Below are 461,373 nucleotides of genomic sequence, written 5' to 3' on the forward strand. Positions count from 1 at the left end.
CCACGCCGTGGATCTTCAGGGCATCGACCAGGATCTGGCCGCCGGTGCGGGATGGTTGCGTCATGTCTGGCCTTATGGGTATAGGTATCCCGCATTCTACGGCCGGGCCCAAGGGGCGGCTTTTCTAATGGCGACACCAAATTTCAGATTTGGCTGGGGGGGCTGTTACAATAGCGGCTGAAGCAAGCCAGACAGCCGCTGGCCAGCGCGTAATGCCTGGCGGGAGGAAGGTCCGGACTCCATAGAGCGGGGTGACGGTTAACGGCCGTCCGCTGAAAGTCCTTCGGGATATAAGGCGAGGAATAGGGCCACAGAGACGAGCGTATTAAGTTACGGTGAAACGCGGTAACCTCCACCTGGTGCAATTCCAAATAGGCACGCGATGATGCTGCTCGCGGAGCGTGCGGGTAGGAAGCTTGAGCGCTGGAGTAATCCAGCGCCTAGAGGAATGGCTGTCATAGCGCGGGTTCGCCCGCGCCGTAACAAAATCCGGCCTATCGGCTTGCTTCAACTAATAACGATGTTCGCGGCTGCCGCGGGACCGACGCGCACGCCGCGGCGCTCCTGGGGACTCTGCCGATGAAAAAATACATACTGGCCTTGGATCAAGGCACCACCAGCTCACGCGCCATCCTGTTCGATCATCAGGGCCACATCTGCGGCAGCGCGGCGCAGGAATTCCCGCAGCATTTCCCGCAGCCCGGCTGGGTCGAGCACGATCCCAACGAAATCTGGAACAGCCAGCTCACCGTGGCGCGCAAGGTCCTGCACGACAACCACGTTGACGGCAGCCAGATCCTGGCGATCGGCATCGCCAACCAGCGCGAGACCACCGTGGTGTGGGACCGCAAGAGCGGCGAGCCGATCGCGCCGGCCATCGTCTGGCAGGACCGCCGCACGGCCGATACCTGCGAGGCGCTGCGCGCCGACGGCAAGGCCAAGAAAATCACCGACATCACCGGCCTGGAACTGGACGCGTATTTTTCCGCGACCAAGCTCAAATGGCTGCTCGACCATGTGCCGGGCGCGCGCGAGCGGGCGCGCCACGGCGCGCTGGCCTTCGGCACCATCGACAGCTGGCTGACCTACAAGCTGACCGGGCGCCATGTGACGGACGTCAGCAACGCCTCGCGCACCATGCTGTTCAACATACACCTGATGCGCTGGGACCACGACCTGCTGCAGCTGTTCGATATTCCCGAGGAGATGCTGCCGCAGGTGGTGTCGTCCAGCGAGGAGGTGGGCCACACCAAGGCCGCGCTGTTCGGCGCGGAGATCCCGGTGGCCGGCATCGCGGGCGACCAGCAGGCCGCCACGTTCGGCCAGGCCTGCCTCAAGCCGGGCATGGTCAAGAACACTTACGGCACCGGCTGCTTCATGCTGATGCATCTGGGACGGCATCCGGTGGCGTCGCACAACCGGCTGCTGAACACGGTCGGCTGGCGGGTCGACGGCGCCACCGATTACCTGCTGGAGGGCAGTGTGTTCATGGGCGGCGCCACGGTGCAGTGGCTGCGCGACGGACTGGGCATCATCCAGCAGTCCAGCGAGGTCGAGGCGCTGGCCGCCAGCGTGCCCGATAGCGGCGGCGTGTTCATGGTGCCGGCCTTTGTCGGGCTGGGCGCGCCGCACTGGGATCCGTACGCGCGCGGCGCGCTGGTCGGCCTGAGCCGGGGCAGCAACCGCGCCCACATCGCGCGCGCGGCGCTGGAGGCGATCGCTTATCAAAGCGCGGAGCTGATGGCGGCCATGCAGAAGGATGTGGCGGCGTCGCACCATGCGATTCCATTGACCGAGGTGCGCGCGGACGGCGGCGCGGCCCGCAACGATCTGCTGATGCAGTTCCAGGCCGACCTGCTGGGCGTGCCGGTGCTGCGGCCTACGGTGACCGAGACCACGGCGCTGGGCGCGGCCTATCTGGCCGGGCTGGCGGTGGGCTTCTGGGAGACGCAGGAGGAAATCGCCGCGCAGTGGTCGTGCGAGCGCCGCTTCGAGCCGGCCATGCCGGCAGGGCGCCGCGCCGAGCTGCTGGCGCAGTGGGGCCGCGCGGTGGAGCGCTCGCGAGGCTGGGTCGACGGCAGATAGGATGTGTATGGGGGAGGGGCGCCACGATCCTTCGACGAACCTCACTGAAACGGGGCTTCTAAAACCTTCTGAAATTAGTGGGTTTCCTCTACGCGGAGCGCGATGCCCGGTCCAGATAGATTCCGCAGATTTTAAAGCGTTTTAGAAGCCCGTTTAAGCACGTTTGCCCCAAGGATGGTGCGGATACACCCGGTGTGTGTATTCTTACAGCAAGGTTCCAGTGCGCGCAAGGATAAGGTAATATTGGTTGTCTTGTCACCTGAGCAACTGGAGCAGCGATGCAAAATGTCGAGTTGAATGCGATCGAAATCCTGTTCGACGAACTGAGCGATGTCGCGTTTTTCGTCAAGGACCGCGACGGCCGCTACCTGGCCGCCAACCGCACGCTGGTGCGCCGCTGCGGCCTGCGCAGCAAGCAGGAAATCGTCGGCAAGACGGTGCTGGAGGTGCATCCGCGCCACCTGGCACAGAACTACATGGCGCAGGACCGCGAGGTCATCGAGGCCGGCCACACCATCAGCAAGCACCTGGAGTTGCACCTGTATCCCAACCGCCGCCACGGCTGGTGCCTGACCCACAAGACCCCGCTGCGCGACGACGCCGGCGCCATCGTCGGCCTGGTCGGCACCTCGCACGACCTCGGGCTGGCCGACGACCACCACCCGGTGTACCGGCAGATCGCCAGCATCGCCCAGCACATCCGCGACAACTACAAGGAACCCCTGTGCCTGAACCAGCTGGCGCAGGAAGCCGGCCTGCCGCTGGCGCGGGTGGAGCGGCTGTTCCAGCGCGTATTCCACTACAGCCCGCGCCAGCTGCTGCTGCAATCGCGGCTGAACGGCGCGCTGGCGCTGATCGAGGCCGACCAGACCCGCAGCATCGCCGACATCGCCAACGATTGCGGCTATTCCGACCACAGCGCCTTCAGCCGCCAGTTCAAGGCGCTGACCGGCATGACGCCGGTGCAGTACCGCGCGCAGCACCACGGCGCTCGCGCGCCGGCGGCGGCGCCGGCGTCGTCGTTGTGGCAGGGGCTGAACGCCTGAGCGTCATCCGCGCGCGCAAAAGTGTGGTATTTCCGCGCAAACGCTGTGCCGTTCCCGCACCCCCGGCTGTTTAAATAGAGCGAACCGCCGGCCACCATCCGGTGTGCGCCATGCCTTGCAAACTCATCAAGATAGTATTTCCAAGCCGCCCAAACATGGCGGCCTAAGACCAATAACTATTCTTGAAGAAAAGAGAGGCAGACATGTCGTTATCGAGGAATATCCTGTATCTGAGCGGCCTATGCGTCGCCAGCCTGAGTATCGCCGCCCACGCGGACCAGGTCGGCGATCCCGCCGCGGACCACCACGGCCGCCTGAAGCAGGCGCCGATGCCGCACCAGCGCCAGAACCTGCCGCCGTCGATCGAGCAGCAGAAATTCCAGGTCGCCCCGACCACCAAACCGCGCTACGACCTGCTGCCACGCTCCCAGCGCAACAGCCTGACGCCGATGAGCGCGACGCCGGAATGCAAGGACATGGGCAAGCTGGCCAGCTACAGCGGCGCCGCGCTGGCCGACTACGTGGCCAACCTGCCGGACTACGAATGCACCTACGGCCTGTTCTCGCTGACGCCGGAGCAGGGCGCGACGGTCTACTCGGCCGCCAACATGAGCGCCATCGCCAGCCGCTTCACGCAGGAAGCCGCCAACTACAACGCCAGCGACATGAAGCTGGTCAACCTGACGCTGTACCTGCGCGCGGGTTACTACCTGGCCGAAGGCGGCACCATCGGCCAGCCGTCCGATACGCTGAAGGCCGCGCTGCGCACGCCGATCAAGCAGCTGGCCGACGGCACGGCGCTGTATATGCCCAACACGGTGGCCAGCAGCACCGCCGGCGAGGCGATTCGCCTGATCACCAATATGCATGACGAGCCGTACTACCTGTCCAGCATGAAGGCGCTGGTGCAGCGCTACACCAACAGCGCCAACAATCCGCACGCGGTCGACGCGCTGCGCAACCCGAGCACGGCCGGCGCCTTCACCTCGGCGTTGACGGTGTTCTTCTATTCCCACTACCGCGCCGAAGGCGTGCCGCTGCTGCAGAACGACCTGTCGTACGCGACCGCGCTGAACGCCTTCGTCACGTCCAACAAGGCGACGCTGCTGGGCGACTACTACGGTTACGAGCTCAACGATGCGACCAACGAGGCGTTCCGCTTCATGCAGTACCCGGCGCTGAAGGACGGCATCAAGCCGATGGTGAAAGCCATGCTGGCCAGCTCCAGCATGACCGGCGCCGACAGCGACCTGTGGCTGGCGGCCGCCTCGGCCGTCAAGTACTACGACAACAGCAACTGCTCCGAGTACGGCACCTGCGACTATGTCACCCAGCTGGCCAACATCGTGCTCAAGTACAGCAAGGACTGCAGCCCGACGCTGCACATCCGCGCCCAGGACATGACGCCGGAACAGCTGCAGGACAGCTGCGACAAGCTGGCGGTGGAAGAGGGCTATGTGCACGAGATGTTGAAGACCAACCGCACGCCGGTGGCCAACGACAACAACACCTCGCTGGAACTGGTGGTGTTCGACGACTACGCCAACTACAGCAAGTACGCCTCGGTCATCTACGGCATCAGCACCAACAACGGCGGCATGTACCTGGAAGGCGAGCCTGACCAGCCGGGCAACCAGGCGCGCTTCATCGCGCACGAGGCCTCGTGGCTGCGTCCGACGTTCCAGGTGTGGAACCTGGAGCACGAGTTCGTCCACTACCTGGACGGCCGCTTCGACATGCTGGGCGACTTCGCGCTGGCCACCTCGGTGCCGACCGTGTGGTGGATCGAGGGCATCGCCGAGTACATGTCGCTCAAGAATAACAACCAGGTCGCGATCGACATGGCCAAGACCGGCACCTACCGCCTGAGCCAGATCTTCGGCAACACCTACAGCATGGCCGACTATGTGCCGCGCGCCTATCGCTGGGGCTACATGGCGACCCGCTTCATGATCGAGCGCCACCGTTCCGACGTCGACGCCGTGCTGGGCCAGTTCCGCGTGGGCGACTACAGCGGCTACCAGAGCTTCATGGACCGCATCGGCACCAGCTACGACGCCGAGTTCGCCGACTGGGTCAACCAGGCCACCACCGCCGGCCAGCCACCGCTGCCGGAACCGCAACTGCCGCGCTGCTCGTCGACCAGCTACCTGGGCAAGAACTGCGGCATCACCGGCTTGTCCTCGAGCGGCCAGGCGTATGTGTTCCTGATGGTGCCGGCCGGCGCCCAGAACGTCAAGGTCTACAGCCGCGGCGGTAATGGCGATGTCGACCTGTACATGGCGCTGGACCGCTACCCGACCGTGGCCTCGTTCGACATGGTGTCGGCCACCGCCGGCAACGCGGAAAACCTGTACCTGCCCAATCCGGTGGCCGGCCACTGGTACTACATCATGCTGAATGCCAAAACCCCGTTCAGCGGCGTGACGGTGTACGCGACCTATGACTGATGCTTGATTGATTCTTGATTAAGATGCACTTAAAACGGCAGCCGCACGGCTGCCGTTTCTGTTTTTGGCCGGCGGATTTCGTATAATATCGGCTGGCGGTGGTGGTCAAACTTGTCTATACAAGTCGGAGCGCGCCGCGGTAATGTCCCTCAACGAACCCAGGTTTTGCTTTCCGCTTCAGCGCGCCACCGGCGCGACTTGCCGCAAGAATTCCCCTCCGCCCGCACATTCCCGCCCGTCCACCACCGATAACTATTTGCTATTGCAATGTTGGCGCTTTGCAACTTTATGCATTTAATTCAATTATTTTATGCGGCCTTTTTCAGCCCCGGCAGGGCGTCAAACACATGTGCGCAGGTGAGGTAGCACATTCACACTTTGACATAAGTGCTTAATTTACCTGACTATTTTATTTCTACCCGGCTTCAAGGAATCGCGCTAAGTCCTTAATTTCATTACTAAAATCGCTGTTTCGTTTGCCTGAAAGCGCTTGACCGTCATTCTTGCTTCCTCTAAAGTGGGCATCTGTGTGAAAAAGTGTCTTTTTGTGGGAAATTTCACCCGACTTAGCGGCGGGGGAGATGCAAAGCAGAAAACGCCGATCATGCTCCGCTAACCCTACTGAGGTCAAAAGGTAATCCCGTGTTTCAAGGCGCGTCCGCAATCAATCTCGATGCCAAAGGCAGGATGTCCATCCCTGCCAAGCATCGTGACGCGCTCTCGATCCAGTGCGAAGGCCGCCTCACGCTGACCCGCCATCCCGACGGCTGCGTCATGCTGTTCCCCCGCCCCGTGTGGGAACAACACCGCCAACAGATCGCCCAGTGGCCGCTGCAGGCCCGCGCCTGGCAGCGCATCTTCCTTGGCTACGCCACCGACGTCGAAATGGACACGGCCGGCCGCATCCTGATCGCCCCCGAGCTGCGCAGCGCCGTCGGCCTGGAGCGGGAAGTCATGATGATGGGCATGGGTTCGCACTTTGAAATCTGGGATGCCGCCAAGATGGCGGAAAAAGAGCAGCAGGCAATCGAAGCCGGCACCCCCGATGTTCTCGCCAATTTCTCCTTCTAAGGCTCCGTGATGACTACTACATCGGTGCCGGAATTTCAGCATCGGACGGTGCTGCTGGACGAAGCGGTCGACGCGCTGGCGCTGGACGGCGCGCGCGCCGGCGGCGTCTACGTCGACGGCACCTTCGGCCGCGGCGGGCACTCGCGCCTGATCCTGTCCAAACTGGGCGCCAACGCGCGCCTGATCGCCTTCGACAAAGACCTGCAGGCGATCGCCACCGCCGAACAAATTAACGACCCGCGCTTCACCATCGTCCACGACAGCTTCGCCACCATGCAGGCCGCGCTGGCCGAGCGTGGCGTGGCGCAGGCCGACGGCATCCTGCTCGACCTGGGCATCTCGTCGCCGCAGGTGGACGACGCCGCGCGCGGCTTCAGCTTCCGTAACGACGGCCCGCTCGACATGCGCATGGATACCACGCGCGGCATGTCGGCGGCGGAGTGGCTCGCCACAGAAACCGAACAGACACTGGAAAAGGTGATCAAAGAATATGGGGAAGAACGGTTTGCTTTTCAGATTGCAAAGGCGATTGTTGCTCGCCGGGCAGTCGAACCAATTTCAACCACACGACAGCTTGCCGGCATCGTGGCAGGCGCGGTCAAGACTCGGGAAAAGGGCAAGGACCCGGCCACCCGCACCTTTCAGGCTATCCGGATTTTCATCAATAAAGAGCTTGAAGACCTCGAGATCGGCCTGACGCAAGCCTGGAACAGCCTGGCGCCGGGCGGCATCATCGCCATCATCAGCTTCCACTCGCTGGAAGACCGCATGGTCAAGCGCTTCTTCGCGTCCAAGGCCAACGTCGAGCAGCCGGACCGCCGGCTGCCGATCCGCGCGGTCGACCTGCCGCAGCCGGAGCTCAAGCTGCTGGCCAAGATCAAGCCGTCCGACGCCGAGGTGGACGCCAACCCGCGCGCCCGTTCGGCCGTGATGCGGGTGGCGCGCCGTTTGCCATTGCCTGTGAAGGGTACGGCATGAGCGGCAAGATCAACCTGGTGCTGGCCACCTTGCTGGTGGCCTGCGGGCTGTCGCTGGTGAACGCCCAGTACCAGGCGCGCCATCTGTTCATCGAACTGGAACGCACGCAGTCGCAGGCGCGCCAGCTCGACATCGAATGGGCGCAGCTGCAGCTGGACCAGTCGACGCTGGGCAAGCACGCCCGCATCGAGGAAATCGCCCGCCGCGACCTGAACATGACGCCGCTGACCGCCGCGCGCACGCAGTACCTGACGCCGGAGGAATCGAAATGAGCCGCGGCAGCAACGTGAACACCTCGCGCGTGGCCGCCTCCAAGGGCGTGCCGTTCTCGAAGAACCCCGTGCTGGCGGTGCGCCTGCCGGTATGGCGTTCGCGCGTGGTGCTGTTCGTGTTGTTCGCCGCCTTCGCCGGCCTGGCCGCGCGCGCCCTGTGGCTGCAAGGCCTGTCGACCCAGTTCCTGCAGAAGCAGGGCGAGATCCGCTACGCCCGCACGCTCGACCTGCCGGCCACGCGCGGCAAGATCACCGACCGTGACGGCCAGGTGCTGGCGTCGTCGGTGCCGGTCAAGGCCATCTGGGCGATCCCGGACGACGTCCAGGACGCGCCGCCGGCCAAACTGAAGGAGCTGGCGCGCCTGCTCGACATGAGCAACGCCGAGCTGCAGAAAAAGCTCGACTCTGACCGCGGCTTCGTCTACCTGAAGCGCCAGGTGGAGCAGGACGTGGCCGACCAGATCACCAAGCTGGGGATCGACGGCATCCAGACCCGCAAGGAATACAAGCGCTTCTACCCGCAGGGCGAAGTGACGACCCACGTGGTGGGCTTTACCAACGTCGAAGACGTGGGCCAGGAATCGATGGAGCTGGCGCAGCAAAAGACGCTGGTGGGCCAGCCGGGCAGCCGCCGCGTGATCAAGGACCGCCTGGGCCGCATCGTCGAGGACATCGAATCGGTGCGCGAGCCGCACGACGGCAAGGACCTGACGCTGTCGATCGACAGCAAGATCCAGTACATCGCCTTCACCCAGGTGAAGGAATCGGTGGAGAAGTTCCACGCCAAGGCCGGCGCCGCAGTGGTGCTGGACGTGCACACCGGCGAGGTGCTGGCGCTGGCCAACTGGCCGACCTATAACCCCAACGACCGCTCCAAGCTGACCGGCGAGCAGCTGCGCAACCGCGTGATGACCGACACCTTCGAGCCGGGTTCCTCGCTCAAGCCGTTCACCGTCGGCCTGGCGCTGGACGAGAAGCGCATCACGCCGCACACCATGTTCGACACCGGCGCCGGTTCGATGGTGATCGCCGACCACGTGATCCACGACACCCACCCGCACTACATGATCGACGTGCAGGGCATCATCCAGAAGTCGTCCAACATCGGCACCTCGAAGATCGCATTGAGCATGCCGCCGCAGGAGATGTGGGAGATGTTCACCAAGGTCGGCTTCGGCCAGCAGCCCAAGTGGGGCTTCCCCGGCGCCGTGGCCGGCCGCGTGCGTCCGTACAAATCGTGGCGCCCGATCGAGCAGGCCAACATGAGCTTCGGCCAGGGCATCTCGGTGTCGCTGATCCAGCTGGCGCGCGCCTACATGATCTACGCCCGCGACGGCGACATCATCCCGCTGTCGTTCCAGAAGGTGACCGAGGCGCCGCACGGCACCCAGGTGGTCAGCGCCAAAACCGCCGCCGACATGCGCGAGATGCTGGAGATGGTCACGCAGCCGGGCGGCTCCGCCGTCAAGGCGCAGGTGCCTGGCTACCGCGTGGGCGGCAAGACCGGCACCGCGCAGAAGTTCATCAACGGCCACTACTCGCAAACCAAATACATCGGCAACTTCGTCGGCATGGCGCCGATGTCGAACCCGCGCTTCATCATCGCCGTCATGATCGACGAACCGGGTGGCCCGGTGCACGTCGGCGGCGACGTGGCCGGCCCGGTGTTCTCCGCGCTGGCCGCCAACGCGCTGCGCGCCAAGAACATCACGCCCGATTCGACCCTTACCCATATCATCATTCCTGATAATGCATCACAGGAGAACATGTGACGACTTCTGACTTCGACCCGCTGGCAATCGCCGCCGCCATCCGCAAGCTCGCGCCGACCGCGCAACTGGCTTCGGATTCGCGACGCATCAAGCTGGGCGATGTGTTTTTTGCCTACCCCGGCGACGCCGGCGACGGCCGCAGCTTCATCGGCAGCGCCGTCGAGCAAGGCGCCGCGCTGGTGGTGTTCGACCCGGCCGGCTTCACCTGGGACGACAGCTGGGCCGTCCCCTATATCACCGTCGAAAAGCTCAAGCAGCACGCCGGCGTGATCGTCCACGCGTTTTATGAACAGCCGGATGCCGCGATGTTCACCGTCGGCGTGACCGGCACCAACGGCAAGACCTCCAGCGCCGTGTGGCTGGGCCACGCGCTCTCGCGCGGCGCCGAGCCGGCCGCCGTCGTCGGCACGCTGGGCGTGGGCCTGTTCCGCGCGCGCGGCGACGTCGAATACGACGTCACCGGCTACACCACGCCGGACGCGGTGCTGCTGGCGCGCACGCTGGCCGACCTGCGCACGCAGGGCGCCGCCTCGCTGGCGATCGAAGTATCGTCGATCGGCCTGGAACAAGGCCGCGTGGCCGGCATGCACTTCGACGTCGCGCTGTTCACCAACCTGACCCGCGACCACCTGGACTACCACGGCACCATGGAGGCCTACGAGGCCGCCAAGACCAAGTTGTTCGACTGGCCAGGCCTGAAAACGGCGGTGGTCAACCTGGACGACCCGATGGGCCTGCGCCTGATCGCGCACCTGAAGGCGCGCGCGCCGCTGGCCGGCCACATTCCGCTGATCGGCTACACGCTGCTCGACGCCGCCGCGCAACCGGACATCGAGGGCGTGCTGATGCTGCGCGCCAGCCAGATGCGCGCCAGCCGCAGCCTGGGCACAGAGTTCCACCTGGAGTGCGCGCTCGGTGTGGCGCTGGTCAAGACGCATTTGGTCGGCAACTTCAACATCAGCAACGCGCTCGGCGTGATGGGCGCGATGCTGGCCAAGGGCCTGGGCCTGCGCGCCGCCATCGAGGCGGTCGAATCGCTGCAGCCTGCGCCGGGCCGCATGCAGCAAGTCGGCGGCCAGGACGCGCCGATGATCGTCATCGACTACGCGCACACGCCGGACGCATTGGAAAAGACCCTGGCCGCGCTGCGCCCGGTGGCCACCGACCGTGGCGGCCAGCTGTGGTGCGTGTTCGGCTGCGGCGGCGACCGCGATCCGGGCAAGCGCCCGCAGATGGGCAGGATCGCGCAGATGGCCGACCATGTGCTGGTCACCAGCGACAACCCGCGCAGCGAAGACCCGCACGCCATCATCGAGCAGATCGTCGCCGGCATGGACCGCAACAACCCGGCATCGACGGTGCAGACGCTGGACGACCGCGCCGCCGCCATCCTGTCGGCCATCAAGCACGCCGGCAAGCCGGACGTGATCCTGCTGGCCGGTAAAGGCCACGAGCCGTACCAGGAAATCAAGGGCAAGAAACTGCCATTCTCGGACGCCGACCACGCGCAGCTGGCGCTGTCGGCCCGCTTAACCATGATGAGGACGAATTGATGCGTGCAGCACTCGCACAGATTCTGCCTTCTGTGACCGGCGCCAAGCTGATTGGCTCCGGTGAAGTTGTATTTGGCGGCGTCTCCACCGACAGCCGCAACGTATTTGCAGGTTCGCTGTTCGTCGCCTTGCGCGGCGAGGTTTTCGACGCCCACGACTTCCTCGCGCAAGTCGCGGAGAAGGGCGCCGCCGCTGTCGTTGTTGAAGAACTGCCGGAGGGTTGGACCGCATCGACCGGCGTCGCGGCGCTTGTTGTCCCCAACACGCTGGTGGCGCTGGGCCAGATCGCCAACCACTGGCGCCGCCAGTTCTCCATGCCCGTCATCGGCGTCACCGGCAGCAACGGCAAGACCACGGTCAAGGAAATGATCGCCGCCATCCTGGCCGCCGCCCACGGCGAAGAAGGCCGCCTGGCCACGCGCGGCAACCTGAATAACGAAATCGGCGTGCCACTGACGCTGTTCCGCATGGAAGCGAAGCAGCAGTCGGCCGTGGTGGAACTGGGCATGAACCATCCCGGCGAGATCGGCCGCCTGAGCGCCATCGCCGCGCCCACCATCGCCATGGTCAACAACGCCCAGCGCGAACACCAGGAATTCATGCACACCGTGGAAGCGGTGGCGCGCGAGAACGGCGCCGTGCTGGCCAGCCTGCCCGCCGACGGCGTGGCCGTGTTCCCGCATGGCGACGAGTTCACGCCGATCTGGGAAGAACTGTCGGCCGGCCGCCGCGTGCTGCGCTTCGGCCTGACCAAGGACGCGGAAGTGAGCTGCACCTTCCGCGCCAACGATTTCGGCAACGAGATGTTCGTCACCATCCGCGAGGGCGGCGCAGAACCGGAACAGTTCTTCGTCAACCTGCAGGCGGCGGGCGACCACAACGTGCGCAACGCGCTGGCCGCCGTGGCCTGCACGTATGCCGCCGGCATCGCGCTGGACAAGATCAAACTGGGCCTCGACACCTTCGCACCGGTCAATGGCCGCCTGCAGAAGAAGGCTGCGGCCAACGGCGCCGTCGTCATCGACGACAGCTACAACGCCAACCCGGACTCGGTGCGCGCCGCCATCGACGTGCTGTCCAAGGCCGCCGCCCCGCGCGTGCTGGTGCTGGGCGACATGGGCGAAGTCGGCACCCAGGGCCGCGAGTTTCACGAAGAAATCGGCGCTTACGCGCAGAGCAAAGGCATCGAACAGGTGCTGGTAACCGGCGAACTGGCCGCCCACATGCGTGGCGCGTCCATTCGTCATTTTGAAAACTTCGGCGATCTGCTGGCTGCTGTCGAAGCAGCCGTCACGCCGGATGCAACCGTATTAATCAAGGGCTCCCGCTTCATGAAAATGGAACGGGTCGTGCAGCATTTGATTGGATCGCAACAAGCTAACAAGGAAAGTCACTAATCATGCTGCTTTGGCTCGCTCAGTATTTTCAGCAGGACCTCGGACCCCTCCGGGTCTTCAACTTCATCACCTTCCGCGCGGTGTTCGCCACCGCGACGGCGCTGCTCATCGGCCTGTCGGCCGGTCCGGCCGTGATTCGCAAACTGACCGCCATGAAGTACGGCCAGGCCGTCCGCACCGACGGTCCGCAGACCCATTTGAAAAAACACGGCACCCCGACCATGGGCGGCGTGCTGCTGCTGATCGCCATCGGCGTCTCCACGCTGCTGTGGTGCGACCTGTCCAACCGTTTGATCTGGCCGGTGCTGGTCGTCACGCTGGGCTTCGGCGCGGTCGGCTGGGTCGACGACTACCGCAAGGTGGTGCGTCAGGATCCTGAAGGCATGCGCTCTGCGGAAAAATACTTCTGGCAGTCGCTGGTCGGTCTCGCCGCCGCGCTGTACCTGGCGTTCTCGGTGTCCGCGCCCAACGCCGGCAAGGTGTTCGAGCTGTTCTTCGCGTGGGTGCAGTCGGGCTTCTCGATGGACCTGCCGCCGAAGGCCGACCTGATCGTCCCCTTCGTCAAGACCATCAGCTACCCGCTGGGCGTGTGGGGTTTCATCGCGCTGACATATTGTGTCATCGTCGGCACCAGCAACGCCGTTAACTTCACTGACGGCCTGGATGGCCTGGCGATCATGCCGACGATTATGGTCGGCTCGGCGCTTGGCCTGTTCGCCTACCTGACCGGCAGCGCCACGTATTCGAAGTACCTGTTCATCCCGCACATTCCCGGCGCGGGCGAACTGATTATCTTCTGCGGCGCGCTGGCCGGCGCCGGCCTGGCCTTCCTGTGGTTTAACACCCACCCGGCCCAGGTGTTCATGGGCGACGTCGGCGCATTGGCGCTGGGCGGCGCGCTGGGCACCATCGCCGTCATCGTGCGCCAGGAAATCGTCCTGTTCATCATGGGCGGCATCTTCGTCGCCGAGACGGTGTCGGTGATTATCCAGGTGGGCTGGTTCAAGATCACCAAGAAGCGCTACGGCGTCGGCCGCCGCGTGTTCCTGATGGCGCCCTTGCACCACCACTTTGAACAAAAAGGCTGGAAAGAGACCCAGGTCGTCGTGCGCTTCTGGATTATCACGATGATGCTGGTGCTGGTCGGACTCTCTACTTTGAAACTGCGCTGATGATCTACGAAGGCAAAAACGCACTGGTACTGGGACTGGGTGAATCCGGTCTGGCGATGGCGCTGTGGCTCGCCCGCAGCGGCGCGCGCGTGCGCGTGGCCGATACCCGCGAAGCGCCCGAGCGTCTGCCCGCGTTGCGCGCCGCCGTGCCGGACGCGGAGTTCGTCGCCGGTCCGTTCGGCGCTGCGCTGCTGGAAGGCGTGGACTTCGTCGCCGTCAGCCCCGGCCTGGCGCCGTACCGCGAACTGAAAGAGATTTCGCCAGCCGCCACCGCCGCCGGCGTGCCGGTATGGGGCGAGATCGAACTGTTCGCGCAGGCGCTGGAAGCGCTGGAGCAGGAACGCGGCTACACGCCGAAGGTCATCGCCATCACCGGCACCAACGGCAAGACCACCGTCACCACCCTGGTCGGCCAGCTGTGCGAACGCGCCGGCAAGACCGTACGCGTGGCCGGCAACATCAGCCCCGCCGCGCTGGACGTGCTGCGCGAAGTGCTCGACGACGGCACGCTGCCCGACATCTGGGTACTGGAACTCTCGTCCTTCCAGCTGCAGACCACCTTCACGCTGGAAGCCGACGCCGCGACCGTATTGAACGTCACTCAGGACCACCTGGACTGGCACGGCGACATGCCGTCCTACGCCGCCGCCAAGCACCGCATCTTCGCTGCCGACACCGTGCGCGTATTGAACCGCGACGACGCCACCGTGATGCGCATGGCCAGCTCCACCGGCCACAACGTCACCTTCGGCATCGACGCGCCCACGCTGCGCGACGACTTTGGCCTGAACAGCGAACGTGGCGTGCTGTGGCTCGCCACCGCCGTCCCGGCCGAGGAAGAGGGCGAACCGAAGAAACGCAAGAAGAACGATCCGCCGCCACCACCGGTCGAATGCATGGTCAAGAACCTGATGCCGGCCGACGCGCTGCAAATCCGTGGCGTGCACAACGCCGCCAACGCGCTGGCCGCGCTGGCGCTGTGCCGCGCCATCGACCTGCCACTGGCGCCGCTGCTGCATGGCCTGCGCGAATATCGCGGCCAGCCGCACCGCGTGGAACTGGTCAGCGCCATCAACGGCGTCGAATATTACGACGACAGCAAGGGCACCAACGTCGGCGCCACCGTGGCCGCCCTGAACGGCTTGGGCAAGGCCTTCACCGGCGCCAGCCAGCGTCTGGTGGTCATCATGGGCGGCGACGGCAAGGGCCAGGACTTCACGCCGCTGGCCGAACCGGTATCGCGCTACGTGCGCGCCGTGCTGCTGATCGGCCGCGACGCGCCGCGGATCCGCGCCGCGCTGGAAGCCTCGGCGGACCTGGGCTATGACATCGAAGACTGCGGCACCGACCTGCCGCAAGCCGTCAAGCGCGCCAGCGAACTGGCGCAAGCCGGCGACGCCGTGCTGCTCTCGCCAGCCTGCGCCAGCATGGACATGTTCAAGAACTACGCGCATCGCGCCCAGGTGTTCATCGACACCGTGCGCGAACTCGCCCTCGACGCTGGACAGGAGCTCTGATGGCCTTCCAGATGCCGTTCCGCTTTGCTGACAAGTCGACGCCACCGTCGATGGACAGCCGCGCGCGGCAATCGAAGATGATGGAATACGACCAGCCGCTGGTCTGGGTCACGCTGCTATTGATGCTGCTCGGGATGGTGATGGTGTACTCGGCCTCGATCTCGCTGCCGGATTCGCCCAAGTTCGCCAATTACGTACGCTGGCAGAACACCTACTTCCTGCAACGGCAGGCGATGTTCATCGCCGTCTCGCTGCTGGCCGGCCTGTTCGTGTTCCGCATCCGCATCTGCGACCTGCAGAAGGCCGCGCCGTACCTGTTCATCGGCACCCTGGTGCTGCTGGTGCTGGTGCTGATCCCCGGCCTGGGCGTGGTGGTCAACGGCGGCCGCCGCTGGCTGTCGCTCAAGGTGATCAACGTGCAGCCGTCGGAACTGATGAAAGTCGTGGCCGTGCTGTACGCCGCCGACTATACCGTGCGCAAGCAGGAATACATGCACAAGCTGACCAAGGGCTTCATGCCGATGGCGGCGGCGGTCGGCTTTGTCGGCCTGTTGCTGCTGCTGGAGCCGGACCTGGGCGCCTTCGGCGTGATCGTCTGCATCGCCATGGGCATCCTGTTCCTGGGCGGGATCAACGCCATCTGGTTCGGCGGCATCGGCGCGGTGCTGGTGGTGATCTTCGGCTCCATCATCGCGCTGTCGAAATTCCGCCGCGAGCGCTACTTCGCGTATCTGAACCCGTGGGAAGAGGACAACGCCTTGAACAAGGCCTATCAGCTGACCCACTCGCTGATCGCCTTCGGGCGCGGCGAGATTTTTGGCGTTGGCCTGGGCGGCAGCGTCGAAAAGCTGCACTACCTGCCGGAAGCGCACACCGACTTCCTGCTGGCCGTGATCGGCGAGGAACTCGGCCTGGCTGGCGTGCTGGTGGTGATCGCCCTGTTCTACTGGCTGATCAAGCGCGCCTTCGACATCGGCCGCCAGGCCATCGCCATTGACCAGACCTTTGCCGGCCTGACGGCCAAGGGCATCGGCATCTGGATCGGCGTGCAGACCTTTATCAATATGGGCGTCAACCTTGGCCTGCTGCCGACCAAGGGCTTGACCCTGCCGCTGATGAGCTATGGCGGCACGGGCGTGGTTATTAACTGCATCGGACTCGCGATCCTGCTCCGGATCGATTACGAGAACCGGGTCCTGATGCGTGGTGGCAGATTATGAAACGACTGATGATCATGGCGGCCGGCACCGGCGGCCACATTTTCCCCGGCCTGGCGATCGCGCAGACCTTGCGCGCGCGCGGCTGGGAAGTGACCTGGCTGGGTACCGCCGCCGGCATGGAACAGGACCTGGTGCCCAAGCACGGCATCGCGATGGACAGCATCGACTTCACCGGGATGCGCGGCAAGGGCCTGGCGCACACGCTGGGCGGCGCGGCCAAGATGGTCAAGGCCTTCGCCGCCTGCTTCGGCTACATCGGCAGCCGCAAGCCGGACGTGGTGCTCGGCATGGGCGGCTACGTCACCGTGCCGGGTGGCCTGATGGCGCGCCTGCGCGGCGTGCCGCTGGTGCTGGTCAACGCCGACGCCGCGCTGCTGCTGTCGAATAAAACGCTGGTGCCGTTCGCCGATCGCGTGTGCTTCGGTTTCCCGGCCAACTTCGGCAAGGCCGCCAGCAAGGCCGTCGTCACCGGCAACCCGGTGCGCAAGGAGATTTTGGACCTGCCGGCGCCGGACCTGCGTTTCTTCGGCCGCGAAGGTCCGCTGCGCATCCTGGTGGTGGGCGGCAGCCTTGGCGCGAAAGCGCTGAACGACAACCTGCCGGCCGCGCTGGCGCTGATCCCGGCCGCGCAGCGTCCGCAGGTGACGCACCAATCGGGCAAGAAGAACATCGATGCACTGCGCGCCGCGTACGCCGAGGCGGGCGTGGAAGCGAACGTGGTCGACTTCATCGACGACATGGCGGCGGCCTACAGCCAGGCCGACGTGGTGATCTGCCGCGCAGGCGCGATCACCTTGTCGGAGCTGACCGCCGCCGGCGTGGCCAGCGTGCTGGTGCCGCTGGTCGCATCGACCACCAGCCATCAGCGCGACAACGCGCAATGGATGGCGAAACAGAACGCGGCGATCCACATGCCGCAATCGGAAATGAGCGCGCAGAGTGTGGCGACGCTGTTGGAAACGCTGACACGCGGCGCCTGCCAGACCATGGCGATGGCCGCGCGCGATGTCGGCAAACGCGATGCGAACGACGCTATCGCACAAGTATTGGAACAACTAGCATGAAGCATAAAGTACAGAATATTCACTTCGTCGGCATCGGCGGCAGCGGCATGAGCGGCATCGCCGAAGTGCTGCTCACGCTTGGCTACACCGTGTCCGGCTCGGACCTGGGCAGCAACTCCGTCACCCAGCGCCTGGCCGACATGGGCGCCACCGTCTATCAGGGCCACGCCGCCGGCAACATCGGCGACGCGGACGCCGTCGTCACCTCGACCGCCGTCCAGCAGGACAACCCGGAAGTGGTGGCCGCGCGCGCCCGCAAGATCCCCATCGTGCCGCGCGCCGTGATGCTGGGCGAGTTGATGCGCCTGAAGCGCGGCATCGCCATCGCCGGCACGCACGGCAAGACCACCACCACCAGCCTGGTCGCATCGGTGCTGGCGCAGGGCGGCCTCGATCCGACCTTCGTCATCGGCGGCCGCCTGACCGCCGCCGGCGCCAACGCCAAGCTGGGCACCGGCGACTACCTGGTGGCCGAAGCCGACGAATCGGATGCATCGTTCCTGAACCTGACGCCGATGATCGAGGTGATCACCAACATCGACGCCGACCACATGGAAACCTACGAGCACGATTTCGAAAAGCTCAAGCAGGCCTTCGTCCACTTCACGCACCGCCTGCCGTTCTACGGCCGCGCCATGCTGTGCATCGACGACCAGCACGTGCGCTCGATCCTGCCGCAGGTGACCAAGCCCGTGACTACCTACGGCTTCCACGAGGACGCCGAAGTACGCGCCGTGAACGCCCGCGCGGTCGGCGTCGAGATGCACTTTACCGTCATCCAGGAAGGCTACCCAGACCTGGACGTGGTGCTGAACCAGCCCGGCCTGCACAACGTGCAGAACGCCTGCTCGGCCATCGCCATCGCGCGCGAGATCGGCATCGAGGACAAGGACACCCAGGCCGGCCTGGCCGCCTTCGCGGGCGTGGGCCGCCGCTTCACCAAATACGGCGACGTCGCCATTCCAGGCGGTGGCAGCTTCACGCTGGTGGACGACTTCGGCCACCACCCGCTGGAAATGGAAGTGACCACCGCCGCCGCGCGCGCCGCCTATCCTGGCCGCCGCCTGGTGCTGGCCTTCCAGCCGCACCGCTACAGCCGCACGCGCGACCTGTTCGAGGATTTCGTGAAGGTGCTGGGCACCGTGGACGTGCTGGTGCTGGCGGAAGTCTACGCCGCCGGCGAAGCGCCCATCGTGGCCGCCGACGGCCGCTCGCTGGCGCACGCATTGCGCGCGCGTGGCAAGACCGAACCGATTTTTGTGGAGGCGATCGGCGATATGCCGGAAACCATCATGGGCGTGGTGCGTGACGGCGATGTCGTCATGACCATGGGCGCAGGCTCGATCAGCGGCGTCCCTGCCAAACTGACTAACTATCCAAAGGTCTGAAAGTGAATCACCTTACTCCTGTTGACGCAAAAGCTTTCGGCAAGGTCGGCGTGCTGTACGGCGGCCGTTCCGCCGAGCGCGAAGTGTCCATCATGTCCGGCAACGGCGTGCTGGCTGCCCTGCAAAGCAAGGGCATCGACGCCCACCTGTTCGACACGGGCCTGCGTACGCTGGCCGAACTGGCCGCCGAAAAATTCGACCGCGTGTTCATCGCGCTGCACGGCCGCTTCGGCGAAGACGGCAGCCTGCAGGGCGCGTTGGAACTGCTGGGCATTCCGTACACCGGCAGCGGCGTGATGGCCAGCTCGGTGGGCATGGACAAGATCACCACCAAGATCGTCTGGCTGGCCGCCGGCCTGCCGACGCCGCGCTACGCGGTGCTCAACGCGAGCTCCGACCTGGACGCCGTCTGCGCCGACCTGGGCCTGCCGCTGATCGTCAAGCCGCCGCATGAAGGTTCGACCATCGGCATCACCAAGGTCAGCGCCGCCAATGAATTCAAGGCCGCCTTCGACATCGCCGCCGCGCTGGACGACTCGGTGCTGGCCGAGGAATTCGTCACCGGCCGCGAGTTCACGGTCGCCATGCTGGGCTCCGGCGCTAACGCGCGTCCGCTGCCGGTGGTGGAGATCGTGGCCCCGCAAGGCAACTACGATTACCAGAACAAGTACTTCACCGACGACACCAAGTATTTCTGCCCGGCCGTGCTGCCGGAAGCGCTGACGCAGGAGATGCAGCGCCTGGCGGTGCTGGCCTACCGCGCCATCGGCTGCGAGGGCTGGGGACGGGTCGACTTCCTGCTGCGCGAGAGCGACCAGAAGCCGTTCCTGCTGGAGGTGAACACCTCGCCCGGCATGACCGGCCACTCGCTGGTGCCGATGGCGGCGCGCGCGGAAGGCATCAGCTATGAAGACCTGTGCGTGGAAATCCTGCGCACGGCGCGTTTGAAAATGAAGGGTTAAGCAGCACGATGTGGCAAGACGCTAAAGCTTTGAATGCAACCGCCAGCGGCATTTTCGTCCTGACGCTGTTGGCATGCATCGCGGCAGGCGTGTGGTGGGTGGCGCAGCGGCCGATGTTCACGCTGCGCACGATCCGGATCGAGACGATCGGACAGGACGAGTTAAAGCATGTGAATCACCTGACGCTGCGCAGCAACGCGTTGGGCCGCATCAAGGGCAACTTCTTCACGACGAATCTGGATGCGGTGCGCCAGGCGTTTGAATCGGTGCCCTGGGTACGCCGCGCAACGGTGCGCCGCGAGTGGCCGGACCAGCTGATCGTGGCCCTGGAGGAGCACGAGGCGCTCGGTACCTGGGGCGAGGACGGCAAGCTGCTCTCGACCAAGGGCGATGTGTTCACCGCCAACCTGGCCGAGGCGGAAGAGGATCACACGCTGCCGGAGTTCGATGGACCGGACGGCAGCGAGAAGGAAGTGCTGTCGCGTTACGACGAGCTGCGTGCCTGGTTCGCGCCGCTCAAGCTGGTGCCGGAATCGCTGTCGCTGTCGGGGCGCTATGCGTGGACGGTGAAGCTGAACAACGGCATGAGCGTGGCGCTGGGTCGCGAGCAGACCAGCACCACGTTGAAGGAAAGGGTGGACCGCCTGATGGGAATTTATCCGCAGCTGGTGGAGCACTTGCAGAACATCGAGACCATCGATATGCGGTACCAGAACGGGTTGGCCCTGAGCGCGGCGGGATTGAAGATTCCCACCGAGGGAACCAAGCCCAAAGCGGCAGTTAAAAAGAACAACGTTAAACCACAACACTAAGCAGTAACAGCAGGCGAGAGAGTAGGCTAAAAGACATGACAAAAGACGCGAAAAACCTGATCGTCGGCCTCGATATTGGCACCTCGAAAGTGGTGGCCGTGGTGGCCGAGGTGATGGGCGATGGACGCCACGAGGTGATCGGGTTGGGCCAGCACGAATCGAAAGGCCTGAAGAAGGGCGTGGTGGTCAACATCGAAGCGACCGTCGAATCGATCCAGCGCGCGCTGGAAGAGGCGGAGCTGATGGCCGACTGCAAAATCCGCAATGTCTACGCCGGCATCGCGGGCAGCCATATCCGCAGCTTCAATTCGAGCGGCATGGTCGCCATCAAGGACAAGGAAGTGACGGCCACCGACGTGGCGCGCGTGATCGAGACGGCCAAGGCGGTCAACATCCCGACCGACCAGCAGCTGCTGCACACGGTGCCGCAGGAGTTCATCGTCGACAGCCAGGAAGACGTGCGCGAGCCGATCGGCATGAGCGGCATCCGGCTGGAAGTGAAGGTGCATATCGTCACCGGCGCCGTGTCGGCGGTGCAGAACATCGTCAAGTGCGTGCGCCGCTGCGGCCTGGAAGTGTCGGACCTGATTTTGCAGCCGATGGCATCGGCCGACGCTGTGCTCACGCCGGACGAGAAGGAACTGGGCGTGGTGTTGATTGACATCGGCGGCGGCACCACCGACGTCGCCGTGTTCTCGGACGGCGCGATCCGCCACACCGCCGTGATCCCGATCGCCGGCGACCAGATCACCAACGACATCGCGATGGCGCTGCGCACGCCGACCTCGGAAGCGGAAGAGATCAAGATCCGCTACGGCGTGGCCAAGCAGGTGCTGGCCGATCCGGGCGAGACGCTGGAAGTGCCGGGCCTGGGCGACCGTGGCCCGCGCAACCTGTCGCGCCAGGCGCTGGCCGCCGTGATCGAGCCGCGCGTTGAAGAGCTGTTCGCCATGGTGCACCAGGTGGTGCGCGAGTCGGGTTACGAAGGCGTGCTGTCGTCGGGCATCGTGCTCACCGGCGGCACCGCGATCATGCCTGGCATGGTCGAGATGGCGGAAGATATATTCCTCAAGCCGGCGCGCCTTGGCACGCCGGACTACCGTGGCCAGCTGGCCGACGTGGTGCGCAGCCCGCGCTACGCGACCGTGCTTGGCCTGTTGTTGGAAGCGAAAAAGCAGTACCTGCGTGGCCATATCGTCACGCGGCAGGATGGTTCGGTGAAGGCAGTTTGGCAGCGCATGAAGGAATGGTTCCTCGGGAATTTTTAAACGCTTTGAAGCACTAAACACACTAAATTTTTTATATTAAAACCGCAGTTTTCAATCCCCAGTTCTTCTAACGATATGAGGACTGGCGCTTGAAAACCGCATTCTGATAGGGAGTCACATCATGGAGTTTGATATGGTCGATAACGCAGCTTTGGGCACCGTCATCAAGGTCGTCGGAGTCGGCGGAGCAGGTGGCAATGCAGTTCAACACATGATCAACAAGGGTATGGCCGGCGTCGAGTTCATCGCCGCGAATACCGATGCGCAGGCGCTGTCCACCTCCAAGGCCCACAACGTCATCCAGATCGGCGAGACCGGCCTGGGTGCCGGCATGAAGCCGGACGTCGGCCGCAAGCTGGCCGAGGAATCGCGCCAGCGCATTGAAGACTCGCTGCGCGGCGCGCACATGGTCTTCATCGCCGCCGGCATGGGCGGCGGTACCGGCACCGGCGCCGCACCGATCGTGGCCGAAGTGGCCAAGTCGCTGGGCGCGCTGACCGTGGCCGTGGTGTCCAAGCCGTTCTCGCACGAAGGCCAGAAGTGCATGGACATCGCCGATGAAGGCCTGGAACAGCTGTCGGCCAACGTCGACTCGCTGATCGTGATCCTCAACGAGAAGCTCGAAGAGATCTACGAAGACGAATCGCTGATCGAATGGCTGCAGCACGCCGACGATGTGCTCAACAACGCCGTCGCCGGTATCGCCGAGATCATCAACGTGCCGGGCCACATCAACGTCGACTTCAACGACGTCAAGACCATTATGGGCGAGCAGGGCAAGGCCATGATGGGCACCGCGACCGCGAACGGCATCGACCGCGCGCGTATCGCCGCCGAGCAGGCAGTGGCTTCGCCGCTGCTGGACGGCGTCGACCTGTCGGGCGCCCGTGGGGTGCTGGTGAACGTGACCGCGTCGCGTGGCCTGAAGGGTAAAGAGATCAAGGAAGTCATGGCCGCCGTGCGCGCCTTCGCCGCGCCGGACGCGTCGATCGCCCAGGGTATCGCCTACGACGACAGCATGGGCGACGACATCCGCGTGACCGTGGTCGCCACTGGCCTGGGCAAGACCAAGAAGCACGTGCAGCTGGTTCCTCAGCAGATGCTGCGCACCGGCACCCACAACAGCCCGATGATGCCATCGGCTGCACTGGGTGGCGCGGCTTCGTCGTCGGTGTCGATGGGCGCCACCAGCGGCATGGGCGGCGGCGCGTCGCCAGCGTTCGACGGCATGAAGGCGCCGGCCGTATGGCGTCGCGAATCGGCTTCCGAGCAGGTGCGCGCGATGGAAAAGAATGGCATGGAAACCTACGACATTCCTGCCTTCCTGCGCAAGCAGGCGGATTAAGGCATACTGCTGGCTCTAAGCCGGTGAAAGCCGCGCCTTGGCGCGGCTTTTTTACGTTTCAACATTTATAAAAGGAGTCATCCATGACCATCAAGATTGGCGACACCCTGCCAGAAGGCACCCTGTCCGAATTCATCGAAACCGAAACCGAAGGCTGCTCGCTGGGCCCGAACACGTTCAACGTACAAGACCTGGTCAAGGGCAAGAAGATCGCGATCTTCGGCCTGCCAGGCGCCTACACCCCGACCTGCTCGGCACAGCACGTGCCAGGCTACGTCAAGCACGCCGCCGAGCTGAAAGCCAAGGGCGTCGACGAAATCTGGTGCATCTCGGTCAATGACGCCTTTGTCATGGGCGCATGGGGCCGCGACCAGAAAGCCACCGGCACCGTCCGCATGATGGCCGACGGCAACGCCGCTTACTCCAAGGCCCTGGGCCTGGACGCCGACTTCAGCAAGTTCGGCATGGGCACTCGCTCGCAGCGCTACTCGATGCTGGTCGAGAACGGCGTCGTGACGCAACTGAACATCGAACAAGGCGGCAAGTTCGAAGTATCGAACGCCGAGACCCTGCTGGCCCAGGCGTAAGCGCCGGACTGGTTTGATGTAGTGAGCAAACGGCGCCGAGGCGCCGTTTGTCTTTACCACCAGCCGTTATCGTGCAAGACCATTTTCTTGTAGTAGTCGATGTTGGCGCGTAGCGCGTATAGCGCGGTCGTGGCGATTCCAACTGCTTTTTCCAGCAGTGTCCAGTCGATGTCCTGCATGGTGACCTCGACCACAAACAGCAGCATGAAGCCGATCAGCCAGTACGCCAGCGCCTTGCGCCACATCCCTTTGGCCAGATAGTAGAGCGGACCGAACAGGAATGCCCACACGTTGAACTGCGTCCGCATGCGCTCACTACTGGTCAGTTTTTTTTTCCTCGGCAGATTGGGGCCGCCCGCCAACTCAATCAAATCGAAGCGGATGCGCCAGATCTGCGGCAGGTCTGACGGCAGCGAAGTTCCGGCTGTTTTGCAATCGTCCACGTTGGTCTCCTTCGGGCAGTGATCGTGCTTCATATTGTCATTCCGGATCAGGTTAAATATTGATGTTTGGCAACGTCTGGCGGGCGGGATTTGATGGGCGTCACATGTGGCTTCATCGCCGGCTGAAAAATGGAGGTATGATTTCCAAGGTGCGTTCGATGGAGGAAGTGATGAGTTTTCTGAGTTGGGAGGGACTGGCGCAGCGCCATGCATTGGGAGAGATAGCATCCGTCACACTGTTTGCTGTGGCGGACGTTTTTGAGGTCCGGCTCGCCACTGCGGAGGGAACATCCACATTGGCGGGCGGCGACAATACGCGTCTGGAATTCACGGATATACACGAAGCTCTATCGTTGTTGCGCAAAATAGGTATCTGGCAGGTCGCGGTGGATACCAGCGGTTGGCACGTAGCCTCTAGCGAAGCGGATCATGCGGATTGGGCAAAAGCCAAGATAAGCGCGGCGCTGGCCGGATTGCGGGATGGTTCCAATCGCGTTTTTTCAGCAGCCGAGTGGGCCGCTATTCGAGCTGCGAAAAAAGCGAGTCGCGGTGCACCATGAGGGAACTTGTTCGGACCGCGACCTATCTCGCTGATCTGGACGATATCGAGCGATATATCGCACGTGACAATCCTGTCGCTGCCTCTCAGCTGTGTGATCTGATCGACGATCAGGCTGACCAATTGGCCGATCCGAATTTTCCTCGACGGAGAGGCCGGGTGAAAGGTACATTTGAACTGGTGGTGCATAAGCACTACGTTGTTGTATTCATTGATGACCTGACCACAGTCACCTTGCTGAACGTGATACATACCAGCAGAAAATACCCATGAAAGTAATTGCCATATCCGGTAGCCTGCGGGCCGCCTCGATCAACTCGATGCTGCTGCGCGTGATGGCCGATGTGGCGCCGCTCGGTATCGAGGTGCGGCTGTACCAAGGACTCGGACAGCTGCCGTTGTTTAATCCTGATATCGCCGAGCCGCCACCCGTTGTTGCCGCGCTGCGCGACGCCTTGCTGGCCGCCGATGCGGTGGTTATCGCCAGCCCGGAATACGCGCACGGCGTGACCGGCACGATCAAGAACGGCCTCGATTGGATGGTCGGCAACGAATCCTTTATCGACAAGCCGGTGGCCTTGCTGAACGCCTCGCCGCGCGCCACCCATGCCTATGCGTCACTGCGTGAAACCATCACTGTGATGTCGGCCCGCGTGGTGGAAGCCGCGTCGATTACCCTGCCGCTGCTGGGCGCCAACCTGAGCGAGGAGGCGATGCGTGCCGATCCGCAGATCTGCGGCATGCTGCGGGCGGCCTTGCTGGCCTTGAAGGCGGATCAGTAACCCAGGCAGCGTGCCAGTTCAACGGCCAGCCGGCGCCGCTGGGCCGCGCCGAGGAAGCGGCCCACTTCGATCTGCTCGCCGTGGTCTTCCAGTTGGATCGGATCGCTGTCGCGCCGTGGCGGCAGCAGGCGGGTGGTGCGCCGGTGCAGACGCCGCGCGCTGCATTGGCGGCCCCGGCGCTGCTCCACCACGATGGCGCCGTGCGAAATATCGATGCGGTCGTAGTCGTCGCGATGGCGCGCGCAGTAGCGCAGGCAGGCCGCCAGCGCCGCCTGCTCCAGCGCGGCGTAGACCAGCACATACCAATACCCCTGCCACAGGAACGCCATCGCCACCAGCGCCGACGGCACGCACAGCGACGCGAACACCAGCGCCAGTTGGCGCTGGGTCAGTGTGCAGCGGCGCTCCAACAGCCAGCTGCGCGGTTCCGATGGCACATCGCGCGGCATCGCATTCTCCCTGGACGTGCTCCAAGTATATCGCGCTTCGCGCGCGCGCCGGCGTCAGTAGATATCGCCGAAGTTGTGCTTGGCCTTGAACAAGGTCGAGTCGATCGAGAACGAGCAGTCGGCCTGCACGGCGAAATAGTGCTGCGTCTCCTCCGGCGCCGTGGCGAACAGGCTGCGGATCGCCGTCACGCGTTCGGCCGGCGTGCGCATGCGGGCGGTCCATTCGTCGAACTTCATCTCCAGCTTCCAGTCGCTGACGCGCTCGCAGCTGAAGCCCGCGCCTTCCAGCATCGCCTGCCATTCGGACGGCCGGTAGTCGCGCACATGCGAGCCGTCGCGCAGCAGCTCGATCGCCTGCAAGGTGGTGTCGTGCAGCGGGATTTCCGGCGCGGTGATGTCGATGACGATCAGCACGCCGCCCTTCTTCAACACCCGTTTCACTTCGCGCAGCGCGGCCGGCACGTCCAGCCAGTGGTGCGCCGAGAAGCGCGTGACCACCATGCAGAACGAGGCATCCGCGAACGGCAGGCTGGCCACGTTGCCCTGCTGCGTGAGCACGTTGTCCAGGCCCCGCTCGCGGGCGGCGCCGGCCACCACGGCCAGCATTTCCGCCGACAGGTCGAACGCCGTCACCGACTTGGCGACCGGCGCCACGGCGAAGCTGGCGTGGCCGGCGCCGCAGCCCAGGTCCAGTATCGTTGGATGCGGCCCCAGCACGCGGGCGATCTCGCGCAGCGCGGCCAGGTCGGCGCCTTGCGCGTGGACGGTGCTGGTGAGGTAGGCACTGGCGGTATTGCCGAACTGCTGGGCGACGATGGCTTGCTGTTTCATGTTTTTCTCCAGGAAGGGACGAGTCAGGGCAGAATAGGCGTGTTTTTATCCTGTAACAAGACAAGTACTTATCCTGGTATAAGAACTACCATGCACAACAAACTCGGCGAATTTATCCGCGCCCATCGCGAACGCATCAAGCCCGACAGCGTCGGCCTGCCCGGTGGCGGGCGCCGCCGCACGCCCGGCTTGCGGCGCGAAGAACTGGCGCAATTGTGCGATGTCAGCCCGACCTGGCTGACGTGGCTGGAACAGGGCAGGGAGGTGCAGGCGTCCAGCAAGATGCTGGCGCGGCTAGCGGAGGTGCTGCGGCTGTCGGCCGCCGAGCGCGCATATCTGTTCGGCCTGGCCGACCGGCTCGATCCGCACCATGACGACGACGGCGGCGATACCGCCGAAGCGCTGGACGCGGTGGTCGCGGCCATCGGCGCCCCGGCCTACATCCTCGACCGTCAGTGGGACGCGGTGGCGTGGAATCCGCAGGCGGCGCAGCTGTTCGCAGGCTGGCTGACGCCGCAGCCGCAGTCCCGGCCAAACCTGTTGCGCTACATGTTCGCCGACGCGGCGGCGCGCGAACTGATTGTCGACTGGCCGGAGCGCGCCCGCCGGCTGGTGGCCGAGTTCCGCGCAGACATCGGCCGGCACGCCAGCGAGCAGCCGCTGGCCGGCCTGATCGCCGAACTGTCCGGGACCAGCGCCACCTTCGCCGAGCTGTGGACCTTGCAGGACGTGGTCGGCAGGGAAGGTGGCCTGCGCCGCTTCCGCCATCCGCAGCAGGGCGATCTGGACTTCAATCAGGTGACGCTGCACTTGGCCAAGCGGCACGACCTGAAGCTGGTGATGCTGCTGTAGCGGGACAAGCGCCGCCAGATCGGATAAAGTCATCGGAACCAACAACCAAGGAGCAGGGATGCGAACGATAGCGATGCTGTGCGTGGGAGCGTTGATGATGGCCGGGCCGGGCGTCTCTGCGGCTGCCGAGCCGGCCGGACATATCACCGGCGTTGGCGGCGTGTTCTTCAAGGCCAAGGACCCGAAGGCGCTGGCGGCGTGGTATCGCGACGTGCTGGGCATGCCGCTGGAAGTGTGGGGCGGCGCCAAGCTGCGCTACGACGCGCCCCAGCATCCGCCGGCGCTGATCTGGAGCGCCTTCCCGGCCACGACCAAATACTTCGCGCCATCGACCAGCGAGTTCATGGTCAACTACGCGGTCGACGATATGGACGCCTTCCTCGCCCGGCTGAAAGCGAAAGACGTCGCCATCCTGAAGCGCACCGACGACGACCCGAACGGCCGCTTCGCCTGGATACTCGATCCGGAAGGGAACAAGATCGAACTCTGGGAACCGAAACGCGTGGCGCCCTGATTGGGTGGGAGCCGGCTGCCCGATGAAACGCAAGCCCTTGACGATACTGGTGGTGGAGGACCACGCGGCGATCGCGCGCCAGATAGTAGCCTTCCTCGATGGGCTGAAGTGGCAGACCGACCACGCCGCCACCGGCACGCTGGCCATCGACCTGGCGACGCACAACCCGTACGACGTCGTGCTGCTCGACCTGAATCTTCCCGACCTCGATGGGCTGGAGGTCTGCCGCGCGATCAAGGCGCGTGCGCCGCGCAACGTGCCGGTGTTGATGCTCACCGCCCGCGACGCCTTCGAAGACAAGGCGCGCGGCTTCAACGAAGGCGCGGACGATTACCTGACCAAGCCGTTCGACCTGCGCGAGCTTGCCCTGCGTTGCGAGGCGCTGGCGCGGCGCGGACAGCTGCACGTCGGCCAGGAGCTGCGGGTTGGCCCGCTCACGCTGCTGCCGCGCGAAAAGCGCGCTTTGTGCGACGGCGCGCCGCTGCCGTTGACGCAGGCCGGCTTCAAGATCCTGCTGGTGCTGTGCGCCGCGTTTCCGCACGCCGTGTCCCGGTCGGCACTGATGCACGAGCTGTGGGGCGCCAACCCGCCGGACAGCGATGCCCTCAAATCGCACATTTATGCGCTGCGCAAGCAGCTGGAGCTGGCCGGCGTCGGGAAGATGGTCGTCACCATACCGCAGCTCGGCTATCGGCTGGCGCCGGAGGAGGCGGCCGATGTTTAAGTCGATCCGGCATGGCCTGTTCGCCGCGCTGGCCGGTTTCACCGTCCTGATTTGCCTGTGCTACACCGGGCTGGCGCTGGTCATTTCCTACGTCACCGAAGACATGCTGATCGATCGCCTGCTGGAACGGGAGGCCGCCGCGATGACGGCACATTTCCGCCTGCACGGCGAAGTCCCGTCGCCCGGCGACGCCATGATGCAGGTCTACCGCAGCGCGGCGGCGCTGCCGTCCGCCGTGCGCGAGCGCGTCGCGGCCGGCCAATTGCGTGCTGAGATATCCACCGGCAGCGGCCAGCACTATCACCTCCGCACGCTCGACCTGCCCGCGCAGGCCGGCCCGCAGCGTGTCTACCTGTTGGCCGATGTCCGTCCGCTGCTGGTGGTGTCGCAGCTGTTCCGCGATGTCGGCGGGGTGCTGGCCTCGGTTGCGCTGGGCTTGATCGCGCTGGCGCTGTTGCTGGCTTACTGGCTGTCGCGCCGGCTGGTCGCGCCGCTGCAGGTGCTGGCGAGCGAAGTGCGGACCCTGCCGCAGCAAGGCCCGGTTGAATTCAGTGCCCGGCATCGCCGCGATGAAATCGGCTACCTTGCGCGCAAGCTTGGCGCGACCATCGCCGAACTGCAGACCGCGCTGGACCGCGAGCACGCGTTCACGCGCGACGTCAGCCACGAGCTGCGCACGCCGCTGACGGTCATGAACAATATCCTCGGCCCGGCGCAAGCGGCTGCGCTGGGCGCGGACGACGTTGCCCAGCTGCGCACAGGCGTCGGTGAAATCGGCGCTACCATCGACGTGCTGTTCGCACTGGCGCGCGCGGAGCATATCGCGGAGCAGGCCTTTGACCTGCGCGGCTGCATCGAGGAGTGCCTGCTGCGCTTGATGGACAGCGACGCATGGGCAGATGATCGGTTGGCGCTCGACCTGCCTGACCGGCTGGAGGTGCGGGGCAACCGCCATCTGTCCACGCTGCTCGTCAACAACTGCCTGGGCAATGCCCTGTTCCATGGCGGCGCCGGCTCGCGGTTGTCGCTGTCGTTTGCCGACGGCGTGCTTAGCCTGAGCAACACTGTCGACCCTGCGCGGCCGGGCGCCACGCAAGGCTTCCAGCACGGCCAGCATTTGCTACGCCGGATCGCTGGGGCCATGCGCTGGGAAGTGGAGTTCCATGCCGGCGCGACGGCATATCGTGTTGACATCGTCCCGCGTCGCTCGCGCTGAAAGTGGCCGGATTTCACCAGGGTTTCACCACCAGTTTTTTATGCTGGGTGCTCGTCAACTTAACCGAGACCAGCCCCATGAAAATACTGATCAGCCTTGCCGTCCTGGCCTGCGCCGCCTTCCCGGCCTTCGCCCAGGTGCAATCCCTCGTACACAAGGAGGAGAAGCGCCGCTACCTGGTCTACACCCCGCCGTCATACGCCGGCCAGCCGCAGAAGGCCTACCCGGTCGTCTTCAACTTCCACGGCAGCGGCATGACCATGGCCGAACAGATGCTGTACACGCAAATGAACCGCGCCGCCGACCGTCACCAGTTCATCGTTGTCTACCCCATGGGCGTCAAGCAGGACTGGAATGTCGGCTTCGGCATGTCCTATCTTGAGGGGACCGACGATATCGGCTTCACCGAAGCGCTGCTCACCAAGCTCAAGCAGGACTACCGCATCGACGGCAAGCGCGTGTACGCGACCGGCCTGTCGCGCGGCGGCTTCTTCACGCTGCGCATCGCGACCGAGTTGCCGCACCTGTTCGCGGCGGTGGCATCGGTGGGCGGGCCGATGCCGGAACCGGTGGTGCAGCACCACACCAAGCCGGGCAAGGTCGGGGTACTGCTGGTCCACGGCACGGCGGACCAAGTGGTGGCGTATGGCGGCAAGCCGGGCGGCTATTTGTCGGCCGAGGACAGCTACAGCTATTGGTTGAAGTGGAATGGCCTGGACGCCGCAGGCGCGAGCCGGCGCGTGATCGACAGCGACCCCGGCGACGGCACCGACGTGGCTTGGGTGGAGCGCGGCAACGGGCAGCTGAGCGTGGCGCTGGCGACCGTCAGGGAGGGCGGCCATACCTGGCCCGGCGCCGATCCGTTCAATGTCGGCCTACCGATCGGCCAGACCAGCCGCGACATCGACGCCAACGACGTCATCTGGAACTTCTTCGACAAGCACCGCCGTTTATAATGCGGGCATGAAATCTCTCATCGCATTGTTGTTGGCCGCCATGTCGGTCCCGGCGCTGGCCTGCCAGACGCCGACGCCGGACAGCCTGCGCGCGGCCTGGGTGGCCGTGCGCGCTGCCGCGCTGCGGGACGAGCCGGGCGCCTCGGCGCGGCTGTATAAATTTCCGTTGCTGCTGCTGTCCCCCTTTGATGGCGACCGGCCGCTGCGCGTGACCAAGCTCGCCTTCAACGACCATTACGCCGAGCTGTTCGGCGCGGAGATGCAGTTCCGCCAGGACTTGAAGAAAACCAAGGACAGCGAGTACATCGGAAAAATCGACTTCGACGACAAGACTTGCCGGCTCAAGTGGCCGGTGCGCATCCACGACTACAACTTCACCTACGAGCAGAAGGCCGGCTGGCTGGTGCAGTCGGTCTACGCGCCGGAAGCCTACGGACTCTTCCAAGACGGTGGCACCGCCGGCATACGCTGAGCCGCTTTGCTATAATCCACATGACCGGGCTCAGCCCTGGTCCTGGCTCCGGACGTCGCCATGATGACGTTCCCAGTGGTCCGCACGGACCTGCAGCAAGGAGCTTCTCCTGTCCACCGCCACCCGCCCGGAAAACCTGCGCAGCATCTATGCGATGCTGGCCGCGGTCGCCATGTTCTCGTTCATGGACACCACCATGAAGGTGCTGTCCTCCCACTATCCCGCCACGCAAGTGACCGCCATGCGCGCGCTCAGTTCGCTGCCTCTGCTGTGCGGCTACATGCTGTATCGCGGCGCCTTCCGCGGCATCTTCCGCGTGCGCTGGGGCATGCACATCTTCCGCAGCCTGCTCGGCATCGCCATGCTGACCTCGTTCGCCTACGGTCTCAAGGCGCTGTCGCTGGCCGAGGCGTATTCGATCTTCTTCATCGCGCCGTCGCTGATCACGGCGCTGTCGGTGTTCGTGTTGAAGGAGAAGGTCGGCACCGGCCAGTGGGTCGCCATCGTGGTGGGCCTGCTCGGCGTGCTGGTGGTGCTGCGCCCCGAAGGTACGGGCTTCCTGACCCTGGGCGGGCTGGCGCTGCTGGGCTCGGCCGCGTGCTACGCGATGGCCGCCATCGCCAGCCGCGTGCTGGCCCGCACCGACAGCAACGAGTCCATGATGTTCTGGTACCTGCTGATGATGGCCGGCGGCGGCCTGGCGATGTCGTTCAGCCACTGGGTGCCGGTGCGCGCCGAGGACGGCTGGGTGCTGCTGGCGCTGGCGCTGAGCGGCTTCCTCGGCCAGCTGGCGATCACGCGCGCGTTCAGTTCGGGCAAGGCCTCGGTGGTGGCGCCGTTCGAATACTCGGCGCTGGCCTGGGGCGTGGCGATCGACTGGCTGCTGTGGCACACGCTGCCCGACGGCTACACGCTGCTGGGCGCGGCCATCATCATCGCCAGCGGCATCTACCTGGTGCGGCGCGAATCGGTCCACGCCGAGGCCGAGCATCCTTGATCGTGGGAAAGTCCGCCGACAGCGCGGGGCACCCAACTTCGCTATAATCGTCGGATGTTAAAACAACGCACTATCAAAGAACTGGTCCGCACCACAGGTGTCGGGCTGCACTCCGGCACCAAGGTCGAGCTGACCCTGCGCCCGGCCGCGCCCGATACCGGCATCGTGTTCCGCCGCGTCGACCTGAACCCTGTGGTGGAGTTCCCCGCCAGCGCGATGGCGGTGGGCGACACCCGCATGGCCTCGGTGCTGGTCAAGGACGGCGCCCGCGTGTCGACCGTCGAGCACCTGATGTCGGCCTGCGCCGGCCTGGGGCTGGACAACCTGTACATCGAGGTCAGCGCCGAGGAAATCCCCATCATGGACGGTTCGGCCTCGTCCTTCGTATATTTATTGCAACAAGCCGGCGTGCAGGAGCAGCCGGCCGCGAAAAAGTTCATCCGCGTGCTCAAGCCGGTGGAAATCCGCGAAGGCACGGGCGACAAGGAAAAATGGGCCCGCTTGAGCCCGCACAACGGTTTCAAGCTGGACTTCTTCATCGAGTTCAACCATCCGGCCGTGGACGGCACCCAGCAGCGCGCCCGCGTGGATTTCGGCGATGTCTCTTATGTGCACGACGTGGCGCGCGCCCGCACCTTCGGCTTCATGCAGGACGTGGAAATGCTGCGCGGCATAGGCCTGGCGCGCGGCGGTTCGCTGGAAAACGCCATCGTGATGGACGAGTACCGTATCCTCAACTCGGACGGCCTGCGCTACGACGACGAGTTCGTGCGTCACAAGATCCTGGACGCCATCGGCGACCTGTACCTGGTCGGCCACCCGCTGCTGGCCAGCTACGAGGCGCACAAGTCCGGCCACGCGCTGAACAACCAGCTGCTGCTGGAGCTGCTCAAGCATCCGGATGCCTATGAAATCGTCTCGTTCGAGACCAATGAGGTCGCGCCACCGTCGTATCTGCGCCAGATGGCGCGTGAGTGGGCGCTAACTTAAGCTAGGTGGGACGCCGCTTGGCCACCATCGCCTTCAGCGCCGCGATCAGCGTGGCGTTCTGCGGCGTGTCCTCCAGCGTGTGACCGAGCTCGTCGAAGGCCGTCACGGCCGCCTCGGTCAGCGACAGCGAGCGCATCTGCTCCTTGATCTCGGCCGGCTTGGTCATCTGCACCTTCAGTTTCACGCCATCCACCTTCCAGCCGCGGCGCGCCAGCGTGTCCTGCAGCTTGGGCAGCTGCTGCTTCAATTTGGCCGCCAGCGAGGCGTTCGGCAGCGACAAGGTCAATTGTCCGGCCTCGAAAGCCAGGATCTCGCAGTACTTGAACATGGCCGGCAGGGCCGCCGCGCAATCTTTTTGCAACGCGGCCATGCGCTCGATGGCCGGCAGCAGGGCGGCCATTTTATCGTCGCGGCGCAGGAAATCGGTGGCCCCGACCGGGGCGCGGCGCTTGATCGAGATGTTGGAGGAGTTGAATCGCATGCGCAGCAACATATCACAGCGGCAAAAAAACGTCACCACCGGTTAAAATAGCTTAATTTTGTGACATTGTTCACTCTTGGGCTATTGTTAAACAGGTCAATAACCCAATGTAGGCGCGGACGCATGATAAAATCACCGTCTTTTGCCATAGTCGAACTCCGTGCGGTAAGGCGTTTTTCACCTACAGAGCTTTTTTTAACGGCGTTTTTTCAAGAATTCAAGCATGTCATTACTGACCCAGATTTTCGGTAGCCGCAACCAGCGGCTGCTCAAGCAATACCAAAAAACGGTACGCGAGATCAATGCGCTCGAGCCGGCGATGGAAAAACTGTCCGACGCCGAGCTGCAAGCGAAGACGCCTGCATTCAAGGAACGCATCGCCAATGGCGAATCGCTGGACGCGATCCTGCCCGAGGCGTTTGCCGTCTGCCGCGAAGCGAGCAAGCGCGTCTTCAAGATGCGCCACTTCGACGTGCAGCTGATCGGCGGCATGGTTCTGCACTACGGCAAGATCGCCGAAATGGGCACCGGCGAGGGCAAGACCCTGACCGCGACCCTGCCGGCCTATCTGAACGCGCTGTCGGGCAAGGGCGTGCACATCGTCACCGTCAACGATTACCTGGCCCAGCGCGACGCCGAGACCATGGGCAAGCTGTACGGCTGGCTCGGCCTGTCGACCGGCATCAACCTGTCGCAGATGGAGCACGCCACCAAGCAGGCGGCGTACGCGTCCGACATCACCTACGGCACCAACAACGAGTTCGGTTTCGACTACCTGCGCGACAACATGGTGTTCGAAGCCCGCGACCGCGTGCAGCGCGCGCTGAACTTCGGCATCGTCGATGAAGTCGACTCGATCCTGATCGACGAAGCCCGCACCCCGCTGATCATCTCCGGCCAGGCCGAGAACCACACCGACCTGTACTACAAGATCAACGAAGTGCCGCGCCTGCTGACCCAGCAGATCGGCGAGGAAACCCCGGACGGCAAGGGCAAGGTTGAAGTTCCTGGCGATTACACCAAGGACGAAAAAGCCCACCAGGTGCTGCTGACCGAAGCCGGCCACGAAAAGGCCGAGGCGATCCTGACCAAGATGGGCCTGCTGCCGGAAGGCGCGTCGCTGTACGACTCGGCCAACATCACGCTGGTGCACCACCTGTACGCGGCGCTGCGCGCGCACGCGCTGTACTTCAAGGATCAGCACTACGTGGTGCAGAACAATGAAGTGGTGATCGTCGACGAATTCACCGGCCGCTTGATGACCGGCCGCCGCTGGTCCGACGGCCTGCACCAGGCGGTCGAAGCGAAAGAGGGCGTGAAGATCCAGAACGAGAACCAGACCTTGGCCTCGATCACCTTCCAGAACTACTTCCGCATGTATTCGAAGCTGGCCGGCATGACCGGTACCGCCGATACCGAAGCCTACGAATTCCAGGAAATCTACGGCCTCGAAACCGTGGTGATCCCGCCTAACCGTCCTTCGCAGCGCAAGGACCGCCAGGACCAGGTCTACAAATCGTCGGCCGAGAAGTACAACGCCATGATGCTGGAAATCCGCGAATGCTACGACCGCGGCCAACCGGTGCTGGTGGGTACCACCTCGATCGAAAACTCGGAACTGCTGTCGGGCATCCTGACCAAGGGCGGCCTGCCGCACAACGTCCTGAACGCGAAACAGCACGCCCGCGAAGCGGAAATCATCGCCCAGGCGGGCAGCCCGAAAGCGATCACCATCGCCACCAACATGGCCGGCCGTGGTACCGACATCGTCCTGGGCGGTAACGTCGAGAAGCAGATCCAGTTCATCGAAGCCAACCCTGACCTGAGCGACGCCGACAAGGCCGCGCAATCGCAGGCGCTGCGCGACGGTTGGAAGGCCTTGCACGAGCAGGTGGTTGCCGCTGGTGGCCTGCATATCGTCGGCACCGAGCGTCACGAATCGCGCCGCGTGGACAACCAGCTGCGCGGCCGCGCCGCACGCCAGGGCGACCCTGGCATGTCGCGCTTCTTCCTGTCGCTGGACGACCAGCTGCTGCGCATCTTCGCGGGCGACCGCGTGCGCGCCATCATGGACCGCCTGAAGATGCCGGAAGGCGAACCGATTGAAGCGGGCATCGTCTCGCGCTCGATCGAGTCGGCACAGCGCAAGGTCGAGGCACGCAACTTCGACATCCGCAAGCAGCTGCTGGAATACGACGACGTCGCCAACGACCAGCGTAAAGTGATCTACCAGCAGCGTAACGAGCTGCTGGAGGCGACCGACATCTCGGAGCTGATCGAGTCCCTGCGCCACGGCGCCTTCACCGACCTGGTGCGCGAATACGTGCCGGCGGAATCGGTGGAAGAGCAGTGGAACATCAAGGGCCTGGAAGCGGCGCTGGCGTCGGAATGGCAGATCGACCTGCCACTGCGCGCCATGCTGGAAAAAGAACAGAACCTGAACGACGACGACATCCTCGAGCGCGTGCTGGCCGCGGCCGATGCGCTGTACCAGTCGAAAATCGACATCGTCGGCAAGGAATCGTTCGGCGGCTTCGAACGCAACGTGATGCTGCAAAGCGTGGACAGCCACTGGCGCGAACACCTGGCGGCGCTGGATCACCTGCGTCAGGGTATCCACCTGCGCGGCTATGCGCAGAAGAATCCGAAGCAGGAATACAAGCGCGAAGCGTTCGAGCTGTTTGGCCAGATGCTGGACATGATCAAGAACGAAGTGGTCAAGCTGATCATGACGGTCCGCATCCAGTCGCGCGAAGAGATCGACGCGGCCGAAGCGGCGATGCAGCAGTCGCACGTTGAGAACGTGAGCTACCAGCACGCCGACTTCAACCCGAACGCGGCACCGGAAGAACTGCTGGCGCCAGCGCCAGCGGCCTTCGGCGGCCTGCCGCCGGAGCTGAAAGGCCTGAGCGGCGAGCAGCTGATGGAGATGGGCCTGAAAGTCGGACGCAACGACCCATGCCCATGCGGCAGCGGCAAGAAGTACAAGGCTTGCCACGGCAAGCTGGCTTAAACGCCAGGAGCTGGCGGCCGTCCCCGGCAGCTCGGATAGTGACAGCACGGTTGGCATGTATTGACAGTGCTGTCGCTATCCCTCAAACTATTCATACCACTCATCTCTTGAGGTGTCATTAGGTTGACTCCTCTTGAGACGGAAAAGCCGCTCTCATGGGCGGCTTTTTCACATTTGGGGAGATGAATCAGTGGCGTCTACGATTCCAAAACCCGCTCTACGAGTCGCCGTCTACATTGATGGCTATAACCTCTACTATGGAAGGCTAAGGGGCACTAGTTTCAAATGGCTTGACGTCGTTAAGTTATTTGATGCTCTTCTGATGCAACGCGATCAGCATGAGCAATTAGAAATGGTGAAATACTTCACCGCACCAGCGCTGGCGAATTTTGCGACGCATGGCACGGCTTCCGTAGTGGCACAGTCAGCATATCACCGAGCCTTGAAAGCGATATATAGAGGGCGCTTCGAGGTTATTTACGGTAACCATTCGTATGACAAAAGCGGTGCTCTGCTTCCTGTATCGCGATGCCTGTAAAGGGTTTTATGATCGAATGATATTGCTCTCCAATGACAGCGATGCCGAGCCTGCCTTGGAGGCAATACGCGAGGATTTCCCTGAGATGATAATTGGCGTTGTAATGCCGATTCATCCGCCGGCACCAGGCACAGAGAAGCATCGTAGGATGAGTGGATCACTTGCCAGGCATGCACATTGGACTCTACCTTACCTTCAGGACGAGCAACTGGAGCATGCACAGTTGCCGGACGTTGTGCCCACAAATAAGAAGCCAATCCGTAAGCCCACGCACTGGTAGGGCTATGGCAACGATGTGTCGACGGAGCGTTCAAAGCACCTGGACCAACAAGCAGCCTAGCGCGCAGCCTCGCGCTGCGGCGCGGAGTATGGCAGCAGCATGCGTACCGCCGTGCCGACGCCGGGTGCCGAGTCGATGGTGATGCGTCCACCCAGCACGCCGGTGACGATGTTGTAGACGATGTTCATCCCCAGTCCCGTCCCACCCTGGCCCATCTTGGTGGTGAAGAAGGGATCGAATACCCGCCGCAGCACATCCTCCTGCATGCCGGCGCCGTCGTCGCTGAACATCAGCTCCACGATGTCCTCGTCCACGGCCTCCGCGCGCACGGTGATGGTGCCGCCCTTGCGCTGTTCGAACGCGTGCGTGAGCGCGTTGTTGACCAGGTTATTCAGCACCTGGTACAAGGCGCCGGGATAGGAGTCGAAGGTCAATCCCTCCGGTATTTGCATCACCACCTCGCACTCGGCGCGGCGCAGGCGCGGCATGTAGGTGGCCATGGTGTCGTGCACCGCCGACAGCAGGTCGAAGCGGCGGCGTTGGTCGTTGGTCTGGTCGACGGCGATCTGCTTGAACGAGGAGATCAGTTCCGCCGCCTTGTGCAGCGAGCCGGAAATGAGCTCACTGGCCAGTCGCACTTCCTCCAGATGCGCGGTCAGCTCCGAACGCCGCAGCGCGCCGGCCGCCACGTGGCGGTCGAACTCCGTCACGCGGTCGCGCAGCGCGGTCGATGCCAGCAGGCTGTTGCCGATCGGCGTATTGAGTTCGTGCGCGATGCCCGCCACCAGCGATCCGAGCGACGCCATCTTCTCCGCCGCCAGCAGGTCGTGCTGTGTGTGCTGCAAGGTCTCCAGCGCCGCGCTCAGGTCCGCGTTGGCGCGTTCCAGCGCCGCCGAGCGCTCGCGCACGCGTGTCTCCAGCGAGACGTTAAGGTCTTTCAGTTCGCGCTTGGCGTTGAGTTCCTCGGTCAGGTCCAGCAACGCCCAGATGATGGAGTCGTTGCCGTCCAGCGTCAGCGAGGACGACCAGATCGCCACGCTGCCCACGCTGCCGTCGGGCAGCAGCACGCCGGCGATGGCGCCATGCACCGCGCCGTCGGTCTTGTAGATGTTCCAGATGCGGTCGCGCTCCACCGTGCTGGCCCAGAACGGCACCTCGTCGCTGCGCTTGCCGATCAACTTGGCCGCGCCGGCGCCGAAGGTGTGCGTGACCGCGCGGTTGGCGGCGACGATGCGGCCGTCGCGGTCCGACACGGTGAGCGGCAGCGGCGCCATGTCGAACAGCGTCTTGAAGCGCGCCTCGGATTCCGACAGCCGCTGCTGCGATTGTTCCAGCTGCGCGATGCGCTCGCGCAGCGCCGCGCTCATTGTGTTCAGGGCGCGCGTGAAGACGGCGATTTCATCGTCTCCCTCGACCGGCAGCGCCTTGCTGTAGTCGCCCAGCGCCATCTGCTTCGACTGGCCGGTGAGCGCGTTCAGGCGGCGCCCGATGCCGTGTGTGAAGGCGTAGAACAGCAGCAGGCCAGTGGCGAATCCGGCCAGCGAGATCACGCCGCCCTGCAGCAGCACCTCGTCGCGCGCCTGCTTCAGGTCCTTGGTGGTGAGGCCGAAATTGATGGAGCCCACGCGGCCGTCGCGCAGCAGCAGCGGCGAGCGCGCGTGCAGCATGGCGCCGTCGAGCAAAGTGTGCACGCCTTTGAAGCTGGTGCCTTCGCCCTGCCGCAGGATTTCCGGCAGCGGCATCTTGCGCTTGCCCACTTCGAGTATGGTTCGTTCCTGCTCGTCGAGGATGACCAGGTAGCGCAGAAAGCTGTCGTCGGGATCGGCCAGCATCTCGGCCAGGTAGTTGGTCAGTTCGGGCAGGCGGCCGCGCGTGGCGTAGGGACTGAGGGAGAGGTTGAGCGTGACCGCATATTCGCGGGCGACGCGTTCGGCGTTGGTGCTGACGGCGTGGTTCATCAGGCGCAGGCTGTTCCAGATCAGCAGGCCAACCACCAGCGCCTGGATGACGGCGCTCAGCAGCAGAAATTTCGCGCGCAGCGATAGACTCAAAACGTACACTCCTTGTGGCGGTGCCAGGAGCGCACGCGCCTGCCGTCCGCGCGGACGGCAGGGGGCCAGGGCTACCTGGAGGTTAAGGCAGGGTCAGGATCACTTTGACGGTGTCGTCCACTGCCGACTTGTCAATATAACCGATCGCCTTGGGATCGGCAGCAACTGCTTTCTTCACCTCGGCGTTGTTCGGATACTCCTTCGGCGGCGTGGCCTTGCCGGTGAAGACCAGCTTGGACCACAGGGCCTTGACCTGGGCTGGGTCCTTGTCCGCCACCTTCTGGTAGAAGTCGGCGCGGATGTGCGAGCCTTCGGCCTGGTCGACCGGTGTGAACAGGTTGGATTTACCGAGGAAGAATTGCGATGCCTGTTCCGAGAACATGCGGGTCGCCGGATTCTTCTGGCTGACGATGACGACGGTTTCGGCCGAGGCGCCGGCCGCGGCCAGCGACGACAACAGCGCGGCGATGATCATTTTTTTCATGTGTGGGACTCCGGATTAGAAGACGAAATCGAGCGCCGCGGCGACAACGGTGACGTTGCCGCTGAAGCCAGGCTTGACGAAGATCAGGGAACCGGCCTTGGTCTTGGGCTTGACGCGGTCGGCCTGCACCTTCAGCGCCACCGATTTGGCGAAGTCCCAGCGCACGCCGATCAGGTCGGAGGTTTGTTCCGGCGATGGCAGCAGGCCATACACGGCCGCGCCCAGCGGATTGTTCTTCGGCAGGGAGGCAGGCGGGGTCACCGAGCTGCCGGCGTCGCGGTAGGAAGCGTGCGCGTAGTAAGGCAGCACCTTGCCGACGCGGTAGCCGACCATGGTGTACCAGGCGTTGGTGTCCGGGATGTAGACCGCTTCCTTGGCGCGGCGCTGCGCGTATTCGGTCTGGACGACGATGTTGTGCCAGTCCATGGTGGCGCCGATCGAGGTGAAGGCGATCTTTTTGCCGTCGGTCAGGCCGATGTCATTGGCCAGCTGCTTGAAGCCGAATTGCGACAACTGGGCGGTCAGGCCGTTGATCGGCGCCAGGTCGTTGATCTTCAGGTCGGCGCGGGCGTGGCCGACGCGCACCAGGAACGGACCGTATTCGCCGGTGAAGCTGATGCCGGCCGCTGGCGCGCGGTAGGTGGCCACCGAGCCGGCGCCGGTCGGCACGAACAGCTTGCCGCGGCTCACGCCGACGAAGGCCTGGGTGGTGAAGTTGAAGTCGCCGAAGGCGCGCTGGAAGTTGATGTCCGCGCCATCCACGTTTTCGATCGGCGCCTGGCCGTACATTTCAATCGGCGGACGCATCATGGTGTTGGCGTAGCCGACGTTCTGGTAGTCCGAGATCAGGAAAGTCGGCAGCACGACGCGGCCGACGCGCACGCTCACCTCGTCGTTGACGCGGGCTTTCAGGAAGGCCCAGGTCAGGTCGGTGGTGAAGGTCGGGCTGGTGTTCTTGCGGGTCAGGATCTGCGCGGTGCCGGACAGCCAGTCGTTGATCTTGTAGGTCGCTTGCAGGCCCAGGTTGGTGTCGAGGCCGATCTTGGCCTTGTCGGCCACGCCTTCGGCCTGGTTGTAGCGGGCGAATTGCGCCTGGTCGGTATTGCTCTTGGCGACGCCGAGCGTGCCGAAGCCGCTGATGCTCAGGTTCTCATCGCCCAGGGTGGCGGCCTGCGCTTGCATGGCGGCGGTGGCGGCGAAAATGGCTGCTACTAAAAGTTTCTTTTTCATGTGGTCTGTATCCTTTGATTTGTTGTCAGCTGTTTACTGCGTTCGGCGATCATGTCGCCTTGTTTGTCTCGAGACATGCGGGGATGGGGCATTCGGGCTAGACCTTAAACTAATTTCCGTACGGCATGAAATGGTTTTTTGAAAATTAGAACGGACGTACTAAAATGTTGTCGTTTTTACGATCAAGATAACGTTTTCATCAATAAATTCATGGGGTTGTACGATATCCTTCTAGTGCTTTTTGAGCAAATTTAAGGATAAATCATGCTTTGTGGAAATGGTCTTTTTGAGTGACCGTTAGTCACAATGATGCGATGCGCCATTTGCGCCGTCAGGTATTACAATAGCGGCTCCCACTTTCCACTCACGAGAACACTCATATGGCCGTCAATTCCCCTCTGCCCGTCGCCTCCGCACTGAAGCCTGTAGCCGGCATCGAAATCGGCTTTGCCGAAGCCGGCATCAAGAAGCCGAACCGCAAGGACGTGCTGGTGATGAAGGTGGCGCCGACCGCCACCGTGTCCGGCGTGTTCACGCTGAACCGCTTCTGCGCCGCGCCGGTGCAGATCGCCAAGGCCCACCTGGCGGCCGCCAAGGAAAGCGGCAAGCCGATCGCCGCGCTGCTGATCAACACCGGCAACGCCAACGCCGGCACCGGCGAACTGGGCCTGTCGCTGGCCAACGAGACCTGCGCCGCGCTGGCCGCGCAGCTGGGCTGCGAGGCGTCGCAGATTCTGCCGTTCTCCACCGGCGTGATCCTGGAGCCGCTGCCGGCCGCCAAGGTAATCGCGGGCCTGCCGCAAGCGGTGGCCGGCCTGAAGGCCGACAACTGGTACAACGCGGCCGAAGCCATCATGACCACCGACACGCAGCCGAAAGCCGGCTCGCGCACCGTGACCATCGGCGGCCACACCGTCACCATGAGCGGCATCAGCAAGGGCGCCGGCATGATCAAGCCGAACATGGCGACCATGCTGGGTTACCTGGCGTTCGACGCCAAGGTTGCGCAGCCGGTGCTGGACGTGCTGGTCAAGCAGGTGGCGGACAAGTCGTTCAACTGCATCACCATCGACGGCGACACCTCGACCAACGATTCCTTCATGCTGATCGCCACCGGCGCCGGCACGCTGGAAATCAATTCGGTGGACTCGCCGGAATACGCCGAGCTGGCGGCCGCCGTGACCGAGCTGTCGCTGTTCCTGGCGCAGGCCATCGTGCGCGACGGCGAGGGCGCGACCAAGTTCATCACCATCACCGTGGAAGACGGCGCCAGCGTCGAAGAGTGCCGCAAGATCGCCTACTCGATCGGCCACTCGCCGCTGGTCAAGACCGCGTTCTTCGCGTCCGACCCTAACCTGGGCCGCATCCTGGCCGCCATCGGCTACGCCGGCGTCGACGACCTCGATGTCAGCAAGCTCAATCTGTACCTGGACGACGTGTGGGTGGCCAAGAACGGCGGCCGCAATCCGGACTATAAGGAAGAAGACGGCCAGCGCGTGATGAAGCAGAGCGAGATCCTGGTGCGCGTCAAGCTGGCGCGCGGCGCGGCGGCGGCCACGGTCTACACCTGCGATCTGTCGCACGACTATGTGAGCATCAACGCCGACTACCGTTCGTAAGATGGCGACCCCACTCGAACAATTCCTGGTGCGCGCCGAGGCCTTGCTGGCGCGCGTGGAGGCGGTGCTTCCTCAGGCGCCGCGCGAGCCGGACTGGAAGCTGGGCTTCGCTTTCCGCTGGCGCAAGCGCAACGGCGGCGGCGCCAGTTATCTGCAGGCGGTGGCCCACGTGTCGCCGATCGCGCTGGACGACCTGCAGCACATCGGTCCGCAGAAAGAGCAGATCGAGCAGAACACCCGCCAGTTCGTGCAGGGCCGGCCAGCTAACAACGTGCTGCTGACCGGCGCGCGCGGCACCGGCAAGTCGTCGCTGATCAAGGCTTGCCTGAACCAGTTCGCCAAGGATGGCCTGCGCCTGATCGAAGTCGACAAGGCCGACCTGGCCGAGCTGCCCGATATCGTCGACATTGTCGCGGGGCGGCCGGAGCGCTTCATCATCTTCTGCGACGACCTGTCGTTCGAAGAAGGCGAGAGCGGCTACAAGGCGCTGAAGGTGGCGCTGGACGGCAGCATCTCGGCGCAGTCGGACAATGTGCTGATCTACGCGACCTCCAACCGCCGTCACCTGATGCCGGAGCGTATGTCCGACAACATGAGCTACAAGCACGACGAGGACGGCGACCTGCATCCCGGCGAGACGGTGGAAGAGAAGATCTCGCTGTCCGAACGCTTCGGTCTGTGGCTGACGTTTTATCCGTTCAAGCAGGACGACTACCTGGCCATCGTCGGCCACTGGCTGTCGTCGCTGGGCTGCACCGAGGCGCAGATCGAAGCGTCACGCGCCGATGCCTTGCGCTGGGCCTTGCAGCGCGGCTCGCGTTCGGGCCGCGTGGCATGGCAGTTCGCCAAGGACTTCGCCGGGAAGCAGGCATGAGCGGCGCGCAGGCGAAGGTCAAACCGGTAGACGTCGCGGTTGGCATCCTGATGAAGCCCAACGGCGACGTGCTGTTGGGCCAGCGTCCTGCCGGCAAGCCGTACGAAGGCTACTGGGAATTCCCGGGCGGTAAAGTCGATCCAGGCGAGACCGTGCTGCAAGCATTGAAGCGCGAGTTCGTCGAGGAGCTGGGCCTGGTCATCAACAGCGCCGAGGAATGGTGCGGCGTCGAGCACGTGTACGAACACGCGCATGTGCGGCTGCATTTCTTCATCAGCCGCGACTGGAGCGGCGAGCCGCAAAGCCTGGAAGGCCAAGCCTTCGCATGGCAGGGCGCGGTCGGTGTCGAGCCACTGCTGCCGGCCACCATTCCGCTGCTGGAGTGGCTGGACATGGTTCGCTACGGCGACCGATGATGCGCTGGTGGCATCAGGTGGGCGTCTGGCGTGGGCTGGCGGGCGTCGCGCTGGCGGCCTGCGTGGTACTGGGCGCGCTGCTGGTGCTGCGCCCCGAACCGCCGGGGCCGGCGTGGATCGCGGTGCTGTCGGCGCCGCAGGACAATAGCGCCGCCTGGGTGGCGCTGGTGAGCGCGGACCGCCAGCTGACGCTGACGCCGCTGCACGACACCGTGGTCGCCAACCGCAAGGCGCTGCAATTATGGATCTCCGCACCGGGCTGGACCGCGCCGGTGTCGCTGGGTTTGCTGGAGCAGGATCGCCAGGTCAAGCTGGCGCTGGACAAGCTGCCGCCGCTGGAGGCGGGCTTGTCGTTGGAGATTACGCTGGAACCGCAAAGCGGCTCGGCCGCGCCAAGCGGACCGGTGCTGTACACCGGACAGGCCGTCAAGCCGCGATAGGATTTATTCTTCGTCGTTCGGATCGACCGGCGGAGCGGCCGGGATGGCGTACTTTTCCTCGGCCCAGGCGCCGAGATCGATTTTTTTGCAGCGTTCCGAGCAGAACGGGCGATACTTATTCTCTTCCTTCCACTCCACTTTGGCGGAGCAGGTAGGGCAGTCAACTACGGTGGCCATGATCAATCTTTAAAAGTTACAGAGGGTGAGCTCGAATGGTACATCATCTTCCAGTGGCTTGGGTTTCAGGTCGCCGCCCTGCGAGGTGAAGCGCACCCACAGCATGTATTTGTTGGCCGAGATTTCCGGGATCGCGCCCAGCGATTCGTCCAAGGTCAGCCGCAGCATCTGGTAGACCTTCCCCTGCAACATCTGCTGGTAGCTGCCGGCCACGGCGATCATCTTGACCGGGCCGCCGGAATCGCGCAGCAGGCGCAGCACCAGGCCCAGCGCGTCGAACAGCGGCGCCAGCGGCGCGAACCAGGCGGCGATGTCGTTGAAGCGCTGCTCGGCCGGACGCTTTTGCCACGCGTAGTAGGACGGCAGGTCGAATTCGCAGGCGCCGCCGGGGATGATGGTGCGGCCGCGTATGCTCATCAGCCATTCGTTGTCGCGCACGTTCTGACCGGTCTTGCCCTGGGCCGCGACCAGCGCGCTGCTCACGCCGTCAAGCTCGGCCAGGATGGCGTCCAGCGTTTCCGCCTGGACGTTGGGATTCATGCGGTAGCCCAGCAGCGATTGGCGCTGGCGCTCCAGTTCTTGCAGCAGGTCGGATTTCAGGTCGGCGCGGCCGGCCACCTCCAGCATGTCGAAGATGGTCGCCAGCGCGACGTGGTGCTGCATAGGATGTTCTTGATGCACAAAGAACTTGAATTTCTCGTACAGATCCTCTAATCGCAACAACGTGCGGATGCGCTCGTTGAAAGGATATTCGTAGACAATCAAAATAACATCCCTCTGTAGGTGGACTTGCGATTAATTCCCGTGATTTTGAAGCAAGCCAAGCAAAATTACAAACGTTGCGAGGATATTGTTACCGTTCTTTTTGAAATTGCCAGCGCATTTTCAAATATAAATCGTGCAGACGCTCGATTTGGGGCGCCAAAGCCTCGATTCCGTTGCCGTTTTCGATAACATCGTCCGCCGCGTCCAGCCTTTGCTGGCGGCTGGCCTGCGCCGCCATGATGGCGCGCACCTGGCTTTCCGGCAGATTGTTACGCGCCATCACGCGGGCGATTTGCACTTCTTCCGGGCAGTCTACCGCGAGTACGCGTGTGACCCGCGCACGCCAAGTGCCCGATTCCACCAGCAGCGGCACGGCGAAGATGACGTAACTGCCGGTGGCCGCGGCGGCGGCGGCCAGCGCGGCGTCGCGGATGCGCGGGTGCAGGATGGCTTCGAGGCGGGCCTTGGCGCCGGCGTCGCCGAACACCAGGGAGCGCATGCGGGCGCGGTCGAGCGCGCCGGCGGCGTCGGCGAATTCGGGGCCGAATTCGGCCACGATGGCCGGCATCGCGGCGCCGCCGGGCGCGGTCAGGCTGTGGGCGATCTGGTCGGTGTCGACGATGCTGGCGCCGCGCGCGGCGAACAGGTCGGCCACCGTGCTCTTGCCGCTGCCGATGCCGCCGGTCAGGCCGATGGAGAAGGGCAGTGTGCTCATCGGTGCTTACAGGTAGGGATAGAAGTTGCGGGTGAACGCCATGATCGGGTCGCGGTACAGGAACACGATCAGGCCGGCGGCCGCCAGGTAGGGGCCGAACGGGATCTTGTAGTCGAAGCCGCGGCGGTTGGCGATCATCAGCACGATGCCGATCACCGAGCCCACCAGCGAGGACATCAGCACGATGGACGGCAGCATCGCCCAGCCCATCCACGCGCCCAGCGCGGCCAGCAGCTTGAAGTCGCCATAGCCCATGCCGTCGCGGTGACGCACCAGTTTATACAGCAAATTGACGGACCACAGCGCCATGTAGCCGGCCGCCGCGCCGATGACGGCGTCGCGCAGCGGGACGAAGGTGCCGTCGATGTTCATGATCAGGCCGGCCCAGATCAGCGGATAGGTCAAGTCGTCCGGCAGCATCTGGGTGTCGAAGTCGATGAAGGTCATGGCGATCAGCAGGTACAGGAACAGCAAGCCGGACAGGCCGGCCCAGCCGCTGCCAAAGTGCCACACCACCACCGCCGACAGCGCGGCCGTCAGCATTTCGATGGCGGGGTAGCGGGCCGAGATCGGCGCTTTGCAGTTGCTGCACTTGCCGCGCAGGACCAGGTAGCTGAGCACCGGGATGTTCTCCAGCGCGGTGATCTGGTGCTGGCAGTGCGGGCAGGCCGAGCGCGGCACCATCAGGTTGTAGCGGTCGGTGTGCGGCTCGTCCTTGCCGGCTTCGACGGCGCAATAATTGTCGGACTCGCGCTGCATCATCTTTGGCAGGCGGTGGATCACCACGTTCAGGAAGCTGCCAAACAGCAGGCCGAACAGGCCGGCGATCAGGCTGACGGCGAGTTGCCCGGCGGGCGCAAACAACAGGGTCGGTTCATGCATGGAAGGTCAGGCCGCTTAGATAGTCACAGAGACCCATATTAAAGCATTGCAGCAACATTGCGGTCGGTTTTTCAGGCATCGAGTCCCTCCTTGGGGGTATGGTAACTAAGTTGGAACTCAGGCAAGGTAGAGAACCTGCCACCCGTGTCGCGGAGTCCGTTCTTGTCTTGCCTTGCCCAGACCTTATTGCTGCTCCTGCTGGGTTGCCTGGTGCTGGCCTGCGTGTGGCGCGTCAGGCGCCGCCATCGCCGGCAGCTGGCGCGGATGGCGGAGCGCGAACGCGCCGCGCTGATCCTGCAGGACACGCTGTTGCAGAACCTGCAGGGCCTGATCCTGCGCTTCCAGGGGGTAAGCCACCGCCTGCCGTCCGACAGCGCCGAACGCGTCACCATCGAAGCCATCCTTGACCAGGCGGACGAGGTGCTGGCCGAGGCGCGCGACCGCATGCTGACGCTGCGCGGCGCGCCCGGCGACGACAGCCCTAGACCACCGAACCGAGCTTGAAGATCGGCAGGTACATGGCCACCACCAGGCCGCCGATCAGCACGCCCAGGATGACCATGATGGCCGGCTCCATCAGGCTCGACAGCGAAGCCACGGCGTCGTCCACTTCCTCCTCGTAGAAGTCGGCCACCTTGCCCAGCATGGCGTCCAGCGAGCCGGACTCCTCGCCGATGGCCACCATTTGCGTCACCATGTTGGGGAACACCTCGGCGTTCTGCATCGCCACCGTCAGGCTGGTGCCGGTGCTGACCTCGTTCTGGATCTTGCGGGTGGCGTCCAGGTAGACCGCGTTGCCGGCCGCGCCGCCCACCGAATCGAGCGACTCCACCAGCGGCACGCCGGCCGCGAACATGGTGGCCAGCGTGCGGGTCCAGCGGGCGATGGTGGCCTTGCGGATCACGTCGCCGAACACGGGCAGGCGCAGCAGCAACCGGTCCATGAAGCGCTGCATCTGCAACGAACGCTGCCACGCCCGGAAGAAGAAGTAGATGGCCGCGAACAGGCCGCCGAAGATCAGGTACCACCACGCCACGAAGAATTCCGACAGCGCCATCACGAACAGCGTGGGCGCGGGCAGGTTGGCGCCAAAGCTCTTGAACACTTCCTTGAACGCCGGCACCACCCAGATCATGATCACCGCCGTGACGATGAAGGCCACCGCCAGGATCGACACCGGATACATCAGCGCCGACTTGATCTTGGCCTTCATGGCCAGCGTCTTTTCCTTGTAGATCGCCAGCCGGGTCAGCAGGTCCTCCAGGATACCGGCCTGTTCGCCGGCGCCCACCAGGTTGCAGAACAGCGGATCGAAGTACAGCGGGAACTTGCGGAACGCCTGGTTGAGGCTGGTGCCGGTCTCGATATCGGCGCGCAGGTCCATCACCAGCTTGGACACCGACGGATTGGCGTGGCCCTTGCCGACGATGTCGAACGATTGCAGCAGCGGCACGCCGGCCTTCATCATGGTGGCCAGCTGGCGAGTGAACAGCGAGATATCCTTGTCGGTGATCTTCTTGCCACTGCGGTAGGCCTTCTTCTTGACCTTGGTGACCATGATGCCCTGGCGGCGCAAGGTGACGTTGACCACGGCCTCGCCGCCGGCGCGCAGCTCGCCGCGCACCGTCTTGCCGGTCTTGTCCTTGCCCTCCCAGGCGAAGATCGATTCCTTGACCTGGTTGCCCGCGTTGCCCGTAGTCGCCATGGCGTTGCTTCCTATTCGTTGGTACAGCCGAGTACTTCTTCAAGGCTGGTCAGGCCGTTCCTGACCTTCACCAGCCCGGACTGGCGCAGCGACTTCACGCCTTCCTCTTCCGACTTGGCGGCGATTTCCATGGAGTTGCCGTTCGCCAGGATGATGCTTTCGATGGCGGGCGAGATCGGCATGATCTGGTAGATGCCGACCCGGCCCTTGTAGCCGCCGCCGTTGCAGCGTTCGCAGCCGACCGGGCCGTATGGCTTCCAGCTGCCGTCCAGCTCGTGCTCCTTGAAGCCGGCCTTGAGCAGCAGGTCGTGCGAGATCTCCACCGGCTGCTTGCAAATGCACAGCCGGCGCGCCAGCCGCTGCGCGGTGATCAGGATCACCGACGAGGCGATGTTGAACGGCGCCACGCCCATGTTCATCAGCCGCGTCAGCGTGGACGGCGCGTCGTTGGTGTGCAGCGTGGAGAACACCATGTGGCCGGTCTGCGCCGCCTTGATGGCGATGTCGGCCGTCTCCAGGTCGCGGATCTCGCCGACCATGATGATGTCCGGGTCCTGGCGCAGGAAGGACTTGAGCGCCACCGGGAAGGTCAGGCCGGCCTTGTCGTTGACGTTGACCTGGTTCACGCCCGGCAGGTTGATCTCGGCCGGGTCCTCGGCGGTGGAGATGTTGATGCCCGGCTTGTTGATCACGTTCAGGCAGGTGTACAGCGAGACCGTCTTGCCCGAGCCGGTCGGGCCTGTCACCAGCACCATGCCGTAGGGACGCTGGATGGCGTCGAGCAGCAGCTCCTTCTGGTCCGGGTCGTAGCCGAGCGCGTCGATGCCCATCTGCGCCTGGGTGGCGTCGAGGATACGCATCACGGTCTTCTCGCCGAACAGCGTCGGCAGCGTCGAGATGCGCAGGTCGATGGTCTTGGTGGGCGAGACGATCAGGCGCATGCGGCCGTCCTGCGGGATGCGCTTTTCCGAGATGTCCAGCTTGGCCAGCACCTTGATGCGGGAGACCAGCTTCTCCTTGATCGAGATCGGCGGCTGGGCATGCTCCATCAGCACGCCGTCGACGCGGAAGCGCACGCGGTAGAATTTTTCAAACGGCTCGAAGTGCAAGTCCGAGGCGCCCATGTTGACCGCGTCCATCAGCATCTTGTTGAGGAAGCGCACCACCGGGGCGTCCTCGACCTCGTTGGCGCCGGCCTCGGCCGCTGCGGCGTTGGCGGCGGCCGAGGCGTCCTCCTCCTCGGCGAACTGGATGTCGGACTCGTCGCCGGCCAGGTCGCTGATGGCCTGCTCGCTGCTCTTGTTCAGGCGCGCCAGCAACTGCAGCAGCGCGTCGTGCGCCACGATGACGGGCTCGACGGTGGACTCGGTCTGGAACTTGATCTGGTCCAGCGCCTGGGTGTTGGTCGGATCGGAAATCGCCACCGACATCTTGTTGCCGCGCTTGGCCAGCGCGATCACGCGCTGCGCCTGCATCAGCTTGTTGTCGATGATCTTGGCCGGCAGCGCCTCGATATTGAGCGCCTGCACATCCATCAGCGGATAGGCGAAGGTCTCGGAACAGAACATGGCCAGCGCGCGGGCGTCGATGACGCCGCTGGCCAGCAGCACGTCAATGAAGGCCAGCTTGTCGGCCACGGATTTTTTTTGCAGCATCTCGGCCTGGGCCGCGGAAAGGCGCCCGGCTTGCATCAATGCCCGTGCCAGCCCCGGCATCGGGGCGCCTGGCGCGGCGTTGGGTAGGACTGCTGCCATAGATGCGTCTGCTGGATGGGGGGCGTCACAAAATGATGCCTTCAGGCATCATATTTGTAAAGGCGTTTGTCGTTCCTCGGAAACGATTGTACTCCCCAATGTTGTATATCCAGCCGGATTAGTGCGTGCGGCGACTACCCGGGCGTATCAATTTGACGACTTTGATCGCCTGGTCGTGGACTTGCACCACTTCGATGATGCAGTTGGCGACCTTGATGCTGATGGGGGCGTCTGGAATTTCTTGCAACAGTTCCAGCAGCAGGCCGTTCAGGGTCTTGGGGCCGTCCAGCGGGAAGCCCAGGCCGAGGCGCTTGTTGATGTCGCGCAGCGCGGTCGAGCCCTCCAGCAGGCACTCGCCCTGCTCGGTCCAGCCGAAGCTGTCGGCGCGGGCCGCGCCCGGCATCGATGTCGTAAATTCACCGATCATTTCCTCGATGATATCGTCCAGCGTGACCAGGCCCTGCACCTCGCCGTACTCGTCGACGATGATGCCCAGGCGTTCCTTGTTCTCCTGGAAGTACTGCAACTGGGTGAAGACGCCGGTGTCCTGCGGGATGAAGTAGGGCGTGCTGAGCAGCGCGCGGAAATGCTCGACGGTCAGCTCGTCCTCCTGGTTCAGCAGCGCCACCGCCTTGCGCACGTGCAGGATGCCGATGATGCGGTTGATCTCGCCTTCGTAGACGGGCAGCTTGTTGTGGTAGCAGGTGGTCAGCTCGCGCTTGATCTCGTCAACCGTCAGCTCCAGGTTCAGCGCCTCGATCTGCGAGCGCGGCGTCATGATGTCCTCGACCGAGATGGTCTCCAGGTCGAACAGGTTGAGCAGGATGCTCTTGTGCTTTTGCGGAATGAAATTGCCGCCCTCCAGCACGATCGAGCGCAGCTCCTCGGGCGACAGGCGGGCCTCGTGGGCGTGGGCGCCGGCCTTGATGCGGAACAGCTTGAGCACCAGCGAGACGAACAGGTTGACGAACCAGATCACCGGCTTGGCCAGCGCCATCAGCGGCTTGAGCACCATGCTGGTGGGCAGGGCGATGCGTTCGGGGAAGGTGGCGCCGATCACCTTGGGCGAGATTTCCGCGAACACGATCAGCAGGAAGGCCACCACGCCGGTGGAGATGGTGATGACGTTGTCGTCGTGGCCGAAGGTCTGGATGGCGATGGCGGTGACCAGCGCGGTGGCCATGGCGTTGATCAGCGTGTTCGCGATCAGCACCAGCGACAGCAGTTTATCGGTGCGGTCGAGCAGCCACAGCGTGGTGATGGCGCGGCGGCTGCCGCGTTTGGCCATATGGCGCAGGCGATAGCGGTTGGCCGCCATCAGGGCGGTTTCGGCCATGGCGAAGAAGGCCGAGCACAGTATCAGGAGGGCGAGCGCCAGAAATTGCGCCCAAAACGGCACGGTATCCAAGGGTCACCGTAAAGAATCTTGCGTGGGAAACTGGTCGGCCTGATCACTGCACCGGCCCAGACGGCATGGCCCCGAACCGCGGCCACAGAGTGTCGAATTCTAAGGCAAGCTTGGCTTCCATGCAAGTTGGGGTCAAGTCTGACATTCGGACACGAGCTCTGCCGTGGCGGCCGCTACGGCAGAGCTCGTGTGCGAATGTCAGACTTGACCCCAATTTTTTTGCAGCATCAAAGCCAGGGCGGCGATGGGGGCGCCGTTTTCCTGGCGGGCCGTCAGCGGCTCGGCGGCTTTGATGTGGAAGCCGGTCTCGGCGGCCAGGCGTTGCAGGTAGGCCAGCGTGTGGGCGTAGCGGTTCGAGGGACGCAGCGCGTAGTCGGCGCCTTCGCCCGCTTCCACCGTGAAGCAGAAGTGGCCGCCTTCGCGTAGCGCGCGGTGCACGCTGGTGAAGACCGGCGCCAGGTCGCCGATATAGACGAACACATCGGCCGCCACCGCCAGGTCCCAGGCGTCGTGCTGGCCATCGAGGTAGGCGCTCAGGTCGTCGCAGGCGAGGCTGTCGTACAGCTTGCGCTCGGCTGCCTTGTCCAGCATCTGCCGCGACAGGTCCACGCCCGCCAGCTTGCCCGCGTAGGCTTTCAGGTAAGGGCCGCACAGGCCGGTGCCGCAGCCCAGGTCCAGCGTGTCGTACGTGCCGGGGCCGAGGGTGCGGCGGATCAGCCCATCTAAATAAGACGGCGTTTGATAGTCCAGCACCTCCACCAGATGCTGGTCGAAGTGGTTGGCGTACTGGTCGAACAGCGAGCGCACGTATTCGGCCGGCAGCACGGCCGGCGTCTCGCCCGCGCCCACCGAGGCCAGCGCGAACGCGATGGTTTCGGGATTGTCGCCATGCGCCAGCGCGGCGCGGTAGGCGGCGATGGCCTCGGCGTTGCGCCCCATCGAACGCAGTGTGTTGCCGCGCGCGTAGTGGGCCAGCGCGTAGTCCGGCTTGAGCGCCAGCGCCTGATCGTAGCTGTCCAGCGCCGCGTCGAAGATGCCCAGCCGGTGCATGGCCGCGCCCTGGCCGTTGTAGGCCTCGGCCCATTGCGGACGCAGGTGGATGGCGCGGTCGTAGCTTTCCACCGCTTCCGGCAGCATGCGCAGGCAGTGCAGCGCGTTGCCGCGCGCGAACCAGGCGTCGGCGTTGCGGCTCTGCAGATGCAGCGCGTCTTCCGCCGCGCCCAGCGCGTCGAGGTAGCGGCCCTGGTCCTGCAGCACGATGGCGCGGTTGCAGTGCGCCTCGGCGTACGACGGCTGGATCGCCAGCGCGCGCTGATAACTGAGCAGCGCTTCGTCGAGCCGCCCCAGCCGGCGCAGCGCGTTGCCGCGATTGCTCCAGGCCATGGCGTAGTCGGGCAGCAGGGCGAGGGCGCGCTCGTGGCTGGCCAGCGCCTCGTCGGCGCGGCCGGCGTCGAGCAGCGCCACGCCGAGATTGCAATGCGCCTTGGCCTGCGCGCCATCGACCGCGATCGCTTGCGAGATCAGCGCGATGGCCGCCTGCGCGTCGCCCTGCTGGCGCGCGATCACGCCCAGCAGGTGCAGCGCGTCGAACCGGCGCGGGTCGAGTTCCAGCACCTGTCGGTACAGCGCCTGCGCCGGTTCCAGCCGTCCCTGTTGGTGCAGTTCGACGGCTTGTTGCAGAAAGGACGCAATCAGCGCCGAGTGAGTTTCGTTCATGGTGCGCGCATCTTAGCCGATGCGCGACGGGCGCGGCTGAATTCTCTCCAATTGTTACCTTTTGATAATCTTGTTAGTCATGATAATATTTTTAGAAATCAAAACCCTGGGGCGATAAATGAAAAGAGTGCTTGCCAGCGCGATCTGCGCGCTGTTGCCGTTGATCGCCAAGGGCGCCGCGCCCGCGCTGATACCGATCCAGGCCTTCGTGGAGCAGGAGCAGTACTACAACCCCAGCATTTCACCCGACGGCAAACATCTGGCGGTGACGGCGCGGGTGCCGGTCGGCGCGCGCACGGTGCCGATGTTGTCTTTCTATAGCTTGCCGGAGATGAAGCTGGAAAGCGTGGTGCGCATGCCGCTGTTCATCGTGCCGGTCGACTATAACTGGGTCAGCAATACCCGTCTGGTGGTGGAGGAGGGGGAGGAGGTCGGCTCCCGCGAGCGGCCGCAGAAGACCGGCGAAATCGTGGCGACGGATTTCGACGGCACGCATCAGATCTATATGCACGGCTACCAGATGCTCACGCTGTCCAAGCAGAACACGCGTTACGGCAACGATTGGGCGTACGCCACCGTGGTCAACCTTCCGCTCGTGCGCAATGGCCACGTCCAGATCGCCAGTTATCCGTGGGACCATGAATACAGCGCGTTATATGACTTCGACAGCCGCAACGCCATCCGCAAGCTGGTGGCCGAGCTGCCGTCGCCGAACGCGGATTTTGTCGTGCGCAACGATGGCAAGCCAGCCTATGCGCACGCCACCGACAAGGAGGGGTTCAGGCAGCTCTGGCACTTTGACGACGTCGCGCAAAAGTGGAGTGTGGTGCCGCAGCCCAAGGGCACGCTACTAACTCCGACGGCGTTCAGCGCAGACGACAAGGAGTTCATCGGTTGGTATTCGGAGAACGGCGGCGCCATCAAAGTGGTGCGCCAGAACGTGGACACCGGCCAACGCACGGTCCTGGCGGAAGATGCGCAAGGCAGCATGGGCACCTTGATGTATGGCTCCAGCCGCACGTCGCCGATAGGCGTATTTACCAGTTCGGGCCGCCCACGCATGGTCTATCTCGACCCGTCCCACCGGGACGTGGCCCTGCACCGCGACCTGAGCGCGCAATTCCCGGATGCGACCGTCTCGCTGACCGGCGCCACCGACGACGGCAACACCCTGCTGGCGGTGGTGCGCAGCGACCGCGACCCCGGCGTGGTCTATCTGTATGACCGCAAGACGAACAAGGCCGACCTGCTGCTGACCTATAAGGCCGGGATCGACCCGGATGCCATGGCGCCGCGCCAGCCGATCAGCTTTACGGCGCGCGACGGCCTGCGCATTGACGGCTACCTGACGATGCCGGCCGCCAAAGGCAACGGGAAGCCGCCGCTGATCCTGCTTCCGCACGGCGGCCCGCATGGACCTTCCGACAGCTGGTATTTCGATGACGATGCCCAGTTCCTGGCCAGCCGCGGTTACGCGGTGCTGCAGGTGAACTTCCGCGGCTCGGGTGGGCGCGGAGAGAAGTTCCTGCACGCCGGTTACCGCCAGTGGGGCGGCAAGATCATGGACGATCTGGTCGACGGCGTGCAATGGGCGGTGGGGCAGGGCAAGGTGGATGGTTCGCGCATGTGCGTCTACGGCGCCAGCTTCGGCGGCTACGCGGCGCTGATGCTGGCCGCGCGCGAACCGGACCTGTTCAAATGCGCGGTCGGCTATGCGGGCATTTATGAATTGCCGCTGCTGCTGAAGGAAGACGCTGGCAACGTCCGTTACCAGAGCGCGACGAAACGGTTTATCGGCGAGGATGCGGCCGAACTGGCGCGCTTCTCGCCGACCCGGCATGCCGCGGCGATCAAGGCCGGGGTGCTGTTGATCCACGGAGGGAAAGACAAGCGCGCGCCGAAGGAGCATGCCTTTCTCATGAAGGAGGTACTGGAAAAGGCCGGACATCCACCCGAGTGGTACTACGTCGACTACGAAGGCCACGGCTTCTACGACACCGCCAACCAGGCCGAGGTCTATCAACGGCTGGAGACCTTCTTCGCCAAGTACCTCGGCAAACCGAAGTAATCAGCTGCCGCGATAAGTCGAATACGCCCACGGCGAGACGACCAGCGGCACGTGGTAATTCTGGTCGGCGCTGGCGATACCGAAAGCCAGCGTCACCTCGTCGATGAAGCGCGGCTCGGGCAAATCCACGCCCTGCGCCGCGAAGTAGGCGCCTGCGCCGAACACCAGCTCATACTTCCCCGGCTTCATGGTCTCGCCTTCCAGCAGCGGCACGGCGCAGCGGCCGTCGGCGTTGGTGACGTCGGTCTTCAGCAGCTCGCGGCCCTGCGCCGTGACGGCGTACAAGGTCACCTTGACGCCGGCGCCCGGCTTGCCGACGGTAATATCGAGAACGTGTGTACTAAGCTTGCCCATGGTAAGTCCTATATCGGTAGGTGATGAGTATCTATTGGACAAATCATATACCGATGCCGTTCTACGCATATATGATTGCAGATATATTCCTCATAGACTAGCCAGCGCCATGACCAACTACGACAACTATCCGCGCGACTTGATCGGCTACGGCCCGAAGCCGCCGCACGCCCAGTGGCCCAACCGGGCCCGCGTGGCCCTGCAATTCGTCCTCAATTACGAAGAGGGCGGCGAGAACAACGTGCTGCACGGCGACGCCGGCTCCGAGACCTTCCTGTCCGAGATCATCGGCGCGGCCTCGTTCAGCAACCGCCACATGAGCATGGAATCGATCTACGAATACGGTTCGCGCGCCGGCTTGTGGCGCCTGCTGCGCATGTTCGAGGAGCGCAAGCTGCCGCTGACGATCTTCGGCGTGTCGATGGCGCTCAAGCGCAACCCGGAGGCGGTGGCCGCGTTCCAACAGCTGGGCCACGAAATCGCCTGCCACGGCCTGCGCTGGATCACCTACCAGAACATGGACGAAGCCACCGAGCGCGCCCACATGCAGGAAGCGGTGCAGATCATCCGCGAGCTGACCGGCAGCGCGCCGCAGGGCTGGTACACCGGCCGCGATTCGCCGCAGACCAAGCGCCTGGTGGTGGAACACGGCGGCTTCCGCTACGACGCCGACAACTACAGCGACGACCTGCCATTCTGGCAAAAGGTGGACTACACTGATGCCGAGGGCAAGCCCGCCGTGGCGCCGCAGCTGATCGTGCCGTACACGCTCGACACCAACGACATGCGCTTCGCCGCCGCGCAGGGCTTCAACTCCGGCACGCAGTTCTTCGATTATCTGAAGGACGCCTTCGATGTGCTGTACGCCGAGGGCGATCCGGCAGGCCTGAACCAGCCGAAGATGCTGTCGATCGGCCTGCACTGCCGCATCGTCGGCCGGCCGGCGCGCGCGGCGGCGCTGGCGCGCTTCCTCGACTACGTGCAAAAGCACGATAACGTGTGGATCACCCGCCGTATCGACATCGCCGAGCACTGGCGCAAAACCCATCCATTCGCAGGTTGAGACCAAGATGTCCGAACCGATTCGTTTTTACTACCGTGGCGCAGTGCAGGAAATCTCCGGCGCCGCGCCCACGCGCACCGTGCTGCAGCACCTGCGCGAGGATCTGCATTGCACCGGCACCAAGGAAGGCTGCGCCGAAGGCGATTGCGGCGCCTGCACCGTCGTGGTGGGCAGCCTGAATGCCGCCGGCCAGTTGGAGATGAAGGCCGTGAACTCCTGCATCCAGTTCGCACCCACGCTGGACGGCAAGGCGCTGTTCACCGTCGAGGACCTGCAGCAGCCGGACGGCGCGCTGCATCCGGTGCAGCAGGCGATGGTGGAATGCCATGGCTCGCAGTGCGGCTTCTGCACGCCGGGCTTCGTCATGTCGCTGTGGGGCATGTACCTGGACAAGGACGGCCAGCCGGCGCAGCGCAAGGAGATCGACGACTGCCTGTCCGGTAACCTGTGCCGCTGCACCGGCTACCGCCCGATCATCGACGCCGCGCATCGCATGACCGAATTGCCGAAGGTTGGCTTCGACCGTGCGGCGCTGGCCGAACAGCTGCGCGCCCTGCAGCGCGACGCCGGCGCCAGCTACAGCGCGCACGGCCAGACCTTCCACGCGCCGCGTACTTTGGAGGAACTGGTGGCGCTGCGCGCCGCGCATCCGAAGGCCACGCTGCTGTCGGGTTCCACCGACGTCGGCCTGTGGGTCACCAAACAGATGCGCGACCTGGGCGACATCATTTATCTCGGCCATGTCACCGCGCTGCAAACCGTCACCGAAGCGGATGGCATGCTGCAGATCGGCGCCAGCGTATCGCTTAACGACGCATACGAAGCCTTGTGCCGCCTGTATCCGTCGCAGCTGGGCGAAATGTGGCAGCGCTTCGCATCGCTGCCGATCCGTAACGCCGGTACCCTGGGCGGCAACGTCGCCAACGGCTCGCCGATCGGCGATTCGATGCCGTGGATGATAGCCGTCGGCAGCGAAGTGGTGCTGCGCGGCCCGGCCGGCGAGCGCGTGATGCCGCTGGAAGCGTTCTATCTCGACTATCAGAAGAAGGACATGCGGCCCGACGAATTCGTGGCCGCCGTGCGCGTGCCGCTGCCGCGCGAGGGCGTGCAGTTCCGCACCTACAAACTGGCCAAGCGCTTCGACCAGGACATCTCGGCCGTCTGCGCGGCGTTCGCGTTCAAGCTCGATGGTGATCATATTGTCGACGCCCGCATCGCTTTCGGCGGCATGGCCGCCACGCCGCGTCGCGCCGCCCGCGCCGAAGCCTCGCTGAACGGCCTTCGCTGGAACGAAGCCAATCTGCGCGTGGCGATGGACATGCTGGCGCAGGACTTCGCGCCGCTGTCGGACATGCGCGCCTCCAGCACCTACCGCATGCAAACGGCGCAGAACCTGCTGCGCCGCTTCTGGTTCGAAACCCGCGCCGACGCGCCGTTGGCGGCCGATGCCGTCAACGCCTTCGCCTGCCGCGCTTGAAAGGAGCCATCATGAATCAACCAGTCGCTCCCTCGCTGCTCGCCGCGCAGGCGTGGAAGGCGGTCGGCGTCGCCCGTCCGCACGAATCGGCCGAGCTGCACGTGCTTGGCCAGGCCACCTACACCGACGACATCCCCGAGCTGCAAGGCACGCTGCATGCGGCGCTGGGCCTGTCGTCCAAGGCGCATGCGCGCATCAACGCGATGGACCTGTCGCCGGTGCGCAGTTCGCCCGGCGTGGTGGCGGTCTACACCGCCGAGGATATCGTCGGCACCAACGATTGCGGTCCGATCATCCACGACGATCCTATCCTGAGCGCGGGAGAGGTGATGTACATCGGCCAGCCGATCTTCATCGTCATCGCCGACACGCATGACAACGCCCGGCGCGCCGCGCGCCGCGCCGTGATCGGCTACGACGAGCTGCCGGCCATCTTCACGCCGCAGGAGGCCAAGTCCGCGCAGTCGTACGTGCTGCCGCCGATGCACCTCAAGCGCGGCGATTACCAGGCCGCGTTCGAGCAGGCGCCCAATGTGGTCAAGGGCCAGTTGTTCGTCGGCGGCCAGGAGCAGTTCTACCTGGAAGGCCAGATCGCCTACGCGATCCCGAAGGAAGACCACGGCATGCTGGTGCAGTGCTCGACGCAGCATCCGAGCGAGATGCAGCATGTGGTGGCGCATGCGCTGGGCGTGCATTCGCACAAGGTGCAGGTGGAGTGCCGCCGCATGGGTGGAGGCTTCGGCGGCAAGGAATCGCAGTCTGCGCTGTGGGCGGCTTCGGCCAGCATCGCTGCGGCCAAGCTGCGCCGCCCAGTCAAGCTGCGCGCCGACCGTGATGACGACATGCTCGTCACCGGCAAGCGCCATTGCTTCTTCTACGAATATGAAGTCGGCTACGACGACAGCGGCAAGATCCTGGCCGCCAAGGTCGACATGACTTTGCGCGCGGGCTTCTCGGCGGATTTGTCCGGCCCCGTGGCCACGCGCGCAGTCTGCCACTTCGATAACACCTACTATCTGTCGGACGTGGACATTCGCGCCGGCTGCGGCAAGACCAACACCCAGTCGAATACCGCCTTCCGCGGCTTCGGCGGCCCGCAGGGCGCGATTGCCATCGAGTACATCGTCGACGAAATCGCCCGCAACCTGGGGCGCGACGCGCTGGACATCCGCCGTCTGAACTTCTACGGAAAGACCGAACGCAACGTCACGCCGTACGGCCAGGAGATCGTCGACAACGTGATCGAAGCGCTGACGGCGGAGCTGGAGCAGACCAGCGAATACCGCGCCCGCCGCGCCGCCATCGAAGCCTACAACGCCACCAGTCCCGTGCTGAAGAAGGGACTGGCGATGACGCCGCTGAAGTTCGGCATCGCCTTCAACGTTACGCACCTGAACCAGGCGGGCGCGCTGGTGCATGTGTATGTGGACGGTTCGGTACTGGTCAACCACGGCGGCACGGAAATGGGGCAGGGCATCAACACCAAGGTGATGCAGGTGGTGGCGCATGAATTGGGCCTCGACCTGGATCACGTGCGCGCCACCGCCACCGACACCAGCAAGGTCGCCAACACCTCGGCGACAGCCGCTTCCACCGGCGCGGACTTGAACGGTAAGGCCGCGCAGGATGCGGCACGCCAGATCCGCGAACGCCTGGCCGCCTTCGCCGTCAAGCTGTATGGCGACGAGGACGGCGTGCCGGTGCAGTTCTTCGACAACGCCGTGCATGTGAATGGGCATGTGGTGCCGTTCTCGGAACTGGTGCAGCGCGCCTATCTGGCACGCGTGCAGCTGTGGTCCGACGGCTTCTACGCCACGCCCGGCCTGCACTGGGATCCGAAGACGATGAACGGCCATCCGTTCTCATACTATGCCTATGGCGCCGCTGTTTCCGAAGTGGTGGTCGATACGCTGACCGGCGAGTGGAAGCTTCTACGCGCGGACGCGCTGTACGATGCGGGCCGTTCGCTCAACCCGGCCATCGACCTGGGGCAGGTGGAGGGCGCGTTCATACAGGGCATGGGCTGGCTGACCACCGAGCAGCTGTGGTGGAACCCGGCCGGCAAGCTGATGACGCATGCGCCGTCGACGTACAAGATCCCCGGCGTGTCCGACTGCCCGGAGGACTTCCGCGTGCGGCTGTTCGACAACGGCAACGTCGAGGACAGCATCCACCGTTCCAAGGCCGTGGGCGAGCCGCCGTTGCTGCTGCCGTTCTCGGTATTCTTCGCGATCCGCGATGCGATTTCGGCGGTCGGCGGGCATCGCGTAAATCCGCCGCTGAACGCTCCGGCCACCAGCGAGGAAATCCTGCGCGCGGTGGCCATCGTGGAAATGTCGGCTTGAGGATATCGGCATGAACGAGTGGCTGACAACTGTGATGGCGGAACCGGCGGTGCTGGTGACGGTGGCGATCGTGGAGGGATCCGGCCCGCGCGAACCCGGCGCCCGCATGCTGGTCACGGCTGGCGGCCAGGTCGACACCATCGGCGGCGGCCATCTGGAGATGTCCGCGGTCGACGTGGGCCGCAGCATGTTGAAGAGCGCCGCCAGGTCGCCTGATGGCGTGCACGCGCGGCTGGAGCGTTACGCGCTTGGCCCCACGCTGGGCCAATGCTGCGGCGGCGTGGTTCATCTGGCGTTCGAATTGATCGACGCGCCGCTGGCCGACGTATTGGCCAGCCTGCGGAAGCGCTGGCGTGAGGACAGCTGGCGCCTCAGCGCCATCGATGGCGCGCCAGTGTCCTTGCTGCTGGACGCCGATGGCACGATCCTCGCCGGCGCAGGCGAAACGCCCGCCATCGGCGACGCATCCGCCACCGCCACCGCCACCGGTGACGCGTCCAAGACCACCGGCCCAGCGTCCGCCACCGCGATCGGCGCGGCATCCGCCACGGCCACCGGCCCCGCGTTCCCCGCTATCGACCACCAGCGCGGCACCCACATCCTGCGCGATGCCGCCGGCCGCCGCTGGCTCGCCGATCCCTGCCTGGCTCCGCGCGCGCACTTGCTGCTGTTCGGCGCCGGCCACGTCGGCGCGGCCATCGTCCGCATGCTGGGCGAGCTACCGTGCACCGTCACCTGGATCGACGAACGCGAAGACATGTTCCCGCCAACGATACCGCCCAATGTCACCGTCGAAGCCACCGACGTGCCGGAAGCCCTGGTGGCCAGCGCCCCCGCCGGCGCAAGCTATCTGGTGATGACCCACAGCCACGCGCTGGACCTGCGCCTCAGCGAAGCGATCCTCGCCCGCGCCGACGTGGGCTGGTTCGGCCTGATCGGCTCCAAGACCAAGCGCGTGCAGTTCGAACGCCGCATGGCCGCGCGCGGCCTGCCGGAAGACCGCATCGCCGCCATGGTCTGCCCGATCGGCATCGCCGGCATCACCAACAAACTGCCCGCCGCAATCGCCGCCTCCGTCTGCGCGCAATTGCTGACGGTATGGGAAGCGCAGCAAATCGCCGCACTCGAAACGAAGGCCGCGCCGGTGTGCCTGGCCGCATCGCGCTAGAATCAGCAATCCTCTTCAGGACATCGCCATGCCTAACAACTTGCAAGCCTACCGCGGCAGCTTGCTGCACTTCTTCGCCGATCCGGCGTTCAGCGCACAGTCGCACGCATGGCATGAAGACGGCCTGCTGATCGTCGCCGACGGCAAAGTGCAGGCGGCCGGCGACTACGCCACCTTGCGCGCCACGCTGCCGCCCGGCGCCGAGCTGCACGACTACAGCGGCAAGCTGCTGATGCCCGGCTTTATCGACACCCACGTCCACTACCCGCAAACCGACATGATCGCCTCGCCGGCGGAAGGGCTGCTGCCCTGGCTGGAGACCTACACCTTCCCGACCGAGCGCCAGTTCGAAGACCCGGCCCACGCGGCCGGCGTGGCCGATTTCTTCCTCGACGAGCTGCTACGCTGCGGCACCACCACCGCCATGGTCTACTGCACCGTGCACCCGCAATCGGTGGGCGCTTTCTTCGCCGCCAGCGAACAGCGCGGCCTGCGCATGGTGGCGGGGAAGGTGATGATGGACCGGAACTGCCCCGACTTCCTGCGCGATACCGCCGAAGCCAGCGCCCGCGACACCGAGGCTCTGATCCAGCGCTGGCACAAGCGTGGCCGCGCCCTGTACGCGATCACGCCGCGTTTCGCGCCCACGTCTACCGAAGCGCAGCTGCAACTGGCGGGCGAACTGGCGCGCGCCTATCCCGACACCTTTATCCAGACCCACGTCTCCGAAAACGAAGCCGAATGCGCATGGGTGCGCGAGCTGTTCCCGAATTCGCGCAGCTACATCGATGTCTACGACAGCTACGGCATGCTGCGGCCGCGCGCCATGTACGGCCACTGCATCTGGCTCAATGAGCAGGACCGCGTGCGCATGGCGCAAACCCAGTCCGCCGCCGCCATCTGCCCGACCTCCAACCTGTTCCTCGGCAGCGGTCTGTTCGACTTCGAACGCGCCGACCAGGCGGGCGTGCCGCTGTCGCTGGCGACCGATGTGGGTGGCGGCACTTCCTTCTCGATGTTGCAAACGATGAATGAAGCCTATAAAGTAGCGCGACTGAAGGGCAGTTACCTGCCGGCCCTGCGGATGTTCTACCTGGCCACGCTGGGCGCGGCGCGCAGCATGCAGCTCGAAGGCACGATCGGCAATTTCGCCGCCGGCGCCGAGGCGGACTTCATCGTGCTCGATCCGCAAGCCACGCCGCTGCTGCAGCGCCGGACCGCGCGCGGCGAGAGCCTGGAGGAACTGCTGTTCGCGCTGGCCCTGTTGGGCGACGACCGCGCCGTGGCGGCCACCTATTCGGCTGGCCGCCAGGTGCACGCCCGCGTAATGACTTAAACCACATTGGAAGACTCATGCAAAAAAATATCGCCAGCCTGAAGGCCGCCGCCATCGCCGCCGCCCTGTTCTGCGCCTTGCCGCACGGCGCGCAAGCGGTCAGCAACGAGGAGATCACCAAGCGCCAGTTCGCGGCGCTGGTCGCGGGCCCGGAGCCCAAGACGGCCGAGCTGACGATGTTCCTGACCATGATGCCCAAGGGCGGCGACCTGCACCACCACTACTCGGGCGCGATCTACGCCGAGCAGTATCTGGAGTGGGTGGACAAGGAAGGCTACTGCGTCAACAAGAACACCTACCTGATCGACACCAACAAGGCCGACACCACCGCCGAACAGGCCAAGCCGCTGGCGGACCGCGTCTGCCTGTCCGGGCAGGACGTGATGAACAATAACACCGTGCTGGCCAACCTGCTGCAGCGCTGGGCGGACAAGGACTTCTACAACCACGGCGCGCTGCAATCGCCGCCGGACCGCCAGTTCTTCGACACCTTCGGCTTCTTCGGCCCGGTCTCCTCGACCAACGCGGCCGATGGCCTGCAGCGCCTGAAGCAGCGCGCCATCCAGGAAAACCTGAGCTACATCGAGACCATCTACGAGATCGCGCCGATGGCGCAGGACGCCGATTTCGACCGCAAGGCCGCCGCCGGCGGCATCACCGACGCCGACCTGGCCGCCTACGCCGCCAAGCTGGAAACCAACGGCGACTTCCAGGGCTGGATCGCGGCCTACCTGAAAAACGTGGACACCGCCGGCGCCGGCATCGACGACGCCAACTTCACGCTGCGCTACCAGCCGTTCGCGCTGCGCTTCCTGACGCCGTCGCAGGTGTTTTCGCAGATGGTGGCTAGCTTCAAGCTGGCCACGTCCAACCCGAAAATCGTCGGCGTCAACATCGTCGGCCAGGAAAGCGTCAACGTCTCGATGCGCGACTACGCGCTGCAGATGCGGATGTTCAAATTCCTGAAAACGAAGCAGCCGGGCGTGAAACTGGCGCTGCACGCGGGTGAATTGGCGCTGGGCGTGGTGCCGCCGGAGGGCCTGACCTTCCACATCAAGGACGCCATCGACGTCGCCGGCGCCAGCCGCATCGGCCACGGCATCGACATCGCGCACGAGACGGACGCGCTGGCGATCATGAAAAAAATGCGCGACCAGCGCATCCCGGTGGAGGTCAACCTGACCAGCAACCAGTTCATCCTGGGCGTGAAGGGCGAGGCCCATCCGGTCACGCTGTATCGCAAATACGGCGTGCCGTTCGTGCTGTCGACCGACGATGCTGGCGTCTCGCGCAACAACCTGTCCGGCGAATACGTGCTGTACGCCGCCCGCTACAAGCCGGACTACGCCGAGATCAAGAAACTGTCCTACGACAGCATCCGCTATTCCTTCCTGGCTGATGTCGATAAACAACGTTTATTGAAGGCATTGGACGGCAAATTCGCCAAATTCGAGGCCGCGATCGCCGCCGCCCCGGTCGCCAAGAGCCGCTGAGTTCGCTTCGGGGACGGTCCGCCGTCCCCGAAATGTTGCGCTGCCGCGACGGACAGTCTAGTGTTACAGATCTAATTTCCCCCTGGCCACTTTCCGGGTGGCTTGTCATACTTGTCATATTTCCTCAGGGATGTGGCAACATTGCGACATTGGCAGGGGAGTTCGCACCAGATCAGTGCGTTTTATGAATGAAATTTATTCAAGCGACGTTTGGTCTACTATAATACTCCCCTTAAAGATGCGCCTCGCTTACAGAGCGAAACCTGCGCGGTTCAGCGCCCCATTTATATCGCTTTCGTATAAATCCCTAAAGTAAATCGTATTTGTCACGCATTTTTTGCTGATGCATAGTTGTTTGAGATGCTTCCAAACTGCCAACTTTTATTGGCGTTTCGAGGGTGTTGCATGCAAATGTCAGTCAGGCAAGTCAGTGACAGTCTGATCAACTGACTTCTTGTCATGTTGATGAAATATTTACTGGTTACAATTTTGTGATGTCATGGGCACTTTGTGTCAAGAATGTGACCGCGGGCCATAAGCCCGCCCGGTCCAAGGCATCTTAGAACACAATAAATTTTTTTACATAAACTGGGAGTTCCCTTAATGCAATCCGCCGTTAAACACAATCCGACGCTGCGTCTGAGCCTGGTCGCTCTGGCCTGCCAGATGGTCTGCATGGGCGCCGCGTACGCGCAGTCCGACGCCGCCCCTGCCGCCAAGCCAGCCACCGAAACCGTGACCATCACCGGCCGCAAAGTCGGTATGGGCCTGATGGTGCAGGAAGACGTGCCAAAAGCACGTTCGACCGTGACCGCCGAGGAACTGGCGAAGCAGCGCCCTACCGGTAACGCCTACGACGCCCTGGCGCTCATGCCAGCGGTGAACACCTACAGCTACGACGGCACCGGCCTGTTCGGTGGCGGCCTGACCCTGCGCGGCTTCAACAGCGACCAGATCGGCGCGACCATTAACGGCGTTCCAGTGAACGACTCGGGTAACTTCGCTGTGTTCCCACAAGAATTCGTCGACCAGGAAAACACCTGCACCACCTTCGTGACCCAGGGTTCGACCGACGTCGACTCCCCGCAAGTTGGCGCCACCGGCGGTAACTTCGGCATCACCACCTGCGATCCGGAAGACAAGCAGCGCTTCCGCATCATGCAAACCGGCGGCCAGCTGAGCATGTGGAAAACCTACCTGCGCCTGGATACCGGCAAGTTCGCCAACGACAAGGCCAAGGTCTTTGTCTCCGTGTCGCACGCCGAAGCCAAGAAATGGAAGGGTCTGGGCAAGGCGATGCGCGACCACATGGACGTCGGCTTCAACTACGACTGGGATCGCTTCAACTACATCCACGGCACGGTCCTGTACAACCGCGCCATCAACAACAACATCAGCACCTTCAACCTGGCTGACCTGAAAAAGAACGGCTACTACTACGACTACGCCACGACCTTCACCGGCCGCGCGGCTCCAAGCCCAGGCAAGGCAGGCAACGACACGCTGCCAGCCAATGCCGACTCGTACTACAAACTGGCGCTGAATCCGTTCGAGAACGTGATCGCCTCGGCGACCGGCAAGTTCCGCCTGAACGACAGCACCGACATCAAGGTCGTGCCTTACTACTGGTACGGTTACGGCACCGGCGGCGTGCAGGAAAAACTGATCAGCGAATCGGGCTTCCTGAATCCTGCGACCGGCAAGCTGAATGCCGGCGTCGACCTGAACGGCGACGGCGATACGCTGGATAAAGTGCTGATGTACAGCGGCAGCATCACCCGCACCCAGCGCCCAGGTATCACCACCACCGTGATTGAAAACCTTGGCGACCACCAGCTGCTGGCTGGCTTCTGGTACGAGCGCGCCAACCACCGTCAAACCGGTCCGATGACCAAGATCGACGCCAACGGCAATCCGGGCGACGCCTGGTTGCGCGACGGCCTGATCACCCGTCCGGACGGTTCGCCGTACGAGTCGCGCGATTGGAAGACCATCAGCACCGCGTACCAGGCCTTCGCGCAGGATACGATCTCGCTGGGCGACAAGGTACTGGTCAACGTCGGCGTGCGTACCCCGCACGTCAAGCGTGACTTCACCAACTACCCTAACGAAGGCTTCAACTCGTCGACGGCCTACTCGCTGAACCCGACCTACAAGGCGTACCTGCCGCAGTTCGGCGTGCGCTACCGCATCACCAACGACGACCAGATCTTCGCCAGCTACGCGAAGAACTTCCGCGCGCCGCCTAACTTCGTGTTCGCGACGACCGGCAACAACGTGGTGATCAGCCCAGCCGGCCAGGCGTACCTGGCCAGCGCGGTGAAACCTGAAACGTCGTGGAACCTGGACGTGGGCTACCGCCACCAGACCGCCGCGATCACCACGTCGGCAACCGTGTTCTACATCGATTACAAAAACCGTCAGGCCAATGCAACCGATCCGAACACCCAGACCAGCACCTACACCAACGTCGGCAACGTCAAGAACAAGGGCTTCGAGCTTGAACTGGGCAATACCCCGATCAACGGTTTCTCCGTGTATGGCTCGCTGGGTTATCTGAAAACCGAGATCCAGAACAACCTGGCCGGCGGTTTCGATGCAGCGACCAAGTCGATCATCTACCTGCCTACCGGCGGCAAGGAGTTCCCGCTGGCGCCGAAGTGGAAAGCTGGTCTGAGCGCTTCGTATGAGACGGATGCATGGTACGTTCGCATGACCGGCAAATACACCGCTCATCAACAAGCCACGCTGATGAACGACGAAGAAGTTCCAGGCTACACCCTGGTTGGCCTGGACGCCGCTTACCAGTTCCCAAGCTGGGGCGCGTTCAAGACTCCTAAGCTGAGCCTGAACGTTTCGAACCTGACCAACCGTCAGTATCGCAATCCTACCGGCCTGGCAAACAACGCTGTCGCTTATGGCGCCATCAAGTCGGCCAACGTGTTCTACTACCTGGGCGCGCCACGCATGATGTCGGCAACGCTGCGTGTAGACTTCTAATTGTTTCGCATCCGGTGGCGGCTCACAAGGTCGTTGCCGGACTCGTAGCGATGAGAATCGTACAGGCCTTCGGGCCTGTCGTCGTTTTCGGGCCGGGTTGTAGTTGATCCGGCCATATGCGAGCGCCGCGCGCGACGTTCGCATATGGCCGCCGCCATCAGGGCGGCCGCCGCATTCTGAGTGAGCTTTTGATGATCAAGTTTTCCCTGCCCGCGCTGACGTGCTGCGCGGCGCTGCTCCTGTCTTCCTGCGCCTTGCACAAGCCGGCGCTCCCACCCGGCACGGCCCAAGTCGAACTGGTCACGCTGAACGATTTCCACGGCAATCTCGAAGCGAGCAAATACGTGCTCGATAGCGCCTACAGCCGCGGTGAACGCACCATCGTCGCCGGCGGCATCGACACGCTGGGCGCGGCGCTGCAGGCCTGGCGCAAGACCGATCCCGAACTGCTGCTGGTCGGCGCGGGCGACTTGATCGGCGCCAGTCCCGCGATCTCGTCGATGTGGGCCGACGAGCCGACCATCGGCGCGATGGACCTGCTGGGCCTGCGCGCCAGCTCGCTCGGCAACCATGAATTCGACGCCGGCCGGATCGAGCTGCTGCGCCAGCAAAAGGGCGGCTGCAATTCGCCGCGCGCCGACAAGGCCTGCAAATTCGAGAACCCCTACGGCGGCGCCAGGTTCCAGTACCTGGCCGCCAACGTCATCGACATGGTGACGAAGAAGCCGCTGCTGCCGGCCTACAAGATCGAGCAGGCGCATGGCGTCAAGATCGGCTTCATCGGCGCCGTGCTGCGCGAAGCCACCGAGAAGGCGCCGGCGTCCGGCATCGCCGGCCTGGATTTCGTCGACGAGGCGGACGCCATCAACCGCCAGCTGCCGGAACTGCGCAAGCAGGGCGTGGGCGTGTTCGTGGTGCTGATCCACCAGGGCGGCCGCACCACCGATAAATTCGACCAGCAGGAATGCAGCCACTTGAGCGGGCCTATCGTCGATGTGGTCAAGCGCCTCGATCCGGCGATCCGGCTGGTGGTCAGCGGCCACTCGCACCGCGGCTACCTGTGCCGCGTGGACGGGCGCCTGGTGACGCAGTCGGACATGGGCGGCCATGTCCTGTCGCGCATCACGCTCACCGTCGACACGGCCAGCAATACGCTGCGCAACGTCAGCGCGAAACAGGAGGTGATGATTCCCGGCGCGTGGCCCGCCGATCCGGCGCTGGACGCCTACATGAAAAAAGTCCGCGACCGCAGCGCCGCCGCGCTGGCGCGTCCGGTGGCGGCGCTGGCCGTGCCGAGCGTGCCGCGCGAAAAACAGGACGACGGCGAATCCGCGCTGGGCGACCTGGTCACCGACGCCACGCTGGCGGCCGGCCGCCCGTACGGCGCGCAGATCGCCTTCGTCAACAACGGCTCGTTGCGGCATGATCTCGACACCAGCGCCGGCAACCGCGTCAACGTCGGCCAGCTGCTGGCGGCGCTGCCGTACACGAATTCGCTGGTGGTGATGAACCTGCGCGGTTCGCAGATCCGCGAGCTGCTGGAGCAGCAGTGGAACGGCGGCCGCGATATCACGCGCGGTTTGCTGCAGGTGTCGGACGGCTTTAAATACACCTGGGACCCGAGGCGCGGGGAGGGCAGCAAAGTGCTGGCCGATACCTTGACGCTGAACGGCGTGCCGATCGAGAACGGCACCGTCTACCGCGTGGTGGTCAACAACTTCCTGGCCGAGGGCGGCGACGCCTTCCCCGCTTTCACGCAGGGCAGCAACAAGGCCATGACCAACATCCGCGACATCGACGCGCTGACCGATTACCTGACCCGGCGCGAGCAATATGGCAAGCCGGCCGGCCGTAGCGAAACACAGGGCCGCATCAAGCGCCTGCAACAACCCTAGGAGTCACCATGCGTCGCGTTTTACTTTCCGTTTTGCTGCCAGCGTTGCTGGCATCGGCCCTGCCTGCGCGTGCCGAGTTTTCGATACCCGGTTTTGAACTGGTGCAGACCGCGCCGGTGGAAACCCCGCTGCACAGCGGCGACCTGCGCGACCCGGCCACCGTATGGAGCGAATTGTTCGACGGCGCCAAAAGCGAGATCGCGCTCGGCCAGTTCTATGTGGTCGGCCATGAGGGCAGCGTCTTCAACAAAGTGGTTGAACACCTGGAGGCGGCCGGCAAGCGCGGCGTGAAGATCCGCTTCCTGCTGGACCAGAAGGGCGTCGGCCTGTCGGACAAGGCCACCATCGAGCGTCTGAAGGCGATACCGAACCTGGAACTGCGCATCATCGATTTCAACAAGCTGACCGGCAACGGCATCCTGCACGCCAAGTACATGGTGGTCGACGGCGCCATCGCCTACATCGGCAGCCAGAACTTCGACTGGCGCTCGTTCGAGCATATCCACGAGACCGGCCTGCGCATCACCGACGCGAAGATCGTTGGCCAGGTGCAGGCGGTGTTCAACCAGGACTGGCGCGCGCAGGCGATCACCGCGCAGGGCCTGGTGGCGCCGGCGTTGAACGTCAAGGTGGCCACGCCGGACATCCATCAGTCGACCTTCCTGCTGGCCAGCCCCAACCAGTTCAACCCGGCCGGTGTCGGCGATTCCGAAGCGGGCCTGCCGGCGCTGCTGGCGGAAGCGAAGACCGAAGTGCGGGTGCAACTGCTGGATTACGCGCCGCTGAGCTACGGCCCGAAAGGCACGCGGCCTTACTACGCCGTGATCGACAACGCGGTGCGCGCCGCCGCCAACCGTGGCGTCAAGATCAAGCTGATGGTATCGAACTGGAACCTGGAGGAGCCGGCGCTGGTCTACCTGAAAAGCCTGGCCGTGCTGCCCAACGTGGAGATCCGCGTGGTCACGCTGCCGGTGGCCAGCAGCGGTTTCATTCCATTCGCGCGCGTCATCCACAGCAAGACCATGGTGATCGACAACCAGATCGCATGGGTTGGCACCAGCAACTGGAGCGGCGGCTACATGGACCTGTCGCGCAACCTGGAGGTTGTGATGCGCAACGAGAAGATGGCGCAGCGCCTGGCCGCGCTGCAGGAGCAGACGTGGAACTCGCCGTACGCGCAGCCGCTGGACATCAACAAGAAGTACGCCAAACCCGCCAAAGGCAGCCCCGAATGAACAAGCTTGTTTTAACCGTGGCGCTGAGCGGCGCCTTCGTTTCGTTCAACGCCCAGGCATGGGGCAATGACGGCCACCGCGCCGTCGGCGCCATCGCCGACCAGCTGATCCAGGGCAGCAATGCCGAACAGCGCGTGAAGGCCTTGCTGCTGCCGGGCGAGAGCCTGGAGAAAATCTCCACCTGGGCCGACTGCGTCAAGGGCACGTATTGCGGTCCGCTGAGCGAAGAGATGACGGCCTATGTCGCCGCCAATCCGCAGCACAGCACCTACCACTACACCGACGTGCCGTTCCAGAACGCGCACTATCACGACCACGACGCCGGCACCGCCGACGACGATATCGTGCAGACGCTCAAGCAGTGCATCGCCACTTTGCAGGGCAAGGGCGACAAGATCAGCAACCCGCACAACTTCACGCAGCGCCAGGCGCTGCTGATCCTGACGCATCTGGCGGGCGACGTGGTGCAGCCGCTGCACGTGGGCGCGGCCTATGTCGACAAGAACGGCGCCTTCGTGGTGCCGCGGAAGCAGGCGCAGATCGACGCGGTGCATATGTACGACGCACGCGGCGGCAACGACCTGCTGCTGGACGATATCAAGATGAGCGCCATCAGCGCGCAGCTGATCCCGGCCGCACCGGTGGAGGCCAAGCCGCCCGCGCAGGCCGCAGTTGCAGGCACGCCGCCGCGCGCGCCGCAGACCACGCGCCCATTCCATTCGTATTGGGACACCACCGTGGTGAACTACGTTTTCCGCCGCATCGGCGCGCACTCGCCGCAGGAGTTTGCGCAACTGGTTATCGCTTCCAAGCCGGCGGTGGAGGCCAACACCGGCGATCCAATCAGCTGGCCATACGCGTGGGCCGATCAGTCGCTGGCCGTGGCCAAGGTGGCGCACACCGGCGTAACGGCCGGCGCCATCGGCCAGCAGACCAGCAAGACCGGCGAAGTGTTTAACGTCTGGTCGCTGACGGTGCCGGACGATTATCCGGTCCCCAGTTCGGCCGCCGCGAAGACGCAGCTGATCCAGGGCGGCTACAACCTGGCCGCCGTGCTTAAGGCGATCTGGCAGTAAGCCGGTTTATTTTCCGGTGAGGGGATTGAACCACAGTTCGCCGCGTGCCAGCGGCGTCTGTGGCGTCAGTTTCGGATTGGCGAGGTGGATGACGCGGCGCTTTTGCATGGCTGTGGTCTTGATCAAGTCGCCCTTGTAGCGCTGGAACAGCGTATCCAGCGTGCCGTCCTTGATCATCATTTCCATGCCCGTTTCGATGCGCTTGGCCAGCAGCTTGCCCTCGGCGTCGCGCCGCACGAAGAAGTAGCGCGGCAGCGGATAGTGCAGCAGCAGCGTTTGTTCCACCGCCATCCGCGGATGGCCATCATGGCGCTCCTGGAACTCGCGCAGCGCCTCGTCGGCCGAGCGCGAATAGAAATCGAAGCGGCCCGCTTCCAGCATGGCGAACAGCCCTTCGTAGCTGCTGCCTTCCACGACCGGCACGCCGGCTTTCTCGAGGATGGGAACATCGGCCCAGCCCTGGCCCAGGCCCGCGCGCAGGCGGCGCAAGTCGGCGATGGTCTTGACCTGGGAGAAGCGCTGCTGGTCGGCCGCGCGTATCAGCAGCAGCCGGTAGCCCAGCAGGCCGCGATCGACCGGCAGCCGCACCGGCATGAACTGGCGCTCCAGTTCCGGCGAGGTGGCGCGCACGAAGATGTTGATGCGTCCCGACGGCGACGTCATCTCCTGCACCACGCGCGGCGGCGACATCGCCACATCGGACTGGTGTTGTTCAAATACGCCGAAGCGTGGCGTGGTCTTTTCCAGCGCGGCGCGCAGCACCGCCCAATCGTAGTCGTAGCGGCTGTCGATGCCGTCGCTGGTGAGCGGGTAGGTGAGATGGGTCGCCGCGAAGCCCGGGGCCGCAATCATGCAGGACGCCAGCAGCAATGCGCGCCAAATCCCCTGCAATGTATAGGCCATGTTCATGCTGCGTGAGCTCTATGAAAAGCCTAGTGTGCCACGCCCTGCGGCACCGCGCCAAATTTTTCCGCGCACCGGGACGGCAAAGCATCAACCGGCGGGCACTTTGGTAGCGCCCACAAGGACTCCTCAGGAAGGACCGGCCGTGATGCGGGATAGCTGATATGTTTGCAAACTTGTAAATGCTCGGAGGTTCCATGAAGCGCGTTCTTTGTGCCTTGCTTTCCTTGTTGATGATGCCAGCGGTGTCGGCGCAGCAGCGCAGCGACGATTCCTTGGGACCGCTCACGCACTGCTTTGACGGCAGCAAGTTCAAGGTCGGGTCCAGGGACCGGCTGCCTGTGACAAAAAAATGGCGTCAGGTGGATAGCGCCGGCGGCAAAGCCGATGTATCGCTGGACGACGGTTATCGTTTGCTGCTCTTCACGGACGGCCCCAATCCGGTGGTGAACCTGAAACTGGAGCGTGCGGCGCCGGGCCGCGTCGCCGCCGACCGAGACGCCATCTTCGGCCAGATGCAGTTTCTGGTTGCGCAGAACCCCAAGGACAGCACGCAGTTTTTCTCATCGGAGCAAGGGGATATCGAACACCTGACGGTGCGTAAAACTGCAATGGACGGTCATGGCATCGCCAACATGGAGACGCTGATCCAGCAGCGCACCAGCACCGTCGCAACGGCCTACCTGATCGATACCAACCCCGCCGGCTTCGAAGCGCTGCGTGGGGAGTTCCTGTCGCTGCTGTCGGCCTGCATGGAGAAGCAGTAGACGCGTCAAGGCGCCAGTACGACCTCGATGCCCAGTTCGCGGTAGGGCGCCAGCAGCGCTGCGGGCACGCCGGCATTGACCACGATCGCGCCGATGCGCTCCAGCGGCGCGATCTGGAACGGCGAGGCGGTGTCGAGTTTTTCGGGCGACGCCAGCACCACCGTCCTGACCGAGGCCGCCGCGATGGCGCGCTTGATGCCCGCTTCGTCGTAGTCGCCGGTGCTGATGCCTTGCAGCGGATGCAGGCTGCACACGCCCATGAAGAAGATGTCGGCGCGGATCTGCGCGATGGCTTCCAGCGCGGATGGTCCCATCGCCACGATCGAGTGCTTGAACAGGCGGCCGCCGATCAGGATCACCTCGATCAGCGGATGCCCGGCCAGCTCCACCGCGATGCTCGGGCTGTGCGTGACGACCGTGCAGCGCAGTGCCGCCGGCAGCGCGCGTGCCAGCTGGACGGCGGTGGTGCCGCCGTCGATGAACACTACTTGTCCCGGCTCGATCATGGCCGCCGCGGCGCGCGCGATGGCGGGTTTGGCGTCGCTGGAGAGCTGCTGGCGCTGGGCGAAGTTGCCCATCGCTGGCGAGGCGGGCAGGTCGAGCGGCAGCGCACCGCCGTGCACTCGCTGCAGCAGGCCTTCCGCCGCCAGCTCGCGCAGGTCGCGGCGGATGGTGTCTTCCGATAGCCCCAGCTCCTCGCTGAGTGTTTTGGCGACGATCTGGCCGTCCTGTTTCAGGCGGGCGATCAGCAGTTCCTTGCGTTGGCGTGTCAGCATATGCATGAATTTTCTTGATGTTGCACGATATTGCATGATATCGTAAAAAAACGCAACCTTGATCAAGGAGATCGACATGCCCGAAGACCGCATCCGTATCCACAAAGTGGAGACCCTGTCCGACGACTGGTTCCTGCTGCAAAAGACCACCTTCGACTACCGCCGAAACGACGGCACGTGGCAACGCCAGACACGCGAGACCTACGACCGTGGCCACGGCGCCACCATCCTGCTGTACAACCGCGAGCGGCGCACGGTGGTGCTGGTGCGGCAGTTCCGCTTTCCGACCTACGGCAACGGCCATGACGGCTTCCTGATCGAAGCCGCTGCCGGTTTGCTGGACCAGGCCAGTCCTGAAGAGCGCATCAAGGCCGAGGTGGAGGAGGAAACCGGCTACCGCGTGGGCGAGGTGCGCAAGGTGTTCGAAGCCTTCATGAGTCCAGGCTCGGTGACGGAGCGGCTGTACTTCTTTGTGGCCGAATACGAGCCCGCATCGCGCATCGGCAGCGGCGGCGGCATCGAAGAGGAGGGCGAGGACATCGAAGTGCTGGAGTTGACGATGGCAGAAGCGATGCAGATGATGGCCGACGGCCGCATCGCCGACGGCAAGACCATCATGCTGCTGCAATACGCCGCGCTGCATCTGCTGTAAAGTGGCAGGTATGAAGACATACTTTTTACTTGTGCTGCTGGCCGCCGGCCAGGCTGCGGCGGCGGGCGATGCCAAGGTGGGGGAGGTGCTGTTCAAGCGCTGCGCTTCCTGCCATCAGGTCGGGACTTATGCGCAGGGCGGCTTCGGGCCGCAGTTGAACGCCATCGTCGGCCGCCGCGCGGCGTCGACCAAGGACTACAAGTACTCGGACGCGATGAAAAAGTCGGGACTGGTGTGGGACGAGAAAACGCTGGCCGCATTCCTGCGCGCGCCGCACGACGTGGTGCCGGGGACCAGCATGCGTTTTTGGGGGATCAAGGATGAACAGCAGGTCGCCGACCTGCTGTCCTATTTGCGTTCACTACATTAGCGCGATTTGACGAACGGCGTACCGAGTGCCTTCGGCGCCACCGACTTGGCCATCAGGCCTGCCAGCACGATCACGGTGACCACGTACGGCACCATCTGGATCAGCGAACCTGGCAGGCGGCCTACCACCGGCAGGTCCACGCCTTCGATCTGGATCTGCACCGCGCCGAAGAAGCCGAACATCAGGCAGCCGAGGAAGGTGTACACCGGACGCCAGTTACCGAACACCATCGCGGTCAGCGCCAGGTAACCTGCACCGGCCGACATATCGCGCAGGAAGAAGCCGCTCTGCACGATCGCCAGGTAGGCGCCCGAGAACGAGCACAGTACGCCCGCGATCAGCATCGCGATATAGCGCTGGCGCTCGACGCTGACGCCGGCCGCATCGGCCGCGTGCGGGTTCTCGCCGCAGGCGCGCAGGCGCAGGCCGAAGCGCGTGTGGTACAGCACCCAATGCACCAGCGGCACCAGGCCAAACGCCAGGTACACCAGCACCGAATGGCCGCCGATCAGGTGCGCGTACAGCCAGCCGATGAACGGTATGCCTTCCACCGCCGCGCTGCCGGGCAGCACCACGTCGAACAATCGCGCCTGGCCCAGGTCCGGCGTGCGTCCGCCTTGCTGGAAGAAGAACTGCGCGACCACGAAGGTCAGGCCGCTCATGGCGATGTTGATCGCGATGCCGGCCACCAGCTGGTTGCCCTTTTGCGTGATGGCGACATAGGCTTGCAGCGTCGCCAGCAGCACCGATACCAGCATGCCGGCGGCCACGCCGTACCACGGGTTCTGCGTGGCGAAGGCCACGGCCGCCGACACGAAGGCCGACGCCAGGATCTTGCCTTCGAGGCCGATGTCGATCACGCCCGAACGTTCGGCGAACAGGCCGGCCATGCCGGCGAAAATCAGCACCGGCGCGTTGCGCACGGTCGATACCAGGATGCTGCCGATTTGGAGGTCTTCAAAAGTCATGTCGGTCTCACTTCTTCCGTTTGATCAGGGCGGCGATGGCCGGGGCGTAGAAGTTCTCCATCGCGCCGCAGAACAGGATGATCAGGCCCTGGATGAAGATGAAGGTCTCGGGCGGGATGTTCTGTTTTTCCAGCGACAGGTCGAAGCCGCCCTGGATCAATGCGCCGAACAGCACGGCCGACAGGAAGATCCCCACTGGATGCTGGCGTCCCATCAGCGCGATCGCGATGCCGACGAAGCCCGCGCCACCGACGAAGTTCAGCGACAGGTAGTGGGTCGAACCCATGATGGAGTTGACCGAACCCAGGCCGGCCAGCGCGCCGGAGATCAGCATGACGGTGATGATCATCTTGCTGATGCGGACACCCGCGTAGTGCGCCGCATGCTTGTTCAGGCCCGTGGCGCGCAGCTTGAAGCCCCACGAGGAACGCGACACCATCACGCCGTAGATCACCAGCGCGATGATCGCCAGGAAGAAGCTGATGTTGAGCGGCGTCTCGCCCAGCACCGGGAACCACTGGTTCAGGCGCGGCATTTCGGCGGCGGCGCTGAAGGCGCGGCTGGCCGGATTCTGCTCGCCCGCCGGCACCAGGTATTTGACGATCACGGTGTTCATCAAGGCGCCGGCGATGTAGTTGAACATGATGGTGGTGACCACCACGTGACTACCACGCTTGGCTTGCAGGTAGCCGGGCAGGAAGGCCCACAGCGCGCCGAACAAGGCCGCGCCGATCATGCCGACCGGGATCAGTATCCACATCGGCAGCGAGCTGTCGAAGGCCAGCATGGCCAGCGTCAGGCCCAGGCCCGCGAAGTACATCTGGCCTTCGGCGCCGATGTTGAACAAGCCGGCCTGCATGGCGATCGAAACCGCCAGGCCGGTGAAGATGAAGGTGGAGGCGTAGAACAGCGTGTAGCTCAAGCCCTCGGGATTGACGACGGCGCTGTTGATCAGGATGCCCATCGATTCGATCGGGCTTTCGCCCAGCAGGTAGATCACCAGCGCGGCCACCAACAGGGCCGACAGCAGGTTCAGGATGGGCATTACAAACGCGGTTGCCCAGCGTGGCAGGTCGTGGTTATTCATGATTTGTGCATCCCGCCCATCAGCAAGCCGATACGGGTCGTGTCGAATTCTTCAATTTTCAGTTCGCCGGTGATGCGGCCGCCGCACATGACCAGGATACGGTCCGCCAGCGCGCGCACTTCCTCCAGCTCCACGGACACCAGCAAAATCGCCACGCCGGAATCGCGCAGGGCGAGCAGCTGCTTGTGGATGCTTTCGATGGTGCCGATGTCGACGCCGCGCGTCGGCTGGCCGACCAGCATCAGCTTGGGCTGCGCCAGCACTTCGCGGGCGATCACCACCTTTTGCTGGTTGCCGCCGGAGAGCAGGCCGATACGCAGGTCATGGTTGTTGGGGCGGACGTCGAAGTTCTTCATCAGCTCCGCGCAGCGCGCGGCGATGGCCTTGAAGTCGAACAGGCCCCAGCGGTTTTTCAGCTTGTCCTGGTAGCCGAGGATGGTGTTGTGCATGACCGAGAAGGCCTTCACCACGCCGTCGCGCAGGCGGTCTTCCGGAATGTGGGCGATGCCCAGGTCGCGGAAGGTGCGCGGCAAACCGTCGGCGTCGGAGCGGCCGGCGAAGGGCAGCGCCTTGCCGAGGAATTCCAGCTTGCCGGAGGTCGGCAGACGCATGCCCGACAGGATCTCCATCAACTCGCTCTGGCCGTTGCCGGACACGCCGGCAATCGCGACGATCTCGCCGGCGCGCAGCGTGAAGCCGATATCGGCCAGCAGCTTGACCTGCTGTTCGTCCTGCAGCTGCAGGCTTTCCACCTGCAGCACCGGCGCGCCCGGATTGTAGGGCGCGCGCGGCAGGTTGTTTTCAATCGGACGGCCGACCATCATGTTGGCCAGGTCTTCCTTGGTGGTGCCGGCGGTCGGCACGGCGCCGATCACGCGGCCGCCGCGCATCACGGTGACGGTGTCGGTGATGTCGAGGATCTCCTGCAGCTTGTGCGTGATCAGGATGATGGTCTTGCCCTGTTCCTTGAACAGGCGCAGGATCTCGAACAGCGACTCGGTCTCCTGCGCGGTCAGCACGGCGGTCGGCTCGTCCAGGATCAGGATGTTGGCGCTGCGGTAGATCTGCTTGAGGATCTCCACGCGCTGCTGCGCGCCCACCGACAAATCGTGGATGGTGGCCAGCGGATCGACGTCGAGGCGGTAGCGGGTGCAGATCTCGCGCAGCTGCGCTTCGACGGCGGCGCGCTTGGCCTTGAGCTTGAACCCGCCCTCGCTGCCCAGCATCACGTTATCGAGCACGGTCATGTTCTCGACCAGCATGAAGTGCTGGTGCACCATGCCGATGCCCAGCTCAATCGCTTCCTGGCTGTTGTGGATGCGGCGCGCCTGGCCATCGAGCAGGATCTCCCCGCCGTCGGCGCGGTAGTATCCGTACAGGATGCTCATCAGGGTCGATTTGCCGGCGCCGTTCTCGCCCACCAGGCCATGGATGGAACCCTTGGCGATGGTGAAGCTGACGTCCGTGTTCGCTTTGACGGCTCCGAAATGCTTGGAGATGCCGCGAAATTCTACTGCTGGCTGCATAGGATCGTTTTCGGTGCGGGGTTGGATAAAAATACGCAAAATGTTAAACGCGCCGCACGGGGAGTGTCCCCGGCGGCGCGCTCAATGTTCAAACATGGGTCAGGCCGGGCAGGCCGCGCCCGAACGGATGTCGATGACCTTTACCTTGCCGTCGATGATGTCCTTGCGGGCACCCATGACGCGCTTCTCGATTTCCGGCGTGATCAGCTTGCGGTTGTTCTCGTCCAGCGCCCAATCGACTCCGCCTTCCTTCAGGCCCTTGGCGGTGACGCCGGCCTTCCAGGTGCCGTTCTTCATCTGCATGAAGGCGTCGTACACGGCGACGTCCACGTGCTTGACCATCGAGGTCAGGATGGTGCCGGGATAGAGGCCGTTCTGGTTCGAGTCGACGCCGATCGCCAGCTTGCCTTTTTCCTTCGCGGTCTGCAGCGTGCCCAGGCCCGAACCGCCGGCCACGGCGAACACCACGTCGACGCCACGGTCGAACTGCGAGCGTGCCAGCTCACCGCCCTTGGCCGGGTTGTTCCACGAATCGGAGGAAGTGCCGACCATGTTGGAGTTCATTTCGATCTTCGGGTTGACCGCCTTGGCGCCCTGGGCGTAGCCGCAGGCGAAGGTGCGGATCAGCGGGATGTCGACGCCACCGATGAAGCCCAGCTTTTTCGATTTCGACGCCATGGCCGCGGCCACGCCGGCCAGGTACGAGCCTTCTTCTTCCTTGAAGGTGATCGAGTTGATGTTGGCGCCTTGCGCCACGCCGTCGATCAGCACGAAGCGGACTTTCGGGAATTCCTTGGCGACCTTCTGCACGGCGGCCTGCTGGGCGAAGCCGATCGAGGCGATCATGTCCAGGTTCTTGCGGGCCAGGCCGCGCAGCACCTGCTCCGCCTGGGTGTCGCTGGAGGCTTGCACCTCGATGAAATTGATGTTGGTTTCCTTCTTGAAGCGCGAGGCGCCTTCAAAAGCGGACTGGTTGAACGACTTGTCGAACTTGCCGCCTGCGTCATACACGATGCCCAGCTTTGGGTCAGCCGCGGACGCGCTGGCAGCGATGAACAGTGCTGCAACCGTCAAACTAAGTTGTGAAAGTTTCATGAATGGGCTCCTGGAAGATCGATATTGTATATTTTTATTGGACGAAACATGTAATTCGAGGCCGCTTTATCGCGGCAAATCCCTGATTTTTAGAGGTTTGCCTCGGGGATGGCCGCCGTTTTACGCCGTCAGCGCCAGCAGTTGGTCAAAAGCTTGTTCAAATTGCAGCAGGCCGGCGGACAGCAACTGCTGGCCCACCGTTTCCAGATCGATGCCGTGGCGCGCCAGTTGCGCCATCACGGCGCGGTCGGCGTCGATGTCGGTGTCGAGCAGCGTGGCGGCCGCCTCGCCGTGGTCGCGGAAGGCGGCCAGCGTGGCGTCGGGCACGGTGTTGATGGTGTGCGGGCCGATCAGGCCCTCGACGTAGCGCACGTCGCGCTGGTCCGGGTGCTTGGTGCCGGTGCTGGCCCACAGCAGCCATTGCGGCGTGGCGCCGAACGCCGCGAACACGGCGAAGCCGCCGTCGTTCTTCCAGTCGTGGTAGGCGATGCGGGCGGCGGCCATGGCGGCGCGGCCGCGCAGCGCGACCGCGGTCTCGTCGGCCGAGTTTTCCAGCAGGGCGTCGACCGCGACGTCGATGCGGCTGATGAAGACGCTGGCCACGCTGGCGATGCGCTGCACCGAGGCGGTGTCCTGCAGCCGGCGCGCCAGGCCGCGGCGGTGGGCGGCGCGCACGGCCTGGATCTGGCTGGCGGTGAAGATCAGCGTCATGTTGACGTTGATGCCGGCGTAGATCACTTCCTCCAGCGCGGCGATGCCGGCCGGCGTGGCCGGGATCTTGATCATGGCGTTGGGCCGGTCGATGGCGGCCCACAGGCGCTTGGCGGCGGCGATGGTGCCGTCGATGTCGTGGCTCAGACGCGGCGACACTTCGAAGCTGACGAAGCCGGCCTTGCCGTCGGACTCGCGGTACAGCGGCGCGAACAGGTCGCAGGCGCGCTGCACGTCCGGCAGCACCAGCGCCTCGAAGCGCGCCTCGGGCGTGGCCAGCGCGGTGCGCAGCTGCGGCAGCGCGGCCTGGTAGGCGGCGTCGTGGCGGATGGCGTGGTGGAAGATGGCGGGGTTGGACGTCAGGCCCTGGATGCCGTCGTCGGCGATCAGCTGCGCCAGCTGGCCGGAGGCGAGCAGGCCGCGGCTCAGGTTGTCGAGCCAGATTTGTTGTCCCAGCGCGCCGACCGCGCGCAGCCGGCTTTGTTCGAGCATGTTATTCATCTACATCTACCGTCCAAGATTGTGTCCCGGCGACCATTGCCGGGAGTCATGTCGCACTGCCGCAACAGTTGAGGCCGAATTTAATATTGTTGTGCTGTTGCTTTTTTGTCCGTTTGGAAAAATTTCCTGCTTGTTGGATAACCCGATTTCCGCATGTTCAGGGGCTGCCGGGGCATCCCGAGGGGGGCTCGAAATCGCGGTTTTAGCTGTGGGCAGGGTGGTTTTCCAGTACTAAACAACCCGTTTTCCGGGCGGTCCACTACTATGCATCAGTGCCGATATGTACGACAAATTCGATTTTATTTAGCTATTTATATAAAATTGATATGAATCGAATCATCGAAAAAGTGAGTTTCTGCCATTTTTTTCCATGCTAGCATGGTTGGTAGTTTGCATATTCTTGTGCCAAACAGCGTAGTTTCGATACATTTTTACCAACAAAAAACACAGACATCGCCCGCCGCAATCCGCGGCGAAGGCGAGATTTTGGATTGATATTTCAACCTTGCCTACACAATAGGGAGCAGGACTCATGAGCAAAAAAAGTAGTGGTTACGCAGCGCGGACACTGATCGCGCTGGCAGTTGCAAGCGCATTCCCGCTGCACGCAGCAATGGCTGCCGAAGCGGCCGCCGCCGTTGCAGCAGGCCAGCCGGCGGCCGACGCCCCGGAAACCGCCACCAAAGGCCAACTGGAAACCGTGATCGTGACCGCGCAGCGCCGCGCCGAGAACATCAAGGACGTGCCGATGTCGATCGCCACGCTCAAGGGCGACAAGCTCGACGTGCTGACCTCGGGCGCCGCCGACATCCGTTTCCTGGCCGGCCGCTCGCCGTCCGTCAACGTGGAATCGGACTACGGCCGCACCTTCCCGCGCTTCTACATTCGCGGCCTGGGCAACACCGACTTCGACCTGAACGCTTCCCAGCCGGTCGGGCTGGTGATGGATGACATCGTCCAGGAAAACGCCATGCTGAAAGGCTTCCCGGTATTCGACGTGGACCAGGTCGAAGTGCTGCGCGGCCCGCAGGGCACGCTGTTCGGCCGTAACTCGCCGGCCGGCGTGATCAAGTTCGACTCGGCCAAGCCGGTCTTCAAGCAAGAGGGCTACCTGACCCTGGGCGTGGGCAACTACTCGTCCAAGACCGCCGAAGGCATGTTCAACATCCCGGTCAACGATGTGGTCGCGCTGCGCTTCTCCGGCACTAGCCAGCATCGTGGCGACCGCGTGCAGAACACCAATCCGAACAAGAACACCGGCACCCAGGACTTCGAAGGCTACGGCGACAACGCCTTCCGCCTGCAGGCGCTGGTCAAGCCGAACAAGGACTTCAGCGCGCTGTTCAACTACCACGAGCGCGACTACCACGGCAGCGCCACGCTGTTCCGCGCCAACATCATCAAGAAGGGCACCAACGACCTGGTCGACGGCTTCGACTACAGCTCCTATCCGACCGACGGCGTCAACTACCAGAAGCTGACCACCAAGGGCGGCAACATCCGCCTGAAGTACAACCTGGACGACATCACGCTGCACTCGATCACCGGCTACGAAACGCTGAAGTTCAACAGCCGCGCGGACGTGGACGGCGGCTTCGGCGCGTCGTACGCGCCACCGTACGGTCCTGGCTATATCCCGTTCGCGGTTGAAACGGCCGACCTGCTGCCCAACCACAAGCAGTTCTCGCAAGAGCTCCGTGCCGAGTCGAACTACAAGGGTCCGCTGCAGTGGATCGGCGGCCTGTTCTTCTTCAACGAAGACATCCAGATCGACTCGATCAGCTTTGACTCGTTCACCCCTGGCAATCCGCAGAACGCCGCGTACGCGCAGCAGTTCCAGCACGCCAAGTCGTGGGCGGCCTTCGGCTCGCTGAACTACACCGTCAGCGACAAGCTGAAGGTACGCGGCGGCCTGCGCTACACAACCGACAAGAAGGAATTCTCGGCCGCGCGCTTCGAACCGCCTCTGATGTCGGGTCCGTTCGAGATCGACAACACCTCGCACAACCTGAGCTGGGATGTGAGCGGCACCTATGAACTGAACAAGACCACCAACCTGTTCGGCCGCGTGGCCACCGGCTACCGCGCGCCATCGATGCAGGGTCGCCTGAACGGCCTGTCCGACAAGCCATCGTTCGCCGGCGCCGAAAAAGCGTTGTCGTATGAAGCCGGTATCAAGCAGGACTTGTTCGACAAGCGCGCCCGTCTGAGCGCTTCGGTGTTCCAGTACCGCGTCAAGGACAAGCAGCTGACCGCAGGCAGCGGCGGGATCAACATGAACCAGCTGATCAACGCTGAAAAAGTGACAGGCCAAGGCGTTGAAGTGGACTTCCAGGCCAATCTGAGCGATGAGTTCAGCATGACCCTGGGCGGCAGCTACAACGATACCGAGATCAAGGACAAGAACCTGTTCGTGCAGTACTGCGGCAACCTGGGGAACACCGCGCCTCATCCTTACGGCTGCACGCCGACCAACGCGGCCGGTCCGTTTGCCGGCACGTCCAAGATCGACGGCAACCCGCTGCCGCGCGCGCCGAAGACCCAGCTGAACTTCACCCTGAAGTACAGCAAGGACATCGGCGATGGCGAGTTCTATGCCTACACCGACTGGACCTATCGCAGCAGCTACAACTTCTTCCTGTACGAAGCGCCTGAATACAAGGCCAAGTCGCTGGTCGAAGGTGGCGTGCGCGCTGGCTACAAGTGGGGCAACGGTAAATACGAAGCAGCGCTGTTCGGCCGTAACATCACCGACAAGCGCGTGATCATCGGCGCCATCGACTTCGACAACCTGACCGGCATGTTGAACGAGCCACGCACCTGGGGCGGCACCTTCAAGGTCAACTTCTAAAACTCCTGGAATATGCTCAAACACCCCTCTGGAAGGGGTGTTTTTTAAGGCGGTATGGTATTCTATATATAAAAAACCAATCCCTGAAATGTCCCGTGAATAAACGTCGAAATCTCCTCACCCATCTGGCCGCCTCGATCCCGGCCTTGGCCATGTTCCCCTATGGCCTCGCCGCCGAGAAAAACAGTGTCCGGGATCCCGGCAAAGCGGGTAATCCGGATGCGGTAAATGGATGGAAAAATACGGGGTCGGGAATCGAATGCGCGCTTGACGAAACGCTGTTGCGCATCGACTTCGTGACAGACCAGATCGTCCGCGTGACTGCCACCCGCAACCCCGGCTGGTCAAAGGGAGCGAGCCTGATGCGTGTCGACATCGCCGCCAAACCGGGCCCGATCAAGACGCACCAAGCCGCCAACACGCTCACCCTGCAATCGGCCCGAATGTCGGTCAAGCTCGATCAAGCCACCGGTTCCATTTCTTTCTGGGGGCTGAATGGCGCGCTGCTGCTGGAAGAGTCCAACGCAAGCCCGCGGGCGTTCGAACCTGTGGAGGTCCTCAGGTCCGTGCCTGATGCCGCCACGGTCAAGACCGTCAAAACAGTCGATGGCGAGCGCCAACTGGTCGGCTCCTACGTGCGTAAGAAGGACCGGGATGCCTGGAAGGCGACCGCGCGCTTCAGATTCGGCGACCAGGAAGCGCTCTACGGGCTGGGTTTCGATGAAACCGGTGACCTGAACCTGCGCGGCAAGAGCAAGCGCCTGTACCAGCACAATTTGCGTGTCGTCGTCCCATTCCTCGTTTCCACCCGGGGCTACGGCCTGCTGTTCGATACCTATAGCCTGCTCACCTTCAGCGACGGCAAGGACGGTGCATCGGTGAGCAGCGACGTCGTTGACGAGCTGGATTACTACTTCGTACTTGGCAACTCCATGGACGGCGCGATCGCAGGCTACCGTCAGCTGACGGGCGGCGCCACCATGCTGCCCAAATGGGCCTTCGGCTACATTCAATCGAAGGAGCGCTATGTCACGCAGCAGGAATTGATCGATACGGCGAAGCAGTTCCGCGACCGGAAGATCCCGATGGACGTCATGGTCCAGGACTGGAACTACTGGGCCGATGGCCGCTGGGGCAGCTTCGTGCCGGATGCGGTGCGCTATCCGGATATCGGGGCGATGACAAAGGCCGTCCACGACATGAACGCGAAAGTGATGATCTCGATCTGGCCGAATCCGAGTCCGCTCGATCCGCCCGGCCGGGTCTTGAAGGAGCGCGGGTACACCCTGGCGGGCACCGAATACGTCGACTTCTTTCAGCGCAAGGCCGGCGATCTGTATTTCGACAATGTCTGGCAGTACCTGGGGCGCCACGGCATCGATGCATGGTGGTGCGATTCGACCGAGCCGGCCATCGCCGACTGGGGCGGCGCCAAGCGCGCCCAGGATGCCGATGACGTGAATATCCGCGTCCTGGCCGATACCGTCGGCGCGCAGTTCATGAACGCCTACGCACTGGCCGATTCGCAAAGCCTCTATCGCAACTGGCGTAAGACCGTGCCGAACAAGCGGCTGGTCAACCTGACGCGATCAGGGTATGCGGGAAGCCAGGCGGCCGGTGCCGTGGTGTGGACCGGCGATATTTCGGCGAGGTGGCCGGTACTCGTGCAGCAAATGGCCGCGCTTCAGCGTGGCAGCGCGTCTGGCACACCCTATGTCACCGTCGACATTGGCGGCTTTTTTGTCAAGCGCAAGGAGCAATGGTTCTGGGATGGCGACTATGCCGGCGGCGTGGACGACCTGGGCTACCGCGAGCTGTACACGCGCTGGCTGCAACTGGGGGTGTTTCTTCCGATGTTCCGCAGCCACGGGACCGACACCCCGCGCGAGCCCTGGCATTTCGGTGAGCCGGGCACGCCGTTTTACGATGCCATCCTGCGGTTTATTCAGCTGCGATACCGGCTCCTGCCACATATCTATTCGCTGGCCGGACTGGTGCATCTGCATGGCGCATCCTTCATCCGCCCGGTGGCGTTCGCCTACCCGGACGATCCGCGCACCCACGACCTGAAGTCGCAAATGCTGTTCGGAGAGGGCATGATGGTCAGCCCCGTGCTCGAGCCGATGTACTACGGCGCGCAGTCGGCGCCGCTGGCAGGGAAGGACAAGACGCGCGAGGTCTATCTGCCGAAGGGGACATGGATTGACTTCTGGACAGGGCGCCGGCTCGCGGGGGGCAAGACCATCATGGTGGATGCACCGATCGAGCGCATGCCGCTGCATGTTCGCGCCGGCAGCGTGATCCCCATGGGACCGGTGATGCAGTTTTCATCGGAAGACATGGACCCGGTGATCGAGCTGCGGGTCTATCCCGGTGCGGATGGCGAGTACACCTACTACGAGGACGCAGGCGACGGCTGGGGGTATGAGCGTGGCGAGTATGCGCTCACGCGCATGCGCTGGGATGACGCGGCGCGCAAGCTGACGATTTTCCGCCGCCAGGGCCATTATCCGGGAATGAAGGAAATGCGCAGGTTCAAGGTCGTCGTCGTCGGCCGCGCGGACGGCCTGGGTGTCGAACCGGCGGGCGGGACGACCAAGCCTGTCCGTTATGATGGACAGATGGTCGTCGTCGACGCCCTGATGCGCTAGATCTGGCCGCTGGTGCGCGCGGGTCGAAACCGCGCCCGCGCCAGGTCAGCGACGGCGACGACGCGCCGCCACGAGGACGGACAAGCCGCTCAACAGCAGCGCCAGCGAGCCTGGCTCGGGAACGGCGCTTACGCCTGCCACATTGATGTTGTCGAGTTCGTTGAAGGCGCCGGAGCCCAGGCGCAGTTCGCTGATACCGTTCAACCGCGTGTCCCAGGTGCCCCAGTCCCGCAGCACGCCGGCCGGTTTGCCATCGACCGACATCGTGCTCGCGTCCGTGTAGTAATCAAAGCTGATCAGGTTGAACTTGCCGCCGCCCACGCGGGTCAGCGTCACGAAGGAGTTGGCCCCGTTTTCGAGACCATCATGCCAATTGAAAGTCTGCGGCGCATACGTGCCGTCTCCAATGTGGGCCGCGCCGGACGGCGCGTTGGGCGTTGTCAGCGTCAGCACGAAGCCCGCCTCCTGGTAACTCAGGCTCTGGCCGTTGGCGCTCATGCTGTCGAGCAGCGCTTCGCCGTTGCCATAGAATCCGAACCGGACCAGGCTGTCGAAGGTCAGCATTTCGGCGTTGGCGTGGCCAGCCGCCGCGCCCAAAGCAAGGACCAGCGCGGTGAGGATGTTCGATAATTTCAGGGACTTCATTTAGTTCTCCAATTGGATTTGATTCATACACGTTTGCCTGCGCGCGGCCATGCGGGGCCGCGCGCAGCGATAGTCCGGCGGCTTAGTAGCTGAAGAAAACGCCACGGCCCGAGCCGCTGAGGTACAGGCGCCCAGGCACGTTCTGGTCAGCCGCCAGGGTGCCGATGCCGCCGAACTGGTGCTTGTCATCGTTGATGCGATTCCAGGTGGCGCCGGCGTCGTCGGAGCGGTACACGCCCCACACGCCGTTGAACACGCCGACCACGTACACCGAGGCGGAATAGCTGGCGCCGAAGGGCGCCTTGCCCAGGGCGATGGAGGTGGCACCGTACACATCGGGGAACCAGGTCGACTCGCCAAAGATCGGCGCGGTCACGTTCAGCCTGGTCCAGGTCGCGCCCGAATCGAGCGAGTGCAGGATGCTCCTTCCGTCAACGATCCAGATGTCGCCTTCCGCGTTCGGATTGACCGCGATCGATGTGTACTTGGTCTCGGTGTTCCAGGTGCTGGCCGCGAAGGTGGCGCTATCGGTGAAGGTGCGGCCGCCGTCGGTGGACGTGTAGAAGTGCGGCGCCTCCGACCATTGCGCATACCATACGCCGCCCGCGTTGTATGCATACACCTTGTTCGGGTTCTTGCGGTCGGCCACCACCCGGTAGGAGCGGTCGCCCAGGCGATTCAGGGCCGGCAGGTTGGTGTAGGTCCAGGTCGCTCCGTTGTCGGTCGTGTAGGCCGGCACCGACTGGGCTGGCGCCCAAACGATGTGGCCGGGTTGGAGGACCGCGATGTTCGATGCGTTGGTCATGTTGGCCAGCGCATCCGGATGGTTGGTCGGGAACGCCGTCCAGGTCACGCCCGCATCGGTGGAGTAGGCGCCGCCGGTCGTGTTGTTCCAGGCAGGATTGCCGATCGTTGCGATGTAGTTCGGATCGGACCAGGCCATGTCGGAGCTGTACGTGTTACCGCCGAACATATTGCGCGGGGTCATGCGCGTGGGCGCCTTGGTGAGTTCCGTCTGGACATGCGTGCCGGTGTCGCCCATGGTGCGCAGCAGGGTGTAGGAGGCGCCGGGAGGCGGCGCCATCAGGGCCATCGTCGCGGTTTCCTCTATGCCCTCGGAGACGAAGGTCCAGCTTGGCTTTGCAGCGGAGGCGTTCCAGGTTTCCCACACGCCGCCGGCCACGTGCATGATGTGCTCGCGGTTGTTCGGATCGATCTCGACGTCGTCGACCCAGCCCGACCAGCCGTCGAAGGTGCCGCTGTGCGGCGCCATCGCGGAGATCTCGCGCCAGGTGGCGCCGGCGTCGTCCGACAGCTGCACCACGGGCTGGCCGTCCCAGTTGCCCCAGGAATTGGTGACGCCGAGCGCGATGCGGGTGGTGGCGCCGGTGCCGGACACCGACAGGCCGCCCATGCCGAAGTTGACGCCCCATGTTTGCGGGTCGTACTGTTTCAGCAGGGTCCAGTTGCTGCCGTCGAATTTGTACAGCCTCGACGGGCCACCGGCGCCGGGGCCGGTGTCCTTCGTGAAGGCCACGTACATCAAGCCGTCCTGGTTGCGCACCATGTGGGGAATGTAGAAGCCGGCCACGTCGGCGGGCGTGGCGATGCCGTTCCAGGTCGCGCCGCCGTCGGTGGTCTTGTACAGGCTGTAGCCCAGCCCCGCCACGGCGCCATAGTCCTTGCCGACGGCCGTGTAGATGGTCTGCGTGGCGTTGCCGGTGCCCTTGGTATCGGTGTCGAAGATCACCTGTTCCATGCCGACCACGCCTTTCCAGAGGACGGCTTCGATCTCCTGGTCGCTCATCGTGTGCGTCGCCAGCGACTGCACCTGGTTCCAGGTCCGGCCGTAATCGGCGCTCTTCCACAGGCCGCTGGCGCGCGTGGCGTAGAACAGGATCGAAGGCTGGTTCGGGTCGACCATCAGGCGCTCGCCGACGGCGCGGCCCTGGCTGTTGCCGCCCGCCTGGAACGGCAGCTCGACGTACTCCCAGTTATCGCCCCGGTCGGTGGAAATGTACAGGCGGGCTTTGCGCGTGCCGCCCAGATACAGGCCCGCGCTCATGTAGACACGCTTGTCATCGTTCGGATCGAGGGCCATGGTTTCGCTGCCGTGGTAGAACTCCTCTGTGACGCCCATCATGTCCGTGATCGCGCCCCAGGCTTTGGTCGCGGCGTTCCAGCGGTAGACGCCACCGATGTCGGTGCGGGCGTACCGCACGTCCGGACTGGTCGGATGGAGCACCAAGCCGGGGACGTAGCCGCCGCCGCCGAACTTCACGCTTGCCCACCGGGTGGGTGCCGCCGGCCTGGCCGCGCCCCCTACGCTCATCAACGAAGCAAACTGCGGGCCCTCCGCGGACGCGGTGCCCTGACTGGCGCCACCGCAGCCGGCCACCAGCGCGGCCAGCACGCAGGTGAGGGCAATGATTTCTTTTTTGTTCATATTAAGTCTCCAGGAATAATAGTGAAAATGCGCTCTTCAAGAAATTTTCAAAGCGCTGGCGTACGCCAGGGCGGGCATATCGGCCGGCAGCGTGACCTGCAAGCCCTGGGTGGTTTGTTCGAACGCCAGCGCACGCTTGGCGCCAAGCAGTTCGACCTGCCGGATGCGGCCCGGCAGGTGCGGACTGGCGCTGCCCATGGCCTCGATCGTCACCTTGCCCGTTGCCGGCCAGCCCATGACGAGCGCTCCTGTTCGTCGATGGTGCCGTTGCCGCGCACCGGTACGCTCAGCAGTAGGTTGCCGTTCTTGCTGACCACGTCGATCAGCGTATGCACCACCGTCTGCGCGCTCTTGTAGCCCTTGCGCTCGTACAATGGCCGGTCGTAGTGCCAGCTGCCGATGCAGGTACAGGTCTGCCATGGCAAGGGCTCGATCCGGTGGCTCTGGCCGCGCTCGATGTCCCACACCATGCTGCGGCGCTGCTGTGCATTGAGGATCTTGCCGTTGACGACCGCCTCGTTCCTGCCCTTGCTGGCGATGCTGCGGTTGTACAGGTGCGCCGTCAGGCGCATGCCAACATCGCTAAACGGGAACAACGGCAGCACGGCATCGTCGTAATACAGGATGTCCGGATCGTAGTTGTCGATCAGTTCGCGCGTGCGGTTGAAGAACTTGTCGCAGTAAGCCTGGTCCGGGATGGCTGCGCCCAGCGCATGGTTTTGCGCGTACAGCGCCTGCGGATCCATCCCTTCCCACCAGGTGCCCTTGCCGTCGGCGCGGGTCGGATTGCCATCGTAGGGAATGCCGGCGTAGGGACCGCTCTTGTCGGCGCGCTGCGCATCCTCGAACCAGGTCCAGGTACGCGCCGCATGCACGCTCACGCCGAAACGCATGCCGTTGGCGCGCGCGGCGCGGCTCCAGTCGCCGATCACGTCCTTGTACTTCGCCACATGGTAGCGGTAGTGAGCGCTGCCTTCCTCATACATGCCGCGCGCATACCAGTCGCCATGTTCCGGTTCGCACTGCGCCCCCCAGTGCGCCCAGATGCCGAACTTGGCGTTGCGGAACCAGTCCGGCGTCTCATAGGACGACAGCGAATCCCAGGTGGGCGCGAACGGACCGGCCACGATCGTCCCCGTGCCGGTGTGCGTCAGCGCGTCGGCCGCGCGCGCATAAGGCGACAGGGCGACGGCTGGAATTACCGCGCCTAAATGCTTCAGTAATTGTCGTCGTTTCAAAATCACTCCTGTGTGTGCAAGCAAGATGCGCGGAGCTCATTGTGCGAGCACGTCCGCTGCGCCGCAATTGCCTTATTTCGCAATCCGCGTTGTTAAATTGAACGTGCGCAGCGACCACTTGGGGACCTCGATGGCCGGGCCGGAGTGACGTAAATTTGTATATCGGGCGCAGCGAAAAAGGCACTGGCCGGATTGTTGGCACGGACCTACACTATGCGATCCGATGGCATTCACGAAAGCTGCCTTGCTACCTGTACGCAGACAATTCCTGGCACGGGCTATTGCGCTTGCTGCGCTGCCGGCGTGCGCGCTGGCGGCGCCGCCCATACCAACGAGCTCGCTGTTCGACGTCAGGCGTTTCGGCGCCAAGGGCGACGGCCGCACGCTCGACTCGCCGGCGGTCAATGCCGCCATTGCCGTGGCGGCGGCCGCGGGCGGAGGCACCGTGTATTTTCCGCCGGGGCGCTACCTGTCGGCGTCGATCAGGCTCAAGAGCAACATCACGCTCCACCTGGAGGCGGGCGCGGTGATCGAAGCGGTTGACGCGAGCGTGGCGCGCTACGACCTGCCCGAGCCGAACGAGGCCGGCGGCAACTATCAGGACTACGGCCACAGCCACTGGCAAAACAGCTTGATCTGGGGTATCGGCCTGGACCACGTGGCCATCGTGGGCGGCGGCTTAATCCATGGCAAAGGCTTGAACAGCGGCCACGACAAGTACACCGGCAACTACACCGACAAGCCGGACCAGCCCGGCGAGGGCGACAAGGCGATCGCGCTGCGCGAGTGCCGCAACGTGACCTTGCGCGATTTTTCGATCCTGCATGGCGGCCATTTCGGCATACTGGCGACCGGCTGCTCCAATATGCTGATCGACCACCTGACCATCGACACCAACCGCGACGGCATGGATATCGACGCGTGCAACAATGTGCGCGTAACGCATTGCAGCCTGAATACGCCGTGGGACGATGCGATCTGCCTCAAGGCCAGCTACGGCCTGGGTCGCATCCAGCACTGCGAAAACATCACGATCTCCGATTGCATGGTATCGGGAAATTTCGACGAGGGCAGCCTGATCGACGGCTCGTTCAAGCGCAGTGCGCCGGAGTACCGGTCGGGGCTATACGGCCGCATCAAGCTGGGCACCGAATCAAATGGCGACTTCAAGAACATCACCATCACGAACTGCGTTTTCGACACCTGCCGCGGCCTGGCGATCGAGAGCGTGGATGGTTCGCACATCGAGGACGTGACGATTTCCAACATCACCATGCGCAACGTGGTGAACGATCCGATCTTCATCCGTTTGGGCGCGCGCTTGCGCGGGCCGAACAAGCCGCCGGTGGGCACCATCAAGCGCATCAATATCAGCAATATTGTCGTCTCGGGTGCGTACCGCAACCACGCCAGCACCATCGCCGGGCTGTCGGGGCATCCGATCGAGGATATTCGCATCAGCAATGTGCAGATAGAAACGCAGGGCGGCGGCGATGCGGCCTGGAGCGCGCTGGTGCCGCCCGAACTTCCCGACGGGTATCCGGAGCCAGGCATGTTCGGCAAGGCGCCGGCGTATGCGTTTTACCTGCGTCACGTGAAGGCGATCGAGGTTCATCACGTCAAGGTGGGCTACGTCCAGCCCGAGGGGCGAATCGCGGTCGTGCTGGACGATGTCAGCGATGCCAGCTTCCATGCCGTCAATCTGCAGCGCGGGCAAGGCGGGGCGGCGCTGTTCGCGCTGCGCGGTGTCAGCCAGTTCTTCGCCAAGGATGTGCGCGGCATGCCGGACCGCGAGATCACGGGGAGTGTGGATGCGCTGACATTGTAATAGCCATCAACGGATCAATTTTCTTCATCGATATCCCGGTTACGTTTTATGCTTCTGTCAGATCCGCAATGGTAATCTGCTATGGAAATTTTTATTGATGGAGCCTGATACGTGAATCCTACCGTCGTTAATCTGTGGCCGCTGCTCGGCGTGGCCGTCATCATACTGGGCTTCGCGCTGCGCGCCCATCCTGTACTGGTGGTGATCGTGGCCTGCGCCGTCACCGGCTTTGCCGCCGCCATGCCGGTCGAGCATTTGCTCGCCACGCTGGGCACGGCCTTCATCAAGACCCGCAACCTGCCGCTGATCCTGCTGCTGCCATTGGCCGCCATCGGCCTGCTGGAGCGCTTCGGATTGAAGGAGCACGCGCAGGCGTCGATCGCCCGCATCAAGTCCGCCACCACCGGCCGCATGCTGATCGTCTACCTGGCGATCCGCGAGATCAGCGCCGCCTTCGGCCTGACCAGCATCGGCGGCCACCCGAACATGGTGCGCCCGCTGATCGCGCCGATGGCGGAGGGCGCCGCCGAAGTGCGCTACCCGGCGCTGACCGAGGAGCTGCGGCACCGCATCCGCGCCATGTCCGCCGCCACCGACAACGTCGGCCTGTTCTTCGGCGAGGACGTGTTCGTGGCTTTCGGCGCCATCCTGCTGATGCAGACCATCCTGCGTGGCGAAGGGCTGGAAGTCGATCCGCTGCACATGGCGCTGTGGGGCATACCGACCGCGGTGACGGCCTTCATCATCCACTCCTGGCGCCTGCACCGGCTGGACGCGCAGATCGCCCGCGCCATGCTGGCGGTGAAGGAGCCGGCATGATACTCAAGCTCGAATACTTCTACTATGTGCTGGGCGCCATGCTGCTGCTGGTCGCCTGGATGTCGCTGACGGACAAGCATAATCCCAAGCGCTGGTCCAGCGCCTTGTTCTGGGCCTTGTACGCGGTGGTCTACCTGGCCGGCGACTTTTTGCCGCCGGTGGCGGCGGGCGTGCTGATGGTGGTGATGGCGCTGATCGCCGGCTTCGGCGGCGTGGCGCTGGGCCGCTACGGCGAGCGCACGCAGGAGGAACGCAAGAGCAGCGCGCAGCGCCTCGGCCATCGCCTGCTGATCCCGGCGCTGATCATTCCCGCCACCACGGTGATCGGCTCGACCCTGCTCAAGGACGTGCACCTGGGCGGCCTGCTGCTGCTCGATCCGAAGAACGCCACCTTGGCCAGCCTGGGTTGCGGCTCCTTGTTCGCGGTGGTCACGGCCTGCTGGCTGACCCGCGCCACGCCGATGCAGGCGATGCGCGAGTCGCGCCGCCTGATCGACCATCTGGGCTGGGCGGTGGTGCTGCCGCATATGCTGGCGGTGCTTGGCCTGCTGTTCACCGAGGCCGGCATGGGCAAGGCGGTGGCGCACGTGGTCACGTCCTACATCAACCTCGACGTGCGGCTGGTGGCGGTGGCGGTGTACTGCATCGGCATGGCGCTGTTCACCGTCATCATGGGGAACGGCTTCGCGGCGTTCCCGGTGATCGCGGGCGGCGTCGGCATCCCGGTGCTGGTCGGCGTGTACCACGCCAATCCGGCGGTGATGGCGGCGATCGGCATGTTCAGCGCCTACTGCGGCACCTTGATGACGCCGATGGCGGCCAACTTCAACATCGTACCCGCCGCGCTGCTGGAACTGCCCGACAAGAACGCCGTCGTGAAGATCCAACTGGGCACCGCGTTGCCGCTATTGCTTGCTAATATTGCACTTCTTTATTTTCTAATGAACATGTGACCTGCATGTGAGTTGGAGTAGAGTAGCGCACAAACAAGCGCAGCAATCGGAGCACATGTAGATGAAAAAGATAATATTGTTGACCGGGTTCGAGCCGTTTAACAAGGAGACCATCAATCCCTCGTGGGAAGCGGTACGCGCTCTCGCGGAATGGCATGAAGGCGATTTCGTGGTCCACGCGCGCCAGCTGCCCTGCGTGTTCGGGCAGGCCAGCAAGGTGCTGCACCAGGCGGTGGAGGAGCTTCAGCCCAGCATCGTGATCGCGGTCGGGCAGGCCGGCGGCCGGGTCGATCTGTCGGTGGAGCGCATCGCCATCAACATCGACGACGCGCCCATCGCCGACAACCAGAAACGCCAGCTGGTCGACCAGCCCATCGTCACCAACGGCCCGGCGGCCTACTTCTCCACGCTGCCGATCAAGGCGATCGTGCACGCGCTGCGCGAGGCGGGGCTGCCGTCGTCGGTGTCGCAGTCGGCGGGCACGTATGTGTGCAACCACGTGTTCTATAGCCTGATGCACCAGGCGCACGAATGGGGCACGACGATGCGCGCCGGCTTTATCCACATTCCGTATCTGCCGCAGCAGGCGGCGGCGCATCCGGGTGCTGCCAGCATGAAGCTGGAGGACATGGTCGAAGGCCTGCGCATCGCCATCCGCACCACGCTTGCCCACGACGTGGACACGCGCGAGGCGGGCGGGGTCACGCACTAGGAAGCGGCGTTGAAGCCGCGTCCTCCCGCGGGATAGCTCAACAGTGCGCGCGCTAACTATTAGGAAATATATAATTCCAGGCAACTTCATTGATGCCGAAAATTATGCCGCTGCCGGAACAAATCTCCACGGCGTTGGCGCGCTTTGCCAGCGAGACCCGCCTGTATCAGCTCCGCATTGTCGATGACGCGTCCGCGCCGGTCGGGGACGAACTGCTGGTGGAGGCGTTTTATGCCGACGATGCGGTGCAGGAGATCGGTCTGCGCGACGTCATCGCCCTGTCCACCAACGCGTTTATCGATCCGTCCAGTTTGCGGGGGCGTTGCGCCACGCTCGGCGTCACGCTGGCCGACGGCAGCCGCGACAGTTTCAGCGGCGACATCGCCGAAGTCGCCATGGTGGGCAGCGCAGGCGGCTTCGCCCGCTACCGCCTGCGGCTGCGTCCGTGGTTATGGCGCCTGGGCCAATGCTGGAACGGCCGCGTCTGGCAAGACAAATCCGTGGTCGAGATCGTCGATGCGGTCTTCGCCGGTTATCTGCCACTGGCACGCTGGCGCTGGAGCGATGAGGTGGCGTCCTTCATGGCCGTCGCTGGACAACGCAGCTATTGCAGCCAGTATCGCGAATCCGACTTGGCCTTTGTGCGGCGCTTGCTGGCGGAGGAGGGCCTGGGCTGGCGCTTCGAGCAGCAGGAAGATGGCGTGTGCGTGGTGCTGTTCGCCGACAGCAGCCAGCTGAGCGCGGTGCCTGAGGACGTCAGCAGCGCGGCCGGCGACGGCGTCCGCTACCAGGCCGCGCGGGCGGGCGAAGCCCAGGATACGGTGCAGTCCCTGCAATTGCGGCGGACGCTGACCGCGTCCATGACGACCCGCCTCAGCAGCGACTACAAGACCGCGAAGAGCATCGCCGCCAGTTCCGTCTCCAGTCTGCCTCCCGCCAAAGGCCTGCCGCCACTGGAAAGTTATGACACCCCCGGCGCCTATGCCCATGCGGGCCTGGAGCAAGCCCGGCATTACGCGGACCTGCAGATGCAGGGCTTGGAGGCGCGCGCCCAGGCATGCGCCGGCCGTTCGACCGTGCGCAGCCTGCGCGCCGGCACCCGCCTGACCATCGCGGACTTGCCGCGTCCCGGCGCGCCGGCCGCGTACACCGTGCTGCGGGTCGTCAGCGTCGGCGTCAACAACCTGCCCGTGCCCGCGCGGCTCGGCCTGGCGGAGCTGTTCGGTCCGATACCCGAACTGCTGGAACAATCGCTGCCGGAGGGCGAGCCGGAGGACTTCGCGCTGACCATCGCCCAGGCCGCCGGCAGCGGCTACGCCAATCGCTTCGAGGCGGTGGCCGCCGACGTGATCTGGCGTCCCCAATTGCCCGACAGCGAAGGCCGTGGCCACCCACGGCCGACGGCGCGGGGCACGCAAAGCGCGATCGTCATCGGCCCCGACGGCGCCGACAGCGCGGCCGGCGCCGACGAGCTCTATTGTGATGCGCTGGGACGGGTGCGCCTGCGTTTCCATTGGCAGGATGGCGGTGACGCCAGCTGCTGGGTGCGGGTGGCGCAGCGCTCGGCCGGCGGCGGCATGGGCAGCCAGTTCCTGCCGCGCATCGGCCAGGAAGTGCTGGTGCAGTTTATCGAGAACGACATCGACCGTCCGATCATCGTCGGCGCGCTGTACAACGGCCGCGGCGAAGGCGGCGTCGCGCCGACGCCGGGAGGCCGGTCCGACGCCGCCAACGCCGCCTCGCCGTTCGCGCGGTCCGCCGACCATGCGCCCTCGGCGCAGGGCAATCTGAGCGGGGGCAACAGTCCCTTGTGGCACGGTGCTTCCGCCGACGTGGCCGGCCACGGCAACACGGCGGCGCAGTGGGGCGTGCGCAGCAAGGAGTTCGGCGGCACAGGCTACAACCAGCTGCTGTTCGACGATACCGACGCACAAGGCCGCGTGCAGCTGCGTTCGACGCACGCGGCCACCGAATTGAATCTGGGGCACTTGATCCACGGCGCCGACAATTATCGCGGCAGCCTGCGCGGCCAGGGCGCCGAGCTGCGCACCGACGCGTACGGCGCGCTGCGCGCGGGCGGCGGGCTGCTGGTGACGACGTATGCGATCCGGCACGGCGCCAGCGAACGCGAGCCGATGGGCGATAACGCGGCCGGCATCGCGTTGCTGAAGCAGGCGGTCCAGCTCGGCGCGACCTTCAGCGCGGCGGCCGCGACACATGGGACGGTGGCGCTGGCCGGGCATGTCGGCGCGGCCAAGGCCAATGCCAGCACGCTCGACGATGACGCTGCGCCGCTGCAGGCGCTGTTGACGGCGGCCTCCGGCATGGTCGGCGAGGCCAGCTTGGCGGCAGCCATGACCGACGCCGCCGATCGGAACACCGCGCCGGCGGGCGGGAAAATTCCGCACGCCAGTTCGCCGCTCATCGCCATCAGCGGTAAATCCGGGATCGGCGTGGCGGCCGGACAGGCGATGCAGCTGGCCAACGGCGAAACGGTCTCGCTGATGAGTGGCGGCGACAGCCAGTTCGTCAGCGGCGGCCAGATGCGCCTGCACAGCGGGCAGGCGATCGGCGTATTGGGTGGCGCGGTGGGCGCCGGCGCAAACGGCCTTGGCATGCAGCTGGTCGCGGCCGCGGACGCGATCGATCTGCAGGCGCAGGCCGATGAGCTGAAGGTGCAGGCGCGCGATGACGTCAGCCTGATCAGCGCCAACGCCGGCATCGATTGGGCCGCCTCCAAGCGCATCAGCCTGTCGACGGCGGGCGGGGCGAACATCACCATCGAGGACGGCAACATCACGGTGCAGTGTCCCGGGAAAATCACGATCCATGCGGGCACCAAGAATTTCGCGGGGCCGGCAAGCCTGAACTATCCCTTGCCGAAGTTGCCCAAGGCGGAATCCAAGCCCACGCGCAAGGAGTTTGACCTGATGCTCACCGCGCTGCCCGGCCCGGCCGCGACGCCGCTGGCCCAATACGACTGGCAGATAGTGCGCGCCGGCGGGGCGGTGCGCGACCGCGTGATTGTGTCCGGCCGTTCCGACGATCAGGGCAAGATGATCATGACGGCAGCCCAGCAGCTGCGCCTTTCCGTTGCCGTGGCGCGTTGGCCGAACGATCTGCTGTTGTTGGCGCCCGGCGTGGAAAGGCCTCTGGATATTTACGGCGAACGCGCCGATTGGTCGGGCAGCCGTCGGGTACTGCACGCGTTGGCCGCGATGGACTTCACGCCGGAACCGGGCACCCACGTGGCCACGTCGCAAAGTCAAAGCGACCGGACGAGGGCCGGGGAAGCGATCGGTGAAGCCAGCATGTTCAATTTTTTCAAAAAAATACAGTGAGTCAGCATGTCTAATTTACTCACCCCGGTCGCCCTACTCGGCGACGGCGGCAAAACGATAGTCCGGGGCCAGGCCGCAAGCCATGCCGAGACGCATCGCCTGGATCTCTCGGAGTCGAGCCCGTTCGCGCCTTTACGGCAGGGGAATCGCGTTGAGTGTTTTACGACCGGGGCGGAATACTTCAAGGCGCTGGAAAAGGTCCTGAGCAGCGCCACGAAAAGTATCTTCATCGCTGGCTGGCAAGTGAGCTGGAATGTCGAGCTGACGCCGGGGCGGCGTCTGATCGATATTTTGCATGAGCGTGTGTGCAGCTCCGAGCACTTCCGCGTGTATGTGATGCCGTGGCTGTCGCCCCAGGTCGGGGTCAACACTGGCGATCTGGGTACCATGCTTGCCGTGTTCCAATTGAATGCCGGCCGCAAGACGATGCAAGCCATGTGCTGCCCGGCGGGTGCGCAAAGCGACTATACGGGGAGCGAGGGCGCGGCTTTCAGCCATCACCAGAAAATGATTGTGGTCGACAATCGCTACGCCTACGTGGGCGGCATGGATGTGGCCTACGGCCGATACGACGACGCGAACTTTTCGCTGAATGCGGGCGCGCGGCGGTTTCGCGAGCGCTACAACCCGGGTTTGCCGCCGGTGAGGAAGATCGATTCGACGGATGGTCCTTGCCTGTCGGACATGGACCTGCTGAGCACTACGCTGACTTATGGCCTGTGGGACAAGGGCGGCAACACCGCTCCCGGGGCGATGAGCGATTTTCTCGCCCGCGCGCAGCACAAGGCGGACGTCCTCGCGGTCGAAGCCGTGGCCTTGGTCAATAAGGCAGCGCGGTTGATGCTCGATACGGAGGTGGCGCAAATGAAGGCGATGGCGGCCGACGCCAAATCCATCGCCAACGCGGGTGCCGACGTGGCGATCGCCGCCGCCAACGCGGTCAGCCGCCAATGCGCGGCCCTGGAAGTGCCAGATCTGTATAACGGGGTGCAGTCCCTCAGGGTGGGCAGCGCGCCCACGTCCGCCGCGCCCGACCTGTTGCGCGACGCCGAACGCGGCACGCGCGCCGGCTGGAACGCCGGCGTTGAACGCGCCGCGCAGGTGACGCATTTTTTCGCTCCGCTCAAGCGCCTGCGGGTCGACCCGGCTCCAAAGTCCAGTCTGCCCGGAGCCATCGAACGGACCGAACGCAGCGCGCGCGCCCGCGCCAACGCGGTCATCGACGAGGCGGCGGCGTTGGCGGGCGAGGTCGGCCATGGGGTCGAGACGGCGCGTCTGGTGTGCGTGGAGATCGGTCCCGGCACGGAACGCGCTGTGGCCCAGACCAAGGATGCGTTGCGCCAGGCCGGCCACGCGGTCGCGGCCGGCGCGGCGGCGGGTGCGGCGGAGGTGGCGGAGCAGGTGAATATATTCCAGCGCGCGGTGGTCGAGCAGATCAATGTCGTGCGCGCCGCGCTCAACACGCGCGTGCTCGCGTTGATGGAGATCGCCAAGCGCGGAAGCGGCGAGGCCATCGACAAGCTGAGCCAGGAAAACGTGGAGGCGGTGGTCACCCAGCTCAAACATTTGCTCAAGCTGGTTTATGCCCAGCAGTTGGCGACTTCGTGGCTGCACGCGTGCGCCCATCCCTTGTTGATGAATACGCGCACCAAGGCGGCGTCTGCGAAGGTGCTGAGCGAAACCCAGCCGCGCCAGCCATGGCAGGACGTGCATTGCCAGATCGAGGGGCCGTCCGTGGATGATCTGGCGCGTAATTTCATCCACCGCTGGAACGCCAGCAGCACCAGCTACATGACGGACCCTGCGTTGAGCAAGTTGTTCGCCGCGCGGTTCCCGGGCCGGGACGACGACGACCCCACGTTGGGTGAGGTCCTCGTGAAGAAGCTGATGCAGCAACTGCTCAAGCTGTCGCTGATCGGAGCCGACCTGCTGCCGGCGGCACGGCCGTCCCCGCCCACTGGTGTTGCGCCTACCGGAGTGGCGGTGCGGGTGTTGCGTAGTGCGCCGCGAAAAATGTGTTTGCAGGAATTGCAGGCGCAGGGCAGCAAGGCGGTTCCGCCCGGGGCGCAGCATGAGATCCAAACCGCCATGATTAGTTTGATTAACAACGCTACCGACTTCGTCTACATTGAGAATCAGTTCTACCAGACCGACTTTGGGGAGCCTTCGATAGATGTGTTTTCTCGTGAAGGTCGCGACCTCACTTCAGGTCCCGTCAAATTCCTGATGAGTAAAATGGGCAACGATCTGACCGCCAGGCTAAGTAGCGCGCGCGGGGCGGTGGGTAAGAAACTTTACCCCGCCAATCAGATCGGCAAGGCCTTGGGCGACCGCATCACCCAGGCGGTGCGACGCGGACAACCGTTTCACGTCTATCTGGTGCTGCCTGTGCATCCCGAGGGACCGCTGTCGGACATCACCATCGTGGGCCAAGTCCATTGGACCATGCAAAGTTTGGTGTTCGCGGAAAACAGCCTGGTGAACCGGGTGCGGCGCGCCATCCTCGCCAAGAGCTTGTGCAAGCAGCCGCTGAATGACGCCGCATGGAATAAGGCGCTTGAGGAAGCGGGCGAGAAGGTTGATACGAAATTCGCCTTTGAATCGGTGACGGACGATAAGTGGGCCAAGTATCTGACGTTGCTGAATTTACGCAATTGCGAGACGGTCGGCGGCAAGGTTCGCACCGAGCAAATTTATGTGCATAGTAAATTGCTGATCGTGGACGACCGTCATATCCTCATGGGCAGCGCCAACATTAATGATCGAAGCCTAAGCGGCAAGCGGGATTCCGAAATAGCGGTGATGCTGCTCGACTCTGCGCAAGAAAAGAAAACGCTACGCGAGCAGGTCACCTCGGTTAACCCTTTGGCACGGCGGCTGCGGGTAGATCTGTGGAGGAAACACTTCGCGTTGACGGGTAAGGGAAACGACATCATTAAACCGGCCACGGAAATGGAGGCGCTGATTGAAAAACCAGCTGCGGATGTCACCATTCAGACGATACAAAGTATTTGCAGCTCTAACGCTGAGAAATACCAGGCGGTGTTTCCGTTCACGCCTTGGAGTATCCCGCGAACAGCTCCAGATCAGGAAACGCAGCAGTACGGCGCTTCTCTTTGGCCGGTGTGTCCATTAGGGAGTCCCGCCGAGACCGCCGCCAAGCTTGCCGCGAAAATGCCCTTCGACGAAAATTTCTGGACGACGCAGGAAGTGCAATTTATGAAGCCACAAGGTTTGCGGGGCTATTTCACAGCGTTCCCCGTGTATTGGACGATCGGTGAAAACAACCACCCCGGCGAAATGAACGTCATGGTGCTGTCCCAAACCGATCACCCAACGAGCGAGAACAACAATGCATGATTTTTTCACGAAGCGTCTCCCAGGCGGAGTCGTTTGCTGCCTGCTGGTCTGCGTGGGTTTACTCAGCTGCTCGAAGGCCGGTCACAGTCAAGAATCAACGGGCCCTGCTTACACCCGCCCGACTGGTTGGAAAACCGTCTGCGTGGGCCGCTTCCTGATCGATTTGCCGCCGTCGGCGGAGTTGGGCGCGACAGAGGTCGAATATAAGGCCGTATATGGCTTTGATGGTATCTACAGCGGCGAGGCGAGGGGGAATTTGCACTTTGGTGAGGTAAAAATCGCTGAGACGGTGCCGACGGAAAAAGCGGGCCTGGATAGGGTGCACAGAGCTGTCAAAACAAGGATCGGCTCTCCCGAGATGTTTGAAGATATACTCAAGGCGCGTCAAAACGATGTGAAGTATTTGGTTGATCGGATGGCTAAGAGTTCCCCTGAGGACGCTGCCGGGGATGTTGACCTGTTAAAAGTGCGAAAAGATAGAGTACAAGAAGTCCTTTTTAACGCCAAGGTCACCGGCGAAGCGAAGCTCGATGATGCCAATGGATTTGCCGTCCGCTTGGGATCGAACTATGTATTAGGGTTTTACGACCCACAGGACCAGCGGGTGCGAACCTTCAGCGATGGCCGTGTAACGTCAAAGATCGACAGTGCGCAAGGCGCCGCCGAGGAGTACCGGCGCGTGCGCGCAACTTATCATTCGCGGGCGCCGACCGATATTCCCACGACACCGGGATTCTGCACGAACTATGGATTCATCGACGAGCCGCTGCGGCCCGAGGTGAATGTCCGCATGCGGGTGCCGATTCAAATCAAGCAATACCCCAATCTGTTGCTGTTTTTGGAAACGGAACCCGCTGGCGAGAACGGAGCGCGAAACATTCAGAAGTTTCCCAACATGGACGCGGACACCAACCAACTGGACAAGGTCGCCGTCAAACGCAAGCATGGTCCCAAAGCGGAACAAATCCTGGGTACGCCTGGCCGCAGTTACGGCCAGGAGTACGGTGATTATTGTTTCGAAAACGAGTGCTGGCCGCGCGAACAGGCATACGACATGGAGGCCAAAACCTTCGGCGAGCCGGACAACGTGGAGCGACCGCTGCTCACATTGTTCATGACGGCGGCCAAGTCCGACGACTACAAGTTGAAGCTGCCGGCCGAGCCCAAGGGGAACAACGTTCCGACCCGTCCGGCATTGAGTGGCCACGTCCCGCCGCCCTTTGAAGTCGGGCAGGAGATTTTTGAACAGGTGCTGCATTCGATTCGTCCGCGGCCAGGCGGGATCGCCGGGCAGGGCGAGACACCTGCGAAGGTCGCGCGCTGATTTGCTCAAAAATACAAAAGAATTGGAATGATGATCCATCCAAGCCCGCTGTTGGCGATATGGATAGCCCATCTTCACATCAAGAAAACCAAGACGCATGATAAATATATTGAAATTTAAAGGTCTTACATGTCTTGGCTTGTTGGTGTTATCCGCTCCAGCGTGGGCCGGATGTAATACCCTCGGCAACTGGCTCGAAACGCCGAGTGGCGACGTAAAAGTCATGATCGGTTACGAACCACCTGATCAATACGTACTCGATGGTCTTTCAGATGGATCAGAGCGCAAGGCGCGCCTCGCGCCATTGCCGAGAGACATGATTGAACAGTCCGGCAAGGGAACTATGTCGCCGGCCCGCAACACTGTTATTTCCTATTATGAAGCGGATGGTCTGGGGGAATGGCGGCTCTGCCGCTTAGAGCACTGGTGGCCTGCTGATTCGGATGACGATGCCACTCGGCAGAGATTGCGTAAAGTTACTCCACGTTATGTCGCAAAGAATCCAATATTGGCGAAATTGCCGCCTGGTGTCATGGCGTATGACGCCACTTTGGTTTTTTACGATAAAAAAGGACGCATTCAGCAAACAGCCATAGGGAACTTTGCCGAACCAGAACGGCCATTAATTATCAAGACGTGTTACGTATATGATGACAAGGACCGCGTCCTTCTTGGGGTTTGGCCCACTACAACAAAGAAATGTCCCAGTGGTGAACCCGATCCACGGGATGCGTGGAAACGCTATCGATATGCTGACTATCAAGGGAAATCCGTCGTTTTACTAGACCAATCGCACGGGGTCGGCCAGAACGGCTCATGGAGCGAGAAAATTCGATTTCAATCTAGTGCAGGTCCGGACGGGTTGTCTGGCGTTGCCGAGGTCGATTCGGTGAATGGGTTGACGCTTATCTACGGATCGGATGTTGGCGCAAAAGACAATAACAGCGCGAATATGGTGGTTAATGAACTGGGCCACTGGAATGGATCCACGTATACATTTACCAAGCCCCCTGTTCCAGCCGCCGTGCTAGACAATCTCGACTTACTTTACAAATACGAGCGCCGCCGTCAAACAATGGTCAATGGCGCGGTCAAAATGTACGAGTTGTTCCCGCCTAATCAACACATCGCGCGTGACCGCTACTACATGATTGATTCATTCGTGATGAGACACGAGCAGCTCGACGCCAAGGGAAAAGTGGTCAGAGTCATTACGATGAAAGACTGGCGCCAACCTCACCCGGGACCGAATCCTGCGGTGGACGATAAGAAGCTCGTCGCCAGGCAGTTCCCCTTGTTCCACGAGATATTTCATCGCGTCTACGACATCGATGCGAAGGGAAATCCAAAGCTTGTCGCCATCAGCTGGAACAGGGAGCGGCGGCTGAATCCCGCCAAGCGCGTGCCCCTGGATATGGCGGATCTTGTGTACGGCACTCCCGATGGCAAGGAGCGCTGGAAGACCGAAGCGGAATTTGAAAAAGCTTTTAACACCAGCGCGCATGCGAATGCCGTTTTCCCCGACAATCCACGAGACGCGGATTGATCGGCTGAACTTTTAAAAAATGCTCACTGCGTATGGAGGAGTTATCCCTTGCGCGATGAGCTTATTCGCTTTGAAAATCACTCGCCACGTGCCGGCGGATTGAGAATGTTGAGGAAGGCCCGCACCACCGGCGCGTCGTCCAGCGTGGTGTAGGTGATGTACAAATTCGCCGATGGCGGATTGGTGCGGATCGGCAGGAACACCACGCCCGGCCAGCCGATGCGGCTGGTGGTCTCGGGCAGCAGCGCCACACCCAGGCCCGCGCCCACCATGGCCAGCAGCGTCTGCGGCTCGGACGCTTCCTGGAATATCGTCGGCTGGAAGCCGGCCTTTACGCAGCATTGGATCAGGTAGCGTGGGAAGGATGACTTGTCCAGCGCCAGCGTCAGCATCGGCTCCTCGGCGATGTCGGTCAGTTCGATCGCTTCCTGCTTGGCCAGCGGGTGATGCTCGTTGATGGCCACGCACACGTCCTCGCGGAAGCACAGCTCCTGGCGCAGGTTGTCGTTCCTCAGGTCGTCCTCGTCCAGCTTCGGCTCGCGCCAGAAGCCGACGTCGATCTGCTTGGCGCGCAGCGCGTCGTATTGCAGCGTGGGGCCCAGTTCGTGCAGGGTCCAGCTCACGCGCGGGAACTTGGTCTGGAACTCTTCCAGCAAACTCGGTATCGGTCCCCACATCGCCGAGCCGACGATGCCCACCCGCAGCCGTCCCACTTCGCCACGGTCGATCTGGCGGATGGTGTCGATCGTCATGCGCATCTTGCCCAGCAGGTCGGATGCTTCGCTCATCAGCGCCTTGCCCGCCACCGTCAGCTCGAAGGTGCGGGTGGTGCGCGCGAACAGCTTCACGCCCAGTTCATTCTCCAGCTTCATGATCTGCTGGCTCAAAGGCGGCTGCGAAATATGCAGCCGCTCGGCGGCGCGGCTGAAACTCTTTTCTTCTGCGACGGCGAGGAAGTACCTCAGTTGTTTCAGATCGATGGACATGGCGTTCTTTGGGCGATGTGGGACGATGTCAGTGCGCGTGCATGGCCACGGCCAGCGCCGCGCCGCAGCGGGCGTTGTTCTTCACCAGCGCGATGTTGGTGGCCAGGCTGCGGCCCTCGGTCAGCTGCTTGATGCGGCTGAGCAGGAACGGCGTGACGTTCTTGCCGGTGACGCCTTGCGCATCGGCTTCCTGCAAGGCTTGCGTGGTGATGGCGTCGATCTCCGCCTTCGGCATCGCTTCATCGGCCGGCACCGGATTGCTGACCACCACGCCGCCCTTGAGGCCCAGCTGCCACTTGGTGTGGATGAAGGCCGCCTGCTCGGCCGCCGTGTCGAGCTGGAAGTCGGCGTTGAAGCCGCTCTCGCGGGTGAAGAAGGCGGGGAAGCCGCGCTGGCCCACGCTGACCACCGGCACGCCGTGCGTCTCCAGGTATTCCAGCGTCAGGCCGATGTCGAGAATGGACTTGACGCCGGCGCACACCACCGCCACCGAGGTCCGCGCCAGTTCCTGCAGGTCGGCCGAGATGTCGAAGCTGGTCTCGGCGCCGCGATGCACGCCGCCGATGCCGCCGGTGACGAACACGGAGATGCCGGCCAGTTCGGCGCAGATCATGGTCGCGGCCACGGTGGTGGCGCCCAGCTTCGACTGCGCCAGCACGTAGGGCAGGTCGCGGCGGCTGACCTTCATGGCGTCGGGCGAGGTGCCCAGCAGTTCCAGCTGCTCTTCCGACAGGCCGATGCAGATCTTGCCGCCGATGATGGCGATGGTGGCCGGCACGGCGCCGCCGTCGCGGATGATCTGTTCCACTTCACGCGCCATCTGCACATTCTGCGGATACGGCATGCCGTGCGAGATGATGGTCGACTCCAGCGCGACGATCGGTTTGCCGGCGGCGCGGGCGGCCGCCACTTCGGGCGAAAACAGCAAGTATTGGTGCATGGTGTGGTTCCTTAAGCCTTGTTGGGGAAGAGCGGCGGGTTGTATTCCGCCGACAGGTCGAAGTCGTGGATCTCGTCGAGGACATCGGCGGCCAGCATCGGCGACACCGTCTCCTGCGATTCGAGCGTCATCGCGGCGACCTTCAGGCCGCGGCGGCAGGCCAGCGTCAGGTCCTGGCTGCCCTGGTACAGCGACCAGCAGACGGCGGCCGAGAAGGCGTCGCCGGCGCCGGTCACGTCGACCACCTCCACCTGGTGCGCGGCCAGCCAGACCAGTTCGCCGTCGCGGGTGTGGAACACGCCCTGGCTGCCGCAGGTGACGATGACGTCCTGCGCGCCTTGGGCCTGCACTTCGCGGCAGGCGGCGCGCACGTCGGCCTCGGTCGGCAGCGCGCGGCCGGCGCGGGTTTCCAGCTCGCCGCGATTGAGGATCAACAGGCGCAGGCCGCGCAGGTCGGCCGGCAGGCGCGCCATCTTCGGCTGCGACACCGCCACGATCACCAGCGGCACGTTGTCGGCGCGGGCGCTGGCCAGCAGCAGGCCGATGCTGTCGGCCGGCAGGTTCAGGTCGACCACCGTCATCGCGGCGGCGGAGCGCTGCGGCTGGCGGCTGGCCAGGTATTCCGGCGAGATGCGGTCGTACAGCGCCATGTCGGCCAGCGCCACCACCAGTTCGCCGGCGTCGTCGAGGATGGCGGTGTAGGTGCCGGTCTGCGTGTCCGGCAGCTTGAGCGTGCCGCGCGTGTCGATGCCGGCGCTTTCCGCGTGGTCCTGCAGGCTGCGGCCGGCGACGTCGTCGCCCAGGGCGGTCAGCAGCGCGGTCGGCAGGTTCAGGCGCGACAGGTTCTCGGCGATGTTGCGCGCCACGCCGCCGAACACTTCCTCGGCGGTGGCGGGATTGGAGGTGCCCAGCTGCATGGTGGCGATGGTGCGCAGCTTGCGGTCCAGGTTGGCGGCGCCGATGCACATCACCGGACGCTTGTCCGGCAGCACGTAGGCGCGGCCCAGCAGGCGCCGTTCGCGGATCAGGCCGGCGATGTGGCCGGCCACGGCGGAGCGCGACAGGCGCAGTTCCACCGCCAGATCCTGCTGGGAGATGAAGGGATTGGCACGGATCAGCGCATAGAGCTGGTCCTTTTTGGAGGAATCGGTCACGGGCTACTCGCTAAAACATTTGTTCATCATGTTAAACATTTGTCCAAATCAAGTCAATCGCGCACTACGGCTAAGTTTGCCTTGTTTTATAATACCCCCGATTTATATCGCTTTAGTATAAATGCTGAAGAAAAATGGTATTTGCCATACATATGGACGATGATGCATAGTGTCAGCTTCCCCAGCCACAACAGAAAAACAGAGGATAACCATGTCTAATAATTCCCCATTCCAGGCAGCCGACATCATTCGCGCCCGTATCCCTGCGGGCTTCAAGCCGCGCATCGCAATGATTCTGGGTTCCGGCCTGGGCGTGCTGGCGGAACAAATGACCGACGCGGTCACCATCAGTTTCAATGAACTGCCAGGCTTCCCGATCAGCACCGTGCACGGCCACGCCGGCGAACTGGTGATCGGCACCCTGTCGGGCGTGTCGGTGGTGTGCATGAAGGGCCGCGGCCACGTCTACGAAGGCTACGGCCTGGGCGTGATGACCAGCGCCGTGCGCACCATGAAGCTGCTGGGCTGCGAGATGCTGTTCGTGACCAACGCCGCGGGTTCGCTGCGCACCGAAGTCGACGCCGGCTCGCTGGTGGCGCTGACCGACCATATCAACTACCTGCCGGGCACCCCGATGATGGGCCCTAACGATGAGCGTTTCGGCCCGCGCTTCTTCAGCATGGCCAACGCCTACGATGCCGACCTGCGCGCGCTGCTGCACACCTCCGCCAAGGAGAAGAACGTCACCCTGCACGACGGCGTGTACATCGCTTACGCCGGCCCGAACTTCGAGACCCCCGCCGAAATCCGCGCCTTCAAGACGCTGGGTGCGGACATGGTCGGCATGTCGGTGGTGCCGGAAGTGGTGTCGGCCCGTCACTGCGGCCTGAAAGTGGTCGGCGTGTCGGCCATCACCAACCTGGCCGAAGGCCTGTCGCCGTTCCCGCTGTCGCACGAGCAGACGCTGAAATACGCGGCCGTCGCGGCGACCTCGCTGATTGAAGTGATCCTGGGCTTCCTGGCCAACGTGGCCAAAACGCCGCAGGCGTAAGATTTCCCGAGGGGCGGCCGAATGTCCGCCCCTTCTGCTTTATAGGAGTTCGAAATTATGAAACGCGCATTTATCCTCTTGCTCGATTCGTTTGGTTTGGGCGCCACGCCCGATGCCGCGAAGTACAACGACGTCGGCGCCAACACCTTCGGCCACATCGCCGAGTGGGCCGCCAAGAGCGGCAAACCGATGTCGCTGCCGACCATGGAAAAACTGGGACTTGCCGCCGCCGCCCATACCGCCAGCGGCCAATGGGCCGCCGGCTTCGAGCAGCGCGAAGGCTTCACCGCCGCCTACGGCGCCGCGCGCGAGCGCTCGACCGGCAAGGACACGCAGTCCGGCCATTGGGAAATCGCCGGCGTGCCGGTGGAATTCGACTGGGGCTACTTCCCGAAAACCGTGCCGTCGTTCCCGGCCGAGCTGACCGCCAAGCTGCAGGAACTGGCCGGCGTGCCTGGATTCCTGGGCGACTGCCACGCATCGGGCACGGAGATCATCAACAAACACGGCGACGAACATGTCGCCAGCGGCAAGCCTATCATCTACACCTCCGCCGACTCGGTGCTGCAGATCGCCGCGCACGAGGAATCGTTCGGCCTGGAGCGCCTGTATGAGATCTGCGAGATCGCCTTCAAGCTGGTCGAGCCATACAACATCGGCCGCGTGATCGCGCGTCCGTTCGTCGGCGCCAACGGCAACTACACCCGCACCACCAACCGCCACGACTACGCGGTCGCACCGCCGGCGCCGACGCTGCTGGACCACGTGAAGAACGACGGCGGCGAAGTCATCGCCCTCGGCAAGATCAGCGACATCTTCGCGACCCAGGGCGTATCGCGTGTGGTCAAGGGCAAGGACAACATGGCGCTGTTCGACGCGCTGCTGAAGGTGGAAGAGGAAGCCGGCGACAAATCGCTGACGTTCGTGAACTTCGTCGACTTCGACCAGGCCTTCGGCCACCGCCGCGACGTCACCGGCTACTCGAACGCGCTGCACGAGATGGATGCGCGCCTGCCGGAGTTCATCGCCAAGCTGAAAGAGGGCGACCTGGTGGTGATCACAGCCGACCATGGCTGCGATCCGACCTGGCCGGGCTCCGACCATACCCGCGAGCATATTCCGATGATCTTCTTCGGCCCGGGCGTGAAGGCGCAGCAGCTGCCGATCTCCGAAACCTTCTCCGACATCGGCCAGACGCTGGCCCATCACCTCGGCGTCAAACCACTTTCCCACGGAAGCAACCTGTTATGAGCATCGTCACGGATTTCAAGCGCAACGAAGCGGTCCCGCTGGACCTGGGCTGGATTAACCACATCCACATCAACAAGAGCGCGGCCGACCGCCGCGCCGCCAGCCTGGCGAACCGCCGCACGGTGAAGAAGGAATACCAGGCCGCATGGCTGGTCAAGGCCATCGGCCTGATCGACCTGACCACGCTGTCCGGCGACGACACGCCGGGCCGCGTCGAGCGCCTGTGCATGAAGGCCATGCGTCCGCTGCGTTCGGACCTGGTCGAGGCCATGGGCCTGCAGGACTACAAGCTGACCACCGGCGCCGTCTGCGTGTACCACGAGATGATCAAGCCGGCGGCGCAGGTGCTGCAAGGCCGCCTGCCTATCGCCGCCGTGTCGACCGGCTTCCCGGCTGGCTTGACCAGCATGGAAACCAAGGTGCGCGAGATTGAATTGTCGGTGGCCGCCGGTGCGACCGAGATCGATATCGTCATCACCCGCCAGCATGTTTTGACCGGCAACTGGCAAGCGCTGTACGACGAGATGCTGGCCTACCGCAAGGCTTGCGGCGAAGCGCACGTCAAGGCGATCCTGGCGACCGGTGAACTGGTCACGCTGGAAAACGTGGCCAAGGCTTCGTGGGTTTGCATGATGGCTGGCGCGGACTTCATCAAGACTTCCACCGGCAAGGAGCCGGTCAACGCGACGATCCCGGTATCGCTGACGATGGTGCGCGCGATCCGCGACTACCACGAGCAGACCGGCTTCAAGATCGGCTACAAGCCCGCGGGCGGCGTGGGCACGGCTAAGGCCGCGCTGCAGTACCTGACGCTGATGAAGGAAGAACTGGGCAACGAGTGGCTGGAGCCGCACCTGTTCCGTATCGGTGCATCGAGCCTGCTGACCGATATCGAACGCCAGCTTGAGCACTATGTGACCGGCAACTACTCCGCCGCACATCGTCATGCTCAACCCTAACGCGCAATCATCAGAACACGGACACGTCATGCCATCAATTAAAGAGATCCTGAATACCATGGAATACGGCCCAGCACCGGAAAGCACGAAAGAAGCGCAAGCGTGGCTGGAGCAGCATGGCCGCACCTTCGGCCTGTTCATCGACAACCAGTGGAGCGAGCCGGGCGAGTTGTTCGCCTCGACCAATCCAGCGGATGCGGCCAAGCTGGCCGACCTGACCCAGGCCACCGGCAGCGACGTCGATCGCGCCGTGGCGGCCGCGCGCGCAGCGCAGCCGGGCTGGCAGGCACTGGGCGGCCATGGCCGCGCAAAGGTCATGTACTCGCTGGCGCGCCTGATGCAGAAGCACGCGCGCCTGTTCGCCGTGCTGGAGACGCTGGACAACGGCAAGACCATCCGCGAAACCCGCGACGTCGACCTGCCGCTGGTGGCGCGTCACTTCTACTACCACGCCGGCTGGGCGCAACTGCAGGCCGAGGAATTCGCGGACTACCGCGCCGTCGGCGTGGTCGGCCAGATCGTGCCGTGGAATTTCCCGCTGCTGATGCTGTCGTGGAAAATCGCTCCGGCCATGGCGGCCGGTAACACCATCGTCTTCAAGCCGGCCGAATTCACGTCGCTGACCGCGATGCTGTTCGCCGAGATCTGCGTGCAGGCCGGCGTGCCTGCCGGTGTGGTCAACATCGTCACCGGCGATGGCCGCGTGGGCGAAGCCATCGTCAACCATCCAGGCATCGACAAGCTGGCCTTCACCGGTTCGACCGAAGTGGGCCGCCTGATCCGCATCGCCACCGCCGGCAGTGGCAAGAAGCTGTCGCTGGAACTGGGCGGCAAGTCGCCGTTCATCGTCTTTGATGATGCCGACCTGGATGCCGCCGTTGAAGGCCTGGTCGATTCGATCTGGTTCAACCAGGGGCAGGTATGCTGCGCTGGTTCGCGCCTGCTGGTGCAGGAATCGGTGCAGGACAAATTCCTGGCCAAGCTGCGCGCCCGCATGGACAAGCTGACCCTCGGTTCGCCGTTGGACAAGTCGATGGACATCGGCGCCCTGGTCGATCCGGTGCAGCGCCAGCGCATCGCCGGCCTGGTCGAATCGGCCCGCGCCGAAGGTTGCGAGGTTTATCAGCCTGCGTGCGACATCCCGGCCAACGGCTCGTGGTTCCCGCCGACGCTGATCACCGGCGCATCGACTTCCGCCGCCGTGGCGCAGGCCGAAATCTTCGGACCGGTGCTGGTGGCGATGAGCTTCCGCACTCCGCCCGAAGCCGTGCAGCTGGCGAACAACACCGTCTACGGCTTGGCCGCCTGCGTCTGGAGCGAGAACATCTCGCTGGCGCTGGACGTCGCGCCGCAGATCAAGGCCGGCGTGGTGTGGATTAACACCGCCAACCAGTTCGACGCCGCTTGCGGCTTCGGCGGCTACCGCGAATCAGGCTTTGGCCGTGAAGGCGGCCGCGAAGGCATGTACGAATACCTGACCGCGAAATCGGAAGATGCGCGTCCAGCGGCGCCGGTCGTTGAAGCCAAGGCCAAAGCCAAGGCGGCAGCACCGGCAGCAGCCGGCGCCTTCGCCATCGACCGCACCGCCAAGTTGTACATCGGCGGCAAGCAGGCCCGCCCTGACGGCGCCTACAGCCGCGCTATTCACGGCGCCGACGGTTCCTTCATCGCCGAAGTCGGCGAAGGCAATCGCAAGGACATCCGCAACGCGGTGGAAGCCGCGCACAAGGCTGGCGGCTGGGCGAAAGCCACGTCGCACAACCGCGCGCAGGTGCTGTACTACATCGCCGAAAACCTGGCCGCGCGCGGCGAGGAATTCGCAGCACGCATCGCCGCGATGACCGGTTCCAAGAACGCGGAAAAAGAAGTGCAGGCTTCGATCGAGCGCCTGTTCTACTACGCGGCATGGGCCGACAAGTACGACGGCCTGGCGCATCAGCCACCGATGCACGGCATCACCGTGGCGCTGAATGAGCCGGTCGGCGTGATCGGCATCGTCTGCCCGAACGAAGCGCCGCTGCTGGGCTTCATCTCGCTGGTGGCGCCGGCGATCGCGCTGGGCAACCGCGTGGTGGTGGTGCCGTCGGAAGCGCATCCGCTGTCGGCCACCGATCTGTATCAGGTGCTCGATACGTCGGACCTGCCGGACGGCGTGGTCAACATCGTCACCGGTTCGGCGGACGAACTGGCGCGCACGCTGGCGACCCACTCGGACATCGACGCGGTATGGCGTCATGACGGTTCGGCTGAAGGCTGTGCTGAAGTGGAGCGCCTGTCGGCTGCTTCGCTCAAGCGCACCTGGGTCGGCGGCGCGAAAGGGCGCGACTGGTATAGCACGGCGCAATCCGGCGGCCGCGCGGTTCTGGCGCATGCATCGCAGGTCAAGAACGTCTGGATTCCATACGGCGTTTAAATAAACATCCGGTGCTACGGGCGGGTCTGCGGACCCGCCCTTGTGCTTTCAACACCCAATAATGTAAAGCGGAGAATTCCATGTTCTTACCTCAAGAGATCATTCGCAAGAAGCGCGACGGCGGCGTACTGACCGCTGAAGAGATCCAGTTCTTCGTTGGCGGCATCACCTCGAACCGCGTCACCGAAGGCCAGATCGCCGCGCTGGCGATGGCGGTCTACTTCAACGACATGACCATGGACGAACGCGTCGCCTTCACGCTGGCGATGCGCGATTCCGGCGAAGTGCTGGACTGGCGCTCGCTGGACCTGCCAGGCCCGGTGGTCGACAAGCACTCGACCGGCGGCGTGGGCGACGTGGTCTCGCTGCTGCTCGGCCCCATGGTCGCGGCCTGCGGCGGCTTCGTGCCGATGATCTCCGGCCGTGGCCTGGGCCACACCGGCGGCACGCTGGACAAGTTCGACTCCATCCCCGGCTACACCACCGTGCCGACCAATGAGCTGTTCCGCAAAGTGGTCAAGGAAGTCGGCGTCGCCATCATCGGCCAGACCTCTTCGCTGGCGCCTTCGGACAAGATCTTCTACGGCGTGCGCGACGTGACGGCCACCGTGGAATCGGTCGCCATGATCACCGGCTCCATCCTGTCGAAGAAGCTGTCGGCTGGCCTGGACGCGCTGGCGATGGACGTTAAAGTGGGCAGCGGCGCCTTCATGCCGACCTACGGCAAATCGGTTGAACTGGCGGACAGCATCGTCAAGGTCGGCAACGGCGCCGGCATGATGACGTCGGCCATCCTGACCGACATGAACGAATCGCTGGCGCCATACGCCGGCAACGCGCTGGAAGTACGCGGCGCGATGGACTACCTGACCGGAAAATCGCGTCCGGCGCGCCTGCACGAAGTGACGATGGCGCTGTGCGCCGAGATGCTGGTGCTGGGCAAACTGGCTGCCACCGAAGAAGAAGCACGCGCCAAGCTGCAGGCATCGCTGGATAGCGGCGAAGCTGCCGAGCGCTTCTCGCGCATGGTGGTGGCGCTGGGCGGTCCTGCCGACTTGATGGCAAATCCGGACAAGTACCTGGAGCGTTCGCCCATCATCGTTCCGGCGCCTGCGCTGGTCTCCGGCTATGCCGCCACCGCCAACTGCCGCGAAATCGGCCTGGCCGTGGTGAGCCTGGGTGGTGGCCGCCGCCGCGCCGCCGATCCGATCGACTTCGCTGTTGGTCTGACCGAGCTGGTTGGCCTGGGCGACAAGATCGAAGCCGGCCAGCCGCTGGCGATGGTGCACGCGCGTACGCAGGAAGCAGCGGAGCAGGCGGTACGCGAAATCCAGGCGGCCTACCAGATAGGCGACGCCGCACCAGCCGCGAATCCCGTTATCTACCGCACCATCCGTCCTTGATCCGGGAGCACGCAATGAACAAACAAGAACTGATCGCCGAAGCCGCCGCCGCGCGCCTGAAGGCATACACGCCGTACTCCAACTTCAAGGTCGGAGCGGCGCTGCTGACCAACGACGGCAAGGTTTTCCACGGCTGTAACGTGGAAAATGCTTCCTATGGCCTGTGCAACTGCGCCGAGCGCACCGCCTTCTTCAGCGCTTTCGCCCACGGCTACAGGCAGGGCGACTTCGACCAGCTGGTCGTCATCGGCGAAACCGACGGTCCTATCGCGCCTTGCGGCGCATGCCGCCAGGTGATCCTGGAATTGGGCGGCAACGAGCTGCCGGTGCTGCTGACTAACCTCAAAGGCGACATCTACGAAACCACGGCGGCCGAACAACTGCCGAACGCCTTCGGCGGCGCTGACTTGAAGAAGAAATAAGCTTGGCCTTCAAGAAGACAATCGATGTGCAGGCCGCCGTCGCGATCGCGGCGGCGGAGGCCATCGCCGCGAAGACGCAGGGCACCTTCGGTGTCGGCGGTTTGATGCTCGACCAGCACGGCAACGTGCTGCAGTCGCTGCACAACAACGTTATCAAGCAAGGGCTGATCTTCGACCCGACCGCGCATGGCGAACGCCAGTTGATCGACTGGTACTACGCCGAACGCGCCAAGGGCCGCGACCTGCCGGAGCCGCAGGACGTCACCATCGTCACGTCGCTCGATCCGTGCTGCATGTGCAGTGGCGCGATCCTGGCGGGTGGCTTCAATGTGGTGGTGGCCGCGCCGGATAAAAGCGCGGGCGTCAACCACGATGCCAGCGCCACCTTCGATGCGCTGCCGGAAGCGCTGCGGCCGCAAGCCGAGGCGACGTTCAGCTACCCGGCCATTCTCGGCTCGTCGCTGTACGCGCGCGCCGCGTCTGGCGCCGCGCCGAAGTCTTTCTTCATCGGTAAAACCATCTCCGAACCGACGCAGGCCTTATGCTCATTGGTGTTCGAGGCCACGTCGGGTGAGGTGATGGAGTTGTTCAATACCGACCTGCCGCAACAACAATTGAAATGTCCGCTGACGCTGGCGCCCGATCACGCCATCGTGCGCGCGCTGCGCCAGCTGTACCCGGACGCCTTGGCCTACCGCTGCACGCCGCAGCAGCCGGATGCCGGCCTCGCACCCTTCCTGCTCCAGGCGATGGCGCGCGACCGTGAACACGGCGGGGCAGGGGATGCGGTGGCCTTGCTGGATTCGTTCGGCAATCTGCTGCTTTGCATGCCGGGCCGGATGTCGCAGTCCGGCATCCGCAGCGCCTTCATGGAAACCACGCGCGCCTACGCGCAGCTGCGCTACAAGCTGATGGCCGGCGCCACGCCGGCGCAGCAGGAGGAAGTGCGCCAGTATCTCGGCCATCCCAAGGACGGCACCTTCGTCTTCGCCAAGGGGCCGGACAGCAGCGCGATCAGCATCATGAACCTGGGCGCCTACGGCTCGACGATGGAAGGCCCGCTGCCGCTGAAAAATCCGACGCAGTTCCAGTACGTCGTGCCGGGCATGCCGGAGGACGAACTGGCCGCGCTGTGCGGCGCCATGCCGCCGCTGTACCGCAACATCATCCGCATCCGCCCCACGCAAGTGGCCGACCAGGATCTGATTTCCGCGCTGGCATGATTACAGATACGTTCTCCCGCCTAATGGAGCTGGTCACAGCGCTACACGGAATTTCGCCCAACCGTTTTTTTAATATGCTCAGGGACGCTGCGAACGTTGACGAGTTTTATAGTGCTGCCCTGGCACTTGGCTATGCCGCGAATTCGAAGGAACTTCGGGACACTTATGAGGAACAAGTCCACAGCCTGTCGGAGGATATCCGGCGGGAGGTTGAAAAGCTCAATTCCTTTTTCCGGATAAAGCTGATTCCAAGTTCACCCTCGCAAAAACAAAGTTGGGAAAATTTTGTCTCACGGGACCTTGGCGGACGGTATGCGTTCCGTGATGACGGGTCGCTGGAAATCAGCCTTCTTGATGCGAAGCTTCACGATTCGGTACTCCATGTGAAGCGGGTATGGAGCCACGTCAGCAGTTTCGATGGGTCGCTGACTGACTTCAAAATCAAGCTCGATGCGAACCAAGTTACGGAAGTGCGAGCGAGGCTGGCGGAAGTACGCCGTATCAGATCAGGCGCAGTGTTACCGCCTTGAGGGTGGCGGCGGCGCGCGTTGTGCATTCCAGTTTTCGAAACACGTTTTCCACATGCGTGCGCACTGTGCTCGGGCTGATCGCCAACGAGCGTGCCACTTCCTTGTTGGTCAGGCCCAGGCTGATGCCGCGGAAAACTTCAGTCTCCCGTTCCGTCAACATGACGTTGTCCTGCGCGCCGTCCGCAGCCGGCGCCGAGCCGCCGCAGATCGCCCGCACGGCGGCGCTGTCGAAGCGGCCGGCGTCGGCTTCCGCTTCCAGCAGCGCGCGCGCCGCATCCTGCGTCATCGCTGCGCGCCAAGGCCGGAGCGACCGCAGCGCGATCCATGCCGATGCGGCGGCCACGATCCGTCCCTCGATTGGAATCGACGCCGCCACGCAAGCGCGGAAGGCGCCGCTGCCGTCCAGCCGTTCGGCGGCATAGGAGCCGGCGTCCGCCGCGCCGGCCAGGGCGCCGATGCGCGTGGTGGCGCGGCTTGTCCAGTATGGAGCCAACCGCAGTTGTTCGCGTGCCGCCGCGGACAGCCGGCCGGTGATGTTCCATACCGAATTGGGCACCGCCGCGCGGCCGATGCCATGCACCAGCGCCGCACGGTGGCAGCGCTCAGCTGTCTCCATGCCGAGTCCCATCGCAACCGCGCCGCAACGCGCCGCCTCCGCCACGCGACGCGAGTAGCCGGTCATCCACGGCAGCTTCAGGTCGATCACGTCGGCCAGCAGTTCCAGCGACACGGTACCCTGATCGGCCAGCGCGCCGAATGACAGCGACGCCTGCCAGCTCTCGTCGCGGTCCAGTACTTCCAGCCAGGATGCGGCCTGCCGCAGCGCGATCGCCGCCAGCTGCGCCGGGTAAGCCTTGCCGCTTTTGTGCCCGATGATGTCGAGCATGCGCTCCACACCTTGCGCGCGGCTGAGGACTTCGATGTCGCTGGCCAAGGCCACGATGTAGACGCTCGCCGGTACGTTGGATCCGCTGCCGTCTGCGGTCGCGAAGATGGAACGCAACGCCAGTTCGACATCGGCCGGAACGCTGAGCATGCGGGCGATGTCTCCCGACACTTCGCAATGGATTTCAGACAGCTGGTGGCGGGCGTCCATCACCTGCCTGCCTATCGCGGCGTAGGCCGGATCGCTGGTTTTCTGCGACATCAACAGCGCGCGGCCGCCGACATCGTCGCCAATCAGCGCGCTGAAATCCGGCGCGTTGGCGGTGCAGCCCGACCAGCGCAGCAGCGCGACCTGCTGCACCGCCTCGCAATCGCGGGCGTCGCAGCCGGAGGCGAGGGCCAGGCGTGCGGCCAGCCACGCGGTGCGCAGCGAATGATCGGTGGGCTGGCCCATGCTCAAGTCGCCGACGTAGGCCAGCGCGCGCATGGTGTCTGTGATGGAGACGGGAGTTTCGGAATGCATCGGCCGATTATAGCCATCTTTGCCTCGCGGCCGGCATCGGACATTCGACCGATTACGGCGCGGCGCCGGGCGCGGCATAGTGCGGCCTCCACTTCATCCATCCGAGGACTCAGCATGAAATTCATCTCCACCCTGATCGCGGTCGCCACACTGGCCACCGCCGGCGCCAGTTTCGCCGCCGACCGCCAACTGCACCTGCGCGGCGAAGTGACCGCGGCCAGCGCCAACGAATTGACCATCGTCGACCGCAAGGGCGTCAAGACCACGGTGCAGCTGCCGGAGAAGGCGCAGGTACTGGACGTATCGCGCAGCAGCCAGGCGGCGATCCAGGAAAACAGCTTCCTCGGCATAGCCGCGGCTCCGGCCCCGGATGGAAAGATCCGGGCGACGGGCGTGATGATCTTCCCGGAAGCGGCGCGCGGCATGAACGAGGGCCACTACCCTTGGGACAACATGGAGCAGGGCACCATGACCAACGCCACCGTCGCCAAAGTGATCAAGAAATCCAGCAGCACCGAATTGGAGATGCGCTTTGGCGGCAGGACCCAGCAGGTGATGCTGGACAAAGCCACCATCTACGGCCAGTTCGTGCAGGGCGATCGCAAACTGTTGGTGGCCGGCGCCAAGGTCATGGTCATCGGCGCGGAAGGCGCTGACGGCAAGGTCCACGCCAACGCCGTGCTGGTAGGCCGCGACGGCTTCATGCCGCCGCTTTAATCCTCAGGATCATAAGTGCCGATGCTCCAGATGTGGCCCTCGGGGTCGCGGCAGGTGAAGCCGCGGCCGCCGTAGTCTTCGTCTTTGATGTCGAGCAGGATCTCGCCGCCGGCCTGCTTGACGCGGTCGTAGACCTGGTCGGCGTCGTTGACGACCAGGTAGGAGCTCTGCGTGTTGAACTGGCCGATCTCGGAAGGCTGTTTCATCAGCCGCCCAAACTCGGTGTTGAACACCGATCCGAGCATGATCATGCTGTTGCCGAAACCGAGTTGCGCGTGCGCGATGCTGCCGTCTTCGTTCGGCACCACCAGCGTCGCTTCGAAGCCGAAAGTGGTACACAGCCAGTCGATGGCGGCCGGCGCGTCGCGGTAGCGCATGCACGGTATGACGTTGCAGCGGGTCTGCTTGGGTATGCTGGACATTGTTCTCTCCCTGTCGTGGTCTGGAAAAGATTCGATCACCAATTACACCATTCGTTCGCCGGGCCCACGCGGCCCGGCGGTGCGATAAAGTATATATTGATAACGCTCAGGGGGCGATTACATTTGCTGGAACAAATGGGTGTTGCCCCGGCTGACTTCCAGCTGCTCGCTGAAGTTGCGGATCTTGACCATCTGCCGTCCGCGCAAGTCGCGCGTGACTTCTTCGATGGCGTCGACCCGCACCAGCGTCGAGCGGTGGATGCGCCAGAATTCGTCCGGGTCCAGTTCGTCCACCAGCTCCTTCAGCGTTTTACGTATCAACACTTCCGCCTGCGCGGTCTGCACCCGCGTGTACTTTTCGTCGGCGCGGAAGAACAGCACTTCGCGCGTGCTGATCATGCGCAGGTTGCTGCCCACCACCGCCTGGATCCAGCGCAGGTAGTCCGGCCTGGCGGCCGGCGTGCTCTGGCTCGACAGCAGCTGGCTCAGTTGCCGCTCGATGTTGGACGGCTGCTGGCCGATCAGCGTCTGCAGCCGCGCGCAGGTGGTCTTCAGGCGTTCGCCGCCGGCCGGCTTGAGCAGGTAGTCGAGCGCGCCCTGTTCGAAGGCCTCGATCGCGTACTGGTCGTAGGCCGTCACGAACACCAGGTGGCAGCGGTTGAACAGCATGCGCGCCGCCTCGATGCCGGACAGCCCGGGCATGCGGATGTCGAGGAAGACGATGTCCGGCTGGTACTGCCCGGCCAGCGCCACTGCCTCGATGCCGTTGGCCGCTTCGGCGATGATCTCCAGCCCCGGCCACGCCTCTTGCAGGCGCGCGCGCAGCTGGCGGCGCATCGGTTCCTCGTCGTCGGCGATCAGCGCGGTGGCGCGGCGCTGGCCGTCCGGTGTGATGTTCATCATGTCGAGCTCCCGGCGAAAATGTCCGGCGCGTACGGGATGCGGATGGTGGCGCGCGTGCCGCCGGTCAGCGGCGCTTCGATCACCAGCTGCGCGCGGTTGCCGTACAGGATGCGCAGGCGCTCCCGCACATTGGTCAGCCCGAGGCCGTCGCCGGCGTGGAGGTTGAAGCCGATGCCGTCGTCCAGCACATCCACCTGCAGCATGGCGCCGTCGACGCTGGCGCGGATGTCGATGCGGCCGCCCTCGATCTTCGGTTCCAGCCCGTGCTTGATGGCGTTCTCGATCAGGATCTGCAGCATCATCACGGGGAAGGTGGCGCTCAGCATTTCCGGCTGCACGTCGATCGACACCGCCAGCCGCGCGCCCATGCGCGCCTGCATGATGGCCAGGTAGGCGCGCGACATCTCGATCTGCCGGCCCAGCGTCCCGCTGCCCTTGGCGCGCATCTGCGGCAGCGTGGCGCGCAGGTAGTCGATCAGGTTCTGGTGGATGCGCGCGGCCTGCGGCGGATCGGTCTCGATCAGCTGGCCGATCAGCGCGAGCGTGTTGAACAAGAAGTGCGGCTCGACCTGCGCCTGCAAGGCCGCCATGCGCGCCTCGACCACGCGCCGCTCCATGCCTTCCTCGTCGGCGTGGCTGGTGGCTTGGCGCGCGGCGATCTCGGCCTTGCGCTTGCCGCCGGCCAGCAACTTCAGGCCCAGCGACAGCCCGATGAAGGCGATGGTTTGCTTGGGCAGGCCGAACGGCGTCAGGCCGAACAGCAGCAACAGCAGCCACACCATCATCAGCTTGCGCCACTCGACCTGTGCCAGCCAGTCGAAGAAACGCCACCACATGCTGGTGGCGGTCTCGCCGATCTCGCGGATGATGTCGAGCAGGCTTTTGGCGTTGTCGTAGCCGGCCTTGGCCAGCCCGCGTTTTTTCATTGCTGGTGCTCCCGGCGACGCTGGCGGCGGCCGCCGATCACGCACACGCCGACCGCGATCTTCAGCAGCATGAAGAAGGCGAACAGCACCAGCGCCAGCGGCAGGATGCTCACGATGAAGGCCAGGATCAACGCGGCGCCCAGCAGCGCCGGCGGCGACATGCGTTGCACCAGCCGCAGGCCGTAGCGCACGGTCTGCGCGAAGGCGCGGAAGATTTCTTCCATCAGATCCGTCACGGCCTGGCTGTTGAATTTGCTCATTTGAGGCTCCATCAAAATCGTTGCGATGGAATCACTGTAGCAAAGCGCGGCGGCGTGCTGTTGCGGATTCCGATCAACTGCGTTTTGAGCGGGATGACCGGCTATTCCGGAGGATAAACGGCGGGTAAATCAGTGCTGCGGCGTAACGCTTGTTGCGGCGTTCCAGTCGCTGCGCAGCAGGCCATAGATGACGCTGTCCGAGATTTCGCCGCCGACGAACCAGCGCTCGCGCAGCAAGCCTTCGCGCTGGAAGTGCAGGCCTTCCAGGATGCGGCCGGAGGCAATGTTGTCGGGATGGATATCGGCTTCGATGCGGTGCAGTTCCAGCGGGCCGAAGCCGTAGTCGATCAGCGCCGCCAGCGCCTCCTGCATGTAGCGCTTGCCCCAGTGCGGCCGCGCCAGCATGTAGCCGATGTCGCAGCGGTGGTTGCGGCGGTCGAAGGCGTACAGCGTGACGGTGCCGATCAATTCGCCGTCCGGCAGCACCATCGCCAGGCGCAGCGCAGTGCCGTCCTGGTAGCCCTTGAGGGTCTGCTCGATGTTGTCGTCGGCCTGGGCGGCGTGCAGCCAGGGGCCGCTGCTCCAGTAGCGCAGCGCGACCGGATCGGAGAACAGGCGGAACAATGCCTCGGCGTCGCCGGGGGCGACGAAGCGCAGGGTCAGGCGGGCGGTGTGCAGCTGGAAGGGCTCGAAACTGGGCATGCTGATCATCTGGTGAGGGCTGTCGATCCCCCAGCTTAGCGGATTTCGTTGGGCAGTTGGTGATTTTCGTAATGCTAACGTTGGGAAATAATGATATTATTAGGGCAATAGTCGTTAACTTTCTAATATTTCATCCAGGGATCGCTCCATGAACGCTCGTACTTGCATCGCCCTCGCCGTCGCAACCCTGCTGTCGGGAACCGCCTACGCCGCGCCGCTGACCGCCAACCAGATGCTGCAACAATTTAACGTTGTTGTCAGCGGCAACCTGACCTCCACCTCGCACGTCGACGGCCGCAGCTATGTGGGCCTGAACGCCAACGGCGGCGATTACGTGCAACACGTGAACGACACGCCAGCCTCGGCCTACGCCGGCCTGACCGTGGGCGGCACCCTGAGCGGCAACGTGCACGTGAACGGCCTGGGCCTGGTGACCGGCGGCGACGCCAACGGTATCAACGTCAACAGCGGCGCCTCGTACGTGGGCGGCTCGGCCAGCGGTTCCAGCTTCAACGGCGACGCCTGGGTGACCGGCACCGCCAGCAGCGTCAACTTCAACGGCGGCACCCATGCGGGCAGCTACGTCAACACCAACCACAACAACGTGATCAGCGCGCCGACCGCCGTGATGAACAGCACGCTGGCTGCGTCGACCTCGACCAACTTCGGCGCGGTGATGACCGGCCTGTCGAGCCAGCTGTCGGCGATGCACGCGACGGACGGCACCAAGGTCACCTACAGCAACAACGACAGCAACGTGCTGCTGAGCGGCAAGGCCGTCAACGGCGTGCTGGTGTTCGACCTGACCAAGGAAGACAGCAAGATCTTCTCGAGCAAGGTGACCGATATCTCGTTCAACCTGACCGGCGCCAGCACGGTGATCTTCAACACCGACGACAGCGACTTGAGCCTGTACGCCAATTTCAACCAGGCGCAAACGCTGGGCAGCAAACTGATCTGGAACTTCGCCGGCCACAACAACAGCGTCACGGTCGGCCGCACCTTCGGCGGCCAGGTGTTGGTGGCGGATGGCACGTTCAGCAACGTCGGCGGCGCCAACGTCGAGGGCGGCGTGTTCGCCAAGACGCTGAACCAGTACGGCGAGATTCACCTGCAGAGCTTTACCGGCACGGTGCCTACCGCCCCGGTGCCGGAACCGGAAACCTACGCCATGCTGCTGGCCGGGCTGGGCGTGATGGGGGCGATGCTGCGCCGCCGCAAAAAACAGGGCTGAGGTATTTACCGACGGCAATTTTATGGTATCCTTGAAGTAATTTAAATTGCTATCAAGGAACTATTCATGGTCGCTGTCACGAAAACCGCTGTTTCCGCTGTTGTTCTTGCAATCGCTTCCTTGAGTGGCGCGCAGGCTGCCGTGCTGGATCTGAGTCTGCACGGCGCCAATGTGTTCGCGTTCACCGACTTCAAGGCGCCCAGCTCCGACGTCGAAGGCTCCATCATGGCGGGCCGCGATGTCCAGCTGGCCAATTACTCCGTCAATGCCAACAACGTCGACATTTTCGGCGGCTATTCGCTGATCGCAGGCCGCGACCTGAAGTTCACCAGCGGCTCGATCAAGAACGGCGACACCTACGTCGGCGGCAAGGCCAGCCTGACCCAGAGTGTCGACGTGTATTCGAAGATCAAGACCGGCGCCGCGCCTGTCGACATGAACGCGCTGGCTGGCAAGCTGACGGCCACTTCCAGCTCGCTGGCCAAGCTGTCGACCACCGGCACCGCCACCGAGCAGTGGGGCGGCCTGAATATCGCCGGCAGCAAGAAGGGCGTGGAGGTGTTCGACATCGACGCCAAGACGCTGTCGAAAGTCAGCTACTTCAACTTCAGTGGCTTGAACGCCGGCTCCACGCTGATCCTCAACGTCAGCGGCGACAAGGCCAGCTTCAACGGCGGCTACCAGGGCTTCGAGAACTACAACGTGGTGTTCAATTTCTACCAGGCGACCGACCTGGGCATCCACACCGGCGTGACCGCCAACATCCTGGCGCCACGGGCCCGCGTGGATGGCGGCAGCGGTGTTATCAATGGCAATGTGATCGTCGATTCCTGGGCTTCGTCGGTGCAGATCAACGCCAATCACTTCTTCAAGCCGACCGACGTGAGAGGCTTCATCACCCCCGTGCCGGAACCGGAAACCTACGCCATGCTGCTGGCCGGCCTGGGCGTGGTGGGCTTCATGGCGCGCCGTCGCAAGCAGGCGGCGGCACGCTGATCGCCGACAGCACCATATCGACGATGACCTTCTCGGCATCGTCGAAGTCTTTCTTGGTCAGCTGCTTGCGGTTCAACACCAGCGCCATCTGCGCCGAAAAGTCCGCATAGGACTGCGTCATCGCCCAGATGGCGAACAGCAGATGGGTCGCGTTGATCGGCGCGATCTTCCCTTCGCTGATCCACTTTTCGAACACCTCGATATCCTTGCGAACCAGCGGCACCACGCGGTTCTGGATCTGCGCGCCGTACAGCTGCGCGCCGCTGATCACCTCCATCGCGTACACGCGCGAGGCCCACGGCTGCTCGCGCGAGAACTTCAGCTTGGCCTGCACGTAGGTGCGCAGCACGTCGCGCGGATCCTGGTCGCCGGAGGCCAGGTTCTCCATCCGTTCCAGCCAGTCGTCCAGCACCTCGTCCAGCACGCGCTGGTACAGCGCCTGCTTGGTGGGGAAGTAGTACATCAGGTTCTGCTTCGACAGGCCGGCGTTCTCCGCCACCGTGGCGATCGAGGTGCCCTCGTAGCCGCATTCGGCGAACACCCGCACCGCCTCGGCGGCGATGTCGGCTTCCAGTTTGTCGCGATTGAGAATGCGCCGTTTGATCTTCGGCGCTGGCTCGGCATTCAGTTTTGCTGTCGGCATGTGAGTCTCAGGAAGGTCAGGAGTTGTGGGTGGTCGGTGTAGGCGACGTTGAAGCGGAACCAGATCGATTCGGGCGCACGCAGCATGAAGAAATCGCACGGCGACAGCAGGATGCCGGATTTGAGCGCCAGGTCGGCGATGATCTTGCCGTTCCATTCGGCGGTCGGCGCCTGGTCCCAGCCGGCGCTGACGAACATGCCGCCGCGCGGGCGGGCCAGCGGCTCCAAGCCCACGCTGCGCAGGCTGTCGATGGCGCGTTCGCGCCCGGCCGCCAGCTGCGCGGCCAGCTTGTCCACCATGCGCTTGTAGGGCCGCGCGGTGATGGCGTGGTAGACGGCGCGCTCGTTGATCTCGGAGGTGGTCAGCCCGGCCAGCATCTTCACCCGCAGCAGCTCGGGGATCAGCGAGGCCGAGGCGCAGATCGATCCCACCCGCAGCACCGGCGACAGCGTCTTGGAGAAGCTGCCGACGCGGATCACGCGGCGCAGGCCGTCCATCGCCGCCAACGAGGCTTCGCCGCGCGGCGCCAGCTCGCGGTAGATGTCGTCCTCCACCAGCCAGAAATCGAACTGCTCGGCGAGACCCAGCAGGCGGTGCGCCTGTGCCGCGCTGAGCGAGGTGCCCAGCGGGTTTTGCAGCACCGTGTTGACGAACATGAGCTTGGGCTGGGTTTGCGCGGCCTGGTTGGCCAGCGTGTCGAAATCCAGCCCATGCGCGCCGCGTGGAATCCCGACCGGGACGCAGCCGTGGTGGCGTATCAGCGACAGCAGGTTGCTGTAGCCCGGATCCTCGACAAACACGGTGTCGCCCGGCTTGGTCAGCGTGCGCAGGATCAGGTCGAAAGCGTGGGTGGCGCCATGCGTCAGCAGCACCTGTTCCGGCTCGACCGGAAACAGCTCGTCGCTCAGCGTGGAAGACAGCTGCTGCCGCAGCGACGGAAAGCCCAGCGGATGGCCGTAGCCGCGCAGCCGCGTGGCCGGGATGCGCATCGCCTGGCGAACGGCGTCGAGGATGGTGTCCTCGCCGTACCACTCGGGCGGCAGCCAGCCGGCGCCCACAGCAAGCGCCTCGGAGGTGCCGGAATACAGGTCGGGGGTGAGGGCGTCGATGGCGGTCGGCGTGGCCTGCAGCGCGGAGGGCAGCAGCGTGGCCGGCACGTCCTGGCGGGCGACGAAATAGCCCGAACCGCGGCGCGACGACAACAGTCCCAAGGTCACCAGCCGGTCGTAGGACTCGACAACTGTAAAGGTGCTGATGCCATTACACTTGGCAAATTGCCGCACCGACGGCATTTTCGTTCCTATGCGCAACTCCCTGCGGCCCACCATCGCGCTGATGGCCGCGACGATCTGCTCGACCAGGCTGCCTTTCTTGCTGCGCTCTATGGCGAGTACCGGCCAGCCCGCCGCTTCGGGCGCGCAGCCGGTTTGATCGATCACAGAAATCGCTGGTTCCATCCTTGACTCCATCTGCTGCGAAAAGCAAAACTGTAGTGTTTTTGTTGCCAGTACGGTTGGACAGTTTTGATATTTGTGTATCTGTGCCATAGTTGTTGCGCTGTCTATTATTGCATCATCATTTTGCCAACTGGTAAATTTTTTTACGGTTCGTCAAAAAAAATCCGCAAGTCAGTTCCTAGGAGATGTGCATGAACGAGTCCCGACCTGAATCAATGGCGTCCTTCTGGATGCCTTTCACGAACAACCGCGATTTCAAAGCCCATCCGCGCCTGCTGGTATCGGCGGAAGGCATGTACTACAAGGACGTGGACGGCAACACCATCCTGGACGGCACCGCCGGCCTGTGGTGCGTGCCATGCGGCCACGCGCAGCCGAAGATCGTCGCCGCCGTGCGCGAGATGGTGGGCCAGCTCGATTTCGCGCCGACCTTCCAGATGGGCCACCCGGCCGCCTTCGACCTGGCCGAAAAGCTGATGGACTACACCAACCACAAGTTCGGCCAGGTGTTCTACACCAACTCCGGTTCCGAGGCGGTGGACACGGCGCTGAAGATCGCGCTGGCGTACCACAAGGCGCGCGGCGAGGCGAGCCGCACGCGTTTGATCGGCCGTGAGCGCGGCTACCACGGCGTGGGCTTCGGCGGCATCTCGGTGGGCGGCATCGCGGGCAACCGCAAGCCGTACGGCGTGATGCTGCCTGGCGTGGACCACCTGCCGCATACCCACAACCTGGAGAAGAATGCCTATACGCGCGGCGAGCCGGAATACGGCACCGAGCTGGCGGACGAACTGGAACGCATCGTCGCGCTGCATGACGCGTCGACCATCGCAGCCGTCATCGTTGAGCCGGTGGCCGGTTCCACTGGTGTGCTGATTCCGCCGAAGGGTTATCTGAAGCGCCTGCGCGACCTGTGCACCAAGCACGGCATCCTGCTGATCTTCGACGAAGTGATCACGGGCTTCGGCCGTTTGACCACGCCCTTCGCGGCCGACTACTTCGACGTCGAACCCGACATGATGACCACCGCCAAAGGCCTTACCAACGGCGTGATTCCAATGGGCGCGGTGTTCAGCAAGCAGTTCATCTACGACGCCTTCATGGAAGCGCCGGCCGGCATTGAGCTGTTCCATGGCTACACCTACTCGGGCCACCCGGTGGCCTGCGCCGCCTCGCTGGCGACGCTGGAAGTGTTCAAGGAACAGAAGATCCTCGAACATGCCGCCGGCATGGCCGAATACTGGGCCGACGCGGTGCACTCGCTCAAGGGCCTGCCGCATGTGATCGACATCCGCACCATCGGCCTGATCGCCGGCATCGAGCTGGCGCCTATCGCCGGCAAGCCAGGCGCGCGCGCGTTCGCCGCGTTCAAGCAGGCCTTCGCGGACGGCATCCTGATACGCACCACCGGCGACATCATCGCCCTGTCGCCGCCGCTGGTGCTGGAGAAAAAACACATCGACGAACTTTTCGGAAAGCTGACGACGGTACTTAAAAACTTAAACTAACGAGGAGAACACCATGCTGGTAGGCGTCCCAAAAGAGATCAAGAACCAGGAGTCCCGCGTTGGCCTTACCCCGGCCAGCGTGAAGGAACTCGTATTGCGTGGCCATCAAGTACTTGTACAAAAAAACGCCGGTGCAGCCATCGGCTTGAGCGATGCGATGTATGAAGGCGCCGGCGCCACCATCATCGAGGCGGCGTCCGAAATCTTCGCCCGCGCCGAGATGATCGTCAAAGTAAAGGAGCCGCAGCCGGAAGAATGCGCGATGCTGCGCAAGGGCCAGATCCTGTACACCTACCTGCATCTGGCGCCGGACCCGGAACAGACCAAGGCGTTGGTGGAATCGGGCGCGGTGTGCATCGCCTACGAAACCATCACCGGCGCCAACGGCGGCTTGCCGCTGCTGGCGCCGATGAGCGAAGTGGCGGGGCGCATGTCGATCCAGGCCGGCGCCGCGCATCTTGAAAAATCCAAGGGCGGCATGGGCCTGCTGCTGGGCGGCGTGCCTGGCGTGGCGCCCGGCCACATCGCCATCATCGGTGCCGGCGTGGTCGGCACCAACGCCTTGCAGATGGCGGTCGGCATTGGCGCGCGCGTGACGATTTTGGACAAGAACATCGACCGCCTGCGCCAGCTGGACCTCATCTACGGCAACCGCATCTCGACCATGTATTCGAACGCGCACTCGATCGAGGAAGCGGTGCTGGACGCGGACCTGGTGATCGGCGGCGTGCTGGTGCCAGGCGCTGCGGCGCCCAAGCTGGTGACCAAGGAAATGATCGCGCGCATGAAGCCCGGCGCGGTGGTGGTGGACGTGGCCATCGACCAGGGCGGATGCTTCGAAACCTCGCACGCCACCACGCACGAAAAGCCGACCTACGTGGTCGACGGCGTGATCCACTACTGCGTGGCCAACATGCCGGGCGCGGTGGCCCGCACGTCGACCTTCGCACTGAATAACGCGACCATCGGCCACGCGCTGGCGCTCGCCGACAAGGGCTGGCAGAAAGCGCTGAAAGCCAATCCGCATTTGAAGAACGGTTTGAATGTCTGTCTCGGCCACGTCACCTACGAAGCGGTGGCGCACGGCCTTGGCTATACCTATGTTGACGCGGACAGCCTGTTGGGCTGATTCCGAAATTTGAAAGAAGATCATGAGCGACCTGGACACCATCACCCATTACATCAACGGCAGTAAAGTCGATACGCAAAGCGGCCGCTATGCGGACGTGTTCAATCCCGCGCTGGGCGAGCCGGTGGCCAGGGTCGCCCTGGGTACGGCGGAGGAAGTCGACGCCGCCGTGCGCGCGGCGGAAAAAGCTTTTCCGGCGTGGTCCGCCACGCCGCCGCTGACGCGCGCCCGTGTTCTGTTCAAATACCTGCAGCTGTGCCAGCAGCACACCGACGAATTCGCGGCGATGCTGACGCGTGAACACGGCAAGACCTTCGCCGATGCGCAGGGCGAGGTGGCGCGCGGTATCGAGATGGTGGAATTCGCGGTCGGCATTCCGCAACTGCTGAAGGGCGAATTCACCGACCAGATCTCGCGCGGCATCGATGCATGGTCGATGCGCCAAGCGCTGGGCGTGGTGGCCGGCATCACGCCGTTCAACTTCCCGGTGATGGTGCCGATGTGGATGTTCCCCGTCGCGCTGGCATGCGGGAACACCTTTATCCTCAAGCCTTCCGAGCGCGATCCATCGCCGTCGCTGCTGCATGCGCGGCTGCTGAAGGAAGCCGGTTTGCCGGACGGCGTGTTCAACGTCATCCAGGGCGACAAGGTCACCGTCGATGCGCTGCTGGATCATCCGGTGGTGCAGGCGGTGAGCTTCGTCGGCTCGACGCCGATCGCCGAATACATCTATGCGCGCGGCTGCGCTGCGGGCAAGCGCGTGCAGGCTTTGGGCGGCGCCAAGAACCATATGGTCGTCATGCCGGATGCGGACATGGAGATGACCGTCGATGCGCTGATGGGCGCGGCCTATGGATCGGCCGGTGAGCGCTGCATGGCGATCTCCGTGGTGGTGGCGGTCGGCGATGCCGGCGACAAGATCATCGATGCACTGGCAAAGCGCACCGCCGCACTGAAAGTGCGCGACGGCATGGCGTCGGATGCGGAAATGGGACCGGTCGTTTCAAGCGCGGCCAAGCAGCGTATAGAGCGCTTGATCGGAGAGGGTGTGGAGCAGGGCGCCAAGTTGGTGGTCGATGGCCGCAATCACGTCGTTGCTGGGCGCGAGAACGGCTTCTTCATCGGCGGCACTTTGTTCGACCACGTCACGCCGGATATGACGATCTACAAGGAAGAGATTTTCGGCCCAGTGCTGTGCATGATGCGCTCGCCGGACGTGGGCAGCGCGGTGGAGCTGATCAACCGTAACGAGTACGGCAACGGCGTGGCGATCTACACGCGCGACGGCGGCGTGGCGCGTGAGTTCGTGCGGCAGATCCAGGTCGGCATGGTGGGTGTGAACATTCCGTTGCCGGTGCCGATGGCCTTCAACAGTTTCGGCGGATGGAAGCGCAGCCTGTTCGGCGACCATCACGCTTATGGCCCTGAGGGCGTGCGCTTCTACACACGCCACAAGGCGGTGATGCAGCGCTGGCCGAACACCGCAAGCGCTGGCGCAGAATTTGCATTCCCACAGATGAAGTAATCGCCACCACAGCCACCATGCATAGCCAGGAAATCGTATGATGATCGAATCTCTCAAATACATGCCCCAGCCGAAGGAAGCCAATGCCACACTGGCGGAACACTTCACCGACCTGGCTCCCGCGCTGAATGCGCGCCAGGCCGCGATCGAAAGCTCGCGCTGCCTGTATTGCTACGATGCGCCGTGCACGCGCATCTGCCCGTCCGATATCGACGTCGCCAGTTTCATCCGCAATATCCACGAGGGCAATGTCAACGGCGCCGCCGTCGGCATCCTGAAGCAGAATATCCTGGGTGGCAGTTGCTCGCGCGTTTGCCCGACCGAGATCCTGTGCGAAGACGCCTGCGTGCGCAATCACGATGCCGAAGGCCAGCCGGTGAAGATTGGCCTGCTGCAGCGCTACGCCATCGACAACATGACCATCACCGAGCATCCGTTCAAGCGCGCCGCCTCCACCGGCAAGAAGATCGCCGTCGTCGGCGCGGGTCCCGCAGGCCTGTCGTGCGCGCACCGCCTGGCGATGCTGGGCAACGACGTGGTGATCTACGAGGCGAAGGAAAAGTCCGGCGGCCTGAATGAATACGGCATCGCCAAGTACAAGCTGACCGATAACTTCGCGCAGAAGGAAGTCGACTTCCTGCTGCAAATCGGCGGCATCGAAATCAAGCATGGCCAGACGCTGGGCGGCAACGTGCAACTGAAGGACTTGCACGCGCAGTACGACGCCGTGTTCCTCGGCCTGGGCCTGGGTGCCAGCAAGCAGCTCGGCCTGACCGGCGAGGACGCACCAGGCCTGCTGGCCGCCGTCGACTACATCGCCGCACTGCGCCAGGCCGATGACCTGAGCAAGTTGCCGCTGCCCGCGCGCGCCATCGTCATCGGTGCCGGCAATACCGCCATCGACATGGCGGTGCAAATCCAGCGCCTTGGCGCGGAGGAGGTCACGCTGGTGTACCGGCGCGGCTTCGACGCGATGAGCGCCACCGAACACGAACAACACATTGCGAAAGAAAACCAGGTCCGCATGCGCACCTGGGCCCAGCCGCAGCAAGTGCTGCTGGACGAAGCGGGCCGCGTGCGCGGCATGCGCTTCGAGAAAACCGCAATCACCAACGGTCGTCTGGCCGGCACCGGTGAGACTTTCGAGATCGCGGCCGATGCGATCTTCAAAGCCATCGGCCAGGGCATGGACGAAAAGAGCATCAGTGATCCACTGGCGAAAACGCTGAAACGCGACGGCGACAAAATCCATGTCGATGATCAGTTCCGCACAGTCCTGCCGCGTATCTACGCCGGCGGCGACTGTGTGGCGCCCGGACAGGACCTGACCGTGCAGGCGGTACAGCACGGAAAACTGGCGGCACACGCCATTCATCAAGACATCAACGGTATGAAGGAGGCTGCATAATGGCTGACCTGAGCATAGAATTCTGCGGCATCAAATCCATCAATCCGTTCTGGCTGGCCTCCGCGCCGCCGACCGACAAGGCCTACAACGTGGTGCGCGCATTCGAGGCGGGTTGGGGCGGCGTGGTGTGGAAAACGCTGGGCGAGGATCCGGCCGCGGTCAACGTGTCGTCGCGCTACTCCGCGCATTACGGCAAGAACCGCGAAGTCATCGGCTTCAATAACATCGAGCTGATTACCGACCGTTCGCTGGAGATCAACCTGCAAGAGATCACGCAGGTGAAGAAGGACTGGCCGGACCGCGTCATCATTGTTTCGCTGATGCTGCCGTGCGAAGAGAAACTGTGGGCCGATATCCTGCCGCTGGTGGAAGCCACCGGCGCCGACGGCATCGAGCTCAATTTCGGCTGCCCGCACGGCATGCCGGAACGCGGCATGGGCGCGGCAGTTGGCCAGGTTCCAGAATACGTGGAGATGGTCACTCGCTGGTGCAAGACGCACTCCAAGCTGCCGGTCATCGTCAAGCTCACGCCCAACATCACCGACGTGCGCGCACCGGCGCGTGCGGCCAAGGCGGGCGGCGCGGACGCGGTCTCGCTGATCAACACCATCAACTCGATCACCCACCTGGACCTGGACCAGATGGTGGCCTTCCCCATCGTGGGCGGCGCCAGCACCCACGGCGGCTACTGCGGTTCGGCGGTCAAGCCGATCGCGCTGAACATGGTGGCCGAGATCGCGCGCGATCCGCAGACCAGGGGCTTGCCGATTTCCGGCATCGGCGGCATCGGCAACTGGCGCGACGCGGCGGAGTTCATGGCGCTGGGTTCGGGCTGCGTGCAGGTCTGCACCGCCGCCATGTTGCACGGCTTCCGCATCGTCGAAGAGATGAAGGACGGCCTGTCGCGATGGATGGACGAGAAGGGCTACAAGAGCATCAGCGAATTCGTCGGCAAGGCTGTGCCCAACACGACGGACTGGAAGTACCTGAACATGAACTATCAGGTGATCGCGCAGATCAACCAGGACGACTGCATCAAGTGCGGCCGCTGTTATGTGGCTTGCGAGGATACGTCGCACCAGTCGATCGCGCAGCTGATCGACGCGGCCACCGGCACGCGCACGTATGAGGTGATCAAGGAGGAATGCGTGGGCTGCAACCTGTGCGAAATCACCTGCCCGGTGCAGGGCTGCATCACGATGGTGCCGCAGGAGACAGGCAAGCCATACATGAACTGGACGCAGGACCCGCGCAACCCACGCGCGGAGAACATCAAGGCGGCGGAAACGGTATAAACGGTATAAGGTACGGAACTTGCAGCGATAGAAGGATACATAACCCTTTGGAGAAAGCCCCGTGAGCAAAGAACTCCCTGGCAGCACGCAACTCTGGAACGAAGACCTGGCCCCGACAACGGCGGCGCAACGTACATGGCGCTGGTATCACTTCGCCGCGCTGTGGGTCGGCATGGTGATGTGCATACCGGCCTACACGCTGTCCGCCAGCCTGATTGAAGGGGGCATGTCCGGCTACCAGGCCGTGCTCACGGTGTTCCTTGCGAACGCTATCGTTTTGCTGCCGATGCTGTTGATCGGCCATGCCGGCACCAAGTACGGCATTCCGTATGCGGTGCTGGCCCGTTCGTCGTTCGGCACCGCCGGCGCGCGGCTGCCTGCGCTGATGCGCGCTATCGTCGCCTGCGGCTGGTATGGCATCCAGACCTGGTTCGGCGGGCAGATGATCTACACGCTGCTCGGCGTGATGATGGGCGGCGAAATCGGCGGCGCCAAGATCGCGGGCCTCGGCATCAACGGCGCGCAGCTGCTTTGCTTCCTGGCTTTCTGGGGCGTGCAGTTCTGGTACATCGTGCACGGCATGGACGCGATCCGCAAACTGGAAACCTACACCGCACCGCTGAAGATCCTGATCTGCTTCGTGCTGCTGGGATGGGTCTACAACAAGGCCGGCGGCTTCGGCGACCTGCTGTCGGCGCCTTCGCAGTTTGTCGAAGGAGGCAAGAAGGCCGGCCAGTTCTGGTCCACCTTCTGGCCTTCGCTGACGGCGATGGTCGGCTTCTGGGCCACGCTGGCGCTGAACATTCCCGACTTTACCCGCTTCGCCAAATCGCAGCGCGACCAGGTGCTGGGCCAGTCGGTCGGCCTGCCGGTGCCTATGGGCCTGCTGGCGATGATGGCGGTGATCGTCACCTCGGCCACGGTGGTCTTGTACGGCAAGGCGATCTGGGATCCGGTCGACCTGTCCAGCCGCATGACCGGCGCCGCCGTGCTGGTCGCGCTGCTGATCCTGTTGATCGACACCGTCTCCGTCAACCTGGCCGCGAACCTGGTCGGCCCGGCCTACGATTTCTCGTCGCTGGCGCCGAAGCAGATTTCGTACAAGGTGGGCGGCTACATCACCGCCGCCATCGCGATCCTGATGATGCCGTGGAAGATACTGGAATCCACGCAGGGCTACATCTTCACCTGGCTGATCGGCTATTCGGCGCTGCTGGGCCCCATCGCCGGCATCCTGATCGTCGACTACTACCTGGTGCGCAAGACCGAGCTGAATGTCGGCGAACTGTATCGCGAGGACGGCCAGTACTCATACGGTAACGGCTGGAACACGGCCGCGCTGGTGGCCTTCGTGGCCGGCGTGCTGCCGAATATCCCGGGCTTCCTCAACGCCGCGTTCCCCGCGTCCTTCCAGGATGTGGCTTCCGGTTTTAAAACCATCTACACCTACGCATGGTTTGTGGGAATCGCTGTTTCCGCGCTGGTGTATGGAGTTATGATGAAGGGCAAAGCGGTACCCGCGGTGCGGGCCGCCCATCCCTAAAAGAGATTCTTGGAGACGTCTATGACAACTATCATCCGTGGCGGCACCGTCGTCAACGCCGACCGCGCTTTTCGTGCCGATGTGCTGTGCTACGGCGACAAGATCGTCGCCGTGGGCGAAAACCTTGAGGCGCCGCATTCGGCCAAGGTGATTGACGCCAGCGGCCAGTACGTGATGCCGGGCGGGATAGACACGCACACCCACATGAACCTGCCCTTCATGGGCACCGTGACGCAGGACGATTTTTACACCGGCACCGCTGCGGGCCTGGCCGGCGGCACCACCACCATCATGGACTTCGTGATACCGGCGCCGAAGCAGAACCTGATCGAGGCTTATCACCAGTGGCGCGGCTGGGCACAGAAGGCGGCCGGCGACTACACCTTCCACGTGGCGATCACCTGGTGGGATGAGACGGTGCATCGCGACATGGGCATCCTGGTGCGCGACCATGGCGTCAACAGCTTCAAGCACTTCATGGCGTACAAGAACGCCATCATGGCCGACGACGAGACGCTGGTGAAGAGCTTCCGCCGCTCGCTGGAACTGGGCGCGATTCCGACCGTGCATGCGGAGAACGGCGAGCTGGTTTATCAACTGCAGCAGGACTTGCTGAAGAAGGGCCTGACCGGACCGAGTTCGCATCCGCTGTCGCGACCACCGGCGGTGGAGGCGGAGGCGGCCAACCGCGCCATCGCGATCGCCAATGTGCTTAACACGCCGGTGTACATCGTCCACGTCTCCTGCGCCGAATCGCTGGACGCCATCACTCGCGCGCGCGCCAACGGGCAGCGTGTGTACGGCGAGGCGCTGGCCGGCCACCTGGTCATCGACGACAGTGTGTACCAGAGCGAGGACCTGGATTACGCGGCGGGCCATGTGATGAGCCCTCCGTTCCGCAGCAAGCATCACCAGGCCGCGTTGTGGCATGGTCTGCAGGGCGGCAATCTGCACACCACCGCGACCGACCACTGCACCTTCTGCGCGGAGCAGAAGGCGGCGGGCAGGGACGATTTCACCAAGATCCCGAACGGCTGCGGCGGCGTCGAGGACCGTATGTCGGTGGTGTGGGACGCCGGCGTGAACACCGGTTTGCTGACGCCGTCGGAATTCGTCAAGGTAACATCGACCAACGCGGCACAGATTTTCAATATGTATCCACGCAAGGGCGTGATCGCCGTCGGCGCCGATGCCGACATCGTCGTCTGGGACCCGGAAGGCAGCCGCACCATATCGTCGCTGACGCAGTTTGCCAAGGGTGGTTTTAACGTATTTGAAGGCCGCACCGTGCGCGGTATCCCGAGCACCACGCTGGCCGCCGGCAATGTGGTGTTCCATCGCGGCGTGCTGATGGCGGTGGAGGGCGCGGGCCGTCATATCGACCGCCCGGCGTTCAAGCCGGCGTCGGCGCGCTAAACAAAGAGGAGCAGGGTAATGAGCGAAATGCGCATCAATGGCGACCGCCTGTGGGCGGCGCTGATGGAACTGGCACAGATAGGTGCCACCACCAAGGGCGGCGTCAAACGCCTGGCCCTGACGGACCTGGACAAGCAGGGCCGCGACCTGGTGGTCGGCTGGGGCAAGGCCGCCGGCATGTCGGTCACGGTCGACCAGATCGGCAATGTCTTCATGCGCCGCGACGGCACCAACAACGCGCTGCCGCCGGTGATGACCGGCAGCCATATCGACACCCAACCGACGGGCGGTAAGTTCGACGGCAACTACGGCGTGCTGGCCGGCCTGGAAGTCGTGCGCACGCTGAACGATTTGAAGATCAAGACCGAGGCGCCGATTGAAGTCGCCTTCTGGACCAACGAGGAGGGCTCGCGCTTCGTGCCGGTGATGATGGGCTCCGGCGTGTTTTGCGGCGCCTTCAGTCTGGAGACGGCCTACGCCGCCAAGGACACCGAGGGCAAGACCGTTGGCGAGGAATTGGAACGCATCGGCTACAAGGGCACGCAGGTGCCGGGCGACCATCCCATCGGCGCCTACTTCGAAACCCATATCGAACAAGGCCCGGTGCTGGAGGATGCCGACAAGGTGATCGGCGTGGTGCCTGCGGTGATGGGCCTGTCCTGGTACGACTGCGTGGTGAGCGGCATGGAAGCCCACGCCGGCCCAACGCCCATGGGCCTGCGCAAGGACGCGCTGCAGGTGTCCACCAAAATCATGCAGGAGGTGGTGGCCATCGCCAACCGCTATCCGCCGTATGGACGCGGCACGGTGGGCATGGTGCAGGTGTTCCCGAACAGCCGCAACGTGATACCGGGCGAAGTCAAATTCAGCATCGACCTGCGCAACGTGAACGATGAGCTGCTCAACACCATGCACGAGGAGATGCTGGCCTTTATCGACAAGACCCGCGGCGAAACCGGCTTGAAGATTTCGATCGAGCGCGTGTCGTACTACCCGCCATGTCCATTCCATCCGGAGTGCGTGGACGCGGTGCGCAACGCCACCGCCAAGCTGGGATATTCGACCATGGACGTGGTGTCCGGCGCCGGCCACGATGCGATCTACGCGGCGCGCCTGGCGCCGGCGGGCATGATCTTCGTGCCTTGCAAGGATGGCATCAGCCACAATGAGATCGAAGACGCCAAGTCCGAGCACCTGGAGGCGGGCTGCAACGTTCTGTTGCATGCGATGCTGGAGCGTGCCCGTATAGTTTGACCGTCGCGGGGCCGGGGAGCATACTGGCTAAAGTCACGCTCTCCCGGCTTCCAACATGATAGAACCACCCCAATCCCAGGCGGCGGCGCTGGAGACAGGCTGCCCCGCGGTCACGCTGGAAAGCATCTCCGATGCGGTCCTGGTACTGGACCGTAGCTGGAACATCCGCTACATGAACGGCAACGCGGAGCGCCTGCTGCAGGTGCGGCGCGAGGAGGTGATGGGCCGGAACGTGTGGGAGGTCTTCCCGGAGGCGGTCGACGGCCCTTACCACCGTGCCTACCAGCAGGCGGTGGAGACCAACAGTCCTGTGGCGTTCGAGGAGCATTATGTGCCGCTCGACCTGTGGACCGAGATTCGCGCCTATCCATCGGAAGCCGGCCTGACGATCTACTTCCGCGACATCAGCGAGCGCAAGGCCGCCGAGGCCCAGATCCACAGCATGGCCTTTTACGACCAGCTCACCGGCCTGCCGAACCGTCAATTGCTGTTGGACCGCGCCGGCCACGCGCTTTCGCTGGGCCACCTGGGCGCGATGTTGTTCATCGACCTGGATAATTTCAAGACCATCAACGACACGCGCGGCCACGACAAGGGAGACATGCTGCTGCAGATGGTCGCGGCCCGCCTGCGCGCCGAGGTGCGCGGCTGCGATACGGTGGCGCGCTTCGGCGGCGATGAGTTCATCGTGCTGCTGGAGGATCTGGGCGCCACGGAGAACGATGCCGCCACGGCGGCGCAGGAGGTCGCGCACAAGATCGTCCATGCGTTCGGCGAGCCGTTCGCGATCGACGGCACGGACCACCACAGCACGCCCAGCATCGGCATCACGGTGTTCAGCGGCGGCAATGTGGACGAGGTGTTGAAGCGCGCCGACCTGGCCATGTACCAGGCCAAGGCCGCGGGACGCAACACCGTTTCTTTCTTCGATCCGGCGATGCAGGCACGGGTCAGCGCACGGGCGGCGCTGGAAGTCGACCTGCGGCGCGCGCTGGGCAACGGCGAATTCGTGCTGCACTACCAGCCCTTGATGTGCGTGGATGGCGCCATGGCCGGCGCGGAGGCGCTGGTGCGCTGGAGCCATCCGCAGCGCGGGATGGTGCCGCCTGCCGATTTCATACCGGTGGCGGAGGAGTCGAACCTGATCCTTCCGTTGGGCCGATGGGTGATGCGCGAGGCCTGTGAGCGGCTGGCGGCGTGGGCTGTCGATGCGCGCACGGCCGGGCTGGAGATGGCGGTCAATGTCAGCGCCTCGCAGTTCCACCGGCCGGATTTCGTCGAGCATGTGCTGGAGACGCTGGCGCAAACCGGCGCGCGCGCCGACAGGCTGCGGCTTGAATTGACGGAGAGCCTGCTGCTAAAGGATGTCGGGGGCACTGTCGAGAAGATGCAGCGCCTGCGTGCCGCCGGCGTCAGCTTCGCGCTGGACGATTTTGGCACCGGGTATTCGTCGCTGTCGTATCTGCACCGGCTGCCGCTGGATCAGCTGAAAATAGACCGCTCCTTCATCTGGGGCGCCGCAAAAGAGGACAGCGGCGCCGCCATCGTCCGCATCATCGTCTCGCTGGGCAAGGCCCTGAATATGTCGGTGCTGGCCGAGGGCGTGGAGACGCAGGCGCAGCTCGACTTTGTGATTGCGGAGGGATGCCAGTATTATCAAGGCTATTTGTTCAGCAAGCCGCTGCCCGAACCCGAGCTGTTGGCGCTGATCGCAAACTTGTAAATCGATGTATTCAGATCCGCAGCAAGCCTACCTCGATGGAAACCACCACATGGCCGCCGGCGATTTCGCCGTAGCGGAGGAATGCTACCTGCAGGCGCTGGTGTTGGAGCCCATGCACGGCGCGGCGCGCGCCAACCTCGGATACCTGAAGGAGCGGCAAGGCGCGCTGGCGGAGGCCGAATTCCATTATCGGCTGGCGCTGGCGCTGATGCCCGATCATGCGCAGCTCCACCAGAATCTCGGCGTGCTGCTGTTGAAGGAAAAACGCTTCGATGAAGCCGAGGCGGCGGCACGTGCGGCGACTGAGTTCGCGCCCGACTCGCCGGCCGCATGGAGCCAGCTGGGCGTGCTGCTGGCGTGCGTCAAGCGCGAGCGGGAGGCCGAGCAATGCTATCGCCGCGCGCTGATGCTGGATCCGGATCATGCGCGGACGCGTTTCAACCTGGCCTACGTGCTGCTGCGCCAAGGCCGGTTTGAAGAAGCCTGGCCGCTGTTGGAGGCGCGCTGGCAGTTCGACTCTTTCGCGCGTACCTTCGCCTGTCCACGCTGGGAGGGCGAGGCGCTGCTGGGCAAGGCCATCGTGATCGTGCTGGAGGCGGGGCAGGGCGATATGATCCACTTCTGCCGCTACGCCTCAACGCTGAAGGAGCGCGGCGCGTCGCGCGTCGCCGTGATATGCCATGCAGGGTTGAAGCGCTTGTTCGCCACGCTGGCCGGCGTTGATGAGGTGTATGCGCTGGATGATGCGGTGCCGGCCGATGGCTGGAACTATTGGACACATCCGATGCGCCTGCCCGCCGTGTGCGGTGCGGTGGCGGTGCCCTATCTCGCGGCGGAGCCGGAGCTGGTGCGGCACTGGGCCACGCAGCTGCCGGCGCAAGGCTTACGCGTTGGCCTGGCGTGGAAAGGCAATCCGGATTTCGAGAACGACGCGGATCGTTCGCTGGCGTCGTTGCAGGTTCTGGCGCCGCTGGCTGCGGCGCCGGGAGCGCATTTCGTCAGCCTGCAAAAAGGGCCGGGCGAGGAGGACGCGCTGGCGCCACCCGACGGCATGACGCTGCAGGCCATCGGCCCGCAGCTGCGGCATTTCGCCGACACGGCGGCCGTCATCGCCAACCTCGACCTGGTCATCAGCGTGGACACGGCGGTGGCGCATCTGGCCGGCGCGATGGACAAGCCATGCTGGCTGCTGCTGCCCGACTATCGCTGCGACTGGCGCTGGATGACGGAGCGCAGCGATACACCTTGGTATCCATCCATGCGCCTGTTCCGCCAGCCCGAGGGCGGTGGCTGGGCGCCGGTGATCGCCGAAGTGGCCGCCGCGCTGGCTGAATTTTGCGGACGTATGCCGGCGGCCAGCGATCAGGCGTAGCTGGGCAGGGCGCCCGCAGCATCCGGGCGGCTCACGATCAGGCGTAGCTGCGCAGGGCGTCGCGCGGCACTTGGGCGTCGCGCATTCAGGCGTAGCTGCGCAGGAAGTCCAGCAGCACCTGGGCGGCGATGTCGGCGTCGTCCGCCGTCATCGTCTCCAGCGGATTGTGGCTGATGCCGCCGTTGCCGCAGCGTGTGAACAGCATGGCCACGTCTGTGATCGCGGCCATCGCCATCGCGTCGTGGCCGGCGCCGGACAGCAGGTCGAAGCGCGGTAAGCCAGCGCGCTCGATGGCGGAACCGAACTGCCGCGTTAAACGTGGCGCGCATGGCGCGGCGGAGGCATCGACGATCTGCTGCCAGCTCACCTCCACTTGGCGCCGCCCGCAAATGTCCGTGATGCCGTCCAACACATCCTTTACCGCCGCCAGCCGCACCGCATCGTCGGCGGCGCGGATATCGAGCGACAGCTTGCACGCGCCGGGGATCACGTTGACCGAACCGCCAGGCACCTGCAACTGCCCGACCGTGCCAACCAGCGATTCACCCTGGGCACAGCGCCGCTCGACCAGCAGCACGATCTCCGCCGCTGCCGCAGCAGCATCCCTGCGCATCGTCATTGGCGTGGTGCCGGCGTGGCTGGCCAGACCGGTCAGCTCGACCAGGTAGCGCGAACTGCCGGCAATCGCCGTCACCACGCCCAGCGGCAGGTCGCGCTCCAGCAGCACCGGGCCTTGTTCGATATGGACTTCCACGAAGCCCAGCAACTCCGAAGGATCGCGCGCGATGGCGGGAATGCGCGCCACGTCATGGCCGGCTGCCAGCAGCGCGTCGCGCATGGAGATGCCGTCGGCGTCGGTCTGGTCCAGCAGCGACAAATCGAAGCGGCCCGTGACCGCGTTACTGCCCAGGAAAGTGCTCTTGAAACGCACGCCTTCCTCTTCGGCGAAACCGACGATTTCGAAATGGAAGGGCAGCTTTTCGCCGCGCTGGTGCAGATGGCGCACGATGGCGATCGGTAGCAGGATGCCGAGGCGGCCGTCGTACTTGCCGCCGTTGCGCACCGTGTCGTAGTGCGATCCGGTCATCAGCGTTTTCGCGCCCGGCGTGTCCGAGCGGTAGACGCCGACGACATTGCCGACAGCGTCGATGTGCGCTTCCATGCCGGCTTCGCGCATCCAGTCCAGCAGCTGCGTTGCGGTCTTGCGGTGCGCTGGCGTCATGTAGGCGCAGGTCAGGTCGAAGTCCGCGTTGGCGCTGTTGTCGGTGTCGCTCCACGCGCCTATGGTCTCGCACCACTGCATGATGGCGGGGCCGAAGTCCAGCGTCACGCCCAGCAGGTCGTTCAGCCGCAGCTCCGCGATGCGCTCAATCTGGCGCAGGCACTCGGCGATTTCGTCGGCGCGCTGATTCTTCAAGCGGCGCGTGAAGGTGGCGATGATGGCGCGCCGCGTCAGCCCATGTCCGTCCGGGCCTTTGACGGCGAGGATGAACGGAAAGCCGAATTTGGCGTTGTAGTCCGCGTTCAGCTGGTGCAGCACGGTGAATTCCTCGGCGCTGCACAGGTGCAGGCCGGACTTGGCTTGCTCGTTGGTGGATTCGGCCGTCAGCTGTCCCGCGACGGCTGCCTTGCCGGCCAACTCGGGGTGGGCGCGGATCAGGCCCAGTTGCTCCTCCAGCGTGGCGGCGCTGACGACCGCCTGCAAGGCCAGCTTGAGCGCGGTGGCGTTGGCGAAGGGCCGCTGCGCCGCCGCCCGTTCCGGTATCCACGGCGAATGCTCGTAGATGCCGCGCAGGCGGTTGGTGAAGGTGGCGGCGTCGCAGCTGTTTAATTCGGAAAGTGTAGTCATGGCCTAGTGTAACCGCGACTGCGCCCTGCAGTTATATGCGGTATCCATTAAGGTTTATTACTTGCCGAGCGACTTGGCCGCCGTCGAAACCTGCTCGCGCAGCCATTTGTGCTCCGGCGCCTGGTGCACGCGCTCGTGCCAAAGCTGGTAGAAACGCATCGCCGGGAACTTGACCGGCACCGTGTACGTCTTCAATGGCATATTGCGTTCGTAGTAGCGCACGAACTGGCGGCCGGTGGTCAGCACCAGGTCCGTCTGCGTCAGCATGTAGGGGATCAGGCCGAAGTAGGCCGATTCCACGGCGACGTTGCGCTGCAGGCCCTGGCGCTCCAGGAAGTCGTCGATGACGCCGTGGTAGCCGGGCAGGATCTGCGTCGGCGCCACGTGGGGTAGGGACAGGTAATCGTTCAGCGTCATGTCCTCGCTGCCGGTGCGCAGCGCGTACGGACAGTCGGAACGCATCACGCAGATGATCGGGTCCTCGAACAGCTTGGACATGTGCAGGTGCTCGGGCGGCTCGTCCCAGTTGGCGATGACCAGGTCCATGTCGCCGTCCGACAGCAGGCGCACGTAGTCCACGCCAGGTCCCAGGCTGTGGATCTTCACGCGGCTGTTGGGCGATCCGCGCCGCAGCATCGCCACAAGGTTGGGCAGGAACTGGCTGTCCAGGTAATCCGGCGCGGCGATGTGGAAGGTGCGTGCTTCGTTCTGCGGCACGAAGGGCGTCTTCTTCAGGAACAGGTTCTCGGTTTCGTCGAGGATGCGCTTGGCCGGCACCAGCAGGCTTTCGCCGTGCTGGGTCGGCACCATGCCGCGCGCGCCGCGCACCAGCAGGGGATCGCCGGTCAGCTCGCGCAGCTTGCGCAGCGAGGCGGAGATCGAGGGCTGCGGCTGATTGAGTTTGAGGGCGACGCGTGAGACGTTCTTCTCAACCAGCAGCAGGTAGAGGATGCGGATCAAATGCAGATCCAGGTGTTGCGGCAGGGCGGCCATGTGAGGATTTCTGTTATACGGAATCGGATATGTTTAATATACTCTAATGTTCATGTGGTCGGCGTTAAATCCGTTTATCTTCTGTAAATTAGCCACACTCTTTACCCTGAAAGCATCCATGGAATTATTCGCCTATCTGATCCCGTATGGCCTTGAGTGGCTGAACCTGATCGTGCGCTGGCTGCACGTCATCACCGGCATCGCCTGGATTGGCGCCTCGTTCTACTTTGTCTGGCTGGATAACTCGATCCGTCCGCCGGCACCAGGTTCGGAGCTGGCGAAGAAGGGCGTGTCCGGCGAACTGTGGGCGGTGCACGGCGGTGGCTTCTACAACCCGCAAAAATACCTGGTGGCGCCGGCCGAGCTGCCGAAGGAGCTGCACTGGTTTAAATGGGAGGCTTATACCACTTGGCTGTCCGGCATCGCGCTGCTGACCATCGCCTACTACTTCAACGCGCAGGCGATGATGATCGATAAATCGGTGGCCGATATCGGCAGCTGGCAGGCGGTCGGCATCGGCGTCGGCACGCTGGTCGTCGGCTGGACCGTGTACGACCTGCTGTGCCGCTCCCCGCTGGGCAAGCGCGATATGTGGTTCGGCGTGGTGGTGTTCGCGCTGATCGTCGGCGCCGCGTATGGCCTCACGCATGTGCTGAGCGGCCGCGCTGCCTACATCCACGTCGGTGCGCTGATCGGCACCATCATGGTCGGCAATGTGCTGATGCTGATTATTCCTGGCCAGCGCAAGATGGTGGAGGCCATGTCGGCCGGCCGCCTGCCGGATCCTGTGCATGGCCAGAAGGCCAAGCAGCGCAGCGTTCACAATAACTACTTCACGCTGCCGGTGCTGTTCATCATGATCAGCAACCACTACGCGATGACCTACCGGAACGACCACGCCTGGCTGGTGCTGGCCTTCATCATGGCGGCCGGCGTATTCATTCGCCACTTCTTCAACCTGCGCCACAAGGGCCGGGTGGAATGGCGCTATCCTGCCATCGGCGTGGCGCTGCTGGTCGGCGTGGCGGTGGCGATCGCGCCGCCGCGTCCCGTGGCGACGGCGGCTGCTGCCGATCCGGCGGCGCAATTCGCCAAGGTGAAGACCATCGTCGACCAGCGCTGCGTGGCCTGCCATTCGGCCCATCCTTCGCAGCCCGGCTTTGCGACGGCGCCCGCCGGCGTGATGCTGGACAGCGCGGAGCAGGTGCATCAGAACGCGGAAAAAATCTACAAGCAATCGGTGCAGCTCAAGGCCATGCCGCTTGCGAACCTGACCAATATGACGGATGCCGAACGGGCGCAGATTGCGGCCTGGTTTGAGTCCGGCGCAAAGTGAGAGAACAGCCATGACGACGAACAAGGAAAAACTGGCGCAGTGGATCGATGCGCACTTCGATGAGGAAGTCGGCGTGCTGCAGCAGCTGCTGCGCGTGCCGACCGATACCCCGCCCGGCAACAACGCGCCGCATGCGGACATGGTGGCCGACCTGGTCAAGGCCTACGGCTGGAACGCCGAGAAGCACGCCGTGCCGGCGCAGGTGGTGCAGGACTACGGCATGGAGACCATCACCAACCTGATCGTCCGCCGCCCGTATCAGGCCGGCGGCCCGACGGTGGCGCTCAACGCCCACGGCGACGTGGTGCCCCCGGGCGACAACTGGACCTATCCGCCGTATGGCGGCGTGGTGGAAAACGGCTACATCTACGGCCGCGCGGCGGCGGTGTCCAAGTGCGACTTCGCCACCTACATCTTCGCCACGCGCGCGCTGGAGGCACTGGGCGTGCCGCTCAGGGGCGGGCTGGAACTGCACTTCACCTACGACGAGGAATTCGGCGGCCTGCTGGGCCCCGGCTGGCTGCTGGAGCAGAAGCTGACCAAGCCGGACTTCGTCATCGCGGCGGGCTTCAGCTACAACATCGTCACCGCGCACAACGCCTGCCTGCAGCTGGAGATCACCGTGCACGGCAAGTCCGGCCACGGCGCGATGCCGGAGACCGGCCACGATGCGCTGCAAGCGGCCACCCGCATCCTGAACGCGATCTACGACCAGCTGCCGGAGCTGAAGAAGGTCAAATCCAAAATCCCAGGCATCGACTCGCCGACCATGCTGGTGGGCCGCATCGACGGCGGCACCAACACCAACGTGGTGCCAGGCAAAGTGGTGCTGAAGATGGACCGCCGCATGATCCCGGAAGAAGATCCGGCGGTGGTGGAAGCCCAGGTGCGCGCGTTGATCGAAAAGGCGGTCGAAGGCCAGCCGGGCATCCGCATCGAGATCAAACGCCTGCTGCTGTCGCACGCGCTGCGCGAGCAGCCGGGCACGGAGAAGCTGGTGGCGAGCCTGCAGCAGAACGCGCAAACCTTCATCGGCGAGAAGATTCCGGCGCAAGGCACGCCGCTGTACGCGGATGCGCGCCTGTACGGCGAACATGGCATTCCTGCGGTGCTGTATGGCGCCGGCCCGCGCACCGTCCCCGAGTCCAACGCCAAGAAGGCCGACGAGCGCCTGCTGCTGGAAGACCTGCGCAAGGCGACCAAGGTGGTAGCATGCACTCTTTTGGATTTCCTTGGAGAGTGAGATGTTTGAGAAGAAGATGATGGCCGGCTGGGGCGATATGGACTTCAACAGCCATATGCGCAACACGGCCTTCCTGGACAAGGCGGGCGACGTGCGCATGCTGTTCCTGTCGGAGAACGGCTTCCCGATGAGTGAGTTCATGCGCCTGAATATCGGCCCGGTGGTGATGAAGGACGAAATCGCCTACTTCAAGGAAGTGATGCTGCTCGAAGAGATCACCGTCACGCTGGGCGTGGCCGGCCTGTCGGCGGACGGCAGCCGCTGGTCGCTCAGCACCGATATCATCCGCGCCGACGGCAAGCTGGCCGCGCGCGTGACCAGCACCGGCGGCTGGCTCGATCTGGTGGCCCGCAAGCTGATCGCCCCACCGGCCAACCTGCTGGCCACCTGGCAGTCGCTGGGCAAGACGGCGGACTTCCAGGAACTTAACACCAGCATCAAGTAGGCTAGCGGGCCTCGTAGAATTTGCGGTGCAGCCGGCCCGGCACGCCGCGCGCCGCCAACCGCCTGGCGGCGTCGGACAATGCCGGCGCCAGTGCCGCACTGTCCTTCCCCAAATAGATATACAGCGGCAGGTCCTCCACCGAGGCGCTGCTGTGGCCCTGCGCCAGCAGCGGCCTGGCCTCGGTGCTGATGCCGCCATCGTCGAACACGCAGGCGTCGTCGCGCTCCGACAGCACCATTTGCAGGCAGGCCGACTCGCTCTGCACGTCATGCGGCTGGATCGCCGGCTGCAGCGCCTCCAACCGTTGCTGGTACAGATAAACGCCGCGCTTGTAGCTGACCGTCTTGACGTTTTTCGCCAGCGTGGCCCAACTGGTGATGCCCTTGTCGGTACGGGTGAAGATGCGCGTGCGCGAGACGACGAAAGGGTCGTCGAGGCGCACGTAGTCTGGATGCTTCAAGACGTAGCCCTTGACTCGCCCCACCTCGCCGACGATGCTGCCGGCGGCGAGCATCGCTTCCGCGCGGCGCCCCGGCAGGCGTTGCAGCGTGCAGCGTTGTCCGCCTTCGGTGCACAACTGCTGCAGGTATGCGCTGGCGTACAGGAACAGCGGCGAATTCTCGTCGTGGGAAGTGCCGAATACCAGCTCCGCGCCGACCTGCGCGTGCGCATTCCCTGCAACGGCCAGCGTTGCGGCGATCAGGATGGTGGGCTGGAGACGGAACATAGCTCCATGATAGCCTATGCCCACGACCGCTCGGCACTGGCGGATTGTCGTATGATATGGCCATTATTGACCAAACGGCCATCCTGTGCACCGATACGATTTGATCAGCTGTCATGACTGCGGCGTGCTGCATCGCCGCCGTCCGGTGCTGCCGCGCGAGAAGGCGCGTTGCGTGCGCTGCCGGTCCATCCTCTATCGCGGCATCCATTCGGACGTCAACCGCATGGCGGCCATCACCCTGGGCGCCATCTTCACCTTCCTGATCGCCCAGTTTTGTCCCATCGTCGAACTGGCCGTGGGCGGCTACACTTCCAGCGCCACCTTGTCCGGCGCGATACGCGTGCTGTGGACGGAGCGGATGCAGGTAGTGGCGGCGATCGTGTTCCTGTTCACGGTGCTGCTGCCGGCGGTGGAGCTGGGCGCGCTGCTGTACGTGACGCTGGCACTGCGCAGCGGCGTGCGGCCGCACGGCTTCGACCATCTGCTGCGCGCGGTCGCCGCCGCGCGGCGGTGGGGCATGACGGAGGTGCTGATGATCGGCATCCTGATCACCATCGTCAAGATGACCAGCCTGGCGCAGGTGGTGGTGCAACCGGGCCTGTTCGCCTTCGGCGCGTTGACGCTGATGCTGGCCATCGTCACCTCGTTCGATCCGCAGATGCTGTGGAATATCGGCGAGCACCTGCCGGGGCCGCGCCGTCCCGCGCAGGCGGAGTTCCGCTACACGCCGCATGTCCGCCTGGCCGCCTGCCACAGCTGCGGCCTGGTGGCGCAGCACCAGGCGGCCACGCACCAGCATTGCGCGCGATGTGGCGCGGCGCTGCACCGGCGCCGTCCCGACAGCGTGGGCCGCACCTGGGCCTTCCTGCTGGCGGCCACCATCCTCTATATTCCCGCCAACCTGCTGCCGGTGATGTACACGCACTCGCTGTTCGGCAAGGAGGACGACACCATCATCAGCGGCGTGGTCTACTTCTGGACCAGCGGTTCGCCGGCGCTGGCGGCGATCATCTTCATCGCCAGCATCGTGGTGCCGGTGCTGAAGCTGGCGGCGTTGTCGCTTCTCGCGCTCACCGCGCAGCGGCGTTCGCGCTGGCGCCCCTTGCAGCGCACGATGCTGTACCGGATCGTGGAGTTCGTCGGCCGCTGGTCGATGCTCGATATTTTTGTGATTACCCTGACGGTGGCGCTGGTGCGCTTCCAGACGCTGGCGACGATCACCGCCGGTCCCGGCGCGCTGGCGTTTTGCGCGGTGGTGGTGCTGACGATGCTGGCGTCGATGCAGTTCGACCCGCGCCTGATCTGGGATCCGATCGATTCAAATGGAGAGAACCATGCCTGAAAACGAAAGCGGCGCGCCGCCGCTGCCCGAGCCGAAAGTGGAGAAGGCCAGTCGCTGGCTGCCTTCGCTGGTGTGGCTGATTCCTTTGCTGGCGGCCTTGATCGGCCTGGCGCTGGTGGCCAAGTCGGTGATGGACCAGGGGCCGACGGTGACGGTGAGCTTCCGCAGCGCGGACGGGCTGGAGCCAGGCAAGACCAAGGTTAAATACAAGGACGTGGATATTGGCCTGGTGCGCACGATCACGCTGTCGCGCGATCTGTCCAAGGTGCTGGTGCTGATCGACATGAGCAAGGAGGCCAAGCGCTTCACCGCCGCCGATACGCGCTTCTGGGTGGTGCGGCCGCGCGTGGGCGCGAGCGGCGTCTCCGGCCTGAGCACCTTGCTGTCGGGAGCCTACATCGGCGTCGATGCCGGCAAGTCGGAGGAGACGAAGGAAGAGTTCACCGGATTGGAGAAACCGCCGCAGGTGGCCACCGATGATAAGGGCACCAAGTTCACGCTGCATGGCGAGAGCCTCGGCTCGATCGACGTCGGATCGCCGATTTTCTACCGCCGCATCCAGGTCGGACAGGTGGTCGGCTTCGATCTTGACGAGAAGGGACGCGGCGTGAAAATGACGGTGTTCGTCAGCGCGCCGTACGACCAGTACGTCGGCAAGAACACGCGCTGGTGGCATGCCAGCGGCGTCGATGTGCGGCTCGATTCGAACGGCTTCAAGGTCAACACGCAATCGCTGGCGGCCATGCTGGTGGGCGGCATCGCCTTCGAGACCATGAGCGGCCAGAAACCGGACCAGCAGGCGGCTCCCGGCACCGACTTCCCACTGGCCTCCGACCAGGCCAACGCGCTGCGCGAGCCGGACGGCGTGCCGATCACCACGGTGCTGTACTTCGACCAGTCGCTGCGTGGCCTCTCGCCCGGCGCGCCGGTGGACTTCCGCGGCATCGTGCTGGGCGAGGTGCGCTCGGTCGGCGTGGACTTCGATCCTGTGAAGAAGACCTTCCGCATGCCGGTGACGGTGGACATGTACCCGGCACGCCTGGGCCGCAGCTTCCAGCAATCCGTCGCCAGCGAACAGGATCGCAACGCCGGGCCGATCGTGCTGGAGCGCCTTGTGGCGCGCGGCCTGCGCGGCCAGCTGCGCACCGGGAACCTGTTGACTGGCCAGCTGTATGTGGCGCTGGACTTCTTCCCGAACGCGCCGCAGGCCAAGCTGGATGTGGCGCAGTATCCGCTGGAGGTGCCGACGGTGCCGAATAGCCTGGACGAGCTGCAGACGCAGATCGCCAGCATCGCGCGCAAGCTCGATCAGGTGCCGTTCGGCGAGATCGGTAACAACCTGCGCGACACGCTGAAGAGCGCCAACGTGCTGTTCAAGCAGCTCGATGCGCAGGTGGTGCCGGAGATGAAGGACACGCTGGGCGCGGCCCGCAAGACCTTCGGCGAAGCCAACCAGCTGCTGCAAAAGGATTCGCCGGTGCAGTCCGACCTGCGCGAGGCCTTGCAGCAGCTGACGCAAACGCTGCAATCGCTGAACGCGCTGTCGGATTATCTGGAGCGTCATCCCGAGTCGCTGTTGCGCGGGAAGACGAGCAAGCAGGATACCAAGGGAGAACCGAAATGATGCGCTATCAAACCGCGCTGGCCGTGGCGGCCGGGCTGCTGCTGGCCGGCTGCGCCGCCGCGCCGCCGGAGCATTTCTATAGCCTCAGTAACGGCATGGGCGTGCCGGCGCCGGCGGCCGCGTCGCCCGGCTACTACATCGAGCTGCCGGCGGTGACGGTGCCGCAGCAGGTGGCTCGCTACCAGATGGTGGTCAGCAGCGAAGCGGGACGCGTGGACTTGCTGGAGCATGAGCGCTGGTCGGCGATGCCAGCGTCCGAGATCGGGCAGGCGCTGTCGCTGGCGATCACCGGCGAGCTTGGGACGGTGGACGTGTTCCGCACACCGACGGCGGACGGCGCGCCGATCTACCGCATCAGCACCAACGTGCAGCGCTTTGAATCCGCACCGGGTAAGTACGCGCTGATCGACGCGGTGTGGAGCGTGCGGCTGGTCGGCAGCGCCAAGGTGCTGACCTGCCGCAGCGTCGCCAACGAGCCGGTCGGCGGCGGCTACGACTCGCTGGTGGCCGGCCACCGTCGCGCCGTCACCCGCATCGCCGCCGACATCTCCAAAGCCGTCCGCACATTGGCCTCCGGCGCCGCCGCCGGTTGTTAAACTAGTCCGCCGCCAGCATGGCTTGCTTGATTTGTTCGCGCAGCCATACGCCGGCGGGGTCGTGGTCGATGTTGGCGTGCCAGTACAGGTAGATGTCCAGCGATGGCATCTGCAAAGGGAAGGGCAGTATCTGGTTGCCGAACTGCTGGTTGACCACGCGCGCCAGGCGCTCGGGCATCGTCAATGCGAGATCGGTCTGGCTCACCGCGCGGCAGGCGGCGAAATAGTGCTGGCAGCGCAGGCGCACGCGCCGCTGCAGTCCCATCCGGCTCAGTTCAAAATCCTCCAGCCCCGGTCCGCGCCGGCGCGAGCTGGTTTGGATGTGCTCCAACGCCAGATAGCCGTCCAGGTCCAGCGCGCCGCGCACCAGCGGATGGTCGCGCCGCACCAGCACCACCGTGCTGTCGGTGGCCAGCAGCGCGCGGCGGATGTCGTTCGACAGCGGCAGCAGGATGTCGATCGCCGCGTCCAGCGTGCCGGCCGCCAGCTCGCTTTCCAGCTCGCGCCGGCCCACCTGCAGGGTGTTCAAGCTCACTGTCGGCGCATCGTGCGCCACGCGCGCCATCAGCGGCGGCAGCACACTCGCCTCCAGCACATCGCGCAGCGCCAGCGAGAAGGTGCGCTCGCTGGTGGCTGCGTCGAAGTGGCCGGCGCCGTTCAGCGTCACTTCAAAGCCGCGCAGCGATTGCCGCACGCTGTCGATGATGGAGCGGGACAGCGGCGTCGGCACCATCACGTGGCCTTGGCGTTCGAACAGCGGATCCTCAAACAGCACGCGCAAGCGATTCAGCGCGTGGCTGATGGCGGGCTGCGTCAGGTTCATCTTCAGGCTGGCGCGCGTGATGCTGCCTTCCGCGTAGATCGCCTCGAAGACGATGAACAGATTGAGATCGACCTTGGATATATGCATGAGGTTTATTTGGCTGAATTAAAACTATTCATTTGATGAATTATAGGCCGGACGTTAAGCTGGTGCCTGTTTTGATCTGGAGCCGCGAGCAAATGGGACAAATTTATCTGGTGCGCCACGGGCAGGCCTCGTTCGGCAGCGCCAATTACGATCAGCTGTCGACGCTGGGTTACGAGCAGGCGCGTTTGCTGGGGCAGTGGTATGCCAACAGCCGCCAGTCCTTCCAGCGCGTGGTGGTGGGCGGCATGGCGCGCCATCGCCAGACCGCCGACAGCTGCCTGGCCGAGCTGCCCAAGGCGCAGCTGGCCGATACCGAATGGATCACCGATCCCGGCTTCGCCGAATTCGACCACCACGAGGTGCTGCGGCGCCACTGCCCGGAGGCCAGCGATGCCGCCGCCTTCCAGCAGCTGCTCGCGCAGCACGAGGAGCCGCAGCGCGCGCTGGAGCATCTGTTCCGCGCCGCCATGCAGCGCTGGATGAGCGGCTGGCACGACGACGAGTACACCGAGACCTGGCCTGAATTCCGCCGCCGCTGCGTGGCCGCGCTGGAGCGGCTCGACACCGACAGCAGCAAGCAGGCCGCCATCGTGTTCACCTCCGGCGGCGTGATCGCCACGCTGATGCAGCACCTGCTTGGCCTGCAGGACTACCAGGTGATGGAGTTGAGCTGGACACTAGCCAATTGCGGCGTCACCAAGCTGCTGCAGCGCCCCGGCCAGTTCACGCTCAGTTACCTCAACAACTACTCGCACCTGGAATGGCTGGGACAACCCGGCGCCGTCACCTACCGATAAGGACAGCATCATGGACTTCGACTACAGCCCGAAAGTAAAGCAACTCCAGGCCCGCCTGACGGCCTTCATGGACGAGCATATCTATCCGAACGAAGCGCGCTTCCACGCCGAGATCGACGCCAACCGCGCGGCCGGCGATGCCTGGATACCGACCAAGGTGATGGAAGAGCTCAAGCTCAAGGCGCGCGAGGCGGGACTGTGGAACCTGTTCCTGCCCGATTCGCGGCACGGCGCCGGCCTGACCAACCTGGAATACGCGCCGCTGTGCGAGATCATGGGCCGCGCCGTGTGGGCGCCGGAAGTGTTCAACTGCTCGGCGCCGGATACCGGCAACATGGAGGTGCTGACCCGCTACGGCACCGAAGCCCAGCAGCGCGAGTGGCTCGAGCCGCTGCTCGATGGCCGCATCCGCTCCTGCTTCGCGATGACCGAGCCGGAGGTGGCGTCGTCGGACGCCACCAACATCGCCAGCTCCATCGTGCGCGACGGCGACGAGTACGTGATCAATGGCCGCAAGTGGTGGTCCTCCGGCGGCAACGACCCGCGCTGCAAGGTCTTCATCTTCATGGGCAAGAGCGATCCCGATAACCCCAACCGCCACATCCAGCAGTCGATGATACTGGTGCCGCGCGATACGCCCGGCGTGACGGTGCTGCGCCGCCTGCCGGTGTTCGGCTTCGACGACGCGCCGCACGGCCACGCCGAAATTCTGTTCGAGAACGTGCGCGTGCCGGCATCCAACCTGCTGCTGGGCGAGGGCCGTGGTTTCGAAATCGCCCAGGGCCGCCTTGGGCCGGGCCGCATCCACCACTGCATGCGTTTGATCGGCCTGGCCGAGCGCGCGCTGGAGCAGATGTGCAAGCGCAGCTTGAGCCGCGTCGCTTTCGGCAAGCCGGTGGCCGAGCAGGGCGTCACGCTGGAGCGCATCGCCGAGTCGCGCATCATGATCGACCAGGCGCGCCTGCTGGTGCTCAACGCGGCCCACATGATGGACACGGTCGGCAACAAGGTGGCGGCCAAGGAGATCGCCATGATCAAGGTGGCCGCGCCAACGATGGCGTGCAAGGTGATCGACTGGGCGATCCAGGTACAGGGCGGCGGCGGCATGGCCGATCCTTTCCTGGCCTCGGCCTACGCCGGCGCGCGCTCGCTGCGGCTGGCCGACGGTCCTGACGAGGTCCATCGCAGCCAGATCGGCAAGATGGAACTGGCGCGCTACAAGGCTCCGCGCGCGGCCAAATAGGGCAATCCGCGCCCGGCTAGCGGGCTGTATGCACGTACAGTATAATTCTGGCATGACGCATACCGCCCAACATGGCTTTATCCTGACCCGCCACTGGCGGGACGCGGCCAATGGGACGGAGATCGAGTTCTGGCTGGCGACCGACGACGGCCCGAAAAAGATCCGCCTGACCGCGCAGACTTCGGTGGCCTTCGCCGAGGCGAAGCAGCGCCCGGCCATCGAGGCGCTGCTGGACGCCAATGCAGGCATCGAGCTGCGCGAGCTGGAACTGAAGACCTTCCAGCAGGAGCCGGTCGTCGGCGTCTACGCCTCGCGCTACAAGCAGCTGACGGCGCTGGAGCGCACCCTGCGCGAACACGGCATCAAGATGTTCGAGGCCGACATCCGCCCGCCCGAGCGTTACCTGATGGAGCGCTTCATCACCGCCGCCGTGCAGTTTGAAGGTGGCGCGGCGGAAAGCGCGTCCGTCATCCACAACTGCAAGCTCAAGCCCGCACCCGAGTACCGCCCCAAGCTGAAGATGGTGTCGCTCGATATCGAGACCAGCGCCTTCGAGGACCTGTATTCGATCGCGCTGGAAGGCTGCGGCCAGCGCCAGGTCTACATGCTGGGCGAGCCGCAGGCATCGTCGCAGCGGATCGACTTCGACCTCGAATACTGCGCCACGCCGCGCCAGCTGATCGAAAAACTCAACGCCTGGTTCGCGCGCCACGATCCCGATGTGCTGGTCGGCTGGAACGTGGTGCAGTTCGACCTGCGCGTGCTGCAGAAGAACGCGGACAAGCACAAGATCCCGCTGGCGCTGGGCCGCGAGGGCAAGACCATCGAATGGCGCGAGCATCCGGGCAAGCAGGGCTACATGTTCGCGCCGGTGGTCGGCCGCATCGTCCTCGATGGCATCGATGCGCTCAAGGCGGCGTCGTGGACCTTCCCGTCCTTCAGCCTGGAGAACGTGTCGCAGTCCATGCTGGGCGAGGGCAAGGACATCGGCGACGTCTACGACAAGATGGCCGAAATCGAACGCCGCTTCCGCGAAGACAAGCCGGCGCTGGCCCACTACAACTTGAAGGACTGTGAGCTGGTCACGCGCATCTTCGACAAGGCCAACCTCCTGGCCTTCATGATCGAGCGCGCCACCGTGACGGGTTTGCAGGCCGACCACCTGGGCGGATCGATCGCCGCCTTCGGCCACCACTACCTGCCGCGCATGCACCGCGAAGGCTACGTCGCGCCCAGCGTCGGCGACATTTCCGGCGGCGCCTCGCCGGGCGGCTTTGTCATGGAGTCCAAGCCCGGCCTGTACGACTCGGTCGTGGTGCTCGATTATAAAAGCCTGTACCCGTCGATCATCCGCACCTTCCTGGTCGATCCGGTCGGGCTGATCGAAGGCGAAATCGCCGATGACCCGTCGACGGTGGTGGAGGGCGTCAACGGCACCGTGTTCTCGCGCACCCGCCACTGCCTGCCGGAGATCACCACGCAAATCTGGAAGCAGCGCGACGCCGCCAAGCGCGCGAAGAACGAGCCGCTGTCGCAGGCGCTGAAGCTGTTGATGAATTCCTTCTGCGGCGTGCTCGGTGCGACCGAATGCCGTTTCTTCAATCCGCGCCTGGTCTCGTCGGTCACGCTGCGCGGCCACCAGATGATGAAGCAGACCCGCGAGCTGGTGGAGGCGGAAGGCTACGACGTGATCTACGGCGACACCGACTCCATCTTCATCTGGCTGAAAAGAGAGTACGAGAACAGCGAAGCGCTGGCTATCGGCGAAGGCCTGGCCGCCAGAATCAACCAGTGGTGGCGCACCATGCTGATGGAAAAACACGGCCTGGAATGCCACCTCGAAATCGAATTCGACACGCACTACCAGAAGTTCTTCATGCCCACCATACGCGGCACTGAATTGGGCAGCAAGAAGCGCTACGCCGGCCTGACCATCAACGCCAGGGGCGAGGAGGAGGTCATCTATCGCGGCCTGGAAGTGGCGCGCAGCGACTGGACGCCGTTGGCGCAGCAGTTCCAGCAAGGCCTGTTCAAGCGCATCTTCAAGGACGAGCCGTATCAGGAGTTCGTGCGCGACTATGCGCGCAAGACCGTGTCCGGCGACTACGACGAACTGCTGGTGTACCGCAAGCGCCTGCGCCACCGGCTGGACGAATACAAGGTCAACGTGCCGCCGCAAGTGCGCGCCGCGCGGTTGGCGGACGAGTACAATCAGGCGCACCGCCGCCCGCTGCGCTACCAGAACGGCGGCTGGATCAGCTACGTGATGACCACCAGCGGCCCAGAGCCGACCGAGGCGACGCGCTCGAATATCGACTACGAACATTACCTGACCAAGCAGTTGCAGCCGATCGCCGATTCGATCCTGCTGCCGATGCACGACAGTTTCACCAGCCTGACCACGGCGCAAGCCAGCCTTTTCTAAATGGAGACAGCATGAGCGAGTTTAAGAAACTGCACGACGGAAGCAAGCTGCTACACCTGCCCAACGCCTGGGACGCCGGCAGCGCCAGGCTGTTCGAAAGCCTGGGCGCGCCGGCCATCGCCACCACCAGCGCCGGCGTGGCCTGGGCCGCCGGCTATGCCGACGGCGACTACATGCCGGTCGACGTGGCTGTCAATATCGCCGCCAGCATCGCGCGCGTGCTGACGGTGCCGCTATCGGTGGACTTTGAAAACGGCTATTCGGACGATGCCAACACGGTCGCGCGGAATGTGCTGCGCCTGATCGGTGTCGGCGTGGCCGGCATCAACCTGGAGGATGGCGGCGGCACGCCGCAGCTGCTGGCCGAGAAGATCGCCGCCATCAAGAAGCTGGCGGCGCAGTCGGGCAAGGACATCTTCATCAACACCCGCACCGACGTGTACCTGCGCGGCCTCGCACCTGAGGGCGAGCGCGTGGCCGAAGTGCTGAAGCGCGCGGCGCTGTACAAGGAGGCCGGGGCCGACAGCCTGTTCGTGCCGGGCATCTGCAAGGTCGACGAGATCAAGGCGGTGGTGGCCGGCGCCGGCTTGCCGGTCAATGTGATGGACTGGCCGGGCGTGCCGTCCGCCGATGACTTGCACAAGCTGGGCGTGCGCCGCCTGAGCGCGGGCTCCGGCATTCCGCAAGCCTTGTGGGCGGTCGCCGCCGACATGGGCCGGGCCTTCCTGGCCACCGGCAGCGCCGGTCCGCTGATCGAAAAAGCCATGCCGTACGGCGAGTTGCAAAAGCTGTTTATCGGCGCGCGCTAGCGCATGGCAAGGCGCCGCCGGCTGTAGCAAAAAACAAACATTTTGCCACCGCCGGCGATACGCGCAAACGACGGTGTTTTTTCTTGTCCGCCCGGCCAAATTTGTTTGACGTTTAAATTATTTCCTCATAGGAGAGCGCCGGCTTTCCGCCCGCTGGTTGACTCTCGGTTACAACTTTCCAATGGGAATTGCGGCTAATCGTTGAGAAACTTGGTTACATTTTCCTTACAATTTTGTAATGTGTTGTCTTTGACATACAGGTTTGCCGCTCACAGAATCGGCTTCACACCGGCTTGGCAACGTGCTACCGCGCGCGGCCCGGACGCCGGTGTGGTGTTAGCGGTATCCCTCTAACCTGTGTGCAAAGGAAAATCCTATGACTTTGAATAAAGCAATGATGGTGCTGGCGCTGTCCCTGGCCGGTGGTGCGGCGATGGCCGCGCCGCATTCCGCGACGGTTGATTTCTCCAAGGGGGAGGAGGGCTGGTGGGGCATGCAGCCCATCGACGGTAACGGCGGCTCGGGCATCGATACCAGCATGGGCCATGGCGCGCCGGCCCTGCGTACGGTGATCGAGAACTTCGGCGTGACCTGGGGGACCAGCACCAACCAGGCCTTCCTCGGCGACTACACCAAGTCGCCGAGCGTGACGCTCGGCCTGGACATATCGGCGCAGCAGATCTTCTTCTTCAACCGCGAAGTGTCCCGCAATGTGGTCGTCGAGCTGCGCGACTACGACAACACCCCTTCCGGCCTGCCGTACACCAGCGTGTTTTACAACCTCGGCAGCATCGACTCGACCAAGGGCTGGCAGCATTTGTCGGTGACTATCGGTGATACGAAATCGACGCTGTTGCCCGCCGGCTGGGGCGGCTACGGCGGCCCCGATGCACAGGGGCCGACGCTGCCTGCTGGCCGCACCTTCGCCAGCGTGCTGGCCAGCGTCGATGAGGTCGTGTTCACGACCTTGCAGCCAGGTTTTGTCTACGGCTACACCAACTTCGACGTCGCGATCGATAACGTCTCGATCAGCGCCGTGCCCGAGCCATCGACCTACGGCATGCTGATCGGCGGCCTGGGATTGGTCGGCTGGATGGCGCGCCGCAAAGCGCGGCCGATGGCATAAGCCTGCCGACGGCATCGGAGAGTGGGGCCCCGCTCTCCGATCAATTTGCGCCGGGCCACGGGTTGTATATCGCCGTGCCGCACTGCCAAATTGGCAGCATGGCAGTGCCATGCGCCGGACTGGCGGTCCGTGAGTTCGGCTTAAGTCCTTGTTTTGAATCAATTCCCATTGTCATTTTCATTTGGCACAGAACGTGCCTGATGAGGAGGGAGGAATTCATTCAACAAGGAGTGACAACATGAGTGCCAACGTAGGAAAGATTGACCGCACCATCCGCATCGTCTGCGGCCTGGGTCTGGTGGGCGGGTCGCTGTCGGGCGTCATCGGCGCCTGGGGCTGGCTGGGTTTGGTCCCGCTGGCGACCGGCCTGTTCGGGTTTTGCCCCGCGTACCTGCCGTTCGGGGTCAACACCTGCCGGCTGAAGAAATAGGGGGGCCTTCGCATGAGCATCGATACAAACGGCTATCGCGCGCTGACCACTTCCATCTCGCAGCAGTTGGCGACCTTGCGCGCGGACCTGCCGGACGTGATGAAAGGCTTCGGCGACCTGGCCCGCGCGGCAACCCGCGACGGCGCGCTGGACAAGAAAACCAAGGAGCTCATCGCGCTGGCGCTGGGGATCGCCGCCCGCTGCGACGCCTGCATCGGCTTTCATGTGCTGGCCCTGGTCAAGCTGGGCGTCACCAAGGCTGAGCTGGAGGAAACGCTGGGCATGGCGATCTACATGGGCGGCGGCCCGTCCGCCATGTACGCGGCCAATGCGCTGGCCGCCTACGAGGAGTTTTCCGCCGCGCCCTGATGGCGGCGCGGCGCAGGCTGGTCAGTCCAGCGTCCAGACATAGGTCAGGCTGGTCCAGGTGGCTTCGGTGATGGCTTCGCCGTTGGTTGTCTTGAACTTGCATTGCGACAGTGCCTTGCGCGCGGCCTTGTCCAGTTCGTGCGAGCCGCTCGACTTCTGCAACTTCGATTCGATCACCCGGCCATCGGTTCCCACCAACAGCGCCAGCTGCACGGTGCCGTTTTCGCCACGTCGATAGGCGCCGGGCGGATAGTCCGGCGAGGCGCAGGCGCGCGTATCCATCACCACGGCGGGACGCGCGCCCTGGCTGGCGCTGGCCGCGCTGGCGGCGACCGGCGCGCTCGCCCGGCTCGCTTCAGCCACGGCCTTGGTCTCGCTGCGCGCGGGCTCGGGGGCGGCGGCCGCGCGTTCGGGCTCGTCTTTTGGACGGACGTTTTCGGCGCCCGGGGCGGGCTTGGCGGCCTGTGCGACCGGCGCGGGCGCGGGCGCGGCGCTCGCCTTTGCCGTCTCGGCCGGCTTGGCCGGCGGCGGCGCTTGCTTGGCGCTGGAAGGCGCGGGCGGCAGGTCCAGCTTGTGCAGGCCCAAGCCCATGTTTTTCAACATGGCCGTCAGGCGCTCGAACTCCGATGCCTTGATGGCGGCGCTCGGCGCAGCCGGCGCTTTCTGGACGGCGGCTGGCTTGGACACCTCCGCGGCCACGCCATCCTTGCCTGCCGGCTTCTGGGCCAGGTTGCCGTCGGCAGGCTTGGCTTTGGCGGTATCTTCCGGCACGCTGGCGGCCGGTCCGGGGGAGTACATGGCCGCCTGCTCAATGCGCATCATCGCCTGATTGTCTTTCCACAGCAGCCACAGGACCGGCAATATCACGGCCGTCGCCACTGCGAGCACCAGGGCGGCTGCACGTGCGGCCCGGCCTTTGGCGAGGCGGCCAATCTGTTGGCGCAGCGTGCCCGGGTCCCGCCAGGCTTTACCGGCCGGCGTTTCCGATGCCGTGCGAGCGCCTCTTCCCGACTGTTCCGGAGCAAAGGATTCATAGGGGACGGGGGCGCTGTCATCGTCAACGGACGCCTGATACGCGAATTCCGGCGACCGGAAGCGCTGTTCGCTCAGCATTTGCAGATCGTACAGTTCGCGCTGGTCCGCATCGGACAACACGCTGTAGGCGGCATTCAGGCGCGCCATCATGCGCGCGGCGTCAGCGTTGCCGCTGTTCTTGTCCGGATGGTGCTTCTGCGATAGCGAACGATAGGCAGCGCGGATCACCTCGGGGGGAGCGTCGCGCGTGACGTTGAGACTTTCGTAATGGCTATGGAATTTTGTCATGGTTTCTGGCTGCAGGAACTTGCAATTTTGTTCAGCAACGCAAGATACTATCTTGAAATCAAGATCTGGTCTGGGGTTCTGTGCCGCAGGAATGGAAAAATGACTTAAATACAACAGTTGTGGAATATACACACTCGGACGGCATGTCGCCGGCCGCCTCACCCGCGTTTCGTAAACAACGCTAAACATCATGCCAACTTTGAAAGTTTGTAGAGCCGCCGTGGCTTCTTCTGTATAAATCTTTCTGGTTGGAATGCGGTACCCATCGATATACAACCAGTAATTCAGCCGTTTAGGAAATTCCAGTTCCACCGGCGATGGCGCCCTGCGACCAACACATAATAAAGCCCAACATCGGGCACGACCTGGAGATAGCACATGACACTACAAACCCCCCACGCATCACGACAGCGCCGCTGGCGCAAGACGCCCATCGCCACCGCGCTGAGCCTAGGACTGCTGGCGCTGGCCAGCGCCCACGCGCAAACCGCCTCCACCGATAAACCGGCCGAGAAGGCGGCCGACAAGAACGCCGACGCCAAGCCGGTCGAATCCGTCGTGGTGACCGGCTACCGCTATGCGATCGAGAAAAGCCTCGACCAGAAGCGCAACGCCAACGCCATCGTCGACGTGGTCACCGCCGAGGACATCGGCAAGTTCCCCGACAAGAACGTGGCCGACGCGCTGCAGCGCGTGCCGGGCGTGATCATCGACCGCAGCGGCGGCGAGGGCAAGAACGTCAGCGTTCGCGGCCTGTCCTCGGAACTGACGCTGACCCAGCTGAACGGCAACTACATCGCCACGGCCGAGTCCAACGGCGACCCGACCCGCTCGTTCAACTACATGCTGATGCCGGCGAACATGCTGTCCAGCGCCGAGCTGTTCAAGACGCCGGAGGCGCGCATCGACGAGGGCGGCATCGGCGGCACGGTGATCCTGCACACGCGCCGTCCGCTGGAGGTCAAGTCCGGCTCCGGCTTCGTTTCCGCCGAGGGCACCTGGGCCGACACGACCAAGAAGACCGACGGCCAGTTCTCCGGCCAGTACGCCTGGCATGACGAGGCCAACCGCTTCGGCGTGCTGGTCGGCTACACCCAGCAGAAGCGCACCACGCGCACCATGGGCGCCAGCACCGAGAACTGGCAGTGGTACGGCGACAACTACAAAACCCATCCGGCGACCGACGTCAACGGCAAGCCGTCGGACATGAACAGCTACTGGTGGGGCCAGTCCGGCTTCAACGACCAGAACGGCAAGCACTACACCAACTTCATGATGCCGACCTCGGTCAACTTCGACGTCAAGAGCGAGGACCGCGAGCGCAAGGGCGGCCAGCTGACCCTGCAAGCGAAGCCGATGCGCAACCTGACCCTGACCGGCAACTACTTCCGTTTCGACCTGTCGCAGAACTCGCAGACCAACACGCTGAAGATCCCGGAATGGAATCTGGCGCGCTATGACGGCGACGGCAACTGGCCGGGCGGCCGCATGCTCGACGGCCTGACCTTCGACCGCAGCGGCACCATCGTCACCGGCGCGCAATACAGCGCGCACACCGGCAAGACCTACTATTGCAACGGCGACCAGGCCAAGGCCGGCGGCCTGAGCAACACCGGCGGCTTCGGCCCCGACGATTGCACCATCCCGACGCCGCAGATCACCGGCAGCTACAACCGCGAGAAGGCGCTGTCGCAGACCGCCGACCTCGAAGCCGAATGGCACGGTGAATCGCTGGACGCCATCTTCAAGGGCGGCCGCACCTGGGCCGGCGGCGGTCCCGACCTGCAGTTCGCCATGCCGATCAAGCCGCGCCTGCAGAACGCCGACGGCAGCTGGACCCTGGGCAACTACGCCAGCGCCTGGAACACGACCGGCACGCCAAGCATGACGTTCTCGCCGCAGCTGATGGACAACCTGCGGAAGGGCATCGGCGAGATCGACCTCGGTTCGACCTCGTCCTCGTGGACCCGCAACAGCACGCAGCAGAAGTACGCCCAGGCCGACCTCACCTGGCACAGCGACAGCAAATGGCTGGACTCGCTGCAGTTCGGCGGCAAGTACCGCGACGGCGGCACCCACCGCAGCACCGGCAACAACTACTGGGTGTGCAAGGGCGCCGACCCGGCCAACTACGACAAGCGCTACCAGGCCGGCTGCGACCCCACCGCCAACAAGTTCCAGCCGCAGTTCCTGTATGGCTCGTCGCTGGGCAACCTGGCGGGCGGCATCAACGCCAGCGCCTTCCCGGCGATTAACTACCCGGCCTACATCAGCTACCTGAACCAGACCTACGGCAGCATGCAGACCCGCAACGAGGACAACTTCGTCTACAACGTCGACGAGAAGATTTCCTCGGCCTACCTGCAGGCCAACATCAAGACCGACCGCCTGCGCGGCAACGTTGGCCTGCGCGTGGTACGCACCAAGCAGCATGCCGACTCGACCGACCGCGTCGACAACTACAACGACTACTTCTACAACGGCGCCAACGGCAGCCCGGCGCCTTGCCAGGCGGGCGGGACACCGGCGGTCGGCGCGCCGGCCGGCTCGGGCTGCGTCAGCGGCTTCACCACGCTGCCGGACAGCACCGCGAAGATCTCGTCGTTCGTGGTCAGCTCGCTCGACCGCAGCTACACCGACGTGCTGCCGAGCTTTAACCTGGCCTACGACCTGAACCAGAACCTGCTGCTGCGCGTGGCCGCCTCCAAGGTGGTGTCGCGGCCAAGCTACGGCGACATCGCCTCGCCGGGCGGCCTGCAGTACTACAGCCAGGAATACGTCAACGACCGCCGCCTGATCGGTGGCGGCGACAAGCAGGGCTGGTTTGGCGAGGGCAGCAACAAGCAGCTCGATCCGTACAAGGCCACCCAGCTGGACCTGGGCCTGGAGTGGTACTTCCATCGCGGCTCGGTGCTGGGGGCCGACCTGTTCCGCAAGAACGTCAGCAACTTCTCGGTGCCGGTGGTGCGCGACGTGACCATGAACGTGGGCGGCAAGTCGGTGACGGTGCAGAACTACTCGACCACCGCCGGCGGCCGCAACGGCGTGTCGCAGGGGATCGAGCTGTACGCCCAGCACACGCTCGCTTCCGGCCTCGGCTTCCAGGTCAACTACACGTACAACAAGACCAACCAGGCCGCCATCACCCTGGGCGACGGCACGGAGATCGGCAAGTCGCCGCTGGTGGGCAGCGCCAAGAACCAGGCCAACGTCACCGTGTTCTACGAGACCGACCAGTACCTGCTGCGCGCTTCGTACAATCGCCGTGGCGAAGTGGTGGATGGTCTGATCAACGGCTTGAACGTGTATGAAGAGCCGTACAGCCAGGTCGACCTGAACGTGGCGTACAACATCACCAAGCAGCTGAGCCTGACCGCTTCGGTGCTGAACCTGACCAAGGAAGAGACGCGTTCCCATCTGGGCAGCGACACCAAGGACCGCTTCTACGCCAACGGTTACGCCGGCCGCATCGCGTACTTCGGCGCGAACTACAAGTTCTGATGTTCTCCCCGCTCCCCCGCGCCCGCCGGCGTGGGGGAGAGCCTCATGTCGGCCGTTGCCAGTCCTGGCGACTGCCGACTTTTTTGCTTGAACGAGCGAATATCACACATGAAAAATAATTCCATGAGTTCCATCGGCGGCGCGGACCAGCGCATCAAGCGCGTGGTGGTGGTCGGCGGCGGCAGCGCCGGCTGGATGGCGGCCGCGGCGCTGGCCACCTATCTCGGCAAGCAGGCCTCGGTGCGCCTGATCGAGTCGGAAGAAATCGGCATCGTCGGCGTGGGTGAGGCCAGCGTGCCGCACATCCGCATGTTCAACGCGCAGATGCTGGGCATCGACGAGGCCGAGTTCGTCAAGCGCACGCAGGGCACGGTCAAGCTCGGCATCCAGTTCCAGGATTGGTCGCGCATCGGCGACAGCTACATCCACGGCTTCGGCGTCATCGGCCGTTCGCTGGGGCCGCTGCCGTTCCACCAGTTCTGGCTCAAGCTGTACCAGTCGGGGCGGGCCGCGCCGATCGGCGAGTATTCGCCGCAGACCGTGATGGCGCCGCAAGGCAAATTCGCGCGCGGCGACGGCAACGCGGCGGCCGGCTCGCCACTGGCCGACATCGCCTACGCCTATCACTTCGACGCCAGCCTGTACGCGCGCTTCCTGCGCGAGCTGTCGGAACAGCGCGGCGTGCGGCGCACCGAGGGAAAGATCGCCGGCGTCAACGTGCGCGCCGACGATGGCTTCGTTGAATCGGTAACGATGGAAAACGGCGAAGTGATCGAAGGCGAGCTGTTCATCGACTGCTCGGGCTTCCGGGGGCTGTTGATCGAGCAGGCGCTCAAGACCGGCTACGAGGACTGGACCCATTGGCTGCCGTGCGACCGCGCGCTGGCTGTGCCGTGCGAGCGCGTCGATCCGCTCACGCCGTACACGCGCGCCACCGCGCGCGCGGCGGGCTGGCAGTGGCGCATCCCGCTGCAGCACCGCACCGGCAACGGCTACGTGTATTCGAGCCGCTACATCAGCGACGATGAAGCCGCCTCCACGCTGCTGGCTAATCTCGATGGCAAGCCGCTGGCCGATCCGCGCCCGCTGCGCTTCACGCCCGGCATGCGCAAGAAATTCTGGAACAGGAACGTGGTGGCGCTGGGCCTGGCCAGCGGCTTCCTGGAACCGCTGGAATCGACCAGCATCTACCTGGTCCAGTCCGGCATCAGCCGCCTGCTGGCGCTGTTCCCCGGCGCGGATTTCAATCCATTGCTGGCGGAACGGTTCAACCGCGAGTCCGCGTTTGAATACGAGCGCGTCCGGGATTTCCTGATCCTGCACTATCACGCGACCGAGCGCAACGACACGCCGTTCTGGGATTACTGCCGCACGATGTCCATCCCGGACAGCCTGCGGGAGGCGATGGAATTGTTCCGCGGCGACGGGCGCTACTTCCGCAACGGCGAGGATTTCTTCGCGCTGCCGAGCTGGGTGCAGGTGATGCTGGGCCAGCGCATCACGCCGCGCGGCTACCATCCGATCGTCGACGATATGCCGGAGGATAAGCTGGCCGGCTACGTCGAGGACATGCGCGCGACGCTGGCGCACGCGGTCGCGTCGATGCCGACGCATGATGAGTGGATCAACCGGTATTGGAAGGCGCTCGCGCCATAACGGGGAGAGCGCTCCATTTTTAAAATACCGGCCTGAAGAAACTGCGCTCATAGCTGACGATGCAGCGCGTTTCCTCGGCGTAGCGGAAGGCCGCCTGGCAGTCCGCATCGGTCTGGCTGGCGATGCGGTACTGTTCATACGTGGCCAGCGAGGGGAAAGTGAACAGGGCCAGCGCAACATTGCTCGCGCCTTCGGACGGCACGAAGTAGCCGTGGTGCTGGCCGCCCATTCGGTTGACCAGTGGAATCCACAGTTTGCCATAATGCTCGAACTCGGCCAGCTTGTAGGAATCGATGATGTAGCGCAGGTAGATCGTGACCATGTAATTCCTTGTGGCGTGTCGGGAAGTTGATGTTATAGCCACTTGCGCCGCATGGCAATCGATACTCAGTGCCACCCGAAGAAGGTATTTTTCCCGAAAGACCCGCCACGGGTCATTCGGATTTCGTTAAAACAAACTGCCCCCTCGGGAGTCTACAGATGATGAGAACCATATTGATCGCGGCAGCATTGCTCGCAAGCGGTACGGCTGCCGCTGAAATCAAGTCAGAAACCTCTTGCTACTCCGGAGACTCGCGTCCTGGCAGCAAGGTGCATCTGAGCCTGGCGGTGCGCATCTACACCGACACCGAAAATAATAAGGAGATTGGCGCTTTTGCGCAGTACAACGGCGCCAAGACGAGCATTCCCCTGGTGTTTGTAAAATACGTCCCCACCGATACCGACGAGCCCGGTCTTGGCAACTATGAGTTGACCCGCGTCGAGGTAGTGGACAAGAAGGTTACTGGTGAATACGTATTCGTCCAAACCGGTGCCGGTATCCGGCAGGGACGCTATGTGACCTACAAGAGCGCCAAGTATCCCAAGCCCATCCTGCTTCAGAAGAGCTACGAAGATGATCCCAGCTGCAAGTTCAACGAGTAAGAGGCTCAGAGCAGCATGCCCGGCAAACCTGGTCGGGGTGAGAGGATTCGAACCTCCGGCCTCTGCGTCCCGAACGCAGCGCTCTACCAGGCTGAGCCACACCCCGACTACGTCTTAATTACATCAGAATTTTGCGCTTTTTTCAACGGCCGCCCTCCTGACGGAACCCCCAATGTGTGACTAAATGCCAACGCCGAGCCCAGGAATGGCAGGTTTCTTGCTTTGTAAAAAGATCAAGATGATTAATATGGTTAAATATACCAATACGCATTCTTTTGGGGCGGCGCCCTCACTGACAAGGGAAGGTCTGGCATGAAAACACGGCAAAAATTGATGTGCGGTGCGGTGGCGGCGGCGATGGCGAGTTCCGCCTGGGCGCAAACCAAGCAGTCCGACGAGATCGAAGTGGTCAAGGTGACGGCGCAGAAGCGCAAGGAAGATCCGGCCAAGGTGGCGATGAGCATCACCGCCGTCACCGGCAACCAGCTTCAGGCCGAGCACGTCAACGACTTCACCGACCTGACCCGCGTGGTGCCCAACATCTCCTTCACCGCCGCCAGCGGCAACGGCGGCGCCGGTCCCGGCACCGAGAACATCGAGATCCGCGGCATCAGCTCGACGGCTGGCGCGGCCACCGTCGGCATTTATCTGGGCGATGTCTCCATCACCGTCGGCAACGTCTACACCATGGGCACGGTGGAGCCGAAGTTCTTCGACATCGACCGCGTCGAGGTGCTGCGCGGCCCGCAGGCCACGCTGTACGGCGCCAGCTCGATGGGCGGCACCATCAAGTTCGTGCCGAACGAGCCGGACTTGAAGGAGCGCGAATTCACCACCTACGGCGAACTGTCCAACACCAAGGGCGGCAGCGGCAACTACGCGGCCAACATGGTGGCCAACTTCCCGCTGATCCAGGACGAGCTGGCGCTGCGCATCGGCGTGCAGGCGCAGCATACGGGCGGCTACATCAACCAGGTCGATGGCGATGGCAATGTGCTGGCCCACGACATCAACAAGCTCAGCGACCAGGAACTGCGCGTGGCGTTGAAGTGGAAGCCAATCCGCTCGGTGACCATCACGCCGTCGGTCTACTACCAGAAGGTGGACGCCAAGGACATCGCGGCCTTCAACCTGGACCGCCCTTACTACCAGGCGCAGAAGCAGGTGCGCGAGCCGTCCAAGGATACGCTGCTGACGCCCAGCGTGACCGTCAACTGGGACATGGGCGCGATGGACCTGACCTCGGCCACCAGCTACTTCGAGCGCAAGTTCGACCGCACGCAGAACGGCTCGGCCTACAACAGCTATTCGCTGTCGACCTTCCTGACCTCGACCGATGACGGCGGCAAGGCGCCGCCTGAGCTGATCGCCGCCATCGCCGGCCTGCCGTCGGCGGTCTACCTGAACAACCAGGTGCGCCAGGTGTCGCAGGAGTTCCGGCTCGCCTCGCATCCGTACGATGCGGCGGTGTCGCCGTGGACCTGGCTGGCCGGCACCTACTTCTCGAACCAGCACACCAACATCATCGAGAACGATCCGATCTTCGGCGTGACCGATACCTTCAAGAGCTTCGGCTTCGACATCGCCGATCCGGACTTGCTGCCAGGCGCCCGGCCCGGCCAGTTCCCGAACGATAACTCGTTTGCCGGCGCCTTCCACTTCCGCGAGAAGCAGAGCTCGGTCTTCGGCGAGGTCAACTACTACTTCACGCCGGCGGTCCACGCGACCGTGGGCGCGCGCTACCTGAAGGCCGATTCGACGTTGGACCAGCGCAACGGCAACTACCTGGCCGGCGCCGGCAACAACAGCAGCGCGGCCTCGTCGTCGAAGGCGTTCACGCCGAAGTACGCGCTGACGTGGGAAGTCAATCCGACCAACACCGTCTACACCAGCGTGGCCAAGGGCTTCCGCCTGGGCGGCAACAACATCTACGTGCCGCCGACCACCTGCGCGCAAGATCTGGAGGCGAACGGCCTGAGCAAAGGACCGGATTCGTATTCGGCCGACAGCCTGTGGAGCTACGAGGTGGGCAGCAAGTCGCGCTTCCTCAACAACCGGGTGTCGGTCAACGCCGACGTGTTCTACGTGAAGTGGAAGAACATCCAGCAGGGCGTGTACCTGCCGACCTGCGCCTACACCTACAACGCCAACGCGGGCGACGCCACCAGCAAGGGCTTCGAGTTCGACATCAAGGCCAAGCCGATTTCCGGCCTGACGCTGACCGCCTCCGCCGGCTACGTGAAGGCCGAGCTGTCGAACGACGAGGGCTCGCGCAACGGCGTGGTGGGCGCGGTGGCCGGCGCGCAGGTGCAGGGCGTGCCGAAATATAATGCGGCCATCAACGCGACTTACAACTTCGCGGCCTTCGGCGACAAGAGCGCCTACGTGATGGGCGGCATGCAGTGGGTGGGCGCCAGCAAGGGTTCGCTCAATCCCGAGCAGACCGACTACAACCGGCCGTCCTACCACAGCACCGACTTCAGCGCCGGCATGTCCATCGACCGCTACAACGTGAGCGTGTTCATCAAGAACGCCTTCGATACCGACACGGTGATCCAGCATCCGCAGGTGGCGTCCATCGTGCAGGGTTACCGGCTGGCGCCGCGCAGCATCGGCGTGAGCGTGGCGGCGAAGTTTTAAGCGATAATGCTGCCTTTGAATTCCACGCAAAGGCAGCATCATGAGCATCACGATTTATCACAACAACGCCTGCGGCACCTCGCGCAAGACGCTGGAGGCGATACGCGCCACCGGCGTCGAGCCGGAGATCGTCGACTACGTCAAGAACCCGCCGTCGCGCGAGGCCTTGAAGGCGATGATCGCCAAGGCCGGCCTGACCGCGCGCGCCGCGATGCGCGACAAGGGTGACTTGTATGAAGAGCTCGGCCTGGCCGACGCCTCGTTGTCGGACGACGCGCTGCTCGACGCCATGATCGCCCATCCCATCCTGATCAACCGTCCGTTCGTGGTGAGCGACAAGGGCGTGCGCCTGTGCCGTCCTTCCGAGCTGGTGCTGGAGCTGCTGTAACGATGCGGCCGCTGCGCTGGCTATTCCGGCTGATGCTGGCCGCCACCACCGCTGCGGCGCAGTTGGCGCATGCGGCGCCGGTCCCGGAGGGCTGGGATTTGATGTTCAAGGCCCAGCGGGCGGAGGCGCCGCCGATCCGCCGCGGCTGGAACGACACCTACAACCTCTATCAGGAAATCGACAAGCGCGGCTGGCAGATGCGTTATATGCTGCAGCAGGTGCCGCTGGAGCGCCCGGATGCTGCCGTGTTCGTGCAGGACACCATGCGCCGCCACGGCCTGTTTGTGCAGGGCGAGCGCGCCTATCTGATGCTGGAGCGCGGTTATGCGTCGTTCGATGTGCGACCGGTCAACGCCGACGACGCGCGCCGCCTGATCCGCCGCTACGCCGAGCACGATGGTCCGACGACGACGAACAACCTGGCCTCCATGGATGCCATCCATTGCACGGCCAAGGTTGCCAGGTCGGTGGTCAGTCTGCTGGTCGATGGCAAGTCACGGCAGTATTGGCTGTCCGGCGCGGACTACTGTGAAATACCGGTCGATCTGCTGGCGCCGGTCAAAGAGATGATGTGCGGCGGCCACTGCTACGCCAACAAGATGGTCGACCGTTGGGCGGCGACGCTGGAACGCGATGTCAAGAACCTGCCGGCCACCGGCCCGGTGACCGGCGCCTCGCCGGGCGATGTCCGCACCGGCCTGACCTCGCGCTCGGCGGTGCTGCAGGATGCGAACGCCGTCTTGCGCGACGGCGGCACGCCGGAAGCCATGTGCTACCAGCTCAACCAGTTGCTGGACCTGCCGTCGCCTACGCACAAGGGGCAGGGACGCGATTACAAGGATGGCGACGATGCCGGGATCACCGCCGCCATGCTGGCGCTGCTGGGGCGGCTTGATGCGACCTGCACCTACAAGACCGGCTCGCCGATGCTGCACATACTGGTCCGCCGCGCCGAGCCGGCCGTGATCGAGCTGGCGCTGCAGCGCGGTTTCCCGGTGAACCAGCTCGATTACCACACGCCGCTTGACGAGGCGATTTTCGAGAAGCGCGAGGACGTCCAGCAAATCCTCCGGCGTGCCGGCGGCGTGCAGCACACCACGGCCGGCAAGTAGGCGCGGCCACAAATAAAAACGGCGCCCGAGGCGCCGTTGTCGTTTAGTGCGTGCGGTTGACCGAGAAGTGGGCCAGCTGCAGCAGCGATTCCTTGTAGACGCTGTCGGGCAGGTCGGCGATCGCGGCGGCGGCGCGTTCGGCGGCCGTCACGGCCTGCTGGCGCGTGTAGTCCAGCGCGCCGCTGGTGGTGATCGCGGCCAGGATGGTGTCGAAGTGCTGCTCGTCGCCCTGCTCGATGCAGCTGCGCACCAGCTCGCGCTGCTCCGGCGTGCCGTTTTCCATCAGGTAGATCAGCGGCAGGGTCGGCTTGCCCTCGCGCAGGTCGTCGCCGACGTTCTTGCCGATCTCGTTGGCGTCGCCAGCGTAGTCCAGCACGTCGTCGATCAGCTGGAAGGCCGTGCCCAGCGAGCGGCCGTATTCGCCGGCCGCTTCGATCTGCGTGTCGTTGCAGCCGGAGATCAGCGCGCCCAGCTCGGCCGCCGCCTCGAACAGCTTGGCGGTCTTGGAGCGGATCACTTGCAGATAGCGTTCCTGGTTGACGTCCGGGTCGTGCATGTTCAGCAGCTGCAGCACTTCGCCCTCGGCGATGACGTTGGTGGCGTCCGACAGGATCTGCATCACGCGCATATTGTTCAGGCCGACCATCATCTGGAAGGCGCGCGAATACAGGAAGTCGCCCACCAGCACCGAGGCGGCGTTGCCGAACAGGGCGTTGGCGGTGGCGCGGCCGCGGCGCAGCGACGATTCGTCGACCACGTCGTCGTGCAGCAGGGTGGCGGTGTGGATGAACTCCACCACCGCGGCCAGCTCGTGATGCGCCGTGCCCTTGTATGCGTAGGCGTTGGCCACCAGCAGGACCAGCACCGGCCGGATGCGTTTGCCGCCGGCGCTGATGATGTATTCAGCAATCTGATTGACGAGACTGACCTCGGAATGCAGTTTCTGGCGGATCACCGTGTTGACCGCGTCCATGTCGGCGGCGATCGTGTGGGCGATATTGTTTTGGGTGGCGTTTTGGGTAGCGGCAGACAAGGCGAACCTGTGCGGTAGACTATTGGTGCCGAGATTATACGTCATGGCCCCGCCAAGAGGGGCATAGAGCCCCTTCCGAGGCAACATGTTTGCCAATTATGTAACGCACGGGCGGCGGCAAAATTGTCGACATACCACGCCCGCCGGCATTTGTGAATAGTTTTTGACGCGAAATCCCATCCCATGTATAATCAGCGGTTCCCCGGTTTCCATGCATGCAGTTGTGCCGGCGCCGGACGGAATTTTCTTAACATTTGATGAGGTTTCAAATCATGTACGCGGTCATAAAAACCGGTGGCAAACAATACAAAGTTGTCGCTGGCGAAAAACTTAAAGTAGAACAGATACCGGCAGACATTGGTTCCGAACTCACCATCGATCAGGTCCTCGCCGTTGGCGAAGGCGAGAGCATCAAATTTGGTGCTCCTCTGGTTGAGGGTGCAAAGGTACTGGTTACTGTTGTGGCACACGGTCGTCACGATAAAGTGAAGATTTTCAAGATGCGTCGTCGTAAGCACTACCAGAAGCATCAAGGCCATCGCCAAAATTACACCGAAATCCAAATCGTATCGATCAACGGCTAATCGCCGTTTGCCCGAGAATTAGTATCCAAGGAGTCTTAAATGGCACACAAAAAAGGCGGCGGCACAACGCGAAATGGTCGTGACTCAGAATCAAAACGCCTGGGCGTTAAGGTTTACGGCGGTCAATCGATCAATGCTGGTGGCATCATCATTCGTCAACGCGGCACCCCAGTGCGCGCCGGCGAAGGTGTTGGCATGGGCAAAGACCACACCCTGTTCGCTCTGGTGGACGGCAAGGTCAAGTTCGTAGTCAAGGGCGAAGGTTCGAAGCAATTCGTTACCGTCGTTCCAGCGTAAATAACGCTACCGGCCCGGTGCGCTAGCCGCACGGGTCGTTTTGTAAGGCGCAAGCCTTCAATCGAAAGGCTCTGCCCACGGTAGAGCCTTTTTAGTTTTATGGCGGTACATCATGAAGTTTATCGACGAAGCAAAAATTGAAGTGATCGGTGGTGACGGCGGCAATGGTTGCGCCTCGTTTTGCCGTGAAAAATTCCGCCCGTTCGGCGGCCCTGACGGCGGCGACGGCGGCAAGGGTGGCTCGATCTGGGCCGTAGCGGACCGTAACATCAACACCTTGGTCGATTTCCGCTTCTCCAAGATGCACCGCGGTAAAGACGGTGAGCCTGGCCGTGGCGCCGATTGCTACGGCAAGGGCGCGGACGACATCCACCTGCGCATGCCGGTCGGCACGCTGATCATCGACGACGCCTCCGGCGAAATCCTGGCCGATCTGACCGAACACGGCCAGATGGAACTGCTGGCCAAGGGCGGCGAGGGCGGCTGGGGCAACATCCACTTCAAGACCTCGACCAACCGCGCCCCGCGTCAAAAGACCGAAGGCAAGGAAGGCGAACGCCGCGAAATCCGCCTGGAACTGAAGGTGCTGGCCGACGTCGGCCTGCTGGGCATGCCGAACGCCGGCAAGTCGACCTTTATTTCGGCCGTGTCGAACGCGCGTCCAAAAATCGCCGATTACCCGTTCACCACCCTGCACCCGAACCTGGGCGTGGTCCGCGTGTCGCACGAGAAGAGCTTTGTGATCGCCGACATTCCCGGCTTGATCGAAGGCGCTTCCGAAGGCGCCGGCCTGGGCCACCAGTTCCTGCGCCACCTGCAGCGCACCGGCCTGCTGCTGCACATCGTCGACCTGGCGCCGTTTGAAACCAACGTCGATCCGGTCAAGGAAGCCAAGGCCCTGGTCAACGAGCTCAAGAAGTACGACGAGGCGCTGGTCGACAAGCCGCGCTGGCTGGTGCTCAACAAGCTGGACATGGTGCCGGAAGAAGAGCGCGCCAAGCGCGTCAAGGACTTCGTCAAGAAGTTCGGCTTCAAGGGCCCGGTGTTCGAGATCTCCGCGCTGAGCCACGACGGCACGCAGGAGCTGGTCAACGCCATCCAGAAACACCTGGAAGAGAAGCGCCACAGCGAGCAGCGCTCGGAAGAAACCCAGATGACGGAAGAGGCGCGCGGCATCTCGTCCATCGATCCGGACGATCCACGCTTCAAGATCCTCGACTAATCCTCGACGTTTCCTATGTATTAACGGCATAATCACAGATCAGCTGATTATGCCTTTCCATCTCGGCGCCCGTCCCGCCATCGCGGGGCGCGACCGTTATCGGCAGAGCCGGGCGAACCGCCCGCCAAATCACAGCATTGAACCTTATTTCATCCGCTTGTTTTGAGAATGCTTTTGAAAAGCCTGTGCCCATGAATTCTGTCATCCAAAAAGCTACCCGCATCATCATCAAGGTCGGCTCGTCGCTGGTCACCAACGACGGACGCGGGCTGGACCACGCCGCCATCGCGCGCTGGGCCGCCCAGATCGCCGCCTTGCGCGCCCTGGGCAAGGAAGTGGTGCTGGTGTCGTCCGGCGCCATCGCCGAGGGCATGCTGCGGCTGGGCTTTGAGCAGCGCCCCACCGACATCCACGAACTGCAGGCCTGCGCCGCCGTCGGCCAGATGGGCCTGGCGCAGATCTACGAGACCAGCTTCCGCGCCCACCAGCTGGGCACGGCGCAAGTGCTGCTGACCCACGCCGACCTGGCCGACCGCGAACGCTACCTCAACGCGCGCTCGACGCTGACCACCTTGCTGCGCCTGGGCGTGGTACCGATCATCAACGAGAACGACACCGTCGTCACCGATGAAATCAAGTTCGGCGACAACGACACGCTGGGCGCGCTGGTGGCCAACCTGATCGAGGCCGACGCGCTGATCATCCTGACCGACCAGCAGGGCCTGTACAGCGCCGATCCGCGCAAGGACCCGTCGGCCGTGCTGATCCAGCAGGGCCGCGCAGGCGACCTGGCGCTGGAGGCGATGGCCGGCGGCGCCGGCAGCAGCCTGGGGCGCGGCGGCATGCTGACCAAGATCCTGGCCGCCAAGCGCGCCGCCAAGTCGGGCGCGCACACGGTGATCGCCTACGGCCGCGAGCACGACGTGCTGGAGCGCCTGGCGGGCGGCGAGGCCATCGGCACCGAGCTGGCGGCGCAGACCGGCCACCTGACGGCGCGCAAGCAGTGGATGGCCGACCATCTGCACACGGCGGGCCAGGTGGTGCTGGACGCGGGCGCGGTGCAGAAGCTGAGCAAGGAAGGCAAGTCGCTGCTGCCGATCGGCGTGGTGGAGGTGAAGGGCGAGTTCGGGCGCGGCGCGGTGATCACCTGCGTCGGCACGGACGGCGCACCGGTGGCGCGCGGCCTGTCGAACTACACCAGCGCCGAAACGCGCCGCATCATGCGCAAGCCGTCCAGCGAGATCGAGGCCGTGCTCGGCTTCGTCGAGGGCCAGGAGCTGATCCACCGCGACAACCTGGTGCTGGTATAAAAAAGTTTCGGGTCTCATGATGTCATCGCCTCTCCCGCCGGCCGCCGCCGCATCCGCGACGGCCGCGCGGCCAGCACGGACGCGGCGTCCGCTGCGTACCGCTTTCGTACTGTTGATCTTCGCCATCAGCCTGGTTCCGGCCATCGCCACCATCTGGACCGGCGCGTCGAGCCCCAGCGACCTGCTGGAGATGCGCCCGCTGGCGCCGCTGCCGACCCATTGGGAAGGCCGCTGGTTCGATTTCGACAAGAACTACCGCAATTTCGAAAAAGGCTATTCCGACCACCTGGGCTTGCGCAGCCTGATGGTGCGCACCAAGAACGAGCTCGATTTCAGGCTGTTCAACTCCTCGCGCCGCGTGTACTTCGGCAAACAGGACGAGATCTATGGACACAAGATCTCCGACATCGAGCTGCCGGCCACCGAGCACGCGCTGGACACGCCGGCCAAGGCCGAGGCGGTCTACCGCGCGATATCGCAATTGGCGGCGCGGTTGGAGGCGCAGGGGACCACGCTGGTGCTGCTCACGCCGGTCAGCAAGCAGTACTTCACGCAGGACCGCATTCCACGCTTCATGCCGCGCCTCCCGCAAGAGTCGCATTTCATGCAGCTATACCGGCGCTTCCAGCAGACCCCCGAGTTCCATTTCGTCGATGTCCAGGGCATCATGGCGGCCTCGCAGGGAAAGTTTCCGCTCTTCTTCCGCCAGGATTTCCACTGGACCGATCTGTCGGCGCTGAAGGTGGCCGAGGCGGCGACCAACACCATCGCCAGCCTGGAAGGCTTGCCGCCGGCATGGCGCCACGAGCTGGCCTACCACGACGAGGCCTTCGAGGGTTCGGAATCCCGCTTTGCCGGGCTGCTCAGCAGTAAGCCGCTGCAGGAGCCGATGCTGACCAAGACCTGGCAGGATGTCCACCAGACCACGCCGATGGACGCGCGCCAGACCGGGTTCGAATTCATCACCGACAACGTGAAGGGGCGCGGCCTGCTGCCGCCCACCTGCTTGTACGGCAACAGCTTCGGCGACGGCATGACGCGCGCCGGTTTGCAGGATCACTTTGAACAGTTCTTGCGGCTTGACCGCAACATGTTCATCCTCGATACGCCGCAGGCGACGCGTGGCCGCTGCAAATACCTGATTGTGCAGATGCTCGACAGCTCGGCCGGCATCTGGATCGAGCTGGCCAAATAATCGCTTAACTCTGGATTCTTCATGGTATTTTCCTCGCCGGGATTTTTGTTTCTGTTCTTCCCCTGTTTCTTCGCCTTGTACTGCATGTTGCCCAGGATCTGTCGCAACGGTTTCATCCTGTTGGCCAGCGTGGTGTTCTATCTGCTGGGAGCCGGGGCGCTGACCGTTGTCGCGCTGGTGCTGCTGGCGGCCAACTGGCGCCTGGCCATCCTGACCGCCGCGCTGCGCCGCGACGACCGGCGCGGGCCGCAGGCGAAGCTGGCGCTGGGCCTGGCGCTGGTGCTCAACCTGGCGCCGCTGATCGCCTACAAATACCTGGGCTTCCTGGCGCAGCTGCTGGCCGATGTGAGCGGCGTGCAGCTGCTGGAGAACGTCGCCAGGCTGGGACTGGTGCTGCCGCTGGGGATTTCGTTTTATGTGTTCCACTTCCTGTCTTACCAGGCCGACGTCTACGCGCGCCGCATCCAGCCGGAACGCAGCCTGCACAAGTTTGCGATCTACATCTTCCTGTTCCCGCACCTGATCGCCGGACCGGTGGTGCGCTTTGCCGAAGTGCGGGAACAGCTCGACATCAAGCGCCGCGCGCTGGTGGGCAGCGACGTGTTCTGGGGCCTGAACCTGTTCATCATCGGCCTGTCGAAAAAGCTGCTGATCGCCGATCCGCTGGGCTCGGTGGTGGATCTCATGCACCGGTCCGATTTCGTCCTGAGCACTTACGCCGCCTGGCTGGGCGCCGTGTGCTATTCATTCCAGATCTACTTCGATTTTTCCGGCTACACCGACATGGCGATCGGCATGGCGCGCATGATGGGCTTCCGCTTCCCGCGCAACTTCAACCGGCCGTATGCGGCCACCAGCGTCACCGAATTCTGGCAGCGCTGGCACATGACGCTGTCGCGCTTCTTCCGCGACTACGTCTACATCCCGCTGGGCGGCAACCGCGGTTCCACCTTCAAGACCTACCGCAACCTGTTCGTGGTGTTCGGCTTGTGCGCGTTGTGGCACGGCGCCGCCTATACCTTCCTGGTGTGGGGGCTGGGCCACGGCGTGCTGATCGCGCTGGAGCGCGCGGGCGTGCTGAACACGGCCCGGTGGCGTCTCGGCGGCTTGCCGGTGTTCCTGCTGGCGACCGTGCTGTGGGTGCCGTTCCGCGCCGACAGCATGGAGCAGAGCGGCACCTTGTTGCGGGTGATGTTCGGCGGCGAGCCGTCGGCGCCGCTGTGGAACCCTGCCCACATCATGCTGGCCGATCCCAAGGTGATTTTCCTGCTGCTGCTGTCGACGGTGATCTGCCTGGTGGGGGACCGCTGGTTCCTGCGGCTGCGCAATATGAGCTTCCGTCGACCCAAGCTGGTCGGCGCCTACAGCCTGGTGTTGTACGTGCTGTCCTGCCTGTCGGTGGTGGAGGGCGGTTTCAACCCGTTCATCTACTTCCAGTTCTAAACGCCGTCCGGCGCCGGGGTCTTGCTGCGGTAATCGCACAGGTCCAGCTGCATGCAGTTCCAGCATTCGGGCTTGCGCGCCTTGCAGGTGTAGCGGCCGTGCAGGATCAGCCAGTGGTGCGCGTCCTGCAGGAATTCCTTCGGCACGAACTTCAACAGCTTTTGTTCGACGATGTCGACGTTCTTGCCCGGCGCCAGGCCGGTGCGGTTGGAGACGCGGAAAATGTGCGTGTCCACCGCCATGGTCGGTTCGCCGAAGGCGGTGTTCATCACCACGTTGGCGGTTTTGCGGCCCACGCCCGGCAGGGCTTCCAATGATTCACGGTCGCGCGGCACCTCGCCGCCGTGCAGCTCCACCAGCATCTTGCAGGTCGCGATGACGTTCTTGGCCTTGGTCTTGTACAGGCCGATGGTCTGGATGTAGGTCTTCAGTTCCTCTTCGCCCAGGTCCAGGATGGCCTGCGGCGTGTTGGCCACCGGGTACAGCTTGCGCGTGGCCTTGTTGACGCCGACGTCGGTGGCCTGCGCCGACAGCAGCACGGCGATCAGCAGTTCGAACGGCGTCGTGTATTCCAGTTCGGTTTCAGGCTTGGGATTGGCGGCGCGGAAGCGCACGAACATTTCGTAGCGTTTGGCTTGATTCATTGTTGTTTGTCTTGTTCCTTTTTCAGGCGGGCCCGTTCCATCGCGGCGGCGATGATGGCGCGCTTGCGTTCCTTTTCCGCTTCGCCGGCGGCGTCGGCCGGATCGAGCGCGTGCACCGCCGCCATCTTGGCGACGGCCTTGGCGGCCAGGCGGGCGTCGTTCTCGTCGCGCTCGCGCCGCAGGCGCATGGCGCGGAAGTCGTGGCGCTCGCGCGCGGCGTCGGCGTCGGCTTGGCGCCAGGCGTCCCAGCCGGTGGTCTCCGTGACCGGGTACATGACGATGCAGTCGACCGGGCAGGGATTGACGCACAGGTCGCAGCCGGTGCACAGGTCCGGCACCACCGTGTGCATCAGCTTGGCCGCGCCGACGATGGCGTCCACCGGGCAGGCCTGGATGCACAGCGTGCAGCCGATGCACAGCGACTCGTCGATGTAGGCCACCGCGCGCGGCCGCTCCAGGCCGTTGACGGGGTTGAGCGGGATGACCGGGTAGCCGGTGACCGCCGACAGCCGCGCGATGCCTTCCGCGCCGCCGGGCGGGCACTGGTTGATGGCGGCCGCGCCGGCGGCGATCGCCTCGGCGTAAGGGCGGCAGCCGTCGTAGCCGCACTTGGTGCACTGCGTCTGCGGCAGGACGTCTTCGATGCGGTCGGCGAGGGTGAGGGGGGCGGTGGGCTGCACGGCGAGACTCGTTGCGTTAAAACGCCATTATCCGATATCTGCGCCGCCCGGCGCCAAAAAACCTTTTATTCGGCGCGTGTTTTCGCCGGCCACACGCGGCGCACGGTCATCCGTTCCAGTTCCTCCGCGTGCAGGCTGAGCGCCGGCTTGATCAAGTCGCTGCGGCTGACGATGCCGATCAGCCGGCGCGTGTGGGCGTCGCTGACCACCGGCAGCCGCTCCAGCTGGTGCACCGCCAGCCGCGTGGCCAGCGCGCGGCAGGTTTCGTCGGCCAGCGCGAAGATCGGCACGTTGACGCCGAACAGCTCGCCCACGGTGACGGCGCCGGCGGCGCGCTCGCCATCCAGCCCGGCCCGGTCCAGCATGCCGAGCAGCGCGCCGTCGCGCGTGACCGGGAAGGCGCGGTGGCGCTGCGCCGCGCCGAAGTGGCTGGCCAGCACTTCTGCAATCGGCCGCTGCGCGTCGATGCTGTCGGGCGTGGAGGTCATCACCTCGGCCACGCTGTGGCGCTCCATCGGATCGATGCCGTATTCGCGGTAGATGTGGTGGCCGCGGCGGGCGATCTTTTCGGTCAGGATGGAGCGGTGCATGGTGATCACGGTGAAGGCATAGGCCACGGTGGACGCGGCCAGCACCGGCAGCACGGCGTTGACGTCGTGCGTGAGCTCGAACGCGAACACCACCGCCATCACCGGCGCGCGCATCATGCCGCCCAGCGTGGCGGCCATGAACACCAGCGGCCACACCGCCGGCGTGTGGCCGGGCAGCCAGGGGCCGAGCAGCGCGCCCAGGCCGGCGCCCAGCATCAGCAGCGGCGCCAGCACGCCGCCGGAGGTGCCCGATCCCAGCGCCAGCAGCCAGATCACGGCCTTGACCAGCAGCAGCGCGGCGATGGCGCCGGCGGCCAGGTGGTTGTTGAGCAGGTCGCCGATGACGTCGTAGCCGACACCCAGCGCGCGCGGCTGCAGGTAGCCGCCGATACCGACCGCCAGCCCGCCCAGCGCGGGCCACCACATCCAGTGCAGCGGCAGCTTGTGGAAGCCGTCCTCGACGCGGTATAGCGCGGTCGACAGCAGCCAGGCCAGCGCGCCGCACAGCACGCCGGCGATCAGGCAGGACAGCAGGGCCGACGGCGGCAGCGCCTCGGTCCGCAGCGGGAACAGCGGTCCGCTGTCGAGCAGCAGCGGACGCAGGAAGCCGGCCACGGCGCAGGCCACGGCCACCGGCGCCAGGCTGCGCGGGCGCAGTTCGAACAGCAGCAGTTCCAGCGCCAGCAGCAGCGCGGCGATGGGCGTGCCGAAGATGGCGGTCATGCCGGCCACGGCGCCGGCCACCAGCAGGGCCTTGCGCTCGGCGCCGCTGAGGTGGAAGTGCTGCGCGATCAGCGAGCCGACCGCGCCGCCGGTCATGATGATCGGGCCCTCGGCGCCGAACGGGCCGCCGCTGCCGATGGCGATGCCGGAGGCCAGCGGCTTGAGCACCGCGACCTTGGGCGACATGCTGCTTTTCTTGAACAGGATGGCCTCGATCGCTTCCGGGATGCCGTGGCCGCGGATCTGCTCGGAGCCGTAGCGCGCGATCAGGCCGATCACCAGGCCGCCGATCACCGGCACCGCGATGACCCAGGCGCCCAGCGTGTGCGCGGCCGGCGAGGCGGCCTCGGTCGAGAGCCGCTGGAAGAAGAACAGGTTGGTGAAGAAGCTGATGGCGTGCAGCAGCAGGTCGGCGGTCAGCGTGCTGAGCGCGCCGACCACGGCGGCGATGGCGGCGATCAGCACCAGCCGGGCGTTGCCGTCGAAGTCGCGGCGGTTGTCGTAGTTATTTTGCATGGTCGTCCCGGTCGAGTTTGGGGATGGTGAAGACGCCGTCGAGCGACAGCAGTTCGGCGCGGTGCAGCTCGGCCAGCTGGCTGAGCATGGCCTCGCCGTCCTTGAGCAGGTGGACTTCGACCCGGCGGCGGTCGGTGTCGCTGACGCGCCGCTCGACCAGGCCGCCGGCCTCGCAGCGCGACACCAGCGCCACCACGCCGTGCGGCTTGGCCTGCAGCCGCTCGGCCAGCTCGCCGACGGTGGCCCAGTCGCGGCCGGGATAGCCCTTCAGGTGCAGCAGCAACAGGTACTGCAGCGGCGTGATGCCCTTGGCCTGCACCACGTCTTCGGAAAAGCGCTCGAAGCGGCGCATCTGGTAGCGGAATTCCGACAGGGCGGCGAAGTCGGCCTTGTCGAGCGGGGGCGGGCGTGAGGGCATGGCGGTTGCGCTGAGTTCGAAAAGCATCGAATATATCACGCCATGACATAAATTGTCCGGACAAAAAAAATCCCCGCGCGGGCGGGGATCTTGCCGGGAGCCGGACTTAGCCGTGTTTTTTGATGAACTCGGTGATCTTCGGGCACACCACTTCGCGCCAGCGGCGGCCGGAGAAGATGCCGTAGTGGCCGGCCTGCGGCGCCACGAAGTCCTGCTGCATGTCGGCCGGGATGCCGCTGCACAGGTCGTGCGCGGCCTGGGTCTGGCCGGCGCCGGAGATGTCGTCCAGCTCGCCCTCGACGGTGAACAGCGCCACCGTGGTGATGTCCTGCGGACGCACCGGCTTGCCGCCCACCATCCACGTGCCCTTGGGCAGCGCGAACTCCTGGAACACGGTCTTGATGGTGTCCAGGTAGTATTCGGCCGGCATGTCCAGCACGGCGTTGTACTCGTCGTAGAACTTGCGGTGGCTGTCGGCCGGCTCGTCGTCGCCCTCGACCAGGTGCATGTAGAACTCGCGGTGGCTCTGCGCGTGGCGGCCAGGGTTCATGGCGATGAAGCCGGCGTGCTGCAGGAAGCCCGGATACACCTTGCGGCCGAAGCCCGGATAGTTGGGCGGCACCGAGTAGATCACGGTGTTTTCAAACCACGAGAATTTCTTTTCGGTGGCCAGGTTGTTGACCTGCGTCGGCGAGCGGCGCGGGTCGATCGGGCCGCCCATCATGGTCATGGTCTTCGGCAGCTTCGGATCCTTGGCGGTGGCCATCAGCGAAATCGCCGCCAGCACCGGCACGGTCGGCTGGCAGACCGAGATCACGTGCACGTCCGGGCCCAGCATGCGGATGAAGTCCTGCACGTAGTAGATGTAGTCGTCCAGGTGGAACGCGCCTTCAGATAGCGGTACCATCCGGGCGTCAGTCCAATCGGTGATGTAGACGTCGTGGTCGTGCAACAGGCCGCGCACGGTGTCGCGCAGCAGCGTCGAATGGTGGCCGGACAGCGGCGCCACCAGCAGCACGGTCGGCTGTTTCAGGGCCTTGGTTTTCTTGTCGTCCAGGTCCTTCTTGAAGTGGATCAGGCGGCAGAAAGGCTTGTGCAGCACCACCTGCTCGATGATGCCGATGGTTTCGCCCTTGACTTCGGTGCTGTCGATTTCAAACGCCGGTTTCTCGTAATCCTTGCCCAGCCGGTACATCAACTCGTAACCGGCCGCGATGCGTTGCGAAAACGGCGTGTGCGCCAGCGGCGAGACGGGATTGGTGAACATCTTGGAGGACGCGTCGGCCCATTGCATCAGAGGCGTCAGGAACGAGCGTTGCATTTCGTGCAGGTGGTAGAGCATATGTATTCCTGGAGTCAAGAGCTTGGTGCGATGCACCAATACCATACATCATAAGCCAAATTATAGATTTTTTGTTCGTGACGTAAAGCATTCCAAAATACTGTCGGGCAAGCCTACGTAGTATCCACAATGATGGCGTGGTCAAATAATAATAGAGCAGGATCAAAAAAAAAGCAGCGTTTCCGCTGCTTTCGTGTAGGACAACTGCTAGTAGTGCTTAATCGAAGACCGGCGTTTCCACGCCCAGCACCTTGTGCAGCTTCGGCGAGGTGGTGGTGTATTGCATGTGGATCTTCTTGTCCGGGAAGATGTATGGCGCGGCGCCGAAGGCGGCCAGCGCGGCTTCGTGGAAGCCCGACAGGATCAGCTTTTTCTTGCCCGGATAGGTGTTGATGTCGCCCACGGCGAAGATGCCCGGCACGTTGGTCTCGAACTTCTCGGTGTTTTGCACCTTCAGCTGGCGGCGCTCGATGTCCAGGCCCCATTCGGCGATCGGACCCAGCTTCGGCGACAGGCCGAAGAACACCAGCAGCATGTCCAGCGGCACGCGGCGGGTGACGCCGTCGGCGCCGGTCACTTTCAGATGGTTCAGTTTGCCGTCGTCGCCGGCTTCGTAGCCGGTGGCCTGGCCGATGATCAGCTGCATCTCGTAGTCATCGCACAAGGCTTTCATCTTGGCGACCGAGGCTGGCGCGGCGCGGAAGTCTTCGCGGCGGTGCAGCAGCACGACCGACTCGGCCTTGCCGACGAAGTTCAGCGCCCAGTCCAGCGCGGAGTCGCCGCCGCCGCAGATGACCAGGTTCTTGCCTTCGAAGATGGCAGGATCCTTGACCTTGTAGTGCAGCTGGGAGCCTTCGAACACTTCGATGCCGTCCACCTTCAGCGTGCGCGCCTGGAACGAGCCGACGCCGGCCGCGATGAAGATGGTCTTGGTGATGAACTGGGTGCCGGTGCTGGTTTCAACGTCGAAACGGCCGTCGTCGCGGCGCGCGACCTTGGTCACTTCCTGGCCCAGATGGAAGGTCGGCTCGAACGGCTCGATCTGCTTGAGCAGGTTGTCGGTCAGTTCCTGGCCGGTGCACGACGGCACGGCCGGGATGTCGTAGATCGGCTTGTCGGGATACAGTTCCACGCACTGTCCGCCCACCGCGCCCAGCGAATCGATCACGTGGGCTTTGATTTCCAGCAGGCCGAGTTCGAAGACCTGGAACAGGCCGACCGGGCCGGCGCCGATGATGACGGCATCGGCTTCGATGACGCCAGGAGGAGTGACAGTGCTATTCATACGTGGTTTCCTGTTAATTCGATAATGGTTAGGCAACACTGGGCTGCGCGGCGGCTGTCGCCAGCGGACGCGGTAGGCGCTGCCCTGGGCTGCCTGGCCAGACGCGGGGTCTTAGCGTACCAGCAGGTGCAGCTTTTCTTTGACGTCCTTGAACTGCTCCGCTTCCGGCAGCGGCGGAATGGTCTTGGTGATCGACGGCCAGTTGCGGGCCAGGTCGACGTTGATCTTGATGAATTGCTGCTGGTCGCCCGGCACGTCTTCCTCGGCGAAAATCGCGTTGACCGGGCATTCGGCCACGCACACGGCGCAGTCGATGCACTCGTCGGGATCGATGGCGAGGAAGTTCGGGCCTTGGCGGAAACAATCTACCGGGCAAACATCGACGCAGTCCGTGTAACGGCAGCTGATGCAAGATTCGGTGACAACGTGGGTCATAACAGTCCTATCAATGTTGGTGTGCAGCGGCGTCGGTGGCGATGGGATGGCCCGGCTAACCTCGGCAAAGCACTGTATTTTAAGGTAATTCGCTATTTCTCACAAATTGCGCTTATATACAATACCTATAAGCAAATGCGTTCGGGGAGCATGGGCGGGGGAAGTTGGACATCAATTTGATGTCGAACAAGTTTCGGCGGATGCTGGCGCGGCTGCGGCGCAACTGGCATCATGTCGCCTTCTTAATTGACCGAGGATGCCGGATGGCTGACATCAACATCGTGCAGGCGCACCACCTGGCGCCTGAGCAGGCCCGCGCGGCCGCCCAACAAGTGGCCGACAAGCTGGCCGAACAATTCGAACTGGAATGCGCCTGGGACGGCGATGTGTTGCGCTTCGAGCGCAGCGGCGTTAGCGGTTCGTTGAGCCTGTTGCCGGAGCAGGCCAAGCTGCATATTGCGCTGGGCTTCCTGTTCAGCGCGTTCTCGTCGCAGATCGAGGCCAAGGTGGCCGACAAGATGCGCCGGGTGTTCTCCGCCGCATGAAAAAACCCGGCTCAGGCCGGGTTTTGTTTATTTCAGACCTTCGATCAGGTCGATGTACTGCTGCTTGGCCTCGTCCAGCGAGGTGCCTTTCAGGGCGGCCCAGGCGTCGAACTTGGCGCGGCCGACGAAGTCGGTCATGCCGGGACGCTCGCCGGTGGCGTCGCCCGCCGAGCCCTGCTTGAACAGCGCGTAGATCTTCAGCAGCGTCATGTTGTCCGGGCGCTCAGGCAGGTTCTTGGAATCCAGCTGGGCTTGCGCGAATTGCTCTTCTAAACTCATCACTTCTCCTCGGTAGGGTGGGGTACGCGCCATCATACCCGCAGCCGCCGCGAAAACCGCTAGAGGGTCTCCTCAAAAACAGAACGGCGGACCAGCCGGTCCGAAGACCTGGCTTGTCCGCCGTTTCCGGTGCCCTCGCGGGCACTGGCACCGCGGCGCGAACGCCGCGTGCCGGCCTGCGCTTACTTCTTCTTCGTCGGGTTGACTGCCGACTTCAGGGTCGCGCCAGCCGAGAATTTTGGGGTTTTCGACGCGGCGATCTTGATCGCTTCGCCGGTTGCAGGATTGCGGCCTTTACGGGCTGCGCGTTTCGCTACGGAGAAGGTGCCGAAGCCGGTGATGCCTACCGTGTCGCCTTTTTTCAGACGCTCGGTGATGATGGCGATCAGAGTATTCACTGCACCGTTGGCGGCAGCAGCGGACACTTCAGTGCGTTTCGCAAATTCTGCAATCAATTCGCCTTTTTTCATTACTACCTCCTTGGTTATTAGAGCGCGCAGATTAGCATAAATATTGTCAAATGTAATGGTTTCTGTACGAAGTAGCCCTTGCAGTAGCTGCCGTGCCACGCTGCAGTGCAATAAAACCCCCGTGTTTACTGGCTCTACGCGATGCGCGCGGCGCCGCATCGCGCTGCAAAAAGGTTTATGATGAGACGATCCAGGACGGGAATCATGACCTTTTCAGACGAGACACTGATTGCTTATGCCGACGGCGATCTGGACGACGCCACCCGCCGCGCCGTCGAATCCGCCATGCGCCGCGATAGCAGCATCGGCCGCCGCGTGGCGCGCCTGCGCGCCGCGCGCGAGGAACGCTATGCGGACCAGGCGCCGCATCCGCGCCACGCCAACGTGGTGCAGCTGGCCGCCGTGCGCGCGCACCGCGCGGCGCAGCAGCTGGCCGCGCGCAAGGCCGCCAAGCGCCAGTGGGGCTGGCTGGAATGGGGCGCGCTGGGGCTGGTCATGGTGCTGGGCCTGGCGGCCGGCAGGTTCGGGCTGGCGCACTGGCAGCCTGGCTGGTTTGGCGAGACTGCCGCCGCGCCCACCAATGTCTTCAGCCGCAACGGCATGCTGATCGCGCAGGGGCGGCTGGACCACGCCTTGACCCAGCAGATGGGCGGCGCCGCGCCGTCCGAGGGCGATGTGCGGGTCGGGCTGAGTTTTCTGTCGAACGAAGGCGGCTACTGCCGCAGCTTCACGCTGGTGGGCTTGAATCAGGATCTGGTGGGGATCGCCTGCCGTGGCAGCGATGAGTGGCGGATACCGGTGCTGGTGCAGAACGCGCGGCCGCTGCCGGCGCCGGCCAGCTACCGGATGGCCGGTAGCGAGATGCCGACGGCGCTGCTGGAAGCGATCGACCAGCGTATCGTCGGCGGCATGCTCGACACGCGAGCGGAGTTGGAAGCGCTGCGCAGGAACTGGCAGCGCTGAGTGGCGTCGGGAATTAAACGCCCAGCAGTTCCACATCAAAAATCAGCGTGGCGTTCGGCGGGATCACGCCGCCGGCGCCGCGCGAGCCGTAGCCCAGGTCTGCCGGGATGATCAGCTGGCGCACGCCGCCGATCTTCATGCCTTGCACGCCTTCGTCCCAACCACGGATGACCATGCCGGCGCCCAGCGCGAATTCGAATGGATCGTTGCGGTCTTTGCTGGAGTCGAATTTCGGACCCTTGGTGCCGTCGTCGTTGCGCAGCCAGCCGGTGTAGTGCACGGTGACGTTCTGGCCGGCTTTGGCTACTTCGCCTTCGCCCACGGTCAGTTCGATGTATTGCAGGCCGGAGTCGGTGGTGATGGTGGACATGATTTTCCTTCTATGTGTACGTTAATGACAATCGCGAATTGTAGCAGGGCGTCCGCACCGAGGAATAATTGCGGCTAATTGTCTCGTCCCGGCGCAGTTTGCACGTAAAATAAACGTTTTGGTCTTTCAAGCGATTTTTACATGCTCCGTAGTTTCCGCCGTATCGTGCTTTCCTGTGTCTGCGCCGCCTCTGCCATCGGCAGCGCGCAAGCGAACGTGGTGGTTGTGCTCAACTCGCGCGACGCCACCGTGCAGCTGCTGGACCAGGAAACCTACAAAGACCTGTCCACCTTCCCGGTCGGCAAGGAACCCCACCACCTGATGGCGACCCCGGACAACAAGTCCCTGATCGTCGCCAGCTCGGTGGGCAATGAACTGATCTTCCTCGATCCGAAGAGCGGGCAGATCCAGCGCACCATCAAGGACATCCTCGACCCGTACCAGATCGGCTTCTCGCCGGACCAGAAGTGGTTCGTGTCGAACTCGCTGCGCCTGGACCGCGTCGACCTGTACAAGTACGACGGCGCCAACCTGACGCTGGCCAAGCGCATCCCGTTGGCCAAACTGCCCAGCCACATGGCCTTCAACGCCGCCAGCAACATGGTGTTCATCACCCAGCAGGGCAGCGACCAGGTCAGTGCCATCGACCTGACCACGCAAACCTTGAAGTGGACCATGTCGGTTGGTAAGCTGCCGGCCGGTATCGCGATGACGCCGGACGACAAGTATCTGCTGGTCGGCATCATGGGCAGCGACTACGTCGAAGTGATCGACTGGAAAACCCAGAAGACCGTCAAGCGCATCAAGACCGGGCAGGGCGCGCACAACTTCCGCTCGGCCGGCGATGGCCGCAATACCTACGTGTCGAACCGGGTGTCGAACTCGATTAACATCATCGACCAGAAGACGCTGGAAAACGTTGGCCAGATCAATGTGCCCGGCGGTCCGGATTGCATGGAAGTCACCGCCGACGGCAAGACCATGTGGGTCACGCTGCGCTGGATCAAGAAAGTGGCCGTGATCGACCTGGCTACCCGCAAGGTTACCAAGCTGATACCGGTGGGACGCTCGCCGCACGGGGTGTTCTTCTTCAACTCCGCCCAGCGCATGTAATGAAGGCCGCCGCCGCCCTGACCATGCTGGCGCTGGCGGCCGCGCCGGCGTCACAGGCCGCCGACAACGCCAGGATGGCCAGCGCGGCCAGCGCGGCCAACAGCGACGCGCGCGACCTCAACGACGCCGCCCGCGCGGCCAACGCGCATGCTCGCAGCCTCAACGGCCCGGCACGGCGCGCGGCCGAGGCCAAGGCCGCCGGCATCGCCGCTGCGCTGGGCGCGGCACCGGCGGAGCCCGCAGCGTCGGCAACACCGCCAGCACCCGCTCCGACCGCAGCGCATGCCGCGCAGGCCGCATCCGCAATGCACGCGGCGCAGGCAACAGCGGCGGCGCCCGCAGCGGCTGCCGTGACGGCCGCATCGGCCGCCGGCGCCAAGCCGCAGGCGGCTCTGCTGCGCCACAGCGCCTGCAAAGGCACCCTCTACCTGACCTTCGACACCGGCAGCCAGTCGCAGGCCGAACTGATCGCCGACACGCTCAAGCGCCACCAGATCAAGGCCACCTTCTTCCTGGCCAACGAGAAAACCATCAACGGCGACTATTCGCTGGACCCTGCCTGGTCGGCCTACTGGAAGGCCCGCGTGGCCGAGGGCCATGCGATCGGCTCCCACACCTTCGACCACGACGTGCTGGTCAAGGACGGCGCCGACGGCAGCCTGCAGGTCAAGCCCGGCTTCGGCGCGCACGCCGGCAAGGTGCAGACGTTGACGCCGGCGCAGTATTGCGAGGAAATCAAACGCGTCGACCAGCGCTTCGTCGAACTGACCGGCAAGCACCTGGACCCGATCTGGCGCGCCCCGGCCGGCCGCACCACGCCGCGCTCGCTGGCGGCGGCAAAGGCCTGCGGCTACGCCCACGTGGGCTGGGCGCCGGCCGGCTTCTCCGGCGACGAGCTCTCCAGCACGGCCTACCCGAATGCGGTATTGTTGCAGAAGTCCCTGCGCGATCTGCGGGATGGCGACATCTTCGTCGCCCACATGGGCATCTGGTCGCGCAAGGATGCGTGGGCGCCGGCCAACCTCGAGCCGCTGATCAGCGGCCTGGAGCAAAAAGGTTATTGCTTCGCCACGCTGCGCGAGCATCCTGACTATCTTTCACAGTTCAAGTCGAGTTCGAAACACCCATGATGCAATTATTTTCCGACTGGCTGGGCGTCGCCCAAGGCTGGTTGTTCGAGACGGTGATCCAGCCGCTGGTGTTTCAGCTCGGCTTCGGCGAATTCGTCGAGGAAGCGTTCGAGGGCACCGAATGGCTGCTGATCGGCGTACTGGAGCTGATCCTGCTGTTCCTGGTGCTGCGCCCGCTGGAGGCGATGATCCCGGTGCACAAGATCACCGACCCGCGCGCGCGCTGGAACGACTTCATCTACACCGTGCTGCACCGCGTCGGCCTGTTCTCGGTGCTGATCTTCTTCACGCTCGATCCGCTGATGGACAGCCTGGCCGCCATGCTGCGCTTCGAAAGCTTCCATCCGTTTAACCTGGAATCGCTATGGCCGGGCATCAGCCCGCTGGGCGCTTTCCTGGTGTACTTCGTCGTGCTGGATTTCTTCGACTACTGGTACCACCGCGCCTCGCACCAGTTCAACTGGTGGTGGGGCTTGCACGGCCTGCACCATAGCCAGCAAAACATGAACCTGTGGAGCGACAACCGCAACCACCTGCTCGACGACCTGCTGCGCGACGTCTACATGGGCGTGATCGCGCTGTGCATCGGCGTCGAGCCGTCGCAGTACGTGATGCTGGTGTCGGTCTCGCGCATCCTGCAGAGCCTGCAGCATGCCAACGTGCGCATCCACTTCGGCCGCGTCGGCGAATGGCTGCTGGTGTCGCCGCGCTACCACCGCATGCACCACGCGATCGGCGTCGGCCACGAATCGCACGGCAAGGGCACGCTGGGCGGCTGCAATTTCGCCGTGCTGCTGCCGATCTGGGACATCATTTTCCGCACCGCCAATTTCACGCCGGCCTTTGTCGCCACCGGCATCCGCGACCAGCTGCCGCAGACCGACGCCCAGGGCACGGTCACGCCGGGACGCGAGTACGGCAAGGGCTTCTGGTCGCAGCAATGGCTGGGCCTGAAGCGCATGGTTGAATACGCACGCAAGGATGTCGTCTGATGAGCAATGTAATCCGTTCCTGGGGCCGCGCCTTCCTGTCGCAATGGCATGGCAAGATGCTGGCGATGAGCCTGGCGCCGTTCCTGCTGGCGGTCGGCGTATGGGCCGTGGCCTTGTACTTCTGGCTGCAGCCGCTGATCGACTATGTGCACGCGCAGTTCGCCGAGCACAACCTGTTCGCGCCTGCCGGCAACCTGCTCACCTCGCTGGGCCTGGCCTTCCTGAAGACCGTGATGCCGCCGCTGATCGCCATGCTGCTGTTCCTGCCGCTGATGATCCTGACCGCGCTGATCTTCATCGGCGTGATCGCCATGCCGCTGATCGGCCGCCACGTCGGCCTGCGCCACTATCCGCAGCTGGAGCAGCGCAAGGGCGGCAGCCTGGTCGGCAGCGCCGTCACCGCGCTGGGCGGCATGGCGATCTTCATCGGCCTGTGGATCGTCACGCTGCCGCTGTACTTCTTCCCGCCGCTGGCGATGATCGTGCAGGCGCTGCTGTGGGGTTGGCTGACCTGCCGCGTGATGGTCTATGATGCCCTGGCAGACTACGCCTCGGCCGACGAGCGCCGCCATATCCTGGCCGAGCACCGCTGGCGCCTGCTGGTGATCGGCGTGATCTCCGGGCTGGCCGGCGCCTTGCCGGGCGCGATCTGGCTGGGCGGCACGGTGCTGTCGGTGGCGTTCTTCCCCTTCCTGGCGGCGGCGTCGATCTGGCTGTATGTGCTGGTGTTTATTTTCACCGGCTTGTGGTTTGCGTATTATTGTCTCGATGCGCTGGCGCGCTTGCGCGCCGAGGCGCTGGTGTCCACCCCTTAAAGAAAGCAGGCAAGCATGGCGATCGGTCTCATCATCATCGGCGACGAAATCCTGTCCGGCAGGCGCGTCGACCAGCATTTCCCCAAAGTCGTGCAGATGCTGGCGGCGCGCGGCCTGCAGCTGAACTGGGCCGAGATCCTGGCCGACGATCCCGAGCGCATCACCGCCACGCTCAAGCGCACCTTCGCCAGCGACGACATCGTGTTCTGCTGCGGCGGCATCGGCGCCACGCCGGACGACCACACGCGCCTGGCCGCGGCCAACGCGCTGGGCCTGCCGCTGGTGATGCACGAGCAGGGCAAGATCAACATCCAGCAGCGCATCCTGCAAATGGGCAAGGACGCCGGCCAGGAGGTCGACCTGAACTCGGAAGAAAACCTGCACCGCCTGAAAATGGCCGAGTTCGCGCAGGGCGCGGCGCTGATTCCTAATCCATACAACAACGTTGCCGGCTTCGCGCTGCACAAGCATTACTTTGTGCCGGGCTTCCCGGTGATGGCCTGGCCGATGATCGAGTGGGTGCTGGACAACCACTACGCCGACCTGTTCAACCGCGAGCCTCGGCTGGAGCAGTCCGTGCTGGTGTACGAGGCGGCCGAATCGGCGCTGACGCCGCTGATGGTGGCGATCGAGGCGCAGTTCCCGCGCGTGAAGGTGTTCAGCCTGCCGAGCGTGGGCGACGCCAACACGCGCCGGCATATCGAGCTGGGCGTCAAAGGCGAAGCGGCCCAGACGGCTACAGCGTTTCTGCATTTATGCGCGGAGCTCAAGAAGTTGAATGTAGAGTTCAGCAACACTTAGTATCACACTGCTATCGGATGGGTTCGGACGGCGTTCTTTCCTCGGAGAGAGCGCCGTTGTTTTTTTGCGAAAAACAAACAGCGCAGTCAAATTATTCTGCCTTCGCGCCGGTTGATGCGCCGCCGATGTGGTGCAATGGAAGCTAGCAAGTCCGAGTAAGTTCTACTGAAACAGCTGACCGGTTTGAATCATATGTTAAGCAATCGTCGTTTCCGCCGGCCCCGTCTTGTTGTTCGCGCAGTGCGCAAATTGCGCGCAGGCGCCGCAGCGTTTGGCTATCGCCGTCCACGGCACTTGCGTGTCGTGCCAGCCCCAACTCCCGAGCAGACCGAGGCGCATCTGGCCCAGGCCCAGATGGACGCGCCGCCGCCCACCGCACCGCCGAAGAGCAAGCGCTCGCGCAACGCCTTCCTGCTGGTGTTGCTGGTCGGCCTGTCGTTCGCGGTGTACTGGGGCATCCAGGAAACCCGCACCTCCAGCATGCAGGCGCGCATCTTCACCGACCTGGTCGGCAAGATGACCTACAAGATGGAACCGGGCCCGAGCAAATCGATCCGCTTCCCGAAAGACAGCCCATATGACGAGCGGCTCGGCTACGCCGGCCTGCCGGACTACCTGGGCAAGCTGAGCGCGCGCGACTACCAGGTCAGCGCGCAGGTGCGCATCTCGCCCAAGATGGCCGAGCTGGCCGACATGGGCGTGTTCGCCACCTACCGCGAAAAGACCAAGACCGGCCTGACGATCTACGACTGCCGCGCGCAGCCACTGTTCGCGGCCAGCTATCCGGAGCGGGTCTACAACAAGTTCGAGCAGGCGCCGATGGCGCTGGTCAACAGCCTGCTGTTCATTGAAAACCGCGAGCTGCTCGACACCAAATATCCGACCCGCAATCCGGCCGTCGAATGGGACCGGCTGGGCAAGGCGGTGATTGAGAAGAGCGTCAGCTCGGTCGCCGGCGGCCACCGCGCGGCGGGCGGCAGCACGCTGGCCACGCAGATCGAAAAATACCGCCATTCGCCGGAAGGCCGCACCGGCTCGATGAAGGACAAGCTGCAGCAGATGGTCTCGGCCAGCCTGCGCTCCTACCAGGACGGGCCGGACACCACCAAGGCGCGCCGCCGCATCGTGATCGACTACCTGAACACGGTGCCGCTGTCGGCCAAGCCCGGCTACGGCGAAGTGAACGGCATCGGCGACGGCATGTGGGTGTGGTACGGCCGCAGCTTCGCCGACTTCAACCGCCTGCTCGGTGGCAAGCTCGACAATCCCGACGCGGAAACCGCGCTGACCTACAAGGAAGCGCTGAGCCTGATGATCGCGCAGCGCCGCCCCAGCTACTACCTGGGCAACGGCGCGGCCGACCTGGAAGTGCTGGCCAACAGCCACCTGCGCATCCTGGCGCAGGACGGCATCATCACGCCGGCCATGCGCGACCTGGCCTTGCAGCAGAAGCTGCATCCGGCCACCGGAAACGGCGTGGAGTCGGCGCCGGCGATGACCTTCGTCTCGCGCAAGGCGTCGAACGCGATCCGCAACCACCTGGCCAACCTGCTGGGCGACAACCGCATGTACAACCTGGACCGCCTCGACCTGAGCGTGGTCAGCACGCTGGACGCGCAGGCGCAGACCGCCGTCACGCAGGTGCTGCGCGACCTGCGCGATCCCGAGAAGGCCAAGGCCGCCGGACTGACCGGCAAGGGCATGCTGGGCAATGGCGATCCGGCCAACGTGGTGTACAGCTTCACCTTGCTGGAGAAGGGCGAGCAGAACAACCTGCTGCGCCTGCAGACCGACAACTTCGACCAGCCGCTGGACATCAACGAAGGCGCCAAGCTGGACCTGGGCTCGACCGCCAAGCTGCGCACGCTGGTGACCTATCTCGACATCGTCGACCAGCTGCACAAGAAGTTCGGCGGCATGGACGCGGCCGCGCTGGGCAAGGTGACGGTCGATCCGCAGGATAAATTGTCGCAATGGGCGCTGGAGTATTTCAAGGCGCTGCCGCTGGATAAGGGCGGACGCGAGCTGACGCCGATGCTGAACGCGGCCATGGAGCGCAAGTATTCCGGCAATCCGGGCGAGGGCTTCTTCACCGGCGGCGGCCTGCACCACTTCGGCAACTTCTCCAAGGAAGACAACGGCAAGATCCTGACCGTGACCGAGGCGCTGCGCCATTCCACCAACCTGGTGTTCGTGCGCCTGATGCGCGACGTCGCCAAGTACTACATGTTCCAGACGCCGGGTTCGTCGGCCTCGCTGCTGGCCGACTCGGACGACCCGCGCCGCGCGCAATACCTGGCGCGCTTCGCCGACAAGGAAGGCAAGGAATTCCTGGCGCGCTTCTACCTGAAGTACAAGGGCAAGCCGGAGTCCGAGCTGGACAAGATCCTGCTGGCCAACATCCGCAGCACGCCGGTGCGGTTGGCGGTGATCCACCGCACCGTGTATCCGCTGGCCAGCCAGCAGCAGTTCGCCGCCTTCCTGAAGGAGAACCTGCCGTCGCAGAACGAAGTGCCGGAAGAGCGTGTGGCCAAGCTGTACGACCAGTACGCGATCGACAAATGGTCGCTGGCCGACCGCGGCTACCTGGCCAGCGTGCACCCGCTGGAGCTGTGGATGGCGGCGTACATGCGCCTGCATCCGGGTGCGACGCTGTCGCAGATGACGGCCGCCAGCGAGAAGGAACGGCAGGAAGTCTACCAGTGGCTGTTCAAGACCCACCACAAGCACGCGCAGGACAAGCGCATCGCCGGGCTGATCGAGGTGGAAGGCTTCATGGAAATCCACAAGCAGTGGAAGAAGATGGGTTATCCGTTTGAATCGCTGGTGCCGTCGTATGCGACCACGCTGGGCGCGTCGGCCGACCGTCCGGCCGCGCTGGCGGAGCTGATGGGGATTATCGTCAACGGCGGCGTGCGCAAGACCAGCCAACGTATCAGTTCGCTGCACTTCGCCGCAGGCACGCCGTACGAGACCGTGGTGACCAAGGCCAAACCCACCACCAACGAACAGGTCATATCGCCGGAAGTGGCGCGCGTGGTGGCCGACGCGATACGCGGCGTGGTGTCGGACGGCACGGCCAAGCGGGCGCGCATGGCCTTCGTCGGCTCGGACGGCAAGGTGATTCCGGTCGGCGGCAAGACCGGCACCGGCGACCAGCGCTTCGACGTGTACGGCGGCGGCGGACGGCTGATCGAATCGCGCTACGTGAACCGTTCGGCGACCTTCGTGTTCAACATTGGCGAGCGCTTCTTCGGCTCAATGACGGCCTACGTGCACGGGCCGGACTCGAAGCACTACGACTTCACCAGCGCGCTGCCGGTGCAGCTGCTGGTGGTGCTGGCGCCCAGCCTGATGCCGCTGATCGAACCGCATCCAATCGCCAAGCCGGGGGCTGTGCCGCCGGCGATCGTCAAAACCGGCGGCAACGCCACCGCATCCACAACGCCGCCCCTGCAAGCTTGCGGCGGCTAAACATTGGGGTCAAGTCTGACATTCGGACACGAGCTCTAGCTTAGGCGCGTCCTACGGCTGAGCACGTGTCCGAATGTCAGACTTGACCCCACGTTGATTTGTGGGCAATGTATCAGCCCATGAAACCGATACGCCACCACATGTCCAAAATCCTCAAGTTCACGCAGTTTTCGTTGCGGGACTTGTTTGTCGCCGCCGCTCCTTCCATCGCCCTGATCGCCGGCGTTTGCGCGCTGGCCTACTGGCTGGTCGATCCGCAACCGCCGCGCACGGTGCGTCTGGCGACCGGCCAGGAAAACAGCGCCTATTCGGAATTCGGCAAGAAGTACGCGGCCGCGCTGGCCAAGCACGGCGTGAAGGTGACGCTGGTGCCGTCCGCCGGCTCCGGCGAGAACCTCAGGCGCCTGAAGGCCGGCGAGGTCGATATCGCCTTCGTCCAGAGCGGCTCCACCAACGAGGAGGCGGCCGAGCGCGAGGGCCTGACCTCGCTGGGCAGCCTGTTTGTCGAGCCGCTGTGGCTGTTCCTGCGCGAGACCAAGGGCAAGCCGCCCATCACCCAGCTGACCCAGCTGCGCGGCTTGAAGATCAACTACGGCCCCAAGGGCGCCGGCGCGCCGCGCCTGTTCCGCCAGGTGCTGGAGCTCAACGGCGTCGAGAAGGGTGAAGTCGAGCGCTTCTCGCTGGCCAACACGCCGGCCACGGTGGAACTGCTGGAGGGCCGCATCGACGGCCTGGTGTTCACCTCGGCGCCGGAAGCGCCGCTGATCCAGATGCTGCTGCAAACGCCCGGCATCAAGCTGTTCAATTTCAATCAGGCGGAGGCCTACGCGCGCAAGCTGCCCTTCCTGTCGCATGTGGTGCTGCCGCAGGGGATTGTCGACTTGGGCCGCAATATCCCGGCCGAGGACTACAACCTGATCGCCCCTACCGCCACGCTGGTGGCGCGCGACGACTTGCATCCGGCGCTGGTGGACCTGTTCGTGCAGGCGGCCAGCAGCATCCACGGCGGCGCGGGATGGTTCTCGCAGCAGGGCCAGTTCCCGTCGGCCAAGTACACCGAGATTCCGGTCGATGCCGAGGCGGCCAAGTACTACAAGAGCGGGCCGCCGCTGCTGCAGCGCTACATGACGTTCTGGCTTGCCAATTTCCTCGACCGCATGTGGGTGGTGGTGGTGGCGCTGGGTGCGCTGATCCTGCCGCTGTCCAAGGTGGTGCCGCCGCTGTATGTGTGGCGCATCCGTTCGCGCGTGTACCGCTGGTACGGCCAGCTGCGCGCGGTGGAGCAGGCGGTGGAGGAGGCGCCGGAGGATATCCGCATGCAGGTCTATGAGCGCCAGCTGGTGCGCCTGAACGAGATCGAGGACCTGGTCAACCAGGTATCGATCCCGCTGTCGTTCGCGGATGGCTTGTACGGCTTGCGCAGCCACATCCAGTTCGTGCGCAAGCGTATCCAGTTCCTGATGGGCGAGTCGGCGCCCGCTCCGGACGAGGCCGCGGCGGTGTAGAACCTAGGCGCCGATCCAGGGCAGGTCGGCCTTGCACCAGCCGTTGATGTTCTTGCGGTGGCCGCGTTCGTCCTTCTCGCCCTCGAAGCCTTCGAGGATGTCGTAGCAGTGCTGGTAGCCGTGCTCGGTGGCCAGCTTGGCGGCGCTGCGCGAGCGCACGCCCGAGCGGCACAGGAACAGGATCACCTGGTCCTTGCGCGCCACCGAGTTCAGCTGCTCGATGAATTCATGATTGGCGATCCCGCCCGGATACAGGCTCCACTGCACCGCACCATGTTGGGCCTCCGGGATGGCCACCCGGCCGACCCAATCGCGCTCCGCATGGGTGCGTACATCGACCAGCTTGACCGCGTTGTCGGCGCTGACCAATTCATACGCTTCCTGCGGCGTGACGGCGCCGGCATAGGGCCAGTCTTTGCTGCGGCTGCGCGCCAGCGCAAGAATATCGTCTATTTTGCTCATGTCATGTTCCAGAAATAAGTTTGAGTTTATTATAGGCCTCCTGCGTACGCACCACACGCAGGCGCACCAAGACCGTGCAATTTTCGGGAAATTTCCCGAAATGCACAGATACGGTGCGAAATCTTGAATATGCACTGAGTTGGTGCGGTATTGAACTGCCTCAAATAGCATCACTTGGGCTCTCCCGTGAATTTTAGATTCATTTGGCGGCGAGTTCAAAGACGCTACCGACACAAGCCCCGGAACTTTGGGCTGGCACGGATACTGCTTACCAAGAGCGCACGAGCCCCACATTCCTTTAGGAGATACGCATGGCAATGACAGCCGCAGAAGTTCTGAAAATGGTCCAGGAAAACGAAGTCAAATTCGTTGATTTCCGTTTCGCCGACACCCGTGGTAAAGAACAGCACGTCACCGTGCCTGTGTCGCACTTCGACATCGACAAGTTCGAATCGGGCCACGCCTTCGACGGTTCCTCGATCGCCGGCTGGAAAGGCATCGAAGCTTCGGACATGATTCTGCTGCCAGATCCAAACACCGCGAACATCGACCCGTTCATGGAAGAGACCACCCTGTTCATGCAGTGCGACGTGATCGAACCGTCGGACGGCAAGGGTTACGACCGCGATCCACGCTCCATCGCCAAGCGCGCTGAAGCCTACCTGAAATCGTCCGGCATGGGCGACACCGCCTACTTCGGCCCAGAGCCAGAGTTCTTCATCTTCGACAGCGTGCGCTGGAAGATCGACATGTCCGGCTGCTTCGTCAAGATCGATTCCGACGAAGCCTCGTGGTCGACCGACAAGGAAATCGAAGGCGGCAACAGCGGCCATCGTCCGACCGTCAAGGGCGGCTACTTCCCAGTGCCACCAGTGGACAGCTTCCAGGACATGCGTTCGGAAATGTGCCTGATCCTCGAATCGCTGGGCATCCCGGTCGAAGTGCACCACCACGAAGTGGCCGGCGCCGGCCAGAACGAAATCGGCACCAAGTTCTCGACCCTGGTCGAGCGCGCCGACTGGACCCAGAACCTGAAATACGTGGTCTGGAACGTGGCCCACAGCTATGGCAAGACCGCCACCTTCATGCCTAAGCCTATCGTTGGCGACAACGGTTCCGGCATGCACGTGCACCAGTCGATCTGGAAAGACGGCGTCAACCTGTTCGCCGGCGACGGCTATGCCGGCCTGTCGGAAACCGCGCTGTTCTACATCGGCGGCATCATCAAGCACGCCAAGGCGCTGAACGCGATCACCAACCCAGGCACCAACTCGTACAAGCGTCTGGTTCCAGGCTTCGAAGCACCGGTCAAACTGGCGTACTCGGCCCGTAACCGTTCGGCTTCGATCCGTATTCCGCACGTGGCCAATCCAAAAGGCCGCCGTATCGAAACCCGCTTCCCGGATCCACTGGCCAACGTGTACCTGTGCTTCGCCGCGCTGCTGATGGCCGGCCTGGACGGTATCGCCAACAAGATCCACCCAGGCGAGGCAGCATCGAAAGATCTGTACCACCTGCCGCCGGAAGAAGACGCGCTGATCCCGACCGTGTGCTCGTCGCTGGAAGAGGCACTGGACGCACTGAACAAAGACCGCGAGTTCCTGACCCGTGGCGGCGTGTTCAGCGATTCCATGATCGACGCTTACATCGAACTGAAAATGCAGGACGTCCAGCGCATGCGCATGACGACTCACCCTGCCGAGTTCGACATGTACTACTCGCTGTAATAGCAACGCATCGGCCACGCCGGTGCCTGTAGCGCAGCAAAAAACGCGGGGCGAGCATGGCTTTCCCCGCGTTTTTCTTTGGATGTTGTATATTCGGGATGGATAGTTTCACCCACGGATTTCGAATGACAACTAGCTTGAAACGATGTGTGTCGATGGCGTCGCTGGCGCTGCTGGGCTGCATTGCGATGCAGGCCCAGGCGCAGATCTACAAATGCGTATCGCCCAGCGGCAGCATCGAGTACACCGACGTCAACCGCGGCAGCCATTGCAAGTCCATGGATTTGCCGGGCGCCGTGATTCCGGCGCCGCCGCGCCGCCAGGGCACGCCTGCGCGCAGCAATGTGCCGGCGCCGGTCAGCACGCCGGGCGATTTTCCGCGCGTCGACAGCGCCGAGCAGCGCGCGCGCGACGCCGACCGCCGCGGCATCCTTGAGGACGAGCTGAAGAGCGAGACGCAAAAGCTGGCCGAGCTGCGCAAGGAGTTCAACAACGGCGAGCCGGAACGGCGTGGCGATGAGCGCAACTACGCCAAATACCTGGACCGGGTGGCCGGCATGCGCGACAGCATCAGCCGCTCGGAAAAAAATATCGAAGCATTGAAACGTGAGATCGCGAACATCCGATGACGAGTCTACATAACGCCGGCAAGCACCGCCCGGCCGCCCTGGCGGGCCTGGAGCTGCTGGCTTCGGCCGTGGTGCTGCTGGACGCCGAGGGTCGCTTCGTCTACGCCAACGCGGCCGCCGAGAATCTGCTGGAGAGCTCGCTCAAGGCCCTGTCGCGGCAGACGCTGAGCGCGCAGTTCCTCAACCCCAGCGAGCTCGACAACATCTGCACGCAGGCGCGCGAGCACAAGTTCTCCGACCTGCGCCAGGACCTGACGCTGGAGCGCGCCGGCCGCGATCCACTGCACGTGCACAGCATCGTCTCGGCGCTGGACGATCCGGCCGGCCACGTGCTGATCGAGCTGCGCGAGCACCTGCAGCACCTCAAGCTGGACCGCGAGGAGCGCATCCTCGACCAGAGCCAGGTCAACAAGGAGCTGATCCGCAACCTGGCGCACGAGATCAAGAACCCGCTGGGCGGCATCCGTGGCGCCGCACAACTGCTGGAGATGGAACTGCCGGCGCTGCACGCCGGCCAGCTGCGCGAGTACACCCAGGTCATCATCAAGGAGGCGGACCGGCTGCAGACCCTGGTCGACCGTCTGCTGGCGCCGCACCGCCGGCCGCACATCGTCGGCGACGTCAACATCCACGAGGTGCTGGAGCGCGTGCGCAGCCTGATGCTGGCCGAGTTCCCGTCCGGCCTGACCATCCTGCGCGACTACGACGCCTCGATTCCCGAGTTCCGGGGCGACAAGGAGCAGCTGATCCAGACCGTGCTCAACATCGCGCACAACGCCGCCCAGGCGCTGGCGGCGCGCATCGAGGCGGGCGATGCGGAGATCGTTTTCAAGACGCGCGTGGCCCGCCAGGTCACGCTGGCCAAGGTCCGCTACGGGCTGGCATTAGACTTGCATATCATCGACAATGGACCGGGTATCGCACCCCAGATCCGCGACCGGATTTTCTACCCGTTGGTATCGGGCAGGGAGGGCGGCAGCGGCTTGGGCTTGACCCTCGCGCAAACCTTCGTGCAGCAGCACATGGGCGTGATCGAGTGCGAGAGCCGGCCTGGATACACGGACTTCCGTATCCTGCTGCCGTTGCCATAAGCCCAGGCAAGCAGGGGCGGATGCCGAGTCCCTTGATTGACGATCCATATTGCGGGATACATACAACACATGAAGCCAATCTGGATAGTAGACGACGACGAATCGATCCGCTGGGTACTGGAAAAAGCGCTGGCGCGGGAAAACCTCGCCACCAAGAGTTTTGCCAACGCGCGCGACGCCATCGCCGCGCTGGAGTTCGAGACGCCGCAGGTGCTGGTGTCCGACATCCGCATGCCGGGCGACTCCGGCCTCGACCTGCTGCAGCTGGTGAAGTCGCGCTTCCCCGGCCTGCCGGTCATCATCATCACCGCCTTCTCCGACCTGGACTCCGCCGTCGCGGCCTTCCAGGGCGGCGCCTTTGAATACCTGGCCAAGCCGTTCGACATCGACAAGGCCGTCGAGCTGATCCGCCGCGCGCTGGACGAGAGCCTGCGCGAGACCAGCGTCGAATCGGGCCCGTCCGAGACGCCCGAGATCCTCGGCCAGGCGCCGGCGATGCAGGAAGTATTCCGCGCCATCGGCCGCCTGTCGCAATCGAACGTGACGGTGCTGATCACCGGCGAATCGGGCTCGGGCAAGGAGCTGGTGGCGCGCGCGCTGCACAAGCACAGCCCGCGCGCGTCGCAGCCCTTCATCGCGTTGAACACCGCGGCGATCCCGAAGGACTTGCTGGAATCCGAACTGTTCGGCCACGAGCGCGGCGCCTTTACCGGCGCGCAGACCACGCGGCGCGGCCGCTTCGAACAGGCCGAGAACGGCACGCTGTTCCTCGACGAGATCGGCGACATGCCGTTTGATTTGCAGACGCGCTTGCTGCGCGTGCTGTCGGACGGCCACTTCTACCGCGTCGGCGGGCACCAGCCCCTGAAGGCCAACGTGCGCGTGATCACCGCGACCCACCAGAACCTGGAGCAGCGCGTGCGCGAAGGCTTGTTCCGCGAGGACTTGTACCACCGCCTGAACGTGATCCGTTTGCGCCTGCCCAGTTTGAGGGAGCGGCGCGAGGACATCCCTATTTTGGTGCGCCACTTCCTGGTGCAGAGCGCCAAGCAGCTGGGGGTGGAAGCCAAGCGCATGAGCGACTCCACGCTGCAGTTCCTCAGCGGCCTGGACTTGCCGGGCAACGTGCGCCAGCTGGAAAACCTGTGCAACTGGATCACGGTGATGGCGCCGGGCCAGACGGTGGAGGTGAAGGACCTGCCGCTGGAGCTGACCCAGGAGCAGGGCCACGCGCCGGCGCCGTCCGAAAGCTACGCGCCGATCCAGCATCACGGCACGGTGATGTCGGTTCCGGTGGCCGAGGCCGTCAGCACGCAGCCGGCGGCCGGCGCGCCGGACGCCTGGCTGGGATTGCTGGAGGCGCAGGCCGCCACCATGCTCAGCGGCGGCCAGCAGGAAGTGATGGCGGTGCTGGGCCGGCAGTTCGAATCGGCGCTGATCCGCACCGCGCTCAAGCACACGCACGGCCGCAAGAACGACGCGGCGGTGCGGCTGGGCATAGGCCGCAACACCATCACCCGCAAGATCGCCGAACTCGGCATCGATGGCGCCAAGGACGATTGATCCCGGCGCCGCCTTCAAACGGCGCCCGCGCGCCGGTTTGAGGTAAGCTCTTGGCTGACGAAGCCAGGAGCTTTTTTTTAATGGAAACAGTATGCTGATTAATTGTGTGGCCTATCAGGACGGCCAGAAGCTGGCGGACATTCCCGTCGAGGAGATCAGCGAGTACATCGAGAAACCGGAGACCTTTGTCTGGGTGGCGCTGCGCGACGCCCAGCCGGACGAGCTGGCGATCATGCAGCAGGAGTTCGGCCTGCACGAACTGGCCGTGGAGGATGCGCGGCGCGGCCACCAGCGTCCCAAGATCGAGGAATATGGCGATTCGCTGTTCGTGGTGGTCAAGACCATCGAGTGCCGCGACGGCGACGTCGCCATCGGCGAGGTCGACATGTTTGTCGGCGACAGCTACGTGCTGTCCTCGCGTGACGGCCACAGCCAGCAAGGCTTCCTTGGCGTGCGGGCGCGCGCGGAAAAGGAGCCGCACATGCTGCGGCTCGGCCCGGCCTTCGTGCTGTACGCGCTGATGGACGCTGTGGTGGACCGCTACTTCCCGGTGCTGGACATGCTGGAGACCGAGCTGGAGAAAATCGAGGAGCTGATCTTCAGCCAGGGCAAGCAGCGCGACAACATCCAGCGCCTGTATGAGCTCAAGCGCAAGGTGACCATCGTTCGCCATGTGGTGTCGCCGCTGATGGAGGCGGTGGGGCGGCTGCACGGCGGCCGCGTGCCGGCCATGTGCCAGGACACGCAGGAATACTTCCGCGATGTGCACGACCACCTGCACCGCATCAGCGCCTCGCTCGACACGATACGCGACACCATCGCCACGGCGATCCAGGTCAACCTGTCGATGGTGGCGATCGAGGAGAGCGAAGTGAACAAGCGGCTGGCGGCGTGGGCGGCGATCTTCGCGATCTGCACCGCGTTTGCCGGCGTGTGGGGCATGAACTTCAAGGTCATGCCGGAGCTGGAGTGGAAGTACGGCTATCCGTTCGCGCTGTCGGTGATGGTGGGCGTGTGCCTGTACCTGCACCGGCGCTTCAAGAAGGCCGGTTGGTTGTAGACGAAAAACAGACGAAAAAAAAGCCCGCGCGGCCTGGGTCGCGCGGGCTTTCTGTTTTACGTGTTACCGATTACTTGAACTTGTAGCCAGCGGTCACGTAGACGAAGCGGCCACGTGGATCGTACTGGTTGATGTCGTAGCCGGACTGGAACTGATTGGTCACCGCGGTGCCGATCGTGTCAGGCTGCTTGTCGAACAGGTTCTTCACACCAATCGCCAGGGTCAGGTTCTTGATGCCGCGGTAGGTCACGTTGGCATCGTAGATGGCTTCCGACGAGATGAACACCTTGTTGTTGTTCAGGTCGTGGCCAACTTGGTAGCCGCTGCGATAGTTCTGCACCAGGGTGGTCGACCATGGGCCCTTGGTCCAGGTGCCGGCCAGCTGGTGCTTCCAACGCAGGATCACGCCGCCGTTTTGCGCGCCGATCACCGGAGTGCCGTCCTTATCGTTGTCAACGATGGTGCCGACCTTGTGCGAGATTACGCCGCTCGGGCTGGTCTGGTCGAAGGTATCCATGTAGGTACCGTTCAGGTTGGCTTCCAGCTTACCGAAGCTGAAGTTATCCTTCCAGTTGGCCGACAGGTCCAGACCTTGCACATTGGCGTTGCCGGTGTTGGCCAGGATCTGGTGGATGGTGTCGATATCGTTGCCTTTCAGCGTCACCAGATTGGCGTAGGCCGGGTCGCCTGCGCGGAAGCGCGATACCACTTCCTGCGCCGAAGGCGTGACCAGGATGTCGCGGATGTTGATGTTGAAGAAGTCGACACCGATGCTGGTGGTCGATACCGGCTGCCAGACGACGCCGAACGAGTATTGCTTCGACTTCTCAGGCTTCAGCTTGGAATCGCCACCGGTCCACGAATTCACTTGCAGGCCGGTTTGCTGGGTCGCTGGATCGGTGAACTGCTCGGAGGTGCCCAGCGTCTGCGGCTGCCACAGATCGATCAGCGACGGTGCGCGGAAGCCGGTGCCGTAGGAGCCACGCAGCACCACGGTCTTCACTGGCTGCCAGCGGAAGCTGCCTTTCCAGTTGGCCGAATTGCCGACGTCGTCGTAGTGGTCGTCGCGCGCGCCGAGGTTGACTTCCAGTTCCTTGGTCAGCGGGACGTTCAATTCGCCGAACGCCGAGTTCACGGTGCGGCTGCGGTCAACCGGACGGACGGAACCGCCCAGGCCGGAGATGTCGCCCGACTGGTAGGCATCGCTTGGATTGGTGGTGTAGTTTTCTTTACGCGACTGGGCGCCCACCGCGTATTGCGGGGTGATGCCGGCGATGGTCCAGAAGTCGCCGCTGATCTTGGCGTCGAACGAGTTGCTGGTCGATTTGGCGGCCAGGAAGTCGCCGCTGAACGCCACGGTTTTCAGCTGATCGGCCAGGGCGCCGGTCTGCACGCCGCCCGCGGCCCATGGGTTCCAGTTGCTGTTGTTGATGATCTTGGCGTAGCCCACCTGCGAGAAGTAGCCGGTGGTCACAGCGCTGTTCAGCTTGGACTCGTTGTGGGTCAGCGCCACTTCGTAGTCGACCGAACCGATGGTGCCCTTGGCGCCGACGACCATGCGTGCCTGCTTGGCGGTGTCGACGTTCTGGCGCGGACCGAAGTCGAACACGCGCGAGGTGATCGCCAGCGGCTTGCCGATCAGCGAGGTGTAGCCCTGGCTTTGCAGGTAGGGCACGGCGATCGACTGGTAAGCCGGGTTGCTTGGGAAGAGCAGCAGTGCCGGGTCCACGCCCTGCTTGTCGAACTCGCCGTCGGTCTCAAAGAAGCTGGCGCGTGCCGGCGAAGCCTGGTAGGTCTGGGTGACCTTGCTCTGCGAGTACAGCACGTCGGCGAACAGCTGGTGCTTGTCGTTCAGCTGATAGGTCAGGTTGCCGGTGAAGTTGAACAGTTCGCGATCAGGCGTCAGGCCGACGTCCGGGCCGCTGTCGTAGTAGCAGTATGGCGAACCCTTGGCGCCGTCTGGCAGCGTGCCCATCTTGATGGTGCCGCACTGGTTGCCGATGGCCAGCGGGTTGCCGTAGCCGGAACCGCCGTTGCTGAAGCCGGCATCCTTGCCTTTGCGTGGCGTGAACGAACCCTGAATGTTGCCCAGGCCGGTCGCGGTGCCGTTGTAGTAAGGCAGCTTGGTCGACGTGGCCGCGTAGTCGCGGTCGCGGCCGAACAGGGCCTTCTCTTTTTCGTAGGAGCCCGAAACAACCAGGTTCAGCTTGTCGGTGTTGTAGCCGCCGGTGATCGACGCCTTGCCGTTCTGGCCGCCGCCGCTTTGCGATGGGGAGCCGTAGCCGCCGGTGATTTCCACGCCGTCGGTCTGCTTGGCCAGGATGAAGTTGACCACGCCGGCCACCGCATCGCTGCCGTACACGCCGGACGCGCCATCCTTCAGCACTTCGACGCGCTCGATGGCGGCCAGCGGGATGACGTTGACGTTGACGGAGGCGCCGTCGCTGCCGGCGAACGCGGCAAGGCGGCGGCCGTTGACCAGCACCAGGGTGCGGGTCGAGCCCAGGCCGCGCAGCGAGATCGACGACAGGCCGCCGGTCGAGGTGCCGGCGCCGGTGGCGTTGCTGGTGCCGCCGGCCGACGAGAACGCCGAGATCGACTGCAGCAGCTCTTCGGTGCTGGTGGCGCCGGTGCGGGCGATGTCCGCCTTGGTTACGATTTGAACCGGCAGCGACGTTTCAGCGTCTACACGCTTAATCGACGAGCCGGTGATTTCCACGCGTTGTATGACAGGGGTGTCCTGTGCAAATACTGGCTGGGCCAGCAGACCTGCACCGATCAGTGCAGCGCTGCCCGAAAACATCAGGCGCAGTGAACGCGAAATTACAGTTTCCATCATCATTGCTTTGAACTCCTAGCGAGGTTACGGCTTAACACTTTGTTATTTAAGTTCCCACAATGGATAATCCATCAGTAAATTATCCAAGGCGGCCATGAGACCACCTGAGTCCGCCGAGGTCAATTCACCAACTGTAACAACGGTGAAATAAACAACACATTTCTCGGTAATTTCAAAAAATAGCGATTTTTTTACACAAAAATACAAAGTATTTGGTCGTTTATGGCCAATTGGTGCTAGGAGATCGTCAAATATGCAACCATGTTCATATGGTCAGGATTGCAAGATCTGAGGACGGATTGCGGGCCTTGATCAAGGCGTGGAGAGGGGCGCCGGCCGCCGCGCTGTCTTGCCGCGGCCGGTCAGGGGGAGGGATCAGGGCTGCTGGTCGGCGGCCATGGACAAGGCGACCGCCTCGGCCACCTTGATGCCGTCGACGCCGGCCGACAGGATGCCGCCGGCATAGCCTGCACCTTCGCCGGCCGGGAACAGGCCGCGCGTGTTCAGGCTTTGCAGTGTGTCGTCGCGGCGCTTGATGCGGATCGGCGACGAGGTGCGCGTCTCCAGCCCGGTCAGCACGGCGTCGTGCTTGAAGTAGCCCTTGACCTGCTTGTCGAACGCCGGGAAGGCTTCGCGCAGCGCCGTCACGGCGAACTCCGGCAGGATGGTGGCCAGGTCGGTCAGGTGCACGCCCGGCTTGTACGACGGCACCACGCTGCCGAACGCGGTCGAGGCGCGGCCGGCGACGAAATCGCCCATTAGCTGGCCCGGCGCGTTGTAGGTGCCGCCGCCCAGCTCGAAGGCCTTTTCCTCCAGCCGGCGCTGGAACTCGATGCCGGCCAGCGGATGGCCGGGGTAGTCGACTTCCGGCGAAATGCTGACCACGATGGCGCTGTTGGCGTTGCGCTCGTTGCGCGAGTACTGGCTCATGCCGTTGGTCACCACGCGGCCCGGTTCGGACGCGGCCGCCACCACCGTGCCGCCGGGGCACATACAGAAGCTGTACACGGCGCGGCCGTTGGAGGCATGGTGCACCAGCTTGTAGTCGGCCGCGCCAAGGATGGGGTGGCCGGCGTTGGGGCCGAAACGGCAGGCGTCGATCAGCGACTGCGGGTGCTCGACGCGGAAGCCGATCGAGAACGGCTTGGCCTCGATGTAGACGCCGCGCTGGTGCAGCATCTCGAAGGTGTCGCGCGCGCTGTGGCCGATCGCCAGCACCACGTGGTTGGTGACGATCTTCTCGCCGCTCTCCAGCGTCAGGCCGCGCACCTGGCCGCCGTCCGCGCCCTGCTCGATGTCGATGTCGACCACCTTGCTCTCGAAGCGGTATTCGCCGCCCATCTGCTCGATGTTGGCGCGCATCTGCTCGACCATCTTCACCAGGCGGAAGGTGCCGATGTGCGGCTTGCTGACGTAAATGATTTCCTCCGGCGCGCCGGCCTTGACGAACTCGGTGAGCACCTTGCGGCCGTAGTGCTTGGGGTCCTTGATCTGGCTGTACAGCTTGCCATCCGAGAAGGTGCCGGCGCCGCCTTCGCCGAACTGCACGTTCGACTCGGGGTTGAGCTCGCGCTTGCGCCAGAAGCCGAAGGTGTCGACGGTGCGTTCGCGCACCTGCTTGCCGCGTTCGAGGATGATGGGACGCAGGCCCATCTGGGCCAGGATCAGCGCCGCGAACAGGCCGCACGGGCCGGTGCCGATCACCACCGGGCGCGGATTCTGGTCGTGGCCGGCGAGCTGCTCGCCGTGGGCGACGAACTTGTATGAGGTGTCCGGCGACGGCATCAGGTGGGTGTCGTGGTGCAGGCGCTTGAGCACTTCCGCCTCGTCTTTGACGTCGACGTCGAGCGAGTAGATCAGCACGATCGCGGTTTTCTTGCGGGCGTCGTAGCTGCGCTTGAAGACGGTGAAGCCGAGCAGGGCGTCGGCGGCGATGCCCAGGCGGGCCAGGATGGCGGCCGGCAGCTCGGCCTCGGTGTGGTTGAGGGGGAGTTTTACTTCATTGAGTCGCAACATGGCAGATCGTTCCGAAAAATTACCGGGCCCCGTAGTTAGCGGGGAGGAAGGCGGGGGCGGCCCGCAAGCCGCTATTTTACCGTATGCCTCCACGCATAAAAAAGCCGCCGGCGTCAGATCGCGGAACGTAAATATATTCAAGGCATTAAATCCAGGATGTGAAAACGGCATGAAAAGCGATGTAAAAAAACCACATCCATTTTTCAGGCCTTAAAACATATCCGTAATTCAATTAGTTTATTCAAAGCATGGCCGATATTCTTTGTGCCGCCGGCATCAATGTCATTTTATGGACGGCAATATGGCCCGGCCGGTGCCGTGCCTAATCCATGCCGCCCCAGCTTGCGCTCAGTATCGCGAGCGCGGCCAGGCCGGCGGTTTCGGTGCGCAGGATGCGCGGCCCCATCGCCAGCGGCAGCGCGCCGCGGGCGATCGCCAGCTGTTCTTCCTCCTCGTTCAAGCCACCCTCGGGGCCGACCACCAGCGTCACCGGCTGCGCTGGCTGGTGGCGCGCCCAGTAGGCTAGCGACTGTTCGGCGCGCGGCGTCAGGATGATACGCTTGTGCAAGTCCTGCTGGCCGATCCACTGTTTGTAATGCTGCAGCGGCGCCAGCCGGCCCAGCCGGTTGCGTCCGCTCTGCTCGGACGCCGACACCACGATGCTTTGCCAGTGCTCCATTTTTTTCTCCGCGCGCTCGGCCGACAGGCGCACCACGCAGCGCTGCGTCGCCAGTGGCTGGATGCCCGACACACCGAGCTCGATGGCTTTTTCGATGATCCAGTCCATTTTGCTGGCCTCGGGCAGTGCCTGCGCCAGGGTGACGGCAAACGGCAGCTCGACCTCGCGTACGTGGTGGGCGTTGACCTCGGCCGTGACACTGCGCCGCGCGATCTGGCTCAGGGTGGCGCTGTATTCGCCGCCGGCGCCGTCAAACAGCGTGATGCGTTCGCCCTGGGCCAGGCGTAGCACCTGGATATGATGGGCCACGGCGTCGGGCAGGGTGAGGATCTGGCCGACGGCCAGCGGGGAGGGGGCGTAGAAACGGGGCATGCGGGGATCCGGTCAGGTTGTCGTCGGCAATTTTAATCGTTGCCTGGACCGGGCGGGGAATTGCCGCTGTTTTGGCGACTGAAAGTCACCTGGATGGGGCTTGTGACGCGGGAAGGATCAACCTTGTTGGCGCCGGGCTGTCGCTACCGCGCCACACTAGCGCCGCAGGAAAATCGCCGGATTGCCCGGCTGACGAAAATTTCGTCATTCGCGGAATTTAACAATTTTGTATCGAAAAAATAACGAATATCAATATAAAATTTTCAAGATCTGCAATCCGAAAAGGGAACGTGCGTCTGTATCATAAAGTATTGTTGGAATAATGGATATTGATTTATACCGTTTGATACAGATTTTTTGCGATCACGTTGTTTTCTTGTGTAAGGGAAAGTTGCGTTGTTGACAGCTTTGCCATACGCATGTTTTTATAAGAGAAGGGCTGAGTTATACAGCCCTGATTTTGATAAATAAGTCTCCACGAGAGACGGGCTTCATTGCCTACAGAGGCAAAATTTTTTTATTTATAATTGGGAAAAACCATGCTCAGGAAAACAGTTTTAGTCAACGCGCTGTCGATCGCGTTCGGAACAGCGGCAATGACCGTTGCCGTGATGCAGCCGGCAATGGCGCAGTCGAACGCCAGCGGTACCGTCTACGGTCGCGTTGCTCCAGGCACCGCGACCACTGTCGTGCTGAAAAATCTGGACACCAACCAGACGCGTACCACCGCGGTCGACGCCAGCGGCGGGTTCAGCGTCTCCTCCATGCCGATCGGCCGCTACAGCGTTACGCTGATGAACGGCGGTGCGGCGGGTTCGACCACCAGCCTTGAAGTGCTGGCGGGCCAGGGTGTCGAGGCCGTGTTCAGCTCCGGCGTGCAGTCGGTGCAAGTGACCGGCCGCCGCAGCCGCATCGACATCTCCAGCGCCAACAACGGCGCCACCTTCACCGCGCGCGAACTGGACAAGCTGCCGATCGCCCGCAACGTCGACGCCATCGTGCAACTGGCGCCCAACACCACCCACGGTGATCCGACCTATGCTGCAGGCTCCAGCCTGGGCGGCGGCGGCGCGTCGGAAAACGCGTACTACATCAACGGTTTCCCTGTCACCAATCCGCTGACCCAACTGGGCGGCTTTGAACTGCCGTTCGGCGCGATCGCCCAGGCGCAGGTGCTGACCGGCGGCTACGGCGCCGAATTCGGCCGTTCGGTCGGCGGTGTGGTCAACATCACCACCAAATCCGGTACCAACACCTGGGAAGTCGGCGGCATGGTCTCGACCACGCCGAAAGACACCCGCGCCCGCTACAAGGACATGTACTACGCCAATACCGGCAAGTTCCCGTACACGCCGGCTACCGCGACCACTCCGGCCAAGGGCACCGACGGTTCGCTGCGCATCCGCCGCGAAGACAACGACCGCGAACAGAACCAGTATTCCGCCTATGTCGGCGGCCCGCTGATCAAGGACAAGTTGTTCGCCTTCGTCGCCCTGGAGCAGACCGAAGACAAGGTATCGGGCGTCTATAACGGCCGCACGGCGCTGACCAACGCCTCCAACGGCTGGCGCGACTACCAGACCAACACCAAGCGTTACTACATGAAGTTGGACTGGAACATCAGCGAGAATCACCGTCTCGAGTACACCGGCCTCGGCGATCTGCCGCAGACCAACACCCAGTACCGTTCGTACGACTACGCGACCCGCGCCATCGGCAGCCAAGTCAATTCCTCGACCCACGAAGAATACGGCCCGTTCAACCCGAACGGCGGCCAGGCCAACATCCTGCGCTACATTGGCAACATCACCGATGACCTGACCATCAACGCGCTGTACGGCAAATCGCGCGCCAGCCACGTCTATACGCCGGCCGGCTACGATCCAGCGCTGGCGCAGGTCACCGCCTCGCCTGAGAACCAGGCCCCGGGCCTGAACTACTCCGGAGGCCAGCCGTTCAGCACCAACCAGCCATTCAACGGCTCCAAGGACAACGTCATCTCGAAACGTCTGGACCTCGAATACAAGCTGGGCGACCACAAGCTGCGCGCCGGTCTGGACAACAACTCGATGTCCTCGCTCAACGCCGGTGACGCGCTGGCGGGCGGCTCGCTGTGGACCTACCTCAAGACCGATCCGAGCAAGCCGACCACCGTCGCCGGCGGCACGGTGCCGGTGCTGGCTGGCCGCGGCCCGCTGGCGTCGCAGGGCTACTATGTGTCGAAGACCTTGTCGTCGACCATCTCCAACGCCTACGCCGGCCAGGACGCGCAGTACCTGGAAGACCAGTGGCAAGTGACCAAGAAGATTCTGGTCACCGGCGGTATCCGTCGCGAGGGCTTCTACAACGCCAACCAGGACGGCACCAAGTACATTGAGATGAAGAACCAGATCGCGCCGCGCCTGTCGGCCGTCTGGGACGTCAACGGTGACTCGTCGTTCAAGGTCTTCGGTAGCGCCGGCCGCTACACGCTGCAGATGCCAACCCTGATCGCGCTGCGTGGCGCCAACGGTTCGCTCAACACCAACGAGTACTTCACCTACACCGGCACCGACGCGCACGGCGCGCCGACCGGCCTGACCCCCGTGACCGGCGTGCTGTCGGCCAACAATGAATTCGGCCAGGCCAAGGATCCGAAGACCGTTGCCGCGCTGGACATGAAACCGTCGTTCCAGGACGAGATCACGCTGGGCTTCGAAAAAGCCTACAGCCCTGACCTGAACTTCGGTGTCAAAGGTACTTACCGCACCCTGAAATCGACCATCGACGACTTCTGCGATGGCCGCGTGTTCACCAAGTACGCCAAAGACCACAACATCGACACGTCGAACTATGAAGGTTTCAGCTGCGCCTCGTTCAATCCGGGCGAAGCCAATGACTTCCTGGTCGACTATGCCGGGACCAAAAGCAACTACACCCGCGTCCACCTGACCCAGTCCGACCTGGGCTTCGACAAGGCCAAGCGTAAGTACGCCGCGCTGGACTTCTTTGCCGAGCACCCATACCGGAACGGTTGGTACGGCAAGGTGAACTACACCCTGAGCCGCAGCACCGGCAACACGGAAGGCCAGACCCTGTCGGACACCACGACCGGCCAGGGCGACGTCGCGGCGACCCAGACCTGGGATTACGCCCAGCTGATGAAGTACGCGGACGGCCTGCTGCCTAACGATCGCAAACACCAGATCAAGGGCTACGGCTTCTACGACGTGACGCCACAGCTGACCGTCGGCGGTTTCGTGACCATCGCCTCGGGTCGCCCACGCTCGTGCTCGGGTACCAACCCGACCACGCTGAACGACACCGGCTACAACTACCAGTCGGCTTCGCACTACTGCTTCGGCGCCACCGGCGACCTGAACACGCCATCGCCACGCGGTACCCTGGGTCGTCTGCCATGGGAAAAAACCCTGGACCTGAACGCGTCGTACAAGCCGGTCGCCCTGCCTGGCCTGACGCTGAAAGTTGACGTCTACAACGTCTTCAACGATCAGTCGGTCCAGAAAGTTGTCGAGCGTTACAACACCAACCTGGCCCGCTACGCTCTGTACGAATCGGTACTGAACATGAGCGCGCCACGTTCGATGAAGTTCAGCGCGGAATTCAACAAGAAGTTCTAAGCGCGTCACACGCCGGCCCCGGCCGGCTGCTGACCAAGGGGTGGCGTTCCGTCAAGGGGCGCCACCCTTTTTGGTTTGCCGGGCGCTGCTCTGGTAAAATACGCAGCTCAGAAAGTAGCGCGCCTACTGCCAACGAATTCAAACTCCGTGATTGACACACCACCATGACTTCTACGCTCCCGCATACCCCAATGGCTAACGCGATCCGCGCGCTGGCAATGGACGCCGTCCAGAAGGCCAATTCCGGCCACCCAGGCATGCCGATGGGCATGGCCGAGATCGCCGTGGCGCTGTGGAGTGGCCATTACAGCCACAACCCGGCCAACCCGAAATGGGTGAACCGCGACCGCTTCCTGCTGTCCAACGGCCATGGCTCGATGCTGCACTACGCGCTGCTGCACCTGTCGGGCTACGCGGTGACCATGGACGACATCAAGTCCTTCCGCCAGATGCACTCGAAAACCCCGGGCCATCCGGAAGTCGATGTCACGCCGGGCGTGGAAACCACCACCGGCCCGCTGGGCCAGGGCATCGCCAACGCGGTCGGCATGGCGCTGTCCGAGTACCTGCTGGCGGCCGAGTTCAACAAGCCGGGCCTGGACATCGTCAACCACTACACCTACGCGTTTGTCGGCGACGGCTGCCTGATGGAAGGCATCTCGCACGAAGTGTGCGCGCTGGCCGGCACCCTGGGCCTGAACAAGCTGATCGCGCTGTATGACGACAACGGCATCTCGATCGACGGCAAGGTCGAAGGCTGGTTCACCGACGACACCCCGGCCCGTTTCGAAGCCTACGGCTGGAACGTGATCCGCGCGGTTGACGGCCACGACGTGGCCGCCGTCTCGGCCGCCATCGCCGCCGCCAAGACCTCGAGCAAGCCGACCCTGATCTGCTGCAAGACCATCATCGGCAAGGGCTCGCCCAACCTGCAGGGTGGCGACAAGGTGCACGGCGCCGCGCTGGGCGACAAGGAAGTGGCCGCCGTCCGTGAATACATCGGCTGGAGCGCCGCGCCGTTCGAGATCCCTGCCGACGTCTACACTGCCTGGGACGCCAAGGCCGCCGGCGCCGAGCGCGAGAGCGCGTGGAGCGCCAAGTTCGCGCAATACAGCGCCCAGTTCCCGGCCGAAGCCGCCGAGCTGACCCGCCGCATGGCCGGCGAGCTGCCTGCCGCCTTCGAAGCCACGCTGGCCGCCGGCATCGCCGCCTGCGTCGAGAAGAAGGAAAACATCGCCACCCGCAAGGCCAGCCAGAACGCCATCCAAGCGCTGGCGCCGGTGCTGCCGGAATTCCTGGGCGGCTCGGCCGACCTGACCGGCTCCAACCTGACCAACTGGAAAGAGTGCGTGGCGCTGCGTTCCGGCAAACCAGGCAACCACATCAATTATGGCGTGCGCGAATTCGGCATGTCGGCCATCATGAACGGCATTACGCTGCATGGCGGCTACATCCCGTTCGGCGCCACCTTCCTGACCTTCTCGGACTACAGCCGCAACGCGCTGCGCATGGCCGCGCTGATGAAGCTGCGTTCGATCTTCGTGTTCACCCACGATTCGATCGGCCTGGGCGAAGACGGCCCGACCCACCAGTCGGTCGAGCACATCTCGTCGATGCGCCTGATCCCCAACCTGGACAACTGGCGTCCATGCGACACCGTCGAATCGATGGTGGCATGGGGCGAGGCGGTCAAGCGCAAGGCCGGTCCTTCGACGCTGATCTTCTCGCGCCAGAACCTGCCGTACCAGGAGCGTTCGGCACAGCAGATCGCCGACGTCGCCCGCGGCGGCTACGTGCTGAGCGAAGTGGCGGACGCCAAGGTCACGCTGATCGCCACCGGTTCCGAGGTCGAGCTGGCCGTGGCGGCCGCTTCCGCGCTGGCCGCGGAAGGCATCGCCGCGCGCGTGGTGTCGATGCCGTCGACCGATGTATTTGACCGTCAGGACGCCGCCTACAAGGCGAGCGTGCTGACCAAAGGCTTGCCACGCGTGGCAATCGAAGCCGGCGTGACCGATTTCTGGTACAAATACGTCGGTCTGGAAGGCGCGGTGGTCGGCATCGATACCTTCGGTGAGTCGGCCCCGGCAGGCGTGCTGTTCAAGCACTTCGGCTTCACGGTGGAAAACGTCGTGGCGAAAGTCAAATCTGTCATTGCATAATCTATAATTGCTTGTTGCATTACCTATTTTTCTAATCAGGAGCATAGTATGACGATCAAAGTTGCAATCAATGGCTACGGCCGCATCGGCCGCAATGTGCTGCGCGCTTTCTACGAAGGCGGCAAGAAACAAGACATCCAGATCGTTGCGATCAACGATCTGGGCGATGCCAAGTCGAACGCTCACCTGACCCGCTACGACACCGCCCACGGCAAGTTCCCAGGCACCGTGACGGTGGACGGCGACAACATGATCGTGAACGGCGACGTGATCCGCGTGTTCGCGCAGCGCAACCCTGCGGAAATCCCATGGGGCGAGCTGGGCGTGGACGTGGTGCTGGAGTGCACCGGCTTCTTCACCACCAAAGAGAAGGCTTCGGCCCACCTGAAGGGCGGCGCCAAGAAAGTCATCATCTCGGCACCGGGCGGCAAGGACGTCGACGCCACCATCGTGTACGGCGTCAACCAGCACGTGCTGAAGTCGACCGACACCGTGATCTCGAACGCGTCGTGCACCACCAACTGCCTGGCCCCGCTGGTCAAGCCGCTGAACGACGCCATCGGCGTGGAAACCGGCCTGATGACCACCGTGCACGCCTACACCAACGACCAGGTGCTGAGCGACGTGATGCATGAAGACCTGCGCCGCGCCCGTTCGGCCACCATGAGCATGATCCCGACCAAGACCGGCGCAGCCGCCGCGGTCGGCCTGGTGCTGCCTGAGCTGAACGGCAAGCTGGACGGTTTCGCGATCCGCGTGCCGACCATCAACGTGTCGCTGGTCGACCTGTCGTTCATCGCCAAGCGCGACACGACCGTGGACGAAGTCAACGCGCTGATGAAGGCCGCCGCCGAAGGCGCGCTGAAGGAAGTGCTGACCTACCAGACCGAACCGCTGGTGTCGATCGACTTCAACCACAATCCTGCCTCGTCGAACTTCGACTCGACCCTGACCAAAGTGTCGGGCCGCCTGGTCAAGGTATCGTCGTGGTACGACAATGAGTGGGGCTTCTCGAACCGCATGCTGGACACCACCGTGGCGCTGATGACCGCCAAGTAATCCGGCCGGCATCAAGAAAAACCCATCGGCACGGAACGCGACTTGAGCGCGTTCCGGCCGGTGGGTTTTTTTTATGCCTGGCCGCTACAGCGACACGCGCAAGCCCAGGTAGTAGCGCCGGCCGATCGCGTCGTAGGTCGAGGTATCGGTCTCGGTGCCGGTGACGCTGCCGGGCAGGCCGCTGATGATGGGCGGCGCCTTGGCGTTGAAGACGTTGTCCATGCCCAGGTACAGTTGCACAGACTTCTTCACGTCGTAGGTGAACTGGAAATCGTTGTAGGTGCGCGACCCCACGCCCACCGTGCCCGGCGCGATGCTCAGGCTTTTCAGGAACTGGTCGTCCAGCGAGACCGGCCCGGTGTAGGTGGCGGTCCAGTTCACGCCGTACGGCCCCCATTTGTATGCCAGGTTGAGGCCGGCGCGGTTGCGCGGCGCGTTGGTGTTGGCCGCCGTGACTTCGCCGACGTCGCTGTTTTTCTCCGCCTCCGGCGTGGCCTTTTGCCACAGCTGGCGCAGCCAGGTCCAGGCCAGGCGGGCGCTCAGGTTGCCCGGGCCGACCTTGTCCGCCCAGGAGGCCGTGACGTCGACGCCCTCGGTGCCGAAGCCGCCGCTGTTGGTGGCGGCGACATTGCTGTATTGGATGGAGCCGGAACTCAGGTTGCCCACCGGCGCCGGACGGCGCGTGATGAAGCTGCAGAAGGTCTGGTTATTCTGGTTGTAACATTGATCCAGCGCATATTGACGGTCGGTGCTGACGATAGCGTCCGCGATCTTGATGGTGAAATAGTCGACCGTGAAGGTGAAGCGGCGCAGCATCGGCACCGAACGCGGCGTCACCACCAGGCCGATGGTGGTCGAGCGGCCCTTTTCCGCCTTCAGATTGGGGTTGCCGGTGTCATAGCCGCTGATGCCCTGCTGGTCGGCCTGGTTCAGCGTGAAAATGCCGCCATGTGCCGCCATGTTGGCGGCAACGCCCGGCGCGTTGCGGCAATTGACGGCCAGCGCGCTGGTCCCGGACGACGATACGCCCTCGCAGGGGTCAACCAGTCCGGCGGGGAAATCCTGGGTGGGCGCCTGGAACAGCTCGTTGATATTGGGCGCCCGCGTCGATTGCGCGCGCGTGCCGCGCAGCTTGACGTCCGACGTGACGCCCCATTCCAGGCCGGCGTTCCAGCTGTTGGTGCTGCCGACGGTGGAATAGTCGCCATGGCGCACCGTGCCGAGGAAGCTCAGGTCGCGGGCGAACGGCCGGTCCTTCAACAGCGGCACCCTGGCTTCGACAAACAGCTCGCGCACCAGGAAATTGCCGAACGTGGGCGGCAGGGCATTGCCGGCGTTCAGGCCGGATTGGGTCAGCGGGTCGGGAATCGCGCTGGAATCCTCGCTGCGCCATTCGAAACCGGTGGCGATGCCGATGCGGCCGGCGGGCAGGCCGGGCACTTCGCCGGTGACCGAGCCGCCCACCAGTTTCTGGGTGATCGCCGTTTCCAGCGAGCCGGGCGCGGTCACATATTTGAGCGCGGCCGGCGTGATGCTGTTGTAGCCGAAAATACTGATCGGCACGCAACCCTCGGCCACCGCATGCGGATCGCGGCACACCGGAGTGCCGTCGGGGCCGGGAATCGCCTCCAGCGCGTTGCGCAAGCTCATGACATTGACCTGGCCGCTGGAGTTCTGCGCCTCCTTGGTCTTGCCGTAGGAGAGGTAGGCTTCGTAACTCCAGTCGCGCACCGTGCCTTTCAGCCCGGTCGCCAGGCGGAAGGTGTCGCGGTCCACGGTCGAGTGGCGCGGGCCGAACTCGGACAGGCGGCGGGTGAAGAAGTAGTCGGGCAGGCCGTCGCCGTCGGTGTCGCTGATGCGGTCGTACAAATACTCCGGCACCAGCGGATTCTTGACCAGCACGCCGTTGACGAGCGAGGCGGCCGGCACCTGGCCGCTGGGCTTGTACACCTGGTCGGAGCCGAGGGGGAAGGGTTCGATATTGGTATCGACCTTGGACGAGGCATACGTGCCCTCGAAAAACGCGCTGTGGTTCTCGTTGAAGGCCCAGTTGCCGTTGGTGGCGAACAGGTAGCGCTCGGTCGGCACGGCGATCAGGCGGTAGGCCGAGCGGTTGAAACCGGTGGCGCCGGCACCGGTGCCGGGCGCACCATTTTGCTTCCAGGGGATAATGTTGTTATTTGCATCATAGGTGAAATCCTCGGTGTCGCCGAAGAAATGGCCTTGCGGTGCGTAGCCGGAAAAGTTGGGCCGCTTGGCCACGAAGGCCAGTTCCGGATGCTTCTGGGTGATGGCCGAGGTCTGGTCGACGGCCGAGGCGGGGCGGTCGCGCGAGTACACCGCGCCCTGTTTCGAGTAACCGAAATGCCCCATGACGTTGCTGGCGCCGTCGGCGCTGGTGGTGCCGAAAGTGAGCGCCAGTTTCTTTTTATAATCGTCGCCTTCGTTGCTGCGGCCGGTCTGCGCGTCGAATAACAGGCCGCTAAAGTTTTTCTTCAGAATAATATTAACCACGCCGGCCACGGCGTCCGAACCATAAGTGGCCGACGCGCCACCGGTTAATAATTCCACCCGTTCAATAAAATCCGTTGGAATAGTATTGAGGTCGACGGCAGTATCTCCGGGCACGCCGGAAACAAATCGCCGGCCATTAATTAATACCAGGGTGCGTGAATCACCGAGGTTTCTTAAATTAACAGTCGATACGCCGGCGCTCGATGTCTGGAAATTGGAATTGGCGCGGCTGAGGGTTGGCGTACCCATGGTCGGGTTTTTCTGCAGCAAGTCTTGTAGATTCGTCGCACCGGACGCGGCAATATCCACAGAGTTTAATACCTGCAATGGCGAAGGCGATTCCGCCGCCGCCGAGGCGATGCGGGAGCCGGTTATCAGCACCTTCTGCATGGGTTCTGCGGTTTGCTGGCCGAAGGCGGCTTGTGTGCCCAAAGCCAGGCCGCCAAGACAGAGCAGGCGTATCGCGCGGGCGATCGAAGTTTCATTATTCATTATCCGACTCCTAGGGTGTATCGCGGTTATTTTTGAGTGCCACCGCATATAGACTGACTAGGCTGCCGAAGAGTTCCCGACGATCATAAGCTCGATTCTGGCATTTACATGCCAATTTTTAGCTTGTTTCCAGAGTGAAGGCGAAAAAAAACCGGGACATCGTCCCGGTTGTTCGCTCGCGCGGCTGCGTTGTTGGCTGCGTTGTTATTTGTAGATGCCGGAGCCGACCAGCATATCGTCGACTTTTTCAATGTAGCCGGATTTGGCTTCCACCGCCTTGGTGACCGGATTCGGCCATTTGAAATCCACCCAGCCTTTACCCTTGGATTTTGCGAGGTCGACCATTTCTTTAATCATCGGCTTGCCTTCATTATCCTTAAGGCCAATCAAAGGCTTGCCGACCATTTTAGGATTATTACCGTGGGCTAATGCCACGCCATTCAAATCATAAACATAAATATACAGGTCGCGGTCGTGGAAAGTCGTATTGGCCGGATCGGAAATGGCGGCGAAGGCTTTTTCCTTGCCATCGGATTTAATCAGGGCAACCGCCTTTTTAACCATGGCGACGGCTTCGTCGGGCGTACCCTTGTCGGCGGCCAGAGCGGTCGATGACATTGCAAACAAGCTCAAGCTAAGTGCCGCGGCACCGAATAAAGCTTTCATATCACTTCTCCTTTGAGTAAAACTGCGACGGCGCTGCGCGCTCTGATGTTTGTGGATTTCAATATTACTGCAGTTAATGAATTTAAATGGGTTCACACACAATGTACGCAAAGATATCGTTGTTATGTGGCAACGTTGTCACCGAAGATAGTGCGCCACAAGGCAGTCACATCGGCGGCCTGCGCGGCCACCAGTTGCGGATCGACGCGGGCTAAGTCCTGGCCTTGCAGACGCAGTTGGTGTTGCAACTTGCGCAACTGTCGATAGGCGTCGGCCACGCGCGCCGCCAGTCCCGCGTCGATCAATCCCAGCTCGCCGCACATTTTTAAAAGTGCAATATTGCCGAAGTTGGCGGTCAGCTGAGGGTAGGCCGCGGCGTGCTGCAGCACCAGGAACTGGACGATGAACTCGATGTCGATCATGCCGCCCGGATCCTGCTTCAGGTCGAACAGCTCGCTGTGGTTCGGCTTGGCGTCGACCATGCGTTTCCGCATTGCAATGACTTCCTGCTTCAGCGGGCCGTCGGCCGGGCGTTCCTTGCGCAGCACCGCTTCGCGGATCTGCTCGAAACGGGCGCCGATGGCCGCGTCGCCGGCGCAGAAGCGGGCGCGGGTCAGCGCCTGGTGCTCCCACACCCAGGCCGAGTTGCTCTGATACTTTTCAAACGCCGACACGCTCGACACCAGCATGCCGCTGGCGCCGTCCGGGCGCAGCGCGGTGTCGATGTCGAACAGGATGCCGGCCGAGGTGTGCGATGTCATCCAGGTAATAAAACGCTGCGCCAGCTTGGCGTACTGGGCCGGCGCCTCCTGGTCGCTGTCGTCGTACAGGAAGATTACGTCCAGGTCGGACACATAGCCCAGCTCCTTGCCACCCAGTTTGCCGTAGGCGATCACCGCGAACTGCGGCACTTCGCGGTGGCGCGTGGCCACCGTCTGCCAGATCGCCTTGATGGCGGCGGCCACGATGGTGTCGGCCAGCGCCGACAGGTGGTCGGCCAGCTTTTCCACCGTCAGGTCGCCAGCCAGGTCCTGCGCCAGCAGGTGGAACAGCTGGGCGTGGTGGATTTCGCGCAGGATGTCCATCAGCCGCTCGGTGTCGCCCGGCGCCGAGGCCAGCTGGGTTTCCAGGTCGGCCGCCAGCGCCACTGGGTCGAACACGGCGTTCCGGACCCGGTCATCCAGCAGCTCGTCCAGCAGGATGGGGTGCTGGCTGAGGAATTGCGCGGCCCAGCCGCTGGCGTGCACCATGCGGATCACCCGCGCCAGCGTGTGCGGATACTCGGTCAGCAGCGACAGGTAGGCCGAACGGCGCGCGATCGCCTCCAGGAAATCGAGCAGCCGGCCCAGCGTGGCCTGCTGGCTGCCGCCGCTCGACTCGCGCGAGCACTGGACGATCAGCGGCAGCGCCGCGTTGACCAGGCTCAACAGCCGGTTGCGGCTGGCTTCCGGCAGCGATTGCAGCCGTGGCGCCTGCCAGGTCGAGATCAGGCGCTTGGCCGCGCCTTCGGGATCGTCGAAGCCCAGCGCGGCAAAGCGCGCCACCATGGCCTCGCGGTTGTCGGGATCGGCGCACTCGTTGCTGGACTGCGGGTTGATGTCGCCGTCGCTGCCGCTGGTCTTGTCCGAGAACATCTCGTCGAACTGGCCGGCGACGAACTGGCGGTGGGCTTCCAGCTGGGTCAGCAGGGTGGCGGTGTCGGCCAGGCCCATCATCTGCGCCACCAGCAGGCGGTCGGCGTCGTTGGCCGGCAGCGTGTGGGTCTGGGCGTCGTCCATGTATTGCAGGCGGTGCTCCAGATTGCGCAGGAAGGTGTAGGAAGCCAGCAGTTGATAGACGATGGCGTGGCTTAGTAGGCCTTTCTCGGCGATGATGCGCAGCGTGGTGCGGGTCGAACGGTCGCGCAGGGCGGCGTCGCGGCCGCCGCGTATCAGCTGGAACACCTGCGCCAGGAACTCGATCTCGCGGATGCCGCCGCGGCCCAGCTTGACGTTGTTGCTGCGGTCCGGGTGCAGCCGCTCTTGGCGGTTCACCTCGGCGCGGATCTGCGCGTGCATGTTGCGGATGGCGTCGATCACGCCGAAGTCCAGGTAGCGGCGGAACACAAACGGTCGCACGATGGCCTCCAGCGCGGCGATATCCTCGCCGCGGCCGGTGACGGCGCGCGCCTTGACCCAGGCATAGCGCTCCCACTCGCGCCCCTGGACGATCAGGTATTGCTCCACCATGTTCAGGCTGGCGGCCAGCGGGCCGGAGCCGCCATTCGGTCGCAAGGCCATATCGACGCGGAACGTGTAGCCATCTTCCGTTATCTCTGACAAAGCCGCGATCAGCTTCTTGCCCAGGCGCACAAAGAACTCGTGGTTGGACAGGCTGCGCTGGCCCGGCCCGGCCACGGTGTCGCCGTCCTCCGGATAGACGAAGATCAGGTCGATATCCGACGACACGTTCAGTTCGCCGCCGCCTTGCTTGCCCATGCCCAGCACGATCAGCTCCTGCTGCTGGCCGGAATCGCGGCCGATGGGCGTGCCGTGCGCGGCGACCATCTCTGCGTAAATCTCCTCCATGTGCCGCTGGATGGCGAAGTCGGCGAAGCGGGTCATGGTTTCCACCACCTCGGCCAGGTTGGCCTTGCCTTCCAGGTCGCGGCGGATCAGCACGCACACCAGCAGGTTGCGCAGCCGGCGCATGGCGCGCATCAGCGGCAGCGGCGGGGCGCCCTCGGGCACGGCGGCGGCTTCTTTTGCTAAATAATCAGCAAGATTGATCTGGGCAAGCGATAATTGCGATAAATCATCAGCCTTGGCGGCGCGGTCGGGAGCGGCTGCCAGCCAGCGCTGGTAAAAACGTGAGACGGTTGGTGCAATCATTGGCAACGTGTTTCCTGATGCAAAGTTGATCGGTAACGAAAGTAACGCTCTGTAAAGCATGTAAAACCGGCGCGGGTCTGCCCTAAGTGGCGCTGTTCCCCCGGGGTGATACGGTAGAATTGCTGCGCAGGCATAAAAGCTTGGAACCGAGTTTAGCGATTTATTTGACGCATGGCCTGATTTATTAGCTTATTGATGCAAAAACCAGAAGAGGAGACTGTGACAGGCGAGGGCCCTTTGGCTGCGCGCTGGCACCGGCTGCGTGCGGCCTATCGTTTCTGCAACCTGGCCACCCATCACGTGCTCGGCTTCACGCTGAAGCTTTTCCTGCTGCTGTATTTCGCCTTCGCCATCCTGTTCCTGACGCTGCGCTACGCGGTGCTGCCGAATATCGACCACTACAAGGGCGACATCGAGCGCGTCGCCAGCAGCGCGGTGGGCAATCCCGTCACCATTTCCCGTATTTACGCCTCCTGGCGCGGCCTGCGCCCCAGCCTGTTCCTGGGCGACGTGGTGCTGCACGACCAGCTGGGCAACCAGGCGCTGGCCTTGCCGAGCGTGTCGGCCACGATCTCGTGGTGGAGCGTGCTGGCCGGCGCGGTGCGCTTCGAATCGCTGGAGCTGGTGCGTCCCGAGCTCGACGTGCGGCGCGAGGCCGACGGCCGCCTGTACGTGGCCGGCATCTACATCGACCTGCACAAGCCCAGCGACGGCAAGGGCGCCGACTGGCTGCTGTCGCAACGCGAAATCGTCATCCGCGATGGCCGCCTGCGCTGGACCGACCTGCAGCGCAGCGCGCCGCCGCTGGCGCTGGAAGGCGTCAACATCGCGCTGCGCAACCAGTGGCTGCACCACCAATTTGCGCTGAAGGCCACGCCGCCGGCCGCGCTGGCCGCGCCGCTCGACCTGCGCGCCGACTTCACCCATCCCGCCTTCGGCGCGCGCGTGTCCAACGTGTCCATGTGGAAGGGCGAGGTCTACACCGACCTGCGCGACACCGACCTGCAAGCCTGGAAGCCGTGGCTGGATTTCCCGTTCGAGCTCAACAGCGGCGGCGGCTCGCTGCGCGCCTGGATCAGCATCGAGCAATCGCGCCTGACCAGCTTTACCGCCGACGTCGGCCTGCGCGACGTGTCCGCCGTGCTGGGCAAGGACTTGCCGATGCTGGACCTGCGCCAGCTGACCGGCCGCCTGGCCGCGCGCGAAGACATCCCGTCCACCGCGCCGCTGGTGCGCAAGGGCGGCGAGCGTCCGCGCTTCGGCGCGCTGGGCCACAGCATCGAGCTGAGCAACCTGACGCTGACCACCAGCGACGGCCTGGTGATGGCGCCGACCTCGCTGTCCGAACACTACACACCCGCCGCCGGCGCCAAGCCGGAGCGCTATGAAGTGCGCGCCCGCCAGCTGGACCTGCAAACCATGGCCGGCCTGGCCGAGCGCCTGCCGCTGACCGAGCACCAGCGCAAGCTGCTGGCCGACATGGCGCCGCGCGGCCTGCTGCAGAATTTTTACGCCGAATGGCAGGGCACCTTCCCGGCCTTGCAGACCTACCGCTTGAAGGGCGACCTGGTCGGCCTGGGCCTGAAGCCGCAGCCGCCGCGCCTGGCGCAGCCCAAGACCGCCAAGACCCCGGCCATCGCCGGCATGCCCGCCATCCCCGGCTTCGACAACCTGACCGGCGCCATCGACGCCACCGAGAAGGGCGGCAGCTTCAGCCTGGCCTCGCAGCAGCTGGTGCTGCAGATGCCGGACTACTTCAGCGAACCGTCGATGCCGTTCGACCACCTGAACCTGAAGGCGCGCTGGTCGTTCGAGCCGGACAACCAGCTGCTGTTCGAGATCGACAGCATGGACTTCCTGCAGCAGGGCCTGAGCGGCACGCTGCAAGGCTCGCACCGCATGCCGCTGGCCGGCAAGGGCGTCGGCAACGTCGACCTGACCGGCACCCTGAACGGTTTCCAGATCAACCGCATCGACAACTACCTGCCGATGCAGACCCCGCACGACCTGCGCGCCTGGCTGACCGGCGCGCTGGAAGGCGGCGTCGCCAGCGAGGTGACGGTGCGTCTGCGCGGCGACCTGGCGCACTTCCCCTTCCACAGCGAGGCCGACAAGGCGCGCGGCGAGTTCCGCGTGGCCGGCAAGCTGACCGAGGGCAAGCTCAATTACTCGCCAAGCCACTTCCTGCACGACGGCAAGGAGCTGGGCAAGGACGGCAAGCCGCTGCCGCTGTGGCCGCAGGCCGAGCACATCAAGGGCAGCTTCGCGTTCGACCGCGCCCGCATGGAAATCCGCGGCGACACCGCCACCACCGGCGGCGTCGCGCTGTCGGGCGTGAAGGCGGTGATCCCCGACCTGACGATCCACGATTCGATGCTGGAAATCGACGGCAACGCGGCCGGGCCGATGCAGGAATTCCTCAAGTACGTCGCCAACAGCCCGGTGCTGGAATGGATCTCGCACTTCACCGACGAGACCCAGGCCAGCGGCAACGCCAAGCTGGCGCTGAGCCTGCGCCTGCCGCTGTCGCACCTGATCGACGCCAAGGTGCAGGGCGCGCTGCAACTGATGAACAACGACATCACGCTGATGAACGACCTGCCGCCGGTGCTGGCCTCGCAGGGCAAGATCGAGTTCAACGAGCACGGCGTCAACCTGAACCAGCTGTCGGGCGCCTTCCTGGGCGGACCGGTCAGCATCACCGGCGGCAGCCAGAAGGACAACTCCATCGTCGTCAAGCTGGGCGGCCTGATGACGGCCGACGGCTTCCGCAAGACCTATCCAATGCCGGCCATGCAGCGCCTGGCCAGCCACTTCTCGGGCGCCACGCGCTACAGCGGCACGGTCACGGCGCGCGACCACCAGGTGGTGGTGGCGGTCGATTCCACCTTGAGCGGCCTCGGCATCGAACTGCCGGCCCCGGTCAGGAAGGCCGCGCCGGACGCGATGCCGGTGCGCTTCGTGCTGACCAGCGCGCTCACGCCGGACGCCGCCGGCGCCATCCACGACGACATGCGCATCGGCCTGGGCGCCAACATCGCCGCGCGCTACCAGCGCCAGAAAATCGGCAAGACGCCGTGGAAGCTGGTGCGCGGCGGCATCGGCGTCAACACGCCCGCGCCCGAGCCCGACAGCGGCATGGCCTTCAACATCAGCCTGCGCGCGCTGAACGTCGACTCGTGGCTGGACTTCGGCAACGAGATCGCCGGCAAGGCCGACAGCGCGCCATCCTCCGCCGACAGCGCCGACATCGCCCAGTACGTGATGCCGGACTCCATCGCCGCGCGCGCCAGCGAGCTGGTGATCGGCGACCGCAAGCTGGAGAACGTGGTGGTCGGCGTCAGCCGCCAGAAAACGGTGTGGCAGGCCAGCATCGATTCCACCCAGGCCAACGGTTACGTGACGTGGAGCGAACCGTCCACCGGCCAGGGCCTGGGCAAGGTGACGGCGCGCCTGTCGTCGTTGGTGATCCAGGAGTCGGCCTCGAAGGACGTGCAGGATCTGCTGGACGGCAAGAGCGCGGCCGCCACCATCCCCGCGCTGGACGTGGTGGTCGAGCGCTTCGAATTGTTCAACAAGCCGCTGGGCCGGCTGGAACTGCAGGCCAGCAACGCGCAGACGCAGAACGCCCGTGAATGGCGCATCGGCAAGCTGTCGCTGGCCAATCCGGACGGCGAGCTGAAGGGCACCGGCAAATGGGTCACCAAGGATGGCGCCCACACCACCAGCCTGAACTTCAATCTCGACATCGCCGACGCCGGTAAATTGCTGGACCGCTTCGGCTTCGCCGGCACGCTGAAGAACGGCAAGGGCACGCTCAACGGCGACATCGCCTGGAAGGGCCTGCCGTATTCGCTGGACCTGCCCAGCCTGTCCGGCGACATCAAGCTGAACGTGGAAAAAGGCCAGTTCCTCAAGCAGGACCCGGGCGCCGCCAAGCTGCTCGGCGTGCTCAGCCTGCAAGCGCTGCCGCGCCTGCTCAAGCTGGACTTCCACGACGTGTTCTCGGAAGGGCTGGCGTTCGACGGCATCACCGCCAACGCCGCCATCAACCGCGGCATCGCCAAGACCGACAACTTGAAAATGCACGGCGTCGCCGCCACCGTGCTGATGGACGGCAGCGCCGACATCGCCAACGAAACCACCAACCTGCATGTGGTGGTGATCCCCGAAGTGAACCTGGGCACGGCGCCGCTGGTGTACGCGCTGGCGGTCAATCCGGTGATCGGCCTGGGCAGTTTCCTGGCGCAGCTGTTCCTGAGTGCGCCGGTGATGAAGGCCTTGACCTATCATATGCAGGTCACCGGGCCGTGGAAGGCGCCGGTGGTGACCAAGCTCGACGCATCCAAAGTGGAAGTGCCCGCCAAGGGCGCCAATTGAACGGGACAACCATGAACACAGTCGCCGCAGTACAAATGATTTCCTCGCCGTCCGTGACGGACAATATCGCCACCGCGCGCCGCCTGGTCACCCAGGCCGCCGAGGCCGGCGCCACGCTGGTGCTGCTGCCGGAATACTGGGCCATCATGGGCCTGAACGACAGCGACAAGGTGGCCGTGGCCGAGCCGCTGGGCCAGGGGCCGATCCAGGACTTCATGTCCGCGCTGGCCAAGGAACTGGAAATCTGGCTGATCGGCGGCACGCTGCCGCTGGCATCAAGCGATCCTGATAAAGTCATCAACACCACGCTGGTCTACAACCCGCGGGGCGAGCACGTGGGCCGCTACGACAAGATCCACCTGTTCGGCTTCACCAAGGGCACGGAGTCGTACAACGAATCGAAGACCATCGTGCCGGGCAAGCATGTCGGCGTGTTCGAGGCGCCGTTCGGCAAGGTCGGCATGTCGGTCTGCTACGACCTGCGCTTCCCCGAGCTGTACCGCGCGATGGGGCCTGTGTCGCTGATCGTCGTGCCGGCCGCGTTCACCTACACCACCGGCCACGCGCACTGGGAGATCCTGCTGCGCGCGCGCGCCATCGAGAACCAGTGCTACGTGCTGGCCGCGGCGCAGGGCGGCAACCATCCGAACGGCCGCCGCACCTGGGGCCACAGCATGCTGATCGACCCGTGGGGCGCGGTCAAGGCGGTGCTGGCCGAGGGCGAGGGCGTGATCCACGGCGACATCGATTTGATGTTCATGGACAGCGTGCGCCAGAGCCTGCCGGCACTGAAGCACCGGACCATGTGAACTCCGCTACAATTGCAACACACCACTAGAAGACACTATCATGAAGCCATTTGAACCGAACCTGTCCACCCTCGCCGTGGCGCGCGACATCCTGCTGACGCCGTTCGGACTGGACGAAGCCAAGCTGCTCAAGACGCTGGGCTCGATGTTCACGCACAAGGTCGACTACGCCGACCTGTATTTCCAGTTCACCAAGAACGAGGGCTGGAGCCTGGAAGAGGGCATCGTCAAGACCGGCAGTTTCTCGATCGACCAGGGCGTCGGCGTGCGCGCCGTGTCGGGCGACAAGACCGCCTTCGCCTACTCGGACGACATCTCCGAAGCGGCCCTGATGGACGCGGCCTCGGCCACGCGCACCATCGCCCGCGCCGGCGCCGGCAAGATCAAGGTGGCCGGCGCGATGACGCCGACCGGCGGCCGCTCGCTGTACCTGCCCAACGACCCGCTGGCCTCGCTCGACGCGACCGCCAAGGTCAAGCTGCTCGAGCGCGTTGAAAAAATGGCGCGCGCCAAGGATCCGCGCGTGGTGCAGGTGATGGCCAGCCTGGCCGGCGAATACGACGTGGTGCTGGTGGTGCGCAGCGACGGCGTGCTGGCGGCCGACATCCGTCCGCTGGTGCGTGTCTCGCTGACGGTGATCGTCGAGCAGAACGGCCGGCGCGAGATGGGCTCGTCCGGCGGCGGCGGCCGCTACGACTACGGCTACTTCAGCGACAGCCTGCTGGAACAATACGCGGCCGACGCCGTCAACTCGGCGGTGGTCAACCTGGACGCGCGTCCGGCCCCGGCCGGCCCGATGACCGTCGTGCTGGGACCGGGCTGGCCCGGCATCCTGCTGCACGAGGCGATCGGCCACGGCCTGGAGGGCGACTTCAACCGCAAGGGTTCGTCGACCTTCTCCGGCCGCATCGGCGAGCGCGTGGCCGCCAAGGGCGTGACGGTGGTGGACGACGGCACGCTGGCCGACCGCCGCGGCTCGCTCAACATCGACGACGAAGGCAACCCGACCCAGTGCACCACGCTGATCGAGGACGGCATCCTGAAAGGCTACATCCAGGACACCATGAACGCGCGCCTGATGAAGATGCCGGTCACCGGCAACGCCCGCCGCGAATCGTTCGCCCACCTGCCGATGCCGCGCATGACCAACACCTACATGCTGGGCGGCGACAAGGACCCGGCGGAAATTTTGGCCTCGGTCAAGAACGGCCTGTACGCGGTCAACTTCGGCGGCGGCCAGGTCGACATCACCAACGGCAAGTTCGTGTTCTCCGCCAGCGAGGCCTACATGATCGAGGACGGCAAGGTGACCTACCCGGTCAAGGGCGCCACCCTGATCGGCAACGGCCCGGAAGTGCTGAACCGCGTCTCCATGATCGGCAACGACATGCGCCTGGATCCGGGCGTGGGCGTGTGCGGCAAGGAAGGCCAGAGCGTGCCGGTGGGCGTCGGCCAGCCGACCCTGCGCATCGACGGCGTGACCGTCGGCGGCACGGCCTGAGCCACGGATAGTCATAAGCTTATAGCCATAAACTGCTTGCCAATCCGCGAACAATAGCGTTATAGTCGTTTAAACACCACACGGAAACCCGTTCATGACCCGCTTCTTCTTTACCGGCCATTTTTACTTTAGCAATTCCAACCCAAAGGCGGTGGAGTAGCGGCCGGTACACGTAGAAGCAAAAACGAGTTCCTGCAAATTCCAAAAAAACCGCCTTCCGAGGCGGTTTTTTTTTTAATGTTTTTTTGAACTTTCACCCTTAGCTCAATTGGAGAACAGCATGCCCCGTACCGATGATTTGCGCATCCGCGAAATGAAGGAATTGACGCCGCCGTCCCACCTGATACGCGAATTCGCATGCACCGAGCAAGCCGAGCAGACCGCCGCCGACGCCCGCGTCGCGCTGCACCGCATCCTGCACGGCCAGGACGACCGCCTGATGGTGGTGATCGGCCCGTGCTCGATCCACGATCCCAAGGCCGCGATGGAATACGCGCGCCGCCTGGTGGTGCTGCGCCGCGAACTGTCGGCCGACCTGGAGATCGTCATGCGCGTGTACTTCGAGAAGCCGCGCACCACGGTCGGCTGGAAGGGCATGATCAACGACCCGTACATGGACAGCAGCTTCCGCATCAACGACGGCCTGCGCATGGCGCGCCAGCTGCTGCGCGACATCAACGAGCTGGGCCTGCCGGCCGGCACCGAATACCTGGACGTGATCAGCCCGCAATACATCGCCGACCTGATCAGCTGGGGCGCGATCGGCGCCCGCACCACCGAATCGCAGGTGCACCGCGAGCTGGCTTCCGGCCTGTCGTGCCCGGTTGGCTTCAAGAACGGCACCGACGGCAACGTCAAGATCGCGGTCGAGGCGATCAAGGCCGCGTCGCAGCCGCACCACTTCCTGTCGGTGACCAAGGGCGGCCACTCGGCCATCGTCTCGACCAACGGCAACGAGGACTGCCACATCATCCTGCGCGGCGGCAAGGCGCCCAACTACGACGCGGCCAGCGTCGATGAAGCCTGCAAGGCCATCGCGGCCCAGGGCCTGGCGGCGCGCCTGATGATCGACGCCTCGCACGCCAACAGCTCCAAGAAGCCGGAGAACCAGGTGCCGGTATGCGCCGACATCGGCCGCCAGGTGGCGGGCGGCGACAACCGCATCGTCGGCGTGATGGTGGAATCGCACCTGGTGGCGGGCCGCCAGGACCTGGTGCCGGGCAAGGAACTGACCTACGGCCAGTCGGTCACCGACGGCTGCATCGACTGGGATAGCAGCGTGCAAGTGCTGCAGGACCTGGCCGCCGCCGTGCGCCAGCGCCGTCTTGCCACCCAGGCGGCGGAGGCCGCGTCCAAGTAACAAAACGTAGTGCCGTTACACTCAAGATACAAAGGGACCCAATCGCCACTTGGGTCCCTTTGTTTTTGCGGATCGCTATCAATACTGTTGTAAGAACCACGAATGCGACACGAGTTCGATTGACCTTAACTTCCTCGCATGTTTTTATATAAAGCATGGGTGGTGTCGTTGAACACCTTCCTACGTTAATTCACCAGTCCCGTCCAAGACTCGCGACCTGTTGCCATCCCGGCGGCGGGCGTTGGACCGGTGCATCCAAAAATAATAGCGGAGGTTAGTCATGATTCAAGAAACAGTGTTGGCGCGTTCCCTGCGGTTGATGTTCTCGGGCGGCGCCCTGGCCGGACTGGGCCTGCTGGCCCTGCCGGCGATGGCGCAGGACGCGCCGGCCAGCGGCCAGGCCGCGCAGCCGATGCAGCGGGTCGAGATCACCGGCTCGGCCATCAAGCGCATCGCCAAGGAGGGCGCGCTGCCGGTGCAGGTGCTGACCAGCGCCGACATCAAGCAGAGCGGCGCCACCTCCGCGACCGACCTGATCCAGATGCTGCCGTCGATGCAGGGCTTTGTGCCGGCGTCCAGCTCGGTCAACGGCGGCGGCGCCGGCGTCACCACGGCCTCGCTGCACTCGCTGCCGTCGAAGTACACGCTGGTGCTGCTGGACGGCCAGCGCCTCGCGCCCAGCCTGCTGGGCAACGGGCAGGGCGGCGGCTACGCCGTCAACATCGAGAGCATCCCGCTGGAGGCGGTGGAACGGGTCGAGATCCTCGGCGACGGCGCCTCGGCGCTGTACGGCTCGGACGCGATCGCCGGCGTGGTCAACTTCATCCTGAAAAAGAACCTGACCAAGGGCGAGGCCTACGCCACCTACGGCCAGCCGCGCAAGTCCGGCGGGCGCTGGTCCAGCGCCGGCCTGACCAAGGGCTGGGGCGACCTCGACACGGACAAGTTCAACATCCTGTTCTCGTACAGCCACGACGAGCAGCAACGCCTCACCGCGCTGCAGCGCGACTTCTCGGCGCAGGGCGCCTTCTTCAAGTTCGGCAGCGGCGGCAAGCAGTACTGGTTCGACCAGCGCACCGGCAACACCGAGCCGGCCAACATCACCTTCAACGTGCGCCCGCGCGGCTCGGCCGATTCGGTCGAGACCAGCGGCGTGGCGATCAATCCCTACCTGGCCGCGCGCGGCAATTGCGGCAGCCCGCTGGCCGGCCCGCTGGGCGCGCAGTGCCGCTTCAACTACGGCGCCACCGTCGAGGACGTACCCGGCTCGCGGCGCGACAGCGGCCTGTTGAAAGGCACCTGGCAGCTCAACGAGGACACCAAGCTGTGGGGCGAGCTGGTGCTGTCGAGCTATTCGATGACCGCGCAGTACGCGCCGTCCGCGCAGCCGATGGGCGTCAACTCCACCGACCGCTTCCCGCAGCTGTACCAGCGCTACATCCAGCCCTACCTGGACGCCAACAACCTGGAGAACCCGACCGGCGACGCCACGCTGGGCTACCGCTCGGTGCTGATCGGCGGCCGCGCCGACGAGTACATCACCGACGCCCGCCACTTCGCGCTCGGCGTCGACGGCAACGCCTGGGGCTGGAGCTACAACGCCAGCCTGATCCTGTCGCAAAACAAGATCAAGGACAACGCCGCCGGCGGCTACTCGGACTTCGACAAGCTCAACGCGCTGGTGGCGTCGGGCGTCTACGATCCGGTGATGGGCACCGGCGCCGACCAGCTGCGCGGCGCGCTGGTCAACGGCACCACCTTCTCGACCAACACCTCCAAGCTGAACACGCTGCACGCGGGCGCGCAGCACGACCTGTTCAACCTGCCGGGCGGCACCTCCATCGTCTCGCTGGGCGGCGACTATTCCAAGACCCGCTACCAGATCGCCTACCACCCGACCATCCTGGCCAACTCCGGCTACGTCAGCCAGCCGGCGTCGGCCAACTACCCGGTCGGCGGCAACTACGGCCAGGTGCCGTTCGACGCCCGCCGCGACAACTGGGGCGTCTACGGCGAGGTGCTGCTGCCGCTGGCCAAGACCTTCGAGGCCACCGTCTCCGGCCGCTACGACAGCTACGACAAGACCCACAGCGAGTACATCTTCGCCAAGCTGGCCGACGCCAGCGGCCTGCGTCCGCAACTGCCGTCGGGCGAGGTCGGCAACTCCTTCAGCGCCGGCACCTACAAGGTCAGCGCGCGCTGGACCCCGGTCGAGACGCTGCTGCTGCGCGCCGCCTACGGCACCGGCTTCAAGACGCCCAACATCAGCGACATCGCCGGCGCGCCGACCTTCTACGGCAGCACCGCCGGCAGCTACGCCTGCCCGTTCCCCGGCTCGCCCGGCTGCCAGGTGGGCCAGGCCCAGTATGACCTGCTGACCGGCCCGAACGGCGCCAGCGGCAGCGACGGCTTGCAGCCGGAAAAATCCAAGCAGTGGACGCTCGGTGGGCGCATCGAGGCGCTGCGCGGCCTGTCGCTGGGGCTGGACTTGTGGAATGTGCAGATCCGCAACCAGGTGCTGTCGGCCGGCGTGCCGGAGCAGGTCGGCTTCGCCAACCCGCAGCAGTACCAGCGCCTGTTCGTCAACCCTTATCCCGACCCGGCCGGCTACACCACGATCGGCTACCTGCAGGCGCCGATCAACGGCGGCGTCGCCAACTACCGCGGCGTGGACTGGGACTTCAGCTACCGCAACAAGTCGCCGATCGGCGACTGGAAGGCGGCCTGGACCGGCACGTACATGATCAAGCAGAACTACACCACCCAGGCCGACGGCGAGGTCCAGTCCAACCTGGGCCGCTTCGGCCCGGACAACGGCGTGGTGTTCCGCGTGCAAAGCAACCTGGCGCTGAGCCTGACCAACGGCAGGCTGACCAACACGCTGACGGCGCACTACAAGTCGGGCTACCACGACCAGGCCTATCCGGCGGACACGGCCATCTTCGCGGTCAACCCGGACGGCAGCGTGGGCGATTCGGTGGCCTTCGGCGGCTTGTGGACGCCGTCGTACACCACCTTCGACTGGCAGGGCAAGTATGACTTCGGCCGCTTCTCGCTGACCGCGGGCATCAAGAACCTGTTCGACCGCAATCCGCCGCTGACCCTGCAGAACGCCGGCGGCGGCAACCAGCTCGGCTACGATGGACGCTACACCGATCCGGCCGGGCGCTCGTTCTACCTGACCGGCAACTACAAGTTCTGACGCCACAAAGAAAAATCCCCGGCACGGGCCGGGGACTCAGGGGGGCAGCGAACGCTGGAAACCAGCTTAGAACTTGTACGAAGCGTTCACGTAGAAGGTGCGGCCCAGCGGGTCGGTGTAGCGGCCGTCGTAGCCCACCTGGTTACCGCCGCCCGAGTTACGCACGGACAGCGGAGGGTCCTGGTCCAGCAGGTTCTTGATGCCGGCGGTCAGGGTCAGGTTCTTGATGTAGTCGGCCTTGATCTGGTAGTCGACCGTGGTGTACGACTTGACGTCGCGTTCCATGGCGACCGCGCCGCCGATGCTGCCGTCGGCGTTGACCACTCGTACTGCCGCGTCATCCGCGGTCAACGGCTTGTCGTGGTAGCCGCTGCGGTAGTTGACGGTCAGCGAGTTGGTCATCTTGTCCGACGACTTCAGCGAGAACACCACCTTCGAGATCAGGCGGAACACCACGTCGTCGTAGGAGTTGAAGCGGCCGATGCTCTTCTCGGTGCCGACCAGCGGTACATCCTGTTCAGCCTTGAGCATGTAGGTACCGGTCCAGTTCACGCTGGCCTTGCCGATCGGCGTGGCGGAGCGGAAGGTGGTATCCCAGTCCAGGCCGCGGAAGTGCGACGTCGCCAGGTTCAGCGGTTTGCGGATCGCCACCAGCACGTTGCTCTTCTGGATAGGATCGGCGTACACCGCGATGTACTGGTTCAGTTCAGCCTTGGTGTACAGCTGATCCTGCGAGTAGGTGCGGATCTGGTTCTTCAGCTTGACGTCCCACATGTCCAGGCCGAACGACAGCATGGTGTTCGGTTCCAGGCGGAAGCCCAGCGTGGCCTGCTTGGATTCCTCCGCTTTCAGCGCGCCATCGCCGCTGGCCGGATTGCCGACGTCCAGCAGCGCGTATTCCGACGAGCCGGGACGGCAGTAGACCGCACGGGGATCCGGCGCATGGACCGGGCACGGGAACGGGTTCGACGAGCCGGCGTTCTTCAGCGGGTCGGCGATGTTGTTCATCGTCGGCGCCTTGAAGCCGGTGCCGTACGAGCTGCGCAGCAGCAGTTGCTGGGTCGGGGTGTAGCGCACCGACAGCTTGTAGGTGGCTTTGGCCACATCCTCGCCGATCTTGCCCGATGGCGAAGCCTTGCCGGCGGTGTCATAGCTGACGTTTTTCTTGTCGACCGCGGCGTAGCTGTCGTAGCGCACGGCGGCGGTGGCTTCCAGGTTCTTGGCGATTGGCATCAGCAGCTCGCCGAACGCGCCCCAGTTGGTGCGGCTGGCGTCGAGCGCCTGGGCGCCGGTGCCGCCGCCGATTTCCACGTCGGTCCAGCCTGGATTGCCGGGGCCGGGGCCCATGGCGATCTGCGACGGCGTGTCCTGGTAGGTCTGCTTGGTGAAGTCCGCGCCCACGCCCAGCGAGGCGGCGCCGCCCGGCAGGTCGAACACTTCGCGCGACGCGTGCGCGCCGATCACGTCGATCTTGGATTTGGTCACGTCCAGCTGCTGGTGCAGCACGGCCGGCGCCAGCACGGCGGCGGCGCCGGTGTTGGAGACGAAGGGATTGTAGGCGCCGGTGCGGACCAGTTCCTCGAACTTGTCGCCGCTCATGTAGCCGGCCAGCGCCTGGTCGGTCTGCTTGTTCTGCGAATGGGTGTAGGTGGCGCCCAGGTCCCAGCCGGCGTATGCGCTGTCGATGCCCAGCACGAAGTGGGCCGCGTCGGTGCGGTACTCGTCGGTGCGGCCACCGGCGTCGGCGCCGCGGTAGTACCACAGCGCGTCGGTGACGTCGGCCGGGTTCACGCCCTGGCCGGCCAGCAGCGGCACGATGCTCTTGTTGTAGGCGCCGATGTAATTCTGGTTGGTGGTCTTGACGCCGGTGACCGGGTCGGTGCTGAACACGGTCAACGGCTGGGCGGCCGGCGCGTAGCGCGCGGTACTGGCGAACTTGGACAGCACCAGTTCGCTGAACACGGTGGTCTCCTTGCCGACGCGCAGTTTGCCCGATGCGAACAGGCTGTCGCGCTTGAGCTCAGGCAGCAGCTGCACGGTGGCCGGGTAGTCGAAACGGCAGGCGCCGCTGCGCGAGAAGGTGTTCGGCTGGGTGCAGGAACCCTTGTTCAGCAGGTCGGTGTTGAGCACCACGTCGTCGGTCGGGGTCACCACTTCGACGTTGGCCGGGGTCGAGTTGATACTGGTTTGCCAGGTGGCGTACTGCTTGCCGTTTTCGGTGAAGCGGCGCACGCCGGATTTGGCGAAGTCGCGCTGGCGGGAGTTCAGTTCCTTCTGCTCGTCGTGGCTGTAGGCCAGCAGCACGTTGTAGCCGTCGGTCTCCAGGTCGCCGAAGCCCTTGGTGATCGAGATGTTGCCGCTCTTGCCGCCCGATTTCTCCGGGATGTCGAAGGTGCCTTCGACGGTCAGGTCGTGCACGTTCTTTTTCAGGATGAAGTTGACCACGCCGGCGATCGCGTCCGAGCCGTACAGGGTCGAGGCGCCGTCGGTCAGGATCTCGACGCGTTCGACGGCCGACAATGGAATGCTGGCCAGGTTGACCGCGCTGCCGGTGCCGTAAGGCGCCATGCGGCGGCCATTGAGCAGCACCAGCGTGTACTGGGTGCCGATGGCGTGGATCGACGCCGTCTGCACGCCGGCGCCGCCGCCGTTGATCGAGGTCGACGAGGTGATGAAGCCCTGCATCGACGGCAGTTGGGCGACCAGGTCGGCCACGTTGTTGGCGCCGCTTTGCTCGATGTCCGCGCGGGTCAGCGTCTGGACCGGCAGCGAGCCTTCCTTGGCGATGCGCTTGATCGACGAGCCGGTGATCTCGACGCGGGCGACGTTGTTGACGTCGCTTGTCTGCGCGACCGCCGCATGCATGCCCAGGGCCAGGCCGCTGGCACACAACAGACGCACGGACCGCGCCAATACTGTTTCAACCATCATTATCTTGCTCTCCCATGTAAAAACGATAAACCCCAGAGGTCTTCTGAATCTTGTGAAAAGAATCATTTATTCTTCACCTCTTCATCAGAGCATCCGCCCGTATTTACTGTCAATGATGGAAACATTTATTAATGGACAAACAGACGCCGCCGCGCGCGCCACCGGCGTGGCATCGATTTCAGGCAAAATGCGCTCTAATTTGGTGCGTCCCAACTTGCAATGTACAAAACGTTGTTTATTTTGTAAAAAGAAGGGAAAGTATGGCGTGGCCGTCGTCGGCGTGCAACACGTTGGTGCACGCGCGGCGGCGTGAACCTGGATTGCGTGCGATACAAAACGTTACATTAATGCGACAGTCGCCCAACGCAAAAAGCCCCGTCTTCCGAAAAAGACGGGGCTGCAAGATCACCGGCCCGGAAGCCGATGACCTGGGGCTTAGAACTTGTATGCCGCGGTCAGGTAGAAAGTACGGCCCAGCGGATCGGCGTAGCGGCCGTCGTAGCCCACCTGGTTGCCGCCGCCCGAGTTACGCACCGAGAACGGTGGGTCCTGGTCCAGCAGGTTTTTGATGCCGGCGGTCAGGGTCAGGTTCTTGATGTAGTTGGCCTTGATCTGGTAGTCCAGCGTGGTGTACGACTTGACGTCGCGCTCCATCGCCACCGCACCGCCGATGCTGCCGTCGTCCTTGACCGCGCGCACCGCTGCGTCGTCCGCGGTGAAGATCTTGTCGTGGTAGCCGGAACGGTAGTTCAGGGTCAGCGAGTTGGTCATCTTGTCGGACGTCTTCAGCGCGAACACGATCTTGCTGATGACGCGGAACACCACGTCGTCGTAGGAATCGAAACGGCCGATCGATTTTTCCGTGCCGACGCCAGGGACGTCCTGCTCAGCCTTGAGCATGTAGGTACCGGTCCAGTTCACGCTGGCCTTGCCGATCGGCGTGGCCGAGCGGAAGGTGGTGTCCCAGTCCAGGCCGCGGAAGTGCGACGAGGCCAGGTTCAGCGGTTTGCGCACGGCCACCAGCACATTGCTCTTCTGGATAGGGTCCGCATACACGGTGATGTACTGGTTCGCCAGCACCGGATTGGTGAACAGCTGGTCCTGCGAGAAGGTGCGGATCTGGTTCTTCAGCTTGACGTCCCACATGTCCAGGCCGAACGAGATCATGGTGCTCGGCTCCAGGCGGAAGCCAACGGTCGCTTGCTTGGACTCCTCCGCCTTCAGCGCGCCGTCGCCGGTGGATGGGTTGCCGCTGTCGAGCAGGCCGTATTCCGATGCGCCCGGACGGCAGTAGACAGCACGCGGATCCGGTGCTTTGACCGGGCACGGGAAGTTGTTCGACGAGCCGGCGTTCTTCAACGGGTCGGCGATGTTGTTCATCGTCGGCGCCTTGAAGCCGGTGCCGTAGGAGCCGCGCAGCAGCAGCGCCTGGGTCGGCGTGTAGCGCACGGCCAGCTTGTAGGTGGCCTTGGCCACGTCTTCGCCGACCTTGCCCGATGGCGAAGCATTGCCGGTGGTGTCATAGCTGACGTTTTTCTTGTCGACGGCGGCGTAGCTGTCGTAACGCACAGCGGCGGTCGCTTCCAGGTTCTTGGCGACCGGCATCAGCAACTCGGCGAAACTACCCCAGTTGTTGCGGCTGGCGTCGAGCGCCTGCGAGCCGGTGCCGCCGCCGATTTCCACGTCGGTCCAGCCTGGATTGCCCGGGCCTGGGCCCATGGCGATCTTCGATGGCGTGTCCTGGTAGGTCTGCTTGGTGAAGTCCGCGCCGAGGCCCAGCGCCGCGGCGCCGCCCGGCAGGTTGAACACTTCACGCGAAGCGTGCGCGCTGACCACGTCGATCTTGGACTTGGTCACGTCCAGTTCCTGGCGCAGCACGGCCGGTGCCAGCAGCGCGGCGGCGCCGGAGGTGGATTCGAACGGGTTGTAGGCGCCGGTGCGGACCAGTTCCTCGAACTTGTCGCCGCTCATGTAACCGGCCAGGGCGCGGTCGGTCTGCTTGTTTTGCGAATGGGTGAAGGCGCCGCCGACATCCCAGCCCGCGTACGAGCTGTCGATGCCGATCACGAAGTGGGCCGCGTCGGTGCGATACTCGTCGGTACGGCCGCCGGCGTCGGCGCCGCGGTAGTACCACAGCGCGTCGGTGACGTCGGCCGGGTTGATCTTCTGGCCCGGCAGCAGCGGCACGACGCTCTTGTTGTAGGCGCCGATGTAGCTGTTGTTGATGGTCTTCACGCCCGACACCGGATCGGTGCTGAACACGGTCAGCGGCTGGGCGGCCGGCGCGTAGCGCGCGGTGTTGGTGAACTTCGACAGCACCAGTTCGGTGAACACGGTGGTGTCCTGGCCGAGGCGCTTGGTGGCGGAGGCAAAGATGCTGTCGCGCTTCAGCTCAGGCAGCAGCTGGACCGTGGAAGCGTAGTCGAAACGGCAGGCGCCGCTGCGCGAGAAGGTGTGCGGCTGGGTGCACGAACCTTTGTTGAGCAGGTCGGTGTTGAGCACGACGTCGTCGTCGGCGGTCACCACTTCGACGTTGGCCGGGGTCGAGTTGATACTGGTTTGCCAGGTGGCGTACTGCTTGCCGTCCTTGGTGAATTTATGCACGCCGGATTTGGCGAACTCGCGCTGGCTGGCGTTCAGTTCCTTCTGCTCGTCGTGGCTGTAGGCCAGCAGCACGTTGTAGCCGTCCGTTTCCAGGTCGCCGAAGCCTTTGGAGATGGAGATGTTGGTGCTCTTGCCGCCCGATTTCTCCGGCGCGTTGACGGTGCCTTCGATGGTCAGGTCGCGCTGGTTCTTTTTCAGGATGAAGTTGACCACGCCGGCGATCGCGTCCGAGCCGTACAGCGTCGAGGCGCCGTCGGTCAGGATCTCGACGCGTTCGACGGCCGACAATGGAATGCTGGCCAGGTTGACCGCGCTGCCGGTGCCGTAAGGCGCCATGCGGCGGCCATTGAGCAGCACCAGCGTGTACTGGGTGCCGATGGCGTGGATCGACGCGGTCTGCACGCCGCCGCCGCCACCGTTGACCGAGGTCGACGAGGTGATGAAGCCTTGCATCGACGGCAGTTGGGCGACCAGGTCGGCCACGTTGTTGGCGCCGCTTTGCTCGATGTCGGCGCGGGTCAGCGTCTGGACCGGCAGCGAACCTTCCTTGGCGATACGTTTGATCGACGAACCGGTGATCTCGACGCGGGCGACGTTTTCGCTGTCGCTCGTTTGCGCGAATGCGGCGTGCATCCCCAGGGCCAGGCCGCCGGCGCACAACAGGCGTACAGAGCGGGACAATACAGTTTCAACCATCATTATTTCTTGCTCCCATTGGAAAACGGTAAACACAGGGGTGTGATTTGTTTTTTTTATCGGCGGTGCCTTGCCGTTTGAAAAAAACACCAACGTTCTTTTCATCTGGTCATCAGATCACTTGGCGACATTTGCTGTCAACGGACAAGCTTTCATAGGAATAGCTATTAGTCATTCTTTACGTTGTAGCAAGAATGCGCCAAAAGAGGGGTGAAAAACGCTCTAATTTGGTGCATCTGGCAAATAAATGACGTAGAACGTTGATTCATCATCAAAAAAGAATCGAATATCTGGTGATATCGTCGGTTGGCCGCAACAAGTTGGTGCGATGCAATTTTATGAACCTGTCTTCATCCCGACACGCAGCGTTACATTTATGCGACAAGCCACCCCGCCACGCCCGCGTCGGGGTTTCCGCTGTGCAAGCCACTCTTAGTTAATGACTATCAGGCGACGATTCCGGCGGCGGAAAATTTGCTGTATTGTTCCAGCACTTATCAGGGGCTCGAGGAAGTCTATGCAGCGCATCAAATTCGCCGCCGTCGTGGCCGCCGCGTGCTGGTCGCTGGCGGCGCTGGCGGCGGCGCCGGTCAAAACCCTGCGCTACATCCTGCCGGCAGCCGAGGCCAGCTTCGATCCGGCGCTGGGGCGCGACTTATATACCGGTCACATCACCGAAGCCATCTTCGAGACCCTGTACACCTACGACTACCTGGCGCGCCCGGTCAAGCTGGCGCCCGAGACCGCCGCCGCGCTGCCGGAAGTGTCGGCCGACGGCCGCACCTACCTGATCCGCCTGAAGCCGGGCATCCACTTCACGCCCGATCCCGCGTTCGGCGGCAAGCCGCGCGAGCTGACCGTGGCCGATTACGTCTACTCGTGGAAGCGGCTGTTCGACCCCAGGCTGGCCTCGCCCAACAGCTGGCTGTTGGAGGGCAAGGTCGTCGGCCTGGACGCGCTGGCCGAGCGGGCCAAACAGACCGGCCATTTCGACTACGACGCCGACGTGCCCGGCCTGGAGCAGATCGACCGCTACACGTTGCGCATCCACCTGACCCATACCGACTTCAGCCTGGGCATGATCCTGGCCTACGAGCCGCTGGCGGCGGTGGCGCGCGAGGTGGTGGAGAAGTACGGCGACAGCAAGGGCGAGGTGGCCGGCCACCCGGTCGGCACCGGCGTCTACCGGCTGGGGCAGTGGATACGCGGCAGCCGCATCGTCCTCGAGGAAAACACCGGCCACCGCGCGGAAACCTGGGACTTCGCGCCCAGCGCCGAGGACCGCGCGGACGACGAGCGCATCGTGCGCCAGATGAAGGGCAAGAAGATCCCGCAGATCGGCCGCATCGAGATCAGCGTCCAGCTGGAGGACCAGTCGCGCTGGCTGTCCTTCACCAGCGGCGAGGCCGACCTGTTCTGGCTGGACGGCCCGCTCTCGCCCAAGGCGCTGGCCGACGGCAAGCTGCGGCCGGAGCTGGCCGCGCGCGGCATCCAGCTGTCGCGCATTGTCGATCCGGTGCTGACCTATTACTACTGGAATATGCGCGACCCGGTGGTGGGCGGCTTCGGCAAGGAGAAGATCGCCCTGCGCCGCGCCATCGCCATGGCGCACGACGTCGACGAGGAAATCCGCCTGGTGCTCAACAGCGAGGGGCGGCGGCTGGTGTTCCCCATCCCGCCGGGCGTGGACGGCCACGACCCGGATTACCAGGGCCTGCTGCGCTACGATCCGGTGCTGGCCAACCAGCTGCTGGACCGCTACGGTTATAAAAAGGGCGCGGACGGCTGGCGTACCCAGCCGGACGGCAAGCCGCTGGTCATCCGCTACACCTCGCGCAACGAGGCGGCCGGCGTGCTGATGGCCGAGCTGTGGCGCAAGACCTACAACCGGCTCGGCATCCGCATGGAAAACCAGCGCATGATCTTCAGCGACATCCAGCAGGCCGAGATGCTGTGCAAGCTGCAGACGCGCACCTACCAGTGGATGGCCGACTATCCGGACGGCGACAACTTCATGCAGCTGTTCTACGGGAAGAACATCAACCAGAACAACAACGGCTGCTACCAGGACGCGCAGTTCGACCAGTGGTACGAGGCCAGCCACAGCATGCCGCCGGGCCCGGCGCGCGACGCGCTGTACCGCAAGATGGCGCGGCTGCTGGAAGTGCAGGCGGCGGCCATGCCGGCCTACTCGCGCTACCGCAGCATGCTGGCGCAACCGGGCGTGCTGGGGTATAAGAAGCATCCCATCCTGCATCAGGAATGGAAGTACATCGATATCGAGCGCAAGGACCACGAATGATTGCTTATGTAGTGCGCCGCCTGTGGCAGATGCTGCCGACCATGCTGGGCGTGGTGCTGCTGGTGTTCGTGCTGTTTAACTGGGTGGGCGGCGACCCGGCCTTCATCCTGGCCGGCAAGATGGCCAACGCCGAGAGCATCGCCAACATCCGCCGCCAGCTGGGCGTGGACCAGCCGTACTACGTGCAGCTGTGGATCTTCATCAAGCAGATCGCCAGCTTCGACTTCGGCCTGAGCTGGGCGACCGGCGAGCCGGTGTCGCACATCATCGCCACGCGGCTGGGGCCGTCGCTGACGGTGCTGCTGCCGCTGACGCTGCTGGAGACGCTGCTGGGCATCGCGCTGGCGCTGGGCGTCGCCTTCGTGCGCGGCTCGCTGACCGACCGCGCGGTGATGATCGCCTGCACCGTCGGCATGTCGGTCAGCATCCTGGTGTACATCATCGTGTTCCAGTACGGGCTGGCGTACAAGCTGGGCCTGTTCCCGGTACAGGGCTGGGGCGAGGGCTTCTGGGAGAACCTGCTGCGCTACGCCACCTTGCCCATCCTGATCGGCCTGGCCGTCTCGATCGCGCCCACCCTGCGGCTGTACCGCAGCTTCGTGCTGGACGAGGTCGGCCAGGACTACGTGCGCACAGCGCGCGCCAAGGGCCTGGGCGAGCGCCGTGTGATGTGGGTGCACGTGCTGCGCAACGCCGCCATTCCCATCATCACGCACGTCATGGCCAACCTGCCGGCGTTGCTGATCGGCGCCTTCCTGCTGGAGCGTTTCTTCGGCATTCCCGGCATCGGCCGCGAGGTGATCCTGGCGGTGGAGCGCAGCGACTTCCCGGTGATCAAGGCGATCACCGTCTACGTGGCGGCGGCCACCATGGTGTTCAACCTGCTCACGGACCTGATGTACCAGGCGGTCGATCCACGGGTGCAACTGACATGACGGCCATCGTGCATAACGCATCGCCCGGCTTGTGGCGGCTGGCCTGGCGGCGCCTGCGCGCGGACCGCGTGGCGATGGCCTCGCTGGCCGTGGTGGCGGCTTTCTTGCTGATGCTGGTGTTGTCGGCCAGCGGATTGATCGTGGCCGACTGGGAGCGGGAGGTCGGCGTTAATTACGCGCCGCCCGGTTTTGTCGGCGCCGCGCCGGCGATGCAGGCCGCGCCCGCGCAGGCCGCGCAAGCCTTGCCGGACAATCCCTTCGACCCGTTGGCCGACGACATCCGCGCCTTGCGCGCGCAGCTCGCCGCCGGCGGCGAGGGCGCCATCGACATGTATGGCGTGACCGATCCGCTGGCCGCCGATCTGGCCCAGCTGCGCGGCGCGCGGGGCGGCACGGCGGCGGACCATGCTGGCGCTGGCCGCCTGGCGACCCTGCCGTTCGGCGGCGACAAATGGGGCCACGACATCATCAAGAAAACCATCAAGGGCGGCGAGACCTCGATCGTGGTCGGCCTGGTCGCGGCCCTGCTGGCGGTCAGCCTGGGCAGCTTGTTCGGCGCACTGTCCGGCTACTTCGGCGGCGTGGTGGACGACTTGTTCAACTGGTTCTACAGCATCTTCACCGCCATCCCATCGGTGCTGATGATACTGGCCGTGGCCGCCGTGCTGCAGCAGAAGGGCGTGGCGACCATCGTCCTCATCCTCGGCCTGACCGGCTGGACCGGCCCCTACCGCCTCATCCGCGCCGAGTACATCAAGCACAAGGCGCGCGAATACGTGCTGGCCGCCGACGCCATCGGCGCCTCGCACTGGCGCCGGATGTTCGTCCACATCTTCCCCAATGTCAGCCACGTCGCGCTGGTGCAGATGTCGATCCTGGTGGTCGGCTTCATCAAGGCCGAGGTCATCCTCAGCTTCCTCGGCTTCGGCGTGCCGGTCGGCGTGGTCTCGTGGGGCAGCATGCTCAACGAGGCGCAGAACGAATTGATCCTCGGCCGCTGGTGGCAGCTGACCGCCGCCGCCGTCGCCATGGCCCTGCTGGTGACGGCGTTCTCGCTGTTCACCGACGCGCTGCGCGACGCCCTCGACCCCAAGGTGAAATGATGGACGACACGCCACTGCTGGACATCGCCGACCTGCGCATCGCCTTCCGAGTCGACCGCCACGCGACCGTGGAGGCGGTTAAGGGCGTGTCGTTCCAGGTGCCGCGCAACGCCACCGTCGCGCTGGTGGGCGAATCGGGCAGCGGCAAGTCGGTCAGCTCGCTGGCCGTGATGGGCCTGCTGCCGGCGGACGCCACGCTCATCGACCCGGCCAGCAGCATCCGCTTCGACGGCCGCGACCTGCTGGCGCTGAACGCCGCCGAGCGCCGCGCCCTGTGCGGCAAGGACATCGCGATGATCTTCCAGGAACCGATGTCGTCGCTGAACCCGGTCTTCACTGTCGGCGCGCAGATCGTCGAAGTGCTGCGCCTGCACATGGGCATGAGCGCGGCCCAGGCCCGCCGCCGCGCGCTGGAGCTGCTGGACGAGGTCGGCATTCCCGATCCCGCCGTCAAGATCGACGCCTACCCGAGCCAGATGTCCGGCGGCCAGCAGCAGCGGGTGATGATCGCCATGGCCATCGCCTGCGAGCCCAAGCTGCTGATCGCCGACGAGCCGACCACCGCGCTGGACGTCACGATCCAGAAGCAGATCATGGAACTGATCGCGCGCCTGCAGAAGCGGCACGCGATGGCGGTGCTGTTCATCACGCACGACCTGGGGCTGGTGGCCGAGATCGCCGACCATGTGATCGTCATGCGCCACGGCGAGGTGCGCGAAGCCGGTCCGGCGCAGCAGGTGCTCGGCCAGCCGCGCGACGGCTACACCAAGGCCTTGCTGCACTGCCGGCCGTCGCTGGACGCGCGGCCCTGGCACCTGCCGGTGATCGCCGACTACCTGGCCGGCGTCGAGCACCAGCGTTTCGCCGGCGGCGACATCGCCGAAGGGCAGGGCGTGACGCCGCTGCATCCGCTGGAACGCCAGCGCGGCTACGGGCCGGACGACCAGCCGGTGCTGGTGGTGAACAAGCTGAGCAAGAGCTTCCATGTGCGCGAAGGCTGGTTCGGCAAGCGCGAGTTCCAGGCCGTCAAGGACGTGTCGTTCACGCTGGCGCGCGGCAAGACGCTGGGCGTGGTGGGGGAGTCCGGCTCCGGCAAGACCACCGTCGGCCTGACCTTGCTGCGGCTGCATCAGGCCAGCGGCGGCAGCGCCATGTTCGACGGCCGCGACCTGCTGGCGATGACGCCGCGCGAGTTCCAGGCCTACAAGCGCCGCATCCAGATCATCTTCCAGAACCCGTACGCCTCGCTGAACCCGCGCTTCACGGTAGGGCAGATCCTGCTGGAGCCGATGCGCATCCACCGCATCGGCGCCGACGACCGCGAGCGCACCGCCATCGCGCACGAGCTGCTGGAAAAGGTCGGCCTGCCGGCCACGGCCTTCCAGCGCTATCCGCACGAGTTCTCCGGCGGCCAGCGGCAGCGCATCGCCATCGCCCGCTGCCTGACGATGAAGCCGGAGATCCTGGTGTGCGACGAATCGGTGTCCGCGCTGGACGTCTCGGTGCAGGCCCAGGTGCTGAACCTGCTGCAGGACCTGCAGGACGAGTTCGGGCTGTCCTACATCTTCATCTCGCACGACCTGTCGGTGGTGAAATACATCGCCGACCGGGTGATGGTGATGCACCGTGGCGAGGTGGTCGAACTGGCCGATTCGGACCAGCTGTACCGCAATCCCGCGCACCCGTACACGCGCGCGCTGCTGGCGGCCATACCGCGGCACGGTTAAGCGTTTTTTAAGATAAGATATCCGTATGGCGAACTTAATCCTTTTATTGCAAGAATATGGCGTACTGATCGTGTTCGCCGTGGTGCTAGTCGAGCAGATCGGTTTGCCGATTCCGGCGTTTCCGCTGCTGATCGTGGCCGGCGCGCTGACGGTCAACGGCGAGAGCAACTGGCTGGCCGTGCTGTCGGTGAGCGTGGTCGCATGCCTGATCAGCGATTATTTCTGGTTCCGCGCCGGCCGCTACTACGGCAAGCGCATCCTGCGCCTGCTATGCAAGATTTCGCTGTCGCCCGACTACTGCGTCAGCCAGACCGAGGACAACTTCAACCGCTGGGGCCCGAAGGCGCTGGTCGTGGCCAAGTTCATCCCCGGCTTCAACACCATCGCGCCGCCGCTGGCGGGCGCCCTGGGCACCACCAACGCCACCTTCCTCGGTTTCAGCATCGCCGGCGGCATTGTCTGGAGCGGCACCGGCATCGCCCTCGGCGCCGGCTTCCACACCCAGATCGACCAGGTGCTGGACGTGCTGAGCACCATGGGCACCACCGCGCTGATCGTGCTGGGTGTGCTGCTGCTGTTGTTCGTCATCTTTAAATATGTCGAGCGCAAGCGCTTCCGCCAATCGGTGGAAATCGAGCGCATCACCATCGACGACCTGAAGAAGCTGCAGGAGCAGGGCAAGCACCCGATACTGATCGACGCCCGCAGCGCCACGGCGCAAATGCTGGAGCCCGCCGTGCCGGGCGCGCTGCTGTTCAACGGCGGCGAGCCCAGCCCTGAACTGATCGCGCTGGACAAGAACCATCACATCATCGTCTACTGCAGCTGCCCGAACGACGTCACCGCCGCCCACGTGGCGAAGGAGCTGATCAGCCACGGCTACACCCGTGCCCAGCCGCTGCACGGCGGCCTCGACGCCTGGAACGCCGCTTTCGGCACGCCCCGCGAAGTCGACGAGGGCAATACAGCCTCCGTCTGACCCCGCCACACCGCCCGCCTGGGCGGTTCTTTTTGCCTCTGAATGGGAGCGCTCCCACGGCGCGCTGACGTCCTGGGAATCGTAGTCATACTACGCAGAAAATATTCCGCATTGTAATTTCTTGTGGCAAAGCTGCCGCATGTGTACTAAAACTACAAACTTCACTTGCTTAGGATAGTGAAAATACCTTAAGCTTAGGCCTCAACTATTTTCGATCTATCATGACAGCTCAGTCCTTCCAAACGCCTCCCTCCCTGACCACTGCTTTCGCAAGTGGCCCGCGTCTGCTGGCGGACATCGGCGGCACCAACGCGCGCTTTGCGCTGGAAACCGCCCCGGGCAAGATTGAGGCGATCGAAGTACTGGCTTGCGCCGCGTATCCGACCTTGGCCGCCGCCCTGGTCGCCTACCTGGCCTCGCCGACCGTCACCCAGGCCGGCGTCACCGGTATCCGGAATGGCGCGATCGCTATCGCCAATCCGGTCACCGGCGACATGGTGCGCATGACCAACCACCACTGGGAATTCTCGATCGAAGCGCTGCGCCGCGAAGTCAATTTCGACACGCTGGTCGTGGTCAACGACTTCACCGCGCTGGCCAGCTCGCTGCCGCAGCTGTCGGCCACTCAGAAGCACCAGGTGGGCGGCGGCACGGCCATCGCCGGTACGCCGCTGGGTTTGATCGGCGCCGGCACCGGCCTCGGCGTTTCCGGCCTGATCCCGGGCAAGGACGGCTGGACCGCGCTGCTGAGCGAAGGCGGTCACGTCACCTTCTCGCCGGCCAACCCCACCGAAGTCGCCATCCTGCAATATGCATGGAAGGAATTCGAACACGTTTCCGCCGAGCGCCTGATGTCCGGCGCCGGTATCGAACTGATCTACCGCGCGCTGGCCGACCATACCGACATGCCGGCCGAAAAGCTGAGCGCCGCCGAGATCTCGCGCCGCGCGCTGGCCGGCGAGTGCACGCTGTGCGACGAAGTCATCGAAGCGTTCTGCTGCATGCTGGGCACCATCGCCGGCAACATCGCCGTCACGCTCGGCGCGCAGGGCGGCATTTATATCGGCGGCGGCATCGTTCCGCGCCTGGGCGCGCGTTTCGACCGCTCCGGCTTCCGCGCACGCTTCGAATCCAAGGGCCGCTTCAACAAATATCTGTCCGCCGTGCCGACCTGGGTGATCACCGCCGAATACCCGGCATTTGTAGGTGTTTCGGCAATCTTGTCGGAAAGACTTGCTACCGCGTAAGGCAAGTTACATTTCGATGACGTCGAAATGCGCTTTTTGTCGTTTTATCAGGTACAATTCGGCTTGTTGGATGAAACGTCTCTGCTCGGTCATGCCCGAAAGCCACGCTCCCCGAGGTCGTTTCACGTAAAAGGTGAGGGCCTCGGCCATTGCCGGCATGTCCCTCTCTCCCGCCTGGCGCACATCGGCCCGGGCGTCGGAAAAACAGCTTCAGCGAGTATTCCAGCTGTCAGCGCCATGGGTGCTGGCCATTGCCTCACTGAATGTGATTGAATTCTTTCTTGCATAAAAATGCAACCACAAGATTGCTATGGATACAGCTGAGGCTAAAAGAGTCCTCGAAACCGCTTTGCTATGCGCTCGTGAGCCATTGTCGATCCACAGTCTGAAGAAGCTGTTTGTCGAAGTGGACGATCAAGACCGGCCGCGCGGTCCCGGAGTCGGTTCCGATACGATCAAGGAATTGCTCGAAGAATTAAGGCTGGACTGGGCCGGCAAGGGCGTCGAAGTGATCAGCCTGTCGACCGGCTGGCGCTTCCAGAGCCGCCCCGAGATGAAGTTGTATCTCGACCGCCTGAATCCGGAAAAGCCGCCCAGGTACTCGCGGGCGACGCTGGAAACCCTGGCGATCATCGCCTACCGGCAGCCGGTCACCCGGGGCGATATTGAGGAAATACGCGGCGTAGCCGTCAATTCGCAGACGATCAAGATGCTGGAAGACCGTGGCTGGGTGGACGCCATCGGTTACCGCGACGTCGTCGGCCGCCCGGCTTTGCTGGGCACGACCAAGCAGTTTTTGGATGATTTGGGTTTGAATTCGCTGTCCCAGCTGCCTCCTTTGCAGCAAATCAGCGACTCGCAGGGTGGCGGACCGGACATGGAAGCGCTGGAAGCGGCCCTGCAGGAGAACTTTGACAAAGCGGCGCAGCAAGCCGCGCAACACCCAGATGGTACGGAGAGCGAGTTGCCAGCGGCCGAAGCAGTTGCCGCGACTAGCCCGGAAGCCGGCCAGGAAGCACAAACACAATCCGCGCCCGATGTAACGGTTGACGCTGAGCACAACCAAGAAACGAACAATGAACAATCCTAATTCCCCAGAGACAGTCAACGACGTAGCGCCGGCCGAAGCGGCCGCCAAGCCTAAACGCCGTACCAAGGCCCAGATCGAGGCCGATACCGCGGCAGCGGCAGCCGGCGACGCGACGGTCGCCGCCAAGCCGAAGCGCAAGACCAAGGCTGATGCCGAAGTCGCCGCCGCCGACGCACCGGCCCCGGTGAAAAAGCCGCGCGCCAAGCCGGCCGCCAAGTCCGCCGATGCCGCCGAAGCCGCGCCGCAAGCCGCCGCGCCCGCCGCCGCACCATCGCCGGTCGAAGCACCAGTCAAGGCGCCACGCGCCAAGAAGCCAGCCGCTGCTGTTGAAGCCGCGCCGGCAGAGCAGGCAGCACCAGCCGCAGCCCCGGCAGTCGAAGCGCAAGCCGCTCCTGTCGAAGGTGAACGCGCAGCGCGCGGCCCGCGCGGTCCGCGTGGCCCACGCCAGATGCGCGAACAGCGCGCCGTGCGCGAAGCGATGATGCCGCGTCCCGAGCCGGTCGCAGCGGCCGAGGGCGAAGCCGCTCCGGCGGTGGAAGGCGCGGCGCCAGCCGAAGGCGGCAAGCCACGCCACGAGCGCGGCCCACGTCCGGACGGCCAGCGCAACGGCAAGAACGGCAAGGGCAAGAACGGCAAGCCGCAGCGCGGCGGCCAGAACGCCGGCGGCGCCAAGCTCAACGATGCGGACGCCGCATTCTCGTACGTCACCTCGGACGCCTTCGACAGCGACGAGCCGGCCAAGGGCCGCCACGCCGCGCCGAAAGTGGTGCGCCGCGACCTGACCTCGGACGATGACGCACCCAAGCTGCACAAGGTCCTGGCCGAAGCCGGCCTGGGTTCGCGCCGCGACATGGAAGAACTGATCGTTGCCGGCCGTGTGTCGGTCAACGGCGAGCCGGCCCACATCGGCCAACGCATCCTGCCGACCGACGCCGTGCGCCTGAACGGCAAGCTGATCCAGCGCCGCGTCAGCAAGAAGCCGCCACGCGTGCTGGTGTACCACAAGCCCGCCGGCGAAATCGTCTCGATGGACGATCCGGAAGGCCGCCCATCGGTGTTCGACCGCCTGCCGACCATGAAGGCCGGCAAATGGCTGGCCGTCGGCCGCCTGGACTTCAACACCGAAGGCCTGCTGCTGTTCACCACGTCCGGTGACCTGGCCAACCGCCTGATGCACCCGCGCTACCACATCGACCGCGAATACGCCGTGCGTACGCTGGGCGTGCTGGAAGAAGGCATGCGCCAGAAGCTGCTGGCCGGCGTCGAGCTGGAGGACGGCCTGGCGCAGTTCTCCAAGATTGCCGACGGTGGCGGCGAGGGCATCAACAAGTGGTACCGCGTGATCATCGGCGAAGGCCGTAACCGCGAAGTGCGCCGCATGTTCGAAGCGATCGGCCTGACCGTGTCGCGCCTGATCCGTACCCGCTACGGTGCGATGACCTTGCCAAGCAGCCTGAAGCGCGGCCGCTGGGAAGAACTGGAAGAGAACACCGTGCGCGACATGCTGAGCGCCTACGGTGTCGACAAGAAGGGTGGCGACGCGCCTGCGCCGCGCGGCAAAGGCCCGCAGCAGCAAGCCAAGCCGGCCCAGAACAAGGGTCCGGAAAAGCGTCCGCAGCGCGGCCGTGGCGCCGAGCGCGATGACCGCGACTTCGACGATGACGACGAGGACGATCACGACGAACCGAACTTCAACCGCGCCGACGTCAGCAATGACAACGTGATGCCGTTCGCCAAAGCGCCGCGTGGCAATGGGCGTGGCCAGGGTGGTTTCGGTGGCGGCCAGGGTCGTCCAGGCGGCAATGGCCAGGGACGTCCGGGCGGCGCCCAGGGCAGCGGCCGTCCAGGCGGCAACGGCCAGGGCCGTCCGGCTGGTGGCGCGCAGACTTCAGGCCGTCCAGGTGGCCGTCCGCAAGGCATCGGCGGTTACGCAGGTGGCCGTCCGCTGGGCGAAGGCCCGGCGCGTCCACAAGGCCAGGGTCCGCGTCCGCAAGGACAGGGTCGCGGTCAGGGTGGGCAAGGCCAGGGCGGGCAGGGCGGCGGCCAATCTGCCAAGGGCCCGAGCCGTGGTCCGCGCCAGCCGGATCCGCTGCAGACCACTTTTGGTTTCGGCAACGCCAGCGCGCCGCGCCGCAACCAGCCGCCGCGCGGTGGCGCCATCGACCATGGCATGCCGCGCCGCCGCAAGGGTTGATTGCGTGCTTGACCCCGCTGCCGTAGCGCGGGGTTAGGCAGCGCATCGCGCCTGTTTGCGGGGCTTGTGGCCTTTTATGAACTGTTGTAAGCCTGCTTTTCCGCGCCATGCGGCATTGCAGCGCAGTTCATATAAGGTTATAATAACCAGCCTAGTAAAAGTTCTTCACGGGGTAGTCCCCTGAGAATGCTTTCATCTGGCTAGGTATTACAAGAAGATGGGCAGATGCCCATTTTTTTTTTGGTGAACCGTTTTGAACGGTCTGTTTTTGCCAAGTTGAAAACAGGCCTTGATCTGGAGAATTTCTTGCAGCTGCCGGAATTAATTGAAAAGACCGTTACCGGTCTGGGCTATGAGCTGGTTGATGTCGAACGGGCCGAGCGCGGACTGCTGCGCGTCTTTATCGATTTCAGCGCAGCCGACGCCGAAGAAAAAGGCCCGATTACCGTAGAGGATTGCGCTACGGTCAGCCACCAGTTGTCGCACGTGCTGACGGTCGAGAACGTGAATTACGAGCGTCTCGAAATCTCGTCGCCAGGGCTGGATCGCCCGGTGCGCAAGCTGGAAGATTTCGTGCGTTTTGCCGGTTGCGAAGCAATCGTCAAACTGCGCACCGCAATGCCGGGTACGAACAACCGGAAGTCGTTCCAGGGCGTTCTGCAAGAACCCCAGGGCGACAATTTGTCGTTGGAATTTGAAAGCAATGATGGTCCGGCGCTGTTGGAGTTTACGCTCGCCGATGTGGATAAGGCACGCTTGGTGCCACAGGTGGATTTTAAGGGACGCAAAGCATGAGTCGCGAAGTTTTGTTATTGGTAGACGCGCTGGCGCGTGAAAAGAACGTCGATAAGGATGTGGTTTTCGGCGCGCTGGAATTCGCGTTGGCGCAAGCCACGAAGAAACGCTATGAAGGTGAAGTGGATATTCGCGTTTCGATCGACCGCGAGTCGGGTGAGTTCGAATCCTTCCGCCGCTGGCACGTCGTGCCTGACGAGGCTGGCCTGCAACTGCCGGACCAGGAAATCCTGCACTTCGAAGCCAAGGAACAGATTCCGGACATCGAAGTGGACGACCACATCGAAGAGCCTATTGAATCCGTCGAATTCGGCCGCCGCTTTGCGCAGGACACCAAACAGGTGGTTCTGCAGCGCGTGCGTGACGCCGAGCGCGAGCAGATCCTGGTGGACTTCCTGGAACGCGGCGACTCGCTGGTCACCGGCACCATCAAGCGCATGGAACGCGGCGACGCGATCGTCGAGTCGGGCAAGATCGAAGCCCGCCTGCCACGCGACCAGATGATCCCGAAAGAGAACCTGCGTATCGGCGACCGCGTCCGCGCCTTCATCCTGCGCATCGACCGCAATATGCGCGGCCCGCAGGTGATCCTGTCGCGCACCGCGCCAGAGTTCATCATGAAGCTGTTCGAACTGGAAGTGCCGGAAATCGAGCAAGGCATGCTGGAAATTAAATCGGCGGCGCGCGACGCCGGCGTGCGCGCCAAGATCGCCGTCTACACGGCCGACAAGCGCATCGACCCGATCGGCACCTGCGTCGGCATGCGCGGTTCGCGCGTGCAGGCCGTGACCGGCGAGCTGGGCGGCGAACGCGTCGACATCGTGCTGTGGTCCGAAGATCCGGCGCAGTTCGTCATCGGCGCGCTGGCTCCGGCCAACGTCTCGTCGATCATGGTCGACGAAGAGAAGCACGCGATGGACGTCGTCGTCGACGAGGAAAACCTGGCGATCGCCATCGGCCGCTCCGGCCAGAACGTGCGCCTCGCTTCCGACCTGACCGGCTGGAAGATCAACATCATGACGGCCGAGGAATCGGCCGACAAGGCAGCCCAGGAAACCGCGGCGGTGCGCGCACTGTTCATGGAAAAACTGGACGTCGACCAGGAAGTCGCCGACATCCTGGTGGAAGAGGGCTTTGCCAGCCTGGAAGAAATCGCTTACGTGCCGATCTCCGAAATGCTGGAAATCGAATCGTTCGACGAAGATACCGTCAACGAACTGCGCACCCGCGCCCGTGACGCCCTGGTCACCGAAGCGATCGCTTCGGAAGAAGGCCTGGAAGGCATGGACGAGGCGCTGGTCGGTCTGGAAGGCATGGACCGCATCACCGCCGGCAAGCTGGGCCTGGCTGGTATCAAGACTGTAGAAGCATTTGCTGCACTGGCCTACGACGAATTTGGCGCCATCCTGGCCCTGTCCGCCGACCGTGCACGAGAACTGATTAAGAGTGAATTTGAAGATGTGACCGACGATGAGATGAAGTTGGTTGACTCAAAGTACGACGATCGTGCCAAAGGCTTGCAAGCCAAGGCATGGAGTCTTGCCGAATCCGCAAAGGCTTAATTTGAGTATCTTTATCATCTCCGCGACACATAGAAAAGAGGACTGAATGGCGAGTAACAACGTAGCCCAATTTGCCACCGAACTGAAGATGCCTGCAGATTTGCTGCTGACGCAGCTGCGTTCTGCCGGCGTCGAAAAAAGTTCGACGTCAGATCCATTGTCGAAAGATGATAAGGATAAGCTGCTTGATCACTTGCGCCGTACCCACGGTGCATCGGCTGATACCGAAAAGAAGAAGATCACGCTGACGCGCAAAGAAACCACTGAAATCAAGCAGGCCGACGCCAATGGCAAGGCCCGCACGATTCAGGTCGCTGTGAAGAAGGTGCGCACCTTCGTCCAGCGCGACGAGCCGGTCGTTGCCGCGCCGGTGGCGCCTGCCGCCCCGGTGGTCGACGCCGCCGAGGTCGCACGCCGTGAAGAAGAAGCACGCAAGCAAGCGGAACTGATCGCACGTCAGGAAGCGGAACTGCGCGAGAAGCAGGAACGCCTGGCCAAGCTGGAATCGGAGAAGGAAGCGCAGGCCAAAGCCACCGCCGCCGCCGAAGCCGCCGCCGCCAAGGAAGCCGACGCCGAAGCGAAGAAAGCCGCCGCCAAGGCCGCTGCCGCCGCGACCGCCAGCGCTGCCGGCGCCGCGCCAGCCGCGACCGACGCCGCTGCCGAAGAGAAGAAAAAAGCCGCCGCCGAGGAAGCCAAGAAGAAGGCTGCCGCCGCCGCCAAGGAAGCCGCCGACAAAGCGGCCGCCACCGAGCTGGCACGCAAGGCCGTGGCTGACGAAGTCGCCCAGATCAAGGCCATGATGAACGCGCCACGCCGCGCCATCAAAGCCCCTGAACCAGCGCCTGCGCCGGTCAAGGCCAAGGTTGCCGAAGGCACGCTGCACAAGCCAGCCACCGGCGCCGTCGCCAAACCGGGCGACAAGCCTGGCGACAAGAAGCCGGTCAGCGCGGACAAGAAGTCGATCAAGTCGGCCAATGTCTCGTCGACCTGGCAGGACGACGCCAAGAAACGCGGCGCCCCTGGCGGCACCGCCGGCAAGGGCCGTGGCGGCAACACCGGTTCGACCGGTGGCCGCGATGGCTGGCGCAGTGGTGGCAAGGGCGGCCGTCGTGGCGGCCATTCCGACGACCGCGAAACCAATTTCCAGGCGCCGACCGAAGCCGTCGTCAAAGACGTCTACGTGCCGGAGACCATCACCGTTGCCGAACTGGCGCACAAGATGTCCGTCAAGGCATCCGAGGTCATCAAGCAGCTGATGAAGCTGGGCCAGATGTGCACCATCAACCAGGTGCTGGACCAGGAAACGGCCATGATTCTGGTCGAGGAAATGGGCCACAAGGCCTTCGCCGCCGAGATGGACGATCCGGAAGCGCTGCTGGCCGACCAGGGTGAGCACGCTCACTTTGAATCGGTGCCGCGCGCACCGGTGGTCACCGTCATGGGTCACGTCGACCACGGTAAGACCTCGCTGCTGGATTACATCCGCCGCGCCAAAGTGGCGTCGGGCGAAGCTGGCGGCATTACCCAGCACATCGGCGCATACCACGTGGACACGCCACGCGGCATGATCACCTTCCTCGATACGCCGGGTCACGAAGCCTTTACGGCAATGCGTGCCCGCGGTGCGAAAGCAACCGACATCGTCATCCTGGTGGTGGCTGCCGACGACGGCGTGATGCCGCAAACGAAGGAGGCGATCGCCCACGCGAAAGCTGCCGGCGTGCCGCTGGTTGTCGCGATCAACAAGATCGACAAACCGGGCGGCAACGTGGACCGCGTCACGCAGGAGCTGGTGGCGGAACAAGTGGTGCCGGAAGAATACGGTGGCGAATCGCCATTCGTGCCGGTATCGGCCAAGACCGGCCAGGGCATCGACGCCCTGCTGGAACAGGTGCTGCTGCAAGCCGAAGTGCTGGAACTGAAAGCCCCGATCGATGCGCCTGCGCGCGGTCTGGTGGTCGAAGGCCGTCTGGACAAGGGCAAGGGCCCGGTCGCGACCGTGCTGGTTCAGTCCGGTACGCTGAAGCGCGGCGACGTGATCCTGGCTGGTTCGTCCTTCGGTCGCGTTCGCGCGATGCTGGACGAAAACGGCAAGCCGATCAACGAAGCCGGTCCATCGATCCCGGTCGAAATCCAGGGCCTGACCGAAGTGCCGCAAGCCGGTGAAGAAGTCATGGTCATGGCGGACGAGCGTAAAGCCCGCGAAATCGGCCTGTTCCGTCAAGGTAAGTTCCGCGACGTGAAGCTGGCCAAGCAGCAAGCCGCGAAGCTGGAAAACATGTTCGACCAGATGGCCGAAGGCGAAGTGAAGAACCTGCCGCTGATCATCAAGACCGACGTGCAGGGTTCGCAGGAAGCGCTGGTTGGCTCGCTGCAGAAACTGTCGACCTCCGAAGTGCGCGTACAGGTTGTGCACGCGGCGGTCGGTGGCATCACCGAGTCGGACGTCAACCTGGCGGTGGCCTCGAAAGCGGTCATCATCGGCTTCAACGCCCGTGCCGATGCACAGGCGCGCAAGCTGGCCGAGTCGAACGGCGTGGACATCCGCTACTACAACATCATTTACGATGCGATCGACGAGATCAAATCGGCGTTGTCGGGCATGCTGGCGCCAGAGAAGCGCGAAACCGTTATCGGTCAGGTCGAGATTCGCCAGGTCATCCTGGTCTCGAAAGTCGGCGCGGTCGCCGGTTGCCTGGTCACCGATGGCGTGGTCAAGCGTTCGTCCTCGGTACGCCTGCTGCGCAATAACATCGTGGTGTGGACCGGCGAGATCGATTCGCTCAAACGCTTCAAGGACGACGCGAAAGAAGTACGCGCCGGCCTGGAGTGCGGCCTGTCGCTGAAGAACTACAACGACATCCAGGTGGGCGACTCCCTGGAAGTGTTCGAAGTTCAGGAAATCGCTCGTACGCTGTAATCAGTTGCGATTAGAGTAGTTTTAACCGGGTGGACGGGAGCATACTTGCTTCCGTCCACTTGGCGTTTATGGAAAGCAGTACCGTATATCATGGCTAAACATAGTAAAAACATACCCCAGCGCGGTCAGCGCGTGGCGGACCAGATCCAGCGCGACCTGTCCGAAATCATCGCCTTCGAACTGAAGGACCCGCGCGTCGGCATGATCACCATCACCGAAGTGCAGGTGACTCCGGATTACGCGCACGCCAAGATCTTCTTCACCATGCTCAAGGACAGCAAAGAGCAGGTCAAGCAGACCGTCGACGGCCTCTCCGCGGCGGCCGGCTACATGCGCGGCCAGCTGGGCAAGCGCCTGCACATCCACACGCTGCCGATGCTGCACTTCGTGCACGACACCTCGACCGCGCGCGGCATGGAACTGTCGGCGCTGATCGACCAGGCCAACAGCACCCGCTCGCTGGACGACGAAGAAGGCAAGGCCGAGGAATAAGCCGCGGCTGCACCCATGAAGCAAAACCATCCTAAAAAAGTCCGCGACCTGGTCGACGGCGTGCTTCTGCTCGACAAGCCGGTCGGCTTTTCCAGCAACGATGCACTGATCAAGGCCAAGCGCGTGCTCAACGCCAAGAAGGCCGGCCATACCGGCACGCTCGACCCGTTCGCCACCGGCCTGCTGCCGCTGTGCTTTGGCGAGGCCACCAAGTTCTCGCAGGACTTGCTGGAAGCCGACAAGACCTACGAGACCACGGTGCACCTGGGCCAGATCACCGACACCGGCGACACCGAAGGCGAGGTCATCGAGACCCGCGACGTCAACGTCACGCTGGAGCAGATCCACGCCGTGCTGGAAAAGTTCCGCGGCCCGATCGCCCAGGTGCCGCCGATGTACTCGGCCCTGAAGCGCGACGGCAAGCCGCTGTACGAATACGCGCGCGCCGGCATCACGCTCGAGCGCGAGGCGCGCAACGTCGTCATCCACAAGCTGGAGCTGGTGTCCTACGAGGCGCCGATGCTCAAGCTGGTGGTCACGTGCAGCAAGGGCACCTACATCCGCGTGCTGGGCCAGGACATCGGCGAAGCGCTTGGTTGCGGCGCCCATCTGAACGCGCTGCGCCGCACCCAGGTCGGCCCGCTGACCATGGAAGGCATGCTGACGCTGGAACAGCTGACCGCGCATCCAGTGCCGCTCAGCCTGCTGGCGCCGGTCGATGCCTTGCTGTCCAGCTTCCCGGCCGTGCACCTGAGCGCCGAGCTGGCCAAGCGCTTCCTCAACGGCCAGCGCCTCGCCCTGGGCAAGGAGCCTGTGACGGTTCCGGCCGAAGAGGGCAGGGTGCGCGTCTACCTGGACGACAAGCTGCTCGGCACCGCCCAGCTGGGCGAGTACAGCATCCTCGCGCCGGAGCGCCTGATCGCCTTTGTTCCAGCCTAAGTCCAACCCTAAGCCCCAATAAAGCAACTCTTTGAAAATATTCAGGATTTCAGAGAGAGTTGCACCGCAACATGCTATACTACGCGGTTCCAGAAATTGGCCACTCCCGTACGTCACGTACGCACCCGCAGTTTTTCAGCAAATATAACGACCATGTCTACTACAAAACGCGCAATTCGTAATATCGCCATCATCGCCCACGTTGACCACGGTAAAACTACCCTGGTGGATCAACTGCTGCGTCAGTCCGGCACCTTCCGTGAAAACCAAGCGGTCGACACCCGTGTCATGGACTCGAACGACCTCGAAAAGGAGCGCGGCATTACGATTCTGTCGAAGAACTGCGCTGTTGAGTACGAAGGCACCCACATCAACATCGTCGACACCCCAGGCCACGCCGACTTCGGCGGCGAAGTCGAGCGCGTGCTGTCGATGGTGGACTCGGTTCTGCTGCTGGTCGATGCCCAGGAAGGCCCGATGCCACAGACCCGCTTCGTGACCCGCAAGGCACTGGCGCTGGGCCTGAAGCCTATCGTCGTCGTGAACAAGGTCGACCGTCCTGGCGCGCGCGCCGACTGGGCGATCAACCAGACCTTCGAACTGTTCGACAAGCTGGGCGCGACCGATGAGCAGCTGGACTTCCCTATCGTCTACGCCTCGGGCCTGAACGGCTACGCCGGCCTGACCGAAGACGTGCGCTCGGGCGACATGAAGCCGCTGTTCGACGCCATCCTGGAACACGTGCCTGTCCGTGACGACAATCCAGACGGCCCGCTGCAGATGCAAATCACCTCGCTGGACTACTCGTCCTACGTCGGCAAGATCGGCATTGGCCGTATCAATCGCGGCCGTGTGAAAACCGGCCAGGACGTCATCGTCCTGAACGGTCCTGGCTCGACCCCGATCAAGGGCCGCATCAACCAGGTGCTGAACTTCAAGGGCCTGGAGCGCGTGCTGGTGGACGACGCTGTCGCCGGCGACATCGTGCTGATCAACGGTATCGAAGAAATCGGCATCGGCTCGACCGTGTGCGCACCGGACACCCCGGAAGCGCTGCCGATGCTGACCGTCGACGAGCCTACCCTGACCATGAACTTCATGGTCAACAACTCGCCACTGGCCGGCCGCGAAGGCAAGTTCGTGACCTCGCGCCAGCTGCGCGACCGTCTGGACAAGGAACTGAAAGCCAACGTGGCACTGCGCGTCGCTCCAACCGACGACGACACCGTGTTCGAAGTGTCGGGCCGCGGCGAGCTGCACCTGACCATCCTGATCGAAAACATGCGTCGCGAAGGCTTCGAGCTGGCCGTGTCGCGTCCACGCGTGGTGTTCAAGATGGTCGATGGCGTGCGCCACGAGCCGTTCGAGCAACTGTCGGTTGACGTCGAAGAAGCCAACCAGGGCGGCGTGATGGAAGAACTGGGCCGCCGTCGTGGCGACCTGCAGAACATGGAATCGGACGGCAAAGGCCGTGTGCGTCTGGAATACCGCATTCCTGCGCGTGGCCTGATTGGCTTCCAGGGCGAGTTCATGACCCTGACCCGCGGCACCGGCCTGATGAGCCACGTGTTCGACGCCTACGGTCCTGTCGACAACACCAAGGGTGAACTGGGCGGCCGCCGCAACGGCGTGCTGATCTCGCAGGACGACGGCGCCGCCGTGGCCTACGCGATCTGGAAACTGCAGGATCGCGGCCGCATGTTCGTGGTCCACAACGATCCGGTGTACGAAGGCATGATCATCGGCATCCACTCGCGCGACAACGACCTGGTCGTCAACCCGATCAAGGGCAAGCAGCTGACCAACGTGCGCTCGTCGGGTACCGACGAAGCCGTGCGCCTGGTGCCGCCTATCCAGATGTCGCTGGAATACGCCGTGGAATTCATCGACGACGACGAACTGGTGGAAATCACCCCGAAATCGATCCGTCTGCGCAAGCGTTTCCTGAAGGAACACGAGCGTAAGAAGGCATCGCGCGAAGCGTAATTCCGCTTTAAAGTCGTTCCCTGCAAAAAGCCGCCCAGTGCAAACTGGGCGGCTTTTTGTCTTTCCGAGGTCCCGCCCGGCAGGCTGGCTGGAAACGCGAAATTTACCGTTATGAGAGTTTCATCTCTTTTTATTCGGTATAAGAATTTTGAAAGTTAATATAATTTGGCGAAATACGGGTTTCACTTGCACCGTTGTGTTTTATTTTGCACCAAAATGGTGCGTTACAATCTAACATAAAAATAAACGTTGTTTTGTTGATGAAATTTACAATGCGCAATTGACACCTTTTTAGGCCGCGTGGTTTTATCGATGCTTGAGCTTGCCTTGCAAGCTTCAACGGGGGCGCCGAACAGGCGCTTCTGTGACTGGAAAAAGTTGGGGCAAATATAAAACAAGCTGGTGGCGGTCGGACGTGTTTACCCACGGACCGGCCGTCAATCAAGCTTTTTCTAAATCGGAAATCGGGAAAATCACATGTTAAGAAAAACAGTCATTGCTCGCGCGTTAACCATCGCCTTTGGTACGGCCGTGGTCATGACCGCCGCCGTTCAGCCGGCGATGGCGCAGTCGAACGCTACCGGCACCATCTACGGTATCGTCGACACGCCTGCCGGTGCCACGATCAATCTGGTCAATGTCGATACCGGGCTCAAACGCAGCATCGGTACCGAAGCGGGCGGCCGCTATCAGGTGACCGCGCTGCCTGCCGGCCACTACCGTGTTGAACTGAGCCGCGGCGGCAAGGTCGCGCAAACGCTCGAGGTCGATGTGGTCGCGGGCCAAGGCGTGAACGCATCGTTCGCCGCCACCGTGCAAACGGTGCAGGTGACGGGCCGCCGCAACACCATCGACGTCTCCAACACCAACAACGGCGCCATCTTCACCGGCAAGGAGTTGGCCAAGCTGCCGGTGGCGCATACGCTCAACGCTATCGCGCTGCTGGCTCCTAACACCACCAAGGGCGATTCGGCCTACGGCAATACCGCTTCCTTCGGCGGCTCCGGCGTGTCGGAAAACGCGTTCTACCTGAATGGCTTCCCGATCACCAATCCGTTGAGCCAACTGGGTTCGATGGAACTGCCGTTCGGCGCGATCCAGCAGGCATCGGTACTGACCGGCGGCTTCGGCGCCGAGTACGGCCGTTCGATCGGCGGCGTGATGAGCGTGACCACCAAGAGCGGCACCAACACCTGGGAAGGCGGCGCGACCTACAGCATCGAGCCGCAGAGCACGCACGCGGCGTACAAGAACTTCAACTATGCCGTTACCGGCGATTCGAGCAACGCGGCCACCGACGGCAAGCTGGACCTGCGCCGCGACAATCGCACGGTCTCCAACGTCCAGTACGGCGCTTACCTGGGTGGCCCGATCATCAAGGACAAGCTGTTCATGTTCATTGCCGGCGACCAGACCATCGGCAAGGATTCCTACGTTGGTTCGAGCTCGCTGACCAATCCGGCCACCATCGCGCAAAGCGGCTGGAACCACAACCGCTCGCAGGAAAACCGCTGGTTGGGCAAGCTGGACTGGAACATCACCGATGATCATCGCCTGGAGTTCACCACCGCCGGCGACAGCTACCAGACTCGTTACCAAAAATACGGCTATGTGCTGAACCCGAACAATCCGAAAGCTGCCGAGCAACTGGACGGCGTCCCGAACAATCAACTGTACTCGTCCGCGGTGGGCAAGAATCTGGGGCCAACCGATCCCGAGTTCCCAGGCACGCCTGGCTCGACGGTTAATATGCTGAAGTACACCGGCAATATCACCGACGACCTGGTCATTACTGGCCTGTACGGCGTACTGAAGAGCAAGCACGGCGTCAGCTACGAGGCGCTGGGCGCGAACGCCGGCACCGGCGCTGTGCCACCGACCGTTCTGTACAGCACGACCGCCAAGTGGCCAGCGCTCAACCCTGCGCTCTACCGTAACTACAACGTCTTCCCTGGCTACATCAGCCGTCCGGGCGAAGATGAGGTGAAATCGGGCCGCTTCGACCTTGAATACAAGATCAAAAACCACACTGTGCGCGCCGGTATCGACGCGAGCGACATCACCTCGTCCGCCGCGGGCCAGATCCGCAGCGGCGGTTCGTCGTGGTCGTACAAGTACGTGGGCGACAAGTTCGTCGGCCAGCCGATCAATCTGTCGGGCGGCCGTCCAGGCAATGTTGCCGACTTCGGCGGCTCGGGCACGGCTGGTTACTACGTCTCGCAATCGATCTTCAACTCGCTGACCTCGGCATCGTCCAAGCAATCGGCGCAGTACATCGAAGACCGCTGGCAAGTGCGCAAGGACCTGCTGGTCACCCTGGGTATCCGCAATGATGCCTACAGCAACTCGACCGGCGACGGCGTCAAGTTCCTCGACATGAAGAGCGAAGTGGCGCCGCGCGCGTCGGCCGCTTGGGACGTCAACGGCGACGCCTCGTTCAAGGTCTTCGGTAGCGCTGGCCGTTACTACCTGCAACTGCCGACCCAGGTGGCAGCCCGCGCAGCTAGCCGCTCCACCTACACCACCCAGGAGTTCACCTACACCGGCATCGATCCGACCACTGGTGTACCGCTGGGCCTGAAGACGGTCAACACGCCGATCTCGTCGGACGGCGAATACGGCCAGGCCAAGAACCCGCGCTCGGTGGTTGCCGCCGACCTCAAGCCTAACTACCAGGACGAGCTGACCCTGGGCTTCGAAAAAGCCTACAGCCCGAACCTGAACTTCGGCGGCAAGGTCACCTACCGCAAGTTGGGCGCCGGTATCGATGACAGCTGCGACACCCGTCCGCTGCTGAAGTTCGCCGCCGACCATGGTATCGACATCCAGAACCAGGGCGCTGTGAACTGCTACATCTTTAACCCTGGCCGCGACGTCACGGTTTGGATCGATGGCAACGATGCGGCCGGCAACCCGGTCGTCACCGGCAAGGGCCAGCTGGCTCACTTCACCGCCGCTGAAATCGGCGAACCGAAGGCCGAGCGGACCTACGCCGCACTGGACATGTTCCTCGAGCATCCGGCACGCAACGGCTGGTATGGCCGCGTGAACTACACGCTGTCGCGCAGCAAGGGCAACATGGAAGGCCAGACCCGTTCCGACACCGGCCAGACCGACGTCGGCACCTCGGCCGCGTGGGACTTCCCGGAATTCGCGCCGGGCAGCAACGGCCTGCTGCCGAACGACCGCAAGCACCAGCTCAAGATGTACGGCTACTACGAGCTGACGCCTGAATGGACGGTCGGCGCCTTCGCGCTGATCCAGTCCGGTCGTCCGGTCCTGTGCCTGGGCACCAATGACGCGGCCGACAGCGGTTCCGATCCGGCCTATCCACTCGGTCAGCAGTACTTCGGCCCAGGCTATGGCGCCGAGTACTACAACTGCGGCGGCAAGCCGACGCCACGCGGCAGCCTTGGCCGTATGCCATGGGAAAAGCGTCTGGACGTGAACTTGGCTTATGCGCCGAAGATGATCCAGGGCTTGACCGTCAAGGTAGACGTGTTCAACGTGTTCAACAAGCAGGCGCCGATCACCAACAACGCCACCTATGACGACGGTTCCAGCGGCACGATCTCGGCGACCTACCGCGAAGTGCAGAACTATCAGGTTCCGCGCTATGCGAAGTTCACGGTAGAGTACAACCACAAGTTCTAAGCCGGCTTGCCGTCTTGATCTGAACCGCAGCTTCGGCTGCGGTTTTTTTTTTGCGCGGCCGCCACGCCGGTTTCGTTTGCGTTTTTATTTCTGCTGGGGTACTTTGGTGCATGCCAGCATAAACCGCAGGGAGGAAGATCCGTGAGCGACGACCAGTCCAAGCCGGGGCCGCAATGGCCCGTCCATCCGTTTGCGCTGGCCCAGCAGGCGGCCGACTACTGGATCGACGCCTGCCAGCGCAGCGTGCTGTTCATGGACGTGCTGCGCCAGCGCGGCGACGAGCGCAACCATCGCGACGAGCAGCCCGCGCCGCATGTGCTGAGCTTTGAGTTCGAGACCATCCTCGACGGCCGCCACCTGGAGCGCCCGGTCAACTACGGCCTGCTGTACATCCTGCCGCCGGACGGCATCGCGCCCGATCCGCACAAGCGGCCCTTCATCGTGTTCGACCCGCGCGCCGGCCACGGCCCCGGCATCGGCGGCATGAAGCAGGACAGCGAAATCGGCGTCGTGCTCAAGGCCGGCCATCCCTGTTATTTCGTCGGCTTCCTGCCGCAGCCGGTGCCGGGCCAGACCATCGAGGACGTGTGCCGCGCCGAGGCGCAGTTCATCGCCAAGGTGGCCGCGCTGCACCCGCACGCCGACGGCAAGCCCGCGCTGATCGGCAACTGCCAGGCCGGCTGGCAGATCATGATGACCAGCGCGCTCAATCCCGACCTGGTCGGTCCGCTGGTGCTGGCCGGCGCGCCGCTGTCATACTGGGCCGGCGTGCGCGGCAAGAACCCCTTGCGCTACCTGGGCGGCGTGCTGGGCGGCACCTGGATGACCGCGCTGGCGGGCGACCTCGGCAATGGCATCTTCGACGGCGCGCAACTGGTCGCCAACTTCGAGAAGATGAACCCGTCCAACACGCTGTGGTCCAAGAACTACAACGTGTATTCCAAGATCGACACCGAGGCCGAGCGCTTCCTGGAATTTGAAAAGTGGTGGGGCAACCCGGTGCTGCTGAACGCGGGCGAGATGCAGTACATCGCCGACTCGCTGTTCGTCGGCAACCGCCTGAGCGATGCCGCCCTGCTCGACAGCAACGGCCACCGCATCGACCTGCGCAACATCAAGTCGCCGATCGTGGTGTTCTGCTCGTGGGGCGACGACATCACGCCGCCGCAACAGGCGCTGGGCTGGGTGCTGGACCTGTACGAGGACGACGCGGCGCTGGTGGCGGGCGGCCAGACCATCATTTACTCGATGCACCAGAGCATAGGCCACCTGGGCATCTTCGTCTCGGCCTCGGTGGCGAACAAGGAGCACGAGGAATTCACGGCGGCGATGGACATGATCGACATCATGCCGCCCGGCCTGTACGAGGCCGTGTTCCTCGACAAGGACGAGGAGATGCTGCAGGCGGAAATCGCGGCCGGCGACATGGCGGGCGGCGACTACGTGATGCGCTTCGAGCGGCGCGGCCTGGACGCGTTGCGCGCGCTGGGCGGCAACGACGCCGAGGACGAGCGCCGCTTCGCGGCCGTGGCGCGCGTATCGGAAATCAACACCGGGCTGTACCGCACCTACGCCAGTCCGGTGGTCAAGGCCATGGTCACCGAGGCCAGCGCCGAGCAGCAGCGCGAATCGCATCCGCTGCGGCTGCGCTACCGCATGTTCTCCAGTAAAAATCCGCTGCTTGACGGCATACCGGCGATGGCCGCCAAGGTGCGCGCCGAGCGCCGCCCGGTGGCGCCCGACAACATCTTCATGCAGATGCAGGAAGCGATGTCGCGGCAGATCGTGGACGCGCTGGACCGCTACCGCGACCTGCGCGACCAGGCCACCGAAAACATCTTCCTCGGCGTGTACGGCTCGCCGCTGCTGCAGGCGCTGGTGGGGCTGCGCACCGACGGCGGCCGTCCGCGCCGCATCGGCCGCGACATCGCGCGCGAAGCCGCGCTCAACGCGCACCGCGCGGCGGCGGCCATGAAGACGGCGGAGGGCGGCGTGACCGAGGCCATCATCCGCGGCCTGCTGTACATCTACCGCAGCCCGGAGATGAGCGCGGCCGACGAGCGCGCCTTCGCCACCATCCGCCAATTGCGCCTGCGCACCTCGGACGACAAGGAGCTGAGCGTCACGCATTTCAAGACCATCCTGCGCGAGCAATACCTGATGCTGCAGGTGGACGAGGAGGCGGCGATGCACGACCTGCCGCTGCTGCTGCCGGCCTCGGCGGAAGCGCGCGCGGCGGCGCTGGCCATCGTGCGCCAGGTGGCCGGCGCCACCGGCACGCTGACCGGCGACGGCGCGGTCCGGCTGGAGCGGGTGGTCGCGGCCTTCGAGGCGCGCGCGCCCAAGCTGGCGGTGGCGGGCAAGCGCGGCAAGGGGTGATTGGCGGGTGATTAACGGCGTAGCGGCTTGCGCATGAACACGCTCAGCGGATCGTCCGGATAGTCGCCGTAGGGCGCGCAGCGCTGGAAGCCGTGGCGCTCGTACAGGCTGAGCGCTTCCGGCTGGGACGGGCCGGTCTCCAGCACCATCTCCGGACAGCCCTGGTCCAGCGCCGCCTGCTCCAGCAAGGCCAGCACGCCGCGCGCCAGGCCCTGGCCGCGCGCCGCCGGCTGCACATACATGCGCTTGATCTCGCCATATTCCGGCGTCAGCACGATGGCGCCGCAGCCGACGATGGCGCCGGCCGCGTCGCGCGCGACCGCGAAGCGCACGTTCGGCTGCATCAGCGAGGGCAGGTCCAGCGCGTACACGCTTTCCGGCGGATACAGGGTCAGCTGATAGGCGTCGAGGTCGGCGATCAGGGCGATGACTTCGGGCTGGTCGGGGGATTCAAAGGCGATGGGCATGGCGGTCATTTTAATGGACGAAAAAATCCAGTATAATGGATTTTATGGATATCAACAAACTGATTGCCAGCCGCGTGCTGGCCTTGCGCGACAGCCGGGGGCTGTCGCTGACCGCGCTGGCCGAGCGCAGCGGCGTGAGCCGCTCCAATATCTCGCTGATCGAGCGCGGCGAAAGCAGCGCCACCGCCACCGTGCTGGACAAGCTGGCCGGCGCGCTGGGCGTCACGCTGGCCGCGCTGTTCGAGGCGGGGGAAGGCGAGCCCGCCCCGTCGCCGCTGCAGCGCGCCGCCGGCCAGCCGGTATGGACCGATCCGGCGTCGGGCTACGTGCGGCGGCAACTGTCGCCGTCCGTGCGCTCGCCGCTGCAACTGGTGGAGGTGGTGTTCCCGCCCGGCCAGCGCGTGAGCTACGAGCAGGTCGTGCGCGAGGCCGACGTGCACCAGCAGGTGTGGCTGCTGGAAGGCGTGATGGACATCGCCGCCGGCGGCCAGCAATGGCGGCTGGAAGCGGGCGACTGCCTGGCCATCCGCGAGGACCAGCACATCAGCTACTTCAACCCCGGCGAGCAAGCGGCGCGCTACCTGGTCGGCCTGGTCACGCTGCCGTTTGTGTGAGTATTTAATTCTTCGCTGAGTTATTACATGCTCGGCTAAAAATTGCGCCATGTCGCCGTTCCAAGTCCATCGACTCGAAATACGCGAAAAGCCCACCTTGAACTAGCATCTTTATAACCAAAGACGACTGCGTAACCGGCAATATCGTAAGCAAGGACTGCTCCTGCTCCTGCGCTAACAGACATCTTTCTCCGGCCGCTCCTTTGAAGCCGTGTATTACCTTCAGCTGTATCACGCTGAGCTGAGTTGGTGGGCCCTGCAACCGCGTTCCCTGCACCATAAGCAACGTGGCTTACGCCTATGTCATCGACGACAAAGCGACAGCCGGTAAATTCAGAAGTAAGAAAATAGTTGCATCCAGATTTTTCAATAGTTTCCCAGGTGACTTCGGTAATTTGCCCCTTTCCTGGAGATCCAGACCATGGGAGCCAATAAACCGTTTTCTGGTCCCGCACATAAGTGCCTGGGTCGTCCTTTTTGGAATAAATATTAACGACGTTTCCAGTAGTAATTGCGATAAGCTGTTGAGCACCGCGATGAGCACTCTTCATATTTTGAGCATTACCTAGTTCGCCCATAAGTTGCACATTCGTAATTGTTTGCGCGGTAATGTTTTTCAGATTGCTCCAGAACATTATTTTCTCTCCGGTTTATAGGGGGCTTCTAAAATTTAACATAGCAAAACAATAATAAAATATCCAATTGTAACGTTGGTGATGTTCGTTTTTTGGCGGCCTTCAGGGCGCTGCCGAGCCAGGTGAGGTCGATGGCGATGGTGTTTGATGCCGCCAATCCCCTCTGTATACTTGTCGATCAGGTCGGCGAGCGTCATTTTTGTTATGATACGCACGTCCTCGTGTTTCATTGCCAGCATGTTCGACTCGGTCGTGGCCACCCACGCGGTGGCTAGCCCCTTGGCGGGGAATGCCGTACCTGCGCGCGCCATTGAGTTCCTACCTTAATTACTGAAGCCATTTCGTAGCAATCCTGCAGCACTGCGTTGTGAGTTTAGGTGATTAATCATTATTTACAGTGACAAATCAGATGGTCCAAGATATCAACTCCCCAGAAGGGAAATCCAAAAAATCCAGCACTGTGGCCGGTCGCCGGATTAGCGTTGCCCCAATGATGGACTGGACCGACCGCCACTGCCGCGTGTTCCACCGCCACATCAGCCAGCACACCTGGCTGTACACGGAGATGGTCACCACCGGCGCGCTGGTCTACGGCGACGTCGAACGCCACCTGCGATTCAACGACGAAGAGCATCCGGTGGCGCTGCAACTGGGCGGCAGCGATCCGGCCGATCTCGCCACCAGCGCCAAGCTGGGCGAGAAGTGGGGCTACGATGAAATCAACCTCAACTGCGGTTGCCCGTCCGAACGCGTGCAGAAGGGCGCATTCGGCGCCTGCCTGATGGCCGAGCCGCAACTGGTGGCCGATTGCGTCAAAGCCATGCGCGACGCCGTCAACATCGACGTCACCGTCAAGCACCGCATCGGCATCGACCAGACCGAAAGCTACGACTTCGTGCGCGACTTCGTCGGCACCGTGGCCGAGGCCGGCTGCACGACCTTCATCGTGCATGCGCGCAACGCCATCCTCAAGGGCCTGTCGCCCAAGGAGAACCGCGAGGTGCCGCCGCTGAAGTACGAGTTCGCCTACCAGCTCAAGCGCGACTTCCCTGACTTCGAAATCATTATCAACGGCGGCATCAAGACCGAGGCCGAAATCGACCTGCATTTGCAGCATCTGGATGGCGTCATGCTGGGCCGCGAGGCCTATCACAACCCCTTCGTGATGGCCGGTTTCGACCAGCGCTACTACGGCGACACGCGCGCGCCCAAGAGCCGTGAAGACGTGCTCGAAGCCATGATTCCCTATATTCAAGCCCAGCTGGACCGCCATGGTCCCCAGGGCTTGAAGCTCAATTCCATCACCCGCCACATGCTGGGGCTGATGACCGGCCTGCCGGGCGCCCGCGCCTTCCGCCAGGTGCTGTCCGATTCCAAAAAACTCTCCCTCGGCGACCCCGCCTTGCTGCGCGAAGCCGCAGCCCGTCTACGTATTGCTGCGTAGTACACAGCACAAACTAGCGTTTCTGGCAAACAATATATTGGACTGTTGGAATTTCCACGCAGAAAGTTCGTTTGCGTATTTTTCGGGCAGTTTTTGCTTGCTTTGAGGCAAAATTTGCATCTATAATTCCTGAATATACACACATATCCACCGTTGTTCTCCGTTTGTATATGGCGGTAAAACTACATAAAAGCTGCTGGTGGAGCCGCTAATTTTGCATTCGCAGTCATTGTTTGCTACTGTCTAGATATATTACTTAGCAGCAAGGCCGGGTGGGTTGTGTCGTGCACGAGACGAGACTAGCCAGGGCACTCTTATCAACTGTGTCACTTACGAAGAAGACGAGATGAATTTAGCAAAAATGAAAGTCGGAACGCGCCTGGGTCTTGGATTCGCGCTGGTTCTTTTATTCCTGGTGGCTGTGACCGCCGTGGGTATCTTCCGCATGGCACAGATTCAGGACCGTCTGGATCACGTGATTACGGTGAACAACGTGGTGTCGCGCCTGGTGGTCGACATGCGTTCCAACGTGGGCGACCGCGTGACCTCGCTGCGCATCCTGACCCTGATGACCGATGCCGGCGACATGGAACCGGAAATGAATCGCATCAAGGAACTGGCCGGCAAGTACGCCGATGCGCAGAACAAACTGAGCTCGCAGTTCGCCATCGAAGCCACCGCTGAGGAAAAAGCGTTGCTGGCGACGGTCAAGGAGCAGGAAGCGATCGCCATGCCGGCCATCGCCAAGGCGTCCGAACTGTGGCTGGCCAACAAGGCCGAGGAAGCCACCAAGGTGCTGATCAAGGAAATCCGTCCGGCCCAGAAAAAATGGATGGCCGCGCTCGATCAGCTGGGCACGCTGGAAGACAAGCTGAACGCGCAAGTGCAGACCGACGCCGCAGCCGGCTTCTCGGCCGCTCGCAGCTTCATGATCATCATGGGCGTGCTGGCCGTCGCGATCTCGGTCGCCCTGGCCTACGTCATCACCCGCGGCCTGCTGAAACAGCTGGGCGGCGAGCCGGACTACACCGCCTCGATCGCCGGCGCCATCGCCAACGGCGACCTGTCGATCGCCATCGACACCGACGGCAACGACAAGGACAGCCTGCTGTCCGAGATGAAGGAAATGCGCAACAGCCTGGTCGACATCGTGGGCCAGGTCCGCTCGGGCACCGAGACCATCGGCACCGCCTCGCGTGAAATCGCCGCCGGCAATATCGACCTGTCGTCGCGCACCGAGATGCAAGCGAGCTCGCTGGAGAAGACCGCGTCGGCGATGGAAGAGCTGACCTCGACCGTGAAGCAGAACGCGGACAATGCCCGCGAAGCGAACCAGCTGGCCTCGGCCGCGTCGGACGTCGCCATCAAGGGCGGCAAGGTGGTGTCGGAAGTGGTCAACACCATGAGCTCGATCGACGCGTCGGCCAAGAAGATTGTCGACATCATCGGCGTGATCGATGGCATCGCTTTCCAGACCAACATCCTGGCGTTGAACGCCGCGGTGGAAGCGGCACGTGCCGGCGAACAGGGCCGCGGCTTCGCGGTGGTGGCGTCGGAAGTGCGCAACCTGGCCCAGCGTTCCGCTGGCGCCGCCAAGGAAATCAAGATGCTGATCGACGACTCGGTGGAAAAAGTCGGCGCCGGCACCAAGCTGGTCGGCCAGGCCGGCGTGACGATGGACGAAGTGGTGGCCTCGGTGCGCCGCGTGACCGACATCATGAGCGAGATCGCCAACGCCAGCCAGGAACAGAGCGCCGGCATCGAGCAGGTGAACCACTCCATCATCGAGATGGACAGCATGACCCAACAAAACGCCGCGCTGGTGGAAGAAGCCGCCGCCGCCGCGCAAAGCTTGCAGGACCAGGCCGCCGAATTGTCGCGCGTGGTCAGCATCTTCAAACTGGTGGAAGGCGAGGAGCGCGTGTCGGCTCCGGTGTACCAGCCTGCCGCCGCCAAGGCAGTGGTCAAACCGATCGTTGCCCGCGCTCCTGTCAAGAAGCTGGCCTCCGCGCCGGCGCCTGCCGCAGCAGCCAAACCGAAGAAAGTCGCCGCGGCCGCCAGTGCAGCCGGCAGCGATGAGTGGGAAGAGTTTTAATACTTTGCCGCAGTCTGCCGTCGCGCTGTTGCGCGGCACATGGGCCCGCTGTGGGTTTCGATAAACCAGTTTTTAATAATAAGTTTTTGGGAAATAAATGAATAAGTTTTCGACCAGTGTATTCGCCGCCATCATCCTGTCCGCCGCTTCGACCGCCTTCGCCGGCGAAGTGCCAGCCTCGCTGGACGCCAAGAACTGCAAGGCTGAATACCCTAAAGCATCGCTGATCAACGAAGAGCAGGGCGACGTCACCATGTCCTTCCTGGTGGCCGCCGACGGCAGCGTCGTTGAATCCAAGGTCGACAAGTCGAGCGGCTACAAGAATCTGGACCGCGCCGCGGTCAAAGCCCTGAGCGCCTGCAAATTCAAGCCGGGCACCAAGGACGGCGCCGTGGCCCAGACCTGGACCAAAGTCGACTACAGCTGGAAATTGTAATCAGAGTCAACGGGCCGTGCGGCGACGCGCGGCCTGAGTGCCGGATACCACCACTTGGGGAAATCATGTCTACAAATAAGCGTTGGTTAAGTGTGATCGCAGCAGTGCTCGTTTCGAGCGCACCGGCAGTGTTCGCTGCCGAAGTCCCGGCCAGTTTTGATGCCAAAAACTGCAAGGCCGAATACCCGAAGGCGTCGTTGATGAACGAAGAGCAGGGTACGGTATCGATGTCCTTCCTGATCAAAGCCGACGGTAGCGTGGCCGATTCCAAGATCGACAAGAGCAGCGGCTTCAAGAACCTGGACAAGGCGGCGATCAAGTCCCTGAGCGCCTGCAAGTTCAAGCCGGGCACCAAGGACGGCGCGCCGGCCGAGACCTGGACCAAGGTCGACTACGCCTGGAAACTGGACTAATGTCCTTGAGGTATCAAAAAAGGAACCGCGCGCGGTTCCTTTTTTTTTCGCCTGTGGCAACCGTTGTAACAAGCTGTAATCGGGCTCCGGCGGCGGCGCGCTTCCTTATATAGTAATATCAGAAACTAGGAGGAGTGCCATGAAAACCATCATCGCCGTTGCCGCCGCAGTGGCGGCCTTGTCCGGCTGCGCGGTCCAGCAGCCCGGCTATTACGCCACCACCACGCGGGTGGTCCAGGATCCTTACCAGTGGCATACCGTCTCGGTGTCGCCGTCGGATCGTGGCTACAGCAATGGGTCGTCGACCGTCACTTACGAGGAAGTGCCGAGCTCGCGCACGGTGTACGTCAGCGAGCCGGCCTACACCACCACCTACGTCCAGCCGGCGCCGGTCTACTACGCGCCGGCCCCGGCCTACTACGCGCCCGCGCCGGCCTACTACTATCCGCCGGTCAGCATCGGCCTGGACTTCTCGTTCGGCCACTGGTGCTGCCGCGGCCATCACGGCTGGGGTGGACGCGGCTACTACCGCCGCTGATCGCCTGATCGCGGTACGGCCAGCACCGGCGCGCGGCGCCGGTTTCAGCCGATGTATTTGTGTGTCGCCACGGTGGCATGCGCGGGCGCCAGTCCGCGCTTTTTCTTGATGTACAACGACAGTCCCTCCTGCAGCTTGTCCATGCTGCTCTTTTCCACATACATGCCCTTGTTCTGCCGGATCGGATCGAGCACATAGCGCGATTCCGAAATGAAGCGCTGGCACTCCTTCAGCAGCGGGTCCAGGTGGTTGCGCTTGTTCTGCTCCCAGTTCGCCATCCAGCCGTCCTCGATGATGTTGTTCGACAGGATGTTGAGCACATTGCTGGTGGTGTTGTTGACCAGGTAGTAGCAGCCCAGCAGCGGCGACACCAGGAAGATGTTCGAGCTCAGCGCATCCATGGCCGAGGTGCCCAGGATCAGGTTGACCTTCTTCATCTCCTTGTAGCGCGCTCCCATGATCATGATCTTCTGGCAGGTGGTGGCGATGGCGCTGGCCGCCGCCACGGCCGGCCCGGTCACGCCGCCCAGGTCGGCGAACAGGCCGGCCGTGGACACCGCCAGCTGCGTGGTCTGGATCGCCGCCAGCGCCGCGTGTTCGTTGCGGCTGGTGCGCAGCAGCGCGGCCACCGCGTCGCAGGCGTCGCGCGCGTCGCCCGGCAGCAGGAAGCCGCGCTGCACCGTGGTCTTCTGCGCCTTGTGCCAGTCCATCGCCGCCGTGCCCCAGTTGCTTGCCGCCTTGGCGCCGGCCTTGACCTGCTGCACCAGCGGCAGCGCCGACGTGATGAAGTCGGCCATGAACTCCACGCCCAGCTCGCCGATGATGGCGCCGATGTCGATCGAATCGAACAGCTCGAACAGCAGCCGTAGCACCTTGTCGAAGCCCGGCACGTCCAGCATGGCGGACAGGTCGATGCCGGGGATGTGGATGGCGCTGAAATCGATCTGCCGCAGGTCGATGCTGGGCAGGTCCAGCGCCGGCAGGTGGACGTTGGGCAGGCTGATGTCCGGGATCGCCAGGTGCGGCAGGCTGACCGTCAGGTCGATGTTGAAGAACTCCGGGAACTGCAGGCGCACGCGCGGGAACAGCACGTCGAAATCGATGTTCAGGATCCTGCTCAGGTCGTACAGCACCGATGGGATGTTGACCTCCGGCAGCCGCACCAGGATCTTGAACGCCAGCGCCCGCAGCGAGATCGTCGGCAGCAGGTCCTTGAACTTGATCAGCCCCTTCAGGTTGAGGCGGACCGTCGGCAGGTCGAAGCCGGGGATGTCGCCCAGCTTGATGTCCGGGATCAGGTTGATGTCGAAGTTGGGCAGCGGGATGCGCGGCAGCGTGAAGTTGACCAGCTCGCGCAAGTCGATGCCTCTGAAGAGATTGAGGTTCAGCTCGAGCGGGCTGATGTCCGGCACCGACACGCCCGGCACCGCCCCGAGTTTTTTCTTGCACTCCTTGGCTTCCTTGGCCAGCGTCTTGGCGTCCTCCAGCCGGCTCTTGGGGCGCAGCTGGGTGCCGCCGAACATGGCCTTGAGCGACTCCTTGCGCTCGCGCTTGATGTGCATGAACGCCGCTTGCAGCGCGATCTCTTCGTTGAACGTCAGTGGCATGAAGGAATACTCCTCAATGGAAAAGCGGCTCAGCGGTTGGACGACCGCGCGTGCGACTGCGTCAGCCTGCGCTGCACGCCGGCCATGAACGCCGACGTCTTGAAGCGCCCGACCAGCGCCGTGAACACCAGCGCGGTGACGACGAAATAAAAGCTGCAATAAATGTACACCGGCACCATGACGCTGGTGCCGGTCGCGGCGATCACCGTGTTGCATCGGCTGACCAGTTCGCTCACGCCCACCAGCGACGAGGCGCTGGAAGCGATGAACGAGATCAGGAACACATTGATCCAGGTCGGAATGAACAGCAGCGCCGCGCCGATATCCCCGCGCCGCCAGGCGCGGTGCGCCACCACCAGGCTCTCCGACGTGAACGACAGCGGCGCCGCCGACAGGCCGATCACCGCCTTGACCCACTGCGGCACATGCAGCGCGACGCCGCTGCCCGGCAGCGTGAACTCGCTGGGCAGCACGAACACCGCGTAAAAGATCAGCGCCAGCGTCGGCACGCCGCGCAGGAAGCTCGAGACGCGCTCGGCGATGGCGGCGACCCGGCCCTGCCGCGTCACGCGCAGCCAGGCCAGGCCCGCGCCCATCAGCGAGCCGAGCGCGACCGCGCACACCGCGATGAAGATATTCCACAGGAAGCCCTGCAGCAGAAAGGGTGTCCACGTCAGCAGGAAGCTCAGGGTCTCGGCGTTCATGGTCGCTCCGCCGCCGGCAGCCAGGTTTTTTCCACGTAGTTGAACAGGCGCGTCCACAGGCTGGTGATCAGGTAGAAGGTGATCAGCAGCACCGTCATGGTCAGGAAAATATTACCCTTCTCGGCGATCAGCAGGCTGCTCGCGCTCAGCAGTTCAGGGATGGCGATGGCCGAGGCGATCATGGTCTGCTTGGTCAGGTTGATCAGCGCCTGCTTGACCGGCCAGCTGGCGTACTGCGCGGTGCGCGCCAGCCGACGCAGCCGCAGCCGGTAGCCGGGCTCGGTGGTGCGCACATGGTTGGCCGCCTCGACCAGGGCGCGCATCACCATGCCGGCCGTGTAGTAGCCGGAGCAGAACGCCGCCACCGCGAACGCCGGCAGCTTGACGCCGAACTCGTGCATGGTCCAGCCGCCGAAGCCGAAGAAGATCAGGTACATCATCAACAGCGGCGGCGTCAGGCGGCCGTAGGCCATCACCGCGTGCAGCATGCGCGTGGCCCAGCCGTCGCGGCCGTCCACCGCGATCGCCACCGCGACGCCCAGCGCCAGGCTGATGACCACGCCGGCCGCGATCAGCAGCATGGTATAGCCTATGCCCTGCAGGAACTTGGTGCGGTCGTACGGGTCGTACAGGAAGTTCAGGTCCACGCCCAACTGCTCCTTGACCCACAGGCCGACCGCCTGCAGGCCGGCCACCTCGGCGCTGGAGACGTTCTCCGCGCTGCGGCAGGCGGCGATCCAGTTGCCGCTGCTGTTGCGCACGCACTTGTAGAGCCCGTCCGGGCCGCGATCCGACCACAGCGCCTGCTGCGCCTTCAGCCACGAGGTCGACGCGATGCCCCACTTGCGGTTGGCCTCCAGCAGCCAGCCGGTGCGGTGCAGCTCGGCCACGATATTGCCCAGCGCCAGATCCAGCTCGCCGCCGCGTTCGCTGCGCGAAATGAAGATCGCCATCGGCGTGACCAGCGCGTTCGGCAGCGGCATCGTATAGCCGCGCCAGTCGGGAAGCTGGCTGGTGTTGAACAGCGCCGCCGTCGCGTACAGGAAGCCTGAGCACTGGCCGTCGCGCAGCGCCAGGTGGGCGTCGCGCACCGTCTTGTAGGTTTGCAGCTCCAGCAGGTAGCGCTCGCTCATCGGCTTGTTGAAGTAGCTGCCTTGCACGGCGCAGATGGTCTCGTGGCGGATCTTCGGCCAGGCATCAACCGCCTGTCCCGGCCGGAACAGCACGTTGACGCTGGTCTCGTTGTAGCCCGGCTCGATGGCGGTGGCGATCTTGCGCCGCGCCGGCGTGTCGCCGACGGTGGCGATCAGGATGTCGACATCGCCCAGCTCTAGTTTCTGGAACCGGTTCTCGGTGGTGATGCTGACCTTTTTCAGCGCCACGCCGAGCCGGGCCGCGACCAGCGCCGCGATGTCGCTCTCGAAGCCGACCACCTCGCCCTGCGCGGTGAGTGAATTGTAGGGACTGAAGTCGGTCTTGACGCCGACCCGCAGCACGCCGTTCTTGCGGATGGCGTCCAGCGTCGCGCTGCCGCCCGCCTGCGCCGGCAGCGACAGGAACAGCAGTCCGATCAGACCCAGTACTTTTAAAAAAGCGCTATTCCACATTGTTGTTTTCGCGGGCCGAGGACCGGAGTTCATGCTACCCCAAGGCGGGCTGGTCACGCAACGGCGGCGGCGCCCACTGTGGCGTGGCGGGCGGTGGACGGCCGATTGCGTTATCAAGCTGCTCATGTTATTGTCAATCGACCTTGTCCTTCCGAGACATCCATGCTGCATCCACTGGCCAGCCTATGGCGCCATTCCAGCCGCGTCACCTTCTACGAATCTGGCGGCCAGGCCGGGCGGGATGTGCTGCAAGGCGGAGGCCGGATGCCGGGTGCGCGGCGGCGCTTTTCGTCGTCCGACGACGCCCACACCTACCTGCGCTACTGGCTGGGCGAACCGGCCGCGCGCGCCGAACTCAAATGGATATTGCAACGCTCGGGCCCCTCGCTGGCGACCGCCCAGCCGGGCGCGGACGCCTGGCTGCACGCGCTGGCCGGGCGCCTGATGAGCGGCGCCGTCATCGTGCTGGAAGAGCTGAGCCGGCAGGCCCGGCCGGGCCGCCTGGTGGCGCCGGCCAGCGCCGCCGCCGCGCCGTCATCACTGCCGGCCCTGAGCGAGGCGCCGGCGATCCCGGTCGTGCCCAACCTGCTGCCGGTGCTGGAGGACATCCGCATCGAAGGCGCCGAAGTGCTGCCGGAACTGAACCAGGCGCTGGCGCAGGTCGACGCCACCATCGCGACCGTGGGCTCGGCCTCGCTGTCGCTGGAGCCGGCGCCGTCCAAGGTGGCGGCGATCAAGACCGCGCTCACCGATGCCACCTCGCGCACCACCTCCACGCTGGGCACGCTGTAGATGAAGGTCATCGACCACTCCATCGAAGTGCTGCCGCAGTGCCCGGTCAACATCGGCAAGGCGGTGCAGAAGGCGGCCGACACCATCGTCGAGCAGGGCAAGACTTTCGCCACGGAAGTCACCGCCACCGCCGCCTCGCTGAACCAGGACCTGCAGAAGGTGGCCGAGCAGATGAAGGCCATCCCGGACCTGCTCAATCCGCAGCCCATCATCGACTGCTGCACCGGTGTGCTGGAGCAGGCGGCCAGCGACCTGCGCCAACTGGCCAACGACGCCGCCGCGATTCCGCAGCGCCTGCTGGCGCAGGCGGCCGGCGTGCAGACGGTGGTCGACTCGGCCAACCAGGCGGTCGAGGCGATGACTACGCTGCTGCCGGAGCTGTCGGGACTGGTGCCGGACTTCGGCGCGCAGATGAGCTTTTTCAACAGCCTGCCGGGCCGTGGCCAGGCGCTGGCCGACCTGGCCAGGCGCACCGGCGCGATGGTCGAGCAGTACGGGCAAGACCTTCTGCCGCTGTCCAAGCAGCTGAAGCAGCTGGGCACGATGCAGAGCGGCGCCGGCAACGACGCGGTGCAAGCCGTACTGGCGCGCGCCGAGACCTTGCAAGCCGGCAGCCTGGCGCAAGTGCAGGCGCTGCGTGACACGCTGGACGGCAACGTCACCGATCTCGATACGGCGATGCAGGACGCCACCGCGCAAGCCACGCAAATGATAGACGGCGTGTCCAGCCTGCTCAACGAGAAAGGCAATGCGCTGCTGGCGCCGTTGCAGGCGCAGATCGATCTGGTGGATAACCTCAACAGCGCCCTGGGCGACGAGGCGGCCAACTGCGATGCGCTGTTCGACCAGGCGTCGTCGCAGTTGAGCCACCTGAGCGACATCCTGATCAAGCCCTTGGCGGCGGCGCGCGCGCAGGTCGACAGCGTCATCGACCAACTGGCCGCGGCGGCCGCCACGATCGACGGCCTGGTGAAGAAGGCGATGGAGCCGCTGGACGCGCTGGAGCAGCGTGTGGAGGCCATCAAGCAAGCCTTGCAGGAAGTGCTGGACGCGATCGGCGCCGAGGTGGCGAAGGTGCTGCAACTGATGGCCGAGCTGGACGGCGAAGCGGAAAACGCCAAGACCGTGCTACGCCAGTTGCCGGAGAACTTCGTCCCGGTGCGCACCATGATCGCGGACGCCATCGCCATGCTGCAGCAGGTGAAGGACAACATTCCGGTGTTCGTCTCCGAAGCGAACAGCACGCTCGACGCGGCCGCCAGCGAGCTCGATCAGGCCGACGGCCTGTGCACCGGCGCGATAGAAATCTGCACCCGCTACATGATGAAAGCGCCGCCGCTGATGATGGCGCGCACGCTGTTCGTCGGCATCAAGGCCATGATCCCCGGCGTGAAGACGGCGATCGCCAGCGCGCGCACGGCCGTGAAGGCGGCCGGCGACCAGGCCAGTGGCTTGATGGACCAGGCCATCACACTGGTCGATTCCCTCAATCCCTTGCTGGACCAGGCCATCGCCAAGGTGCAGCAAGCGATTGATGCGTTGATCGGTTTGCTGGAAAAGATGCAGGCGGCGTTGAAGCAGGTCTCCGACGCCGCCGAAAAAATCCCGCCGCCGATGCAGGAACAGCTGGACAAGGCCGGCGAGGCGGTGCAGCAAGTGCTGGACAAGGTGCGCGCCGCCGCCGAGCAGTGCGTGGACAAGCTGCAATGCGAGCCGCTGGTGAAGCGTTTGCAGCAGGAACTGTCGGATCTGCTGGACCGCACCTTCAAGCCGCTGGAGGCGCAGATACAGGCGGCTGGCGCGCCGTTGCAGAACGTGCTGGAGCAGGGGAAGGCGGAAGTCGGCAAGGCTGCGGCGATGGCGCAGGATGGGCTGGGCAAGCTGAGCGCCGCGTTGTCGTCGGTGAAGCAGCAGGCTACGCAGCCGCTGCAGAAGCTGACCGGCACGCTGGCCACCGCGCGCGGGAAGGTGGACTCGGTGAGCGGCTCGGCGCGGCAGCAGGTGCGGCAGGCGGCGGACCAGGCCTTGTCGTATGTGGACCAGGCATCGCAGGCGATCTCCGGTTTGAACGTGCGCGCGGTGGGTGAGCAGATCGCGCCATATGCGCAGTTCTACGATGATGTGGCGGGGACGTTCAACCAGGTTCAATCGCAGGTGCACAGCGCCGCCGATGTGGCCGGTGCGGTCGGCAGCTGGAAGGGCGATGCGCAGCAGGCTGCCAATGATTTGCAGGACCGCGCGCGGCAGGCAGCGGACGAGGCGCGGCAAGGCGCGAGCCAGGTGCAGACCGCTGCCGACAACACCGCATCCGGCGCGCAGAGCGCGGGCGAGTCGATGGTCGACAGTCCGGTGGCGGATCAGGTGCAGGCGTCGTTCGATGGCATGAAGCAGGATGCGCAGAGCGTGGCGGCGGAGTCGGATGGGGCCTTGGCCGAGATGTCGGGTTCGCTGGATGATGCGAAGAAGGAGTCGGAGACGGCGATGGAGCCGTATGCGCCCGATCCTGAAGCTGTGCTGGCCGATGTGAAATCGGAGGCGGACAAGGCGGAGCAGGCGGCCAACGCGGCCAAGGAATCGGAGCAGGCGCTGGCTGCACAAGTGGCCGCCAGCGAGAAGGATGTGGGCGCGGCGGCGGACGACGCGGCGTCGCGCACGACGGCGATGAAGGACGAGGCGCAGGCGGGCATCAACAAGTCTGCGGCGCAGGTGCAGTCGGTGCAGGCGCAAGTCAACGCGGCGCGCAGCGAGGCCATCAAGGCGGAGGCGATCGTCGATGCGGAAGTGGTCAAGCACGGCGGCACATCAGCCAATGCCGACGCCGCAGCTGCCGATGCCGCTGCAACCGCTGCAACCGCTGCAACCGCTGCAACCGCCGCAGCCGCCGCAGCCGCTGGCGCGCCAGCCAGCGCTGCGGCCGCTGCCACTGCCACTGCTGAAGGAACGGCCGCTGATGCCACTTCCGCTAACGCCACTAGCGCCCCTGTCGCAGCGTCTGCCAGTGCCGAGGCGGCCGCTGTTGCAGACGGCGCACCGGCAGGCGCGGCCTCGTCGGCCGCCGCAGAGGATCAAGCCTCGGCATCGGGAGGAGTCGCCGACGGAGCGGCGGACAAAGAAGCGGCAAGCCAGAAAGGCGCGGCTCAAGGCGGTGCGGCAGAAGCGCCAGCCGCCGATAAGGACGTCGCCGCCACGCCAAACGCCAGTGCGTCCGCTACAGATGCACAGCAAGCCGCAGACAGCAAGCCAGCAACCAGGCCATCCGCCGACGCCGACGCACCGATAGCCGAGACGCCGGTGGCCACCGAGGCAACACCAACCGCCCCCAAAGCCGAAACATCGGCAACTGGAGCGGCGGGTACGGGCACGCCCAAAGCCACCGCGCCGACAGCCGAAGCGCCCACGGCGGACGCTGCGAAAGCCGCCGTACCGACAGCCGAAGCAACCGCAGCGGACGCCGCGAAAGCCGCAGCGCCGACAGGCGAAGTACCTGTTGAGGATGTCGTAAAGGCAGCCGCACCGAAAGCCGAAGCACCTGCAGCGGACGCCGCGAAAGGTGCCGCGCCGGCTGGCGAGGCGCTCGTTGCGGACGCTGCGAAAGCCGCTACGTTTGCAGCCAAAGCGCCCATTGCGGATGCCGCGAAAGCCGCAGCGTCGGCAGGCGGCACGCCAGTTGCCGATGCCATCAAAACCACCGTACCAAAAGGCGCCGCGCCTCTTGCGGATGTCGCCAAGACCACCGCGCCGGCCACTGCGGCATCGGCACCAGCGATCGATCCTGTCAAACCGCCTTTGCCAGCAACACCAGCGCCGCATCCGCAATCCCCGGCCGCAGCGGACGCCGCAACTGACAAGATGCCAGTCACTCCAGGCAGCGCAAGCGCTCCACCGATCAAGCCCGCAATGAAGGAGCTCGATCCGCTCGCAGGCAAAGCCATCACCGACCCCGCCCAAACGCTCTCCGACAAACTCAACGCCGCCAAACAAGTCGCTGAAAAACCACCCATGAGTGAGCCGCTCTCAGCACTACAAAACTTCAAGGATGCAATCCCGCCACCCGCAACCACGCCTCCCACCAGCTAAAAACGCGGTCACGAATTTGTCATCTTGATGTTCCTCAAAGTCGTCGCAAAAATATAACAGGATAAATTTTTAAAAAGCTTGTTCGCCAAAGAATTTACATTTAATATCAATTGAGTATCGGAAATCTTTGTACCTATCAATTACGTTGCGGCGCAGCGAGTGGTGGTGTCATGAGAGTAGCTTCGTGCTCAGTCCGCCTGTTTTTGATTTATGTATCGTCGGCCGCTAGTCACCATATAAGTGAGGAAGTGAATGTCAGATAGCTTACAAAAATGGGTAGGACGCAACCGTCCCCCTCGTGTGCAAATCACGTACGACGTCGAGATCGGTGACGCCACTGAAAAAAAAGAGCTGCCCCTGGTGGTCGGTTTGCTGGCCGACCTGTCCGGCCAGCCGCTGGTCGCGCCGCCCAAGCTCAAGGCCCGACGCCTGATTGAAATCGACCGCGACAACTTCAACGAAGTCATGGGCAAGATCGCCCCCCGTCTCGACATCTCCGTGCCGGACACGCTCAAGGGCGAAGGCAATCTCAAGGTGGAACTGAACTTCACCGAGTTCGACCACTTCCATCCCGAATCCATCGTCGCGCAAGTGCCGCGCCTGGCCAAGCTGCTGGAAGTGCGCCAGCAACTGCGCGACCTGCTGGGCAAACTCGATGGCAACGATGAGCTCGACGCGCTGCTGGAAAACATCATCCAGAACTCGGAAGAGCTGAAGACCCTCAAGGACCAGGAACCGGCCGCCGACGCTGCGCCGGCGGCGGACGCGGAAGCGACCCCATCCTGATAGCACGCCGCGCGCGTGCTTCCCCTCATCGACCACAGAGAGAGCTAAATCATGGCTACTAGTCAATCCGCCAAGGGCGGCGCCAAGTCGACGGAATCGGCCGGCGAACTGAGTTTGCTGGACCGCATCGTCCAGGAAGGCAAGATGGCGGTCGAACCGTCGCAAAACGCCTACGCCAAAAAACTGCTGGGCCAGTTCGCCACGCAGGTGCTGGACGAAGGCATGAAGACCGCACCCGACAAGGGCGTGGTCGCAATGATCAACGAACGCGTGGCCGAGATCGACCGCATCCTCAGCGACCAGCTCAACGCCATCATGCACCACGAGGAGTTCCAGAAACTGGAAGGCTCCTGGCGCGGCCTGCACGACATGGTGTACGGCACCGAGACCGGCCCGACCCTCAAGCTGCGCCTGCTGAACGTGTCGAAGAAGGAGCTGCTCAAGGACCTGGAGAGCGCCGTCGACCACGACATGAGCGTGCTGTTCAAGAAAGTCTACGAGGAAGAGTACGGCACCTTCGGCGGCGCCCCGTATTCGGTGCTGATCGGCGACTACTACTTCGGCCGCCACCCGCAGGACGTCGCACTGCTGCAGCGCCTGTCCAAGGTGGCCGCCGCCGCGCACGCGCCGTTCATCACGGCCGCCGCGCCGTCGCTGTTCGACATGACCGAGTTCACCGACCTGGGCGTGCCGCGCGACATGTCGAAGATCTTCGAAAGCGCCGAGCTGGCCTCGTGGCGCGGCTTCCGCGAATCGGAAGACTCGCGCTACATCGCCATGGTGCTGCCGCGCTATTCCGCGCGCCTGCCGTACGGCGCCAAGACCAAACCGGTGGAAAGCTTCAACTTCGAGGAAGACGTCGACGGCCGCGACCACAGCAAATACCTGTGGGCCAACTCGGCCTACCAGCTGGGCCTGCGCATCACCGACGCCTACGCCAAGCACAGCTGGACCACCGCGATCCGCGGCGTCGAAGGCGGCGGCAAGATCGAGGGCATGACCGCGCACACCTTCAAGACCGACGAGGGCGACGTCGTGCTCAAGTGCCCGACCGAGGTCACCATCACCGACCGCCGCGAGAAGGAGCTCAACGACCTTGGCTTCATCGCCGTGGTCAACTCCAAGGGGTCGGACTTCGCCGCCTTCTTCGGCGGGCAGACCCTCAACAAGCCCAAGGTCTACAACATGGACGCGGCCAACGCCAACGCGGCGCTGTCGTCGCGCCTGCCATACGTGCTGGCGGCCTCGCGCTTCGCGCACTACATCAAGGTCATCATGCGCGACAAGGTCGGCAGCTTCCAGACCCGGCAAAGCGTGGAGAACTACCTGAACAACTGGCTGAGCGGCTATGTGCTGCTGAGCCCGAACGCGACGCAGGGCGAGAAGGCCCGCTTCCCGCTGGCCGAGGGCCGGGTCGACGTGACCGAGAAGCCCGGCAAGCCCGGCGCCTATTCGGCCACCGTCTTCCTCAAGCCGCACTTCCAGATGGAGGAGCTGACCACGTCGATCCGCCTGGTGGCCGAACTGCCGGCCGCCGTTGGTTGATCCCGCTGTACACATCGATGTCCCGCCCATCCGGCGCAGCCGCCGGGTGGGCCCATAAAAACTGGAGCCAGCAATGTCTGACGTACTAATTCTGGATTTGGGCACCACCATCAAAGGCAACTGCATGGTCACCGGCTATGCCGACAAGATCATCGTGTTGTCGTACTCGCACAGCGCCTCGATGCCGCTGCAAATGGACGCGTCGAACACCGAGCGCACTTCCGGCCGTCCGGTGTTTTCGGAGATCTCGTTCTCGAAGATGTCCGACCTTTCGACCACGGAGATGTACAAGGCCTGTACCCAGGGCACCAAGATCGGCGCCGCCAAGCTGCATGTGGGGCGCGTGGAAAACGGCAAGTACATGAACTTCTTCACGTACGAGATGACCAACGCCATGATCTCGAACATCAGCACCTCGGGCGGTGGCGGCGTGCCATCGGATTCGTTCTCGATCAACTTCACCAAGATCAAGTGCGACTACACCCAGCAGCAGGCCGACTCGACCTCGAAAGGCACCGGCACCTGGAACTGGAACCTGGAGACGATGAAAGCGGATTGATGCGGCATGGCGGCGGCCGCCCACGGGCGCGCCGCCAGCCATCCCATCATGAGCGCTGCTCGTGCAGAAAACTATGTCTAAAGCCCTCACGGCGTCGCTTGTTCCGATGTTCGACCGATTAAGCGGCGTGGCGCACGCCTCGCCGGACGGCAGGCTGCTCGATGGCGGCGGCTTGCAGCACTCGCTGCAACTGGACCTGATGCGGCTCTTCAACGTGCGCAACGCGCTGACCATCCGCGAGTACCTGGACGGCGATCCCACCGTGCTCGACTACGGCCTGCCCGACATGCTGAGCCTGTCGCCGCAGTCGGACCAGGACTTGCTCACCTGGTCGCAGGTGCTGGAGCGCGGCCTGGCGCTGTACGAGCCGCGCTTGTCGCACGTCAAGGTGGAGGTCAGCGCCGACCCGGCCAAGCCGGTCGCCGCGCGCGCCGCCATCGCCGCCGTGGTGCTGCTGGGGCAGCAGATGTGCCGGGTCAATTTCGACGTCGCGCTGGACGCCCGCTCCGCCGCGATGCAGGCGGCCGCGACGTGAGCGACGATATCCTGGAATACTACCGGCGCGAGCTGTCCTACCTGCGCACCCAGTCGGCCGACTTCGCCGCGCGCTATCCCAAGGTGGCGCAACGGCTGGTGCTGAGCGGCGGCGAATCGGCCGATCCGCACACCGAACGGCTGATCGAATCGGTGGCCTTCCTGACGGCCCGCGTGCACCGCGACCTCGACCGCGATTTCCCCACCATCGCCGGCGCCATGCTGGACAACCTGTGCCCGAGCCTGACGCAGCCGGTGCCGGCCATGACGGTGGTGCGGATGACGCTGGACTCCTCGCAGGGCAAGGTCATGGCCGGCATGCCGGTGGTGCGCGGCGCCATGCTGTCGACCACCGCCGCCAGCGGTGAGAACTGCCGCTTCCAGGTGGCGTGGAACACCACGCTGTGGCCGCTGCAAGTGGCGGCCATCAAGATGGAGGACACGCGAACCTTGCGCCTCGACCTGCGCTGCGATGCGGGCCTCGACGTGTCCGAGCTGGAGCTGGACCACCTGCGCCTGCACCTGTCCGGCGACCTGATGACGACCATGCCGCTGCACGAGCTGCTGATCAGCGGCCTGGAGCGCATCGAACTGCTGGCCGGCGGCGGCCAACTGCACCGCCTCGGCCCCAACAGCCTGAGCGAGGTCGGCTTCGACGAGAACGAGGCCATCCTGGCGCAACCGGCGCACGCGCATCCGGCCTACGCGCTGCTGCAGGAATACTTCGCCTTCCCGCGCAAGTTCCAGTTCTTCGACCTGAGCGGCCTGCGTGGCCTGCTGGGCACGGGCGAGGGCTTCTCGGTGCGCTTCGTGTTCAACCGCAGCGCGCGCGTGCTGTCGCAGCTGAGCGCAGACAACTTCTTGCTCGGCTGCGTGCCGGCCGTGAACCTGTTTCCCGTCACAAGCGAGCCGATCCGCCTGCACCGCCGCCACTACGAATACATGCTGGTGCCGGACTACCAGCGCGAGGCGGTGATGGAAGTGCACTCGGTGGTGCGGGTCACGGCCTCCGATCCGCGCGCCGACCGGCCCAGCATCATCCCCAGCGTGTTCGCCGAATCGGCGGCCGACGTCGAGGACGCCAAGGTGTTCTGGTCGCTGCGGCGCGAGATGAGCCTGCGCAAAGGCATCACCGGCACCGACGTCTACCTGAGCTTTGTCGACCGCAGCGACGTCCACAGCGTGCCGGACGAGCCGGTCGTTTACGCGCAGCTGCTGTGCACCAACCGAGGCCTGGCCGAGCAGATCGCGCCCGGCACGCGTTTCTACGGCGAGGGCATCTCCACCTCGACCGACATCCGCGCGCTGTACCCGCCCAGCGCGCAACGCCCGCCGGTGATGGAGGCCAAGGCCTTGTGGTCGCTGGTCGCGCTGCTGCGCCTGAACCACCGCTCGCTGGTGGACGGCACCACCGGTGTCCACACATTGCAGCAGATGCTGATGTTGTTCGCCGGCGACAGCGCTCGCGACCAGGCCCAGGTGCGCGGCGTGAAAAGCATGGCGGCGTCGGTGGCGACCGCGCGGCTGGGCGCCGACACCTGGCGCGGCCACTGCCGTGGCACCGACATCGTGCTGGAGTTCGACGCCGACGCCTTCGTCGGCACGTCGCCGCTGGTGCTGGCCGGCGTGCTGTCGCGGTTCTTCGCTTTGTACACCTCCGCCAATTCCTTCGTCCGCCTGGCCGTCACGCGCGGCGGCGAACCGTGGATGCAGTGGCCTGCCATGAGTGGACGCCAATGTCTGATCTGATGTCGCTATTGCGGGACGACCCGCATGCCTTCGATCTGTTCCAGGCGATCAGCATCCTGGAGCGCGGCGATCCCGCGCGAGCGCGGGTCGGCACCTCGGTCGGCATGGACGAGGCCTTGCGGCTGGCGGCGCAGGTGGACCTGGCGTTCGCGCCCAGCGACGTCAGCGGCCTGCACGACAGCAAGCAGCCCGGCCCGCCGTTGACGTTGAAGTCGCCGGTCCTGACCTTGGCCGGCGCCCAGGGCCCGCTGCCGATGCCATTCACCGAGCTGCTGATGGAACGCCGCCGCGCGCGCGACATGGCCGGGCTGGAGTTCCTGGACATCTTCAACCAGCGCCTGCTGGGCTTCCTGTACCGCAGCCGCCGCAAGCACCACCTGGCCCTGAGCACGGAGAGCATCAACCAGGCGCCCATCGTGCGCAGCCTGGACGCGATGGCCAGCCTGGGCCGCGCCGAGGGCGTGCGCGGACCGGACGGCCAGCAAGCCTGGCTGCGCCATGCCGGCCTGCAGGGCGCCGCGCCGCGTTCGATGGCGTCGCTGCTGGCGGTGGTGCGCGAGCGCATGGGCGTGCATTTCAGCGGCAAGCAATTTGTCGGCGGCTGGCACGCGCTGGCGCAGTGCGACCGCGCGCGGCTGTACGATCCCGGCAAGCCGGTGCCGATGACGTCGCGGCTGGGCATGGGCGCCTGCCTCGGCGCGCGCGCGTGGGACCAGGGCGCTGGCCTGGCGCTGGACGCGCCGCCGCTGAAGCCTGCGCAGTACGCCGCCTTGCTGCCGGGCGCGAAGAACAACTCGCTGTTGGGCTGGCTGGTGGCGCGCCATCTGCAAAGCGATTTCCAGGTGCGCTTGCGGCTGGACCTGGCGGTGCAGCCGGAAACGCGCCTGAGTTCAGGCGCCGGACAGTCGTCAAACGCGGGCACCGCCGCCGAGCTGCCGCCGCGCCTGGGCCTGAGCACATGGCTGTGCAGCGCGGGCGCGTCGGTCACGCACTACCAGCCGGCGAATTTCCTGCTGTCGACGGAAGAGGGCTGACCGTCATGGAAATCGATATCCGCACCTTGCTGTCCAAGCTCAATCCCGAATGCAAGCGGGCGATGGGGCATGCGGCCGAGCTGTGCGTGAAGCAGACGCAGTACAACGTGGAGCTGGAGCATTTGCTGTTCACGCTGCTGGAGGAGCGGGCGCCGGACTTCGTGCTGGCGCTGCAACGCTATGGCATCGTCGAGAGCGCGGTGATGGCGCAGCTGCAGCGCACGATGGACGGATTCAAGCGCGGCAACGGCCGCACGCCGGCGCTGTCGCCGCACTTCATCGCGTTGTTCCAGGAGGCGTGGATGCTGAGCTCCATGCTGCTGGGCAGCCAGCAGGTGCGTTCCTGCACCGTGCTGCTGGCGATGCTGGAGGTGGACAGCCTGCGCGGCATGCTGATCGAAAGCGCGCCGGAGCTGCTGAAGATTCCGCGCGAGCAGTTGAAGCAGGAGCTGCCGGCGCTGCTGGCCGGTTCGTCGGAGGACGGCGGCGGGCCGTTGGCGGGCGGCGGCGTGCCCGGCACCGGAGTGGGCGCGAACGGCGGCGCCATGCCCGGCATGATGCCCACGCAGCAAGGCACGGGTGGCGCCACGCCGGCGCTGGACCAGTACACGGTGGACATGACGGCATTGGCACGCGCCGGCCGCATCGATCCGATCCGTGGCCGCGACGCGGAGATCCGCCAGATCATCGACATCCTGCTGCGCCGCCGCCAGAACAACCCCATCCTCACCGGCGAAGCGGGCGTCGGCAAGACCGCCGTGGTGGAAGGCTTCGCGCAGCGCATCGCCTCGGGCGCGGTGCCGTCGTCGCTGGCCAACGTGGTGGTGCGCACGCTGGACCTGGCGCTGCTGCAAGCGGGCGCCGGCATCAAGGGCGAATTCGAAAACCGCCTCAAATCCGTGATCGCCGAAGTGCGCGCCTCCGCCACGCCCATCGTCCTGTTCATCGACGAAGCGCACCAGCTGATTGGCGCCGGCGGCAGCGAAGGGCAGGGCGATGCCGCCAACCTGCTCAAGCCCGCCCTGGCGCGCGGCGAACTGCGCACCATCGCCGCCACCACCTGGGCCGAGTACAAGAAATACGTCGAACGCGATCCCGCGCTGGCGCGCCGCTTCCAGGTCGTCAAAGTGGAGGAGCCGACCACCGACGCCGCCATCGGCATGTTGCGCGGCATGGTCACCACGCTGGAAAAACATCACGGCGTCGAAATCCTGGACGAAGCCGTGACCGACGCCGTGCGCCTGTCGCACCGCTACATCTCGGGCCGCCAGCTGCCGGACAAGGCCATCAGCGTGCTGGACACGGCCTGCGCCCGCGTCGCCATCGGCCAGGCCGGCGCGCCGCCGCAGATGGAGGCGCTGGAGCACGACATCGTCCTCAACAGCGAAGAGCTGCGCATCGCCCGCCAGCGCCACGCGCGCGGCGAGGACCAGGGCGCCGCCATCGCCAAGATGGAAACGCAACAGGCGCTGCTGCAAGCCCGCCAGACGCGCCTGACGGAAAAGCTGGCCGAGGAACGCCGCGCCGTCGAGGAAATCCTGGTGCTGCGGCGCGAGATCGCCGCCACAGCCGACACCCACGTGGCGCTGGACGACGAGGAACGCATCTCGCGTGGCGACCAGCTGCAGCGCCTGCAAAAAGGCCTGGAAGCGATCCAGGACGACGAACCGCTGGTGCCGGTGTGCGTCGATTCGAAGATCGTCGCCGGCGTCATCTCCGGCTGGACCGGCATCCCGGTCGGCAAGATGCTGGCCGACGAGATCCACACCGTGCTGCAACTCAAGGAGCGGCTGGAAGACCGCGTGGTCGGCCAGGATCAGGCGCTGGACGCCATCGCCCGCCGCGTGCGCACCTTCCGCGCCGAGCTGGACGATCCAAGCAAGCCGGTTGGCGTGTTCATGCTGGTGGGGCCGAGCGGCGTCGGCAAGACCGAGACCGCCTTCGCGCTGGCCGACATGCTGTACGGCGGCGAGCGCAACATGGTCACGATCAATATGTCGGAGTTCCAGGAGGCGCATTCGATCTCCAGCCTGAAAGGCGCGCCGCCCGGCTACGTCGGCTACGGCAAGGGCGGCGTGCTGACCGAGGCCGTGCGCCGCCGGCCCTACTGCGTGGTGCTGCTGGACGAAATGGAAAAGGCCCACCCGGACGTGCTGGAGCTGTTCTTCCAGGTGTTCGACAAGGGCACGATGGAGGACGGCGAAGGCATCACCATCGACTTCAAGAACACCCTGATCCTGCTGACCTCGAACGCGGCGCAGGACGTGATCACGCAAGCCTGCTCCAACGGCAAGCGCCCCGATCCGACCGAGCTGACCGAGCAACTGCGGCCGGCGCTGCTGCGCCAGTTCAGCCCGGCCTTCCTTGGGCGGCTGGTGCTGGTGCCGTACTACCCGCTGGGCGACGAGCAGATCAGCAACATCGTCGACCTCAAGCTGGCCAAGCTGGCCGCGCGCTTCGCCAGCAACCACAACGCCCGCTTCACCTGGGACGACCGCGTGACCGAGGTGATCACCGCCCGCTGCACCGAGGTCGACAGCGGCGCCCGCAACATCGATTTCATCCTGACGCAGACGGTGCTGCCGCTGCTGTCGTCGCTGGTGTTGGAGCGCATGTCGATGCTCAAGCCCTTCACCGCCATCCACATGAGCGTGGGCGACGACGAGCAGTTCGCCTACACCTTCCGCGATCATCCGCTGCGGGGCCATCCATGAGAACCGGCTTCGAACAACCCGGCGGCCTGCTGAGCGTATCGTCGCCATTCGGCGACAACGACCTGCTGCTCGACGCGGTCGAGGGCAGCGAGGGCATATCGGAACTGTTCAAGTTCAACCTGCACATGCGCTCCGGCAGCACCAGCCTGAGCGCGGCCACCGTGGTCGGCAAGACCATGACCGTGACGCTGGACGTGGCCGGCGGCACCAAGCGCTACATCAGTGGCATGGTGTCGCGCTTCATCCAGAGCGGCTTCGACCAGGACTTCGCCACCTACGAGGCCGAGGTGGTGCCCATGCTGTGGCTGCTGACCCTGTCGCGCGACCGCAAGATATACCAGGCCAAGTCGGTGGCGGACATCATCAAGGCCGTGCTGGGCGCGTTCAGCATCACTTTCGACGACAAGCTGACCCAGACCTACGACCCGGTCGACTACATCGTGCAGTACGACGAAACCGCGTTCGACTTCATCAGCCGGCTGATGGAGCAGGCCGGCATCTTCTACTTCTTCAGCTTCAGCAGCAGCGGACACACGATGGTGCTGGGCGACGCCTCGTCCAACTTCGCCGACTGCGCCGGCGCGGCGGCGGTGCGCTTCTTCCCGCGCACCGGCATGCACAACGCCATCGACACGGTGTCGCGCTTCGCGCATGAGAACACCATCGCGGTGAAGAAGGCCACCGTCAACGATTACGACTTCATCAATCCCAGCACCTCGCTGGAGGGCACGCACTCGGCCAGCGGCGGCAGCGGGGCGGTGTACGAGTTCGCGACCGGCCACCTGGCGGCAGCGGCGGCCACCGCCATCGCCCAGTTGCGGGTGGAGGCCAGCCAGGTCAACGCCGAGGTGCTGCGCGGCGACAGCTTCTGCTATCCGTTCAGCGCCGGAACCAAGTTCACCTTGTCCGAGCATTTCGTCAGCGCGCTCAATGCCGCCTTTGTGCTGCGCCGCGTGCACCATACGGCGCGCGACGACATGTACACCAATTCCTTCGAGGCGTTCCCGGTCACTGTGCCGTTCCGCCCGCCGATGCAGACGGCGCGTCCGCGCGCGGTGGGCTGCGAGACCGCGCTGGTCGTCGGCCCCAGCGGCGAGGAAATCTGGACCGACAAGTACGGCCGCATCAAGGTGCAATTCCCGTGGGACCGCGACGGCGCCAAGGACGACAAGAGCTCGACCTGGATGCGGGTGGCGCAGTCGGTGGCGGGCAAGGGCTTCGGCTCGCTGTTCCTGCCGCGCGTGGGGCAGGAGGTGGTGGTGACCTACCTGAACGGCGATCCGGAGCGGCCGCTGGTGACGGGCTGCGTCTACAACGGCGAGAACGCCACGCCGGCCGAGCTGCCCGCCAACCAGACGCAGACCATCATGCGCACCTGGTCGTCCAAGCAGGGCGCGGCAGGAAACGAGCTGCGCTTCGAGGACAAGAAGGATTCCGAGCAGCTGTACATGCACGCGCAGAAGGACATGCTGACCGAGATCGAGAACGCGCTGACCACCACGGTGAAGAAGGGCGCGGAGATCCACACGCTGCAGGAAGGCGACCGCACCGTCGATGTGCAGAAGGGCAAGGAGGTCCACAACGTCAAGGGCACGCGCGAGGTGACGGTGACGGGTGATGAAACCCACACCAACAGCGCCAAGTTCACCCACAAGGTGACGGGCGACTACGCGCTGACCATCGACGGCAAGCTGACCATCACGGTGACGGGGGACATCAGCATTAAGTCCAGCGCGGCGGTGACGGAGGAATCCGGCACCACCTACGGCATCACGGCCGGCACGGCGCTGACCGCCAAGGCGGGGACGGCGTTGACCAACGAGTCCGGCACCGACTTCACCAACAAGGCCGGCACCAAGATGGCGAACCAGGCCGCCGTGCAGATGGATAACAAGGCCCCCGTCATCAACAGCAAGGCCGACGCAACCCAGACCGTGGAGGCCGGCGCGATGCTGACCCTCAAGGGCGCCATGACCAAGGTGAACTGACATGACGACCGAGACCCAACTGCCGCAAAATCCGCCCGCCGCGCCGCTGCTCGTGGAAGAGCACAGCGACAGCGGCCAGTTGCTGCAACGCGCCTGGATGCGCGACGGCGTGCTGCACGGCCCGTTCGAACAGTTCAGCGAGCAGGGCCGCACTTTGATGAAGACGCACTTCGAAGCCGGCAAGATGCATGGCCCGATGGCCGTGTTCGCGCCGGACGGCAAGCTGGTGCAGCAATCCGAGTTCCAGCACGGCGTGGCGCACGGCCTGATGGAAACCTACGTCAACGGCCGCTGCGTCGCGCGCCAGACGATGGTGGGCGGGGTGGCGGCCGGCCAGTCGCTGTCCTACGACGAGGCTGGCCACCTGACCGCCCGCCTCAACCTGGTGGATGGCCAGATCCACGGCCCCGCCGAGTTTTTCCACGAGGGCCTGCGGGTGCGCAAGTCGCACTACAAAGCGGGCCTGATGGACGGCGAGTCCACCGATTTCGACGCCCAGGGCAACGTGGTGCAGACCTGCGCCTACCGCGCCAACCTGCTGCACGGCCCGATGCGCCGCTACTGGCCGGACGGTGAGCTGATGGAAGAAGTGAACTACCGCGACGGCAAGCCGGTCGGCTCGCCCGCGCGCTTCGACAGCAAGGGCAAGCGCACCGACAACGCCGCCGCCGCGCCCGCCATACTGGACCGGCTGCAAAAGCTGGTGAGGGGAAGCTGATGGGACAACAGACCTGCATGGGCGCGATGCTCAAATGTAGCTTCGGCGTGGCGCCGGGCACGCTGATGGTGTTGCCGGCCAGCGCCGTGCTGACCGCCGTCCCCGACGCCAACATCATGGACAACAAGCCGATGGTCAACATCCTGCCATTCGGCATGTGCCAGTCGTTGAGCAACCCGATGGTGGCGGCGGCCACAGCGGCCGCGCTGGGCGTGCTGACGCCGATGCCGTGCATCCCGGCCACGGTCGCGCCATGGGCGCCTGGCTCGCCGACCGTGATGATCGGAGGTATGCCGGCGCTGAACAATTCGTCAAAGCTGATGTGCATGTGGGGCGGGGTGATTGAAATTAACGCGCCCGGCCAGACCACCGTTTCCATTCCCTGAACCCTTACCGCGACCGCCATCATGGAATATCGATTCAGCCTCACTCCCCGCCTTATCGCGCTGGCCATCTTCTCCGGCGTGGCGATGCTGGTGCTGTTGTTCGCGCTGGGCTACCAGGTCGGTGTCAGCATGACCGAGCGTCCCGCGCCGGAGGCCATCGACAACGCGGCCACGCGCACCCGCCAGCAGGCGACGGGCAAGATCGGCGCCGAGGCGGCCGCAGCCGCCGCGCCCGTGACCGAACGCGTGCAGGCCGCGCAGAAGGCCGCGCAATGAACGCGCCAATGAACGGCCCAGCGAGCCGCGCCACGAACCGCGCCATGCGCCGCCTGTGCGCGCAGGCGCTGGGGCTGGCCGCGCTGGGCCTGTGCGGCGCCGTGTGGGCGCAGGGCGCGCAGAAGGCGCATCCCGCCGCTGCAGGCGCCGTTGCAGCCGCACCCGAGCCGGACCGCTCGCCGCTGGTCAAGGTCGCCGACGGCCGCATGCTGGCGCCGGACATCGCTCGCATCGTCAACCATGGCGAGCTGCTGGTCGCCATGCTCAGCATCGACAACCCGCCGTTTTTCTCCGTCAAGAACGGCGACCTGGTCGGCACCGATATTGACCTGGCGAAGTCGATCGCCTCCGAACTCGGCGTATCGGTACGTTTCGACCGCAGCTACAAGACCTTCGACAGCGTGGTCGAGGCGGTGGCGGTGGGTAAGGCCGACGTCGCCGTCAGCCGGCTTGGCCGTACGCTCAAGCGGGCGCAGATGGTGCATTTCTCCATCTCCTACATCAAGCTGGGCCACGCGATGCTGATCAACCGCATGCGCTTCGCCCAGCTGGCCGGCGACCGTACCTTGCCGCAGGTGGTGCGCGACTACACCGGCACCCTGGGCGTGATGGCAGGCTCGTCGTGGGAGGAGTTCGGCCGCCGCAATTTCCCCAAGGCCAAGCTGGTCAAGTATCCCGGCTGGCCCGAGCTGATCGAGGCGACCAAGAAGGGCGAGGTGACGGCGGCCTACCGCGACGAGATGGAGGTGGTGCAGCTGCTGCGTGAGGAGCCCGGCCTGGCGCTGACCCTGCGCACCGTCACCTTCAGCGACCTGGAGGCGCCGCTCAGCGTGATCGTCGGCATCCGCGACCTGACCCTGCTGTCCTTCGTCAACGAATTGATCGCGCAACGGCCCGTGCAGCCCACGGCCAAGAGCGTGCTCAGGACCTTCAAATAAGGAAACCACGTGGACGCTCCCATCAGCATGCAACGCTTCCAGCAATGGGCCCTGAACCCGTGGACCGTGGTCGGCTGCGTGCTGGCCGGCGGGCTGCTGGGCTGGGCGACGCCGTCGCTGTCGCGCTACCTGGGCGTGGTGGGCGTGGTGTATGTCGACCTGCTGAAGATGATCGTGCTGCCGTTCATGATCTCGGCCGTCATCTTCAGCCTGCAGAACCTGTACCGCGACGGCGGCGCGGCGCGCATCTTCAAGCGGGTGGTGGTGGTGTTCATCACCTTCTCGATGGTGGTGGCGGTGACGGCGACGCTGTCCTCGCTGCTGGTGCGGCCGGGCGGCAACTTGCCGGCCGAGACGCGCGCGGCGCTGGGCAAGATCATCAGCGCCGACGGCGAGAGCAGCAACACCGAAATGGCGCTGCGCGAGGAGCCCACGCCGCCGCACCGGACCGAGCTCAAGGACGTGTTGCAGTCGCTGATCCCGCAGAACATCTTCGCCTCGCTGGCCAACGGCGAAACGCTCAAGGCGCTGGTGTTTGCGCTGCTGTTCGGCTTTGCCGCCGGCCAGGTGCCGAGCCGCATCTCGGGCGGCCTGCACCAGGCGCTCGAGACCGTCTACCACGCCTGCCAGACGCTGACGCGCTGGGTCAACCTGCCGGTGCCGTTCGTGCTGGTGTGCATGGCGGCCAGCCAGGTGGCGCAGACCGGCCTGCAGCCGATCGCGGCGATGGCCGGCTTCGTGATCCTGTTCCTGCTGGTGTCCGGCCTGCTGATGGGCATGGCGATGGCGCTGATCAGCCGCCGCGCCGGCGTGCCGTACGGCGCCGTGATGGCCGCCATGCGCGAGCCGTTCGCGCTGGGCGTGGCCACCAACAACAGCGCCACCTGCATGCCGGCCATGGTCAGCGGCCTGGTCGAGCAGCTGCAGTTCGCGCGGGCGCGGGTCGAGCTGCTGGTGCCGCTGAGTATCTCGCTGCTGCGGGTCGGCGCGGTCGCGTATTTCGTCTGCAGCACCTTGTTCATCGCCGCGCTGTACGGACGCCCGATGTCGGCGCTGGACCTGGGCGTGCTGGTGCTGGTGTCGGTGCTGTCCGGGTTCGCCTCGGCCGGCATGGCGGGCGTGGTGACGGTGTCGCTGGTGGGCACCATCTGCAACTACCTGTCGCTGCCGTTCGAGGCCGCCTTCATCCTGTTGATGGCGGTCGATCCGATCTGCGCCATGGCGCGCACCGCCGTCACCGTGATCTGCAGCTGCGCCGCCGTGGCCAGCATCTGCGCCGAACCCGTCAAGCTCTAGCGCCCACCATGCAGACACTCGTCAAACCCGCCATGTTCCAGCTCAGGGATATTTTCCACCACCCGGCCACGCTGCTGGGCGCGATGCTGCTGGGCGGCTGGACCGGCACGCTGTTCCCCGGCAGCGCGGCGCTGCTGGCGGCGGTGTCGGCGCTGTACCTGTCGCTGATCCAGATGGCGGCGCTGCCGTTCGTGATCCTGGCGGTCTACTTCGGCCTGCAGCGCCTGCCGTCGGAACCGGGTTCCGGCGTGCGGCTGGCGCGGCTGGCGGCCATGTCGCTGCTGGCGATGCTGCTGTGCGCGGTGGTGGGCGTGCTGGTGGCGGGCCTGGGCGGCGCCGGTTCCGGCATGACGGCGGCGCAGACGGCGGCGCTGGGCAAGCTGGCGCTGCGCTCGGACGCGCAGTTCACCATGGCCCTGCGCGACAGCGGCGACGGCGCGGCGGAACAGTGGGACATCGGCGCGCTGGTGCCGGACAACCTGTTCGGCGTGCTGGCGTATGGCTCGCTGCCGTCGGTGCTGATCGGCGTGCTGTGCTTCGGCGCCGCCGTGGCGGTGCAGGATCCGCTGCGCTCGGCCCAGCTCAGCGGCATTTTCGAGGGCATGTACCGCGCGCTCGAATCGCTGGTGAACCGCTTCAACACCTTGCTGCCGGCCGCCGCCTTCGTGCTGGCGGCGGCCGCCACCGCCACGGCCGGGGTCGAAGCCATCATGTTGCTGGGCAGCTTCCTGGCGGCCTTCTTCGTGGCCGCGCTGGCGGTGTGCGCGGCCGCCATCGCCGTCCTGTGCTGGAAGCTGAACAAGTCGCCATGGCTGGTGATGCTGGCGCTGCGCGAGCCGATCACCGTCTGCCTGTTCTCGCCGGTGGCGGTGGCGGCGGTGCCGGGCTTCATCCAGGGCATGAGCGTGCGGCTGGGCTTCAGCCGCGGGCTGGTGGAGCTGGTCTCGCCGATCGCGCCGGTGTTCCTCAAGGCCGGCGAGGCGATGTTCTTCGCGGTGCTGGCGATCTTCGTCGCCAACCTGTACCACCATCCGCTGGTCGCCGCCGACATCGCCTGGATCTGCGCGCTGTCGTGGACCGCCGCGCTGTGGTCGGTGGGCATCGCCGGCGGCAAGTCGGTGATACTCGGCAGCTTCGTGATGGCCTCGATGAGCCTGCCTCTGGAGGCGGTGCTGCCGGTGTTCATGCTGGTGGAAGTGTTGTGCGAAGGACCACGGAATTTACTTTCCTTTCTTATATCGTCAGCGTTGATTGCCTTGGTTGCGGATGGTCTGTATATTAATAATGAGCAAGTTTCCGAAGTGTGGCAGCCGTCCACGCTCAAGCTCGTCTTCACCCGCAAGCAAGCGCTGTCCGTGTTGTTCCTGTTGTTGATTGCTCTGTTCACAGTGTTTTGCGCCGGCGTGGGCTATGGCCTGCGCAGGGCCTTTTGAAGACTGACTTATGCAACTGATGATGACCCCGATCCCTCGCCGCTGCTTGCTGCTGTTCGCGCTGTTGTGCGCGCTGGCCGGCTGCGGCGCCACGCGCGCGCTGTTCGGCCCCAGCATGGCCTCGCCCAGCTGGAAGACCTTGACCCTGCGCGCCGCCGACGACGCCAACAGCAACAGCGCGGTGGCGGTGGACGTGGTGCTGGTCAAGGACCCGGCCGTGCTCGATGCGTTGGTGGCCATGCCGGCCTCGAAATGGTTCGCCACCCGCGCCGAGCTGCAGCGCACCTTCCCCGAGGCGCTCACCGTCTACCAGTACGAGCTGGTGCCGGCCCAGACGATCAAGCTGAACGATAAAAAATGGAGCGACCAGAAGGCCTGGGCCGCGCTGGTGTTCGCCGGCTACAGCAACGCCGGCGAGCACCGCGAGCGCCTGTTGCTGAACGCGTCGGCATATGTTGTGCAACTGAACGCGCAGGGCTTTAGTGCCAAAGAGCCCAAGGCCGGCGCGGCCCAGTAGATCATGAAAGCGACTCAATGACCGTACCTCAACTTTCACATCGCATCCAGTGGCACGAAGGCATGATGCTGACGCCGCAGCACTTCCAGCAGGAGGGCGCGCGCATCGACGCGCTGCTGGCCTGGCAATCGATGGCGGCCAATCCCTACGGCTGGGGCGTGCGCGAGCTCGTCATCGACGAGGCGCTGCTGACCACCGGCCTGCTGCGCATCCAGCAGCTGGAGGCGATCCTGCCCAACGGCATGGCCGTGACCTACGACAGCGCGCTGGCGCAGGGCCAGCGGCTGGAGCTGGACCTGGCGCCGTGGGCCGAGGCGATGGCGCAGCAGGACCTGGCGGTGTATCTGGTGGTGGGCAACACGCGCTCGCTGCGCCAGCCGGGCCAGCCCGCGATGTTCCGCGGCGTCGAGAGCCCGGCCGTGGAGGACGAGGTGTCGCAGGCGCTGCCGGCCGACGTGCCGCGCATGGCGGTCAACCTGGGGCTGGCGGCCGGGCCGGTGCCGTCGGCGGCGTACACATCGCTGCGGCTGATGACGGTCAACAAGGGCAACGAGATCGTGCATCGCGGCGCCTACCTGCCGGCCATGCTGGACGTGCCGGCCGCGTCCACCGTGCGCCAGCGCGCGCAGCACCTGGTCACGCAGATGCGCAACAAGGCGGTGTTCCTGGCGCGCCAGACCGCGCAGCCGTCGTCGCGCACCGAGGACCGCATCAACCTGCTGGAGCAGAAGGCCCGGCTGTCGAGCCTGATCCTCAACCTGCCGGTGCTGGAAGCCTTGCTGCGCAGTCCGTCCGTGCATCCGATGCCGCTGTACCTGGCGCTGTGCGCGCAGCTGGGCCCGCTGGCGACCCTGCGTCCCGGCGCCGTGCCCATCATGCCGCCGGCCTACGACCACGCCGACACCGCCCCGGCCTTCGACGCCGTGTTGACCGCGCTGGCCGACTTGGTGGGCGAGGTCAGCCAGGAATGGAAGACCTGCGTGTTCGGCTACGACGGCCAGGCGTTCTCGCTGGCGATGCAGGCCGAGTGGCTGGGCGCGCGGCTGGTGGTGGGCCTGCGCGGCCAGCCCGAGCGCGAGGCCACGCAGTGGATGGCCGGCGCGGTGATCGGCTCGCAGACCGTGTGGACCTCGCTGACCGACCGCCGCGTGCTGGGCGCGCCGCGCAGCCGCATCGACGCCGCGCCCGAGCTGGGCCTGCGCGCCAGCGCCGGCTACACCCTGTTCAGCGTGGAAGTGTCGGACGAATTCATCGTGGCCGGCCAGGCTTTATTGATCAGCAACGCCAACGAAAGCCTGCAGACGCAGCGTCCGCAGGAAGTGGTGTTGTTCATAAAGGGATGATGCCGTGAGCATGCTATCGAAAAATGCAAGCAACGCGTCGCCGCCGCCGGCCTGGAGCGGCGGCGCCGGCGAGGGCGTGGACCTGGCGTCGGTGCAGTTCCGCGATTTCTACGACATGCTGTCGCGCTCGGCGCAGGCGGCCACGCGGGTGGCCGAGGGCGAGGCCAATGCCGCCGCCGAGGCGCTCAGCCGCCAGCTGTGCCAGCTGATCGAGCTGCAGTCGCTGGAGGCGCGCCGCATCGTCGGCAAGGCCGGCATCGAGGCCGAGGTGCAGGGCCGCTTCCTGAAGGCCGCGCTGGCCGACGAGGTGATGCTCAACACCGAATGGGCCGGGCGCGGCTACTGGCGCCACGTGCTGGTCGAGACCACGCTGTTCAAGTCCAGCTTTGCCGGCGAGCGCGTGTTCGACGACCTCGACCAGCTGCTGCGCGAGCGCGAGGCGGCGCGGCGCAACGTCGGCCGACTGTATCTTTATCTGCTGTCGCTGGGCTTCCAGGGCCGTTACCGCGGCCAGAAGCAGGACAAGATCGCCGAGTACCGGCGCGAGCTGTTCCAGTTCGTGTACCAGCGCCCGGCCGACCTGCAGGGGCGCGACCGCACGCTGTCCGAGCAGCCGTACGCCAGCACGCTGTCGCACCTGGCGGCGCGGCGCCTGCCCAAGTTCAACCGCAGCGGCATCATGTTCGTGCTGGCGCTGCTGATCCTGCTGGGGCTGTCCGAAGTGCTGTGGCTGTGGCAATCGTGGCCGATCCGCGCCGCGCTGGCCACGACTGTGTGATTAAACCAAACAGGATGAGCGCATAGTGTTCAACTTCTTGTCAGATAACACGGCCATCGCCACCTTGCTGGTGCTGACGCTGCTTGTCATGCTGTTGTTCGCCATCGTCATCTGGGCGGCGATGAAGGGCGCGGAAAAGGCCGACAAGCCGGCCGACCAGAAACCGCGCCAGATCAGCACGGACTCGCTCAAGCAATCGTTCCGGGTGGCGGTGGAGCTGATCGAAAACAATATCGCCGCGCGCTCGGAACGCTACAGCCTGGCGTGGACGCTGGTGCTCAACGAGGGCGGCGCCGGGCGCGAACTGCCGCTGCTGCAATCGGGGCTGCAAAGCGCGCTCAGCGCCGACAGCACGCTGACCGCCGGCGCCCAGGGCATCGCCTGGAACTTCTTCGACCAGGGCATCGCGGTGCAGCTGCACTCGGACTCGCTGGGCATGCCCGACGCCGACGCGGCCGGCGCCAACGCCATGGCCAACACCACCTGGGACGACTTCCTCGGCCTGTGCCGCAACTACCGGCCGGACCGGCCCTTCGATTCCATCGTGGTGGCGCTGCCGGCCAGCGCGCTGCTCGACGTCGAGGGCGCCGGCCAGCTGGACCTGGCCGCGCGCGCCAAGGCCATCCACCGCCGCCTGTGGCTGGCGCAGAACCGGCTGGCGCTGCGCTTCCCGATCTACCTGGCGATCAGCGATTGCGAGACCATACCCGGCTTCGCCCGCTTCGCGGCGGCCTTGCCGGAACCGCTGCGCCGCTCGATGCTGGGCTGGTCCTCGCCGCACGAGCTGGTGGCGCCGTTCCAGGGGCTGTGGATCGACACCGCGATGAACGAGATCGGCCGCACGCTGTCCGACAGTTGCGCCGAGCTGTGCGCGCTGGAGCCGTCCGACGCCGACAGCAGCGAGTATTTCCTGCTGCCGAACCAGGTCGAACGCCTGCGCGCCGGCTTGAAGATGTTTGCCGAAGAATTGATGCGGCCCAGCGCCTACCACGAGCCCTTCCTGCTGCGCGGCATCTACCTGACCGGCGATTGCAGCGACGAAGCGGCGCTGCTGGGCGCCGGCCACGCGCCGGCCGACGGCGCAGGCCCGATGCCGGCCGAGCCGGCGCCGGCCGCCTTGCCCGACCGGACCGAGCCCTCGCTGTCCGCCGACGCGCCCGCCTACCGGCCGGGCCGCGACAGCGCGGTGCCGGCCTTCCTGCGCGATATCTTCGAACGCAAGATCTTTGCCGAGGCCGGACTGGTGCGCTCGTCGTCGGTGCACAGCATGCGCCGTCCGGGCATGCACCGCGCGGCGCGCTGGGCCGCCGTCGGGGTGCCGGCGGTGTGGGTGCTGGGGCTGGTGTTCGCCACGGTCCGCCTGCACGGGTTGGGCACCGAAGTGGTGACGGCGCTGCAATCGCTGAGCCACGACGACGCGCAAAGCGAGGCCGGCAGGCGCAACCATCTTTCCTCTCAACGGCTGGACCAGCGGGGCGCGCTCGATGCGCTGGACAATATCGGCAAGATCGCCAATGCCCGCCTGTGGTCGCCGTTCATGCCAGGCTCGTGGCAATGGTTCGACGATTTGCCGGTCCGGGTGCAGCGGCGCATGGAAAGCGGCTTCGCCGAAACCGCCTTCGACCCGTTGCAGCAGGCGGTCTACACCAGCGCCGGCGCGCTGTCCGGCAGGCCGTATGACAAGGCCTCGGGCGCCCTGGCCGGCAGGTACTGCGCGCCGCCGCGCGGCGCCAGGCAGCTCGGCGCGCCGCCGGCCGTGGGGCTGGATGTGACCAACACGCAGGAATACGACGCGCTGCGGATGTATGTGGACGACGTTGCGCAGCTTGAGAAGGTGGTGCATGCGATGCAGCGGCTCAGTTCACCCGGCAACAAGGCGCCGTCCGGCGATGACCTGGGCCTGGTGGTGGAAGAGCTGCTGCACCAGCGGGTGAGCGGCAACCTGACGCGCATCGCCGCGCTGTTCCGCACGGTGGCCGCGACCAAGCCGCCGCTGGAGCTCGCGCCGGTCCAGGATGCGCTGGCCTGTTCGTTCGGGCTGGGAGTCAAGGCGGTGTCGAGCCGGCTGTTCCAGAACAACGGCTTGTACCTGGCCGAACAGAGCATCAACGACAGCCTGACCACGCTGTACCAGGGCGACCCCAATGCCGAGGCCAACCTCGCGCCCTGGGAGACGCTGCGCAAGGCGCTGCACGCGCAGGAAGCCTTCCTGATGACGGGCACGGGCGGATGGATGCGGGGCGAAAAACTCGATCTCGGTCCGGGCTGGACGCAGCTGTTGCAGCAGGCGGGCAGCATGTCGCTGTTGGGGAACAAAGCCGTCGAGGATGCGCGCGCCCAGACCGAGGAAGGCTTCCGCCGGTTCATCGCGCAGTGGGACGCGCCCATGACGGACGAGAACCACGCGCTGGGACTGAGCCAGGGACTGGAATGGGTGGACGCCAAGTCCTCGTGGAACTTCGCGCCGGACCGGCGGGCGTTGCTGGACGCGCTCAACCTTTTGCTGTCGCAGCCGTTCATGAAGTCCAGCCACGCCGGCCGCCTGCCGGAGGTGCCGGCCGGCGCCACCGTCAGCTGGGACGGCGCGCGGCTGGACCAGGTGCTGGCGCTGGCCGACACGCGCAAGCGGGTGCAGACCGAGTTGCTGCCGAAGTTCCCGGTCATGATGCAGGGCCCGGCCGCGCGCCTGACCGACGCCGCGCTGGCCGACACCGCGCGCGACATCCTGGCGCAGGCCTACCTGGTGTCGGCGCGCGACACGCCGTCCCCGGTCAACGAGGCCGACCACGCCAAGGCCCTGCGGGTGCGCGCCTGGCTGCAGGAAAACGGCGGCGCCACGGTGGCGGCGCATCTGTCGGCGGTGCTGACGCAGGACGCGCTGAGCCGCCTGCAACAGCTCGACGATACGCTGGTGCGCGCCGACCTGTTCGTGCCGCGCGACCGCACCTTCAGCTCTTGGAACGGCGCCAAGGGGCCGCTGCTGGATGCCTTCGGCGCATCGGACGCGGGCGGCCTGCAAGCCTATGTCGCCCAGCAGACCGCCTTCATCGAGGCCGCCGGCAAGAGCGCGGAAGCGCTGCTGCTGCAACTGGGCGGCGCCGGCGCCGACAATCCGTCGGTGCTGCGCTGGAAAGTCACGGTGGCCGACCTGGGCCGCTACAAGCTGAAGAGCCCGAGCAGCAGCCTGACCGCGCTGGAGCAATTCATCCTGTCCGGCGCGGCCGACCTGAGCATCGACAACTGCCTCGACAAGCTGTCGGCGCGCGCGGCGCAGCGCCGCGCCGGCGACCTGTTCGCCGAGCGGATGCAGGGATTGCAGGCCGGGCTGTACTCGCGCTGCCGCGAGCTGACGCAGACCCGCTACCAGGACACCTGGACCCGCTTCGCCGACGCCTTCAACGCCGGCCTGGCCAACCGCGCGCCGTTCCGCGCGCTGACGGCCGACGCCGGCAAGGGCGACCGCGTCCCGGCCGACGTCGAGGAGGTGGGCGCGGTGCTCAAGCTGTTCGACCAGGCCCATGCGCTGGCGCTGGCCTCCGACCGCGACCCGACGCGGCCGTCGCCGGCCAGCACCGTGCGCAAGGTCGACGAGCAGATGCAGAAGGTGCGCGAGTTCCTGGCGCCGCTGTATCCGAGCGAGGAAGGGCAGGCCGCCGGGCTGGACGTGCTGGTCGAGTTCCGCGCCAACAGCGCCGCCGAAAGCGAGGGCAACCAGATCATCGACTGGTCGCTGGCCATCGGCGCCCACACCGTGCACCAGCGCGAGGCGCCGCACGCGCTGCGCTGGGAGCCGGGCCTGCCGCTGGTGCTGACGCTGCGCGTGGCGCAGGACGGCCCGGCCATTCCGAAAGCCGAGCCTGGCCATCCCGGCATGGCGGTCGACGGGCGCACCGTCAGCTACCGCTTCGACGATCCGTGGGCGCTGTTCAGCTTTGTGTCGGCCTACCGCGAGACCGACGCAGGATCGGCTGCGGCGTCGGGCGCGCGCTCGCAGCTGTTGAAATTTGAATTCCCGATGAGCGCGGTCGGCGACGGCCGCATCCAGACCCGCGACAGCCGCGCCAGGGTGTACGTGCGGTTGACCGTGAGCGCTGCCGGCAAGCGCACGCCGCTGGTGTGGCCGCCGGTGTTTCCTGTCAAGGCGCCGGCGTGGTAGGCCGGTTTGAACGAGGTGTTGCCATGTCATCCTTGCCCCCACTCGTGCGCGTTGCCCTGTTCGGCAGTTTCCATCGCGGTTTCCACGTGCTGAGCGAACTGCTCAAGGGGCCGCTGGCGCAGCGCGTGCGCGTGGTCGGCGTGGCCACCGACGACGTGGACTCCGACCATGTCAGCCGCGGGCGCCGGGTCTGGGCCTATCCGCACAGCCTGGCGGAGGAAACCATGGTGGAACAGCTGGCGCTGTCGCACGGCATCGTGCCGTACAAGGGCCGCGTCAAGACGGACGAGTTCTTCAGCCTGTACGACCGGCAGTGGAAGCCCGACCTGTGCATCACCGCCACCTTCGGCCAGCGCATCGACGCGCGCCTGTTCAACTGGCCGCGGCTGGGCTTTTACAACCTGCATCCCTGCATCGACGACGGCTGGCCCTCGCACTACGCCGGCCCCAATCCCTTCCAGGCCCTGCTGGACAACGGCTCCGACCATGTGATGATCGCCATGCACCAGATCGACGAAGGCTTCGACACCGGCCCGCTGCTGGCCCTGTCCGAGAAAATCTACGTGCCCTACGGCGCCACGGTGGTGGACTTGCACAAGCTGACGTCGCCGCTTGCCGCGAAGTTTTTTGCGCGCGAGCTCGCCAAGATGCTACCGTAGGCGGAACCGCGCATGGCGACCATAAAAAGCAATCTGCGCAACCTGGTCGACAAGGCGCGCCTGCTGATTTCCGATGAGCGAACACCCAGTACTCCGAACCCGACCGCCCCTATGAACGCACCCAGCCTGCCGATACCGCTTTCCCTGATGAGCATCGAGCACCAGGAGGAGCTGGAGCTCTTGCTCAAGCCCATCACCGAGGACCAGCCCTGCGGCCCGGCGTTGCGCTACGATCCGATCTTCACCGAGATCCGGCTGGCGCGCGAGGAGGACGATCCCAGCCTGCCGATGCGGCAGTGGGAGCGGCCGCTGCAGAAGGCCGACTGGCCGCTGATCGAGACGCGCTGCAAGACCATGCTGTCCACCCGCTCCAAGGATTTGCAGATCGCCGCCTGGCTGCTGGAGGCGTGGACGCGGCAGCACGGCGTCGACGGCATGTATCGCGGCCTGAGCCTGGTCGACCGGCTGCTGCGCCAATACTGGGAAGGCTTGCATCCGGTGATCCAGGACGGCGACGCCGACGCTCGCGTGGCGCCGCTGGAGTGGATCAACGAATCGTTCTCGGTGACGGTGCGGGTGCACGTGCCGCTGCTGAAGATCAACGGCCGCAAGCCGCCGGCGCAGACCCTGGTCGACTGGGAGCGCATGACGGCGCGCGAACTGGCCGGCCACCCGGCCGAGCCGCGCCCGCCCGCCGACGCCGAGGCGCCGCTGACCCGCATCGAAGTGATCGCTTACGCCCACCAGCGGTTGGGCCGCGAGCTGGCCCAGCGCTTGCAGGTGGTGCAGCGCTGCCTGAACTGCCTGGAGACCATGCTGGCCTTCGTCGACCTGCAACTGGGCGCGCAGGCGCCGAACCTGTCTAAACTGAAGGGAACGCTGGTGGCGCTGGAGCGCGTGCTGCAACAGCTGGTTCCCGAGCAAAAGGAAGAAGAGATGACGACGCCCGAAGCGCCGCAAGGCAAGGAGGAGACGAGCAGCGCGGCCGCGCCGGCGGTGGCGGCCAAGTCCGGCTGGAAGAGCCGCGACGAGGCGTATGCCACGCTGGAGGCGCTGGCCGATTATTTGAGCCTGGTGGAACCGCACAGCCCGACGCCTTATCTGCTGCGGCGCGCGGTCAACTGGGGCCGCATGCCGCTGCCCGAACTGATGGCCGAAATTATCCGCGAGGAGGGCGACTTGAACCGTCTGGTGAATATGCTGGGCTTGCGTGAATGAAGTCTCAGCGCAGCTGGTAGAGCGAGGTGGAATGGTCTTGCAAGGCGTTTTCCGTGCACAACACGTAGGTTGATGCGCAAGCCAGGCCGAGCAACAACGCGCCAAAGGCGATGTGGAGATAGCGTGCCATGACAGACTCCGGTGGGGATGGGACTACCAATGAGTCCAGAATATCCCAGGGGAGGTCAGACGGGCATCAGCCGAATGTCCGATACTTTGTAGGACAATTGCCCGTCTTCTATCTTTGTACCAACTTTATTTGGTTTTCCAGACGATGATGGCGTCGGCCGGCGCGGTGTCCGTGGCGTTCGACACTTCCAGCCAGTGCTGCAGCAGTTCCGGGTGTTTCAGCTGGATGCCGGAGCCGTCGATGTAGCCGATCTGCTCGACCATCTTCGGGTCCATCTTGGCCTTGGACACGGTCGGCGCGCTGGCCACCATGCGGTCGTAGGCCTTGCGGGCCTTGTTTTCCCACTTGTGCAGGCTGGTCTCGTCGAAGCGGTTGGCTTCGAAGAAGACGGTCAGCGAGCCATCCGGATTGCCGTAGCCGACGATGCCGGCGCCTTTGCGGATGGTGGTGGAGCTGCTCACGTCAAACAGCGCGGTCGGCACAAACACGGCCGCGCGTCCGTTGACATCTGGACAGCCGACCGGCGTGTCCTTGCTATAGGTACTGACTTCGTGCAGGGGTGTTCTCTCGTGGGACATGGCTGGGCTTAATCTTGAAAGGGGAGGCGTTGCATGCGAATGCACAGACATTCATTGTAGCGCCAAACAAGTTCCATTGGGCAACAGCAGCAACAAAATTTTGTAACGCCGGCGTGGCGGATAAACTTCCGCCTCATGATATTCGTCAAAGCTGTTGCTGGCCCCGCAGCGAAGCTCGCGGGATATGATGGTTGCCATCGATTGATGGGAGGACTACATGGCGATGAATTCCGAAAATGAAGCCGATCTGCGGTTTGTGTTGCTTGAAATCGGCAAGTTATCCAGCAATGTCGAGCGGCTGATTACCGATGTGAAATCCATGGGCGAAAAGGTCGATGGCTTGCGACATCAAGTCACGTTTGTGCGCGGGGCGCTGTACGTGGTCAGCGGGGTACTGGCTGCCGGCGTCTACTACGTCGCCGCACTGTACCGATAGCGAAGGCTGGCCGCTGATAGTCTGTCAGCTGCCATCCTCGACCGGCTCGAACACCACCCTGGCTTCGTTGCTCCAACTCTTGTCATGGACGGGCGCGATGTAGCCACGGCGGTCGGCCTGGAGTGGCAGCTTCAATGTGCGGTCGGCCTCGACCAGCGTGGCCGAGCGCAGCTTGAGCGGCTCGGAAAAATCCACGGCGATCTTGCCGGAATGGCAGATGCCTCCGGCGAGCTGGAACGTCGACCTGATCAGGAACGGCATGTCGTCCTTGTCCATTACCCACAACATCTCGCACTCCATCCGCAGGTCGCCCAGGCGCCGCGTGGACGGCGGCAGGCCGGGCGTGTGCACCGACGGTTTGAACGCCGCGGCGCCAGCCTTGGCCGAGACCACCAGGTCCGCCCGCTCGTCGTCAATGGCCGCCTTTTTCTCCAGGCGGAAGTAGCCCTGCGGATCGAGCGCGATCGGCTGTTCGGCGGCGTTGCCGACCAGGCGCAGCGTGAGATCCTTGCCGGGCGGTTTGGACAGCAGCCGGAAGCCGGGATCGGCCTGCGGCGCCAGCTCTTTGTAGCGCTCGGCGACCGACAGCGCGCGCACGAAAGACTGGTAGGACTTGTGCTCGGGATTCTTGAAGCCGACGATGTTGACTTCCTGCTCGGGCGCCGTCTCCGCCGTTGCAAGATTGCTGAGGAATAGGGTGCCGAGAAGTGCGGTGGTCCAGTTCATTTTAGTTCCGGTGGATTTACCCAAAGCGCAGGGATTTGTCCATGGTACACCATTAACTTTTAAGCAACAACAGGTGGCTGTCTTGTTGCTAAGCCAAAAGGGTTTAAATAGTTTAGCTTGTTATCGCATTGCGCCTGGGTGGCGATCAGTTCACAATACATTCAAGCTAGCAACGGATGAGGAGCCTGTATGCTGACCATCGATGGCCCATGGATCAACCCGTGGCACGCCGGCCTGGTCGCCGCCGTCCTCTTCTGCAGCGTGACGCAGTTGCTGCTGACCCGCTCCGATCCCGACAGCCAGCACATGTTCCGCAACAACCTGCTGTTCGGCGGCCTGTGCCTGATCCTCAGCCTCTCCAGCAAGCTCATGATCGACATGGACCAGCGCCAGGCCGCCGGCCTGTTCGAAAGCGCCTCCATGCTCGGCTTCGGGCTGCTGCTGATACGCATCCTCGGCCTGACCGCCTTCCGCGTGCTGCTGCCGGCCCTGCGCATGCACCCGCCGCGCATCATGGAAGACATCCTGCTGGTGATCACCTACATCGTCTGGGGCCTGGTGTGGCTGCGCGTGGCCGGCCTCGACTTGAGCGGACTGGTCACCACGTCGGCGGTCATCACCGGCGTGGTCGCCTTCTCGATGCAGGAAACGCTGGGCAATATCCTGGGCGGACTCGCGCTCCAGTTCGACAACTCGGTCCGCATCGGCGACTGGATCAAGGTCGACGACGTGCGCGGCAAGGTGGTGGAGGTGCATTGGCGGCATACGGCGGTGCACACCAACAACGGCAACCTGATCGTCATCCCCAACAGCGTGCTGATGAAATCGAAGGTCGAGGTGTACAGCCGCGAGAGCAAGCCGGAGTTCCGGCGCTGGGTGCATTTCTGGATCGAGGACGCGGTGCCGCCGCAGCAAGTCATCGCCACCGTGCAGACGGCGCTGCGGCAGACCCATATCGAGCATATCTCGGTAATCCGGCCGCCCGAATGCATCGTCACCGATTACCGCGAAGGCCTGATCCAGTACGCGGTGCGCTACTGGCTCACCAACCCGGCCCATGACGATGGCACCGATTCGGCCGTGCGCATCCATTTCTACAGCGCCCTGCAGCGCCAGAGCCTGTCGCTCGCCCATCCTTGCATGGACATCCGCCTGAACGCGGATTCGGAGCGGCGCTCGAACGCCCGGCAATCGGTGGAGATCGATGCGCGCAAAAAGGCGTTGGGCAAGGTCGCGCTGTTCTCCAGCCTCACTGACGAGGAACTGGCCAAACTCGCCAAGGCGCTGCGCAACACGCCGTTCGTCAAGGACGACATCATCACCCGGCAGGGCGCGGTCGCGCATTGGCTGTATCTGCTGGCCGGCGGCGAGGCCGACGTGTGGTTCGAGGTGGAAGGGCGGGAGCGCGTCCATTGCGCCACGCTCAAGGCGGGCGACGTGTTCGGCGAAATCGGCCTGCTGACCGGCGCGCCTCGCCGCGCCACCGTCACCGCCAGGACCGACGTGCTGTGCTACCGGCTGGACAAGGAGAATTTTGAAACCATCCTGCAAGAGCGTCCCGAACTGGCGGACGAATTCGCCCACGTGCTCAGCGACCGCAGCGAAGGCCTGAGCGCCGTCCGCAACCACCATGCGGAACCCGAGCAAGTACAGCAAGCCAACTACCTGGAAGGAATACGGCGGTTCTTCAGGCTGCACTGAGATGGCCGCCCAAAACAAAAAAGCCTACAAGCAGGTGCTTGTAAGCTTTATGTTTTACCACGAATTCGGTGGGGTGGCTGATGGGGCTCGAACCCACGACAACAGGAATCACAATCCTGGACTCTACCAACTGAGCTACAGCCACCACTGATTTACTTCGCTTTGTCTACTGTTTCGTAGACAGGTGCCGAATTATACAAGCCAGTTTTGAATCCTGCAAATCTAAATGCAAAGTTTTTTCAAAATATCCCGGATTGCTTAAACATTAACCTTTTCCACCGGCGGATGCAGGCCCAGCAGATTGGCGAAGGCGGGCGCCAGCGCGCTCACGTCCGCCGTCGTGTAGCCGCGCAGGGAGGCGGGCGCCTCGCCGTCGCCGCGCGCCGGATGCAGCAGGCCGCCGGCGTCCAGCAGGCGCACCAGCTGGCGCGCCACAGCGTCGCCGGTATCGATCAGCGTCACGTCCGGGTGGCCGTGGCCGCGCAGCACGCGTTCGATGCCGGCTTGGACGAAAGGATAATGGGTGCATCCCAGCACCAGCGTATCGGCGCCCTGGTCCAGCAGCGGCGCCACGTACCGCTCCAGCAGCGCGGCGATGGCCGGGGTGTCCAGGTCGCCCAGCTCGATCTGGTCGACCAGGCCCACGCATGGTTGCAATAGGAACTCGGCCCGCGTGGCGGCGCTGATCTGCTCGCGCAGTTGCAGGAACTTGTCGCCCTTGAGCGTGCGCGCCGTCGCCAGCACGCCGACCTTGCCGCTGCGCGTGATGGCGGCGGCCGGCTTCAGGCCGGGCTCGACGCCGACCACCGGCAGCTCGGGATATCGCGCCCGCACCGCCTTGATGGCGGCCACGGTCGCGGTATTGCAGGCCACCACCAGCGCCTTGGCGCCGCGCTCCAGCAGGAAGGCGGCCACCAGCAGCGCGCGGTCGACCACGTACTGCTCGGTCTTTTCGCCGTACGGCGCGTGGCCGGAATCTGCGAAGTAGATCAAGTCCTCGGCCGGCAGCTGCGCCCGGATGTGGCGCAGCACCGACAGCCCGCCCACGCCGGAATCGTAGACGCCGATGGGGGCACCGGGAGAGCGGGCGCCTTGCATCAGGCGGTTACGACCGGAACGTTCAGCGCCTCGATCTTGGCTTTCCATTCCTTCGGACCGGTTTCATGCACCGAGGTGCCGGCGGCGTCGACCGCCACCGTCACCGGCATGTCGACCACGTCGAACTCGTAGATCGCTTCCATGCCCATGTCGGCAAAGCCCAGCACCTTGGCGCCCTTGATCGCCTTCGACACCAGGTAGGCCGAGCCGCCGACCGCCATCAGGTAGGCCGACTGGTGCTTCTTGATCGACTCGATGGCGACCGGGCCGCGCTCGGCCTTGCCGATCATCGCGATCAGGCCGGTTTTCTCCAGCATCATGTCGGTGAACTTGTCCATGCGGGTGGCGGTGGTCGGACCGGCTGGGCCCACCACTTCGTCGCGCACCGGATCGACCGGGCCGACGTAGTAGATCACGCGGTTCTTGAAGTCCACCGGCAGTTCCTCGCCCTTGGCCAGCATGTCCTGGATGCGCTTGTGCGCGGCGTCGCGGCCGGTCAGCATCTTGCCGTTCAACAGCAGGGTCTGGCCCGGCTTCCACGAGGCGACTTCTTCCTTGGTCAGCGTGTTCAGGTCGACGCGTTTGGACTTCTCGGTGTCCGGCGCCCAGCTCACGTCAGGCCAGGTCGACAGCGGAGGCGGCGTCATGTAGGCGGGGCCCGAGCCGTCCAGCACGAAGTGGCCGTGGCGGGTGGCGGCGCAGTTCGGGATCATTGCGACCGGCTTGGAGGCGGCGTGGGTCGGGTAGGTCATGATCTTCACGTCCAGCACGGTCGTCAGGCCGCCCAGGCCTTGCGCGCCGATGCCCAGCGCGTTGATGCGGTCGCACAGTTCGATGCGCAGCTCTTCCAGCTTGTTCTGCGGGCCGCGCTGCTTGAGCTCGTACATGTCGATGTCTTCCATCAGCACTTCCTTCGCCATCAGCATCGCCTTCTCGGCGGTGCCGCCGATGCCGATGCCCAGCATGCCAGGTGGGCACCAGCCGGCGCCCATGGTCGGCACGGTCTTCAGCACCCAGTCGATCAGCGAATCGGAAGGATTCATCATGACCATCTTGGATTTGTTTTCCGAACCGCCGCCCTTGGCAGCGACCTTGACGTCGACGGTGTTGCCCTCGACCAGTTCCATGTGGACCACGGCCGGCGTGTTGTCCTTGGTGTTCTTGCGGTCGAAGTGCGGATCGGCCACGATGGAAGCGCGCAGCTTGTTGTCATCGTAGTTGTAGGCGCGGCGCACGCCCTCGTTGACGGCGTCGGTGACGGTGCCGGTGAAACCCTCGAAGCGCACGCCCATGCCGATCTTCAGGAAGACGTTGACGATGCCGGTGTCCTGGCAGATCGGACGCTTGCCCTCGGCGCACATGCGCGAGTTGGTCAGGATCTGCGCGATCGCGTCCTTCGCGGCCGGGCTTTGCTCGGCATCATAGGCGCGCGCCAGATGCTGGATATAGTCGGCTGGGTGGTAGTAGCTGATGTACTGGAGCGCGGCGGCAACGGATTCAATCAGGTCTTCTTGCTTTATGATGGTCATGATGTTCTCGCGAGGGTTAATGGGATTCGTTATGGGTGAGGGTGGTGATGCGGTCGGTATAGGAGATCGCCAATGCCGACAGCAGGAAGACCACGTGGATCACGGTTTGCGCGATCAGCGTCTTCGGGTCGTAGACTGCGGCGTTGATAAACGTCTTGAGCAGATGGATGGACGAGATGCCGATGATGGCCATCGCCAGCTTGGTCTTCAGCACGGAAGCGTTCACGTGCGACAGCCACTCCGGCTGGTCCGGATGCGTATCGAGATGCATGCGCGAGACAAACGTCTCGTAGCCGCCGATGATGACCATCACCAGCAGGTTGGAAATCATGACGACGTCGATCAGGCCGAGCACCACCAGCATGATGGTGGTCTCGGTCAGCTTGGCCGGCGCGTGGGCGGTCGTGGCGGCCGCCACCACGGCCTCGGGCGAGGGCGCGTGCACCGCCACCGCTTCGAGGATGTGCTGCAGGGAAGCGTCATTGCCCAGCACCGCCCCGATCAAGTCCTTCAGCTCGACCCAGAAATGGAACACGTAGACGCACTGCGCCAGGATCAAGCCCAGATACAGCGGCAACTGCAGCCAGCGCGTCATGAAGATAAAAGCGGGCAGCGGACGCAGCTTCGGTGGGGGCGTGGTCATTACGGCGGAACTCCTTGAATTGGTGCAGACTAACGAGATGGCGACATTTTACACGTGCTGCTCAGCAATCGCAGCGTGGAGATACGGCGTATGGCTTTAGAAATATTGGTAAAATTACATAGAGCACCGCATCCTCCGCCGGGGACGTCCAATCTGTAAGGGCTCAGTAAGCGATGAAGTTTATGTTTATGACAAACGACTACAAACTCTGGAGACAAGTATGAGCAGCACTACCCAACAAGGTCCGCAGGAATCCCGCATCTTCACGCCACCGGCGGCGTTTGCAGCACAAGCCACCGTAGCCGGCATGGATGCCTACAACGCATTGTGCGCGGAGGCGGCGGCCGACTACGAAGGCTTCTGGTCGCGCCTGGCGAAGGAAAACCTGGTGTGGCAGAAGCCGTTCACCAAGGTCCTGAACGAAGACGACGCGCCGTTCTACAAATGGTTCGAAGACGGCCACCTGAACGTCTCCTACAACTGCCTGGACCGCAATCTGCAGAACGGCAACGCCGACAAGACCGCCATCATCTTCGAAGCGGACGACGGCAAGTCGGTGCACGTCAGCTACAAGGAGCTGCACGAGAAGGTCTGCAAATTCGCCAACGGCCTGAAATCGCGCGGCATCAAGAAAGGCGACCGCGTCATCATCTACATGTCGATGTCGGTTGAAGGCGTGGCCGCGATGCAGGCATGCGCGCGCATCGGCGCCACGCACTCGGTGGTGTTCGGCGGCTTCTCCGCCAAGTCGCTGCAGGAGCGCATCATCGACGCCGGCGCGGTGGCCGTCATCACCGCCGACGAGCAACTGCGCGGCGGCAAAAACCTGCCGCTGAAAGCCATCGTCGATGAAGCGCTGGCGCTGGGCGGCTGCGACACCATCAAGGACGTGATCGTCTACAAACGCACCGGCGGCAACATCAACTTCCAGGCGGGGCGCGACCTGTGGCTGCACGACCTGGTCGCCAACCAGTCGTCGGTATGCGAGCCGGAGTGGGTGGATGCCGAGCATCCGCTGTTCATCCTGTACACGTCCGGCTCGACCGGCACGCCGAAGGGTGTGCAGCATTCGAGCGGCGGCTATCTGCTGTGGGCCGCGCTGACGATGAAGTGGTCGTTCGACATCAAGCCGGACGACGTCTACTGGTGCACGGCCGACATCGGCTGGGTAACGGGCCACAGCTACATCGCCTACGGACCGACGGCGGTGGGCGCCACGCAAGTGGTGTTCGAAGGCGTGCCGACCTATCCGAACGCCGGCCGCTTCTGGGACACCATCGCCAAGCACAAGGTCAGCATCTTCTACACCGCGCCGACCGCGATCCGTTCGCTGATCAAGGCGTCGGACGTCGATGCGAAAGTGCATCCGAAAAATTACGACCTGTCGTCGCTGCGTTTGCTGGGCACGGTGGGCGAGCCGATCAATCCTGAAGCGTGGATGTGGTACTACACGCAGGTGGGCGGCGAGAAGTGCCCGATCGTCGATACCTTCTGGCAGACCGAGACCGGTGGCCACATGATCACGCCGCTGCCGGGCGCGACGCCGATGGTGCCGGGTTCGTGCACCTTGCCGCTGCCGGGCATCATGGCCGCGATCGTGGACGAGGCTGGCGTGGATGTGCCGAACGGGCAGGGCGGTATCCTGGTCGTCAAGCGTCCTTGGCCTTCGATGATCCGCACCATCTGGAACAATCCTGAGCGGTTCAAGTCGAGCTACTTCCCGGAGGAGTTGGGCGGCAAGATGTACCTGGCCGGCGATGGTGCGATTCGTAACAAGGAGACGGGTTACTTCACCATCACCGGGCGGATTGACGATGTGCTGAATGTGTCGGGTCACCGCATGGGCACGATGGAGATCGAGTCGGCGCTGGTGGCGAATCCGCTGGTGGCTGAGGCTGCGGTGGTGGGCAAGCCGGACGATACGACGGGTGAGTCGATCTGTGCGTTTGTGGTGTTGAAGCAGGCGCGTCCTACTGGGGAAGAGGCCAAGAAGCTGGCGTTGGAGTTGCGGAATTGGGTCGCCAAGGAGATTGGTCCGATCGCCAAGCCTAAGGAGATTCGTTTTGGAGATAACTTGCCGAAGACGCGTTCGGGCAAGATCATGCGGCGTTTGCTGCGGGTTCTGGCCAAGGGCGAGGTGATTACGCAGGATGTGTCCACGCTGGAGAATCCGGCGATTCTGGAGCAGTTGAAGGAAGCTTCCTGAGGTTGGGGAAATAAACTTTGTACTCTCGGGAATCTTTGCTATAATTCGCGGCTTCTCCGAAAGGGGAAAGTGATGCAGGAGAGGTGGATGAGTGGTTGAAGTCGCACGCCTGGAAAGCGTGTATAGGTTCATAGCCTATCGGGGGTTCGAATCCCCCTCTCTCCGCCAAGGATACAAAAGCAAAAGCCACCCTCGGGTGGCTTTTTGCGTTGTATCTTTGGCGGAGAGAAGCAGAGCCCCTGCGGGCTCTGCGCGGGGGATTCGAAGGGCTGGGCGTACTTCGCCCAGCCCTCTCCGAATCGTCCAATTGCCACCGCTACGCGGTGGCGCGCCGGAGGCGCAGCGCGCAGCGCAAAATTCCCTCAGGCACTATTCCCTAGCCAAGTTGTCTACTGGTCGACACCGACCCTGATCCGCATCTGAGGGGTGAGGCTATTAGAAAGGTGCTCCGCCAGCAGTGCTTATTGGCGGTTACATTCTAACCGGAGCCTTGCCGAGTCGCCCCGAAGTAAGTTACTGCCAATTAGCCATTTCAATGTTCATGTCTCGCACTTTTTCGAGCTGATATTTGCGAGCGTTGGTCGAGGTAACGTTGTAAGTAGCATCTTGCATACTGAGGTCGTATACCCAAAGCGCTGACATTTGGACACGATTGGTAACGATGGCGTTAGTAATGCCCTCAAACCGCTGTGGCGTATCATCCGGGTACAACTTCTGGTCTACGCCAAACTCGCCAAGGAAAAATGGACGTTGTGATAATACCGACTGCGCCATCGCTGCGGCGATGATATCGGAATAAGTTGCAGTGCTAGTTTGTCCCGGGGCAGCAAAGTACTTTCCGGCAGCACCCTCCGCTTTGGGATAGAGATGCATGGAAATCGTATCGATGGGCGCCGGATTGTCCCTCTCCAGGATTTCGCCGAATTGTTGGCGGGTATCCGAATTCCAACTGCCGTGCCGTAGATTGTTGGCACAATAATATGGCACATCGTTGCCGCTAAATATAGGCGTAGCTGGATCGATGCTGCGGATAATGGTGGCGAATTCCTTCAGGGCAGAAATAATGTCCGCTGGAGTAATATTGTCCGTAACGGTACGTTCTGGAGCTCCTGCAGCGGGTGAGGAAGGTAAATAATTAAAGTTGCCTACTGATGGCGGTATGTCCATGACAGTCGTTGCTTCATTAGCGAATTCCAAAGCCCAAAGCGCTTCGTGATCCTTGTATCGGGTAACCAGTTCCGTCAATGCGCCGCGCATGAAAGCGCGAGCTTGGCTCGAGCTGTCGCCAATAGCCGGCAGGTGCTCGCCTTTCAAATCGGGAAATGCGGTCCAGTTAAAGAAAACGTCCAGAACGACGCCGATATTTTGAGCCTTGGCCGCGTCCATAAACGCATCCAAGCGAGTCAAGAATTCTTGATGTTTCGCCACGTAGCTCTTCTGAATATCGGTGGGCCAAAATACAATGGCAGGGACACGGATGAAGGGGACCTGATATTGCTTTAGAGTCGCCAGGCCGGTGGTCAGCGCGCTGGAATTGTTAAAAACAGAGTAGCGGTAGAAACCGTCAAAATAGTTTACACCGACGCCATAAAAAGGCTTCCCGTCTTTCATAAACTTGCCATTGCTCACGCTGAGAGGTCCAGCAAGCGCAGATTGAATTGCGCCGGCGGCCAAGAGGCACAATGCGAAGAGAGTTTTGGATTTCATTTTTCGCTTTTTGTAAAAAAGACAAATTTTACATATCCAATCGGGGCCAAATCTCTCGCAATGTCACTGGAGGCAATACCAGCGTATCCGACTGCGGGTCGACGACGGAATTGCCTCTCCAGATCGCCATCTCCAGATCTGTGATTGGAAGACAGGCGAGTCCCAGGCGAAAGATCAAGGCCGCTTCAACTGACCGATAACGCTGGCCACCTTGGTGGTAATCATATCGACCGCCGGACCATTGGCGCCGTGCGGAATAATGATATCGGCGTTGCGCTTGGTAGGTTCGATGAATTGCTTGTGCATCGGGCGTACAGTTTCCAGATATTGGCCGATGACGCTTTCCACCGAGCGGCCGCGTTCCGTGATATCCCGTTGCATACGGCGGATAAAGCGGATATCGGAAGCCGTGTCGACAAAGATCTTCAGCGACATCATGTCGCACAAGTCCGCGTCATACAGAGCAAACAGGCCTTCGATCACGATCACCGGGGCAGGCTTAACCGGAATGGTCCGGTCGGAGCGGTTGTGAAGCGTGAAGTCGTACTCGGGCATTTCGATCGCCTGGCCATTGCGCAAGGCCTGGATATGCTGCACGAGCAAGGACCATTCGAACGCCTGCGGATGGTCATAATTCTGCTGGGGACGGACTTCAGGGGGGAGATGGGTCTGGTCGCAGTAGTAGTCGTCCTGCATCACGACCGAGACCATGTCAGCGCCGAACGCAGCCAGCACCTTCTGGGACACAGTGGACTTGCCACTGCCGCTACCGCCTGCGACGCCAATAATAAACGGTTGGAAAGAAATCGTATTCATGCCGAATGATACCGGAACCGCGACCGAACTGACAGGGGAGGGCTACCAAGTGCCTTCCTGCGACGCTGTCCGATGGGTGCCCGGGAGCTAACGTTTCTGTGCGGCAGCGCAAGGACAGAAAAGCTGTGCGGCGTACGATCTGAGCGAGCCGTCAATTATGTCGCGCTCGCTCGAAAGGCGATGGGCGCTGGGGGGGCACGCTTGCAGGCATTGATGCCTATCTACTTCTAATGTGGTTGCTAAAAATGGCCAAGGCAAAAGTCACTACAGATGAGCGGATGATAGTGCCGGATATTGCTGCGGAAATCGCCGCATTTGAGCAGAACGTTTTAATATTTGAAACATGGGTCGCGGACATTCTGGCGGCTCTCGCCGATGATCCTCCCAACGAAAAGCGGGTGCGGACTATCTTCCGTGGCGTGGCAGAACTATTCAGTGAATTATCCAATCAGCAGTTGCGCGAGCTTAATGCAGGGCGATCTGCGTCTGCGTCGTACATAAAGCCTCTCCTCCCTCAACTCCAATTGACAGTGGATCAGGCAAGGAACATGATGGGCGCATGGAAGCCCGCCTATCAAAACTGGAATCGGATGTTGCTGCCATCAAAATCGATGTGGCGGTAATCAAAGCCAATGGTGCGACCAAGGCTGACATCGCAGAATTGAAGGGTGTCACTAAGGCGGATATTGCCGAAGCAAAGACGGCTGTCATCCTGTGGGTGGTCGGGGCTGTCTTCATTGCTCAACTACTTCCATCGCTCGTTAAAATATTCATCAAGTAGTGCCCGCCACAATTCAAAAAGTCGTACAAGATTTTTTTTTCAAAAAATTACATAAGTGCTTATTTAATTGCTGCTACAATCGCCACATGAAACAAGGACTCGGAACCCAATTACGACATTTGATCGAACTGCTCGACGGAGCGGTTCAGCAATCCTATACGGATGCTGGTCTCGATTACCGGCCGCGCTACACGCCAGTGATGCGGGCGCTCGCGCAGCAGCAAAGCGCGACCGTCGGCCAGTTGGCTGAGCTGGCCGGCATCACGCAACCGGCGGCCACGCAGACGGTGGCGCTGATGAAGAAGGAGGGCCTGCTGCTGGTGGCGGCCGGCGACGAGGACGGCCGGCAGCGCGTGGTGCGCCTGAGCAGCAAGGGCGAGGCTTTGTTGCCGCAACTGCAGGCGTGCTGGAAGGCGACCAAGCGCGCGGCGGACAGCCTGGATGCGGAGCTGGAGTTTCCGTTGTCCGAGTGCCTGGCCCAAGCCATCGCGGTGCTTGAGCAGCGCTCCTTCGGCGACCGCATCCGCGCAGCAGACAAGAAAATACGACCTTGATGAAAGCGATTATGGATACGACTCTGAACATGGCGGCGAACAAACCAACCTTGGCAGCGCGCCTGCTGGCGAACCCGGTGGTTCGCATTGTGCTTGGCCTGGTACTGACCTTTGCCGTTGTTCCGCTGACGATGATCGTCGCCTCGCAGCTGGTTGCGAAGCCTTACCGCGTCGCGTGGCCGCAACTGCTGGCTGCTGTGTTTGTGTGGTTCGGCTATCGATTCTATGTGCGGCGTATCGAGAAGCGGCAGCCGACCGAACTGGCGACACCGGGCATGGCGCGCGAGATGGGCATCGGTCTGTTGCTTGGCGCTGGCCTGGTCGTGTCCAGCTTCGCCGTGCTGGCGGTGCTGGGTGCATACCGCTTCGATGGCGTCAATCCGCTGAGCCTCAAGATACTGTTGCCGTTGGCTGAGCTGGTACTGGTCGGTATGGTGGAAGAGATGATGTTCCGTGGCGTGATCTTCGGCGTGGTCGAGCGCTCGCTGGGGAGCAAGGCTGCCATTGTGATTTCTGCGTCGCTGTTCAGCCTGAGCCATCTTCCGAATGAAGGCATCTCGGTGCTGGCGATTGCATCGCTTGCCGCGTATGGTGTGTTGCAAGCGGCGCTGTACATGAAGACGCGCCGTCTGTGGATTTGCATCGGCACTCACATCGCATGGAACTATTGTGTCAGCACGGTGTTCTCGTCGACCGTGTCGGGCCACGCGGCGGCCGATGGCCTGTTGCGCGGCCAGCTGGTGGGCGACGCGATGTTGACCGGTGGCGTATTCGGCGTGGAAGGTTCGCTGATTGTAGTATTGTTGATTGCCGGCGCCGCGGCGTTCTGCCTGCGCCGGGCTTTTGCCGGCAAGGCTTGAATCGCAGGGCCGCCGGCACTCATCAATCGGGAGTCGACCATGGTGGCATCGTCGTTGGAAATACGTCAGATGAGCGAGGCTGAGCTCAACATCGCCTTGGACTGGGCGGCTATCGAAGGCTGGAACCCCGGCCTGCATGATGCCGCGTGTTTTTATGCTGCAGATCCCGGCGGCTTTCTGATCGGCGTGCTGGACGGCGAACCGATAGCGAGCATCTTTGCGGTCAAGTACGGTGCCGGGTTCGGCTTCATTGGCGGCTATATCGTCAAGCCGGCTTGGCGCGGCCATGGTCATGGCTGGGCGATGTGGCAGGCTGCGATGGCACGGCTGGTGGGGCGCAACGTGGGCCTCGACGGCGTGGTGGCGCAGCAGGCCAATTATGCCAAGTCCGGCTTCCGGCTTGCGCATCGCAATTTTCGATATGAGGGGCGAGGCACTGGGTGGCCTTTGGATGCGCGCGACATCGTGCCGTTGTCGGCGCTTAGCGATGAAGAAATCTGTCGGTACGATCGCAGCTTTTTTCCGGAGGAGCGCGGCAGCTTTTTGCGGTGCTGGGTACGGTATCCGCACCATATCGCGATTGGCTCCGTGAGCGAGCAAGGGTTGGCCGGTTATGCGGTGGCACGGCCTTGCCGCAACGGTTATAAGATCGGCCCGCTGTTTGCCAATACGCCCGATGTGGCGGAGCGGTTGTTTGACGGCTTGCTGGGCAAGCTAGGGCCAGAGCAGCCGATGTTTCTCGATGTCCCTGAACTTAACCCTGCGGCCGTTGCGCTGGCCGAGCGCCATCAGATGCGGCGGTGCTTCGAAACGGCGCGCATGTACACGCGTGAACAGCCCGAGCTTCATATGGACAGGCAGTACGGCATCACGAGTTTCGAACTCGGTTGAGCAAAAAAAGCCCGCCGAAGCGGGCTTTCCTGTAACGCCGGAACCTGTGTTTAGAACTGGTTCATGGTGTTGTCTTTGCCAGCGGCCTTCAGCGCCGCTTCGCCGCTGAAGTAATCCTTGTGATCGTCGCCGATGTCCGAGCCGGACATGTTCTGGTGCTTGACGCAGGCGATGCCTTGACGGATCTCCTTGCGCTGCACGCCAGCCACATAACCCAGCATGCCCTGGTCGCCGAAGTATTCCTTGGCCAGGTTGTCGGTCGACAGCGCGGCGGTGTGGTAGGTCGGCAGCGTGATCAGGTGGTGGAAGATGCCGGCTTCGCGGGCCGCGTCAGCCTGGAAGGTGCGGATCTTCTCGTCGGCGGCGATCGCCAGTTCGGTCGTGTCGTATTCCACGCTCATCAGCTGGCTGCGCTCGTAGGCCGAGACGTCCTTGCCGGCGGCTTTCATCGCGTCGTACACCTGCTGGCGGAAGTTCAGCGTCCAGTTGAACGATGGGCTGTTGTTGTACACCAGCTTGGCGTTCGGGATGACCTTGCGGATTTCGCTGACCATGCCGCCGATCTGGGCGATATGCGGTTTTTCGGTTTCGATCCACAGCAGGTCGGCGCCGTTTTGCAGCGAGGTGATGCAGTCGAGCACGCAGCGCGCTTCGCCGGTGCCGGCGCGGAACTGGAACAGGTTGCTTGGCAGGCGCTTAGGACGCAGCAGCTTGCCGTCGCGCTTGATGATGACGTCACCGTTGCCCAGCGCGTCGGCCGACACTTCTTCGCAGTCGAGGAAGGAGTTGTATTGGTCGCCCAGGTCGCCTGGCTCATTGGTCACGGCGATCTGCTTGGTCAGGCCGGCGCCCAGCGAGTCGGTGCGGGCGACGATGATGCCGTCGTCCACGCCCAGTTCCAGGAAGGCGTAGCGGATGGCGCGGATCTTGGCCAGGAAGTCTTCGTGCGGCACGGTGACCTTGCCGTCCTGGTGGCCGCATTGCTTCTCGTCGGACACTTGGTTTTCGATCTGGATGCAGCAGGCGCCCGCTTCGATGAATTGCTTGGCCAGCAGGTAGGTCGCTTCGGCGTTGCCGAAACCGGCGTCGATGTCGGCGATGATGGGCACGACGTGGGTGACGTGGTTGTCGATCTGCGACTGGATGGCTGCCTTGGCTGGGCCTTCGGCGGCGTCCAGCTGGCGGAACAGGCCGCCCAGTTCGCGGGCGTCGGCCTGGCGCAGGAAGGTGTACAGCTCTTTGATCAGCGCCGAGACGGCGGTTTTTTCGTGCATCGACTGGTCAGGCAGCGGGCCGAACTCGGAGCGCAGCGCGGCGACCATCCAGCCCGACAGGTAGAGGTAGCGGCGGTCGGTGCTGTTGAAGTGCTTCTTGATCGAGATCATTTTTTGCTGGCCGATGAAACCGTGCCAGCAACCCAGCGACTGGGTGTACTTGGACGAGTCGGCGTCGTAGGCGGCCATGTCGGCGCGCATGATCTTGGCGGTGTATTTGGCGATGTCCAGACCGGTCTTGAATTTGTTCTGGGCGCGCATGCGGGCGGCGGACTCAGGATTGATGGCGTTCCAGGCACTGCCTTGTTGCTCTTTCAAACCAGCAACCGCCTTGATGTCGTCTTGATATTGGGACATGTGTATCTCCTAAAGAATAAAGCAAGTTTGAGAAAATCCTGAGTGCGCCGCTACGTCTTGTCGAAGCAAACTGCATGACTAAATAGTAGGCCATTCTGGTGCAGTGCATCAAGGTCTTATATAAGACATATAACTAAAATTTATTCGTTTGTTTTCAAGGACTTGATTTATTGATTTCACTATGCAAAATGATTTTTCAAAAAGTGGGTGAAATCCGGCGGCCGGTTCGTCAGCCGATTTTCACGATATGAAACGACTTTTCAGCTTCTGATGTAACGGGGAAAAACGTTACCCGAGGACAGCATGGGCAACTTTGCGCGGGCGCAGAGTCGGGCGCTGCGGGCGGGCTAGAGTGAACGAAGGTTGACCCAGCCGTGGCCGACCGCACTCCCAGCCACCCACCCGCGAGGAAGCCATGCCGGACGATGCCCTGAAAGCGCCTGCCGTTGACAACTCCAAGCTGCGCTTGAGCGCCGCAGCCAAGGCCCGCATACGCCGGTACGAAAATCCCAGGTACTCCTATTACGACGACGGCGGCAAGCCCGGCCGGGGCAATTGCACCTGGGGCGTGGGCACGCTGGCGCACAAGGGGCCGTGCAGCGTGGCCGAGCTGAAGACCAAGGTGGACGCCACCCAGGTCGAGGCGGTCTTCGCCGCCAGGCTCGCCGATGCCGAGCGCGCCGTGCGCCGCGAGGTCACCAGCCGGGCGCTGAGCCAGAACCAGTTCGATGCGCTGGTCAGCTTTGTCTACAACGTCGGCGCCACCGGGGCCGGCAATGTGCTCTCGCTGGTCGACGATGGCGACTTCAAGGGCGCTGCGGGCTCCATTTCACGCACCATCTACATGACCGTGCGGACCAGGCGCGGGGCGAAGAAGGTCATCGCCCATGGGCTCATTCCCCGGCGCGCGGAGGAGAGCGCGCCGTTCCGGGTGCCGGCGGACTAAGGCCATGCGAGGGGCCAACTGGGTGTCGAGCTGCCGCCGCGCCGCCGGCCTGGGCGTGCTCGCGGCGCTGCTGTGGGCGCCGCCGTCCGCCGCGGCCGACAATGCCGACATCTACGGCCGGTGGAGCCTCACCAGATTGCTCGACTCGGCCGACATCGCCGCGATGCCGGAGCGTGAGGCGAGGGCGCTGGTGGGCACGCAAGTCGTCATCGCGCCGGACCGCTTCGTGATCGACAGCCGGACCTGCAGGCATCCCAGCTACGAACGCAGCATCGACGACCTGCCCAGGTCGTTCCGCGAACAGGGGCATGTGAGCTCGGCCAACATGGGCCTGCCCGATCCGGTGACCGCCATCGACGCCCGCTGCACGCATATCTACCTGAAGGCGCCCGGCCGCATCGTGGTCCAGTGGGACGGTTATTACTACGACGCCGAGAAACTGAAGCCCATCGAAAAATGAATCTTTAGCAGGGACGTGCAACGACGCCGTCATAATCCCCGGCTATGATCTCCGGTCCGCACACCTGAGAGAGCCATCCGATGACCATCAGCCGCCGCAAATTCCTCCGCTACGCCGCCGGCGCCAGCGCCACCTCCATGTTCCCCGACCTGATCCAGCAGGCGCTGGCGGTGCCGGCCAACAACGCCACCGGCACGCTGGCCGATGTGCAGCACGTGGTCATCTTCATGCAGGAGAACCGCTCCTTCGACCATTACTTCGGCACCTTGTCCGGCGTGCGCGGCTTCGGCGATCCGCGCGCCATCGACCTGCCCAGCGGCCGTCCGGTCTGGTACCAGCCCGACAACGCGGGCGGCTACGTGCTGCCGTTCCACTTCGACGCCAAGAACACCAGCGCGCTGTCGGTCGGCACCAACCACTCGTGGAAGGGATCGCAGGCCACCTGGCAGGGCTGGGACGCGTGGGTCAAGCAGAAGACGCCGCAGACCATGGGCTACTTCGACCGCGGCGACCTGCCGTTCTACTACGCGCTGGCGGACGCCTTCACCATCTGCGACGCGTACCACTGCTCGGTGTTCGGCGCCACCGATCCCAACCGCATGTACTCGCTGACCGGCAGCAGCCAGGGATGGCTGGACTCGATGGGTGGCCTGTACAACGTCAGCCCGGCCGGCTACTACAACAACGATCCGGCGCTGGACAACATCAGCCCCAGCGTCACCGCCAGCGCGCCCACGTGGCGCACCTACGCCGAGGTGCTGGAGGCCAACCAGGTCAGCTGGAAGGTCTACCAGGAATGGGACAACTACGGCGACAACTACCTGGCCTACTTCCGCAACTTCCGCGTCAACGCCGACGGCAGCCGGCTCGACCCCAACTCGCCGCTGTACCGCAAGGCGCGCACGCTGGCGCCCGGTTCCACCGCCGCCAACTCCACCGGCACCACCGGCGACTGGCTGGTCAATTCCTTCGCCGACGACGTGCGCAACAACCGCCTGCCGCAGGTGTCGTGGATCTGCTCGCCCAACGACTACACCGAGCACGCACCCAATTCCCCCAACGCAGGCGAGAACATCACCGCGCGCCTGCTGGCCGCGCTGGTGGCCAATCCCGAGGTCTGGTCCAAGACCGTGTTCCTGTTGATGTACGATGAAAACGACGGCTTCTTCGACCACGTGCCGTCCGACCTGGCGCCGCTCAACCCCGGCATGGGCCGGACCACGCTGGCCGACATCGGCACCTATGAAACCTACCAGGGCGAGCCGATGGGCATGGGGCCGCGCGTGCCGATGCTGGTGATCTCGCCGTGGAGCAAGGGCGGGCGCGTGTGCTCGCAACTGTTCGACCACACGTCCAAGCTGCGCTTCCTGGAGGAGTGGCTGGTGGCCGGCCTCGGCAAGGACCGCGCCAGCGTCCAGTGCGACCTGATCTCGCCGTGGCGCCGCGCCGTGTGCGGCGACCTCACCTCGGCCTTCGACTTCAGCGCGCCCAACAGCAACTGGCCGGCCAGCGTGCCGAAGACGGCGGCGTACCAGCGGGTGTCCGGCAAGCCGTATCCGACGCCGCCGGCGGTGCAGAGCCTGCCGAGGCAGGAAGTCAGCCCGGCCGGCCCGCGCGTGGCCTGCGCGCTGCCGTATGAACTGGCGACCCAGGGCCGCGTGGCCAGCGCGCGCCAGTTCGAACTGAGCTTTGCCAACAGCGGCAAGGCCGGCGCGGCCTTCATCGTGTATTCCAGCCTGCGCGCGGATGGCCCTTGGTACTACACGGTCGAGGCCGGCAAGCGGATCGAGCACGAGGTGTGGAACTGGAACACCGGCAATTACGAACTGAGCGTGCGCGGCGCCAATGGCTACCTGCGCCAGTTCAAGGGCGCGTTCGGCGCCGCGCGGCCGGAGCTGCGCACCAGCTACGACCGCAGCCAGGGCGGCATCGCGCTGGTGCTGTCGAACCAGGAAGGCTTGCACGCCTGTAGCTTCACCATCACCGACAATGCCTACGGCGCGCGGCCGGCCACCTACCGCGTGGCGGCAGGCGCTACCTTGTCGGTTCTGCGCAACCTGTCGGGCAGCTTCGGCTGGTATGACTTCAGTGTTACTAGCGACGCCGATCCGCAATGGCTGCGCCGCGCGGCGGGCCATGTGGAAACAGGGCGCGCCAGTCGTACGGACCCGATGATAGGCGTTCGTCACGGCTAAGCTGTTCCGGTGCGCGGTCCCGCCGCGCGCCGGACATCATGTCAAATTGTTGCCACGCTGCCGGCATCGATAGATTGACCTGAGGAATGTGCTGGCGGAGAATCTCCGTCAGCAGCAAGCAACTCGTACATAAAAAAGTCATACGTGGCATGGCGTCAAGCTTGAATTGACGGCAGCTTTTACTTTTTGATCAGGCAGTCGAGATGAGCGCGCACATTCCAGCATCCTCCTCCAGCATACCGGCGCGCGCCGAACCATCTCTCGAGACATAACGTTCCTTTCAGGGAGACATGATGTTTGCAAATATGAAGGTGGCGACCCGTCTGGGTCTGGGCTTTGGCGCCGTGCTGGTTTTGCTGTTGATCCTGGCGGTGGTGAGTACGATGCGCATGGCGGCCGTCAACGATGGCTTCCGGCGCATCATGGACGACCGCTATCCCAAGGTGGTGATGGCGAAAGATAATATCCGCTACACGATAGACAGCGGCCGCCAGTTGCGCAGCATGCTGCTTGCCACCAGCGACGAGGAGCGGGAAAAATTCCGGCGGCTGGTCGAGGCCGATCGCAGCAAGATCGCCGAGACGATGGACAAGATCGACAAGCTGATCAGCAGCGAGAAGGGCCGCCAGCTGTTCAAGGACATCACCGTCAAGAGCGAGGTGATGACGGGAAAATACGACCAGCTGTACGCGCTGACAAAGAGCGATCCGAAGAAGGCGATCGATTTCGTGAAGACCGATTTCGCAGAGGCCAACAACGCCTACGCGAATTCGTTGGAGGCGCTGTCCAAGCTGCAGGGCGACCTGATGGACACGGAGGCCCAGACCGCCAACGACACCTATCTGGAAACCCGCAAGGTGGTGATCCTGCTGTCGATCGCCGCCGTGCTGATCGGCGCTGCGATCGCGTGGCTGATCACGCGCGACCTGGTCAAGCGCCTCGGCGGCGAGCCGGTCTATGCTGCCGACCTGATGGAGCGCGTCTCCAAAGGCGACCTGAGCTGCGAAGTGCGCCTCAAGGCCGACGACCGCAGCAGCATGCTGTACGCCGTCAGCGAAATGATCGCCAAGCTGCGCCGGGTGGTCGAGGGCCAGCGCGCATTGGTGTCCGCCGCCAACCGCGGCAACTTCGATGTGCGCGTGGACCTGACCGGCATGGCCGGCTTCCAGCAGGAGATGGGCGAGAGCCTGAACCAGTTGGCGAGCACCACCGGCGCCAGCATCGCCGACGTGGTGCGGGTGATGGGCGCGATGTCCGAGGGCGACCTGACCAAGACCATCGACAAGCCCTACGAGGGCGCGTTCGGCGAACTGAAGGAATACACCAACAACACGGTGGCCAAGCTGGCGCAGGTGGTCAGCGAAGTCAACAACAGCGCCGAGGGCCTGGCCGCCGCGTCCGAGGAAGTCAGCGCGACCTCGCAGTCGCTGGCGCAGGCGGCCAGCGAGCAGGCTTCCAGCGTGGAGGAGACCTCGGCCTCGGTCGAGCAGATGACCGCCTCGGTGGCGCAGAACACGGACAACGCCAAGGTCACCGACGCCATGGCCAGCCGCGCCGCCAACGAGGCGAGCGAGGGCGGCGACGCGGTGCGCTCGACGGTGGCGGCCATGAAGCAGATCGCGGCCAAGGTGCTGATCATCGACGACATCGCCTACCAGACCAACCTGCTGGCCTTGAACGCCGCCATCGAGGCGGCGCGCGCGGGCGAGCACGGCAAGGGCTTCGCGGTGGTGGCGGCGGAGGTGCGCAAGCTTGCCGAACGCAGCCAGGTGGCGGCGCAGGAAATCGGCCAGGTGGCCAGCGGCAGCGTGGAACTGGCCGAGCGGGCCGGGCAGATGCTGGGCGCGATGGTGCCGAACATTAAGAAGACCTCCGACCTGGTGCAGGAGATCACGGCCGCGTCGGAGGAGCAATCGTCCGGGCTGGCGCAGATCAATTCGGCGATCAGCCAGCTGAGCCAGACCACGCAGCAGAACGCCTCCGGCTCGGAGGAACTGGCGGCCACGGCCGAGCAGATGAGCAGCCAGGCCGAGGAGCTGCAGCAGACCATGGGCTTCTTCATCCTGAGCGGCTCGGGCCCGCGCCCGGCGCGCAACCGGGACGCGGCCAACACCGGCCGCATGCGCCCGGCGGCGCTGCGCGCCATCAACGCCGAGGAGCCGGACGAATCGAAGTTCGTGCGTTACTGATGGTCCACGCGGACGGCGCCCTCAGCTCCGTCCCGCCGGCCCCGCCTTGAGCGAGGCCACGATATCCTGCGCCGCCGCTTCCGCCGCGGCGCAGGCGCTTTCGGCGTCGGCAAACTGCTGGACCGCCGCCACCCGGTGCTTGCGGCGGACATTCAAACGATGCATCGGTGTCCCCGACGGCGCGAACACCGCGACGTAAGCACCCCACAGCTTGCAGCCCTCCAAGCGTTCCGCTGAAAACTCGATTTCAAAGTTGTCGATGTACTTGGTTGGCACGACTCCCTCCCGATGACTGGCGATACCCGTCCAATGTACGCGCTCCGGGCCGGTAATGTCGCGCAGTTTCTGTAATCCGTTACAATCGGGACAATATCGACATATCGCCAACAATGACCAAATCCCCGAATGTGCGGCGCCGTTCCCTGGTCGCCGCTTGCAGCGCGCACGCCATCCACGATGGCCTGACCGATGTGATCTACGTGCTGCTGCCCGTGTGGCAGGCGCAATTCGCGATCAGCCTGGCGATGGTGGGCCTGCTGCGCGGCGCCTACTCCGGCGTGATGGCGGGCTTCCAATTGCTGGCCAGCCGCCTGGCGAAACGTTGGGGCCGCGAGCGCATGCTGATCGGCGGCACGGCGCTGGCCGGCATCGCATACTTGATCTCGGGCATGGCCGGCGGCCTGGCGGTGCTGCTGATTTCGCTGCTGCTCGGCGGCCTGGGCGCCAGCACCCAGCATCCGCTGGCCTCGTCCATCGTCACCGACACGCACGAGGCGGGCGGCGGCGTGAAGGAGGCGCTGGCGCAATACAACTTTGCCGGCGACATCGGCAAGACGCTGGTGCCGGGCGCGGTCGGCCTGCTGCTGGTGGTGGTCAGCTGGCAGGCCAGCGTGGTGCTGATCGGCTGCCTCGGCCTGGCGGCCGCGGTGCTGCTGTGGTGGCTGCTGCCGACGGCGGCGGAGTCGGCCCATCATCGGGCGCAGTCGGCCAAGGTGGTGGCCGGCAAGGGCTCGGCCAGCGGCCTGCGCGCGCTTATCCTGACCGGCATGCTCGACAGCGCGGTGCGCATGGGCTTCCTGACCTTCCTGCCGTTCCTGTTGAAGAGCAAGGGCGCCGGCACCGCCGGCATCGGCCTGGCCTTGTCGCTGCTGTTTGTCGGCGGCGCTTTCGGCAAGCTCTCCTGCGGCTACCTGGGTGCGCGCATCGGCATGATGAAGACGGTGTGGATCACCGAATCCGCCACGGCACTGCTGATCCTGCTGTCGGTGTGGCTGCCGCTGACCGCCATGATGGCCATGCTGCCGCTGCTGGGGCTGGCGCTGAACGGCACCTCGTCGGTGTTGTACGGCACGGTGCCGGAGCTGGCCGAGACGGGCAAGCGCGAGCAGGCGTTTGCGCGCTTCTATACCGCCACCATCGGCGGCGGCGCGCTGGCGCCGGTGCTGTTCGGCCGGCTCGGCGACGTGGCCGGCGTCCCCAACGCATTGATGGCGCTGTCGGCCTTGCTGCTGCTGACGCTGCCTTTGTCGTACCGTGTGCAGCAGTCCCTGGACGGCTGAAACGCCGTGAATTTCATTGGCCCCGTTGGTGATTTTCGTAATTGCTAGGCCTCCGGGTAACTTGCAGAATGTAGCGACAAAAAATCTCAGCGAGACACTCCCATGATCCCCACCCACTGGCGCCTGGCATTCTGCCTGGCCGCGGTATCGGCATCCGCCTGCGCGGCGCCTGCGCAGGACCTTAAAGTGTATGCCGGCCGCCCGCAGCCTTCGTGGCAGCTCACGCTGACCGGCCTGGACGTGAACATGAAGATCGATGGCGCCAACGCCGTGATCCCGCCGTCGGCCGCGATACCGGCGAGCCACGTCAGCGCCAGCCAGGACGGCAAGGCGCTGACGCTGAACTTCAAGGAATCCTGGTACGCCGGCGTGCGGCTGGAGGGCGGCAAGCCGCTCGACCTGCGGCCGTATCTGGCGCACGGCGTGCTGGCGCTGGATGTCAAGGTCACGGACATGGAGGAGGGCGGCCTGGGCATCGCGGTCGGCTGCGGCGACAAATGCCAGCGCAACGTGCCTTTCATGCTGCCGGCGCGCGCCATGGCCGGCAAGGGCTGGCAGCACGTGGTGCTGGCGATGAGCTGCTTCGTGCACGACGGCGACGACTTCAGCGCCGTCACCCAGCCCTTCGTGCTCAACGCGAACGGCAGCGGCGTGGTCTCGGTGGCCAACATCCGCTACCAGGCCAGCGGCAAGCCCAACACCAGCTGCCCGGATTACCGCACCGTGTCGGTCACGCCGGACAAGTTGAACGAACCGTGGTCGATCAAGTGGTGGACGCCACGCCACGAGAAGAAGCTGGCCGAGGCGCAGGCGCTGGGCAAGTCGGCCGAGGTCGTATTCATCGGCGATTCGATCACCGAGGGCTGGGAGAAGAGCGGCGCGCCGGTCTGGGAGCGCAACTACAAGCCGATGAACGGCCTGGCGCTGGGCTTCGGCGGCGACCGCACCGAGAACGTGCTGTGGCGCCTGCTGCATGGCGAGGTGGACGGCCTCGCGCCCAAGGTCGCGGTGCTGATGTTCGGCACCAATAACACCGGCCACCGCCACGAGGATCCGAAGCTGACCGCCGCCGGTATCCGGCGCGATATCGACGAGCTGCGCCACCGCCTGCCGGACACCAAGATCCTGCTGCTGGCGATCTTCCCGCGCGGCGCGAAGCCGGACGACGAGCTGCGCCAGTTGAACGAGCAGGTCAACGGCATCATCGCCGGCTTCGCCGACAACCAGCACATCTACTTCCTCAACATCAACCAGGCCTTCCTGGCGCCGGACGGCACGCTGTCGAAGGACATCATGCCCGACCTGCTGCATCCGAACGAGAAGGGCTACGAGATCTGGGCCAAGGCCATGGCGCCGACGCTCAAGCGGCTGATGGGCGGCGAGGCCTACGCGTGGGACAACGTCGCCATCGGCGGCAGCGGCTATGTCTCCGGCATCGTCACCAGCAAGGCCGAGAAGGGCCTGATCTACGTCCGCACCGACGTCGGCGGCGCCTACCGCTGGGACGGCGCCGCGCAGCGCTGGATACCGTTGCTGGACTGGGTGTCCGACAAGGACACCGGCTTGCTGGGCGTGGAGTCGATCGCCATCGATCCGAATGCGCCGTCCAAGGTCTACCTGTCCACCGGCATCGCTTATTTGAACGGCGGCGCCAGCGCGATCCTGAAATCCAGCGACTACGGCAAGACCTTCACCAGGATCGACGTGACCGGCCAGTTCAAGGTCCATGGCAATGGCCTGGGCCGCGGCACCGGCGAGCGGCTGCAGGTGGACCCGGCCAACGGCAAGATCCTCTACATCGGCACGCGCGCCAACGGCATGTTCAAAAGCGCGGACGAAGGCCTGAGCTGGCAGCACCTGGACGGCCTGCCGGTGGCGGCCACGCCCAACCGTAACGGCGTGGGCTTCGTGCTGCTGGACCCGGCCAGCGCGGCCGGCGGCGCCACGCAGCGCATCTTCGCCGGCGTGTCGCGCTACGGCTCGGTGGGTGCGAACATGTATATGTCCAACGACGGCGGCAAGACCTTCGCGCCGATGAACGGCGGCCCGTCCGCCTTGATCCCGCAACGCGCGGTGCTGGCCAAGGGCAGCCTGGTGGTGGTCTACGCCAATGGCGTCGGCCCGCACGGCGACAAGCACGGCGAGGACATGGACCAGGGCCAGGTGTGGAAGTACGATATCGCCTCCGCCAAGTGGAGCAATATCTCGCCGCCGCTGAACCGCGCCTACGCCGGCATCACGGTCGATCCGGGCAACGAGGACCGCATGATCGTCTCCACCACCAACTACTATCGCCAGCCTCACGCGATGGGCGACCAGTTCTTTGAAACGCTGGACGGCGGCAAGAGCTGGAAGAGCGTGGTCGACCAGGGCGTGCGCATCGATCCCAACGGCGTGAGCTGGATCGCGGGCAGCTTCATGCACTGGGCCACCAGCATCGAGTTCGATCCCTTCGACACGCGCACGGTGATGGTCGTCTCCGGCAACGGCATCTTCAAGACGAGCGACATCCATGCCGCGCCGGCGGTCTGGAAGTTCGAGGACAAGGGCCTGGAGGAATCGGTGCCGCTGGATATGATCAGCATTCCCGGCGGCCCGGCCATTTCCGCCATCGGCGACTACGACGGCTTCCGCCACACCGACGTGACCCAGTACGCGCCGATCCACACGCCGACCATGGGCACCACCTGGGGGCTGGACTACGCGGCCGCCAATCCCAACGTGGTGGCGCGCGTCGGCAGCGCGATGTACGTGTCGCGCGACATGGGCGTGAGCTGGAAGAAGACCGCCAGCCTGCAGGGCAAGCAGGGCCGCCTGGCGCTGAGCGCGGACGGCAAGGTGATCGTCCACAGCCCGGAAAAATCCGCCACCAGCTACTATTCGGCCGACGGCGGCGACAGCTGGCGCGTGGCCCAGGGCCTGAACGGCGCGCGGCCGGTGGCCGACCCGGTCAACCCCCGCAAGTTCTACGCCCTGAGCGGCGCCGTGCTGCTGGTCAGCACCGACGCCGGCGCCAGCTTCGCGCCGGCCGGGCGCCTGTCCGGCGCCAAGGGCTCGCCGGCGGTGCGCGTCGCGCCGGGCCGGGAGGGCGATGTCTGGGTCGCGCTGTACGACGGCGGCCTGGCCCGATCCACCGATTCCGGCGCCACGTTCGCCAACCTGGCCAATGTGGGCTACGCGGCGGCGGTCGGCTTCGGCAAGGCGGCGCCGGGCGCCGGCTACCCGGCGGTGTACATCTGGGGGACGGTGGGCGGCGTGCGCGGCCTGTTCCGCTCCACCGACAGCGGCGCCAGCTGGTTGCGTATTAATGACGATAATCATCAATATGGCGGTCCGGGCGATGCCCAATTTGTTATCGGAGATGCAAACACTTACGGTGTGGTGTACATGAGCACGGCGGGCCGGGGCATAGTGACTGGCAAGCCGATTGTCGCCAATTAGGGACGTGATCGCCTTTTTCATCGGTGTATGATCGGAAACATGCCACAATACCCGGCACATCCCGCAGAGGATGTGTCGAGACGTGCTGTACCGAGATTGAGGTCGTTGAAAATGTCGATGAAGTCCCACCGTATTGCGTTGCTGTTCAACGCGAATAAAATTTTTGACCGCGAGGTTATTTCCGGCGTGGCCGCTCACCTGAGCAGCACCCGCGCCTCCTGGGATCTGTTCCTGGAAGAAGACTTCCGCCTGCGCCTGCCCGGCATCGAGCACTGGCAGGGCGACGGCATCATCGCCGATTTCGACGATCCCGCCGTGGCCGCCGCGCTCAGCCGCAGCCGCATCCCGGTGGTGGCGGTGGGCGGCTCCTACGCCGACGAGAGCAATTATCCCGAATCCATACCCTACGTCGCCACCGACAATTTCAAGCTGATCAAGCTGGCCCACGACCACCTGATCGAGGCCGGCCTGCGCAATTTCGCGATGTTCAGCCTGCCGGAAGCGCAGGAAAACCGCTGGGCGCAGGAGCGCGAGACCGCCTTCCGCACGCTGATGCGCAAGGACATGATGGAGCCGCACATCTACCGTGGCCTGGGCACCAGCGCGCCGTCGTGGGACGAGGCGGTGGAGCAGCAGATCAAGTGGCTGCACAGCCTGCCCAAGCCGGTCGGCATCATCGCCGTCACCGACGCCCGCGCGCGCCAGCTGCTGCAGGCCTGCATCATGGCCGGCATCGAGGTGCCGGAGCAGGTGGCGCTGATCGGCATCGACAACGATCCGCTGGCGCGCATGCTGACCCGCATTCCGCTCAGCTCCGTGATGCAGGGCGCGCAGGAGATGGGCCGCACCGCCGCCCACCTGCTGGACCAGATGCTGCACGGCGTGCGCCTGGGCGGCACGCGCATCCTGGTGCCGCCGGTCGGCATCAACGTGCTGACCTCGACCCGCCACGAGGCGCCCAAGCATCCGCACGTGATGCGGGCGCGCCACTTCATCCGCCAATACGCCTGCCAGGGCATCAAGACGCACCAGGTGGCCGAGTATGTCGGCATCTCGCGCTCGTCGCTGGAATCGTACTTCCGCCAGGAGCTCGATTGCAGCGTGCATGACGTGATCCTGCGCTTCAAGCTGGACGCCGCCACCGAGATCCTCGCGCGCGGGGAGCGCAGCATCGCCGACGTGGCGCTCAGTTGCGGCTTCACGTCGGTGCAGTATATGCACGCGGTGTTCAAGCGGGAGCTGGGCTGCACGCCGCGCGCCTACCAGGACCGCGCCATGCAGGGCCGCGCCGGCGAAGCCGACGGCGACGGCGCCGCCGTGGCCGATTTGCGCAGCGTGGCCTGAGCGGCGGCGACGCGTAAAACATTGCCGTGATTGGTGAGTTTCATAATTGCCGTCATGGGTGAATCGGGTCAAAATCCTCCACGCAGTTTGCTTGCCAGCCTGGAGAGAGAGACCTTGGAAAATAATGTAAAAACGATGCTGCCCGACGATGTTGAACGGGCGGTCCTGGTGGGCCGTGTGTGGCGCGATGGCGTCATCAACGGACCTTGCGTGGTCGCCGTGCGCAACGGCGAGGTGTTTGATATCACCGGCCACGCGCCCACCATGTCGGACCTGCTGGAACGCGACGACGCCCTCGAAGTGGCGCGCTCCGCTCCCGGCGAACCGCTGGGCGGCGTGCAGCAGCTGATGGCCCACGCCCTCGATGCCAAGGCCGCCGTCGGCGCCCCGCGCCTGCTGGCGCCGTGCGACCTGCAGGCGATCAAGGCCTGCGGCGTGACCTTCGCCGTCAGCCTGCTGGAACGCGTGATCGAAGAACAGGCAGGCGGCGACGCCTCCCGCGCCAGCGCGCTGCGCTCCGAAATCCAGTCCATCATCGGTTCCGACCTGTCGGCCATCCGTCCCGGCTCGCCGGAGGCGGCGCGGCTGAAGGCGGACCTGATCGAGCGTGGCCTGTGGTCGCCGTACATGGAGGTGGGCATCGGCCCGGACGCCGAGGTGTTCTCCAAGTCGCAACCCATGTCGGCGGTGGGGCAGGGCGCGGATGTCGGCCTGCACCCGGATTCGAAATGGAACAACCCCGAGCCGGAGATCGTCCTGGCGGTCAACAGCCAGGCGCGCGTGCTGGGCGCCACGCTGGGCAACGACGTCAACCTGCGCGACATCGAAGGCCGCAGCGCCCTCCTGCTGGGCAAGGCCAAGGACAACAACGGCTCCTGCGCCATCGGCCCGTTCATCCGCCTGTTCGACGAACACTTCACCATCGACACCATCCGCAACGCGGAAGTGAGCATGCTGATCGAAGGTGAGGACGACAACTTCCACCTGGCCGGCGCCAGCCGCATGCGCGAGATCAGCCGCGATCCGCTGGACCTGGTGAGCCAGGTCTGCGGCCGCCATCATCAATACCCGGACGGCTTCATGCTCTTCCTCGGCACGATGTTCTCGCCGATCAAGGACCGCGACACCGCCGGCGGCGGCTTCACGCACCACCTGGGTGACCGTGTCAGCATCTCGACGCCGTCGCTGGGCAAGCTGGTGAACCACGTGCAGCGCAGCGACGCCATCGCGCCTTGGACCTTCGGCGTGCGCGCCCTGCTGGGCCGCGCTCGCGGCGCCAGCCCGGTGCGCGCGGCGCCGATGGTGCAGGCCAGGATGCAGCATGCCACTTACCCTAGCCTGGCCGGCCGGCGCGTGGTCGTCACGGGCGGCGGCAGCGGCATCGGCGCCGGCATGGTGGAGGCGTTCGCGCAGCAGGGCGCGCAGGTGCACTTCCTCGACGTGGCCGAAGCGGATTCGCTGGCGCTGCAAAGCCGCCTTGCCTCGCTGGCGACGCCGCCGGTGTTCATGCGCTGCGACCTGACCGATCTCGAAGCGCTGGAAGCGGCTTTCAAGAGCATCGGCGAAGTCGATATCCTGATTAACAACGCGGCCAACGACGACCGCCACAAGCTGGCCGACGTCACGCCCGAATACTGGGAGCAGCGCATGGCCGTCAACCTGCGCCACCAGTACTTCTGCGCCCAGGCGGTGTCCGAGGGCATGCGGCAGCGCGGCGGTGGCGTGATCCTGAACTTCGGTTCGATCTCGTGGCACCTGGCGTTGCCGGAACTGACCCTGTACATGACGGCGAAAGCCGCCATCGAGGGCATGACGCGCGGCCTGGCGCGCGACCTCGGTCCGCACAACGTCCGCGTCAACTGCATCATCCCCGGCGCGGTGCGCACGCCGCGCCAGGAAGCCCTGTGGCATACGCCGGAAGAGGAAGCGCGCATCCTGGCCGGCCAATGCCTGCCGCAGCGCGTGCAGGTGGACGACGTGGCCGCGCTGGCGCTGTTCCTGGCCTCCGACAACGCCGGCCGTTGCACCGGCCGTGATTACTTCGTCGATGCGGGATGGTACGGCGCATGAGTACCCAACGCCGCTTCCGCTCGCAGGACTGGTTCGACAATCCGGACCACATCGACATGACGGCGCTGTACCTCGAGCGCTTCATGAACTACGGGATCACGCCGGAGGAGCTGCGCTCCGGGCGTCCCATCATCGGCATCGCGCAGAGCGGCAGCGACATCAGCCCCTGCAACCGCATCCACCTGGAGCTGGCCAAGCGCGTGCGCGACGGCATCCGCGATGCGGGCGGTATCGCGATGGAGTTCCCGCTGCATCCGATCTTCGAGAACTGCCGCCGTCCGACCGCCGCCATCGACCGCAACCTGGCCTATCTGGGCCTGGTGGAGATCCTGCACGGCTATCCGATCGACGCGGTGGTGCTGACCACCGGCTGCGACAAGACCACGCCATCGCAGCTGATGGCCGCGGCGACGGTGGACATTCCCGCCATCGTGCTGTCCGGCGGGCCGATGCTGGACGGCTGGTTCGAGGGTGAACTGGCGGGTTCCGGCGCGGCGATCTGGAAGGGCCGCCGCCAGCTGGCCGCTGGCGAGATCGACAACGACAAGTTCCTGCAGATCGCGGCCGCCTCGGCGCCGTCGGCGGGACACTGCAACACCATGGGCACCGCCTCCACCATGAACGCGATGGCCGAGGCGCTGGGCATGTCGCTGACCGGCTGCTCGGCGATTCCCGCGCCGTACCGCGAACGCGGCCAGATGGCGTATGAAACCGGCAAGCGCATCGTCGAGATGGCGCGGCTGGACATCAAGCCTTCCAGCATCCTGAATCGCGAAGCGTTCCTGGACGCGATCGTGGTCAACGCGGCCATCGGCGGCTCCACCAACGCGCAGCAGCACATCATGGCGATGGCGCGCCACGCCGGCGTCGAGCTGCATTCGAGCGACTGGATGGAGTACGGCCACGCGGTGCCGCTGCTGCTGAACATGCAGCCGGCCGGTAAATTCCTCGGCGAGCGCTTCCACCGCGCCGGCGGCGTGCCGGCCATCATGTGGGAGCTGGAGCAGAAAGGCATGCTGCGTTCCGACCGTCCAACGGTCACCGGCCGCACCATGCGCGACAACCTGGCCGGCCGCGAGACGCACGACCGCGAGGTGATCTACCCGTTCGACCAGCCGCTGAAGAAGGACGCCGGTTTCTTCGTCCTGAAGGGCAACCTGTTCGACTTCGCCATCATGAAAACCAGCGTGATCTCGGACGCCTTCCGTGCCCGCTATCTGAGCACGCCGGGCAGCGAGAACATCTTCGAATGCCGCGCCATCGTGTTCGACGGCTCCGACGACTACCACGCCCGCATCAACGATCCATCGCTGAACATCGACGAGGACTGCATGCTGGTGATACGCGGCGCCGGCCCGGTGGGCTGGCCCGGTTCGGCCGAGGTGGTGAACATGCAGCCGCCCGATGCGCTGGTCAAGCGCGGCATCAACGCGCTGCCGACGCTGGGCGACGGCCGCCAGTCCGGCACCTCGGACAGCCCGTCGATACTGAATGCGTCGCCGGAAAGCGCGGTTGGAGGTGGCCTTGCGTGGCTGCGCACGGGCGACCGTATCCGCGTGGACCTGAACGCCGGCCGTTGCGATGCGCAGGTGGCCGAGGCGGAGTGGGAGGAGCGCAAGAAGGGCGCTCTTCCGCCGATCCCGGCCAGCCAGACGCCGTGGCAGGAGATTTATCGCAGCACCGTTGGACAAATGGAAAACGGCGCCTGCATGGAACTGGCTGTACCATACCGAGGAGTGGTTAACAACCCGGCACGTCACAATCACTAGTCAGCCGGGCATGGACCCGTGCGATAACAGGAGACGACAATGAAGAAATTACTGAGCGCCGCGGCAGTCGCCGTCATGTTGGTGTGCGCCGGCGGGAACGCCATGGCGGACGCCAAGAATCCGAAGATCGGTTTTTCGATCGACGATCTGCGGCTGGAGCGCTGGGCGCGCGATAGAGATTACTTCGTTGCGGCGGCCGAGCAGCAGGGCGCCAAGGTCTTCGTGCAGTCGGCCGACGCCAGCGAGCAGCGGCAGATCGCACAGATCGAGAACCTGATTTCGCGCGGCGTCGACGTGCTGGTGATTGTTCCGTATAACGCCACGGTGCTCAACAACGCCGTGCGCGAGGCCAAGAAGGCCAAGATCAAGGTGGTCTCCTACGACCGCCTCATCCTCAACGCCGATATCGACGCCTACATCTCCTTCGATAACAAAATGGTCGGCGAGATGCAGGCGCAGGGCGTGGTGGCGGTCAAGCCGAAGGGGAATTTCTACCTGCTGGGCGGCGCGCCGACCGACAACAACGCCAAGATGCTGCGCGAAGGCCAGCTGAAGGTGCTGCAGCCGCTGATCGACAAGGGCGACATCAAGGTGGTGGGCAAGCAGTGGGTCAAGGACTGGAATCCGGCCGAGGCCATGTCCATCGTCGAGAATGCGCTGACCGCCAACGGCAACAAGCTCGATGCGGTGGTCGCGTCGAACGACGCCACCGCCGGCGGCGCGATCCAGGCGCTGGCTTCGCAAAAGCTCGATGGCAAGGTGGCCGTGTCCGGACAGGATGCGGACCTGGCGGCGGTGCGCCGCGTGATCGCCGGTTCGCAGACCATGACGGTCTACAAGCCGCTGAAGGTGATCGCCACCGAGGCGGCCAAGCTGTCGATCCAGCTGGTGCGCAATGAGAAGCCGGCCTTCAACGCCGAGTACCAGAACGGCTTCAAGCAAGTCCCAACGCTGCTGCTGAAACCGACCATGCTGACCAAGGCGAATATCGACCTGGTGGTGACGGACGGCTTCTACACCAAGACTCAATTGGCTGCCAAGTAAGCGGCGGGTACCGCATGTCCGCCTATCTGCTGGAAATGAAGGGCATCGTCAAGAAGTTTGGCGGTGTGCCCGCGCTTGACGGTATCGACCTGCAGGTCAGGCCCGGCGAGTGCATCGGCTTGTGCGGCGAGAACGGCGCCGGCAAATCCACTTTGATGAAAGTGCTGTCCGCCGTCTACCCGCACGGCATCTGGGACGGCGAGATCCTGATGGACGGCCAGCCGCTGCGCGCGCAGTCGATACGCGAGAGCGAGGCGGCCGGCATCGTCATCATCCACCAGGAGCTGATGCTGGTGCCGGAACTGACGGTGACGGAGAATCTCTTCCTCGGCAACGAGATCACGCTGCCAGGCGGCCGCATGGATTATCCGGCCATGAACCGCCGCGCCGAGACACTGCTCAAGGAGCTGAAACTCAACGACGTCAATGTGGTGCTGCCGGTGATGAACTACGGCGGCGGCCACCAGCAGCTGATCGAAATCGCCAAGGCGCTGAACAAGAACGCGCGGCTGCTGATCCTGGACGAACCGTCGTCGTCGCTGACGGCGTCGGAAATCGAGGTGCTGCTTGAGATTATCCGGGGCCTGAAGGCCAAGGGCGTGGCCTGCGTCTATATCTCGCACAAGCTCGATGAGGTGGAGGCGATCTGCGACACCATCGTCGTCATCCGCGACGGCAAGCATATCGCCACCACGCCGATGCGGCAGATGGATGTGCGCCAGATCATTTCGCAGATGGTGGGGCGCGAGATGAACCAGCTGTATCCCAAGCTGGAACGCACGCAGGGCGAGGTGATCTTCGAAGCCCGCAACGTGGTGTGCTACGACACCGAAAAGCCGGACCGCAGGAAAGTGGACAACGTCTCCTTCACGCTGCGCCGGGGCGAGATCCTCGGCATCGCGGGGCTGGTGGGCGCGGGCCGCACGGAGCTGGTGTCGGCGCTGTTCGGCGCCTACAACGGCCGCAGCGAGGCCGAGGTGTGGCTCAACGGCGAGAAGATCGATACCCGCACGCCGATCAAGGCGATCCGCGCCGGCCTGGCGCTGGTGCCGGAGGACCGCAAGCAGCACGGCATCATTCGCGACCTGGATGTGGGCCAGAACATCACGTTGTCGGTGCTGGGGCGTTACGCGCGCTTCACCCGCATCGACCGCGAGGCTGAATTGAAAACCGTCAGCGAGGAGATCGCGCGGCTAGGCCTGAAGACGGCCAGTCCCTTCCTGCCGATTACCTCGCTCTCCGGCGGCAACCAGCAGAAGGCGGTGCTGTCCAAGATGCTGCTGACGCGGCCCAAGGTGCTGATCCTCGACGAACCCACGCGCGGCGTGGACGTCGGCGCCAAGTACGAGATCTACAAGCTGATGCTGGAACTGGCCAGCCAGGGCGTGTCCATCATCATGGTGTCGTCGGAGCTGGCCGAGGTGCTGGGCGTGTCCGACCGCGTGCTGGTGATGGGCGAAGGCCAGCTGCGCGGAGACTTCATCAACCGGGACCTGACCCAGGAAATGCTGCTGTCGGCGGCGCTCGATCACTCTTGATGCATCCTATGCAAACCACCAAACTCAAACAGCTCTTCACCCAATACAAAATCCTCGCGCTGCTGATCGCCATCGCCATCATCTGGAGCTTCTTCAGCTGGAAGACGGAGGGCGGCTTCATCTCGGCGCGCAACCTCTCCAACCTGATGCGGCAGATGTCGGTGACCGGCGTGGTGGCCTGCGGCATGGCCTTCGTCATCATCTCCGGCGAGATCGACCTCTCGGTCGGCTCGCTGCTTGGCCTGTTGGGCGGGGTGGCCGCGGTGCTCGATGTGAACCGCCACATGCCGCTGCCCGTTACGGTGGCGGCGGTGCTGGCCTGCGGCCTGGCGCTTGGCCTGGTCAATGGCTACCTGACGGCCTACAAGGGCATCCCGTCCTTCATCGTGGGCCTGGGCGGCATGCTGGCGTATCGCGGCATCGTGCTGGGCGTGACGGACGGCGTGACGGTGGCTCCCGTGTCGGAAGCGTTGGTGCAGGTGGGGCAGGGCTATCTGTCGCCGGAGCTGGGCGTAACGCTGGGCGTGGCGCTGTTCGCGCTGGCCGCCGTGCTGACCTGGCGCCAGCGCCTGAACCTGGGCCGCCACGGCCTGCCGGTGCCGCCGATGTGGCGCGACGGCGTTCGCCTCATCGCTATCGGCGCGGTGCTGCTGGCCTTTGTGCGGACCCTGAACAGCTACGAGGGCATACCGCTGCCGGTACTGCTGTTGCTGGTGCTGCTGGGCGTCTTCAGCTACGTCGCCACGCAGACCGTGTTCGGCCGCCGCATCTACGCGGTGGGCAGCAATATGGAGGCCACCCGCCTGTCCGGCGTGAACGTGCAGGCGGTGAAGCTGTGGATCTTCGGGATCATGGGTCTGATGTGCGCCCTGGCGGGCCTGGTCAACACGGCGCGGCTGGCGGCGGGGTCGCCATCGGCCGGCACCTCGGGCGAGCTGGATGCCATCGCGGCCTGCTTCATCGGCGGCACCTCGATGCGCGGCGGGTCCGGCACCGTCTATGGCGCCTTGATCGGCGCGCTGGTGATGGCCAGCCTGGATAACGGCATGTCCATGCTGGACGTGGACACCTACTGGCAGATGATCGTCAAGGGCTGCATCCTGACGCTGGCCGTGTGGGTCGACGTGGCGACGCGCTCCAGCCGCCGCTGATGTCGTTTTTTGTGCACGGTCCGCGGCGGCGGCCCGTGCGCTTGCTCATTATCATTCCACGCCTTGGTGAATTTCGCAATTGCGGCTCGCTGTCGTAACTTGCAAAATGGTTTCATAAGTCGTATGACCTGGCACCCCGCCAGCAAGTCACCACGATAAAAAAACCAAGAGCGAGACACAAACCAATGAATCTCAAAATTCCGCGCTGCCCAGCGCCTGCGGGCCCGTTCGCCTGACGATTTCCCAAACCGGCACTACAACACTAAAACACAAATAGTAAATGGCCAAAGAGCCGTGACTTATTCGCACAACCTGGAGAGTGTAAATGAAACAGTTCAAAAAAACGGCGATCGCGCTGGGCCTGGCCCAGATGACGTCCATGGCGATGGCGCAGACCGCCCCCGCCACCGACAACAGCGCGACCGTGATCGTGACCGGCCAGCGCGCGGCGCTGCAGTCGGCCCAGAAGATCAAACAGAATTCCGATGAAATCGTCGACTCCATCGTCGCCGACGATATCGGCAAGCTGCCGGACCGCTCGGTGACGGAGGTATTGCAGCGCATCGTGGGCGTGACCATCGACCGCACCATGGCCAAGGGCGATCCGGAGCACTTCTCGGTCGAAGGCTCGGGCGTGTCGATCCGTGGCTTGAGCTATGTGCGCTCCGAGCTCAATGGCCGCGATTCGTTCTCCGCCAACGGCGGCCGTTCGCTGAACTTCGAAGACGTGCCGCCAGAGCTGATGGCCGGCGTCGACATCTACAAGAACCCATCGGCCGAGCAGGTCGAAGGCGCCGTCGGTGGCCTGGTGAACCTGCGCACCGCGATGCCGTTCGATTACAAGGGCTTCAAGGCCGCCATCTCGGCCGACCGCACCTGGTCGGAACTGAAGAAGGGCAAGACCTCACCATCGTATTCGGGCCTGGTGTCCAACCGCTGGAAAACCCCGGTCGGCGAAATCGGCGCCCTGCTGGACCTGGCGTACTCGGAAAGCGCGACCCGCACCGACGCCTTCCAGGTCGAGCCTTACTATCCGATGAAAGACGCCAACGGCAACCCGGTCTTCGCACCGAAGGGCGCGCAATGGCGCACGTTGCAGTTCGACCGCAAGCGCGAAGGCGCCTACGGCGCGCTGCAATGGAAGAAGGACGACTGGTCCAGCTCCCTGACCATGTTCAAATCGAAGTACGAGATGAAGTGGGACGAGCAGGCGATCTTCGCGCAATCGAGCCCGTACAATATCCGCCTGTCCCCGGATTCGACCTTTAACTCGCGCGGCGCGCTGCTGACCGGCACCCTGACCGATTCCTCCGGCGCCGGCATCAACTTCGGCGACGACACCCGCGCCGCCAACCGCAAGTCCGACACCACCGACCTGTCGTGGAACCTGCGCTGGCGTCACGACAGCTGGACCGTCACCACCGACCTGCAGCACATCAAGGCCAAGACCAACAGCTTCGATTCGACCGTGGCGACCGGCGTCCAGATGCCGAAGGAGCAGGTTGACCTGAGCGGCAACGTGCCAAAGCTGATCTTCAGCGACGCGGACCGCGCCTACCTGGCGAATCCGAACAACTACTACTGGGCGTTCACGATGGAACACCTGGACCGCGCCAAGGCCGATGAAACCGCGTGGAAGACGGACGTCAAGTACGACTTCGATCATCCGGTGCTGCGCGACGTGCGCTTCGGTGTGCGCCTGACGGACCGTTCGGCGACGACGATCAAATCCAACCCGGACTACAACTGGGCCGCCATCACCCAGCCATGGCAGGGCGAGATTTCGCACCTGGCCTACCTGGGCGACCCTCGCTTCGCCGGCAATACTAACCTGCATAGCTTCGATAACTTCTTCAACGGCGGCGTGTCCGTGCCGTCGGTGGTGTTCCCGAACGCCTCGCTGGCGCAGGGCTATCCAAGTTCCTACGCCCAGCTGCACACCTATCACGACATCCTGTGCGCGGAAAAGGGAAATACCTGCTCGCCATGGACCCCGGCCAGCTTTGGCACGAGCCCTGTCGGCACCAACGACCAGACGGAAAAAACCAAGGCGCTGTACGGCCAGTTGCGCTTCGGCTGGGATAACCTGAAATATCCTGTGGACGGCAACGTCGGCCTGCGTTATGTGCAAACCGATTCGACCGCGCACGGTTACACCGTGTTCACTTCGACCGCGCCGACCGGCGCCACCCAAGGCGTCCCGATTCCGGTCATCGCGCCGTTCTCGAAGGCGCAGGATTTCGACAACAGCTACCACAACTTCCTGCCTAGCCTGAACCTGCGCCTGAAGGCCTCCGACACGCTGCAGTTCCGCTTTGCCGCCGCGGCAGCGCTGTCCCGTCCTGATTTCGACAAGCTGCAGGCTTACACCACGCTGTCGCAGACGGCCGACACGGTGACTGCCAATGGCGTCACCACCGTCCGCAGCGTGGACCAGAGCGGTACGGGGTCGGGCAATCCAAACCTGCGTCCAACCACCTCCAAGCAGGTCGACCTGACGATGGAATGGTACTTCGCGCCTACCGGTTCGTTCACTGCTGCAGTGTTCAACAAACAGCTGAAAGACATCGTCGTCAACCAGATGTACACCTATCAGTTGACCGACGTGAACGGCAAGCCGCAGAACTTCAACGTGACTGGCCCGATCAACGGCGCCAAAGGCCATGCACGCGGTATCGAGCTGGCCTTCCAGCAGTACTTCGACAAGCTGCCTGGCGCGTGGTCGGGGTTCGGCATGCAAGCCAACTTCACCTTCGTCGACAGCAAGCGCGATCTGTATAACCCGGTGTTCTCGAAATACTGCACCGGTGGCGACAACGCCAGCAACGTCAACCTGAACCTGAACGGCTGCGATACCAACGGCACCACCTTCGGCAACCTGCCGCTGGAGAACCTGTCGCGCCAGTCGTACAATCTGGCGCTGCTGTATGACAAAGGCCCAGTGTCGGGACGCCTGGCTTACAACTGGCGTTCCAAGTCGCTGCAGGGTGTGAACGTCAACGGCACCAAGGGCGGCGATGCCACGGATACCAATCCGGCCAGCCCTGGATTCGGCCAGACCAATGTGGCGTGGGCGCTGCCTACCTGGGCGGATTCGTACGGCCAGCTGGATGCGTCGGTGTTCTACAAATTCAGCGACAAGGTGCAACTCGGCCTGGAAGCGCAGAATCTGACCGATTCGACCTTCAAGCAGCTGATGCAGCAAAATATCGGGATGATGGGGCGCGCATGGTTCAAGACCGGCCGTCGCGTGGTCGCGAAACTGAGCTACGACTTCTAAACTACGAAAGGCTTTAAACAGATGAAGCATACCGCCCGCCAGTTTGTCTCCGTTTTGACTTTCGCGGCCCTTGCCGCAGCTGGCGCGGCGGCTGCCGATCTGCCGCAGCTTGTGAAGAAGGACGGCCGCCACGCCCTGATGGTCGATGGCGCGCCGTTTGTGATGTTCGGCGCACAGGTGCACAACTCCAGCAATTATCCGCTGGCGCTGAGCAAAGTATGGCCGGCCATCAAGGACATGAACGCCAACACCGTCGAGATTCCCGTGGCATGGGAGCAGATCGAACCGGTCGAAGGCAAATTCGATTTCAGTTATGTCGACACCTTGCTGGCGCAGGCGCGCGAGCACAAGGTGCGCCTGGTGCTGCTGTGGTTCGGCACCTGGAAGAACACCGGCCCGCAGTACACGCCGGAGTGGGTCAAGTTTAATAACAAGCGCTTCCCGCGCATGGTGGACAAGGACGGTAAAACCGTTTACTGCCTGTCGCCGAACAGCGAGGAAACGATGAAGGCCGACAGGAAGGCCTTTGTCGCGCTGATGGAACACATCAAGAAAGCCGATTCTGCGCAGCGCACCGTCATCATGATGCAGGTCGAGAACGAGGTCGGCACCTACGGTTTCGCGCGCGACTTCGCGCCCAAGGCACAGGCGGCGTTCGAGCAGAACGTGCCGCAGGCCGTGCTGGATCATAAAAAATCGCCGGTGGCGCTGGCCGCCAGCGGCACCTGGAAGCAGGTCTATGGCGATTACGCCGACGAGTACTTCCACGCCTATTCCATCGCCAGCTACATCGAGGAAATCGCCAAGGCAGGCCGCGCGGTCTACAACCTGCCGATGTACGTCAACAATGCTCTGCGCGATCCGCTGGAGTCGCCGGTAATGCCGTGGAAGGGCAACTTTGCCAGCGGCGGGCCGACCTTCGACGTGATCGATATCTACAAGGCCGCCGCACCGCATATCGACATCGCCGCGCCGGACATCTACGCGCCGGAGTCGAACAAATTCCACGCCACGCTGGACCGTTTCCAGCGTCCCGACAACGCGCTGATGCTGCCGGAGATGAGCAACGCCTCGCAGTACGTGCGCTATGCCTACCTGGTGCTGGGCCGCGGCTCGCTGGCATTCTCGCCGTTCGGTATCGACTACGCGGACTACAGCAACTTCCCGCTCGGCTCCAAGGCGACCGACAAGACCATGGTGGCGCCGTTCGGAAAAATCTACGCCGCCTTCCGGCCGATGGAGCGCCAGTGGGCCAAGTGGGCATTCGAGGGCCGCACCTACGGCGTGGCCGAGGGCGACGACCGCAAGCCGCAAACCGTGGCGATGAAAAACTGGAACGCCACCGTCAGCTTCCGCATGTGGCAGTTCGGCGACGCCGACTGGCTGGCCAAGATCAAGGACCTGCCGGCGGATACCGAGCAGCCCAACGGCGGCGCGTCGATCGCGCAGATCGGCGACAATGAATTTATCGTGGTGGGCCAGCATGCGCGCGTGAGCTTCGACAGCGCGGATGGCAAGCCGTCCATGCTGGCGCGCGTGGAAGAGGGACATTTCGACCCTTCCGGCAAATGGATCATGGAGCGCAACTGGAACGGCGACCAGACAGATTACGGCTTGAACCTGACCGGCAATCCGGTGGTTCTCAAGGTCAAACTGGGTACATACTGAAAATACGGAGATTAGATGCGATTCAAATCGATAGTGCCAGCGGCGTCCTGTCTGGCGGTGATGGTGTCGGGCCACGCGCTGGCCGGCACGTTTGAGAAGACCGCCACCGGCGTCGTGGTCAAGCCTGATACGGGTGCGGCGAAAGAAGTGCGCCTTGAGGTCATGGCCGACAATATCATCCACGTGGTGAAGCTGGACCAATCGGGCAAGGATCTCACGCCATCGCTGATGACGGTGGCCGTTCCTGTTAGCGGTACCTTCAGCGTTGCGGCATCGGGCAAGGACAAGGTCACGCTGAAAGCGAAGAAGATCTCGGTGGCGGTATCGCTGGCGACGGGGAAGGTCCAGTTCTTCAACGCGGCCGGCAAGGCGTTCCTGAGCCAGGCCTCGGAGAGCATGACGCCGGTCGATATCGGCGGCAAGCCGTTCATGGAAGTCAAGGAAGGCTTCAACCACGGCACCAAGGACGCCTACTACGGCCTGGGCCAGCACCAGAACGCGCAGATGAATTTGAACGGCGAAGACGTGCTGCTCATGCAGCACAATATGGCGATCGCCGTGCCGTTCGTGGTCTCGGACAAGAACTACGGCGTTTTATGGGATAACAATTCGATCTCCCGCTTCGGCGACGCCAAGCCGTATGGCCCGATGGTGCGCGACCTGAAGGTGGTCGACGACGAAGGCAAGGCCGGCGGCCTGACCGCGCGCTACTACATCGGCGGCAAGCTGGTACTGACACGCCACGAGAAGGACATCGCCTACCAGTACCTGAAGGACGTGGCCGAGAACTGGCCGAAGGAATTGGGCGAGCTGAAAACACTGAAGGACGTGAAGGTGGTGTGGGATGCGACGCTGAGCTCCGACAAGCCGGGCGTGCACAAGATGCAGCTGTATTCGTCGGACTATGCGACGCTGTCGGTGGACGGCAAACAGGTGATGGACGTGTGGCGCCAGGGCTGGAACCCGTGGTATCACAACTTCGAGGTGAAGTTCGAGGCCGGCAAGCCGGTCAAGCTGCACCTGGAGTGGAAGCCGTCCGGTGGGATGGTCGCGATCACGCACAACGATCCGCTGCCCGAGCCGGAGCGCCACTCGCTGACCTTCTCGTCGGAAGTCGCGCAGAGCATCAACTACTACGTCGTCAGCGGCGACAGCATGGACAAGGTCATCGCCGGCTATCGCCACCTGACCGGCCAGGCGCCGATGATGCCGAAGTGGGCCTACGGCTTCTGGCAATCGCGCCAGCGCTACGAAACGCAGGAGCAGCTGCTCGGCGTGCTGCGCGAGTACCGCAAGCAGGGCTGGCCGGTCGACAACATGGTGCAGGACTGGTTCTACTGGCCGCAGGACCAGTGGGGTTCGCACGATTTCGACAAGACGCGCTTCCCCGATCCGAAAGGGATGCTGGACGAGGCCCACAAGGCGCACGCGCGCGTGATGATTTCGATCTGGGGCAAGTTCTACGCGAACACCGACAACTACAAGGAGCTGGCGGCCAAGGGCCACATGTGGACCAAGAACGTCGAGAACGGCGCGCTGGACTGGGTGGGCCCGGGCTACAAGAACAGCCACTACGATCCGTACACCAAGGAAGCGCGCGACATCTACTATCGCCAGATGAAGCCGAAGCTGATCGACCTGGGCTTCGACGCCTGGTGGATGGATAACACCGAGGCGGACGTGCTGTCCAATTCCCGTCCGGAGGATTTCAAGAAGCTGATCGGCCCGACCGTGTATGGCGCGGGCGAGATCACGTTCAATCCGTATAGCCTCGTGCATACCGAGGGCTTCTATCAGGGCCTGAAGCGCGACCAGCCGGACAAGCGCCAGTTCATCCTGTCGCGCTCCGGCTTCGCGGGCATTCAGCGCAACGCCACCGCCGTGTGGAGCGGTGATACGGCCAGCCGTTGGAACAACCTGTACGACCAGATCTCGGCAGGTGTCAGCATTTCGATGTCGGGCATTCCGAACTGGACGCATGATATTGGCGGCTATGCGCAGGAGGATCGTTACCAGGTCGGCGAAGTCGGTTCGGCGCAGGAGAACCGTGCCACCGGCGCGGCCGTGGGCAAGCCGGAAGACATGAAGGAATGGCGCGAGCTGAATCTGCGCTGGTTCCAGTTCGGCGCGTTCTCGCCGCTGTTCCGTTCCCACGGCGAGGTGGTGAAGCGTGAGATCCACGAGATCGCGCCGGAAGGCTCGCCGATGCGCGACTCGATGGTCTGGTACGACAAGCTGCGTTATCGCATGATGCCTTACATTTACTCGGCCGCCGCCGATATCCATTACGAGTCCGGCTCTATCATGCGCGGCCTGGTGATGGATTTCCCGAACGACGAGGCGGTCAAGGATATCAAGGACCAGTACCTGTTCGGCCATAACCTGATGGTGGCTCCGGTGTATGTGTACGGCGCGCGCGAACGCAGCGTGTACATGCCGAAGGGCGCAAGCTGGTACGACTTCTACACCGGCGAAGTGCACAAGGGTGGCGGCACGGCGACGATCAAGGCGCCCGAGACCCGCATGCCTCTGCTGGTGAAGGCCGGCTCGATCCTGCCGATGGGTCCTGTGACGCAGTATGTGGATGAGAAGCCGGATGCGCCGATCACCCTCAACATCTACACCGGCGCCGACGGCAAGTTCAGTCTCTACGAGGACGATGGCGTGAGCAACGCCTACCTGCGCGGAGAGTTCAGCCGCATCCCGCTGAGCTACAACGACAAGACCGGCGTTGTGACGATCGGCGAGCGTGTCGGCCAGTACAAGGGCATGGTGGCCAAGCGCCAGTTCAAGCTGCGCTTCATCAAGGCTGGCGTATCGAGCTCGGATGATTTCGATGCTGCCGACAAGGTGGTCGCTTATGAGGGCAAGTCGATCACGATCAGGAAATAAGATGTTTCGACACGTGATGGTGGCGGCGGGATTGCTCGCCGCGCAGCTGTGCTACGCAGCGGAGGTCCGCGACCTCGCGCTGCGCTACGACCGGCCGGCGCCCGACACGGCGCAAGGCTGGGAGCAGGAGGCGCTGCCGATCGGGAATGGCCGCATCGGCGCGATGATCTTCGGCCAGCTGGCGCGGGAGCGCATCCAGTTCAACGACATCACGCTGTGGACCGGCGACGACAAGGTAATGGGCTCTTACCAGCCCTTCGGTGATGTCTATATCAACCTGCCGGGACACGAGCAGGCCACCACGGGCTACGCGCGGCAGCTGGATATCGACAAGAGCCTGCACAGCGTCAGCTACACGCACGGCGGCGTCAAATTCAAGCGCGAGGCCTTCGCCAGCTTTCCGGCGCAGGTGATCGCGATGCGCCTGAGCGCCGACAAGCGCGGGCAGTACACCGGTTCGATAGAACTGACCGACATGCACGACGCGCAGATCAACGTGGTGGGCAATCGCATTGTCGCCACGGGGTCGCTGCGCGGCAAAGGCGATGCCTCCAGCAACGCGATGGACTACGCCAGCGAGCTGCAGGTGTTGAACGAGGGCGGGGCGATCGCTGTCGATGGCAACCGGATCACGTTCACCGGCTGCGATGCGGTGACCTTGATACTGGGCGCCGGCACCAGCTACGTCCTCGATCCAGCCAAAAAATTCCAGGGTGAGCATCCGCTGCCGCGCGTGACGGCGCAGGTGAGTGCGGCCGCGCGTCCATGGGCGTCGCTGCTGGCCGAGCACCAGAAGGATTTCGATGCGCAGTTCAAGCGCGTGAGCGTGGACTTCGGCGCCGCCGCACCGGCACGCCGCGCGCTGCCGACCGACCAGCGCATCGCCACCTACACGGCGGAGGGTGGCGATCCCGGACTGGAGGCGCAGTTCTTCCAGTTCGGCCGCTACCTGCTGATCTCCAGCTCGCGCGATTCGCTGCCGGCCAATCTCCAGGGCCTGTGGAACAACAGCCTTACGCCGCCGTGGAAGTCGGACTATCACACCAACATCAACATCCAGATGAACTACTGGCCGGCGGAACCGGCCAACCTGTCGCAGAACGCGTTACCGTTCTTCGCGCTGGTGCAGGGCGTGGCGCCCGTGTATCGCCAGCTGGTCGCCGACACGGCGGCGCAGGCGCTTGCGCATCCTGAGTCCGTGCAGATGGCGAAGCCTGACCTGAGCGGCCAGGCCGTTCAGCGCGAGGAAACCTTCATCGGCAACGCCGGCAAGCCGGTGCGCGGTTGGACCGTGCGTACCGAGTCGAATCCCTTCGGTGCGATGGGCTATGTGTGGAACAAGACCGGCAACGCGTGGTATGCCCAGCACTTCTGGGAACACTACGCCTACACGCAGGACAAGACCTTCCTGCGCAACGTCGCTTATCCGATGATGAAGGAGGCGGTGCACTTCTGGCAGGACTACTTGAAGCAGCTGCCGGACGGGCGCCTGGTCGCGCCGTTGGGCTGGTCGCCGGAGCACGGGCCGATCGAGGACGGCGTGACCTACGACCAGGAGATCATCTGGGACCTGTTCAACAATACCGTGGAAGCGGCGGATGTGCTGGGCGATGACCAGGCCTTCCGCGCGCAGGTCGCCGCCATGCGCGACAAGCTGGCCGCGCCGCGCGTGGGCAGCTGGGGCCAGCTGCTGGAGTGGATGGAGGAGAAAAAGGATCCGGTGCTCGACACGCCGGGCGATACGCATCGCCATGTGTCGCACCTGTTCGGGCTTTACCCCGGCCGCCAGATATCGCCGACGCAAACGCCGGAGCTGGCGGCCGCCGCGCGCAAGTCGCTGGAAGGGCGCGGCGATGCCGGCACCGGCTGGTCGATGGCGTGGAAGACGGCTTACTGGGCACGGCTGCTGGACGGCGACCATGCCTACAAGATGCTGCGCGGGCAGCTGGCCAAGCCTGGCGCGCGCGCGGCGCAGCAGAGCGGCAAGGGCAGCGAGGGTAACAACGCTGGCGGCACTTACCCGAACATGCTGGACGCGCATCCGCCGTTCCAGATCGATGGCAACTTCGGCGCCGTCGCGGCGATCTGCGAGATGCTGGTGCAGTCGCAGACCGGCGAAATCCATCTGCTGCCTGCGTTGCCGTCCGCCTGGCCGACCGGCTCGGTCAAGGGCCTGCGCGCACGCGGCGGCTACGAGGTGGATGTGGCCTGGGCCAACGGCAAGCTGACATCGGCCACGATACGCCGCACCGCGGGTTCAGGCGCCGGTAAGGTGCGCTACGGCGGTAAGGTCATTCCGTTCAACCTGAAGGCCGGCGAGAGCAAGCGCCTGGGAGCGCAGCTGTGACGGGCGGCCTGCTGCGCGGCCTGTTGTGCTGCCTGCTGCTGGCGCTGTGCAGGTTGTGCATGGCGGATGCCACGCAGGTCCAGTACCTGAGCGGCACGGACAAGGACCATCGCGTCGACTGGCAATTCATGGTCAACGGCGGACGTAATAGCGGGACCTGGAAAACCATTCCCGTGCCGTCGAATTGGGAGATGGAAGGCTTCGGCACTTACCGTTATTTCAGCGACTCGCAGAACGACCCGGCGCCGGACAAGACCGGCATCTACCGCTACACCTTCAAGGTGCCGGCCAACTGGCAGGGCAAGCGGATCGACATCGTCTTCGGCGGCGCCATGACGGATACGCTGGTGAAGATCAACGGCCAGCCGGCTGGGCCGGTGCATCAGGGCGGGTTTTATGAGTTCCGCTACGACATTTCGTCGCTGCTGAAGCCTGGTGCGGACAACCAGCTGGAGGTGACGGTCGACCGCTACTCCGCCGATGCGTCAGTCAACCGCGCCGAGCGCGCCGGGGACTTCTGGATGTTCAGCGGCATCTACCGGCCGGTGTGGCTGGAGGCCAAGCCAACGCACAACATCGAACGTGTGAGCCTGGACGCGAAACACAACGGCGACTTCGACGCGGATGTATTCATCGATGGCGGCCAGGCCGGCAAGGTGGTCGCGCGCGTGTTCACGCTGGACGGCAAGCCGCTGGGCGCGGACATGAGCGCCACCGTGGCGGATGGGAAGGCGCATGTGCGCGGGCATCTCGACAAGATTTCGCCATGGTCGGCGGAGTCGCCGCAGCGGTACCGGGTACGCTTCCAGCTGTTCGATGGCGGGCGTGTGATCCACGAGACCAGCAAGGTAATAGGCTTCCGCACGGTCGAACTGCGCAAGCGCAATGGCCTGTATGTCAATGGCGTGAAGGTGCGTCTGAAGGGATCGAACCGCCATTCGATCTGGCCGACTTCCGGCCGCACCACCAGCAAGGAACTCAGCTACCTGGATGCGAAGCTGATGAAGGACATGAACATGAACGCCGTGCGCATGTCGCACTATCCGCCGGACGCGCACTTCCTCGACGTGGCGGACGAACTTGGCCTGTATGTGATCGACGAGCTGACCGGCTGGCAGAAGGCCTACGATACCGGCGTCGCCACGCCGCTGGTGAAGGAGCTGGTGCAACGCGACCAGCACCATCCGTCGATCACCCTCTGGGCCAACGGCAACGAGGGCGGCTTCAATCTGGAGCTGGACCGGCTGTATCCGATGTGGGACGTGCAGCAGCGGCCTGTGATCCATCCGTGGGCGAATTTCGGCGGAATCGATACCGCGCACTATCCCAGCTACGATTGCTGCGCGACGTCGCTGTTCCATGGGCGCGACGTGTTCATGCCGACCGAGTTCCTGCACGGCCTGTACGACGGCGGCGCCGGTGCAAGCCTGGACGACTGGTGGAAGGCGATGCTGGCCAATCCGCTCAGCGCGGGCGGATTTATCTGGTCCTTCGTCGACGAGGGCATCGTCCGCGACGACAAGGGCGGCATGGTTGATGTCGCGGGCAACCTGGCGCCGGATGGCATCCTCGGGCCGTATCGCGAGAAGGAAGGCAGCTACTACGCGATCAAGAAGATCTGGTCTCCGGTGTATTTGCCGCTGGGCGAATTGTCCTCGCTGGCGCCGACGTTCGACGGCGGCATCGTCATGGAGAACCGCTACGACTTCAGCAACCTGAATCGGCTCAAACTAAGCTGGAAGCTGGTGAAGTTCGGCGCGGGCGTTGGCCACACAGTTGTCGCGCAGGGCGGCGCCAAGGCGCCGGATGTCGCGGCCGGCATGCGTGGCGTGACCCGCATCGCCTTGCCGCAGGATTGGGCGCAGCAGGATGCGCTGTACTTCACCGCGACGGATGCGGAAGGGCGCGAAATCTACACGTGGTCGTGGATGATCTCCGGCGCGGAAAAGGTCGCGTCGCGCATGCAGCCGGAACGCCCGGCGGGCGGCGCGGCCAGGCTGACGGAACGCGCGGACAGCTTCCTGCTGCAGGCAGGGACGGTGAGCGCCACGATCGACAAGGCGACCGGCTATCTGCGTGAACTGAAGAAGGGCGATGTTGTGGCGCCGCTGTCGAACGGCCCACGGCTGGTGGCCGGCAGCGCGACGTTCAAATCCATACAGGCGGCCGTCGAAGGCGGCGACGCGGTGGTGCGGGCCGAATATGCCGGGAATCTGCACAGGATTAACTGGCGCTTGAGCGCGGCGGGCACGCTGAGTGTCAACTACGCGTATTCGGTCGAAGCCGGGAAGCAGGTCGATGCGCTGGGCGTCAGTTTCGATTATCCCGAAAAGCAGGTGCGCTCGGTGCGCTGGCTGGGCAAGGGGCCTTACCGCGTATGGAAGAACCGCCGGCAGGGTGTGGAGTTCGATGTATGGAACAAGGACTATAACGACACCGTTTCCGGCCTGTCGTGGAACTACCCGGAGTTCAAGGGCTTCCACGACCAGGTCTACTGGGCGCGGTTGGCGACGGCCAATGTGCCGCTCACCTTCATCAACCACGCCGACGATATCGCGCTGCGCCTGTTCACGCCGCGCGAGGCAAGTGGCGAAGGGGCCGAGCCGAAGGCCACGCATGTGGACTTCCCGCCGGGCGATATCTCGTTCCTGAACGCGATACTGCCCATCGGGACCAAGTTCCATGCGCCGGGAGAGATGGGACCTTCCGGCCAGCGCGCACGTGCGCCTAACCTTGGTATCTGGCTGGAGAACACCATCGATATCGTGGTGGGCGATTAACCGGCGGTGGCCAGCCATGCCCGATAACGCCTGGTTGAGATCAAGCAAAAGATGTGGGCGAACAATGAGTGTCCGCACAGCGCCGGCCGGTCGTCGGCGTAACGGACGGTAGCCTAGAAGCCGACTATGTCGCCGTCCAGCGGCATACGGTGGTGCAGCCGGGGCGCTTGCGGCGTGAGCTTGATCGTCGATGCTTTGTTCAGCGCCTCGCTTTCGCTGGCGTGGCCTGCGGGCGTGTAGCTGTCGAATACAAAGGGCAGCCCTTGCGAGTCCGCGAAGCTGGCTTTGTCCGATACGTGGAAGTGCAGGTGCGGCGCGCCTGCGCCGCCCGTCAGTCCCAGGCGAGCCAGCGCCGCGCCGCGCTTGACGTGCTGGCCCGGCTTGACCCCAATACTGCCCTGGCGCAGATGGGCGTAGTGGATGAAGATGCCCGGTGACGTCTCCAGCACGATGAAATTGCCATACAGGGTGCGGGCGGTCAGTTCCGCCGGTTCTTCCTGCGGCGACAGGGGTTTGCGGTCGGCGACGCCGTCCCGCATGTCGCGCACCACGCCGTCGGCCACGGCCAGCACCTCGCTGTTCCAGCCGGTCCAGTCTTCGACGCGGCTTTCCGCCAGCTTGTCCACCGGCGTACGGACGGCGTGACCTTCTGCGTCCAGTCCGAAGAAGTCGATGGCGTAGCGTTGCGGGATGGTCAGACGGCCATTCTGCGCGATCACGCTGCCCCAGTGGTGCGATTGCGCGTGGCCCGGGCCCTCATCTGTCAGCCATAATCCGCCGCGCAGCGGCGCACCCAATGTGACCGGCGGCCTGGCGTCGACCGGCACGGGGATGTCGGCGGCGGTTTGCACCTCGCCCTTGGCGGTCTTGAAGGCCAGCTTGTGGCGCAGCGTGAGGGGAGGTTGGCGGTCCGCCGGCAGTGGCGCGGCGATCAGCAGCAGCGCATGTGCGCCGCCGGCGATGGTGAGGCTGTTGTCGGCTTCCAGCTCCTTGTTGGGCCGCAGCAGGCCAGCCAGCGCGGGGCCGCTGAAGGTGGCCAGCGGGGAGGAATCGGCGTCGGCGTAGACGGCCGCCTCGATCAGTTTCAGCGTGCCGGTATCGGCGTAGTAATTGCCTATGTCCAGTTCATAGTACAGGCGGCGCACGCCGTCGCCACCGGCCACCATTTGCGGCGGGTGCAGCGCGTGGGCTTCAACCGGCGCTTGCGAGGGGGCGGCGTGCGCGATGGCGAACACGGTCGCCAGCATGGCGGCTCGGCACAGCGGTAGGAAAGGAGGGCGCATGGCGTGGCTTTTCCGGCAGGTGGCGAAGCGCCGACAGTGCCACACCTGCGCGGCGCCTGTCAATCGGCGGTGACTTCGGCGTCCGCCAGGAAGTTGACGATGGCCGGGTTGACCACGGCGCCGTGAGTGATGGGCGCCATGTGGGCGCCGCGCGTTTGCAGCACGGTGGCGTCGGGCAGGGCGGCGCCTAGTGCCTCGACCAACAAACGCGTAGAGGCCGGGCTGTGCGCGCCCGACATCACGAGCGACGGCATCGTCAGGGCCGACAGGTCGTCCATGGTGGCCGCTTCGTCCAGCAGCGCCTGGAAGTCCAGGCGCACCTTGGCGATCATGCCGGTCATCTTGTCCTGCGCCGCAGGCGGAGCGGCGTCGAAGGCGCCTGCGCGGTTCCAGTAGTCGATGAAGATGCGGGTGGCGTCGCGGTCCTGCCGCGGGCCGCAGGCGTTGATGCGCTCCACCACGCCGACGATTTCGGCGCGCGCCGGGTGCTGCGCCGGCAGCAGGTGGAAGGCCACCGGCTCGAACAGTGTGAGCGACAGCACGCGTTCCGGCATGCGGCGCGCCATGTGCAGCGCCGAGGCGCCGCCGAAGGAATGGCCGATCAGGTGGAAGGCTTCGCCCGGCTCCAGGCGCGAGGCGATGGCGGCGTTGACGGCGTCGACTTCGTGCGCCAGCGTGTGGACGTAGCCGGCGTCGACGTCGGCCGGAAAGGGCGAGGCGCCGTAGCCAAGAAGGTCGACGGCGATGCAGCGGAAGCCGTCTTCAAGTTGCGACATCAGGTCGGCCCACTGGGCCTTGGAACTCATGGAGCTATGCAGCAGTACAACAGCAGGTTTCATTTTTGGCATGCTTGAAAAACGGAGCGCGTATTATACCGGCACTTGTGTAAACGGCCATGTGGCGCCATCTGTGGCCTATACCACGCACGTGGCGATTTTTCATTACCGTGCCAGCATGGAACGAAGGTAGAGTAGAGGCATGAAACATTCAAAAAAAGTGGCTGGATTGGCTGGGCTCGCCAGCGTGTTGTGGATGGGGCTGACCGCGGCGGTCGCCGCCAACCAGAAGCGGCTACTGTTCAATCCGCTTGGCAGCAAGCGCGAGGTGCTCAAGCCCTATAGCAGCGGCCACCGCACGCGGCCGATCGTGGTGCGCTCCAAGGACGGCACGCGGCTGTCCGGCTGGCTGATGACGCCGCCGGTGGCGGGGCCGCATCCGGGCGTGATTTATTTCGGCGGGCGGTCGGAGGAGGTGTCCTGGGTGGCGCGCGACGCCGGCAAGCTGTTTCCCGGCATGGCGGTGCTGGCGGTGAATTATCGGGGCTACGGCGATTCGCACGGCGATCCGGCCGAGGAGCATTTCGTCGACGACGGCCGCATGTTGTACGACTGGCTCAGCGAGCGCCATCACGTCGATCCGAAGCGTATCGCGGTGGTCGGGCGCAGCCTGGGTTCCGGCGTGGCGGTGCAGGTGGCGATGGAGCGCGACGCCAATTCCATCGTGCTGATCACGCCCTACGATTCCATCCTGGCCCTGGCCCAGCGCAAGTTCAAGGCGATCCCGGTGGAGTATGTGCTGCGGCATAAATTCGAGTCGGTCAAGTACGCGCACCACCTGAAGGCGCCGACCTATGTGCTGCGCGCGGCGTTTGACGACGTGGTGCCGCATTCGCACACCGACCTGCTGGTCGAGAAGCTGGGCCAGCTGCATGCGGACGAAATCGTGCCCGATTCCGACCACATGAACATCCCCTACCTGGAGGCGACGCAGCTGCGCATCGCCAGCTTCCTGGCCAGCCGCTTCAACCAGCCGCAATCCTGACCGGCTTCTCGGTCAGCTGCTTGTGCAGCCGGCGCAAGCCCATCCACACGCCGATGAACACCAGCGGCGCGGCCAGGCCGGTGAGGATGTCGGGATTGACCGGTATGTTGCTGGCCTTGAGCGCCTTGCCCGCGTAGCCGATCAGGCCCAGCGTGTAGTACGAGATCGCCACCGCCGACAAACCCTCCACCGCCTGTTGCAGGCGCAGCTGCTGGGCCGCGCGCGCGTCCAGCGATTGCAGGATCTTGCGGTTCTGCCGCTCCTGCTCGATGCCCACCCGCGTGCGCAGCAGGTCGTTGCTGCGGGCGATACGCTTGGCCAGCGTTTCCTGCCGCTGCGAGACCGAGGTGCAGGTGTGCATGGCCGGCGCCAGGCGGCGGCCCATGAACTCGGCCAGCGTCGGCATGCCGGCGATGCGCACCTCGCGCAGCTCCTGGATGCGCGCCTGCACCAGGCTGAAGTAGGCTTGCGCCGCCGCGAAGCGGTAGCTGTTGTTGACCGACAGTTTTTCCAGCCGCGCGGCCAGGCTGGTGATACGGTGCAGCAGCGCCTGTTCTTCGCGCGCCTCGTTGGCCACGCCCTCGGGCAGGTCGCCCTGCACCAGCGTGGCGGTCAGGTCGGCCAGCTCGTTCTCGATGCCGTTCAGCAGCGGCTGGCTGGCTTCCGCCTGCGGCAGGCCCAGCAGGGCCATCATGCGGTAGGTTTCGATTTCCAGCAGGCGGCCGACCAGGCGGCCGGCCTGGAATTCGCGCAGGCTCAGGTCGCGCACCACGAAGCGGCTGAAGCCGTCCGGCTGGATCAGGAAGTCGGTCCACACCTCGGCCCCGCTGCCGACGCTGCTGCCGACCAGCGATTTGCCCTGGAACAGTTCACGGATGGCATCGGTCGCGCCGGCGTCGTCCGGCTGGCCCTGGCACAGCAGCACATGGGCCGCCACGATGATCTTGCCGTGCAATCCGGCCAGCCACTCCTGCGGCACATGCCGCAGCGGCATGCGTTCAAACGCTGGGGTCAAGTCTGACATTCGGACACGAGCGCTGCCGTTGTCGTCGCTACTGCTGACCTCGTGTCCGAATGCCAGACTTGACCCCAATGGGTGTGAACCAGGGTCGTTGCGCTCGACGAAGGTGTAGGTGGCGAATTCGGTGTGGCATTCCCATTTCAGGCGGAAACGGTCGAAGTCGTGGAAGAAGTAGCGCGCTTGTGGAGCGGGCGCGGCCACACCGTAGTGCAGGCACAGCTGCTCCAGGATCTGGTGCTGGGTGCTGCGGTGATATTTTTGCGACGGCTGGTCTTGCTGCACGTAGAGCGCGAAATGGGTCAGGCTTTCCGGCGCTTGCAGCTGCAGGAAGGGCCGTGAGTGGATTTCCGCCGACAGCGGCACCCGCATCGGATGGTTTAACTTGGCGAAATCGGCATTGGCGCGGTAAGCGAGAGACATGACCTTCCCCGGATTGGACTGCGATTGGACTTGCAATATACGCACGTTGTTGCAGTGCAGTATAACCAGCCGGCCGCAACGGCACAACCGCGATGTTACCGGGAAAATATGTGCCGGCGATCATTTTTTGATCGCCACCGATGCCGTTCAGCGCGGCAGGCCGATGATCAGCTGCTGGCTGGCGTCCCAGCTGCGGGCCGCCGTGTCGAGCCGGAACACGGTGAACGGCACTTGGCCGACGATGTCGCCGGCGCCGTCCCAGTCGATGTCGGCATAGGCGCCGGCGTAGTCGACGTCCTTGCCGGCCTTGACCATTGCCAGCGCGGCGCCGATGGTTTCCGGCCGCACCTTTTCGCCCGGCGCGTTCATCACGAAGCGCAGGCTGTCGCGCACCATCAGGCCGGTGGGGCTCTTGCTGTTGTTGACCAGGCCGGCACGCTCGATGGCCAGCGCCATCACCATCGCGATGTCGTAGGTGGGCGCGGTGAAGTCCTGCGGCTCGCTGCCGTACTGGGCCACGTAGCCGGTGCGGAAGCTCTGGTAGGAACTGTTGCCGTAGGCGCCGATGGTGGCGGCCGCGCCGCGCGCGCCGCCAATCAGCTTGCCCGGATCGGCCAGGTTGTCGAGGAAGGTCTGGTTGCCGGCGGCGGTGCCGGGCAGCAGCCACATGGCGCCGCTCTGGAACGGCAGCGATTCGTTGAGCACGTTGGCCGAGATGTCGGCCGCCAGGATGCCGTTCAGGATCACGTCCGGCTTGGCGTCGTAGACTTGCTTCAGGTAGCTGGCGAAGCCGTTCTTCAGGCCGAAGGGAATGGTGACCGTGGCCACCACCTGGCCGCCCAGCTTCTGGAAGGCCGGCGTGAACAGGCTGGCCAGGCCGGCGCCGAAGGCGTCGCCGGCGTTGATCAGCACCACGGCGCGGCGCTTGCCCGCTTCCCACGCGACCTTGGCCAGCACCGGCGTGGCGTCGACGTCGGAGACGCCGATGCGGTAAACCAGGTCGTTGTCGGCCACCGTGGTCAGCGCCGGCGAGGAGCTCGATTCGGTCAGGATGGGCACGCCCTTGGCCAGCGCCTGAGGCAGCAGGTTGAGCACGCGCGTGGAGGTGGAGACGTTGAGCGCGATGACACCGGCGTCCAGCAGCTGCTGGCCCATGTCCTGCGCCTCGGCGTTGTCGCGCGCGACCAGCGCGATGGCGTTCAGACGCTTGCCCAGCACGCCGCCGGCGTCGTTGATCTGCCTGGCCGCCAGCAGGAAGGCGTCGCGGGTCGAGGTGCGCCAGCCCACCGAGGCGATGTTGATGGCGTTCGGGTCGATCATGGCCTTGATCGGATTGGCCGGCAGCGGCGTGGTGGCGTCGCCGTTGCCGCCGCCGCCACCGCCGCACGACGCCAGCAGGGACAACGCGGCGGCGGCCAGCAGGCGGCTAGTAGCGGTATTCATATTGCACTCCATAGCGGCGGCCCAGCGATGGATAGTCGATGCCGCCGACGCCGGGATCGACATACTGGCTGTTCCACAGGTCGCGCACCTGCACGCGCAGGCTGGCGCGGGCGCTTAGGCTCCAGCGCGCGCTCAGCGTGGTGTCGACGTAGCTGGCCAGGTGGTAGGCCTGGTTGGCCAGCAGCACGTTGGCGGTGGCGGCCGGGCGCGGGCCGACGTAGCGGTTGTCCAGGCTGAGCAGCAGTTTCTGTCCCATCAGGCTGGCGCTGGCGCCGGCGTTGGCGCTGTTGGTGGGGAACAGTTCGCCGTCGCTGCGCTGGGCCAGCGGCGCCAGCGTGTAGCGGTTGAGGCTGCGGCTGCCGTTGGCGCGGCTCAGGTTGGCGTAGGCGTTAAACCAGTCCTGCTGGTAGCGCAGCTCCAGTTCCACGCCGTTGACCTTGCTGTCGCTGGTGTTGCGCGCCACCAGGTTGAAGAAGGCCTGCTCCAGCGTGACCAGCTCGCTGACCTTGGTGTGGTAGACCGTCAGCGCGCCGTTCCAGTGCGGGCGCGGCGGCGTGCTCAGTTGCAGTTCCACGGTGCGCGATTTCTGCGGCGCCAGCTCGGGGTTGCCCTTGATGTCGCCCGGCTGCACGGCGGTGCGGTACAGCAGTTCGGCCGACGGCGCCTGGAAGGCTGTGCCGCTCAGCACCTTCAGGCCCCAGTCGCCGGGCAGCGTGCCGACCACGCCGGCGCGCAGCGATTCCTGCGTGCCGTAGACCGAGTGCCGGTCCTGGCGGCCGCCGAGGATGGCCTGCCACTTGCCGTACAGCGGGAACTGCCATTGCGCGTACAGGCCGGTGTTGCGCAGCGTTTTCTCGCCGGGCTGGCTGAGCTGGAAATCGCTGCCGTCGACCAGGCTGTGGCGGCGGAACGATTCCAGCGTCTCGCGGTCGCGCAGCGCGTCGGCGCCCAGCAGCAGGCTGGTCTGCTCGCTGGGTTGCCACAGCCATTCGACGCTGCCGTCGACCGCCTTGTAGCCGAAGTCGCGCAGCAGGTAATAGTCGGCGGCGCCGGTGCGCAGGCGGTCGCCGCTGCCCGGCTCGCCCTGGCCGTAGTTGAGGCTGGCGCGCAGCGTGTGTTGTTCGTTGAAGCGGTGGTTGGCGCCCAGGTGGACGAAGCCCTGTTCCAGCACCACGTGGCTGGGCGGGCGCAGCAGGGGATTGAGGCTGGCGAAGACGTTGTCGCTGTCCTGCCGCTGCCAGAAGGCGCTGGCCTGCACTTCGTCGCTGGCGCCGCGCCAGCCGCCGCGCAGGTACAGGCTGCGCGGATCGGCGTCGTCGACGGGGGCCGGGCTGAGGGCGGCGTAACGCTTGTAGTCGGGCGAGATGCGCGGCAGCGCCAGGCCGGCGCGGTCGGCCTTGGCCGCCTGCACGCCCCAGGCCAGCCAGTAGGGCGACGGCGCGCCCTCGGCCGCTGTGCCGAACTGGGCGCTGCCGCTGGCGGCCAGCAGGTCGGCGCTGCGGCCGCCGCCGGACCATTCATGGCCCAGCGCCAGGCGCTGCTCGGTGCCGTCGCGCCGGGTGATGACGTTGACCGCGCCCAGCAGCGCGTCGGCGCCGTACAGCACCGACACCGGCCCACGCACGATCTCGATGCGCTCGACCATGTTCATCGGGATGAACTCCAGCCCGGTCAGCTGCTGCTGGGTGCTGCGGAAGGCGATCGGCTGGCCGTCCAGCAGGATCTTGATGGCGCGGCTGGCCGACTGCGCGCCGGCGTTGATGCCGCGCACGCCGAAGTTGTGGTTGAGGCGGTCGTCGCTCTCGACAAAGCCGGCCACATGGGACAGCGCCTCGGCCAGCGTCTGGTAGCCGTAGCGGGCGATGTCGTCGGCCGTCACCAGCGTGACCACGGCGGGCGTGGCGTGCAGCGGGGTGGCGGTCTTGGTGGCGGTGAGCACCTTGACGTTGCGTAGCTGGTCAAGGCTGAGGTCGAACAATGTGTCGTCGCCACCCTCGGCGGCGGCAGTGGCGAGGGGCAGCAACAGCAGCGCCGCCGCGCAGGCGGACGGCAGCCACGCCCGGGGCCAGCGCGCCGGCCCGGCCTGGGCCTGGATGCTGCGAAGCTCTGTACTCTCGATCAAGAGTGTTCCCCTTTGTCGCGCGATTTAACAAAGTATTCACCAATTTCCGAACGATCACAAGCTGCAAGCCGGTCGGGGTCGGTGCGCGTTGTGTTTCAAGAACAAGTCGTTGCCGCCGACTGTAAAAAAGATTGCTCCAGGAGCTATTCGGATAAAATCAAGAGGCGTTCCAGCCTTGGAAACACGCGGCGGCGCTACTTGGAGGCAGAGGGCACGATGACACGACAGGGCACCGTTGCATACCGGATGCTGGCCGTTCTGGCCTGCCAGCTGGCGGCCCTGGCCGGCGTTGCCGTGCGCGCCGAGCAGGCCATGCCCGAGCAGCAGGTCAAGGCTGCCTACATCCTCAACTTCACCCGCTACGCCAGCTGGCCGGCGCCGACGCTGGCCGATCCGCACGCGCCGCTGGTGGTGTGCATGGTGGGCGCCGGCGCGGCCGACATGGCGCGCCAGTTGCAGAAGCGCGCGGCCGGCAGCCATCCGCTGGAACTGCGCATCGTCAGCCGCATGGAGGAAACCGATCCCTGTCACGCGGTCTACCTGGCGCTGCCCGAACGCAGCCGCCAGAGCGCATGGCTGACGCGCATGCGCGAGCAGGCCATCCTCACCATCGGCGACTCCGCCTCCTTCCTGGCCGACGGCGGCATGATCAACATGATGCTGGTGGACGGCAGCATACGTTTCGAAGTCAACCTGACGGCGGCCAAGCATTCCGGCGTCGGCCTCAATCCCCGCATGCTGGCGCTGGCCGAACGCGTGGTCGGCGGAGACGCCAAGTGAGCGTGATCCCGCACCGCTGGAACGACCTGGCCTTGCAGCGCAAGCTGCTGATCGTCGCGTTGTTGACGGCCCTGGTGGCGATGCTGGTGGCGCTGGCGGCGCTCATCACCTACGACATCAGCGTGGTGCGGGTGCGGCTGGTGGAGGACCTGGCCAGCCGCATGGACCTGGTGTCGCTCAACCTCGACGTCGACCTGAACTTCGGCGACCGCAGCGCCGCCACCCGCACGCTGTCGGCGCTGCGCGGCACGCCGGACATCGACAGCGCCTGCCTGTTCGACGCGCAGCACCGGCCGTTCGCCAGCTACGCGCGGCGCGGCGCGGCGCATTGCGCGTGGCCGGAGGAGATGGCGCCGTCCGGCCACAGCTTCCACGGCGACTTCCTGTCGATGCTGGCGCCGGTGCGCTTCCAGCACGAGGAGGTGGGCTCGCTGCAGGTGGAATACGCCTTGCAGCCGCTGGCCGAACGCCTGAGCAAATATGGCCTGGTGCTGGCGGTGGTGTTGATGACGTTGTTGATCGGCGGCGCGCTGCAGGCGATCGGCCTGCGGCGGCTGGTGACGCAGCCGCTGGTGGCGCTGTCGAAGGTGGCGGACCAGGTAACGCGCGAGCAGCGCTACGACCTGCGCGCGCCGCACTTCTCCAACGACGAGGTGGGGAGGCTGTCGGCGGCCTTCAACACCATGCTGGCCACCGTCGCCGCGCGCGACGCGGCGCTGCGGGTGAGCCAGTCGCTGCTGACCAATATCGCCGACAAGTCCTCGGCGGTCATCTACGTCAAGGATCTTGAGGGGCGCTACCTGATGGTCAACGAGCGGCTGCGCAAGGTGCTGCCGCCAGGCTCGCCCGATCCGATCGGCCACAAGGACTCCGACATCTTCGACGACGACACCGTGAAGGTGATACGCGAGGGCGACCGGCGCGCGCTGGAGTCCGCGCATTCCTACATCTACGAGGAGGGCGTGCCGGATGCCACAGGCACGGTGCGTACCTATATCTCGGAAAAATTCTGCCTGCGCGACGAGCTGGGCAAGACGTGGGCGATGGGCGGCATCTCGACCGACATCACGGACCGCAAGAAGAACGAGGTGGAGCTGATCCAGTACCGCGACAAATTGGAGGAGCTGGTGCAGCTGCGCACCGCGCAGATGGTGGACGCCAACAAGGACCTGGCCGAATCGCTGGAGACGCTGCGCCATGCGCAGGATGAACTGGTGCGCAGCGAGAAGCTGGCGGCCTTGGGTTCGCTGGTGGCGGGCGTGGCGCACGAGTTGAATACGCCGATCGGCAACAGTCTGCTGGCGGTCAGCACGCTGATCGACCAGACCCGCGCCTTCACGCGCCTGACCGCCGAGGGCATGAAGCGCTCGACGCTGCAGGCCTTCGTCAACGACGTGGCCAGCGGCGGCGAGATCGTGCTGCGCAACCTGCACCGGGCGGTGGACCTGGTGTCGAGCTTCAAGCAGGTGGCGGTGGACCGCACCACGTCGCAGTGCCGCGAGTTCCAGCTGTGCGACCTGGCCGACGAGATCCTGTTGCTGCTGCTGCCGACGTTCAAGAAGAGCGGCATCACGGTGCGCCACGAGATCCCGCCGACGATACAGATGAAGAGCTATCCGGGGCCGTTCGGGCAGGTGCTCATCAACTTGATCAACAACGGCCTGACGCACGCCTTCGAGGGCCGCTCCGAAGGCGAAATTTTGGTCACCGCCCGGATGATCGACGCCGAGCGGGTGCAGGTGGTCATCAGCGACAACGGCTCCGGCATCGCGCCGGAAAACATGGGCCGCATCTACGATCCGTTCTTCACCACCAAGCTGGGGAAGGGCGGTTCGGGACTGGGGCTGAACATCGTCTACAACATCGTGTACGGCGTCTTGCGCGGCAAGATCGATGTCGAGAGCGAGCTCGGTGCGGGCACCCGCTTCGTCCTGACGCTGCCCGTCACGAGCTAGCAGGCAGCAGGTTGGCGCAGGGCGTGCCGTTCATGTGGCAGGCCAGGTTGTCGAAGGTGACGGCGGCGATCTCGCGCATCGCCTCGATGGTGAAGAAGCCCTGGTGGCCGGTGACCAGCACGTTGGGGAAGGTCATCAGGCGCTGGAACACGTCGTCGGCGATGATGTCGCTGGAGTGGTCGTGGAAGAACAGGTTGGCCTCCTGCTCGTAGACGTCGATCGCCAGCGCGCCCAGTTGCCGCGACTTGAGCGCGTCGATCACGGCGGCGGTGTCGATCAGCGCGCCGCGCGAGGTGTTGACCAGCATGGCGCCTTGCTTCATGCGCGCCAGGCTGGCGGCGTTGATCATGTGGCGCGTGGCTTCCAACAGCGGACAATGCAGGGAGACGATGTCCGAGGCGGCCAGCAGCTCATCGAGGCTGGCGCGCGTGGCGACGCCGTCCAGCTGCGGCGTCGGCGCCGGATCGCTGACCAGCACCGTGCAACCCAGTCCCTTGAAGATGCGCGCCGCCGCCGTGCCGATCTGGCCGGCGCCGACGATGCCGACCGTCTTGCCGTTCAGCGTCATGCCGAGCAGGCCGTCCAGCGAGAAATTGCCTTCGCGGACGCGCGCGTAGGCGCGGTGCGTGTGGCGGTTGAGCGTCATCGCCAGCGCCAGCGCGTGTTCTGCCACCGCTTCCGGCGCGTAGGCCGGCACGCGCGCCATGAACAGGCCGAGGCTCGTGGCGGCGCGCAGGTCGACCTGGTTGAAGCCGGCGCAGCGCAGCAGCACGGCGCGCACGCCCAACGCATGCAGCGCGTGCAGCACGGCGGCGTCCAGCTGGTCGTTGACGAAGACGCAGACGGCGGCGCAGCCTTGCGCCAGCGGCACCGTGTCCAGCGTCAGCGGGTCGGAGAAGTAGGCCGCGTCGACGATGCCTGCCGCGTATCGTTGGCGCGCTTCGTCGAGGAAGCGGCGGTCGTAGGGCTGGGCGCTGTAGACGGCGATCTTCACGGTGCTTCGATGTCGGGGACCATGGCCAGCAAATCGGTGACGCCGATGTCCACGCCGGCCTGCGTCAGCAGCGTGGTGACCTGGCCCCGATGGTGGGTCTGGTGGTTGAAGAAGTGCTGCACCAGGCTGCCGAAGTGCTTGCGATACAGGTCGCCCCGGGTGCTGCGGTATTCCATGACGTGCGCCAGTTGCTCCGCGCTGACTTGCGGCGCCCATTCCGTGATGATGGCGTCCAGCCGGTGGCGGTGGGCCAGCAGGGACGGCAGGTAGTCGCCGAAGTTGTGCGTGAGGCTGGAGGGCGGCGTCAGGTCCAGCATCGGCGCCAACGCGCTGTAGCGGGCCGGATGTGTGGCGAAGCGGCTCAGCCAGATGGTGTCGGCGGCCAGCAGGTGGTTCATGGTGCCGAGGATGGAGCCGAAGAAGGCGTTGCGGTCGGCGGTCAGGTCGGCGTGCGGCAGGCGCGCGGCGGCGGCGTACATCTTCTGGTTCATCGAGGCGTTGTAGGCCGCCATCAGCACTGTGGATTCTGGAGTCATTGGGGAAGTAGGCCTGGTTCCGGTTGCAGGTGGATCATCTGGTTGACCGCGTCCAGCGTGCGGCGGCGTTGATCCTCGTCGGGTTTGATCTTGGGCGCCAGCAGCGCGAGCAGGTCGCGGGTGTGGCTGGCGTTGAACGGCACGGTGTAGTCTTCGACCACCTTGTCCATCAGGTATTTGACGGTGCGCGTCGACTGGCTGGCCGTTTGCTCTAGCGTGGCCTTGGACAGCGCGCCGTCGTCGTACGCCAGCGCGGCGTTGCTGCTGGCGCTGTCGTCCACCGTGATGTAGTTGTAGTTCTGCGTGGCCGGATCCTTCAGCAGCTCCAGTATGCCGCCCGGCTTGCTGGGCAGGTGGTAGTTGGCCTTGAGCTGCGATTGCTGTTGCTGCGATATCGAGCGGTCCAACTGCGTGCGGCCTTGCACGCTGGTGCTTTGCGAGGTCTGGTAGTCGAACGTGTCATGCTCGCCGGGACGCAGCGGGTTGGGCGAGGTTTCGGTTTGCGTGACCGAGGCGCTGAAGTCGGCCAGGCCGGTGAGGATGGCGTGGTCATCGCCGGTCAGCGAGATCTGCTGCCATGGCGCGGCGGGCTGCTGGCCGTAGTCGCCGTGCATCTGGGTGACGGCATCCTTGAACAGGCCTGTCAGCGCGGCGTCGCCGTGGCCGCGCGCGGCGGCCTGGTCGAACTGGTGCAGATAGTTGTTCAGCGCCTTGGCTTGCTGCTCCTTGCTGCCCCAGCTTGCGGGCTGGCTCAGGTCCACGCTGATCTTCGCTTCGCCGGCCGGGCCGTTGAAGCGCACCGTGCGCTGCTTGGCGTCGGCGTGGAAGTCCAGCTGCTGCGTGTCGGTTTCGTTCAGCTTGAGCGTCGAACGCAGGTCCACCGAGGACAGTACCGACGGGGCGAAAGCGGTCAGGCCGGCCAGGTCGATTTTCGGCGGCACGGCGGCCAGGCCGTCGATCGCTTTTTGAAAAGCGCTTGAGAGTCCGGCCAGCGCTTTACGTTCGTCGTCACTGAGCTTGCCGCTGCTTTGTACCTGCACGGCGATGCCGTTGTCCGAGCTGTCCAGCGCCAGGGTGACCTTGACGCCGCTCTTGGTGGTGACGGTGAGGCCGGCCTGGTTGTCGCCGAGCCGGTGCAGCGGCGGCAGTTGCGCGTACAGCAGCGCATCGTAGGTGCCGGTGTCCAGATCCTGCGGCACTCGCTGCAGCGATTGCGAGAAGTTCGTATCGCCGGTCTTGAAGCGCTCCAGCAGGGCCGCGCCCAGGTTCTTGAAGCTGCTGGCGGGCGGCAGGTAGTTGTAGTTGCGGGCGATGAGGGCGGAAACCGCGTCCTTGCCGCTGCGCTCCCAGACCAGCGGCAGCGGAGCGCGCGCAACGCCGTCGACAGCCTGCGCGCCGGCTCCGCTGAGCCGCACCACGGAAGCCGGCGTGGGAGCCGGCGTGGCGTTGGCGGTTGCGTTGGCGGCCGCAATGCCGGACGCCTCCACCGTTGCGGGCGGAGGCGCTATCGGGCTGCTTTTGCTTAACGAAGTTAAGGTTGTCATCACCGCATTATACGGCGATAACTCCTCACGACAGCTTCACAGGCGGCTGAATTTTCGCCCGCAGCCAGTCGACCAGCGCCTGGGTGGCCACGCGCGCGGTGCCGTGCAGGTTGAGCAGGTGCTTCTGGTACAGCAGCTGATACAGCAGGCTCGCCGTGGCGCCGGCCACGCGGATGCTCTTGCCGGTGATGGCGCCGGTCAGCACGCCCACCGCTGTCTGCGGTCCCAGCGAAACGAGGGAGCCGTAGTCGTGGTAGCGGAAGTCCGGACGCGGCGTGCCGTTGCGGCGGGCCAGCAGGTCGGCCAGGAACATCGCCTGCTGGTGCGCCACCTGCGCGCGCGGCGGCGCGGCGCCCTTGATCGGGCACACGTAGCTGGCGCAGTCGCCCAGCGCGTACACCTGGCTGTCGTTGGCCGAGCACAGACTGGCGTCCACAATAATCTGCCGCAGATTGTTGACGGCCAGTCCAAACGTCGCGCACAGCTGTGGCGCTTCCACGCCGGCCGCCCACAAGGTCAGGTCGGCGCGGTGGACGTTGCCAGCGGCGTCGATCACCGCGTCTTGCGTGACCTCGGCGACGGCGGTGCCGGTCAAGACTTCGATGCCGAGCGCGCGCAGTTCACGCGCTGCGCGGTTGGCCTGCTGCGGATGCAGCTGCGGCAGCAGGTGCTGGCCGCGCTCAATGACGCTGATGCGGATATCGGTTTCCGGGTCCAGCGTGTGCACGCGGTAGGCGGCCAACGCGCGGGCGCTGTTGCTCAATTCCGCCGCCAGTTCGACGCCGGTGGCGCCGCCGCCGACGATGACCACGTTCACCTGGGTCTTCTGCTCGCCGGCCTTGATGCAGGCGTCGAGGAAGCGGCGGCGGAAGGATTCGGCGTCGTCCACGTTGTCGAGCGTGAGCGCGTGTTCGGCGGCGCCGGGCACGTTGTAGAAATTGGTGATGGCGCCCAGTGCCAGCACCAGCTTGTCGTAGTTGATGGTCCGGCATACGCCGTCGCTGCCGTTGCCCGCGTTGTAGCCGCCCCTTGGCGCCAGCGTCACGGTTTGGTGGGCGCGGTCCATGCACAGCACTTCGCCCTGCACGAATTCGAAATCATGCTCGACCGCCTGGGCGGGGAAGGACAGCTCCTCCACGCGGGGATCGCATTTGCCGGAAGCGACCGTGTGCAGCAGGGGCTTCCAGAAGTGGCCGGGATAGCGGTCTACCAGCAGGATGCGGGCTCGCTTGCTGGCGCCGAGGGTGTCGCCCAAACGGGTGGCGAGCTCGAGTCCGCCCGCACCGCCTCCTACGATGACGATGGTTTCCATGTTGCGCCTCCAGATAGTTAAAAAATCTGTGCCGCGGCTCTGCGGCCGCGTCGCCTTATGCGGCCAGTTCGTGCTTGGCGCGCTGGTCGGGCGTGTAGGGACTTGAACGCAGCTCGCGCAGCGCGTCGTAGGTGATGAACTGGCGTGGACGCACCACGTCGTTGCCGTAGGGGGCGACGGAGACGGTCCACAGGCCTGCCTCTTCGGCGGCGCGCAGGCCCGGCACGGCGGTGTCGATGGCGATGGCGTCCTGCGGCGATACGCTCATGGCGTTGAGCGCGCGGGCATATGGGCCGGTGCCTGCGGGGCCGTCGAAATTGGCGCCGCCGGTGACGACCGCGAACAGGCTGTTGACGTCGGCGTCGAAGCAGCCGCTCAGCAACGCCGAGGTGGCGGGCGCCGGCAGGTCGGTCAGCACGCAGATCTTGCAGCCGTCATTGAGCGCGTCGTCGATCAGGGCCAGCGCGGCCGGCAGGGCCTTGGGCGGCCGGGCGCTGATCGCCTGGTGGAACTGGCGGTGCTTGTCGGCGAACAGTTCGGCCACGCGGGCCTTGTCGCGCGAGAGCGGCTCGCAAGCGATGGCGGAACCGATGGCGCGGGCGTATCCGTGGGTGGCGGCTGCTGCGCGCAGCGCCGGCAGCGTCCAGCGTATCGACAGGCCGGCGTTGGCGAACGCCGCGTTGCAGGCTGCAAGGTGCAGCGCTTCGGTGTCGAACAGTACGCCGTCCAGGCCCAGGAAGATCACGTCGATGCTCATGTCGGTCTCGCTTAAAACGATGTCAGATGATTATGAATATACGGGTACAATGAACAAAAGAAAAATTAAACATATTCGATAATTGATAAGGAATAGCTTATGTATCCAGCCAGCTTCCGTCAGCTACAGGCGCTGATACTGGTGGCGCGCCACGAAAGCGTGTCGCGCGCGGCGGATGCGCTCCACGTGACGCAGCCTGCGGTTTCGTTGCAAATCCGCACACTGGAGGAGATCGCCGGCATTCCGCTGACGCGCAAGGTGGGCCGCAACATCCAGCTGACCGCTGCGGGCGAGGTGATGGTGGAGTTCTCCGAGCGCATCCTGCGCCTGTGGGAGCAGGCCAGCGACGAGCTGGCGGCGCTGCAGGGCGTCACCAGCGGTACGCTGCGCATCGGCGCGGTGACGACGGCGGAGCATTTGCTGCCGCCGTTGCTGGTGCCGTTCACGATGAAGCGGCCCGACGTGCGCCTCAAGCTGCAGGTGGGGAACCGCGCGGAGATCGTGCAGATGCTGGCGCGGCACGAGATCGAGCTGGCCATCATGGGCACGCCGCCGCGCGAGCTGCGCACCAACGCCGCCAAGTTCGCGCGCCATCCGATGGCGTTTGTGGCCAGCCCCGCGCATCCGCTGATGAAGAAGAAAAAGATCACGCTCAATGACGTGATGGCCGCCAACCTGCTGGTGCGCGAGCGCGGTTCGGGCACGCGCACGGCGGTGGAGAAGCTGCTGCGCGAGGCGGGGCATCCGCTGGAATTCGGTTCCGAAGTGTCGAGCAACGAGGCGATCAAGCGCATGGTGTCGGCGGGCTTGGGGCTGGGCTTCCTGTCGGTGCACGCCTGCGGCCTGGAGTTCGAGGCTGGCCTGCTGGCGGTGCTGCCGATGCACGAGAGCCCGGTGGAGGCGGACTGGCACATCATGCACCTGAGCGGCCAGCCCATCCCCAAGGTGGCGGCGGCGTTCCAGGATTTCGTGATCGAGAACGGCCAGGACCTGGTGCGGCGCGAGCTGGAAAGCTTCTACAAGCTGCTGGGCCGCCAGGGCAAGCGGGGCAAGGTCGTATAGGTGGAATGACCAATACACTTGTGCTTACTGTTTGCTAAAGTGTACCGGTACACTTGGGGATGGCTCCAATACTATGAGCCTTCCTTTCTGCTACCGGATAAGCCCATGTCCCCCGATCTGCTGCTCCCTTTGTGTACCTTCGCCACCATCACCACGATCACGCCGGGACCGAACAACACCATGATGCTGGCCTCGGGCCTGAATTACGGCTTTACGCGCTCGCTGCCGCATCTGTTCGGTATCTGCTGCGGTTTTGCATTCATGATCTTCGCCACCGGTGTGGGCCTGCACGCGGTGTTCGACCAGGTGCCGATGCTGCAGGTGGTCCTGAAGTATGCCGGTGCGCTGTACTTGCTGTGGCTGGCGTGGAAGCTGGCGCACGCGGCGCCGATGAGCGCGGAGCAGGCCGGCCTGTCCAAGCCGATGAGCTTTTTCGGCGCGGCGGCCTTCCAGTGGATTAATCCCAAGGCCTGGGTGATGGCGGTTGGCGCGTTGACCACCTATCTGCCGCCGGGCTTCTCGACACTGGATGTGGCGATGCTGGCGAGCGTGTTCGGCTTGATCGGTATCTTCTGCGTCGGCTCGTGGGCGTTGTTCGGCGTGGCGATGCGGCGCGTGCTGCAGGATGCGCGCTCGGTGCGCATCTTCAACGTGGTGATGGCGTTGCTGTTGGTCGGCAGCCTTTATCCTATCCTGCTAACATGACGCTTTAACGTCTTTCGAGGAATGCCGATGTCGCGTCAAATTGTCTCCGCGCTGTTGTTGTGCGCTCCGCTGATGGTCTCCGCCGCCACCACCGTGCCGTCGGACCTGATGCGCCCGGTGCCGGAGGAGGCCGCGCGCGGTTATGCCGTCAACTGGCTGCTGAAGATCGAGCTGGAGTCGGATCAACTGACCGGCATCGAGCCGTGCCGCAAGATATTGGCCGATCGTGGTTTCCTGCCGTTGCTGTCGAAGACGGCCAGTTCCACCATGCCGCAGCTGCATTTCAAGATCGCCGGCACCAAGCAGTATGAGCAGGCCGATGCGGACGCCGACGCGGCGCTGGCGGCGGTGCAGCAGGCGCGCTGCGCGGGCTCGCTGACTTGGACCGTTGAGTCCAAACACCGTCCGGTGGTGCGCTAGGCAGGACGCTTACGGCAGCCGCAGGGCGTGCAGCTCCTCGCGGATCGCATCCTGATCCGGCGGCTGCGTGGCCTGCAGCGCTTGCAGGTAGCCGCGCGCGAACTGGATGGTGGGCGCCGCTGCGTCGTTTTCCTGCGCCAGTTCCCGTAGCAGCCGGTCGGCGACGACCAGGTCGTTGTGCCGGCCCAGTTCTTCCTGCACGGCGGACAGTGTCTTCAGATACCCGCGCGCACCTTTGCCGTGGTAGAGCGATTGGAAGAACTCCAGCGCGTACCTGGCCCGCTTGGCGGCGATGCGCGTGCGGTGGATCGTGTCCGGCTCGCCTTCGTTCATGCGGCGCGAGCGTTTGAGCAGCTTCTTGTGCAGGCGCTGCATGGTGCGCTTGGCGAAATCGGTGGCCGGTTCGTCCGTATCGTCGGCCGGTTGCTGCATCCACAGTCCCATCGCCAGCAGCAATCGCGTGTAGCGTTGCGACAGCAGCGCTTGCGCCGCCGCGTGGCGCTTGTCTTGCGCCGATTTGAGCGCCAGCGCTTGCAGATCCATGACGCCGTTGCGGCTGCCGGGGTGGGCCTGGATGTGCGCCAGCGTGGATGCCAGCAGCACATCCCAGTCGCGCGCCGCGCCCAGTTCCGAGCCGAGCCAGCGGATGTCTGCCAGGATCTCGGGCGGGCAGGGCGCGAGCGGTTCGAACAGCTTGAGCGCCGAACGCAGGCGGCGCACGCCCACGCGCATCTGGTGCAGGGTTTCGGCGTCGTCGCCTTCGATGACGGCGTTTTCGTTGCGCTGGATGTGCTGCAGGCAGTTGTTGAGGATGGCCAGCCGCGCTTCGGCGGCGGTGGCGTCCGGCGCCAGGTGAACGGCGGTCGCGCGCACGGGCACGGTGCCGGTCTGGCGGCACAGCATGTAGCCGCGCTCTGCCTTGTTGGTGTTGCTGAGGCGCTGGGGAATGTGCTCCTGCAGTTGCAACGCGAAGGCGAACAGGCTGGCCGGGTCGCCGTCTTTCAGTTCCAGCTCGATTTCATTGACCGGTACTTGCCGGCCATGGCGCTCGATGTGGCCGTGGTCGAGCACCAGCTCGATCTGGTTGCCGTCCACTTCCAGGTCCCAGGTGTGGCGCTCCACCGCCACCACGAACAGCGGCTCCAGCCGGTCCTTGAGGCCGTCGGCGGCCAGCACTTGCAGCCATTGCGGATCGTCGCCGATCAGCTTGCGCAGCTTGCCCAGGCGCGGCCACGGACGGTCCACCGGGCCTTCCCATTCGTTGCGCTGGTGCAGGCCGCTTTGCACGCTGCCGCCGGCCTTCATCGTTTGCATCCAGATGCCGTCGACCTTGCGCACGCGCAGGCCGGCGCCGTGGCGCAGCAGGTGCAGGTCCGGCGTGTCGAAGTAGCGGGCCGACAGTTGCTGCGAGCGGACCGGAGCGCGCGCGTGGGCGGCGATCAGCGGGTGCCGCAGCAGCTTGTCGTTGTCGGCCGGCGAGAGCAGGAGTTTGAGTTCGACTTCCATGGGTCTAGTGTAGATGAAAGGACGGGATGCGCGGCGCGCGCCTGTGCCGATGTTGATCGATATCGCTTCTACGTCGGTTTCGGCAGATTCCGCAGAACTTCCGCCCAGGCGGGCACGGCGTCGCGCCAGAAGGCGTCGATGGTATCGGCTTGCAGGTCCATGCCGAGGAAGCGCGCGGCGGGCAGCATGGCGTCCTGCAACAGCTGTTGCGGCGCGGCGCCGTTGTCGAAGGCCTGGGCGCCGGTTTGCTTGGACAGTTTCTCGCCCAGCTCGTTGACCACCACCGGCACGTGCAGATAGCTTGGACGCGGCAGGCCCAGCACCTGTTGCAGGTAGAGCTGGCGCGGCGTGGAGTCGAGCAGGTCGGCGCCGCGCACGATGTCGGTGATGCCCTGGGCCCCGTCGTCCACCACCACGGCCAGCTGGTAGGCCCAGAAGCCGTCGGCGCGCTTGATGACGAAGTCTCCGACCTCGTCGGTCAGGTCCTGGCTGACGGGGCCGGCCCAGCGGTCGTCGAACTGCAATACGCAGTGCGGCGACTGCGGCACTTTCAGGCGCAGCGCGCGGGCGCTCTTGCCGGGCGCGAGGCCGTGGCGGCAGGTGCCGGGGTAGATCAATGCCTGCGCCTGGCGGCCGGTCAGGCTCAGTTGCGAATCGGCGATTTCCTTGCGCGAGCAGCCGCAGGGGTAGACCAGGTCGCCCAGCTGCTGCAAGGCTTGCTGGTACAGCGCGGTGCGCTGGCTTTGCCAGGTGACGTCGCCGTCCCAGTGCATGCCGCAGCGGCGCAGCGAGGCGAGGATGTGCTCGTCCGCGCCGGCCACGTTGCGGTCGCCGTCGACGTCCTCGATGCGCACCAGCCACTGGCCTTGGTGGACTTTGGCGTCGAGGTAGCTGGCGATGGCGGCCACCAGCGAGCCGATGTGCAGGGGGCCGGTGGGCGAGGGGGCGAAGCGGCCGATGTAGGGAGTGCGGTCAGTCATGCCGCCATTTTAGCGTGGCTATCGCATACAATGTACGCGCGGCAAATTTGATGGACCGCGACCACCTCTTACGTCTCCAGGAAATCATGCAAAAAATGACCCCCTCCTTTGTTGCCTCCGCCTTGGCCATCAGCCTGGCGCTGGCATTCCCTGCCCACGCCGACAGCGCCAAGAACGCCGCCGTCGTGAAGGAAGCTCCGCTGCGCGCCCACCTCGCTTTCCTCGCAAGCGATGTGCTGGAAGGCCGTGGCACCGGCCAGCGCGGCGCCGACCTGACCGTTGCTTATCTGGAAACGCAGGCGCTGGCGCTGGGCCTGAAGCCGGGCAACGGCGACAGCTATCGTCAATCGGTGCAGATCGCGGGCGTGAAGACGCAGTCGGCCGAGAGCACGCTGAAACTGGAAGCGGGCGGCCAGGCGCTGCCGATCAGCTTTGGCAAGGATTGGGTGTTCGCGCCGGGCGATGCGACCGCGTCGCACAGCTTCAATGCGGACCTGGTGTTCGTCGGCTACGGCATCACCGCGCCGGATGAGCAATGGGACGATTACAAGGGCATGGACCTCAAGGGCAAGATCCTGGTGATGATGGTTAATGATCCGCAGCCGACCGCCGCGCAGCCGAACCGCTTCAACGGCAAGGGCCTGACTTACTACGGCCGTTGGACCTACAAGTTCGAGGAAGCCAAGCGCCAGGGCGCCGCCGGCGTGCTGCTGATCCATACCACGCCGACCGCATCGTATGGCTGGAGCGTGATCCAGAACAGCTGGTCGGGCGTGGAGCGCTTCCAGTTGGCTTCGGGCACGCTGGGCACGCAGTTGCAGGGCTGGATGACCGACGACACGGCGCGCGCGCTGTTCAAGGCGGCCGGCCAGGATATCGACGCGCTGCGCACCGCCGCCGAAAGCAAGGACTTCAAGCCGGTGCCGCTGGCCGCCAAGCTGAGTGGCGAGATGAAGGCTGCCGTGCGCAAGGTCGAGCAGTTCAACGTGGCTGCCGTGGTGCCTGGCACCGATCCGAAGCTGAAGGATGAAGTGGTGATCTACAGCGCGCATTGGGATCACTTGGGCAAGCAGGGCGATACTGGCGATACCATTTTCAACGGTGCGGTGGACAATGCTTCCGGCTCGGCGGCTTTGCTGGCGATGGCGCAGGAAGCGGTGCGCGCACCGGCCAAGCGCAGCCAGATGTTCCTGTGGGTTGCTGCGGAAGAGCAGGGCTTGCTGGGCAGCGCGGCGTACGCAGCCGCGCCGCTGTGGCCGCTGGCGAAGACTGCCGCCAACCTGAACCTGGATAGTCTGAACTTCGTCGGCGCCACGCGCGACATCGGCACGCAGGGCAGCGAGCGCACCGAACTGGGCAAGCTGGCCGAGACGGCGGCCAAGTCCATGGGCATGCACATCGCCGAAGCGGAGCCTGATCTGGCGGGTGGCTACTTCCGCAGCGACCACTTCAACTTCGCCAAGAACGGCGTGCCAGCGTTCTCGATTGAATCGGGCCGGGAGTATGTGAAGGATCCGGTTGGCTCGAAAGCCAAGGCCGCAGCTTACGACAAGCGCTACCACCAAGTGACGGATGAGTACGATGCGAGCTGGGATCTGTCGGGCATGGTGCAGACGGCGCAATACACGCTGAACCTGGGCCGCCTGATCGCCAACGGCACCAAGCTGCCGGAATGGAAAGCCGGCGACGCGTTCGCCAAGCCGCGCAACGCCAAGTAATCCGCCACGGCATCAGCCACACACCAAGCAGCCTTCGGGCTGCTTTTTTGTTGCCATGAAATTTGGGGTCAAGTCTGACATTCGGACAGGAGCTCAGCTGTAGTCGACGCTTGCAATTTGGGGTCAAGTCTGGCATTCGGACAGGAGCTCAACTGTAGTTGACGCTACGGCCCAGTTCGTGTCCGATTGCCAGACTTGACCCCATTGCGTTACGGACCAGCTCGTGTCCGAATGTCAGACTTGACCCCATTTTTTTAGTGATGGAAGGCCATCGTGATCGAGGTGCCGGTCAGGTCGATGCCTTTGATGGAGATGCTGCCGAAGCTGGCGCCTTCGGTGCCTTTCACACGAATATTGTTGAAGTTGATCTCGCCGATCGACGACGGTAAGTTCAACGTCAACGAGCCGTCCTTGTTGATCGTGGCGGTGGCCTTGTTCGGATCGTAGACGACGTTCTTCATGCTGGTGTCCGCCTCCAGGAAACCCAGCACCGGATTGAGCAGCTTGGCCATGTCGCCCACCACTTCCAGCCCGTTGTTCTTGGTCTGCTTGACGGCCTGGATCAGCTCGTCGCTGAGGCCCTGGGCCGAGGTGTCGCCCAGTTCTTCTTCGCTCAGGGCTTGCAGGCCGGGGCGCTCCTTGATCTGCAGGCCGCGCTGGTCCCTGCTCAGCACCACCGGCGTGCCCACCGCCAGCGACGGCAGCGCTTGCGCGGCGTAGGTTTCCAGCGGCGCCAGCAAAGAGGTGGCGATGGCGGCGGCCATCCGCAGTCGGCGCTGTTTGCGCAGCGCTTCTTCGATGTGCTGCTGCGTGATCAGGTTGAGCTCGGCGAAGATGTCGCCCAGCCGCTGCCCCGTCGTCCGTTGCAGCTCGATCGCGGCCGCCAGTTGTTCTTCGGTGATCAGCTTCTGCTTGACCAGCAGCTGACCGAGCATCGACTTGCTTTGATTACTCGATAACCATCCCATCGCCCCGTCTCCTTTTTATTGTTATGCCGTTTTGCGCGGCGTGGTGGCGTGCATCGATTCAGGCTCCGGTCCCGATTGATGCGCCATGTGCACGATGTCCGACGGCGCCATGCCGAACCAGCGCTTGCAGGCCCGGTAGAACGCGCTCGGCTCCGAGAAGCCCAGCTGGAAGCTGAGCATCTTGAGCGACAGTTCGCCGCAGCTGAGCGACTGCCGCGCCAGCTCGCGCCGGGTGTCGTCGACCAGGTTGGTGAAGCTGGTGCCTTCCTCGGCCAGCCGCCGTTGCAAGGTGCGCTCGCTCATCATCAGCTGGGCGGCGACGTCGTCGCGGTGCGGCGGGCCTTTGGGCAGCAGGCTGGCCAGCAGGCCCTGCACCTTGGCGCTGAAGGTCGGCGGCTCGGCGCGCGCCAGCGAGGCCAGCACGCGTTCGCCGCTGCCGGGCACCAGCGGCGGGTTGGCCGGCAAGGCCATCACCAGGTCGGTGTCGGAAAATTCCATGACGTTGTGCGGCATCGAGAACTTGACCGGGCAGCCGAAGGTCTCTTCGTACACGTGGGCGTTGGCCGGTTCGGCGAAGGTGTATTCCACCACCACCGGCGCGATGTCGTCGCGGCCGGCGGCGCAGCGCAGCGAACGCAGCAGCACGCACCAGACGAAGTCGTAGCGTTGTTGCGGCACGTCGCGCTGCGCGCCCGGCAGCAGCAAGCCGACGCGGGTGTGGCCGTGGCAGCGCTCGATCGAGCTTTGCACCGTCGGCGATACCAGCATGATATGGCCCATCACGCCCAGCCAGCCGAGCCGGTGCGGCGAGGAGATCTTCAGGCCGATCAGCGGATCGCCGGATTTTTCCACCACCAGTTCCCACAGGTGGCTCAGTTTGTCGGACAGCGTGAGGGCGTCGCAGGCGAGGCCGTCCCCTTCGTCCAGGCCGGCTTGCGCGAACAGCGCTTCCGCTTCCACGCCGGAGTGGTGCAGGCGCGATTTGACGCCGCGCACCAGATGCAGGGCGGAGGAGTAGGTCATGGCGTGACCGCGGCGCGCAGACGCAGGCCGATTTTTTCTTTCAGGCCCTGCAGTTTCGGATCGATCACGGCGCGGGTGTCGGCCGCCACGCCTTCGCCCAGCGTCTTCTGCATTTCCGGCAGCATGGCCTCGAATTTTTTCTTGACCGGCGATTCGAGGATGGCGATCAGCTGTTTCAATTCTTCCTCGGTGTAGCGCTCGGCCAGCAGCGGGGCGATGGTGGTGGGGATCAGCTTGTCGGCGCTGCCCTTGGTGATGGGCGTGGCGTCGGCCATGAACTGCTTGGCCTCGCCGACGATGTCGTTCATGGCGGCATCGCGCTTCTCGGGCACGGCGCGGCCCTGCAGCATGGCGCGCGCCTGTTGCACGGCGTCGGCCACCGGCGCCTGCAGCATCTGCTGGCCGATGTTGTCCGGGTTCCATAGCTTCAGCACCTTGTCGACCAGCGCCTGCTTGGCCGGCGGCACCGGCGCGGCGCAGGCGCCGGCAGAGATGAGCGCCAGCAGCAACAGGCCGCGCTTGCAATGGATAGTGATGGGTGTCTTCATGGTGTGCTCCTCAAAAAATCAGAAACGCTTGTTGATCTCGAAACCAAAATAGCGCACGTGAATGTCGCCCTTGACGTTCTGGCCGGCATACGGGTTGTAGATGATGTTCAGGAAGTTGCTGCAGTTCAGATTGCAGTCGGTGTTGGCCGGCACGTCGTACTTGCCGGTCATGTAGGAGGCGGTGACGCTGACCTCGGTGTTCTTGTTGACCTTGAAGCTCAGGCCGGTGCTCAGCAGCTTGGTGTTGGGCAGCGGCGCCAGCAGGTCGAGCTTGTTGTTCGGGATCGAGGTCTTGCGCGGCTCGTAGCCGAAGCGCAGCGCCAGCCGCTCCATCGGGAACAGTTGCAGGCCGTAGGCCATGTTGACCACGCTCTTGTAGCCGCGCGGGATGACCAGCTTGCCCGAGTCCGGGATGCCGTACAGCCGCGCCACCTCCAGCAGCTTGATGCTCTGGTCGAACTGGAAGCGCAGCGCGTCCCATTCGCTCCAGCGGGCGTAGCTGGCGTCGACGTTGAGCTGCACGTAGCGGATCGGCTTGAGCTTGATCCCCACCTGCAGGTGCGAGGGGAAGGGGATGATGGCGCTCATGTTGCCCTTCTGCGTGGCCGGGATCGAGGTCGGGAAGCCCAGCACGGCGCCGGCGATCGGCCCCAGCAGCGAGGCGTTCATGCCGCGCACGAAGTTGCGCAGCATGGGCTCGGTGTCGAAGCGGTAGTTGCCGGTGTAGTGGGTCTTGGAACCGCCCTGGTAGACCGCGCCCAGCGCCAGCCATGGCCGCGGTTCCCACAGCACGCCGAGGTTGAGGGTGGGGTCGAACGGGGCCGTCAGTTCCAGCCGCATGTTGGCGGCCTTCTTGAACGGGCTGACCATGCCGTCCTTGCCGCCGCCGCACACGCCGAAACCCAGCACGTCGATGATGTTGCCGCCGTCCTCCGGGCACCAGCCTTTCTGCAGCTGGCCGAACACGCCCAGCAGCTCATTCGGGAAGCGCATATTGGTGTCGACCACGAAGGCGGCGTGGGCGATCGGGACCGCCACGCCGAAGCGCAGCGTGTCCGAATACTTGTAGCCGACCGACGGCGACAGATAGACCAGCCGCTGGATCTGCTCCTGCCGGCCCTGGTACTGGCCGGGGTCGTTGGGATCGGTGGTGCGGTCCAGGCTCATGGCCTGCGCCATATAGCTGTCGGTGGCGAAGGTCCATGGCGAGCCGGCCTTGTTCCAGTACATGCCGATGCCGGGCACGGCCACCGCGGGCAGGCGCCAGCCGGGCATGCCGTAGCCGGGCACGTACATCACCTGGCGCACCGGGCCGGTGTGGGTGTTGGACAACGGATCGTCCTTCCAGCCGCCGATGTCGAAGTTCGGGCCGGGCGTGAAGCTGGCCGCGGTGCGGATCGAGGCCACGAAGTTGTGGATGCTCTCGCCGTCGCCGGTCAGGCGCGCCAGGCCGGCGGGGTTGAAGTGGATCGAGGCGACGCCGGGCGGATCGGCGGTCACGGCATTGCCGAGCGACATGGCGACCACGCTGGTGGTCAGGTTCTCGGTCAGCGCGGCGTGCGCCGGCAGCGGGCACAGCGTGGTGCAAGCGGCCGCAACGGCGGCCGCCAGCAGGCGCCGCTGCGCGAAGGCTGGAGGGGACGGGTTCATGAAGAGATCGGGCCGGTCAGAAGTTGAGCGGGATGTTCATGCCGACCGTCATGTTCGGCGAATCCGGCGTCAGGCCGATGCCGACCGACAGGTTGACCGTGGTCTTGGGCGAGATGCGGTAGCCCAGGCCCATGTTGAGGATGCTGGAGGTCTGCATGTGGGTCTTGGCTTCCAGGCCGTCGGCGAAGCGCAGCTTGGAACCGGCCGAGATCGCCTCCTGGAAGGAGATCGTGGTGGAGATGCCGTACGACAGCGCGTACGCGAAGCCCATGCCGAAGCCGATGGTGTTGCCGGGCTGGACGCGGGTAAGCACGCGCGTGCCGTTGACCTGCCACAGGTTCTTGGCCGGCAGGCTGGCGGTGAAGTTGAGCGAGCCGAACAGCGCGACCGGGTCGACGATCTTGTTGACGTTGAGGCCGGCCGAGAAGGCGCCGACGCCGCTGCCGGTGGCCTCGCCGCTGCCGGCGATGATCTTGAACGGGCTGCGGCCGGTCGGCAGGCGCACGTTGCTGGTGACGGTCAGGTTGGGCGTGTCGCGGTGCGCCTCGAACGGCTGCCAGCGGGCGCCGACGGACAGGTCGCCCAGCGAGTTGGAAACGCCATTGGACAGGTTGTTGTCCGAGTAGCGCGAGATGAAGGGCAGGGTGACGTTGCCGGTCAGGTTGTCGAGCACGCCGTAGTCGGCCGAGAAGGTGTTGGTGATGCTGTGCGAGCTGGTGTTCTCGATGTTGAACAGCGTGGTGCTGCCGTTGGCCAGGTCGGTGACGATGCGCTCCTCGCCGACGTAGGAATAGGTGAGGTCGTAGGTGATGGCCATCTGGTTGCGGCGGATCAGCGAGTATTGCTTGTCGACGGCGGTCAGGGTCTGCTTGAGCAGCGCGCTCTGGTCGCCTTCGCCTTCCTTCTTGGCCAGCGCGTCGCGGGCGGCGTCGGCGCTGGCCGGCGCGGCCGACGGGGTCTGCGGCGTCTGTTGCGCGGCGGCGGGCAGCGCCAGCAGGGCGGCGGCAATGGCTGCGGCGATAGGCAGGGTACGGAAAATCATCGTGGTCATCCTTGAGAGAGTGGGCGCTGCTTGGGGTTAATTGCGATGCATCCAGGTGCCGGCGGCGCCCGAATTGACGGCGCGCAGCAACAGCTGGGCCGAGTTGGACAGGCCGTCCTGCCGGCCCTTGCCTGTGACGCGGTCCATGTCGGCCACGCCCAGTTCCTGATCGGACAGCGCCAGCTGCCCCACCGGTTTCTGGTTCTTGGCCGGGGAGATGATGAACAGGGTGTTCTTGTCCCACCAGCGCGCGAACTCCTCGACCGAGAACACGATGTTGCCGGCCGACGGATCGGCGATGAAGACCACGCCGTCGCGGATGCCGCGCAACACCACGAAGTGCTTGGAGCCGGCGTAGTCGATCGGCACGATGGCTGGTTCCTCCAGCGTCATCAGGTCCTTGATCTCGGCCTTGAAGCCGGCGCCGGACAGGCCCAGCGAGCCGACGTAGCGCTTCATGTCCAGCAGCGAGAAGCCGCGGCGCTCGATGATCTTTTCCTTCTCGCCCTTGTCCAGCATGCCTTCCATGGCCTGCTGCTCGTTGACCATCACGCCCAGGTGGTAGTTGAGGATGGTGACCAGCGCGGCCGAGCCGCAGCTGAAGTCGAAGGCCTGGCGGACGATGTGCTTGTATTTGAGCTCGGAGAACGGCTCCATCGCCACCGACTGCACATAGGCGCCGCCGCCCAGCATGGTCTGCGGCATCTCGTACTGGCCCTTGGGACGGTCTTGCGGTTCGTTGCGGGACATGAAGCCGGCGCCGCCGATGGCGGCGGCGAGGACGGTCAGCAGGATCATCAGCATGGCGTCAGCCCTCGCGCGCGGGGCGCGCTACGCGCAAGAGCGCGCCCTTGCGCGCGCGATAGAAATGCTGCCGGGACTGGCGGGAAAAACTGCGGGCGTAGGCTTCGCCCAGAGGCGTCGGGCGCCCCGTTGTTGGGTTCATCTTGTCTCCAATATTCTTAATTAGAACGGTCGTGCTTTATTAAGGCGACAACTCGTCTTTCTTTTCTAGTAATTAATTAACGCATGATTTGGCAAAACCGAGCATCTGTTTTTTTAGAGATGTGACTCTAGAAAATTTCAGACGAACCTGTGCTACAGGCGACAACAAAAGTGCAACAACGACCACATCCATGTCCTCACTCTGTGTGGCTCTCAAGGCCACGTTGTTGGCTTTAGAAGTCAGCGCGCCGCGCTGGACCGGCGTTGGCGGCGACTCCTATGATGGACTCAATTAATAGTCAAATATTAAGATTTTCACGGCACCGGACAGTGCGCCGAAGCTCCTACCCGGAGCCGAGGACCAGACTGAACGGCCGTGGGCCCGGACAAAAAAATTCATACACAACTCGGAGATAAAAAATGCAAATCGTAAAAACCGCAATCGCAGCAGCCCTGGCAACCCTGGCTTTCTCGGCATCGGCCATGACCCCGATCCAGGACGCGGAACTGAGCACCGTCAGCGGCCAGGACGGCGTGTCGATCGCTGCCAATCTGAACATCAAGATTGACTCCTTCGTCTACACCGACACCGACGCGCTGGACGCGAACGGCATGGGTGGCGGTTCGGTGAGCTTCAACGGCATCAAAGTTAACGGCCTGATCGCCGCTAACATCGACATCCTGTCGAAGAACTCCTTCCTGGCCGCTGCCGGCGCCGCTGGCGTGACCAACCCAGGCACCTTCTACAATCCAGCCACCGGCGGCGACGTCGTGCAGATCGCCATTCCACAAAGCGTGGTCGCTGACGGCCACTACCTGAACGTGTCGGTTGACGCGATCAAGATGGGCAACAGCGCAGCATCGTTCGGTTCGGTCGCAATGAACCAGATCGACATGCGCGGCACCACCGTCTGGATCTTCGCGCACTAATCCAGGCTTGTCCGCGCTGGCTCGCAGGGTCTGTAGCTTGGCCTGAAAAGTCAGCGCGGCATGCTGGACGCTGGCGACAGCGTAGCCCTAAGATGGTTACGCAGCATTGAAAAAAACACAAAATACCTAGACCAAAACCTCACGGAGACGACCACATGCAATTCATCAAAACCGCAGCAGCAGCAGCCCTGGCAACCCTGGCCTTCTCGGCATCGGCCATGACCCCGATTCAAGACGCAGAGCTGAGCACCGTCAGCGGCCAGGACGGCGTGTCGATCGCTGCCAACCTGAACATCAAAATCGCATCGTTCACCTACACCGACACCGACGCGCTGGACGCGAACGGCATGGGTGGCGGTTCGGTCAGCTTCAACGGCATCAAGGTCAACGGCCTGATCGCCGCCAACATCGACATCCTGTCGAAGAACTCCTTCCTGGCCGCTGCCGGCGCCGCTGGCGTGACCAACCCAGGCACCTTCTACAACCCAGCCACCGGCGGCGACGTGGTGCAGATCGCCATCCCGCAAAGCGTGGTTGCTGACGGCCACTACCTGAACGTGTCGGTTGACGCGATCAAGATGGGCAACAGCGCGGCATCGTTCGGTTCGGTCGCAATGAACCAGATCGACATGCGCGGCACCACCGTCTGGATCTTCGCTCACTAATCAGCTGAGCTTCAACAGCCGCCGCGGCGGCTGTTGATCCCCACATCATGAACTCCCTCTATTCCCTGCGTTCGCTGTGGCTGTGCGCGGCTTTGGCCTGCTGCACGCTGACGGCTTCAGCGCAAATGCGGCCACTGAGCGAAGAAGAGCTGTCCAACACGCGCGGGCAGGGTCTGGTCGCGCTCACCAACACCAGCCTGGGCGGCTACGACTTCAGCAAGATCGCGCTGGACGCGGACATCTCGCTGAGCGCCAACCTGCGCAATATGCGGCTGGGCGAATATACCTACGGACCGCGCAACGGCAGCGGCGCCGACATCGACATCGGCCTGATGCAGTTCGGCCGCAGCGACGGCACCGACGCGCAGCGCCTGGTCCACATCAGCAATCCGTATTTCGAATTTGTTTACAAGAACGCGGCCGATGGCGCCTCGCGCGAGGCGGTCGGCATGCGTTTTGGTTTTGAGGGCATCAGCGGCGACATCGGCTTGAAGGTCAACAGCCTGTCGGGCTCGATGCGGGTGACGGGCGTGGCGGCCGACGGCAGCGCGGTGCTGCTTGATTCGCACACCGACACGCTGGGCGGCAAGCGCTGGGACGGCGCGTGCACCGCGCCTTGTTTGTCGCTGGCTCAGCTGGGCGGCGTGACGGCGGGCGATGCGGCCGGGCCGAGCCGCGATTTCTGGATCTCCGTGTTGAAGACCGGAGTGCAGTTCCCGAGCGCGGCCGGGGTGCCGGCGTCCGATGCGGCGCAGGCCGGCATCTGGATGAACTGGCGCGACAAGCTGCAGGCGCTCAACACCTCCGGCCTGGTGCCGCCCAACCTGCCGAAGGGCCGCTGATGACGGCCGTGCGCGCTGCCGTGCTGGCGTTGTTGGCCGCCGTGTGCGCGCCGGCGCTGGCGATGGAGCCGTTGAATGACGCGGCGCTGTCGTCGGTGCGCGGGCGCGACGGCGTCAGCTTCGACCTGAACGGCTTCGCCATGAGCGGCGACGCGCGCGTCAGCTATACCACGCCGGTTGGCTCCAGCCTTTATGTGGAAAAATTCAGCGCTTCGCGCAGCGACAATCCGCTGCCGTTTTCCGATCCCTACAAGTTGGACATCGTGGCCGGCGCGCCTGGTCTAGCCGATGTCATCAATATCGCTTTTCCCTTGAACACCAATGCCGACCAGCGCTGGCAAGCCGCCTACGATTGGGGCGTGACGGCGGATGGCGTCACGCGCGAGCAGGGCAGTGTGGTGATCAAGGATCTGGTGTTCACCGGTGGCGGGCTGCAGTTTTCCACGCCGCAGGTCAATGACGGCGTGGCGTTTGGCGCCGCGCTGCGCATGGATATCGGCCAGCTGTCGTTCCAGCCGCGCGGGCGCACCGACGCCACCGAGGCGATGGTGCTGAGCGGCGTGCACATCGGCGGCGTCGACGGCAATGGCGTGTTCAACAATACGCCGTGGATGCTGGCCAATGTGGCTTCGCAGCCGGCGGTGATCAACGCACTGACCGACGAGACCGGACCGCGTCTGCACATCGGCATCGACTGGCCGGATGCGCGTTATGGCAGCGGCGTGGCGCCGGCGGGAGGGATCGTGGTCGACAATATTTCGTTTGTGAGTCCTGGGCAGCCGACGGTGGATTTGGGATCGTCGCGCATCGGATCGGTGCAGATCCAGTATCTCGACATTAAGTTCAAGCACTGATGGCGCGCGCACTGTTTCTCTCGATGATGCTGGCGGCGGGCGTGGCGCAGGCCGGGAGCCTGCAGGCGCTTGACGACAAGGAGTTGTCGCAGGTGAGCGGGCAGGACGGCATCAGCTTCGCGGCGCACGTGTCGCTGAACGATCCGACGCTGGTGGGGGCGGTCAGCGACAGCCGCTTATCGTTGGGCTTCAATGGAGACGGGCAGAACCGCTACATCGTGTTCAAGAATGTGCGCGGCGTGGTGGACATGTTCGCCGTCAGCCTCGGCGTGCAGACGCGGCCAGATGGTGGCGGAGACTACATCGCCATCGGCCTGCCGGGATACGTACGCTACACCAACTTCGGCTTCGAATCGCTGAGTGTGCAGACCGATCCGAACGCCCCGGTCACCGGCAACCTGGGCAGTCTCAACATCAACGGCGTGGTATCGCTGCAAGGCCAAGTCCGCCTCTGGTCGCACTAACCAGTGGGGTCAAGTCTACCCAGTGGGGTCAAGTCTGACATTCGGACACGAGCTCTGCTGTAGTGCGACTGGGGTCAAGTCTGGCATTCGGACACGAGCTGAGCCGTAGCGGCTGCTGCGGCTCAGCTCGTGTCCGAATGCCAGACTTGACCCCAATTTTATTCGGTGGCGAAGATGCAGAGGGCGGTCAGGGGGAAGGCGAGGCCGGCCCATAGGACTCCGGTCCAGCCGTGCGCGGCAAACATCCAGCCGCCCAGCGATGAGCCTAAGGCCCCACCCATGAAGAAGAGGGCCATGTAGAGGCCGTTCAGGCGGCTGCGGATTTCGGCCGGCAATGCGAAGATGGCGCGCTGGCCCGTTACGAGGTTGGCCGAGACGCCCATGTCGAGCACGATCGAGGTGAAGACCAGTACGCCGAGTTCGAGCAGGCGGTTGCCGTGGATGAACAACGGCATCGCGAACGCCAGCGCGCCCAGCGTCAGGGCGATGGCGGTGTTGGAGCGGCTCTTGCCCTGGTCGGCGCGGCGGCCGGCGATCGGCGAGGCGATGGCGCCTGCCACACCCACCAGCGCGAAGACGGCGACGCCGGTTTGGCTCAGCTGGAAGCGCGGGCCTGTCAGCTCCAGCGAGACGCAGGTCCAGAACAGGCTGAAGGCGCCGAACATGCAGGCCTGATACGCGGCCCGCCGGCGCAGGATCGGCGTGGTCTTGAGCAGGTGCCACATCGAACCCAGCAATGCGAAATAGTGCATGCCCGATCCTGGATGCCGCTGCGGCAGCCGTGCGCGCAGCAGGAAGGCGAGCGCGGCGGTGCCGAGCGCGGAGATGACGAAGATCGCATGCCAGCTCAGCGCGTCGGCCACCAGGCTGGCCACCGGCCGGGCCAGCATGATGCCCATCAGCAGGCCGCTCATGACTTTGCCCACGGTCTGGCCGCGCGTCTCCGGCCGCGACATGTGGGCGGCGAACGGTACCACGATCTGCGCCGCCACCGAACCCAACCCGATGCTGAAGGACGCCAGCAGGAACAAGGAGGCGCTGCGCGTGAACGAGGCCGCCAGCAGGGCGGCCGACGTGGTCAGCAGGGCGATGAAGATCAGGCGGCGGTTTTCCAGCAGGTCGCCCAGCGGGACGATGAACATCAGGCCGAGGCAGTAGCCGATCTGGGTCAGCGTGACGATCAGGCCGGCGGCGCCGGGATCGAGGCCGGTGGCGCGGCTGATCGGGCCGATCAGCGTTTGCGCGTAGTACAGGTTGGCGACGATGAGTCCGGTCGCGGTGGCGAACAACCAGACCATGCCGGGGGAGATGTCGTGCTGGGCGTGGGACTGGCTCACGTGTGCTCCTTCAATTTGCAGCCGGCAATTTTACCGGCGAACGCAAATTGCTGCTGAGCGTGGCCCGTTTTGCCTACAGCCCCGCTTGCGCGCGCGTCAGCGCCTGCCGCACCTCGGCCGTGATTTCGTAGGAGCGCAGGCGCTGCGCGTGGTCGTAGATCTGCGAGGTGATCATCAGCTCGTCGGCGCCGGTGCGGGCGATGAATTCCTGCAGCTGGCGCTGCACGGTGGGCGCCGCGCCGATGGCCGAGCACGACAGCACGGAGTCGATCAGCGCGCGTTCCTGCGGCCCCTGCGATTGCAGATAGCCGGCCTGCGGCGGCGGCAGGCGGGCGGGCCGGCCGCTGCGCAGGTTGACGAAGGCTTGCTGCATCGACGTGGCGCGGTAGTGCGCTTCCTCGTCGGTGTCGGCGGCAAACACATTGAAGCCGAGCATGACGTGCGGCTTGGCCAGCTGGGCCGACGGCTGGAAGTTGCTGCGGTACAGGTCGATGGCCTGCATCATCATCTGCGGCGCGAAGTGCGAGGCGAAGGCAAACGGCAGGCCCATGTGTGCGGCCAGCTGCGCGCCAAAAGTGCTCGATCCTAAAATCCACAGCGGCACCTTGGCGCCTTTGCCGGGCACGGCCAGCACGCGCTGGCGCGGCGTGTCGGACAGATAATCCTGCAGCTCCAGCACGTCCTGCGGGAAGGCGTCGGCGTCGCTGTCGAGGTTGCGGCGCAGGGCGCGCGCGGTGGTCTGGTCGGAGCCTGGGGCGCGGCCCAGGCCGAGGTCGATGCGGCCGGGGAACAGCGCCTCCAGCGTGCCGAACTGTTCGGCGATCACCAGCGGCGCGTGGTTGGGCAGCATGATGCCGCCGGCGCCGACCCGGATGGTCGAGGTGCCGCCGGCCACGTGGGCCATGACGACGGCGGTGGCGGCGCTGGCGATGCCCGGCATGCCGTGGTGCTCGGCCAGCCAGTAGCGCTGGTAGCCCCAGCGTTCGGCGTGTTGCGCCAGGTCCAGCGTGTTGCGGAACGATGCGGCGGGCGTGCTGCCTTCGGCGATCGGGGAGAGGTCGAGGATGGAAAATGGAATCATGGGTGTCGGTCCGGCTGTTAGCGTTAATTAATAAATCCCATGGAACAGGTGTGGGTATAACCTTTCCATATGGAGCGACAAGCATACACAGAACGGGCCGGGCGCGCTGGCGGCGGCCGGATTGCGCGGGCTGTTACCGATCCCGCTTTAAATAAGCATATTAATTCGCTAATCACTGAACATATAGGCATTGTTTTCGTTATTTAGCTGCTATTTAGTGTGTTTATTTCGCTGAAGTTTAACCTTCGGATTTAAAAAAATATTTCCCCGGGCATTTACTTGATTTACCATTGGAAACAGTAACGCGCCTCGCCTTACACCTCCCATATTCCGTTTTATTTGTTCGATGGCATGCCCTGCTATCGCGGGGAAACTCATGCCTAAGAAACTTGTTATTCTTTTTACGCTGTTGATCGCTTGCTGCCAGGCGCTGTTTGCCGCCGGCCTGAGCGAGCCGGCCTCGATCGTGCATCGCGGCCAGCTGTACCGCGTCACGCATGATGGCAAGACCAGCTATTTGTTCGGTACCATTCACGTCGGCAAGGACGGCAGTTATCCGCTGGATCCGGTGGTGACGCGCGCGCTGCTGGACTCGAAGGCGCTGGTGATCGAGCTTGATATCCGCCAGGACGCGCCGTTCCAGCTGGCGCTGGCACGCCACGGCCGCTATCCGGACGGCGATACCGTGCAGCATCATCTGTCGCCGGCCACGCTGCGCCTGACCGTGCAGGCGCTGGCGCGGGCTGGCTTGTCGCTGCAATCGGTGCAGCAGTACAAGCCTTGGCTGATCGCCAACCTGTTGATCGGCGCGGAGATGGAGGTGCATGGCTACCAGCGCAGCCAGGCTGTCGAATACGCGCTGCTGGCGGCGGCCAAGAGCCAGGACAAGAAGGTGCGCGAGCTGGAAAGCGCCGAATATCAGCTCGCGCTGTTCGATACGCTGGACGAGCGCCAGCAGGAGCAGTATCTGCTAGAGAACCTGGCCGACCTGGCCGACGGCGATTCGCTGAAGAAATCCACCGCGCTGATTGACGCCTGGAACTCCGCCGACGCGCCCCGCATCCACGCCGTCTGGCAGTCGGCCACCAGCGGCGACACGATTTCCGCCGGCTTCATGAATCGCGTGCTGTTAGGCAAGCGCAATCCTGAAATGGCCAGCAATATCGAGCGCATCATGCAGCAGGACCAGGTCGCCTTTGTCGGCGTGGGCCTGCTGCATCTGGTGGGCGATGATGGCGTGCCGCAATTGCTCAAGCGGCGGGGCTACCAAGTCGAACAGCTGTACTAATAGCTGCTCAAGGTGCCGTTGCTGTACCGCACGCGGTCGCCGATTTTGTAGCTGGGCATGGAATCGACCACCACCATCTGGCTGCTGCCATCGTCCATGTGCACGGTGACACGATAGACTTTGTCGGTGGGCGAGCCGACGCTGCCGCCCGCCGCCGCCGCGCCCACCGCGCCCACGCCCACATCCTGCCGCTGTATCTGGTCGATCGCCTGCACCACGCCGTAGGATGTTTGCGCGCTCTGGCTGCTGTTGGCCATGGCGCCGCTGCCGCTCGTGCCGCTGCCAGCCATGCCGCTGCTGTTGGTGCTGCCGCTGCTGGTCATGGTGCCGGTGGTGCTGCTTTGGCTGCCCGGGCTGCTGCTGGGTGTGTAGCTGGACGTGCCGCTGGGCGTATTGCCGCTGGTACCGCTACTACCGCTGGGTTCGCCGTTACGCTCTGCGGCGCAACCGGCAAGCGCCAGGATAAGCAGCGCGATCGTGCTGTTTCTGGTCATATTCATATCTTCCTCCTCGATGTTCACTCAACAAAATGACTAGCCATTTGATTAAGAGGCAGGAGTCGCGGTTTTGTTCCCGGACATCCCGTCGCGATTGATATACATCAATTGAAGCATGCTACTCACACGCAATAATTGTTCGGTATCACTTTAAAGGACATCGATATGTTGACACGCGTGACAGACATTATTATCGAAGATTTAATTAATTCAACCTGTGGAGAGGCGTCGGACCCGCGCAGTAAGCATTTAATGACACATTTATTGCACGAATTGGTACGCGTGGCCAAGTTGGAGCAATTGCAGCAGATGCGGATGGATGTCGAACTGGCCATCGGCGCATCTGGAGAACGCGCCGGCGATATCAGTTTGACGGCTGGATGCGGTAGCGGGTCCAGAGGGCCCACATGAACAGCGCGGCCAGCAGCGAGGCGTTGCAGTCGACCAGCCAGTCGGACACGGCGGCATGGCGGTACGGGAAGAAGCTTTGCACGTACTCGTCGAGCGCACCCATCAGGGCGATGGTCAGTACCGCCTTGCCGGCGCGCAGCCGGGCGCTGCCTGTGCCCCCGGTGAAGATCAGGAAGGTCAGGCCCGCGTAGGCGATGGAGTGCAGTATCAGGCCCGAGGCGACCTGGCCGATGTCCTGGCGGGCGCCGGGCAGCGAGCCGAGCACCAGTATCATCAGGTACAGGACGATGGCGGTCCAGTAGCGGAGCCGGGCGTGGGAATTGGTCAGAAGAAGGTGCTTGATCATGCCCCGGACAATACCATGCGGCGCAAAAAAGGGGGAGTGGTGCACCGGAAGCCCGGTGCACCTTTCTTCCGTCATGCCTATCGGTTGCATGTACTGAAGATGTGACCAGTATAGGGAGCGAATATGACGCGGTAATGACAGGGAGCAAAAAAAAGCCCGCTGGTTAAAGCGGGCTTAAAACTATTTTCTTGGAGGAGAATAGTGGAGACAGGTGTAATTATGGGGGGAGGCCAGATATGTGTCTAATTGTTGTTTCAGATACCAGACATCAATATTTCGCATAACTGTTTAATTGACCGGCACCGTGTAGTTCAACGCCAGCCGGCCGCCGTCCACATACAGGGTCTGGCCGGTCATGTAGCTGGCGTCGTCGCTGGCCAGGAAGGCGGCGATGGAGGCCACTTCCTCCGGCTCGCCGCAGCGGCCCATCGGCGTGCGCGACAGGATGGTGTGGCGCGCTTCCGGGCTGGCCATCACGGCCTGCTTGGCCAGTTCGGTCAGGATGGTGCCGGGGCCGATGCCGTTGACACGGATGCCGTGCGTGACCAAGTTGAGCGACATCACCTTGGTCAGCTGGTTGATCGCGCCCTTGGACACGACGTACGGCACCTGGTTCGGAATCGCCAGCTCGGCGTTCACGCTGGACATGTTGATGATGCAGCCGCTGCGCTGCTTGACCATCTCGCGCGCCACCGCCTGGCCGCACAGGAACATGGACTTCAGGTTGATGCGCAGCACGCGGTCGAAATCGTCCTCGGTCAGGTCGAGGAAATCGGCGGCGTGGGTGACGCCGGCGTTGTTGATCAGGATGTCGATGCGGCCGAACGCGGCCAGGGTGGCGGCCACCAGCGCGTCGACGTCGCATTTCTGGCTGACGTCGGCGGCGAAGAAGCGCGCCTGGTCGCCCAGCGTCGCGGCGGCGGACGCGCCTTCCGGCTTGATGTCCACCAGCATGACCTTGGCGCCTTCGGCCACCAGGCGCTGCGCGCAAGCCAAGCCTATGCCTTGGGTGGCGCCGGTCACGATCGCGACTTTGTTCGAGAGTTTCATAGGTTTTTGCTTTCTAATGAGTGAGGATCAAATTTTAACAGCCCGCTGCGGGCGCGTTACAATAGAGGGTTTGCAATAAATTCGAGGGGTGCGTCGTGACTTTCATCAACAAATTATCTGCCGCCTGGGCGGCCAACGACTCCCTGCTATGCGTGGGCCTGGATCCGGACATGGCCAAGCTGCCGGCCCAGTTCCAGAACGACCCGCAAGGCATCTACCACTTCTGCCGCGAGATCATCGACGCGACCGCCGACCTGGCTTGCTCGTTCAAGCCGCAAATCGCCTACTTCGCGGCGCTGAGCGCGGAAGACCAGCTGGAAAAAATCTGCCACTACGTGCGCGACAACTATCCGCACATGCCTGTGATCCTGGACGCCAAGCGCGGCGACATCGGCGCCACCGCGCGCCAGTACGCGCGCGAGGCCTATGACCGCTACGGCGCCGACGCGGTGACCGTCAACCCTTACATGGGTTCGGATTCGGTGGAGCCGTACATGGAGTGGAGTGACCGCGGCGTGATCATCCTGTGCCGCACCTCGAACGCGGGTGGTTCTGACCTGCAGTTCCTCAACGTCGACGGCAAGCCGCTGTACCAGCACGTGGCGCGCCTGGTGGCCGACAAGTGGAACGCCAACGGCCAATGCGCGCTGGTGGTGGGTGCCACCTTCCCTGAGGAACTGGCGCAGGTAAGGGCGATCGTCGGCGACATGCCGCTGCTGGTGCCGGGCATCGGCGCGCAAGGCGGCGATATCGAAGCCACCGTCAAGTCGGGCCGCACCTACGATGGCACCGGCATGATGATCAACTCGTCGCGCGCCATCCTGTACGCGGCGCCGCAAGCCGGTGAGGACTTCGCCGCCGCCGCCCGCCGCGTGGCGCTGGAAACGCGCGACGCCATCAACCAGCATCGCGCCTGAGCGAGGCTAGTGCGCTGGAGCGATCAGCTCCACGTACTCGTACAGCTCGGCCAGGATCTGTTCGGCGCGCTCATCGGCATCCTGCTGCAGATGGTCGATCTCGCCGAAGAACTGGTCGATGCTGCGCGCACCGCCCGCGCCTTCGTAGAAGCGCGCCGCGCGGTGCTGTTCCCAATGCTCCATCTCGCCTTCGGACAGGGTTTCGGGGAAGTTGCGCGCGCGGTAGCGGAACAGCAGCTCCAGCAGGCGCGGATCGCTGAACGACGGCGACGCCGTGGCCAGCCTGGCCGGCGTTTCCTTGCGCAGCGTGTCGAGCATGCGGCGGTCTTCCTTGCCGACGAAGCCGTTGTACAGGTCCTCGTCCACGTCCAGCTCCTCGCCGGCGGGACGGTAGAACACCTGCTCCCAAATCGCATCCATGTTGCGCCCGGCCGCTGCCAGCGCGGCGTAGGCCTTGCCTTGCTCCAGGTCGATGCCCCACTTGGCCGCCATCGCCGGCGACAGCGTCTTCAGGTTGGACACCAGCATCGGCGATTTGTTCAGGTGGATGCTCTTGACCGGCAAGCGCGTCATGCCTTCCGGCAGCGCGTCGCTGCGGCTGAAGATGCGGGTGCGGATGGTGTCGGCGTCCAGCGTGAACAGCTCGCTCGGATCGTAGGTGCAATCCCAGACGATGACCTCGTTCTTGTTGGTCGGATGCGTGGCAAGCGGCCACACCAGCGCGATGCAGCCGCGCTCGGCCGGGAACATGCCGGACACGTGCAGGAACGGCGCGCGCAGCTGCGGTGCCAGGTGCATGCCGATCTCGTCGGCCACGCGGTCCTTCTTGTGCAGCGCCAGGCAGAAGTCGAACAGCTTGGGCTGCTTCTGCTTGATCAGGCGCGCCAGCGCGATGGTGGCGCGCACGTCCGACAGCGCATCGTGCGCGGCCTCGTGCAGCAGGCCGTTGGCCTTGGCCAGGTGCTCCAGCTTGAAGCTGGGCTTGCCGTCCTCGCGCATCGGCCATTCGATGCCTTCCGGGCGCAGCGCGTAGGTCATGCGCACCACGTCCAGCAGGTCCCAGCGGCCGCACTGGTTCTGCCACTCGCGCGCGTATGGGTCGATCAGGTTGCGCCAGAACATGAAGCGGGTGATCTCGTCGTCGAAGCGGATGGTGTTGTAGCCCACGCCGATGGTGCCCGGCTTGGAAAACGCCTGCTCGATGGTGGCGGCGAACTTGTGCTCGGGCACGCCCCATTCCAGGCATTGCTGCGGCGTGATGCCGGTGATCAGGCATGATTGCGGATCCGGCAGGAAATCATTGGCCGGCTTGCAATACAACATGATCGGGTCGCCGATCTCGTTCAGGTCGGCGTCGGTGCGGATCGCGGCGAATTGCGCCGGGCGGTCGCGGCGCGCCTGGGCGCCAAAGGTTTCGTAGTCGTGCCAGAGAAAGGTCTGTGTGGTCATAGGGTGCGGTCAAGTTATTCGTTATTGTGCCGATAATTATGGGATACCCCTCATCAGGAGCTAGATCATGGCGACTCCAGTATCGGCAACTCCGGGCAGCTCGGCTGCCACTTCCAGCGTTCCGGCCGCAGCCAAGGACGACGGCAATGTGTCGGTCGCGGCCAAGGCCAAGGCGCAGCTCAATGTATCTATCGTACAAGCTTCCTTGACGGTATCGCTGAATTCTTCCAACGAACCGTTGTCGGTCTTGCTGAAAACAGCGCTGACCGGCATCAACGAGGCGCTTAAGGACGATTTCGGCGACAACGCCATCCAGAACGCCGTGTCGCAGGATAATACGCCGGAAGGCACGGCGAGCCGCATTGTATCGCTGTCGACCGCGTTTTACGATGCTTTCAAACAGCAACACCCGGGCGAGGACGGCGATGCGGTGCTCAACAAGTTCATGGAGACGCTGCAAAAAGGCGTGGACCAGGGCTTCAAGGAAGCGCGCGGCGTGCTGGACGGGCTGAAGGTGCTGAACGGCGACGTCGCCAGCAATATCGACAAGACGTACGAGCTGGTGCAGAAGGGCTATGCCGATTTCGCCGCCGCGCACAAGGCGCAACCAGCCCCGGCCGACACCAAGGGCGCCGCTTAAACCGCCAGCGCGTGATGGGCCACGCGGTTGCGGCCCAGGTCCTTGGCGCGGTACAACGCGGCGTCGGCGGCCGCGATCAGCGCCTGTTCGTCCTGGCCCGGCTGCAGCGTGGCCACGCCGAACGAGGCGGTGATCTGCGGCAGCGGCACGCGCATGTCCGCGAACACCACCGCCTGCTGCATCCGTTCGCACAGGCGCTCGGCCACCGCCACGGCGACCTTGTCGCTGGTGTCGGGCAGCAGCACCATCATTTCCTCGCCGCCGTAGCGCACGGCGAAATCGGTCGGCCGCAGCGCGCTGCTGAGCACGTGCGCGGCGGCGCGCAGGGCCTGGTCGCCGGCCAGGTGGCCGTGGCTGTCGTTGAATTTCTTGAAGTGGTCGAGGTCGATCATGATCAGCGCCAGCGGCGCGTGCGAGCCTTGCGCGGTGGCCACCATGGTCGGCAGCAGGTCGTTGAGCCAGGCGCGGTTGTACAGCCCGGTCAGGCCGTCGATCATCGACAACTGGCGGTAGAACTCGCCCAGCTTCTGGCGCCGGCGCAGCTGCGCGTTGGCGGCGCGGATGCGGAAGGACAGCAGCCGCAGCAGGTTACGCGCCAGCACATTCGATTCGTCGATCAGCTTCCAGACGATGTCGGCCTCGATCACCAGCACTTCGCTCTGCTCCAGCGCGGTGATGCTCGACAGGTTGGCTTCCTCGTCCAACACCGATTGTTCGCCCACGCTTTCGCCCGGCAGTATCTTGCTGACGGTGCCGTCGGCCATGCCGGTGCGGGTGTCGGTGGCGACCGACAGCGACCCGCGCAGCACGATGTACAGGCGGGCGCGGCTGGACTCGGTGACCGCCTGGTCGGCTTCCAGTTGCATGATGGGGCAGGGCGCGAGCAGCTTGGCGATGGTGGTGTCGTCATCGGCGTTGCGCAGCAGCTGCAGGTCGCCGATCTGGTAGCGGGAGGCGCCGAATGTGCTGATTTGTTTCAAAATGGTCTTTCAGGATGCTGTTGGGCAAGCACGGTAATCATAGCTGAACTGAACAGCGCCCTGTGTAAATTTCACCCGCGCAGTTGTTGCACGTTGTATCCGCGGATGCTTCAATGTCGCTTTGCTTACTCTGGATGACAATATGGACTATACCGACGCGGTCGGCACCACACACCGGGCCGATCCGGACGCGCGCATCGTCTCGCTGGTGCCGTCGATTACCGAGCTGCTGTGCGACCTGGGACTGGCCGCGCAGCTGGTGGGGCGCACCGGTTTCTGCATCCATCCGGCCGATGTGGTGCGGACCATCCCCAAGGTCGGCGGCACCAAGGATGTGAATATCGACAAGATCCGCAAGCTGGCGCCGACCCATCTGGTGGTCAATATCGACGAGAACGAGAAGCCGACCGTCGAGCTGTTGGCTGAGTTTATTCCCAACATTGTCGTCACCCATCCGCTGCGTCCGCGCGACAACCTGGAGCTGGCGCGCCTGATGGGCGGGGTGTTCTGCCGCGAGCAGGCCGCCGCCGACTGGTGCGCCGCGTTCGAGGCGGAGTATGCCCTGCTGCGCGCGATGCCGCCGGGTAGCCCGCAGACCATGTTGTACTGCATCTGGCAAGACCCGTGGATGACGATCTCGCGCGACACCTACATCGCGCGCATGCTGGAGGAAATCGGCTGGAGCGTGCCGGACCTGGGCGAGGTGCGTTATCCGCGCTTCGAGTGGTCGGCGGAATTGCTGGCTGGGGTGGATGGGGTGTTGCTGTCGAGCGAACCGTACCGCTTCACGGAAGCGCACGCGGACGCGCTGGAAAAACAGATCGGCAAGCCGGTGTTGCTGGTCGATGGGGAGATGATGTCGTGGTATGGCAGCCGGGCGCTGCAGGGACTGAAGTACTTGCGGGAGCTGGCACGGCGCTAGCTCCCGCCCCCATGTGAATTATTCGGTGTCTTCCGCGTCGGCCTCGACCGGCACGGCGCCGTTGGCGTGACGCTTGTCCTTGTCATGCAGGCGGCCCAGGGCGCTGTCGATGGCGCGCTTGAGTTTATCGGCCGAGCCGGCGATCGCTTGGTGCAGCGTGGCGGCGTGATCGCTGACGGCGATCGGTTGATACCCGGTGACGCGGGCTTCCATCAGGCAGCGGTTGTCGCCGTCGGCCGATTTCTGAACCAGGTTGTCGCTCAGGTGCACTTCGACGCGGGTGATTTGTTCGCCGAAGCGGTGGAGGGCATTGCTCACGACCGTTTGTACATGTTCATCCAGACCGGCATGGCGGTCGATGGTTTTGTCGGCATTGATATTGATTTGCATACGCTTGCTCCTGTTTGTTGAACTGCAAAACAATATTACTCCTTTTCTGCTTAGGTTCGCGTTAAGTCGCTAACCATTGATGAGCGAAGCGGCAATATTGATCGACAGTCCGAGGATGGCCAGGTTGTAGAAGAAGCACAGCACCGACTGCGCCAGCACCACCTGGCGCATGGCGCGGCCGCACACGGCCACGTCCGAGGTCTGCACCGCCACCGAAATGGTGAACGAAAAATACAGGAAGTCCCAGTAGTTCGGCGTCAATTCCTGGTCGGGGAAATGCAGGGGTTTTTCGCCGTCATTCTTGATGTAGTACAGATGCGCGTAGTGCGAGCAGAACATGGTGCCGATCATGAACCATGACCCGGTCAGCGTCAGCACCACGAAGCCGTAGTGGTAGACCATGTCGGCCGGCGGCGAGTCCTTCAGCGTGGACAACTGCGAGACGATGGCCACCAAGCTGATCATGATCACCAGCGACAGCATGGCAAGGATCACCGGTCCCTTTTCATCCTGGCGGCAGGCGGCGCGGCGGATGTCGTGCTGGTCGGCGCGGGCCATCATCCATCCCATCGACAGCAGGTAGGTCCAGACGGTGATATTCCACGCCGTCAGCAGGCGCGCCACCAGCGGCCAGGCGTCCGGCAGCAGCGGTCCGGCGATGGCGCCCAGCGCGATCGCCAGGCTCAGGTGCGGACGGCTGTGGATGATGCCCGGCAGGCGTATGCGGAGTGTCATGATTTTTCCTCGTGGGGGAAGCGGTCCATGCGCGACAGGACGGGGAACAGCACGGCCCAGATGCCGGTCACGGCCAGCGTGGCGGCGCCGCCGAACAGCACGGCACGGGTCAGGCCCATCCAGCCGGCGGTCAGGCCCGATTCGAATTCGCCCAGCTCGTTCGAGGCGCCGATGAAGACCGAGTTGACCGCGCTCACGCGCCCGCGGATCGCGTCCGGCGTTTCGTACTGCACCAGCAGATGGCGCACGTAGACGCTGATCATGTCGCCGGCGCCCATCACGAACAGCGCGGTCAGCGCGACCAGGAAGGTGGAGGTGGCGCCCAGCACCAGCGTGCCGGCGCCGAACACGGCCACGCCGCCCAGCATCCACAGGCCGACCCGGCGCGTGATCGGGTAGAACGCCAGCGCGATCGAGCACACGGCGGCGCCGGCGCCGGGCGCGGTGCGCAGCAGGCCGAGGCCGGTCGGGCCGATGTGCAGCACGTCGTGCGCCAGCGCCGGCAGCAGCGCGGTGGCGCCGCCGAACAGCACGGCGAACAGGTCGAGCGAGATCGCGCCCAGCACCACCGGCTTGGACCACACGAAGCGCAAGCCCTCCAGCACCGTGTGCCAGGTGGCGGGCTCGCGGTTGCTGGGCTGCTTGACCGATTTGACCAGGCACATCAGGATTACCGCCGCCAGCAGCAGCGCCGAGGAAATCATATAAACCGTTTTCGGCCCGGCCAGGTAAAACAGGCCGCCCAGCGTGGGGCCGAGGATGACGGCGACATGGAAGCTCGACGAGCTCAGCGCCACGGCCTGGCTGAAGCGCTCGGGCGGCACCAGGTTGACCAGCATGGCTTGCGTGGCCGGCCCCATGAAGGCGCGCGCGCTGCCGAACAGCACCAGCACGGCGAACACCGGCCACACCGCGCTCAGGCCCACGACCGTGAAGGCCAGCAGCGCCAGGCCGCACAGCAGCTGCGCGCCCATCGCCAGCGCGATCAGCAGGCGGCGGTTGTAGCGGTCGGCGGCGTGGCCGGCGATCAGGATCAGCAGCAGGAAGGGCGCGAACTGCGCCAGGCCGATCAGGCCGAGGTCGAACAGGTTGTGGGTCAGCGCGTACACCTGCCAGCCGATGGCGACGTTCTGCATCTGGACGGCCAGGGTGGCCAGGGTGCGGGCGGTGAGGTAGAGCGAGAAGTTACGGTGGCGCAGGACGCCGAAGCCGTTGGAGGAAGGTGCGGTGCTGTCGGACATTGTCGCTTTCAAGGAGCGGAGCCGGGGGCTCCGCCCCTTGGTCCGCTCCCGGTGGGGAGGTTCAGGGCTGGTGGATGTCGGCTTCGGTGGTGAAGGCGTCGGCGTAGAATTCGTCTTCCGGCAAATGACACTGGGCGACAAAATCGCGCTTGGCCGATTCCACCATGATGGGCGCGCCGCAGGCATACACCTGGTGGCCGGACAGGTCGGGCAGGTCGGCCATGACGGCCGCGTGCACGAAGCCGGTGCGGCCGCTCCAGTGGTCTTCCGGCTGCGCCGACGAGATCACCGGCACATACTTGAAGTTCGGCAGGATCGCTTCCCACTGGCGGCACAGCGCGTCCATGTACAGGTCTTGCGGGCGGCGGCCGCCCCAGTACAGGGTCATCGGACGGGCCGAACCCTGCGCGCGCAGGTGCTCGATGATGGCCTTGATCGGCGCGAAGCCGGTGCCGGAGGCCAGCAGCACCATCGGCTTGTCGCTGTCCTCGCGCACGAAGAAGGTGCCCATCGGGCCTTCGAAGCGCAGGATGTCGCGTTCCTTCATGGTGCTGAACACCTGGTCGGTGAACAGGCCGCCCGGCAGGTGGCGGATGTGCAGGCTCAGCGGCTGGTCCTGGTCCGGCGGCGAGGCCAGGCTGTAGCTGCGGCGCTTGCCGTCGCGCAGCATGAATTCGATGTATTGGCCGGCGCGGAATTTGAGCGTCTCGTTGGCCGGCAGTTGCAGCGTCATCACGACCACGTCCGGCGCCAGTTTTTCCAAGGTCGCCACGCGCGACGGCATCTTGCGGATCGGATAATCGTCGCTGCCGGCCACTTCGCGCACCTCGATCACCAGGTCTTGCTGCGCGGTGGCGCAGCAGAACAGCGAATAGCCGGCCGCTTCCTCGTCCTTGGTCAGCGCGCGTTCCTGGTGGGCCTTGTGCGTGACCGAGCCGGACAGTACTTTGCCCTTGCAGGAACTGCAGGCGCCATTCTTGCAGCCGTAGGGCAGGCCGACGCCGGCGCGCATGGCCGCGGCCAGCACGGTTTCGTCTTCCTCACAGCTGAATTGATGGCCGCTAGGCTGTACAGTGATTTGAAACGTCATACAATCCTTCAAATGAAAAAACTTACTATTCAAAAATTCAAGTTGCCGCGCCTATTGATCGTGGGCTGCGGCGACGTCGGCATGCGCCTGTTGCCGCTGCTGCGCCCGTATTTCCGCGTGTTCGCCACCACCAGCCAGCCGTCGCGTTGCGCCGAATTGCGTGCGCTGGGCGCGGTGCCGCTGGTGGTCGACCTGGACCAGCCCGCCACGTTGCGGCGCCTGGCCGGCCTGGCCAGCCGCGTCGTGCACCTGGCGCCGCCGCCCGCCGAGGGCGCGCTGGACCGCCGCACGCGCAATCTCACCGCCATTTTACCTGAGCATGCCCGTCTGGTTTATGTCAGCACCACTGGCGTCTACGGCGATTGTGGCGGGTTGTTGTTTGATGAGAGCCGTCCGGTGGCGCCGAGCAACGCCCGCGCCGTGCGCCGGGTGGACGCCGAGCAGGTGCTGCGCGGCTGGGCGTGCCGCGCCGGCGGCCATTTGTCCATCCTGCGGGTGCCGGGCATCTATGCCGCCGACCGCCTGCCGCTGAAGCGCCTGCAGGCCGGCACGCCGGCGCTGGTCGAAGAGGATGATGTGTACACCAACCACATCCACGCGGACGACCTGGCCGCCATCATCGCCCGCGCGCTGTTCCGCGGCTTGCCCAACCGCGTGTATCACGCTGTGGACGACAGCGACATGAAAATGGCGGCGTATTTCGACGCGGTGGCGGACGCCCACCGGCTGCCGCGCCCGCCGCGCCTGCCGCGTGCGGAGCTGCGGCAGGTGGTGACGCCGGCCTTGCTGTCGTTCATGTCGGAATCGCGGCGCCTGAGCAACGGGCGCATCAAGCGCGAACTGGGCGTGCGCTTGCGCTACGCCACGGTGGCGCAACTGCTGGAGGGGTGATCAGGCGCGCGGCGGACGCTTCTTCTGCTGCACGCGCTGTTGCTGCTTCTTCTGGGTCTGCACCTTGTTCTGCTTGGCTTCGTACAGGGCGACGGCGTCCTTGCGGGCCTGCTCCGGCGTGCGCATTTCCGGCACGTCGTCGTGGGTGACGAAATATTCGGCGTCCTGGGCGTCGACCACCAGCTTGATGGCGGCGGCGTCGTCGAGGTCATAGATCTCGTGGAGCAGGGTGGTTACTTCGTCGAGGAATTCTTCGTAGGTCATGGGTATGTGTAAAAGCAAGTAAAGACGGGGCGAAACTTGCACTTATGCAAGCCACTTCCGGGGTGTTTGTGCCAAAATGGCAACGCAATTTGTATGAGCCATATCAATCAAGTCCGCACATGATACGATATTGTTAGCTATCCCACGAAGGAGCCATGCGTATGACAGCCACTTCCCATCCTAGCAAGGAGCAGGTCCGTGCCTACATGCACCAGCGAGAATGCGACCGCCGCCCTCCGCCCACTCCCGACGAGATCCGCCGCCAGCTAGGCTGGCACTATTGCTCGTACAACAACAGTTTTCCCGCATCGTCCTCCATCCTCCTCCCTGGCACGATCGCCCAACTGGCCGCTTTGATGGCTGTTGAATGGTGTTTCCGCGCCGCCGGCATCAGCCGTTCCAACTGACTTTACCAATATTTATACCTTTTCTTGTAACAAATCTCTTCCTAGCACAAGAAATAGGGGTAGAATCTCTCTAAATCTCACAGAAATGTCTGATGAGTTAGCCGTTCGTTAACGTAAACGTGTATTATCTCGGCTAAGCACTAAAAACCGGCATAAATGTCTGTGTTTTGTAGTGCTTCATTGGTAATAGAGCTAAAAATTTTTTTTACCCATGTGTCGTTTTTTATCAAAGACGGCCAGAACCTACTGAAAAACATTATGTCTATCAAAGAAATCACCGCATCGCCGACCTACAACCCGAACCGCGTGCTGGACGCCATCATCGAAAAGCTGCAACTGAAAAACGATGCGGCCCTGTCGCGCGCGCTGGAAGTAGCGCCACCGGTCATCAGCAAGATCCGTCACAACACGCTGCCTATCGGCGCGACCATCCTGATCCGCATGCACGAGATCAGCGATTTCAGCATTCGCGAGTTGCGCGAACTGATGGCGGCCTGATCGCCACGAAGAAAACGGCGCGGACCTCTCGGTTACGCGCCGTTGTCTTATGGGGCGGGTCTCGGCTGAAGATCAGGCCGAGGTGCTGATGGTGGTGCCGATGCGCTGGCCGCTGGTGTTGACGGTCGGTGCGGCAGCCACTTGCGGCGGCGCCGGCGGAGCCGGCGGCGTAACGCGTTCGGCGGGTTTGTCCGCCACCTTCACCGGCTCAGGCTGGCGGGGCGGCGTCGCTTGTACGGCGGCAGTACTGGAAGCTACGGTATTGACAGCCATGATGATCTCCCATCATCCATAAATATCCCCAGAGTATGCCACTTATTTGAGCAGCCCGCCTGTTTGCTTTGCGGTGCGTGACGCCAATGCCGGCGGTCAGGCCGACGGGGTCAGGCGTGGACGGTCGCTGTAGAAGCTGGCGATGCGGGCCTGCTCGATGATGGCGTTGGCGTCGGCCGCCGTCTGCAGGCCTTCCGCGACCTTGCCGGGAGCTGCCGAGTAAGCCGTTACGCCCGGTGCTGCCGAGTAGGCGGTCTTGGCGCTGACGCCAGGGGCGGCCGAGTACGCGGTGTTGGCGGCCACGCCAGGCGCTGCCGAGTAGGCGGTCTTGGCGGCGACGCCGGGAGCAGCCGAGTACGCGGTCTTCGCGGCGACGCCGGGCGCGGCGGAGTAGGCGGTCTTCGCGGCGACGCCGGGCGCGGCCGAGTAGGCGGTCTTGGCGGCAACGCCCGGGGCGGCCGAGTAGGCGGTCTTGGCGGCAACGCCAGGGGCGGCCGAGTAGGCGGTCTTCGCGGCAACGCCCGGAGCGGCGGAGTACGCGGTGTTGGCGGCAACGCCCGGCGCGGCCGAGTAAGCCGTCGCGCCAGGCGCGGCCGAGTAGGCCACGTCCTGGTGCATCGCGCCGCGCAGATAGGACTCGCCGAACGTCTCTTCATACAGTTCCTGCATCCGGTTGCCCAGGCGTTCGTGCGCCTCCAGGTCGTCCTCGCCGCGCAGGCCGATGTACGGGAAGTGGTGCAGGAAGTAACCGAACACCGCGTCGCAGTCGACCGCGTATTTCATCGTGTCCAGGATGTGGTAGTGCCAGAAGGTGTCGACGTCGACCAGCGGCGCGGTCTGCTCGTTCGGGAACTGCTTCATCAGGAACAGAAAGCGGCGATATTCGGTCTCGATGGCGTTGGCGCGTTCCAGCGACCAGCCTTCGCCGGACTCCTTGTGCATCAGCTTGACTTTGATTGGTTCCAGGTCCAGTGCGTTGATGACATTCATTGGCGTTTCCTTTGCGATGATGAAGCGGGTTGAAAAATCGAACAAGGTTTGATTTTTATCCGGCGCGCAAGCTGTCCCTTTGATTTTTATCAAGCTTTTGTCGGGAAAATCCTAATGCACTGGGAAAGCGCTGACATTTCATGCGGCGGTGGCGGTGGCGGTGTCGGCGTGGCGGACGCCGGCCTGGAGGCCGTCGTCGGCGGGCGGGATGTACTCGACCGGAACCGAGATCAACACCGTGGTGCCGGCGTTGTGGCCGCCGGTGATGGCGCAATGGCCGCCGAGCAGGCTGATGCGTTCCTCGATGCCGACCAGGCCGAACGAGCCCACCTTGTTGCGGCTGCTTTCGCGCAGGCCGACGCCGTTGTCGCTGATGGTCATGCTGAGCATGCCGCCGGCCTGGCGCAGCTCCACCCGCACCAGGCTGGCGCGCGCGTGCTGGACGATATTGCTCAGCGATTCCTGCAGCACGCGGAAGAAGGCGGTGGCGCAGCGGTCGTCGATGCGGATGTCGCTCTGGTGCTCGATCAGTTCGCAGACCATGCCGGTACGCTGGCGGAACTGCGCGATCTGCCACTCCACCGCCGCGTTCAAGCCCAGGTCCAGCACGGTCGGCCGCAGGTCGTTGATGATGTGGCGCACGCTCTTGATGGTGCTGTCGATCTGCTTGAGCGTGCTGAGCGCGCGTGCGTGCAGGCGCGGGTGGTTCTGCCGGGTGCGCGAGGCCAGCAGGTCGGCCTCGATCCGCAGCACCAGCAGGTTCTGGCCCAGGTCGTCGTGGATTTCCCGCGCGATGCGCTTGCGCTCCTGTTCCTTGATCTGGTCGGCGTGGGCCGCCAGCTGGCGCAGCTTGTGGTGCGACTGCTGCAGCTTGGCCTGGCTGTCGCGCAATTCCTTGGTCATGGCCTTGGCCATCTTGATGGCGCGCAGGCGCGATGACGACAGCGTGTGGAACAGCAGGTAGAACAGCAGCGAGCCGACGAAGCCGCACGCCATCGACAGCCACGGCAGGAAGGCGTCGAAGCGGCTGTACCACACCGACTTGGGCGCGCTGAAATGGGCCGACCACTGGCGGCCGTTGAAGTCCAGCGGCAGCACGATGGTGAAGTGCTCGCCCGCGCGCGGCGAGCCCTTGGCGCTGGCGCGGTTGTCGTACAGCAGCGTTTGCGGCGCGTTGCTGCCGTCGGCGTTCTTGCCCTCGTCGTACAGCATCAGGTGGACGTCGCGCACCTGCATCTGGTCCATGGCCGCGCGCACCAGCCGCGGCACGCTGAAGCCGATGCCCACCGAGCCGATGTAGGCGGCGCGCCGCTGCGCCACGTCGTTCAGCGGCATGTCCTTGCGGTACAGCGGCAGGCGCATCGCCAGCGCCCAGCCCTGGGCGTCGCGGGTGTTTTCGATCGGCATGCCGGAGGTGATCAGCTGGCCGGTGTCGCGCGCCGCCGCGATCGCGCGCGCCGCCTGCTCCCTGGCGTTGATGTCGATCCCGAGCCGGTGGCGGAAGGGCGCCACCGGCTCGATCATGGTCAGCACCGAGTATTCGGCGCGCTGGCCCGGGGGCTTGATGGAGAAGTTCGGGTAGCCGTCCGGCCGGCCGTCGCCGCTGCGGGCCGCCTCGCGCTCGAAGGCGGGTCGCTGGGCGGCCGTCACGTATTGCGTGAAGTTGACGTTGTCGAGCGCGGGAAATTGCCGCTCCAGATCCAGGCCGGCGACGTAGCGGTGAAAGCTGGCGCGGGTGACATGGTCGCTGGCGTCGAAGAAGCTGGCGGTGCCGCGCAGCACGTCGGTGTAGGCGTTGATGCGCGACGTGATGTTGTACTGGGCGTTGCGCGCCTGCTGCGTGAAGCGCGCGGCGGCGTCGTGTTCGATGGTCTTGTAGACCGGCACGTAGAACAGCGCGCCGATCCCGAGCGACAGCAGGACGCCTGCCCACCAGACGGGCTTGGTCGGCGAGAACAACTGTTTTTGCGCAAGTAACGCTGTCATATCGATTGCTTGACGCAGCTCCTGGGACCGGGGGTGTAGGCTGAATATAGGAAATTTTGGCGATGCTAGTCAAGTAATTTTATAAATTTGCTATTTGTCCTGGACGTTCAGCCCGCTGCGCGCCCAAACAAAAGGCCGGCGCCTCCGAGGGGAAGGCGCCGGCCTTGTGGCTTGTCTTGGCTGTTGCGCTTACTTGGCGACCCAGCTGTCCTTCAGCGTGACGATGCGGTTGAACACCGGCTTGCCCGGCGTGGAATCGACGCGGTCGGCGACGAAGTAGCCGTGGCGCTCGAACTGGAAGCGCTGGTCCGGCTGGGCCGCGCTCATGCCCGGCTCCAGATAGGCGGTGACGACTTCCTTGGCGTTCGGGTTCAGCAGCGCGAGGAAGTCCTTGCCGCCGGCGTCCGGGTTGGCGTCGGTGAACAGGCGGTCGTACAGGCGCACCTCGGCTTCCAGCGCGGTGGCGGCGGAGACCCAGTGGATGTTGCCCTTGACCTTGTAGTTGTCCGAGCCCGGCGTGCCCGATTTCGAATCCGGGAAGTAGTTGACGTGCACCGCCACCACTTTGCCGTTCTCGTCCTTGTCGTAGCCGGTGCATTCGGTCACGTAGCCGTGGCGCAGGCGCACCCGGCTGCCCGGCTTGTCGTCGATCGGCGGGTAGTAGCGGAAGTAGCCCTTGCTCGGCACTTCCATGAAGTCCTCTTCCTCGATCCACAGCTCGCGCGTGATCGGGAAGGTGCGCACACCCATTTCCGGGTGGTGCGGGTGGACCGGCGAGGTGCATTCCTCGGTCAGGCCTTCAGGGTAGTTGTCGATGATCAGCTTCAACGGACGCAGCACGGCGGTGGCGCGTGGCGCCTTCGGATCCAGGTCCTCGCGGATGCAGCCCTCGAGCGTGCTCATGTCGATCCAGCCGTCGGCCTTGGTCACGCCGATGCGTTCGCAGAACAGCTTGATCGCTTCCGGCGTGTAGCCGCGGCGGCGCAGGCCGACGATGGTCGGCATGCGCGGGTCGTCCCAGCCGTCGACGATGTTCTCTTCCACCAGCTGGCGCAGCTTGCGCTTGCTGGTGACCACGTAGGTCAGGTTCAGGCGCGAGAACTCGTACTGGCGCGGCACCGGCAGCTTGAAGAAGCCGCCCTCGGACAGCGTGGCCAGCAGCCAGTCGTAGAACGGGCGGTGGTCCTGGAACTCCAGCGTGCAGATCGAATGGGTGATGTTTTCCAGCGCGTCCGAGATCGGGTGCGTGTAGTCGTACATCGGGTAGATGCACCAGGCGTCGCCGGTGCGCACGTGATGGGCGTGGCGGATGCGGTAGATGGCCGGGTCGCGCAGGTTCATGTTCGGCGAGGACATCGCGTCCTCGCTGGTCTTGGCGCGCAGGATGTGCTCGCCGTCGGCGTATTTGCCGGCCTTCATGTCGCGGAAGATCTGCAGCGATTCGGCGGCCGGACGGTCGCGGAACGGCGAGTTCTTGCCCGGCGTGTTGAAATTGCCGCGGTTGGCCGCCATATCATCGGCCGACTGGCTGTCGACGTAGGCGTAGCCTTTTTCGATCAGGTACTCGGCCATCGCGTACAGCTGGTCGAAGTAGTCCGACGCGTAGTGCAGGTGGTGCTCGACGGCGCCGTTGGCGGCCGGGTAGTCGTAGTCAAAGCCCAGCCATTTGACGCTGTCGATGATGGTGTCGACGTATTCCTGCTCTTCCTTGGCCGGGTTGGTGTCGTCGAAGCGCAGGTTGCAGCGGCCCTGGTAGTCGCGCGCCAGGCCGAAGTTCAGGCAGATCGATTTGGCGTGGCCGATGTGCAGGTAGCCGTTCGGCTCCGGCGGGAAGCGGGTGATCACGCTCGGCATGCCTTCGCGGACATGGGTGCCGGCCGCCAGGTCGGATTCGACGATGGCGCGCAGGAAATTGGAGGTCAGGACGGGCGCTGGGCTGTTTTTGTCGTTGCTCATCTGAAAAGTTGGCTTTGCAAAAGTTCGAGTGAAGGGCATTTTACCGTATCCCCTCTATGACGGCGGCGGAAATGCTGCGTTGCGGCGTGGGCGCCGGGATTTTGCCTACCCGGCACAGGTATAATTCGTCTTTAATTGTTTCGGCATCACGGCCCGGAGTTTCCAAAATGGAAAATTATTACAACACGCTGGGTATCGCGCCTAACGCCACCGACGACGAGATCAAGAAGGTGTACCGCTCGCTGGCGATGCGCTTCCACCCGGACCGCAACCAGGCGCCCGGCGCGGAGGCGCGCTTCAAGGCCATCACCAAGGCCTATGAAATCCTGTCCGACCCGGTCAAGCGCGAGGAATACAACCAGAGCGTGAACCACCGCATCATCATCGACCCGGAAGCGGAAGCGTACCAGTTGTGGCGTTCGGTGTTCAACCTGCATGGCACCGTGCTGCCACCGGCCTGAGCCGGTCACACATCAGAAAAAGAAAGCAAGCAATGTCTAGAAAAGTACACCCTGAGTTCGCCTATCAATCGCGCGAACTCGAAGGCCAGATCGAGGGCATCCTGGGCGACCCTCCCGACCGCAAGAACTACCAGCGCATGATCGACGCGCTGGTTTCCGAATACGCCAGCGGCGGCGGCATCGAGGATGTCAACATGCTGGCCTTCGCGCTGGTCGACCACCTGGAGTTCAACAATCCGAAAGGCTTGCTGGCCGAGGCGGAAGACTACGAGTTCGGCGACGCCGGCCGCGTGTTCGCCATGGCCTCGTGCAAGGGCGAGGAGGCGGCGCGCATGTACGCGGCGCTGCAGGAGAACCTGCCGGACCTGGCGCGCCAGGCCATCATCACCGCCTTCCTGTACAAGAATCCGCGCAAGTGGGACGACGACGACCAGTCGCTGGACCAGCTGTCGGCCAACGACGACGGCGACGATGTCGACGACGAAGACCAGGCGACCGACGATTTCGCCCAGATGTTCGATCAGGATGGAGACTAACCATGACTGAAAAAAGTAATCTGCCGGCGTTGAGCAAGCAAGTGACCGAGCTGGTGCTTGCCGGCTCGCTGAGCCACGCCGAACAAGCCTTCGCCGAGGCGGCCGACCAGTTCGGCGACCTGGCGGTGGTGGAAGTGCTCAACAACATTCCGCCGCAGGTGACGGCGCTGCACATGGCCGGCTTCGACGGCGGCAAGATGTCGCTGGCGACCTTGCTGGTGCCGCCCAAGGCCTGGGCCGACAGCCTGGCGTTCTTCGCCGCGACCTGGCCGGACGATTTGATCGAGGACGATCCGGAGCGCATCGCCGAATCGCTGTTCGCGCACATCCATGGCGTGGTGTTCTCGACCGACGATGAGGAGCGCCGCCACGAGCTGCTGGCGGCTGCCTCGGCCACCGACCACGGCTCGACCGCGTTCGCGATCCTGTTCTCGATGGCGCCGAAGGAAATCCTGGAAGTGGCTGGCGAGATCATCTCCAAGGGCCCGTACCTGACCGGCCAGACCTCGTCCGACAACGACGTGGTTCCGCTGGCGATCGCGCTGGCGCAGGCGTCGGAAGACGGCTGGGACCGCGCGCTGTTCGAGCTGTTCCCGGAGTTCCGCCACAGCGCCGACCTGGCCGACGCCGAGTTCAGCGACGACCCGGACGACGAGCCGACCTTCCTGCAGCGCTCGACCAAGGAACTGCTGTACCGCTTGCGCAAGCAGGTTCCGTCCACGCGCAGCGCCGCCAAGCCCGGCTCGCGCCGCAGCCTGGGCACCGGCATTTTCTCGTGATGGGTGCCTGATACATGCTGCCAGCAATTGTCGTAGAAAATTTACCGCGCCTGACCCGCGCCATCCAGCAACTGGCCACCCATCCCGACGATGACGCCGCTTATGCATTGGCCGATGAACTGACCGGCATCACCGCGATGGTGGCCGAGAAGTTCACGAACGACCGCACCGCCGACGGCATCCAGAAGGCCATGCAGCTGACGGTGGGCGGCGTGTCGCTGGGGCTGGACCACGCGCTGATGCACGAGGGCGACCTCGCGGCGCTGGACTTCCTGGTCGAGCACGGCGCCGAGCATGCGTTCCAGATCGGCTTCCGGCTGATCAAGGAGCTGTCAGCCTTGCCGGAGGATGCGCTGGTCGGCGAGTACGATACCGATCCGGTGTATGCGGCGCGGCGTCTGCGCGACCTGTTCATCGACCTGTGCCAGACCGATCCGAATGAAAACTGGAACGGCCTGGAGCGCTACGAGGTCATGCTCAAGCAGCGCAAGGATGTGCAGGCCGTGGTGCGCCTGGCCGGCTGGCTGCGCCGCCACAACAGCGAAGGCCCGGTCAGCGATACCGACCTCAACGCCGAGGGCGTGATCGCGCTGGCCGTGATCTTCGCCATCGAGGGCGGCGGGCGCGTGGTGGCGCGCACCGGGCAGAAGGAGTTCGAGCGCTTCGTCAAGGCGGTGCGCAAGGCCAAGCCGGACTATGAGGAAGGCTGGGCCGCGCTGGTGGCCAAGGTGCCGGTGCAGCATCATCCGGTGCTGCTGGACCGGATCGCCAGCTACCGCAACAGCTGCACGGTGATCCAGAACATCAAGGGCCGCACGGCCATGAAGACCTTGTTCGCGGAGCTGGAGAACTACGCCGGCTCCGAGCTGGACGCGGACTACAACTAAGCTGCTACTGAGCGGCGGCGGCCTCGGTCGCCACCGCGAGGAAGGCCGCCACCAGCGGCGAGATCTCGTCCTTGCGCTGCGCCAGCAGCAGCGTGGTGGTGGCTTCCGGATCGGCCAGCGGGCGGTAGCACACGCCGCCCATACGCATGATGCTGAACGAGGCCGGCAGCACCGAGATGCCGCAGCCGGCCGCCACCAGGCCGATGATGGTCGACGCTTCGTTCGCCTCCATCGCGATGGTCGGCATGAAGCCCACAGCCCGGCACAGCCGGAAAATCTGATGATAGATCCCGGTGCCGGCCGTCTTCGGATACATCACGAACGGCAGTCCCCGCAGGTCGCCGATGGCGACCGCCTTTTTCTTCGCCAGCGGATGGGCTATCGGCAGCACCAGCGTCAGCGGGTCGTGCCGCAGCACCGTCATGCTGACCGTGTCGGTCACCGCCACTTCGGGCGGGCGCACCAGTCCCAGATCCAGTTCCCGGTTGGCGATGGCCTCGATCTGCGGCACCGTCGACAGCTCGCGCAAGGTCAGCGTCACGCCCGGATAGCGCTGGCGGTAGCGGTTGACCACGGTCGCGAACAGCGGCGTCAACGGCGTGGAGAAGGTGAAGCCCACGCGCAGTTCGCCCGCCTCGCCGCGCTCGGCCCGGCGCGCGGTCTGCACCGCCTGCTCGGACAGCGACAGCACGCGGCGCGCGTCGTCCAGGAACAGCTTGCCCGCCTCGGTCAGGCGCACCCAGCGCTTGCTGCGCTCCAGCAGCTGCGCGCCCACTTCGGCCTCCAGCATCTGGATCTGATGGCTCAGCGGCGGCTGGCCGATATGCAGACGCTCGGCCGCGCGCGTGAAGCTGAGCTCCTCGGCGACGGCGACGAAGTAGCGCAGGTGGCGGAGTTCCATTATCTTTTTTAAGTATGAGTAACGGATTAAATATATATTGGACAGTGATTCAGCGCAATCCTAAGATGAAGACATCGTACCTCCGAAGAGATAGTCACCATGTCGTTGAGCGCCGCCGCACTACCTGCCACTCCCGCGCCATGCCGTAGTGTGCCGCACATCGCCGCCGGCAGTCCCGAATTCAAACGCAGCAGCCGGGCACTGTTCTTCGGCGGCTTCTCGGCGTTTGCGTTGCTGTACAGCGTACAGCCCTTGATGCCGGTGTTGTCGCATGAGTTCGCGCTGAGCGCGGCGCAGAGCAGCATGGTGCTGTCGGTGTCGACCGGGGCGCTGGCGGTGTCGCTGGTGGCGTCGAGCGCGCTGTCGGAGCGCATGGGGCGCAAGCCGCTGATGGTGGCGGCGATGGTGATCTCGGCGCTGCTGACCATCCTGTGCGCGTTCGCGCAGAACTACACGCAGCTGCTGGCGATGCGCGCCATGCTGGGCGTGGCGCTGGGCGGCATGCCGGCGATCGCCATGGCTTACCTGGGCGAGGAGATGGAGCCGACGTCGCTGGGCTTGTCGATGGGGCTGTACATCAGCGGCAGCGCGTTCGGCGGCATGTCGGGGCGGGTGATCGCGTCGGTGTTGAGCGACCACTTTTCGTGGCGGCTGGCGCTGGCGGCGGTGGGCGTGGCCGGGCTGCTGGCGGCGTGGGAGTTCTGGCGGTCCTTGCCGGCGTCGCGGCATTTCGTGCCGGTGTCCAGCGCGTGGCGCACTTTCCCGGCAGGCTTCAAATTGCATCTGTCCGATGCGGGCTTGCCCTGGCTGTTTTCGCTGTCCTTTTTGCTGATGGGGAGTTTCATCAGCCTGTACAACTACATCGCCTACCGCTTGCTGGCCGCGCCGTTCAACCTGAGCCAGAGCCTGGTGGGGGCGGTGTCCTTCATGTATTTGCTGGGGATTTATGGCTCGGTGTGGGCCGGGCGCCTGGCCGACCGCTATGGCCGCCGCCGCGTGCTGTGGGCGGTGATGACGATCATGATCACGGGCTTGCTGCTGACCTTGTCCGATTGGATGCCGATGCTGGTGCTGGGCATGGCGTTGTTCACCTACGGCTTCTTCGCCTCGCACTCGATTGCCAGCAGTTGGGTGGGACGGCGCGCCGCCAGCAACAAGGCGCTGGCCTCGGCTTTGTACCTGTTCTTCTACTATCTCGGTTCCAGTGTGGTGGGTTCGGCCACCGGCGTCATGTGGGGACGCGGCGGTTGGCCTGGCGTGGTGCTGGTGCTGGGCTGCGCGCTGATGCTGGCGATGCTGGTGGCGCTGCGCTTGCGCAGCCTGCCGCCGCTGGCGCAGGCCGAGCGTTAGTCACTTCGGGCAGTTGGTGTAGGACTTCTTGCCGTCCGCGTGGATGATGATGCAGTAGGTGGCGATGGCTGTGACAATCTTGTAGGTGCGGGTTTTGTTCTCGCCGTCGGGCGTGCTTAGTTCGATGATCTTGGCGGGTTGGTACCACTTCGGCGGCACGGCCTCGTGAGCCGCGTTGATGCCGCGTTCCAGGCGGGCTTGCTTGCTGTCCGGCGCCGCAGCCGGGGTGCGCTCGGGGTAGGCGGCGCGCAATTCCTTGTCTATCTTTCTCACGTCCAGCCTGGCCTGGTTCAGGATGTCGCTGGCGCTTGGCGGGCGCGGCGCGGTTGGAGCCTGCGCGAACGGATCGTCGGCAGGGCTGGATGCTGATGCCGGTGGGATTTCTGGCGTTTCCGCCGGTGTCGCGGGCGGGGGCGGGATGTCGGCTGGCTTGAGCGGCGTGATGGCTTTCGGCGCTGTGGCTTTTGCTGCTGTCGTTGCCGCCGCCGCTGCGTTGGGCTGCGGCGTGGGTTTGACCGCTGGCTTGGGCTGGCTCTTGGCGCTCGGCTGCGTCAGCGGCAGCAGCCACTGCATCGCCTCGCGCGGCGCGCGCGGTGCGTCGGCGGGATGCTGGCGCTGCATGAAGGCGTAGATGATCGCTACATGCAGCAGCCCGGTGAGGAGCATTCCCGGCAGGTGGCGTGGTCGATTTCTGATCATGCCGGGAGAATAGCTTGCAAAATGAGTATCTGTTGGTTTTGTCACAAGTCCTTACAAAGCCTGTAAGTTTGCCGGCGGTGGCGCGACCAAGGTGCATCACTCATCGCCCTGGAGTCATCGTGAAGCATCTCATCCTGAGCCTGGCCGCTGCGGCCTCGCTGAATATTCCGCCGGCATTGGCTGCGGGCTGCAGCGCGCAGAGTCCGGCGTACCGCATCGCCTTGCTTGAGCTGTACACCTCGGAGGGATGCAGCAGTTGTCCGCCTGCCGATCAATACGTTAGCGGCTTGCGCGCAGATGGTGTGACTGCGCAGCAGGCCGTGGTGCTGTCCGAGCATGTCGACTACTGGAACTACATCGGCTGGAAGGATCCCTTTTCTAGCAAAACCTTCACCGACCGCCAGCGCTGGCTGAGCGACCTGGCCGGCTCGCGCACGATCTACACGCCGGAGATTTTTGTCGGCGGCAAGGAGCAGCGCGGCTGGCCGCGTGGCGTGGTCGATGCGGTCAAGCGCTCCAATGGTTTAGCGGCGCAGGCAGATATCGGCATCGCTCTGGATGCTGCTGGCGCTGGTGGGCTGGCGGTCAGCGTGACGGCCAAGTCGGCGCGCGAGGGCAAGCTGTTCATCGCGCTGGTCGAGAGTGGTGTAGCGAGCCATGTGAAGGCGGGCGAGAACAGCGGGCGTCTGCTGCGCCATGACTTCGTGGTGCGCGAGTGGCTGGCGCCGGTGCCGCTGGTGTCGGGCGGCGCGGTGGTCAGCAGGACGCTGGCCTTGCCTGCCGGCGCGGTGGCAAGCAGGCTGGGCATCAGCGCCTTCGTGCAAACGGACAAGGGCGAGGTGTTGCAGGCGCTGGCGCTGCCCGTTTGCGGCGGCTAAATGTGACGACGCGCTGATCTGCATCAGCGCGCTGTGGTTTTGCGCGCGCGCCGCTGAAACTGGCGGCGGCCTCCACTGTCGAATCTGCACTGGCACGCCTGTGCCTGATCAACGGAGGAGGGCTACATCATGCTGCACGCGAACGATATCGAGCATCGGTTTCATTTATTGGAGCAAGCGATAGGACAGGCTTCGCAGGCCTGCTCGGCCGAGCGCAACGTTCCTGGCGAACTGCGCGACAGTGTCCAGCGTCTGGACCGGCATTCGGATACGGCGAAGGAGGTGCTGCTGTCGCAGGACCAGCCGCGCATCCACAAGCTGATGCACGACATGGAGCGGCTGTCAGAGCGGGCTCGGCAGGTATGCATCAACGTCCCGCACCTGTCCGCGCACATGCGCGGCGCGGTGAGCTATATGCACGGACAGCTCATGGAACTTAAACGGGATTTGCGTATCAATAATTAACGACACGGAGGCGGGCCGACTTCGCCGCCGGCCCGTGATGATCCGCTCCGAGGGGGAGCGGAAACGTTCAAGAGAATGAGTCTTTCGGTATCACATGCCTGAACGTCGGCTCGATGTTTTTGGCGTGCAGGTGGTGGATGATGTCTTCCAGCGTCGCGTCCTTCAACAGCAAGCCGGCCGGGATGGCGTGCGTCGCGGGTGCTGCCGCTTTGTGCGGGCGCTCCTTGCCTTGCGGCGGATGCAAGGTGGCGATCGCTTGCGTGAATTGCTTGTCGCTGATGCTTTGCAGCCCTTCCAGGAACGCGGCTTGCGCGGCGTAAGGCGGCATCATCTCCAATCCAATCTCATCGGCGAACGAGGCGCCCATGCCGGGATTGATGAACGCGGCCCACGTATTGCTGGCCACATGCAAACACGGCGGCAACTCGGCCGTGGTGCTGGTCAAGGTGTCGGGTCGCAGGCCGATCTCTTCGTTCGGAATATCGGGGAAGTAGGTCCTGCGCAGCAGGTGCAGGAAGTGCTGCGCCTGGTTCAGCGGCACCGGCGTCTCCAGCGACAACCACAGCGAATAACCCGCGCCACCGCTGATGCTGACCGCCGGCGCAGGCAGGCCCAGCTGATCCTGCAGCGCGTTCGCCACGCCGCACAGACGGTCCCAGTGCTGCAGCGCCGGCGCGTCGCCCATGCGGTTGAAGTCGATGATCAGCGCGCGCACCAGGCCGTTGTCCGACACCAGATTCATGGCGATGGTCTTCTCGCCGCTCAGGTGCTGCGTCAGGATGTCCGCCGTCAGCGCGCCGGCAGGGAAGCACTCCTGGTCGACGAGCAGGTACAGCCGTTTCAGTTCCGCGATCAGCTTGTCCATCACAGCACCCCCTGTGCGCGCAGCGCCGCGATGTCGTCCTCGCTTTGGCCCAGCAGGCCGCGCAGGATCTCGTCGGTGTGCTGGCCCAGCAGCGGCGGGGCGACCGCGTTGTCGGTCGGCGTCAGCGACATCTTCATCGGGCTGCGCACCAGCTTCGTGCTGCCGGCGGTGGGATGCGGCACCTCCATCACCAGTTCGCGCGCCAGCACCTGCGGGTTTTTGTAGACATCGTCGAGATTGTTGATCGGGCCGCACGGCACGCCCACCGCTTCCAGTTTCTCGATCCAGAAGTCGCGCGGCTGCGCCAGCACCATGTCCGCCAGGATCGGCACCAGCTCGTCGCGGTGCTTCACGCGCAGCGGGTTGGTGGCGTAGCGCTCGTGCATGGCGAGGTCGGCGCGGCCGCCCACTTCGACGAACTTCTGGTACTGGCCGTCGTTGCCGGTGGCGACGATGATGTAGCCGTCCGCGCACTGGAAGGTCTGGTACGGCACGATGTTCGGATGCGCGTTGCCCCAGCGCTTGGGCGGCTTGCCGCTGTTGAGGTAGTTGCTGCCCATGTTGGCCAGCATCGCCACCTGCACGTCCAGCAGCGCCATGTCGATGTACTGGCCTTCGCCGCTGCGGTCGCGGTGGGTCAGCGCGGCCAGGATGGCGATGGTGGCGTACATGCCGGTCATCAGGTCGGTCAGCGCCACGCCGGCTTTCTGCGGGCCGCCGCCGGGCAGGTCGTCGCGCTCGCCGGTGACGGACATCAGGCCGCCCATGCCCTGGATCAGGAAGTCGTAGCCGGCGCGGTGCGCGTACGGGCCGTCCTGGCCGAAGCCGGTCACTGAGCAGTAGACCAGGTCGGGCTTGATGGCTTTCAGCGATTCATAGTCGAGGCCGTAGCGCTTGAGCTGGCCCACCTTGAAGTTCTCCAGCACCACGTCGCAGTGGCTGGCCAGCTCGCGGATCAGGGCCTGGCCGTCGGCGCTGGCGATGTCGATCGTGACCGAGCGCTTGCCGCGGTTGGCGGCCAGGTAGTAGGCCGCTTCGGTGGTGTCGTGGCCAGCGGCGTCCTTGGCGTAGGGTGGACCCCAGGCGCGGGTGTCGTCGCCGCTGCCGGGACGTTCGATCTTGATGACGTCGGCGCCGAGGTCGGCCAGATTCTGCGAGCACCACGGTCCCGCCAACACGCGGCTCAGGTCGAGGACGCGGATATGGCCTAGCGCTTTTGGAGCTGTCATGATGTGTGTAACCTTTTGAGTAATCCGATCAGGCCGCTAGTGTAGTGGCTCGCCCGGTGCTTGCACATAATTTTTTTGCAAGGTGGCGGCCAGTTCGCGCGCGGCTTGCCAGCGCAATTGCGGTGACGGGTAGTCGGGCTTGCTGCGGCGGGGCGAGACGCTGCCCCGGTACATCTTCTTGAAGTAGCCCGCCAGTTGCGCCGCCGGCCAGCCGGCGCGCCACGCCAGCAACATGCCTTCGCGGTCGGCTTCGACTTCCTGCTCGTAGTTGGTGAGCGCCAGCTGGTCCATCAGGCCGCTGTCATTGTCGACCGCGTGTTCCAGCTCCAGGAACGGGCGGCCGGCCCAGCGCGGATCCAGCCGCAGCGCCTGCTGGTATTCCTTCAGGTTGTGGCGCAGGGCGGCGTGTTCGATCTCGTGCGCCAGCAGCATGGCCAGCTCGGCGTCGTTCAGTTCCAGACGCTGCACGTAGGCCAGGCTGACCAGGATTTTGCCGCCCGCCATGCAGTCGGCGTTCTGGTCGGGGGTGTTGGTGGTGTGGACTTCCCAGGCCCAGTCCGCCGTTTCCGGATAGTCGCGCCGGGCGCGGGCGATCAGCGTGGCGGCGATGGCGTTGACGCGGGCGGTGAAGCGGGCGTCGCCGTCGAGCACGTGGTCGTTCAGGCGCGCGGCGTAGACTTCGGCGGCGCGGGCGATGACCATCTGCTGCGTCAGGGCGGCGGCGTCCTGCGCGGCGGCGAGGACGGGCGCGCAGACCAGCAGCACGAGCAGCGCACGCAACAGCGCGCGGCCGGCCCGGCCCAGCCTAGTTGACACGGTCCGCATTCGTGGTAGTGTTGACATCGTTTCCATAACAGCTTTCGAGGCATCCACCATGTGGCCCTACCCAAAAATCGTTGCACACCGCGGCGGCGGCACGCTGGCGCCGGAAAACACCATCGCCGGCCTGCGCGCCGGCCTGGCCTACGGCTTCCACGCGGTCGAGTTCGACGTCATGCTGTCGCGCGACGGCATCGGCATGGTGATGCACGATCCCGACTTCGGCCGCACGGTGGCGGGGCAGGGCAGCGTGGCCACGACCGACGCCATCGACCTGTCCGCCATGGACGCGGGCAGCTGGTTCGGGCCGCAATTCCGCGACGAGCCGGTGCCATTCTTCACCCAGTTCATCGATTATTGCAAGCAGCAGCGTATCTGGATGAACGTGGAAATCAAGCCGGCCGACGGTTTCGAGCACGAAACCGGCAGCTGGGTTGCAAAAATCACACGCGAGCACTACGCCGCCGAGATCGCCGCCGGCGACCCGGCCGCCGTGCCCTTGCTGTCCTCGTTCAGCTTCGAGGCGCTGGCCGCCGCCCGCGACGCGGCGCCCGAGCTGCCGCGCGGCTATTTGCTGGACACCATCCCCGCCGACTGGCAAGCGCAGGCGCGCGAACTGGGCGCGGTGGCCATTCACACCAACCAGAAGCACCTCACGCGCGAGCTGGCGGCGCAGATCAAGGCGGCCGGCTATGGGCTGTTTTGCTACACCGTCAACGATCCAGCGCGGGGCAGGGAGATCCTGTCCTGGGGCGTGGACGGGTTCTGCACCGACCGCATCGATTTGATCGGCCCCGCTTTCGCCTGAGACCCTTTGGCCGTCACGGTCATATATAATCAACCCTTTGCATCTGCCAGCTACCACTGCTTACGACATGAAATCATCTGAAATCCGCGACAAATTCCTCAAGTTTTTTGAATCCAAGGGTCATTCGATTGTCCGTTCCAGCTCCCTGGTGCCTGGCAACGACCCGACCCTGCTGCTGACCAACAGCGGCATGGTGCAGTTCAAGGACGTGTTCACCGGCACCGACAGTCGTCCGTACACCCGCGCCACCTCCGTGCAGCGCTGCGTGCGCGCCGGCGGCAAGCACAACGACCTGGAAAACGTCGGCTACACCGCGCGCCACCACACCTTCTTCGAAATGCTGGGCAACTTCAGCTTCGGCGACTACTTCAAGCGCGACGCCATCAGCTTCGCGTGGGAACTGCTGACCAAGGTCTACGGCCTGCCGGTCGAGAAGCTGACCGTGACCGTCTACCAGGAAGACGACGAAGCCTACGACATCTGGGCCAAGGAAATCGGCGTGCCGACCGAGCGCATCATCCGCATCGGCGACAACAAGGGCGCGCGCTACGCGTCGGACAACTTCTGGCAGATGGCCGACACCGGCCCGTGCGGTCCGTGCACCGAGATCTTCTACGACCACGGCGCCGACATTCCAGGCGGCCCTCCAGGCTCGCCCGACGAAGACGGCGACCGCTTCATCGAGATCTGGAACCTGGTGTTCATGCAGTTCAACCGCGACGAAGCGGGCGTGATGCACAAGCTGCCGAAGCCGTGCGTCGACACCGGCATGGGCATGGAGCGCCTGGCCGCCGTGCTGCAGCACGTGCACTCGAACTACGAGATCGACCTGTTCCAGCACCTGATCAAGGCCGCCGCGCGCGAAACCGGCGCCACCGACCTGGAAAACAAATCGCTGCGCGTGATCGCCGACCACATCCGCGCCGCCGCGTTCATGATCGTTGACGGTGTGATCCCTGGCAGCGAAGGCCGCGCCTACGTCCTGCGCCGCATCATCCGCCGCGCGCTGCGTCACGGCCACAAGCTGGGCCAGACCAAGCCGTTCTTCTACAAGCTGGTGGCCGACCTGGCGATCGAGATGGGCGCCGCCTATCCGGAGCTGGAAGAAGCCAAGGACCGCGTGGCCCAGATGCTGAAGGCCGAGGAAGAACGCTTCGGCGAGACCCTGGAGACCGGCATGAAGGTGCTGGAAGCCCAGCTGGCCAAGGACGGCAAGGGCATCGACGGCGCCACCGCCTTCACCTTGTACGAAACCTACGGCTTCCCGCCGGACCTGACAGCCGACATCTGCCGCGAACGCAATATCGAGTTCGACCAGGTTGGCTACGACGCCGCGCTGAAGGAAAGCCAGGAGCTGTCGCGCAAGGGCGGCAAGACCACCAAGGATGCCAAGGTCGAGTACTCGGGCGAGAAAAACAAATTCGTCGGCTACGACAACCTGACCCACAGCAGCAAGGTCGTGGCGCTGTACGCGGCCGGCACGCCGGTGCAGGAACTGAAGGCTGGCCAGGCCGGCATCGTGGTGCTGGACACCACGCCGTTCTACGCCGAATCCGGCGGCCAGGTGGGCGACCAGGGCGTGATCAGCTCGGGCGCGGCGCAGTTCAGCGTCAGCGACACGCTGAAGATCCAGGCCGATGTATTCGGCCACCACGGCGTGCAGGACTCCGGTTCGCTGAAAGTGGGCGACGCGGTCAGCGCCAACGTGGACGAAGCCAAGCGCGCGCGCACCATCCGCAACCACTCGGCCACCCACCTGATGCACAAGGCCTTGCGTGAAGTGCTGGGCTCGCACGTGGCGCAGAAGGGCTCGCTGGTCGATCCCGACAAGACCCGTTTCGACTTCAGCCACAACGCGCCGCTGACGGCCGAGCAGATCGCCGAAGTGGAAGCCAAGGTCAACAAAGAGATCCTGGAAAACCAGGCGACCAAGGCGCAGCACATGTCCTTCGACGACGCGGTCAAGCACGGCGCGATGGCGCTGTTCGGCGAGAAGTACGGCGACGAAGTGCGCGTGTTGGACATCGGCTCGTCGAAAGAGCTGTGCGGCGGCGTGCACGTGCACCGCACCGGCGACATCGGGCTGTTCAAGATCACCGGTGAAGGTGGCGTCGCAGCGGGTATCCGCCGTGTCGAGGCCGTGACGGGCGAGGGCGCGCTGGCGCTGGTGCAATCGATGAACCGCCGCCTGCTGGACGCTTCGGCCGCGCTGAAGTCGACGCCGGAAGAACTGACCGCGCGTATCGGCCAGGTGCAGGACCACGTCAAGGCGCTGGAGAAAGAACTGGCCGCGCTGAAATCGAAACTGGCTTCGGGCCAGGGCGACGAGCTGGCCACGCAGGCGGTGGACGTCAACGGCATCAAGGTGCTGGCTGCCGTGCTGGAAGGCGCCGACGTGGCGCGCCTGCGCGAAACCATGGACAAGCTGAAGGACAAGCTGAAGACCGCCGCCATCGTGCTGGCCAGCGTGGCCGACGGCAAAGTCAGCCTGATCGCGGGCGTGACGGCGGACGCCACATCCAAGGTCAAGGCAGGCGAACTGGTGAACTTCGTCGCACAACAAGTGGGCGGCAAAGGCGGCGGACGCCCCGATATGGCGCAGGCCGGCGGCACCGATCCGAGCGGTTTGCCAGCGGCGCTGGCGGCTGTTCCGGCATGGGTGGGCGAACGCGCTTAAGTTGCCTCAAAGCCTTGTAATGCAGTAACTATGCGGCCTGCGTGTCTCACGCAGGCCGTTGTCGTCTGGAGGTGGCTGTTGTATACTTGCCAGTTCCCGTTGCAAACTTGCAACGCACTACGAACTATTTTGGTGCAGCGCGTCATGCGATCCGTTTTGGAGTAGTATGACGTCAGTCCTAACAAAACATGCGGGTTCTTGATGAGCGACACGATACTTGAAAACGAAATCATGGAATTCCACAAAGAACTCGACGCGCGCGGCCTGAACTGTCCGCTGCCGATCCTCAAGGCCAAGAAAGCCTTGTCCGAGTTGCAAAGTGGCGAAGTCCTGCGCATCATGGCGACCGACCCTGGTTCCGTGCGCGATTTCCAGGCATTCGCCAAGCAGACCGGCAACGCCCTGTTGTCGCATGTCCAGATCGGCCGCGAATTCGTGTTTTTGATGCGGCGCAAATAATCCCCCTGCGTCTTTTTTTCTAGAAACATCGTCTAACAGATTTATTTTTTAGACGATTTCTACTAGCTAAAAAACGCACGATCGTGCTTTATTTTCTTGTGCGCGCTGAATTTCTCATATAATCTAGCCCACATAATTTAGTCCCGAACTCTTACTTTTTCCAAAGGCATAGCTATGAAAGTCTTGGTACCCGTCAAACGCGTGGTCGACTATAACGTCAAGGTGCGCGTCAAGTCCGACGGCACGGGCGTTGATATTGCCAACGTCAAAATGTCGATGAACCCATTCGATGAGATCGCGCTGGAAGAAGCGATGCGCCTCAAAGAAGCCGGCAAAGTGACCGAAGTGGTCGCCGTATCGTGCGGCGTGACCCAGTGCCAGGAAACCCTGCGCACCGGCATGGCCATCGGCGCCGACCGTGGCATCCTGGTGGAGACCGCCGTTGAACTGGAACCGCTGGCCGTGGCCAAGCTGCTCAAGGCACTGGCCGAGAAAGAGCAGCCACAACTGATCATCCTGGGCAAGCAGGCGATCGACGACGACTCCAACCAGACCGGCCAGATGCTGGCGGCGCTGCTGGGCTGGCCGCAAGCGACGTTCGCGTCGAAAGTGGTGCTGGAAGACGGCAAAGTCACCGTGACCCGCGAAGTGGACGGCGGCCTGGAAACCCTGGCGCTGACCCTGCCTGCCATCGTCACCACCGACCTGCGCCTGAACGAGCCGCGCTATGTGACGCTGCCGAACATCATGAAGGCCAAGAAAAAACCGCTGGATGTGACCAAGCCAGAAGACCTGGGCGTCGATGTGACCCCGCGTCTGAAAACCCTGAAAGTCGTCGAGCCAGCCAAGCGCTCGGCCGGCATCAAGGTCCCGGACGTCGCCACCCTGGTCGCGAAACTGCGCACCGAAGCCAAAGTCATCTAAGAACTTCGTTGTCGTCCCGGCGGAGCCGGGACGGGAATAATCAAAGGAAAAATCATGGTCGCATTAGTTATCGCTGAACACGACAACGCTAGCCTGAAAGGCAGCACCCTCCACACCGTGACCGCCGCAGCCCAATGCGGTGGCGACGTGCACGTCCTGGTCGCTGGCTCGAACGCCGGCGCCGCCGCCGCAGCCGCCGCGCAAATCGCCGGCGTGTCGAAAGTGATCGTCGCCGACGCTCCTTACTTCGCCGACGGCCTGGCCGAGAACATCGCCGAGCAAGTGCTGGCGCTGGCCGGTTCGTACAGCCACATCCTGGCCCCAGCCACCGCCTACGGCAAGAACATCCTGCCACGCGTGGCCGCCAAGCTGGACGTGGCGCAGATCTCGGAAATCACCAAGGTCGATTCGCCGGACACCTTCGAGCGTCCTATCTACGCCGGCAACGCGATCGCCTACGTGCAATCGTCGGACAAGGTCAAGGTCATCACCGTGCGCTCGACCGGCTTCGACGCCGCTGCCGCCACCGGTGGTTCGGCAGCGACCGAGACCGTCGCCGCTGTTGCCGACCTGGGCAAGTCGGCCTTCGTCGGCCGCGAGCTGGCCAAGTCGGACCGTCCTGAACTGACCGCCGCCAAGATCATTGTTTCCGGCGGCCGCGGCATGGGCTCGGGCGAAGCGTTCAAGATCCTGGAACCGCTGGCGGACAAGCTGAACGCCGCCATGGGCGCCTCGCGCGCAGCGGTCGACGCCGGCTACGTGCCGAACGACTGGCAGGTTGGCCAGACCGGCAAGATCGTCGCGCCGTCGCTGTACATCGCTGTCGGCATCTCCGGCGCGATCCAGCACCTGGCCGGCATGAAGGATTCCAAAGTGATCGTCGCGGTCAACAAGGATCCCGAGGCGCCGATCTTCTCCGTTGCCGACTACGGCATCGTGGGCGATCTGTTTGAAATCGTGCCGCAACTGGTTGCAGAACTGGGCTAATTCACCCGTTATGAACACAGGGCCACGCTGATCCGGATGACCGGATTGCCGTGGCCTTTTTCTTGGAGACATAAGATGCCGTATCAAGCACCCCTGAAAGACATGCTGTTCGTGATGAACGAACTGGCCGACCTGGCCGGCGTCAACGCGCTGCCGGGCAATGAGGACGCGACCCCGGACACGGCCGAAGCCGTGCTGGAAGAAAACGCGAAGTTCGTCGCCAACGTGGTGGCGCCGCTGAACAATCCGAGCGACAAGGAGCCGAGCTGGTGGCACGACGGCCAGGTCACCACCTCCAAGGGCTTCAAGGAAGCCTTCAAGGCCTTTGCCGAGGCTGGCTGGCAGGGCGTGCAGCATCCGGTGGAATTCGGCGGCCAAGGCCTGCCCAAGTTGCTGGCGACGCCATGCATCGAAATGCTCAACGCCGGCAGCATCTCGTTCGCGCTGTGCGCGCTGCTGTCGGACGGCGCGATCGAAGCGCTGCTGACCGCAGGCAGCGACGAGCAGAAAGCCATCTACCTGGAGAACCTGGTGTCGGGCAAATGGACCGGCACCATGAACCTGACCGAGCCGCAAGCCGGCTCCGACCTGGCCGCCGTGCGCACCCGCGCGGTGCCGCAGGGCGACGGCACCTACAAGGTGTTCGGCACCAAGATCTTCATCACCTACGGCGAGCACGACTTCACCGAGAACATCGTCCACCTGGTGCTGGCGCGCACGCCGGACGCGCCCGCTGGCGTGAAGGGGATTTCGCTGTTCATCGTGCCGAAGTTCCTGGTCAACGCCGACGGTTCGCTGGGCGCGCGCAACGACGCGCATTGCGTGTCGATCGAGCACAAGCTGGGCATCAAGGCCAGCCCGACCGCCGTGCTGCAATTCGGCGATCATGGTGGCGCCATCGGCACGCTGGTGGGCGAGGAGAACCGTGGCCTGGAGTACATGTTCATCATGATGAACGCGGCCCGCTTCGGCGTCGGCATGCAGGGCATCGGCCTGGCCGAGCGCGCTTACCAGAAGGCGGTGGCGTTCGCCAAGGACCGCGTGCAGTCGCGCGACCTGGCCGGCTCGGCTGGTCCGGTGTCGATCATTCATCATCCGGACGTGCGCCGCATGTTGATGTCGATGCGTTCGCAGACCGAGGCGGCGCGCGCGCTGGCCTACGTCGGCGCCGGCATCAGCGACGTGGCGCATAGCCACGCCGACGCCGAGGTGCGCAAGGCCAACCTGGCGGTGTACGAGTACCTGGTGCCGGTGATCAAGGGCTGGTCGACCGAGATGTCGCAGGACGTCACGCGCGACGGCGTGCAGGTGCATGGCGGCATGGGCTTCATCGAAGAGACCGGTGCGGCGCAGCACTATCGCGATGCGAAGATCCTGACGATCTACGAAGGCACGACCGCGATCCAGGCCAACGACCTGGTTGGCCGCAAGACCGTGCGCGACGGCGGCGCAGTGGCGAAGAGCATCATCGCCCAGGTGCGCGCGACCGAGGCGCAACTGGCCGGCGTGGACAGCGCGGACTTCAAGGCCATCCTGGCGCAGCTGTCGTCCGGCAGCAAGGACCTGGAAGCGGTGGTGGACTTTGTGGTGGCCAACGTCAAGAGCGACATCAAGGGTGTGTTCGCCGGCAGCGTGCTGTACCTGAAGTTGGCCGGCCTGGTGCTGGGCGGCTGGCAGATGGCGCGCGCGGCGCTGGTGGCGCAGCAGAAGCTGGACGCCAACGAAGGCGACGCCAGCTTCTACAAGGCCAAGATCGCCACCGCGCGCTTCTTCGCCGACCACATCCTGTCGCAAGCCTCGAGCCTGCGCACCGCCATCATCGACGGCAGCGCCGGCGTGCTGGCCTTGAGCGAAGACCAGTTCTAAACCCGTCTTAAACCACTGGGGTCAAGTCTGACATTCGGACACGAGCCCTACCGTAGGCGCCTGCTTACGGTAGGGCTCGTGTCCGAATGTCAGACTTGACCCCATTTTTTTTAGTCGTCGAGGTTGGCTTTGACTTGTAGTAGCAGGCTGTGCAGCGTTTGCTGCTGCTCGGCGCTCAGGCCCTTCATGGCTTGCGTGTTCAGCGCCTCGGCCTGGCGCTTGATCTTGTGCTGGATGGAGCACCAGATCCGCGCCGCCGCCTACTGGAAGCGCGGCGGCAGCAACTTCCACGCCACACTGGATGACTAAGGTCTTCGAAGCTTGCGGCATGTTGATGTGGCATGCGGCCGGTTCGCTAAGCTGGCTGAATGAAGGTGCGCGCCGTAATTAAAATGCTGGTGGAAGACGGTTGGGATATAGTGAATATCCAGGGGAGTCATCGTCAATTTAAACACGCCGTCAAAGCGGGGCGGGTTACGGTTCCCGGCAAGCTGAGTGACGATCTGGCGCCCGGTACGCTCAACAGTATTCTCAAGCAGGCAGGGTTGAAAAAATGAGTACCGTTCGTTACGCCATCGTTATTGAAAAGGCCGAGGGAAATTATTCGGCTTATGTGCCGGACTTGCCCGGCTGCGTGGCCACCGGCGCTACTGTGGCCGAAGCGGAATCCTCGCTCAGGGAAGCCATCGTTTTCCACCTCGATGGCATGCGCGAGGATGGTCTGCCCATCCCCGCGCCGGCCAGCATGGTCGCTTATGTGGACATCGCGGCCTGATTCGGGTTCATCACGTCGATGATGGCCTGGTAGACGCGCACCGGTTCTTCGGCGATGCGGTTGAGCACGTAGAGGAAGTGCTCGTCGCCGAACACGGCGTATTCTCGGGTGGGGAAGCCGCGCGCGTGCAGTTCGGCGATCTGCTCGGTGCCCAGGCCGATCAGCGATTCGAATTCGAACCAGCGCGGGTCGATGCGCTCTTCCAGAATCAGCGCGCTGAGGTCTTGCTGGATGCCGCGGTCGTGCGTGGCGATCGAGCACTTGTGGCCGCTCAGCAGCAGCTCGCGCGCGTGGCGGCGGTAGGCTTCCGCCAGTTCCGGACTGTTGCGGTGGTAGGAAATCTCTTCCGATTCGAGGAACGCGCCTTTCACCAGGCGGATGCGGCCGGGGATCTTCATCAGCGCCGGCAGGTCCTGGTCGGTGCGGTGGCGCTTGGCCGGCACGGTGATGCCGACGTTGTGCAAGCCATCTTCCTTGTGCAGCCGCGCGTAGATGGCGTAGATGTCGTCGGCGCGGTCGGCGCCTTCCATCGAGATCATCACTTCGCGGTTGATCTCGGCGGCGGCCAGCGCGATGCGGCGGGCGTTGCGGTAGCCCAGCTCCTTGTCCACCGTCAGGCCCACGTGCGACAGGTCGAACGATACCGAGCAGTTCAGGTTGCGCTGGCCGATGGCGCGGGTCAGCTCCATGAACACTTCCGTCTCCGCCATCGCGAAGCCTTCGTCGCGCACGCTCTCGCCCATGTATTCGGCCGAGGCCGCATGACCCTGGGCGATGATGTGCTCGACCCGCTGCAGGGCGTCGGCGACGGTGCGGCCGGCCACATAGCGCTGCGACACCTTGTGCATGTACGGCCGCAGCAGCGGGTCGTTGCAGAATTTTTCCTTGGCGCTCTCATCGAGCGCCAGCGTGCGCAGGGTGGTGGCGGCTTGGTCTACCAGCGGCTGCCATTGGGCGGGGAAGGCGGGTGGGTGCACGGGATCTCCAGTTGTGGTCGAATGGGCAAGAGGTGGTGGCGCGGGCGAAAAAAAACAGTCCGGAGACTGTTTTTTATTTTGCCTAGTTGCGGACCAGGTTGCCGTTGTCGTTGCGGACCCGGTCGCCGCTCAGCATGCGCGGGTCATGGTCGAAGTTGAAGCTGGCCTGCTTGCCGTCGTCGTACTGCACGTGCACGGTCCACTGCTTGGTGGACTTGGCGTTTTCTTCGATCTTCTTGCCGGCGTAGGCGCCGCCGGCCGCGCCGGCCACGGTGGCCAGTTCGCGGCCGTGGCCGCTGCCGACCTGGTTGCCCAGCAGGGCGCCTGCCACGCCGCCGGCGATCAGGCCTAGCGCGCTGCCTTCGCCGGCCTTGTCGCTGACCACGACCGAGGTGACCTTGCCGCATTCCATGCAGCTGCCGGGCTTGGCCGGGCTGGCCTTGAACTGGGCCTTGGCCAGCGCCATCGATTTGTCGTATTCGGTCTTGGCGTCGCGCGTGCATTGCATGCGCGCGGCCGATTCGCTTTCCTCCGAACACAGCTTCTTGTCTTCCGCGTAGCGCGTGGCGATGCGCTTGGATTCCGCGTTGAATTGCTCTTTGGGTGTTTGCGCCTGGGCGGTGGTGGCCAGGCCGGCCAGGGCCAGCGCCATCAGAATAGAACGGTTCATGCTTTTTCTCCTTATGTTAACCGTAGGAACCACCAGTGTACAACAAGTCAAACAGGCGGGAGATCGTGGCGATCAGGCCGCCGGCGCCCACCATCATGCTGGCCACCAGCACCACGGCCAGCGGCCAGTGGGTATCCGACTGCTTGCCGGAGCCGGGGTTGAAGCGGGCGTCCCATTTTTCGTCGGACATCAGGCCCAGCACCAGCGCTTCCAGGAAGCCGGCCAGGCCGGAGACCATGATGGGCAGCAGCTTGTAGAAGCTGTCCGCGTCCGGCCAGGCGGCGGACACGGCGGCCGCGGCGGGCAGGGCGGCCAGGTGCAGCCACAGCCAGGGGTCGCGCGGGCCGCGCAGGTACAGGCGCTGCAGGCCGAGGCCGCCCACCAGGAAGGCCAGCAGGGTGGCGAAGGTCTTGTTTTTGTGGGGAGTGTGGTGCAAAACAGTCATGTTTGTTCAGCAGTGGCCGGAAAACATGCAGTATCGGTCATAATACGGCCCCCGGCGGACCTTTTTTATGGTCGGAGCTCTTGCCCCGCACGCCGGATCGGGGGATAATCTTCGATTACCCCAACATTGCCCGATTATTTCATTAACGCTTGCTGCTTCGCGGCAAAGCGCGCTATAATTTGCGGCTTTTTCCGTCCTAGCACACTTTTTGGAAATATTATGGTCGTTATTCGTTTAGCTCGTGGAGGCGCCAAGAAGCGTCCGTTCTTCAACATCGTTGCAACCGACTCGCGCAATCGCCGCGATGGCCGTTTCATCGAGCGCATCGGTTTCTACAACCCGATGGCATCCGGTGGTGAAGTCGCTCTGCGCATCACCGCTGACCGTCTGGCTCACTGGCAATCGGTTGGCGCACAACTGTCGCCTACCGTGGCTCGCCTGGTCGCTTCGAACAAAGCTGCCTAAGTCTGGTTGCTGGTTTGACCGATAAGAATGCATCCGGGGTGCAAGTCCCCGACGATCTGGCACAGGTAGGCTTTGTCTTCGGTGCCTACGGCGTCGCTGGCTGGGTGAGGATACGTCCTTTCTCGGAAGATGCGGATGCACTCCTCGCGGTGAAAACCTGGTGGATCGACAAGCCAAGCTTGCACGATGTCGATGTCAAGCAGTGCAAACTGCATGGCGGCGACGTGGTGGCACAGTTGGTGGGAGTGACCGACCGGAACGTCGCAGAAGCGCTCAAGGGCGCAGCTGTTTCGATTCCGCGCAGTCGTTTCCCGGCCTTGTCCGACGATGAGTTTTACTGGGCCGAGTTGATCGGTCTGGATGTAGAGAATTTGCAAGGTGAGCACCTCGGTACGGTGACTGACATGATGAGCAATGGTCCGCAGTCGATCTTGCGCATACAGCCAGTCGTTAACCCCGAATCAGATGCTGCCGCCAAGGCGAAACCCGAGGTTGCGGCGCAGGAGCGCCTGATTCCATTTGTGGACGCGTTTATCATCAAGGTAGACAAGGCCGCCAAGAAGATCACTGTCGACTGGGGCCTTGATTATTAAAGAACATAAGGGCGGCCCGCCATGCAATTCGATGTCGTGACCCTGTTCCCTGAAATGTTCGCCGCACTGACGCAGTCGGGTGTCACCCGGCGCGCGTTTGAACAGAATAAATGTGGCTTGTCGTTGTGGAATCCGCGTGATTTCACCACGGACAATCACCGCACCGTGGATGACCGCCCGTATGGCGGCGGCCCCGGCATGGTGATGCTGGCCAAACCCCTGGAAGCGACGCTCAACGCGGCGAAGCAGCGCCAGATCGATGCCGGTCTGCCCGCGCCCCGCGTGGTGTTCATGTCGCCCCAGGGCAAGCAGTTGACGCACGAGCGTGTGATGCAGCTGAAGCAGGAACCCGGCTTGGTGATCCTGTGCGGCCGCTACGAGGCGGTGGACCAGCGTTTGCTGGACCGCTGCGTCGACGAGGAAATCAGCCTGGGCGATTTCGTGCTGTCCGGCGGCGAGCTGCCGGCGATGGCCTTGATGGATGCCGTGATCCGCCAGATTCCCGGCGTGTTGAACACGGATGCGTCGGCGGTCGAGGACAGCTTCGTCAACGGCCTGCTGGATTCGCCGCACTACACGCGGCCGGAAACGTACGAGGGTGTGGGCGTGCCGCCGGTGCTGATGGGCGGCAACCACGCGGAGATCGAGAAATGGCGCCGTCAGCGCATGCTGGAGGCGACCGCGCGCAAGCGCCCGGATTTGCTGGTCAAGGCGCGTGAGGCGGGGCTGCTCACCAAGCTTGATGAAAAGTTTTTGGCAGGTTTGTAAACCTGTTGTTGTAGCTAGCGGGCATGTCGCCCGCGTGTTTTAACCCCATCCTCTACTGGGCATCGAGCTTAGTCTCATAGCGCGCCAGCATGATGGTTTATGGAGTCATAAAAATGAATCTGATTCAACAACTCGAGCAAGAAGAAATCGCTCGCCTGGGCAAAAGCATCCCTGACTTTGCACCTGGCGATACCGTGATCGTCAACGTTAACGTAGTCGAAGGCACCCGCAAGCGCGCCCAGGCTTACGAAGGCGTGGTCATCTCCCGTCGCAACCGTGGCCTGAACTCGAACTTCATCGTTCGTAAGATCTCGTCCGGCGAAGGCGTCGAGCGTACCTTCCAGCTGTACTCCCCGCTGATCGCTTCGATCGAAGTGAAACGCCGCGGTGACGTACGTCGCGCTAAACTGTACTACCTGCGTGATCGTTCCGGTAAATCGGCACGTATCAAGGAAAAACTGCCAAACCGTCGCCCAGTGGCGAAAGCAACCGCTGCTTAATAGCCGCGTTTGTGTTTGGATAGAAGGGGCGCCATCGGTGCCCCTTTTTTTTATAGTGGAGGTGACGTTTGGCCAAGCCCCTGTTCAATCCGAAAGAACTTCCCGTAGACGCCATCGCCGGCGAGCCCGCCATCGCGCCGGAGCGCCTGACGTCCGAGTGGCTGCGCGGCCGCTTCACGGCGCCGCCGTTGTGGACGCCCGAGGGCGCCGAGGAATCGCTGGGCAGCCTGTCGCAGCGGCCAACGCCGACGCCTGCCTCGGTGCTGATTCCGCTGGTGCCGCGCGAGAGCGGCCTGACCATCCTGCTGACCCAGCGCACCGACCATTTGACGGACCACGCCGGCCAGATCAGCTTTCCCGGCGGCCGCGCCGAGGATTACGACCGCGACGCGGTCGACACCGCGCTGCGCGAGTCGGAGGAGGAGATCGGGCTGGCGCGCCGCCATGTCGACGTGCTGGGCACCTTGCCGCGCTACCTGACCGGCACCGGCTATTGCGTGACGCCGGTGGTGGGGCTGGTGGCGCCGCCGTTCGAGCTGACCGCCGATCCGTCCGAGGTGGCGGAAATCTTCGAGGTGCCGCTGGCCTTTCTGATGGATGGCTTGAACCACCAGCGCCTGTCGGTGCAGCTGCCGGGCGGGCGCCGCAGCTTTTATGCGATGCCGTACGGCGATTACTACATCTGGGGCGCAACAGCGGGCATGCTGCGCAACCTGTTCCATTTCTTGCGCGCATAGGCACACTACGCTATCGTAGCGGGCAACAATAAGTTTGCTTAGAAAGGCGCGCAGCTTCGTTGCAGCTCCTAGCCGTACAATTTGTACTGTCTTCGTCGCTGCGCCTCGCTGCGCGCCTTTCTAAGCAAACTTAGCCGACTCAAAGGATCACTAATGACTTTTCTTTCCATTCTATGCGCGCTGCTGATCGAGCAGATGAAGCCGCTGCGCGCAGACAATCCGATCTACGCTGAAATCAAGCGCCTGGCGTTGCGGATGGAGATCTGGTTCAACGCCGGCGATTCGACCCACGGCCGCATGGGCTGGTTCCTGATGATGGCCCTGCTGATGGTGCCCACCGCGCTGATCTACTGGGTCCTCAAGCACTACAACTGGTTCCTGGCGGCGTTCGCCTGGAACGTGCTGATCGTCTACCTGACGCTGGGCTTCCGCCACTACAGCCACTATTTCACCTCGATCCAGTTGGCGCTCAACGCCGGCGACGACGCCACGGCGCGCGCGCTGCTGGCCGAGTGGACCAAGCAGGACACCGTGGGCATGGAAGCGTCCGAGATCGCCCGCCTGGCGGTCGAGAAGTCGCTGATCACCACGCACCGCAATGTGTTCGGGGTGTTCTTCTGGTTCCTGATGCCGCTGGGCCCTGCCTGCGCGGTGATGTACCGCGTGGCCGAGCACCTGGCGCGCGCCTGGAACGAACCTGAGCACATGCGCAACGAAGCCTTCGGCCAGTTCGCCGCGCGCGCCTTCTACTGGATCGACTGGATCCCGGTGCGCCTGACCGCCGTGGCCTTCGCCGTGGTGGGCAACTTCGAGGATGCGATCTACGCCTGGCGCAACTTCGCCCACCGCTGGGCGGACGAGGCGATCGGCATCATCCTGTCGGCCGGCGGCGGCGCCATGGGCGTGCGCCTGGGCACGCCGGCGGAGAACGCGGCCAAGCTGCTGCCGGCCGATGCCGCCACGGTGGACCTGGGCGACGAGGAGCCGGACATGCTGCCGGGCGAGGAGCCGAGCGTGCGCGCGCTGCAGAGCACGGTGGGCCTGGTGTGGCGCGCGCTGCTGCTGTGGATGATGTTGTTATTGCTGCTGTCGGGCGCGGTCTGGCTCGGAGCGACCCCTTAAGCGGGTACAATAGCGGCATTGCTGTGGTGCGGAAAGATGATCTTTCTGCACCAAAGTGGTTAATCGCGCTGAAAACCGGATAGAAATCAATGACTTACGTATTTAGGTCTTCTATAAGATATAATACGTAAGATTCTTACAGAATGATATCCGCCCGAGCGACCAGTCGGGATTATTCACGCATTCTTGTTACCAACAAGTATCTACTCCTAAGCAGCCGCCCATGGCAGAGTCAGCCCTCAAACCGTCAGAACAGCTGGATTCGTTCTTCATCCTTGGCCGCACCAGCAATGGCCGGCAGTTCCGTCCCAGCGACTGGGCCGAGCGCCTGTGCGGGGTGATGTCCTGCTTCAAGCCGGAAGGTTACGGCGGCGGCCGCGACTCCCACCTGCAGTTCTCGCCCTACGTGACGCCGACCGTGATCGACGGCGTCAAGTCGGTGGTGGTGAACGGCAAGCTGCGCCAGCTCGAACCGCTGGCCTACCACTTCGTCATCTCCTTCGCCAAGGACAACGACCTGCAAATGGTCGACGCCTGCATCCTGCCCGAAAAGGCCTGATCCCCGTCATTTAAAATTCGCTTAAGCGACTACCCACGAGGGCGGGGTAGGGCGTATGCTGCCTGTTCTTCAGTTTTTTTCGCGAGAGAACATGCACAACAGCCGCTTGAAACACGCCGCCGCCGCCAGCCTGATGCTGTGCGGCCTGTCCTTTGTCGCCACCGGCAGCGCGTGGGCGCAGGCCTTGCCGGCCGGCGTGGTCAAGGGACCGTCGGTCGAGGGCATCACCGAGTACCGGCTGCCGAACGGTTTGAAGGTGCTGCTGTTCCCGGATGCTTCCAAGCCCACCGTGACGGTCAACGTCACCTACCTGGTCGGCTCGCGGCACGAGAACTACGGCGAGACCGGCATGGCCCACCTGCTGGAACACATGATGTTCAAGGGCGCGCCCAAGAACCGCAGCATCCCGCAGGAATTCGCCAACCGCGGCATGGAGTTCAACGGCACCACCTCCTACGACCGCACCAACTACTACGAGGTGTTCCAGGCCAGCCAGGACAACCTGAAATGGGCGCTGGACATGGAGGCCGACCGCATGGTCCATTCCTTCATCGCCCGCAAGGACCTCGATTCCGAGATGACGGTGGTGCGCAACGAGTACGAGAGCGGCGAGAACGATCCCTTCTCGGTGCTGCTCAAGCGCATGCAGAGCGTGGCGTATGACTGGCACTCGTATGGCCGCTCCACCATCGGCAACCGCAGCGACATCGAGAACGTGCGCATCGAGAACCTGCAGGCCTTCTACCGCACCTACTACCAGCCGGACAACGCGGTGCTGCTGGTGGCCGGTAAATTCGATCCGTCGCAGACGCTGGCCTGGATCAGCAAATCGTTCGGCGTGATCCCGAAACCCAAGCGCAGCCTGCCGCCGTTCTGGACGGTCGAGCCGACGCAGGACGGGGAGCGCAGCTTCGTGGTGCGGCGCAAGGGCGACATGCAGGTGATCGCGCTGGGCTACAAGATTCCATCGGCCTTGCAGCAGGATAGCGACGCGCTCAGTTTCATGTCCGAGATTTTGGGCGATACGCCGACCGGCCGCCTGCACAAGGCGCTGGTGGAGAGCGGCAAGGCGGCGCAGGTGTTCAGCTTCGGCCAGACCGGCTATGCGCCGGGCCTGCAGATCATCGGCGCGGTGGTGAAGGCGGGCCAGCCGCTGGAGCCGGTGCGCGATGCGCTGATCGCGACGGTGGAGGGCTTCGCCAGCACGCCGCCGACGGCCGAGGAGATGGAGCGCGCGCGGCGCAATTTCGCCAACGGCATCGAGAAGTCGCTCAACGATCCGCAGCGGGTGGGCGTGAGCATGTCGGAGGAGATCGCGCTGGGCGACTGGCGTCTGCTGTTCGAGGGCCGCGACAAGCTGCCGACCATCACGCCGGAGCAGGTGGCTGCGGCGGCGGGGCGCTACCTGAAGCGCGACAACCGCGTGGTGGGCAGCTTCGTGCCGGAGGATGCGCCGCAGCGCGCCGAGATTCCGGCCGCGCCTTCGGTGGCGGAGGTGATGAAGGACTTCAAGGGCAAGGACAGCGTGCTGACGTCGGAGGTGTTCGATCCGAGCCAGGCCAACATCAATGCGCGCACCGAGATCAAGACCATCGGCGGCTTGAAGGTCGCGCTGTTGAGCAAGAAGAATCGCGGCGAGGCGGTGTCGGTGGACCTGCAGCTGCATTGGGGCGATGAGAAGAACCTGTTCAACACGGCCATCGTGTCGAACGCCGCCAACGAGATGCTGATGCGCGGTACCAGCAAGTACACGCGCGAGCAGCTGGCCGACGCCTTCGCCAAATTGAAGGTCAGCGGCAGCCTGTATCGCTTCGATACCACGGGGCCGAACCTGGACGCGGCGCTGCGCCTGGTGGCGCATGTGCTGAAGGAGGCCAGCTTCCCGGCGGCGGAGTTCGAGCAGTTGCGCCAGCAATGGCTGGTGGCGATCGAGGCGTCGCGCAACGAGCCGCAGTCGCTGGCGCGCACGGAGGTGGACCTGTATTTCAACCACTATCCGAAGGGCGACGTGCGCGCGCCGATGTCGGTGGACGAGCAGCTGGCGGCGGTGAAGGCGCTCAAGCTGGAGGACGTGGTCGCGTTCCACCGCGATTACTACGGCGCCAATCACGGCGAGCTGGCGATCGTCGGCGATTTCGACAAGGCGGCGATCGGCAAGACCATCGCCGACAGCTTCTCCGGTTGGGATAGTAAAGTCGCCTATGCGCCGGTCACTTCGACCAACGAGGACAAGGCGCCGCTGCACAAGACCATCAACGCGCCGGACAAGGAGAACGGCTTCTATACCGCGCGCATGAACCTGGACCTGAACGTCAACGATCCGGATTATCCGCTGCTGGACCTGGCCAACTATATCTTCGGCGAGGGCGGTTTGAAATCGCGGCTGATGGACCGCATCCGCCAGAAGGACGGCTTGTCGTACGGCGGCGGCTCGGGCCTGCAGCCGGGCGAGATCGACCGCGCCGGCAGCTTCGGCATCGACGCCATCGCCGCGCCGCAGAACCTGAAGAAGCTGGAGACGGCGATCCAGCAGGAGCTGGACCGGGCGGTGAAGGGCGGCTTCACGGCGGCTGAACTGGCGGGCGCCAAGTCCGGCCTGTTGCAGCAGCGGGTGCAGAACCGGTCGAAGGACAGTGTGCTGGCCGCCGGCTGGACGCGCAATCTGTACATGAACCGTACCTACAGCTGGAGCAAGGAGTACGAGGACAAGCTGAAGGCGGCCACGCTGGAGCAGGTCAACGCCGCCTTCCGCAAGGCGATCGATCCGGCCCGGCTGACGGTGGTGATGGCGGGCGACGAGGCCAAGGCGAAAGGCGCCGCGCCTGCCGTGAGCGCAAAATAATCTGCCGGGGGATGCCCCGGCGGCGTTAGTGGATGTCGTCCAGCTGGTCGTGCGCGCGGCGGTAGCGGGGCAGGCGGCGTTCCAGCGTGTTCTGCGACTGGTGGTTCGCGTGTTCGACCAGCGTCAGCGCGGTGCTCAATGCGGCGCTCATGGCTTTGGCGGCGGCTGCCATCGCTTCTGCCGGTGTCATGGGCGCCTTGGCTGCCAGTGCGTTCTGGCGGGCGCGCAACTGGGCGGCCTTGGTCCAGTTCTTTTCGCCGGGGAAGCGTATCCAGAGTTCCAGCCAGGCGTTGCGGGCGTCGCCGCAGGTTTGTTGTACCATCTGATTCGGTGAGACCGCCTCGCCGCGGAAGATGAGGTCGTCGCCGATCACCTCGGCTCCTTGCCAGGTGTCGCCGCTGTGCACGCGCAGGCGCGTGCCGTCGGGGAGGAATAGCTGCTTCCATTGATAGCCGCGCACCGGGGCCGCGTCTTCGCGGCTCTTCGCTATCCATAGTTTGATGGCGCCGGCGATGGCTTCGGCGGGTGTCAGCGGGCTGCCGCTCTGGTGCAGGAAATCGCAGAGCTCGTCATACGCGGCGGGAGGGACCTGGGGGGACGTTTTTTGAGACCTTGTGGTATTCATTACTGATTCTCCTGTCTGGTTTTTGCTGTCGCCTTCTATTTCTCTCTGTTGGACCAGCGCCCAAAAAAAGAGTTCGGAAATGACGAAAATAGAGCAAAGCAGAGAGCCAATTCAGTGAGGTCTGTCCAAGGGCCGTGCAGATAGGACCCCACCCTGTATTCTGTTGGAAATTTTGGAGGTGTCGTGATTCGACTGATGATAGAGGGACGGGTGCAGGGTGTCGGCTATCGCGCTTCGTTTGCCGGGCAGGCGAAGGCGCTGGGTTTGGCCGGCTGGGTGCGCAACCGGCGCGATGGTTCGGTGGAGGCAGCGGTGGAGGGCGAGGCGAAAGCTGTGGAAGCCATCATCGCCTGGGCGAGGCGCGGGCCGCCGGCCGCCACGGTGACGAATGTCGCCGTCGAGGAGACGATGGAGCAGGCTGCGCCTGACGGCTTCAAGATTTTGCCGACGCTGTAGGCCGGCCGCGCGCCGCTATTCGCTGGCCGCCAGCACGGCTTTCAGGATGTTTTCGGAGCGCAGCTGGCCGTAGCCTTTGCCGTAGGCGCTGGAGGTGACGACCACCACCGACCGCAGCGCGGGAACGATATAAATCTTATTGCCGCCGTTGCCGGAAGCGAAGTACACGGGGATCTGGCGCCCGCCGACGGACTGGGTTTTGGCGTACCAAAAATAGCCATAGTGATCGGCGTAGCGGTCCCCTGATCCGATGTCCACGTGCGGGGCCAGCATGGCTTCGATCCATGCGGCGCTGAGCACTCTGCGGCCTTGATATAAGCCTTTGTCCAAGACCATCTGGCCTATCGCGCCCAGGTCGCGCGTGCGCATCGACAGGTTGCCTTGTCCCTTGACGTGGCCTGCCGCGTCGCGCCCCCAGCGCCAGTTTGAAATGCCGAGTGGGGCGAACAGGTTCACGCGCGCGAATTGTTCGAGGTCCGTGCCGGTCGCCTGTTCCACAGTCAGGCCGGCGATGTAGGCCGTCATGGAGTTGTAGCGGTATTGCGTGCCGGGCGTGGTCTTCATCGGCGTGGCCAAGGTGAAGGCAACGGGATCGGCTGCTTCGTCCATCTTGTCTTCATTGCCGGCCGAGGCGGGATCGTCGTCGAACGCGTCCAATCCCGAGCGCATGGTCAGCACGTTATCGAGCGTCACGCCGGCGAAGGCCGATTGGCCGGCGGCCTTCCAGTACGTGGAGGCCTTGTCGGTCGCCGCGCTGATCTTGCGCTGGTCGACCGCAGCACCCACCAGCAGCGCCGTGATGCTCTTGCCCGCCGAGCGGACGTCGTGCAGGGTGTCGGCGGTCTCGCCGTTGTAATAGCGCTCGGCGACGATGGCGCCGTTGCGCATCACCAGGATGCTGCGCAGGTCAGGGTGTTCGTCGTGGTCCCATGCCGCCAGGACGTTCGCTGGCAGCTGCTGCGCCGCCGCGCCGCACAGGATGGCGGCCAGTACCAGCAAGGCGCCCAGGTGCCTATTCAGGTTCATCGACTGCTCCAGTGGCAGGGCGCGGGCGCGCGTTGCGCAATACGCCCTGCTTGTGCGCGGGGATGTGGGCCGACGGGTCTTGCGCCGGATCGAACACGTAATGCTGGAAGATCGCGCCCCATGCGGCGCGCAGTTCCGGCGGCTGGTGCTTCATGCTTTGCAGCGTGGCGACCAGCGCTTCGAAGGTGGTGCCGGCGTCCGGCGCCGGCTGCTCGTTCTTCCACCAGTAGTTGACCATCATGTTCAGGATGCCGTTCGATTGCACGTGGTGCCACCACAGCGGCGGTATGAACAGCGCGTCGCCCGGCAGCAGGTCGGCCACCAGCGCCGCTTCCATCGCCTGCTTGAAGCGTGGGTGGCGCTCGTAATCCGGCGCGCGGAAGTCGACCATGCTGATGGGCGTGGGCGTCGGCGCGAAATCCAGCGGGCCGATATACAGGTTGCCGATTTGTTCGGGCGGGAACAGCGTGAAGCGCCGCTCGCCGCTGACCACGCAGGCCAGGTTGTACGATTCGTCGAAGTGCGCCGGCGTGGTGATGGTGTTGCCCAGCCAGAGGCGCGGCCGCACCGACGGCGGCAGCGCCGGCGCCACGTTGTGCGCCGCGAACCCTGGTATGCACTCGTCGACCAGCGCGCTCTGGATCGCCACCGACGGCGGCGCATCGAACTGCGAGTAGCGCGCCAGCTGCTCGATCACCTTCGATACCGGCACCTTGTTGCGCACGAAGTTGAAGCTTTCCATGTCCGGCTTGTAGAACAGCCGTCCGCGCTGGTCCGGCGGCGTCATCACCGCGTCCACTTCATGGCCGCTGTCGAACTCCATCAGGTACTGGCACAGCGCTTCCGGCGCCTGCCGCGCCTTGTGCACGGCCGGCCAGTGGCGCACGAAGCCGCGCAGGATGGCGGGCCGGTAGCCGCCGGCGATCTCGCTGTAAAAGCGCGCCGGGTCGAGGTCCAGGTATTCGGGGATCTGGTTCATGATTCGTATGATGGCATAAAAAACCCGCCAGGGCCGGGAGCGGCCGTGGCGGGAACAGACTACACAATGAAACGGTTACAGATTAATACTTGATGTGCAGGCCAGCGTAGTACTGCGCGCCGTTGGCGTAGAAGCGCGCCGGCTGGTCTTTGTTGTAGATGTAGTTCTTCAGGATCGGATTGTTCAGGTTCTGGCCACTGAGCGTCAGCACGATGTTCTTGCTGATGTTGTAGTTGAACGAGGCCGAGACGGTGCCGGTGGCGTCCTGGTACAGCGGCGTGCCGCGGTCCTGGGCGGCCAGGAAGGCCGAACGCCATGCGTAGCTCAGGCGGACGTTGAACTTGTCGTTTTCGTAGTACACGCCGGCGTTGGCCGTGGTCTTCGAAGCGCCCAGCATGTCGCACGGATCGCCGGAGGTCGAGGTCTGCATCGCAGGGCAGGCACCGAAGTTCAGGTGCGAGTCGGCGAAGGTGGCGTTGGCGTCGAAGCCGTAGCCCATGCCCACCGGTACCTGCGCCGCCAGTTCCAGACCCTTGACCTTGGCGCCGACGTTGATCGGCGAGGTGATGCTGTAGGTCGCGAACACGGGCTTCTTCTGTTCCTGCGAGGCGCGGGTGTCGATGAAGGTGCCGGTGCTGGTGCCGTAGCCGACGTAGTCGTGCAGGTCCATGAAGAACACGCCGGCCGACAGCAGGGCGCGCGGTGCGAAGTACCATTGCAGGCTGGCGTCCAGGTTGTTCGACTTGACCGGTTTGAGCGCCGAGTTGCCGCCGTTGCCGGTGTGGGTCTCGTCGGTCAGGATCACGGCGCCGCCCAGCGCGCCGTAGTCGGGACGGGTCATGGTGCGCGACAGGCCGACGCGGGCCACCAAGTCCGAGCGCAGGTCGAACTTCAGGTTCAGGCTAGGCAGCGGGATGGTGCTGTTGTTGTCGATCGCGGTCTTCTTGACGAAACCACCCCATGGATACGCTGGCAGCGTTTCGCCGGCCGGCTGGTTAGGCAGGATCTGGTAGCCGTTCGAGGTGCCCTCGGTGCGCACGATGCGCAGGCCGACGTTGCCGTTCCAGCCGTCGCCTTCCATCTCGGCCTGGGCGTAGATCGCTTTGGTGTTTTCCTTCAGGTCGAACATGTCCTGATAGTAGGTGCGCGAGACGTCGCGGTTGGAGTGCAGGTCGCCCCAGGCGTTGAGGATCGAAGGGTCCAGCAGCCAGACGTTTTTAGGGAAGTCGCCGCCCAGGTCCTTGCCGAAGTTGCCGGGATAGGTGGTGCCGTTCCAGGCCGGGTTGGTGGTGTTGCCGCCGACGTCGGTGTTGGACCAGTTCGGGCCCTGCGCCACTTCGAAGTTGGAGCGGGTGTGGTGCGTGCCGCGCACGCCGAACTTGATCTCGCGGAACACGCCGTTGTCGAGCGCGAAGGCGGCGTCGATCTGGCCGTAGGTTTCCTTGTCGTCGGTGGTGGCCGGCGAGACGCCGAACACCCAGTCCAGCGGCGTGCCGGTGAACTTGGAGACGTCGATGTTGGGGAACTTGACGTTGGCCGGACTGCCCAGGCCATTCAACTGGTAGCTGGCGCCGGAGTTGTTGACGTCGCCCTCGAACACGCCCTGGCTAGGCGTGACGCCCTTGCCCTTGGTGCCGCCGGCCTTGGCGGTGAACACCAGCTTGTCGGTGGCGCGCCATTTGCCGTCCAGGTCGAAGAACTCGGTCTGCGCGTAGGCGCCTTCGCGGACGATGTCGTCGACGATGCCGTAGCGCAGCGGCTTGGCGGCCGTGCCCTTGTTGGCGAACGAGGCCGACACCAGCGTGCCGTTGCGGATCACATAACCCGGATCAGGCGCCACGCCCGAACCCAGCATGCCCGAGCCGTTCATGTCGGTCATGTAGTTGGTGTTGTAGTTGGAGGCGTCCATCTTCGAACGGAAGTAGGTGGCTTCCAGGCTCAGGTCGCGGCTGGGCTTGAACTGCAGGTCGATCAGGCCGCCCTTGCGCTTGCGCTCCTGCTGGAACAACGAGGAGCCGATCAGGCGCGGGAACCAGACGTTGGCCAGGTCCGGATTGGTCTTGACGGCGGCATTGGTCGGCGCCACCTGGGTCCACTGCAGCAGCTCCTGGCCGTCGCGGCGCAGGCTGCGTTTTTCCGAGAAGCCCTGCACCATCAGGCCCAGCGTGCCGGCCTCGTTCTTCCAGTTGAACAGCGCGCTCACCTGCGGGTCGGTTTTCTCCGGCAGCGTGGCGTACACCGCCTGCACCGTCGCCTCCATCGAGATCGGCTGCTTGAAGTCCAGCGGATGACGGGTGCGGATGTCGATCGAGCCGCTCGAGCCGCCTTCGATCTGGTCGGCGGTCGGGGCCTTGTAGACCACCACCTGGCCGACGATCTCGGACGGCAGCAGCGAGTACGAGGCCGAGCGGCCAACCGCGCCGCCCACCTGGTCCAGCACGAACCAGTCGCCCGACGACACGGCGTGGCCGTTGATCAGGGTCTGGGTCAGCGACGGGGCGGTGCCGCGCATCGAGACGCGGTCGTTTTCATCGAAGCCGCCCGAGCCGGCGCCCGAGGTGGAGATGTTCACGCCCGGCACGCGCTGCAGCGAGTCGGCGACGTTCTTGTCCGGCATCTTGCCGACGTCTTCGGCGGTGATCACGTCGACGTTGCTCGACGCGTTGCGCTTGACCGACAGCGATTGCTGCAGCGAGCCGCGGATGCCGCTGACGATGACGACCTCCGGCTCCTTGTCCGTCGCGGCCTGCTGCGCCTGGGCGTTGATCGACACGCTCAGTGTCAGGATGGCCGCAGCCGTCGCGATAGGCGTCAGTTTGGACATTTTGGTGTTATTTGAATTGTGATACATGTACCCTCCCGTTGATGAAGGCTCCGCCGAGCCAACTGATTGTTGATGTGTAATTCTTTTTTACTTCTTACCAAACCACCTACAAAACCAATCCAACGCCAATATACCTGTCTTTTAATACCAGATCACTACCACTTTAAAATTCTTTTTTGTTATGTTGTATGCGGCATACACAACGTGGCTTGGAAGGCAATTGAATACCGGATGTGTGGTGGTATGGCGGCCACCCGTGCCGCTCTGCAACAGCCTGAAAGCGAGAATTCATGAGGGTTTGCGGGGTGGTGTCAAAAATATTCGCGGCGCGCGCCACGCGCGGTGACGGCACGCTGGTCTTTTTTTGGTATTATCGATTGACAACGACAAAACAGGATGGCCACTTCGTCATGAGCAGCGATTCCACCACCGCACTGGTACACATCCGGGCGCACCTCAGTGAGACCAGTAACCTGCCGCTGTACCAGCGCCTGCAGCGGGCGCTGCGCTCGGCCATCGAGCAGCACCTGCTCAAGCCGGAGGACGCGCTGCCGGCCGAGCGCCAGCTGGCGGCCGACCTGGCGATCTCGCGCATCACGGTGCGCAAGGCCATCGACGGGCTGGTGGGCGAGGGCGTGCTGGTGCGCCGGCCCGGCTCGGGCAACTTCATCAACACCCGCATCGAGAAGAACTTCGCCAAGCTGACCTCCTTTTCCGAGGACATGCGGGCGCGCGGGCGCACGCCGCGCAGCGTGTGGCTCAAGCGCTCCGAGGGCACGGTCACGCCGGACGAGGCGATGCGGCTGCGGCTCAGCCCCGGCGCGGCGGTGTACCGCTTCCACCGCATGCGCTACGCCGACGATGTGCCGATGTGTCTGGAGTACGCGACCATCGTGGCGTCCTGCCTGCCGTCGCTGGAGGCGGTGGACGTGTCGATGTACGACGCGCTGGAGCGGGCCGGCAACCGTCCGGTGCGCGCCTTGCAGCGCTTGTCCGCGCTGCTGCTCAACGCCGAACAGGCCGCGCTGCTGCAGGCCAAGGAGGGCGACGCCGGCCTGGCGGTCGAGCGCCTGGGCTTTCTGCGCGACGGCCGCGCGGTGGAGTTCTGCCGCTCCTACTTCCGCGGCGACATGTACGACTTCGTGGCGGAACTGAACGCCGGCTAACCTTGCAAGGATCTATGAACACGCATCGCCTCAAACGCTGGACCATGGCGGCCGCACTGGCCGCCGCGCTGCCGGCCATTGCCAACGCCGGCGCCAATGCTGCCGCTGCCTCCGGTGCCGCCACCGCAGGCGCTTCGGCCAACGCCATTGCCACCGCCACCACCGCCGGCGGCGCGCCGGAAATCGTCGGCTACTACCCCGGCTGGAAATCGGACGCCTTCCCCGTCACCGCCGCCAACGTCGACGCGGGCCGGCTGACGATGGCCTTGTACGCCTTCCTCGACGTCTGCTGGAACGGCAAGCATGGCAACCCGGAACCGTCGGTCAACTACGTGGCGCCATGCCAGGACGCGGCGGGCGACGCGCAATCGGCCAACGGCGCGCTGGTGTTCCGCGACGCCGCCAAGGACGGCGCCAACCTGCGCGCGCTGGTGGCGATGAAGCGGCGGCATCCGAACTTCAAGGTGGTGGTGTCGGTCGGCGGGTGGGACTGGTCGAACCAGTTCTCCAACGTGGCCGACAGCGCCGAGGCGCGCGCCAGCTTCGTCGCCTCGTCGGTGAAGCTGATGCGGCGCTTCGGCCTGGACGGCGTCGACATCGACTGGGAATACCCGACCGAGGCCGGCGTGCCTTGCGTGGCGGGCGCCGTGTGCGCAAGGCCGGCCGACAAGCGCAACTTCATCACGCTGGCGCGCGAACTGCGCGCGGCCTTCGACGCGGCCGGGCGGCAGGACCGCAAGCACTACAGCATCACCATCGCCGCCGGCGGCAACGCCAACTACGTCAACGACGGCGCGGCGGGCGGCGGCTGGATCGCGGAACTGGCGCGGAGCCTGGACTGGATCAACATCATGACCTACGACTTCCACATGCCGTGGGAGAAGCGCAGCGGCCACCACGCCGCGCTGTACGCCGACGTCGCCGACCCGGTGACGGCCGACGGCTTGTACGCGTCGGCGTCGGCGCAGCGCTACCTGCGGGCGGGCGTGGCGGCGGACAAGCTGGTGATGGGCGTGCCGTTCTATGGCTACGGATGGAAGGGCTGCGCGCCCGGCGCGGCCGGCGACGGCCAGTACCAGGACTGCGACGGCGGCGCCGGCGGCGGTGTCGATGGCGGGAATTCGTACGGCTTCGGCCACCTGCTCAAGCTGGGCTACCTGACGGCGGGCCACGAGGGCGGGCAGGGCTTCAAGCGCCACTGGAACGGCGCGGCCAAGGCGCCGTACCTGTACCGCGCGGCGGACCGCGTCTGGATCAGCTACGAGGACCCGGCCTCGCTCGAGGAGAAGGCCCGCTACGTCAAGGCGCAGGGCCTGCGCGGCGCGATGTTCTGGGAGCTGAGCGCCGACGGCGGCCAGCAGATGCTGCGCGCCCTGTCGGCGGCGATGCGCAAATAAAAAAACCGGCGCGAGGCCGGTTTTGCTTGGATTACTTGGCTTCCGGCTGTGGCGCCGGCGGGTTCTGGAACATGATCCAGTAGCGCGCCAGGTCGCCGCGGCCGTCGTTGCCGGTGATGGTCTCGAGCAGCTTGACCGATTCGTCCTTCTTGCCGGCGATGGCCAGCGCGTAGCCCAGGCGCAGCTTGGCGTCCTCTGGATTCTTGGCCACGCCCTTGGCGATACCCTGCTTCATCAGCTCGATGCCCTTGTCCTTCTGGCCCAGGGTCACGTAGTTGTAGCCCAGGTTGACCAGGCCGACGCCGTCCTTGGACTTCTGCGCGGACTCGATGCCCTTGTCGATGTTCTTGGCATCGTCGGCGGCGCCCTTGTTGGCGCTGTCGCGGATCTTCTGCAGCGCGGCCTTGTTCTTGTCGGCCGGGATGGCGCCCGGGTAGCCCTTGTCCATGGCGATCTTCGCTTCGGTGAAGAAGCCGCCCAGCACCGCCAGCTCGGCGATTTCGGCGTAGTCCTCGGGCTCCATCTTGGACGGCGCGGCCAGCGCCTTCAGGCGGGCGATGTCCAGGTCCAGGCGCGGCGCGTAGGCCTTCTTGCCGCGGGTGCGGTTGAGCAGGTCGAACCAGTAGTCCTCGGTCGGATAGTAACGGGTCAGTTCCTCGACCGCCTGCAGATACAGCTCGGTGTCCTTGGTCTTGATGCCGACGTTGCCCAGCAGGTTCAGCTCATCCTTCGGCGGGACCGCGCCGGTCTTCTTGGCCGCCTCGATGTCCTTCAGCGCCTCGGCCTTGGCGGTGGCGAAGTCGTTCTTGAAGAAGTAGGAGCGCACGATGAACTGGCGCTGCTTGAGCGTGTCGCCCGACTCGGTGCCGTAGCGGGTGAACCAGGCGATGGCCTGGTCATAGTCCTTGATGTTGCTGTAGTAGATGCCGCCGACGGCGTCGATGAAGCGCAGCTTGTCCTCCGGCTTGAGGCGGCCGGAGTCGATCATCTCGCCCAGCGCCTTGACGGTGGCGGGATAGTCGCCGGTGGCCTGGCCCAGTTGCACGCGCATCTGGTTCAGCACGAAGGCCTCGTACGGCGTCACGTTCGGCATGGCGGCCGAGGTGTCGATGCGGTTCTTGAATTCGGTGTAGTTCTTGGCCGCCAGCAGTTCCTTGGTCTGGGCCGGATCGATCAACTTGTAGATCTCGGGACGCACGGCATCCTTCGGCGGCTCGGCCGGTTTGGCGGCTTCGGCGGCGTAGACGGGCGACATGCCCAACACGGCCGGTACGGCGTTCAGGCCGATGGCGGCCAGGATCAGGCTAATACGAGCGAGACGAATGTGGGACATGAATTATCCTTCTATCAGACAAATTAGAGGGCCGGCGGGTAAGCCATGCCATCGCGACAGTGTAAACCCGCGTATTGTTACATAAAACGGGGCGAAACCACGAATTCAAGCGTGTAGCGGGGCGCGCGCCAATGCCCGGCCGGCGGCGTCGAACAGCAGGCAGCGCGCCGGCGGCAGATGCACGCGCGCGCGGCCGCCGGGGTGCGGCGGCGGCGCCTCCGCGCCCTGTTTGACGGCGATCATCTCGCCCATGCCGGCCAGCGTGGCGTAGACGATGGACTGGTCGCCCAGGTACTCGACGTGGCCGACGCCGACGTCGATGGTGTTGGCCTGATTGTCGGCCTGCCCCGCGCCGGCGATGGACAGGTGCTCGGCGCGCACGCCCAGCGTGACGCGGTCGCCCATCGCGACGCGGTTGTCTGGCGCGGCGCCGTCGCCCGGCGTGGCGTGGCCGGCGTGCGGCGGGCCGACGTCCACGTCGACGATGGCGCCGCCGGGCAGCAGCACGCTGGCGCGCCGCGCCGACGCGGCGACCACCTCGCCGGCGATGAAGTTCATCCTCGGCGTGCCGAGGAAGCCGGCCACGAACAGGTTGGCCGGATGGTTGTACAGCTCATGCGGCGTGCCGACCTGCTCGATGCGGCCGGCGTTGAACACGGCGATGCGCTGGCCCAGCGTCATCGCCTCGACCTGGTCGTGGGTCACGTAGATCATGGTGGTCTTCAGTTCCTGGTGCAGGCGGCTGATCTCGACGCGCATCTGCACGCGCAGGCTGGCGTCCAGGTTGGACAGCGGCTCGTCGAACAGGAACACCTCCGGCGTGCGCACGATGGCGCGGCCGATGGCGACGCGCTGGCGCTGGCCGCCGGACAGCTCCTTCGGCCGGCGCTTGAGCAGCGGCGCGATCTGCAGGATGGCCGCCGCGCGCTCCACCGCCGCCGCCACCTCGGCCGGCTTGCGGCCGGCCAGCTTGAGCGCGAAGGCCATGTTCTCGTACACCGTCATGTGCGGATACAGCGCGTAGGACTGGAACACCATGGCCAGCTTGCGCTGCGCCGGCGCGACGCCGTTGGCCAGCGCGCCGCCGATGTGCAGCGTGCCGCCGCCGATGTCCTCCAGGCCGGCGATCATGCGCAGCAGCGTGGACTTGCCGCAGCCGGAGGGGCCGACAAAGACCATGAATTCGCCGTCGGCGATATCGAGGTCGACGCCGTGGATGACCGGCGTCTTGTCGTAGCTCTTGACGATCTGTTTGAGGCTGACGCTGGCCATCCGCTTAACCCGCGTGCACGGCTTGCGGCGCCGGCGCTTCCTCGGGCTGCGGGCGCGCGGTCATCGGAATGAGCTGCGACAGCACCGCCACCGGGATCGCGCACAGCATCACCCACACGAAGAAGTGCTGGTAGCCCAGCGACAGCTGGATGTCGCCGCTGAACAGTTTGAACAGCACAAAGCCCAGCTGCATGATGCCGGTCGAGAAGGCGTAATGGGCGGTCTGGTATTTGCCCGGCGCGACCACCTGCATCATGTACAAAATCAGGCCGACGAAGCCGAAGCCATAGCCGAACATCTCCACGCTGAGCGCCACGCCGATCACCGACAGCTCGGTGGGCTGGAACACGGACAGCAGGTAGAACGCGACGTTGGGCAGGTTGACCGCGAGGATCAGCCACAGGATGGCGCGCTTGAGGCTGAGCCACGAGGTGAAGTAGCCGCCGGCGATGCTGCCGACCACGAAGGCCACGGTACCGACGGTGCCATACACGGCGCCCACTTCGGCGGTGGTCAGCCCCAGGCCGCCGAGGTGGCGCGCCTCGCGCAGGAACAAGGGGCCGATCGACTGCACCTGCGCCTCGCCGGCGCGGAACAGGATGATGAACACGATCGACACCCAGATGCCGGGCTTTTTGAAGAATTCGACGATCACCTCCCACAGCGTGCGGGCGATGGCGCCGGCGTTGGTGTCGGCGGTGACGGCGTTCTTCGCGGTCGGCAGCGCCCAGCTGTTGTACAGGCCCAGCGCCACCATGATGGCGGCCAGGATGCAGAAGCTGATGGTCCATGCCGGCACCACGCCCAGCGTCTTCTCGAAGTGGCCGGCCAGCAGCAGCAGGCCGCCGGTGGTGAAGAATTTGCCGGCGTTGAAGAAGGTGCCGGTCCAGCCGGCGTACTTGGCCTGGCCTTTTTCATCGAGGCTGGCGATGTACAAGCCGTCGCACGAGATGTCGTGCGTGGCCGACGAGATGCCGACCAGCGCGAGCATCGCCATGCAGGCCGCGAACCAGAACGGCGCGTGCAGCGCCAGCGCCACGCCGCCCAGGCACAAGCCGCCGAAGACCTGGAAGCCGACCACCACCAGCTTCTTGCTGCTGGCCAGTTCCAGGAAGGGGCTCCATAAGGGCTTGAACACCCAGGCGAAGCCGATCAAGCCGGTCCAGTGATTGAGCTCGTCGTTGGGCACGCCCATGCTCTTCAACATCTGGTTGGCGACGATCGCCACCGCGAAGAACGGCAGGCCCTGCGCCAGGTACAGGCTGGGCACCCAGAACCTCGGGTCGCGTATTTTTTTGTTGTCCATCATGTTGCCTCCTCCCCGATTGAATTGTTATGCGAAGCCGGGCACCGGTGCGTTGCCGGTGGCTTCCAGTTCGCCGCACAGCCAGCCGTTGACCGCGTCCAGCGCCGGCTGGGCGAAGCCGTAGGTCATCAGCGACGGCGACTGGATGTCCAGCGCCTGGTATGGGTTCCACAGCGCCAGGTGCAGGTCCGGCTTCCACGTCGTGCGCGCGTGCTCGCCGTAGCGCAGGCGCGAGGTCGAGGCCAGGATGGTGAAGCGGCCGTCCTGCGGCAGCGCGCTCCAGTCGAAGGTGTCGGCGTCGGCAAAGGTCAGTAGCTCGACGTCGTACAGCCGGCGCAGCGAGGCCGCCACGCCTTCGGCCGGCACGCCGGCTTCGGACACGCCGTCGCTGACCACGTCCTGGCGCACCACCAGCCGCACCTGCGCGCCCGGCGCCGGACGCACCGGCGCGCGGTACGCGGTCAGGCTGCGGCGCCAGCCCTCGGCCATCAGCTCGCGGTCGGCCGCGTCTTCCTTGTAGGAGCGCGGCTTGCATGGATAGGCCAATGCCAGCGCGGACAGGCGCGCCAGGCGCTGCTCGATCTCCGCCATCGGCACCTCGCCCGAGGCGATGGCGGCGGCGATGGCGTCCAGCGTTTCGTTCTGCGTCTCGGTGGTGCCGAGCGCCATCACCATGTCGGCGCCGGCGGCCAGCGCGCGCACGGCTGCGTTGCCCACGCCGTAGCGGCCGGCGATGGCGTGCATGTCCATGCCGTCGGTGATGACGATGCCCTTGTAGTGCCATTCGTCGCGCAGCAGGTCGTGCAGGATGCGGCGCGACAGCGAGGCCGGATTGTCGGCGTCCAGCGTCGGGTAGACGATGTGCGCGGTCATCATGGCGGGCGCCTGGCCGGCGGCCATGCGGAACGGCGCGAACTCGAACTGCGCCAGTTCCTCCAGCGGTTTGTTCACGGTCGGCAGGGCGCGGTGCGAATCGACGTTGGTGTCGCCGTGGCCGGGGAAGTGCTTGACGCAGCAGGCCACGCCCTCCGCGTGGCTGCCCGCCATCCAGGCCATCGCCAGTTCGGTGGCGCGCTTCGGATCGGCGCCGAAGGAGCGCTCGGCGATCACCGGGTTGTCCGGGTTGTTGTTCAGGTCCAGCACCGGCGCGAAGTTCCAGTTGAAGCCCAGCGCCTTGACCGCGCGCGCCACGGCGGCGCCGGTGCGGCGGGCCAGGTCGGTGTCGTCGGCGGCGCCCAGGCCCATGGCGGCCGGCGGCGCCGGCACCCAGGTCGAGCGCACCACGGCGCCGCCTTCCTGGTCGATGGCGATCAGCGACTCGGGGCCCATCACGGCGCGCAGGTCGGCGGTCAGCTTGGCCAGCTGTTCGGAGCCGGTCATGTTCCCGCGGAACAGGCAGACGGCGCGGATGCCGTTGGCCTGGATGAAGTCCGCGGTGGCGGCATCGAGCACGGTGCCGGGGAAGCGGATCATGATCAGTTGTCCGGCGAGTTTTCTGAGGTCGTTTTGGGTTGGGGTCATTTCACAGCTCCGTCCATGCCACGCATGAAGAATCGTTGGGTAAATAGGAAGGCTGCCAGCGTTGGCAGGATGGTCAATATGGTGCCGGCGGCGATCACGCGCGTGCTGCTGCCGAAGGTGCCGCGCAAATACAGCACGCCCACCGACAGGGGGAATTCGTCGGGTTTGCTCATCACGATGGATGGCCAGATGTATTCGTTCCAGGCTTCCACCGCCGTCAGGATGCCGACCGTGGCCAGCCAAGGGGCGATCAGCGGCAGCATGATCCTGCTGAAGATGGTCCATTCGGAGGCGCCGTCGACGCGGGCGGCGTCGATCAGGTCCTGCGGCACTTCCTCGAAGGCCTGCTTGAGCAGCAGGATGGCGACCGCCGTCACCACGTTGGGCAGGATCACGCCGGTGTAGGTGTCGACCAGGCTCAGTTTCGTCACGGTGATGAAGTTGACCAGGAAGTTCACCTCGGACGGCAGCACCAGCGTGGCGAGGATCAGGCCGAACACCAGCCTGCGGCCCTTGAAGCGCATGCGCGCCAGCGGGTAAGCGGCGGCGGAGCACAGCGCCAGCTTCCAGAACACTGTGCAGGCGGCGATCAGCACCGAGTTGCGGAAGAAGGACCAGATCGGGATTGCCTTGAACACTTCGATGAAGTTGTCGAACGACGGCTGCTTCGGCCAGAAGGTCGGCGGGAAGGCGAAGATATTGCCCTCGGTGGAGATGGCCGTGACCAGCGTCCACCAGAAAGGGAACACGCAGACGACCGCGATCGCGCAGAGCAGCAGGTAGTGGGCGGCGGTCTTCATCATCGGTGCTTGGGTTTTATGTAGCGCAGGCAGAGCAGGGCGATGCCGATGCAGAAGATGGACATGACGAAGCTGGCGGCCAGCGCGCGCGGCAGCTTGAGGTGCTTGAGGCCTTGGTCGTAGGCGTAGTACAAGCCGGTGAAGGTGGAGTTCATCGGGCCGCCCTGGGTCAGCACGTCGACTTCCTGGTAGGCCTTGAGCGCGGCCAGCACCGACAGGATGGAGCAGACCATGATGGTGGGGCGCAGCATCGGCACGGTGATTTGCCAGAATCGCTGCCAGCGGTTGGCGCCGTCGAGGATGGCCGCTTCCTGCATGTCGGCGGGGACGGCCTGCAGCGCGGCCAGGTACATCACCATGTACCAGCCAAGGCCGCGCCACAGCGTGACGAACATGATGGCGAACAGCGCCAGGCTGTCGTTGGAGAGCCAGCCGACCGGCGCGCCGACCAGCCGCATCGTCATCAGCACGTAATTGAGCGCGCCCTGTTCGTGGAACATGAAGCCCCACATGATGCCGACCACCGAGACCGTGGTCACCACCGGCACGTAGAAGGCGGCGCGGAAGTAGCGGATGCCGGGCAGCTGGTTGTTGACCAGTACCGCGAGGCCCAGGGCGCCGATCTGCACGAAGGGCACCATCAGCAGGAACACCAGCGAGTTTTTCAGGCCGGTGACGAACATCTCGTTGTCGAAGATGTAGCGGAAGTTGTCCAGGCCGACCCAGTGGGTTTCGCGTATCAGGCTGTAGTCGGTGAAGGCCAGGAAGGAACCGAAGGCCACCGGCCAGAACGAGAACACCGCCAGCAGCGCCAGCGCGGGGGCGAGGAACAGCCAAGCGGTGAGGTTCACGCGGCGCGCGGACGCGGGCTTGGCGGCGGGCGTCGTGGCGAGCGCGCTGGCCTGGGCCGGGGCGGGATGGGCGTCGCGCATGTCAGTGGCTCCGCTGCGCGGCGAGTTTCTTGTTCCAGATGGCCACCGCCTGGTCCAGCGCCTGCTTCACGTCCTGCTTGCCGGTGACGCCGGCTTCGACGGCCTTCACCAGGTAGCGGCGCAGTTCATCGTAGTCGGTGATGCCGGCCACGTACAGTGTGTGCGAATGCGGCATCGACACGGCGCCTGCGGATACGGCCTTTTCGGCCGCGCCGGCGCCCGGCGGCACGGTGGTGAAGAAGGGATCGTTGGCCGCCTGCGCCATCGCCGGATACACGCTGGCCTGCTTGGCGAAGGCCAGCTGGTTGGCGTCGTTGGTCAGGTAGCGGGCGAACTTGCCGACCGCCGGCAACAGTTTCGCGTCGACGTTTTTTGGCACGGCGAAGTGGATCAACCAGCCGCCGTCGGCGATGCCGGTGGGGCCGAGCGGCGCGGGGGCCACGTCGGTGATGGCGTAGATGTCCTTGGCGTCGGTCTCGATGCGCTTGACGGCCGTCGGTGGCGCCAGCAGCATGCCGAGGCGGCCGCCCTTGTAGGCGTCGATCGCGGCGGGGAAATTATCCTCGGCGAACAGCGCGTCCTTCAGCAGGCCGCCGGCCTTGTAGGTCTCGGCCAGCTTGGCGATCAGCGCGATGTGGGCGGGCGAGTTGAACACCGCCTTGCCGTCGCGGATCACGGGCAGGCCTTGCTGCATCATCAGGCCGTCGATCTTGGACAGCGCGGGACACAGACCGGCCTTGCCGGTGCGGGCGGCGATCTGGCGCGCGAACAGCAGCTGCTCGTCCAGGTCGCGCGGCGCGTGCGGGATGCCGGCGGCTTTGAAAATTTGCGTGTTGTAGGCGATGACGGCGACGTTGCTGTACATCGGGAAGCCGTAGGTCTTGCCGCCGAAGCGCAGGTCCTCCAGCGTGCTGGGAAGGTAGCGCGGGCGGGCGTCGCCGAGCAGCGCGTCGACCGGCGCGAGCAGGCCGTCGCGGGCGAATTCGTCGGCCCAGGGCACGTTCAGGTTGACCAGCGCGGGCGGAGTGCCGGCGACGATGCGCGTCACCAGCTTGGTCTGGATGACGTCCCATGGGAAGTCGACCCATTCGACTTTCACTCCCGGATTGCCGGCTTCGTAGTTTTTCACCAGCGTCTCAAAGTAGGGAGTGAACTTGGGCTTCATGCTGAAGGTCCAGAATTCGATTTTCTCGGGCGCCGCGAGGGCGACAGACATGGCCAGCGCCGCCGTCATTCCCGCGAAGGCGGAAATCCATGCTGAGCGTGCACGCCGCTTCAGTATGGCTCCCCGCGTGCGCGGGGATGACGGTTTTGCGTGCGGCATTGCTCTTAGTTGGTCTTGGTGACTTTGCTCAGGTGGCGCGGCGCGTCCGGGTCCATGCCGCGCGCGGCCGACAGCTGGGCCGCCATCACGTAGAAGGCCTGGATCGCGACGATCGGGTCCAGGTCCGGCGTGGCGGCGACCGGCAAGGTCAGGTCGCGCTCGGCCACGTCGGCCGGCGCGGCCAGCAGCACGCGCGCGCCACGGCCGCGCATCTCGGACGCCAGCTGCAGCAGGCTTGCCTGCGTCGGGCCACGGGTGGCGAAGATCACCAGCGGATAGCCTTCCTCGATCAGCGCCATCGGGCCGTGCTTGATCTCCGCGCCGCTGAAGGCTTCCGCCTGCAGCGCCGAGGTTTCCTTGAATTTCAGCGACGCCTCCAGCGCCACCGGGAAGCTGATGCCGCGTCCCACCACCATGATGTTGCGGGCCGGCGCCAGCACTTCGATGGCCGAGGTCCAGTCCTCCTTGGTCGCCGCGCGCAGCGAGTCGGGCAGGGCCTCCAGGCCGGCCAGCAGCTCCGGATCGTTCTGCCACGCGGCCACCAGGCGCGCGCCCGCCACCATGCTGGTGATGAAGCTCTTGGTCGCGGCCACGCTCTGCTCTTTGCCGGCGCGCAGCGGGATCGCCCACTCGGCGGCGTGCGCCAGCGGCGAATCGATGTCGTTGACCAGCGCGATGGTGGTGGCGCCGCCGTCGCGGAAGTACTTGATCGGCTCGACCACGTCCGGGCTCTGGCCCGATTGCGAGATCGAGATCGCCAAGGTGTCGCGGGTGATCAGCGGCGACTTGTTCAGGGTGACCAGCGACATCGGCAGCGAGGCCACCACGCGCCCCAGGCGCGCCATGATCAGGTAGGCCGCGTAGGCGCAGGCGTGGTCCGAGCTGCCGCGCGCGATGGTCAGCGCGGTCGAGAAGGACGTGCTCCTCAATTTGCGGCCCAGCTCCGCGTAACGGTCTCCATCGCTGGCCAGCTGCAGGGCTACGCAATCAGCGGCGGACAGGGCTTCTTTCAACATCATTGAGGTCACAACAATTCTCCTTCGATATAGACGGCTTTGAGATTCAGGTCACGGTCGAGCACCACGAAGTCGGCGTAGGCGCCGGGGGCCAGGCGGCCCCGCTCTTGCAGGCCGAGGTAATCGGCCGCATACGTTGAGACCCGTGCCGAGGCATCCGCCAGATCGAGGCCGAGTCCGACCAGGTTGCGCAGCGCCTGGTCCATGGTGAGGGTGCTGCCGGCCAGCGTGCCGTCGGGCAGGCGCACGCCGCCCATGCACTTCATGACGGTGTGGCGGCCCAGCATGTACTCGCCGTCCGGCATGCCGGTGGCGGCGGTCGAATCGGTCACGCAGTACAGCTGCGGGATGCAGCGCAGCGCGGTGCGGATGGCGCCGGGGTGCACGTGCAGCAGGTCGGGAATGAATTCGGCGTACTGCGCGTGGGCCAGCGCGGCGCCGACCATGCCGGGCTCGCGGTGGTGCAGGCCGGTCATGGCGTTGAACAGGTGGGTGAAGCCGTGCGCGCCGTGCTCCAGCGCGGCCACGCCGTCCTCGTAGCTGCCGAGGGTGTGGCCGATCTGCACGCGCATGCCGGCGTCGGACAGTTCGCGCACCAGCGCCAGGTGGCCGCCGATTTCCGGCGCCACAGTGATCAACTTGATCGGCGCGATCGCCTCCAGGCGTTCGACATCGGCCAGCTTGGCGGTGCGCGCGTACGGCGGCTGTGCCCCCAGCTTGCCGGAGTTGATGAACGGTCCTTCCAGGTGCACGCCCAGCACGCGCGCCTCGCCCTTGCCTCGTTGGGCGGCGGCCTTGCCGATGCCCTGCAGCGCCAGGTCGATGTCTTCCGGCGGCGCGGTCATCGTGGTGGCTAGCATGCTGGTGGTGCCGTGCCGCGCGTGGATAGCGGCGATGGTGTGGACCGCGTCGCCGCCCTCCATCACATCCTTGCCGCCGCCGCCGTGCACGTGCAGGTCGATAAAGCCAGGCAGGATATAGGCGTCTTCGTTTTGGGACGGGTCGGTGCTGCTGCCATGGATGGCGGCGATGCGGTCGCTGAAGGTGATCTCGCCGCGGACCCAGCCCGCCGACGTCAGGATATTGCCTTGGATTGCACTGCTCATCTGCGCGACTCCGCTACGAATTCATAATAATCACTGCGGCAATACGAGTGGGTCAGTTCCACCGCCGCGCCGTTGTCGAGATAACTGACGCGGGTGATGTGCAGCATGGCGGCACCCGCGGGGATATTGGCCAGGCGCGCCTGCTCGGCGCTGGCGTTGACGGCGCGGATGTGCTGCAGCGCGCGCATCGGGATGGTGCCGTTGGCTTCCAAATAGCCGTACAGCGAATCGGTCACGCTGTGCGGATTGGGCATGTACTGGGCCGGGATGGTGGTGGTCTCGATCGCCATCACCACGTCGTCCGCGGTGCGCAGGCGCTTCAGGCGCGCCACCGGCATGTTGGGCGACAGGCCGAGCGAGAGCAGCTCCACCGGCGAGGCGATGCCGATGTCGCGCTGCAGCCAGCGCGAGCCGGCGTTGAAGCCGCGCTCGCGCAGCTCCTCGGAAAAGCTGGTCAGGCGCGACAAGGGCTGCTCCAGCTTGGGCGTGATGTAGGTGCCGGAGCCGCGCTTGCGGGTCAGCATGCCGCGCTCGCACAGCATGTCGATCGCCTTGCGGGCGGTCACGCGCGAGATGTGCAGCATGTCCGACAGCACGCGCTCGGACGGCAGGGCCTCGTTGGCGCGCCAGTCGCCGGCGGCGATCCCGTCGGACAGCTTGTTCGCCAGCTGCATGTAGAGCGGGGTGTCGCTGTCGGCATCGGGCTGGAAATCGCTCAACTGGGCTAGCACGGGCTTACTCCTTCAGGCGTTGTTGGATCAGCCGCAGCGCCCCAGCGGCGGAATCGCCCTGCGGCGTGACGATCCGCTTCAACATCGAGACCGGCAGGTAGGGGCGCAACGGCGCCGCCAGCCCGCCGCACAGCGCGATCGGCAGCTTGCCGCCGGCGTCGAGCGCGTTGCCCATCAATTCCACCTGGCGTCCCGCCTCGAGCAGCATGGCGCGCGCGGTGTCGTTCGACTCGCCGTGCTGCAGCACGATGCGCGCCAGTTGCGCGTAGCTGGTCTGGTTGGCCTTCGCGAGCCAGTTCTGCAGCGCGTCGCGGCCGTTGCCGCAGGCTTGCGCAAGGTCGGCGCTGAAGGCGCTGGCCGGCACGCGGCCGTCCAGCACCTGCTGCATATGGTTGGCGGCGCGCAGGCCGATCCAGGCGCCACTTGCTTCGTCGCCGGCCGGGAAGCCCCAGCCGCCGACCTCGACGTGCACGCCGTCGGCGCGCCGGATCTCGCCGACGCTGCCGGTGCCGAGCGCGATGATGGCGCCGGCTTGGCCGCGGTGGGCGCCCAGCACGGTGGTGTGGCCGTCCGATTCCAGCGCCACGCGGGCGTAGCCGGGATTGGCCGCGACGAACTCGGCGGCCCAAGCGCGGTTGTGCACGCCGGCCAGGCCGAGGCCGATGGCGATGGTGTCCCTGGCGGGGAAGTCGATGCCGGCGGCGCGGAAGGCCATGCCGGCCGCGTCCTCGACCGAGGCCCAGGCGTTGGCGATGCCGTGTATCAGGCCGGACGGGCCGCTGACGCCTTCGGCCAGTTCCATGCCGTCGATGCGCGCCAGGCGCACCCTGGTGCCGGTGCCGCCGCCGTCAACGCCGATTAAAAAGTCGATCATGATTATCCGAGAATGCTGTGCCGGGATGCCCCGTGTTGAGGGCACTATATGGGCTGGCAAACCAGCTTGTCAACAGGTATTTAACTGGTATTAAAAAATATTGAAGTGGACTTGCGTTGTCGACTTGGAATGTATTTGTAAGTGATTGTTTTTATGGGTGATTTCTGGTTTTTGGCGCAACTGGTCCGGTGTCGCATTTGCATGCCACTTTGGTCTGGTTTTGGTAGGAAAGGGGGCTGAGGGAGTACACTATGGCTTTAGTGCACTTTTGAAGGCAAGATGATGAACGATTACTGGGACGACTGGCAGAAGGAAGCGTTGGCTGCCGGCGTGAAGGCGCCGCTGGCCAAGCTGGGGATGGAAGTGCTGAAGGCGAACCGCAAGAATCGCTGGCCCAAGCACTTCCTGGGCCGGATGGAGGATGGTCCGATGATGCTGGCGATGTGCCTGGAGGAGCCGGACGAGACGGAGCTGCTGTTCATCGAGAACCTGCATCCTTACGACGCCAAGCTGATCGCCGCCACCAAGAAGCGCCTCTGCTTCGATTAAACAACTTTTGGGCAAGCAACTTTGGGGTCAAGTCTGACATTCGGACACGAGCTCAGCTGTAAGCACGTACTTACAGCTGAGCTCGTGTCCGAATGTCAGACTTGACCCCAATTTTATTTGGTGTTTTTGCGGTCGTAGGTGGTGGTTTTGTCGGCGACGTTGACGGTGGCGTTGCCGGGACCGCTGACGTGGACGTCGGCCTGGCTGGTCCACAACTGACGCGCGTGCAGGCTGCCCGAGCCGCTCAGCTGCGCGACCAGCGTGTCGGTCTTGCCTTCGAGCTTGACTTCGCCCGGGCCGTGCATGTTGAGCTTGACGTTCTTGCAGGCGGCGGTGGCGCTGAGGTCGCCTGAGCCGCTGAGCTCGGCGTCGAGCGCGTCGCTGACCTTGTTCAGGAAGATGTTGCCCGGCCCCCGGCTGCGCGTGACGGCGCGCGCCACCTGCAGCGCCTGCCCCTCCAGATCCCCCGAGCCGCTCACTTCCGCGCTGAGCACGCCCACGCTGCCCGACAGGTTCATATTGCCCGGCCCGCTGAGCAGGGCGCGCGCGGTGGGCGCCATCAGCCCGCGCACGGTCAGGTCGCCCGAGCCGTGCACCTCGGCGTCGAATTTCTTGATGGCGCCGGACAGGCAGGCTTCGCCGGGGCCGTGCAGCATGGCGCTGGCCGCCTCGGTGTTGAGCGCGCACGCCTCCAGGTCGCCCGAGCCTGCGATCTCGACGCGGATTTCCTTGGTTGCCCCCTGCAGTGACACCGAACCCGGCCCGTGCATCGAGGCGTTGATCTTGTTGGCGTGCAGGTCGTCGAGGTCGAGGTCGCCCGAGCCGGTGACCGACAGGTTGACGTCCTGTGTCATGCCGCCGGCGCTGACGTCGCCGGGGCCGCTCATGGTCAGGTTCAGGCTGGCCGCCTTGAGCGTGCGCAGGTCGAGGTCGCCGCTGCCGGAGGCCTCGACCGTCAAGTCGCGCACGCTGCCGCTGGCGTGCACATCGCCGGGGCCTTCCGAGGTCAAGGTCAATTGTTGCCCTTGGAATTGTTGCAGATCAACGTCACCGCTGCCGGAGTTGCGTAGGCTTTTCAGGCCGGCCGCGCTGATGCGGATGGTCATCGGCGGCTTGTTGTCCTTGCCCCAGCTGAAATTGAAGGTCCAGCCCTTGCTTTTCGTGCGCGGCTGGCGCACGGTGAGGGTGTCGCCGCTGACCGAGGTTTCGATGTCGGCGAACTGGCGGCGCAGGCCGGACAGTTCGATGGTGTTGCCCGGCTGCGCCGTGACGATCACCCGGAACGGGCCGCTGATGGCGAGCTTGCTGAAGGCCGCGACGGTGCGCGTTTCGGTGCCGGTGCTGTCGTCCTTTGGGGTGTCGGCCAAGGCGGCGGTGCCGGCCAGCGATGCCAGCAACAGGGCGGAAACCAGCGCGGTGTGTTTGATCGTCTGCTTCATATTGTTCTCGATGATGGGAAGTGGCGAGGATTGAACGATATGACAATTGCCGGCCGG

Annotated in this window: 386 protein-coding genes, 3 tRNA genes and 1 other RNA gene (1 of these 390 only partly in view); 247 read left to right on the forward strand and 143 right to left on the reverse strand. The window is 64.3% G+C overall.

All coding sequences use genetic code 11. The features are described 5' to 3' along the window. On the reverse strand, positions 1–64 hold the beginning of the coding sequence (locus tag ACUJB0_RS10545; protein ID WP_444845182.1) for a thiamine pyrophosphate-binding protein. Its footprint begins 1,634 nt before the window's first position; 64 of the gene's 1,698 nt are visible here — the first part of the coding sequence; its start codon is at positions 62–64; the stop codon falls past the left edge of the window. 115 nt (positions 65–179) lie between these two features. On the opposite strand from ACUJB0_RS10545, the gene rnpB reads away from it, so the two are divergent. The 20 genes from rnpB to ACUJB0_RS10645 all read left to right on the forward strand — a co-directional run bounded on the left by rnpB (position 180) and on the right by ACUJB0_RS10645 (position 23,959). Beyond that, positions 180–513, forward strand: an RNA gene (gene rnpB, locus ACUJB0_RS10550) — RNase P RNA component class A. A 66-nt stretch (positions 514–579) separates the two neighbouring features. After that, on the forward strand, positions 580–2,085 hold the full coding sequence (gene glpK / locus ACUJB0_RS10555; protein ID WP_444845183.1) for a glycerol kinase GlpK: 1,506 nt from the start codon (positions 580–582) through the stop codon (positions 2,083–2,085). Positions 2,086–2,363: 278 nt separating this feature from the next. Next, entirely contained in the window at positions 2,364–3,131 is a 768-nt protein-coding gene (locus tag ACUJB0_RS10560; RefSeq protein ID WP_161088842.1) for an AraC family transcriptional regulator, read from the forward strand. 203 nt (positions 3,132–3,334) lie between these two features. Beyond that, entirely contained in the window at positions 3,335–5,581 is a 2,247-nt protein-coding gene (locus ACUJB0_RS10565) for a M9 family metallopeptidase (RefSeq protein ID WP_444845184.1), read from the forward strand. 642 nt (positions 5,582–6,223) lie between these two features. Beyond that, positions 6,224–6,652, forward strand: a complete 429-nt coding sequence (gene mraZ, locus ACUJB0_RS10570) for a division/cell wall cluster transcriptional repressor MraZ (protein WP_161082597.1) — start codon at positions 6,224–6,226, stop codon at positions 6,650–6,652. 9 nt (positions 6,653–6,661) lie between these two features. Continuing rightward, entirely contained in the window at positions 6,662–7,630 is a 969-nt protein-coding gene (gene rsmH / locus ACUJB0_RS10575; RefSeq protein WP_444845185.1) for a 16S rRNA (cytosine(1402)-N(4))-methyltransferase RsmH, read from the forward strand. Beyond that, positions 7,627–7,902, forward strand: coding sequence for a cell division protein FtsL (gene ftsL / locus ACUJB0_RS10580; RefSeq protein ID WP_117013026.1), 276 nt, complete (start codon positions 7,627–7,629; stop codon positions 7,900–7,902). Before rsmH ends, ftsL begins: the two co-directional genes overlap by 4 nt. After that, on the forward strand, positions 7,899–9,674 hold the full coding sequence (locus ACUJB0_RS10585) for a peptidoglycan D,D-transpeptidase FtsI family protein (protein WP_444845186.1): 1,776 nt from the start codon (positions 7,899–7,901) through the stop codon (positions 9,672–9,674). The genes ftsL and ACUJB0_RS10585 overlap by 4 nt, the downstream gene beginning before the upstream one ends. After that, entirely contained in the window at positions 9,671–11,227 is a 1,557-nt protein-coding gene (locus ACUJB0_RS10590; RefSeq protein WP_444845187.1) for a UDP-N-acetylmuramoyl-L-alanyl-D-glutamate--2,6-diaminopimelate ligase, read from the forward strand. The genes ACUJB0_RS10585 and ACUJB0_RS10590 overlap by 4 nt, the downstream gene beginning before the upstream one ends. Continuing rightward, positions 11,227–12,624 carry a UDP-N-acetylmuramoyl-tripeptide--D-alanyl-D-alanine ligase gene (locus ACUJB0_RS10595; protein ID WP_444845188.1) on the forward strand — a complete coding sequence of 466 codons (1,398 nt, stop codon included), beginning with the start codon at positions 11,227–11,229 and terminating at the stop codon, positions 12,622–12,624. Before ACUJB0_RS10590 ends, ACUJB0_RS10595 begins: the two co-directional genes overlap by 1 nt. A gap of 2 nt (positions 12,625–12,626) precedes the next feature. After that, positions 12,627–13,796, forward strand: a complete 1,170-nt coding sequence (mraY, locus tag ACUJB0_RS10600) for a phospho-N-acetylmuramoyl-pentapeptide-transferase (protein ID WP_444845189.1) — start codon at positions 12,627–12,629, stop codon at positions 13,794–13,796. Then, positions 13,796–15,313: a UDP-N-acetylmuramoyl-L-alanine--D-glutamate ligase gene (gene murD, locus ACUJB0_RS10605; protein WP_444845190.1), complete on the forward strand. Its 1,518-nt coding sequence runs from the start codon at positions 13,796–13,798 to the stop codon at positions 15,311–15,313. The genes mraY and murD overlap by 1 nt, the downstream gene beginning before the upstream one ends. After that, positions 15,313–16,533, forward strand: a complete 1,221-nt coding sequence (ftsW, locus tag ACUJB0_RS10610; RefSeq protein WP_444845191.1) for a putative lipid II flippase FtsW — start codon at positions 15,313–15,315, stop codon at positions 16,531–16,533. Before murD ends, ftsW begins: the two co-directional genes overlap by 1 nt. Next, positions 16,530–17,597: an undecaprenyldiphospho-muramoylpentapeptide beta-N-acetylglucosaminyltransferase gene (gene murG / locus ACUJB0_RS10615; protein WP_444845192.1), complete on the forward strand. Its 1,068-nt coding sequence runs from the start codon at positions 16,530–16,532 to the stop codon at positions 17,595–17,597. Before ftsW ends, murG begins: the two co-directional genes overlap by 4 nt. Continuing rightward, positions 17,594–18,985 (forward strand): UDP-N-acetylmuramate--L-alanine ligase, encoded by a 1,392-nt coding sequence (gene murC / locus ACUJB0_RS10620; protein WP_444845193.1) that lies wholly within the window; start codon positions 17,594–17,596, stop codon positions 18,983–18,985. Before murG ends, murC begins: the two co-directional genes overlap by 4 nt. Before the next feature lie 2 nt (positions 18,986–18,987). Beyond that, on the forward strand, positions 18,988–19,947 hold the full coding sequence (locus ACUJB0_RS10625) for a D-alanine--D-alanine ligase (protein WP_161082606.1): 960 nt from the start codon (positions 18,988–18,990) through the stop codon (positions 19,945–19,947). 8 nt (positions 19,948–19,955) lie between these two features. Then, the gene (locus tag ACUJB0_RS10630; protein ID WP_444845194.1) at positions 19,956–20,759 is read left to right on the forward strand and encodes a cell division protein FtsQ/DivIB; all 804 of its coding nucleotides are present in this window, start codon (positions 19,956–19,958) and stop codon (positions 20,757–20,759) included. A gap of 35 nt (positions 20,760–20,794) precedes the next feature. After that, positions 20,795–22,027 (forward strand): cell division protein FtsA, encoded by a 1,233-nt coding sequence (gene ftsA, locus ACUJB0_RS10635; RefSeq protein WP_008445439.1) that lies wholly within the window; start codon positions 20,795–20,797, stop codon positions 22,025–22,027. A gap of 121 nt (positions 22,028–22,148) precedes the next feature. Further along, a complete protein-coding gene (gene ftsZ, locus ACUJB0_RS10640) occupies positions 22,149–23,372 on the forward strand; it encodes a cell division protein FtsZ (RefSeq protein ID WP_444845195.1) in 1,224 nt (407 codons plus the stop codon). Between the two features lie 83 nt (positions 23,373–23,455). Further along, positions 23,456–23,959 (forward strand): peroxiredoxin, encoded by a 504-nt coding sequence (locus ACUJB0_RS10645; protein ID WP_444845196.1) that lies wholly within the window; start codon positions 23,456–23,458, stop codon positions 23,957–23,959. Between the two features lie 53 nt (positions 23,960–24,012). Here ACUJB0_RS10645 and ACUJB0_RS10650 read toward each other — a convergent pair whose 3' ends face one another. After that, entirely contained in the window at positions 24,013–24,435 is a 423-nt protein-coding gene (locus ACUJB0_RS10650; RefSeq protein ID WP_444845197.1) for a DUF2628 domain-containing protein, read from the reverse strand. Between the two features lie 29 nt (positions 24,436–24,464). Here ACUJB0_RS10650 and ACUJB0_RS10655 point away from each other — a divergent pair, with 29 nt between their 5' ends. The 3 genes from ACUJB0_RS10655 to ACUJB0_RS10665 are packed head-to-tail and all read left to right on the forward strand — an operon-like array spanning position 24,465 to position 25,743. After that, positions 24,465–24,962 (forward strand): hypothetical protein, encoded by a 498-nt coding sequence (locus ACUJB0_RS10655; RefSeq protein ID WP_444845198.1) that lies wholly within the window; start codon positions 24,465–24,467, stop codon positions 24,960–24,962. Beyond that, the gene (locus ACUJB0_RS10660) at positions 24,959–25,234 is read left to right on the forward strand and encodes a type II toxin-antitoxin system RelE/ParE family toxin (protein ID WP_444845199.1); all 276 of its coding nucleotides are present in this window, start codon (positions 24,959–24,961) and stop codon (positions 25,232–25,234) included. Before ACUJB0_RS10655 ends, ACUJB0_RS10660 begins: the two co-directional genes overlap by 4 nt. Then, on the forward strand, positions 25,231–25,743 hold the full coding sequence (locus tag ACUJB0_RS10665) for an NADPH-dependent FMN reductase (RefSeq protein ID WP_444845200.1): 513 nt from the start codon (positions 25,231–25,233) through the stop codon (positions 25,741–25,743). The genes ACUJB0_RS10660 and ACUJB0_RS10665 overlap by 4 nt, the downstream gene beginning before the upstream one ends. Here ACUJB0_RS10665 and ACUJB0_RS10670 read toward each other — a convergent pair. Both ACUJB0_RS10670 and ACUJB0_RS10675 read right to left on the reverse strand, forming a co-directional pair. Beyond that, positions 25,737–26,192: a DUF2244 domain-containing protein gene (locus tag ACUJB0_RS10670; protein WP_444845201.1), complete on the reverse strand. Its 456-nt coding sequence runs from the start codon at positions 26,190–26,192 to the stop codon at positions 25,737–25,739. The genes ACUJB0_RS10665 and ACUJB0_RS10670 overlap by 7 nt on opposite strands. Before the next feature lie 54 nt (positions 26,193–26,246). Continuing rightward, positions 26,247–27,023: a class I SAM-dependent methyltransferase gene (locus ACUJB0_RS10675; protein ID WP_444845202.1), complete on the reverse strand. Its 777-nt coding sequence runs from the start codon at positions 27,021–27,023 to the stop codon at positions 26,247–26,249. Positions 27,024–27,113: 90 nt separating this feature from the next. Here ACUJB0_RS10675 and ACUJB0_RS10680 point away from each other — a divergent pair, with 90 nt between their 5' ends. The 8 genes from ACUJB0_RS10680 to lpxC all read left to right on the forward strand — a co-directional run bounded on the left by ACUJB0_RS10680 (position 27,114) and on the right by lpxC (position 33,744). Beyond that, positions 27,114–27,875, forward strand: a complete 762-nt coding sequence (locus ACUJB0_RS10680) for a helix-turn-helix transcriptional regulator (RefSeq protein WP_444845203.1) — start codon at positions 27,114–27,116, stop codon at positions 27,873–27,875. A 58-nt stretch (positions 27,876–27,933) separates the two neighbouring features. Continuing rightward, positions 27,934–28,389, forward strand: coding sequence for a VOC family protein (locus tag ACUJB0_RS10685; protein WP_444845204.1), 456 nt, complete (start codon positions 27,934–27,936; stop codon positions 28,387–28,389). A gap of 22 nt (positions 28,390–28,411) precedes the next feature. Beyond that, positions 28,412–29,113, forward strand: coding sequence for a response regulator transcription factor (locus tag ACUJB0_RS10690; RefSeq protein ID WP_444845205.1), 702 nt, complete (start codon positions 28,412–28,414; stop codon positions 29,111–29,113). Further along, the gene (locus ACUJB0_RS10695; RefSeq protein WP_444845206.1) at positions 29,106–30,329 is read left to right on the forward strand and encodes a sensor histidine kinase; all 1,224 of its coding nucleotides are present in this window, start codon (positions 29,106–29,108) and stop codon (positions 30,327–30,329) included. Before ACUJB0_RS10690 ends, ACUJB0_RS10695 begins: the two co-directional genes overlap by 8 nt. Before the next feature lie 77 nt (positions 30,330–30,406). Further along, positions 30,407–31,285: an extracellular catalytic domain type 1 short-chain-length polyhydroxyalkanoate depolymerase gene (locus ACUJB0_RS10700; RefSeq protein WP_444845207.1), complete on the forward strand. Its 879-nt coding sequence runs from the start codon at positions 30,407–30,409 to the stop codon at positions 31,283–31,285. A gap of 7 nt (positions 31,286–31,292) precedes the next feature. Next, positions 31,293–31,757, forward strand: coding sequence for a hypothetical protein (locus tag ACUJB0_RS10705; RefSeq protein WP_444845208.1), 465 nt, complete (start codon positions 31,293–31,295; stop codon positions 31,755–31,757). Between the two features lie 154 nt (positions 31,758–31,911). Then, positions 31,912–32,754: a DMT family transporter gene (locus tag ACUJB0_RS10710; protein WP_444845209.1), complete on the forward strand. Its 843-nt coding sequence runs from the start codon at positions 31,912–31,914 to the stop codon at positions 32,752–32,754. Positions 32,755–32,808: 54 nt separating this feature from the next. Then, positions 32,809–33,744 (forward strand): UDP-3-O-acyl-N-acetylglucosamine deacetylase, encoded by a 936-nt coding sequence (gene lpxC, locus ACUJB0_RS10715; protein ID WP_444845210.1) that lies wholly within the window; start codon positions 32,809–32,811, stop codon positions 33,742–33,744. Position 33,745: 1 nt separating this feature from the next. Here lpxC and ACUJB0_RS10720 read toward each other — a convergent pair whose 3' ends face one another. Next, positions 33,746–34,225: a hypothetical protein gene (locus ACUJB0_RS10720; RefSeq protein WP_444845211.1), complete on the reverse strand. Its 480-nt coding sequence runs from the start codon at positions 34,223–34,225 to the stop codon at positions 33,746–33,748. Positions 34,226–34,448: 223 nt separating this feature from the next. Between ACUJB0_RS10720 and secA the strand changes: the two genes are divergently transcribed. Further along, positions 34,449–37,238 (forward strand): preprotein translocase subunit SecA, encoded by a 2,790-nt coding sequence (gene secA / locus ACUJB0_RS10725; RefSeq protein ID WP_444845212.1) that lies wholly within the window; start codon positions 34,449–34,451, stop codon positions 37,236–37,238. A gap of 874 nt (positions 37,239–38,112) precedes the next feature. Here the strand turns inward: secA and ACUJB0_RS10730 are convergent. The 3 genes from ACUJB0_RS10730 to ACUJB0_RS10740 form a co-directional block, all read right to left on the reverse strand. Next, positions 38,113–40,116 carry an ATP-binding protein gene (locus tag ACUJB0_RS10730; protein ID WP_444845213.1) on the reverse strand — a complete coding sequence of 668 codons (2,004 nt, stop codon included), beginning with the start codon at positions 40,114–40,116 and terminating at the stop codon, positions 38,113–38,115. 73 nt (positions 40,117–40,189) lie between these two features. Then, on the reverse strand, positions 40,190–40,591 hold the full coding sequence (locus ACUJB0_RS10735) for a type 2 periplasmic-binding domain-containing protein (protein WP_117013051.1): 402 nt from the start codon (positions 40,589–40,591) through the stop codon (positions 40,190–40,192). 15 nt (positions 40,592–40,606) lie between these two features. Further along, entirely contained in the window at positions 40,607–41,821 is a 1,215-nt protein-coding gene (locus ACUJB0_RS10740; protein WP_444845214.1) for a porin, read from the reverse strand. Positions 41,822–42,201: 380 nt separating this feature from the next. On the opposite strand from ACUJB0_RS10740, the gene argJ reads away from it, so the two are divergent. The 4 genes from argJ to ACUJB0_RS10760 are packed head-to-tail and all read left to right on the forward strand — an operon-like array spanning position 42,202 to position 45,170. Then, positions 42,202–43,440 carry a bifunctional glutamate N-acetyltransferase/amino-acid acetyltransferase ArgJ gene (argJ, locus tag ACUJB0_RS10745; protein WP_161082632.1) on the forward strand — a complete coding sequence of 413 codons (1,239 nt, stop codon included), beginning with the start codon at positions 42,202–42,204 and terminating at the stop codon, positions 43,438–43,440. A 1-nt stretch (position 43,441) separates the two neighbouring features. Next, positions 43,442–44,314 carry an ATP-binding protein gene (locus ACUJB0_RS10750; RefSeq protein WP_444845215.1) on the forward strand — a complete coding sequence of 291 codons (873 nt, stop codon included), beginning with the start codon at positions 43,442–43,444 and terminating at the stop codon, positions 44,312–44,314. Beyond that, complete coding sequence (locus ACUJB0_RS10755) at positions 44,311–44,730, forward strand: NUDIX domain-containing protein (protein WP_444845216.1); 420 nt, start codon at positions 44,311–44,313, stop codon at positions 44,728–44,730. Before ACUJB0_RS10750 ends, ACUJB0_RS10755 begins: the two co-directional genes overlap by 4 nt. Next, positions 44,727–45,170, forward strand: coding sequence for an anti-sigma factor (locus ACUJB0_RS10760; RefSeq protein WP_444845217.1), 444 nt, complete (start codon positions 44,727–44,729; stop codon positions 45,168–45,170). Before ACUJB0_RS10755 ends, ACUJB0_RS10760 begins: the two co-directional genes overlap by 4 nt. 3 nt (positions 45,171–45,173) lie before the next feature. Here the strand turns inward: ACUJB0_RS10760 and yacG are convergent, their stop codons facing one another. From yacG to ACUJB0_RS10780, 4 genes are all read right to left on the reverse strand, one after another. Continuing rightward, on the reverse strand, positions 45,174–45,347 hold the full coding sequence (gene yacG, locus ACUJB0_RS10765; protein ID WP_444845218.1) for a DNA gyrase inhibitor YacG: 174 nt from the start codon (positions 45,345–45,347) through the stop codon (positions 45,174–45,176). 9 nt (positions 45,348–45,356) lie between these two features. Further along, positions 45,357–46,112 (reverse strand): cell division protein ZapD, encoded by a 756-nt coding sequence (gene zapD, locus ACUJB0_RS10770; protein ID WP_117013056.1) that lies wholly within the window; start codon positions 46,110–46,112, stop codon positions 45,357–45,359. 88 nt (positions 46,113–46,200) lie between these two features. Beyond that, on the reverse strand, positions 46,201–46,827 hold the full coding sequence (gene coaE / locus ACUJB0_RS10775) for a dephospho-CoA kinase (RefSeq protein WP_444845219.1): 627 nt from the start codon (positions 46,825–46,827) through the stop codon (positions 46,201–46,203). 6 nt (positions 46,828–46,833) lie between these two features. Then, positions 46,834–47,709, reverse strand: a complete 876-nt coding sequence (locus ACUJB0_RS10780) for a prepilin peptidase (protein ID WP_444845220.1) — start codon at positions 47,707–47,709, stop codon at positions 46,834–46,836. 162 nt (positions 47,710–47,871) lie between these two features. Between ACUJB0_RS10780 and ACUJB0_RS10785 the strand changes: the two genes are divergently transcribed. Further along, on the forward strand, positions 47,872–48,213 hold the full coding sequence (locus ACUJB0_RS10785; RefSeq protein WP_444845221.1) for a sensor histidine kinase: 342 nt from the start codon (positions 47,872–47,874) through the stop codon (positions 48,211–48,213). Here ACUJB0_RS10785 and ACUJB0_RS10790 read toward each other — a convergent pair. From ACUJB0_RS10790 to ACUJB0_RS10805, 4 genes are all read right to left on the reverse strand, one after another. Continuing rightward, positions 48,191–49,414: a type II secretion system F family protein gene (locus ACUJB0_RS10790; RefSeq protein WP_161083856.1), complete on the reverse strand. Its 1,224-nt coding sequence runs from the start codon at positions 49,412–49,414 to the stop codon at positions 48,191–48,193. The two genes, ACUJB0_RS10785 and ACUJB0_RS10790, sit on opposite strands and share 23 nt — an antisense overlap. 11 nt (positions 49,415–49,425) lie before the next feature. Beyond that, positions 49,426–51,168, reverse strand: a complete 1,743-nt coding sequence (pilB, locus tag ACUJB0_RS10795) for a type IV-A pilus assembly ATPase PilB (RefSeq protein ID WP_444845222.1) — start codon at positions 51,166–51,168, stop codon at positions 49,426–49,428. Between the two features lie 118 nt (positions 51,169–51,286). Further along, complete coding sequence (locus tag ACUJB0_RS10800) at positions 51,287–52,576, reverse strand: HlyC/CorC family transporter (protein ID WP_117013062.1); 1,290 nt, start codon at positions 52,574–52,576, stop codon at positions 51,287–51,289. Between the two features lie 198 nt (positions 52,577–52,774). After that, positions 52,775–54,292: a tetratricopeptide repeat protein gene (locus ACUJB0_RS10805; protein ID WP_444845223.1), complete on the reverse strand. Its 1,518-nt coding sequence runs from the start codon at positions 54,290–54,292 to the stop codon at positions 52,775–52,777. A gap of 118 nt (positions 54,293–54,410) precedes the next feature. Between ACUJB0_RS10805 and ACUJB0_RS10810 the strand changes: the two genes are divergently transcribed. Then, entirely contained in the window at positions 54,411–56,360 is a 1,950-nt protein-coding gene (locus ACUJB0_RS10810) for an alpha/beta hydrolase family protein (RefSeq protein ID WP_444845224.1), read from the forward strand. Here ACUJB0_RS10810 and uraH read toward each other — a convergent pair whose 3' ends face one another. Next, positions 56,361–56,714: a hydroxyisourate hydrolase gene (gene uraH / locus ACUJB0_RS10815; RefSeq protein ID WP_444845225.1), complete on the reverse strand. Its 354-nt coding sequence runs from the start codon at positions 56,712–56,714 to the stop codon at positions 56,361–56,363. Between the two features lie 109 nt (positions 56,715–56,823). Here uraH and puuE point away from each other — a divergent pair, with 109 nt between their 5' ends. The 10 genes from puuE to ACUJB0_RS10865 all read left to right on the forward strand — a co-directional run bounded on the left by puuE (position 56,824) and on the right by ACUJB0_RS10865 (position 72,802). After that, on the forward strand, positions 56,824–57,777 hold the full coding sequence (gene puuE, locus ACUJB0_RS10820; protein ID WP_444845226.1) for an allantoinase PuuE: 954 nt from the start codon (positions 56,824–56,826) through the stop codon (positions 57,775–57,777). A 7-nt stretch (positions 57,778–57,784) separates the two neighbouring features. Next, positions 57,785–59,254 carry a xanthine dehydrogenase small subunit gene (xdhA, locus tag ACUJB0_RS10825; RefSeq protein WP_444845227.1) on the forward strand — a complete coding sequence of 490 codons (1,470 nt, stop codon included), beginning with the start codon at positions 57,785–57,787 and terminating at the stop codon, positions 59,252–59,254. Between the two features lie 11 nt (positions 59,255–59,265). Continuing rightward, positions 59,266–61,599 carry a xanthine dehydrogenase molybdopterin binding subunit gene (gene xdhB, locus ACUJB0_RS10830; RefSeq protein WP_444845228.1) on the forward strand — a complete coding sequence of 778 codons (2,334 nt, stop codon included), beginning with the start codon at positions 59,266–59,268 and terminating at the stop codon, positions 61,597–61,599. Positions 61,600–61,609: 10 nt separating this feature from the next. After that, on the forward strand, positions 61,610–62,767 hold the full coding sequence (gene xdhC, locus ACUJB0_RS10835) for a xanthine dehydrogenase accessory protein XdhC (protein ID WP_444845229.1): 1,158 nt from the start codon (positions 61,610–61,612) through the stop codon (positions 62,765–62,767). Positions 62,768–62,795: 28 nt separating this feature from the next. Beyond that, positions 62,796–64,103, forward strand: a complete 1,308-nt coding sequence (guaD, locus tag ACUJB0_RS10840) for a guanine deaminase (RefSeq protein WP_444845230.1) — start codon at positions 62,796–62,798, stop codon at positions 64,101–64,103. A gap of 17 nt (positions 64,104–64,120) precedes the next feature. Next, positions 64,121–65,596 carry an adenosine deaminase family protein gene (locus tag ACUJB0_RS10845; RefSeq protein ID WP_444845231.1) on the forward strand — a complete coding sequence of 492 codons (1,476 nt, stop codon included), beginning with the start codon at positions 64,121–64,123 and terminating at the stop codon, positions 65,594–65,596. A 603-nt stretch (positions 65,597–66,199) separates the two neighbouring features. Next, positions 66,200–68,596 carry a TonB-dependent receptor gene (locus ACUJB0_RS10850; protein ID WP_444845232.1) on the forward strand — a complete coding sequence of 799 codons (2,397 nt, stop codon included), beginning with the start codon at positions 66,200–66,202 and terminating at the stop codon, positions 68,594–68,596. Positions 68,597–68,787: 191 nt separating this feature from the next. Next, complete coding sequence (locus ACUJB0_RS10855; RefSeq protein ID WP_444845233.1) at positions 68,788–70,491, forward strand: bifunctional metallophosphatase/5'-nucleotidase; 1,704 nt, start codon at positions 68,788–68,790, stop codon at positions 70,489–70,491. 8 nt (positions 70,492–70,499) lie between these two features. Next, a complete protein-coding gene (locus ACUJB0_RS10860) occupies positions 70,500–71,726 on the forward strand; it encodes a phospholipase D-like domain-containing protein (protein WP_444845234.1) in 1,227 nt (408 codons plus the stop codon). After that, positions 71,723–72,802, forward strand: a complete 1,080-nt coding sequence (locus tag ACUJB0_RS10865; RefSeq protein WP_444845235.1) for a S1/P1 nuclease — start codon at positions 71,723–71,725, stop codon at positions 72,800–72,802. The genes ACUJB0_RS10860 and ACUJB0_RS10865 overlap by 4 nt, the downstream gene beginning before the upstream one ends. A 6-nt stretch (positions 72,803–72,808) precedes the next feature. Here ACUJB0_RS10865 and ACUJB0_RS10870 read toward each other — a convergent pair whose 3' ends face one another. Then, complete coding sequence (locus ACUJB0_RS10870) at positions 72,809–73,654, reverse strand: substrate-binding periplasmic protein (RefSeq protein WP_444845236.1); 846 nt, start codon at positions 73,652–73,654, stop codon at positions 72,809–72,811. Between the two features lie 248 nt (positions 73,655–73,902). On the opposite strand from ACUJB0_RS10870, the gene ACUJB0_RS10875 reads away from it, so the two are divergent. Beyond that, a complete protein-coding gene (locus ACUJB0_RS10875; protein ID WP_444845237.1) occupies positions 73,903–74,472 on the forward strand; it encodes a hypothetical protein in 570 nt (189 codons plus the stop codon). Between the two features lie 5 nt (positions 74,473–74,477). Here ACUJB0_RS10875 and ACUJB0_RS10880 read toward each other — a convergent pair whose 3' ends face one another. Beyond that, on the reverse strand, positions 74,478–75,248 hold the full coding sequence (locus ACUJB0_RS10880; RefSeq protein WP_444845559.1) for a DeoR/GlpR family DNA-binding transcription regulator: 771 nt from the start codon (positions 75,246–75,248) through the stop codon (positions 74,478–74,480). Positions 75,249–75,324: 76 nt separating this feature from the next. Between ACUJB0_RS10880 and ACUJB0_RS10885 the strand changes: the two genes are divergently transcribed. Further along, positions 75,325–75,900 (forward strand): NUDIX domain-containing protein, encoded by a 576-nt coding sequence (locus ACUJB0_RS10885; protein WP_444845238.1) that lies wholly within the window; start codon positions 75,325–75,327, stop codon positions 75,898–75,900. A 10-nt stretch (positions 75,901–75,910) separates the two neighbouring features. Continuing rightward, positions 75,911–76,270: a c-type cytochrome gene (locus ACUJB0_RS10890; RefSeq protein WP_444845239.1), complete on the forward strand. Its 360-nt coding sequence runs from the start codon at positions 75,911–75,913 to the stop codon at positions 76,268–76,270. Here the strand turns inward: ACUJB0_RS10890 and ACUJB0_RS10895 are convergent. From ACUJB0_RS10895 to tal, 5 genes are all read right to left on the reverse strand, one after another. Then, on the reverse strand, positions 76,267–77,238 hold the full coding sequence (locus tag ACUJB0_RS10895) for an ABC transporter permease (protein ID WP_161083833.1): 972 nt from the start codon (positions 77,236–77,238) through the stop codon (positions 76,267–76,269). The two genes, ACUJB0_RS10890 and ACUJB0_RS10895, sit on opposite strands and share 4 nt — an antisense overlap. Before the next feature lie 7 nt (positions 77,239–77,245). Further along, positions 77,246–78,325: an ABC transporter permease gene (locus ACUJB0_RS10900; RefSeq protein ID WP_444845240.1), complete on the reverse strand. Its 1,080-nt coding sequence runs from the start codon at positions 78,323–78,325 to the stop codon at positions 77,246–77,248. Continuing rightward, entirely contained in the window at positions 78,322–79,851 is a 1,530-nt protein-coding gene (locus ACUJB0_RS10905) for an ABC transporter ATP-binding protein (RefSeq protein ID WP_444845241.1), read from the reverse strand. Before ACUJB0_RS10905 ends, ACUJB0_RS10900 begins: the two co-directional genes overlap by 4 nt. 99 nt (positions 79,852–79,950) lie before the next feature. Next, positions 79,951–80,946 (reverse strand): BMP family lipoprotein, encoded by a 996-nt coding sequence (locus ACUJB0_RS10910; protein WP_161083830.1) that lies wholly within the window; start codon positions 80,944–80,946, stop codon positions 79,951–79,953. A 120-nt stretch (positions 80,947–81,066) separates the two neighbouring features. Next, positions 81,067–82,158, reverse strand: coding sequence for a transaldolase (gene tal, locus ACUJB0_RS10915; RefSeq protein WP_444845242.1), 1,092 nt, complete (start codon positions 82,156–82,158; stop codon positions 81,067–81,069). Between the two features lie 532 nt (positions 82,159–82,690). Between tal and ACUJB0_RS10920 the strand changes: the two genes are divergently transcribed. Together ACUJB0_RS10920 and ACUJB0_RS10925 are read left to right on the forward strand one after the other, a co-directional pair. Next, positions 82,691–85,009, forward strand: coding sequence for a TonB-dependent receptor (locus ACUJB0_RS10920; protein WP_444845243.1), 2,319 nt, complete (start codon positions 82,691–82,693; stop codon positions 85,007–85,009). Between the two features lie 95 nt (positions 85,010–85,104). Continuing rightward, positions 85,105–87,660, forward strand: a complete 2,556-nt coding sequence (locus ACUJB0_RS10925; RefSeq protein WP_444845244.1) for a glycoside hydrolase family 31 protein — start codon at positions 85,105–85,107, stop codon at positions 87,658–87,660. 45 nt (positions 87,661–87,705) lie between these two features. Here the strand turns inward: ACUJB0_RS10925 and ACUJB0_RS10930 are convergent, their stop codons facing one another. The 4 genes from ACUJB0_RS10930 to ACUJB0_RS10945 form a co-directional block, all read right to left on the reverse strand. Continuing rightward, positions 87,706–88,305 carry a PEP-CTERM sorting domain-containing protein gene (locus ACUJB0_RS10930; protein WP_444845245.1) on the reverse strand — a complete coding sequence of 200 codons (600 nt, stop codon included), beginning with the start codon at positions 88,303–88,305 and terminating at the stop codon, positions 87,706–87,708. 82 nt (positions 88,306–88,387) lie between these two features. Further along, entirely contained in the window at positions 88,388–90,751 is a 2,364-nt protein-coding gene (locus ACUJB0_RS10935) for a WD40/YVTN/BNR-like repeat-containing protein (RefSeq protein ID WP_444845246.1), read from the reverse strand. A gap of 36 nt (positions 90,752–90,787) precedes the next feature. Beyond that, positions 90,788–90,988 (reverse strand): alpha-L-fucosidase C-terminal domain-containing protein, encoded by a 201-nt coding sequence (locus ACUJB0_RS10940; protein WP_444845247.1) that lies wholly within the window; start codon positions 90,986–90,988, stop codon positions 90,788–90,790. Further along, the gene (locus ACUJB0_RS10945) at positions 90,961–91,989 is read right to left on the reverse strand and encodes an alpha-L-fucosidase (RefSeq protein ID WP_444845248.1); all 1,029 of its coding nucleotides are present in this window, start codon (positions 91,987–91,989) and stop codon (positions 90,961–90,963) included. The genes ACUJB0_RS10940 and ACUJB0_RS10945 overlap by 28 nt, the downstream gene beginning before the upstream one ends. A 223-nt stretch (positions 91,990–92,212) precedes the next feature. On the opposite strand from ACUJB0_RS10945, the gene ACUJB0_RS10950 reads away from it, so the two are divergent. The 8 genes from ACUJB0_RS10950 to ACUJB0_RS10985 all read left to right on the forward strand — a co-directional run bounded on the left by ACUJB0_RS10950 (position 92,213) and on the right by ACUJB0_RS10985 (position 105,872). After that, positions 92,213–93,817 carry a rhamnogalacturonidase gene (locus ACUJB0_RS10950; protein ID WP_444845249.1) on the forward strand — a complete coding sequence of 535 codons (1,605 nt, stop codon included), beginning with the start codon at positions 92,213–92,215 and terminating at the stop codon, positions 93,815–93,817. A 111-nt stretch (positions 93,818–93,928) separates the two neighbouring features. Further along, a complete protein-coding gene (locus ACUJB0_RS10955; protein ID WP_444845250.1) occupies positions 93,929–94,636 on the forward strand; it encodes a DUF969 domain-containing protein in 708 nt (235 codons plus the stop codon). Next, positions 94,633–95,589, forward strand: coding sequence for a DUF979 domain-containing protein (locus ACUJB0_RS10960; RefSeq protein WP_444845251.1), 957 nt, complete (start codon positions 94,633–94,635; stop codon positions 95,587–95,589). The genes ACUJB0_RS10955 and ACUJB0_RS10960 overlap by 4 nt, the downstream gene beginning before the upstream one ends. A 61-nt stretch (positions 95,590–95,650) precedes the next feature. After that, complete coding sequence (pcp, locus tag ACUJB0_RS10965; protein WP_444845252.1) at positions 95,651–96,301, forward strand: pyroglutamyl-peptidase I; 651 nt, start codon at positions 95,651–95,653, stop codon at positions 96,299–96,301. Between the two features lie 92 nt (positions 96,302–96,393). Beyond that, the gene (locus ACUJB0_RS10970) at positions 96,394–99,642 is read left to right on the forward strand and encodes a type VI secretion system Vgr family protein (RefSeq protein WP_444845253.1); all 3,249 of its coding nucleotides are present in this window, start codon (positions 96,394–96,396) and stop codon (positions 99,640–99,642) included. Between the two features lie 6 nt (positions 99,643–99,648). Continuing rightward, a complete protein-coding gene (locus ACUJB0_RS10975) occupies positions 99,649–103,002 on the forward strand; it encodes a phospholipase D-like domain-containing protein (protein ID WP_444845254.1) in 3,354 nt (1,117 codons plus the stop codon). Between the two features lie 142 nt (positions 103,003–103,144). Next, positions 103,145–104,326: a T6SS immunity protein Tli4 family protein gene (locus tag ACUJB0_RS10980; protein ID WP_444845255.1), complete on the forward strand. Its 1,182-nt coding sequence runs from the start codon at positions 103,145–103,147 to the stop codon at positions 104,324–104,326. Positions 104,327–104,549: 223 nt separating this feature from the next. Next, positions 104,550–105,872 carry a hypothetical protein gene (locus ACUJB0_RS10985; protein ID WP_444845256.1) on the forward strand — a complete coding sequence of 441 codons (1,323 nt, stop codon included), beginning with the start codon at positions 104,550–104,552 and terminating at the stop codon, positions 105,870–105,872. Between the two features lie 77 nt (positions 105,873–105,949). Here the strand turns inward: ACUJB0_RS10985 and ACUJB0_RS10990 are convergent, their stop codons facing one another. The 3 genes from ACUJB0_RS10990 to ACUJB0_RS11000 are packed head-to-tail and all read right to left on the reverse strand — an operon-like array spanning position 105,950 to position 108,952. Next, complete coding sequence (locus ACUJB0_RS10990) at positions 105,950–106,858, reverse strand: LysR family transcriptional regulator (protein WP_444845257.1); 909 nt, start codon at positions 106,856–106,858, stop codon at positions 105,950–105,952. Positions 106,859–106,886: 28 nt separating this feature from the next. Beyond that, positions 106,887–107,798, reverse strand: a complete 912-nt coding sequence (locus ACUJB0_RS10995; RefSeq protein WP_444845258.1) for a pseudouridine-5'-phosphate glycosidase — start codon at positions 107,796–107,798, stop codon at positions 106,887–106,889. 11 nt (positions 107,799–107,809) lie between these two features. Beyond that, positions 107,810–108,952: a carbohydrate kinase gene (locus ACUJB0_RS11000; protein WP_444845259.1), complete on the reverse strand. Its 1,143-nt coding sequence runs from the start codon at positions 108,950–108,952 to the stop codon at positions 107,810–107,812. A gap of 211 nt (positions 108,953–109,163) precedes the next feature. Here ACUJB0_RS11000 and xapA point away from each other — a divergent pair, with 211 nt between their 5' ends. From xapA to ACUJB0_RS11040, 8 genes are all read left to right on the forward strand, one after another. Beyond that, positions 109,164–110,003 carry a xanthosine phosphorylase gene (gene xapA / locus ACUJB0_RS11005; protein WP_152804975.1) on the forward strand — a complete coding sequence of 280 codons (840 nt, stop codon included), beginning with the start codon at positions 109,164–109,166 and terminating at the stop codon, positions 110,001–110,003. A 57-nt stretch (positions 110,004–110,060) separates the two neighbouring features. Then, positions 110,061–111,254, forward strand: a complete 1,194-nt coding sequence (locus tag ACUJB0_RS11010) for a phosphopentomutase (RefSeq protein ID WP_161083821.1) — start codon at positions 110,061–110,063, stop codon at positions 111,252–111,254. Further along, positions 111,251–112,213, forward strand: a complete 963-nt coding sequence (deoC, locus tag ACUJB0_RS11015; protein ID WP_444845260.1) for a deoxyribose-phosphate aldolase — start codon at positions 111,251–111,253, stop codon at positions 112,211–112,213. Before ACUJB0_RS11010 ends, deoC begins: the two co-directional genes overlap by 4 nt. 28 nt (positions 112,214–112,241) lie before the next feature. Beyond that, positions 112,242–114,626, forward strand: coding sequence for an aldehyde dehydrogenase family protein (locus tag ACUJB0_RS11020; RefSeq protein ID WP_444845261.1), 2,385 nt, complete (start codon positions 112,242–112,244; stop codon positions 114,624–114,626). Positions 114,627–114,706: 80 nt separating this feature from the next. Then, positions 114,707–116,029 (forward strand): thymidine phosphorylase, encoded by a 1,323-nt coding sequence (gene deoA, locus ACUJB0_RS11025; RefSeq protein WP_444845262.1) that lies wholly within the window; start codon positions 114,707–114,709, stop codon positions 116,027–116,029. Positions 116,030–116,043: 14 nt separating this feature from the next. Beyond that, the gene (locus ACUJB0_RS11030) at positions 116,044–116,451 is read left to right on the forward strand and encodes a cytidine deaminase (protein ID WP_444845263.1); all 408 of its coding nucleotides are present in this window, start codon (positions 116,044–116,046) and stop codon (positions 116,449–116,451) included. 2 nt (positions 116,452–116,453) lie between these two features. Then, a complete protein-coding gene (locus ACUJB0_RS11035; protein ID WP_444845264.1) occupies positions 116,454–117,674 on the forward strand; it encodes a nucleoside deaminase in 1,221 nt (406 codons plus the stop codon). Beyond that, positions 117,671–118,204 (forward strand): hypothetical protein, encoded by a 534-nt coding sequence (locus tag ACUJB0_RS11040; RefSeq protein ID WP_444845265.1) that lies wholly within the window; start codon positions 117,671–117,673, stop codon positions 118,202–118,204. The genes ACUJB0_RS11035 and ACUJB0_RS11040 overlap by 4 nt, the downstream gene beginning before the upstream one ends. Here ACUJB0_RS11040 and ACUJB0_RS11045 read toward each other — a convergent pair. Beyond that, on the reverse strand, positions 118,176–119,612 hold the full coding sequence (locus ACUJB0_RS11045; RefSeq protein ID WP_444845266.1) for an HD domain-containing phosphohydrolase: 1,437 nt from the start codon (positions 119,610–119,612) through the stop codon (positions 118,176–118,178). The two genes, ACUJB0_RS11040 and ACUJB0_RS11045, sit on opposite strands and share 29 nt — an antisense overlap. 114 nt (positions 119,613–119,726) lie before the next feature. Here ACUJB0_RS11045 and ACUJB0_RS11050 point away from each other — a divergent pair, with 114 nt between their 5' ends. Further along, positions 119,727–120,329, forward strand: coding sequence for a hypothetical protein (locus ACUJB0_RS11050; protein WP_444845267.1), 603 nt, complete (start codon positions 119,727–119,729; stop codon positions 120,327–120,329). Here the strand turns inward: ACUJB0_RS11050 and ACUJB0_RS11055 are convergent. The 5 genes from ACUJB0_RS11055 to ACUJB0_RS11075 all read right to left on the reverse strand — a co-directional run bounded on the left by ACUJB0_RS11055 (position 120,326) and on the right by ACUJB0_RS11075 (position 123,542). Next, positions 120,326–120,751: a VOC family protein gene (locus tag ACUJB0_RS11055; RefSeq protein ID WP_444845268.1), complete on the reverse strand. Its 426-nt coding sequence runs from the start codon at positions 120,749–120,751 to the stop codon at positions 120,326–120,328. The genes ACUJB0_RS11050 and ACUJB0_RS11055 overlap by 4 nt on opposite strands. Before the next feature lie 117 nt (positions 120,752–120,868). Next, entirely contained in the window at positions 120,869–121,651 is a 783-nt protein-coding gene (locus ACUJB0_RS11060; RefSeq protein ID WP_161088955.1) for a LytR/AlgR family response regulator transcription factor, read from the reverse strand. Further along, positions 121,651–122,580 carry a sensor histidine kinase gene (locus ACUJB0_RS11065; RefSeq protein ID WP_444845269.1) on the reverse strand — a complete coding sequence of 310 codons (930 nt, stop codon included), beginning with the start codon at positions 122,578–122,580 and terminating at the stop codon, positions 121,651–121,653. Before ACUJB0_RS11065 ends, ACUJB0_RS11060 begins: the two co-directional genes overlap by 1 nt. Then, positions 122,577–122,840: a hypothetical protein gene (locus ACUJB0_RS11070; RefSeq protein ID WP_444845270.1), complete on the reverse strand. Its 264-nt coding sequence runs from the start codon at positions 122,838–122,840 to the stop codon at positions 122,577–122,579. The genes ACUJB0_RS11065 and ACUJB0_RS11070 overlap by 4 nt, the downstream gene beginning before the upstream one ends. 129 nt (positions 122,841–122,969) lie before the next feature. After that, positions 122,970–123,542 (reverse strand): GNAT family N-acetyltransferase, encoded by a 573-nt coding sequence (locus tag ACUJB0_RS11075; RefSeq protein WP_444845271.1) that lies wholly within the window; start codon positions 123,540–123,542, stop codon positions 122,970–122,972. Between the two features lie 148 nt (positions 123,543–123,690). On the opposite strand from ACUJB0_RS11075, the gene ACUJB0_RS11080 reads away from it, so the two are divergent. Both ACUJB0_RS11080 and ACUJB0_RS11085 read left to right on the forward strand, forming a co-directional pair. Continuing rightward, on the forward strand, positions 123,691–124,776 hold the full coding sequence (locus ACUJB0_RS11080) for a collagen-binding domain-containing protein (protein ID WP_444845272.1): 1,086 nt from the start codon (positions 123,691–123,693) through the stop codon (positions 124,774–124,776). Positions 124,777–124,917: 141 nt separating this feature from the next. Beyond that, positions 124,918–125,772: a choice-of-anchor A family protein gene (locus ACUJB0_RS11085; RefSeq protein WP_444845273.1), complete on the forward strand. Its 855-nt coding sequence runs from the start codon at positions 124,918–124,920 to the stop codon at positions 125,770–125,772. Here the strand turns inward: ACUJB0_RS11085 and ACUJB0_RS11090 are convergent. Both ACUJB0_RS11090 and ACUJB0_RS11095 read right to left on the reverse strand, forming a co-directional pair. Then, positions 125,735–126,415, reverse strand: a complete 681-nt coding sequence (locus ACUJB0_RS11090) for a TetR family transcriptional regulator C-terminal domain-containing protein (RefSeq protein WP_444845274.1) — start codon at positions 126,413–126,415, stop codon at positions 125,735–125,737. The genes ACUJB0_RS11085 and ACUJB0_RS11090 overlap by 38 nt on opposite strands. Next, on the reverse strand, positions 126,397–127,872 hold the full coding sequence (locus ACUJB0_RS11095; protein WP_444845275.1) for an aminotransferase-like domain-containing protein: 1,476 nt from the start codon (positions 127,870–127,872) through the stop codon (positions 126,397–126,399). Before ACUJB0_RS11095 ends, ACUJB0_RS11090 begins: the two co-directional genes overlap by 19 nt. Before the next feature lie 191 nt (positions 127,873–128,063). On the opposite strand from ACUJB0_RS11095, the gene aptA reads away from it, so the two are divergent. The 10 genes from aptA to ACUJB0_RS11145 all read left to right on the forward strand — a co-directional run bounded on the left by aptA (position 128,064) and on the right by ACUJB0_RS11145 (position 142,045). Continuing rightward, positions 128,064–129,380 (forward strand): omega-aminotransferase AptA, encoded by a 1,317-nt coding sequence (aptA, locus tag ACUJB0_RS11100; protein ID WP_444845276.1) that lies wholly within the window; start codon positions 128,064–128,066, stop codon positions 129,378–129,380. A 13-nt stretch (positions 129,381–129,393) separates the two neighbouring features. Then, a complete protein-coding gene (ald, locus tag ACUJB0_RS11105) occupies positions 129,394–130,509 on the forward strand; it encodes an alanine dehydrogenase (protein ID WP_444845277.1) in 1,116 nt (371 codons plus the stop codon). 22 nt (positions 130,510–130,531) lie between these two features. Then, positions 130,532–132,034, forward strand: coding sequence for a CoA-acylating methylmalonate-semialdehyde dehydrogenase (locus ACUJB0_RS11110; RefSeq protein ID WP_444845278.1), 1,503 nt, complete (start codon positions 130,532–130,534; stop codon positions 132,032–132,034). 37 nt (positions 132,035–132,071) lie between these two features. Next, entirely contained in the window at positions 132,072–133,442 is a 1,371-nt protein-coding gene (locus ACUJB0_RS11115) for an NAD(P)-dependent oxidoreductase (RefSeq protein ID WP_444845279.1), read from the forward strand. Next, entirely contained in the window at positions 133,442–134,737 is a 1,296-nt protein-coding gene (gene preA, locus ACUJB0_RS11120) for an NAD-dependent dihydropyrimidine dehydrogenase subunit PreA (protein WP_444845280.1), read from the forward strand. The genes ACUJB0_RS11115 and preA overlap by 1 nt, the downstream gene beginning before the upstream one ends. Before the next feature lie 61 nt (positions 134,738–134,798). Further along, positions 134,799–136,280 (forward strand): NCS1 family nucleobase:cation symporter-1, encoded by a 1,482-nt coding sequence (locus ACUJB0_RS11125; RefSeq protein ID WP_161083802.1) that lies wholly within the window; start codon positions 134,799–134,801, stop codon positions 136,278–136,280. 21 nt (positions 136,281–136,301) lie between these two features. Next, a complete protein-coding gene (gene hydA / locus ACUJB0_RS11130; protein ID WP_444845281.1) occupies positions 136,302–137,696 on the forward strand; it encodes a dihydropyrimidinase in 1,395 nt (464 codons plus the stop codon). 18 nt (positions 137,697–137,714) lie between these two features. Further along, positions 137,715–138,950 (forward strand): Zn-dependent hydrolase, encoded by a 1,236-nt coding sequence (locus tag ACUJB0_RS11135; RefSeq protein ID WP_444845282.1) that lies wholly within the window; start codon positions 137,715–137,717, stop codon positions 138,948–138,950. Between the two features lie 55 nt (positions 138,951–139,005). Then, positions 139,006–140,673, forward strand: coding sequence for a putative bifunctional diguanylate cyclase/phosphodiesterase (locus tag ACUJB0_RS11140; RefSeq protein WP_444845283.1), 1,668 nt, complete (start codon positions 139,006–139,008; stop codon positions 140,671–140,673). 4 nt (positions 140,674–140,677) lie between these two features. Continuing rightward, positions 140,678–142,045, forward strand: a complete 1,368-nt coding sequence (locus ACUJB0_RS11145) for a tetratricopeptide repeat protein (protein WP_444845284.1) — start codon at positions 140,678–140,680, stop codon at positions 142,043–142,045. 85 nt (positions 142,046–142,130) lie between these two features. Here ACUJB0_RS11145 and ACUJB0_RS11150 read toward each other — a convergent pair whose 3' ends face one another. Together ACUJB0_RS11150 and ACUJB0_RS11155 are read right to left on the reverse strand one after the other, a co-directional pair. After that, positions 142,131–143,894: an allantoate amidohydrolase gene (locus tag ACUJB0_RS11150; protein ID WP_444845285.1), complete on the reverse strand. Its 1,764-nt coding sequence runs from the start codon at positions 143,892–143,894 to the stop codon at positions 142,131–142,133. 57 nt (positions 143,895–143,951) lie between these two features. Then, positions 143,952–144,887, reverse strand: coding sequence for a LysR substrate-binding domain-containing protein (locus ACUJB0_RS11155; protein WP_161095507.1), 936 nt, complete (start codon positions 144,885–144,887; stop codon positions 143,952–143,954). Positions 144,888–145,005: 118 nt separating this feature from the next. Here ACUJB0_RS11155 and ACUJB0_RS11160 point away from each other — a divergent pair, with 118 nt between their 5' ends. The 3 genes from ACUJB0_RS11160 to ACUJB0_RS11170 are packed head-to-tail and all read left to right on the forward strand — an operon-like array spanning position 145,006 to position 147,911. Further along, a complete protein-coding gene (locus ACUJB0_RS11160) occupies positions 145,006–146,223 on the forward strand; it encodes a urate hydroxylase PuuD (protein ID WP_444845286.1) in 1,218 nt (405 codons plus the stop codon). A 10-nt stretch (positions 146,224–146,233) separates the two neighbouring features. Continuing rightward, positions 146,234–147,466, forward strand: a complete 1,233-nt coding sequence (locus tag ACUJB0_RS11165) for a M20/M25/M40 family metallo-hydrolase (RefSeq protein WP_444845287.1) — start codon at positions 146,234–146,236, stop codon at positions 147,464–147,466. A 1-nt stretch (position 147,467) separates the two neighbouring features. Then, entirely contained in the window at positions 147,468–147,911 is a 444-nt protein-coding gene (locus ACUJB0_RS11170) for a thioesterase family protein (RefSeq protein ID WP_161083793.1), read from the forward strand. A gap of 1 nt (position 147,912) precedes the next feature. Here ACUJB0_RS11170 and ACUJB0_RS11175 read toward each other — a convergent pair whose 3' ends face one another. Beyond that, positions 147,913–148,638 (reverse strand): substrate-binding periplasmic protein, encoded by a 726-nt coding sequence (locus tag ACUJB0_RS11175; protein ID WP_444845288.1) that lies wholly within the window; start codon positions 148,636–148,638, stop codon positions 147,913–147,915. An 85-nt stretch (positions 148,639–148,723) separates the two neighbouring features. On the opposite strand from ACUJB0_RS11175, the gene ACUJB0_RS11180 reads away from it, so the two are divergent. From ACUJB0_RS11180 to ACUJB0_RS11190, 3 genes are read left to right on the forward strand one after another with little or no spacing between them, the layout of a single operon-like run. Then, the gene (locus tag ACUJB0_RS11180; RefSeq protein WP_444845289.1) at positions 148,724–149,980 is read left to right on the forward strand and encodes a paraquat-inducible protein A; all 1,257 of its coding nucleotides are present in this window, start codon (positions 148,724–148,726) and stop codon (positions 149,978–149,980) included. Beyond that, complete coding sequence (locus ACUJB0_RS11185; protein ID WP_444845290.1) at positions 149,973–151,604, forward strand: PqiB family protein; 1,632 nt, start codon at positions 149,973–149,975, stop codon at positions 151,602–151,604. Before ACUJB0_RS11180 ends, ACUJB0_RS11185 begins: the two co-directional genes overlap by 8 nt. Continuing rightward, positions 151,601–152,200 carry a PqiC family protein gene (locus tag ACUJB0_RS11190; RefSeq protein ID WP_444845291.1) on the forward strand — a complete coding sequence of 200 codons (600 nt, stop codon included), beginning with the start codon at positions 151,601–151,603 and terminating at the stop codon, positions 152,198–152,200. The genes ACUJB0_RS11185 and ACUJB0_RS11190 overlap by 4 nt, the downstream gene beginning before the upstream one ends. A gap of 1 nt (position 152,201) precedes the next feature. Here ACUJB0_RS11190 and ACUJB0_RS11195 read toward each other — a convergent pair whose 3' ends face one another. Beyond that, positions 152,202–153,110 (reverse strand): LysR family transcriptional regulator, encoded by a 909-nt coding sequence (locus ACUJB0_RS11195; RefSeq protein ID WP_444845292.1) that lies wholly within the window; start codon positions 153,108–153,110, stop codon positions 152,202–152,204. Positions 153,111–153,202: 92 nt separating this feature from the next. Between ACUJB0_RS11195 and ACUJB0_RS11200 the strand changes: the two genes are divergently transcribed. The 7 genes from ACUJB0_RS11200 (at position 153,203) to ACUJB0_RS11230 (ending at position 160,309) form a co-directional block, all read left to right on the forward strand. Beyond that, positions 153,203–153,907, forward strand: a complete 705-nt coding sequence (locus ACUJB0_RS11200; protein WP_444845293.1) for a histidine phosphatase family protein — start codon at positions 153,203–153,205, stop codon at positions 153,905–153,907. Positions 153,908–153,917: 10 nt separating this feature from the next. Continuing rightward, the gene (locus tag ACUJB0_RS11205; protein ID WP_444845294.1) at positions 153,918–155,150 is read left to right on the forward strand and encodes an acyl-CoA dehydrogenase family protein; all 1,233 of its coding nucleotides are present in this window, start codon (positions 153,918–153,920) and stop codon (positions 155,148–155,150) included. A 52-nt stretch (positions 155,151–155,202) separates the two neighbouring features. Beyond that, a complete protein-coding gene (locus ACUJB0_RS11210; protein WP_444845295.1) occupies positions 155,203–157,575 on the forward strand; it encodes a DNA polymerase II in 2,373 nt (790 codons plus the stop codon). Between the two features lie 11 nt (positions 157,576–157,586). Continuing rightward, positions 157,587–158,384, forward strand: coding sequence for an isocitrate lyase/PEP mutase family protein (locus tag ACUJB0_RS11215; RefSeq protein ID WP_444845296.1), 798 nt, complete (start codon positions 157,587–157,589; stop codon positions 158,382–158,384). 376 nt (positions 158,385–158,760) lie between these two features. Beyond that, positions 158,761–159,510 (forward strand): PEP-CTERM sorting domain-containing protein, encoded by a 750-nt coding sequence (locus tag ACUJB0_RS11220; protein ID WP_444845297.1) that lies wholly within the window; start codon positions 158,761–158,763, stop codon positions 159,508–159,510. Between the two features lie 238 nt (positions 159,511–159,748). Beyond that, positions 159,749–159,940, forward strand: a complete 192-nt coding sequence (locus tag ACUJB0_RS11225) for a YgaP family membrane protein (protein WP_444845298.1) — start codon at positions 159,749–159,751, stop codon at positions 159,938–159,940. Between the two features lie 12 nt (positions 159,941–159,952). Beyond that, complete coding sequence (locus ACUJB0_RS11230) at positions 159,953–160,309, forward strand: carboxymuconolactone decarboxylase family protein (RefSeq protein ID WP_444845299.1); 357 nt, start codon at positions 159,953–159,955, stop codon at positions 160,307–160,309. A 21-nt stretch (positions 160,310–160,330) separates the two neighbouring features. Here ACUJB0_RS11230 and ACUJB0_RS11235 read toward each other — a convergent pair whose 3' ends face one another. Further along, positions 160,331–161,632 carry a TonB family protein gene (locus ACUJB0_RS11235; RefSeq protein WP_444845300.1) on the reverse strand — a complete coding sequence of 434 codons (1,302 nt, stop codon included), beginning with the start codon at positions 161,630–161,632 and terminating at the stop codon, positions 160,331–160,333. Positions 161,633–162,010: 378 nt separating this feature from the next. Between ACUJB0_RS11235 and ACUJB0_RS11240 the strand changes: the two genes are divergently transcribed. Beyond that, positions 162,011–165,133 carry a TonB-dependent receptor gene (locus ACUJB0_RS11240; RefSeq protein WP_444845301.1) on the forward strand — a complete coding sequence of 1,041 codons (3,123 nt, stop codon included), beginning with the start codon at positions 162,011–162,013 and terminating at the stop codon, positions 165,131–165,133. A 108-nt stretch (positions 165,134–165,241) separates the two neighbouring features. After that, the gene (locus tag ACUJB0_RS11245) at positions 165,242–166,789 is read left to right on the forward strand and encodes a tryptophan halogenase family protein (RefSeq protein WP_444845302.1); all 1,548 of its coding nucleotides are present in this window, start codon (positions 165,242–165,244) and stop codon (positions 166,787–166,789) included. A 19-nt stretch (positions 166,790–166,808) separates the two neighbouring features. Here the strand turns inward: ACUJB0_RS11245 and ACUJB0_RS11250 are convergent, their stop codons facing one another. After that, positions 166,809–167,111, reverse strand: a complete 303-nt coding sequence (locus ACUJB0_RS11250) for an NIPSNAP family protein (RefSeq protein WP_444845303.1) — start codon at positions 167,109–167,111, stop codon at positions 166,809–166,811. Positions 167,112–167,269: 158 nt separating this feature from the next. Here ACUJB0_RS11250 and ACUJB0_RS11255 point away from each other — a divergent pair, with 158 nt between their 5' ends. Continuing rightward, positions 167,270–167,713, forward strand: a complete 444-nt coding sequence (locus ACUJB0_RS11255; RefSeq protein ID WP_444845304.1) for a hypothetical protein — start codon at positions 167,270–167,272, stop codon at positions 167,711–167,713. Between the two features lie 29 nt (positions 167,714–167,742). Here the strand turns inward: ACUJB0_RS11255 and ACUJB0_RS11260 are convergent. Further along, positions 167,743–167,819 (reverse strand) — tRNA-Pro (locus tag ACUJB0_RS11260). 206 nt (positions 167,820–168,025) lie between these two features. Between ACUJB0_RS11260 and ACUJB0_RS11265 the strand changes: the two genes are divergently transcribed. The 3 genes from ACUJB0_RS11265 to ACUJB0_RS11275 are packed head-to-tail and all read left to right on the forward strand — an operon-like array spanning position 168,026 to position 171,853. Next, on the forward strand, positions 168,026–170,353 hold the full coding sequence (locus ACUJB0_RS11265) for a TonB-dependent receptor (protein ID WP_444845305.1): 2,328 nt from the start codon (positions 168,026–168,028) through the stop codon (positions 170,351–170,353). A 40-nt stretch (positions 170,354–170,393) separates the two neighbouring features. After that, complete coding sequence (gene arsC / locus ACUJB0_RS11270) at positions 170,394–170,741, forward strand: arsenate reductase (glutaredoxin) (RefSeq protein ID WP_444845306.1); 348 nt, start codon at positions 170,394–170,396, stop codon at positions 170,739–170,741. 2 nt (positions 170,742–170,743) lie between these two features. Further along, positions 170,744–171,853 (forward strand): ankyrin repeat domain-containing protein, encoded by a 1,110-nt coding sequence (locus ACUJB0_RS11275; protein ID WP_444845307.1) that lies wholly within the window; start codon positions 170,744–170,746, stop codon positions 171,851–171,853. Positions 171,854–171,896: 43 nt separating this feature from the next. Here the strand turns inward: ACUJB0_RS11275 and ispB are convergent, their stop codons facing one another. Then, positions 171,897–172,886: an octaprenyl diphosphate synthase gene (gene ispB / locus ACUJB0_RS11280; RefSeq protein ID WP_161092579.1), complete on the reverse strand. Its 990-nt coding sequence runs from the start codon at positions 172,884–172,886 to the stop codon at positions 171,897–171,899. A 272-nt stretch (positions 172,887–173,158) separates the two neighbouring features. On the opposite strand from ispB, the gene rplU reads away from it, so the two are divergent. The 3 genes from rplU (at position 173,159) to obgE (ending at position 174,989) form a co-directional block, all read left to right on the forward strand. Next, positions 173,159–173,470, forward strand: a complete 312-nt coding sequence (gene rplU / locus ACUJB0_RS11285; RefSeq protein WP_008445658.1) for a 50S ribosomal protein L21 — start codon at positions 173,159–173,161, stop codon at positions 173,468–173,470. A 39-nt stretch (positions 173,471–173,509) separates the two neighbouring features. Then, a complete protein-coding gene (gene rpmA / locus ACUJB0_RS11290; protein ID WP_008445659.1) occupies positions 173,510–173,767 on the forward strand; it encodes a 50S ribosomal protein L27 in 258 nt (85 codons plus the stop codon). Between the two features lie 112 nt (positions 173,768–173,879). Beyond that, positions 173,880–174,989, forward strand: a complete 1,110-nt coding sequence (gene obgE / locus ACUJB0_RS11295) for a GTPase ObgE (RefSeq protein WP_444845308.1) — start codon at positions 173,880–173,882, stop codon at positions 174,987–174,989. A gap of 13 nt (positions 174,990–175,002) precedes the next feature. On the opposite strand, the gene ACUJB0_RS11300 is transcribed toward obgE, so the two are convergent. Continuing rightward, entirely contained in the window at positions 175,003–175,182 is a 180-nt protein-coding gene (locus ACUJB0_RS11300; RefSeq protein WP_444845309.1) for a hypothetical protein, read from the reverse strand. On the opposite strand from ACUJB0_RS11300, the gene proB reads away from it, so the two are divergent. The 3 genes from proB to ACUJB0_RS11315 all read left to right on the forward strand — a co-directional run bounded on the left by proB (position 175,181) and on the right by ACUJB0_RS11315 (position 178,937). Then, complete coding sequence (gene proB / locus ACUJB0_RS11305; RefSeq protein WP_444845310.1) at positions 175,181–176,299, forward strand: glutamate 5-kinase; 1,119 nt, start codon at positions 175,181–175,183, stop codon at positions 176,297–176,299. The two genes, ACUJB0_RS11300 and proB, sit on opposite strands and share 2 nt — an antisense overlap. A gap of 19 nt (positions 176,300–176,318) precedes the next feature. Next, positions 176,319–177,494 (forward strand): alginate O-acetyltransferase AlgX-related protein, encoded by a 1,176-nt coding sequence (locus tag ACUJB0_RS11310; protein WP_444845311.1) that lies wholly within the window; start codon positions 176,319–176,321, stop codon positions 177,492–177,494. Between the two features lie 84 nt (positions 177,495–177,578). After that, positions 177,579–178,937 carry an MBOAT family O-acyltransferase gene (locus tag ACUJB0_RS11315; RefSeq protein ID WP_444845312.1) on the forward strand — a complete coding sequence of 453 codons (1,359 nt, stop codon included), beginning with the start codon at positions 177,579–177,581 and terminating at the stop codon, positions 178,935–178,937. On the opposite strand, the gene nth is transcribed toward ACUJB0_RS11315, so the two are convergent. From nth to fdxA, 7 genes are all read right to left on the reverse strand, one after another. Next, positions 178,934–179,581, reverse strand: a complete 648-nt coding sequence (gene nth / locus ACUJB0_RS11320) for an endonuclease III (RefSeq protein ID WP_444845313.1) — start codon at positions 179,579–179,581, stop codon at positions 178,934–178,936. The genes ACUJB0_RS11315 and nth overlap by 4 nt on opposite strands. After that, on the reverse strand, positions 179,578–180,261 hold the full coding sequence (gene rsxB, locus ACUJB0_RS11325; RefSeq protein ID WP_444845314.1) for an electron transport complex subunit RsxB: 684 nt from the start codon (positions 180,259–180,261) through the stop codon (positions 179,578–179,580). The genes nth and rsxB overlap by 4 nt, the downstream gene beginning before the upstream one ends. Positions 180,262–180,326: 65 nt before the next feature. Continuing rightward, a complete protein-coding gene (locus ACUJB0_RS11330; RefSeq protein ID WP_444845315.1) occupies positions 180,327–182,090 on the reverse strand; it encodes a chloride channel protein in 1,764 nt (587 codons plus the stop codon). Next, entirely contained in the window at positions 182,080–182,508 is a 429-nt protein-coding gene (locus ACUJB0_RS11335; RefSeq protein ID WP_444845316.1) for a MarR family winged helix-turn-helix transcriptional regulator, read from the reverse strand. Before ACUJB0_RS11335 ends, ACUJB0_RS11330 begins: the two co-directional genes overlap by 11 nt. Before the next feature lie 106 nt (positions 182,509–182,614). Then, entirely contained in the window at positions 182,615–183,850 is a 1,236-nt protein-coding gene (locus ACUJB0_RS11340; RefSeq protein WP_444845317.1) for a polyhydroxyalkanoate depolymerase, read from the reverse strand. A 217-nt stretch (positions 183,851–184,067) separates the two neighbouring features. After that, on the reverse strand, positions 184,068–185,135 hold the full coding sequence (locus tag ACUJB0_RS11345) for an NAD(P)/FAD-dependent oxidoreductase (protein ID WP_444845318.1): 1,068 nt from the start codon (positions 185,133–185,135) through the stop codon (positions 184,068–184,070). A 111-nt stretch (positions 185,136–185,246) separates the two neighbouring features. Next, a complete protein-coding gene (fdxA, locus tag ACUJB0_RS11350) occupies positions 185,247–185,570 on the reverse strand; it encodes a ferredoxin FdxA (protein WP_117013166.1) in 324 nt (107 codons plus the stop codon). A gap of 263 nt (positions 185,571–185,833) precedes the next feature. Between fdxA and ACUJB0_RS11355 the strand changes: the two genes are divergently transcribed. Next, on the forward strand, positions 185,834–186,115 hold the full coding sequence (locus tag ACUJB0_RS11355; protein WP_444845319.1) for a polyhydroxyalkanoic acid system family protein: 282 nt from the start codon (positions 185,834–185,836) through the stop codon (positions 186,113–186,115). A 27-nt stretch (positions 186,116–186,142) separates the two neighbouring features. Here the strand turns inward: ACUJB0_RS11355 and ACUJB0_RS11360 are convergent, their stop codons facing one another. Further along, on the reverse strand, positions 186,143–186,394 hold the full coding sequence (locus tag ACUJB0_RS11360; RefSeq protein ID WP_161092568.1) for an acyl-CoA-binding protein: 252 nt from the start codon (positions 186,392–186,394) through the stop codon (positions 186,143–186,145). A 182-nt stretch (positions 186,395–186,576) separates the two neighbouring features. Next, positions 186,577–186,864 (reverse strand): HU family DNA-binding protein, encoded by a 288-nt coding sequence (locus ACUJB0_RS11365; RefSeq protein WP_008445676.1) that lies wholly within the window; start codon positions 186,862–186,864, stop codon positions 186,577–186,579. 204 nt (positions 186,865–187,068) lie between these two features. Here ACUJB0_RS11365 and ACUJB0_RS11370 point away from each other — a divergent pair, with 204 nt between their 5' ends. After that, positions 187,069–187,827 carry a hypothetical protein gene (locus ACUJB0_RS11370; RefSeq protein WP_444845320.1) on the forward strand — a complete coding sequence of 253 codons (759 nt, stop codon included), beginning with the start codon at positions 187,069–187,071 and terminating at the stop codon, positions 187,825–187,827. Positions 187,828–187,840: 13 nt separating this feature from the next. On the opposite strand, the gene ACUJB0_RS11375 is transcribed toward ACUJB0_RS11370, so the two are convergent. Beyond that, positions 187,841–188,197, reverse strand: coding sequence for an FKBP-type peptidyl-prolyl cis-trans isomerase (locus ACUJB0_RS11375; RefSeq protein WP_161087903.1), 357 nt, complete (start codon positions 188,195–188,197; stop codon positions 187,841–187,843). 141 nt (positions 188,198–188,338) lie between these two features. Here ACUJB0_RS11375 and ACUJB0_RS11380 point away from each other — a divergent pair, with 141 nt between their 5' ends. From ACUJB0_RS11380 to ACUJB0_RS11410, 7 genes are all read left to right on the forward strand, one after another. After that, complete coding sequence (locus ACUJB0_RS11380; RefSeq protein WP_444845321.1) at positions 188,339–189,310, forward strand: YVTN family beta-propeller repeat protein; 972 nt, start codon at positions 188,339–188,341, stop codon at positions 189,308–189,310. 305 nt (positions 189,311–189,615) lie between these two features. Further along, entirely contained in the window at positions 189,616–190,440 is an 825-nt protein-coding gene (locus tag ACUJB0_RS11385; RefSeq protein WP_444845560.1) for a polysaccharide deacetylase family protein, read from the forward strand. After that, positions 190,437–191,432, forward strand: a complete 996-nt coding sequence (locus ACUJB0_RS11390) for a sterol desaturase family protein (protein ID WP_444845322.1) — start codon at positions 190,437–190,439, stop codon at positions 191,430–191,432. The genes ACUJB0_RS11385 and ACUJB0_RS11390 overlap by 4 nt, the downstream gene beginning before the upstream one ends. After that, complete coding sequence (locus tag ACUJB0_RS11395; RefSeq protein WP_444845323.1) at positions 191,432–192,247, forward strand: EI24 domain-containing protein; 816 nt, start codon at positions 191,432–191,434, stop codon at positions 192,245–192,247. The genes ACUJB0_RS11390 and ACUJB0_RS11395 overlap by 1 nt, the downstream gene beginning before the upstream one ends. Before the next feature lie 15 nt (positions 192,248–192,262). Further along, positions 192,263–193,048, forward strand: coding sequence for a competence/damage-inducible protein A (locus ACUJB0_RS11400; RefSeq protein WP_444845324.1), 786 nt, complete (start codon positions 192,263–192,265; stop codon positions 193,046–193,048). A gap of 354 nt (positions 193,049–193,402) precedes the next feature. Continuing rightward, positions 193,403–196,522 (forward strand): transglycosylase domain-containing protein, encoded by a 3,120-nt coding sequence (locus tag ACUJB0_RS11405; protein ID WP_444845561.1) that lies wholly within the window; start codon positions 193,403–193,405, stop codon positions 196,520–196,522. A gap of 140 nt (positions 196,523–196,662) precedes the next feature. Then, entirely contained in the window at positions 196,663–198,027 is a 1,365-nt protein-coding gene (locus ACUJB0_RS11410) for a TAXI family TRAP transporter solute-binding subunit (protein ID WP_444845325.1), read from the forward strand. Between the two features lie 3 nt (positions 198,028–198,030). Here the strand turns inward: ACUJB0_RS11410 and ACUJB0_RS11415 are convergent, their stop codons facing one another. After that, positions 198,031–198,489, reverse strand: coding sequence for a rhodanese-like domain-containing protein (locus ACUJB0_RS11415; RefSeq protein ID WP_444845326.1), 459 nt, complete (start codon positions 198,487–198,489; stop codon positions 198,031–198,033). A gap of 311 nt (positions 198,490–198,800) precedes the next feature. Between ACUJB0_RS11415 and glnA the strand changes: the two genes are divergently transcribed. The 5 genes from glnA (at position 198,801) to corA (ending at position 204,559) form a co-directional block, all read left to right on the forward strand. Then, complete coding sequence (glnA, locus tag ACUJB0_RS11420) at positions 198,801–200,216, forward strand: type I glutamate--ammonia ligase (protein WP_117013179.1); 1,416 nt, start codon at positions 198,801–198,803, stop codon at positions 200,214–200,216. A gap of 125 nt (positions 200,217–200,341) precedes the next feature. After that, the gene (locus ACUJB0_RS11425) at positions 200,342–200,845 is read left to right on the forward strand and encodes a DUF4124 domain-containing protein (protein ID WP_444845327.1); all 504 of its coding nucleotides are present in this window, start codon (positions 200,342–200,344) and stop codon (positions 200,843–200,845) included. Beyond that, positions 200,842–201,936, forward strand: coding sequence for a nitrogen regulation protein NR(II) (gene glnL, locus ACUJB0_RS11430; RefSeq protein WP_444845328.1), 1,095 nt, complete (start codon positions 200,842–200,844; stop codon positions 201,934–201,936). The genes ACUJB0_RS11425 and glnL overlap by 4 nt, the downstream gene beginning before the upstream one ends. 69 nt (positions 201,937–202,005) lie before the next feature. Then, positions 202,006–203,499: a nitrogen regulation protein NR(I) gene (gene ntrC, locus ACUJB0_RS11435; RefSeq protein ID WP_444845329.1), complete on the forward strand. Its 1,494-nt coding sequence runs from the start codon at positions 202,006–202,008 to the stop codon at positions 203,497–203,499. Between the two features lie 91 nt (positions 203,500–203,590). Next, the gene (gene corA / locus ACUJB0_RS11440; protein ID WP_161085213.1) at positions 203,591–204,559 is read left to right on the forward strand and encodes a magnesium/cobalt transporter CorA; all 969 of its coding nucleotides are present in this window, start codon (positions 203,591–203,593) and stop codon (positions 204,557–204,559) included. 70 nt (positions 204,560–204,629) lie between these two features. Here the strand turns inward: corA and ACUJB0_RS11445 are convergent, their stop codons facing one another. Further along, entirely contained in the window at positions 204,630–207,395 is a 2,766-nt protein-coding gene (locus ACUJB0_RS11445) for a TonB-dependent receptor (RefSeq protein WP_444845330.1), read from the reverse strand. Between the two features lie 378 nt (positions 207,396–207,773). Then, a complete protein-coding gene (locus ACUJB0_RS11450) occupies positions 207,774–209,414 on the reverse strand; it encodes an NAD(P)/FAD-dependent oxidoreductase (protein ID WP_444845331.1) in 1,641 nt (546 codons plus the stop codon). On the opposite strand from ACUJB0_RS11450, the gene ACUJB0_RS11455 reads away from it, so the two are divergent. Beyond that, entirely contained in the window at positions 209,413–209,628 is a 216-nt protein-coding gene (locus tag ACUJB0_RS11455) for a hypothetical protein (protein ID WP_444845332.1), read from the forward strand. The genes ACUJB0_RS11450 and ACUJB0_RS11455 overlap by 2 nt on opposite strands. Positions 209,629–209,736: 108 nt before the next feature. On the opposite strand, the gene ACUJB0_RS11460 is transcribed toward ACUJB0_RS11455, so the two are convergent. Then, positions 209,737–210,465 (reverse strand): 16S rRNA (uracil(1498)-N(3))-methyltransferase, encoded by a 729-nt coding sequence (locus ACUJB0_RS11460; protein ID WP_444845333.1) that lies wholly within the window; start codon positions 210,463–210,465, stop codon positions 209,737–209,739. Between the two features lie 596 nt (positions 210,466–211,061). On the opposite strand from ACUJB0_RS11460, the gene ACUJB0_RS11465 reads away from it, so the two are divergent. The 3 genes from ACUJB0_RS11465 to gap all read left to right on the forward strand — a co-directional run bounded on the left by ACUJB0_RS11465 (position 211,062) and on the right by gap (position 217,303). Further along, a complete protein-coding gene (locus tag ACUJB0_RS11465; RefSeq protein ID WP_444845334.1) occupies positions 211,062–214,085 on the forward strand; it encodes a TonB-dependent receptor in 3,024 nt (1,007 codons plus the stop codon). A gap of 164 nt (positions 214,086–214,249) precedes the next feature. After that, positions 214,250–216,244, forward strand: coding sequence for a transketolase (tkt, locus tag ACUJB0_RS11470; RefSeq protein WP_444845335.1), 1,995 nt, complete (start codon positions 214,250–214,252; stop codon positions 216,242–216,244). A 48-nt stretch (positions 216,245–216,292) separates the two neighbouring features. After that, positions 216,293–217,303, forward strand: coding sequence for a type I glyceraldehyde-3-phosphate dehydrogenase (gap, locus tag ACUJB0_RS11475; protein WP_008445703.1), 1,011 nt, complete (start codon positions 216,293–216,295; stop codon positions 217,301–217,303). Positions 217,304–217,387: 84 nt separating this feature from the next. On the opposite strand, the gene ACUJB0_RS11480 is transcribed toward gap, so the two are convergent. From ACUJB0_RS11480 to glnE, 3 genes are all read right to left on the reverse strand, one after another. Continuing rightward, positions 217,388–220,357: a TonB-dependent receptor domain-containing protein gene (locus tag ACUJB0_RS11480; RefSeq protein WP_444845336.1), complete on the reverse strand. Its 2,970-nt coding sequence runs from the start codon at positions 220,355–220,357 to the stop codon at positions 217,388–217,390. A 156-nt stretch (positions 220,358–220,513) separates the two neighbouring features. Next, the gene (locus tag ACUJB0_RS11485) at positions 220,514–220,975 is read right to left on the reverse strand and encodes a cache domain-containing protein (RefSeq protein WP_444845337.1); all 462 of its coding nucleotides are present in this window, start codon (positions 220,973–220,975) and stop codon (positions 220,514–220,516) included. Between the two features lie 122 nt (positions 220,976–221,097). After that, positions 221,098–223,845, reverse strand: coding sequence for a bifunctional [glutamate--ammonia ligase]-adenylyl-L-tyrosine phosphorylase/[glutamate--ammonia-ligase] adenylyltransferase (gene glnE / locus ACUJB0_RS11490; RefSeq protein ID WP_444845338.1), 2,748 nt, complete (start codon positions 223,843–223,845; stop codon positions 221,098–221,100). Positions 223,846–224,040: 195 nt separating this feature from the next. Here glnE and ACUJB0_RS11495 point away from each other — a divergent pair, with 195 nt between their 5' ends. From ACUJB0_RS11495 to ACUJB0_RS11515, 5 genes are all read left to right on the forward strand, one after another. Continuing rightward, positions 224,041–228,225: a YhdP family protein gene (locus ACUJB0_RS11495; RefSeq protein WP_444845339.1), complete on the forward strand. Its 4,185-nt coding sequence runs from the start codon at positions 224,041–224,043 to the stop codon at positions 228,223–228,225. 11 nt (positions 228,226–228,236) lie between these two features. Continuing rightward, positions 228,237–229,034, forward strand: a complete 798-nt coding sequence (locus ACUJB0_RS11500; protein ID WP_444845340.1) for a carbon-nitrogen hydrolase family protein — start codon at positions 228,237–228,239, stop codon at positions 229,032–229,034. Between the two features lie 40 nt (positions 229,035–229,074). Beyond that, on the forward strand, positions 229,075–230,535 hold the full coding sequence (tldD, locus tag ACUJB0_RS11505) for a metalloprotease TldD (RefSeq protein ID WP_161096513.1): 1,461 nt from the start codon (positions 229,075–229,077) through the stop codon (positions 230,533–230,535). 280 nt (positions 230,536–230,815) lie between these two features. Continuing rightward, positions 230,816–231,895, forward strand: coding sequence for a 3-deoxy-7-phosphoheptulonate synthase AroG (gene aroG, locus ACUJB0_RS11510; protein ID WP_161085199.1), 1,080 nt, complete (start codon positions 230,816–230,818; stop codon positions 231,893–231,895). Between the two features lie 280 nt (positions 231,896–232,175). Further along, on the forward strand, positions 232,176–235,097 hold the full coding sequence (locus ACUJB0_RS11515; protein WP_444845341.1) for a TonB-dependent receptor domain-containing protein: 2,922 nt from the start codon (positions 232,176–232,178) through the stop codon (positions 235,095–235,097). Positions 235,098–235,163: 66 nt separating this feature from the next. Here the strand turns inward: ACUJB0_RS11515 and ACUJB0_RS11520 are convergent, their stop codons facing one another. After that, complete coding sequence (locus ACUJB0_RS11520; RefSeq protein WP_444845342.1) at positions 235,164–237,998, reverse strand: TonB-dependent receptor domain-containing protein; 2,835 nt, start codon at positions 237,996–237,998, stop codon at positions 235,164–235,166. Between the two features lie 82 nt (positions 237,999–238,080). On the opposite strand from ACUJB0_RS11520, the gene ACUJB0_RS11525 reads away from it, so the two are divergent. Continuing rightward, positions 238,081–238,341, forward strand: coding sequence for a hypothetical protein (locus ACUJB0_RS11525; RefSeq protein ID WP_444845343.1), 261 nt, complete (start codon positions 238,081–238,083; stop codon positions 238,339–238,341). 122 nt (positions 238,342–238,463) lie between these two features. On the opposite strand, the gene ACUJB0_RS11530 is transcribed toward ACUJB0_RS11525, so the two are convergent. Next, entirely contained in the window at positions 238,464–241,313 is a 2,850-nt protein-coding gene (locus tag ACUJB0_RS11530) for a TonB-dependent receptor domain-containing protein (RefSeq protein ID WP_444845344.1), read from the reverse strand. A 532-nt stretch (positions 241,314–241,845) separates the two neighbouring features. Here ACUJB0_RS11530 and ACUJB0_RS11535 point away from each other — a divergent pair. The 6 genes from ACUJB0_RS11535 (at position 241,846) to ACUJB0_RS11560 (ending at position 249,621) form a co-directional block, all read left to right on the forward strand. Next, on the forward strand, positions 241,846–243,630 hold the full coding sequence (locus tag ACUJB0_RS11535; RefSeq protein WP_444845345.1) for an ABC transporter substrate-binding protein: 1,785 nt from the start codon (positions 241,846–241,848) through the stop codon (positions 243,628–243,630). After that, positions 243,627–244,565, forward strand: coding sequence for an ABC transporter permease (locus ACUJB0_RS11540; RefSeq protein WP_444845346.1), 939 nt, complete (start codon positions 243,627–243,629; stop codon positions 244,563–244,565). Before ACUJB0_RS11535 ends, ACUJB0_RS11540 begins: the two co-directional genes overlap by 4 nt. Next, complete coding sequence (locus ACUJB0_RS11545) at positions 244,562–245,668, forward strand: ABC transporter permease (protein ID WP_444845347.1); 1,107 nt, start codon at positions 244,562–244,564, stop codon at positions 245,666–245,668. The genes ACUJB0_RS11540 and ACUJB0_RS11545 overlap by 4 nt, the downstream gene beginning before the upstream one ends. Continuing rightward, positions 245,668–247,395, forward strand: coding sequence for an ABC transporter ATP-binding protein (locus ACUJB0_RS11550; RefSeq protein WP_444845348.1), 1,728 nt, complete (start codon positions 245,668–245,670; stop codon positions 247,393–247,395). The genes ACUJB0_RS11545 and ACUJB0_RS11550 overlap by 1 nt, the downstream gene beginning before the upstream one ends. Positions 247,396–247,420: 25 nt before the next feature. Next, entirely contained in the window at positions 247,421–248,374 is a 954-nt protein-coding gene (locus ACUJB0_RS11555) for a VTT domain-containing protein (RefSeq protein ID WP_444845349.1), read from the forward strand. A gap of 221 nt (positions 248,375–248,595) precedes the next feature. Next, on the forward strand, positions 248,596–249,621 hold the full coding sequence (locus ACUJB0_RS11560; protein WP_444845350.1) for a glucokinase: 1,026 nt from the start codon (positions 248,596–248,598) through the stop codon (positions 249,619–249,621). A 6-nt stretch (positions 249,622–249,627) separates the two neighbouring features. Here the strand turns inward: ACUJB0_RS11560 and ACUJB0_RS11565 are convergent, their stop codons facing one another. Continuing rightward, a complete protein-coding gene (locus tag ACUJB0_RS11565) occupies positions 249,628–249,780 on the reverse strand; it encodes a hypothetical protein (RefSeq protein ID WP_158568768.1) in 153 nt (50 codons plus the stop codon). Between the two features lie 151 nt (positions 249,781–249,931). On the opposite strand from ACUJB0_RS11565, the gene scpB reads away from it, so the two are divergent. From scpB to ACUJB0_RS11615, 10 genes are all read left to right on the forward strand, one after another. Continuing rightward, positions 249,932–250,711, forward strand: coding sequence for an SMC-Scp complex subunit ScpB (gene scpB, locus ACUJB0_RS11570; protein ID WP_444845351.1), 780 nt, complete (start codon positions 249,932–249,934; stop codon positions 250,709–250,711). After that, positions 250,698–252,905 carry a pseudouridine synthase gene (locus tag ACUJB0_RS11575; protein WP_444845352.1) on the forward strand — a complete coding sequence of 736 codons (2,208 nt, stop codon included), beginning with the start codon at positions 250,698–250,700 and terminating at the stop codon, positions 252,903–252,905. The genes scpB and ACUJB0_RS11575 overlap by 14 nt, the downstream gene beginning before the upstream one ends. A 306-nt stretch (positions 252,906–253,211) precedes the next feature. Continuing rightward, on the forward strand, positions 253,212–253,700 hold the full coding sequence (gene rimP, locus ACUJB0_RS11580) for a ribosome maturation factor RimP (RefSeq protein WP_117013340.1): 489 nt from the start codon (positions 253,212–253,214) through the stop codon (positions 253,698–253,700). After that, a complete protein-coding gene (gene nusA, locus ACUJB0_RS11585) occupies positions 253,697–255,262 on the forward strand; it encodes a transcription termination factor NusA (RefSeq protein WP_117013206.1) in 1,566 nt (521 codons plus the stop codon). Before rimP ends, nusA begins: the two co-directional genes overlap by 4 nt. A 46-nt stretch (positions 255,263–255,308) precedes the next feature. After that, complete coding sequence (gene infB, locus ACUJB0_RS11590; protein ID WP_444845353.1) at positions 255,309–258,182, forward strand: translation initiation factor IF-2; 2,874 nt, start codon at positions 255,309–255,311, stop codon at positions 258,180–258,182. Positions 258,183–258,272: 90 nt separating this feature from the next. Then, positions 258,273–258,674: a 30S ribosome-binding factor RbfA gene (gene rbfA / locus ACUJB0_RS11595; RefSeq protein WP_444845354.1), complete on the forward strand. Its 402-nt coding sequence runs from the start codon at positions 258,273–258,275 to the stop codon at positions 258,672–258,674. Positions 258,675–258,689: 15 nt separating this feature from the next. Next, positions 258,690–259,613, forward strand: coding sequence for a tRNA pseudouridine(55) synthase TruB (gene truB, locus ACUJB0_RS11600; RefSeq protein ID WP_444845355.1), 924 nt, complete (start codon positions 258,690–258,692; stop codon positions 259,611–259,613). A 153-nt stretch (positions 259,614–259,766) separates the two neighbouring features. Further along, the gene (gene typA, locus ACUJB0_RS11605; RefSeq protein ID WP_444845356.1) at positions 259,767–261,599 is read left to right on the forward strand and encodes a translational GTPase TypA; all 1,833 of its coding nucleotides are present in this window, start codon (positions 259,767–259,769) and stop codon (positions 261,597–261,599) included. A gap of 537 nt (positions 261,600–262,136) precedes the next feature. Next, entirely contained in the window at positions 262,137–265,253 is a 3,117-nt protein-coding gene (locus ACUJB0_RS11610; RefSeq protein ID WP_444845357.1) for a TonB-dependent receptor, read from the forward strand. 141 nt (positions 265,254–265,394) lie between these two features. Beyond that, on the forward strand, positions 265,395–267,632 hold the full coding sequence (locus ACUJB0_RS11615; protein ID WP_444845358.1) for a DUF3141 domain-containing protein: 2,238 nt from the start codon (positions 265,395–265,397) through the stop codon (positions 267,630–267,632). An 11-nt stretch (positions 267,633–267,643) separates the two neighbouring features. On the opposite strand, the gene ACUJB0_RS11620 is transcribed toward ACUJB0_RS11615, so the two are convergent. Continuing rightward, positions 267,644–268,099 (reverse strand): GNAT family N-acetyltransferase, encoded by a 456-nt coding sequence (locus ACUJB0_RS11620; protein ID WP_444845562.1) that lies wholly within the window; start codon positions 268,097–268,099, stop codon positions 267,644–267,646. Between the two features lie 44 nt (positions 268,100–268,143). Between ACUJB0_RS11620 and ACUJB0_RS11625 the strand changes: the two genes are divergently transcribed. Then, complete coding sequence (locus ACUJB0_RS11625; protein WP_444845359.1) at positions 268,144–268,713, forward strand: helix-turn-helix domain-containing protein; 570 nt, start codon at positions 268,144–268,146, stop codon at positions 268,711–268,713. Positions 268,714–268,748: 35 nt separating this feature from the next. Here the strand turns inward: ACUJB0_RS11625 and ACUJB0_RS11630 are convergent, their stop codons facing one another. After that, entirely contained in the window at positions 268,749–269,348 is a 600-nt protein-coding gene (locus tag ACUJB0_RS11630) for a hypothetical protein (RefSeq protein WP_444845360.1), read from the reverse strand. 35 nt (positions 269,349–269,383) lie between these two features. Next, complete coding sequence (locus ACUJB0_RS11635) at positions 269,384–269,659, reverse strand: hypothetical protein (protein ID WP_444845361.1); 276 nt, start codon at positions 269,657–269,659, stop codon at positions 269,384–269,386. Positions 269,660–269,757: 98 nt separating this feature from the next. Between ACUJB0_RS11635 and dusA the strand changes: the two genes are divergently transcribed. From dusA to ACUJB0_RS11660, 5 genes are all read left to right on the forward strand, one after another. Continuing rightward, on the forward strand, positions 269,758–270,792 hold the full coding sequence (gene dusA / locus ACUJB0_RS11640) for a tRNA dihydrouridine(20/20a) synthase DusA (protein WP_444845362.1): 1,035 nt from the start codon (positions 269,758–269,760) through the stop codon (positions 270,790–270,792). Between the two features lie 361 nt (positions 270,793–271,153). Further along, the gene (locus ACUJB0_RS11645; RefSeq protein ID WP_444845363.1) at positions 271,154–272,887 is read left to right on the forward strand and encodes a methyl-accepting chemotaxis protein; all 1,734 of its coding nucleotides are present in this window, start codon (positions 271,154–271,156) and stop codon (positions 272,885–272,887) included. Positions 272,888–272,984: 97 nt separating this feature from the next. Continuing rightward, positions 272,985–273,323 (forward strand): energy transducer TonB, encoded by a 339-nt coding sequence (locus tag ACUJB0_RS11650; RefSeq protein WP_444845364.1) that lies wholly within the window; start codon positions 272,985–272,987, stop codon positions 273,321–273,323. Positions 273,324–273,388: 65 nt separating this feature from the next. Continuing rightward, the gene (locus ACUJB0_RS11655) at positions 273,389–273,736 is read left to right on the forward strand and encodes an energy transducer TonB (RefSeq protein WP_161098846.1); all 348 of its coding nucleotides are present in this window, start codon (positions 273,389–273,391) and stop codon (positions 273,734–273,736) included. Between the two features lie 139 nt (positions 273,737–273,875). Further along, complete coding sequence (locus ACUJB0_RS11660) at positions 273,876–274,274, forward strand: hypothetical protein (RefSeq protein WP_444845365.1); 399 nt, start codon at positions 273,876–273,878, stop codon at positions 274,272–274,274. Positions 274,275–274,318: 44 nt separating this feature from the next. Here ACUJB0_RS11660 and ACUJB0_RS11665 read toward each other — a convergent pair whose 3' ends face one another. Genes ACUJB0_RS11665 through ACUJB0_RS11675 form a run of 3 tightly spaced genes read right to left on the reverse strand, consistent with a single transcriptional unit; the run spans position 274,319 to position 278,192 of the window. Next, on the reverse strand, positions 274,319–275,881 hold the full coding sequence (locus tag ACUJB0_RS11665) for a hypothetical protein (RefSeq protein WP_444845366.1): 1,563 nt from the start codon (positions 275,879–275,881) through the stop codon (positions 274,319–274,321). 29 nt (positions 275,882–275,910) lie between these two features. After that, positions 275,911–276,585, reverse strand: coding sequence for an ABC transporter permease subunit (locus tag ACUJB0_RS11670; protein ID WP_444845367.1), 675 nt, complete (start codon positions 276,583–276,585; stop codon positions 275,911–275,913). Further along, complete coding sequence (locus ACUJB0_RS11675; RefSeq protein WP_444845368.1) at positions 276,582–278,192, reverse strand: transporter substrate-binding domain-containing protein; 1,611 nt, start codon at positions 278,190–278,192, stop codon at positions 276,582–276,584. Before ACUJB0_RS11675 ends, ACUJB0_RS11670 begins: the two co-directional genes overlap by 4 nt. Positions 278,193–278,354: 162 nt before the next feature. Here ACUJB0_RS11675 and ACUJB0_RS11680 point away from each other — a divergent pair, with 162 nt between their 5' ends. From ACUJB0_RS11680 to tssA, 22 genes are all read left to right on the forward strand, one after another. Continuing rightward, positions 278,355–278,984, forward strand: coding sequence for a hypothetical protein (locus ACUJB0_RS11680; protein ID WP_444845369.1), 630 nt, complete (start codon positions 278,355–278,357; stop codon positions 278,982–278,984). Next, complete coding sequence (locus ACUJB0_RS11685; protein ID WP_444845370.1) at positions 278,985–283,061, forward strand: hypothetical protein; 4,077 nt, start codon at positions 278,985–278,987, stop codon at positions 283,059–283,061. 252 nt (positions 283,062–283,313) lie between these two features. After that, positions 283,314–283,847 carry a type VI secretion system contractile sheath small subunit gene (gene tssB / locus ACUJB0_RS11690; RefSeq protein WP_161090565.1) on the forward strand — a complete coding sequence of 178 codons (534 nt, stop codon included), beginning with the start codon at positions 283,314–283,316 and terminating at the stop codon, positions 283,845–283,847. Between the two features lie 51 nt (positions 283,848–283,898). Continuing rightward, entirely contained in the window at positions 283,899–285,392 is a 1,494-nt protein-coding gene (gene tssC, locus ACUJB0_RS11695; RefSeq protein ID WP_444845371.1) for a type VI secretion system contractile sheath large subunit, read from the forward strand. Between the two features lie 73 nt (positions 285,393–285,465). After that, positions 285,466–285,951 (forward strand): Hcp family type VI secretion system effector, encoded by a 486-nt coding sequence (locus ACUJB0_RS11700; RefSeq protein WP_117013237.1) that lies wholly within the window; start codon positions 285,466–285,468, stop codon positions 285,949–285,951. 106 nt (positions 285,952–286,057) lie between these two features. Beyond that, positions 286,058–286,486: a type VI secretion system baseplate subunit TssE gene (gene tssE, locus ACUJB0_RS11705; RefSeq protein ID WP_444845372.1), complete on the forward strand. Its 429-nt coding sequence runs from the start codon at positions 286,058–286,060 to the stop codon at positions 286,484–286,486. Continuing rightward, positions 286,483–288,234, forward strand: coding sequence for a type VI secretion system baseplate subunit TssF (gene tssF / locus ACUJB0_RS11710; protein WP_444845373.1), 1,752 nt, complete (start codon positions 286,483–286,485; stop codon positions 288,232–288,234). The genes tssE and tssF overlap by 4 nt, the downstream gene beginning before the upstream one ends. Then, complete coding sequence (gene tssG / locus ACUJB0_RS11715; protein WP_444845374.1) at positions 288,222–289,268, forward strand: type VI secretion system baseplate subunit TssG; 1,047 nt, start codon at positions 288,222–288,224, stop codon at positions 289,266–289,268. Before tssF ends, tssG begins: the two co-directional genes overlap by 13 nt. A 5-nt stretch (positions 289,269–289,273) precedes the next feature. Next, positions 289,274–291,982 carry a type VI secretion system ATPase TssH gene (tssH, locus tag ACUJB0_RS11720; RefSeq protein WP_444845375.1) on the forward strand — a complete coding sequence of 903 codons (2,709 nt, stop codon included), beginning with the start codon at positions 289,274–289,276 and terminating at the stop codon, positions 291,980–291,982. After that, positions 291,979–293,970, forward strand: a complete 1,992-nt coding sequence (locus ACUJB0_RS11725; RefSeq protein WP_444845376.1) for a type VI secretion system Vgr family protein — start codon at positions 291,979–291,981, stop codon at positions 293,968–293,970. The genes tssH and ACUJB0_RS11725 overlap by 4 nt, the downstream gene beginning before the upstream one ends. Position 293,971: 1 nt before the next feature. After that, a complete protein-coding gene (locus ACUJB0_RS11730; protein ID WP_444845377.1) occupies positions 293,972–294,688 on the forward strand; it encodes a toxin-antitoxin system YwqK family antitoxin in 717 nt (238 codons plus the stop codon). After that, positions 294,688–295,074 (forward strand): DUF4280 domain-containing protein, encoded by a 387-nt coding sequence (locus ACUJB0_RS11735; protein WP_444845378.1) that lies wholly within the window; start codon positions 294,688–294,690, stop codon positions 295,072–295,074. The genes ACUJB0_RS11730 and ACUJB0_RS11735 overlap by 1 nt, the downstream gene beginning before the upstream one ends. Before the next feature lie 21 nt (positions 295,075–295,095). Further along, a complete protein-coding gene (locus ACUJB0_RS11740) occupies positions 295,096–295,350 on the forward strand; it encodes a hypothetical protein (RefSeq protein WP_444845379.1) in 255 nt (84 codons plus the stop codon). Between the two features lie 8 nt (positions 295,351–295,358). Further along, on the forward strand, positions 295,359–296,288 hold the full coding sequence (locus ACUJB0_RS11745) for a substrate-binding periplasmic protein (RefSeq protein ID WP_444845380.1): 930 nt from the start codon (positions 295,359–295,361) through the stop codon (positions 296,286–296,288). 9 nt (positions 296,289–296,297) lie between these two features. Further along, positions 296,298–297,584, forward strand: a complete 1,287-nt coding sequence (locus ACUJB0_RS11750; protein WP_444845381.1) for a dicarboxylate/amino acid:cation symporter — start codon at positions 296,298–296,300, stop codon at positions 297,582–297,584. A gap of 8 nt (positions 297,585–297,592) precedes the next feature. Next, positions 297,593–299,017: a cation:dicarboxylate symporter family transporter gene (locus ACUJB0_RS11755; RefSeq protein WP_444845382.1), complete on the forward strand. Its 1,425-nt coding sequence runs from the start codon at positions 297,593–297,595 to the stop codon at positions 299,015–299,017. A gap of 10 nt (positions 299,018–299,027) precedes the next feature. Then, entirely contained in the window at positions 299,028–299,534 is a 507-nt protein-coding gene (locus ACUJB0_RS11760) for a hypothetical protein (protein WP_444845383.1), read from the forward strand. A 17-nt stretch (positions 299,535–299,551) separates the two neighbouring features. Then, positions 299,552–300,877 carry a type VI secretion system baseplate subunit TssK gene (gene tssK, locus ACUJB0_RS11765; protein ID WP_444845384.1) on the forward strand — a complete coding sequence of 442 codons (1,326 nt, stop codon included), beginning with the start codon at positions 299,552–299,554 and terminating at the stop codon, positions 300,875–300,877. 10 nt (positions 300,878–300,887) lie between these two features. Next, a complete protein-coding gene (locus ACUJB0_RS11770; protein ID WP_175048218.1) occupies positions 300,888–301,655 on the forward strand; it encodes a DotU family type IV/VI secretion system protein in 768 nt (255 codons plus the stop codon). Between the two features lie 37 nt (positions 301,656–301,692). Beyond that, positions 301,693–305,811 (forward strand): type VI secretion system protein, encoded by a 4,119-nt coding sequence (locus ACUJB0_RS11775; protein ID WP_444845385.1) that lies wholly within the window; start codon positions 301,693–301,695, stop codon positions 305,809–305,811. Positions 305,812–305,834: 23 nt separating this feature from the next. Further along, positions 305,835–306,470, forward strand: a complete 636-nt coding sequence (locus ACUJB0_RS11780) for a formyltransferase family protein (RefSeq protein ID WP_444845386.1) — start codon at positions 305,835–305,837, stop codon at positions 306,468–306,470. Positions 306,471–306,482: 12 nt separating this feature from the next. Next, on the forward strand, positions 306,483–307,688 hold the full coding sequence (tssA, locus tag ACUJB0_RS11785) for a type VI secretion system protein TssA (RefSeq protein WP_444845387.1): 1,206 nt from the start codon (positions 306,483–306,485) through the stop codon (positions 307,686–307,688). Between the two features lie 4 nt (positions 307,689–307,692). On the opposite strand, the gene ACUJB0_RS11790 is transcribed toward tssA, so the two are convergent. Both ACUJB0_RS11790 and ACUJB0_RS11795 read right to left on the reverse strand, forming a co-directional pair. Further along, a complete protein-coding gene (locus tag ACUJB0_RS11790) occupies positions 307,693–307,818 on the reverse strand; it encodes a hypothetical protein (protein WP_256367618.1) in 126 nt (41 codons plus the stop codon). A 125-nt stretch (positions 307,819–307,943) separates the two neighbouring features. Further along, positions 307,944–308,396, reverse strand: coding sequence for a hypothetical protein (locus ACUJB0_RS11795; protein WP_444845388.1), 453 nt, complete (start codon positions 308,394–308,396; stop codon positions 307,944–307,946). 217 nt (positions 308,397–308,613) lie between these two features. Between ACUJB0_RS11795 and ACUJB0_RS11800 the strand changes: the two genes are divergently transcribed. Then, positions 308,614–308,832, forward strand: coding sequence for a hypothetical protein (locus ACUJB0_RS11800; RefSeq protein ID WP_161091356.1), 219 nt, complete (start codon positions 308,614–308,616; stop codon positions 308,830–308,832). A 24-nt stretch (positions 308,833–308,856) separates the two neighbouring features. Here the strand turns inward: ACUJB0_RS11800 and ACUJB0_RS11805 are convergent, their stop codons facing one another. Beyond that, positions 308,857–309,558: a hypothetical protein gene (locus ACUJB0_RS11805; RefSeq protein WP_444845389.1), complete on the reverse strand. Its 702-nt coding sequence runs from the start codon at positions 309,556–309,558 to the stop codon at positions 308,857–308,859. Positions 309,559–309,747: 189 nt separating this feature from the next. Between ACUJB0_RS11805 and ACUJB0_RS11810 the strand changes: the two genes are divergently transcribed. Next, positions 309,748–311,259: a mechanosensitive ion channel family protein gene (locus ACUJB0_RS11810; RefSeq protein ID WP_444845390.1), complete on the forward strand. Its 1,512-nt coding sequence runs from the start codon at positions 309,748–309,750 to the stop codon at positions 311,257–311,259. Positions 311,260–311,328: 69 nt separating this feature from the next. Here ACUJB0_RS11810 and ACUJB0_RS11815 read toward each other — a convergent pair. From ACUJB0_RS11815 to ACUJB0_RS11830, 4 genes are all read right to left on the reverse strand, one after another. Beyond that, positions 311,329–311,404 (reverse strand) — tRNA-His (locus ACUJB0_RS11815). Between the two features lie 113 nt (positions 311,405–311,517). Beyond that, positions 311,518–312,357: a glutamate racemase gene (murI, locus tag ACUJB0_RS11820; protein WP_444845391.1), complete on the reverse strand. Its 840-nt coding sequence runs from the start codon at positions 312,355–312,357 to the stop codon at positions 311,518–311,520. Next, the gene (locus ACUJB0_RS11825) at positions 312,357–313,886 is read right to left on the reverse strand and encodes a fumarate hydratase (RefSeq protein WP_161085995.1); all 1,530 of its coding nucleotides are present in this window, start codon (positions 313,884–313,886) and stop codon (positions 312,357–312,359) included. The genes murI and ACUJB0_RS11825 overlap by 1 nt, the downstream gene beginning before the upstream one ends. Positions 313,887–313,902: 16 nt before the next feature. Next, on the reverse strand, positions 313,903–314,529 hold the full coding sequence (locus ACUJB0_RS11830; protein WP_161091361.1) for a TIGR00645 family protein: 627 nt from the start codon (positions 314,527–314,529) through the stop codon (positions 313,903–313,905). A gap of 220 nt (positions 314,530–314,749) precedes the next feature. Here ACUJB0_RS11830 and acs point away from each other — a divergent pair, with 220 nt between their 5' ends. Both acs and ACUJB0_RS11840 read left to right on the forward strand, forming a co-directional pair. Further along, positions 314,750–316,735 (forward strand): acetate--CoA ligase, encoded by a 1,986-nt coding sequence (acs, locus tag ACUJB0_RS11835; RefSeq protein ID WP_444845392.1) that lies wholly within the window; start codon positions 314,750–314,752, stop codon positions 316,733–316,735. A gap of 77 nt (positions 316,736–316,812) precedes the next feature. Beyond that, positions 316,813–316,903: transfer RNA gene (locus tag ACUJB0_RS11840), tRNA-Ser, on the forward strand. 345 nt (positions 316,904–317,248) lie between these two features. Here the strand turns inward: ACUJB0_RS11840 and ACUJB0_RS11845 are convergent. Together ACUJB0_RS11845 and udk are read right to left on the reverse strand one after the other, a co-directional pair. Beyond that, positions 317,249–318,442 carry a cellulase family glycosylhydrolase gene (locus ACUJB0_RS11845; RefSeq protein ID WP_444845393.1) on the reverse strand — a complete coding sequence of 398 codons (1,194 nt, stop codon included), beginning with the start codon at positions 318,440–318,442 and terminating at the stop codon, positions 317,249–317,251. 174 nt (positions 318,443–318,616) lie between these two features. Continuing rightward, positions 318,617–319,258, reverse strand: a complete 642-nt coding sequence (gene udk / locus ACUJB0_RS11850) for a uridine kinase (protein ID WP_444845394.1) — start codon at positions 319,256–319,258, stop codon at positions 318,617–318,619. Between the two features lie 559 nt (positions 319,259–319,817). Here udk and ACUJB0_RS11855 point away from each other — a divergent pair. From ACUJB0_RS11855 to ACUJB0_RS11870, 4 genes are all read left to right on the forward strand, one after another. Further along, complete coding sequence (locus tag ACUJB0_RS11855) at positions 319,818–320,039, forward strand: hypothetical protein (RefSeq protein WP_444845395.1); 222 nt, start codon at positions 319,818–319,820, stop codon at positions 320,037–320,039. A gap of 86 nt (positions 320,040–320,125) precedes the next feature. After that, positions 320,126–320,593, forward strand: a complete 468-nt coding sequence (locus tag ACUJB0_RS11860; RefSeq protein WP_444845396.1) for a MarR family winged helix-turn-helix transcriptional regulator — start codon at positions 320,126–320,128, stop codon at positions 320,591–320,593. Between the two features lie 11 nt (positions 320,594–320,604). After that, positions 320,605–321,453 carry a CPBP family intramembrane glutamic endopeptidase gene (locus tag ACUJB0_RS11865; protein WP_444845397.1) on the forward strand — a complete coding sequence of 283 codons (849 nt, stop codon included), beginning with the start codon at positions 320,605–320,607 and terminating at the stop codon, positions 321,451–321,453. Between the two features lie 39 nt (positions 321,454–321,492). Next, positions 321,493–322,344: a GNAT family N-acetyltransferase gene (locus ACUJB0_RS11870; RefSeq protein ID WP_444845398.1), complete on the forward strand. Its 852-nt coding sequence runs from the start codon at positions 321,493–321,495 to the stop codon at positions 322,342–322,344. A gap of 50 nt (positions 322,345–322,394) precedes the next feature. On the opposite strand, the gene ACUJB0_RS11875 is transcribed toward ACUJB0_RS11870, so the two are convergent. Beyond that, positions 322,395–323,975, reverse strand: a complete 1,581-nt coding sequence (locus ACUJB0_RS11875; RefSeq protein ID WP_444845399.1) for an isocitrate lyase — start codon at positions 323,973–323,975, stop codon at positions 322,395–322,397. Between the two features lie 415 nt (positions 323,976–324,390). Between ACUJB0_RS11875 and ACUJB0_RS11880 the strand changes: the two genes are divergently transcribed. The 4 genes from ACUJB0_RS11880 (at position 324,391) to ACUJB0_RS11895 (ending at position 329,765) form a co-directional block, all read left to right on the forward strand. Beyond that, positions 324,391–324,921 (forward strand): lysozyme, encoded by a 531-nt coding sequence (locus tag ACUJB0_RS11880; RefSeq protein ID WP_444845400.1) that lies wholly within the window; start codon positions 324,391–324,393, stop codon positions 324,919–324,921. Between the two features lie 4 nt (positions 324,922–324,925). Further along, positions 324,926–325,381, forward strand: a complete 456-nt coding sequence (locus ACUJB0_RS11885) for a hypothetical protein (protein WP_444845401.1) — start codon at positions 324,926–324,928, stop codon at positions 325,379–325,381. 80 nt (positions 325,382–325,461) lie between these two features. Next, positions 325,462–327,576, forward strand: a complete 2,115-nt coding sequence (locus tag ACUJB0_RS11890) for a phosphocholine-specific phospholipase C (protein ID WP_444845402.1) — start codon at positions 325,462–325,464, stop codon at positions 327,574–327,576. Between the two features lie 293 nt (positions 327,577–327,869). After that, positions 327,870–329,765, forward strand: coding sequence for a methyl-accepting chemotaxis protein (locus ACUJB0_RS11895; protein ID WP_444845563.1), 1,896 nt, complete (start codon positions 327,870–327,872; stop codon positions 329,763–329,765). A 21-nt stretch (positions 329,766–329,786) separates the two neighbouring features. Here ACUJB0_RS11895 and ACUJB0_RS11900 read toward each other — a convergent pair whose 3' ends face one another. Then, a complete protein-coding gene (locus tag ACUJB0_RS11900; protein WP_161085982.1) occupies positions 329,787–330,041 on the reverse strand; it encodes a hypothetical protein in 255 nt (84 codons plus the stop codon). Positions 330,042–330,154: 113 nt separating this feature from the next. On the opposite strand from ACUJB0_RS11900, the gene ACUJB0_RS11905 reads away from it, so the two are divergent. The 13 genes from ACUJB0_RS11905 (at position 330,155) to ACUJB0_RS11965 (ending at position 356,648) form a co-directional block, all read left to right on the forward strand. Then, positions 330,155–331,324, forward strand: a complete 1,170-nt coding sequence (locus ACUJB0_RS11905) for an MFS transporter (protein WP_444845403.1) — start codon at positions 330,155–330,157, stop codon at positions 331,322–331,324. Between the two features lie 102 nt (positions 331,325–331,426). Next, a complete protein-coding gene (locus tag ACUJB0_RS11910) occupies positions 331,427–334,765 on the forward strand; it encodes a GDSL-type esterase/lipase family protein (protein WP_444845404.1) in 3,339 nt (1,112 codons plus the stop codon). A 117-nt stretch (positions 334,766–334,882) separates the two neighbouring features. Further along, positions 334,883–336,109, forward strand: coding sequence for a XylR family transcriptional regulator (locus ACUJB0_RS11915; protein WP_444845405.1), 1,227 nt, complete (start codon positions 334,883–334,885; stop codon positions 336,107–336,109). Between the two features lie 114 nt (positions 336,110–336,223). Next, the gene (gene xylB / locus ACUJB0_RS11920) at positions 336,224–338,179 is read left to right on the forward strand and encodes a D-xylose 1-dehydrogenase (RefSeq protein ID WP_444845406.1); all 1,956 of its coding nucleotides are present in this window, start codon (positions 336,224–336,226) and stop codon (positions 338,177–338,179) included. Next, positions 338,176–339,948 carry an IlvD/Edd family dehydratase gene (locus tag ACUJB0_RS11925; protein WP_444845407.1) on the forward strand — a complete coding sequence of 591 codons (1,773 nt, stop codon included), beginning with the start codon at positions 338,176–338,178 and terminating at the stop codon, positions 339,946–339,948. The genes xylB and ACUJB0_RS11925 overlap by 4 nt, the downstream gene beginning before the upstream one ends. 39 nt (positions 339,949–339,987) lie before the next feature. Further along, entirely contained in the window at positions 339,988–340,992 is a 1,005-nt protein-coding gene (gene xylF / locus ACUJB0_RS11930; RefSeq protein ID WP_444845408.1) for a D-xylose ABC transporter substrate-binding protein, read from the forward strand. Between the two features lie 14 nt (positions 340,993–341,006). Beyond that, on the forward strand, positions 341,007–342,530 hold the full coding sequence (xylG, locus tag ACUJB0_RS11935) for a D-xylose ABC transporter ATP-binding protein (protein ID WP_444845409.1): 1,524 nt from the start codon (positions 341,007–341,009) through the stop codon (positions 342,528–342,530). Between the two features lie 8 nt (positions 342,531–342,538). Next, complete coding sequence (locus tag ACUJB0_RS11940; RefSeq protein WP_444845410.1) at positions 342,539–343,681, forward strand: sugar ABC transporter permease; 1,143 nt, start codon at positions 342,539–342,541, stop codon at positions 343,679–343,681. Between the two features lie 325 nt (positions 343,682–344,006). Continuing rightward, positions 344,007–346,961: a TonB-dependent receptor gene (locus tag ACUJB0_RS11945; RefSeq protein ID WP_444845411.1), complete on the forward strand. Its 2,955-nt coding sequence runs from the start codon at positions 344,007–344,009 to the stop codon at positions 346,959–346,961. Positions 346,962–346,982: 21 nt separating this feature from the next. Beyond that, positions 346,983–348,629, forward strand: a complete 1,647-nt coding sequence (locus tag ACUJB0_RS11950; protein WP_444845412.1) for a GH35 family beta-galactosidase — start codon at positions 346,983–346,985, stop codon at positions 348,627–348,629. Between the two features lie 15 nt (positions 348,630–348,644). After that, positions 348,645–351,521 (forward strand): glycoside hydrolase family 31 protein, encoded by a 2,877-nt coding sequence (locus ACUJB0_RS11955; protein WP_444845413.1) that lies wholly within the window; start codon positions 348,645–348,647, stop codon positions 351,519–351,521. 1 nt (position 351,522) lies between these two features. Beyond that, the gene (locus tag ACUJB0_RS11960) at positions 351,523–353,868 is read left to right on the forward strand and encodes a glycoside hydrolase family 95 protein (RefSeq protein ID WP_444845414.1); all 2,346 of its coding nucleotides are present in this window, start codon (positions 351,523–351,525) and stop codon (positions 353,866–353,868) included. Beyond that, positions 353,865–356,648 carry a glycoside hydrolase family 2 TIM barrel-domain containing protein gene (locus ACUJB0_RS11965; RefSeq protein ID WP_444845415.1) on the forward strand — a complete coding sequence of 928 codons (2,784 nt, stop codon included), beginning with the start codon at positions 353,865–353,867 and terminating at the stop codon, positions 356,646–356,648. The genes ACUJB0_RS11960 and ACUJB0_RS11965 overlap by 4 nt, the downstream gene beginning before the upstream one ends. A 113-nt stretch (positions 356,649–356,761) precedes the next feature. Here ACUJB0_RS11965 and ACUJB0_RS11970 read toward each other — a convergent pair whose 3' ends face one another. After that, on the reverse strand, positions 356,762–357,931 hold the full coding sequence (locus ACUJB0_RS11970; RefSeq protein WP_444845416.1) for a M23 family metallopeptidase: 1,170 nt from the start codon (positions 357,929–357,931) through the stop codon (positions 356,762–356,764). 59 nt (positions 357,932–357,990) lie between these two features. Then, positions 357,991–358,770: an alpha/beta fold hydrolase gene (locus ACUJB0_RS11975; RefSeq protein ID WP_444845417.1), complete on the reverse strand. Its 780-nt coding sequence runs from the start codon at positions 358,768–358,770 to the stop codon at positions 357,991–357,993. Between the two features lie 139 nt (positions 358,771–358,909). Between ACUJB0_RS11975 and ACUJB0_RS11980 the strand changes: the two genes are divergently transcribed. Further along, positions 358,910–359,752 carry an alpha/beta hydrolase gene (locus tag ACUJB0_RS11980; RefSeq protein ID WP_444845418.1) on the forward strand — a complete coding sequence of 281 codons (843 nt, stop codon included), beginning with the start codon at positions 358,910–358,912 and terminating at the stop codon, positions 359,750–359,752. Here the strand turns inward: ACUJB0_RS11980 and ACUJB0_RS11985 are convergent. The 3 genes from ACUJB0_RS11985 to ACUJB0_RS11995 all read right to left on the reverse strand — a co-directional run bounded on the left by ACUJB0_RS11985 (position 359,733) and on the right by ACUJB0_RS11995 (position 364,758). Further along, a complete protein-coding gene (locus ACUJB0_RS11985; RefSeq protein WP_444845419.1) occupies positions 359,733–361,193 on the reverse strand; it encodes a DUF3422 family protein in 1,461 nt (486 codons plus the stop codon). The genes ACUJB0_RS11980 and ACUJB0_RS11985 overlap by 20 nt on opposite strands. 147 nt (positions 361,194–361,340) lie before the next feature. Then, positions 361,341–362,636, reverse strand: coding sequence for an ABC transporter substrate-binding protein (locus ACUJB0_RS11990; protein ID WP_444845420.1), 1,296 nt, complete (start codon positions 362,634–362,636; stop codon positions 361,341–361,343). After that, complete coding sequence (locus ACUJB0_RS11995; protein WP_444845421.1) at positions 362,620–364,758, reverse strand: TonB-dependent receptor plug domain-containing protein; 2,139 nt, start codon at positions 364,756–364,758, stop codon at positions 362,620–362,622. The genes ACUJB0_RS11990 and ACUJB0_RS11995 overlap by 17 nt, the downstream gene beginning before the upstream one ends. A 216-nt stretch (positions 364,759–364,974) precedes the next feature. On the opposite strand from ACUJB0_RS11995, the gene ACUJB0_RS12000 reads away from it, so the two are divergent. Together ACUJB0_RS12000 and ACUJB0_RS12005 are read left to right on the forward strand one after the other, a co-directional pair. Then, positions 364,975–365,538 carry a TOL_0243 family YfiR-like periplasmic protein gene (locus ACUJB0_RS12000; RefSeq protein ID WP_444845422.1) on the forward strand — a complete coding sequence of 188 codons (564 nt, stop codon included), beginning with the start codon at positions 364,975–364,977 and terminating at the stop codon, positions 365,536–365,538. After that, entirely contained in the window at positions 365,535–367,493 is a 1,959-nt protein-coding gene (locus tag ACUJB0_RS12005; protein ID WP_444845423.1) for an ATP-binding protein, read from the forward strand. Before ACUJB0_RS12000 ends, ACUJB0_RS12005 begins: the two co-directional genes overlap by 4 nt. Here the strand turns inward: ACUJB0_RS12005 and ACUJB0_RS12010 are convergent. Genes ACUJB0_RS12010 through ACUJB0_RS12030 form a run of 5 tightly spaced genes read right to left on the reverse strand, consistent with a single transcriptional unit; the run spans position 367,483 to position 372,636 of the window. Then, on the reverse strand, positions 367,483–368,487 hold the full coding sequence (locus ACUJB0_RS12010; RefSeq protein WP_444845424.1) for a 2-hydroxyacid dehydrogenase: 1,005 nt from the start codon (positions 368,485–368,487) through the stop codon (positions 367,483–367,485). The genes ACUJB0_RS12005 and ACUJB0_RS12010 overlap by 11 nt on opposite strands. After that, complete coding sequence (locus tag ACUJB0_RS12015) at positions 368,484–369,023, reverse strand: DinB family protein (RefSeq protein WP_444845425.1); 540 nt, start codon at positions 369,021–369,023, stop codon at positions 368,484–368,486. The genes ACUJB0_RS12010 and ACUJB0_RS12015 overlap by 4 nt, the downstream gene beginning before the upstream one ends. Continuing rightward, positions 369,020–370,567, reverse strand: a complete 1,548-nt coding sequence (locus tag ACUJB0_RS12020) for a hypothetical protein (RefSeq protein ID WP_444845426.1) — start codon at positions 370,565–370,567, stop codon at positions 369,020–369,022. Before ACUJB0_RS12020 ends, ACUJB0_RS12015 begins: the two co-directional genes overlap by 4 nt. A gap of 25 nt (positions 370,568–370,592) precedes the next feature. Then, on the reverse strand, positions 370,593–371,879 hold the full coding sequence (locus ACUJB0_RS12025; protein WP_444845427.1) for an NAD(P)/FAD-dependent oxidoreductase: 1,287 nt from the start codon (positions 371,877–371,879) through the stop codon (positions 370,593–370,595). Positions 371,880–371,934: 55 nt separating this feature from the next. Then, positions 371,935–372,636, reverse strand: coding sequence for an HAD family hydrolase (locus ACUJB0_RS12030; RefSeq protein WP_444845428.1), 702 nt, complete (start codon positions 372,634–372,636; stop codon positions 371,935–371,937). 99 nt (positions 372,637–372,735) lie between these two features. On the opposite strand from ACUJB0_RS12030, the gene ACUJB0_RS12035 reads away from it, so the two are divergent. From ACUJB0_RS12035 to ACUJB0_RS12045, 3 genes are all read left to right on the forward strand, one after another. Next, entirely contained in the window at positions 372,736–373,698 is a 963-nt protein-coding gene (locus ACUJB0_RS12035) for a LysR family transcriptional regulator (RefSeq protein ID WP_444845429.1), read from the forward strand. A 105-nt stretch (positions 373,699–373,803) separates the two neighbouring features. Beyond that, positions 373,804–374,403 carry a LysE family translocator gene (locus ACUJB0_RS12040; protein WP_444845430.1) on the forward strand — a complete coding sequence of 200 codons (600 nt, stop codon included), beginning with the start codon at positions 373,804–373,806 and terminating at the stop codon, positions 374,401–374,403. 27 nt (positions 374,404–374,430) lie between these two features. Then, positions 374,431–374,823 carry a hypothetical protein gene (locus ACUJB0_RS12045; RefSeq protein WP_444845431.1) on the forward strand — a complete coding sequence of 131 codons (393 nt, stop codon included), beginning with the start codon at positions 374,431–374,433 and terminating at the stop codon, positions 374,821–374,823. 9 nt (positions 374,824–374,832) lie between these two features. Here the strand turns inward: ACUJB0_RS12045 and ACUJB0_RS12050 are convergent, their stop codons facing one another. Next, positions 374,833–376,329: a CYTH and CHAD domain-containing protein gene (locus tag ACUJB0_RS12050; RefSeq protein ID WP_444845432.1), complete on the reverse strand. Its 1,497-nt coding sequence runs from the start codon at positions 376,327–376,329 to the stop codon at positions 374,833–374,835. Positions 376,330–376,397: 68 nt separating this feature from the next. After that, positions 376,398–377,309 carry a tRNA glutamyl-Q(34) synthetase GluQRS gene (gluQRS, locus tag ACUJB0_RS12055; RefSeq protein ID WP_444845433.1) on the reverse strand — a complete coding sequence of 304 codons (912 nt, stop codon included), beginning with the start codon at positions 377,307–377,309 and terminating at the stop codon, positions 376,398–376,400. Between the two features lie 86 nt (positions 377,310–377,395). On the opposite strand from gluQRS, the gene ACUJB0_RS12060 reads away from it, so the two are divergent. Continuing rightward, positions 377,396–379,027: a M28 family peptidase gene (locus ACUJB0_RS12060; protein ID WP_444845434.1), complete on the forward strand. Its 1,632-nt coding sequence runs from the start codon at positions 377,396–377,398 to the stop codon at positions 379,025–379,027. Positions 379,028–379,281: 254 nt separating this feature from the next. On the opposite strand, the gene ACUJB0_RS12065 is transcribed toward ACUJB0_RS12060, so the two are convergent. Genes ACUJB0_RS12065 through ACUJB0_RS12090 form a run of 6 tightly spaced genes read right to left on the reverse strand, consistent with a single transcriptional unit; the run spans position 379,282 to position 385,062 of the window. Next, a complete protein-coding gene (locus ACUJB0_RS12065) occupies positions 379,282–379,962 on the reverse strand; it encodes a cyclic di-GMP-binding domain-containing protein, MshE-related (RefSeq protein ID WP_444845435.1) in 681 nt (226 codons plus the stop codon). A gap of 54 nt (positions 379,963–380,016) precedes the next feature. After that, positions 380,017–381,018 carry an AraC family transcriptional regulator gene (locus tag ACUJB0_RS12070; RefSeq protein ID WP_444845436.1) on the reverse strand — a complete coding sequence of 334 codons (1,002 nt, stop codon included), beginning with the start codon at positions 381,016–381,018 and terminating at the stop codon, positions 380,017–380,019. Beyond that, positions 381,015–381,566, reverse strand: a complete 552-nt coding sequence (locus ACUJB0_RS12075; RefSeq protein WP_444845437.1) for a DUF2059 domain-containing protein — start codon at positions 381,564–381,566, stop codon at positions 381,015–381,017. Before ACUJB0_RS12075 ends, ACUJB0_RS12070 begins: the two co-directional genes overlap by 4 nt. Positions 381,567–381,584: 18 nt before the next feature. Beyond that, entirely contained in the window at positions 381,585–383,216 is a 1,632-nt protein-coding gene (locus tag ACUJB0_RS12080; RefSeq protein ID WP_444845438.1) for an OmpP1/FadL family transporter, read from the reverse strand. 16 nt (positions 383,217–383,232) lie between these two features. Beyond that, complete coding sequence (locus ACUJB0_RS12085) at positions 383,233–384,258, reverse strand: transporter (protein WP_444845439.1); 1,026 nt, start codon at positions 384,256–384,258, stop codon at positions 383,233–383,235. Between the two features lie 36 nt (positions 384,259–384,294). Then, entirely contained in the window at positions 384,295–385,062 is a 768-nt protein-coding gene (locus tag ACUJB0_RS12090; protein WP_444845440.1) for a C39 family peptidase, read from the reverse strand. Between the two features lie 561 nt (positions 385,063–385,623). On the opposite strand from ACUJB0_RS12090, the gene ACUJB0_RS12095 reads away from it, so the two are divergent. The 5 genes from ACUJB0_RS12095 (at position 385,624) to ACUJB0_RS12115 (ending at position 388,958) form a co-directional block, all read left to right on the forward strand. Then, positions 385,624–386,133, forward strand: a complete 510-nt coding sequence (locus ACUJB0_RS12095) for a DUF6160 family protein (RefSeq protein ID WP_117015912.1) — start codon at positions 385,624–385,626, stop codon at positions 386,131–386,133. 155 nt (positions 386,134–386,288) lie between these two features. Next, positions 386,289–386,798, forward strand: a complete 510-nt coding sequence (locus ACUJB0_RS12100; RefSeq protein WP_117015911.1) for a DUF6160 family protein — start codon at positions 386,289–386,291, stop codon at positions 386,796–386,798. A gap of 47 nt (positions 386,799–386,845) precedes the next feature. Beyond that, positions 386,846–387,640, forward strand: coding sequence for a hypothetical protein (locus ACUJB0_RS12105; RefSeq protein ID WP_444845441.1), 795 nt, complete (start codon positions 386,846–386,848; stop codon positions 387,638–387,640). Further along, positions 387,640–388,494, forward strand: a complete 855-nt coding sequence (locus tag ACUJB0_RS12110; protein WP_444845442.1) for a DUF6160 family protein — start codon at positions 387,640–387,642, stop codon at positions 388,492–388,494. The genes ACUJB0_RS12105 and ACUJB0_RS12110 overlap by 1 nt, the downstream gene beginning before the upstream one ends. Beyond that, positions 388,494–388,958, forward strand: coding sequence for a DUF6160 family protein (locus tag ACUJB0_RS12115; RefSeq protein WP_444845443.1), 465 nt, complete (start codon positions 388,494–388,496; stop codon positions 388,956–388,958). The genes ACUJB0_RS12110 and ACUJB0_RS12115 overlap by 1 nt, the downstream gene beginning before the upstream one ends. Before the next feature lie 158 nt (positions 388,959–389,116). On the opposite strand, the gene ACUJB0_RS12120 is transcribed toward ACUJB0_RS12115, so the two are convergent. Next, entirely contained in the window at positions 389,117–390,256 is a 1,140-nt protein-coding gene (locus tag ACUJB0_RS12120) for an MFS transporter (protein WP_444845564.1), read from the reverse strand. A 112-nt stretch (positions 390,257–390,368) separates the two neighbouring features. Further along, a complete protein-coding gene (locus tag ACUJB0_RS12125) occupies positions 390,369–391,376 on the reverse strand; it encodes an LLM class flavin-dependent oxidoreductase (RefSeq protein WP_444845444.1) in 1,008 nt (335 codons plus the stop codon). A gap of 376 nt (positions 391,377–391,752) precedes the next feature. On the opposite strand from ACUJB0_RS12125, the gene ACUJB0_RS12130 reads away from it, so the two are divergent. After that, the gene (locus ACUJB0_RS12130) at positions 391,753–392,664 is read left to right on the forward strand and encodes a TraB/GumN family protein (protein WP_444845445.1); all 912 of its coding nucleotides are present in this window, start codon (positions 391,753–391,755) and stop codon (positions 392,662–392,664) included. Here ACUJB0_RS12130 and ACUJB0_RS12135 read toward each other — a convergent pair. The 3 genes from ACUJB0_RS12135 to ACUJB0_RS12145 form a co-directional block, all read right to left on the reverse strand. Beyond that, a complete protein-coding gene (locus ACUJB0_RS12135; protein ID WP_444845446.1) occupies positions 392,661–393,164 on the reverse strand; it encodes a hypothetical protein in 504 nt (167 codons plus the stop codon). The genes ACUJB0_RS12130 and ACUJB0_RS12135 overlap by 4 nt on opposite strands. A gap of 361 nt (positions 393,165–393,525) precedes the next feature. Further along, on the reverse strand, positions 393,526–393,918 hold the full coding sequence (locus ACUJB0_RS12140) for a VanZ family protein (protein WP_444845447.1): 393 nt from the start codon (positions 393,916–393,918) through the stop codon (positions 393,526–393,528). A 288-nt stretch (positions 393,919–394,206) separates the two neighbouring features. Continuing rightward, complete coding sequence (locus ACUJB0_RS12145; RefSeq protein WP_161092016.1) at positions 394,207–394,968, reverse strand: SDR family NAD(P)-dependent oxidoreductase; 762 nt, start codon at positions 394,966–394,968, stop codon at positions 394,207–394,209. 95 nt (positions 394,969–395,063) lie between these two features. On the opposite strand from ACUJB0_RS12145, the gene pyrF reads away from it, so the two are divergent. Then, positions 395,064–395,885, forward strand: a complete 822-nt coding sequence (pyrF, locus tag ACUJB0_RS12150) for an orotidine-5'-phosphate decarboxylase (RefSeq protein WP_444845448.1) — start codon at positions 395,064–395,066, stop codon at positions 395,883–395,885. A gap of 6 nt (positions 395,886–395,891) precedes the next feature. Here pyrF and sbcB read toward each other — a convergent pair whose 3' ends face one another. Beyond that, the gene (sbcB, locus tag ACUJB0_RS12155; protein WP_444845449.1) at positions 395,892–397,334 is read right to left on the reverse strand and encodes an exodeoxyribonuclease I; all 1,443 of its coding nucleotides are present in this window, start codon (positions 397,332–397,334) and stop codon (positions 395,892–395,894) included. 67 nt (positions 397,335–397,401) lie between these two features. Here sbcB and ACUJB0_RS12160 point away from each other — a divergent pair, with 67 nt between their 5' ends. Beyond that, entirely contained in the window at positions 397,402–397,974 is a 573-nt protein-coding gene (locus ACUJB0_RS12160) for a DUF5610 domain-containing protein (RefSeq protein WP_444845450.1), read from the forward strand. Here ACUJB0_RS12160 and ACUJB0_RS12165 read toward each other — a convergent pair. Next, positions 397,971–398,954: a GGDEF domain-containing protein gene (locus ACUJB0_RS12165; RefSeq protein WP_444845451.1), complete on the reverse strand. Its 984-nt coding sequence runs from the start codon at positions 398,952–398,954 to the stop codon at positions 397,971–397,973. The two genes, ACUJB0_RS12160 and ACUJB0_RS12165, sit on opposite strands and share 4 nt — an antisense overlap. Before the next feature lie 142 nt (positions 398,955–399,096). On the opposite strand from ACUJB0_RS12165, the gene ACUJB0_RS12170 reads away from it, so the two are divergent. After that, entirely contained in the window at positions 399,097–399,876 is a 780-nt protein-coding gene (locus ACUJB0_RS12170; protein WP_444845452.1) for a helical backbone metal receptor, read from the forward strand. A gap of 18 nt (positions 399,877–399,894) precedes the next feature. On the opposite strand, the gene ACUJB0_RS12175 is transcribed toward ACUJB0_RS12170, so the two are convergent. The 4 genes from ACUJB0_RS12175 to ACUJB0_RS12190 all read right to left on the reverse strand — a co-directional run bounded on the left by ACUJB0_RS12175 (position 399,895) and on the right by ACUJB0_RS12190 (position 403,332). Further along, a complete protein-coding gene (locus ACUJB0_RS12175) occupies positions 399,895–400,266 on the reverse strand; it encodes an HPF/RaiA family ribosome-associated protein (RefSeq protein WP_444845453.1) in 372 nt (123 codons plus the stop codon). A 69-nt stretch (positions 400,267–400,335) separates the two neighbouring features. After that, the gene (locus ACUJB0_RS12180) at positions 400,336–401,001 is read right to left on the reverse strand and encodes a DUF1345 domain-containing protein (RefSeq protein WP_444845454.1); all 666 of its coding nucleotides are present in this window, start codon (positions 400,999–401,001) and stop codon (positions 400,336–400,338) included. After that, a complete protein-coding gene (locus tag ACUJB0_RS12185; RefSeq protein ID WP_444845455.1) occupies positions 400,998–402,242 on the reverse strand; it encodes an MFS transporter in 1,245 nt (414 codons plus the stop codon). Before ACUJB0_RS12185 ends, ACUJB0_RS12180 begins: the two co-directional genes overlap by 4 nt. Positions 402,243–402,303: 61 nt before the next feature. Continuing rightward, positions 402,304–403,332, reverse strand: coding sequence for a CDP-6-deoxy-delta-3,4-glucoseen reductase (locus tag ACUJB0_RS12190; protein WP_444845456.1), 1,029 nt, complete (start codon positions 403,330–403,332; stop codon positions 402,304–402,306). Between the two features lie 12 nt (positions 403,333–403,344). On the opposite strand from ACUJB0_RS12190, the gene ACUJB0_RS12195 reads away from it, so the two are divergent. Beyond that, positions 403,345–404,223 carry a Rossmann-fold NAD(P)-binding domain-containing protein gene (locus tag ACUJB0_RS12195; protein ID WP_444845457.1) on the forward strand — a complete coding sequence of 293 codons (879 nt, stop codon included), beginning with the start codon at positions 403,345–403,347 and terminating at the stop codon, positions 404,221–404,223. Here the strand turns inward: ACUJB0_RS12195 and ACUJB0_RS12200 are convergent, their stop codons facing one another. Then, positions 404,224–404,487: a hypothetical protein gene (locus tag ACUJB0_RS12200; protein ID WP_161092006.1), complete on the reverse strand. Its 264-nt coding sequence runs from the start codon at positions 404,485–404,487 to the stop codon at positions 404,224–404,226. A gap of 161 nt (positions 404,488–404,648) precedes the next feature. Here ACUJB0_RS12200 and ACUJB0_RS12205 point away from each other — a divergent pair, with 161 nt between their 5' ends. Beyond that, positions 404,649–404,894 carry a hypothetical protein gene (locus tag ACUJB0_RS12205; RefSeq protein ID WP_444845458.1) on the forward strand — a complete coding sequence of 82 codons (246 nt, stop codon included), beginning with the start codon at positions 404,649–404,651 and terminating at the stop codon, positions 404,892–404,894. A 258-nt stretch (positions 404,895–405,152) separates the two neighbouring features. Beyond that, on the forward strand, positions 405,153–405,392 hold the full coding sequence (locus tag ACUJB0_RS12210; RefSeq protein ID WP_008445950.1) for a hypothetical protein: 240 nt from the start codon (positions 405,153–405,155) through the stop codon (positions 405,390–405,392). 72 nt (positions 405,393–405,464) lie between these two features. Here the strand turns inward: ACUJB0_RS12210 and ACUJB0_RS12215 are convergent, their stop codons facing one another. The 4 genes from ACUJB0_RS12215 to ACUJB0_RS12230 all read right to left on the reverse strand — a co-directional run bounded on the left by ACUJB0_RS12215 (position 405,465) and on the right by ACUJB0_RS12230 (position 410,597). After that, entirely contained in the window at positions 405,465–405,665 is a 201-nt protein-coding gene (locus ACUJB0_RS12215; RefSeq protein ID WP_161084488.1) for a hypothetical protein, read from the reverse strand. A 96-nt stretch (positions 405,666–405,761) separates the two neighbouring features. Further along, entirely contained in the window at positions 405,762–406,655 is an 894-nt protein-coding gene (locus ACUJB0_RS12220; protein WP_444845459.1) for a glycine-rich domain-containing protein, read from the reverse strand. 138 nt (positions 406,656–406,793) lie between these two features. Next, positions 406,794–408,641, reverse strand: a complete 1,848-nt coding sequence (locus ACUJB0_RS12225) for a CHASE domain-containing protein (protein WP_444845460.1) — start codon at positions 408,639–408,641, stop codon at positions 406,794–406,796. A gap of 189 nt (positions 408,642–408,830) precedes the next feature. Then, positions 408,831–410,597 carry a glutamine--tRNA ligase/YqeY domain fusion protein gene (locus tag ACUJB0_RS12230; RefSeq protein ID WP_444845461.1) on the reverse strand — a complete coding sequence of 589 codons (1,767 nt, stop codon included), beginning with the start codon at positions 410,595–410,597 and terminating at the stop codon, positions 408,831–408,833. Between the two features lie 167 nt (positions 410,598–410,764). On the opposite strand from ACUJB0_RS12230, the gene ACUJB0_RS12235 reads away from it, so the two are divergent. Genes ACUJB0_RS12235 through ACUJB0_RS12250 form a run of 4 tightly spaced genes read left to right on the forward strand, consistent with a single transcriptional unit; the run spans position 410,765 to position 413,260 of the window. Then, positions 410,765–411,058, forward strand: a complete 294-nt coding sequence (locus tag ACUJB0_RS12235; protein WP_117015446.1) for a DnaJ domain-containing protein — start codon at positions 410,765–410,767, stop codon at positions 411,056–411,058. A gap of 32 nt (positions 411,059–411,090) precedes the next feature. Further along, positions 411,091–411,594 carry a hypothetical protein gene (locus ACUJB0_RS12240; RefSeq protein ID WP_444845462.1) on the forward strand — a complete coding sequence of 168 codons (504 nt, stop codon included), beginning with the start codon at positions 411,091–411,093 and terminating at the stop codon, positions 411,592–411,594. Positions 411,595–411,596: 2 nt separating this feature from the next. Continuing rightward, positions 411,597–412,373, forward strand: a complete 777-nt coding sequence (locus tag ACUJB0_RS12245) for a hypothetical protein (RefSeq protein ID WP_008445963.1) — start codon at positions 411,597–411,599, stop codon at positions 412,371–412,373. A 14-nt stretch (positions 412,374–412,387) separates the two neighbouring features. Further along, the gene (locus ACUJB0_RS12250; protein WP_444845463.1) at positions 412,388–413,260 is read left to right on the forward strand and encodes a hypothetical protein; all 873 of its coding nucleotides are present in this window, start codon (positions 412,388–412,390) and stop codon (positions 413,258–413,260) included. Between the two features lie 4 nt (positions 413,261–413,264). On the opposite strand, the gene ACUJB0_RS12255 is transcribed toward ACUJB0_RS12250, so the two are convergent. Beyond that, complete coding sequence (locus ACUJB0_RS12255; protein WP_444845464.1) at positions 413,265–414,161, reverse strand: LysR substrate-binding domain-containing protein; 897 nt, start codon at positions 414,159–414,161, stop codon at positions 413,265–413,267. A 99-nt stretch (positions 414,162–414,260) separates the two neighbouring features. On the opposite strand from ACUJB0_RS12255, the gene ACUJB0_RS12260 reads away from it, so the two are divergent. After that, a complete protein-coding gene (locus ACUJB0_RS12260) occupies positions 414,261–415,511 on the forward strand; it encodes an MFS transporter (RefSeq protein ID WP_444845465.1) in 1,251 nt (416 codons plus the stop codon). Here the strand turns inward: ACUJB0_RS12260 and ACUJB0_RS12265 are convergent, their stop codons facing one another. Further along, entirely contained in the window at positions 415,512–416,210 is a 699-nt protein-coding gene (locus tag ACUJB0_RS12265) for a hypothetical protein (RefSeq protein ID WP_444845466.1), read from the reverse strand. Between the two features lie 119 nt (positions 416,211–416,329). Between ACUJB0_RS12265 and ACUJB0_RS12270 the strand changes: the two genes are divergently transcribed. Further along, on the forward strand, positions 416,330–417,088 hold the full coding sequence (locus tag ACUJB0_RS12270; RefSeq protein WP_444845467.1) for a DUF1223 domain-containing protein: 759 nt from the start codon (positions 416,330–416,332) through the stop codon (positions 417,086–417,088). Between the two features lie 129 nt (positions 417,089–417,217). Continuing rightward, positions 417,218–417,553 (forward strand): hypothetical protein, encoded by a 336-nt coding sequence (locus ACUJB0_RS12275; RefSeq protein WP_444845468.1) that lies wholly within the window; start codon positions 417,218–417,220, stop codon positions 417,551–417,553. Positions 417,554–417,620: 67 nt separating this feature from the next. Here the strand turns inward: ACUJB0_RS12275 and ACUJB0_RS12280 are convergent, their stop codons facing one another. From ACUJB0_RS12280 to ACUJB0_RS12290, 3 genes are read right to left on the reverse strand one after another with little or no spacing between them, the layout of a single operon-like run. Next, on the reverse strand, positions 417,621–418,418 hold the full coding sequence (locus tag ACUJB0_RS12280; protein ID WP_444845469.1) for a hypothetical protein: 798 nt from the start codon (positions 418,416–418,418) through the stop codon (positions 417,621–417,623). Next, positions 418,418–419,647 carry a CaiB/BaiF CoA transferase family protein gene (locus tag ACUJB0_RS12285; RefSeq protein WP_444845470.1) on the reverse strand — a complete coding sequence of 410 codons (1,230 nt, stop codon included), beginning with the start codon at positions 419,645–419,647 and terminating at the stop codon, positions 418,418–418,420. The genes ACUJB0_RS12280 and ACUJB0_RS12285 overlap by 1 nt, the downstream gene beginning before the upstream one ends. 36 nt (positions 419,648–419,683) lie before the next feature. Then, positions 419,684–420,463, reverse strand: a complete 780-nt coding sequence (locus ACUJB0_RS12290; protein WP_444845471.1) for a M48 family metalloprotease — start codon at positions 420,461–420,463, stop codon at positions 419,684–419,686. Between the two features lie 58 nt (positions 420,464–420,521). On the opposite strand from ACUJB0_RS12290, the gene ugpQ reads away from it, so the two are divergent. From ugpQ to ACUJB0_RS12335, 9 genes are all read left to right on the forward strand, one after another. Beyond that, positions 420,522–421,274: a glycerophosphodiester phosphodiesterase gene (gene ugpQ / locus ACUJB0_RS12295; RefSeq protein WP_444845472.1), complete on the forward strand. Its 753-nt coding sequence runs from the start codon at positions 420,522–420,524 to the stop codon at positions 421,272–421,274. A 67-nt stretch (positions 421,275–421,341) separates the two neighbouring features. Further along, positions 421,342–423,951, forward strand: coding sequence for an alanine--tRNA ligase (gene alaS / locus ACUJB0_RS12300; RefSeq protein ID WP_444845473.1), 2,610 nt, complete (start codon positions 421,342–421,344; stop codon positions 423,949–423,951). Positions 423,952–424,182: 231 nt separating this feature from the next. After that, positions 424,183–424,410, forward strand: coding sequence for a sulfurtransferase TusA family protein (locus ACUJB0_RS12305; RefSeq protein WP_161084504.1), 228 nt, complete (start codon positions 424,183–424,185; stop codon positions 424,408–424,410). Between the two features lie 174 nt (positions 424,411–424,584). Further along, complete coding sequence (locus ACUJB0_RS12310) at positions 424,585–425,334, forward strand: electron transfer flavoprotein subunit beta/FixA family protein (protein ID WP_161084473.1); 750 nt, start codon at positions 424,585–424,587, stop codon at positions 425,332–425,334. A gap of 54 nt (positions 425,335–425,388) precedes the next feature. Beyond that, entirely contained in the window at positions 425,389–426,321 is a 933-nt protein-coding gene (locus tag ACUJB0_RS12315) for an electron transfer flavoprotein subunit alpha/FixB family protein (protein ID WP_161084472.1), read from the forward strand. Between the two features lie 75 nt (positions 426,322–426,396). After that, positions 426,397–428,187 (forward strand): acyl-CoA dehydrogenase, encoded by a 1,791-nt coding sequence (locus ACUJB0_RS12320; protein WP_444845474.1) that lies wholly within the window; start codon positions 426,397–426,399, stop codon positions 428,185–428,187. Positions 428,188–428,373: 186 nt separating this feature from the next. Beyond that, a complete protein-coding gene (locus tag ACUJB0_RS12325) occupies positions 428,374–428,496 on the forward strand; it encodes a hypothetical protein (RefSeq protein ID WP_444845475.1) in 123 nt (40 codons plus the stop codon). Between the two features lie 59 nt (positions 428,497–428,555). After that, positions 428,556–428,744: a type II toxin-antitoxin system HicA family toxin gene (locus tag ACUJB0_RS12330; RefSeq protein WP_444845476.1), complete on the forward strand. Its 189-nt coding sequence runs from the start codon at positions 428,556–428,558 to the stop codon at positions 428,742–428,744. Further along, positions 428,741–428,962 (forward strand): type II toxin-antitoxin system HicB family antitoxin, encoded by a 222-nt coding sequence (locus ACUJB0_RS12335; RefSeq protein ID WP_161095900.1) that lies wholly within the window; start codon positions 428,741–428,743, stop codon positions 428,960–428,962. Before ACUJB0_RS12330 ends, ACUJB0_RS12335 begins: the two co-directional genes overlap by 4 nt. Here ACUJB0_RS12335 and ACUJB0_RS12340 read toward each other — a convergent pair. The 3 genes from ACUJB0_RS12340 to ACUJB0_RS12350 all read right to left on the reverse strand — a co-directional run bounded on the left by ACUJB0_RS12340 (position 428,941) and on the right by ACUJB0_RS12350 (position 431,054). Continuing rightward, on the reverse strand, positions 428,941–429,939 hold the full coding sequence (locus ACUJB0_RS12340) for a proline dehydrogenase family protein (protein WP_444845477.1): 999 nt from the start codon (positions 429,937–429,939) through the stop codon (positions 428,941–428,943). The genes ACUJB0_RS12335 and ACUJB0_RS12340 overlap by 22 nt on opposite strands. Before the next feature lie 82 nt (positions 429,940–430,021). Further along, entirely contained in the window at positions 430,022–430,609 is a 588-nt protein-coding gene (locus tag ACUJB0_RS12345) for an outer membrane lipoprotein (RefSeq protein WP_444845478.1), read from the reverse strand. A gap of 16 nt (positions 430,610–430,625) precedes the next feature. Continuing rightward, positions 430,626–431,054: a TM2 domain-containing protein gene (locus ACUJB0_RS12350; protein WP_444845479.1), complete on the reverse strand. Its 429-nt coding sequence runs from the start codon at positions 431,052–431,054 to the stop codon at positions 430,626–430,628. A gap of 219 nt (positions 431,055–431,273) precedes the next feature. Here ACUJB0_RS12350 and rpsP point away from each other — a divergent pair, with 219 nt between their 5' ends. From rpsP to ACUJB0_RS12390, 8 genes are all read left to right on the forward strand, one after another. Further along, positions 431,274–431,519: a 30S ribosomal protein S16 gene (rpsP, locus tag ACUJB0_RS12355; protein ID WP_117015471.1), complete on the forward strand. Its 246-nt coding sequence runs from the start codon at positions 431,274–431,276 to the stop codon at positions 431,517–431,519. A gap of 14 nt (positions 431,520–431,533) precedes the next feature. Next, positions 431,534–432,112, forward strand: coding sequence for a ribosome maturation factor RimM (rimM, locus tag ACUJB0_RS12360; protein WP_444845480.1), 579 nt, complete (start codon positions 431,534–431,536; stop codon positions 432,110–432,112). 21 nt (positions 432,113–432,133) lie between these two features. Beyond that, the gene (trmD, locus tag ACUJB0_RS12365) at positions 432,134–432,880 is read left to right on the forward strand and encodes a tRNA (guanosine(37)-N1)-methyltransferase TrmD (protein ID WP_444845481.1); all 747 of its coding nucleotides are present in this window, start codon (positions 432,134–432,136) and stop codon (positions 432,878–432,880) included. 113 nt (positions 432,881–432,993) lie between these two features. Continuing rightward, the gene (rplS, locus tag ACUJB0_RS12370; RefSeq protein WP_008446022.1) at positions 432,994–433,380 is read left to right on the forward strand and encodes a 50S ribosomal protein L19; all 387 of its coding nucleotides are present in this window, start codon (positions 432,994–432,996) and stop codon (positions 433,378–433,380) included. A 68-nt stretch (positions 433,381–433,448) separates the two neighbouring features. Next, a complete protein-coding gene (locus ACUJB0_RS12375; protein WP_444845482.1) occupies positions 433,449–434,117 on the forward strand; it encodes a CoA pyrophosphatase in 669 nt (222 codons plus the stop codon). A gap of 153 nt (positions 434,118–434,270) precedes the next feature. Next, a complete protein-coding gene (locus ACUJB0_RS12380; protein ID WP_444845483.1) occupies positions 434,271–435,239 on the forward strand; it encodes a CobD/CbiB family protein in 969 nt (322 codons plus the stop codon). 223 nt (positions 435,240–435,462) lie between these two features. Then, complete coding sequence (locus tag ACUJB0_RS12385) at positions 435,463–435,798, forward strand: DUF3579 domain-containing protein (protein WP_117015476.1); 336 nt, start codon at positions 435,463–435,465, stop codon at positions 435,796–435,798. 91 nt (positions 435,799–435,889) lie between these two features. Further along, complete coding sequence (locus ACUJB0_RS12390) at positions 435,890–438,640, forward strand: M16 family metallopeptidase (protein WP_444845484.1); 2,751 nt, start codon at positions 435,890–435,892, stop codon at positions 438,638–438,640. A 25-nt stretch (positions 438,641–438,665) separates the two neighbouring features. Here the strand turns inward: ACUJB0_RS12390 and ACUJB0_RS12395 are convergent, their stop codons facing one another. After that, positions 438,666–439,265 carry a hypothetical protein gene (locus tag ACUJB0_RS12395; RefSeq protein ID WP_444845485.1) on the reverse strand — a complete coding sequence of 200 codons (600 nt, stop codon included), beginning with the start codon at positions 439,263–439,265 and terminating at the stop codon, positions 438,666–438,668. Between the two features lie 195 nt (positions 439,266–439,460). On the opposite strand from ACUJB0_RS12395, the gene ACUJB0_RS12400 reads away from it, so the two are divergent. Next, positions 439,461–439,721 (forward strand): acylphosphatase, encoded by a 261-nt coding sequence (locus ACUJB0_RS12400; protein ID WP_444845486.1) that lies wholly within the window; start codon positions 439,461–439,463, stop codon positions 439,719–439,721. Positions 439,722–439,736: 15 nt separating this feature from the next. Here ACUJB0_RS12400 and ACUJB0_RS12405 read toward each other — a convergent pair whose 3' ends face one another. The 3 genes from ACUJB0_RS12405 to ACUJB0_RS12415 all read right to left on the reverse strand — a co-directional run bounded on the left by ACUJB0_RS12405 (position 439,737) and on the right by ACUJB0_RS12415 (position 444,550). Continuing rightward, positions 439,737–440,747, reverse strand: a complete 1,011-nt coding sequence (locus ACUJB0_RS12405) for a serine hydrolase domain-containing protein (RefSeq protein WP_444845487.1) — start codon at positions 440,745–440,747, stop codon at positions 439,737–439,739. Continuing rightward, positions 440,734–441,726 (reverse strand): cupin-like domain-containing protein, encoded by a 993-nt coding sequence (locus tag ACUJB0_RS12410; protein ID WP_444845488.1) that lies wholly within the window; start codon positions 441,724–441,726, stop codon positions 440,734–440,736. Before ACUJB0_RS12410 ends, ACUJB0_RS12405 begins: the two co-directional genes overlap by 14 nt. An 82-nt stretch (positions 441,727–441,808) precedes the next feature. Next, positions 441,809–444,550 carry a TonB-dependent receptor gene (locus tag ACUJB0_RS12415; protein ID WP_444845489.1) on the reverse strand — a complete coding sequence of 914 codons (2,742 nt, stop codon included), beginning with the start codon at positions 444,548–444,550 and terminating at the stop codon, positions 441,809–441,811. A gap of 410 nt (positions 444,551–444,960) precedes the next feature. On the opposite strand from ACUJB0_RS12415, the gene ACUJB0_RS12420 reads away from it, so the two are divergent. Both ACUJB0_RS12420 and ACUJB0_RS12425 read left to right on the forward strand, forming a co-directional pair. Then, the gene (locus ACUJB0_RS12420) at positions 444,961–445,716 is read left to right on the forward strand and encodes a GntR family transcriptional regulator (protein WP_161084455.1); all 756 of its coding nucleotides are present in this window, start codon (positions 444,961–444,963) and stop codon (positions 445,714–445,716) included. 14 nt (positions 445,717–445,730) lie between these two features. Further along, positions 445,731–447,113: a glycoside hydrolase family 18 protein gene (locus ACUJB0_RS12425; protein WP_444845490.1), complete on the forward strand. Its 1,383-nt coding sequence runs from the start codon at positions 445,731–445,733 to the stop codon at positions 447,111–447,113. A 31-nt stretch (positions 447,114–447,144) separates the two neighbouring features. On the opposite strand, the gene ACUJB0_RS12430 is transcribed toward ACUJB0_RS12425, so the two are convergent. From ACUJB0_RS12430 to ACUJB0_RS12480, 11 genes are all read right to left on the reverse strand, one after another. Then, positions 447,145–448,446 (reverse strand): hypothetical protein, encoded by a 1,302-nt coding sequence (locus ACUJB0_RS12430; RefSeq protein WP_444845491.1) that lies wholly within the window; start codon positions 448,444–448,446, stop codon positions 447,145–447,147. A 105-nt stretch (positions 448,447–448,551) separates the two neighbouring features. Beyond that, complete coding sequence (locus tag ACUJB0_RS12435) at positions 448,552–449,718, reverse strand: ABC transporter ATP-binding protein (protein ID WP_444845492.1); 1,167 nt, start codon at positions 449,716–449,718, stop codon at positions 448,552–448,554. Positions 449,719–449,722: 4 nt separating this feature from the next. Then, entirely contained in the window at positions 449,723–451,024 is a 1,302-nt protein-coding gene (locus ACUJB0_RS12440; RefSeq protein WP_444845565.1) for an MFS transporter, read from the reverse strand. Between the two features lie 27 nt (positions 451,025–451,051). Beyond that, on the reverse strand, positions 451,052–452,545 hold the full coding sequence (nagZ, locus tag ACUJB0_RS12445; protein WP_444845493.1) for a beta-N-acetylhexosaminidase: 1,494 nt from the start codon (positions 452,543–452,545) through the stop codon (positions 451,052–451,054). After that, entirely contained in the window at positions 452,542–453,348 is an 807-nt protein-coding gene (locus tag ACUJB0_RS12450; protein ID WP_444845494.1) for a carbohydrate ABC transporter permease, read from the reverse strand. Before ACUJB0_RS12450 ends, nagZ begins: the two co-directional genes overlap by 4 nt. After that, positions 453,345–454,277 carry a carbohydrate ABC transporter permease gene (locus tag ACUJB0_RS12455; protein ID WP_444845495.1) on the reverse strand — a complete coding sequence of 311 codons (933 nt, stop codon included), beginning with the start codon at positions 454,275–454,277 and terminating at the stop codon, positions 453,345–453,347. Before ACUJB0_RS12455 ends, ACUJB0_RS12450 begins: the two co-directional genes overlap by 4 nt. Position 454,278: 1 nt before the next feature. Then, positions 454,279–455,493 (reverse strand): ABC transporter substrate-binding protein, encoded by a 1,215-nt coding sequence (locus tag ACUJB0_RS12460; protein ID WP_444845496.1) that lies wholly within the window; start codon positions 455,491–455,493, stop codon positions 454,279–454,281. A gap of 113 nt (positions 455,494–455,606) precedes the next feature. Then, positions 455,607–456,620, reverse strand: a complete 1,014-nt coding sequence (locus ACUJB0_RS12465; protein WP_161095944.1) for an SIS domain-containing protein — start codon at positions 456,618–456,620, stop codon at positions 455,607–455,609. Positions 456,621–456,625: 5 nt separating this feature from the next. Then, positions 456,626–457,723: an N-acetylglucosamine-6-phosphate deacetylase gene (gene nagA, locus ACUJB0_RS12470; RefSeq protein ID WP_444845497.1), complete on the reverse strand. Its 1,098-nt coding sequence runs from the start codon at positions 457,721–457,723 to the stop codon at positions 456,626–456,628. Next, entirely contained in the window at positions 457,720–458,454 is a 735-nt protein-coding gene (locus ACUJB0_RS12475; protein ID WP_444845498.1) for a GntR family transcriptional regulator, read from the reverse strand. The genes nagA and ACUJB0_RS12475 overlap by 4 nt, the downstream gene beginning before the upstream one ends. Positions 458,455–458,458: 4 nt before the next feature. Then, positions 458,459–459,328 (reverse strand): glucosamine kinase nucleotide-binding domain-containing protein, encoded by an 870-nt coding sequence (locus ACUJB0_RS12480; RefSeq protein WP_444845499.1) that lies wholly within the window; start codon positions 459,326–459,328, stop codon positions 458,459–458,461. Positions 459,329–459,610: 282 nt separating this feature from the next. Between ACUJB0_RS12480 and ACUJB0_RS12485 the strand changes: the two genes are divergently transcribed. Next, entirely contained in the window at positions 459,611–459,877 is a 267-nt protein-coding gene (locus ACUJB0_RS12485; RefSeq protein ID WP_444845500.1) for a hypothetical protein, read from the forward strand. Positions 459,878–459,990: 113 nt separating this feature from the next. On the opposite strand, the gene ACUJB0_RS12490 is transcribed toward ACUJB0_RS12485, so the two are convergent. Next, entirely contained in the window at positions 459,991–461,316 is a 1,326-nt protein-coding gene (locus tag ACUJB0_RS12490; RefSeq protein WP_444845501.1) for a GIN domain-containing protein, read from the reverse strand. Positions 461,317–461,373 lie beyond the last annotated feature (57 nt).

It is taken from the genome of Duganella caerulea (assembly GCF_040362985.1).
In the GTDB taxonomy this organism is placed as follows: Bacteria; Pseudomonadota; Gammaproteobacteria; order Burkholderiales; family Burkholderiaceae_D; genus Rugamonas; species Rugamonas vulcania.

Coding starts and splice junctions, on each gene's coding strand:
- glpK (WP_444845183.1), top strand. CDS start 580: ATGAAAAAATACATACTGGCCTTGGATCAAGGCACCACCAGCTCACGC.
- ACUJB0_RS10560 (WP_161088842.1), top strand. CDS start 2,364: ATGCAAAATGTCGAGTTGAATGCGATCGAAATCCTGTTCGACGAACTG.
- ACUJB0_RS10565 (WP_444845184.1), top strand. CDS start 3,335: ATGTCGTTATCGAGGAATATCCTGTATCTGAGCGGCCTATGCGTCGCC.
- rsmH (WP_444845185.1), top strand. CDS start 6,662: ATGACTACTACATCGGTGCCGGAATTTCAGCATCGGACGGTGCTGCTG.
- ftsL (WP_117013026.1), top strand. CDS start 7,627: ATGAGCGGCAAGATCAACCTGGTGCTGGCCACCTTGCTGGTGGCCTGC.
- ACUJB0_RS10585 (WP_444845186.1), top strand. CDS start 7,899: ATGAGCCGCGGCAGCAACGTGAACACCTCGCGCGTGGCCGCCTCCAAG.
- ACUJB0_RS10595 (WP_444845188.1), top strand. CDS start 11,227: ATGCGTGCAGCACTCGCACAGATTCTGCCTTCTGTGACCGGCGCCAAG.
- mraY (WP_444845189.1), top strand. CDS start 12,627: ATGCTGCTTTGGCTCGCTCAGTATTTTCAGCAGGACCTCGGACCCCTC.
- murD (WP_444845190.1), top strand. CDS start 13,796: ATGATCTACGAAGGCAAAAACGCACTGGTACTGGGACTGGGTGAATCC.
- ftsW (WP_444845191.1), top strand. CDS start 15,313: ATGGCCTTCCAGATGCCGTTCCGCTTTGCTGACAAGTCGACGCCACCG.
- murG (WP_444845192.1), top strand. CDS start 16,530: ATGAAACGACTGATGATCATGGCGGCCGGCACCGGCGGCCACATTTTC.
- murC (WP_444845193.1), top strand. CDS start 17,594: ATGAAGCATAAAGTACAGAATATTCACTTCGTCGGCATCGGCGGCAGC.
- ACUJB0_RS10630 (WP_444845194.1), top strand. CDS start 19,956: ATGTGGCAAGACGCTAAAGCTTTGAATGCAACCGCCAGCGGCATTTTC.
- ftsA (WP_008445439.1), top strand. CDS start 20,795: ATGACAAAAGACGCGAAAAACCTGATCGTCGGCCTCGATATTGGCACC.
- ftsZ (WP_444845195.1), top strand. CDS start 22,149: ATGGAGTTTGATATGGTCGATAACGCAGCTTTGGGCACCGTCATCAAG.
- ACUJB0_RS10645 (WP_444845196.1), top strand. CDS start 23,456: ATGACCATCAAGATTGGCGACACCCTGCCAGAAGGCACCCTGTCCGAA.
- ACUJB0_RS10650 (WP_444845197.1), bottom strand. CDS start 24,435: ATGAAGCACGATCACTGCCCGAAGGAGACCAACGTGGACGATTGCAAA.
- ACUJB0_RS10655 (WP_444845198.1), top strand. CDS start 24,465: ATGTTTGGCAACGTCTGGCGGGCGGGATTTGATGGGCGTCACATGTGG.
- ACUJB0_RS10660 (WP_444845199.1), top strand. CDS start 24,959: ATGAGGGAACTTGTTCGGACCGCGACCTATCTCGCTGATCTGGACGAT.
- ACUJB0_RS10665 (WP_444845200.1), top strand. CDS start 25,231: ATGAAAGTAATTGCCATATCCGGTAGCCTGCGGGCCGCCTCGATCAAC.
- ACUJB0_RS10670 (WP_444845201.1), bottom strand. CDS start 26,192: ATGCCGCGCGATGTGCCATCGGAACCGCGCAGCTGGCTGTTGGAGCGC.
- ACUJB0_RS10675 (WP_444845202.1), bottom strand. CDS start 27,023: ATGAAACAGCAAGCCATCGTCGCCCAGCAGTTCGGCAATACCGCCAGT.
- ACUJB0_RS10680 (WP_444845203.1), top strand. CDS start 27,114: ATGCACAACAAACTCGGCGAATTTATCCGCGCCCATCGCGAACGCATC.
- ACUJB0_RS10685 (WP_444845204.1), top strand. CDS start 27,934: ATGCGAACGATAGCGATGCTGTGCGTGGGAGCGTTGATGATGGCCGGG.
- ACUJB0_RS10690 (WP_444845205.1), top strand. CDS start 28,412: ATGAAACGCAAGCCCTTGACGATACTGGTGGTGGAGGACCACGCGGCG.
- ACUJB0_RS10695 (WP_444845206.1), top strand. CDS start 29,106: ATGTTTAAGTCGATCCGGCATGGCCTGTTCGCCGCGCTGGCCGGTTTC.
- ACUJB0_RS10700 (WP_444845207.1), top strand. CDS start 30,407: ATGAAAATACTGATCAGCCTTGCCGTCCTGGCCTGCGCCGCCTTCCCG.
- ACUJB0_RS10705 (WP_444845208.1), top strand. CDS start 31,293: ATGAAATCTCTCATCGCATTGTTGTTGGCCGCCATGTCGGTCCCGGCG.
- ACUJB0_RS10710 (WP_444845209.1), top strand. CDS start 31,912: ATGCTGGCCGCGGTCGCCATGTTCTCGTTCATGGACACCACCATGAAG.
- lpxC (WP_444845210.1), top strand. CDS start 32,809: ATGTTAAAACAACGCACTATCAAAGAACTGGTCCGCACCACAGGTGTC.
- ACUJB0_RS10720 (WP_444845211.1), bottom strand. CDS start 34,225: ATGCGATTCAACTCCTCCAACATCTCGATCAAGCGCCGCGCCCCGGTC.
- secA (WP_444845212.1), top strand. CDS start 34,449: ATGTCATTACTGACCCAGATTTTCGGTAGCCGCAACCAGCGGCTGCTC.
- ACUJB0_RS10735 (WP_117013051.1), bottom strand. CDS start 40,591: ATGAAAAAAATGATCATCGCCGCGCTGTTGTCGTCGCTGGCCGCGGCC.
- ACUJB0_RS10740 (WP_444845214.1), bottom strand. CDS start 41,821: ATGAAAAAGAAACTTTTAGTAGCAGCCATTTTCGCCGCCACCGCCGCC.
- argJ (WP_161082632.1), top strand. CDS start 42,202: ATGGCCGTCAATTCCCCTCTGCCCGTCGCCTCCGCACTGAAGCCTGTA.
- ACUJB0_RS10750 (WP_444845215.1), top strand. CDS start 43,442: ATGGCGACCCCACTCGAACAATTCCTGGTGCGCGCCGAGGCCTTGCTG.
- ACUJB0_RS10755 (WP_444845216.1), top strand. CDS start 44,311: ATGAGCGGCGCGCAGGCGAAGGTCAAACCGGTAGACGTCGCGGTTGGC.
- ACUJB0_RS10760 (WP_444845217.1), top strand. CDS start 44,727: ATGATGCGCTGGTGGCATCAGGTGGGCGTCTGGCGTGGGCTGGCGGGC.
- yacG (WP_444845218.1), bottom strand. CDS start 45,347: ATGGCCACCGTAGTTGACTGCCCTACCTGCTCCGCCAAAGTGGAGTGG.
- coaE (WP_444845219.1), bottom strand. CDS start 46,827: ATGAGCACACTGCCCTTCTCCATCGGCCTGACCGGCGGCATCGGCAGC.
- ACUJB0_RS10780 (WP_444845220.1), bottom strand. CDS start 47,709: ATGCATGAACCGACCCTGTTGTTTGCGCCCGCCGGGCAACTCGCCGTC.
- ACUJB0_RS10790 (WP_161083856.1), bottom strand. CDS start 49,414: ATGGCGACTACGGGCAACGCGGGCAACCAGGTCAAGGAATCGATCTTC.
- pilB (WP_444845222.1), bottom strand. CDS start 51,168: ATGGCAGCAGTCCTACCCAACGCCGCGCCAGGCGCCCCGATGCCGGGG.
- ACUJB0_RS10805 (WP_444845223.1), bottom strand. CDS start 54,292: ATGAACGAAACTCACTCGGCGCTGATTGCGTCCTTTCTGCAACAAGCC.
- ACUJB0_RS10810 (WP_444845224.1), top strand. CDS start 54,411: ATGAAAAGAGTGCTTGCCAGCGCGATCTGCGCGCTGTTGCCGTTGATC.
- uraH (WP_444845225.1), bottom strand. CDS start 56,714: ATGGGCAAGCTTAGTACACACGTTCTCGATATTACCGTCGGCAAGCCG.
- puuE (WP_444845226.1), top strand. CDS start 56,824: ATGACCAACTACGACAACTATCCGCGCGACTTGATCGGCTACGGCCCG.
- xdhA (WP_444845227.1), top strand. CDS start 57,785: ATGTCCGAACCGATTCGTTTTTACTACCGTGGCGCAGTGCAGGAAATC.
- xdhB (WP_444845228.1), top strand. CDS start 59,266: ATGAATCAACCAGTCGCTCCCTCGCTGCTCGCCGCGCAGGCGTGGAAG.
- xdhC (WP_444845229.1), top strand. CDS start 61,610: ATGAACGAGTGGCTGACAACTGTGATGGCGGAACCGGCGGTGCTGGTG.
- guaD (WP_444845230.1), top strand. CDS start 62,796: ATGCCTAACAACTTGCAAGCCTACCGCGGCAGCTTGCTGCACTTCTTC.
- ACUJB0_RS10845 (WP_444845231.1), top strand. CDS start 64,121: ATGCAAAAAAATATCGCCAGCCTGAAGGCCGCCGCCATCGCCGCCGCC.
- ACUJB0_RS10850 (WP_444845232.1), top strand. CDS start 66,200: ATGCAATCCGCCGTTAAACACAATCCGACGCTGCGTCTGAGCCTGGTC.
- ACUJB0_RS10855 (WP_444845233.1), top strand. CDS start 68,788: ATGATCAAGTTTTCCCTGCCCGCGCTGACGTGCTGCGCGGCGCTGCTC.
- ACUJB0_RS10860 (WP_444845234.1), top strand. CDS start 70,500: ATGCGTCGCGTTTTACTTTCCGTTTTGCTGCCAGCGTTGCTGGCATCG.
- ACUJB0_RS10865 (WP_444845235.1), top strand. CDS start 71,723: ATGAACAAGCTTGTTTTAACCGTGGCGCTGAGCGGCGCCTTCGTTTCG.
- ACUJB0_RS10870 (WP_444845236.1), bottom strand. CDS start 73,654: ATGATTGCGGCCCCGGGCTTCGCGGCGACCCATCTCACCTACCCGCTC.
- ACUJB0_RS10875 (WP_444845237.1), top strand. CDS start 73,903: ATGAAGCGCGTTCTTTGTGCCTTGCTTTCCTTGTTGATGATGCCAGCG.
- ACUJB0_RS10880 (WP_444845559.1), bottom strand. CDS start 75,248: ATGCTGACACGCCAACGCAAGGAACTGCTGATCGCCCGCCTGAAACAG.
- ACUJB0_RS10885 (WP_444845238.1), top strand. CDS start 75,325: ATGCCCGAAGACCGCATCCGTATCCACAAAGTGGAGACCCTGTCCGAC.
- ACUJB0_RS10890 (WP_444845239.1), top strand. CDS start 75,911: ATGAAGACATACTTTTTACTTGTGCTGCTGGCCGCCGGCCAGGCTGCG.
- ACUJB0_RS10895 (WP_161083833.1), bottom strand. CDS start 77,238: ATGACTTTTGAAGACCTCCAAATCGGCAGCATCCTGGTATCGACCGTG.
- ACUJB0_RS10900 (WP_444845240.1), bottom strand. CDS start 78,325: ATGAATAACCACGACCTGCCACGCTGGGCAACCGCGTTTGTAATGCCC.
- ACUJB0_RS10905 (WP_444845241.1), bottom strand. CDS start 79,851: ATGCAGCCAGCAGTAGAATTTCGCGGCATCTCCAAGCATTTCGGAGCC.
- ACUJB0_RS10910 (WP_161083830.1), bottom strand. CDS start 80,946: ATGAAACTTTCACAACTTAGTTTGACGGTTGCAGCACTGTTCATCGCT.
- tal (WP_444845242.1), bottom strand. CDS start 82,158: ATGAATAACATGCTCGAACAAAGCCGGCTGCGCGCGGTCGGCGCGCTG.
- ACUJB0_RS10920 (WP_444845243.1), top strand. CDS start 82,691: ATGAGCAAAAAAAGTAGTGGTTACGCAGCGCGGACACTGATCGCGCTG.
- ACUJB0_RS10930 (WP_444845245.1), bottom strand. CDS start 88,305: ATGAAGTCCCTGAAATTATCGAACATCCTCACCGCGCTGGTCCTTGCT.
- ACUJB0_RS10935 (WP_444845246.1), bottom strand. CDS start 90,751: ATGAACAAAAAAGAAATCATTGCCCTCACCTGCGTGCTGGCCGCGCTG.
- ACUJB0_RS10940 (WP_444845247.1), bottom strand. CDS start 90,988: ATGGGCTGGCCGGCAACGGGCAAGGTGACGATCGAGGCCATGGGCAGC.
- ACUJB0_RS10950 (WP_444845249.1), top strand. CDS start 92,213: ATGGCATTCACGAAAGCTGCCTTGCTACCTGTACGCAGACAATTCCTG.
- ACUJB0_RS10960 (WP_444845251.1), top strand. CDS start 94,633: ATGATACTCAAGCTCGAATACTTCTACTATGTGCTGGGCGCCATGCTG.
- pcp (WP_444845252.1), top strand. CDS start 95,651: ATGAAAAAGATAATATTGTTGACCGGGTTCGAGCCGTTTAACAAGGAG.
- ACUJB0_RS10970 (WP_444845253.1), top strand. CDS start 96,394: ATGCCGAAAATTATGCCGCTGCCGGAACAAATCTCCACGGCGTTGGCG.
- ACUJB0_RS10975 (WP_444845254.1), top strand. CDS start 99,649: ATGTCTAATTTACTCACCCCGGTCGCCCTACTCGGCGACGGCGGCAAA.
- ACUJB0_RS10985 (WP_444845256.1), top strand. CDS start 104,550: ATGATCGGTTACGAACCACCTGATCAATACGTACTCGATGGTCTTTCA.
- ACUJB0_RS10990 (WP_444845257.1), bottom strand. CDS start 106,858: ATGTCCATCGATCTGAAACAACTGAGGTACTTCCTCGCCGTCGCAGAA.
- ACUJB0_RS10995 (WP_444845258.1), bottom strand. CDS start 107,798: ATGCACCAATACTTGCTGTTTTCGCCCGAAGTGGCGGCCGCCCGCGCC.
- xapA (WP_152804975.1), top strand. CDS start 109,164: ATGTCTAATAATTCCCCATTCCAGGCAGCCGACATCATTCGCGCCCGT.
- ACUJB0_RS11010 (WP_161083821.1), top strand. CDS start 110,061: ATGAAACGCGCATTTATCCTCTTGCTCGATTCGTTTGGTTTGGGCGCC.
- deoC (WP_444845260.1), top strand. CDS start 111,251: ATGAGCATCGTCACGGATTTCAAGCGCAACGAAGCGGTCCCGCTGGAC.
- ACUJB0_RS11020 (WP_444845261.1), top strand. CDS start 112,242: ATGCCATCAATTAAAGAGATCCTGAATACCATGGAATACGGCCCAGCA.
- deoA (WP_444845262.1), top strand. CDS start 114,707: ATGTTCTTACCTCAAGAGATCATTCGCAAGAAGCGCGACGGCGGCGTA.
- ACUJB0_RS11030 (WP_444845263.1), top strand. CDS start 116,044: ATGAACAAACAAGAACTGATCGCCGAAGCCGCCGCCGCGCGCCTGAAG.
- ACUJB0_RS11040 (WP_444845265.1), top strand. CDS start 117,671: ATGATTACAGATACGTTCTCCCGCCTAATGGAGCTGGTCACAGCGCTA.
- ACUJB0_RS11045 (WP_444845266.1), bottom strand. CDS start 119,612: ATGCATTCCGAAACTCCCGTCTCCATCACAGACACCATGCGCGCGCTG.
- ACUJB0_RS11050 (WP_444845267.1), top strand. CDS start 119,727: ATGAAATTCATCTCCACCCTGATCGCGGTCGCCACACTGGCCACCGCC.
- ACUJB0_RS11055 (WP_444845268.1), bottom strand. CDS start 120,751: ATGTCCAGCATACCCAAGCAGACCCGCTGCAACGTCATACCGTGCATG.
- ACUJB0_RS11060 (WP_161088955.1), bottom strand. CDS start 121,651: ATGAACATCACACCGGACGGCCAGCGCCGCGCCACCGCGCTGATCGCC.
- ACUJB0_RS11065 (WP_444845269.1), bottom strand. CDS start 122,580: ATGAAAAAACGCGGGCTGGCCAAGGCCGGCTACGACAACGCCAAAAGC.
- ACUJB0_RS11070 (WP_444845270.1), bottom strand. CDS start 122,840: ATGAGCAAATTCAACAGCCAGGCCGTGACGGATCTGATGGAAGAAATC.
- ACUJB0_RS11075 (WP_444845271.1), bottom strand. CDS start 123,542: ATGCCCAGTTTCGAGCCCTTCCAGCTGCACACCGCCCGCCTGACCCTG.
- ACUJB0_RS11080 (WP_444845272.1), top strand. CDS start 123,691: ATGAACGCTCGTACTTGCATCGCCCTCGCCGTCGCAACCCTGCTGTCG.
- ACUJB0_RS11090 (WP_444845274.1), bottom strand. CDS start 126,415: ATGCCGACAGCAAAACTGAATGCCGAGCCAGCGCCGAAGATCAAACGG.
- ACUJB0_RS11095 (WP_444845275.1), bottom strand. CDS start 127,872: ATGGAACCAGCGATTTCTGTGATCGATCAAACCGGCTGCGCGCCCGAA.
- aptA (WP_444845276.1), top strand. CDS start 128,064: ATGAACGAGTCCCGACCTGAATCAATGGCGTCCTTCTGGATGCCTTTC.
- ald (WP_444845277.1), top strand. CDS start 129,394: ATGCTGGTAGGCGTCCCAAAAGAGATCAAGAACCAGGAGTCCCGCGTT.
- ACUJB0_RS11110 (WP_444845278.1), top strand. CDS start 130,532: ATGAGCGACCTGGACACCATCACCCATTACATCAACGGCAGTAAAGTC.
- ACUJB0_RS11115 (WP_444845279.1), top strand. CDS start 132,072: ATGATGATCGAATCTCTCAAATACATGCCCCAGCCGAAGGAAGCCAAT.
- preA (WP_444845280.1), top strand. CDS start 133,442: ATGGCTGACCTGAGCATAGAATTCTGCGGCATCAAATCCATCAATCCG.
- hydA (WP_444845281.1), top strand. CDS start 136,302: ATGACAACTATCATCCGTGGCGGCACCGTCGTCAACGCCGACCGCGCT.
- ACUJB0_RS11135 (WP_444845282.1), top strand. CDS start 137,715: ATGAGCGAAATGCGCATCAATGGCGACCGCCTGTGGGCGGCGCTGATG.
- ACUJB0_RS11140 (WP_444845283.1), top strand. CDS start 139,006: ATGATAGAACCACCCCAATCCCAGGCGGCGGCGCTGGAGACAGGCTGC.
- ACUJB0_RS11145 (WP_444845284.1), top strand. CDS start 140,678: ATGTATTCAGATCCGCAGCAAGCCTACCTCGATGGAAACCACCACATG.
- ACUJB0_RS11150 (WP_444845285.1), bottom strand. CDS start 143,894: ATGACTACACTTTCCGAATTAAACAGCTGCGACGCCGCCACCTTCACC.
- ACUJB0_RS11155 (WP_161095507.1), bottom strand. CDS start 144,887: ATGGCCGCCCTGCCGCAACACCTGGATCTGCATTTGATCCGCATCCTC.
- ACUJB0_RS11160 (WP_444845286.1), top strand. CDS start 145,006: ATGGAATTATTCGCCTATCTGATCCCGTATGGCCTTGAGTGGCTGAAC.
- ACUJB0_RS11165 (WP_444845287.1), top strand. CDS start 146,234: ATGACGACGAACAAGGAAAAACTGGCGCAGTGGATCGATGCGCACTTC.
- ACUJB0_RS11170 (WP_161083793.1), top strand. CDS start 147,468: ATGTTTGAGAAGAAGATGATGGCCGGCTGGGGCGATATGGACTTCAAC.
- ACUJB0_RS11175 (WP_444845288.1), bottom strand. CDS start 148,638: ATGTTCCGTCTCCAGCCCACCATCCTGATCGCCGCAACGCTGGCCGTT.
- ACUJB0_RS11185 (WP_444845290.1), top strand. CDS start 149,973: ATGCCTGAAAACGAAAGCGGCGCGCCGCCGCTGCCCGAGCCGAAAGTG.
- ACUJB0_RS11190 (WP_444845291.1), top strand. CDS start 151,601: ATGATGCGCTATCAAACCGCGCTGGCCGTGGCGGCCGGGCTGCTGCTG.
- ACUJB0_RS11195 (WP_444845292.1), bottom strand. CDS start 153,110: ATGCATATATCCAAGGTCGATCTCAATCTGTTCATCGTCTTCGAGGCG.
- ACUJB0_RS11200 (WP_444845293.1), top strand. CDS start 153,203: ATGGGACAAATTTATCTGGTGCGCCACGGGCAGGCCTCGTTCGGCAGC.
- ACUJB0_RS11205 (WP_444845294.1), top strand. CDS start 153,918: ATGGACTTCGACTACAGCCCGAAAGTAAAGCAACTCCAGGCCCGCCTG.
- ACUJB0_RS11210 (WP_444845295.1), top strand. CDS start 155,203: ATGACGCATACCGCCCAACATGGCTTTATCCTGACCCGCCACTGGCGG.
- ACUJB0_RS11215 (WP_444845296.1), top strand. CDS start 157,587: ATGAGCGAGTTTAAGAAACTGCACGACGGAAGCAAGCTGCTACACCTG.
- ACUJB0_RS11220 (WP_444845297.1), top strand. CDS start 158,761: ATGACTTTGAATAAAGCAATGATGGTGCTGGCGCTGTCCCTGGCCGGT.
- ACUJB0_RS11225 (WP_444845298.1), top strand. CDS start 159,749: ATGAGTGCCAACGTAGGAAAGATTGACCGCACCATCCGCATCGTCTGC.
- ACUJB0_RS11230 (WP_444845299.1), top strand. CDS start 159,953: ATGAGCATCGATACAAACGGCTATCGCGCGCTGACCACTTCCATCTCG.
- ACUJB0_RS11235 (WP_444845300.1), bottom strand. CDS start 161,632: ATGACAAAATTCCATAGCCATTACGAAAGTCTCAACGTCACGCGCGAC.
- ACUJB0_RS11240 (WP_444845301.1), top strand. CDS start 162,011: ATGACACTACAAACCCCCCACGCATCACGACAGCGCCGCTGGCGCAAG.
- ACUJB0_RS11245 (WP_444845302.1), top strand. CDS start 165,242: ATGAAAAATAATTCCATGAGTTCCATCGGCGGCGCGGACCAGCGCATC.
- ACUJB0_RS11250 (WP_444845303.1), bottom strand. CDS start 167,111: ATGGTCACGATCTACCTGCGCTACATCATCGATTCCTACAAGCTGGCC.
- ACUJB0_RS11255 (WP_444845304.1), top strand. CDS start 167,270: ATGATGAGAACCATATTGATCGCGGCAGCATTGCTCGCAAGCGGTACG.
- ACUJB0_RS11265 (WP_444845305.1), top strand. CDS start 168,026: ATGAAAACACGGCAAAAATTGATGTGCGGTGCGGTGGCGGCGGCGATG.
- arsC (WP_444845306.1), top strand. CDS start 170,394: ATGAGCATCACGATTTATCACAACAACGCCTGCGGCACCTCGCGCAAG.
- ACUJB0_RS11275 (WP_444845307.1), top strand. CDS start 170,744: ATGCGGCCGCTGCGCTGGCTATTCCGGCTGATGCTGGCCGCCACCACC.
- rplU (WP_008445658.1), top strand. CDS start 173,159: ATGTACGCGGTCATAAAAACCGGTGGCAAACAATACAAAGTTGTCGCT.
- rpmA (WP_008445659.1), top strand. CDS start 173,510: ATGGCACACAAAAAAGGCGGCGGCACAACGCGAAATGGTCGTGACTCA.
- obgE (WP_444845308.1), top strand. CDS start 173,880: ATGAAGTTTATCGACGAAGCAAAAATTGAAGTGATCGGTGGTGACGGC.
- proB (WP_444845310.1), top strand. CDS start 175,181: ATGAATTCTGTCATCCAAAAAGCTACCCGCATCATCATCAAGGTCGGC.
- ACUJB0_RS11300 (WP_444845309.1), bottom strand. CDS start 175,182: ATGGGCACAGGCTTTTCAAAAGCATTCTCAAAACAAGCGGATGAAATA.
- ACUJB0_RS11310 (WP_444845311.1), top strand. CDS start 176,319: ATGTCATCGCCTCTCCCGCCGGCCGCCGCCGCATCCGCGACGGCCGCG.
- ACUJB0_RS11315 (WP_444845312.1), top strand. CDS start 177,579: ATGTTGCCCAGGATCTGTCGCAACGGTTTCATCCTGTTGGCCAGCGTG.
- nth (WP_444845313.1), bottom strand. CDS start 179,581: ATGAATCAAGCCAAACGCTACGAAATGTTCGTGCGCTTCCGCGCCGCC.
- ACUJB0_RS11330 (WP_444845315.1), bottom strand. CDS start 182,090: ATGCAAAATAACTACGACAACCGCCGCGACTTCGACGGCAACGCCCGG.
- ACUJB0_RS11335 (WP_444845316.1), bottom strand. CDS start 182,508: ATGCCCTCACGCCCGCCCCCGCTCGACAAGGCCGACTTCGCCGCCCTG.
- ACUJB0_RS11340 (WP_444845317.1), bottom strand. CDS start 183,850: ATGCTCTACCACCTGCACGAAATGCAACGCTCGTTCCTGACGCCTCTG.
- ACUJB0_RS11345 (WP_444845318.1), bottom strand. CDS start 185,135: ATGAATAGCACTGTCACTCCTCCTGGCGTCATCGAAGCCGATGCCGTC.
- fdxA (WP_117013166.1), bottom strand. CDS start 185,570: ATGACCCACGTTGTCACCGAATCTTGCATCAGCTGCCGTTACACGGAC.
- ACUJB0_RS11355 (WP_444845319.1), top strand. CDS start 185,834: ATGGCTGACATCAACATCGTGCAGGCGCACCACCTGGCGCCTGAGCAG.
- ACUJB0_RS11360 (WP_161092568.1), bottom strand. CDS start 186,394: ATGAGTTTAGAAGAGCAATTCGCGCAAGCCCAGCTGGATTCCAAGAAC.
- ACUJB0_RS11365 (WP_008445676.1), bottom strand. CDS start 186,864: ATGAAAAAAGGCGAATTGATTGCAGAATTTGCGAAACGCACTGAAGTG.
- ACUJB0_RS11370 (WP_444845320.1), top strand. CDS start 187,069: ATGACCTTTTCAGACGAGACACTGATTGCTTATGCCGACGGCGATCTG.
- ACUJB0_RS11375 (WP_161087903.1), bottom strand. CDS start 188,197: ATGTCCACCATCACCACCGACTCCGGCCTGCAATACATCGAACTGACC.
- ACUJB0_RS11380 (WP_444845321.1), top strand. CDS start 188,339: ATGCTCCGTAGTTTCCGCCGTATCGTGCTTTCCTGTGTCTGCGCCGCC.
- ACUJB0_RS11385 (WP_444845560.1), top strand. CDS start 189,616: ATGCACGCGGCGCAGGCAACAGCGGCGGCGCCCGCAGCGGCTGCCGTG.
- ACUJB0_RS11390 (WP_444845322.1), top strand. CDS start 190,437: ATGATGCAATTATTTTCCGACTGGCTGGGCGTCGCCCAAGGCTGGTTG.
- ACUJB0_RS11395 (WP_444845323.1), top strand. CDS start 191,432: ATGAGCAATGTAATCCGTTCCTGGGGCCGCGCCTTCCTGTCGCAATGG.
- ACUJB0_RS11400 (WP_444845324.1), top strand. CDS start 192,263: ATGGCGATCGGTCTCATCATCATCGGCGACGAAATCCTGTCCGGCAGG.
- ACUJB0_RS11405 (WP_444845561.1), top strand. CDS start 193,403: ATGGACGCGCCGCCGCCCACCGCACCGCCGAAGAGCAAGCGCTCGCGC.
- ACUJB0_RS11410 (WP_444845325.1), top strand. CDS start 196,663: ATGTCCAAAATCCTCAAGTTCACGCAGTTTTCGTTGCGGGACTTGTTT.
- ACUJB0_RS11415 (WP_444845326.1), bottom strand. CDS start 198,489: ATGAGCAAAATAGACGATATTCTTGCGCTGGCGCGCAGCCGCAGCAAA.
- glnA (WP_117013179.1), top strand. CDS start 198,801: ATGGCAATGACAGCCGCAGAAGTTCTGAAAATGGTCCAGGAAAACGAA.
- ACUJB0_RS11425 (WP_444845327.1), top strand. CDS start 200,342: ATGACAACTAGCTTGAAACGATGTGTGTCGATGGCGTCGCTGGCGCTG.
- glnL (WP_444845328.1), top strand. CDS start 200,842: ATGACGAGTCTACATAACGCCGGCAAGCACCGCCCGGCCGCCCTGGCG.
- ntrC (WP_444845329.1), top strand. CDS start 202,006: ATGAAGCCAATCTGGATAGTAGACGACGACGAATCGATCCGCTGGGTA.
- corA (WP_161085213.1), top strand. CDS start 203,591: ATGCTGATTAATTGTGTGGCCTATCAGGACGGCCAGAAGCTGGCGGAC.
- ACUJB0_RS11445 (WP_444845330.1), bottom strand. CDS start 207,395: ATGGAAACTGTAATTTCGCGTTCACTGCGCCTGATGTTTTCGGGCAGC.
- ACUJB0_RS11455 (WP_444845332.1), top strand. CDS start 209,413: ATGGCAGATCGTTCCGAAAAATTACCGGGCCCCGTAGTTAGCGGGGAG.
- ACUJB0_RS11450 (WP_444845331.1), bottom strand. CDS start 209,414: ATGTTGCGACTCAATGAAGTAAAACTCCCCCTCAACCACACCGAGGCC.
- ACUJB0_RS11460 (WP_444845333.1), bottom strand. CDS start 210,465: ATGCCCCGTTTCTACGCCCCCTCCCCGCTGGCCGTCGGCCAGATCCTC.
- ACUJB0_RS11465 (WP_444845334.1), top strand. CDS start 211,062: ATGACCGTTGCCGTGATGCAGCCGGCAATGGCGCAGTCGAACGCCAGC.
- tkt (WP_444845335.1), top strand. CDS start 214,250: ATGACTTCTACGCTCCCGCATACCCCAATGGCTAACGCGATCCGCGCG.
- gap (WP_008445703.1), top strand. CDS start 216,293: ATGACGATCAAAGTTGCAATCAATGGCTACGGCCGCATCGGCCGCAAT.
- ACUJB0_RS11480 (WP_444845336.1), bottom strand. CDS start 220,357: ATGCGGTGGCACTCAAAAATAACCGCGATACACCCTAGGAGTCGGATA.
- ACUJB0_RS11485 (WP_444845337.1), bottom strand. CDS start 220,975: ATGAAAGCTTTATTCGGTGCCGCGGCACTTAGCTTGAGCTTGTTTGCA.
- glnE (WP_444845338.1), bottom strand. CDS start 223,845: ATGATTGCACCAACCGTCTCACGTTTTTACCAGCGCTGGCTGGCAGCC.
- ACUJB0_RS11495 (WP_444845339.1), top strand. CDS start 224,041: ATGCAAAAACCAGAAGAGGAGACTGTGACAGGCGAGGGCCCTTTGGCT.
- ACUJB0_RS11500 (WP_444845340.1), top strand. CDS start 228,237: ATGAACACAGTCGCCGCAGTACAAATGATTTCCTCGCCGTCCGTGACG.
- tldD (WP_161096513.1), top strand. CDS start 229,075: ATGAAGCCATTTGAACCGAACCTGTCCACCCTCGCCGTGGCGCGCGAC.
- aroG (WP_161085199.1), top strand. CDS start 230,816: ATGCCCCGTACCGATGATTTGCGCATCCGCGAAATGAAGGAATTGACG.
- ACUJB0_RS11515 (WP_444845341.1), top strand. CDS start 232,176: ATGATTCAAGAAACAGTGTTGGCGCGTTCCCTGCGGTTGATGTTCTCG.
- ACUJB0_RS11535 (WP_444845345.1), top strand. CDS start 241,846: ATGCAGCGCATCAAATTCGCCGCCGTCGTGGCCGCCGCGTGCTGGTCG.
- ACUJB0_RS11540 (WP_444845346.1), top strand. CDS start 243,627: ATGATTGCTTATGTAGTGCGCCGCCTGTGGCAGATGCTGCCGACCATG.
- ACUJB0_RS11545 (WP_444845347.1), top strand. CDS start 244,562: ATGACGGCCATCGTGCATAACGCATCGCCCGGCTTGTGGCGGCTGGCC.
- ACUJB0_RS11550 (WP_444845348.1), top strand. CDS start 245,668: ATGGACGACACGCCACTGCTGGACATCGCCGACCTGCGCATCGCCTTC.
- ACUJB0_RS11555 (WP_444845349.1), top strand. CDS start 247,421: ATGGCGAACTTAATCCTTTTATTGCAAGAATATGGCGTACTGATCGTG.
- ACUJB0_RS11560 (WP_444845350.1), top strand. CDS start 248,596: ATGACAGCTCAGTCCTTCCAAACGCCTCCCTCCCTGACCACTGCTTTC.
- ACUJB0_RS11565 (WP_158568768.1), bottom strand. CDS start 249,780: ATGCCGGCAATGGCCGAGGCCCTCACCTTTTACGTGAAACGACCTCGG.
- scpB (WP_444845351.1), top strand. CDS start 249,932: ATGGATACAGCTGAGGCTAAAAGAGTCCTCGAAACCGCTTTGCTATGC.
- ACUJB0_RS11575 (WP_444845352.1), top strand. CDS start 250,698: ATGAACAATCCTAATTCCCCAGAGACAGTCAACGACGTAGCGCCGGCC.
- nusA (WP_117013206.1), top strand. CDS start 253,697: ATGAGTCGCGAAGTTTTGTTATTGGTAGACGCGCTGGCGCGTGAAAAG.
- infB (WP_444845353.1), top strand. CDS start 255,309: ATGGCGAGTAACAACGTAGCCCAATTTGCCACCGAACTGAAGATGCCT.
- rbfA (WP_444845354.1), top strand. CDS start 258,273: ATGGCTAAACATAGTAAAAACATACCCCAGCGCGGTCAGCGCGTGGCG.
- truB (WP_444845355.1), top strand. CDS start 258,690: ATGAAGCAAAACCATCCTAAAAAAGTCCGCGACCTGGTCGACGGCGTG.
- typA (WP_444845356.1), top strand. CDS start 259,767: ATGTCTACTACAAAACGCGCAATTCGTAATATCGCCATCATCGCCCAC.
- ACUJB0_RS11610 (WP_444845357.1), top strand. CDS start 262,137: ATGACCGCCGCCGTTCAGCCGGCGATGGCGCAGTCGAACGCTACCGGC.
- ACUJB0_RS11620 (WP_444845562.1), bottom strand. CDS start 268,099: ATGCCCATCGCCTTTGAATCCCCCGACCAGCCCGAAGTCATCGCCCTG.
- ACUJB0_RS11625 (WP_444845359.1), top strand. CDS start 268,144: ATGGATATCAACAAACTGATTGCCAGCCGCGTGCTGGCCTTGCGCGAC.
- ACUJB0_RS11630 (WP_444845360.1), bottom strand. CDS start 269,348: ATGTTCTGGAGCAATCTGAAAAACATTACCGCGCAAACAATTACGAAT.
- ACUJB0_RS11635 (WP_444845361.1), bottom strand. CDS start 269,659: ATGGCGCGCGCAGGTACGGCATTCCCCGCCAAGGGGCTAGCCACCGCG.
- dusA (WP_444845362.1), top strand. CDS start 269,758: ATGGTCCAAGATATCAACTCCCCAGAAGGGAAATCCAAAAAATCCAGC.
- ACUJB0_RS11645 (WP_444845363.1), top strand. CDS start 271,154: ATGAAAGTCGGAACGCGCCTGGGTCTTGGATTCGCGCTGGTTCTTTTA.
- ACUJB0_RS11650 (WP_444845364.1), top strand. CDS start 272,985: ATGAATAAGTTTTCGACCAGTGTATTCGCCGCCATCATCCTGTCCGCC.
- ACUJB0_RS11655 (WP_161098846.1), top strand. CDS start 273,389: ATGTCTACAAATAAGCGTTGGTTAAGTGTGATCGCAGCAGTGCTCGTT.
- ACUJB0_RS11660 (WP_444845365.1), top strand. CDS start 273,876: ATGAAAACCATCATCGCCGTTGCCGCCGCAGTGGCGGCCTTGTCCGGC.
- ACUJB0_RS11665 (WP_444845366.1), bottom strand. CDS start 275,881: ATGCCACTGACGTTCAACGAAGAGATCGCGCTGCAAGCGGCGTTCATG.
- ACUJB0_RS11670 (WP_444845367.1), bottom strand. CDS start 276,585: ATGAACGCCGAGACCCTGAGCTTCCTGCTGACGTGGACACCCTTTCTG.
- ACUJB0_RS11675 (WP_444845368.1), bottom strand. CDS start 278,192: ATGTGGAATAGCGCTTTTTTAAAAGTACTGGGTCTGATCGGACTGCTG.
- ACUJB0_RS11680 (WP_444845369.1), top strand. CDS start 278,355: ATGCTGCATCCACTGGCCAGCCTATGGCGCCATTCCAGCCGCGTCACC.
- ACUJB0_RS11685 (WP_444845370.1), top strand. CDS start 278,985: ATGAAGGTCATCGACCACTCCATCGAAGTGCTGCCGCAGTGCCCGGTC.
- tssB (WP_161090565.1), top strand. CDS start 283,314: ATGTCAGATAGCTTACAAAAATGGGTAGGACGCAACCGTCCCCCTCGT.
- tssC (WP_444845371.1), top strand. CDS start 283,899: ATGGCTACTAGTCAATCCGCCAAGGGCGGCGCCAAGTCGACGGAATCG.
- ACUJB0_RS11700 (WP_117013237.1), top strand. CDS start 285,466: ATGTCTGACGTACTAATTCTGGATTTGGGCACCACCATCAAAGGCAAC.
- tssE (WP_444845372.1), top strand. CDS start 286,058: ATGTTCGACCGATTAAGCGGCGTGGCGCACGCCTCGCCGGACGGCAGG.
- tssG (WP_444845374.1), top strand. CDS start 288,222: ATGTCTGATCTGATGTCGCTATTGCGGGACGACCCGCATGCCTTCGAT.
- tssH (WP_444845375.1), top strand. CDS start 289,274: ATGGAAATCGATATCCGCACCTTGCTGTCCAAGCTCAATCCCGAATGC.
- ACUJB0_RS11725 (WP_444845376.1), top strand. CDS start 291,979: ATGAGAACCGGCTTCGAACAACCCGGCGGCCTGCTGAGCGTATCGTCG.
- ACUJB0_RS11730 (WP_444845377.1), top strand. CDS start 293,972: ATGACGACCGAGACCCAACTGCCGCAAAATCCGCCCGCCGCGCCGCTG.
- ACUJB0_RS11735 (WP_444845378.1), top strand. CDS start 294,688: ATGGGACAACAGACCTGCATGGGCGCGATGCTCAAATGTAGCTTCGGC.
- ACUJB0_RS11740 (WP_444845379.1), top strand. CDS start 295,096: ATGGAATATCGATTCAGCCTCACTCCCCGCCTTATCGCGCTGGCCATC.
- ACUJB0_RS11745 (WP_444845380.1), top strand. CDS start 295,359: ATGAACGGCCCAGCGAGCCGCGCCACGAACCGCGCCATGCGCCGCCTG.
- ACUJB0_RS11755 (WP_444845382.1), top strand. CDS start 297,593: ATGCAGACACTCGTCAAACCCGCCATGTTCCAGCTCAGGGATATTTTC.
- ACUJB0_RS11760 (WP_444845383.1), top strand. CDS start 299,028: ATGCAACTGATGATGACCCCGATCCCTCGCCGCTGCTTGCTGCTGTTC.
- tssK (WP_444845384.1), top strand. CDS start 299,552: ATGACCGTACCTCAACTTTCACATCGCATCCAGTGGCACGAAGGCATG.
- ACUJB0_RS11770 (WP_175048218.1), top strand. CDS start 300,888: ATGCTATCGAAAAATGCAAGCAACGCGTCGCCGCCGCCGGCCTGGAGC.
- ACUJB0_RS11780 (WP_444845386.1), top strand. CDS start 305,835: ATGTCATCCTTGCCCCCACTCGTGCGCGTTGCCCTGTTCGGCAGTTTC.
- tssA (WP_444845387.1), top strand. CDS start 306,483: ATGGCGACCATAAAAAGCAATCTGCGCAACCTGGTCGACAAGGCGCGC.
- ACUJB0_RS11790 (WP_256367618.1), bottom strand. CDS start 307,818: ATGGCACGCTATCTCCACATCGCCTTTGGCGCGTTGTTGCTCGGCCTG.
- ACUJB0_RS11795 (WP_444845388.1), bottom strand. CDS start 308,396: ATGTCCCACGAGAGAACACCCCTGCACGAAGTCAGTACCTATAGCAAG.
- ACUJB0_RS11800 (WP_161091356.1), top strand. CDS start 308,614: ATGGCGATGAATTCCGAAAATGAAGCCGATCTGCGGTTTGTGTTGCTT.
- ACUJB0_RS11805 (WP_444845389.1), bottom strand. CDS start 309,558: ATGAACTGGACCACCGCACTTCTCGGCACCCTATTCCTCAGCAATCTT.
- ACUJB0_RS11810 (WP_444845390.1), top strand. CDS start 309,748: ATGCTGACCATCGATGGCCCATGGATCAACCCGTGGCACGCCGGCCTG.
- murI (WP_444845391.1), bottom strand. CDS start 312,357: ATGCAAGGCGCCCGCTCTCCCGGTGCCCCCATCGGCGTCTACGATTCC.
- ACUJB0_RS11825 (WP_161085995.1), bottom strand. CDS start 313,886: ATGACCATCATAAAGCAAGAAGACCTGATTGAATCCGTTGCCGCCGCG.
- ACUJB0_RS11830 (WP_161091361.1), bottom strand. CDS start 314,529: ATGACCACGCCCCCACCGAAGCTGCGTCCGCTGCCCGCTTTTATCTTC.
- acs (WP_444845392.1), top strand. CDS start 314,750: ATGAGCAGCACTACCCAACAAGGTCCGCAGGAATCCCGCATCTTCACG.
- ACUJB0_RS11845 (WP_444845393.1), bottom strand. CDS start 318,442: ATGAAATCCAAAACTCTCTTCGCATTGTGCCTCTTGGCCGCCGGCGCA.
- udk (WP_444845394.1), bottom strand. CDS start 319,258: ATGAATACGATTTCTTTCCAACCGTTTATTATTGGCGTCGCAGGCGGT.
- ACUJB0_RS11855 (WP_444845395.1), top strand. CDS start 319,818: ATGGAAGCCCGCCTATCAAAACTGGAATCGGATGTTGCTGCCATCAAA.
- ACUJB0_RS11860 (WP_444845396.1), top strand. CDS start 320,126: ATGAAACAAGGACTCGGAACCCAATTACGACATTTGATCGAACTGCTC.
- ACUJB0_RS11865 (WP_444845397.1), top strand. CDS start 320,605: ATGGATACGACTCTGAACATGGCGGCGAACAAACCAACCTTGGCAGCG.
- ACUJB0_RS11870 (WP_444845398.1), top strand. CDS start 321,493: ATGGTGGCATCGTCGTTGGAAATACGTCAGATGAGCGAGGCTGAGCTC.
- ACUJB0_RS11875 (WP_444845399.1), bottom strand. CDS start 323,975: ATGTCCCAATATCAAGACGACATCAAGGCGGTTGCTGGTTTGAAAGAG.
- ACUJB0_RS11880 (WP_444845400.1), top strand. CDS start 324,391: ATGCCGGACGATGCCCTGAAAGCGCCTGCCGTTGACAACTCCAAGCTG.
- ACUJB0_RS11885 (WP_444845401.1), top strand. CDS start 324,926: ATGCGAGGGGCCAACTGGGTGTCGAGCTGCCGCCGCGCCGCCGGCCTG.
- ACUJB0_RS11890 (WP_444845402.1), top strand. CDS start 325,462: ATGACCATCAGCCGCCGCAAATTCCTCCGCTACGCCGCCGGCGCCAGC.
- ACUJB0_RS11895 (WP_444845563.1), top strand. CDS start 327,870: ATGTTTGCAAATATGAAGGTGGCGACCCGTCTGGGTCTGGGCTTTGGC.
- ACUJB0_RS11905 (WP_444845403.1), top strand. CDS start 330,155: ATGACCAAATCCCCGAATGTGCGGCGCCGTTCCCTGGTCGCCGCTTGC.
- ACUJB0_RS11910 (WP_444845404.1), top strand. CDS start 331,427: ATGATCCCCACCCACTGGCGCCTGGCATTCTGCCTGGCCGCGGTATCG.
- ACUJB0_RS11915 (WP_444845405.1), top strand. CDS start 334,883: ATGAAGTCCCACCGTATTGCGTTGCTGTTCAACGCGAATAAAATTTTT.
- ACUJB0_RS11925 (WP_444845407.1), top strand. CDS start 338,176: ATGAGTACCCAACGCCGCTTCCGCTCGCAGGACTGGTTCGACAATCCG.
- xylF (WP_444845408.1), top strand. CDS start 339,988: ATGAAGAAATTACTGAGCGCCGCGGCAGTCGCCGTCATGTTGGTGTGC.
- xylG (WP_444845409.1), top strand. CDS start 341,007: ATGTCCGCCTATCTGCTGGAAATGAAGGGCATCGTCAAGAAGTTTGGC.
- ACUJB0_RS11940 (WP_444845410.1), top strand. CDS start 342,539: ATGCAAACCACCAAACTCAAACAGCTCTTCACCCAATACAAAATCCTC.
- ACUJB0_RS11945 (WP_444845411.1), top strand. CDS start 344,007: ATGAAACAGTTCAAAAAAACGGCGATCGCGCTGGGCCTGGCCCAGATG.
- ACUJB0_RS11950 (WP_444845412.1), top strand. CDS start 346,983: ATGAAGCATACCGCCCGCCAGTTTGTCTCCGTTTTGACTTTCGCGGCC.
- ACUJB0_RS11955 (WP_444845413.1), top strand. CDS start 348,645: ATGCGATTCAAATCGATAGTGCCAGCGGCGTCCTGTCTGGCGGTGATG.
- ACUJB0_RS11960 (WP_444845414.1), top strand. CDS start 351,523: ATGTTTCGACACGTGATGGTGGCGGCGGGATTGCTCGCCGCGCAGCTG.
- ACUJB0_RS11970 (WP_444845416.1), bottom strand. CDS start 357,931: ATGCGCCCTCCTTTCCTACCGCTGTGCCGAGCCGCCATGCTGGCGACC.
- ACUJB0_RS11975 (WP_444845417.1), bottom strand. CDS start 358,770: ATGAAACCTGCTGTTGTACTGCTGCATAGCTCCATGAGTTCCAAGGCC.
- ACUJB0_RS11980 (WP_444845418.1), top strand. CDS start 358,910: ATGAAACATTCAAAAAAAGTGGCTGGATTGGCTGGGCTCGCCAGCGTG.
- ACUJB0_RS11985 (WP_444845419.1), bottom strand. CDS start 361,193: ATGTCTCTCGCTTACCGCGCCAATGCCGATTTCGCCAAGTTAAACCAT.
- ACUJB0_RS11990 (WP_444845420.1), bottom strand. CDS start 362,636: ATGAATACCGCTACTAGCCGCCTGCTGGCCGCCGCCGCGTTGTCCCTG.
- ACUJB0_RS12000 (WP_444845422.1), top strand. CDS start 364,975: ATGACACGACAGGGCACCGTTGCATACCGGATGCTGGCCGTTCTGGCC.
- ACUJB0_RS12015 (WP_444845425.1), bottom strand. CDS start 369,023: ATGACTCCAGAATCCACAGTGCTGATGGCGGCCTACAACGCCTCGATG.
- ACUJB0_RS12020 (WP_444845426.1), bottom strand. CDS start 370,567: ATGACAACCTTAACTTCGTTAAGCAAAAGCAGCCCGATAGCGCCTCCG.
- ACUJB0_RS12025 (WP_444845427.1), bottom strand. CDS start 371,879: ATGGAAACCATCGTCATCGTAGGAGGCGGTGCGGGCGGACTCGAGCTC.
- ACUJB0_RS12030 (WP_444845428.1), bottom strand. CDS start 372,636: ATGAGCATCGACGTGATCTTCCTGGGCCTGGACGGCGTACTGTTCGAC.
- ACUJB0_RS12035 (WP_444845429.1), top strand. CDS start 372,736: ATGTATCCAGCCAGCTTCCGTCAGCTACAGGCGCTGATACTGGTGGCG.
- ACUJB0_RS12040 (WP_444845430.1), top strand. CDS start 373,804: ATGTCCCCCGATCTGCTGCTCCCTTTGTGTACCTTCGCCACCATCACC.
- ACUJB0_RS12045 (WP_444845431.1), top strand. CDS start 374,431: ATGTCGCGTCAAATTGTCTCCGCGCTGTTGTTGTGCGCTCCGCTGATG.
- ACUJB0_RS12050 (WP_444845432.1), bottom strand. CDS start 376,329: ATGGAAGTCGAACTCAAACTCCTGCTCTCGCCGGCCGACAACGACAAG.
- gluQRS (WP_444845433.1), bottom strand. CDS start 377,309: ATGACTGACCGCACTCCCTACATCGGCCGCTTCGCCCCCTCGCCCACC.
- ACUJB0_RS12060 (WP_444845434.1), top strand. CDS start 377,396: ATGCAAAAAATGACCCCCTCCTTTGTTGCCTCCGCCTTGGCCATCAGC.
- ACUJB0_RS12065 (WP_444845435.1), bottom strand. CDS start 379,962: ATGCTCGGTCAGCTGCTGGTCAAGCAGAAGCTGATCACCGAAGAACAA.
- ACUJB0_RS12070 (WP_444845436.1), bottom strand. CDS start 381,018: ATGACCTACTCCTCCGCCCTGCATCTGGTGCGCGGCGTCAAATCGCGC.
- ACUJB0_RS12075 (WP_444845437.1), bottom strand. CDS start 381,566: ATGAAGACACCCATCACTATCCATTGCAAGCGCGGCCTGTTGCTGCTG.
- ACUJB0_RS12080 (WP_444845438.1), bottom strand. CDS start 383,216: ATGAACCCGTCCCCTCCAGCCTTCGCGCAGCGGCGCCTGCTGGCGGCC.
- ACUJB0_RS12085 (WP_444845439.1), bottom strand. CDS start 384,258: ATGATTTTCCGTACCCTGCCTATCGCCGCAGCCATTGCCGCCGCCCTG.
- ACUJB0_RS12090 (WP_444845440.1), bottom strand. CDS start 385,062: ATGCTGATGATCCTGCTGACCGTCCTCGCCGCCGCCATCGGCGGCGCC.
- ACUJB0_RS12095 (WP_117015912.1), top strand. CDS start 385,624: ATGCAAATCGTAAAAACCGCAATCGCAGCAGCCCTGGCAACCCTGGCT.
- ACUJB0_RS12100 (WP_117015911.1), top strand. CDS start 386,289: ATGCAATTCATCAAAACCGCAGCAGCAGCAGCCCTGGCAACCCTGGCC.
- ACUJB0_RS12105 (WP_444845441.1), top strand. CDS start 386,846: ATGAACTCCCTCTATTCCCTGCGTTCGCTGTGGCTGTGCGCGGCTTTG.
- ACUJB0_RS12110 (WP_444845442.1), top strand. CDS start 387,640: ATGACGGCCGTGCGCGCTGCCGTGCTGGCGTTGTTGGCCGCCGTGTGC.
- ACUJB0_RS12115 (WP_444845443.1), top strand. CDS start 388,494: ATGGCGCGCGCACTGTTTCTCTCGATGATGCTGGCGGCGGGCGTGGCG.
- ACUJB0_RS12120 (WP_444845564.1), bottom strand. CDS start 390,256: ATGGTCTGGTTGTTCGCCACCGCGACCGGACTCATCGTCGCCAACCTG.
- ACUJB0_RS12125 (WP_444845444.1), bottom strand. CDS start 391,376: ATGATTCCATTTTCCATCCTCGACCTCTCCCCGATCGCCGAAGGCAGC.
- ACUJB0_RS12130 (WP_444845445.1), top strand. CDS start 391,753: ATGCCTAAGAAACTTGTTATTCTTTTTACGCTGTTGATCGCTTGCTGC.
- ACUJB0_RS12135 (WP_444845446.1), bottom strand. CDS start 393,164: ATGAATATGACCAGAAACAGCACGATCGCGCTGCTTATCCTGGCGCTT.
- ACUJB0_RS12140 (WP_444845447.1), bottom strand. CDS start 393,918: ATGATCAAGCACCTTCTTCTGACCAATTCCCACGCCCGGCTCCGCTAC.
- ACUJB0_RS12145 (WP_161092016.1), bottom strand. CDS start 394,968: ATGAAACTCTCGAACAAAGTCGCGATCGTGACCGGCGCCACCCAAGGC.
- sbcB (WP_444845449.1), bottom strand. CDS start 397,334: ATGACCACACAGACCTTTCTCTGGCACGACTACGAAACCTTTGGCGCC.
- ACUJB0_RS12160 (WP_444845450.1), top strand. CDS start 397,402: ATGGCGACTCCAGTATCGGCAACTCCGGGCAGCTCGGCTGCCACTTCC.
- ACUJB0_RS12170 (WP_444845452.1), top strand. CDS start 399,097: ATGGACTATACCGACGCGGTCGGCACCACACACCGGGCCGATCCGGAC.
- ACUJB0_RS12175 (WP_444845453.1), bottom strand. CDS start 400,266: ATGCAAATCAATATCAATGCCGACAAAACCATCGACCGCCATGCCGGT.
- ACUJB0_RS12180 (WP_444845454.1), bottom strand. CDS start 401,001: ATGACACTCCGCATACGCCTGCCGGGCATCATCCACAGCCGTCCGCAC.
- ACUJB0_RS12185 (WP_444845455.1), bottom strand. CDS start 402,242: ATGTCCGACAGCACCGCACCTTCCTCCAACGGCTTCGGCGTCCTGCGC.
- ACUJB0_RS12190 (WP_444845456.1), bottom strand. CDS start 403,332: ATGACGTTTCAAATCACTGTACAGCCTAGCGGCCATCAATTCAGCTGT.
- ACUJB0_RS12195 (WP_444845457.1), top strand. CDS start 403,345: ATGAAAAAACTTACTATTCAAAAATTCAAGTTGCCGCGCCTATTGATC.
- ACUJB0_RS12200 (WP_161092006.1), bottom strand. CDS start 404,487: ATGACCTACGAAGAATTCCTCGACGAAGTAACCACCCTGCTCCACGAG.
- ACUJB0_RS12205 (WP_444845458.1), top strand. CDS start 404,649: ATGACAGCCACTTCCCATCCTAGCAAGGAGCAGGTCCGTGCCTACATG.
- ACUJB0_RS12210 (WP_008445950.1), top strand. CDS start 405,153: ATGTCTATCAAAGAAATCACCGCATCGCCGACCTACAACCCGAACCGC.
- ACUJB0_RS12215 (WP_161084488.1), bottom strand. CDS start 405,665: ATGGCTGTCAATACCGTAGCTTCCAGTACTGCCGCCGTACAAGCGACG.
- ACUJB0_RS12220 (WP_444845459.1), bottom strand. CDS start 406,655: ATGAATGTCATCAACGCACTGGACCTGGAACCAATCAAAGTCAAGCTG.
- ACUJB0_RS12225 (WP_444845460.1), bottom strand. CDS start 408,641: ATGACAGCGTTACTTGCGCAAAAACAGTTGTTCTCGCCGACCAAGCCC.
- ACUJB0_RS12230 (WP_444845461.1), bottom strand. CDS start 410,597: ATGAGCAACGACAAAAACAGCCCAGCGCCCGTCCTGACCTCCAATTTC.
- ACUJB0_RS12235 (WP_117015446.1), top strand. CDS start 410,765: ATGGAAAATTATTACAACACGCTGGGTATCGCGCCTAACGCCACCGAC.
- ACUJB0_RS12240 (WP_444845462.1), top strand. CDS start 411,091: ATGTCTAGAAAAGTACACCCTGAGTTCGCCTATCAATCGCGCGAACTC.
- ACUJB0_RS12245 (WP_008445963.1), top strand. CDS start 411,597: ATGACTGAAAAAAGTAATCTGCCGGCGTTGAGCAAGCAAGTGACCGAG.
- ACUJB0_RS12250 (WP_444845463.1), top strand. CDS start 412,388: ATGCTGCCAGCAATTGTCGTAGAAAATTTACCGCGCCTGACCCGCGCC.
- ACUJB0_RS12255 (WP_444845464.1), bottom strand. CDS start 414,161: ATGGAACTCCGCCACCTGCGCTACTTCGTCGCCGTCGCCGAGGAGCTC.
- ACUJB0_RS12260 (WP_444845465.1), top strand. CDS start 414,261: ATGTCGTTGAGCGCCGCCGCACTACCTGCCACTCCCGCGCCATGCCGT.
- ACUJB0_RS12265 (WP_444845466.1), bottom strand. CDS start 416,210: ATGATCAGAAATCGACCACGCCACCTGCCGGGAATGCTCCTCACCGGG.
- ACUJB0_RS12275 (WP_444845468.1), top strand. CDS start 417,218: ATGCTGCACGCGAACGATATCGAGCATCGGTTTCATTTATTGGAGCAA.
- ACUJB0_RS12280 (WP_444845469.1), bottom strand. CDS start 418,418: ATGGACAAGCTGATCGCGGAACTGAAACGGCTGTACCTGCTCGTCGAC.
- ACUJB0_RS12285 (WP_444845470.1), bottom strand. CDS start 419,647: ATGACAGCTCCAAAAGCGCTAGGCCATATCCGCGTCCTCGACCTGAGC.
- ugpQ (WP_444845472.1), top strand. CDS start 420,522: ATGTGGCCCTACCCAAAAATCGTTGCACACCGCGGCGGCGGCACGCTG.
- alaS (WP_444845473.1), top strand. CDS start 421,342: ATGAAATCATCTGAAATCCGCGACAAATTCCTCAAGTTTTTTGAATCC.
- ACUJB0_RS12305 (WP_161084504.1), top strand. CDS start 424,183: ATGGAATTCCACAAAGAACTCGACGCGCGCGGCCTGAACTGTCCGCTG.
- ACUJB0_RS12310 (WP_161084473.1), top strand. CDS start 424,585: ATGAAAGTCTTGGTACCCGTCAAACGCGTGGTCGACTATAACGTCAAG.
- ACUJB0_RS12315 (WP_161084472.1), top strand. CDS start 425,389: ATGGTCGCATTAGTTATCGCTGAACACGACAACGCTAGCCTGAAAGGC.
- ACUJB0_RS12320 (WP_444845474.1), top strand. CDS start 426,397: ATGCCGTATCAAGCACCCCTGAAAGACATGCTGTTCGTGATGAACGAA.
- ACUJB0_RS12325 (WP_444845475.1), top strand. CDS start 428,374: ATGGCTTGCGTGTTCAGCGCCTCGGCCTGGCGCTTGATCTTGTGCTGG.
- ACUJB0_RS12330 (WP_444845476.1), top strand. CDS start 428,556: ATGAAGGTGCGCGCCGTAATTAAAATGCTGGTGGAAGACGGTTGGGAT.
- ACUJB0_RS12335 (WP_161095900.1), top strand. CDS start 428,741: ATGAGTACCGTTCGTTACGCCATCGTTATTGAAAAGGCCGAGGGAAAT.
- ACUJB0_RS12345 (WP_444845478.1), bottom strand. CDS start 430,609: ATGAACCGTTCTATTCTGATGGCGCTGGCCCTGGCCGGCCTGGCCACC.
- ACUJB0_RS12350 (WP_444845479.1), bottom strand. CDS start 431,054: ATGACTGTTTTGCACCACACTCCCCACAAAAACAAGACCTTCGCCACC.
- rpsP (WP_117015471.1), top strand. CDS start 431,274: ATGGTCGTTATTCGTTTAGCTCGTGGAGGCGCCAAGAAGCGTCCGTTC.
- trmD (WP_444845481.1), top strand. CDS start 432,134: ATGCAATTCGATGTCGTGACCCTGTTCCCTGAAATGTTCGCCGCACTG.
- rplS (WP_008446022.1), top strand. CDS start 432,994: ATGAATCTGATTCAACAACTCGAGCAAGAAGAAATCGCTCGCCTGGGC.
- ACUJB0_RS12380 (WP_444845483.1), top strand. CDS start 434,271: ATGACTTTTCTTTCCATTCTATGCGCGCTGCTGATCGAGCAGATGAAG.
- ACUJB0_RS12385 (WP_117015476.1), top strand. CDS start 435,463: ATGGCAGAGTCAGCCCTCAAACCGTCAGAACAGCTGGATTCGTTCTTC.
- ACUJB0_RS12390 (WP_444845484.1), top strand. CDS start 435,890: ATGCACAACAGCCGCTTGAAACACGCCGCCGCCGCCAGCCTGATGCTG.
- ACUJB0_RS12395 (WP_444845485.1), bottom strand. CDS start 439,265: ATGAATACCACAAGGTCTCAAAAAACGTCCCCCCAGGTCCCTCCCGCC.
- ACUJB0_RS12400 (WP_444845486.1), top strand. CDS start 439,461: ATGATAGAGGGACGGGTGCAGGGTGTCGGCTATCGCGCTTCGTTTGCC.
- ACUJB0_RS12405 (WP_444845487.1), bottom strand. CDS start 440,747: ATGAACCTGAATAGGCACCTGGGCGCCTTGCTGGTACTGGCCGCCATC.
- ACUJB0_RS12410 (WP_444845488.1), bottom strand. CDS start 441,726: ATGAACCAGATCCCCGAATACCTGGACCTCGACCCGGCGCGCTTTTAC.
- ACUJB0_RS12415 (WP_444845489.1), bottom strand. CDS start 444,550: ATGTCCAAACTGACGCCTATCGCGACGGCTGCGGCCATCCTGACACTG.
- ACUJB0_RS12420 (WP_161084455.1), top strand. CDS start 444,961: ATGAGCAGCGATTCCACCACCGCACTGGTACACATCCGGGCGCACCTC.
- ACUJB0_RS12425 (WP_444845490.1), top strand. CDS start 445,731: ATGAACACGCATCGCCTCAAACGCTGGACCATGGCGGCCGCACTGGCC.
- ACUJB0_RS12430 (WP_444845491.1), bottom strand. CDS start 448,446: ATGTCCCACATTCGTCTCGCTCGTATTAGCCTGATCCTGGCCGCCATC.
- ACUJB0_RS12435 (WP_444845492.1), bottom strand. CDS start 449,718: ATGGCCAGCGTCAGCCTCAAACAGATCGTCAAGAGCTACGACAAGACG.
- ACUJB0_RS12440 (WP_444845565.1), bottom strand. CDS start 451,024: ATGGACAACAAAAAAATACGCGACCCGAGGTTCTGGGTGCCCAGCCTG.
- nagZ (WP_444845493.1), bottom strand. CDS start 452,545: ATGACCCCAACCCAAAACGACCTCAGAAAACTCGCCGGACAACTGATC.
- ACUJB0_RS12450 (WP_444845494.1), bottom strand. CDS start 453,348: ATGATGAAGACCGCCGCCCACTACCTGCTGCTCTGCGCGATCGCGGTC.
- ACUJB0_RS12455 (WP_444845495.1), bottom strand. CDS start 454,277: ATGCGCGACGCCCATCCCGCCCCGGCCCAGGCCAGCGCGCTCGCCACG.
- ACUJB0_RS12460 (WP_444845496.1), bottom strand. CDS start 455,493: ATGTCTGTCGCCCTCGCGGCGCCCGAGAAAATCGAATTCTGGACCTTC.
- ACUJB0_RS12465 (WP_161095944.1), bottom strand. CDS start 456,620: ATGATGTTGAAAGAAGCCCTGTCCGCCGCTGATTGCGTAGCCCTGCAG.
- nagA (WP_444845497.1), bottom strand. CDS start 457,723: ATGAGCAGTGCAATCCAAGGCAATATCCTGACGTCGGCGGGCTGGGTC.
- ACUJB0_RS12480 (WP_444845499.1), bottom strand. CDS start 459,328: ATGATCGACTTTTTAATCGGCGTTGACGGCGGCGGCACCGGCACCAGG.
- ACUJB0_RS12485 (WP_444845500.1), top strand. CDS start 459,611: ATGAACGATTACTGGGACGACTGGCAGAAGGAAGCGTTGGCTGCCGGC.
- ACUJB0_RS12490 (WP_444845501.1), bottom strand. CDS start 461,316: ATGAAGCAGACGATCAAACACACCGCGCTGGTTTCCGCCCTGTTGCTG.